The following is a 448456-nucleotide window of genomic DNA, read 5'->3' as shown; positions in this document are numbered from 1 at the left end:
ACCTGGCGCGGCCCGCCGTGGCGCCCGCGCCGCCACAGCTGCACCAGGCTATGGGCCAGGTCTGGCAGGAGTTCTCGGGCCGCACCAAGGCGCGCGCGCTGGTGCTGCGGGGCCTGAGCGCCACGCTGCTGGGCTGGGTGGCGCGTGCGATGGAAGAACACAGCCCGGGCGATGCGGCAGCGCCAGAGTCCAGCCTGGTACAGCGGCTGGAGGCGCTGATCGAGGCGCATTTTCTGGAGCACTGGCAGGTGGCCGACTACGCGCGGGCGCTGGCCGTGTCGCCCACGCACCTGAGCCGCGTGGCGCGGGCTGCCACGGGCGTGTCGGCCCAGCGGCTGATTGAGGCGCGGCTGATGCGCGAGGCGCGGCGCAACCTGGCCTACACCCACCTGGGCGTGGCCACCATTGCCTACGCGCTGGGCTATGCCGACCCGGCGTACTTCACCCGCGCCTTCACGCGCGATGCGGGCCTGTCGCCGCGTGCGTTTCGGGCGCAGGTGGCGGCATCGGCGCCCGCACAGGCGATGTGATGCCGCGTGACAGGCTGCTGACACGCCGCTGTCAGCAGCCCCAGCTCACCATCGGGGCTTCTTACTTTCGTTCTTTCACACACAAGGAGCCCCCATGAAAAACGCCATCGCCTGGTTTGAAATCCCCACCACCCAGCTGGACCGCGCCCAGGCCTTTTACGAGGCCGTGCTGGGCCAGCCCATGCGCCGCGAGAACATGGGCCCGAGCGAAGGCGCTGTGTTTGCCTACGACCCCGAGGCCGATGGCGCGGGCGGCGCGCTGATGATGGGCCCCACGGCGCCCCAGGTGTCGGGCAGCGGCACACTGGTGTACCTGGACGCCTCGCCCTCGCTCGACGCAGCGCTGGAGCGCGCGGTGGCCCAAGGCGGTCGTATAGCGTTGCCGCGCCAGGCACTGCCACCGGGCATGGGCTTCTTTGCGCACATCCATGACCTGGATGGCAACCGTGTCGGGCTGCATGCGCCCGATTGAGACCTGGAACCGATCCCTCTCACCAAAAGGAGCACCCATGGAAGCACAGGAACTGCACCGAGGCCGGCTGATCGACCACCTTCAGCTCGTGGTGCGCGACCTCGCCGCCAGCCGCAGGTTCTACGCGGCCGTGTTCGACGCACTGAACGTGCCCATGGGCGGAACGGCCGAGGACTACTTCTGGGCGGATGAGCTGTTTGTCTCCACCGCCGACAGCGTGGCCGCGCAGGGGCACCTGACAGGCCGGCACCACCTGGCCTTTCAGGCGCAAGACCGGGCGATGGTGGATGCGTTCTACAAGGCGGCCGTGGCCCATGGCGGTACCGACAACGGCGCACCGGGTGAGCGGGCTTACCACCCCGGCTACTACGCGGCGTTTGTGCTGGACCCGGACGGCAACAACATCGAGGCCGTGTTCCATGGCGACGCGCAGCGCAGTGCGGCGTCGGTGAAGATCACGTTCTGAAGTGTGGGTCAGCCCGCCTCCGGCCGGGCCAGTCCACGCAGCGGGATGGGCGTGGAGAACACGATGGACGTGCGCGTTTCGCCATAGCCGTTGATGTCGCCCAAGAAGCGCTCCAGATCGGGCAGGTCGCGCGCCACGACCTGCATCACATACGAGTCGTTGCCGCTGACGTGGTGGCATTCGAGCACCTGGGGCGACTGGCGCAGCTTGTCGATCAGCGCCTTCTTGCCGGGCTGCGGCACGTTGATGCCCACCACGGCGCGTACGCCGTAGCCGACTTTGGTGGGGTCGATGTCGGCATGCACGCCACGCACCACGCCCGCTTCCTGCAAACGCCTCAGGCGCTCCAGCGTGGCGGGCACCGACAGGCCCACGGCCTCGGCCAGTTCCTTGAGCGAGGCGCGGCCATCGGCCTGCAGCGCGCTGATCAGGCGCCAGGCTTTGTCATCGACTTCCATACAAGCCTTTCTCGATGGGCACAGAAAAAACCGAAACCCTATTCTGGATTCGCCGAATTTTCTGCATTCTCCATCGCCAGACGCCGCCCTAGCATCGGTGCATGGACTTCACTTCAATCACCGTGTTTCTGCAAGCCGCCGTCATCGGCGTGCTCATTGCGGCCCCTGTGGGCCCCATTGGCTTGCTGACAATGCAACGCACTCTGGAGCGCGGCCTGGCGGCCGGGCTGGCCACGGGCCTGGGCGCCGCTATGGCCGATGCGGTGTATGGCGCCGTGGGCGCCTTCAGCGTGCGCTGGCTCATCGACGGGCTGACGCAGGCCAGGACGCCGCTGGCGCTGGGCGGTGGCGCACTGCTGCTGGTGCTGGCGTGGCGCACCTGGCACGCGCCAGTGGCCCACAACGCCGCACCAGCACGCGACGCGCGCGGCCTGCTGGGCCTGGCGGCCGGCACGTTTGCGCTGACGCTGGCCAACCCGGCCACCATCGTGTCGTTCATTGCGGTGTTTGGCTCGCTGGGCGGCGGCCGGCCCAGCCTGCCGTCGCCGCTGTGGATGGTGGCAGGTGTGCTGGTGGGCTCTGCCGCCTGGTGGCTGCTGCTGACCAATGCGATTGCCTACCAGCGGCAGCGCTTTACGCCCGCCTGGCGCCTGCGCATCAACCGGGCGTCGGCCCTGCTGCTGGGCGGGTTTGCGCTGTGGCAGTGGGGGCAGCTGGTCTGAGGCGTTGCGCTGCGCACAGGGATGCTGCAAAGGTACTGACACTGCGGTGTCAGCAGCAGGCCCGCACCATCGGTGGCTTCTTTGACCAGGAGCTTTTTCATGACCGACGCCCTGCTGCAACACCCCCTTTGGCCGGATGCCGAGCCTGCGCGCAACGACATACCTGTATCGGCAGCGACCTCTGCAGCCGCCACGCGCCGCAACTGGATCGCCGTGGCCTGCGCCCAGCACGCCCGCCGGGGCTGCGCCACGCCGGGCGCGGGCTACATGCAGGTGTGCCATGGCAAGGTGGCGCCGCTGCAGCGCATACGGCCCGGCGACCGTGTTGCGTACTACGCGCCCACGGTGACCATGGGCGGCAAGGACCGGCTGCAGGCCTTTGTCTCCATCGGCATCGTGTTGCCGGGGTCGCCGTATGCGTTTGATATGGGTGGCGGGTTTGTGCCGTCGCGGCGGGACGTGGCCTATGTGCCTGCACGTGAGGCGGCGATTGCGCCGCTGCTGGACGCGCTGGAGTTTGTGGACGACCGCCAGCGCTGGGGCAGCAAGTTCCGGTTTGGGCTGTTGGCCGTCAGCGACCACGACATGCGCCTGATTGCGCAGGCGATGCAGGCCGAGCTGCAATCACTACATTTTTAATAGCGCCTCAGGCAATGGGCACTAGCGCATCTGGCCCCAAAGGCTTCAAACGGGTCGTGAACAGCACCGTGGCGCCTCTGAACAGCCCGCAGACGGGCGTCAGCACACCGCCATCAGCGAGTCCACCACCCGGCGTTGGGCGGCGGTCAGTGCGGTATAGCCTTCACGCAGCAGTCGCAGCACGATCGCGTGGATTTCAATTTCGCTAGCGGGCATGGTTTTCTCCTTGAACGGCAACAGTGGGCGGCCGCCGCAGGGGCTGGCCGATGACATGGGCGCCAGCCACGACAAAAAGAGGCGGGCGACCGGGCCTGCCCCACCATGGACCAAGCCCCGATGCCACTGTGCCGAGGAGGCGGCGCAGGCGGTGGCGCGATAAACGGGGAAGTTCGCGGGCTTTTTCGCGCGCCGCTCTACAAGCAAAAAGCCTAAGGCGAGGTGGCCCCGGGCACGTAGGCGTCGATGACCGGCGGCTCGCTGTCCCCCGCTGCGGTGCGGGCCAGCTTGAACCAGGTCCAGGTCTCCACATCGGGCGCGTCGTAGCTACCGTAGGACTGCCCGCCCCACGAAAAGTACGAGCCCTTGTTGCCGGTAGTGAGGGTGCGCTTGCCCACAGCCAGGCTGCCGTCTTTGAGCAGCGCCAGCCGGAACCCTTGCAGCTTGCCAGAGGTCCCGGGCTCGTTGCCGGACGGTGCGGTCTGCGGAGCCAGGTCGAGCATGCCGGAGCTGCAGTGGGCCTGTGCGCCGCTGTAGGTGACCAGGCTCCACTGCCGGGTGAGCGAGGTGCGCACGTTGCGCGCGCGGTTGATGGTGCGCGTGCGCAGCGTGGTTTCGCCGCGCTGCTGCTGCACCCAGACCTGCATCTCGGCCGAGCCGGTAAAAAACGGCAGGCTGCCCCGCACACCCGCAGGCTCGACCGGCGGCCAGGCGTACACGCCTTGCAGGGACGGGCAACCGAACCAGCTGCTCTGCACCGGGCCAAACGCCGCAGGCGGCTTGGGCGACCCTTGCACCTCCGGCCCGCAGGCCGTGAGGGCCAGGCAACACAGGGTCAGCGTTGCGGCGCCGCCGATGCGCTGCACGCGCCGTGGTGGGATGCGCAGGGCGCTGTGCAATGGCGAGGGAGCGGCAGGTGTCATGGTGTCTGGGCAGTGGTGCAGCCCGATTGTCGGGCTGAACACGGGGCCTGCGGATGATCCATTTGCTCCACTTTTGATAGCTGCTTGCGCATATTCCACTAGCGCATCAGCACCAAAAGGCTTCAAAACGTGCTGACGCTCCCCAAGGCATGGCCTGGAGGGTCGTCGGAACCGTCTAAGAGCGGCTAACAAAACTCAGCGAAGCGGTTCTGGCTAGGCGCTGTGTCGCAGGCAGTACGAGCAGTACGACAAGACACAGCAACAACGCCAGAGGAGTTTTGTTCGCCGCTCTAAGGATGCGCAGGCCCCGCCCGCACGCGGGCCAGCGCCTCGGGCACATCGCGCCACGCCGGGCGGCCGGGGGCGTAGCGCTGGCGCATGTAGCCCGCCAGCTCGGTGATCTGCGCGTCGCTGAGCGCGTGGCCAAAGCCGGGCATAAAGCCAATGTCCCGCGCGGCAGGCTCGCGGATGCCGTGCACGATGACCTGCAGCAGGTTGTCGGGCCGGTCGCTGTGCAGATTGCTGTTGAGCGCCAGGGGCACGTTCACGCCCAGCAGCTTCGGGCCGTCGCCGTCGTGGTGGCAGGCGGCGCAGGCACCGTCGAACAGGCGCTGGGCCTGGCCGGGCTGCGGCGCGAGTGCTGCGGCCTGGGCCACGGCGGTTTGTGCGCGCTGCTGCGGGTCTGACACAGGCTGGGTGGCTGGTTGGGTAGCCGTGTCCGCAGCGGTGAACGAGGCCAGGTAACTCGCCATGGCGCGGATGTCGTCGTCAGGCAAGTGGGCGAGCTCGCGCACCACGGGCGCCATGGGGCCGGAGGCGCTGCCGTGCTGCGGGCTGTGGCCGTGGCGCAGGTAGCCATACAGCGCATCGGCCGTCCAGGGTACGGGCGCTTTCGATAGACCGGTGAGCGCAGGCGCCTCCCAGCCATCAATCATGGCGCCCGACAGAAACGCAGCGCCACCCAGCTCGGCCCCCAGCGCATTGCGCGGCGTGTGGCAGGCGCCGCAGTGGCCCACGCCCTGCACTAGGTAAGCGCCCCGGTTCCATTCGGGCGGGCGGGTCGGGTCCGGCTTGAACGGCGTGGCGTCGTGGAACAGCGCGTTCCAGCCCGCCATGAGGGGGCGCACGCTGAACGGGAAGGTCAACGCGGTCTTCGGTACCTCGGCCCGCACGGCGGGCTGCACCATCAGGTAGGCGTACAGCGCCGTGAGGTCGTCGTCGCTCATCTTGGCGAACGAGGTGTAGGGGAACGCGGGGTACAGGTGTTTGCCATCGCGCGAGATGCCTTCGCGCATGGCGCGCTGGAAGGCGCTGAAGGACCACTGGCCGATGCCGGTCTCGGCGTCGGGAGTGAGGTTGGTGGTGTAGACCTTGCCAAAGGGCGTTTCCATGGCGCGGCCGCCCGTGTTGGGCGTGCCGCCCGGTGCGGTGTGGCACACCGCGCAGTCGCCCGCAGCGGCCAGCAAGCGGCCACGCTCGATGGTGGCGGCGTTGTAGACCGAGGCACCCGCCGTCTGCACCACGGGCGCGATGGAGGGGCGCCAGCCCAGCAGCGCGGCGCCCATGGCGATGCCACCAGCGGCTAGGGCCAGGGCGCGCGCCCAGGGGCTGCGCTGGGTGGGCCATGTGGCGCTGGCGGGCACGGTGGGTGCGGGCAGCTCCAGCGTGGGCAAAACCTCGGCCTGCTCGGTGGGTGCGGTGCTGCCTGCAGCCGCCTCGCCTGCGCCGCCGGGCAAGGGGCTGAGCCCGGCGCGCACCACCTCGGGCGTGAACGGCGGCGCGCGAAAGCGCACGCCCGTGGCGTCAAAAATCGCGTTGGCAATCGCTGCCGTGCCCGGCACTGACGACGACTCGCCCGAGCCCAGCGGCGCCTCGTCCTGCCGGGGCATGTGCATGACCTCGATGACCGGCACCTCGCGGAAGCTCAGGATGGGGTAGCTGCCCCATTCGCGGTTGTCCACGGCCTGCTTGACGGGCTCGAACGTCACCTGCTCCTTGAGCGCGCGGCTGGTGGTCTGCAGCACGTTGCCGTGTACCTGCTGCTCCACACCGGCGGGGTTCACCATCAGGCCCGCATCGTGCCCCACGACCACGCGGCGCACATGCACCTCGCCGGTCTTCTTGTTGACCTCCACATCGGCCACCCAGGCGGCCCAGGCGGCGCCAAAGCCGGGCCATTTGCTGTGGATGTAGCGGGCATAGGCAAAGCCCTGGCCTTGCACCCAATCCCCATCCAAGGGGCGCTGCTGGGGGCCGGTGCGGCGAATCCAGCCCGCCTTTTCGGCCGTGGCCTGCACCAGCTCGGCGGCGCGCGGGTCGTTCAGCAGCTGCAGGCGAAACTGCACCGGGTCCACACCCGCAGCAGTAGCCAGTTCGTCCACATACGACTCGTGCGCAAACGAGTTGGGCAGGGCCGACACGCCGCGCAGCCACGACGCGCGCACGATGGGCGGCATGTCGTTGACGGCCACGCGCAGGTTGTCGTACTGGTAGGGCGGGCGCGCGGTGCGGTCGCCCATCTCATAGGCCTGGGCCACGGGCTCGATGGTGCGGGTGAGCAGCAGGGCCAGCGTGGGGGCGCCGTTGGAGGGGTAGGACGTTTCAAAGTCGTACGCCGCTACGGAGCCATCGGCCTTGAGCCCGCCGCGCACCTGCATGAGCTGCGCCGTGCCCTTGGGCTCCCACAAATGCTCCTGCTCGCGCGTGAGCTGCACGCGCACCGGCGCACCGACGGCGCGCGAGAGCAGCGCGGCATCGGCCGCCACATCGTCGGCGCCGTTGCGGCCGTAGCAGCCTGCAGCCTCCATGCGGATGAGGTCGATGTCCACATCGGCCAGCCCCATCAGGCGGGCCAGGTCGGCGCGCAGCACATGGGGGTTTTGCGTGCCAGCCCACACCGCCATGCGGGGGCGGCCCGTGCTGTCATCACTGCGCCATTCGGCCACCGCGCACGATGGGCCGATGGATCCATGCATCTGGTAGGGCCACACATAGGTGCGTGGCATGGGCTGGCCGTCGGCAGACAGCGCGGCCAGGGCGCCCTCCACATCGCCCTCGTCCACCAGGCGGCGCTGCGTGGCGGGGTTGGCGCGGATGGCTTGTTCCAGCGCCTCGGCGCTGTCCTGGCGCGGGAAGCCGGGCCAATCCTTCCAGCGCACTTTCAAATCGCGCAGCGCCTGCTCGGCCTGTTCCTCGCGCTCGGCGACGATGCCCACAAAGTCGCGGATCACCACCACGGCGCGGATGCCGGGGATGTGGGCGATGGACTGCTGGTCTACTGATTCAAGCGTGTTGCCGATGAAGTCGCCATGGTCAGCCCCCGCGTACGGCGGGCGCACCACACGGCCGTGCAGCATGCCGGGCACGCGCATGTCGTGCACAAACACCAGCTCGCCGCTGACCTTGGCGGGGATGTCCACACGCGGCACGGACTGGCCGACCACGGTGTAATCGGCGGCGGCCTTGGTGGGCGTGGCGTCCACCAGCTCCAGCGTGGTGTGCGCGCCCGCCAGCAGCGCGCCGTAGGCCACTTGGCGCGACGGGTCTGCAGTGATCTGCACCACCCCGTCGCGCACCTGCAGTGCCTCCACCGGCACGCCCAGCCGCTCTGCGGCCTGGGCCACCAGCCAGTGGCGCGCCTGCGCGGCAGCGGTGCGCAGGGGCTTGGCGTGGATCTGGATGGATGCGCTGGCGATGGTGGCGCCCTGGTTGGGCGCGCGCGTGGTGTCGCCCAGCACCATGTTCACCTGCGCCAGCGGCACGTCCAGTTCTTCGGCCACGATCTGCGCGAGTGCGGTGCGGATGCCAGTGCCCAGGTCCACATGGCCGTTGAGCGCGGTCACGCTGCCGTCGTCCCACACGGCGATCAGTATCTCCACGCCCTCGGCCGGGTTGCCCGCCACCAGCGCGGGCTGGCCCTTGACGGGCGGTGGTGCGGGCGGTGGGTTGCGCACCACCAGCAGCACGCCCCGGGCGGCATGGAAGTCGGCGCGGGTGAGCGGGCTGTGGGCGCGCAGGGATGGAGGCGTGTTCATGCCTGGGCCTCGCGCATCAACTGGGCAGCGCGCAGCACGGCGCGGATGATTTCGACATGCGTGCCGCAGCGGCACAGGTTGCCCGACAGCTCGCGGCGCACAGCGGCTTCATCGGGGTCAGGATTGCGCTCCAGCAAGGCCACGGCCATCATCACCATGCCGCTCAGGCAATAGCCGCACTGCGCGGCCTGTTCATCCACAAAGGCCTGCTGCACCGGGTGAAGTCCTGCGGTGCGGCTGCAGCGCCCGGGCAGCCCTTCCAGCGTGGTCACCTCGCGGCCCGCCACGCCCTGCGCCGGGATCACGCAGGCCCGCGCGGCAATCCCGTCCACCAGCACCGTGCAGGCACCACACTGCCCCAGGCCACAGCCGTATTTGGGGCCGTTGAGCGACATGTCGTTGCGCAGCACGTGCAGCAGCGTGGCGCTGGCCAAGGTGCTCTGCGGCAGGGCAAACGGCTGGCCATTAACGACGACCGGGGAGGGTGAAGCGGGCGCGTGCATGTCTCGGTGGGTTGTTCTCAGTCAGCGTCGCAGCGACCCGCTGCGCGTGTACATCTCCAGGTCCACAAAGTTGGAGCCATTGTGGTTGCCCGGGCCGTACACCAGCGGAAAGTCGCCGATCTTGGTGGTGCCCATGTCTTCCATGGCCTTGATGAAGCCTTCCCGCGTGAGGGCTTTGCCTGCACGCTTGAGGCCTTCCACAAACACGCGCGCGGCGATATAGCCCTCCAGCATGGTGTAGCTGTCGATCTTTTCGCCCGCGTCCGCGCGGTCCTTGCGGTAGTCGGCCACGATGGCCAGGCGGCTGGCCTGCGGCGAGGGCACGATGCTGGCCGTGACCAGCCCTTCGATGCCGCCGTTCAGGCGCTGGGCAGACCCCGGTGCATCGGTGATGCCCACCGAGATGGTGTACAGCGGCGACGCCGCGCCCGCCGCCCGGTAGTCGCGCAGGAACACCTCCACCATCTTGCCCGCCATGATCATCACCACCGCGCCCGGCTGGGCCTTGGTGAGCTGCGCCACCTGGGGCTTGGCGTCGGTGGCGGCGATCTCCATGGGCACGGAATCGACCACCTTGACCTTCAGGCCCTGGGCGATCTGCAGGCAGGTGTCGAGGTTGGATTTGCCGAATGCGCTGTTCTGGTAGATGACGGCGATGTTGTTGATGCCCAGCGTGGCGAGGTGGCCCACGATCTTGCGCAGCTCGGTCTCGTAGCTGGCGCGCACGTGGAACAGGTAGCGGTTGTGGTTGGTGCGAAACGAGGTGGTGCCCACCAGCGGCGCGAACATGGGCACGCCCGCCTTCTCTGCCAGGGGCATGGCGGCGATGAGGTTGCCGGTGGCCACGTAGCCGATCAGGGCGAAGACCTTGTCTTCGTCAATGAGCTTGGCCGTGTTCTCGGCGGTCTTCTTGGGCTCGTACGCGTCATCGTGCGACACCAGCTCCAGCGTGCGCCCCTGCACGCCGCCGGTCTTGTTCACCTTGTCGAACGCCAGCGCAATGCCCGCCTTGTAGTCCACCCCGAAATCCTTGGCCGGACCGGTGAACACGGCCGACTGTCCCACCTTGATGCGGGTGTCCGTCACCCCGGTCTCGGCAGCCGCCGGGCCCGCGGCCCCCAGAGCAGCGGCGGCCAGGGCCGTCAGCACCACACGGCGGTCGATGCTGCCCTCCTCCATCCCACGACATTTCATGAAACGCTCCTTACATCAAAGGCGCAAGTTTCCCTGCAAGCGGAGCGGCTGCGCAACCATTTCTGCGGGGTGTTGTGAATCCGTCAAACCCCGGCGCCGAAGCACCGGGGCGGTGCGCCGTCAGGCGACATCGATGTCGCTGGACTGGATGCGTTTGACGCCCTTGGCCTTCATGTTTTTCCAGGCTGCATCGAGCGATCCGTTGAGGTCGATGGCGCGGGTCGCATCTTCGACCACATAGGTTTCGAAGCCCAGACGTTTGGCGTCGAGCGCCGTCCAGGCCACGCAGAAGTCGGTGGCCAGGCCGGTGACAAACACGGTCTTGATGCCACGCTGCTTGAGGTAACCCGCCAGGCCGGTGGAGGTCTTGCGGTCGGCCTCTTCAAAGGCCGAGTAGCTGTCCACATGCTGGTGAAAGCCCTTGCGCAGGATCACCTGGGCCTTGGGCACCTGGAGGTCTTTGTGCAGGGCGGCATCGTCGGTGCCCTGCACGCAATGGTCGGGCCACAGCACCTGCTGGCCGTAACTCAGCTTGGTGGTTTCAAACGGCTTCTTGCCCGCGTGAGCACTGGCAAAAGAGGCGTGGCCCTGGGTGTGCCAGTCCTGCGTGACCACCACGTTTTCAAACGCTGTGGCAATGCGGTTGATGACGGGCACCACCTCATCCCCCTTGGCCACGGGCAGCGTGCCGCCCGGGACAAAACAGTTCTGCACATCGACCACGATGAGCGCCGCTCGCTCACCGGGTTTGATCTTGCCTGCCGCCCAGCTGGCGGGGAAGCTGGCCCCGGCCACGGTGAGCGCGGCCGATTGAAGAAGAAAGCGACGACGTTGCGCAGTTTGCATGGTGAACACTCCGGTTGGGAACGCACTGACACATCGGCCACGGCCCGGTAGGGCCAAAGCCGGGGAACTTCTTCTTCAGACGCTGAGGTAGGCGCGCCGCACCTCTTCGTTGGCGGCCAGCTCTTCCATGCTGGCCTGGTAGCGGATCTGGCCCTTTTCGAGCACATAGGCGCGGTCGGACACGAGCTCGGCAAAGTGCATGTTCTGCTCGGACAGCAGGATGCTCACGCCCTGCTCCTTCAACTCCAAAATCATGTGCGCCATCTGCTCCACGATGACAGGGGCCACGCCTTCGGAGGGCTCGTCCAGCAGCACCAGGTACGGGTTGCCCATGAGCGTGCGGGCCACCGTGAGCATCTGCTGCTCACCGCCACTCATGCGGCCGCCGGGGCGCTGGGGCATCTCACCCAGGTTGGGGAAGAGCTTGAACAATCGCTCGGGCGTCCACACCGGGGCGGCCGTGCCATCGGGCCAGGTGCGGGCGGGCTGGCGGCCCACTTCCAGGTTCTCCATCACCGTGAGGTCGGTGAACACACGGCGGTCTTCGGGCACAAAGCCCAGGCCCAGGCGCGCGGCGTCGTGCGGGTCGGTTTTGGAGATGTCGCGGCCCATGAACTGGATGCTGCCCTTGCGCTTGGCCAGCATGCCCATCAGCGTCTTGAGCGTGGTGGACTTGCCTGCGCCGTTGCGGCCCATCAGGGCCACGACTTCGCCCCGGCGCACGTCCAGGTCCACGTCGTACAGGATTTGCGCGGCACCGTACCAGGCCTGCAGGCCCTTGGCCTGGAGCAGCAGTTCTTTGGGGTTGTGGGTCGTCATGGTCATGCCGCCTCCGCATGGGCTGCGGCTTTCTTCTCAAACGTCTTGCCGGTGCCGAAGTAGACCTCCTGCACCTTGGGGTGGTCGCGCAGCTCCAGCGGCTTGCCCTCGGCAATCAGCCGCCCGCGCGCCAGCACGATCATGCGGTCGGCATAGGCAAACACCACGTCCATGCTGTGCTCGGTGAACAACACCGCCATATTGCGGTCGATCACCAGCTGCTTGGTCAGCGCCATGAGTTCGTTGCGCTCCTTGGGCGCCATGCCAGCGGTGGGCTCGTCCATGAGCAGGAGCTTGGGCGAGTTGGCCATGGCAATCGCCAGCTCTACGCGCTTCACATCGCCATAGGCCAGCACGCTGCAGGGCCGATCGGCCTGCGACTTCATGCCCACTTGGTCGAGCAACGCCAGAGCTTCTTCGCGTTTGTGGTCGGCAGCCCTGCGCCATAGGGAGAACAGCAGGCCGTCGTTGGAGATCAGTGCCATCTGCACGTTCTCCACCACCGTCAGCGATGCAAAGGTTTCGGCAATCTGAAAGGTGCGGCCCACTCCCATGCGCCATATGTCGCGGGGCTTGCGGCCCACCAGCTCTTGCCCGTTGAGCTGGATTGAGCCTGCATCGGCAGGCAGCTGGCCATTGACCATGTTGAACGTGGTGGACTTGCCCGCGCCGTTGGGGCCAATCAGCGCCAGCAGCTCGCCAGCCGCCAGTTCGAAGTGGATGCCATCCACCGCCTTGACGCCGCCAAACGATTTGCCCAGACCGGTGACTTTGAGGAGGCTCATGCTGCGCCCTCCTTGGTGTTCTTGGCGTCGCGCATGTTGTCAAAGATCTGTTTGATGGTGCCCGCGATGCCCTGCGGAAACAGCAGCACCAGGATGAGGATGATGGCGCCCAGCATGGCGCGCCAGTAGTCGGTGTTGCGCGCCACGGTGTCGTGCAGCCAGGTGAAGGTGACCGCGCCCACCACGGGGCCCGCCAGCGTCTGGATGCCGCCGAGCAGCACCATCACCAGCCCGTCCACCGATTTGCCCACGGCCAGCGACTCCGGCGAAATGCTGCCCTTGGAGAACGCATACAGCGCCCCCGCCAGCCCTGCAGCCGTGCCCGCCACCACAAACGCCGCCCACTGCATGCGCTTGACGTCGATGCCGATGGCGTCGGCCCGCAGCACAGAGTCGCGCCCCGCGCGCAGCGCATAGCCAAACGGAGAGAACAGCACGCGGCGCAGCCACCACACGCCTGCCCCCACCAGTGCCAGCGTGAGCCAGTAATACATGCGCTTGTCTGCCAGCCAGGCCGCAGGCCAGACACCGGTCAGGCCGTTGCTGCCCCCCGTGAAACTGTCCCACTGGTAGGTGATGGCCCAGGTGATCTGGGCGAAGGCCAGCGTGAGCATGGCGAGGTACACACCCGACAGCCGCACTGCGAACCACCCGTAGACAAACGCCCCGGCCGCCGCCACCAGCGGCGCCACCACCAGTGCGATCTCCATCGGTAGCCCGAGCGAGCGCACCAGCAGGGCCGCGCCATAGGCGCCCAGCCCGAAGTAGGCGGCATGGCCGAAGGAGTGCATGCCCGCAGGCCCCATGATGAAGTGAAGGCTGGCCGCAAACAGCGCTGCGATCAGCAGGTCAATCAGCAACACCGTGGTGTACGGCGACTGCGCGGTCAGCAGCGGGGCTGCCGCCAGCAGCAGGCCCAGCACGGCGGCCGCCACCAGGTAGGCCCTGCCAGGCCGACGCAGCGGCTCCTCCTGCATGCCCACGTAGCGGCTGGGCGCCTGCGGCCTGCCGAACAGGCCCCAGGGTCGCCAGACCAGCACCACCGCCATCACCAGAAAATCCACCACCAGGGTCAGCTTGGAAAACGAAACACTCAGGCCAAACACATCGACCACACCCAGCCAGATGCAGATGGCCTTGATCTCGGAGATCAGCAGGGCGGCGGCGTACGCGCCCGGAATGGAGCCCATGCCACCCACCACCACCACCACGAAGGCGGCACCGATGGTGTGCAGGTCCATCTCCAGCGTCGCGGGCTCGCGCGGCAGTTGCAGTGCGCCACCCAGCCCGGCCAGCATCGCGCCCAGCGCAAACACGGCCGTGAACAACCAGGCCTGGTTGACGCCCAGGGCGCTCACCATCTCGCGGTCTTGCGTAGCGGCACGCACCAGCGTGCCAAACCGGGTGCGCGTGAGGAGCAGCCAGACCGCGCCCAGCACCAGCGGACCGACCACGATGAGGAACAGGTCGTAGCTGGGAAACTGCCGCCCGAGCAGGCTCACGGAACCCGAAAGGCCCGGCGCGCGCGGGCCCAGCAGTTCGTCGGGGCCCCAGAGCCACAGCACGGCGTCCTTGATGACCAGTACCAGTGCAAACGTGGCCAGCAGCTGGAACAGCTCGGGCGCCTTGTAGATGCGGCGCAGCAGCACCACCTCGATCAGCGCCCCCAGCACGCCAACGATCAGCGCGGCCAGCGGCAAGGCCACCCAGAAGCCCAGCGCACCGCTCAGGCGCTCGACCAGCGAGTACGCGACGTAGATGCCCACCATGAAGAACGAGCCATGGGCAAAGTTCACGATGCGGGTCACGCCAAAGATCAGCGACAGACCCGCCGCCACGAGGAACAGCGACGACGCGCTCGCCAGCCCGTTGATGAGCTGAACGATGAAACCCGAAAAACTCATGTTCAATAAACCCTGTAGGGCCTGTTCACACTATTTTTGCCAGCGCGAAGGCCATGAAAGAAGCCGGCCGTGCCCCAGCCGCCACCAGCCAGCACCTGCAGAATTGGCCTGTGCCGGACTGCCGGTAGCGTCTGCTGGGACCGAGGCGCAGCAGGCGCCTCAGACTCCTAGGGGAATCAATCAGCGCTTCGTGACTTTTTCACGTCGGCAGCGGACGGCTGGTACTTGGCATCGGCACCATCCAGGTAGACGTAATCCACCATCACGCCCTTGCCGCCTTCGTTCTTGGTGCGACCGACAAATGCGCCCATGGTGGCCTGATGGTCTTCAGGTCGGTAGGTGATCTTGCCGAACGGGGTGTCCACCTGCAGTCCCTTGAAGGCAGCGACCAGCTTGTCGGTGTCGGTGCTCTTGGCTTTGGCAATACCGGCCGCAGCCGACTTGATCATGCTGTAGCCCACCACCGAACCCAGGCGCGGGTAGTCCTTGAACTTGGCCTGGTACGCCTGCTCGAACGCCTTGTGTGCAGGGGTGTTGATGCCGTACCAGGGATAGCCGGTCACCAGCCACCCGTTGGGGGCCTCGTCTTTCAGGGGGTCCAGGTATTCGGGTTCGCCCGTCAGCACGCTGACCACCTCGATGCCCTTGAAGAGGCCGCGCGTGTTGCCTTCGCGCACGAACTTCGACAAGTCTGCGCCAAACAGCACGTTGAAGACGGCGTCGGGCTTGGCATCCGACAGCGCTTGCACCACGCTGCCAGCATCCACCCGGCCCAGCGGCGTGGCTTGTTCAGCCACAAACTCCACGTCGGGCTGGGCGGCCTTGAGCAGTTGCTTGAACGCCGCCACGGCAGACTGCCCGTATTCGTAGTTGGGGTAGACCACGGCCCAGCGCTTTTTCTTCATCTTGGCGGCCTCAGGCACCAGCATGGCGGCCTGCATGTAGGTGCCGGGACGCAGGCGGAAGGTGTACTGGTTGCCACCCTGCCAGGTCATCTTGTCGGTCAGCGGCTCGCCTGCGAGAAAGAAGAACTTCTTCTGCTTGGCAAAGTCGGCCACTGCGAGGCCGGTGTTCGACAGGAAGGTGCCAGCCAGCACATCGACCTTCTCGCGCGACACCAGCTCTTCGGCCACACGAACGGCGTCGCCGGGGTTGGCGTTGTCGTCGCGCGTGATCAGTTCGATCTTCTTGCCATTGACGCCGCCCGCAGCATTGATCTCATCGACCGCCAGCTCCATGCCTTTCTTGTAGGGCTCCAGGAAAGCGGGCTGCGCCTTGTAGCTGTTGACCTCGCCAATCTTGATCACGCCCTGGGCAAAAACAGGGGCCAGGGTAAGGGCCAATGCAGCCGCAGCCGTGGCACGCATGAGGTTTCGTCGCATCGTCATGGGGAGACTCCTGAAGGATGGTTGGAGAGAGATCGAACGGGGGTGAGACAGGACAGGTGTGTGTTGTACGCGCGCCGGGCTCAGCGCAGGCCGTCAACGCCTTTTATTTCAGAGGCCATGAGGCCGCCGACACGTGGCAACGGCCGCCCGCTGTCGGTCACGACAACGGCCACCACGATTTCATTGGCCCGCGGGGCATCGGCTACACGGGCTTCCATGGCGTCGAAATGGCTGCGCACGTACGCCGCATCCTTGTGGCCCAGGGGCACGTCGATGGCCGTGCCGAGGCCGCCCATCTTCTTGCTGGATGGGACCAACGCGGCACCCTTCTCGACAGCCACACGCAGTGGTGCGCCCAGCTTGGGGTGGAGGATGGCGGCGGCGTGCTCCAGCTCGCCCGCCTCGCCCACGATGGCGGCCTTGCCGTAGCTGTGCGCATCGCCCGGGGCAATGCCCAGGGCCTGCACGCAGCGGGCGCCCAGAAGGCCTCCCAGCTCCTCACCGATGGCGATGAGTTCGTCCAGGTTTTCCACATAACGTCCGGCAAAGGGGTTCTCGATCACGGCCATGGCCAGCGCCTTGCGCACCGGAGGCTGAACGTCACGCCCCATTTCCACGCGGACCTCGTCGGTCTGGACGATGATCTTTCGAATCTTGGCTGGCATTTTTTGGCTCCTTGGGATCTTGTCTTGTTCGATGGTGTGCGGGTCGGCGGGCGGCTCAGCGCAGGCCGTTCCACTGGCTGATGTCTGCCGCCTTGAGCCCTCCGACGCGGGCGTGGATGCGCGGGCCCGTGGTCATGGCAAGTATGAACACGATCTCATCAGCGGATGGCGCGCCCGGAACACGCACTTCGATCGCGTCGAAATGGCTGCGTACGTAGCTGGCGTTGATGTGGGTGAGCGGCACATCCAGCGCTGCACCGGGGCCACCCACTTTCTTGGTGGAGGGCACGATGGACAGCGCATTCGCGGGCTGCCCGGTCTTCTCTTCGGCCTGGCCTTTGGCGTAGGCGTTGCGGTCGCCCTTCCAGCCCAGCAGTTCGCGCATGGCGTAGCCGCCGGGCACATGCCACAGCGCGCCGTGTTCCAGCTCACCGGCCGCGCCCACGATGGCGCCTTTGCCATAGGTCTCGATGCGCTCGGCAGGCACCGCCATGGCCTTCAGGAGGCGCTGGGCCATGTCCAGCCCCACGTCCTGCAGCGCGTCCATCATGGGGAGGATGTCGGGCTCGTAACGCCCCGCAAAGGGGTTGGTCAGCACCGCGCCGATGGCACCACGCAGCAGCGGCACGTCGGCCACCGGCCCGAATTCGTGCCGGATTTCCTCAAGATGGGTGAAAACGCGTCGTATCTGGATCATTTTGGAGACCTGTGCATTTCGTTAAGCAAATACTGAACCAACTTCCGATTCCACCGCCGGATCCCGGGGCCATACCGCATCCGCCAGCGCCTGGGGCGCCGAGGTCGCCACGAACTGCCCCTGGCACGCCAGCAGCGCAAACCACAGCAGGCCGCTGGACTGCAATTCTTGCGCTTTTTGCAGCCCCTGGTGCAATGCCCGGGCCACCAGCTCCTTGGGCAAGGCAGGGACATCCACGGTGACAGGAATGGCACCCAGGTCACTGTCGTCCCGCACCTGCCACGCGGGCCTGCGGACAATCCGCGCATCGGCCACATTCACCGCGTTGGCCACGATGGTTGCTGCCGCATCGGCCTGCGCCGCCGTGCGCGCCAGCACCGTCACGCTGTCGGCAATGCCGAGCGACTGGCTGCGCCCGCGCCAGCCACTGGTGGCCACACCGCGCACCGGCATGGCGCTGTCGATGCTGATCTTTCCATTCAGTACCAAGCCGTTGCGCAACTGTGCTGCATTCAGTGCAGCAATGTCAGCGTACACCCCCACCGTGACCGACTGGCCCGGCGCCAGGTGCAGCGCAATGTCGCCCCCGTTGTTGACCCAGGCGCGGTCTATGCCCGGCTGCTCGTAGCAGGCCAGAATCTCCTGCGCCACCGCGCCCGCCACCGCCGCCATCGATGTGATGAAACCTGCGCGATAAGGGCTGCAGGCGGCCCACATGCGGCGCGCCACCACGCCCTGCAAAGCGCAGTGCGCACCCACCGGCGCCCGCAAGCCGGGGAGTTCATTCACCAGCTCCTGCAGTAGGCCTTCAAAACGCTGCCACGCGCGCTCATGCGCCAGGGCCACGGCGTCGCGCGCCCCTTCGGCCTGGAGGATGAGGTCCATCGGCCCATGCTGGAAATGCCAGCGGCCATCGGACAGGAGCTTGCGAGCGGCTTGCATATGCGTTTCAGTACTCGCCGCAGGGCGCACCGCCCGCAGCCGTAAACACCGGCGCGGCCCCCGCCAGAGACGCCGAGCAAGGGCCGCCCCGCAGCGAGGGTGTCGTCCCCCTGGAGGGGGAAGGCGCGAAGCGACTCAGGGGGTGTTTCATATCAGCCCAGCAGAGGTGGGCGACCCAGCGGCCACGGATTGGCGGCGGGCAAGGTCTGCCACACGCGCGCCTGCGGTGCACCATCGCTGTGCCACGCACCGCGCTCCAGCACTTCGCGCAGGCTGCGGATCTGTTCGGTGTGCCCGCCCAGCGCTTCGTAGTCCGCCCGGCGCATGCTGAACTCCATGGGCGCCACGATGGCGGGGGTGGGCACGGTGCCAAAGCTGTTGTCCGGCATGCGCAGCACGTCGGCCATCACGGTGATACCGCCGCCCGGCCATACATAGGCAGGGGCACCGCCACAGGTCACGTTGACCAGCGCGTTTTTGATGGAGCGCGTGAGCAGCACCGGGTTTTCAGTAACCCCTGCGCGCAGGCTGCCGCCGGCTCCGCCAAGGAACAGCACAGACGCCAGCGAAGGCTCGCAGTTTTCGCCGATGCGGTCCACGATGCGGCGCACCTCGGCAGGCATCTCGGCCTCGACCGGATGGAGTTGCTCGTCCAGCACGTACCAGGAGGCATGCTCCCCGGTGGTGGAGGTCATCAACAAGCGCAGCCCCGGCCAGGCCACGGATTCGTCCCAGCCCTCAATGATGGACAGCGGGTCGGCAATGTCGGTGCCGCCCCAGCCGATGCCCGGGTTGGCCACCTGAAAGTAACGACCCGGTGTGGACTTGCGCCCGCGCATCTGAATGCCCGAAGGCTCCATGTCGAGGCAACGGCCCGCCTGGTGCTCGGTGAGCACGCCAGTGATGTGGTCGTCCACCACCACCACCTCGTCTGCATGGCCAAAGAACTGGCGCGCAAAGATGCCAATCGCCGCTGAGCCGCAGCCCACGCGCATGCGCTGCTCGGCCACACCGTTGACGATGGGCGCGCGGCCGGCCTGGATGATGAGCTGCGAGCCACCGTCGATGGTGAACTCCACCGCCTGCTTGTTGCCCAGGGCCTGCATCATCTCGGCGGTGACGCGGCCTTCTTTCTTGGTGCCGCCCGTGAGGTGGTGCACACCACCCAGCGACAGCATCTGCGAGCCGTACTCCGCCGTGGTCACATGGCCCACCACCTCGCCCTTGCAGCGCACGTTGGCCTGTTCGGAGCCGAGGAAGCGGTCGGTATCGATCTTCACCTTGAAGCTGCAGTAGCTGAAGATGCCCTCGGTCACCACGGTGACCATGTCCACGCCGTCGGTTTGGGAGCCCACGATGAAGGGCGCGGGCTTGTAATCCGGGTAGGTGGTGGATGAGCCCACGCCCGTCACGAACACTTCTTCAGACAGCAGCAGGTCGCCGTTCCATGCGGGTTCAGGAGCCACCTCAGTCTCTGCACCTTCTGCAGCCTCAGCGCGGCCCGCAAATGGCACCAGCGTGGCCTCACCCGCTTCCAGCGTCTTGCGCAGCAACACCACCGGGTCCAGCCGCACCAGCACGCCCGCGTGGTTGGCATAACGGTCGCAAGCCCCTGCGCGGCCTTCGGAAATCTGGCACAGCACCGGACACGCATTGCACTCGACCTTGGCAGCGTTCATGCGCTCGTTGCGGGGCCGGGCGCGCTCGAGCACCTGCGGCAGATCCGGCGCATCCATGCCAGGTAGCCCGTCGGTCTTGGTGTGTTCAGTCATCGTGGCGGCCCATTCATTGCATTGTGGCAAGTGCTTGTACGCGCATTGCATTTTGTGTAGCATTCACTTAACTTAAATGTTGTGAACACTACATTCGATGTCAATGTAGCGGAATCGATCAGACTCTGCAATGGTGTTTTTGCGCCCCCAAAAATGGTGCATGAGGAGCCCCAAAATGACGCACGTTGTGACAGACGCCTGCATTCGGTGCAAGTACACCGACTGCGTCGATGTGTGCCCGGTCGATTGCTTCAAGGAGGGCCCCGAATATCTCGTGATCGACCCTGACGAATGCATCGACTGCGCTGTGTGCATTCCGGAGTGCCCGGCCAACACCATCTATGCCGAAGACGACCTGCCCGAAGGCATGGAAATCTTTCTGCAGTTCAACAAAAAGCTGGCGCCCACGCTCCCCACAATCACCAAAAGAAAAGCGGCTTTGCCAGATGCGGAACAATGGAGGGTTGTGAGCCACAAGCTTTCAGGCCTGAACATTGCGCTGTAGAGCGCATGGGGCCCTGCTCTTCAGCCAAATTCCTTATTTGCTTCCAACTTTTCCATCTAACGCACCATGAGCGCCTTTCTTGACGAACGCGTCCTGACGGTCCACCACTGGACGGACCGCCTTTTCTCCTTCACCACCACGCGCGACACCGCGCTGCGCTTCTCCAATGGCCATTTCACGATGATTGGCCTGCGCGGCGAAAACGGCAAACCCCTGCTGCGCGCCTACAGCATCGTGAGCCCCAACTACGAAGAGCACCTGGAGTTCCTCTCCATCAAGGTGCCCGACGGCCCGCTGACCTCGCGCCTGCAGCACATCAAGGTGGGCGACACCATCGTGGTCGGCAAAAAGCCCACGGGCACCCTGCTGATCGACTACCTGCTGCCTGCTAAGCGCCTGTACATGCTCTCCACCGGCACGGGCGTGGCACCGTTCCTGAGCCTGATCCGCGACCCCGAGACGTACGAGAAGTTCGAGGAAGTCATCCTGGTGCACGGCGTGCGCGAGGTGAAGGAGCTGGCTTACCACGACTACATCACCGAGGAGCTGCCGAAGCACGAGTTCCTGGGCGAGATGGTCACCAAGCAGCTTAAGTACTACCCCACCGTGACGCGCGAGGCCTTCAAGCACCAGGGCCGCGTCACCACGATCATCGAGAACGGCCAGCTGGCGCGCGACTTGGGCCTGCCCGCGCTCAACCCCGCCGAAGACCGCGTGATGATCTGCGGCAGCCCCGAGATGCTGCGCGACCTCAAGCACATGATGGAAGAGCGCGGCTTCAATGAAGGCAACACCACGAAGCCTGGCGACTTCGTGATCGAACGCGCGTTCGCAGAGCAGTGATCCCCGGCGGGCTCCACTCCCGGGGCCCGCGCCATCCACCAGGACCCGCCATGTCTGCCACTCCCACCAAGACCCGGACCGCGTCCCCCCGCGCAGCCTCTGCCCGCAAGACGGGCGTGCGCGAGCAGGCCGCACAGACCACGCGCGACAACATCCTGAAGGCGGCGACCAAGGTGTTCGCCCGCTACGGCTACGAAGGCGGCAGCGTGGAGAAGATCTCCAAGGCGGCCAAGTCCTTCGACCGGATGATCTATTACTACTTCGGCAGCAAGGAAGGCCTGTTCATCGAAGTGCTGGAGGAAACCTACCGGCGCATGAACGACGCGGAATCCAAACTGGACCTGGACACCGCCAAGCCGGTGGAGGCGCTGCAGGCGGTGATCCGCTTTGTGGTGGGTTACTACCGCAAGAACCCCGAGTTCATCACGCTGCTCAACACCGAGAACCTGCACAAGGGCAAACACATCTCCAAGTCGATGCGCGCCCGTGAATACTCGTCGCCCGCCATCGAGGTGATCCGCCGCGTACTCGACAGCGGCCAGGCGCAGGGGCTGTTTCGCAAGGACGTGTCGGCGCGCGATGTGTACCTGCTGATCGCCGCCACGGGCTACTTCTACATGTCCAACCGGCACACGCTGTCGGCCTTTCTCGGCGAAGACCTGGAGACGCCCGACGCGCTGGCGCACTGGGAATCGTTTGTCATCGACAGCGTGCTGCGCACCGTGGCACCCGGCCCCAGCCTGCCCAAGGGCAGGGCAGCGGCCTGAATCAACAAGAGATTTTTCCCTGCGGGGTGCCGCGTGGTGCCCCGCCCACCACCCCACGAGGAGAATCCATGGCAGAAGCAGCAGCAGGCGGCAAATCGGGCAAGGTCGTCATCCAGAACATCGGTCTTTTGTTGTCGGGCGACCTGGACCACCCCATCCTCGACGCCGACACCATCGTGGTGAATGACGGCCTCATCGTGGCCGTGGGCCGCTACAAGGACTGCGACACCGACCACGCCAACACCGTGATCGACGCACGCCAGACCTGCGTCGCCCCGGGCCTGATCGACAGCCATGTGCACCCGGTGTTTGGCGACTGGACGCCGCGCCAGAACCAAATCGGCTGGATCGATTCGACCATGAACGGCGGCGTGACCACCATGGTGTCGGCCGGCGAAGTGCACCTGCCCGGCCGCCCCAAGGACATCGTGGGCCTGAAGGCCCTGGCCATCACCGCGCAGCGCTCGTTCGACAACTTCCGCCCCGGTGGCGTGAAGGTGATCGCGGGCGCCCCAGTGATCGAGAAAGGCATGACCGAGCAGGACTTCAAGGACATGGCCGACGCGGGCGTGACGCTGCTGGGCGAAGTGGGCCTGGGTTCCGTCAAGGCGGGCTACGAGGCCCAGCAGATGGTGGCCTGGGCGCGCAAGCACGGCATCCAGAGCACCATCCACACGGGCGGCCCGTCCATCCCGGGCTCGGGCCTGATCGACAAGGATGTGGTGCTGGAGGCCGATGCCGACGTGATCGGCCACATCAACGGCGGCCACACCTCGCTGCCCTGGAAGCATGTGTGCGAGCTGTGCGAGAAGTCGTCCCGCGCCATCGAACTGGTGCACAACGGCAACGAGAAGATTGCCATCCAGGCCGCGCGCGCGGCCATCGAACTCAAGTGCCCACACCGCGTGATCCTTGGCACCGACGGTCCGGCCGGCTCGGGCGTGCAGCCGCTGGGCATGCTGCGCATGATTGCGCTGATATCGAGCTTTGCCGACATCCCCGCCGAGCTGGTGTTCTGCTTTGCCACGGGCAATACGGCGCGCATCCGCAACCTGAACTGCGGCCTGATCGAGGTGGGCCGCGCGGCCGACTTCGTGTTCATGGACCGGGCGCAGCACACCGCCGGCGCCACGCTGCTCGAAAGCGTGCAGCTGGGCGACATCCCGGGCATTGGCATGGTGATGATCGACGGCCTGGTGCGCTGTGGACGCAGCCGCAACACCCCGCCTGCGACCGAGATCCCGGTGGTGCTGTAACTCGCCAACCAGCAACCAACAGCGACAAAAACAAAAGCCCGCATTGGCGGGCTTTTGTTTGGAGGGAAGCGACGGGCTCAGTAGGTGTCCGACACCCGCACCGCACCTGGCTGGGGCTGTGGCTGCGCATAGGGGTCTGCCGCCCGGGCCGAGCCGCCCTGATCCACGCGGAAGCCCTTGCCCTGCAGTACCACGGGCGTGCCCACAGCAGTGGGTTCAGCGCGCTGGAATTGGCGCAGCGAGCCGTCTTCCATGCGCACCACCACCTGGTACACCGTGTGGGTGCGGGTGCGCTCTTCGACCTTGTGGCCCACATAACCACCGCCCACGGCACCTAGCACGGTGGCAGCGGTGCGGCCGCTGCCCTTGCCGATCTGGTTGCCCACCACGGCGCCCAGCACACCGCCGGCCACGGCGCCCACGCCCGTGGCGGGGGCAGCTTGTTGAACGGCCTGCACCGATTCGACACGGCCGCAGCTGCGGCACACAGGGGCTGCCGCACGCACGGGCTGGGCAGCGCCCCCGGGGGCCATGCCACCCGCCATGTCACCGGACCGGCCTGCGCTGCCGCCGGTCTGCGGACGGTAGTTTGCTCCGCTATTCATAGCATTCTGGGCAGGTACAACCGGCGCTTGGGCCCGTTTTTCTTCAATGATCTCGGATTCGGGCGTGCGGGGGGCCGCCGCCAGGGCGGCGGGGGCTGTCGCATCGGCTGCCGAGGGCGTGCGGTTTTGCATCACCAGGGTGGCACCCAAGGCCAGCACGCTCACGCCCAGCGCGCCAATGGCCGCCCACATCCATTTCAGGGCTGGTCCCGCGGGGGCTGCAGCGGGTACGGGCGAGGCAGGAGAAGAAACTGTCAGGTTCATGGTCATGTCCTTGTTCATGTCGGAGAAATCCACAGGGGGCGGCAGGTAGATATGCGCTGCACGCCCGCTACGGAATGGGGCCGTGGTGTTTCAACGGCCTGGATGGTGCAAAGGTACACAGCGGGGGGCGCTGCGGTGTGGCCGGTTTGTAAGCGGCAGTAAGCAGCGGTAAACCACCTTGGCCAGCACTTGCGGCGCCAGGCCCCGCGTATGACCCCTGCCCGCACGGCCCGGCGGCGCAACGGGCACCATCGCAGCGGCCCGAACGATCCGGGCGCCGCGCTGGCCCCCGCTTGTTGTGCGCTGTTGCCAACATTTACAGCTCCTGCACCCGCGCGCGGGCCGCGGCCGTCCACCGGGCCCAGCCCACCGGTCGGCGCGGCCCGGGGTGCAAGGCCTGCTCCAGCGCCTGGGCGCAGCTGGCAGAAAACAGCAGGATGGCCGATGAAAAATAGATCCACATGAGCAGCACCACCAGCGAGCCCGCCGCACCGTAGGCCGACACCACGGCTGCCGTGGACAGGTACCACGCCAGCAGCTGCTTGCCCACCGTGAACAGCGTGGCCCCCACCACGGCGCCCATCACCAGGTAGCGCAGCGACGGCTTGGGGCCCGCGCCGATGCGCATGAGCCCCACAAACAGGGCCACCGCAAACCCGAAGGCAATGGCTTCGTTGACGACCTGCAGCAACGGTGCCAGGGGCGCCAAGGTGGGCAGGTGTGCCACGGTCAGCCGCTCTCCCGCCCAGCCCGCCAACAGGTGGATCAGCGTGGACAGCGCCAGCGACACCATGAGCAAAAAGCCCAGCGCCAGCACATAGGCCAGCCCCCGCAGCCGCAGCGACGCCATGCGCCACCACGCGGCCCGCTGGGGCGGGGTGTAGCCATCCCGGCGCCACAGCCGCTCCAGCGCCGACTGCAGCTCCACAAACACGCCGGTGGCGCCCGAGACCAGCACCACAAACCCGATGACCGATGCCAGTCGCCCCTCGGACGGGGCCTGGGCGCTGGCCATGGCCTGGCGCACCACATCGGCCACCTGCTGACCCATCACCGACTGCACCTGGGCAACCAGGCTGCTCTCCAGGTAGCTGCGGTCCACCCACCAGCCCAGCACGCCCACCAACAGCAGCAGCAGGGGCGCCAGGCTGAGCATGCCGTAGAACGACATGGCCGCGCTCATGCGCAGCCCATCGGCGTCCAGCCACATCTGCGCGGCGCGCCAGAACGGCTGCACCAGGCGCCACAGGGGCTGCAGGGACTGCAGGGGCTGGGCGATGCGGGCAAGCGAAGTCGCCATCAGGGACGGAGGGGGCGCGGTCATCCCCGCGAGCGTAAGGCCTGGCGGCGGCCCCATCCATCCGCCGCAGCCGCGAGGCGGGGTAGGCGCTGTCCCACACGCACCGTGCCGGATGCATCGCACAGAGTTTCAAAGGTGACAGCACCGGTTTTACACGGGGCCGGGGCAGGGCTAGCATGGGGCGCAGTCGGTTGACTCGACCGCCATTGACACAGCGGCCACCGCCGCCCCAGCCGCACCTCCTCACCCCCCTGCGGGCCACAAGCCGTCGGGCCGGTCTTGGCATTCATTCACCTTCACCCCTCTCTGCACGAAAGCGTTTTTTCCATGAGCGTCAAGCAACTCTTCGATCTCACCGGCCAGGTTGCCCTGGTCACCGGCGGCTCGCGCGGCCTGGGCCTGCAGATGGCCGAAGCCCTGGGCGAAATGGGCGCCAAACTCGCCATCACCGCGCGCAAGGCCGATGAGCTGGCCGAGGCCAAAAAGCACCTGGAAGGCATGGGCTACGAGGTGCTGACGGTGGTGAACGACCTGCAAAAGACCGAGGACATCCCCGGCCTGGTGGACCAGGTGGTCGAGCGCTTTGGCACCATCGACATCCTCGTCAACAACGCGGGCGCCACCTGGGGCGCCAAGGCCGAGGACTACCCCGACGCCGCCTGGCACAAGGTGATGGACCTGAACGTGAGCGCGCCGTTCTTCCTTTCGCGCGAAGTGGGCAAGCGCTGCATGATTCCGCGCGGCAAGGGCTCGATCATCGTCACGGCCTCGGTGGCCGCGCTCAAGGGCACGCCCCCGGGCATGAACACCATTGCCTACAACACCTCCAAGGCCGCCGCGCTGCACTTTGCGCGCACGCTGGCGTCCGAATGGGGGCACTACGGCGTTCGCGTCAATGCGATCTGCCCCGGCTTTTTCCCCAGCAAGATGGCCAGCGGCCTCATCGAAAAGCTGGGCCCTGCGATGATCGAGCGCACGCCCCTGCGCCGCATTGGCGGCGAAGAGGACCTCAAGGGCGCGGTGGTGTTCCTGGCGTCCAATGCCTCGCGGCACATCACGGGTGAAAGCATCGTGGTGGACGGTGGTGCCAGTTTGATTTGAGCCCCATGAGGCGCTGCGCGCCTTCCCCCTCCGGGGGACGACGGCCTTTGCTGCGGGGCGGCCCTTGCTGGCCGTCCCTCGCCTGAGTTGCGCCCTGTTTTGCCCGGCCTGTACCCTGCACGAACCAACCCAGAGTTCCGTCACCATGTCCGACCGCCACCTCGCCCATTGGCCACCCGGCCTGTCGCGCCACCTCACGCTGCCGCAGACCCATCTGTTCCACAACGCCGAGGTGTCGGCCGCGCGGTACCCGGACAAGCCCTTTCTGGTGTTCTACGACACGCTGGTGACCTTCCGGCAGTTCCAGCAGCAGGCGGAGCACATTGCGGGCTTCTTGCAGCAGGTGTGTGGCGTGAAGGCGGGCGACCGCGTGCTGCTGTACATGCAGAACAGCCCGCAGTGGATTCTGGCGTTCTACGGCATCCTGCGCGCCAACGCGGTGGTGGTGCCGGTGAACCCCATGAACCTCACCGACGAACTGCGCCACTATGTGCACGACAGCGGCGCGACCGTGGCCTTTGTGCCGCAGGACCTGCATGCACAGGCCCAGCCGCTGGTGGATGTGGCGGGCGAGAAGTCTGGTGAGGGCAAGCTCCAGCACCTCATCGTGGCCGCGTACAGCGACTACCTGCAGGTGCCCACCGACCTGTCCGTGCCCGCTTTCGTGTCGGCACCGCGCCAGGCCATTGATGCCCCGGGCGTCACGCTGTGGAGCGACATGCTCGCGGAGCAGCGCGCCCCCGGCCCCATCACCACCGGGCCGGACGACCTGTGCGTGATGCCCTACACCTCGGGCACCACGGGCCATCCCAAGGGCTGCATGCACACGCACCGCAGTGCGATGAGCACGCTGGTGGGCGGCGTGCAGTGGTTTGCGCGCACGCAGGATTCGACCTACCTCGCGGTGCTGCCGCTGTTCCACGTCACCGGCCTATCGGGCAGCATGAACGGCCCGCTGTTTGTGGGCGCCACCGTGGTCGTGCTGCCGCGCTGGGACCGTGACGCGGCCGCCCAGCTCATCCAGCGCTACCGGGTCACCATCTGGCAGGCCATCTCGACCATGGTGGTGGACTTTCTGGCCAACCCGCGCATTGCCGACTACGACATCAGCAGCATCCAGGCCATACGCGGCGGCGGCGCGGCCATGCCCAAGGCCGTGGCGCAGCAGCTGAAGGACCTGACCGGACTGGACTACGTGGAAGGCTACGGCATGTCTGAAACCATGGCCGCTACCCACATCAACCCGCCGCACCGCCCCAAGCCGCAGTGCCTGGGCATCCCGGTGTTCGACGTGGATGCGCGCGTGGTGGACCCGGCCACGTTCGCCGAACTGCCACCGGGCGAGATTGGCGAGATCGTGGTGCATGGCCCGCAGGTCATGCTGGGCTACTGGAACAACCCGCAGGCCACGGCCGACAGCTTTATCACGCTGGACGGCAAGCGCTTTCTGCGCACGGGCGACCTGGCGCAGGTGGACGAGGACGGTTACTTCTTCATGGTGGACCGGCTCAAGCGCATGATCAATGCGTCGGGCTTCAAGGTCTGGCCCGCCGAGGTCGAGGCCATGATGTACGCCCACCCTGCGATCCAGGAGGTGTGCGTGATCGCCGCGCACGACGATCGCCGGGGCGAGACGGTGAAGGCCCTGGTCGTGCTGCGCGACGCCTTCAAGGGCCAGGTGAGCGAGCAGTCCATCATCGACTGGAGCCACGAACACATGGCCGCCTACAAAAGCCCACGCATCGTGCAGCTGGTGGACAGCCTGCCCAAGTCCGGCACGGGCAAGGTGCAGTGGCGCGAGCTGCAAGAGCAGGAACGCAGCCGCGCGGCCGGTGCAACACCATGAAACCCGTATCAAAGGTCTGCCAGACTTGCTCTGTTTTTGATAGCTACCAGCACAATATGCACTAGCGCTACTGGCCAAAATTACCTCAAACTCCACATCCCACTGCCATGAACCCCTCTGCCCTCGCCCGCCTGCGCTCTGTGCTGCAAACCCATGTGGACCAGGGCCTGCTGCCCGGTGCAGTGGCCCTGGTTCATCACCAGGGCCATACCGTGCTGCACACGGCGGTGGGCCACCAGCGCCCGCCCATCGCCGAGTCGGCGGTGCCCGCGATGGCGCCCGACACGGTGTTCCGCATCTATTCCATGACCAAGCCCATCGCCTCGCTGGTGGCGATGATGCTCATGGAAGAAGGCCGCCTGCTGCTGTCGCACCCCGTGTCGCACTACCTGCCCGCGTTTGCAGGCCAGCGCGTGTACGACGAAGCCACCGGCACCACCGCCCCCGTGCAGCGCGAGGCCACAGTGCACGACCTGCTGCGCCACACCGCCGGCCTGAGCTACGCGTGGGAGGCCGGCACCGTGCCAGACGCCTACCGCGCCGCCCGCGTCGGCTCGCGCCGCCATAGCAATGCGGATCTGGTCGCGGCGCTGGGCCCTTTGCCCCTGGTCCACCAGCCAGGCACCCGCTGGGAATACAGCCGGGCCACCGATGTGCTGGGCGCGGTGCTGGAGGTGATCGAGGGCGAAAGCCTGGGCGCCATCCTGCAACGCCGCGTGTTCGGCCCGCTGGGCATGCACGACACGGGCTTTGCGGTGCCCGCCGCGCAGCAGCACCGCCTGGCCGAAGCCTTTGAGCGCGACCCGCAGACCGGGCTCGGCATGCCCTTGATCGACGTGACCGCACCGCCCATGTTCGAATCGGCCGGTGGCGGGTTGGTGTCTACCGCCAGCGACTACGCGCGCTTTCTGCAGCTCATGCTGGGCAGGGGCACTGCCCCCGGGCAGGACGGCCCCAGCGGCCTTGGCGCCCCCGTGCACCTGCTGGGCCGCGCCACGGTGGACTTCATGACCGCCGACCACCTGGGCAACCTGCCCGTGGCGGGCGACATCCTGCCCACCGGCTATGGCTTTGGGCTGGGCGTGGCCGTGCGCACCGCCACCGGCCAGGCCACGCGCCCTGGATCGGCCGGGCACTACAGCTGGAGCGGCCTGGGCGGCACCTTCTTTTTTGTGGACCCCGCGGAAGACCTGTTCGCCATCCTGCTCACGCAGGCGCCCGGCCAGCTGCGGTATCTGTGCGAGCTGTATCCGGCGCTGGTGTACGCCGCACTGTGATTCGGACACCCCCCTGAGCGGCTTTGCCGCTTCCCCCCGCTCTCGCGCTGCGCGCGGGCAGGGGGACGACGCCCTCGCTGCGGGGCGGCCCTTGCTCGGCGTCTCTGGCGGGGGCAGCGCCAGTTCCAACCGCTGCGCATGGCAACAGAGGCCCCGGCTTACACTCGGCGTCCAGTCACGGCACGCGGCGCAGCGCCACCCGCAGCACGCAAACCCGTCCCCCAGATCTCTTTTTTGAACCTATGCAGATTCGCTGCGCACTGGTCGGCATGCCCGGCTCGGGAAAATCCACCGTTGGCCGGCAACTGGCCCACCGGGCGGGCGTGCCCTTCATCGACCTGGACCACCGGCTGGAACAGACCCTGGGCACCACCATCCGCAGCTTCTTCGAGGCCGAAGGCGAAGCCCGCTTTCGCGACATCGAATCCCAGGTGCTGGCCGACGTGGCCCAGCAGCCCGGCGGCATGGTCCTCTCCACCGGCGGCGGCGCCGTGCTGCGCCCCGAGAACCGCGAGGTGTTGCGCCAGTTCGGCAATGTGCTGTACCTGCGCGCCTCGCCCGAAGAAATCTTCAAGCGCGTCAAACACGACAAGACCCGCCCCCTGCTGCAAGGCGGTAACCCCATGGACAAGCTGCGCGACCTCTACGCCCAGCGCGACCACCTGTACCGCGAAACCGCCCACTACGTGATCGAGACCGGGCGGCCTTCGGTGCACACGCTGGTCAACATGGTGATGATGCAGTTGGAGATGGCGGAGAGTGCGGGTGGAGCGGACCCGGGCTAAGGCGAAAATGCCTTGGTGTAAACCTGATCAAAGGGCTTAGGCGGTTTTGGAATGGGTCAGGCACGGACAACCCACCGCGGCCATGCATCCGCATGCGTCCTGCCTAGCGGAGAAAACGCCCCTTATTGAGCAGCAGGTCGTCTGGCCTCACTCAACAGATATTGCCGCCGATGCTTTTCCCGTCTTTCAGATCAAAGCCGAAATAGCAGCTGTAGTCGGATGGGGAATAGCGAATGCACTGAAGGCGGTCACGGACTCTTGCACGCGTTTTCGGGTCGGACCCACACTCACTCTTCACATCGGGCCCCATGCGGTCAAACAAGTCGCGTGCAGCTCTACCCTGCACATGGAATGACACTTTGGCGTCTTGGGCTGTGGGCGATGCTGGATCGCCCAAACCTCCAGAGTAAATTGCCATTTGCGCATTGACTGGCTTGAATTCAAATGCCCAGTCTGCGGCTATCGCGCCTGCACACATAAGCAACACTCCGATAACAGCAACACCTTTTCTCATTCCCAAGCCTTTACTTGTCTATATAGGAACATGGAGTATTTATCTTGGCCGGTGGCAGCACTTATTAATGAAACGCAACCAGTCGCCTGAAATCAATACCCGAGAACGATCAAATACGCACCTCCACATGCAGATGGTCATCGTGTCCGTTCATATAAGTAGCGTTGGCAATTTTGGGATCATTGAATCCGACCTTTTTTACCATTCCAGTCTGCCAAATTAAATTTACTAACTTTTGCGTCGCGGCTTGGTCGTAGTCTTTGCTAGACCAGCGGACGGGCTGCTTCAGCCCATCCTTGCGAATGGGACGAATATCGACCTCCAGACCGCTTCTGTGGCTAGCATGCGGTGGAAATTTTTTTCCTTCGGCCAAACTGATGTTACCAATGCCGATTTTTCGCTCTTCTGTGATGCTCCAGCCATGCTCAAGTTTGAAAATGAAATTCAGCATTTGCACATGGGCATATTGCCCTCTTCCACCTGAAGGAGTTCCATAGGTGTAATAGCCAGATTCCTCCGGCATTTGGGGCAGCATGAAAAATCCGCGTTTATCCTGAGGTACTGGTGAAGAATCTGTCATTTATACACTCCCTTTTGCGAGCGATTGTATGAATGCGCTCTTTAAATCAGATAGCTGTTTCCAACTCTTACAGCGCACACTATGGGCGCTGTAGGCTGGGACCAACAGGCATGCCTCTTTCGCTTCACGAACAATTCCATCGGACCAAGGTGCGTCTTATGCGGCCCTCGAAGAGCGATGAAGCGGCGCATGCAGCGCCATCAACCCCGCCACCCATTCAATGAACACCCGCACCTTGGCGCTCACATGCCGTTGGGGTGGGTAGGCCACGTACAGCGGCATCGGCTCCAGCGTCCAGTCCTGCAGCAGGGGCACCAGCTCGCCAGCCGCCACGTGGGGGCGGGCCATGTAGTCGGGCAGCCAGAGCACGCCCAGGCCCGCCAGGCCTGCGGCCAGGTAGGCGTTGCCGTCGTCCACGGCGCAGATGTCGTGGCCTTGCGCGTACACATGTTCGGTGCCGCGGCGCATCTCGAAAGGCAGAGGCTGGCCGGTGCGCGCCCACAGAAAACCCACGGTGCGATGGTGAGGTCCTTCCAGCGCCTGCGGGTGCTCGGGCGTGCCCGCGCGCAGCAGGTAGCTGGGGGCGGCATACACGCGCAGTTGCAGGTCGCCCACATGGCGTGCGACGAGCGCCGGGTTGGTGGGGGCGCCGCCGCGCACCACGCAGTCCACGTTGTCGCCCACCATGTCCACGGGGCGGTCGCTCACGCCCATGTGCAGGAGGATGTCGGGGTATTGCGCGTGGAACGCGGGCAGCGCGGGGATGAGGACCAGGCGCGCCAGGGGGCTGGGCACGTCCACCCGCAGGCGGCCCCGGGGCGCGGCGGCGGCGGTGGAAACGCTGGCATCGGCATCGTCCAGGTCGGCCAGCAGGCGCACCACGCGCTCGTAGTAGGCAGCACCATCGGGCGTGACCTGCACGCGCCGGGTGGTGCGGTGCAGGAGCTTCACGCGCAGGCGCGCTTCGAGCTGCTGCACCAGCTGCGTGACGGTGGTGCGGCTCAGGTGCAGGGTGAGGGCAGCCTTGGTGAAGCTGCCGGATTCCACAACGCGGGCAAAGGCCTGCAGGGCGTCAAAACGGTCCATGGCGTACAGGTAGTTGAGACATGCCGAAGAGGCGGCACGCCCGCCATTGTTTGGCTATCAGGAACAGTGGTGCGCAGATTAGCCTGTTTATCGAAACAACGCGCGCTTCTACAGTGCCTTCATCGCAATCATCTGCCCTGCAGAACGAAAGGAATCCCATGCCCCACCGTGATGTTGTCTTCCCCGCAGGCCGCCAGGCGCTGTACGAGCGCAACCGCTATTCGCCCGCCGTGCGCGCCAACGGCTTCTTGTTTGTCTCGGGCCAGGTGGGCAGCCGCGAGGACGGCTCGCCCGAGCCCGACCTGAAAGCCCAGGTGCGCCTGGCGTTCAGCAACCTCCACGCCGTGCTGCACGCTGCAGGCTGCACGTTTGATGACGTGGTGGACGTGACGATGTTTGTGGTCAACCCGGAGGCGAACTTCGAGACCGTCTGGGGCGTCGTGCCCGAGTTCTGGGGCGAGGCGCCCTACCCCACGCTCACCGGCATCGGGGTGACCTGGCTGTACGGGTTCCAGTTCGAGATCAAGGTGATTGCGAAGCTGCCTGGCTATAAGGGCTGATGGGCCGGAACATTTGAATCAAACAGGCTTCCAGCGCTTATCGAAAAAGCGCTGGAAGCTATTCAATTCATAGCATCACAGGTTCGGCGCCAGCAGCCGCTCCAGCACCTTCTCCTCCATGCCCCGGCGCTGGGCCATGTCGTGCAGCTGGTCTTCGCCAATCTTGCCGACGTTGAAGTACACGCTGTCGGGGTGGCCGATGTAGAAGCCGCTCACGCTGGCGGCGGGCATCATGGCCAGGCTTTCGGTGAGCGACATGCCGATCTCGCCAGCCTGCAGCACGCGGAACAGGTCGGTCTTGGCGCTGTGGTCGGGGCAGGCGGGGTAGCCGGGCGCGGGGCGGATGCCCTGGTACTTCTCGGCAATCATGTCGTCGTTACTCAGCGCTTCACCGGCAGCGTAGCCCCACAGGTCGGTGCGCACGCGGTGGTGCAGGGCTTCGGCAAAGGCTTCGGCCAGGCGGTCGGCCAGGCTCTTGAACATGATGGCGGAGTAGTCGTCCAGCGCGTCGATGAAGGCTTTTTCCTTCTTCTCGATGCCCAGGCCCGCCGTCACGGCAAACATGCCGGCGTAGTCGGCAATGCCGCTTTCCTTGGGCGCCACAAAGTCGGCCAGGCAGCGGCTGGGGCGGGTCACGCCGTCGATGGTGTGCTTTTCGGCCTGCTGGCGCAGGCCGTACCAGGTCATGGCCACTTCGGTGCGGGTGTCGTCGGTGTAGAACTCGATGTCGTCATCGTTCACGCTGTTGGCGGGCAGCAGGGCCATCACGCCGCTGGCCGTGAGCCACCGGCCTTCGATGATCTTCTTGAGCATGGCCTGCCCATCGGCAAACACACGCGTGGCTTCCACGCCCACGATCTCGTCGGTGAGGATGGCGGGGTACGGGCCGGCCAGGTCCCAGGTCTGGAAGAACGGGCCCCAGTCGATGTACTTGGCCAGCTCGGCCAGGTCGAAGTTCTTGAACACGCGGCGGCCCAGCGCGCGGGGCACGGCGGGCTGGTAGGCCGACCAGTCGATCGGCGTCTTGTTGGCGCGGATCTTGGCCAAGGGCCACAGGGGAGTGGCCTTTTTGTTGGCGTGCTGGGTGCGCACCTTGTCGTAGTCGGCGTTCAGCTCATCCACGTAGCTCTGCACGCCGTCGCCCAGCAGGCTTTGCGCCACGCTCACGCTGCGGGACGCATCGGGCACGTAGACCACAGGGCCTTCGTAATGCGGGGCAATCTTGACGGCAGTGTGCACGCGGCTGGTGGTGGCGCCACCGATGAGCAGCGGGATCTTCTTGATGCGGAAGTGGTCGTCCTTCTGCATCTCGCCGGCCACGTACTGCATCTCTTCGAGGCTGGGGGTGATGAGGCCCGACAGGCCCACGATGTCGGCCCCCTCGACCTTGGCGCGCGCCAAAATCTCGTGGCAGGGCACCATCACGCCCATGTTCACCACCTCAAAGTTATTGCACTGCAGGACCACGGTGACGATGTTCTTGCCGATATCGTGCACGTCGCCTTTCACGGTGGCGATGATGATCTTGCCCTTGCTGCGCACATCGCGCCCAGCCAGTTCGTCCTGGCGCTTTTCTTCTTCGATGTAGGGGATCAGGTGGGCCACGGCCTGCTTCATCACGCGCGCGCTTTTCACCACCTGGGGCAGGAACATCTTGCCCGCGCCGAACAGATCGCCCACCACGTTCATGCCGTCCATGAGCGGGCCTTCGATCACGTGCAGCGGGCGGCCGCCCTTGGCCAGGATGGCGCGGTAGGCCTCTTCGGTGTCTTCGGTGATGAAGTCGGTGATGCCATGCACCAGCGCGTGCGACAGGCGTTCGCCCACGGTCTTGGGGTGCTCGGGCGTTCCGCGCCATTCGAGCTTCTTGCTCTCGTCCTTGGCGCCGCTCTTGGCGGTTTCGGCGATCTCCACCAGGCGCTCACCCGCGTCGGGGCGGCGGTTGAGCACCACGTCTTCCACACGCTCACGCAGTACGGGCTCCAGATCGTCGTACACGCCCACCATGCCCGCGTTGACGATGCCCATGTCCATGCCCGCCTGGATGGCGTGGTACAGGAACACCGTGTGGATGGCCTCGCGCACCGGGTCGTTGCCGCGGAAGCTGAACGACACGTTGGACACACCACCCGACACCTTGGCCCCCGGCAGGTTCTGCTTGATCCAGCGCACCGCCTCGATGAAGTCGACCGCGTAGTTGTTGTGCTCCTCGATACCGGTGGCCACCGCAAAGATGTTGGGGTCGAAGATGATGTCCTCGGGCGGAAAGCCCACTTCATCGACCAGCACGCGGTAGGCACGTTCGCAGATCTCGATCTTGCGCGCGTAGGTGTCGGCCTGGCCCACTTCGTCAAACGCCATCACCACGGCCGCAGCGCCATAGCGCTTGACCAGCCGCGCCTCGTGCTTGAACTTCTCCACGCCCTCTTTCATGCTGATGGAGTTGACGATGCCCTTGCCCTGGATGCAGCGCAGACCGGCTTCGATCACCTCCCACTTGGAGGAGTCCACCATGATGGGCACGCGCGCGATGTCGGGCTCGGACGCGATGAGCTGCAGAAAGCGCACCATGGCCGCCTTGCTGTCGAGCATGGCCTCGTCCATGTTGATGTCGATGACCTGGGCGCCGTTCTCTACCTGCTGGCGCGCCACGGCCAGGGCCTCTTCGTACTGGCCGTTGAGGATCATGCGCGCAAACGCCTTGGAGCCGGTGACGTTGGTGCGCTCGCCGATGTTGACGAACAGCGTGCCCTCGCCGATGGAGACGGGCTCCAGGCCGGACAGCTTCATGGGGGGCAGGGACGGGGCAGACGCGGACATAGGACTCACCTGTGCAGGGGCAGCAGAAAAACAGGTGAGCGTCGTTGCGGTGGGGCTTGAATAGCTTTTGGGTACCCAAGCCTGACGGCCCCGTCGTGGTGAGAGGCCGCTGCAACGCTCCTTGGGCAGATGCGGATTTTACCGGGTGATACGAGCTGGCGTTCGCCGCATCAACGCACCGGCAGGAATTGCAAAAAGGTACCGCCCACAATGCCCTGCACGTAACTGATGGCAGCGCGGCGGTACTTTTCGGTGGTGAACGCGGCCAGCAGGTCCAGCCGCGCGATGATCTTGCCGAACTCGCGCTCGAAGCTCAGGTTGCGGCGCTGCTGGCCGATCTCGTCGGCCAGCAGCAGGGGCTGGCCCTGGGCGTTGCGGCGCTGCGCCAGCAGCCACACGGCGGTCTCGACGTTGCGCGCGGCGTTGTAGAGGTGCTGGGCATCCACGCCGTCGAGCAAGAAGAACTCGGTCTTGCCGCCGTGGGCCGTGATGACCATGTCGGCCGTGGCGTGGATGAAGGCCGCCACGCGGTCGCCCGCGAACTCGGGCGCCAGGGCAAGCGCCATGGCGGCAATGTCGCGGCGCCCCTGCAGTGGGGCCCAGGGCTGGCGCTGCAGCACGGCGGTGCGCAGCTGCTCCAGCGCCTGCTCGCGGCCGGTGGCGGCGCCCTTGCGCCATTCGGCGGGGTTGCGGCGGTAGAGCTTGTCGGCCAAGCGCAGCAGGCCGTCCAGGTTCTCCTGCATGGCCAGGGTGGCCATGCGGTTGGCATCGGACTGGGCCAGTTCGGCGGCATGGGTGGGTGCACCCTTCACCTCGCCGCGCGGGGTAGGAGCATTGCTGGTACAGCCTGCCAGCACGCAGCAGACCGCCACGCCAGCCCACCGACCCCGCAAACCCCGCAGCAGCAATAAAAACGGCCCTCGCATGGGGCCGATTATGGGTGACGGCTGAGCGCCTATGAGGGCCGCTGCACGGCGGTTGACATTGTTTGAAGAAGCGCGCGCTGGGAGTCTGCGCGGCAGAGGGCATCGAAGCGAAACGTGCGAAAACCGAGGGTCGCGTGGAGCTACCGAGAAGCCCAGGGTGGGCCCCTGGGCGCAGGAGGTAGTGCCGCGCGAGACCGGTTTATCGCGCGTTGCAGCCGATGTCCCCTCTGTCGCGCAGACTCCTAGGCCCCTGTTACGCCGCCGCCATGGCCGACGTGGGCAGGCCGAACAGGTGGTCAAACACCCAGTTGAAGACAAAGGTGTAGCAAAGGAAGAACACGATGAGCCCCAGGTCCATCACGAACGCGTGCCACAGGCTCACGCCAAACCACCAGGCAAACAGCGGCACCAGCGTGAAGACCAGGCCGCCCTCAAACCCGATGGCGTGCGCCACGCGCCGCGCCACACTGCGCCCGCGCACGGGCTGGCGTGCCTCCCAGCGCTCGAACGCCCAGTTGAAGACGATGTTCCAGACGATGGCGATCACCGAGGCTGCCACCGCCACCACGCTCGAATGCCCCGCGCCCTGGCCCGTGAGCAGCGCCAGGCCCACCGTGGCGGCGCCAATGGCGATCAGCTCGTACAGGGTCACGTAGATCACGCGGCGCTTGACGCCTTGCAGTCCAAAAAGAGTGGGGGTCTTGTCCATGGCCAGTACTTTATATTCGCTGCACTGACACATAAAGTCAGCTTATTTCAGTTTTATTGATAGATCAAACCGCCATGGCCTTCAACTCTGACAGCGTGCAGGTGTTTCTGACCGTGCTCGACCACGGCTCGTTCTCGGCCGCCGCGCGGGCCTTGTCGCGTGTGCCGTCGGCCGTGAGCATGACCATTGCGCACCTGGAGGCCGAGTTGGATGTGCAGCTGTTTGACCGCAGCGGACGCGAGCCCCGCCCCACCGCCGCCGCCCGCGCGCTGGAGCCCCAGGCCCGGCTGCTGGCGGGCCAGCTGCAGCAGCTCAACGCCCAGGCGCTGGCGCTCACCCAGGGGCTGGAGGAGCGGCTCACGCTGGCCATTGCACCCGAGCTGCTGGCCTCGCGCTGGACGGAGGCGCTGGCGGCATTGGCGCAAGAACACCCGCTGCTGCAGATCGAGGTGCTGGCCGCGCCGCAGGTGGATGCGCTGGCGCTGCTGCACAGCGGCCGCGCGCAGCTGGCGCTGGTGTTCGAGCGGCCCAGCATCGACGGGCGCGAGGGCTTTCAGGAGGTGGGCACCGAAACCCTGGTGGCGGTGATGGCGCCGCAGCACCCGGTGCTGGTGGCCGCCCGCGCCGCCGCCCAGGCGCGGGGTGCCCCAACGGAGGATGCCATGCTGCGCGAAGAGCACCTGACCACCACGCGCCAGATCGTGGTGGCCAGCCGCGACCTGGCGCAGACCGACCCGCGCTTTGTATTTGCCCGCCACCACTGGCGCACCGACAACCACCTGGCCGCGCTGGGCCTCATCGAAGCCGGGATGGGCTGGGGCTGGCAGCCGCGCGCGCTGGTGCAGTCGCGCATCGAGGCGGGGCGGCTGGTGGAGATGCCGTTCGAGAACCTGAGCAACGGCGCCGCGCTGTGGGTGGACGTGGTGTGGTCCAAGGAGCGGCCGCTGGGTCTGGGCGCTGCGCGGTTTGTGGCGCTGATGCGCGACCAGCGGGCGCTGGAGACCGAGCTGGCGTGATTTACGGCCCTTTTGGGCGGCAGCGCCAGTCGATCATGCCGTAACAGCTACCAAATTCATAGCGTTTCTTTGGACAATGGGTCCGGGGTATTCCCGGCACTCACCGTCCTCGGGCACCCACAGGCGGTGCGCCCACCCGCCGCGCTGCGCCAGGGCGCGCACCTGGGCACGGGTGGTGGGGCAGTGGTCCAGGGCCTCCAGGTGGTTGACGACCACGGCGCCCGTCGTCAGTGCGGCAGCCTGTGCGACCTCGGCGGCGTCCATCAGGATGTCCGCGCCCAGGTCAAACCGGGCGCCACCCGCCGGCAGCACGGCCACACCGGGCTGCAGATGCTGCAGGCAGTCGCGCACCGGGGGCGTCAGCACCGTGTCGCCCGCCAAGTACACGCTGGGCTCGCCCGGCAGCTCCAGCAGGTAGCCGTGGCCGTGCTCCATGAAGCGCGCCACCCAGCCCCGGCCGTGGGTGCAGGCCACGGGCGTGACCTGCCCGCCCAGCGCAAAAGGCTGGCGGCCCTCGCCCGCCAGCGGCAGCACCTGCAGCCCACGCTGCGCCAGGTAGGCGGCGTCGTGCGGCATGCACAGGACGGGAATCTGGCGCTCGCGCAGAAACTGCTTGCCCGCGCGGTCCAGGTGGTCAAAGTGCCCACGCTGGCAATGGGTGATGAGCGCGTGGGTCACGCGCTGCAGCGCCGCGTCGGCCTCGGCGGGCAAGTCCACCAGAGGGTTGCGCTGGCGCCGGGTGCCCAGGTAGCGCAGCGCGGGCAGGCTGCCCCGGGGCGCGAGCATGGGGTCCACCAGCAGGCCGACGGGGCGACCCGCGTGCTGAAACTCGAGCAGAACGGTGGCGTTGCGCAATTGGGTGATGAGCATGGGGTGCTTTCAGTGGGAAGGGGTGTTGCCATTGTTGAAAAGCAGGCCTCCCCCGAAAATGGCGCAGATTGACAATTTCTTGCCTTTTTGTGCCACCCATGGTTTCGCCACCCTCTCCACACCAGCCGCCTTTGCGCGTGGCGCTGCTGCTCTACCCGGGCTGCATGCCCGCCGGCCTGTTTGCGGCGGCGGACATGGCACGCGCCGCCAACCTGCGCGCGCAGGCCAGCGTGATGGACATCTGCTGGACGGGGGTGGACCTGTCGCCCGTGCCCACCTGGCAAGGCCCCGCGCTGGCCCCCACCGTGGCGCTGCAGCATGCCCAGGCCGATGTGGTGCTGGTGCCGGGCCTGTGGCTCTCGTCGCCTGACCAGCTGCAGGGGCCGCTGCAGCAGCTGGCCCCGGTGGTGCAGGCCTTGCGCGCGCTGCCTCGGCGCACCCAGGTGTGGAGCTACTGCGCGGGCGTGGTGCTGGCGGCTGCCAGCGGGCGGCTGCGCGGCCAGGGCGCCACAGCCACCTGGTGGTTGCGTGCGGCGCTGGAGCAGCAGTTTGCGCCGGTGGACTGGCGCTTTGACGAGCCGCTGGTGGCCGGCCCCACTGCCACCACGGCCGCCGGGGCCAACGGCTATCTGCCGCTGATGCTGCACGCGCTGGCCGCGCGCCTGCCGCCCCAGGCATTGACCGACCTGCAGGAGCTGCTGATGCTGCCCCGCCCCCGCACGGCGCACCCCGCATTTGCCGGGCATGACCTGATGACGCTGGCCGACGCCGACCTGCGCCGCGCCATGCTGTGGGTGCAGCGCAGCCCCGCCGCCGATCTGCGACTGCCTGCGCTGGCCCAGGCGCTGGGCCTCTCGCCCCGCACGCTCGCGCGGCGGGTGCAGGCCCACACGGGCCTGACGGCGGCCTTGTGGATGCGCCGCATCAAGCTGCGCCAGGCCAGCGAGGCGCTGTGCGACACCGCGCTGCCGCTCAAGCGCATTGCCGAGGACCTGGGCTTTGCCAGCGAGGCCGGGCTGCACCGCGCGTTCCGCCAGGCCACGGGGCAGACGCCGCTGGCCTACCGCATGGCACATGGCGCGCGCTAAGGGATCCTCTGCACGAATCGAGCGGCAAGTGGGCGCTGCGGATCGGGATGGGCTGCAAGGCGCAAATACTCGCAATAGCCGCAGCTATTGCGAGTATTTGCAACGCCGCAGACCGCCCGAGACCGCAGCTGCACACGGCGCGGTGATTTGTACAGAGGGTCCCTCAACGGCTCCTGCGGCAATTTTCAAGCTCAATCTGCTCCAAGCGCTAGTGAATCATGCGCAATCAGCTATGGGCTTGATAGCATCATGTTTTCGTAGAAGAGGAGACCGCGCCCGCGCTGCTGACGTACGATGGCCCATCGAGGAGCCCGCATGAACCACCCGTTTCACAGCAGCAACAAAGACGTGGCCCAGCGCTGGTCGCAGTGGCAGCCGGACGCGCCGCAGCACGACGACGAGAAGCGGCCCGACGGCCAGCCCGAGCGGCGCAAGGCCGGAAAACACCGCCGCACGGTGGCGCTCAAGGACTTTGATCCGTCGGCCAAGCCGTTTTCGCTGGGCGACAAGCTCAAGGACAAGGCCGCCACCGAGTCGATTGCGCAGGAGCTGGACACGCTACAGAACCTGTTCTATGCCGACAAGCGCTACAAGCTGCTGGTGATCCTGCAGGGCACGGACACGGCTGGCAAGGACGGCACCATCCGGGGCGTGTTTGGCCGCATGAGCGCGCTGGGCGTGCACGCCGTGGGCTGGAGCGCACCCACCGAGGCCGAACGTGCCCACGACTACCTGTGGCGCATCCACCAGAAGGTGCCCGGCGCGGGCGAGATCACGGTGTTCAACCGCAGCCACTACGAGGACGTGCTGGTGCCCGCCGTGAACGGATGGATCACCCCCGAGCAGCACCACCAGCGCTTTGGCCACATCAACGACTTCGAGCGCATGCTCACGCACACCGGCACCATCGTGCTCAAGTTCATGCTGCACATCAGCGCAGACGAGCAGCGCGAACGCCTGCAGGAGCGCCTGGACGACCCGGCCAAGCACTGGAAGTTCTCGATGAGCGACATCGAGGCACGCAAGCAGTGGAGCCAGTACCAGAAGGCCTACGAAATGCTGCTGGCCGCCACGCACACGCCCTGGGCGCCGTGGACCATCGTGCCTGCCAACTCCAAGACCCACCGCAACCTGATGATCGCCACGCTGGTGCGCGAAGTGCTCACCGGCCTGGACCTGCGCTACCCCCCGGGCGACCCGGCGCTGCAGAAGATCCGCATCGAATAGGCCCCGCACCGCTGCGGACACGGCAGCGGGCGGCGCAAAGACAGGCTGCGCATGCCATCACTGGCCCGGCGGGCATTCGGGGATGCGGCCCCAGGCGTCGCCGCAGAAGTTCTGCCGTGTGCGGGTGAGGCAGCTTGCGCGCGACAGCTCGTTGCTCATGGCCGCGCACTGGGCCAGCGCGCCGCGCAAGCGGGCCAGGCTGTCGCCGGGCGACGGCGCGGGCGCTGCGGGCGGCGGCCACGGTGCGTTGTCGGCCGGTGCCACTGCGCGTGGCTTGCCGGTGGCAGGCAGCGATGCCGCATCGGCCACGCGGGGCGCGGTGACAGGCGTGAAAGGCGGCGCAGAGGCCGCAGATGCAGACGACGGTGCAGCAGCGGTACTGTCTGGTGCGGACGCAGCGGCTGCCGGGCGTGCGCGTTCGGATTCAATGATTTCCTCCACCGGCTCGGGGCGGGCAGGTGCAGGCTCCGCAGTGCCCGCAGTGCCGGGCACGGCGGCGGGGGCTGCGACGGCCGGGGCCTGCTGCGGGGGCGGCACGGCATCGGGCCGGCCCAGCAGGTACCAGGCCGCAACGCCCGCCACCACCAGCAGGGCCACTGCGGCGCCTGCGTAGGCCATGGCCGGTCGCTGGCGCGCCGGGCCCGCAGCAGGGTGCTCGTCGTCGTCGAACACAAACTCCATCGGCGCCGGGGCAGCGGGGGTGGCGAGGTTGGCCTCTGCCTCCAGGGGGTGGGCGCACTTCACGCACCAACGCGCCGTAGGGTGGTTGGGCGCCTGGCACTGCGGACAGGCGGTGTGGGTCACGCTCATGGGATTTCCCTCTCTTTTTTCATGGTCCCGGCGGTCCGGTGTGCGTCCGGTGCAGCGCCTGGTTCTGCGCCGGGCTGGCCGAGTCTAGGCGCAACGGGCCGCCCGGCAAGGTCCGGGCCCACGGGCCGCTACCCCACCGGTAGATTGCCGCACTGCAGCATGGAATGGGGTTACACCAAACTATGCATCAAATGCATAACCCACAAACACACCGGCCTTGGACAGTGCCCGGGCCGAGGCATAAGCTTCGCAGTCTGAACTGATCCCACAAGGAAATTCACCATGTCAAACCCCGTCGGCGCCCCCGCCGCACAATCCCACCCCCTGCCCTCGTACCTGCAGGCCGACCACCTCGGCCCCTGGGGCAACTACCTGCAGCAGGTGGACCGCGTCACCCCTTACCTGGGCAGCCTGGCGCGTTGGGTGGAAACGCTCAAGCGTCCCAAGCGCATCCTGATCGTGGACGTGCCGATCGAGCTGGACAACGGCACCATCGCCCACTACGAAGGCTACCGCGTGCAGCACAACCTAAGCCGCGGCCCGGGCAAGGGTGGCGTGCGTTTTCACCAGGACGTGACGCTGTCGGAAGTGATGGCTTTGTCGGCCTGGATGTCGGTGAAGAACGCCGCGGTGAACGTGCCCTACGGCGGTGCCAAGGGTGGTATCCGCGTGGACCCCAAGAAGCTGTCGATGGGTGAGCTGGAGCGCCTGACGCGCCGCTACACCAGCGAAATCGGCCTGCTGATCGGCCCGTCCAAGGACATCCCCGCACCCGACGTGAACACCAACGGCCAGATCATGGCCTGGATGATGGACACCTATTCCATGAACGTGGGCGCCACCGCCACCGGCGTGGTCACCGGCAAGCCCGTGGACCTGGGTGGCTCGCTGGGCCGTGTGGAAGCCACCGGCCGTGGCGTGTTCACCGTGGGCGTGGAAGCCGCCAAGCTGACCGGCCTGGCGCTCGACGGTGCCCGCGTGGCCGTGCAGGGCTTTGGCAATGTAGGCGGCATTGCCGCCAAGCTGTTTGCCGAAGCGGGTGCCAAGGTGGTGGCGGTGCAAGACCACACCGGCACCATCTTCAACAGCAAGGGCGTGGATGTGCCCGCACTGCTGGCGCATGTGAAGACCCGTGGTGGCGTGGGCGGCTTTGCGGGCGCCGATGTGATGAAGGCCGAAGAGTTCTGGGGCGTGGATTGCGAGATCCTGATCCCTGCCGCGCTGGAAGGCCAGATCACCAAGGACAACGCGGGCCAGATCAAGGCCAAGCTCGTGATCGAAGGCGCCAACGGCCCCACGACCACCGAAGCCGACGACATCCTGCACGACAAGGGCGTGCTGGTGCTGCCCGATGTGATCGCCAACGCCGGCGGCGTGACAGTGAGCTACTTTGAGTGGGTGCAGGATTTTTCCAGCTTCTTCTGGAGCGAAGACGAGATCAACGCCCGCCTGGTGCGCATCATGCAAGAGGCCTTTGCGGGTATCTGGCAAGTGGCGCAAGAGCACAAGGTGAGCCTGCGCACCGCCACCTTCATCGTGGCCTGCCAGCGCATCCTGCACGCCCGCGAAATGCGCGGCCTGTATCCATAAGCCCTCGCCCGCCCCACCGGCCCGCCCCTTACCCGGGGCAGGCCGTCACACCACCGCCAGCCGCTGCGATCCAGCCCTGGCGGTTTTTCTTTGCCCAGGCCTTGCGCAGCCACCGTGGCTGTTGCGCCGTGGCGACGCAGCAAGCGCGCACAACGGCCGTTCAAGGCCCCAGAACGACCGCGCAGCCGCCGCAGAAACCAAAAGATACGCACACATACAAATGGTGATCTTTCCCCCGGACCTTGCGTGAAAAACTGCCTGGACTTCGCACTCACGCCGTCTTCGGGAGATTCTGGTGGCCCTTCCATCCCTGCGCAGCCTGCTGGCGCGCTTTCTGCTCAGCCGCCTGCGCACCGCGCGCTCCGTGGCCCGTCTGGCGTACCGCCTGCACCCCCACAAACCCGCGCTCATCGACCGGCGCGGCACCCTCACCTACGGGCAGTTGCAGGATCGCGTGTACCGCCTGCAGGCCTGGATGCAGGCCCAGGGCGTAAAAAAAGGGGACGTGGTCTTTACCTGGCTGCCCGAGACCGGAGAGCAGTACGAAACCCGCCTGGCCACGTTCGAGAACGGCACCATCTTTGCCAGCTTTCACAAGCACCTGCCTGCCGAGGCAGCGCTCACGACCATGGGCCGCGTCAAGCCCACCGTCTTCATCCATGACCCGCTGCTGAGCGCGCCCATCCTGCAGGCCGTGCGCGAGCAGCTGCCCGGCCTGCGCGTGCTGGCGCTGGGGGATGAATACGAGCGCGCCCTGGCGCAGCAGACCCCCTCTGCGGGAACGGCCGACGTGCACGAGGACGATGTGTTCGCGCTGCACATGACCTCAGGCACCACGGGCCTGCCCAAGTCCATTGGCTACAGCAACCGCAAATACCTGGACAGCGTGCGGTTGATCTCGCGCGCCATCGACTTCAAGCCGCCCGCCAACGGACCGGACGTGAACATGCTGGGCCTGCCGCTCACCGGCCCGGGCTCGGGCCTGGTGCTGCCTACGCTGCTGGCGGGTGCGGCGCTGGTGATGCCCGAGGACTTCCGCGCCACCACGCTGGCCGGGCTGATCCAGAAGCACCGCGTGTCGCGCGCTTTCCTGTCGCCCTCGGCCATCATCGACCTGCTGGACGAGCCCACGCTGGGCCAGTACGACCTGTCGTCGCTGACCCATGTGCCCTACGGCTCGGAGATGATGCCCGCGCCCAAGATCGCCGAGGCCATCCGCCGCTTCGGGCCCATCTTCCAGCAGGGCTACGGCTGCCTGGAGGCCCTGCCCCCCATCACCTGGTTGCTGCCCCACGAGCATGTGGACGCGCAAGGCAACCCGCTGGGCAACGACATCCTCTCCACCGTGGGTCGCGTGATGCCGGGCGTGGACGTGGTCATCCGCGACGAGCAGTTTGCGCCGCTGCCGCTGGGCCAGATGGGCCTGATCACCGTGCAGACGCCGGTGCGGTTTGATGGCTACTGGCTGGACCCGGAAAAGACCAGCGAGACCCTGCGCGACGGCTGGGTGGTGATGGGGGACCTGGGCTATTTCGATGCTGCGGGCTATCTGCACGTGCTGGGCCGCAGCGCCGACCGCGTGGTGCGCCACGGCCAGGCACTCAACCCGCGCGAGATCGAGGAAGTGGCGCACTGCCACCCGGCCGTCAAAGAGGCCTGCCTGGTGCAGCACGGCACCGCCGCCGTGCTGGTGGCCAGCCTGCGGCAGAGCTGGCGCAACGACCGGGGCACCCAGGCCCTGGAGCACGACCTGGCGGAGTTCCTGGTGCAACACCTGCCGCCCGAGATGCGGCCCGACGATGTGCGCCTGGTCACCGAAATTCCGCGCAGCTTCCTCAACAAGATGCTGCGGCGCGAGGTGCGCCTGATGCTGGAGGCCATGCCGCCGCGCAACAGCGCGGCGCACACGGCGCGCGCAGAGCCTGTGGCGGGCTCGATGGCGACGGCTGCCCGGGCCGAAGCAATGGCATCCGCGCACCCATGACAGCCCCCATGAACATGCAGCACACCCCACACATCCGGCTGAGCCTGGGCACCAAGCTCGGCTACGCCGTGGGCAACGTCGGCCTGCAGATGCTGATTGCGGCCATGAGCTTCCTGCTCATGATCTTCTACACCGATGTGGCCCTGGTGCCTCCGGCCGTGGCCGGTGCGGCGCTGCTGGTGGGCAAGGTGTGGGACACCATCAACGACCCGCTGTTTGGCTGGCTGACCGACCGCACGCGCTCGCGCCACGGCCGCCACCGCGTGTACCTGATCTACGGCGCCCTGCCCCTGGCGGTGGTGGCTGCCGCCGTGTGGATGGTGCCGCCGGGCCTGAGCCCCTGGGCAGCGTTTGTGTGGATCGCCGTCACCTACACCTTGTTCGACACCGTGATGACGCTGGTGCAGCTGCCCTACCAGGCCATGGCCGCCAACATGACGCAGGACTACGACGAGCGCACCAGCCTCACGGCTTTTGCATCCATGGGTGCCCTGCTGGGGTTTTTTGCGGGCAGCGTGTTCATGCCCCTGCTGGTACGGGCCGCGCCCGATGCACGCACGGGCTACGCACTGGCCGGCGCCTGTTTCGGGCTGGCCGCCGGGGTCGCTGTGGCCGTGGTGGCCTGGCGCGTGCGCGAGCCCGCCACCACCGGCGACTTATCGCCTACGGCCCCAAACCCTCCAGCAGCCACACCCGGCTGGACATCGGTACGCAGCACCCTGCTGGCCACGCTGCGCAACCGCCCGTTTGTGATGCTGGTGAGCGCAGCCGGGCTGGTGCGGCTGGGCCTCACGCTGGTGCAGGCCTCGCTCGCTTATTTCGTCATCTACCAGCTGCAGGGCGACAAGGGCGACCTGCCACGCTTCATGGGCATCCTGCTCGCGGTGGTGGGCGTCTCGCTGTTCGTGTGGAAGCGCGTGGTGGACCGGTGGGAGAAGAACCTGGCCTACATCCTCGGGCTGGTGTTTTGCTGCGCGGGGCTGGTAGCGCTGTACTGGGTGGGCCCAGGCCAGCAGGCCCTGGTGACGGGCATTCTGGTGGTGGTGGGCATTGGCATGGGTGCGCACTGGATCGTGCCGTTTGCCATGGTGCCCGACACCATCGACCACGGTCACATGCAGGCGGGCGAGCGCCAGACCGGCATGTACTACGGCCTGTATGGCCTGGTCGATAAGCTGGCTCGCACCCTGGCCACGGTGCTGGTGGCCGGCATGCTGGAGCTGACCGGTTATGTGCCCAACGTAGCCCAGTCTGCCCAGGCGCTGCAAGGCATCACGGCCATGACGGGCCTGCTGCCAGCGCTGTGCCTGGTGCTGGCCATCCCGCTGCTGATGGCCTACCCCATCACCCGCGCCCGCCATGCAGACCTGGTGCGCAGCGTGGGCGCCGCCGCCCCGGCGGAGACGGCCAGTGCGGCAGCAGTGGCCGCAACCCCTGTACGCCAGAGCGAACACACCACCCGCCCTGCGTGGGAGCCCTCACGCACCCTGCCCGGTGGTGGGCACGACTTCGCACACAGTCGTTAGAGAACATCCGGGAGCGCCCTCAGGCAGACGGCGCTGGCCCGACCGGTTCGGGCGGCAACACGCCGCGCAGCGCCAGACAGAAGGGCTGCGCACACTCTGCGCGCGCTGCATACGGGCAGCCCACGGTCTCGCACAGGCCCGATTCCCCGTTGCGCGCCCGCGCGTCCTCGCGCGGCACCTGGCCGCTGGCCTGCAGCACGGCCATCTGGGTCCAGGGGTCCAGGCGCCCTGTGGCCTGCTGCAGCATGTCGCGGCCATACACGGTGGCGGCCAGTTGCGGTTGCAGGTCCAGCACCAGCAGCGCGCTGGTGCGCGGCGCGGCAGCATCCATGCCCTGCAACACCAAGGCCATGACCCCCGATTGCAACGCCTGGCCGCCGCCCGCAAAAGGCACCTGCAGCGCGCCGCCCGCAGCGGTGGCGCCCGCGCCCAGGCTTGCGCTGACTTGCGCCGCCGCCGCGCCCGCAGCGGCAGGTGACGCCTGGGCCGCCAGCCACGGCACCGGGGCACGCAAGGTGAGCGCCAGCCCGCGCGGCCCCTCGGGGGTCGACACCACGCCCTGGCGCACCAGCCAGGTTTGCAGCGGCGGCTGGTCGGCATCCAGCGCGCCGCTCTCCAGCGCCTGCGCCATGCCAATCGGCCAGGGCTGCGCGGCCACCACGCGTTGCGGCACTCCGGCCTGGGCGGTGACCTGTGCCACCAGGGCACTCACCATCCGCAGCAACGGTGCGCTGAGGCCCGACGCGGGCCAGGCCGTGCCACTTGTGGCGGAGGCAGCGGAGGTTGCCGCATTGGCCTGCGCCGCCATGGTTGCGCCACGCGGCAGCGCCGACGACCCCGGTGGTGCGGCCCGCGCGGCGCCCTCACCCCTTGCGCCCTGCAAGCGGCCATCGACCCCGCCCGCCCGGCGCGGGTCGAAGCCCGCCGCCAACTGTTCGCGCGCCTGGGGCGAGATGCTGGCCTGGTCTGCCGGCGTAGGCAGCGGCCCGCCGGGCGGGCTGGGTGATGTGACCGAGGGCGGCGGCGCGCTGGGGTCTGCCGTGGGCAACGGCGAGGGTGCGGCGGGTACAGCAGGTTTGGGCTTGTCCAGCCCCAGCAACGCCGTCTGCCGCTGCAGCGCCGCCTCGGCCAGGAACTGGGCCACGGGCGGCAGTGCCGTGCGGGACGGATCGATCGGGAGGGTCATGCCGGGTTGCCTGGGGAATGGATGCCCGATTCTGTAGTGATTCGTCCAGCGTGAACAGGCCATGGTGCGGGCAAACCTGTTGCCCGTATCAGCTATCAACTACATAGCAAAAGGTGCAATAAAGTCCGGCGCTACCGGCACTTTTTGTCCACAATCCGGTTCCACCGCCCGCCGCGCTGCCTCTCAGCGCGCAGCCACCTCCCCGCCATGCACCCGCACACCACCGCCCGCCCGCGCCTTGTTGATCGCCACCCCACGCCCCACACCGGGGTTGCGCCCGCACTGCTGATGGCCGTGCTGGGCTTCCTGCTGTTCAGTGGGTGGATGTATGCGCCGCAGTGGGAGCGCGCCTTCCGCTCGGACGGCTCGCCGGTGTCGTGGCTGTCGAGCGCGCTGCTGCTGGCGCTCAGCATCACGGCCCTGCGGATGGTGGGGGACCGCGCCCTGCCCCGGCTGCTGGGTGCCTGGCTGGCGCTTGCGTTTTTTGTGCTGGCGCTGGACGAGCAGTTCATGCTGCACGAGCTGTGGAAGTTCCGCTGCCATGAATGGACGGATGCCTGCCGCTGGGCCCCCGTGCGCGAAGCCCCCATGCTCGCCGTGGCGGTGGTGGGCCTGCTCACCATGGCCTGGCTGCACCGCGCCTTGCTACACACCGGCACCCGCGCCCTGCTGTGGGCGGGCCTGGCTGTGGGCTGGCTGGCGATTGGTGTGGACCAATGGCCCGAAGTGCAAGCGCGCTGGCCCCGCCTGCCCGATCTGCCATCGCTGCTGGCCACGCTGGAAGAAGGGCTGGAAGTGCTGGCCGAGGCGCTGGTGTTGGGGGCGTTGTTGCGTCAGCCGGGGCAGTGATAAGAGGGAGGCGCCGTGCAGATCCGCTGGCAGACGGATGAGAGCCATGCCCGACGTTCAGCAGTACTCAGCTGAACTGCTCATAAAACACATCAATCGGGCTCGTGGCGACCTTGGCCTGGAGCGGAAAAATCTCCCAGGGATTTTCAACGCTCATGTCATCAAGGCGAGCCAACAATTGATCCCGCACAGCCGCTTTCACTTCCTGTCGCCAGTTCAAGACCTGGCCCCAGGTTGAACTCCCATTCAAATGCAATGGAAACCGCACGGCTTGCACTGATGCGCTATAGGCCAGAGGAAAGAGCCGCCTGTAGGCGTGAAGGTTGTAGAGCCACGAAACGCCACGCACTGTTGTAGCCATTGGCGCACTTCGCTGAACATGTGCAAACAAGTCGCGCAGGTCTGACATCCTCGCGCCGACGTTCTCAACGGCCAATGGACTGGACTTGAGTCCACTTGGCGGTAGAAAGTGGATGCGCAAGGTACCGGTGGCATCGGGCGGGTCGTACGAGAAGCAGCCAAACGACCGTTCGAGTTCGGGGTAGGAGTGGGCCCGCTGGTACTCGGCGCACAAGGCGAGGTGGGCAGCATGGTCACTGCCTGTGCTTTGAACTCTGGCCAAGAAGCGATGCCATTGAGTCTCGCCGGCGTTGCCCCAAAGGTTCAGCCTGCGTCGCAGGTTAGTACAACGGTCAATGGCCACGTCAATTGGAACCGCCGCTTTCACCGCATAGTGCGCGGCAAACTTCAATTGAAGAGAAAAATAACATTCAAGCATTGAATTGGACGGTGACACTGGCTCGCCGACTGCTGCTCCCAGCCGAACGTTGTCCAGCAGCCTCCCCTCACGTGCACTCCTGATCCACCCAATACCCCGCCGGAAACCACTGGCCGTTGATATTGAGGTACCAGCGCCATTCAAAGATGGGCTCAAAGCTCATGCCGCCCGGCGAGGGAGTGTCGATGCGCAGAATGTCCGCCACGCCGTCGCGGTCGAGGTCAATCTCGTGCACCATCACGGCGGTGTTTTTGCGCTGGGGCTTGTCGCGGATGGGCGGGTCGGCAGGCTGCATCCAGCTCGTGGCGTAGCGCCGGGTCTTCACCTTCACCGCGTCCGGCGGAAGCTTTGCGGGCAGCACCAGGCGGGTCAGTACCTGGGCACTGTCGGACAGCTTGGCATAGCCGCGCACAGGTTGGGCTTCTTCACCAGGATCCTTGAACCCACGGCCGGGGTAGTGGCCGCCGCAGTAGTGGTCTTCGTTGCTGATGTCCCAATAGCGCTGGCGCAGAGTATGGGCACCCACCAGGCCCTGGTGGGTGATGGCATAGATGGTCAGCGCGGGTGCGAAGGCCTGGTCGGCAGTGCCCACGTCCCAGAAGCCGGTGATGTACTCGATTTCGGGACCACTGTGGCGATTGAACCGCCCCACGGGCACGCCGGTAGGGATGACGCTGATGCGGGTGCCCGCCACGGCGGCCAGGCCGTCGGCATCGGTCTCGTGCAGCAGGGCCACGCTGGTGTGGGACCGAAAGTACGACGGGGCAATCGCTGGCAAGGTCGGCTTGGCGGCCAAAGGGGTCACGGCGGGAATGTGGTCCACGACACGGGTGGCCAGCTTCAGGTCGTCCAGCGGGTTGACGGAGCGACCCCGGTCGATCTCCTGCTCGGGCCGCAGCACCACGCCAGCGCGCATGAGCTTCTTGGCGGCTTCCCACTCAGCTCGGGTGGGGTACTGCACCGGCATTTCATGCGCGTGGCTTTTGGCCAGCGCGGGCAGCTGCAGGGCCAGCGGACGCGGCAGGGCGTTGCCGTATGCGCGCAGGCGATTGGGTGACGGTGCGACCCAGAAGGCGCGGGCGGCGTCCTTGCCTGCCTGGGCCAGGGTGAGGGGCTGATCGGCCAGCAGGTTGCAGGCCACATAGGCTTGCAGGGGCTCAGGCAACGGCGGGCCCAGGCGCGCATCGCCCGTGTAGAGCACGGCGCACCAGCCGTCGCGCTCGGTGATCTGCTGCAGCACGGTGTTGGCGGGCACCTGGGCCACGATGCGCGCCTGCGACTGGGCAGCATCGCGCAGGTTGACCCAGGAGCCCTGCACATAACGCTGCTTGGCTGGCGCCACAGCCGGCGTCTGGGCATTGGCCGGGCCTACGAGAACTGCGCCCAGCAAAGCAGCCATGGTCCAGTGGCGAGGCCGTGTGGCGTGCACCAAGGTCTTCATGCTCCAGCCCCTGCAAAAGAGTTACACCGCCAATGCAGGCTCTGCCGCTGCAGCAGGCGGTTGCGATTCAATCACCCGCGCCAGCAGCGCGCCGCTGTAGCGCGCGGGCATCGGGATCCACACGCGCACCGGGCTGCCCTGGGCGACCTGCACGGGCTGGCCTTCCACATTGCGCATCTCTTGCAGGCGCACGGTGGTGTTGCCGCTGGGGTGCACGACCTCGACCAGGTCGCCCACGGCAAAGTGGTTCTTGGTTTCTACCTGTACCCAATCTCCTGACAGGCCCACATCGGCCTGTCCTTCGGCACCCAGCACCTCGCCCACATACTGGCTGCGCTGCGTGGCCGAGTGGCCGCTGATGTAGTTCTGGTAATCGTTGCTGGGGCGGCGCTCCAGCAGGCCGCCGGTGTAGCCCCGGTTGGACAGGCCTTCGAGCTCAATCAGCAACTCAGGGTTGAAGGGGCGGCCCGCCACGGCGTCGTCGATGGCGCGGCTGTAGACCTGGGCGGTGCGGGCCACGTAGTACAGGCTCTTGGTGCGGCCTTCGATCTTGAGCGAATCGACACCGATCTGCGTGAGGCGCGCCACATGCTCCACCGCGCGCAGGTCCTTGCTGTTCATGATGTAGGTGCCGTGCTCGTCTTCCATGATGGGCATCATCTGCCCAGGGCGGCCGGCTTCTTCGATGAGGTAGACCTTGTCGGCCTTGGGGTGGCGATCGCCGTTGCCGGTGGTCGATGCAAAGGCTTGCTCCGCTTTCTGCTGCGCGGCCTCGAAGTTGAAGTCGCCCTCCATCTTCTGCGCAATGGCTTCGCCCGTGGTGGCGTCGATGTCGGCGTCGTGGGTGGCGTAGTTCCAGCGGCAGGCGTTGGTGCAGGTGCCCTGGTTGGGGTCGCGGTGGTTGAAGTAGCCGCTGAGCAAACACCGGCCCGAGTACGCGATGCACAGCGCGCCGTGCACGAAGACCTCGAGCTCCATGTCGGGGCATTCCTGGCGGATTTTCTCGATCTCGTCGAGGCTCAGTTCGCGCGAGAGGATCACACGTTCCACGCCCATCTTCTGCCAGAACTTCACCGCCGCCCAGTTGGTGGTGTTGGCCTGCACCGAAAGGTGCACCACCTGCTCGGGCCACTTTTCCTTGACCATCATGATCAGGCCCGCGTCGGCCATGATGAGCGCGTCGGGCTTGCAGTCGATCACGGGCTCGATGTCGCGCAGGTAGGTGCGGATCTTGTCGTTGTGCGCAATCAGGTTGCTGGTCACAAAGAACTTCTTGCCGCGTGCGTGCGCCTCGTCAATACCTTGCTTGATCTGCTCCAGGCGGAACTCGTTGTTGCGCGCGCGCAGGCTGTAGCGCGGCTGGCCGGCGTACACCGCGTCGGCACCAAAGTCGTAGGCGGCGCGCATCTTGTCGAGCGAGCCGGCGGGCAGGAGCAGTTCGGGGGCTTTGAGCATGGTCATGGGGTGGCCCAATCTAAAAATCGTCGGGGGTCGGGTTCAGCGGGGCATCAGGGGCAGGCCCGCGAGCATGCCCACGGCCTGCGCAGGCAGTTCTTCCGCATCAAAGGCCTTGTCACCATCGGCGTCGGCCACGCCGTTGGGTACCAACCCCTTGAAGTCGAACTGGCGCGGGTCCATGAAGTGCGAAGGCACCAGGTTGCGCAGTGCCACGGCCATGTTCTCGATGCGGCCGGGGTACAGCTGCTGCCAGTCGCGCAGCATCTGGCCGATCTGCTTGCGCTGCAGGTTTTCCTGGCTGCCGCACAGGGTGCAAGGAATGATGGGAAAGTTGCGGATCTCGGCCCAACGCGTGAGGTCATCCTCGGCGACATAGGCCAGCGGGCGGATGATGAGGTGGTCGCCCCGGTCGCTCTGCACCTTGGGCGGCATGCCCTTGAGCTTGCCGCCGAAGAACATGTTCAGAAAGAAGGTCTGCAGCATGTCGTCGCGGTGGTGGCCGAGCGCTATTTTTGTGCAGCCCAGCTCGTCGGCCACGCGGTACAGGATGCCCCGGCGCAGGCGGCTGCAGAGGCTGCACATGGTCTTGCCTTCGGGGATGTGCTCCTTGACGACGCTGTAGGTGTCCTGCGTTTCGATATGAAAGGGCACGCCCACCTTCGCGAGGTAGTCGGGCAGCACATGGGCCGGAAAGCCGGGCTGCTTCTGGTCGAGGTTGACGGCGATCAGCTCAAATTTGTTGCCGTTGCGCTGCTGCAGCATGCGCAGCACGTCGAGCATGGCGTAGCTGTCTTTCCCGCCGGACACGCACACCATCACCTTGTCGCCGTCTTCGATGAGGCCAAAGTCGCCAATCGACTGGGCCACCTGGCGCACCAGGCGCTTTTCGAGCTTGAGCGCGGCGTGGGCGGCGGCCTTGGCAGCCGCTGCGGCAGCGTCGTCGCCCTCCACAAAGGAAGAGGCGGGCGGGGTGGGGGTATCAAGCATGGAATGGACGGACCAGACGGCGAAACGGGAAGGCGCAATGAAGGGGGGATTGCAAGGTTGCCGCACCCAGCGGCGCCTTGCAATGGGCAGCCGCACTGCGCTGGTACGGCATTCACTACATTTCTTATAGCTGCTTGCGCTTATTGAATAAGCGCTAGAGGCCGATTTGACTCAAATTCAGGCTTCTGCGGGGTAGAACATCTTGCGCGTGGGCACATCGGCCACCGCCTTGGCAATGGCGCCAATATGGTCTGGCGTGGTGCCGCAGCAGCCGCCCAGGATGTTGACCAGCCCCTCGGCCGCAAACTCGTGCACCAGGCGGCTGGTGATCTCGGGCGTTTCGTCAAAGCCGGTGTCGCTCATGGGGTTGGGCAGGCCGGCGTTGGGGTAGCAGCTGATGAAGGTGTCCTCGGCCACGCGGTTCAGCTCCTGGATGTAGGGGCGCATCAGCGTGGCGCCCAGGGCGCAGTTCAGACCAATGGCCAGCGGGCGCGAGTGGCGCACGCTGTGCCAGAAGGCGGTGACGGTCTGGCCCGACAGGATGCGGCCAGAGGCGTCAGTCACGGTGCCGCTGATGATGAGGGGCAGGCGCTCGCCGCTCTTCTCAAAGAACTCGTCAATCGCGAACAGCGCCGCCTTGGCGTTCAGGGTGTCGAAGATGGTCTCGACCAGCAGCACGTCGGCGCCGCCTTCGACCAGCGCCTCGGTCTGCTCGTAGTAGGCAGCGCGCAGGGTTTCAAAGTCGATGTTGCGCGCACCGGGGTCGTTCACGTCGGGGCTGATGCTGGCCGTCTTGGGCGTGGGGCCGAGGGCGCCGGCGACGAAGCGGGGCTTGTCGGGCGTGCTGTACTTGTCGCAAGCGGCGCGCGCCAGCTGGGCCGAGCGCAGGTTCATCTCGCGCGCCAGCGCGGCCATGTGGTAGTCCTCCTGCGCCACAGTGGTTGCGCCGAAGGTGTTGGTCTCGATGAGGTCGGCGCCAGCGGCCAGATACCGCTCGTGGATATCGCGAATCACGTCGGGCCGGGTGATGCTGAGCAGCTCGTTGTTGCCCTTCACGTCGTAGGCAAAGTCCTTGAACCGGTCCCCCGCACCATCTGGCCCGGTATAGCCCTCGCCCCGGTACTGCGCTTCACCCAGCTTGAAGCGCTGGATCATGGTGCCCATGGCGCCGTCGAGGATGACGATGCGTTGGGCGAGGATGTCGGGCAGTTGCGCAGCGCGCGTGTAGTGGAGGGCTTGCATAGGCCCCTATTGTAGAAAGCGTCGGCGACGCTACCAAAGAGCGGGGTTCAACCTGAATTACGTCCTATATGATCCCCCGCGTCGCCGCATTCCGCGCGTCGACAGATCCGCATTTTTAATGAGAGGGAGGCCATCTAATGACATCAAAACGCCCCATTTTTCTTGCACTGCCACTGACCGCATTGGCCTGCATTTTCATGGTCGGTTGTGCGGGACCTGCGCCCAACTACACACCGTCGGTAGACAACGTTGAGCGACTGAAAAAAACCGCATCCTCTGAGATGAAGGTTGGTACGTTTGCCACAAAACCAGGAATGCAAAGCGCGGACGCCATATCCCTAAGAGCCTCTTCCATGGTGTCGCCTGTAGGCAAAAACTATGGCGACTATCTTGCAGCGGCTCTGCGTTCTGAGCTCGAATTGGCGAAGCTACACGCCCCCAATTCCCCTGTCGAAGTGTCAGGGACCCTGCTGCAAAACAACATCAATGCGGGTGGAATCCAGACTAATGATGGGCAGTTGGAAGCGCAATTTGTTGTGAAGAAGGGAGAGGAAGTTCGGTACGACAAGCTCAAGAAGATCACACGACAGTGGGAAGGCGCTTTCGCTGGGGCTGTCGCTATCCCTCAGGCCGCAAACAACTATCCATTGATGGTGCAAGACCTTTTGGGGGCTCTGTTTGCTGATCCAGACTTTATTGCGTCTCTCAAGCAACGATAAGGAAACAGCATGTTCCAGCGCATTATTTTCCTGTCGCTCAGCATAGTATTCGCCCTCATCCTGGGGGGCTGCGCGCATCCCATCTCCATGGCACCCAACTTAGCTACTGTTCAACCTACGGCGGACCAGCCGATGCTGGACAAAAAGGTGGGTTATCACATTTCGGCGGCATCCAAGGCCCTTGAAGTCACTACACCAGGTGGGGGTGGCGACAAGGTGCGTTACTTTCCTTATCGGGATCTGGAGCCTGGCCTGTACAAGGCGATTGGGGTAGTGTTTCGCGATGTTGCCAAAATCAACAATCCAACCGACGCCGCGGAGTTGGATGCCAGTGGCATCCAGCTGCTGATCACACCTGAGATCACCACCAACTCATCGTCGGAAAGCGCGCTGACATGGCCACCAACGTCGTTCACAGTGACGCTGGCCTGCCAAATCAAAGACATGCACGGTAAAACGCTAGATTCGCTGCGGGTGGAAGGACGCGGTCAAGCGGAATTCTCAGAGTTCAAATCTAACTTCTCGTTAGCAGCGGTCAGAGCGAGCGATGACGCATTGGCGAAACTGGTCGTGGCATTGCGCCAATCGAAGGCATTTGCAAAGTAGCCTGAGGTTTTCACCTCGGCCCTATTTGGGTCAAGGTGAAGAACCAAGGACTCACATAGCCGTCTGAGGCGCAGGCGTCGGAATCCAAACATCGTTCTCAAGGTGACGGGCGATGGCAGCGGCGCACAATAGCCTTATCGGCTGTGTTCGCTGCTTACAGAAAAAACAGACAGATCGTCCCTGGCCCTCTATACACGAGCGCTTGCAGCTATCCATTTCAGAGTATCCGCTTGTCCTCTCGCCCGTCTCCCGCGCTGTCCCCTACCCATGCCGTTTTGCAGGACGTTTTTGGCTACGAGCAGTTTCGCGGCCCGCAGCAGGCCATCGTTGAGCATGTGATCGCCGGTGGCGATGCGCTGGTGCTCATGCCTACCGGCGGCGGCAAGAGCCTGTGTTACCAGGTGCCGGCCATCGTGCGCCAGCGGCAGGGGCGCGGGGTGACCATCGTGGTCTCTCCGCTAATCGCGCTGATGCACGACCAGGTGGGGGCACTGCACGAGGCGGGGGTGGATGCGGCCTTTTTGAACTCTACGCTGAGTTTTGACGAGGCGCAGGATGTGGAGTTGCGCCTGCAGACTGGCGACATCACCCTGCTGTACGCCGCGCCCGAGCGGCTGAATACGCCGCGTTTTCTGGGCCTGCTCGATAGCCTGTACGAAGGCGGCCACCTCTCGCTGTTTGCCATTGACGAGGCGCACTGCGTGAGCCAGTGGGGCCACGACTTTCGCCCCGAATACCGCGCGCTCACGGTGCTGCACGAGCGCTATGCGGGCGTGCCACGCATTGCGCTCACGGCCACGGCGGATGCGCTCACCCGGGCGGACATCATCGAGCGCCTGCAGCTCGAAGACGCACGCCTGTTCATCAGCAGCTTTGACCGGCCCAACATCCGCTACACCATCGTCGAGAAGAAGGACGCCACCACTCAGCTGCTGCGCTTCATCGAGCGCGAGCACGCGGGCGAGGCGGGCGTGGTGTATTGCCAGTCGCGCAAGCGCGTGGAGGAGCTGGCTTCCACCCTGAGCGACGCGGGCATCACCGCCCTGCCCTACCACGCGGGGCTGGACACCAAAGTGCGCCAGAAGAACCAGGACCGCTTTCTGCGCGAAGAGGGCATCGTGATGGTGGCCACCATCGCGTTTGGCATGGGCATCGACAAGCCTGACGTGCGTTTTGTGGCCCACGTGGACATGCCCAAGAACATCGAGGGCTACTACCAGGAGACCGGCCGCGCGGGCCGCGACGGCCTGAACGCCGATGCCTGGATGGCCTATGGCCTGAACGACGTGGTCAACCAGCGCCGCATGATCGACGAGAGCCCCGCGGGCGAGGAGTTCAAGCAGGCGCTGCGCGGCAAGCTCGATGCGCTGCTGGCGCTGGCCGAGGCCACCGACTGCCGCCGCGTGCGGCTGCTGGCCTATTTCGGCGAGCAGTCCACGCCCTGCGGTAACTGCGACAACTGCATCAGCCCGCCCGCCGTGTGGGATGCGACCGATGCCGCCCGCAAGCTGCTGTCCACCATCTACCGTGTGAACCAGGCCAGCGGCATCAGTTTTGGCACGGGGCACATCATGGACATCCTGCGCGGCAAGAAGACCGAGAAGGTCGCGCAGTTCGGGCACGAAAAAATCTCCACCTTCGGCATTGGCGCAGACCTGACCGAGCCCCAGCTGCGCGGCGTGCTGCGCCAGCTGATCGCCACGGGCGCGCTGGGCCTGCAGAAGGTGATGCTGGACAGCGGCCACAGCTTTGACACCCTGTGCCTCACCGAGGGCTCGCGCGCCGTGCTCAAGGGCGAGGTGCCGGTGCAGCTGCGCGAATCGGTGTCGTCCGCCCCCGCCAAGCGCACCCGCAAGGGCAGCGCACCGCCAGCCGCTGCCGCCAATCTGGGACCCGACGCACAGGTGCGCTTCATCAACCTCAAGGCCTGGCGCGCCGAAGTGGCACGCGAGCACAACCTGCCCGCGTATGTGATCTTTCACGACGCCACACTGGCTGCGATTGCCGAGCGCAACCCCGCGTCCCTGGACGACCTGCAGGGCATCAGCGGCATGGGGGCGAAGAAGCTGGAGGCGTATGGGGCGGAGGTGTTGAGGGTGGTGGGGAACAACTAACCAGGCCTGGCCCGCAGGCGGTCAAGAAATCGTCATGACGCCTTGCGAACAAATGCGTTACAAACCTGCTGACCCGGGATACATTCAGCCCGGCATTTCATTTCAACAGTCAGTTCATACATTCAAGAGAGGGTATATAGATGTTTTTCAAGAAATTGGTGGCTGCAGCACTGATCTTGGGGGCCAGCTTGGCACATGCGTTTTTGCCCCAGGCAGGGACATGGGTGGTCAGTTCAGAACTAGACGGCATGCCAGGTCGCGGCTTGGCCATTGACGTTCAGAACGAGACTTTCGTGATGCAGATGTTTGCCTACGAAAACACCGGGCATCCCTCTTTCTATTTGGCTGCGGGCACTCTGCTCAACAATCAAATCACAACGCCGCTCAACCGCTACGAAGGTGGCCGCTATTTCGGCAGCGCCGCGCGATCGGGTGTCTCTGCTGGCAGTCCTGGCAATGTCAGCATTCGCTTTACCAGTGGAACCACAGGCTTTGCCACCTTTCCGGGCGAGCCCGAAAAAGCCATCATCCGAGCAAATTTTGCGTACCCTTTTGCTCCATCCAGCTTGATCGGTGTCTGGACGTTCACGTCCATCGGGAGCGAGGGCTTGCAGGCTGATGCCGTGCAGTTGACCACCTCCGTGGGTGCAACCAGTACCGGGAATGGCGTGGTGACCGCCGCCAATGGACTGTTCGGCTGCGAACACCAGATCAGTGGTTCCCTGAACGGCAACGTGCTGTGCGTCAAAATCAATTCGCAAGGCCAACTGCTGCGTGCTTATATTTTTGTCTATAGCGTGAACGAGGGCGAAGGCTATTCGCAGGTTTCAGCAAACAGCACCCAGCAATTGCTATCGATTCGACGGCTGACCAACCCCAAGGGGGTAGGCACCGGCTTGATTTTGAAGGCGGACGAAGCACAGCCCCTGCCGGAAAATTCCGCCCTGCGCGCACAACTGAGCAACATTGCCATCCACGGCTTGCCGTAGTCGGTAGCTCAAACGGTCCGGGGCATGGTCACCATGGGTTGCCATGCCTTGGAATCTGAACCAGTGTGCAGGCGGCATGGCTGCAACACCCAATGCGCCACGCCAGAGTCCGCCAAGAGGTCCGCAAGTATTGCCAGTTCACTGCGTCCAAACAGTCCGGCGTGCCATGTGGTCCGGCATTCGTATTCCACACAACTTTGCAGCACGTGCTGCAGTGACTCCCACGCACGCACGCCGCTGCCAGGCACGCCCGTAATGGCATCGTATCGATGCTTTGGACCTTTAATGTCGAACCCCACCCAATCGAGCAGGGGCAGCAGGGCGGCAAGACGCTCAGGATACATACCACCCGTGTGCAATCCTGTGGCAAAACCCATGGCACGGACCTCCGCCAACGCTGCGGGCAAAGCCGCTTGCAGCGTCGGCTCTCCCCCCGAAAACACCACACCATCCAGCAAGCCCCGGCGGCTCTCCAAAAACGTCCGCACCTGCGCCCACGGCATGGCGGCAGGTGTTGTGGCGTCGAGCAACTCGGGGTTGTGACAATAACCACAACGCCAGGGACAGCCCTGGCAATACACGACTGCTGAGAGACGTCCAGGGAAATCGACGGTGGTAAGTGGCGTGAGCCCTCCCACCCGCAGAGGGGCGGAATCCGCTGTGCGTGCGGGCGACGGCACGCCGATCAATGGGGTCATTGTTTTGTGCCGATGTCTTACAGTCCTGCACCGAGTGCCTGTTCAACGGTCACAGCGGGACTCCGCAAAAAAGCGGCGTTCGTTGTGCTCGCCCTGCTTGCCGACGTTGAAGCTCGCCACCGGACGGTGGTAGCCCATCACGCGGGTCCAGACCTCGCAGGGCTGGCGCTCGGCGTCGGTGAGCTGGATGTCAGCAACGGCGGTGTGTTCGGTGGCGAAAAAGTGGCTCATGGGTGTGTGCTCTTGAAGGTCAATAAATAGGCGTGCCGCAGCGGGTGCTGCGCCGCCGAGGGCAACGGGGCAAAGGTTGAACGGGGTTCAGTCTGCCCCATTGATTCACTATGAAATCAATAGCTGTCTGTGCTTATAAAACCGGCACAAACGGGCTGTTTGACGTCAATGCGCGGCAACCCTGCGTTCAGGCCGCCCGTGCCGCACGCTTGGCGGCCAGGCGTTCTTCATCGCAGCGCGGGCAAAACGGGTGCTCGCCCGCCAGATAGCCATGGCTGGGGCAGATGGAGAACGTCGGCGTGACGGTGATGTAGGGCAGGCGAAACCGTGTGAGCGCGCGCCGCACCAGGTCGCGGCAGGCCGCGCCGCTGGACAAGCGCTCGCCCATGTACAGATGCAGCACGGTGCCGCCGGTGTATTTGGCTTGCAGCGCCTCCTGGCGCATCAGGGCCTCGAACGGGTCGTCCGTGAAGCCCACGGGCAGCTGCGACGAGTTGGTGTAGTACGGCTGCTCGGCCGTGCCCGCCTGCAGGATGCCGGGCCAGCGCTTTTTGTCTTCCTTGGCGAAGCGGTAGGTGGTGCCTTCGGCGGGTGTGGCCTCCAGGTTGTAGAGGTGGCCGGTTTCTTCCTGAAACTGCGTCATGCGCTCGCGCACATGGTCGAGCAGGCGCACCGCGAAGGCGTGGCCCCAGTCGCTGGTGATGTCGTGCTGGTCCGCTGTGAAGTTGCGGATCATCTCGTTGATGCCGTTCACGCCCAGCGTGGAAAAGTGGTTGCGCAAGGTGCCCAGGTAGCGCTTGGTGTAGGGGAACAAGCCCTGGTCCATCAGGCGCTGGATGAGCTTGCGCTTGGTCTCCAGGCTTTCTTTGCCCAGCTCCATCAGGCGGTCGAGCGCGGCGAGCAAGCCCGCTTCATCCCCGGCATGCTGGTAGCCCAGCCGCGCACAGTTGATGGTGACCACACCCAGGCTGCCCGTCTGCTCGGCGCTGCCGAACAAGCCGTTGCCGCGCTTGAGCAATTCACGCAAATCGAGCTGCAGGCGGCAGCACATGGAGCGCACCATGTTGGGCTCCAGCTCGGAGTTGATGAAGTTCTGGAAGTACGGCAGGCCGTACTTGGCCGTCATGTCGAACAGGCGCTGCGCGTTCTCGCTCTCCCACGGGAAGTCCTTGGTGATGTTGTACGTGGGGATGGGGAAGGTGAACACCCGGCCCTTGGCATCGCCCGTGGTCATGACGTCGATGTAGGCGCGATTGATGAGGTCCATCTCGGCCTGTAAGTCGCCATACGCGAAGGGCATCTCCTGGCCCGCGATCACAGGCACCTGCTCGCGCAGGTCTTCGGGGCAGGTCCAGTCAAACGTGAGGTTGGTGAACGGCGTCTGCGTGCCCCAGCGCGAGGGCACGTTGAGGTTGTAGACCAGCTCCTGGATGCACTGGCGTACGGCGGCGTAGTCCATGGCATCGATGCGCACAAACGGCGCCATGTAGGTGTCGAACGACGAGAACGCCTGCGCGCCCGCCCACTCGTTCTGCAGCGTGCCCAGGAAGTTCACGATCTGCCCCACCGCCGAACTCATGTGCTTGGGCGGCCCCGCCTCCACCTTGCCCGGCACGCCGTTCAGCCCCTCGTGCAGCAGCGTGCGCAGCGACCAGCCTGCGCAGTAGCCGCTGAGCATGTCGAGGTCGTGGATGTGGATGTCGCCTTCGCGATGCGCCTCGCCAATCTCCGGCGTGTAGACGTGCGACAGCCAGTAGTTGGCCGTGACCTTGCCCGCCACGTTCAGGATCAACCCGCCCAGCGAGTAGCCCTGGTTGGCGTTGGCATTCACGCGCCAGTCGGCACGCGTGAGGTATTCGTTGATGGAGCTTTCCACATCGACCAGCGTCTGCCTGTCGGCCCGCAGCGTGGCGTGCTGCTCGCGGTAGACGATGTAGGCGCGCGCGGTGGCCAGGTGGTTGGCGGCGATCAGCGTCTGCTCGGCCACGTCCTGGATCTGCTCGACGGTGGGCGCGTCGCCATGGAAGCGGTGGATCAGCACCTTGGTGACCTGCGCGGTGAGCAACGCGGCTTCTTCGGCGCCATATTCACCCGAGGCCTGGCCCGCACTGGCCAGCGCAGCGCGGATGCGTTCGGCATCAAAAGGAGCGCGCTGGCCGCTGCGCAAAACAACATCGCGGGGCAGGGTGACAAGGGTGGGCGCCATGGGTTCGACCAATCTATGGAACGGTTTAAAAACACTACCTATGGTGTCCACGATACCCATCAAACACTATAGGTAGTTTGACCCAACACAATCGAGGCGGTAAGCAGGGGTAAAAAAATGCCGGCACAAAGGCCGGCAAAAGGAAGGTGCCGTCAGGCCCTACCGATGGATGGGGGTGCGTGTGATGGCACGCTGGCGCACCAGGGGTGCGTAAGAAAAGGGTGGGTTGTTTTTCTTGGGGGGTTGTGGGCCATGGGGCCACACCGCTGCGGCCGGGCTGCGCTCTCGTTGGCGCTCAATGGCAGGCGGCGGTTTCTTCCTCCTCGATGCGGGGATAAAAGTCGTGGTCTTCGCGCTGCATGCGCTCGAACACCCGGCGCAGCACCACGTTGGCCTCATTGCGGAAATCCTGCGCATCGCGGCGCACGTTCTCGGCCGTGTTCCAGCGGCGCGCGAAGGCGTCGTAGGCGCTGGCAATCGAGGCCATCTCGCTCTGGTACTGGCGGCCCAGGCGCGCCAGTTCGGGGTTGGCGCCACGCTGCAGTGCGGGATACAGCACCTGGTCTTCCACGGCCAGGTGCAGCTTGATGGTGCCGCTCATGGCCACGATGCCCTGCGCGATGGCGCGGGCATTGCCTTCCACGCCCGCCTGGGCCAGGGCGCGCAAGGTGGCGATGCTGCGCAGGATGTCGGTGTGCTGGTGCTTGAATTTGTCGAGGTTCATGCTCACTCCTTGTGGGATGAATGAAGGACCTGCGCTGCCGCCGAGGGGGGTGGCGCGCGGCGCAGGTCGGTGGCGTATCAGCGGCGGGTCTCCGCGAGGTAGGCGCCAGCGTTGGCAGCAGGGGCCCGCGAGCCAAACACGCCGCTTACTACCTGCCAGGCCATGGCCAGCGCGCCGACAATGAAGACCACGTCGCCGAAGGTGCGCACCCAGCGCAGCGTCTGGATGAAAGGCTGCTGCATGAAGGCCTCACCCCGGGCGTACCACAGGCCTTCGCTCACGCTGGCGTGGAACTGGAACAAGCCGATGGGCAGCAGGCTGGTGGCGATCATCAGCACCAGGCCGGCATTGAGCCACCAGAAGCCCGTCGTCATGAGCCGCTCACTGAACACCAGCTGCGGCCGGATGTAGCGCAGCACCAGCAGCGTGAAGCCCAGCGCCAGGAAGCCATACACCCCGAACAGCGCGGCGTGGGCATGCACCGGCGTGGTGTTCAGGCCCTGCACGTAGTACAGCGAGATGGGCGGGTTGATCATGAAGCCGAAGACACCCGCGCCCAGCATGTTCCAGAAGGCCACGGCCACGAAGCACATCAGCGGCCAGCGCAGGCGGGCCATCCAGGGCGTGCGGTGCTGCAGGCGCCAGTGTTCCCAGGCCTCGTGGCCCAGCACCACCAGGGGCACCACTTCCAGCGCGCTGAACGATGCGCCCACGGCCATCACCGGCGTGGTGGTGCCCGCGAAGTACAGGTGGTGGAAGGTGCCGGGCACGCCGCCCAGCATGAACAGCGAGGCCGAGGCCAGGCTGGCGGCCGTGGCCATGCGTGGCGACACGAGGCCGAGCGTCGAGAAGATGAAGGCCAGCGCCGTGGTGGCGAACACTTCAAAGAAGCCCTCGACCCACAGGTGCACCACCCACCAGCGCCAGTACTCCATCACCGACAGGTGGGTACGCTCGCCGTAGAAGAAGCCCGCGCCGTAGAACAGGCCGATGGCCACCACCGACGCCGTCAGCAGCGCCAGCAGGTTCTTGTCGCCGCCGGGGGTGCGCAGCGCCGGCACGATGCCGCGCAGCATGAGCACCAGCCAGAAGGCGATGCCGGTGAACTTGCCGATCTGCCACAGGCGGCCCAGGTCCACGTATTCATAGCCCTGGTGGCCCAGCCAGAAGTTCCACTCGGGCGGCATGATCTGTGCGATGGCCAGGTAGTTGCCGACGAACGAGCCCACCACCACCACGACCAGCGCCCAGAACAGGATGTCCACACCGAGCTTCTGCCAGGCCGGGTCCTTGCCACCGTTGATGAGCGGCGCGAGGAACAGGCCCGCCGCCAGGAAGCCCGTGGCGATCCAGAACAGCGCGCTCTGGATGTGCCAGGTGCGCACCAGCGAATACGGGAACCACTGTGACACGTTGATGCCGTAGAACTGCTGGCCTTCCACCGTGTAGTGCGCGGTGAAGCCGCCCAGCAGCACCTGGAAGCTGAACAGCGCCGCGATGAGGAACAAATACTTGCCCAGCCCGCGCTGCGACGGCGTGAGCGGCACACGCGAGAGCGGGTCGTGCTGGGGTGGCGTGGGTTCCACCTCGTCGTGCTTGCGCAGGAAGGACCAGCCCCACACGAGGAAGCCCACGCCCGCCATCATCACGACCACGCTCATCACCGACCAGACCATGTTCTCAGCGGTGGGTTGGTTGCCGATCAGCGGCTCGTGGGGCCAGTTGTTGGTGTACGTTGCCGTGGTGCCGGGGCGCTCGGTGGCAGCGGCCCAGGCCGTCCAGAAGAAGAAGCCCATCATCTGCGCGCGCCGCTCGGCGCTGGGCAGGGTGTTCTCCTTCATGGCGAAATGCTCGCGGGTCTTGTGCAGCGCGGGCGCTTCGCTGAAGAGCTGGTCGTAGTACAGCGCGGTCATCGCGATTGCATCGGCCCGCACCGAGGACACCGTGGCCACACCTGTTGCGGGGTGGTAGGTGTTGGTGCGGTACTCGGTCTTCATGCGGTCGCGCAGCACCGCCTGCGCGGCCGTGTCGATGTCCGCAAAAGGCTTGCCGTGGGTGCGCTCGGACGCCACTTCCAGCCAGTTGAGCAGCTCGCGGTGCAGCCAGTCGGCCGTCCAGTCGGGGGCCTGGTAGGCGCCGTGGCCCCAGATGGAACCCAGCTGCATGCCCCCCACCGACTGCCAGGCGGTCTGGCCGTCGAGGATGCTGTCGTGGGTGTAGAGAACTTCGCCTCCGGCGGTGGCGATCTTCGCGGGAATGGGCGGCGCGGTGCGGTAGACCTCGGCGCCGTAATAGCCCAACAGGCTGAAGGTGACGATGAGCACGCCGATCAGCGTGAACCAGAGCTTGCGGTAGTTACCCATGGCGGGCCTCCTGCCTCAACAGAACAACAACGAAGGGGCGGCGCCAGCGTGCGCTGGCGGCATGGGGTCGGGGTCTTGTGGTCATGGCTTTTCGGAACGAGTGAATCGGTGTCACTGCCCACATCGCAAGCGCCGGGCCAGCGCTGCAGGCCTATCAAATCAACCACTTACACCGGTCATGGTTTTTTTGACCCTTCTCAAATGGGGTCTAATTCACCCATTTAAGGTGAATATCACCATGGACCATAGCCCCCTGCTGGCCGACCTGGCCACCGACCTGCCCCAGGCTGTGCGCCTGCAGCGGCTGGTGGACCACCTGCGCACCCGCTTTCACTGCGGCGCCGTGGCCCTGCTGCAGCTGGAAGAAGACCACTTGCGCCCCGTGGCCGTGGAGGGCCTGGTGCGCGAGGCGCTGGGCCGGCGCTTTGTGGTCAGCCAGCACCCCCGGCTCGCGGCCATCCTGGCGCGGCGCGAGGTGACCTGCTTCGACCACGACAGCACCCTGCCCGACCCCTACGACGGCCTGCTCGACACCCTGGTGGGCGAGCCCCTGCCCGTGCACGACTGCATGGGCGTGAGCCTGTGGGTGGACGGCCAGCCCTGGGGCCTGCTGACGCTGGACGCACTGCAGACCGGCACCTTCGGCGACGCCGCGCGCGCCGCGCTGGCCGACTGCAAGGTGCTGGTGGAGGCGGCCGTGCGCATCTCGCGGCTGGAGCGCGAGGTGCAGGCGCTGCGCAGCGCCCCCCACACCCGCAGCGCTGACGACGAGCGCACCACCCGCGCGGGCGATGGCGACATGGAGATCGTCGGCCAGAGCGAGCCCCTGCTGCGCCTGCTGCACGAGCTGGAGGTGGTGGCGGGCTCGGACCTGCCCGTGTTGTTGCTGGGCGAAACTGGTGTGGGCAAGGAGCTGTTCGCGCGCCTGCTGCACCGCCAGTCCACGCGCCGCACCAAGCCCCTGGTGCACGTGAACTGTGCGGCGCTGCCCGAGTCCCTGGCCGAGAGCGAACTCTTTGGCCACGTGCGCGGTGCGTTCTCCGGCGCGGTGGCCGACCGGCCAGGGCGCTTCGAGGCGGCCGAGGGCGGCACGCTGTTCCTTGATGAGGTGGGCGAGTTGCCGCTGGCCGTGCAGGCCAAGCTGCTGCGTACGCTGCAGAACGGCGAGATCCAGCGCCTGGGCGCCGACCGCCCGCGCCGCGTGGACGTGCGCGTGATCGCCGCCACCAACCGCAACCTGCGCGAGCAGGTGCGCGACGGCGCGTTCCGCGCCGACCTGTACCACCGGCTGTCGGTGTACCCCGTGCCCATCCCGCCGCTGCGCGAACGGGGCAACGATGTGCTGCTGCTGGCAGGTCGTTTTCTGGAACTGAACCGCGCGCGCCTGGGCCTGCGCAGCCTGCGGCTGTCGGCCAGCGCGCAGGATGCACTGCGCCGCTACCCCTGGCCGGGCAACATCCGCGAGCTGGAGCATGTGGTCAGCCGCGCGGCGCTCAAGGCCCTGAGCCGGGGCGTTAGCCGCGCCGACATCGTGACGCTGGAGCCCGCGCTGCTCGACCTGGACGCCGACGCGGCCAGCGCGGCCCATGCCCCGCTGAACACCAGCGCCCCCACCCCGGCGGCAGAGCTGCCCGCGACCGCCACCACCCCAAACACCGCCGACAGCCCGCTGCGCGATGCCGTGGATGCCTGCCAACGGCACGCCATCACGCAGGCCCTGGCGCGCCACCAGGGCAACTGGGCCCAGGCCGCGCGTGCGCTGGAGGTGGACGCGAGCAACCTGCACAAACTGGCGCGCAGGCTGGGCCTCAAATAGAGAATCAAAATTGATAGCAAACAGTGCATGAATTTCTAGCGCTTGCGGCACTTTTCATTCAATTTCTTGCCCGGCACCCGCCACAGTGCTCCACCGGCCCGCGTTGCGCCACAATCGGCCCATGCTGACCCTCCAAGACATCCGCGACGCCGCCACCCGCCTGCAAGGCCAGGTGCTGGACACCCCCTGTGTGGAATCCAAGACGCTCTCGCAGATCGTGGGCGCGCAGGTCTTCCTCAAGTTCGAGAACCTGCAGTTCACCGCGTCCTTCAAAGAGCGCGGCGCCTGCAACCGGCTCACGCTGCTGACGGACGAGGAGCGTGCGCGGGGTGTGGTGGCCATGAGCGCCGGCAACCATGCCCAGGGCGTGGCCTATCACGCGCAGCAACTGGGCCTGCGCGCCGTGATCGTGATGCCGCGTTTTACCCCCGGTGTGAAAGTGGAGCGCACGCGCGGTTTTGGCGCCGAGGTGGTGCTGCATGGCGACACCCTGGAAGAGGCACGCGCCCACGCCTACGCGCTGGCCGATGCGCAGGGCTTGACCTTTGTGCACCCGTATGACGATGAAGGCGTGGCCGCCGGCCAGGGCACGCTGGGCCTGGAGATGCTGCAAGCCGTGCCCGAACTGGACACGCTGGTGATTGCCGTGGGCGGCGGCGGGCTGATCTCGGGTGTGGCGACGGCGGCCAAGGCGATCAAGCCCGGCATCGAGGTCATCGGCGTGCAGACCATGCGCTTCCCGGCCATGGTCAACGCGGTCAAGGGCACGCACCACCCGCAGGGCACATCAACCATCGCCGAGGGCATTGCCGTGGGCACGCCGGGCAAGATCACGCAGGAGATCGTCAAGCGCCTGGTGGACGACCTGGTGCTGGTGGACGAGGGCGACATCGAGCAGGCGGTGCTGATGCTGCTGGAGATCGAAAAGACCCTGGTCGAAGGCGCAGGCGCCGCCGGCCTGGCGGCGCTGGTGCGCTACCCCGAACGCTTCCGGGGCAAGCGCGTGGGCCTGGTGCTGTGTGGCGGCAACATCGACCCGCTGCTGCTGGCGGCCATCATCGAGCGCGGCATGGTGCGCTCGGGGCGCCTGGCGCGCATCAAGGTCAGCGCACGCGATGTGCCCGGCGTGCTGGCGCGCATCACCGCCACCGTGGCCGACGCGGGCGCCAATATCGAGGAAGTGCACCACCAGCGCGCCTTCACCATGCTGGCCGCGCAGAACGTGGAGATCGAACTGGTGCTGCAAACCCGGGGCAAGCCCCATGTGGATGAGGTGCTGGGACAGCTCCGCACGGCGGGCATGCAGGCCGACCTGATCTGAGACCACAGGGTTTTGCGCCCCACGCAGGTTCTCGCGGCTAGAATTGCGCAAGTTTTAAGCATCTGGAGCCCACCATGTCTGACCACAACACCTCGCACGCCCCCGCAACACCATCGAACGACCCTGTGGAAAACGTCGTTCACGTGGTCCCCGTGGTGCTGCCGGTGGTGGGCGGCATCATGATGTTCCTGCTGGCGTTCATCGCCGTGATGATGGCCTGACCGCTCCGGCAGGCCTCCACCACAGCCCCGCAGTGCGGGGCTTTTTTTCGTCCAGCCCCACTCCCATCCTCGTTTGACCTGGAGAACCCCCATGAGACCCGGACACGCACTCGTCCTCTTTTCCGGAGGCCAAGACTCCACCACCTGCCTGGCCTGGGCCCTGGAGAACTTTGCCCATGTCGAAACCATCGGCTTTGACTATGGCCAGCGCCACCATATCGAACTGCAGGCGCGGCAGACGGTGCTGTCATCGCTGCGCGCGCAGTTTCCACAGTGGAACGCCCGGCTGGGCGATGACCACATGCTGGACCTGGCGGTCCTGGGCCACATCAGCGACACGGCGCTGACGAGCGACACCGAGATCCAGATGACCGCCGCCGGCCTGCCCAACACTTTTGTGCCCGGGCGCAACCTGCTGTTCTTCCAGCTGGCGGCCGCCGTGGGCTACCGGCGGGGCCTGCACACCCTGGTGGGCGGCATGTGCGAGACCGACTTTTCGGGCTACCCCGACTGCCGTGACGACACGCTCAAGGCGCTGCAGGTCGCGGTGTCGCTGGGCATGGGACAGCGTTTCACCTTCGATACCCCGCTGATGTGGCTGGACAAGGCCGAGACCTGGGAACTGGCCCGGGCCCTCGGTGGGCAGGCACTGGTCGATCTGATCGTGAACGACTCGCACACCTGCTACCACGGCGTGCGCGACACGCTGCATGCGTGGGGCTACGGCTGCGGCACCTGCCCGGCCTGCGCGCTGCGCAAAAGCGGCTATGAGCGCTGGAGCGGTGCCACGACCGCCTAGTCCCAAAGTCCACGAAGATGGGGGCAAGAACCATGCATAAACCTATGTTATTTTTGCATGGTTTTGACCCCTGTCTGACAGACAAACCGGCGGCAGATTCATAAAATTGACATCCCAGCCGACCCGCGGAATCCGTGGAACTAGCCTCCACCCGTGGGGCTGACACACGCTCCCGCCCGCCGACTGAGCACGAAAGCCGTTTTTTCAAAGGCAGCGCTCAGCACCGCAACTGCGCCAGGCCTCGCCGTGACCCGCCCGGTCCGCTTCCTTTGAAAAAACGTTTTTTCAACTTAGGAAGCTCCCCGATGAACGCACCCACGATGCAGGGCCTGAATCTCAACGCCCCCGCTTACGTCAAAAACGCCCGGCTGCTCGCCTGGGTGGCCGACATGGCCGCCCTGTGCAGACCCGACAGCATCTACTGGTGCGATGGCTCCAAGGAAGAGTACGACCGCCTGTGCCAGCAGCTGGTCGATGCCGGCACCTTCAAGAAGCTGAACCCCGCCAAGCGCCCCGGCAGCTTCCTGGCCTGGTCCGATCCATCGGACGTGGCCCGTGTGGAAGACCGCACCTACATTTGCTCGGCCGCCAAAGAAGACGCCGGCCCCACTAACAACTGGATGGCTCCCGCTGAAATGCGCGCCACGCTGCAGCCGCTGTTTGACGGCTGCATGAAGGGCCGCACCATGTACGTGGTGCCGTTCAGCATGGGCCCACTGGGCAGCCACATCGCCCACATCGGCGTGGAGCTGACCGACAGCGCCTACGTGGCCGTGAACCAGCGCTTGATGACCCGCATGGGCAAGGCCGTGTACGACGTGCTGGGTGTGGAAGGCGAGTTCGTGCCTTGCATGCACACCGTGGGCGCGCCCCTGGCCGAAGGCGAGAAGGACACGACCAGCTGGCCTTGCAACCCCAAGGTCAAGTACATCGTGCACTACCCCGAAACACGCGAGATCTGGTCCTACGGCTCGGGCTACGGCGGCAACGCGCTGCTGGGCAAGAAGTGCTTGGCCCTGCGCATCGCATCCACCATGGGCCGCGACCAGGGCTGGCTCGCCGAGCACATGCTTATCTTGGGCGTGACCAACCCCCAAGGCAAGAAGTACCACGTGGCAGCGGCCTTCCCCAGCGCCTGCGGCAAGACCAACTTCTCCATGCTGGTGCCGCCCGAGGCGGGCTTTGCCGGTTGGAAGGTCACCACCATCGGTGATGACATCGCTTGGATCAAGCCCCATGCCGATGGCAAGATGTACGCCATCAACCCCGAGGCTGGCTACTTCGGCGTGGCTCCCGGCACCAACATGCACACCAACCCCAACTGCATGCGCAGCCTGGACAAGGACGTGATCTTCACCAACGTGGCCCTGACGGACGACGGCGACGTCTGGTGGGAAGGCATGGAAAAGGACACGGGCAAGCTGCCCGACCACCTGATCGACTGGCAAGGCAAGGACTGGACGCCCCAGATCGCCAAGGAAACCGGCGCCAAGGCCGCCCATCCCAACTCGCGCTTCACGGTGGCTGCCACCAACAACCCCGCACTGGACGCCCAGTGGGACGACGCCAATGGCGTGGCCATCGATGCCTTCATCTTCGGCGGCCGTCGCTCGACCACGGTGCCGCTGGTGACCGAAGCCCGTAGCTGGACCGAAGGTGTGTACATGGCTGCCACCATGGGCTCCGAGACCACTGCCGCTGCGTTTGGCGCCCAGGGCGTGGTGCGCCGCGACCCGTTCGCCATGCTGCCGTTCTGCGGCTACAACATGAGCGACTACTTCCAGCACTGGCTCAACATGGAAGGCAAGATTGCCGCCACCGGCAAGGCGCTGCCCAAGGTGTTCTGCGTGAACTGGTTCCGCAAGGACGAGGCTGGCAAGTTCGTCTGGCCCGGTTATGGCGACAACATGCGCGTGCTCAAGTGGATGATTGACCGCATCGAAGGCCAGGCCCAAGGCCAGGAAACCATGTTCGGCGTGGCCCCGCAGTACGCAGAGATCAACTGGACGGGCCTGGACTTCAGCGCCCAGAAGTTTGGCGCCGTGACCAGCATCGACAAGGCGGCCTGGGCCGAAGAGTTCAAGCTGCACGATGCGCACTTCGAACAGCTGGCTTACCACCTGCCAAAGGCGCTGCTCGATACCAAGGCGCAACTGCAAAAGCGTTTGGCAGCCTGACTGCTACGACATTGAGTCAAGGAAGCTGACCATTCAAAGCCGTCCCGCTCTTGCGGGGCGGCTTTTTTTTTCGCGTGCGGACACTGCAAGAGCACACTGCACGGGGCGCAACGGGGCATAAAAAAAGCCGTGGCGTCGGCCACGGCTTTGAATCGGAGTCTCTGCGCAGCGTGCGCCGCGCAAATGCTTCAGTAGTACTTGCGGATGCTGTTCACCGTGGGGATGCCCATGGCATGGTTCAGTTCAGCCATGATCCGTGGGTCCTTCAGGGCGACTTGCCAGGTGCGCTGATCTTCAGCAGCGCGGCGGCGGCTTTCAGCCCATGCCAGCGCAGTGCTGCGCAGCGCAACACCGGCGCGGCGGGCGGGGCTGGTCAGGAGCGCCAGGGCCGCAAAGGCCACGAGCCACAGCACCATCCAGGCAGCCAGCAGGTGACCTTCGGTCCAGGTGTCGATGACTTGGTTGGCCACCACCAGCAGCGCGGAGACCACGGCGGCCAACAGCAGGGAGGCTGCGCCACGCGCGCCGTCAAAATGGGCGGCAGCGCTCTTCAGAGCGGCGGCTGCGTTTTCGGCGCGGACAACGCCGGGGTGTTCGGTAGGGTACTCAACGTGTGCAAAGGCGGTCATTTCGGTTTCCCTTTTCTAACGCTTGTGGCGAGATTGCCGGGCGATGGGGTGATATTAGGGTTTACCCTTTGCATGTTCAAGTTTATATTTTGAATCATTGATATTCATATCAGTGATGAATATGCTCTCGGGTGACCATGACTCCCCTGAACTTCCGCTCCCTGGACCTGAACCTGCTGCGCGTCTTTGACGAGGTGATGGCCGAGCGCAGCCTCACCCGGGCTGCGCACAAGCTGTCGATCACCCAGCCGGCCGTCAGCAATGCCATGCGGCGCCTGCGCGATGTGGTGGGCGATGAACTGGTGGTGCGCAGCGGCCAGGGGGTGGAGCCCACGCCACGTGCGCTGGCCCTGTGGCCGCCCGTGCGCGAGGCCCTGGCCCATTTGCAGGAGTCCCTGGCGCCGGGGCACTTTGACCCGGCAACGGCGGAGTCCACCTTTGTGCTGGCCATGGCCGATGCCACGGCGGCGACGCTGGTGCCGGCCCTGGTGGAGATCATCGAACGCGAAGCCCCCGGCATCTCCATCCGCGTGCTGCCACTGACCACGCGCGACCCCCGGCGTCTGCTCGAAGAAGAGGCGGCCGACATGGCTGTGGGTTACTTTCCAGCGGCACTGGCCGACCTCACCGCGCGGGCGCAATCAGGCGGCGTGGTCGCCTTTGAAAGCCGCCGGCTGTACGACGGCGAATACGTGTGCGTGATGCGCCAGGGCCACCCTCTGGCCGACGCGCCCCTGACACTGGACACCTACTGCGCTGCGCGGCACATGCTGGTGAGTTTTTCGGGCCGGCCCTTTGGTTTCATCGACGAAGCCCTGGCGTCGCTGGGCCGCGAGCGCAAGGTGGTGATCACGGTCAACCAATTCTTCACGGCCGGTCGGGTGGTGTCGGGCTCGGACCTGCTGACCGTGCTGCCGCGCCACTTTGTGCCAGTAACCGGCATCGCCGACGCCTTGGTGCAACGGGCTTTGCCGCTGGACGTGCCCGCCGTGCACGTGGATGCCCTGTGGCGCCGGCGCGGCCCGCAGCAGGCTGCGATGACCTGGCTGCTGCAGGCACTTGCACGGTCAGCCCGGCGCACCTTTCCGGAGCAGGGCCTGCACGGCACGCCTTAGACTGCACGGCTGATGAATATCCAGCTTTTGTCCGACCTCCATCTGGAGGCACACCCCCACTTTGTGCCCGAGCCCGCCCCTGGCGCGGATGTGCTGGTGCTGGCGGGGGACGTGGGCTCCTACCAGCAGGGCTCTCAACTGGACGACGACGACTTCGGCCTGGCCCGGTTTTCGCCGTTGTCCCAATATGCAGGCTGGCCGACCCCCGTGCTGTTTGTGCCCGGCAACCATGAGTACGACGCCCAGGACTTCGATGCCGCGCACCTGCGGCTGCGCCGGACCTGCGACCGCCTGGGCATTGCGTGGCTCGAACGTGAAACCCTGGTGCTGCAAGGCGTGCGCTTTGTCGGCACGACGCTCTGGAGCGATTTCGACGCGCTGGCCGACCATGAAGGCACCACCGACCTCACGCGCCGGCTCAAGCTGCGCGACAAGGCTTTTCGCGCGGCCAACTTCTACCTGCGCAAGACCGGTGGCACGCGCCACGCGGAGCCGTTTCTGGCCGAACCCATGCGCGATCAGGCGCTGGTCTGCCAGCAGTGGCTGCGCGATGCGCTGCAGCAGCCATTTGACGGTGCCACCGTGGTTGTCACCCACTTTGCGCCCAGCCTGCGCAGCGCCGACCCCCGCTACGGCCTGGTGCCTGGCACGGCTGGGTTTTGCAACGCGCTGGACGACCTGCTGATGTACACCCCGCTGTGGCTACACGGCCACCTGCATGCGCCCAGCGACTACACCGCCCAGGGCACGCACAGCGATGGCTCCGCCTGGCAGTGCCGGGTGGTGGCCAACCCGCTGGGTTATGCGCGCAAGGGCGAGCAGATAGCGTTTCAGCCGCGCTGCATGGTCACCGTATGATCGGTGCGCGGTTCGTACGAATCCGCCACGCGCCGAACAGAACAACATGACCCAGGTCAAGACAACAGGCACCCGCGCAGAGTAGTCTGCTTCATCCTTTTTCGGAGAACACCATGAACATCCTGCTTGCTGTCGATGGCAGCGCCTACACCAAGAAAATGCTGGCCTACCTGGCCACCCACGAAGAACTGCTGGGCGGCACCCACACCTACACCGTGCTGACGGTGCAGGCCCCGCTGCCTCCCCGTGCACGCGCCGCGCTGGGCAAGGAAGTGGTCGACAACTACCACGCTGAAGAAGCCGAAAAAATCCTCGCCCCGGTGTGCAAGTTCCTGGGCCGCCACGGGGTGGATGCCAAGCGCAGCGTCAAGGTCGGCGCGGTGGGCGAGACCATTGCCAAGGTGGCAGACACCGGCAAGTTCGACCTGCTGGTCATGGGCTCGCACGGCCATGGCGCCATCGCCACGCTGGTGATGGGCTCGGTGACCACCCAGGTGCTGGCACACAGCAAGGTGCCGCTGCTGATCGTTCGCTGAACGCACAGGTCCACAGCGCACAACGGCGCAACGCCCACCCCAAAGCCCTGCCTTGCAGGGCATTTTTTTCATCTCGTTACGACTAAAGGGTTATTGAATAACCAATCAGTTTACTTTCGTACCAAATGGTTATACATTCGCGCCACGCCCATCTTGGCGTGTCATTTCCATCGAAACCGAGAGGAACGACCCATGAAGAAGACCCTGATTGCACTCGCTTTGACCGCTGGCGCCACCTTCAGCGCCATGGCGCAAGACATCGTCGATACCGCCGTGAAGGCGGGCAACTTCAAGACCCTGGTAGCCGCCGTGCAGGCCGCCGGTCTGGTGGACACCCTCAAGGGCCCCGGCCCGTTCACAGTGTTTGCCCCCACCGACGAAGCGTTCGCCAAGATCCCCAAGGCCACGCTGGACGGCCTGCTGGCTGACAAGGCCGCACTGACCAAGGTGCTGACCTACCACGTGGTGCCCGGCAAGGTCATGGCCAAGGATGTGAAGGCGGGCAAGGTCAAGACCGTGCAAGGCCAGGAACTCACCGTCACCACCAACATGGGCGTGATGGTGGACCAGTCCAAGGTCATCGCCGCCGACGTGGCCGCCAGCAACGGCGTGATCCATGCGATCGACACGGTGCTGATGCCCAAGTAAGCCACAGGCACCACTGCTCTTTTCACCCACCATCCATTCACGAGGAGAAGCCGCCATGAACACCGTATTCAATCGCCGCACCGTCCTGATGGCCGCCGCCCTGGGCGCCAGCACCACCCTGTTGCAGGCCTGCGGGGGCAGCGACGACGAACCCCAGCGCAACATCGTCGAACTGGCGCAAAACACTCCCGAGCTGAGCATCCTGGTCGAAGCCGTGGTCGCAGCAGGCCTGGCGCCCACGCTGAGCACAGGCACGCTCACCGTGTTCGCGCCCACCAACGCGGCGTTTGCGGCGTTGCTGACCGAACTGGGCGTGACCAAGGAAGCGCTGCTGGCCAACAAGCCCCTGCTGACCGCCGTGCTGACCTACCACGTGCTGGGCAGCAAGGTGATGCGGGCTGATGTGCCTCTGGGCAAGGCGATCACGCCGGTGTCGGGCGGCTTCTTCAAGATCGAGTCGAACAACGGCCTGAAGATCACCGACGGCCGCAACCGCGTGAGCACCATCACCAGCACCGACATCCAGGCCAGCAACGGCGTGGTGCATCTGGTGGACAAGGTGCTGCTGCCCGCCGACAAGGACATCGTGGCCACGGCCTCGGCCCTGCCGGACTTCAGCATCCTCGTCGAGGCCGTAGTGGCCGCGGGCCTGGTGAGCACACTGCAAGGCGCTGGCCCTTTCACTGTGTTTGCCCCCACCAACGCCGCGTTTGCGGCGCTGCTGACCGAGCTGGGCGTGACCAAGGACGCGTTGCTGGCCAACAAGACCCTGCTGACCCAGGTGCTGACCTACCACGTGGTGCCCGCGCGCGTGCTCAAGGCCGAAGTGCCCGTCAATACCGCCATCACCACCGTGCAGGGCCAGACCTTCACCATCAACGCCAGCTTGGTGATCACCGACCAGAACATGCGCACCAGCAGCATTGTGGCCACCGACGTATTCACCAGCAATGGAGTGATCCACGTGGTGGACAAGGTGATCCTGCCCAAGTGACAGGACTGCAGGTGCTGCCTGGCCCCACCGGCGCAGCACCCACACAGCAAAAAGCCCGGCATGCCGGGCTTTTTTTTGGATGTGGCCTCTGCGGCCGCCCGGCTCAACGCGCCGCCAGGCCGTCAAAACAGGTGCGCACCACCAGGTCCACGATTTCGGCGTCCGAATACTGCCCGCCTTCCTTGAGGAAGCTCACCACCGGGTCACACGCGCGCGCGTACAGGGTGTACAGCACCACCAGCGGCGGCAGCGTGGGGCTGATCACCCCTTGGGCCTGGGCCTGGGTGATCCATTCGCCGATCTGGTCGCTCACGGCCACCAGTCCGTTCAGGTAGTCCTTGTTGGCCATGAGCACCGCACGCAGCGTGGAGTTGCGGCTCGGCAGCAGGGGCATCTCGTTGGTCAGCAGCCGCTCCAGCGACCAGCGCACCAGCGCATGCAGCTTTTCCAGCGGGGGCATGTCGGCCGGCAACCCTGCCAGATAAGCCTGTACGCGCCCCAGGATCTGCACCATGGCGGCGCTGCACAGCTCTTCCTTGCTGCAGAAATGCTTGTACAGGCTGGCCTTGGCGATACCGACGGCGTTGGCCACGTCGTCCATGGTCATGGCGTCGAAGGCTTTTTCGCCCAGCAGGCGGCAGGCGGACTGGAGGATGGCATCCTCGCGGGCCTGATGCATCTGCTCCTTGAAAGAGACTTTGGGTTGCGGCGTTTGCATGGCGTCCATTTTATACATTGCAGTAAAAAAATAAATGACTAAGTTGCAATGCAACTACGTCGTTCACGTTTTTGACAGCACAAACCGTGCCTTGCGCCCCGCATGTGGCGAACAGCAAGGCCGTGTCAGGACACCAGCGCCTGGGCCGCGGCGCCCGTCAGCGCTGCCGACAATGCATCCAGCAGCTCGGACTCCAGGTTCCAGCAATGCCAGTACAGCTGGATCGGCAGCGACCGGCCGGGGGCCAGGTCCACCATGCTGCCGTCGGCCAGCGCCTGCCGCGCCATCAGCTCGGGCATCACCCCCACGGCCCAGCCAGCGGCCACCGCACGCATCTGCGCCTCAGAGCCCGGCACAAACAGGTGGTTGAGCGCCACGCGCTTGAGCCCGAACGCACGGGCCACAAACTCGGCCGCCATGTCGTCCTTGCGGTTGAACGACAGAAACGACACGTCGCGGAAGTTGTGGGGCGTCAGCCCTTGCGGCAGATACTGCTGCGCGTAACTGGCCGACGCCACCGCCACATAGGGCATGGCGCCGAGCGGCACCATCTTGCAACCACGCAGCGCCTGCTTGAGCGTGGTCACACAGCCCAGCACCTGGCCCGAGCGCAGCCATTCCTGCGTGAAATCCTGGTCGTCCACGATGATTTCGAGCGGCAGGCGCTGGCGCACCAGATCGTGCAGCGCACCCATGGCCCAGGTGGCGATGCTGTCGGCGTTGATGGCGATCGAGATGCGCTCGTCTTCGCGCGAGCCCCCCGGCGCGCTGGGCGCCAGCTCCTGCAGGTCGCGCTCCAGGTCGGCGCGCAACAGGCGCATTTGCTTGGTGTGCTTGAGCAGCAGCTGCCCGGCCGACGTGGGCCGCAGCGGGCGGCTGCGCACGATGAGCACCGAGCCCACCTGCGCCTCCAGCGCGCGCAGGCGCTGCGAGACGGCCGACTGCGTGACGTTCAGGCGCTGCGCGGCGCGCTCGAAGCCGCCCTCTTCAACGATGGCGGCAAGACATTCCAGGGCGGCGGGATCGTAGGTGCTCATGGTCTCGGACTCGAACAAAAGAGGGTTGTCTCCGCAGCGCTATTCATTAGGTGCGCTGATGTTTTTGGAGTAAGTTTAATTTTGCTTTTAGTTGAATGCAATGTCGCGCACACTGCGCCCCATCGTGTCCCGCACTGGGGCGTGTGGCACGCAAAGGCTCACAAGGCATTCCGCATATGAAAACCATTGTTCTCGGCGCCGGCATCATCGGCATCAGCACGGCGTGGCACCTGCTGGAACGCGGTCACGAAGTCATCGTGATCGACCGCCAGCCCGATGCAGCACTCGAAACCAGCTTTGCCAATGCAGCACAGATCTCGGTGAGCTACTGCGAGCCCTGGGCCAACCGCGAGGCGCCGCTCAAGGCGCTCAAGTGGATGTTCGACAAGGAAGCGCCGCTGCTGTTTCGCCCGCAGATGGACTGGCAGCAATGGCGCTGGGGCCTGCAGTTCATGGCGCAGTGCAACGACGCGGCGTTCGAGCGCAATGTGCAGCAGATTGTGGCGCTGGGCGCCTACAGCCATGCGGCTCTGAAGGACCTGGTGAAAACCACGGGCATCGAATACAACCGGCTCGAACGCGGCATTGCCCACTTCTACACCGACCAGAAATCCTTCGACGCCGCAGGCCATGCGGTCGAACTGATGCGCAAGCACGGCGTACAGCGCCGCCTGGTGAGCCGCGACGAGCTGCTGCAGATCGAACCGGCCTTCAAGGCCTATGGCGACAAGATCACCGGCGGCACCTACACCAGCACCGACGAGAGCGGCGATGCACGGGTCTTCACCCAAGAACTGGCCCGCCGCTGCGCAGCGCGCGGCGTGCAGTTCCTGTACGGCCACGATGTGCTGCGGCTGAACAAGATTGGTAATGCTATTGATTCAGTAGCAGTCATGCCAAATTCCACTAGCGCAAGCGGCAAAAAAGACTTCATATTGAAGGCGGACGCCATCGTGGTGGCCTGCGGCTCGTACAGCGCACCGTTGCTGCGCAGCGTGGGAGTGGACCTGCCGATCTACCCTGGCAAGGGCTACAGCGCCACGTTCCCGCTGCTCAAGCCCGAGGGCGCGCCCATGGTCTCCACCATCGACGACGGCAAGAAGATCGCCATGAGCCGCCTGGGCAACTACCTGCGCGTGGCGGGCACCATCGAACTCAATGGCTGGGACCTCACCCTCGACAGCTCCCTGGCCCGCGCGCGCTGCCACATGCTCTCGCGCCGCATCGAGGCCATTCTGCCCGGCGTGTGCGACACCCGCACGCCCGAGGAAGGCGGCAACCCGCAGTACTGGACCGGCCTGCGCCCCGCCACGCCCACCAACATCCCGTTCATCGGTCGCACCCGCGTGGGCAAGCTCTGGGTCAACGCGGGCCACGGCACGCTGGGTTGGACGCACGGTGCAGGCTCGGGCAAGGCCCTGGCCGAGCTGATCAGCGGCGAACAGCCTGCGATGAACTTTGGTTTTCTGGGTGCCGAAGCCGTGCGCGCGCCGCGCGCTGTGGTCCCGGCCTGACGTAGCGACTCCTGCAGACACGGGCCGGTGCCGCTACGATGCCGGCCATGTCTGCACCCCATTACCTCTTCCTCACCACCTCCACCCGCGAACCCGGCCACCTCGGCAACACCGAATGGCTGGCGCGGCAGGCCGCAGCGGCCCTGCCTGCGGGCACGGAGCAAACCTGGCACCACCTCGCACGCATGCAGTTGCCGCCCTTTGTGGACCAGCGCCACACCACCGGCACCTACGCACCGCCTGAGGGCGACATGAAAACCCTTCTGGACGCCACGCTGGCCGCCAGCCACATCGTTTGGGTGGCGCCGGTGTACTGGTACAGCATCCCCTCGCCGCTCAAAACCTACCTCGACCACTGGAGCGCCTGGATGCGCGTGCCCGGCCTGGACTTCAAGGACGCCATGGGCCGCAAGACGCTGTCTCTCATCACCACCAGCGGCGACCGCACCAAGGCCCAGCCCATGATCGATTCGGTGGCGCTGTGTGCGCAGTTCCTGTCCATGACCTGGGGCGGCGCCCTGTGGGGCAAGGGCGGCACCCCGGGCGCCGTGCAGGCCGATGCGCAGGCGGTGGAGGCGGCCAGCCGCTTTCTGGTCACACCCGCTGCAGGCTGATCTCAGAGCCTGTGGACGATCTCTCAGGGGATCGTCAACGAGCTCTCAGCGGTCCAGCGAAGCACGCTGGGCCACTATACCCAGCCACTCGTGCAGCGCCAGGCTGCTGTCGGACAGGGCCGATGCGCGGGGCAGCACGCGATAGAGCTTGCGTGACTGCCCCCCTTTGAAGCCCATGGGCGCAGGCAGCACCTGCAGCCCGGCGTGTTCAAAGTCCTTCGCCGCCCGAACCATGTGCCAGCCGTGGGTGACGAGCGCAATGCGCTCGATGCCCGAGGCCTTGAGCAGGACAGCCGATTTTTCGGCGTTGTTGCGGGTGTCGAGGGACTCCACTTCGGTCCAGCGCACGCGGCCCTTGAACTCCCGCTCCACCACATCCTTCATCACCAGGGCCTCGGCCCGTGTGCCGCCCGTCGAGCCCCCCGTGGCCAGTATGGGCAGGCCGGTCTGTTGCTGCAGGTAGGCGGCATAGCGAACCCGCTCGCGTGCGCCCCGGCTGAGCACGTCCACCCCGTATTCGGGCGCCACGGTGTCGGCGCCGCCGCCCAGCACCACGATGGCCTGCACCTTCGCCTCGGGCAACTGGCGCGGCGTGACGGCGGGGTAGCGCTCGAGGCTGCGTACCAGCGCGTCCGACACCGGCGGCCAGGACAACACCAGCACCGACAACAGCGAAAGCACCACCAGCGTGTTGCCAGTGCGACGGTGGTAGCGCGCCAGCCACAGGCCAAACAGCGCCAGCACGATGCTGGACACCGGCGGCAACAGCAGCGCAGACAGAATTTTCTTGAGGGCAAACAACATGGAGAAAGAAGGCAGCGTTCATGCCCGGGCGCGGCGGCCGGGCGAGCCAAGATCAAATGGGTCAGTGCAGCGTGCGCCGGTGGGCCAGAAAATGGAGCAGCGCAGCGTCAAACCCCTCGGGGTCTTCCAGCTGGGGCCAATGCCCCACATGCGGCAGTAGCACCGTCTGCGCATCGGGCAACACCTGGGCCAGCGCCTGGAGGGCTGCGGGGGGAGTGCACCGGTCCTGATCGCCGCCTACCAGCAGCACCGGCATGGCCAGGTGCGCCAGCGCGGCAGCGCCCCGGTCAAACGTGGGCAGGGCCTCCAGGGCGCGGCGGTAAGCGCCCGGGAACACCTGGCCCAGCGCATGGCCCGCCAGCCGCACGCCTTCGGGCAGGGCGCCGGTGCCGATGCACTGCGGCACCAGGGTCTGTGCCAGTTGTTCCATGCTGCCGCCCACATCCAGGGCCTTGAGGGCCTGCTCGCGCGGTGCCACCCAGTCTTGCACGGCCTGGGCATCCAGCGCCGGGCCGCCCGCGCACAGCACCATGCGGCGCACCTTGGACGCATCGCGCACCGCAGCCTCCAGCGCCACCATGGCGCCCATGCCGTGGCCGACCAGCGTGACAGGGCCACAGCGCAGCGCGTCGATCAGCGCCAGACAGCTTTGTGCCAGTGCCTTGAAGGTGTAGGGCTCTACGGGCGCACTGCGGCCATAGCCGGGCATGTCCCAGGCCACAGCCCGGTAGCCAGCGGTGGCCAGGGTCTCCACCTGGGGCGCAAAGGTGAGATGGTCGCCGTCGGCATCGTGCAGCATGAGCACGGTGGGGCCGGAGCCGAGGGTGGTGAAGGTAGGGAGCAGTGCAGCCATGCGGTGAAAAGCAGAAGTAAACCCCGCAACAGCGCAGCGGAGGGTGGCGCCTGATAATAGGTCCTGTTGCTTGCCCCCACGCCGCCACCGCTGGCGCCGCTTTTGTGAACCCATCGCTCCCCCGCCCCGCCCTCGCCCTGCCGCCGAGCTTTTCGACCCGCGAATTCCGCAATGCGCTGGGCATGTTCGCCACGGGTGTGACCATCGTGACCGCCCGCAATGCCGCGGGTGAACTGGTGGGGCTCACGGCCAGCTCGTTCAATTCGGTGTCGCTGGAGCCCCCGCTGGTGCTGTGGAGCCTGTCGCATGGCGCCAGCACCATGCCGGCGTTTGCCAACGGCTCACACTACGCCATCCATGTGCTGGCAGCGGACCAGAAAGACCTGGCCGAACGGTTCGCCACCCGCGGCATCGACCGCTGGGCCGGCCTGGAGCACCGCCCCGGTATCAGCGGCGCGCCGCTGCTGGCCGGTGCCGCCGCCACGTTCGAGTGCTTCAACCGCAGCCAGTACAAGGAGGGTGACCACACCATCTTCGTGGGCGAGGTGGAGCGCTGCGAGCACCGCGAGGGCGCGTCGCCCCTGCTGTACCACGGCGGCAAGTTCTACACCGAGCACCCGCTGTGACGGCGCCCTTCATCGTCGTACGCCACGTGAACGTCGGCTCCGCCCGCCGCCTGAAGGTGGGCGAGCGGTCGGTGCTTACCGCCATCGGCAAAACATCTGTCACCGACCCCGTGTCTGTGGGCCCACTGGGGCTGGCGGGCGACGAGCAGGCCGACCTGAGCGTGCACGGCGGTCTGGCCAAGGCGGTGTATGCCTACCCCGCAGCGCACTATGCGTTCTGGCAGGCCCAGCGCCGCGAGCGGGGCGTGAGCCTGTTCGACGAGGCGCTGCCACCAGGCTTCATGGGCGAGAACCTCACCATTGACGGACCGCTGGAGCATGAGGTGTTTGTGGGCGATGAGTGGCATTTCCCGGACTGCGTGCTGCGAGTGACGGCCCCCCGCGAGCCCTGCTTCAAGTTCAATGCCGTGATGGGTTTTGCCCAGGCCGGCCGCGCCATGGCGGTGGCGGGCTGCTGCGGCTACTACCTGGCGGTGGACCGGCCTGGCACCATCGCCGCCGGGCAGACCGCCACGCTGGTCGCGGGGCAACGCGGGCTGAGCATTGCCCAGGCATTTGCGGGCAAGTTCGCCAAGCACGCACGCTGACCCGGCTGCGGCAGCCTTCGCGCGCCGCACTCCACCCAGGTTATTCCGTGATCACCAGCTGGCGTGCCTGCGCCTGCAACTGTGGGAACACCTTGCCCACCAGCTGCAGCTGCGCCGCCATGAGGCTGTGCGCGCTGGGCGCTGCCGGTACCGTGCCCCACTCGCGCAGTACCTGGGCCACTGCCGGGGCGCTGTGGGATTTGCGCACCCGGCCTGACTGCTGCGCGCGCTCCAGCTCCAGCGCCAGTTGCTGCAGGGACGCCAGCAGGCTTTGCGCCAGTTCGCGCGTGGCCTCGTCCATGGGCTGGGCCGCCGCACCACCGCGCTGGGCACCGAGTGCCGACAGGTAGTTGAGCTGGGTGTGCGACAGGCACAGGAAATGCCCCACCACCTCGGCGTTGCCACGTACATGCAAGGGCTCCTTGAGCATGGCGCTGTACGAGTTGGACAGTGCGGCATCCGCATTGTGGGCATTGCGCCGGGCCAAGCGGTAGGCCAGGTGGTCGCACTTGCCACCCTGGTACTGCGCCAGGATCTCCCGCAGGTACAACGCCTGGGTCTGCAGCACCTGGGCGGCCAGCCGGGGCCAGTGGCGCGACTGCCAGGACGGCAGCACCAGCCACGAGGCGACGGCCGCGATCACGCAGCCGACCACGGTATCGAGCAGGCGCGCGGAGATCACGCCGCTGGCCGCGCCCATCTGGTGAAAGCTGAGCAGCAACAAGGTGGTGACAGCCGCCGTAGCCAGGGTATAGCGGGTGTGCCGCGCCCCAAAAAATACCGCGCCCCCCAGCACCAGCAAGGCGGCCTGCACCAGCTCGCCCGGAAACAGCTGGATCACCGCCCACCCCAGCGCAAGCCCCATGGCAGTGCCCTTGGCGCGCTCCATCAGCCGCGTCTGCGTGGCCGCGTACTGCGGCTGGCTCACGAACACGATGGTCAGCAAGATCCAGTACCCGTGCGGATCGGCCGTGGCCTGCATGAGGGCAAAGCCCACCATGAGGGACAGGCTCAGCCGCAGGCTGTGGCGCAGCCAGGGAGACTGCAGCTGCCAGTGCGAGCGCAGGCGCGCCCAGGCATCGCGCAGGCTGCGGGGCTCGCGGTCAAACAGTGCGTGGTCCACCGCCACTTCGGCGTTGCCAGCTGGCAGCGCCAGCGCACCGGCAAACACCCCGGCCAGTGCGGTCAGGTTGTCGGCCAACGCATGCAGTGACCGCAACGCCCGGGACTGGGCGGGAAGGGACGCGGCACCGGAGGGCTGCGCCTGGGACTGCAGGTGCGCCACGGCGGCCTGCATGTCCTCGATGGCACGGGCCGTCACGCCCCAGTGCTGGGGCACCGACTGCGCCTCGATGGCCACCGACAGCTTGAGCGCCTGTTCGCCCAGCAGCGTGAGCACGCGCTGGCAGCGGTACAGCACGTCGCTGTGAAAGAACGACTGGGCAAGCAGGTCGTAATGCTCGTGGGACGAACTCACGCGCTCGTGCACGTCCTGCGCCGCCAGGTACTGGTGCATGGCCGTTTGCAGCCACAGCGGGGGGGCGCCCGCACCCATGCGGCTGATCAGGCTCTCCTTGGTGGCGTTGAGGGCGTCCACCACGCGGCCGTTGTGCAGTGCCAGCGCCATGCGGCGGCGCTCCAGATCCACATCCCGCACCGGCTCCAGCAACAGCGCCTTCAGGCGCAGGTATTCGCCCAGCATGGCGTAGAGCTTGGCGAGGCGGTAGCGCACCGGTGCACGCGGCAGCACGGCATGCCACAGCACCGACACCACGCCGTACCAGGCCGCACCCGCCAGCATGCGGGGGATGGCGTCACCCGCACCCGCACGGCTGCTGTGGGCGGCCAGCCCCGCATAGATGAACAGGATGAGCGAACCAAAGGCAATGGCGCGGTAGCGCTCGCTCAGCGCCCCCAGCATGGTGATGCCGAAGGCCAGCAGCGCCATCACCCCCATCAGCACCCAGGGCCACGACACCGCCGCCCAGACTGCCCCCGCCATAAGGCCAAAACACGCCAGCGCCAGGCACTGCGCACGCAGGCGCCCGCGCCAGCTGTCGTCGGTTTCGGTGAGCGCGCTGGCGATCACTCCCAGCAGCACCGGCATCAACTCGGCCTGCCAGTCGGCCCACCAGCCATAGGCCAGCACGGCGGCCAAGGCCACCAAGGCACGCGCGCCGCGCGTGACGCCTTCGTGGTTGCGTGCACGCTGCCAGCTGAGTTTCCAGGTTGTGTCCACAGGAGCCTTGTTGCCGAAAAATTAGGGATTACCCTAGTACATCTAGCAATTGTCAGGCCAAATCAGGCCACGCCGGCCCAAAAAGAAACCCTGCCGCGCAGGGTTGCGGGGCAGGGTCTGGGGCGATACCGGGGCACGATGGGAGTGCGTGGCCCGGTGGCATTGGCTGCCTATCGCACGGTATCGGGCAGCTCGATCTTGACTTCCAGCACTTCCAGGTTGTCCTGGCGTTCCAGGTGCACCTTGAGGTCGTCGGGGTTGATCTTGACGTACTTGGAGATCACCGCCACCAGCTCGCGCTGCAGCGCGGGCAGGTAGTCGGGCTCGGACGCATTGCGGCCGTTGCGCTCGTGCGCCAGGATGATCTGCAGCCGCTCCTTGGCAACGCTGGCGGTTTTTTTCTTCTCGCCGAGCAGGAAGGACAGAAAAGAAGCCATGGCTATTTGCTCCCGAACAGGCGTTTGAAGAAGCCGGGCTTTTCGGCGTCAATGAAACGCAGCGGCTTGTCCTGCCCCAGGAAGCGGTCGATCACGTCCTTGTATGCCTCGCTCACATCGCTGCCCTGCGCATGGATGGCGGGCGTGCCTTGGTTGGACGACTGCAACACCACTTCCGACTCGGGAATCACGCCGATCAGCTTGATGCGCAGGATGTCCTGGATGTCTTCCAGGCTCAGCATCTGGCCGTCCTGCACGCGGCTGGGGTTGTAGCGCGTGATGAGCAGGTGTTCCTTGATGGGCTCGCCGCCGTCAATCGCACGCTTGGTCTTGCTGCCCAGCATGCCCAGGATACGGTCGGAGTCGCGCACCGAAGACACTTCGGGGTTCGTCACCAGCAGCGCCTCGTCGGCGAAGTGCATGGCCATCAGGGCGCCGCTTTCGATGCCGGCAGGCGAGTCGCAGACGATGTATTCAAAGTCCATCGCGGCCAGGTCCTTGAGGACCTTCTCGACGCCATCTTGCGTGAGCGCATCCTTGTCGCGTGTCTGGCTGGCGGCCAGCACAAACAGGTTGTCGCACTGCTTGTCCTTGATGAGCGCCTGGTTCAGGTTGGCCTCGCCATGGATGACGTTGATGAGGTCGTACACCACGCGGCGTTCGCAGCCCATGATGAGGTCCAGGTTGCGCAGGCCGACGTCAAAGTCGATCACGGCGGTCTTGTGGCCGCGCAGGGCGAGGCCGGTGGCAAAGCTGGCGCTGGTGGTGGTCTTGCCCACGCCACCTTTGCCGGAGGTCACGACGACGATTTTGGCCATGTGTTGCTGATTCTCTGTGGGGTTGGTACGAATGGGGAATGAAGGGGTCAGGCCAGCGGCTCGATGAGGAGCTTCTCGCCTTCCAGCCGCACCTGGGCCGGCTTGCCGCGCACATCGGCAGGCAGCTCGGTCTCGGTGGTGCGGTAGATGCCTGCAATGGAGACCAGTTGCGGCTCCAGGCAGGTCGAAAAGATGCGGGCTTCAGTGTTGCCCCGCGCACCGGCAATTGCGCGGCCACGCAGCGGGGCATAAACGTGGATGTTGCCGTCTGCAATCACCTCGGCGCCAAAGCTCACCACGGCCATCACCACCAGATCGGCGCCGCGCGCATAGACCTGCTGGCCGGAGCGCAAGGGCTTGTCCACCACCACGGTGCCGGGGCCGGGCATGGGCACTTCGCGTACCACTTCCACCTCAACCTCGCGGATCACTTCACGCACCACCTCCTGCACCGGCGCTGGCGCCTCTGCACGCGCGGGAGGCGCGTCGGGTGCGGCGGCCAGCCCCGCGGCGCGCGCGGCCTCCATCTGGGCAGTGCTGCCGCCGCGCACGGCCACGGGCAGGGTGTTGTGCTGGCGCAGCGCGGCTGCGATGGCAGCAAAGTCGATGGGTGCTTCGGCCTCACGCACGGGCGCCAGGTCGATCAATACGGGGTCGTTGTCAAAAAATCCCGGGGCGTCGGCCACGCGCTCGGCCAGATCGGCTACGAACTGGGCGGCGTCGGTGGTCTTGAGCAACACCGCCACCACTGGCAGCGAGGCGCTCTTGAGGTCAAAGCTGGAGCGGGACTGCGCCGCCGTCGTAAGGGCCATGAGGGGGGATAGGAAAAAGGAGCGCGGTAACCTGTTTCAGAAGGCGCAAAGTGTACCGTGGGCCTGTGTAAGCGTCCGTATGCGCTTTTTCGGCATTCACAGCGGACTGCAAGAAGGCCAGCGGATGCACCCAGGAGACCGGCAGACCCACCGCGCCCTTTGATAATGCGCCGATGCCTTCCACCCGCAAAACACACATCGACGCCCTGGCTATCTCCCTGCTGCTCGCCTGCTGCATGTTCTGGGGCTTCCAGCAGGTGCTGGTCAAGGCCACGGTGGCTGAGGTGGCGCCCGTGTTCCAGGCCTTTGTGCGCTTTGCGCTGGCCACGGTCGCGGTAGCGGGCTGGTGCTTGTGGCGTGGTGTAGGCCTTTCCGGCGCGGGCGAGCCCGCCGGGGCCACGCGTGCCGGACTGCTGGCGGGGGCGTTGTTTGCCGGCGAGTTTGCGTGCATCTACCTGGGGCTGCAGTACACCACCGCCTCGCGGCTCACGGTGTTCTTGTATGCGTCGCCCTTCTGGGTGGCATTGCTGCTGCCGCGTTTCATCCCCGGTGAGCGCCTGCAGGGCTGGCAGTGGCTGGGCCTGGCCGCTGCGTTTGTGGGCGTGGGGCTGGCGCTGGGCGACGGGCTGCTGGGCCATGCCAGCACGGCGCTGCCCAAAGGCTGGCTGGGAGATTTGCTAGGACTGGCCGCAGGCCTGATGTGGGCGCTGACCACGGTGGTCATCCGCACCACGCCGCTGGCGCGGGTGGCGCCTGCCAAGCAGCTTTTCTATCAAGTGGCGGTAAGCACCGCGGTGCTGCCAGTGCTATCGCTGGGCCTGGGCGAGGTCTGGGTCTGGCAGTTCAGCGGCTTTGCCTGGGGTTCGCTGCTGGTGCAGGCGCTGGTGGGGGCGTTTGTGAGCTACCTCGCCTGGATGTGGATGCTGGCGCACTACCCGGCCACCAAGATCTCGGTGTTTGTGTTCCTCACGCCGGTGTTTGCGCTGCTGTTTGGCGCGCTGTGGCTGGGTGAGCCCGTGACGCCCGGGCTGGTGGCGGCACTGGTGCTGGTGGCGGCAGGCATCGTGCTGGTGAACCGGCGGCCTGTGGTCGCGTAGTACCAGTGACAAAAGAGTTTTCATAAAAACACGGCCTAGCGCTTTACTAACAAGCGCTCGATGCTGCTATTTTGATAGCAATTCTTTTGCAGACGTGTGTTGTCAGCCAACCCAACTCAGTGCGTACCGCGTATCCAGCAACACTTGAATGCGCGCACCCAGCGCGCCGCCTTCATCGTCCTCCAGCCGTGTGAACTGCGCGGTCCAGGCCTCAGACTGCGCAAAATTCGGGAACCGGGGTGGTTCGCCCCACAGCCAGTCCGGGTGGGTGGCCCGGGGGCTTCGCCCAAATACATGCAGGTGCATCTTGCGATGCAGTGCGGGCGTTTTGGGCCCCTGGGGATGGGCCAGCAGGTTCAGCGCGTTGTTGCCCGCATCCCAGTAATTGAGGCAGCCACCGGCGAGCTGCGGCAAGGTGTCGAGCATGGCCCGGCCCGTTGCGGCCACCAGGCACGACCAATGCCCCAGCTCCTGGGGCGTCAGTTCGCTGCGGTCCCAGACGGGGCGCGGAGGGTGGACAAGCACGTGCCCGCCATCGGTGCGGTGGTTCATGGGCCGCGCGGGCAGGTCAACGGTGCCACCGGCACAGCGGATCAATGTGGTGTGGATGTTCACGGGGACTTCTCCAAAACGGAAGGTTGTAAAAAAAGGGGCGACGGCCGGTCCGCGCCTCATCCGCCGCCGCGCGGCGCCCAGCAGGCGATGGCCGTGGCCGACAGCAGCAAGGCTGCGACGCCATACACCCAGGCGGACGGCGCAATGGGCAGCAGCACACCCGCCAGCACCGGGCCTGCACCAGCGCCCAGGTCTCGCCACACCGACCGCGTCGCCAGCGCCTGGATGCGCCCCGGTCCCGGTGTGCGGCGCGCGACCAGCGGCGGCAACAGGGGTAGCAGCAGGGCTCGCAAGATCACGATGGCCAGTGCGCTGGTCCACAGCCACCCCAGGCCAAAACCCACCAGGGCCAGCGACGTGAGCACCGCAAAACCCACGAGCAGCACTTCGGCGCCATAGCGCTCGGCCAGGTCGCCACCCACCACACTCAGCGCGATCTCGGCCAGATAGCGGACCGACAGCAGCATCCCCGCCACAACCACCGGATGGCCCGACAGCACATCGCGGCCCAGGTACGACAGGCCGATGATGAACAGGCCGTCCAGCACCAACCCCTCAACGAAGGAAAAGCGGTCCAGGCGACCCGGTAACCTGTCCCAGCGCTTTGGCGGTGGCGGCAGAGTATGCGGCTGGGCGGGCAAATGCCGCGTGGCCAGCAAGGCGCACAACGCGACGGCGGCAAACACCCAGAAGATCGCCCGGGGCTCCCACCAGAGCGCGCAGACACCCCCCGCAGGCAGGGCCAGCATGGGCCCCAGCGCTGCAAAGGCGCGCGACTGCCCGGCGCGTCGCGCTGCGCCCACAGGCTCGGCCGTGGCCAGCGCCTGCGTCGCGAGGTTCAGCGCCGCAAAGGCCAGGCCCCACAGCAGCCGCAGGCCCAACAAGGCGATGAAGCCGCTGAGGGTGGCGTACCCCAGCGCACACGCGGCGGCGGCCAGCACGGCCAGCGAGCAGGTGAGACGCTCGCCATGGCGGGCATAGAACCGCGCCACCGCCCCGTAGCCCGCAATGCGCACGAGGCGGTTTGCGGCCAGAAGAATGCCCGCCTCGAACAGGGTGACGCCAAACGCCGGGGCAAACATCGGCAGCAGCAGGTAGAGCACCGTGTCCCCAGGCAGTGCAAGGCCGAGCGCCAAGGCGGCGCGGCGCGAGTGGTGGTCTGAGGCCAAGGTGTGGTCTGAAGGCTGTGGCATGGCCCGCATGGTGCGCGGCAGTGCCGGGCGCGACAAACGATATTGCTGCGCGCCATGCGTGACAAAATTGCACGCATGCCACCCCGCCTGCCCCCGCTGAACGCCGTTCGCGCCTTTGTAGCGGCGGCGCGCCACCAGAGCTTTACCCACGCCGCGCTGGAGCTGCACGTCACCCACAGCGCCATCAGTCGCCAGATCAAGGCGCTGGAGGCTCACCTGGGCGTGGACCTGTTCGAGCGCAAGACCCGGCAGGTGCTCCTCACCGCGGCGGGCCACCAGTTCCACGCACAGGTCGGGCCTGCGCTCGCGCAGATCGGCGCTGCCGCTCAGTCGCTGCGGGGCGATGCCGGGCTGCGCAGCGTGAAGATCAATGTGCGGCCCAGCTTTGCGGTGCGGTGGCTGATCCCCCGGCTGCCGGGTTTTGTGGCCCAGCATCCGGACATCGAACCCCAGGTCATCACCAGCACGCTGGCGCCAGACCATGCCACCGAGGCCTTCGACCTGGCCCTGCGGCGCGGCCCACGCGGTTGGCCGCCGGGCATGCAGGTGCAGCCGTTTCTGGAGGACGAGGCGCTGGTGGTGGGCGCGCCTGCCCTGTTCGCCCAGCGCCCGGTGGCGCAGCCCGAGGCGCTGTCGGCCCATGTGCTGCTGCTGTCCAAATCGCGCAGCAAGGACTGGGAAAGCTGGAAGAAGCTGGTGAACGCGCCAAGGATCCAGCCCGCCAGCTGCCTGCAGTTTGACCACCTGCACTTTGTGCTGCAGGCCGCCGTGGATGGGCTGGGTTTTGCGGTGGCCCCGGTGTCGTTGATCACCCACGACCTGGCCTCGGGGCGGCTGGTATCGCCGCTGCCCAACTTGCGGCTGCCGCTGACGCGGCACTACCTGGGCATGGCGCCGGACCCGTCACCGGAGACGCTGCGTTTTGTGCAGTGGCTCCAGGACGAGATCAGCGCCTGAGCGGGAGACCGGGCGGGGCGCACAGAGCCCCACGTGCTCGGCTGGCCCGCTTTCTGCACAAATTGGTCGGTAGCGCTAGTGAATCATGTGCCAGTAGCTATATTTTCAATAGCAAAGATCATTCGCCATCGCCCATCCACCGCGCCGTTCCCGACACGCGGATGGAGCTGCCAGCCACCGGCCCGATCTCGGCCCGCAGGCGCGAGCGCATGCCCATGTCTTCGCCCTGCACCACGTCAATGGCACCGCCGTGCGGCCAGCCCAGGTCGCGCAGGTAGCCCGCCAGTGCGGCCGTGGCGGCGCCCGTGGCCGGGTCTTCCAGCACGCCGCCCGAGGCAAAGGCATTGCGGGTGTGCAGCAGGCGGTCCGACTCCACCCACACCAGCACGATGGTGACGAGCCCCGCGTTCACCATCAGCGTGCGGCCCGCGTCCAGCGCGTAGTGCATGGCCGCCAGTGCGGCGCGGCTGCGCAGCGACAGCACCAGGTGGTCCGCACCGCCGTGGATGAGCGCGGGCGGTATGCGCGGGTCCAGATCGGCCGCGCTGAGGCCAAACAGGGCCAGCGCATCGGCCAGCAGCCCAGCAGGCACAGGCCCGCTGCGCGTGGGGGGCGACTGCAGCGCCGCCTGCACCAGATCGCCCGCGCGACGGCCTTCGACCGTGATCTCGGCCTGGCTCAGCGACAGCGCAAACACGCCGTCGCCCTCGCGCTGCGCGAGCGCGGCGCCCAGGGCAATCGTGGCGTGGCCACAAAACGGTACCTCGCTCTCGGGCGAAAAATAGCGCACGCGCCAGCGGCCATCGCCCAGCAGGGCGGCAAAGGCAGTTTCAGAAAAGCCAACCTCGGCAGCAATGCGCTGCATGTCAGCAGGATTGGGGAGCTGTTCACCGATCCACACACCGGCGGGGTTGCCGCCCTGGGTGCCGTCGGAGAACGCAGCGATTTTTTGAAGTGCCATGGGGTTCAACATCCACAAAGAAAGGACGCGCCAGCCAGCGGCTCAGAGCTTCGGAATGCGAATCCGGCTGATCATCAGCGACCCCGACAGCGCAAACAGCAGCACCAGCGGGTGCAGCGTGAAGCCGCCGATCAGCAGCTTGCCGAACCACAGGTTCTCGCGCACTGCCCCCAGCCAGGCGGCCAGGGCCAGCAGGCCCACCAGCACGATGGAGGTGGGGATGGGCGTGCCCTCGAAGTATTTGACCTTGCCGTCGTCGCCCGACAGGGTTTCGGCCGTGACGTTGTAGCGCGCCAGGCGCGACACGCCGCAGGCCACAAAGTAGGCCAGCACGATGCGGTCGTACAGGCCCTGCATGCCGCAGCCATAGGCAATGATGGCCGGGGCCACGCCGAACGAGATCACGTCGGCCAGCGAGTCCAGCTCGCGGCCCATGGCCGAGCTTTTCTGGCGCCAGCGGGCGATGCGGCCGTCCAGCACATCAAAGATCAGCGCGGCCAGCACCAGGGCACATGCAAAGTACACGTGCACCACATTGCTGGTCTCCAGGTACGACATGACCGAGAACAGCGCGCCCACGCCGCAGACCGCATTGCCCAGCGTGAACCAGTCGGCCAGGTGGAACTCACGGATCATCGAAAAACGTTTGGGCGGCTGCGGAGTGTTCATGGAGGGAAGGCGCGCGGCGGCGCGCGCAGTGGCAATCAACAAGGTCCATTATGGGTGTGCCGCACCGCAGGGGATCGTTAACCCTCTCTGACATCTGCGTGACTGCTTTTGCGCCGGCACACAGACAGACTGTGGCCACGCGGCGGGCGCGGCTGGGTAGGACGATGCCGCATCCGCCCTGTGACCGACCCGACCTCCCCCACAAGACCCGAGATAAGACCCGAGACACGCCATGCGCCTCCCTCAGATGCCCCCGCTCCACCTGCCTTTTGCCCCCGGTGCCCCGGTGCGCAGTCTGCAGGATGTGCAGCGGATCGAAGCCCGCCCCCTGGCCGAGGCGCTGCCCGTGCAGAGCACCTACGAAATCTTTGTGAATTCGGCGGCGGCGTTTGGCGACAAGACGGCGCTGACCTTTCTGCCCACGGCCGACCCGGCAGCCGAGCCCATCCGCTGGTCGTACGCCCAGTTGCTCACCGGCATCCACCAGACGGCCAACCTGCTGCACCACCTGGGCGTGGGGCCCGAAGACGCCGTGGCCGTGCTGCTGCCCGGCTGCCTCGAATACCACCTGGCCCTGTGGGGCGGCGAGGCGGCGGGCATCGTGCAGCCGCTCAACCCCATGCTCACCGACGAGAAGATCGCGGCCATGATGACCTTGGCCAGTGCCAAGGTGCTGATTGCCTACGGCGGCGAGGGCGACCTTGGCTACTGGAGCAAGGCCCTGCGCCTGCGCGCCCTGGTGCCCACGCTGACCACGGTGCTGCGCGTGGCACCGCACGATGAGGCGCCGGGAGCAGCGCCCGCCCTGCCCGCTGGCGTGCTGGACCTGGCCGCGCGCCACCAGCACCCTGGCGACCACCTGGTGAGCGGCCGCCGCATCGCATCCAGCGACATTGCCGCGTACTTCCACACCGGCGGCACCACCGGCGCGCCCAAGCTGGCGCGCCACAGCCACGGCGCGCAGGTGTTCACCGCCTGGGGCAGCGTGCAGATGCAGGGCATACGGCCCGAGGACGTGGGCATCAACGGCTACCCGCTGTTCCATGTGGCGGGCGTGCTGCCCGGCTCGCTGGCGGCGCTGTCTGCGGGGGTGGAGACCATCATCCCCACCACCGGCCTGTTCCGCAACCGCGAGGTGATTGCCAACTACTGGCGGCTGGTGGAGCGCTACCGCTGCACCTACCTGTCGGCCGTGCCCACGGTGCTGGCGGCGCTGGCCAATGTGCCGCTGGACGGGGCCGACATTTCCACCCTGCGCTACTGCCGCACCGGCGCGGCCATTCTGGCGCCCGAGCTGGCGGCGCGGTTTGAGCGCCTGTTTAACCTGCACATCCACGAAAGCCTGGGCATGACGGAGATGGCGGGCATCTCCACCATCACGCCCCCCGGCGTGAACGCGCCCGCAGGCTGCGTGGGCTGGCGGCTGCCCTACACCCAGCTGCGTGTGGTGGCGCTGGATGCGCAGGGCAATGCGTCGGACCAGGACCTGCCGCCCGGCCAGCCGGGCATGGTGCTGTTCCAGTCGCCCAACCTGTTCTCGGGCTTTCTGGACGCGGCCGACACCGCCAAGGCCTTCACGCACGACGGCTGGCTGGCCACGGGCGACCTGGGCTTTGTGGACGAGCAGGGCCGCCTGCACCTGAGCGGCCGCTCCAAGGACCTCATCATCCGCAGCGGCCACAACATCGACCCCAAGGTGATCGAAGACGCGCTGGGCGCCCACCCCGCCGTGCAGCTGTGCGCCGCCGTGGGTGCGCCCGATGCCTATGCGGGCGAGCTGCCCGTGGTGTACGCCACGCTGCGGCCCGGCGAGCAGGTGACCGAAGCGGAGTTGATGGCCTTTACCGCCGAGCGCGTGGACGAGGCTGTGGCCCGCCCGCGCTGGGTGCAGGTGATCGAGACCATGCCAGTGACCAATGTGGGCAAGATTTACAAGCCCGATCTGCGCCAGCGCGCCGCCTGCCACACGGTGCAGGCGCTGGTGGATAGCGTGTGCGCAGAAGCCCCAGGCAGCCCCCGCTCCCAGGTACAGCCCGAGGGCGACAACGCCGTGCGCGTGACCGTGGCCCCGGGCCCTGACGCTGACACGCTGCAGGCCCGCCTGCGCGAAGTGCTCGCGCCCCTGCCCCTCACCGTGCGCATCACCACCGCCCCCGCCGCAGGGAGCCCCCAGACCGCATAAGCCCATGGCGTGACAGCCAGGCCCCGGCCCGCCACCATGCATCGCGGAGCCCGCAGAGTGATTTTTATAACCATGACAGGAGACAAACCCATGCCCTTCCACGCCATCACCCGCCGTTCCTGGCTCGGCGCCGCCGCGCTGGCCGCTGCCACCACCTGCACCGGCACTGCCGCCTGGGCGCAGGCTGCCTACCCCAGCAAGCCCATCAAGGTGGTGGTGCCCTTCGCTCCCGGCGGCGCCACCGACGTGCTGGCGCGCGTGCTGGCCGAAAAGATGGCGGTGGGCCTGGGCCAGCCCATGGTCATCGACAACAAGCCCGGCGCAGCCGGCATCATCGGCACCGACGCGGTGGCCAAGGCCGCGCCGGACGGCTACACGCTGCTGCTGGCGCTGAGCAACTCCATGCTCACCAACCAGTTCCTGTACACCAAGCTGCCCTACAGCCCCGAGAAAGACATCGCGCCCATCTACCAGATCGCCATCGCGCCCCTGGTGCTGGTAGCCCACCCCAGCGTGCCGGTGGCCACGGGGCCCGAGCTGCTGAAGTACATCGCCGCCAACAAAGGCAAGGTGGCCTATGGTTCGTACGGCACGGGTGCCTACCCGCACCTGGCCGGCGCGTACATGAGCCAGTCGCAAAACGCCGACATGAGCCACGTGGCCTACCGGGGCGAGGCGCCCATGGTGCAAGACCTGCTGGGCGGGCAGATCCAGATTGCTTTTGCCAGTGCACTGCAGGTGAAGGCGCACATCGACGCCGGCAAGCTCAAGGCGATTGGCGTGAGCGGCGAGCGCCGCATGGGCACGCTGCCCAACGTGCCCACACTGGGCGAGCAGGGTCTTAACGACGAGGCCTACCGCGTGGCGGGCTGGCTGGCGTTTGGCGCCCCCGCAGGCACCCCGCCCGCCATCCTGGAGCGCGTTGCGGCCGAGGTGCGCAAGGCCACCGAGCATCCCGATGTGGCCCAGCGCATCACGGCCATGGGCTTTGACGTGCAAAAGAGCTCACCGGCGTTGTTCACTGCCGCCATGAACAAGGAACGCCCGGTGTGGGAGCGGCTGATCAAGGCATCGGGGGCGAAGCTGGATTGACCCCCTGAGGCGCAGCACGTCTCGGTGCCGCACTCACTCTTGCATCAAAAAAGGCTCTAGTGCTTATTCAATAAGCGTTAGCAGCTATTATTTTTGGAGCACACTCACCCGCTGCGCCGCAAACGCCACGTACCAGTCCAGGCACCCCGGGTTGGCCATCGCGTCCTTGTTGACCACCTTTTCGATGGGCTGGCCCAGCAGCAGTTTCTTGATGGGCAGCTCCTGCTTCTTGCCGCTCAGCGTGCGCGGCACCTCGGCCACGGCGAAGATGTCGTCGGGCACAAAACGCGGGCTCAGCGCCGTGCGCACCGCGCCATTGATGCGCGCGCGCAGGGCATCGTCCAGCGCGTAGCCGGGACGCAGCACCACAAACAGCGGCATGTAGCTCTCGCGGCCCAGGTACTCCAGGTCCACCACCAGGCTGTCGAGCACCTCGGGCAGCGATTCGACCGCGCTGTAGATCTCGCTCGTGCCCATGCGCAGGCCGTGGCGGTTGATGGTGGCATCAGAGCGGCCATAGATCACGCAGCCGCCGTTGGCGCCGATCTTGAGCCAGTCGCCATGGCGCCAGACCGCGCCCATGCTTGCGGGGCCGTCGCCACCGCCGGGCTGGCGGCCGTGGCCTGCGGGGTACATGTCGAAGTAGCTCGACAGGTAGCGGCTGCCGTCCTTGTCGCCCCACAGAAACAAAGGCATCGACGGGATGGGCTGAGCGCAGACCAGCTCGCCCACGGCGTCCTGCACGGGGCGGCCCTCGGCGTCCCAGGACTCCACGGCCGCGCCCAGCATGCGGCATTGCATCTCGCCGGGCACCTGCTGCATCTCGCGGTTGCCGCCGATGAAGGCGCCGCAGAAATCCGTGCCCCCGGAGATGTTGTTCCACCAGATATCGTGCGTGCCGATGGCCTCAAACTGGGCCGTACCCCACTGCTGCACCTCGGGCGACAACGGCGAGCCGGTAGTGCCCAGCGCGCGGACGCGCGTGAGGTCGCCATAGTCGGCCAGCGTGATGCCCGCCTTCATGCAGTTGGCAAAGAACGCCGCGCCCGCTCCGAAGAAGGTCACGCCCGTCTCGGCCGCGAAGCGCCACAGCACGCCCCAGTTGGGGTGGTCCTTGCTGCCGCCCGGGTTGCCGTCGTAGATCACGCAGGTGGTGCCCGACAGCAGGCCGCTGAGCTGCGCGTTCCACATCACCCAGCCGGTGGAGCTGTACCAGTGGTAGCGCTCGCCAAAGCTGTTGGCCTCGTAGCTGCAGCCGATGTCGTTGTGCAGCACCTTGAGCTGCAGCGCCACCAGCACCGTGCCGCCGTGGCCGTGCACGATGGGTTTGGGCAGGCCGGTGGTGCCGCTGGAATAGACGATCCACAGCGGGTGGTCAAACGGCAGCCACATCGGCTCGAAAGCCGCAGTTTCAGCGTCATTTCGGGCGGTAGCGCTAGTCCAGCCTGCCCATCCAGCTATCGAAACAGAAGCATCCAGATTGCCCAGCAGCACCGCGTGCTGCACGCTGGGCAGGGCCTCGCGCAGCTCGGCCAGCACGGGGCGGCGGTCGTGGTCGCGGCCGCCATAGCTCACGCCGTCCACGCCGATGAGCACCTTGGGCTCGATCTGCCGAAAGCGGTCCAGCACCGCATGCGTGCCCATATCGGGCGCGCAGATGCTCCACACACCGCCAATGCTCACTGTGGCCAGAAAGGCGATCATGGCCTCGGGCACATTGGGCAGGTAGGCGGCCACACGGTCGCCGGGCGTCACGCCCTGGGCCTTGAGGTGCAGCGCCAGCGACGCCACCTGGCGGCGCAGTTCGGGCCAGCTCAGTTCGCGATGCTGGCCCTTTTCGTTGCGGCTGATGATGGCGGGCAGGCCCGCCGCGTGGGCGGCATCCACATGCCGCAGCGCCTGGCGTGCGTAGTTGACCTGCGCACCGGGGAACCACAAAGCGCCGGGCATGGTGTTCTTTGCCAGCACGGCCGTGTGGGGCGTGGGCGACTGCAGCTGGAAGTAGTCCCAGATGCTCTGCCAGAAGGCGTCAAGGTCGGTGGTGGACCAGCGCCACAGCGCGTCGTAGCTGTCGAACTGCAGACCGCGCTGGTCGCGCAGCCAGTTCTGGTACAGGCGGATCTGGGGGATGTAAGGCGGGGTTGTGTGTGTTGTCTCCATGGCGACGCAGCGTACCAGCGGCGCCCGGCAGAGGCCAGCCGCACCCGTCGCCCGGTTGACAGCACGGGGGATTGCGCTATTTCGCACAATCGTGCTAAATTGCAGCCATGGACGCCAAGACCCAGAAAGCCGAACTCACCCGCGCCGCCATCGTCGGCGCGGCGCTGGACCTGGCTGCGGCCGAGGGGCTTGAGTCGATCACGCTGCAGGCCGTGGCCGACCGCGTGGGGCTGTCCAAGAGCGGCGTGTTCTCGCGCGCCGGTTCGCGCGAGGCGCTGCAGAAGGCGGTGATTGAAGAGTTTGGCCGCCGCTTTCTGGCCGACGTGTTTGTGCCCGCCATGCAGCAACCCAAGGGCCTGCCGCGTCTGCAGGACATCATGCGCCGCTGGATTGCCCGCACGCGCGACGTGGAGGCCTTCACGGGCTGCATCTACACCGCCGGCGCCTTCGAGCTGGACGACCGCGAGGGCGAGCTGCGCGACCTGCTGCACGCCGAGATCACCCGCTGGCGCGCCGCCCTGCGCCGTACGGTGCTGCAGGCCATCGAGGCCGGGCATCTGGCGGCCGACACCCCGCCCGACCAGCTGGTGGGCGAAATCTATTCCCTGATCATGGGCCTGTTGCACGACGTTCGCTTCCTGCGCGATCCGCAGGCAGTGGCACGCACCGAGGCGTCCTGGGCGCGCCTCGTCAAGAGCTACCTCCCTCTCCCCGCCTGACATCGGGTGGTGCGCGATGGAGGCCTCTTGTTTTTTATTGCCCTAATTTCGCACAACCGTGCGAAGAAAGGAACCACCATGTTGATCATCCTGGGCATTGCCGCCATCGCGGCTGCAGCGCGCGCCATCCGGTCGCTGCGCAGCACCCTCACCAGCCTCCCGCGCAGCAACCGGGACTGGATCTTTTACTGAGCCGCGCCCGCTCCACTCCATCCCCTCCTACCTGGAGCCCCACCATGAACAACTCCCCCTCCACCGCGCTGCAGGCCACGTCCAGCTTCTATGGCGAGCACCCGGGCATGCGGCTGCTGCGTGCAGCGCTGGGCACGGCCGAATGCCTGTGGCCCACCTTGGCCGTGCGCGCGGCCTACCGCCTGTTTGGCACGCCCCTGCCCTTGCGCAAACCCGGCCGCAACGCCGTGCCACCAGGCCACTGGCGCACGGAGCGCCTGGCGTTTGAAGACGCCGAGATCACGCTCTACCTGCCCCAGGCCCAGCCGCACGGCCAGACGGTGCTGCTGCTGCACGGCTGGGGCGGCCATGCGCGCCAGATGCTGCCGCTGGCCGACGCCCTGACCGCGCGCGGCCTGCGCCCGGTGCTGGTGGACCTGCCCGCGCACGGCGGCAGCCGGGGCCGTGTGAGCAACCTGCCGCAGTTCGCCCGCGCCATCGAATACACCACGGCCCGCCTGCACGCGCAGGACTCGGCGCCCCACGCCGTGGTGGCCCATTCCCTGGCGGCCAACGCAGCGGCCCACGCGGCCAGCCGGGGTCTGGCCACCGGGCGCCTGGTGCTGCTGGCGCCGCCCGCCTCGCCGCACGAGTACACGCGCCTGTTCGCACAGGTGTTCGGCCTGTCCGAGCGCACCCGCGCGGCCATGCAGCGGCGCATCGAGGCGCGCGAAGGCATCCTGATGCGCCAGTTCGAGCCCCCGGCCGTGGGCCCGCGCATTGCCCTGCCCACGCTGGTGGTGCACGACCGGGGCGACCGCATCAACCGCTTTGCCGACGGCGAGGCCTACCGCGACCACATCCCCGGCGCCACGCTGCTGGCCACCGAGGGGCTGGGGCACCGCAAGATCCTGCAGCAGGCGGAGGTGTTGCAGGCCGTGGCCGACTTTGTGGCGGCGTAAGCGTCGGCCGGTGGTGGCAGACGGGTCGCGCGACCCGCCGGAATCAGCCGGTGACAGGCAGCCTCTATCATCCGCACTCGACCGCCTTCCTGGAGGCGCCCTGCCGATGAATCGCTGGTGCCCGCACCAGCGGCCCCTGCTGCCTGTTGCTACCTGCCGTGTCTCCCATGTCCACTCTTCTGTCCGCCTGGCCCGCCCTGGTCCTGTTGTTGCCCGCGCTGTGGCTGGTGTCGGCCATCGTGTTCCTGGCCAAGGGCAACCGGCGAGCGTTTGCACAGCTGATGGCCCTGCTGGCCTGTTTTCTGATCGGCGCGCTGCTGATGGAGTTCTTCACCTTCATGGGCGCCCTCATGGCCCGCTCGGGCAGCCAGCACGCCACGCCCACGCTGGGCACCGGCACGCGCCAGTTGCTGGAGACCATTGCCAACCCGCGCTCCATCACCGCACCACCACTGTCGCTGGCGGCTTTTGCGGCGTACAGCATCCCGGCGGGCTACCTGTGGCTGCTGGTCACCTGGGTGCTGCACCTGCGCGGCAAGAAGGCAGGCCCGGCCAAAAAGAAGTCCAGCAGAACCCCGCGCAAGGCAGCTAAAGACTGAGTTTCGATTGTTTTAGCCCGCAGGCGCTAGAACCATATGCCTGAGCAGCTATCAATTGGATAGCGCCACCACGCCATGGCTTGACGCAGGGCAAAGCGCGCCCAGACCCGCCCGCCCACAATGGCGCGCGGCCTCCCCGACCCGGGGCGGGCACCTTGTCACCCTGTATTCATCCCGCCATGACCACCCACCACAGCGACGTGCTTATCGTCGGCGCAGGCCCGGCGGGCCTGTCGCTGGCCATCTCCCTGGCGCAGGCCGGGTTCACCGCCACCGTGGTGGAGCAGCAGGGCGACCGCGCGCTGGCCCAGCCCGCACCTGACGGCCGCGAAATCGCGCTGACCCACCCCAGCCGGACAACGTTGCAGCGGCTGGGCAGCTGGGCGCACCTGGCCGACCACGAGGTGGGCCAGATTGCCGAGGCCCAGGTGCACGACGGCCCGCTGGGCCGCCACAGCGCGCTGCAACTGAACGCGGCCAGTGGCACCCACGGCGATGTGTCAGCTCCCGGCGCCCTGGGCTTCATCGTGCCCAACCACGCGCTGCGGCGCACGGCCCACGCGGTGGCTGCGAGCACCCCGGGCGTGCGCCTGCTCACCGGCACCCAGGTCACCCGCGTGGCCACGCTGCCCGGCCATGCCGAGCTGGACTGCGTGCCCTCCAACACGGCCCCTGGCGACCACGCCACGCTCCAGCGCCTCACCGCCCCGCTGCTGGTGGCCGCCGACAGCCGCTTCTCGGCCACGCGCCGCCAACTGGGCCTTGGCGCAGACATGACCGACTTTGGCCGCACCGTCATCGTCTGCCGCATGCGCCACGCCCTGCCCCACGGCAACGTGGCGCACGAATGTTTTGGCTACGACCGCACACTGGCCGTGCTGCCCCTGCCCGATGACCCACAGACGGGACAAGCGCTGTGCTCGGTGGTGGTCACGGCGGGCGCGGCCGACGCCGCCGCGCTGATGGCCCAAAGCCCCGAGGCTTTTGCCACCCAGGTGCAGGCCCAGTTCAACGACCGGCTGGGACCCATGGCGCTGGTGGGCGAACGCCACGCCTACCCGCTGGTGGCCGTGTATGCCCAGCGCTTTGCGGGCCACCGCTGCGCGCTGCTGGGCGACGCCGCCGTGGGCATGCACCCGGTCACGGCGCATGGCTACAACCTGGGGCTGGCGGGGGTGGAGCGGCTCACGGCCGCGCTGGTCAGCGCCCGCCAGCGCGGGCAGGACATTGGCAGCGCCGACGCACTGGCCCCCTACGCCCAGGGCCACCACCGCCACGCCTGGCCCATCTACCAGGGCACCAACGCCATCGTGCGCCTGTACACCGACGCCCGCCCGGTGCCCCGCCTGCTGCGGCAACTGGTGCTGCAGGGCGCGCGGCGCCTGCCACCGCTGCAGGCGGCCATCGTGGGGCAGCTGACGGGCAAGGCGCCCCAATGGATGCGCGCACTGACGCTCAGGCCGTAGCCAACCTCTGCAACGGGCGCGCCCCACGCCAGCGCCACCGTGGAACTGGCTGTGCCAGGCCACCGGTGGCGTCCCCCTCAGGGGGAAGACGCGAAGCGGCTCAGGGGGGGCCGTCCCTTACCCCCAGCGTGGCCAGACCATACAGCGGCGCACCGAGCCAGGGGCGCCACCACATGTCCATGGCAATACCGGCCCAGCCGTAGCCCTCCGCCACGCTTTGCTCGCGCAGCAGGTGCAGGCGCGGGTGCACGGCCGCCAGCTCTGCCATGCGACCGACCCCCCACCGAAACTCCGCGCCCGTAGGCCCCACGCTGGCGTGGCGGGCCGCGCAACCCACGGCCTGGCGCGTCATCACATCCAGCACCATGCGCGAGCCCGGCGGCGCGTGCTGCGCAAACTCGGCCAGCACGGCGTGCACCTGCGCAGGCGGCAGGTACATCAACACGCCCTCACAAACCAGCAGCACCGGGGGGGCGGTGCGCTGCGCGGGCAGCCCGAGCCGCTGCCACCAGCCGGGTTGCGAGAGGTCCAGATCGGCATGGCGCATGCGCGGGCACTGCGGCGGCAACAGGGGCTTGCGCAGCGCCATCACCGCAGGCAGGTCCGCATCAAGCCACTGGTTGGCCCCCGTGTCCAGCCACTGAAAGTGGTGCGTGAGGCCACACCCCAGGTTGACGCCCAGGGCTTGCGGGTGCTCGGCAAAAAAGGCGCGCCCCGCCTCCTTGATGGCGCGGGTGCGCCACAGCACATGCAGCACCGTGGGCAGGTCGTCCAGGGTGCTGTTCACATCGGCACCCAACTGGGTCAGCAAGGCCTGGGCCACGGCATCGTGACAGTCGAGCCAGGGGAAATAGCGCCCACCGTGGGCACGCGCGGCCAGAGGGATGAGCAAGGTGCTGGGCACGGGGGGCAGCTGTGCGCGCTGCAGCAGGCTGCCGGTGCGGTGGAGCGCACGCGCCGGTGGCGCAGGGCTGCGCGGCGATCGGGCAGGGCGTCTGGTGGGGGACTGCGGCACGGGGCGCTCCTCCAGTGGCTGCGGGCGCCACGGTTGGGTGGGATGCGATGTGGCCCAGGGCAAGGGCCTTAGAGCCTGTTCAACAGGTTCTTGGGCCATTCTGAACGGCCTGCCCCAGTCTGTCGTGAATGACCGCAGCGCGTGCTGCGGTATGTCAATGCACTGGCGGGGCTTGCGGCCAGCGCGACGCTGAATCCCTAGTCCTTCACCAGCGCCCACACCAGCGCCACCCCGGCGGCCAGAAGATCTCCGGTGAACGAGCTGTCATTGGCATCGCTGCTGGCCGTGGTGAACGCGCGCTTCTGGCGCTCGCGCTCGGCCCGGGCGCGGTCGCGCTCCAGGGCCACCAGGGCGTCGCCAATGTCCACGGGCGATGCTGGCGCCACCGGTGCCTTGGCGCTGGCGGCGGCATAACCCTCCATGGCGCGCACCACGGCCTGGGGGTCGATGAGGGAGAACGCGGCGCGGCAATAGGGGCAGGCGTGGTCCTTGCGGATGTCCACGGGCGCGCCGCAGCTGGTGCAGTAGATGGCGCCCACGCGTTGGGCCAGGTCGTCGATCTCGGGGCGCGTCATGTGGCGCACAAAGCCTTTTTCGACCATGAAGGACGAGAAGGTGCTGAAGCGCCCATGCTGTCGCCCGCAGCGGTACACCATGTAGCGGCCGCTGCGCACCACGTCGTAACCCTTGGCCAGGCTGGTGTTGCAGCGCGGGCAGGCCATGCTCTCGGCCAGGGCCTGGTGCTGGTCCACACGGTGCTCGTGCAGCAGCCGAAACAGCTCGACCACGGACTGGGGCGTGAGCTTGAGGTTCTCGTGCCGATCAAACCACAGGCCCTGGCATGCAAAGCAGATGTCCAGCTCCAGCGAATCGCCTAGGTTGCTGGCAAAGCGGTGTGCCTGCATGGGTTGGCGGCACGAGGGGCAAGTGGGTGCAGGAAACATGGCAGTGAGGGTCTGGGCAGCGGTGCGGGGTGCCTCGCGGGGGCGGGGGCATCGTAACCCGCCCGGGATGCTCGTCCCCCACCCTGGCCGCATCCACTAGCATTCGCGCCTCAACCACAAGGAACAACCACATGGGATTCATGAACTGGCGTGTGAAAAGCGCTGATGTGTTGCAACAAGGCGGCGTGATCGCGCCGGACGAGCGGCTGCCCTGGCCGCAGACGGCGGTGATGGGCGTGCAGCACGTGATTGCGATGTTTGGCGCCACGGTGCTGGCGCCCATCCTGATGGGCTTTGACCCGAACGTGGCCATCCTGATGAGCGGCATCGGCACGCTGATCTTCTTCCTCGTCACCGGCGGCAAGGTGCCCAGCTACCTGGGCTCCAGCTTTGCGTTCATTGGCGTGGTGATTGCGGCCACGGGCTATGCGGGCCAAGGGGCCAATGCCAACATCGGCGTAGCGCTGGGCGGCATCATTGCGTGTGGCCTGGTCTACACCCTCATCGGCGTGCTGGTGCAGGCCATCGGCACGGGCTGGATCGAGCGCTTCATGCCGCCCGTGGTCACCGGCTCGGTGGTGGCGGTGATCGGGCTGAACCTCGCGGGCATTCCCATCAAGAACATGGCGGCCAGCAACTTTGACAGCTGGATGCAGGTGGTGACCTTTGTGAGCGTGGGCCTGGTGGCCGTGCTCACGCGCGGCATGGTGCAGCGCCTGTTGATCCTGGTGGGGCTGATCGTGGCCAGCATCATCTATGCGGTACTGTCCAACGGCCTGGGCCTGGGCAAGCCCATGGACCTGACCGCACTGGCCAACGCTGCGTGGTTTGGTTTGCCGAACTTTGCAGCCCCGCAGTTCAGCGGCAATGCCATGTTGCTGATCGCGCCCGTGGCCATCATCCTGGTGGCCGAGAACCTGGGCCATGTGAAGGCCGTGACGGCCATGACCGGCCAGAACCTGGACCGCTACATGGGCCGCGCATTCATCGGCGACGGCATTGCCACCATGGTCAGCGGCAGCGCGGGCGGCACGGGCGTGACCACCTATGCAGAAAACATCGGCGTGATGGCGGCGACCAAGATCTATTCCACCGCTGTGTTCCTGCTGGCGGGTGTGTTTGCGCTGGTGCTGGGCTTTTCCCCCAAGTTCGGCGCGCTGATCCAGACCATTCCGCTGCCGGTGATGGGTGGCGTGTCCATCGTGGTGTTTGGCCTGATCGCGGTGGCCGGCGCCAAGATCTGGGTGGACAACAAGGTGGACTTTTCGCAGAACAAGAACCTCATCGTGGCGGCCATCACCCTCATCCTGGGCACGGGCGACTTCACGCTCAAGTTCGGCCAGTTTGCGCTGGGCGGCATCGGCACCGCCACGTTCGGGGCAATCCTGCTGTACGCGCTGCTCAACCGCAAAGCGGCGTAATCTGTGGATGTGGCCAGGCTGAACCGCATTTGTAAGGGTTAACCCTTAATTTGTAAGGAACGAAGGCTAGCATCCTGGGTTTTGTCCACAGGGCCATCCGCTCACCGGGCGGGTGGCCTTTTTCTTTTTGCGGAGTTTGTTCATGTCCCTGGCCGATCGGGTGCTGTACCCCGACTTTCTCTCCCGCACCATGACCGCCGATGAGGCGGCCGCCCTGATCCCTGCCGGTGCCCATGTGGGCATGAGCGGATTCACCGGCGCGGGCTACCCCAAGGCCGTGCCCGGCGCGCTGGCGCGCCGCATCGAAAGCCTGAACGCGCAGGGCCATGGCTTCAAGATCGGGCTGTGGACGGGCGCCAGCACCGCGCCTGAGCTGGACGGTGCGCTCGCCCAGGTGGACGGCATCGAGATGCGCCTGCCCTACCAGTCCGACCCCACGGTGCGCCGCCAGATCAATGCGGGGCAGATGCAGTATGTGGACATCCACCTGTCGCACGTGGCGCAGTTTGTGTGGTTTGGTTTTCTGGGCAAGCTGGATGTGGCGGTGGTCGAGGTGGCGGGCGTGTTGCCCGACGGGCGACTGATCCCGTCATCCTCGGTAGGCAACAACAAGACCTGGCTGGACCAGGCCGACAAGGTCATCCTGGAAGTGAATGCCTGGCACAACCCGCAGCTGGAGGGCATGCACGACATCTACTACGGCACCGATCGCCCCCCGCACCGCAAGCCCATTCCCATGACACGGCCCGACGAGCGCATTGGCGAGCCCTACCTGCGCTGCGACCCGAACAAGGTGATTGCGGTGGTGATGACCAACCAGCCCGACCGCAACAGCGTGTATGCGGCGCCCGATGACACCTCCAACCGCATCGCGGGCCACATCATCGAGTTCTTGCAGCACGAGGTGAAGAAGGGCCGCCTGCCCAAAGACCTGCTGCCGCTGCAGTCAGGCGTGGGCAACATCGCCAACGCGGTGCTGGCGGGGCTGAACAACGGCCCGTTCGAGAACCTCACGGCCTACACCGAGGTGCTGCAGGACGGCATGCTGGACATGCTGCGCTCAGGCAAGCTGGCCAGCGCCTCGGCCACGGCGCTGTCGCTGAGCCCCGCAGCGATGCAGGACTTCAACGACCGCATCGAGTTCTACAAGCAGCGCATCGTTTTGCGCCCGCAGGAGATCAGCAACCACCCCGAGCTGATCCGCCGCATGGGCCTGATTGCGATGAACGGGATGATCGAGGCCGACATTTACGGCAACGTGAACTCCACGCATGTGATGGGGTCGGCCATCATGAACGGCATCGGCGGCTCGGGTGACTTTGCGCGCAATGCCTACTTGTCGATCTTCATGACGCCCTCGCTGGCCAAGAACGGCAGCATCTCGTGCATCGTTCCCATGGCTTCGCATGTGGACCACACCGAGCACGATGTGCAGATCCTCGTCACCGAGCAAGGCTTGGCCGACCTGCGCGGGCACTCGCCCTCGCAGCGCGCTGAGATCATCATCGACCGCTGCGCACACCCAGACTTCCGCCCCGCCCTGCACGACTATGTGGCCCGCGCCAAACGGGGCGCCGTGGGCCAGCACACGCCGCACCTGCTGAACGAGGCCTTGTCGTGGCACCAGCGGTATGTGGAGACGGGCAGCATGCGCGCGCCAGCGGGCCCGGCGAGCGCGGCATAAGGGCGCAAGGGCCACAAAGGGCAAATTCGGCACAAGGGGACGCGGCGCGCGCCCCAGGCCCTGCCGGAGCCTTTGACAGCCAATTGCCAGCCTGCGCAGATAAAATCAGGGTTAACCCTAGGTCTTTCGACCTCCCCCCTGTCCACCCCCACCAGCCCCCATGCGGGGCTGGTGGCATTTTGTCTGCGATTTTTTTGACCATGCAACGCCGTCAGTTCACCCAATCCCTCGTGGCCGCCAGCACCGGCCTGCTGCTTGCCCCCTCGTCGCGCGCCGTGGGCGTGCAAGACCCCATGGACGCCAAGAGCGTGACCATTGGCTGCTCGCTGGGCACCACTGGTGCATTGGCCAGCCTGGGCAAGGAACTCAAGCAGGGGCTGGACGCAGGTTTTGCCCAGGCCAACACCAAGGGCATCCACGGCCGCGAGATCAAGCTGCTGGCTATAGACGACGGCTATGACGCCGCGCGCTCCGAAGACAACGTGCGCAAGCTGATTGCCGATGCCAACGTGGTGTCGCTGATCTCCTGCATGGGCACGGCCAACAACCAGCGCATCCTGCCGCTGGTGGACGAGGCCCAGATCCCCTACGTGGCCCCCCAGAGCGGCGCCACCTCGCTGCGCAAGGCCGAATACCGCTCGGTGTTCCACGTGCGCGCCAGCTACACCGACGAGGCCCAGCGCCTCACGCAAAAACTGGTGGCCATGGGCATCACCGACCTGGCCATCGTCTACCAGGACACCGCCTTTGGCCGCGAGTTTCTGGCCGACGTGACCAAGGCCATGGCCGCCGCCAAGCAGCCCGCGCCCAAGGCCTTCAAGCTCGACGCCCAAGGCGCCCAGGTGGCTGACGTGGTGGGCAAGGCCGTGGCCGCCAAGCCCAATGCCGTGCTGCTGGGCACGGCGGGCGACATCACCGCCACGCTGGTCAACGAGTTCAAGAAAGTGTCGCCCAGCACGCCACTGGCCGCCACCAGCGTGGCGCTGTCGGGCGACAACCTGCGCCAGCTGGGTGGCAAGGCCTCGGGCATTGCACTGTCCATGGTGCTGCCCGACGCGGCCCGCACCAGCTATGCCGTGGTGCGCGACTACCAGAAGGCCATGCGCGCGCTGGGCTACCAGGAGTTCTCGGCCCGCAGCTTTGAAGGCTATGTGAACGCCCGCGTGCTGGCCGAGGGCCTGGAGCGCGCGGGCCGCGAGCTGACCCGTGCCAAGCTGCGCAATGCGCTGGCTGGCATTCGCAGCAACGACCTGGGCGGCCTGTCCATCGACTACGCCAGTGGCGCGCCGTATGTGGGCTCGCGCTTTCTGGACCTGGGGGTGATGGGCGCCAACGGGAAGTTTGTGGGCTGAGGCCAGGCGCGTGCGGCACAGGGCGTGGCGACGGGCATTGGCACAATCAGCGGCTTGCACTGACTTGGCCCTGCCCGTGACCACCATGCCCATCTGGAAGAAACCTATCGACCTGGCCCTGCTGAAGGCCGCCAACCGCAACACCGCCGTAGAGCACCTGGGCATCGAATTTGTCGAGGTGGGTGACGACTTTCTGCGCGCCCGGGTGCCGGTAGACCACCGCACCATTCAGCCTTTTGGCCTGCTGCACGGCGGCGTCAGCGTGGTGCTGGCCGAGTCCATGGGCTCCACCGGCGCCTACTACGCCCTGCCCGAGGGCTACCGCGCCGTGGGCCTGGACATCAACGCCAACCACCTGCGCTCCGCCACCAGCGGCTGGGTGACCGGCACGGCGAAGCCGGTGCACATCGGCCGTACCACACACGTGTGGCACATCGATCTGCACAATGAAGCGGGTGAGCTGACCTGTGTGTCGCGCCTCACCATGGCGATCCTTGCTCCACGTTAGGGGTCATCCCCCTGAGCGGCTTCGCCGCTTTCCCCTTCTCTCGCATCGCTAGCGCGCTCCGGGAAAGGGGACACCGCCAGCGCGGCGGGGCGGCCCTTGCGCGGCGGTCCTGGTCTGGCAACGCGCCCGTGGCAAAAGCTGGAGGTGTTTTTTGATGAAATCGGCCCCAAGCGCTAGAAGAATATGCGCTGGTAGCTATCTATTTTGTAGCGTTTTGCTGGGCCAGGCGCTCGCTTTTCCAGTACACGTCATCACCGCCATCCATGCGGTTGAGCACGCGGGCGAGCACGAACATCAGGTCGGAGAGGCGGTTGAGGTACTGGCGCGGCGCGTCGTTCAGCGCCTCTTCGTTGCCCAGGGCGACCACGGCGCGTTCGGCGCGGCGGGCCACGGTCCGGCACACGTGGGCCTGTGACGCAGCGCGGGTGCCCGCGGGCAGGATGAACTCCTGCAGGCGCGGCAGCGCGGCGTTGTGGTGGGCCAGGGCTTCGTCCAATGCCAAGACGGCGTCGGCCTTGAGCAGCTCGAAGCCCGGGATCGACAGCTCGCCTCCCAGGTTGAACAACTGGTGCTGCACCTCGACCAGCAAGGTGCGGACTTCATCGGGCAGCGGCTCGCACAGCAACAGGCCGATGTGCGAGTTGAGTTCATCGACATCCCCCATGGCGTGAATGCGCAAGCTGTTCTTGGAGACACGCTGGTTGTTGCCCAGGCCGGTGGTGCCTGCGTCGCCGGTACGGGTTGCGATTTCTGTGAGTCGGTTGCCCATGGGGTGCCTTGATGAGGAAACGGGAGGATGGATGCCAGCTTCTGCGCGGCACAAGCCACCGCAGTGAATCTGCCCCGGATTCTCCGCCACTGCCACGCGGGTGCAAGCGTTTCGCCTCCAATCCCCTACGCACTGCGCCCTGAGCACAGACTGCCCACCACACGCAGCATGCCCGCTACGCGAACCCACGCCCTGTGGCACACAACATGGTGCGCCACAGGGCGACGGCGCAGCGCTATGAAGGCGCTGCGTACGGCGAGATCAATGCGCAGCGGGGGCGCGGTTGAGCTTGTCGATGTCTGCTGTGGATACGCCAGCGTTGGTGGGCTTCATGGTGTCCCATGCATGTGCGTGGTAGGTGTCCCACTCCTGGCGCGACACCATGCCGTCGCCGTTGGTGTCCATCAGGCGCGCATTGACGCGTGCATCGGCCTTGGCTGCGGCCTTGCCGCCTGAAGCGCTGGGGTTGATCTCGGCCACCGGAGCCGCACGTCCGTCGCCAGCTGCGGGGTTGGCAGGCATGGCGCTGCTGTTGGCGCTGCGCGTGTCCACCTTGTTTTGTGCCTTGGACGCCGCCGCACCACCGGATGCAGAAGGGTTCACCTCGGACGGAGGGCGCGCATTGCTGTTGGCGGGGGCCTGGGCCAGCGCAGCGGTGCATGCCAGTGCGGCCAGAGCGGCGAAGACGGTTTGCTTTTGCATGGAGAACTCCTTCGGAAAAACGTGCGATCAAGCGAAATGCTTGGATGCATTGTTTTGCCGCGCCCCGACCCCGCTTGTAGGACGTTCACGGGCTTGCAGGTCAGGCCAAGCGCTTGAGCAGGTGGGGTGTGAATGCGCACCAGGGGACGCTTGCGTCTGGCTACAAACTGTGCGGACATCTACACACAACAGGCGTGCCGCGTTACACCGCGCTGGCAAATGTAGAGTGAGGCAACAGCAGGCAAGAGTGCTGGCGCGGCACGCTTTGCTGCGGTGCAATGCAAGCCTGTTCAACTTCAAAGGAGCCAGGCTCACCATGAAAGCACTGCAACGACGCCACTACTCGTTCGACACACGCAGCGTGATGCTCTTCGCCGCCCTCTCTCTGGGTGGTGTGGGTGCCTTGCAGGCACAGACGTCCTCCTCTTCCTCTCCTCCCCAATTTGGCCCCGCAAGCAAGAGCACCGCACAGTCAGGCTCGCCTTTTTCTGTGGGGCCCAGCAGTGGCGGCGTCTCCACCGCAGCGGCCGCCGCATTTGACAAGGCCGACACCAACAAGGACGGTCAGCTGAGCGCGCAAGAGGCAGCCTCGCTGCCCGCCATCAGCCAACGTTTCAAGGAACTCGATACCGACAGGAACGGATCTCTGTCCCGCGCCGAGTTCGACAAGGGGGTGCAGTCCTGACCCTGCCCACCGGTTAACTGCCCTGAGCCAGAGGCCGGGGTAGGCGCAACTACCAAGCCGCAAAGCCTGCCCGCGCTGGAACTCCAGGGCGTGGGCAGGCCTTTGTGCGTACGAGCAGCGGCGAATGAATTTCAGTCGTGCAACGATGACAAAAACTGCTGCAGCTCAGGCGTCTGCGGACTTCCAAACAGCTGGGCAGGCGTGCCCTGCTCATGCACCCGCCCTTGGTGCATGAAGATCACACGGTCGCTCACCTTGCGGGCGAACGCCATCTCGTGCGTGACCATCATCAGCGTCATGCCTTCTTGCGCCAGCGATTCGACCACGCGCAGCACCTCACCCACCAGTTCAGGGTCCAGCGCCGAGGTGATCTCGTCGCACAGGAGCACCTGCGGCTCCATGGCCAGTGCGCGAGCAATGGCCACGCGCTGTTGCTGCCCGCCCGAGAGCTGGTCGGGCATGGCGTCAAACTTTTCGGCCAACCCCACGCGCGCCAAAAGCTGACGCGCCTGCGCCTCGGCCGCCTTGGCATCGCGCGCCTTCACCAGCGTGGGCGCCAGCATGATGTTGCGGCCCACAGAGAGGTGCGGAAACAGATTGAAGCTCTGGAAGATCATGCCCACCTGCTGGCGCAGCGCGCGCATGGCGGCAGGGCTGTCGTGCAGCAGCTTCTGGCCGTTGACGCTGAGGGCGCCTTCCTGGAACTCCTCCAGCCCATTCACGCAGCGCAGCAACGTGCTCTTGCCCGAGCCACTCTTGCCGATGATGGCGATGACCTCGCCGCGCTGCACTTTCAGGTCGATGCCCTTGAGCACTTCATTGCTGCCATAGGACTTGCGCAGCGCAGTGATGTCCACAATGGGCGGCTCACCCACCACGATGCCGTCGTGCGCAGGGGTGGGTTTGGTTGCGGAGGCTTCAGCGGCGATGGCCATGGAGTTTCCTTTCAAGGGACTGCGCCACCAGGCTCACCGGGAAGCACAAAACAAAATACAGCAGCGCTACGCAGGCGTAGACGAGGAAGGGCTTGTAGGTGGCGTTGGAGATCATGCTGCCCGCCTTGGTCAGCTCCACAAAGCCGATGACCGAAGCCAGCGCCGTGCCCTTGATCACCTGCACCAGAAAGCCCACCGTGGGCGGCACTGCGATGCGCAGCGCCTGCGGCAGCACCACATGGCGCAGCTGTTCGCCGAAGTTGAGCGCCAGGCTCTGCGCCGCCTCCCACTGCCCCTTGGGGATGGAGGCCACACAGCCGCGCCAGATCTCTGTGAGGTAGGCACTGGTGTAGAGCGTGAGCGCCACCGCAGCGGCCGTCCACGGCGAGGTCTTGATACCGAACAGCGCAATGCCGAAGTAGGCCAGGAACAGCTGCATCAGCAGCGGCGTGCCCTGGAACACCTGCACATAAGCGCCCACGGCGCGGTCCACGCCCCGGACCTTGGACAGGCGCAGCACCAGCAGCACCAGGCCTACCAGGCCACCACCGACGAAGGCGATGAGGGACAGGGACACCGTCCAGCGCGCTGCCAGCAGCAGGTTGCGCAGGATGTCCCACAGGGAAAAATCAACCATCTCGATTTACCTCCCCACCAAGAATCGGGCGCCCACCCACATCAGCAGGCGGCGGGTGAGCATGGACAGCACCAGGTACACGGCAGTGGCCAGGATGAAGGCCTCGAAAGCGCGGAAGGTGTTGCTGGAGATGAGGTTGGCGGCGTAGCTCAGCTCGGGCGTGGAGATCTGCCCGCACACGGCCGAGCCCAGCATCACGATGATGATCTGGCTGACCATGGCGGGCCACACCTTTTGCAGCGCGGGCGGCAGCACCACGCGCCGGAAGGTCTGGCCCGGCGTCAGCGCCAGACTGTGCGCGGCTTCGATCTGGCCGCGTGGCGTGGCCTCGGTGCCTGCGCGGATGATCTCGGCGGAATACGCGCCCAGGTTGATCACCATGGCCAGCACCGATGCAAATTCGGGCGAGAGCTTGAGCCCCAGCGCAGGCAGGCCGAAGAACAGGAAGAACAGCTGCACGATGAAAGGCGTGTTGCGCACCAGCTCCACATAGCTGGCCACGGCCCAGCGCAACGCAGTGGGCCGGTGGCCCAGGTTGCGTGCACGCGCCCAGGCGCAGACCGTGCCCAGCAGCAGGCCCAGCACGGTGCCCACGATGGTGAGGGCTATGGTCCAGACCACGCCACGCACCAGCAACGGCCACGACGCGAAGACGGCAGAAAAATCGAGCGCAATCAGCATGCTTGTGCCCTGCGCCGCTTGTCGCGCCGCAGGCCCTTGGGTTTCAGCAATTCATCCTGTGCGCCGCATCACAGGGGCAGGTCACCCGCAGGACGACCCAGCCACTTGTTGGACAGCTTGTCGATGTCGCCCGACTTGCGGGCCTCGGCAATGATTTCGTTCACACGCAGGCGCAGCTTGTCTTCGCCTTTGGCCACGCCGATGAAGTTGGGGCTGTCCTTGAGCAGCAGCTTGTATTCGGTCTGCAGGTTGGGGTTCTTGACCATGATGGTGCCCGCCGTCGATGCACTGGTCGCAATGGCCTGCGTCTGGCCCGACACAAAGGCCGCAATGCTGGCGGCGTGGTCTTCAAAGCGCTTCACGTCCACACCGGGGGGCGCGACCTTGGCCAGCTCCTGGTCTTCCATCGCGCCGCGCGTCACGGCCACGGTCTTGCCCGCCAGGTCGGCAAAGCTCTTGATGTTCAGGCTCTTGCTCGCAAACACGGCCTGGAAGAACGGTGCGTAGGCGGCAGTGAAGTCGATCACCTTCTCGCGCTCGGGGTTCTTGCCCAGCGTGGAGATCACCAGGTCGGCCTTCTGGGTCTGCAGGTACGGGATGCGGTTGGCGCTGGTCACGGGGATGAGTTCGACCTTCACACCCAGCTTGGCGCCGATGTAGTTGGCCATCTCCACGTCCAGGCCCTGGGGCTTGAGGTCGGTGCCCACAAAGCCGTAGGGCGGGTAGTCGGTGGGGATGGCGATCTTGATTTCCTTGGCTTTGAGGATGTTGTCCAGCGCGTTCTGCGCGTGGGCGGCGGGCGCCATCAGCGCTGCTGCAAGGCCGGTGGCGGCGAGCACGCCCAGGGTCAGGCGGCGGGTGGACGAGGTGACGGTGCGGACGGTGGTCATAGCAGGGCTCCTAGGTAGGTGGATGGGTCGGCAGGTGCGTCTGGGTCAGACGCTGGGGAGGGGGAACTCTTGGCGGCGCGGGACTTGCGCGCGCGGGCTGGTGGGGTGGCTGGTGCAGGGCTCTTGCTCACTGGTGCCAGCGCGTCGCGCAGCCCGGCCAGCGGGTCGCTGCTGGCCTGCAGACGCAGGGCCGACTGCACGGTGCCGATGTGCTCGGACATGAGTGCCTCGGCGCCGGCAATGTCGCCCGCCTCCAGCGCCTCGACGATGCGCACATGGTCGGCACAGCTCTGCGCCGCATCGTGCGATGACTGGTAGAGCATGGCGATGAGCGTGGTGCGCGCCGTGAAGTCGCGCAGCGTGTCGGCCAGCAGGCTGTTGCCCAGGCATTCGGCCAGGCACACATGGAAGTCGCCCAGCAAAAAGCTGCGCATGCCCACATCGGTGCCGGCCAGCGCGGCTTTTTCGCGCTGCAGGTGGCTTTTGAGCTGGCGCAGCGCCGCCTTGTCCACCACCTTGAGCTGGTGCAGCAGGCCCAGCTCGATCACGCGGCGCGCCTCGAAGGCCTCGCGCGCTTCGTCCTGCGAAGGCTCGATCACATACCAGCCGCGCCGGGCACTCACGGTGACGATGCCGCGTGTGGCCAGCCGCGTGAGCGCCTCGCGCACGATGGTGCGGCTGCAGTCGAACAGCATGGCCAGCTGCTGCTCGCCGAGGCGCGAGCCGGGCGCGAGCTTTTGCGCCATCACGGCTTCGATGATGCGGTTGCTGATCTCGGTGGCGGTGGTCATTGCCTGCGGTATCGCAGGTTCCGTGCCAACTGGTATACAAGCTCAATGCACCAGCCTGGCGCACGGAGGCTGTGCACCATGGGGCAGTCTGCCCCGCAACGATGCGCGGGGCTGCGCTAACCTGACCCAAGGGGATGCTGGTGCATGGATGTGGTGCAGGCGCTGGCGTTGGCGGGCCACCGGCTGCGCAGGGCACTCAGACGGCCATAGAAGGCGGTCGCCTCACGAAGAGGAAGTACCAAGACCCAAGGACCCAACGAGCGGCTACACCAGCCCGGCCAGGCGCGAGAGCCAGGACAGCACCAACCCGCTGCCCAACACGACAAACACTGCCGGGTGCCACCAGGGCCAGCGCGCCACGCGGCGGCGGCCCTGAGCGCCTTCGACCACCGCCTGGCCCGCCAGCAGCGACAGCCACAGCAGCAACACCAGCGCACCCGGGTTGGCCGCCCAGGCGGCCGCCCAATCGCCCTGGACCAGGGCCGCACACGCGTGCGTGCCGCCGCACAGCGGGCAGGGTATGCCCGTCAGCGCAAGAAACCCGCAACCCAGACCCAGCCCGCCCTGACCCAGCCACCAGGGCGTGGCCGCCATGGCCAGCGGCCAGCCCAGGCCCAACGCCAGCCGCTGCCGCCGATCGCCCCCGCTCAGCGGCTGCCAGGCGGGTGGGCTGCCCACCGGCACCACTGCGGGGCCGGGGTCAGAGGGGAGGAAGGGCCACAGGCTCATCGCCCACCAGCTGCCGTGCCATGTAGTAGGAGCCGATGGTGGACAGCGGCAGCGTCAGCAGCGCACCCACCCAGCACAGCAGGAAACCCAGCGAGCCCACAATGCCCAGCACCAGCGAGCAGAAGAACGCCGAGCCCAGGTTCTTGGTCACGATGGTCCAGGCCTGGCTGAAAGCCGCGACGCCATCGCGCTCGCCGCGCGCTACGAGGAACAGTGCCACCGGGGGCAGCGCCATGACCAGCAAGCCGGGGATGAAACACAGCATGAAGCCCAGCGACACCACCAGCGAACTGATGAGCCCCGCCACAAAGGCGGGCACAAAGTCATCAAAGCCCCGAAAGACGTCGCCGATCTGCACCGCTTCGCCGCGCGTCTCGCGCTCGATCATGCGCATGTAGCCCACCACCATGGGCCCGGCCAGCAGGCCGGCGCTGATGCCGGCGACCACCATCACCAGCAAGGTGCACACCACGTGGGTGAGGACGTTTTTCTTGAAGGTGCCCCAGGCACCCGACAGGCAATCTCCCACACTGGCTGAAGCCATGGCAATCCCTCTCTCTGTAGTTGGTCAGTCGCGCGCAAGCGCTGGCTCAGTGTAGCGAGCCAACGGCCGCTGTGGTACCCCTGACGGGTGAGCCATGAGAGCGGATCGCTACAGCACTCCCTCCCAGAGCGCAAACCGCTCAGGCTGCGGGTGGGGTGCACAAAACAGAGTCTCACCCAAGTGCTGAAACGGCGGCTGTGCACCGGCATACGGCACCCATCCAGGGTTGCCATCCCGCGCAAACGCCACCCAGCGCTGCTGCAGTGCCTCGGCCAGCGCAGCGGGCGGCGTCGGCCCCGTGAGTTCCTGCCCTGTGGGCGTGTGGAGATTGCCGAACACAAACGGCAGCTCCACCCCATGCGCTGCGCCCAAGCGCCCACGCCACTGCGGCGAGGGCCAGGTGAATTCATAACCATGGGCGCTGCGGGCCCAGCGGTGGGCCAGCGCGGCAATGCGCTGCGCGGGCATGCGGTAGTAGTAGTCGGACTGCAGCGCACACAGCCATTCCCCGGGCGTTTGCTGGGCGAGCGGGAGCATGTGGCGCAGGGCCTCGGCGCTACTAGTGCTCAAGCCCACATCTTGCGCAAAGGCATGGACCTGCGCCTCCGTCACCCGGTCGATGGCACCGCCAGGCAAGTGGTACAGGCGCATCTCCTGCGCGTTGCTGCCCACCAGCACCTGCAGGGCCGGCGGCTGGGCCGCCCACTGCTGCGCAAGCGCCTCCAACGGCGGTGCGGTGAGCACCTGGCCATCCACCACGGGCCGCAAGGGAAAGAAGTTGCGTCCGCCCAGCCCGTGCTGTTGCCGCAGGGCGGGCTCGGAGGCCAGCCGGTGCACGGCGTGCAGCACAGCAGCCTGCTGCGCCGCGCCCAGTGCAACCAAGGTGGACTTCACACCCGCCAGCACGGCCACGGCATGGCGCGCCGCAGCGGCCTCCTGCAAGGTCTGGCAGGCGACGCTGGGGCTTTGCAGAATGGCGCGCTGGAACAACCCACGCGAAGCGGGCATGCCCATCAGACAGGCCAAGGCCCCGGCACCGGCCGACTGGCCGAACACCGTGGTGCGCGCTGCATCTCCGCCCCAGGCGTGGATATGGTCGCGCACCCACTGCAGTGCCATCAGCAGGTCCAGCAGGCCGCGATTGGCGGGCGCAGCGTGCTCCTCGCCTTCGAAGTGCAAAAACCCGTCAATGCCCAAACGGTACTGCACCGACACCACCACCACGCCGCGCCGCGCCAGCGCTGCCCCGTCATACAGCGGCTCGCTGGCCGCGCCGCGAAAGAAGCCTCCGCCATGCACCCAGACCATGATGGGCAGGTGGGCTCCTGGCTCGGCGGTTGGCGCCCACACATTGATCGCCAGGCAGTCTTCGCCCCCCAGCATGGGCGCATCGGCACGCGCGCTGCGGGCCAGCTGCGGTGCCATGGGCGCAAACGCGGTGGCATCGCGCACGCCGGACCACGGCGAAACAGGCAACGGCGCCGCAAACCGCAGCGCGCCGCGTGGCGCTTGCGCGTACGGCATGCCACGGAACACACGCACGCCCTCCTCCCACAGGCCGCGCAGTTGCCCACCGTGGGCCAGCGTGACCTGAGGCTCTGCAGTGCCCGCCGTCATTCCGTGGCCAGGCCCAGCTTGTCGATCAGCGGGCGCCACACGGCCGCATCACGCGCCGCCCAGGTGCGCGCATCGGCAGGTGCGGTGGCAGTGAGCGTGACGTTCATGGCTTCAAGGCGAGCCTTGTACTGCGGATCGCCACCCCGACACTTCTCAGTGACCGCATTGAGCCGGTTCAGCAACTCGGGGGGCGTGCCGGCCTTGGCCACCACGGCAATCCACGCGGGCCGCGCCAGGTCGCTGGCAGCGGGCAAGGCTTCGGCGATGGTCGGCACATCGGGCAGCAACGGCGAGCGCTGCGCACCAAACAGCGCCAGCGGCACCAGCTTGCCCGCCTTGACCTGTGCTGCTGCCGTGCCAATCACCAGCGTCATCGCGTGGATCTGCTGGCCCATGAGCGCGGTGAGGCCCGCGCCCTCACCCACAAAAGGCACATGGGTGCCGGGCACACCCAGCTTTTCTATCAACGCCGAGGTCAGCAGGTGCGCTGGGCTGCCCTTGCCCGGCGACCCGAAGTTGACCCCGCCCGGCGTGGACCGCGCCAGCTTTTGCAGATCCGCCAGGCTGGCAATGCCCTGCCCTGCGGGCACGGCCAGCACCAGCGGCGACGTGCCCAGCACGGCCACGCCATCAAAGTCGCGCAGCGGATCGTAGGGCTGCTGCTTGTAGACGTAGGGCGTGATGGTCATCTGCGACATGCCGATGCTCAGCAGGTTATAGCCATCTGCAGGCTGGGCCTTGAGGTAGTTGACGGCCAGGATGCCGTTGGCCCCGGGCTTGTTCTGCACCACGACGGGCTGACCCAGTTCGCGCGCGGCGCAGTCGGCCCACACCCGCGTCATGGCGTCCGAGCCACTGCCGGGCGGCTGCTGGGCGATGAGCTGGATGGGTTTGGCCGGGTAGGCAGCAGGCTGCTGCGCCTGGGCGCCACCGGCCAGGCAGGCGAGTGCGGCGAGCGCGACCATGCTTGGAACGCGCGTAAAAGCTGAGGTCATGGGTGTGTCTCCTGGTAGTGTTTTCTTCGATGGATGTCCGCGATGCGTGGCGTGCAGGCGGGAGATGCCGCACGACAAGCAGGCAGACAAAAGGGGTCAGCGACGGCGTGTGCGTGCCTTGGTGGACACAGCGGCGGCCGTTGATGGCACAGCCGCTTCGCACCGGGTGGCAATCCAGTCGGCCAGGCAAGCCAGCTGTGCCTGCTGGACGGTATCGGGCACGGTGGGCGGTGCAGGCGCAAACAGCTGCAGCAGCCCCAGCCCGCGCAGCGACGACAGCACCAGGCCCAGCAGTCCATCGCGGTCGGGTTCTGCTGCCAGCTCGGGGAAAGCCGTGAAGAAGCCTTCGTGCATGCGCGTCTGCACACTCTGGCGCAGTTCGGCAATGTGGCCCAGCACCTCGGGCTGGTTGCGGCAGCCCAGGTAGATGTTCCAGGCCACGATGAAACGCGGCTGCGCGTAGACCAGGCGCCACACCGCCTGCACAAACTTCGCCGCCCGCTCGCGCGCGGGCAGTGCCGCGCTGGGCCAGAGTTCGCCCGAGCGCACGGTGGACTCGATCAGCTCGCTCAGCACATTCATCATCAGCACCGCCTTCGACTCGAAGTGGTGCTGCACCGCGCCCGAGGTCATGCCCGCCGACTTGGCCAGCTCGTGGATGGACATCTCCTCCAGGCTGCGGTGCTGGATCACGTCGATGGCCGTGGCGATCAGGTGCTGGCGGGTGGCGGCGCTGCGCTCGGCATGGGTGCGGCGCGTCCCGGCCTTGGGGGAAACACGGTGGTTCATGGCACTTTCACAATATACATTTCGAACGTAATGTATTTACACCCCCGCTGACCAGCAAGCCCGTGAATACCCGCATGCCCACCCGGGCCCAAGGTGGATCACCCAGGGACCAGCCACGGGGCCGAACCTAGAATGCTTCTCACTGACCGCACCCACCGGAGACACACACCATGAACGCCCCCACCGCTGCCGCCCACCTGCTGCCCGAAATCCAACTGCGCGACGTTCCGCAAGCCCTCATCGATGCGCTGCAGGCCCGCTTTGGCGCGCAGTGCTCGCTGGCCCAGGCTGTGCGCGAGCAGCATGGGCGCGACGAAGGTTCGCTGCAGGCCCCACCACCCAGCGCCGTGGTGTTTGCCGAAAGCACGCAGGATGTGGCCGACGCGGTCAAGCTGGCCAGCCAGTACGAAGTGCCAGTGATTCCCTACGGCGCAGGCTCTTCGCTCGAAGGCCACCTGCTGGCCGTGCAAGGCGGCATCAGCATCGACGTGAGTCGCATGAACCAGGTGCTCAGCATCAACGCCGAAGACCTCACCGTCACGGTGCAACCCGGCATCACGCGCAAGCAGCTCAACGAAGCGATCAAGGACACCGGCCTTTTCTTCCCCATCGACCCTGGCGCTGATGCCAGCATCGGCGGCATGAGCGCCACGCGCGCCAGCGGCACCAACGCCGTGCGCTACGGCACCATGCGTGAAAACGTGCTGGCGCTGGAGGTGGTGACCGCCAGCGGCGAAGTCATCCACACCGGCACCCGCGCCAAGAAGAGCAGCGCGGGCTACGACCTCACGCGCCTGATGGTGGGCAGCGAAGGCACGCTGGGCATCATGACCGAGATCACCGTGCGCCTGTACCCGCTGCCCGAAGCGGTGAGCGCAGCCATCTGCTCCTTCCCCAGCATCGAAGCGGCCGTGCGCACCACCATCCAGATCATCCAGATCGGCGTGCCGATTGCGCGCGTGGAACTCATCGACCACCACACGGTGCGCATGGTGAACGCACACAGCAAGCTGACCCTGCGCGAGGAACCCATGCTGCTGATGGAGTTCCACGGCTCACCCGCCAGCGTGAAGGAACAGGCCGAGATGGTGCAAGACATTGCCAGCGAATTCGGTGGCCAGGCTTTTGAATGGGCCAGCACGCCCGAAGAGCGCACGCGCCTGTGGACCGCCCGGCACAACGCCTACTTCGCGGCCGTGCAAAGCCGCCCCGGCTGCCGCGCCATCAGCACCGACACCTGCGTGCCCATCAGCCGCCTGGCCGACTGCCTGCTCGAATCGGTGGACGAAGTCGAAGCCAGCGGCATCCCCTACTTCCTCGTCGGCCACGTGGGCGACGGCAACTTCCACTTCGGCTACCTCATCGACCCCAACAGCGCCGAAGAACGCACCAAGGCCGAGGCCATGAACCACACCCTGGTGGCCCGGGCTCTCAGCATGGGCGGCACCTGCACCGGCGAGCATGGCGTGGGCATCCACAAGATGGGTTTTTTGCTGGACGAGACCGGCACGGGCGCGGTGGACATGATGCGCGCCATCAAACGCGCGCTGGACCCGAAGAACATCCTGAACCCCGGCAAAATTTTTGCGATGTGAGGGCATGGCGCTGTCCGCCTGGACAGCGGAGACCCATGGTCGATCGAGCCTCAAAAAGATGGCGGAGGCGCCACCGGGTGCATCTCCGTACCCATCAATGAACAACAAGAGAGGTCAACGTGGGTGCTTGGGGAGCAGGTCTCTTTTCCAACGACACAAGCTGTGATGTTCGCGACGACTATGTCCAGAACCTGACGCACGGACTCTCTGCCGAGGAGGCTTGCCAGAAGATCCTGGCCCGCTACGGCGACCTGCTCGCAAACACGGAAATCGCCTGCCTTGTATACCTCGCCCTGGCCGACACCGCGTGGCGCTATGGGCGACTGGATCAGGCACTGAAAGACAAAGCCCTTTCGCTGCTGCAGTCGGGTGGGGATGTCGATGTGTGGGAGCGGGATGCACCTGACGACGTCGCGTCGCGCCGCAAAACCCTTCAGGCACTGGAGACCCGCCTCCACACGCCCCAACCGCCTGAAAAGCCGATCCAGGTTTCACCACCAAAACCAAAGAAGATCCGGACCACAGCCCCTGTGGGAACGGTTTTCTCCTTGGACCTGCCCCAGGGAGGCTCGGCCCTGCTGGTGCTGGTGGGGTTTGCGGAGCTGGAGAACAGCGTGGACCCCGTCTTTTCGGTCCTCGGCCAGCGCTTTGCCTCGCCATCAGAAATGCCCGCTCAGATCACCGAGAGCGATACAACGCTGGTGCTTTCAAAGACCTCTTATCAGCCCTATCAACACGTCGCCATTCTTCCCAAGGACGAAAGAAAAAACATTCTTTCTGGGCTGGCGCAAACGGGTATCCCGGTGGCTGGCGCCATGCCTTACCAACGCGACAGTACGGTATGGCTGGCTCTGGGACGCATTGCCAAAGAGATCGACTCGCACCTGGATACTTGATCTGCACATCCATAGTCTCTTAGCCCATCAAATAGAGCATCTGGCTCCAGTACGAGCGTGTTCTCTGAGTACGCCATACACCCATGCCAATCGAGTTGAACGCCAACGGCATGCAAGAAGCCATCCCACACCAAGACAACTCCATCTTTGCACTGGGCGCGTGACGATCACAAGGCAACGCACCTACTTTCGGCCTACTGCAACAATTTACGACATGCCGTTTCCAGCATGGTGCGCGAATCCCGCGGCGCCTCTTCTCGGTCGCGCATGCCGTAGTCTCGTACCACCGTCGCCACACGCAAACGGTAGTCATCGAAGATGCTGGCGCGGCCCAGCCGCTGGGTATGGCGGTGGGCGTCCATCTGCCGCCAACGGGTCACGGCCTCCTCGTCGCGCCAAAAGGACAGCGATAGCAAACGGCCTGGCTCAGTCAGGCTCTGAAAGCGCTCAATGGAAATGAAACCATCCACTTGCTCCAGCAGCGGACGCAGCGCTGCAGCCGCTTGAAGGTAAGCGTCCTGCTGGCCGGGCGCTGGTTGAACTTCAAAGATCACGGCCATCATGCAGAACGCTCCTGCGGGTGCGCGGGCAAGCCCAATGTGCCTTCCACCCCCTGAGTGAACGTGCGCTCCTCGCGCAGGATGAAGCGCTTTTCCTGCGCCAGCGCAAAGTTGGCGCGGCCTTCGGGGTCGGCGCGCAGGCGGGCGCGGTAGGCCTCGTAGGCGGCCAGGGAGTCAAAGCCGATCAGGCCCCAGGCCTCGTAGTTGCTGCCTTCATGCGGCAGAAAGTAGCCCAGCAGATGGCCACCGCAGCGTGGAATGATCTGGCCCCAGCGGCGCGCGTATTCGGCAAACGCCTCGCGCTGGAAGGGGTCGATTTCGTAGCGGATAAAGCAGGTGATCATGAATCTATGGAAAGGTTGGTGGACAAGGGCTTCACGATAGGCGGTTGACGGCCCTCGATGGTTCGCCCAAGATCGAACCATGAAAGACGGCCCCCACATCGCGCGCATTGCCGCGCTCATCGGCGACAGCGCACGCGCCGAAGTCCTCACCGCCCTGATGGCAGACCGCGCGCTCACGGCCACCGAGCTGGCCGACATTGCAGGCGTGACCAAGCAGACCATCAGCGCCCACCTCGCCAAGCTGCTGGATTCGGGCCTGATCGCCGTGGAGAGCCAGGGCAGGCACCGCTACTTCCGGCTGGCGGACCGCGATGTGGCGCACTTGCTGGAGTCACTGATGAACGTGGCGTTTCGCGCCGGTGCCGTGCGGCTGCGCGCCAGCCCCCGGGAGCCTGCGCTGCGCCGCGCGCGCATGTGCTACGACCACTTGGCGGGCGAGGTGGGCGTGCAGTTTTATGAAGAACTGGTGCGCCAGGGCATGCTGCAGGCCACACCCCAAGGGGCGGCCATCACACGCGCTGGCGCGCAGTGGTTTGCGCACGTGGGTATCGACACGTCCACGCTGGCGCTGCAGCGGCGCATGGTGTGCCGCCCCTGCCTGGACTGGAGCGAGCGCCGCCACCACCTGGGCGGCGCCCTGGGCGCGGCGCTGCTGCAGCGCCTCTTCGATGGGGGATGGGCCCACCGCGCTCAGGACTCGCGCGTGGTGCACTTCACCCCCAAGGGCGAGCTGGCGCTGCGCCAGTGGCTGTCCACCCATTCGGCCGCCCCGAACCCCAGTGCCGCACAAGGCCCCGCACCATGCTGAATACCCTGCTGCTTTTCATCGCCACGGCCCTCGCTGAAATCGTGGGCTGCTACCTGCCCTGGTTGTGGCTCAAACAAGGCAAGCCCGCGTGGCTCCTGTTGCCTGCGGCCGCGAGCCTGGCGCTGTTCGCATGGCTCTTGACGCTGCACGACACCACAGGCGCAGGCCGCGTGTATGCGGCCTACGGCGGGGTCTACATCGGGGTGGCACTGGTATGGCTGTGGGCGGTGGATGGCATCCGCCCCACGCCTTGGGATGTGGCGGGCGTTCTGGTCGCGCTGGCGGGCATGGCGATCATCATGCTGCAGCCCGAGCACTGAGTGCCGCCCTGAGTCGCCTTCGGCGCCTTCGCCCGTGGGGGGGCCCGGCAAAGCCGGTTCCGCGGGTGCACTGGCATGGGCAGCGCCAGCCTCAAAGACTGTGGCGCCAGAGGGCTCAATTCACCTTGATCAACCGCCAGTCGATGCGGTTGTCCGGCCGCTGCACCAGTTCCACGTTTTTCTTCATGGCCCAGGCCAGCATCTGGTTGTGCAGCGGAATATGGGCCACGGTGTCGTTCTGCAGTTGCAGGCCTTCGGTGAGCAGCCGGTTGCGCACGGGCAGGTCGGTCTCGGTCTTCACGCGGTCCACGATGTAGTCCATGCGCTCGTTGCTGTAGCGGCCCAGGTTGTAGTTGCCATCGCCCCCGGTGGTTTTGGTGCGGGTGAGCGATTGCAGCGTGTACAGCGCATCAAACGTCGGCACGCCCCAGCTCAGCAGCGCGATGCTGGCCTCGTGCCGCTGGGCCATGGGGTAGTAGCTCACGGCGGGCATGGTGCGCAGCTTGGCCTTGATGCCGATGCGCGACCACATGGCGGTGATCGCCTGGCACAGTTGCTCGTCCTGCACGATGGCGTTGTTGCTGCAGGCAAAGTCCACCTCAAAGCCATCGCTGTAGCCAGCTTGCGTCAGCAGCTCTTTGGCGGCATTGGGGTCGTAGGGCAAACGTTTGTCCACCGCATCGGTCCAGCCGTTGACCAGGGGCGACACCATCGCGCCCGTGGGTTTGGACATGCCGCGCATGGTCACGCGCTGCAGTGTTGCGCCGTCGATGGCCTGGTACAGCGCCTTGCGCACACGCAGGTCTTTCAGGGGATTCTTGCCCTTGATGTTGCCGCCTGCCAGTTCGTCGCGGAACTGGTCCATGGCCAGGTACACGGTGCGGTTCTCCACCATCTCCATGACCTTGAGATTGGGGTTGGCCTTGATCCGCGCCAGGTCCTGGATACTGGTGTCACGCACCATGTCCACCTCGCCGGACAGCAACGCGGCTATGCGCGTGGCCTCGGACTTGATGGGCAGGTAGGTGATCTCGGTCACGTTGCCCTCCACCTTGCCTGCGTTCCACCAGCCCGGATTGGCAGCGAACACGATCTTCTGGTCGGGCACCCATTCCTTGAGCACGAACGGGCCGGTGCCCATGGCATTGCGGTGCGAATAGGTCTCGTCCTTGGCCTTGATGTCCTTGGGCTCCACCGCGTTGTTCTTCTCGGCCCAGGCCTTGCTCATCACGCGCAGCTCGGTCAGCTGGTTGAGCAGCACCGGGTTGGGGTTCTTCAGAAAGATGTCGATGGTCTCGCCATCCACCTTGGCAATGCGGTCCATGCCCTGGGTGTAGATGGCGTAGGTGGAGGTCTTGCTCATCGCACGCTGCAGCGAATACACGACGTCGTCCGCCGTCATGGCAGAGCCATCACTGAACTTCACGCCCTGGCGCAGCTTGAAGCGCATCTGCGTGGGGCTGACCTGCTGCCACGACGTGGCCAGCAGCGGCTCCACCCTGAGCGTGCGGCTGTTGAACATGACCAGCGACTCGTACACCGCCGCATGGATGCCGTTGCCCAGCGCGCTGTTCTGCGAATGGATGTCCATGGTCTGGATGTCGCTGGAACCGGACCACTTGAAAGGCTTTGCGCCCGCGATAGCGGGCACCATGCATGCCATCACGGCCGCCAGCGCGGGGGCGGATAGCGGCGAGGAACGATCGAAACGCAGGCGCATACAAATCTCCAATGTGTTGTCAGCACGCAATGTGCAATAGCTCCCCTTTTCTGCGGATATGGAAATCCCTGGGGTTCGGCACCGTGGGCGAGCCGAGGGCCTCGCGGTGCATGCACATGACATGCCACTGCCCGGCGCTGCCTACGGTCCATTACATCTCTTACACCCATGCTTTGGGGTTTCACGGCCAGAATCGCCGGTCCTCCTCTGCTCGACCTCGATCCCACCATGCCAGGGCTCTCCATTCGCACTGTCTTTCGATGGGCCGCCGTCGCGGCCACTGCCCTTGTGCTGGCGGCAATGGCCACGCTGGGCTATCTCTTTGCCGTGGAGGACTACGTGACACGGCCCGGCTCGCCCGTGTACTACCTGGGCATCTCGTCGCTGGTCCGCGATGTGCAGGTGCCCGACGGGGCGCAGGGCCGCGAGTACTTCGGCTCGGTCGGCGATGGGAACAAGCCGGCCCAATCGCAACTGAGCTTCAAGGTGCCGCCTGCAACCGCCGATGCGGTCTGGGACGCAATGACCCGGCAACTGCAAAACCTGGCCCTGCACTCCGTCAGCACCGGCGGCAACGACCCGACAGTGGCCGGCAACAAGCACGCCGTCTCCCCGGGACTGCGGGAGGCGCAATACACCTCTGCCAAGCACGACCTGGTCCTGCTGACCACTTATGAGGACAGCGACGGGGGGACCCCGTTGATCCGCTTCGAAATCACCCACTTCGATTGATTCGACCAAGACGCCGCCCTTCGTGCCGGGCACTTCCTTTCCTCCACTTCCCCGTTGAACATCCATGTCATCTCGCTCGGACATTCCCAATCGCCTGATCTACACGTGCAATTGCGGCTGGATCGATATTGGCCACCTGGTGTCGGTCGAGAAGCCGGCCAACCGCCATGCGAGCGCCGCCTATCTGTGGAAGGACGTCTCGCTGGAGCGCGGCCTGCAGGTCACTGGCAAGCCGGACCACCATCTGGTGATGTACCGCCAGGGGATGCGCAAGTTCGGCCTCTCGCGCGACTTCACGAAGTTCTACTTCATCCGCAAGGGCCTGCCGCTGGCCACCCAGCGCTCGGTGGCGCTGGCGATCTTCAAGGAAGTGTCCCTGGGTTTCGAAGACGTGCAGGCCTCGCTGTCGGCCTTCACGGACAGCGGCTTCAGCGAAGAAGATCTAGTGTCGAACCTGCTCGGCTTCTACGTGGCCGTGCTGGGCAATGTGGACTGGCGCAACCACTGCAAACCGGTGTCGGCAGAAGCCTCGCGGGTTGTCTGGGACACGCTGGGCCCGGTGGGTTCGCGCAAGAACCGCCAGTTCGTCCCCCAGCTGCATGACTGTGAAGAATGCAAAACCAAGCACCACATCACCCGGCCTCAGTTCCCGCCCATTTTTTCATCCATCCGTCCGGCCCAGCAAGGCGCGGACTTCTTCGAAGCAACAGACTCCACGCCAGGCCTGCCTGTGCCCGTGCACATGCTGTCCACATTGTTTGTCTGAAGGGCCCCTGGCGGCCTGCAGCGCCCCGCCTGGTCGCCATTCACTCTGCTTCACAAATGCGGGCGCGCCACCGGCCCAGACAGAATCTCCCGCCTCTACGGCGGTAAGACCGGATAGCGCAAGTTGCTGCGTCTCGTCCCCACCTGCAGCAGGTTGATCACCCCCATTACATCGTCTACCAGCCACACAGCCTTCTCCAGCGCATCAGACTGCGCTTGCGACTGCACGCAGCCCTTGAGCGTCACCAGCCGCCGCTCGCCCAGCACCCACACGCTGGTGTCGTCAAAGCGGCCGTCCTGCTGGATGTAGCGCTGCACGCGCGGGATGATCTCGGCGTCGTACAGGTAGGAGTTGGGCAGGCGACAGCGCCCTACGCGGTGGCAGCTGCCGCCATGTTGGGAGCGCACATGTGCCAGCTCGCGCACCTCGGCCTCGGTGTACAGCGGGCCCTCGGGCACGGGGCACTGGGCGATGGCATGGGTCACCTGAACGAAAGGGTCGTTGAAGGCGTTGGTGCGCGGCGGGCCGTTGGCAGGGGCCTGGGCGGCGACCCCTGCAGCGCACAGGGCCATGGCCGGTCCGCCCAGCAGGGCACAGAGCGACCGATACGACGGATACAAGCGCATGGATGGGTCCCCGGCTGCGGGCCAGCGCCGCAGGCTACGCCATCCTACGGGCGTGGTGTTCTGCAGTAAAGACAGGCGCCGGTACGCAGAACGCGGCGCAGTCCTGCAGACGGCGCAACCCACAACGGGATGATGGAGGGCGCGCTCCGGAAGCCGGACGACCCCGCAGACCAAACGCTTCACTATTGATAGCAAATAAGACATATAACACCGGCGCATGCAGCAGATTGAATGCCCAAAACGCCTGCAACAGCCCGCCGCGCAAACCCGGGCAGCCCCACCGACTTTGCCTTGCCGCCTACGATGCCACACGCATGCTCCGCAATGATTTGATCGTCCACCGCCCCGAAGGCCTGTACTGCCCGCCTGGTGACTTCTACATCGACCCCTGGCGGCCGGTGGAGCGGGCCGTGATCACCCATGCCCATTCAGACCACGCACGCATGGGCTCGGCGCACTACCTGGCGCACCACGACAGCGCGGGCACGCTGCGCAACCGGCTGGGGGCAGACATTGCGCTGCAGACGCTGGCCTACGGCGAGGTCATCAACCACCATGGCGTGCGCGTTTCGCTGCACCCGGCCGGGCACGTGCTGGGGTCGGCCCAGGTGCGCGTCGAACATGGCGGCCAGGTGTGGGTGGCCTCGGGCGACTACAAGCTGGAAGACGATGGCACCTGTCCGCCGTTCGAGCCGGTGCGCTGCCACACCTTCATCACCGAATCCACCTTCGGTCTGCCCATCTACCGCTGGCCGTCGCAGCCCGCGCTGTTCGCCGACATCAATGCCTGGTGGGCTGCCAATGCAGCGGCAGGAAAGGCCAGCGTGCTGTACGCCTACGCCTTCGGCAAGGCGCAGCGGCTGCTGCATGGTGTGGACGCCAGCATCGGGCCCATCGTGGTGCATGGGGCGGTGGAGCCGCTCAACGCCGTGTACCGCGCGGCGGGCGTGGACCTGCCGCCCACGCTGCGCGTGACGGACCCTGGCCTCACCAAGGCCGACCTGAAACGTGCGCTGGTGCTGGCGCCGCCCTCGGCAGCGGGCACACCCTGGCTCAAGCGGTTTGGAGAACACTCCGACGCGTTTGCCAGCGGCTGGATGCTGGTGCGCGGCGCACGCCGACGCCGGGGGGTGGACCGGGGCTTTGTGATGAGCGACCACGCCGACTGGCCCAGCTTGCAAAAAGCCATTGGCGCCACGGGCGCGGAGCGCGTCATCGTGACGCACGGAAGCACGGCCGTGATGGTGCGCTGGCTGTGCGAGCAAGGGCTGGATGCCCAAGTGTTCGCGACCGAATACGGCGCCGATGACAACGAGGACGACGCAGGGGCGGCGCCTGAGGTGCCAGGCAGCGCACCCACACCCGAGGCAGCTGCATGAAGGCCTTTGCCCAGCTGTTCCAGGCGCTCGACGCCACCACAGCGCAGTCGGCCAAACTCGCGGCACTGGTGGCTTACCTGCGCGTGGCACCGCCCGCCGATGCAGCCTGGGCCACGTACTTTCTCGCAGGCGGCAAACCCCGCCAGATGGTGCCCACCAAGCGCCTGAAAGCGCTGGCTCAAGAGGCCGCTGGCCTGCCCGAGTGGCTGTTTGAAGAAAGCTACCAAGCCGTGGGCGACCTGGCCGAAACGTTGGCCCTGCTGCTACCCCCGCCCGCCCAGTCCACCGAACTGACACTGGCCGAATGGATGGCCCAGCTGCTGCCCCTGCGCGCCCTGCCGCCCGATGAGGCCGATACCCGTCTGCGCACGCAATGGGACAGGCTGGCACCTGAGCAGCGCTTTGTGTACTTCAAGCTCATCACCGGCAACTTCCGCGTGGGGGTGTCGCGCCTGCAGGTGACGCAGGCGCTGGCCACGGTGAGCGCGCTGGACCCCAAGCGCATCGCCCACCGGCTGATGGGCTACACACAGATCGGCCGGCAGCCGCAGGCCAGCGACTACCAGGCGCTGATCGCGCCGGTGGACGACGATGCCAGTACGCAGGATGCTGCCGATGCAGGCCAGCCCTACCCGTTCTTCCTGGCCCACCCGTTCAACCAGCCCGTGGCCGACATGCCCGCACTGCTGGGCACGCCAAGCGACTGGCTGGTGGAATGGAAGTGGGACGGCATCCGCGCGCAGATCGTGCGGCGTGCGGGCGCGGTGTGGATCTGGTCGCGCGGCGAGGAGCTGGTGACCGACCGCTTCCCTGAACTGGCCGAGGCTGCGATGGCGCAGATGCCCAATGGCTCGGTGGTCGATGGCGAGATCCTGGTGTGGCTGCCCGATGAGCCCCAGCCCCGCCCCTTTGCCGATCTGCAAAAACGCCTGGGCCGCAAGACGCTGACCCCCAAGCTGCTGCGCGAGCTGCCCGTGGTGCTGGTGGCCTACGACCTGCTCGAACACGCCGGGCAGGACCTGCGCCAAGAGCCGCAGCAGGCCCGCCGCACGCTGCTGGAGGCCACGCTGCAACAGCCTGATGAAACCACCATCGCACCCGCACCGCACCAGGCCCTGCGTCTGAGCGATTTGCTGCATGGCGCCGACTGGCACAACCTGGCACGCCAGCGCGAGGCCGCGCGCAGCATGGGCACCGAGGGTTTCATGCTCAAGCACCGCAGCGCGCAGTACGGTGTGGGCCGCACCAAGGATGTGGGCGTGTGGTGGAAGTGGAAGATCGACCCCATGAGCGTGGATGCGGTGCTCATCTACGCCCAGCGTGGGCATGGCCGCCGCGCAAGCCTCTACACCGACTACACCTTTGCCGTGTGGACCGGACCGCAGGACGACCCGGAGCGGCAGCTGGTGCCTTTTGCCAAGGCCTATTCGGGCTTGACGGATGCCGAGATTGCGCAGGTGGACGCCATCATCCGCAAGACCACGCGCGAGAGCTTCGGGCCCGTGCGCAGCGTGGACGCGACGCTGGTGTTTGAGCTGGGCTTCGAAGGCATTGCGCGCAGCCCGCGCCACAAGAGCGGCATTGCCGTGCGCTTTCCGCGCATGCTGCGCTGGCGGCAAGACAAACCCGTGGCCGAGGCCGATACCTTGCAAACGCTGATGGCATTGCTGCCGGGGCAGGACGCAGCCGCATGAGCACGACACGCCGCCCGCGCAAGCCCCTGCCCCCGGTGGCACCGAGTGCCGCAGCCGCCTGGATGGCGGCGCGCGGGTGGCAGCCCTTCGGCTTCCAGCAAGACGTGTGGCGCGCGATGGGCGAGGGCCGCTCGGGCCTGTTGCACGCCACCACGGGCGCGGGCAAGACCTATGCGGTGTGGCTGGGCGCGCTGCAGCACTTGGCGTGGGCCGATGCTGCACCAGCGCCCGAAGAAGCCCCCAACGCCCGCACCGCCGTGCGCACGCGCCGCGCTGCGGCACCACCCCTCACCGTGCTGTGGATCACGCCCATGCGCGCACTCGCTGCCGATTCGCTGCGCGCCCTGCAGGCACCGCTGCCCGATCTGGCCCCCACCTGGACCAGCGGCCTGCGCACCGGCGACACGGCCAGCGGCGAGCGCGCTGCGCAAGACCGCCGTCTGCCCACGCTGCTGGTGACCACACCCGAAAGCGTGTCGCTGCTGCTGGCCCGCGCCGATGCGCGCGAGCGCTTGGCCAGCGTGCGCCTGGTGGTGGTGGATGAGTGGCACGAGCTGGTGGGCAACAAACGCGGCGTGCAGGTGCAGCTGGCGCTGGCGCGCCTGTCGGGCTGGAACCCGGCGCTGCAGGTGTGGGGCATGTCGGCCACGCTGGGCAACCTGGACGAGGCCCTGCACACCTTGCTGCCGCAGCCCGTGCCCAGCGCGGCGGGTGCGCCACAGCCACCGCCTGCCGTGCTGGTGCAGGGTCGCATCGACAAGCGGCTGGAGGTGCAGGTGATGCTGCCCGCGCGGGCCGACCGCTTTGCCTGGGCGGGCCACATGGGGCTGAGCCTGTTGCCGCAGGTGGTGCAGTCGATCGAAGCGGCAGCGTCCACCTTGGTGTTCAGCAACACCCGTTCTCAGGCGGAGCGCTGGTACCAGGCGCTGCTGGAGGCGCGGCCCGACTGGGCGGGCACCATCGCACTGCACCATGGGTCGCTGGGGCATGAGGTGCGCGACTGGGTGGAGCGAGGCCTGAAGGCCGGGCAGCTCAAGGCCGTGGTGTGCACATCGAGCCTGGACCTGGGCGTTGACTTTTTGCCGGTGGAGCAGGTGCTGCAGATCGGTTCGGCCAAGGGCGTGGCGCGGCTGGTGCAGCGTGCGGGCCGCTCGGGCCATGCGCCGGGGCGCAGCTCCAGCATCACGCTGGTGCCCACGCACAGCCTGGAGCTGGTGGAAGCCGCCGCCGCACGCCACGCGCTGGCTCAGGGCCGCATTGAAGACCGGCAAACGCCGCGTGCGCCGCTCGATGTGCTGGTGCAGCACCTGGTCACCGTGGCGCTGGGCGGCGGCTTTGTGCCCGATGCGCTGCTAGCCGAGGTGCGCCGCGCACCGGCCTACGCTGCATTGGCCGACAACGACTGGCAGTGGGCGCTGCAGTTCGTGCGCCAGGGCGGCGCATCGCTGGCCACCTACCCGGACTTTCACCGCGTGGTGCCCGACGACGAAGGTGTGTGGCGCGTGCCCGATGCGCGCCTGGCGCGCCGCCACCGCAGCAACATCGGCACCATCGTGAGCGATGCCAGCATGCAGGTGCAGTTTGTGAGCGGCGGGCGCCTGGGGTCGGTGGAAGAGAGCTTCATCGCCCGGTTGCGCAAGGGCGATGTGTTCATGTTTGCAGGCCGGCTGCTGGAGCTGGTGCGCACCCAGCAGATGACGGCCTATGTGCGCATCGCCCCCAGGGGCAGCGCTGCGCTACCGCGCTGGAGCGGAGGACGCATGCCGCTGTCGAACACGCTGGCCGATGCGATGCTGGAACAGCTGGCGCAGGCGGAGCGCGGCCAGTTCGCCACGCCCGAGATGCGCTGCGCCCGGCCATTGCTGGAGCTGCAGCAGGCCTGGTCGGCCCTGCCCACCCCGGGCCGCCTGGTGGCCGAAACCCTGCACACGCGCGAGGGCTGGCACCTGTACCTGTACCCGCTGGCGGGGCGCCTGGTGCACCTGGGCCTGGCCGGGCTGCTGGGCTGGCGCGCATCGCAGCAGGTGCCCAACACCTTCTCCATCGCGGTCAACGACTATGGGCTGGAGCTGCTGTCGGCCAAGCCGGTGGACTGGGCCACGCTGCTGCCGCGGCTGATTGGCGAAGGCACACACACCACCATCGGTCGCGGGCTCGAAGACGAAGTGCTGGCCAGCCTGAACGCCACCGAGATGGCGCGCAGGCGCTTTCGCGAGATCGCGCGCATCGCGGGCCTGATCTTTCAGAGCCACCCGGGCGAGCAGCGCAGCAGCCGCCAGCTGCAGGCCTCGTCGTCGCTGTACTACGACGTGTTTGCGCAGTACGACCCCGACAACCTGCTGCTGGCCCAGGCCCGCGCCGAGCTGCTGGCGAACGAGCTGGACATGGAGCGCCTGGCGCACACACTGCGCTGCATGCAGGCGCAGACCCTGTCCATCCACACGCTGGAACGCCCCACCCCGTTTGCCCTGCCGCTGATGGTGGAACGCTTTCGCGAACGCCTGAGCACCGAGACCCTGGCCGACCGTCTGGCGCGCATGGTGCAGGCGCTGGAGCAGGCGGCCGACGCGACCACGGGTAACCACCTGGCGCAGCACGCGGTGCAGTCCACAGATATGGCGTGGGACCTGCCCGATAGCTCCGGCGCCCGCACACAACGCGCGCGCCCTGCAGCGGGCGGGGACACCCCCCGCCGCACCCGCAGACGCCACGGATTCTGAGCACGATGACCACGCTCCCCCTTCACACCGCAGCCCTCGGCACGCCGGCAGTCCCTACGCCCCCCATCGGTGCGCACGCCATCAACCTGCCCTGCGGCACCGCACTGCAACTGCTGCCCCAGCGCGCGCTGTGGTGGCCCGCCGCGCGCATGGTGCTGGTGGCGGATGTGCATTTCGGCAAGGCGGCCACCTTCCGCCGCGCGGGCCAGCCGGTGCCGCATGGCACCACGGCGGACAACCTGGAGCGGCTGGACGCGGTGCTCGCTGCCACCGGCGCCGATCACCTGGTGTTTCTGGGTGACTTCCTGCACGCGCGCAGCGGCGCGGCCGATGCGCTGTGGCAGCAGGTGCTGCCCTGGCGCCAGCGCCATGCCCGTGTGGCGATGACCCTGGTGCGCGGCAACCATGACCTGCATGCGGGCGACCCGCCGGCCGCGCTGGCAATGGCGCTGGTCAATGAGCCCTGGTTGCCTTCGAACGATGCGCCCGTGCTGGCCTGCCACCACCCTCAGGCTGTGGCAGGCCACACGGTGCTCGCAGGTCATCTGCACCCCACGCTGCGGCTGCGCGGCCCGGCGCGCGATGCGCTGCGGGCGCCTTGCTTTGGCTGGGGCGACGGGCAGTTGATCCTGCCCGCCTTCGGGGCTTTCACCGGCACGGCGCCCGACACCCTGCCCGCGCACTGGACGCAGTTTGCCGTCCTGCCTGGCCGCGTGGTGGCGGTTCCCGGGGGGAGTTCATAGGGTCTGCCAGGGGTGGCGCGCGAGCGCCAACGGGGTCAAACTGCAGAAGGCCGCAGGGTGATTACCACCTATTTGGTGAAAAAAAGTGCCCTGGGCTTATGATAATTTTGCATTGTGAGATTCGATTGCAAAAACAGCGGGCTGTGACAGCCCCGAGCAAGGAGAATCAGAGAGCATCCGCGTTTGGCCCCGCTGCGACGCAGCCGGGGGCATCTACCTACTCTGTTTCGTGAGACAAGCCATGACGACCCAGCAACCTTCCATCATTTACACCCTGACCGACGAGGCACCCCGTCTGGCCACGGCTTCCTTCCTGCCCATCATCCGCACGTTTGCGGCGCCGGCAGGCATCAACGTGCTGGAGAGCGACATCTCGGTGGCGGCACGTATCCTGGGTGAGTTCCCCGACTACCTGACCGAAGAACAGCGCGTGCCCAACAACCTGGCCGAGCTGGGCAAGAAGACGCTGCAGCCCGATGCCAACATCATCAAGCTGCCCAACATCTCCGCGTCCGTCGCGCAGCTCAAGGCCGCCATCGCCGAGCTGCAGTCCAAGGGCTACGCGCTGCCTGACTACCCCGACCAGCCCAAGGACGACAAAGAGAAAGAAATCAAGGCCCGCTACAGCAAGTGCACCGGCTCGGCCGTGAACCCTGTGCTGCGCGAAGGCAACTCCGACCGCCGCGCCCCCAAGGCCGTGAAGGAATACGCCCGCAAGAACCCGCACAGCATGGCCGAGTGGAGCCAGGCATCGCGTTCTCACGTGTCGCACATGCACGCTGGCGACTTCTACCACGGCGAAAAGTCCATGACGCTGGACAAGGCGCGTGACGTGAAGATGGAGCTGATCACCAAGAGCGGCAAGGCCATCGTCTTGAAGCCCAAGGTCAGCCTGCTGGACCGCGAAGTGATCGACAGCATGTTCATGAGCAAGAAGGCGCTGCTGGAGTTCTACGAGAAGGAAATCGAAGACGCACGCAAGACCGGCGTGATGTTCTCGCTGCACGTGAAGGCCACGATGATGAAGGTGTCCCACCCCATCGTGTTCGGCCACTGCGTGCGCATCTTCTACAAGGACGCGTTCGCCAAACACGCCAAGACTTTTGAAGAGCTGGGCGTGAACGTGAACAACGGCATGGTGGACCTGTACACCAAGATCGAAACCCTGCCGCAAAGCCAGCGCGACGAGATCAAGCGCGACCTGCACGCTTGCCACGAGCACCGCCCCGAGCTGGCCATGGTCGACTCGGCCAAGGGCATCACCAACTTCCACTCGCCCAACGACATCATCGTGGACGCTTCCATGCCCGCGATGATCCGCAACGGCGGCAAGATGTGGGACGCCAACGGCCGCCTGAAGGACGTGAAGGCCGTGATGCCCGAATCGACCTTCGCCCGCATCTACCAGGAGATCATCAACTTCTGCAAGTGGCACGGCGCGTTCGACCCCCGCACCATGGGCACCGTGCCCAACGTGGGCCTGATGGCCCAGCAGGCCGAGGAATACGGCAGCCACGACAAGACCTTCGAGATCCCTGAAGACGGCGTGGCCAACATCACTGATCTCGCCACCGGCGAAGTGCTGCTGAGCCAGAACGTGGAGCAAGGCGACATCTGGCGCATGTGCCAGGTCAAGGACGCCGCGATCCGCGACTGGGTGAAGCTGGCCGTCAACCGCGCCCGCAACTCCGGCATGCCCGTGGTGTTCTGGCTCGACTCGTACCGTCCGCACGAGGCGCAGCTGATCACCAAGGTCAAGATGTACCTGCACGAGCACAACACCACCGGCCTGGACATCCAGATCATGAGCCAGGTGCGTGCGATGCGCTACACGCTGGAACGCGTGATACGCGGCCTCGATACCATCAGCGCCACCGGCAACATCCTGCGCGATTACCTCACCGACCTGTTCCCCATCATGGAACTGGGCACCTCGGCCAAGATGCTGTCCATCGTGCCGCTGATGGCTGGCGGCGGCATGTACGAAACCGGTGCGGGCGGCTCGGCTCCGAAGCACGTGCAGCAGCTGGTGGAAGAAAACCACCTGCGCTGGGATTCGCTGGGTGAGTTCCTGGCGCTGGCCGTGTCGCTGGAAGACCTGGGCCTCAAGAACAACAACCCCCGCGCCAAGCTGCTGGCCAAGACGCTGGATGCCGCCACGGGCAAGCTGCTGGACAACAACAAGAACCCTTCGCCCAAGACGGGCCAGCTGGACAACCGCGGCAGCCAGTTCTACCTGGCCATGTACTGGGCGCAAGAGCTGGCCACGCAGACCGAGGATGCCGAACTGGCCGCCAAGTTCGCGCCCCTGGCCAAGCAGCTGACCGAGAACGAAAAGAAGATCGTGGAAGAGCTGAACGCCGTGCAGGGCAAGCCCACCGACATCGGTGGCTACTACCTGCCCGACGTGGCCAAGCTGGACGCCGTGATGCGCCCCAGCGAGACGCTGAACAAGGCGCTGGCTTCGGTGGCCTGATCCTTCTCAGCCGCTCCAACGCAAAGGCCCCGCAGTGCGGGGCCTTTTTTATTTCGGGACCTGGGAGTTAGCGCGACCACCGAGGGCCGTGCGCCGCAGTCGATGCTCCGTCTGCCGCGCAGCCCCCAGAGCCACGTTCTCAGGGCCGGTCGCGGTCTGCCACGCGGCTGCTCAAGGGCTTGGGCACATAGGCCGGCACAAAGGCGCAGCCCTTGCCAAAACGCGCCTCGTTGGCCGGGCACTGCTGGGCAATGCCCTCGGGCGTGGGCTTGGCGCCCTCGTCCACCCAGCGCAGCAGCGCGGTCATCAGCGTGGGGTAGGTGGGGTCGCTCAGGTAGCTGTGGGTGTTGTGCTGGGTGAAGGTCTGCACCAGGCGCTCCGCGCTGCCGCCTTGCGCCATGGTGGCCTGAAAGGCCGCGTCCAGTTCGACAAAGGCCGTGGGGTCGTCCACGCCCTTGACGGTGAGCACCGGCACGGGGATGCGGCCGGTCAGGTCCGTGTCCTGCGCAAAGCGGGCCACGGCAGCAGGGTCGGCCCGGTAGCGCAGCACGGCGGCGTTCAGCGCGGCATCGTCGGGCGAGCCCCGGTACAACACGCCCCGGTTGCCAAACGGGCTGGCGCCGCCCGTGCGATGCTGCACCACGTCGCGGAAGTGGAAGGTGGCCCAGTTCATGTGGCCCTGGATGGAGCTGGCCGGGATGCGGATCACGTCCACGATGGTTTGGACCTTGCGCTGCTGCTCGGGCGTGCGCTCGGCCACCGGCTTGTTCAGCGCCAGGCATTCGTTCACGCGCGCGGCCAGGTCCGCCTGCGTCATCGCCGCATCGGCAGGCAGGCCGATGTTCAGCGGGTACTGCGCCTCGGTGGGCCGGGGGTGGTTGTTGCACAGGTACTGGTAGACCACGCGCAGGTCGGTGCGGAAGTCGTACGAGCGGGTGCCGCCCGCCAGCACGCCGCTGGTGAGCAACACGGCGTCATACGGGCGCTTGCCATCGGCCGTGGTCTGGAACATCTCGGCCCCCTTGGCCGCCACGCTGGCGCCCCAGGACTGGCCGTGCAGGATGGTGCGCTGCGGCTGGGCCACATGGCGCACGAAGATCTGGCGCAGCCGCTCGGTGTCCTCGGCGGCGGCACGCACCTCGACGCCGCCCTGGCGGAAGGTGCTGCCCGCCCACGCATACCCCGCGCGAACCATGATGGCCCAGCGCTCCAGGTCTTCCACCGACCGCTCCATCTTCGGCGCGCCCAGGGCCGGGCCGCCGTGGGCGTGCAGCACCAGGTGGCCGTTCCACTGCTGCGGCACCGCCACCAGGTAATACGCACCGGCCGAATCCTTGCCCGACAGGCAGCGGGCGATGGGCGCCAGGTCCTTGGGGCACGGGGTGGCCGTGGGCGCAGCCTCAGCAGCGGCACTCACCGGCGCCGAGGCTGGTGGTTGTACAGGCACCGGCGCGCAGGCCGAAAGCAGGCAGGTTACGCCGGCCAGCGCCAGGGCTGGCAGGGTGCGTGGTGTGACGTAGGGGGTGGGCATGGGTCGGGTCTCCGTTGTCTTTTTTGTCCGCGCCGGGCGCCGTGTCTAAAACTACAAGTTTGATAGCACCTCAGGCATGTTTCACTAGCGCTACGGGCCATTTTTGCCCACATCTGCGTGCCTGGCCCCACACGGCAGCACCCGGGGCACCTTGGCGCCCCGGGACAGGGCCCAGGGTCAGAACTTGCCCATGTAGTCGCGCTTGCCCAGCTCCACGCCGTTGTGGCGTGCGATGGCGTAGGTTGCGTTCACGTGGAAGAAGAACTGGGGCAGGCCGTAGTGCAGCAGGTAGTGTTCGCCCACAAACTGCTTCTCGCGCGGCGTGCCGGGCTGGATGGTGATCTGGCGCGTGGCGGCCTCGGCAAACGCGGCTTGCGGAAGGCTGTCGATGAACGCCAGCACGGTGCTGATGCGCTCGTTCAGGTCGGCAAAACCGGGGCGCTCGGCGTCGGGCAGCGAAGGCACCTCCACACCGGCCAGGCGCGCGGCCACGCCCTTGGCAAAGTCGCAGGCGATCAGCACCTGGCGGGCCATGGGAAACATGTCGGGGAACAAGCGGGCCTGCAGCAATGCGTCCGGCTCGATCTTGCGGGCCGTGGCATGGGCCTCGGTCTTGGCCAGGATGTCCTGGAGCGAGCCCAGCATCTGGCGAAAGACGGGGATGCTAGCGTTGTACATGGGGTTCGTCATGGGCGGTGTCCTGGAAGTGCGTTGAAAACAAAGGGCGCTGTTGCGAACCCTGCCAAACAGGGCCCCGGCGCCACCGACCGCGATTGCAACACAGGCCCGCGCGGCGTGCTGGGCGCCGTACAGAGCCCCCGCCCCGTGGACCCTTCAGGCCGCTGCAGGCACGGGCCGTGCCGCCCGCGCTGCCACGCCCACCCCCACGAGCGCCGCCGACACCACGCTCAGGCCCAGCGTCACGGCCGAGCCGTAGAAGATGCCCGCCGTCATGCCGTGGTCCAGCATGGCGCCAAACACCGGCGCCGCCAGGCAAAAGCCCAGGTCCAGCCCCGAATACACCGTGCCGTACACGCGGCCCGTGGCGCCGGGGGGCGCGGCGCGCTTGATCAGCATGTCGCGCGAGGGGCCGGCCAGGCCTGTGCCCAGCCCTGCCACCGAGGCCACCACCAGCGCTGCCATGCCGGGCAGCAGCCCCGAGGCCACCACCACCAGCAGCGCGGCCGAGCCCAGCAGGCACACGGAGATGATCTTCTCCAGCCGCTGCACACGCCCCACAAGAAAGCCGCCCACCAGCATGCCCGCCGCGCCACACAGCATGTAGCCCGTGACCACCATGGCCGTCACGCTCAACGGAAGGCCATACATGGACTGCAGCGCCGGGCTGGCAAAGCTCTGGATGGCGCTGAGTGCGCAGGTGCTCCAGAAGAAGAACGAGAAACACAGCCACACCGAAGGCAGCCTGAGGAAGGCCATGGGGTGCTCGGGCTTCGCCGCCGCCGCGCCGCCCTTGGCTTGGTGGGCCCAGGCACCCTGGCGGTCGTCAATGGCATCGCGGTTCCACACCATGATGGCCAGCACCGTGAGGGCCAGCAGCGCGCCGCACAGGCAGGCCGTGCGCCACGAGCCCGTGGCTGTGGCAATGCCCGCCATGAACACCGGCGCCGTCGCCCAGCCCAGGTTGCCGCTGATACCGTGCACCGAGAAGCCATGCCCCAGGCGCTGGGGCGACACGCGCTTGTTCAAAATGGTGAAGTCCACCGGGTGGAACGGCGCATTGCCCAGCCCGGCCAAAGCCGCCGCGAGCAGCAGGCCCGTGTAGCCCTGCGCCGTGCCCGCCGCCAGCCCCGCTGCGGCAAAGCTCGACAGCGCAAAAAACATCACCGGCCGCGCGCCTACACGGTCCACCAGGAAACCCGACAGCGCCTGGCCCACGCCCGAGATCACGAAGAACACCGACACCAGCAGGCCCAGCTCGGAATAGCTGAAGCCGAACTCCCCGATCAGCCACGGAAACAGCGGCGGCAGCAGCATGTGAAAGAAGTGCGAGCTGCCGTGGGCCAGACCGATCAGGCCGATGGTGCGGGCGTCCTGCCGCAGGGGGACGGGGTTGGCAGTGGTGGCGGTAGCGGTAGCGCCGGAGGTGGAAGCAGTCATGGGTTGGATCTTAGGCAGCATGCCCTCGGCAGGTTTACGATAGACGGCCAATTTCTATCGCAAACATGCCAAACCCACCCACCAGGTACCCCACCCCTACCGAACCGGTGGTGGAACACCTCGCCGCCGAGGTCGTGCCTCGCGCCCAGGCCGGCAAGCCGCGCGGGATGTCGTACGTGGACTCGCTCACGCCCGAGCTGTTTGTGCCCACCGCCGCCCGCCCGGTGCGCGCCAAGCTGCGCTGGCTGGCCGCCGACACGCAGGTGATGCCCCACAGCCACCCCTGGGCGCAGGTGGCGATCTCCACCACGGGCGTGATCCGGCTCACGGTGAACCACGGCACCTACATCGTGCCGCCCTCGCGCGCGCTGTGGATTCCGCCCGGTGTGGAACATGCCGTGACCATGGTGGAAGACGCCGACCTGCGCACGCTGTATTTTCACCAGCCCCGGGGGCGCTGCGGCCCCGGCGTGCCGCGCGACCAGGAAGACGCATGGCGCCAGTGCCGCGTGCTGGAGGTGTCCGACCTGCTGCGCGCCCTGGTGCGCGAGATGCCCACCACGCCCGACGGCGGCGCCGCGATCAGCCCCGCCGACCTGCGACGCGAGCAGCACCTGAGCGCCCTGGTGCGCGACGAACTGGCCCGTGCCGCCGCCGTGAAGCTGGGCGTGGACCTGCCGCAGGACAAGCGCCTGCGCCACCTGTGCGAGGCCGTGCTGGCCGACCCCACGCGCCACGACACCCTGGCCGACTGGGCGCAGGACACGGGCGCCAGCCCCCGCACCGTGGCACGCCTGTTCCGCTCCGAACTGGGCAGCACCTTCACCCAATGGCGCCAGCAGGTGATCCTGGCCAAGGCCGTGTCGCTGGCCGCCGGCCGCATGCCCATGGGCCAGATCGCCGCCGAGCTGGGCTACAGCGCGAGCGCCTTCAGCGCCATGGTGCGCAAGTCGGTGGGGCAGCCGCCGGGGCGGTTTCTGGGGCAGCAGGACTTCAATGGATCTGCGAGTGGCAGGCCTGTTGCTTAACGAAGCCAGTGACCTGTACGGTCTTGCGGACTACCCCCGTAGGGACAACCAGGCAACGCCTTCGTACCCTACAAGCCCCTCTCAGGCAAGCCGTCAAACGACATCTCCAAAGCGTATCCGCCCTCCCCCTGAGGCACGCTGACGGTACCCATATCCAGCATCTTGAACGGCTGGAAACACCCGCCATCAGGTTGAAAATAGGGTTCCTTTTTCACGCTCCAGTTTTTCACCCACTCACGAGGACCTGGGCCCACCTTCTGACCCACTTCTGCGAGGACAAGAAAATCCTCGCCGTTCCACATTCCGATATTTGCGTTGCGCCCACGCCCCGCGTACCAGCGGCCAACAATCAATGCTTCTTTCGGAATTTGTAGGTGCGTTGTCATTCGATCACTTGTTGCGGTCAACAGATCGGAGCAGCTCAACAAGGTTGCAGCTTGGCAATTTGGGCCAAGAACTGATCTCCAGTGATCCAGTTTTTGGGGTCCTTTTTACCCTTGCCTCCATCTGCCAAGTCGTATTTGAACGTTTTCGCCTCCAACTGCTGAAGCGTCATGGTGGGAAGTACCGTGCGCCAATTCTGCAGACTGACGACCATGGCCGCTCCTTCGCTTCGAGCGCGCTTGAGCAAAGGACTGAATTTGATCAGTTCGCGATAGTTCTTGCCTCCCACAACAAGCTCCTCATTGCGGTTGCGTTTGCTACGCGTAGCTTCATCCAAGGACACCAAGTGTTCGCGCAGAGTCGGCCACTGATCGGCGAATTCATGCTCATCAAGGACTACCGGTAAATTTTCAAACGAGATCCATTCCCACCCTTGATCAGCTGATCGCCAATTTTTGGGCTTACTCAGCTTAGGCGCCAGATAGATCACTCGTGCTCGCTTACAGCTGTCAAGATGCTCTCTCAGTTCAGTCTCGCTTCTGACCTGACATGCCGTCTTCAACAATTCGAGCACAAACCCGTACTTGCCAGGCTCTTGCGAAGCGTCTTTGATAGCGAGTAACTCATCCAACAGAAATGCAGCAGATCCCGTGCTCTCGATCGCTGCCTGCAACTCTTGGTAAATCTGGGCTTGGTCTTCGCTGAAAGTCGTATCCGTGGTTTTCAGCTCCACCATAAGCAATTCGGGTGCATCGAGGTTGAGCATCAGCCAGTCAATGTTGGTGGACTGGTTGTTGCCCTGCTCTGCCAGTCGGCTCTTACGGATTGGAAACTCCGGACTCAGCATCACAAGATCCGCCCCCAGCCGGGCTTTCAAAGCCTTCTCCAGGAAAAAGCCAATGATGGGTCCGATGGAGCGCTCGACCTGCACCTTGGGAATCATGGTGCCTTGCATAAGGTGCTGCATCAGGGCCGCGAAAAACGGAACTTCGCTTGAAGATTCGAAATGCGCAGGGGATTGGGTCAACATGGCTTTTTCTCCTTGGGTACTGCCTGTGGGTTGAGGTATTGAGTAACTTTGCGAAAATTTTTTCCAGATCTCCACCATCGCCAACGTGTCCAGCGCGCAATACGCCAAGAGTTCATCGCGAATCAGCGCCTTGCGCTGTGGTGATGTGGCCGGTGCGATGGCTTCAAGGTACGCAGCCATTGCCATGCCTCCGTCCTGCACACCCGTCAGCGCGTCATATCCCAGGTGGGGCGCTATGGCGGGCAACACTTTCTTGATGCTCCAGCTCCCGTGCTGGCGCGGGTCGTAATACCGAGCCCGTGCAATTGGCAGCAAGTCCACCAACCTGCCGCGAATCGCCTCCAGTTCAGGCGCCAAGGCGGGAAAGCACTGAGCGAGTTCCTTCAGACGGTTCCCTTCAAATCCTGCGTGATAGACGAAAACGGGAAGCGGCAGCGCACAGGCGCGGACCAATTGCGCAGCAAACGCTTCCGATGGCTCGTCGCCGGAGATATCGACAAAGGCCTCATGGCTCAGTTGTCCCTGCGCATCCATCTGGTGCAGGCTGAACTGAAAAGGCAACATCTGGAATGGCCGCGTACCTGCCCACCGGGGCACCCCAAACTGAATGGTTTCGAAATCCAGGAAGTACGCAGGCAAGGGATACGGGAGAAGATCCTGCCTGGCGCCTTCAGCATCAAAGTACGCCCGTCCCGAAACGGTGGCATCCCGCACACGGCGTTGCACAGGGGTGAGCAGCGCTTCGGGTATCTCCCGCATGTCTTGTGCACCGGTTTGACCGAGAAAATCCTTGAGCGCTTTGGACGAAGTGCGCGGCAGCCACGCAACAGGAAACTCCGCCGGGTGCTGATTCTTTTGGCAGTGCTTCTGAAACCCGCATGGGAAAGGGGTTTCGCACTGTGCCCCCATCTGCACATCGGGCGGCACTGCCTGAGCGGCCACTCGTTGCGCACGGCCAATCCACTCCGCGACCTCCATGCTGCGTGCGTAGGCGCCTTCCGTGACATCTTTCTCGATGAGCAAACCCCTGTAGTCGCCACCACCCGGGTAAATCCACGCAGCGTCGATATGTGCAATGCAAACGCTGCGCACCTCAACACCAGCCGCCCGGGCGATGTAGCTTTGAATGGCGGCGTCGTCTTCCTGGTAGGTTTTGACAGCGGTCGACGACTTCACTTCCACCATCTTCCAGGCAGGTGTTGCTCCATCCATGACTGGCAGCATCACATCGGCGAATGCGAGTCCCCCCGCCGCAGACATACCGGCTTCAAACAGCGGCTTGCGCATCAGCAAAAGCTCACGGGTCTGTTCCACCGCAGCAGCCACGCCCGCTGCCTGCAAATTGATCGTCGCGCCGTCACCCGCCGGGTCATAGATTTGCTGCGCCAGGGCCCCTACTGCATGGCCCGTCTGAAAAACAGCTTGCGTAGCGGCTGAGTCTTGCCGCGCCTCGGGTTGGTGGACTTCCAGCCAGAGGCGCTTGGAGCATTGCCTGAAAGCAATCAGCTTGGATTTCGACAGCGCACGCATGGTGTTCTTCGGTTGAAAAGTTGTTGGGCATCACGAGGGACGGCATGCTATCGGCTGAACGCGGCAACAGACCGCTAATCAACGGGGGGCGGTTCCCGCGCGCGTTGCGAACCCGACGCCCATTGCGTCAGCGCTTACTCTAAGCCGTGGACAAGCGCCTGATGCCAGGCCAACGGCTGAACGATGCGCACATGCGGAAGCCAATAGCGCACCACGGGCAATAACTGATTCAGGTGGCTAACGTGAGCCGTGACGAGTAATGACCCATCCGCATCCTGCCTGTGCTGCTGCTCCGGCAGGATGGCGCGTCGCACAAAGAAATGCGCTACCTCGGCATCAACGCGCAGCAGTACCTCCGTGGTGTCAGACGTGAACCACACATCGTCCTTGCGATTGATGTAATCGTGGTGCTGCGGGTCGGGGATGAAATGACGGGCTTCTTCCGGTTGCAGTGAATGAATCAGCGCCACGCTGAAACTCTTGAGCTGCCGCCCTTCCACAGCAGCCAAGTACCACACACCATTGTTGTGAATCAGTCGATAGGGCTGGACGTGACGAGGTTTGGCCTTGTAGGTAAAACGGCATTCGTGCTGCTGATCAATGGCCCTTTGCAACTGGGAAAACTGCGGGCCCTGCCCGTTCAGGTCTTCGCTGGGCATGGGCTGCACCCGCAAAGAATGCCCAGCTGGCGGCGACGTTTCCAGTTGCTCCAGGAGATAGCGCAGGCTGTTGTCCGGGAACAGATGCTCTGTGCCCACCAACCGGGCATAGGTGCTCAGATGGCGCACGGGCATCGTGGCGCGGGCCGCACGGGTCAGTTGCCACCGTCCTTCGGCCGTGCGCTCGGCGATACCGTACAGGCGTTCGCCCAGGTCACGTTCAATGGTTCGCACATTTACCTGAAAATCCCGCGCCAGCCAATGCTTTTCGACAACCTCACCCTGATGCAGCTGCGCCAGGATGTGTGACAAACGTTGCGCCAGCTTTTCTCCTTTGGCATGGGTAGGACGGGCGACGCGGGTGTTCATGCAAAGTGGCGTGTGGGTGGGGTGTGAGGCAATGTAGGCAAAGGCTGCGACAGGTTGTGTCGCTTCACCCTGCGGATCGTCTGCAAGGAAATGAAATTCCCAGCACATTCTGCCGCGCGACGGAGGCGCTGCCGACGCCAAACTAAAGCGCCCGATGTTTCCGCAACAGGGGTCCGGCACCACGCACGAAGCGGATACCATGCACCTGGCATGAAACCCCTGCGCCCCCTCCTTCTGGCCCTGCTGTGCACGGCGCCGCTTCTGGCACACGCCGCGCCGCTGGACGTCACACCCGACACGCTGATGGAACGCGCCAACCTGCTGCGCGACGCCCGTGAGCGCCCTTGGGACCCGAACACGGGGCGGCTGGGAAACTTGCGGCATGTGCACATCATCGCCAACGACTGCACGGTGCGCGTGGTGTCGGGTGCGGAGAACCGGCTGTTCCTCGGGCGGGGGGCAGCGTTCCAGGTGGACGACACCACCTACGGCGCGGACCGCCTGGGCGGCAACCGGCCCAGGCTGTACGACGTGAAGATCAGCGCTGCACAAGGCGCGTCAGCCGTCCCGCGCGTGGGCGCTGACAACGCCTCCGTGTGCTTTACGCTGCAGCTGGCCACCGCCCACGAACTGCTGCTGCGCGGGGACAACCTGAAAATGCTGTTCGACCGGGTGGACCTGCCGGCGTTGCGAATCAGCCTGAACCCCAGCCATGGTGTGAAGCTGTGGTTCCATGGGGTGCGGCTGGGCCTGCTGAGCGTGAGCTCGAACGCATCGGTCGTGGCGGGCGGCACGGGCCAGGTCCAGTGGCTGCAACTGGCCAGCGCGCAAAGCAGCACAGCGCTGCTGTTCCACGACATGGATGCGCGCCACGCGCGCGTGTCAACCACTACCACCCGGGCACGGTTCTCCATTCGCATTGGCGCAGACACAGATGCCGGCTACTACCAGCCGGCAAGCGCGCCGGGCCAGATCGCACTGGAGTACCCGATCTGGATCGATGGCCCCGTCAGCGCGCTGAAAGTGCCTGCGGGCCGCGTGAACCCCATGCCCCTGACCAGCGCCCTGCGCGATGAAACCCGCGCCCTGCAACTGGACGTGATGGGCCCAGCGGGCCCCCGGCCGGCGCTGCCAGCGCCGGACCCTGGCTCTCCACCGCCCCCGGGCGCGCAGGCTGCAAGCGGTGAGCCCGTCTCACCGCGCCAGCGGGTCAGCGATGTGCTGCAACCGCTGCTGCCCAGCGGCGTGACCCTGGGCAAGATCGACCTGTGGAAGGACGGCGCTGCGCTGGAAGGCCGCGCCCCCGATGACGCGACCGTGCGCCAGTGGGTGCAGGCGCTGCAGCGCTCGGGTGAAGTCCGCAACCCGCAGGTGGCCTGGGTCCGCCGCGAGGCCGATCAGGTGGCCTACCGCGTGCTCGTCACCTTTCTGTGCGCGGCGCCGGGGGACCGCAGCGTATGCCTTGCAGCGCCGGGCAGCGCCTACACAGCACAGCAGGTGGAAGACGCACTGCGCCCGGTGCTGGGCAACGACGTGACGCTGACGCGGCTGGCCCTGCATGACGGCAAGCTGGTCGAGCTGGAGGGGCGTGGCAGCGAGGCAGAGGCCCGCGCGGCGCTGGAGCGCGTGCGCCAGCAAGTGCCGTGGCTGGAAGCGTCGAGCTCCGGCATCGGCCAGGGCACGTTCTCTGCCCGGCTGCGCATGGTCTGTGCCGCGCCGCCACGCGCAACCCCCGGCATCTGCGCCGCCCCTGACCAGCGCCGCTGAGCTACGGATTAAAGCTCCAGTGCTCCAATCGCCCCTGAGCGCTAGAACAATATGCCTGAGCAGCTATCAAATAGTGAGCATGCAGATATCCTGATGACTGCAGCGCGCCGCGTCTGCCGCTAAGGTAAGGGCTTGTTCGCCCTACGATGCCGAGCCCCATGACCACTCCACAGCCCCCACGCACCTTCCACAGCTACGAACCCCGCCTGGGCCATGGCCTGCCGCACGACCCGTTCAACGCCATCGTCGGGCCACGCCCCATCGGCTGGATCTCGACCCAGAGCGCCACAGGCGCGACCAACCTGGCGCCCTACAGCTTTTTCAACGCCTTCAACTACGTGCCACCCATCGTGGGATTTGCCAGCATTGGCTACAAGGACACGGTACGCAACGTAGAGGCCACGGGCGAATTCGTGTGGAACCTGGCCACGCGCGACCTGGCCGAAGTGATGAACCAGAGCTGCGCCGCCGTACCGCCCGATGTGAGCGAGTTCGCCCTGACGGGCCTCACCCCCCTGCCCTCCACCCGCGTAAGCCCGCCGCGCGTGGCCGAAAGCCCGGTCACCTTTGAATGCCGCAGCACGCAGATCCTGCAGCTGCACGGCGTGGACGGTGCCCAGGTGGACACCTGGCTGGTGCTGGGCGAAGTGGTGGCCGTGCACATCGATCAGGCGCTGCTGAAGGACGGCGTGTACGACACCGCGAACGCGGGGCACATCCTGCGCGGCGGCGGGCCGGCGGACTATTTCACTGTGGGGCCGGAGCAGCTGTTCAGGATGTATCGGCCGCGCTAGGAACCTGCTGCTCTCGCAGCAGTCGCAGCGGCGCACACAGTCCGGCGGCTGGTTGACGAGCCCATTGTTCGGTCCAGGCCCACACTTGCTGCACGCCGTCCACCCGTGCGGCGGCACGCTGCAGACCGTGGTCAGCACCCTCGATGCGTTGTGCACAGTAGGGCGCGGTGCGCAAGGCCGCCAATTCCGCAAAACGCGTGTAGGCAACGGCGGGCACCAGCGCATCGTCGGCGCCCCACACCTGCAACAGGGGCCAGGGGCCTCGCAGCAGTGGCAAGGTCAACGGCCAGTTCCACAAGTCGCGCCAGTAGCCGAGGCTGCGCCCCTGCACCACCACGGTGTCGGGTGGCGCGCCCGCCACGATCCGCGACAGCGCGGTCCAGTCGGCCTCCGCGCCCAGGCGGTGTGCCTGCAGCGCGCCGGACTCTTGCGGGTCCAGGCCGCTGGCGCCGATGAGCACCAGGCCCGCCAGGTGCGGCACTTCAGCGGCGAGCTCCGGCAACAGCTCTGCCCCCTCCGAGATGCCCACGAGCAGCTGCGGCACCACGGGTTGCCCCTGGCGCAAGGCCGCGTCGGCGCGCAAGGCCACACGCGCGTGTGCAAGCCAGGTGGAATGCCTGTCCCGCCACACAAAAAGGTGCGGGCAATCGGCGGGGGCTGTACGCGCCTGAGGGTCCACCCCAGGCTTGTGCAGCACCAGCACCTGGGCGTGCAGCAGGCCCGCAAAGTAGCGGTCCGCGATCGGCCCCATGCCTGCGCAGCCCGAGCCGGGGACGACGATCACGCGGTAGCGCAGCGGCGCCGCACGTTCCTCGCGCTGCAGGGCCTGGAGCACGGAGTCGCCGACTCCGGGCAGGCTCCGCAGCGCAAACCCTGCGCCCTCCACAGGCGCTGGCTCGTTCGCGCCCAGTGGTGACGCTGATGCAGCATCGGTCGCGCCATTCGCAACCGGGCGCGCAACCACACAACCGCCCAGCACCAAGGCCACAGCGGCGGACGCAAAAAAGGCCAGCACAGAGCTGGCCTTGGGACGCCACACGGCAGCAGCTGGAGCTGTCGCCGGGGAGCGGTGCGTTGTCTGCAATGGCCTACCTCGCACGGTGGGTGGCATGCACGGCGGCTTACTTGAGGATCAGCACCTGCTCAGGCTGCTGCGGTTGCGGCACAGGCATGGGCTGGCCGCCCTGCTGGTACACCACAGGTGGGCGCACGCCGCGCGCCAGGTTGGCATCGGTGTAGCCCAGTTGCACCGCGAGCTGCTGGTACACGTCCTGCGCCAGCGACAGCGAGGTTTCACGCATCACCTTCGCCCGGTTGGGGGGCGCGATGTCGCCACGGATCGACAGGATCTTGGTGTCGTTGCCTTCGCCCTGGGCGGAGAACGCGGCCTTGATCTCGTAGGTCTTGGTGTTGATGAGCGAGAAGTCCGCCAGAAGTTGCAGGCCGTACTGGCGCGTGGCGCTGGTGGTGCCCTGCAGGGGCGAGAGCGCGTCGGTGAACTCGATGCTGGACACCACGCCAAACAGCACGTAGTCGGCGCCGTTGAACTCACCCTTCTTGATGCGGGTGATCACGTCGTTGACCTGGGGCTGCGCCTGGGGCGTGGCCATCTTGCCGCCTTGCACCTGGTTGAGCACCTGCTCGGCCTTGCTGGGCTGGGGCTTGCCTGCGTCAAAGCCCTTGCCCTGCACCAGGCGGAAATACGTGCCCTGCAGGATGGCGCCTTTGATGTCGTTGGTGTAGCCACCCAGCTCGCGCTGTTCGATGTAGCTGTAGCGGCCCGCCACATAGGTGCCGCTGGCCTGCTCGGAGGCCTGCATGGACTGCTGGCCGGAGTACGAGCCCCCGCCGCCGTACATGCCGTGGCTGTGGCTGCCCCCTTGGCTGCCCTGCGCGCTCATCTGGCTGCTGCGCTGGTAGGTGCCGGCCATGAAGTATTCGGACACGCGCTGGGCGTAGGCCAGGTCGGTCACGGCGATCTTGGGCGCGGCGCCGGGCTGCTGCGCCTGGGCGCCGGTGCCCCAGGCCAGCGTGGTGGCCGCGATCACGGCCAGGGCCGTGTGGAGGGTGATTCTGCGTTGCATGGTGTGCTCCTTGGGGCAGATCAGCGCTTGCTGGTCTTTCTGATTTCTTTCTCGTCCTGCCATTCGATCGTGCCTTCCTGCACATCAAACAGCTTCAGCGTGAACTTGTAGTACACGTCCTTGGTCGTGTTGTTCTGCTTGACGATGCTGGTCAGCTCGCCTTCCATGCTGTACTTGGCGGCGGTCATCTGGCCGACCTTGGCGGTGGTGCCCTGCTTGTACAGGCCGCTCTGGTTCTGGCGCTGCAGCTCGTCCACACCGGCCTGCATCTCGTTGATGGAGCGCACAAAGCGCACCTTGCCCGACTTGACCAGCGCGGTCTGGATCGAGTTCATCACGTTGGTGGTGTCGATGTACTCGCTGGTCTTGTTCTTGACGGTGGAAATGGTCACCGTGGGGCGGCCCTGGAAGATGCCGGTTTCGAGCAGGCCGCCAGTCATCTTCTCGGCAATCATCTGCAGGTCGGTGGAGCCGAATTCGTTGGTCACCAGCTCGACGGCCTTAGCATCACCGTAATTGACCTGGCGGTCAAAACGCACGGTGGGCGACGACAGGTTCTGGCAGGCCGACAGGGCCAGGGTGCTGGCCGCAAAGGCCAGGATCAGCGCGCTGCGCTGGATGCGGTTCTTGGTTGTCATGGTTTTACTCCTCACTCAAACAGGGATTGGCGCGGCGCGATCAGCGCGGCTCCACATTCATTTCCAGGCGCAGGTCCACGGCGGCGCTGGTGGGCGCCACGCTCTTGACGGTCTGCTGGCCCAGGCCCAGCACGGTCATCTGCTTCCAGGACTCGCCGTCGCCCACCTGGTTGCCCACGTTGTCCAGCCACTTGAAGCGGTAGAACACGGTGCGGTCGGTGCGGCCCATGTTGGACATGTCGGCCTGCACCACCAGGATGTCGTTCTTGCGCACGATGCGCATCTCGCGCACGGCGATGCTGTTGGCCTCGCCACGCAGAGCCACCTTGGCGGCCACGGCCAGCGGTGTGGCGGGGTCATGCAGCTGGGCGCTGGCGTTGGTGGCCAGGGCGATCAGGCCCGCGCACAGCACGGTGGGGATCGCGGCGGGGACAAAACGGTTTCTCATGCCGAAGGCTCCTTGAATGGGGTCAGAAACAGGGGTCAGTTCTTGGCGGCCGCAGCGGGCTGGGCGGCCGTGGGCTTGACGGTGGACGACGGGACGGTGCGGGCGCGGTTGTTGTTGGTGGTGCGCACCGGAGCGGCGGGCGCCGCAGCAGCGGCTGCAGGGGCCGGCTGGGGTGCCGCCGCCACCGTGGGCAGCTGGCCCAGCATGGCCACGTCGCCGATCAGCACGCTGTTGTCATACATGCGCAGGGGCACCAGGGCGTACTGGCCGTCGATCTTGATCGGCTGGGGCAACTGGCGGCCGTTGATGGAGACGGTGTGTTCGCCAGGGGGCAGGTAGCCACGGGCCACATACACGCGGCCGGGCAGCATGCGCCACATGCGGTCGTCGGCCTGCTCGGTGGCCACCGAGGCTGCGGCGCCAATCAGGCCGCCGATGAGGCCGCCACGCTTTTGCAGTTCGTTCTGCAGCACGCCCTTGGCCACAGCGCGGGTGAAGCCACGCAGCACCATGCCGGGCATCTCGTCCTTGAGCGCACGGCGGGCCATCACGTTCACGTCCACCACTTTTTCGAGCTTGAGGTCGGTGCCGGCGGCCGACACCACCGTCAGGGGCGCGTCCTTGGAGGGCTCGATCACGGGGTACGAAATGCTGGCGGTGACAAGGCCCCGGCCGGTGGGCACGGGGAGGGTGAAGGCCTTGGGCTTGCGTGCAGGCGCGTCACCGGCTTCGACGATAAAGAGCACGTCGGTCATGCGCTGGCGGCGCTTCCAGGTGAAGCCGGTGCGGTTGTCCAGGCCGCGCAGGCCTTCTTCGAGCACGGGGGTGTCGGGCTTGAGCTCGATGGCCTTGCGGTAGCCTGGCGCGGCCAGGCCGGGCTCGTTGAGCATTTCGTAGAGAAAGCCGGCCAGGTAGTGGCTCAGCGCGTTGGAGTAGCCGTTCTTGAGCGCCAGCACCTCGGGGTCGTTGAGCGTCTCGACGGGGTAGCCATTCAGCTCCTTGCCGCCCGAAGATGCCCCTTTGGACTTGGCTTCTTCTTCGGCCGCCAGGGTTTCCTTGGCGCGGAACTCGGCAATGATGGCTTCGCGCTCGTGCGTGCGCTTGATGTCCACACGGGCGTTCTCAAAATCGCCCACGGCCATGCGGTTGAGCGCCAGACGCGTGGTCAGCCACACCTTTTCGTAATCCTGGCCTTCATAGACCTTCAGGCGCTCGCTCACCAGGGCCGCGCCCACGGTGCCCATCAGCTTGGAGGGGTTGGTCTTGGCGGTCTCTTCCCACTCCTTGACGCGGTTGTCGGCCAGCAGGAAGGCGTTCGTGCTGTCGGGGTAGCGGCGGTCCATGCGCAGCAGCTCGCCGCGCTCCATGTTAAAGAGCAGCGCCGTTTTTTCTTCTTCGGTCTTGGCCGTGCTCTCCAGGCTGGCCAGCGCGGCGGGGATGCCGCCACTGCGCCCCGCGGTTTGCATGTCGGTGGCCAGCTTGTCATGGCTCTGCATGGTGGCGCAGCCGGTGAGGGCCGCGCTCAGTGCCAGGGCCCATAGCAGGCGCGGACGGAAACGGGGTGGGTGGGCGGTCATGGATGCTCCTTGCAGATCGGTCGGTTGCTCACCAGAAACACCCCGCGCTTACCACGCGCAGCCGTGCAACAGCCCCGCCAGAGGGAGGGTGCTGTGAATACGGCGTGCGTGGTGGAAGTCCGGTCAAGGCGGGTGCTGGCAGCCCGTGCGCCCCCTCCCGGCGCGGATACGTGCTGTGTGCGGCCCCCTCTGGCTGTGAGTTTCTTGGTTGTTGTGTATGGGGTTGTAGCCAGCCGCGCAATGTAGCAAAAGCTTGTATCTTTTCTGTAACCGTGTGGGGCCCGTGACACAGACGGACACAGGGACCGGCACAGTGGGACCATGGTGTGCATGTCATTCCTCCTGCTGCTGGCGCGGCATGCGGTACAGCCACACCACCCGCCCGCCGGGCGCGCGCAGCTGGGCGCTGGGCAGCCAGCCAGGCACCGCGAACTCCAGGCTCACCAGCCACGCGCCGGTCGCCAGCTCGGCCTGGGCCTTGGCGGCCGCGCGGGCCATGCTCTCGGGCCGCTGGAACAGGTACACCATCTGGTAGGCGCTCCAGTCGGCCTTCCACATGTCGGCACGCTGCACCCGCGCCCAGGGGCAGCGCAGGGCGCACAGCAGGCGCAGCGGCCAGCTCCACTCCAGCCCGTCGAGCTGGGCGGCAGGGTAGGCATGGCGCAAGGCCTTGAGGCCATCGCCCAGGCCACAGCCTGCGTCGAGCACCCGCGCACCCAAAGGCAGCGGCGCCTGCACGGCCAGAGACTGCAGCGCGTGGCGCGGCGTGGGGAACAGGGGCGCATCGCGCCACGCATTGAGCGGGTAGACCAGCAGCAACAGCGACAGCGGCACCAACCACGCCCAGGTGGGCAGGCTGGCCGCCCCGAGCAGCGCCAGCGACAACGGGAACCCGGCGGCAATCAGCCCGCGCCGCCACCAGCTGTCGCCCAGCACACTGGCAGCCGTGCCCAGCAGGCAGGCCACCAGCAAGGCGGCCACCGGTGGAACGGCGCGCTGCAGCGCCACAAAGATCAGCCACGCGCACGCCCACGCCGCCAGTGCGGGCAGGGGCCAGGGCATGCGCAGGGCGAGCATGGTTCTCCGTTCTCAGCGGCCAAAAATGCCGCGCAGCAGATTGACGGGGTTGACCACATTGCCCGAGTCCGTGCCGCCGTCGCCCGCAGGCGGCTGGCCTGCGGGTGCACCGCCCATGCCGCTGGAGTAAGCGCCTGTGCCGCCCGACGGTGCGCCGGGTGCCGCGCCCATGCCACCACGGCGCCCCTGCATCTCTTCACCCAGCATCGCCATGGTGTGCGACTTCACGCGCACGCGCACCGACCATTCAGGCTCCCACGCAGCCTTGGGGTCGGCCGGGCGGGGTGGGTACACGATGTGGCTCTCGCCACCGTAGGCCATCATGCGCAACATGGGCGTGGCATCGCGCCCGCCACCCGCAAAGATGCCCTGCGGGATGGCGCATTGGGTAGTCTCGGGCTGTAGCAGCACGCGCTCCTTGAGCCAGCGGTCGATGGTGGCGGGCGAGAGGTAGTCGAACAGGCCCATGCCGGTGTCCGGCGTCTCGGCGCTGGACCACATGATGAGGTCGTCCCCGCTTTGCGACATGGCGTGCAGGTAGTAGGCGCGCGCATTGCGCACCGGCTGCCAGCTGGTGCCCATGCTGTCCTGCGGCTTGCCGGTGGTGCGCAGGTCGATGGCGGGCATCAGGTCCTGCGCCGCGCCCAGCGTGAACTTCATCGAGGCAGGCACGCCGTCGCCCCGCACCTGGTGCTCGCCCACCACCGAGCTGTCCCGCGACAGGCTGACCTGGTTGCGTTCGTTGGGGTACAGCGCATAGGCCGGGCCCACGCGCGGGCCCCGGTCGGGCACAGCACGGCCTGCAAAGGCCTGGGCGTAGTCGGAGGGCTTGGCACGCGCCAGATCGATGACGCGGGGCTGGCCCGCACGCACCGCGCTACCGCAGCCCCAGTACAGCAGGATGCGGCCCTTGGGCTGCTGTTGCTGGTACTCACGGGGCACTTCGCCCGGCTCGGTCTGGGTGGGCTGGGCGCGCGGGGGGATCAGCGGCAGGGACTCGCCCATGCGCATGCCGGGCGGGATGGACTGGCTGGCTTCTACGCCGGGGCGCAGGCTGTTGTGCAAGGCGATGTCGATGACCCGCGGCGGCATGATGGACATGGCGCGTGCGTTGCCGTATGACATGTTGCTGCCGCTCCCCATGCCCGGCGCTGCGCCGCCGCCCATGCCCCCCATGAGGCCGCCGAGCATGCCGCCGCCACCGGGCAGGCTGTCCATCTCGGGCATGCCGGCCATGGTGCCGGTGGACAGGTCCATCCACAGCTGCACCTTGGGGGCCTTGGTGTTTTGGGCCTGGGCACCCAGGCTGGCAATGCACAGGCCGGCGGCCAGGCAGGCGGGGGTCAGATAGCGCAAAGGGGTTGTCATCGGGTCTGCTCCAGGAGATACGTGGATCACCCGGCAAACCATCGTGGGCCGCAAAGCGGCTTTATCGCCGCCCTGTGAAGAGGCCTTGCGGTCAACCCGGGTGTGTTGAACGCAGCGCAGTGTAGGCCCCGCAAGGACGCATTTTGCCCGTGCAAGTTACTTGTGGAAACCGTTTCTGTGCGCTATTTCACGCCATCTTGCGCGGCGACAACGCCGCGCCCCGGAGCGACGAGCGGGTCAGCCGCGCAGGCGGTCGATCAGCCCGTTGAGCGCCTCCAGCGACCCGAACTGGATCGCCAGCTCGCCCATGTCCTCCACCCGGCCGTTGCGCTTGACGCGTTTTTTCACACGCACCTCGACCTCGGCCATCAGCAGGTCCGACAGCTCTTCTTCCACACGCTTCAAGTCGCGCGACTTTTCCTTCTGGGGCTTTTGTGGCACCAGACTGAACTCGGCGCCGATCTTCTTGACCAGCGCCTCGGCCTCGCGCACCGACAGTTTCTTGGCCGCGATCTGGTTGCCCGCCGTGATCTGTGCGGCGCGGTCCAGCGACAGCAGTGCACGCGCATGGCCCATGTCGATGTCGCCCGCCATCAGCATGGTCTGCACCGGCTCGGCCAGGTTCAACAGGCGCAGCAGGTTGCTGGCCGCGCTGCGCGAGCGGCCCACGGCCTGTGCGGCCAGCTCGTGCGTGAGGCCAAACTCCTTGACCAGGCGCTGCAGGCCCTGGGCTTCTTCCAGGGGGTTGAGGTCTTCGCGCTGGATGTTTTCGATGAGCGCCATGGCGGCGGCCGACTCGTCCGGCACATCGCGCACCAGCACCGGCACCTCGGCCAAGCCTGCCAGGCGCGAGGCCCGAAAGCGCCGCTCGCCCGCAATGATTTCGTACTTGCCCGCGTGCTCCCCGCCCGTGAGGCGCCGCACCAGGATGGGCTGCATGATGCCCTGGGCCTTGATGGACTCGGCCAGCTCGTACAGCGCGCCCTCGTCCATGCGCGTGCGCGGCTGGTACACCCCCGGCACCAGTTCGGACAGCGGCAGGCTGCTGGGCAGACCCGCTTCGGCGGCCTGGGCCTGCTCCACTTTGTCTTCGACCTTGGGGCCCAGCAGGGCTTCCAGGCCTCGGCCGAGGCCCTTGGGTTTTTTGGTGACCATGAAATGCGTCTCGCGAAAGGAAAAAGGAAAGGGGGAAGAATCAGCGGTCGATGATGACCAGCGTGCCGCGGCTGCCGGGCGCCACGGCGTGGGGCACGCCTGCGGGCACGATGAACACCTCGCCCGCGTTCACCTCGGTGACCTGCCCTTGCAGGTCCAGGCGCATGCAGCCGTCCAGCACCAGCAGGGCTTCGTCAAAGTCGTGCGACTCGTCGGGGTAGGCCGCGTCATCCATGCGCAGCACCTTGAGGTTGGCACCCGCAGCGCGGCCCACCACCGTGGAGTTCCAGGCGCGGGGCAGTTGGTCGGCAAGGGCAGACAGGCTGATCTTGGTCATGGGTCGTTGGCCAGGGTTCAAAACGTCACAGTGCGGAGCGGCTCGCCACGCGGCGCCGCTTGCGACTGCGCCACAGGCGCAACCACACACCGAAGGCCACCGCGAGCAGCACGAGGGCCAGCATGAACTGCCCCAGCGCGCCCACCACCACCGCGCTGCTGGGCAGCAGCCAGGCAAGCACCACCTGCAAGGCGTCGCCAAGCCAGTAGAAGTCAGCCGTGACCCGCCGAGGTGGAGAGACAGCGCCGTCCGCCATCACCGGCGGGCGCTTGCGCCAAAAAACCCAGCGGCTCATGCCGGAGTGGCGAGCTGCAGCAGCCAGCCCCGCCCCTCTTCCCAGTCGCCCAGCCCGGATTCGGCATTGATGTGCCCGCGCTCGCCATAGTCCACAAACCGCGCACCCCAGGCCTGCGCCAGCCCCTCGGCACGCTCGAAGCTGCAGTACGGGTCGTTGCGGCTGCCCACCAGCACGGCCGGGAACGGCAGCGGCTGGCGCGCAATGGGCGCCCAGCCGTGGATCTGCGCGGCCAGGTCCGGCCGCTCCACATCGCCCGGCGCCACCAGCAGCGCGCCGCGCACCTTGGCCGCATGGCGGGTGTGTGCCGCCCACCAGGCCGTCAGGATGCAGCCCAGGCTGTGCGCCGCCAATACCACCGGGCCGTCGGCATCGGCCACGGTCTCTTCCAGGCGCGCAGACCAGTCGCCGCGCAGCGGGCGCATCCAGTCGTGCTGCTCCACGCGCTGGTAGCCATGCGCAGCCTCCCAGCGGCTTTGCCAGTGGTCGGGGCCAGAGTTCTGCCAGCCGGGCAGCAGCAGGATGTTGGAGGCTTTCATTACTATCAATTTAATAGCTAGCAGCGCATATCATTCAAGCGCCTGCGGCCATTTTGGCCATGGAGGCTGCGGCTGGGGGCATGGTTTTCACACGCGCAACCATCTCCTCGGCAAACTCCACAAAGGCCTGGCTGCCCTTGGCGGCCGGGTCGAACACCACACCGGGCAGCCCGTAGCTGGGCGCCTCGGCCAGGCGCACGTTGCGCGGGATCACGCTGTTGAACACCTTGTCGCCAAAATGGCCCTTGAGCTGGTCGCTCACCTGCTGCTGCAAGGTGATGCGCGGGTCGAACATCACGCGCAGCAGGCCGATGATCTGCAGGTCGGCATTGAGGTTGGCGTGCACCTGCTTGATGGTGTTGACCAGGTCGGTCAGGCCTTCCAGCGCGAAGTACTCGCACTGCATGGGCACGATCACGCCGTGGGCGCTGCACAGGCCGTTGAGAGTGAGCATCGACAGCGACGGAGGGCAGTCGATCAGCACGAAGTCGTAGTCACCATCGGCCTCCGCCAGCGCGGATTTGAGGCGCTTTTCGCGGTGCTCCAAAGTCACCAGCTCCACCTCGGCCCCGGCCAGTTCGCGGTTGGCGCCCAGCACCCAGTAGCCACACTTGTCCGACAGCACGGCCGCCTCTTTCACCGAGGCGGATTCGAGCAGCACGTCGTAAACCGTGAGGTCGAGGCTGCGCTTGTCCACGCCCGAGCCCATGGTGGCGTTGCCCTGCGGGTCCAGGTCCACCATCAGCACGCGCTGGCCGATCTTGGCCAGGCCAGCGGCAAGGTTGACGGTGGTGGTGGTCTTGCCCACCCCACCCTTTTGATTGGCAACGCAAAAAATCTTGGCCATGTGGGTGCTGCAGTTCGTGTGGTGTTATTTGGAGATGGCCAGCTTGATGCCAAAGCCGATCAGGAAGACGCCCGCGACTTTTTCCAGCGCGCGGCCGATGCGCGGGTTGGCGCGCATGCGCTCGGCCAGGTGATGCGTGAGCAGCACGGCGATCAGGCCATAGAGAAACGTCAGTGCCGCCACCGTGGCCGCCATCACGCCAAAGGTCAGCATGCCCTGGTGCCGGGCCGGGTCGACAAACAGCGGAAAGAACGCCATGTAAAACACGATGGCCTTGGGGTTGAGCAAGGTGATGAGCCCGGCCTGCTTGAAGTAGTGGCGCGGCTCGATGTTCAGGATGGGCTGGGCGCCCGGCTTGGCCGTGACCATCTTGAAGCCCAGCCACGCAAGGTAGGCCGCGCCCAGCCACTGCACGGCGTTGAAAGCCGCCGGGTAGGTGGCCAGCAGCGTGGCCACACCGGCCACCGCAGCCCACATCAACACCTGGTCGCCCGCAATCACGCCCATGGTGGCAGCCATACCGCCGCGAATACCGCCCTTGCTGGTGGAAGTGATGAGCGCCAGATTGCCCGGACCTGGGATGAGCAGAAACAACACAATGGCAGCGACAAAAGCGCCGTAGTCTGCGATGCCGAACATGGTTTCTCCTGGTGCGCGGGGAGGGTGCGGTCAAAAGAGGCACCCGGGTGAGCAGCCGAGTTTACGCGAGCCCCCTGCCCTGGCTGTCGAAAAGTCGGCGCCGCAGCGCCAAGGCCATCAGGCGGGCTTCATCCAGACGATGCAGCGCTCGGCGTCCAGGCCGGGTACCGTGAGCTGTTCCACGTGAAACACCGCCACATCCGCAGGCAGCGCGGCGATTTCGTCCTCGGGGTGTTTGCCCTTCATGGCCAGCCACACCCCGTGGGGCGCGGCCAGTGCGCTGCGCGACCAGGTCACAAAGTCTGGCAACGAGGCAAATGCGCGGCAGCTGATGAGGTCGAACGGCGTGCTCAACGTCTCAACCCGTGCGTGCACGCCATGCAGGTTGCGCAACTTGAGCGCCACCGCCGCCTGCTGGATGAACGCGGCCTTCTTGCCCACGGTGTCTACGCAACTCACATCGACATCCGGGCAGCAGATCGCGAACACCACGCCGGGCAGGCCGCCGCCCGATCCCACATCCAGCAGCTTCACCGCCGCCACCCCGCCCTGCTGCAGGCCTGCCACATGCCTGCGCAGCGGCGCCACGGCGGCCAGGCTGTCCAACAGGTGGTGCGTCATCATCTCCTGCGGGTCGCGCACGGCGGTCAGGTTGTAGACCTTGTTCCACTTCTGCAGCAGCGCCAGGAAGTCCATCAGCAGGGAAACCTGCGCATCGCTCAGGCCCAGCGCCAGGGCATCGGCCCCGGCTTGCAATTGCTGACGCAGGCTGTCATTGTTGCTGTTCACCACCATCGTCATGCCGTCACTTCGCCTTCTGCCTTGGCGGGCGCTGCCGGGGCCACCGCAAACTCCTTGAACCCGCCCTTCTTCAGATGCACCATCAGCAGCGAGATCGACGCGGGCGTGATGCCGGTGATGCGCGAGGCATGGCCCAGGGTCTCGGGCCGGTGGCGGCTGAGCACCTGGCGCGCCTCGATGCTCAGGGCCGTGACCTGCATGTAGTCCAGGTCGGGCGGCAGGCGCAGCTTTTCAAAGTGTGCGGCGCGTTCCACTTCATCCTTCTGGCGGTTGATGTAGCCCGCGTACTTGGCGGCGATCTCCACCTGTTCCACCACCGGCTCGCTCAAGTCGCCCAGAGTTTCACGTGAAACATCGGTGGTTGCGTACTTGCCGCAGTCCATCGACATCAGGTTGGCGTAGCTCACATCGGGGCGGCGCAGCAGCTCGAACAGGTTGTACTCGTGCTCAATACTCTTGCCCAGCACGCGCTCGGATTCGGCGGCAGGCAGGTTGCGCGGGTTCACCCAGGTGGCCTTCAGCCGCTCTGTTTCACGTGAAACTGCATCGCGCTTGCGGCTGAACGCATCCCAGCGTGCATCGTCCACCAGGCCCATCTGGCGCCCCACTTCGGTCAGGCGCATGTCTGCGTTGTCCTCGCGCAGCTGCAGGCGGAACTCGGCCCGGCTGGTGAACATGCGGTAGGGCTCGGTCACGCCCTTGGTGATCAGGTCGTCCACCAGCACGCCCAGGTAGGCCTCGTCGCGGCCAGGCAGCCAAGGCGCGTCGCCCCGGCATTGCAACGCGGCGTTGATACCCGCAAACAGGCCCTGGGCCGCCGCCTCTTCGTAGCCCGTGGTGCCGTTGATCTGCCCGGCAAAGAACAGGCCCTGGATCTGCCGTGTCTCGAAGCTGCTCTTGAGCGAGCGCGGGTCGAAGTAGTCGTACTCGATGGCGTAGCCGGGGCGCAGGATGTGCGCGTTTTCCAGCCCAGGCATGCTGCGCACCAGGTCGTACTGGATGTCGAACGGCAGGCTGGTGCTGATGCCGTTGGGGTAGAACTCGTGTGTGGTCAGGCCCTCGGGCTCCAGGAAGATCTGGTGGCTGTCCTTGTCGGCAAAGCGGTTGATCTTGTCTTCCACACTCGGGCAGTAGCGCGGGCCCACGCCTTCGATCTTGCCGGTGAACATGGGGCTGCGGTCAAAGCCGCTGCGGATGATCTCGTGTGTGCGCTCATTAGTGTGGGTGATCCAGCAGGGCACTTGCTGGGGATGCATCTGCGCGTTGCCCATGAAGCTGAACACAGGCACCGTGCCCTCGTTCACGCCGCCGGGCATGCCGTCGCCGGGCTGCTCGGTGCACTTGCTGAAGTCGATGCTGCGCCCGTCAATGCGCGGCGGCGTCCCCGTCTTCAGGCGCCCTTGGGGCAGCTTCAGCTCCTTGAGGCGCGCCGACAGCGACACGGCGGGAGGGTCCCCCGCCCGGCCCGCGGCGTAGTTATTCAAACCCACATGGATCTTGCCGTCCAGGAAGGTACCCGCCGTCAGCACCACCGTGCGGCTGCGGAAGCGGATGCCCACCTGCGTCACCGCGCCCACCACCCGGTCACCTTCCACCATCAGGTCGTCTACCGCCTGCTGGAACAGCCAGAGGTTGGGCTGGTTCTCCAGCATGCGGCGGATGGCGGCCTTGTACAGAATGCGATCGGCCTGTGCCCGCGTAGCACGCACCGCAGGGCCCTTGCTGCTGTTGAGGATGCGGAACTGGATGCCGCCCTCGTCCGTGGCCAGCGCCATGGCGCCACCCAGCGCGTCCACCTCTTTCACCAAGTGGCCCTTGCCGATGCCCCCAATGCTGGGGTTGCAACTCATCTGCCCCAGGGTCTCAATGTTGTGGGTCAGCAGCAGCGTTTTGCTGCCCATACGGGCAGCGGCCAGCGCGGCCTCGGTGCCTGCATGGCCACCGCCGACAACGATCACATCAAATTCCTGGGGGTACAACATGGGGGTGCTCCGGGGCCCGGAGGGCCCGACATTCAAAACCGCCCGCCCTCCTGCGACGGCCCAACGAGGGCGAGTCGCACTAGGGCGGGATGCATCATTCACCAGCCCATCGGGGCGGCAAGGGTGCAAGGGGAAACCCACGATTTTCCCACCTTTGCATGCTTTTTGTGCAAAGCCCTGGTGACAGCGGTTGCGCCACCCATCCGCAGCGCTACCAGCTCCTGCTGCATTGGGCGGATGTTCCACGTGAAACAAGCGCCCGCCCCCACACGCCGGAGGGCGGCAGCTTGCAGTATTCCTGCCGCGGCTTTGTGCTTCAATGGCCCGCATGACTACCCAACTTCTCATCTTCGCGGGCAGCACCCGCCAGCAATCCTTCAACCGCAAACTGGCCCACGCCACCGCTGCCATCGCGCGCGATGCAGGGGCCAGCGTCACGCTGATGGAGCTGTCGGACTTCAACATCCCGCTGTACAACGCTGACCTCGAAGCGCAGGGCACGCCTGCCGACGTGATCCGGCTCAAGGAAATCCTCTGGCAGCACCCGGCCTGGATCATCTGCTCGCCCGAGTACAACGGCAGCTACACCGCCCTGCTCAAGAACACCATCGACTGGGCCTCCAGCCCCGTCAAGGGCAACCCGGACTGGCAAGACGGCGGCAAGAGTTTTCGCGGCAAGGTCGTGGGCATGCTGAGCGCTTCGCCCGGCGCCCTGGGCGGCCTGCGCTCGCAGAGCCACCTGGCTCCCCTGCTGATCAATGCGGAATGCTGGCTGGCACCCAAGGCGTTTGCCCTGGGCTCGGCAGGCAGCGCGTTTGACGACAGCGGCAACCTCATCCAGCCAGCCCACCGCGACCGCGTGCGTGCCGTGGTGGACCAAGTGCTGTGGGGTGCCAGCCGCCTGCAGCCTGCTGGCGGTCAATAAGGCGGCCCGCCCGTGGACTGCCGCCCCGGTTGCGGCGCCTGCTGCACCGCCCCCTCCATCAGCTCGCCCATCCCCGGCATGCCCCAGGGCAAACCGGCCGGGGTGCGCTGCATTCAGCTGGGGGACGATGCGCGCTGCCGCATCTTTGGCCGACCCGAGCGCCCGGCGGTGTGCGCAGGGCTGATGCCCTCTGCCGAGATGTGCGGCAGCAACCAGGCGCAGGCCCTGCACTACCTGTCGCAGCTGGAATCGCTCACGCAACCGGCCCCGCGCTCATAGCCGGTCTTGCGGGGCCCCGAGAAGCAATGCAGGTGTTTCAAGCCCCAAAGTGACCTCAAGCGCAGTGCCACATGCGCCAGCAGCTATCAAAATAGTAGTTGCAAGCGAGGCTGTCACAAACTGCAGGTATGCGCCGTCTGTGCTTCACTGAAGCACTCCAACGCCGCCATTGCCATGACCACCACCGACCCCTTCACCACCCTGCGCCCTCGCCTCTTTGGCATTGCCTACCGCATGCTGGGCGTGCGGGCCGATGCCGAGGATGTGCTGCAGGATGCCTGGCTGCGCTGGAGCCGCACCGACGCCAGCACCCTGCAGTCGGCCGAGGCCTGGCTGGTGACCATCGTCACGCGGCTGTCCATTGACCGGCTGCGCGCGCTCAAGGCCGAGCGCGAGGCCTATGTGGGCTGGTGGCTGCCCGAGCCGCTGGTGGAGCTGGACGCGCACACGCCCGAGTCGGCCGCCGAGCTGGCGGGCGAGCTGTCGGTGGCCTTTCTGTACGTGCTGGAGCGGCTGGGGCCGGAGGAGCGCGCGGCCTTCTTGCTGCGCCAGGTGTTCGACTACGACTACCCGGAGATCGCCGCCCAGCTGGGCAAGACCGAGGCCAGTTGCCGCCAGATGGTGCACCGCGCCAGCGAGCGTGTGCAGCAGGCGCGCACCCGCTTCGAGGTGCCGCAGGCGGTGCACCACCAGTTGCTGCAACGCTTCATGAAAGCCGCCCAGAGCGGTGACCGCCACGCCATCGAGGCGCTGCTGAGCGAAGACGCCCAGCTCATCGGCGATGGCGGCGGTGTGGTGCCATCGTTCCCCAAGCCGCTGGTGGGGCCGTTTCGCATCACCAACCTGTACTGGGCGCTGTTCCGGCGCCTGGGCGCACAGGTGGTCTACCGCATGGCGCTCATCAATGGCGAGCCGGGCCTGCTGCGCTACGTGGACGGGCGCATCGAGTCGGCCCAGGCGTTTGTGACCGATGGCGAGCGCATCGTGGCCATCTACGCGGTGCGCAACCCGGACAAGCTGGCGGGCATCCCCGCCACGCTGCCGCTGTAAAGACACGGGCACAGCGCTGCTCGCGCGAACCGCTGCGCAGGCGGCCCCGGCAAGCGCGCCTGGGGAGAAAAAACAAACGCCTCCTGTCACAACCCGGCACGGCGCAGCGTCTTGATGGGTATGGAAGACGGCAATGCAGCCACATGGCGACATCGCCACAAGGCCCCGCACCAGCGCCGTCTTTCACCACCGTCATCAACAACCCTTTGCCATCACCCAGGAGATTTCCATGTCGCAACACAGCGCCCGCCTGCCCTACCACCAACTGTCGTCCAAGGCCTTCATGGGCCTGGTCAACGTCTCTGAAACCATCAAGAAAGGCCCGCTGGGCACCCGGCTGGCCGAGCTGGTGTTCCTGCGCGTTTCGCAGATCAACGGCTGCGCCTACTGCATGGACATGCACTGGAGCGCGCTCGTCAAGGACGGCGCCGACCCGCGCCACCTCAACGCCGTGGCCGGCTGGCGGGAGGCGCCGTTCTTCAGCGAACGCGAACGCGCCGCCTTCCGCTGGGCCGAGATCATCACAGCCACGCCCCACAGCGACGCGAGCGATGACGAATACGCCAAGCTGAAGGCCCTGTTCTCCGACGCCGAGATTTCCGACCTGGGCTTTGCCATCGCCGTCATCAACGCCTGGAACCTGCTGAACGCGGGCATGCGCGCCCCGATCCCGCAGGCCGGCTGAGCGCTAGCAGATGAGGGGTACGGGCCGGTGAAGGGGACATCGGCCCGTAGGGCCCGCTGCGGGCGCCGTGCACCAGAAATTCGCGTCCAAATGGCCGATAGCGCTAGTGAGTCATGCCTCTTTTGCTATCAATAATGAAGCAAAAGGCACCCGACACATGGCCGCGGGTGTAGCCTGCCTGACAGACCCGGCCACCGCCCCGCCCTACAGTGGTGTCTTCCCACCCACAACACCGGAGACACCCACCCATGCTCAACATCCCCTCGCTGCAAGGCAGCGTCAGCCCTGAAGAATGGCAGCTGCGCTGCGACCTGGCCGCGTGCTACCGGCTCGTCGCGCTGTACGGCTGGAGCGACCTGGTCTTCACCCACATCAGCGCCAAGCTGCCCGAGTCGGTGTCAGGCCCGGGCGAGCACCATTTCCTCATCAACCCCTATGGCCTCATGTTCGACGAGATCACGGCGTCGAGCCTGATCAAGGTGGACATGCTGTGCAACAAGCTGCACGACTCGCCCTTCCCCGTGAACCCTGCCGGGTTCGTGATCCACAGCGCCGTGCACGAGGCCCGGCCCGAGGCGGGCTGCGTGCTGCACACCCACACGCGCGCCGGCGTGGCCGTCAGCGCGCAAAAGGGCGGCGTGCTGCCCATCAGCCAGCAAAGCACGTTTGTGCTGGGCTCGCTGGCGTACCACGAGTACGAAGGCGTGGCCTTCCGCGACGAAGAAAAGCCGCGCCTGCAGGCCGACCTGGGCGAAGCCAACTTCCTCATGCTGCGCAACCACGGGCTGCTGACGGTGGGCAAGACCATTGCCGACGCCTTCCTGTCCATGTACACCTTCGAGAACACCTGCCGCATCCAGATCGACGCGCAGGCCGGGGGCGAACTGACGCAGGTGAACCCGCAGATCGTGACCGGCGTGGCCCAGGCCATGCGCGTGCAGACCGGCGGCCTGGGCGGCGCCTTTGCCTGGCCCGCGCTGCTGCGCAAGGTGCAGCGCGACCTGCCTGGATACGACAGCTGACGAGACCCGTCCCCGCTGCACCACGCGGCGGGCGCCGGGGTTGCGCCCCGGCGCCTGCAAGAATCCGGCGCAGCGCATAGGATCGGCGGTTTCCGACCGTTTTCAAGGACCGATCCATGAAGCTCTACTACTCCCCCGGCGCCTGCTCCCTGTCCCCCCACATCGCCCTGCAAGAGGCCGGCCTGGCCTACACCCCCGTGCTGGCCAGCACCAAGAGCCACAAGCTGCAGGACGGCACCGACTACTACACCATCAATGCGCTGGGCTACGTGCCCGTGCTGGAGCTGGACAACGGCGAGCGCCTGCGCGAAGGCCCGGCCATCGTGCAATACATTGCCGACCAAGTGCCCGACAAGCAGCTCGCCCCCGCCAACGGCACCCTGGCGCGCTACCGCCTGCAAGAGTGGCTGACCTTCATCGGCACCGAGCTGCACAAGGGCTTCAGCCCCCTGTTCAACCCCGCCACCCCCGAGGAATACAAGCCCATGGTGCGCGAGCGCCTGCTGCAACGCCTGCAGTGGGTGGATGGCCAGCTCGCCGGCAAGCAGTACCTGATGGGCGATCAGTTCACCGTGGCCGACGGCTACCTGTTCACCGTGACCAACTGGACCCAGCCCACCAAGCTCGACATCTCCGGCCTGGCCAACCTGGCGGCCTACCGTGAACGCGTGGGTGCCCGCCCCGCAGTGCAGGCGGCCATGAAGGCCGAAGGCCTGCTGAAATAGGGACACTCCCCTGAGGCGCTGCGGGGCGGCCCTTGCTCGGCGTTCCTGGCCTAGGCCCCGCCAGTATCGATTGGGAGCACGTAGCTCGACGCGCGGCCAAAACCCCTGTGTGCTACAGCGGCTTCTGCCGCCACGCCACCAGCGCCCCCACCCACAACGCGCAGGCCGAGAACACCAGCCCGCGCGCCAGGCCTCCAGGCCCGTCGGCGATCCAGCCCACCACCGTGGGCCCCACGATCTGCCCGGCCGCAAACACGATGGTGAACGCGCTGATGCCGCTGGCCCACAGCGCCTGCGGCAGGTTGTGCCGCACCAGCGCCGTGGTCGATGCCACCACCGACAAAAACACCCCGCCAAACAGCAGCCCCGAGGCCAACACCACCGGCCACGCGCCCGTGATGGCGGGCAGGATGGTGGCCACGCCCAGCAGCGCATTCAGGCGCGCCAGGGCCTCTCCGCCCCGGCTGCGATCCAGCAGCCCGGCCCAGATGCGCGACGACAGCACTACGGCCAGCCCCAGCAAGGCGTAGAACAGCGTCACCTCGCCCGCACCCCGGCCCTGCTCGCGCAGCAGCGCCACCACAAAGGTCATGTAGCCGATATAGCCCACGCCAAACAGGCCGTAACCCAGCAGCGCAGGGGCCAGGGCCCGCCAGCGCACGCGGTCGGGCACTGCAGCCTCCGGTGGGGTCCCGGACGCGGCGGCCACGGGTGCAGCCAGCCCGTTCAACACCCGCGCCGGCCACAGCAATGCCACCGTGGCCGCCACACAGGCCAGCGCCAAAGCCCACCAGGCCCAGGTCCAACTGTGCGGTGCTGGGGCCGCTGCGAGCACCGCAGGCACCAACAGCGCCGACAGGCTGATGCCCCAGCCCGTGCCGCCGTAGTACAGGCCCAGCAGCAAGCCACTGCGCCCCGGCACCTGCGCACCCAGCCGCGCCGCGAGCAAGCCCCCGGCAATGAACACCAGCGCACTGGCCCCACCAGCCAGCAGGCGCTGCGCCAACAAGGGCGTTGCCTGCGTAAAAAACCCGCTCAGGCCCATGAACACCGTGGCCATCACCGCGCCCACCAGCAGCACTGCCCCAGGGGCTGCGCGCCGCAACAGCCAGGGTGTGGCCAGAGCGCCCAGCAGATAGCCCAGCGCGTTCGCCGTGTTCATGCCCCCGGCCAGCGTGTACGACCAGCCCAGGTCTTCGCGCATGGGCGGCAGCAACAGGGCATAGGCAAACCGCGTGATGCCCAGCGAGATGGCGGCGCCCATCGACAAGGCCACGGCGAGCCACAGGCTGCGCAACGGGGAGACAGGGAACGGTGCGGGGGGCGATAGCAAGGGCATGGCCTTTCATTCTCATGCAACGGCCACGATGCTGCGGACGTGACGGGCTTGAGCGACTCGGCTAACACAAAACCGGAGCCCTTGTTGACGCGAGTGTGCTGCACGTTTTGCGCTGCAGCATTAAGCTGCAGGCCTGCTTTTTTGGCACATCGCCTTTCTCCAGGACTTCTCACCATGACCTCTTTGTTTGAACCCACCCGCGCGGGCGACCTCCAGCTGGCCAACCGCATCGCCATGGCGCCGCTCACGCGCAACCGCTCGCCCGAGGCCATCCCCACCGACCTGGTCGCCACCTACTACGCGCAGCGCGCCAGTGCCGGTCTCATCATTTCCGAGGCCACAGCCATCAGCCCGCAAGCCCAGGGCTATGCCGATGTGCCCGGCCTGTACGGCACCGAGCAGCTGGACGGCTGGAAGAAGGTCACCCGCGCCGTGCACGATGCCGGCGGCAAGATCGTGGTGCAGCTGTGGCATGTGGGCCGTGTCTCGCACACCGACTTGCAACCCGGCAACGCCGCTCCCGTCGCACCCTCGGCCGTGCAGGCCAACACCAAGACCGTGCTCATCAAAGACGGCGTGCCCACCTTCACACCCACCTCGATGCCCCGCGCACTCGATGCCGAAGAGATCCCCGGCATCGTGCAGGACTACCGCCACGCCGCGCGCAACGCCATTGCGTCGGGCTTTGACGGTGTGGAAATCCACGCAGCCAACGGCTACCTGATCGACCAGTTCCTCAAGACCGGTGCCAACCAGCGCACCGACGACTACGGCGGCAGCATCGCCAACCGCGCGCGCCTGCTGCTGGAAGTGACCCGCGCCATCGTCGAGGAAATCGGCGGCGGCCGCACCGGCATCCGCCTGTCGCCCGTCACCCCAGCCAACGACATCGTGGACGCCGATCCGCAGCCACTGTTCGACCATGTGGTGCGCCAGCTGGCGCCCCTGGGCCTTGCCTACATCCACGTGATCGAAGGCGCCACCGGTGGCCCGCGCGAAGTGGAAGGCCGCCCGTTTGACTACGCCGCCCTCAAGGCCGCCTACCGCGCAGCGGGTGGCAAGGGCGCATGGATGGTCAACAACGCCTACACGCGCGAACTGGCCGATGCCGCCCTGGCCAACGGTGCCGACATCGTGGCCTTTGGACGCCCCTTCATCGCCAACCCCGACCTGGTGGCGCGCCTGAAAGCCAACGCCCCGCTCAACGAGGTGAACCGCGCCACGCTGTACGGCGGCGGGGCCGAGGGGTACACGGACTACCCGGCGCTCAGCGCCTGAGTCCGCACCGCGCCGGAACGGCCCCATGGGGCCGCACCGGTTGCAGCTGCCGCTGCGCGAGCCAGCAGTCGCCTGCCGCAGTCAGCACCAAGCGGCGCAGTCGCTCAGGAGGGTGAGCCGAGCCCGATCGGACTGGGCGCCCGCATGACGATGCGGGTGAAGAGCCGGTCATAGGCCGCGTCGCGCGGCTTGCCCGGGGCCAGCGGGTTGGTGTTGCTGGCAAAGGCCGCGTCGATGGCAGTCCAATCGCCCGGCTGCAGGGTCTCCTGGGCGGCGGGCAGCACCACGGTTTCTTCCAGGCGCATGTGCTCCAGGTAAAAGCGGATGTAGCGCTCCAGTGCCAGCGCAAACGCCTCGCGGCGCGCATCGCCCATCAGCTCCCAGCCCAGCAGCAGGTGCTGCAGTTCGCGCACGGCGGCCTCGCCGCCCTCATGGTCACGCTCCAGCTGGGCGATGGCCTCGGCCGCCTGGGGCGAGCGCTCGGCCACCCTGGGGAACAGCCACTGCGACTCCTTGGGGTGGTGCTGGCGCTCGGGAAACTCGTCGATGTAGAACAGCATCGCCCGCATCACGTCAAAGAACGCGGCGGGCTCGTCGCCCGGGCCCTGGTCCAGCATCAGGCGCAGCGAGTGCAGCACCGCCGCGAGCGACGCATGCTCTTCGCGAATGGTTCGCAGACTGATCGACGGCATGGCGCACTCCCCAGGTTCAACAAGGCCCCAAGGGTGCCACGCGCGCACGGGTGCGCCCATGACGCAGGTCAATAAACCGCCGGGCAGCTCTGCCCACAAAAAAGCCCCGCAGACCAGGCCTGCGGGGCTCATCGGAAGAAAAGGCCTGGTGTGGTCAGTGCGTCAGGCGCGCCTGCGCGGCGCCTGTTGCCAGCGCCTGGGTTTGCGGCCCTGCATACGGTGCGGCCACGGCACCGCCGTGGCCGTAGCCGGCGGCCGATTCGGCCAGGCGGAACTGCTGCACCACGTGCGACAGGCGCGCGGCCTGCTCGCGCAGCGACTCGGCGGCTGCGGCGGACTCTTCCACCAGCGCCGCGTTCTGCTGCGTCATGCGGTCGATCTCGCCCACGGAGCTGTTCACCTGGCCGATGCCGGCCGATTGCTCGGACGCTGCGGCCGTGATCTCGCCAATGATGTCGCCCACGCGCTGCACGCTGCTCACGATGTCCTTCATGGCCGTGCCCGCTTCTTCCACGTGGCGCACGCCGCCATCCACGGCCGTCACGCTGCTCTGGATCAGGCCCTTGATGTCGCTGGCCGCCGCCGCACTGCGCTGCGCCAGGCTGCGCACCTCGCTGGCCACCACCGCAAAGCCCCGGCCCTGCTCGCCTGCGCGGGCCGCTTCCACGGCCGCGTTCAGCGCCAGGATATTGGTCTGGAAGGCAATGGAGTCGATCAGGCCGATGATGTCGCCGATCTTGCGGCTCGATGTCGAGATCTCGTGCATGCTGGCCACGGCCTGCTGCACCACGCCACCACCCTGTGTCGCCATCTGCGAGGCCGACGCGGCCAGCTGGTTCGCCATCTGCGACGACGACGCCGTCTGCTGCACCGTGGACGTGAGCTGCGACAGCGAGGACACGGCCTCCTGCGCGTTGCTGGCCGTCTGCTCGGTGCGCTGCGACAGGTCCTGGTTGCCCGTGGCGATCTCCTGGCTGGCCGTGGCGATGTTGCCGCTGGCATCGCGCACCTGCGCCACCAGCGCACTCAGGCCCTGCTGCATGTCGCGCAGCGCGCGCTGCAAATCGGCCACTTCGTCCTTGCCCTCGGCAGCAATGTGCTGCGACAGGTCGCCGCCCGCAATCGCCTGGGCCATCTTGCGTGCGTCTTCCAGCGGCTTGCAAATGGAGTTCATGTTCATGAGCGTGGTGGGCACCACCACCACGACGGTGATCAGCACCGCCAGTACAAATAGCCACTTGGTCTGGTTGGACACTTCGCTTTGCTGCGCCACGGACTTGGCCACCTCGGCGCGCAGCACCGAGTCCAGCTCGGCCATCAGCTTGTCGGCCTCGGCAAACTCCGCCACGGCCTTGCCGCTCATGCGGTTGGCAATGGTGGCGGTGTCATAGCCACCCGCCTCCAGCTGGCGCGCCACGTGCGCGAACAGCTCGCGGTAGCTGTCCAGGCGCTTGACGATGTTGCGCACCACCGGGTTGTCAGAGTCCTCCTCGCCTTCCAGGAACTTGTTGGCAATCTTCTTGGCCTTGTCCTGGCTCTCCACCCACTTGGCGTACGCGGCCTTCACGGCTTCGGGCTTCTCGTAGCCAATAATCATGTCCTTCTCGAACTGGCGGATGGCACCCATTTCGCCCCGCAGCTCGGCCATGTAGCCCACGTTGGCGAACGAGTGGTCCATGAAGTCCTGGCTCATGTTGTGGATGCGGAACATGCCCAGCATGCCCGCGCCTCCCAGCAACCCCAGCAGGCCCAGCACCACGCCAATGGCACCCAACATGCGCAAACGTATGGTGAACTGCCGCATGAGCGAGAAGAGATTCATGATCTGTCGTCCTTGATATAGCTATGCCAATGCGGTGACCGCACCTCCCCCGAGGCCACGGATTCGCAACAAATCGTTGCAGTTTGCCAGACATCGATGACCGTGCTGTACGTATTTATCACATGCGCCACCGCTTGAGTAGAAGGGCATTCGCCATCACGCTGACCGAGCTGAGCGCCATGGCCGCGCCCGCCACCACCGGGTTCAGGTAACCCAGCGCCGCCAGCGGAATGCCCGCCACGTTGTATGCAAACGCCCAAAACAGGTTCTGGCGGATCTTCATCACCGTGCGGTGCGAAATATCCAGCGCCGCCGCCACCAGCATCGGGTCGCCGCGCATCAGCGTGATGCCCGCTGCGTGTATGGCCACATCAGTCCCGTTGCCCATGGCCATGCCCACATCGGCCGCCGCCAGCGCGGGGGCATCGTTAACGCCGTCGCCCACCATCGCCACAATATGGCCCCCACGCTCCGCCGCTGCGCTGGGTCGCTGCCCCCCGAGGGGGCTTTCGCGCCTTGGGGCGGCCCGGCGGCGCTCATGGTGCTTGCCATCGCTGCCCTGTTGCAGCGCCGCCACCTTGGCGGCCTTGTCGCCCGGCAGCACCTCGGCCATCACCTCGCCCGCGGCCGGGTCCAGCCCCAGGCGCCGGGCCATGGCCTCGGCCGCGCCCCGGTTGTCGCCCGACACCATCACGGTGCGAATGCCGCGCGCCTTGAGCGCCGCCAGCGCCTCGCGCGCGCCCGGCTTGGGTTCGTCGCCAAAGGCCATCACCGCGCGCAATGCCAACCCTTCTGTGACCCGCTGGGCCACGGCGGACACCGTGGCGCCTTCGCGTTGCAACGCCTCCGCGCGGTCTGACAACGGGCCCAGTGCCACCCCCAGCTCCTGCATCCAGCGCAGGCTGCCCACCAGGTAGCTCTGGCCGTCCACCTCGCCCTCGGTGCCGCGCCCGGGCACAGCGCGCACGTCCTGCGCGGTGGCCACGCTGATCTGCCGCTCGCCCGCAGCCGCCACCACGGCACGCGCCAGCGGGTGTTCGCTGCCGCTTTGCACCGCAGCCACCGCCGCCATCACGGCCGCATCGTCGAAGCCTGGCACCACCTCAAACGCTGTCAGCCGGGGCTGGCCCACGGTCAGCGTGCCGGTCTTGTCAAAGGCCACCGTGTCCACCTTGTGCGCCAGCTCCAGCGCCTGCACGTCCTTGATCAGGATGCCGTGTTTAGCCGCCACGCCCGTGCCCGCCATGATGGCCGCGGGCGTGGCCAGCCCGAGCGCACAGGGGCAGGCAATCACCATCACGGCCACGGCGTGGATCAGCGCCGCCTCCAGCCCCGCGCCCATGGCCAGCCAGCCCGCCAGGGTCACCAGCGCCACCACCAGCACCACCGGCACAAAAATGGCCGACACCTGGTCCACCAGCCGCTGGATGGGCGCCTTGGCGGCCTGCGCGTCTTCCACCAGCCGGATGATCTGGGCCAGCACCGTCTCGGCACCCACGGCCGTCACCGCCATCACGATGCGGCCATCGCCGTTGATCGAGCCGCCCGTCAGCGCCGCGCCCACGTCGCGCGCCACCGGCAGGGGCTCGCCGGTCAGCATCGATTCATCCACCTGCGTGTGGCCCTCGTGCACCGTGCCATCGACGGGGATGCGCTCGCCAGGCCGCACCACCAATTGATCGCCCACCAGCACCTCAGACACCGGCACATCCACCTCGCCCTGCTTGGTGAGCAAATGAACCACATCCGGCCGCAGCGCATGCAGCGCGCGGATGGCGGCCGTGGTCTGGCGCTTGGCGCGCGCCTCCAGCCACTTGCCCAGCAGCACCAGCGTGACCACCACGGCCGAGGCCTCGAAGTACAGATGCGGCACATGCCCCGGGTGGTCTGAGGGCGCCGTGAGCCACAGCCACATCGACAAGCCCCAGCCCGCACTGGTGCCCAGCGCCACCAGCAAGTCCATGTTGCCACTCAGCGCCTTGGCCGCATGCCAGCCCGCCTTGTAAAACCGCGCCCCCAGGATGAACTGCACCGGCGTGGCCAGCACAAACTGCACCCAGGCGGGCAGCATCCAGCGCTGGCCGAACAGGTCACCGATCATGGGCAGCACCAGCGGCGCCGACAGCAGCAGGCCAATACCCACGGGTAAAAAGCCGGCCCAGGGCGACAAGTCCTCCGGAGCATCCTCCTGCCCCGCCGCACGCGGCTCGTAGCCCGCATTGCGCACCGCGCGGCGCAGGACCGCCTCCATGGCCGCGGCGTCAGCGCCTACCTGCGTGACAAAGGCAATGCGCGCAGACTCGGTCGCCAGATTGACCGAGGCCTCCTGCACGCCCGGCACCTTGCGCAGCGCGCGCTCCACACGGCCCACGCAGCTTGCGCAGGTCATGCCAGAAATGCCCAGGTCCAGCGAGTGCACAGACCCGGGCGCGGTGTTGAGGGGGGTGGTGATGGTGTTCATGGCCGGGATGCTGATCCTTGACGTGATGGCAAGGTCAAGCATTGATATTGATCAACCCTCACATCATGAGTGTCTTGAGCGATGTTTGACTCTGCCACGATGTCAAGCTTCAACATTCGCTTCGGTCGCATCCACGGCCACATTTCCAAACCCAACAAGGACACACCATGGCAACCAACACCACCACCTTCCAAGTACAGGGCATGACCTGCGGCCACTGCGAACGCGCCGTCACCCAGGCCGTGCAGCAGATAGATCCCAACGCCCAGGTGCGCATCGACCGCGCCAGCGGCAAGGTGGACGTGGACAGCACCGCCCCCCGCGAGGCCCTGGCCGCCGCCATTGCCGAAGAAGGCTACACCGTCGCGGCCTGAGCGCCGCGCCACCATGCACCCAGCGAGGGCCACACCATGACCACGCCCCACTCCCCCCATGCCTCGCATGTAACGCCAACCGCGCGCGCCAAGGCCGCTGCACCCCGCGCCACCACCTGGCCCGTGCCCATCGGCGTCGCTGCCAAGCGCGCAGGCATCTCGGCGCGCATGGTGCGGCACTACGAATCGCTGGGCCTCATCAACGGCGTGGCGCGCACCGACAGCGGCTACCGCCAGTACACCGAGGCCGACGTGCACGCCCTGCACTTCATCCGCCGCAGCCGCGACCTCGGCTTTTCGATGGAAGAAATCGCCGAACTGCTGGGCCTGTGGCACGACCGCGGCCGCGCCAGCAGCCAGGTCAAACGCATCGCGCAGCAGCATATTGACGACCTGAGCGAACGCATCGCCCAGATGCAGGCCATGCAGCGCAGCCTGCAAACGCTGGTGTCCTGCTGCCAAGGCAACGACCGGCCGGACTGCCCCATCCTGGACGACCTGGCAGCGGGGCAGACAGAACAACACGCCCCCCGGGCATCGCGCAAAACGCTACCAAATCAATAGCTGCTTGCGCATGTTCCACTAGCGCTTGGAGCGGTTTTTCTTTGAAATCTGTGTGGGCAGGCCCGTCAGGCACCCCCCAAACGCGCTGGAGCCTTGACCTTGCCAACTGCCGTTTTGCGGCGGGGTGCGGACGCTGGCGCGGCACCCGTGTCCGCGGCTGAAACCGGGGCCTGCGCAGGCCGCCGCAGCACCCCATCACACAGCGTCGCAATGCACTGCTGCGCCACCTGCTCGGGCGTGTATTCGCCATCGGGCTGGTACCAGCGGCCGATCCAGCTCAGGGCGCCAGCAATCACAAAGGCTGTCATCTTCGGGTCGCAGGGCTGCAGCGATCCTTCGGCCACGCCCTCGGCCACCAGGCGGCGAAATTCCTGGTCGATGGCGGACTTGAGGCGGCGCAGCTCCTTGCGGCTTTCGGGGGGCAGCTGCTCGTCGCCCACGCGGATCAGGCACATGCCGAAGTCCATGGTGACGATGCGCGCGTACACCTGCATGCAGGTCATGAGCTGGTCAATGGCCTTGCCGCCCGCTGCACGCGAGGCATCAATCCCCTCCAGCATCATCGTGAGGCCCTTGCTCACGCACTGCAGCAGGATCTCGTCCTTGTTCTTCACGTAGTAGTACAGCGTGGGCTTGGTCACGTTCAGGCGCGCGGCGATGTCGTCGAGCGAGGTGGCGTGAAAGCCGCGCTCGTTGAACAACTGGGCCGCCGCCTGCAGCACGGCATTGCGCTTGGCCTCGCGCTGGCGCTCGCGGTGCGACACCGGGGGCCAGGGAGACGCCGCAGCGGTCGGGGCTGGCGCAGGGGCGGGTGGGGCCGAGTCAACCTTCGCGGTTTTTTTGACCGGCTTGGCCAGCTTGACCTGTTTGGCAGCGGGTGCAGAAGACGGCGCTGCGGCGATGGGGGTGGCGCTGCGGCGGCGGGTTGCCACTTTGGCGTGGGGCATGGATGGCAGTTCCTCGGGAAAGTACGGATGCTGATGAGGGTCGCGGCTTCCAGAATCTACTTGCGAGTAAACAGTTTACGCACAAGTAGGAAATTTGCGCTGGGTTCCATCGAAATTTCTGTCAAAAGCTGCAGTCAACCCGTATTAGAAAGCCAATGGAGACAACCCCTTCCGGCCCCGCTGCTGCCACGCCCCTGCTGCAGGTGCAGGGCGTTACCTTGGCGTTCGGTGGCGTGAAGGCGCTGACCGGCGTAGGCTTTGACGTGCAGCCCGGCTCCATCACCGCCGTCATTGGCCCCAACGGTGCGGGCAAGACCTCGCTGTTCAACACCATCTCGGGCTTTTATCGGCCCAGCCAGGGCTCCATCCGCTTTCAGGGGCAAGACATCACCCGCGTGCCCGCACCGCAGCGCGCCAAGCTGGGCCTGGGCCGCAGCTTTCAAAACATCGCGCTGTTTCGCGGCATGACAGTGCTCGACAACATCAAGCTCGGCCGCCACGCGCACCTCAAGACCAATGTGCTTGATGCATTGCTGTACTTCGGCCGCGCGCGCCGCGAAGAGGCCGAACTGCGCCGCGACATCGAGGAACGCATCATCGACTTTCTCGAAATCGACCACATCCGCCACGCACCCGTCTCGGCCCTGCCCTACGGCCTGCAAAAGCGCGTGGAGATGGCCCGGGCCCTCGCCATGCAGCCGCAGATCCTGATGCTGGACGAGCCCGTGGCCGGCATGAACCGCGAAGAGACCGAAGACATGGCGCGCTTCATCCTCGATGTGCGCGAAGAATGGGGCGTGACAGTACTCATGGTCGAGCACGACATGGGCATGGTGATGGACCTGTCGGACCACGTGGTGGTGCTCAATTTCGGCCAGGTCATTGCCCAGGGCACACCCGCCGCCGTGCAGGCCAACCCCGAGGTCATCCGCGCCTACCTGGGCGCGGGCGATGTGGGCGACCTGCGCGCCAAGCTGCAGGGGGTGAGCACCGCATGACTGGCAACTTCGACTGGGCCTACCTGTTTGAGATCAGCCTCACCGGCATCGCCGGTGGCGGGCTGTATGCGCTGGCGGCGCTGGCCTTTGTGATGGTCTACAAGGCCACCCGCGTGGTCAACATCGCCATTGGCGAGCTGCTGATGGTGGGCGCCTACCTGTTCTTCACCTTCGCATCGATGTTTGCGCTGCCGCTGTGGCTGGCCATCCCCGCCGCCGTGCTGGGCACGGGCCTGCTGGGCGCGGTGATCGAGCGCACCATGATCCGCCCGCTGCTGGGCGAGCCGCCGATCTCCGTGTTCATGGTCACCGTGGGCTTGGCCTCGGTGCTGGTGGGCCTGGTGGAGATGATCTGGACGGCCGACCAGCGCCGCCTGCCCGACTTCATGCCCACGCAGCCCATCATGGTGGGTGACGCGTTCCTCGCGCCCAAGGTGTTCTGGGGTGCAGTGATTGCCGTCGTTTTCATCGCAGCAGTGCTGGTGGTGTTCCGCTTCTGGCGCGGTGGCGTGGCCCTGCGTGCCACGGCCAGCGACCAGGCCGCCGCGTATTCGGTGGGCATCAACGTGCCGCGTGTGTTCTCGCTGGCCTGGGTGGCCTCGGCCATGCTGGCGGCCATCTCCGGGATCATCGTCGGCTCGATTGGCGGCATCTCGTCCAGCATGGGCGTGTTCGGGCTGTCGGTGCTGGTGGTCGTCATCGTGGGCGGGCTCGACAGCGTGCTGGGCGCGCTCGTCGGCGGCATTCTCATCGGCCTGATCGAGGCGCTGGCCGGGGCCTACCTGGGCGGCGAATACAAGCTGCTGGCCACCTTCATCGTGCTGGTCGCGGTGCTGCTGGTGCGGCCGTACGGCCTGTTCGGCACCCACGAAATCGAGAGACTCTAAGGCCGGACCCATGCGCATCGGAACCCTCAAGGAAACCTACATCGCCGACGCGGCGCTGTTCGACTCGCGCACGCAAAAGGTGTGGCTGGCCGTGGGCGCTGCGCTGCTGGTGCTGTTCCCCTTCATGGCCAGCGACTACTGGCTGTACCTGGCCTGCCTGGTCAGCATCAATGTGGCCAGCGCCACGGGGCTCAACATCCTCACGGGCTACACGGGTCTCGTCAGCCTGGGGCAGGCGGCCTTCATGGGCCTGGGGGCCTACACCGTGGCCGTGCTGGAAACCAAGGTGGGCACGCCCTTTGTGCTCAACCTGCTGGCCGGTGGCTTCGTGGCCATGCTGGGCGGCATCGTGGTGGGCATCCCCTCGCTGCGCGTGAAGGGGCTGTACCTGGCGATTGCCACCATTGCCGCATCGTTCATCGCGCACTTCATCTTTGCCAACTGGAAGTTCACTGGCGGCACCGGTGGCCTGAGCGTGCCGCCCGCCAAGCTGTTCGGCATGGCACTCGATACATCGTTCCGCCTTTATTGGCTCATCGTGCCGGTCACCCTCCTCATGCTGCTGGGCGCGGCCAACCTGTTTCGCACGCGCGTGGGCCGTGCGTTCATCGCGATTCGCGACCGCGACATCTCGGCCGAGGTGCTGGGCATACCGCTGCTGCGCTACAAGCTGCTGTCGTTTGGGCTGTCGTCGTTCTATGCGGGGGTAGCGGGCGGGCTGTGGGCGTACTTCTTTCGCGTGGTCACGCCCGAGAGCTTTCCGCTGCTCATGTCCATCTTTTTCCTCGCGGCCATCATCGTCGGCGGCATGGGCTCCATCCTGGGCGGCATCCTGGGCGCAGTGTTCATGACCATGGTGCCCGAGCTGCTCAAGCTCGTGGTGGACCTGATGCCCGGCGGCAGCGAACTCACCGTGTTCCTCTCGCCGGTGCGCACGGTCATCTTTGGCCTGCTCATCATCGGTTTTCTCGTCTTCGAGCCCCATGGCCTGGCCGAAGTGTGGCGGCGCGTCCGTCGTTTCTTCCATCTCTGGCCTTTCCGAAACTGAGAGCCTATTGGTAGCCATTTCATGGGGTACGCATGACAACACACAGTCACGATCTAGGCGTCCGTCGCAGCGCATGCTGGCGGCCTGGGCAAGGCGGGGAACGACGAGCGTGGCTGTGTGCTGTCATGCCCGAAGGGTTGCCCCGCAGAGGTAGCGTCTGCAGCGTTGCCCATCCTCGCTGCACATCAGTGCAGCTTGCGGTGGGCGCCTTGCATCCACTGCCTCTGCGGGGCAACGTACCCCATGAAATGGCTATCAATAGGCTCTAACCCACAGGAGACAACCATGGACACACCACGCACTTCCTTCCAGCGCCGCCAACTCTTGCTCGGGGCCGCTGGCGCCGCAGCGCTCACCAGCCCGCTGTCGGTGCTGGCCCAAGGCGCTGAAGAGATCGTGATCGGCGGCTCCATCCCGCTCACCGGCGTGTTCGCGTTTGCGGGCGTGGGCATCAACGCGGGCATGGGCGACTACGTGAAGATGCTCAACGACGCGGGCGGCATCAAGGGCCGCAAGGTCAAGTACGTGCCCGAGGACACGGGCTACAAGGTCGATGTGTCGGTGGCTGCGTTCAAGAAGATCACCAGCCAGAACAAGGTCAACCTCTACTACGGCGACTCCACGGGCTTCTCCAAAACCATCAACCCCGAGCTGGACCGCAACGGCAACATCCTGATGGCCGGCGCGTCGTTTGCCACCGAACTCAACGACCCCAAGAAGTACCCCCACCAGTTCCTCGTGGGCCCCGACTACACCGAGATGTTCGGCATCCTGCTCAAGCACATCGCCAAGGAAAAGCCCGGTGCCAAGGTGGCCTTCGTGTACTCCGATTCGGAATTCGGCCGCGACCCCATCGAGTCCAGCGAAGCCATGGCCAAGCAGCTGGGCCTGTCGGTGCCCATCAAGATCATGACGCCCGCCGGCAGCGTGGATGTGTCCACCGAGGTCATCAAGCTGCGCCGCGCGGCGCCCGACTACACCATCTTCCACGGCTACATCCTCGCGCCCATCCCTGAGTTCATCACCCAGGGCAAGCAGCAGGGCATGACCAGCAAGTGGATGGGCACCTTCTGGACCATGGACAGCTCCACCGTCATGAAGATGGGCGAAGCCGCCGACGGCTTCATGGGTGTGATGCCGTATCGCTATTACTACGACACCGAGAAAGCGCCCATGCTGGAGAAGATCCGCGCGCTGCGGCCCGAGTACCAGAGCACGGCCTACATCCAGGGCTTCCTGGCCGCGATGCTGTTCACCGAGGCAGCCAAGCGCACGCTGGACGCTGGCAAGCCCCTTACCGGCCCCAACCTGAAGGCCGCACTCAATTCCATCAAGGACTTCGACACGGGCGGGCTGATCGGCGTGCCGATCACCATCAGCGGCAACTCCATCCCCGTGGGACGCGTGTACCGCGCCGACATGAAGGCGCAAAAAATGGTGGCCGCATCTGACTGGATCAAGCTCTGACCTCGCCTTTGCCATGACCCAGCCAACCCCGGCCAACGTCCTCGAAGTCAACAACATCGAGGTCATCTACAACAAGGTGGTGCAGGCCCTGCGCGGCCTGTCGCTGGCCGTGCCGCGGGGGCAGATCGTGGCGCTGCTGGGCAGCAACGGGGCAGGCAAGAGCACCACGCTCAAAGCCATCTCGGGCCTGCTGGCGCTGGAAGATGGCGTGGTCGAAAGCGGCAGCATCCACTTCAACGGCCAGCCAACGGCCGCCGTGGCCCCGCAGCAGCTGGTGCGCAACGGCCTGAGCCATGTGATGGAAGGCCGCCGCGTGTTTGAAGACCTTACGGTCGAAGAGAACCTGGTGGCGGCGACCTATGCGCTCACAGGGCGCAAGGATGCGACGCCGGATTTCGACCTGGTCTACAGCTACTTCCCGCGCCTGCACGAGCGGCGCAAGGGCCTGGCCGGGTACCTTTCGGGTGGCGAGCAGCAGATGCTGGCCATTGGCCGCGCGCTGATTGCGCAGCCCCAGCTCATCCTGCTCGACGAGCCCTCGCTGGGCCTTTCTCCGAAGCTGGTGGAAGACATCTTCACCATCATTGCGCGCATCAACGCCGAACGGGGCACCAGCATGCTGCTGGTGGAGCAGAACGCCACCGTGGCCCTAGCCGTGGCGCACCGGGGCTACATCATGGAGAACGGCAAGATCGTGATCGACGGCACGGCCGAGCGCCTGGCCAATGACCCGGACGTGCGCGAGTTCTACCTGGGCATGGGCGGTGGCGGCGAGGCGAAAAGCTTCAAGGACATCAAGCACTACAAGCGTCGCAAACGCTGGCTGTCATGAGCACACTCCCCGACCTCACCCTGCCCCAGATGCTGCGCGAGCGCGCACGCACCGACGCGCAGCGCATTGCCATCCGGCAAAAGGACTTCGGTATCTGGAAGCCCTTCACCTGGGCGCAGTACCACCAGCGCGCCAGCCACTTCGGCCTGGGGCTGCGCGCACTGGGCCTGCCTGCGGGCGGGCATGTGGGCGTGATCTCCGAGAACCGCATCGAATGGGTGCTGGCCCAGATGGGCGCGGGCCTGATGGGCGCCGTGACGGTCGGCGTGTACCCCACCAGCCCCACCAACGAGGTGGCCTATGTGGTGGGCCATGCCGACATCGAGATCATGGTCTGCGAAGACCAGGAGCAGACCGACAAGCTGCTGGCCGCGCTGCCCGAGTTGCCGCGCCTGAAAAAGATCGTGGTCATGGAGACCAAGGGCCTGCGCAGCTTTGCGCCCGAGGTGCGGCAGTTCATCACCACGTTTGACGAAGTGGAGCAGCTGGGCGCGGCGTCGGGCCACCAGGCCATCATCGACGATGCCCTGGCACGCCAGCGGCTGGATGACGTGGGCCTGATGATCTACACCTCGGGCTCCACCGGCAAGCCCAAGGGCGCGATGATTTCGTACCGCAACATACGGGGCGTGGTGCCTGGCATCGTGGACCGGCTGGAGCTGTCGCGCGAGACCACCCACCTGTCGTACCTGCCGCTGTGCCATGTGGCCGAGCAGATGCTGACCAGCTTTGTGCCCGTGTACATCGGCTCGCAGGTGAACTTTGGCGAATCCATCCGCACCGTGCAGGAAGACCTGCGCGAAGTCGCGCCCACCATGTTCCTGGGCGTGCCGCGCATCTGGGAAAAGCTGCACGCCGCCATCCACATCAAGCTGCAAGAAACCGGTGGCCTGCGCCGCGCGCTGTTCCACAAGGCCTACAACGCCTGCAGGCCCCTGGCCGAAAAGCCGCGCAGCGCCTGGAACGCTGCCGACAAGCTCACCTTTGCCGCGAGCTACTGGCTGGTGTTCCGTGCGCTGCAGAACTTCATTGGCCTGCGCAATGCCCATGTGGCACTCACCGGCGCGGCGCCGATTCCGCCCGACGTGGTGCGCTTTTTCCGCGTGCTGGGCGTGCCGCTCATCGAGGTGTATGGCCTGACCGAATCGACTGGCATGGTCACGGGCCACCGGTTTGACCACGTGGTGGTGGGCACCGTGGGCGTGCCCACACTGGGCGTGGAGCACCGCATTGCCGACAACGGTGAGCTGCAACTCAAAGGCGACATGGTGTTTGCGGGCTACTACAAGAACCCCGAAGCCACGGCCAGCAGCATCGTGGACGGCTGGTTGCACACGGGCGACGTGGTGCGCGAAGAGCAAGGCCAGATCAAGATCGTGGACCGCCTCAAGGACATCATGATCACGGCCGGCGGCAAAAACCTCACGCCGTCCGAAATCGAGAACACCATGAAGGGCAGCCCCTTCATCAAGGAATGCATCATCGTAGCCGAGGCGCGCAAGTTTGTCGGCGCGCTGGTGATGATCGACTACGAGACCGTGGGCAAGTGGGCCGAGGCGCGGCGCATTCCGTTCACGCACTTTCGCTCGCTGGTGGAGCACCCCGAGGTGCGTGGCCTCATTGACGCCGAAATCAACCAGGGCAACCAGCGCCTCGCGCAGGTCTCGCAGATTCGCAAGTTCCACCTGCTGACCAAGGAGCTGGACCACGACGACGGCGAGGTGACCGCGACGATGAAGGTGCGCCGCGCAAGCATCTACAAAACCTATGCGGCCGAGATCGAGGCGCTGTACCAATAGCCCAGGGCTTGCGCATTGGGACCCACTTACTATCAAAACAGGAGCTGATAGCGCAATATCCCCTAGCGCTTGAAGCGGATTGGACATGAAAAATACAGCCCCAGACCCTGCAGCATCCTCCAATGCACCGTCCGCGCCCGCCCCACAGCCGCCCCTGCTGCTGGAGCGCCACGGCGCCGTCGCCACGCTGCGCTTCAACCGGCCCGAGGCACTCAACGCCATCGACGTGCCCATGGCCAATGCCTTCCTCGCCGCCGTGCAGGCCATCGCTGCCGACCCCGGTGTGCGGGCCGTGGTGCTGCGTGGCAATGGCCGGGGCTTCATGGCCGGGGGCGACCTGGCCACGCTGCGCGCCGACCCGGTGCAGGGCGCCATCGACATCCTCACGCCGCTCAATGCCGCCCTTCAGTTGCTGGGACAGATGAACGCGCCGGTCATCGCGCAGGTGCACGGCGCCGCCGCCGGTGCGGGCTTGAGCCTGGTGCTGATGGCCGACTACGTGATCGCTGCCGAAGGCACACGCTTCAACCTGGCCTACATCAACCTGGGCACCAGCTGCGACGTCGGTGCCTCGTGGGCGCTGCCGCGCACCGTGGGCGTGCGCCAGGCGCTGGAGATCGCGCTGCTGGGCGAGGCCTTCACCGCGGACGATGCGCTGCGCCTGGGCCTCGTCAACCGCGTGGTACCCGGCGCCGAGCTGGACAGCGTCACCGCCGCCCTGGCCCAGCGCCTGGCCAACGGCCCCACGCTGGCCTACGGCGCCATGAAGCGCCTGATGCGCGCGTCGATGGACCGCACGCTGCCCGAGCAACTGGCCGCTGAAAAAGACGCCTTTGTGCACTGCGCGGGCACCGAAGACTTCCGCGCGGGGGTGGAGGCGTTTCACCAGCGCCAGAGCCCGCAGTTTGTGGGGCGGTAACGCAAGCGCAACTGCATCGCCGGCAGCCTCTTTCTTGTCTTCAAGCAGAGCCCTTACACTCCCGCCAAAACGGAGGGAGAGAGGGTATGAAGCCATCACGCCAACAAGGCAAGCTGCTGTTCAAAATCGCGGGCGTTCTCGCCGGGGTCGTGTTCGTTGCTTTTGGAATGCAGGAGCGGTCCGAGCTTTCCAGAACGCTCAAGCTCGGCAAACACGCCATGGTCGAGCCCATCACGCAGTACACGGAGTTCAAGAAAAGCGGTTCTTCCACCTACACCGCCGAGTTCCACTACAAGACCGACAGCGGCCAGCAGATGGTGGTGAAGCACAGTTTCCCGGAAGAGATCCTGACCGAATTCAAGGCCCATCGCCCGGTCGAAATCGCCTACATGCCCAACGACCCCAGCACGTTTGTGTTTGTGAAGCAGCAGTCTTCATGGACGCTGGTGGCGGTGGGCTGCGCATTGATGCTGGCCGCGCTGCTGCTGGCCTGATCGACGGTCCAACCTTCTGCACCGTACGCTCCTTGTGCCAGGGGCGGGGCTGGGGGAATGCCCCGGCACACAGCATTGGACTGAATCGCGGAACAGTGAGTTGAGCTGCCAGCCATTGATGGCGAACCCATCGGCCCTTAGAGTGAGGCCATGGCGACGACAACCTACACGGCTCCACGCACTCTCTTGCCCCTGTGGTGCAACATCGGCCGGATACCCCCGCAATAAAGCCATGATCACCGTCCGCCCCTCCTCCGAACGGGGCCGGTCCTCCACCGGCTGGCTGCACAGCGCCCACAGCTTTTCGTTTGGCGACTACTTCGACCTGCGCCACCAGGGCCATGGCAACCTGCTGGTGCTCAACGATGACACAGTGGCGCCCGGCAAAGGCTTTGGCACGCATGGGCACCGCGACATGGAGATCGTGAGCTACGTACTCGACGGCGCCCTGGCCCACCAGGACAACCTGCACGAACGCACCGGCCAACAACCTGGCGGCTCAGCGGCCTCGGGGGCGCCAGGGGCTGATTCGGCGGAGGCTCCCACCGGCATCCTGCACCCGGGCGACGTACAGCGCATGAGCGCCGGCTGGGGCGTGCGCCACAGCGAGTTCAATGCGCTGCCCGACCAGCCCACCCATTTCCTGCAGATCTGGATCAAGCCCCTGTTCACCGGCATCCGCCCCAGCTACGCACAAAAACACTTCCCGTCCGCAGACCGCCGGGGCCGCCTGGTGCGCATTGCCTCGCGCCGGGGAGAGGACGGCTCGGTGACCATGAACGCCGACGCCTCCATCTGGGCAGGCTTGCTGGATGGCAGCGAAACCGCCACCCAAGTGCTGAACCCCGAACGCCTGGCCTACGTGCACGTGGCGCGAGGGGCGGTGCAGGTCAACGGCATCGCGCTGTCTGGTGGCGATGGCGCCTTGCTGGACAGCGAAAACACGCTGACCCTGCACGACGGCCACCACGCCGAGGTGCTGGTGTTTGACCTGGCGCGGCGTTGAAACGCGTCACCCCAGCGCTTGGAACTGGCCCCATGACCCCCGACAAAGCCTTCCTTCACCTGCCTGAGCTGCAAGGCCGGCTGACCCCCGCCCATGCCTCGGGCCTGCGCCTCACCGACGAGGTGCTGGCCGAGTGGGACGCCCAGGCGCGCTGCCAGGGCCTGCCCGCCCACTGGCGCCTGCCAGATATCGAGGTTGAGCAATCCCGCCGCGAGGTGCTTTCCACGATCACCGCCGAGCAGCAGGATCTGTGGGTGTTTGCCTATGGCTCGCTGATGTGGAACCCAGGCTTTCACTTTGGCGAAGTGCGCCGCGCCTGCCTGCCCGGCTTTGCACGCCGCTTTGCCCTGAGCACCACCATCGGCCGGGGCACCCCCGATTGCCCGGGCCTGGTGCTAACCTTGCAGCGCACGGGCGACGAAGACCCACAGGGCTGCGAAGGCCTGGCATTCCGCATCCCGGCGCCGCTGGTGGAGGACGAGTCCCGCCTGCTGTGGCGGCGCGAGATGATCACCGGCGCCTACTGCCCGCAACTGCTGCCCCTGCCAACGCCCCAGGGCGAGGTGCAGGCGCTGGTGCTGGTCGCCAACACGGCCCATACCCATTACCGGGCCAATCTGTCGCTGCAGGCCACGGCCGCGACGATTGCCACCGCCTGCGGGCGCATCGGCAGCAACCGGGACTATCTGGAGCAACTGGTGCAGCAGTGCGAGGTGCTGGGCATTGAAGACGCCTATGTGCGCGAGCTGGCAGCGTTGGTGGATGCCGCCTGCGGCCACAGCCGCTGAAGCCACAATGGCCCGGCGGGCCACGATGTCAGAACGGCGCCGATTCCGGGTCGGTATCGACGGGCACTTCGCGGGGACCGGTCACCACGCCACCCCCAGCCACTTTGCGCGCCGGGGCAGAGGGTGCTGGTGCAGCCATTGGTGGCCGTGATGCCGCTGGAGCGGTTTCCGCCCGGTCGCTGGCCACTGCCTGCGCCGCACTCGCCACCCCACTCTCTGACTCCCCTCCCAGCGCCTCGATCAGGTCCGGAATCAGCTTGACCAGCTCGCCCGTGGCAATCGCCACGTCAGTGTCAAAGCCGCCATCGTCTGCCTTGGTGCCTTCAAACACCGTGTCCAGAAACGACACTTTCTTGATCTGCAGGCCTTCGGTGAGCATGAAGCTCACGCGATCGTCCCAGGTGAGGGCGAGCTTGGTCGGCAGCTTGCCGGCGTCGATGTGGGCCTGCACCTCCTCGATGTCCAGTGGGTGGCGGGCGTAGCGCACCACGGCTTTTTCCTCGTTGGCGCTTTTGAGTTCGCACTCGCGGTCCACAGTGAAGCCCACGGGTGGCTCCTGCTCCTTGAGCCAGTGGGCCATGGCGGCCTGGGGGCTGGTCTGGGTGTCGAGCAGCGACACCGACAGGCCGGGCAGCGATTCGACCAGCAAGGTCACCACTTCATCAGCACGGCCTTGGGCTGACGTGTCCAGCACCAGCAGGCGCGAGGCCGTGTCGATCCAGATCCACATCGAGCCCTGCTTGGTGAAGGCCATGGGCAGCAGGTCCAGCTTGGCCTCGTCTTTCAGTTCCTTGCTTTCCTTCTTGCCGGGCTTGCGGCCGGTTTCCTTTTCGATGCGTTCGGCCTTTTCCTTGACCTTGCGCGCCAGCACGCTGCCGGGCAACACCTTGGTCTCGACCATGAAACGCAGGATCCACTGCCCGCCCACCGATTCGACCAAGGGGCCATGTAGTTCACCCCGGGGGGGCACCCAGCCCAGCGACTTCTCTTGCGTGGCGCCACATTCCTGGAACGGGGCCTTGGCCAGGGCATCCTCTACTTGCGTCAGCTCGACCTGCCATTGCGGAGCAATGCGGTACACGATCATGTTCTTGAACACGGAAAACCTTTGGTTGGGGTCGCTGCGGACAACGACACGGACACGGAACCCGCCATTGTCGGCGGTCGCCACCCAGGCGCCGGGCCGCTGGGGCACAGGCAGCCCTTGAGGGACTAAAAACGCTACACAATCAATAGCAAGCAAGGCACATATCACTAGCGCATCGTCGACTATTTGCTCAAAATTATCTCGGAGGCCACTTTGCAAGCGTTCGCTGCAACTTTACACAGCCTCACCCAACGCGCACGGTGGCGATACGTGGGCGGCAGACACTGGACTCCAATCGCTGAAACGGTCGTTGCAGCGAGCTCACCACCGCGAAAGGACTTCCACCATGGCATCCCGTTTCTCCCACCCCATCTCTCACCGCATTGCCGCCACCGCCCTGCTCGCCGCCATGGCGTTGCCTGTGCTGGCCCAGCAGCCCCCAGCTGCGCCTGCGGCATCCCCCACAGCCCCTGCCAAGGCCGCCGAGGGCCGCCATGAACGCCACCATGGCGACATGGCCCAGCGCCATGCCAAGCGGCTGGCAGACCTCAAGGCCCAGCTCAAGCTGACACCTGCCCAGGAATCCGCCTGGACCACCTTCACCACCGCCATGCAACCCGGCGAACGCCCCGCCCGCCTGGACCGCCAGGACATGGACAAGCTGACCACGCCGGAACGCATCGACCGCATGCGGGCCCTGCGCGCTCAGCACGCTGCCGAAGCCGACCGCCGTGGCGAGGCCACCAAGGCCTTCTATGCCACGCTGACGCCCGAGCAGCAAAAGACCTTTGACGCCCAGGCCCACCGGGGCCACCCCATGGGTGGCATGCGGGGTGGCGAGGGCCGCCACGGGCACGGCGACCACCACGGCGGCATGCGCGGAGGCGAAGGCCGTCCGGCCCCCGCTCCGGCCAAATAAGGCCCCCGGCCAGGCGGACAGGCGCTAAGGCGTGCACCCGCCAACCCGGCGTTCTTCACAGAACGCCGGGTTTTTTGTTGTGGCGGCCAGCCCATGGGGAGCAGCGAACGGCAGCATGCGACGCAGCTGTGGATAACTCTGGGCACAGTTCTGGCACAACCGGGCAGTTATCCACACAAAAATCCGCCACCCGAAAGTTGTTGTCGGTGAGCCCCGCACTTTGTGCAAGCCGCCCCACACACTTTGCAGCGACGCAAGTACGCGCCAGCATTGAAGAAAAGACGCTTGTCCACACAAACAGGCGTTCTCTACTACTACTGCTATTTATATATAAAGCTATTAAAGAATAACCAGAACCCCAACTCCGGGGTACCCATCACACGCCTGCGACGTGCGGTTCTGCTTGTGGGGCCTGTCTGCACGGACATCACCACCAGGCCGTGGTGGCGACCGCTCAGCCTGCCCTGCGGATCACTCAGGTTCTCTTGGGCACCCACAGGCAGTCGGTAACCGCACGAAACGGCTTTGCGGCCTGGTAAGAGGGATGTGCTGCGCCAAGGCCCTGTGCGCCGCATCGACCATCGTCTGGGCAGGTTCTGACCGCCTCGCTGGCGTGCCCCAAGCCCCTGCAGTAGCGGAAGCGGAGCGTCACATCTTCCTTGGCGCTATCAATTAGAGAGCAATCAAGGCATACGGCCGTGGCCCTACGGGTCGTTTTGATTGAAATTCTTGCTGCCCACGCGCCCGGTGCGTAAAACTGGGGATAGTTTTGGCACAACCGGGGGCTTATCCACAGAAAAGTGCGATGCGCCGCTTTTGTCCCCGCTCGGGCGACAACGGGAGCAGGGCTGGGTGCACAGGGTTGGCAGCGGGCTAAATGCTTGCCAGCGCTGGCAAAAATGCAGTTGTCCACACGCCAGGCCGCCCTCTACTACTACGACTATGTATTTATAAAAGACATAAGAAGAAGACAGAGAACAACTGGGGCGATGCAAACGGCAGGGGTGGACGAAAGCAGCACCCACATGTCAGGCGTACCCGGGCTGCCCAGGACGGAAGATGGGATCTGGAGACGCCCAGAAGGCCGTAGAGGGCCTTGGGCGCAAAAGCAGGCCCAGGGGGGCCGAAACAGACCCACCGGCCGCTCACGGGCCTCCTGAGGCCCTCAGAAGGGAGTTAGGGTGGGATGGGACTAAGGGGTGGACAAGCGCCGGGAACACCTGGCGGGCGCCGCTTATGCCTGCGAGGTGCGCAGGAAGCTGTCCAGAACGTCCACCGACAGCGCCTTGCTGAACAGGTAGCCCTGGTAGAGCTGGCAACCTGCGCGGGCCAGCAGAGCGCATTGCTCGGGGGTCTCCACGCCTTCGGCGATCACTTCCAGCCCCAGGCTGCGCGACAGGCCGATGATGGTGTCCACGATCGCAGCGTCGTTGGGGTCGGTCAGCAGGTCACGCACAAAACTCTGGTCGATCTTGAGCTGGTCGAGTGGCATGCGCTTCAAGTAGCTCAGGCTGGAGTAGCCCGTGCCAAAGTCGTCCAGCGAGAAGCCCACCCCGTACGACCGCAGCGCGGTCATGGTGGCGATGGTGGTCTCCATGTCTTCCACCAGCAGGCTTTCGGTCAGCTCCAGCTTGAGCTGGGCCGAGGGCGCGCCGGTGATGGCGAGCACGCGGGCCACGTCGTCCACAAAACTGGCATGGCGGAACTGGCGCGAACTCACGTTGACGGCCATGGTCAGGTGCGACAGGGCCGGGTCGCTCTGCCAGCTGGCCAGCAGCTTGCACGCGGTGTGTAACACCCAGCGGCCCAGCGGCAGGATGAGGCCCGTCTCTTCAGCGAGCGGGATGAACTGCGCGGGCGACACCATGCCGCGCCGCGGGTGGGCCCAGCGCACCAGCGCCTCCACCCCCACACAGCGGCCCGACTGGTGGATTTGCGGCTGGAAGTGCAGCAGGAACTCTTCCTGCATCAGCGCCGAGCGCAGGTCGGTTTCCAGCCCCGCGCGCGCCGTGACCACAGCCTGCATGTCGGGGTCAAAAAAGCGCAAGGTGTTGCGGCCGGCCGTCTTGGCCTGGTACATGGCCAGGTCGGCCTGTTTGAGCAGCTCGCCCACTGTGGTGTGCTCGCCGGTGAACGGTGCAATGCCGATGCTCGGCGTGCTGCGGTACTGGTAGCCCTGCAGCGCATAGGGCACGGCCAGCATGGCCAGGATCTTTTCACCCACGCCCCGGGCGTGCAGCGCGAGCTCGTGCGGCTTGGGGCTGAGTTCTTCCAGCATGACCACAAACTCGTCACCCCCCAGCCGGGCCACCGTGTCCACGCTGCGCACGCAGGTGTTCAGGCGCTGCGCCACCTGTTGCAGCAGCAGGTCGCCCTGGTCGTGGCCCAGGGTGTCGTTCAGGGTCTTGAAGTTGTCGAGGTCGATGAACAGCAGCGCCCCGCCCTGCTGGCGCCGCTGCGCGGTGGCCAGGGCCTGGTGCATGCGGTCCATGAGCAGCATGCGGTTGGGCAGGCCGGTGAGCGCATCGTAGAACGCCAGGCGCTGGATCTCGCGCTCGCTGGCCTTGCGCTGGCGGATATCGGTGTTGATGGCCAGGATGGACTGTGGCTGGCCGTCGTCGCCACGCACCAGCGTCCAGCGGCCTTCCACCTCGATGGTGCTGCCATCGCGGTGGCGCTGTACGATCTCGCCGGTCCACTCGCCCTGCTCCAGCACCGTCTGCGTGGCGTGCCGGAAGTGCGTGGGGTCTTCGTAGAGCAGCGTCTCGATGGACTGCCCCAGCGCCTGCAGCTGCGACCAGCCGTACAGACGCTCTGCGCTCTTGTTCCAGAAGATGATGCGGTGGTCCAGGTCCCGCACCAGGATGGCGTCCTGGGCCTTGTCCAGCAGCGAGGCCTGGTGGCGGATGCGGATATCGGCCAGCTGCCGCTCGATCTCGGCCGACGCCCGCGAGGCAAAGATCTGCAGCGTGGAGGTGATGAAGTCCGTGTCGGCAATCGCGTGGCGGAACAGCACAAAGACGATGCCCACCACCTCGCCGTCGGCATTGCACAGCTGCTGGCCCACATAGGCCTGGGCACCCACCGCGCGCAGCACGGGGGCTTCGGGGTACAGCTGCTGCACCTTGTCGGTCACCACATGGGTACGCTGCGACATCAGCAACAGGCTGGGCGTGCCGGTCAGGCTGTATTCGTCGTTGGGCAGCATCTGGCCGTCGAGCACGGCGGCCAGCGTGACCACCCGGGGCGCCTGGTCTTGCGAATGCGGCAGCAGCCGCACCACGCAGCCGCCCTGGGCATCCAGCGCATCGGCCATGTTGCGCACCAACTGCACAAAAAATTCGGTGCCGGTGCTGGCCGACACGGCCGCCGCCACCTTGAGCACCGAAGCCTGCAGCCGCTGCTGCGCCTTGTGCGCGCGCAGGCTGGTGATGCCGATGGCCAGGTCGTTGGACAGCTCCTGCAGCAGTGCAGCTTCTTCGGGGCTGATCTGCAACACGTCGGGTGCGTACAGGTACAACAGGCCAAAACTGCGGTCCTGTGCGTGGTCGCGCGCATGCTCGCGCAACGGTAGGCAGATCACCCCGTGAAAGCCATGCTCCAGCATGCGCTCGGTCCAGTCGGCAAAGTCGCCTTCGGTGCGGATGTCCTGCACGATCACCGGCTGGCCGGTGCGCACCGCAATGCCCGCCGGGCCCCGGCCATAGGGGTCGTCGGCCGACCAGCTCAGTTGCAGGTTTTCCAGATAGTTCTGGTTGTAGCCCGCATGGGCCACAGGGCGGATGGATTTGCGCTCGTCGTCCAGCGCAAACCCCACCCAGCCCATGCGGTAGCCACCGATGTCCACCGCAATCTGGCAGATGGCCTGCAGCAGTGCGGCCTCGGACGTGGCGCGCACCAGGGTTTCGTTGCATGCGCTCAGCAGGCGCTGGGCACGGCCCATGCGCGCCAGCTCGCGCTCGGTGCGCAGGCGTTCGGTCACGTCGGTGGCCAGCACCTGGCGGGCTGGGCGCCCGTTGAAGCTGATGCTGCCCGCCGTGATCTCCACATCCATGAAGCTGCCGTCTTTCTTGATGTGGCGGCTGATGACCGGCGCGTTGCGCTGCTCCATCGGAACGGCGCGGATGTTGGCCTCGACGTTGGGGCGCCGGTCGGCGGGCCACAGGTCCAGCATCGACATGGTCAGCAGCTCGGACTCGGTGTAGCCATAGTGGCGTTCCATCGACCGGTTCACCGCCTGCAGCTGCAGGGTTTCGCGGTCGTACACCCACATGGGGTGCGGGTGCTCGTCAAACAGCATGCGGTATTGCTGCTCGGACGCATGCAGCTGCCCCGCCACATGCCGCAACTGCACCATGGCACCCAGCGACTCGGTCAGTATCTCCAGGTGCGCCACATCGCGGCGCGAAAATGCATTGACCTTGTCCGACGTGACCTTGAGCGACCCGACGATGGCGTCGCCACTGCGCAGCGGAACCGCCATGACCGACCGCACGCCGTGGCGGTGGGGCATCGACGCCATGTCCCAGCCCTCGGCCTCGGTGTCGTTGCACACCACGGTCTGGCCCTTGCTGAGCGCAGGCCAGAGCAAGCTCTGGTCCACTGGCAGCAGGTTGCCCACCGGGCGCACGTGGTCACCGGCCGAGGCTTGCGCCACCAGCTGGCGGCCTTGCAGCAGCTCCACCATGGCGCCGCGCGCTTCGGTCTGGCGCAGTACGGTGCTGGCCACCAGCTGCAGCACCTCGGGCAGCGGCATGTCCAGCGACGAAATGCGCTGCTGCACCTGCAGCAGCTCGGCATGGTTCTGTGCGTCGCGCTGGGCGTCCAGGTCGGCCAGCTTTTGCGTGCTGATGTCGGTCATGCCGCCCACCATGCGCACGGCCTTACCCTGCAGGTCGCGGATCAGGAAGCCCCGGTCCAGCACCCAGGCATAGCTGCCATCCTGGCGGCGAAAGCGGTACTCATCCGACCAGTGGTTGGCCGTGCCGTCGATGGCGGCATGGATACCTTCAAGCACTTCTTCGCTGTCATCGGGGTGCAGCCGCAAGGTCCACGAGGTGCTGTCCGGCGGCAACTGGTCGAGCGGCACGCCGAACAGGGTCTGCATGCCCTCGTTCCACCACATGGCATCGGTGTGCAGGTTCCAGTCCCACACCGCGTCGGCCGTGGCGCGTGAGACTAGGTGAAAGCGCTCTTCGCTTTCACGGCGGGCCTGCCGGGCCTGGTGCTGGGCCGAGATGTCCTGAAACGCCCCCTGAACCCGCATGATTTGGCCGTCAGCGTCGCGCACCGCCTGCCCGGTGGTGCGCACCCAGAAATGCCGCCCTGCCGGTGTGACGAGTTCGGCTTCCAGGTCAAACGGTGTGCCGTGGCGGATACAGCTCTCAAACGCTGCCTGCATGGCCTGCCGGTGCGGGGGCAGGTACAGCTCCATGATCTGTTCCACCGAGCCCACACGCCCCGCAATGCCGAAGGCGGCGGCGATCTCCTGCGACCAGTTCAGCCGCAGGCTGGGCAGCTCCACGATCCAGCCGCCAATGCGGGCCATCTGCCCGGCCACGCGCAGGGTCTCGCTCTGGGCCAGCAGTTCGGCATGCATCTTGTCGCGCTGCTGCACCAGGTCGGCCAGCACCTGCTTTTGGCGGCGCAGCTCCAGCTGCACCATGGCCTGCTCGGCCAGTATGCGCAGGCCCTCCAGCTGCTCGGCCTCGATGTGCCGGGGGATGGAGTCCAGCACCGCCAGCGTGCCCAGCGCCTGCCCCTCGGGGGTGACCAGCGGCACGCAGGCGTAAAAGCGCACATGGGGGTCCTGCGTGACCAGCGGGTTGTGGGCAAAAACCGGGTGCTTGTGGGTGTCGTTGACCACCATGGGCTCGCGGCTGCCGCTCAGTGCATGCGCGCAGAACGCAATCGCGCGCTCGGTCTCCTTGAACGGTATACCCACTGCGGCCTTGAACCACTGCCGGTCGCTGTCCACGAAGTTGACCACCGCCATGGGGCACTGGCATACACGCGCAGCCAGCGTGGTCAGCTGGTCAAAGCTGTCTTCCGTCGGGGTGTCGAGGATCGCGTAAGACTGCAGTGCCTGGAGCCGGGCGGCTTCTGCGGTGGCTTGCGCTGGTGGCATGGTCAGTCCACCGTGGCACCGCTGCGCACGCACCCATCCAGCCTGGTCAGTGCGACCAGGCCATCAGGAGTGGGGCGGAGCAACTTCGGCAAGGCAATCAGGCAATAGGTGGGTGCGTGCAATGCTGCCGCAACGCGCGCATGGGACCACAGCGCCACAGGCACTGTGGCAAAGAGTGTGAATGCTACACCGCACAGTCCTCGCTGGCGACGTGCGCCCATGGGGGTTTGTCCCAAAAAACACAGTGTTTTGACCTCGGGCAGTCACCCAGGCAACCTTCGCGCAGCACGAGGCTTGCTAACGTGGCCCCATGCAGATTTCCGAACTCGCGCAACAGGCCTCGGTGTCCGTCCACGCGCTGCGCCACTACGAGCGGCTGGGGCTCATCCACCCCGATCGCCGGGTTAACGGCTACCGCGACTATCCGGCCCGCATGCGGCGCGAGGTGGTGTTTATCGCCATGTCCCGCCAGCTGGGCTTCAGCCTGCCGCAGATTGCCCTTCGCCTGGATGAATACCGCGCCGGCACCCTCGGCATTGACGACATGGTGCAGGCCTTGCAGGCGCGTGTGGACGCGATCGACCAGCAGATCGCTGCGCTGCAGTCCCAAAAATCCACCGTGCAGGCGCACCAGGCCTGGTTGCGTGGCCAGTTGCTCAAGAAGCAGCGATCAAAAACCCCGGGTCGGCAAACACCCTCGGGCGCAGCCACTGCATCTACCAAGCCCTGGCCGCGTGTGCGTGCCCCGTCGGCCCGCAAACCCTAGACCCCTCGCAGCACCCAAACACCCCATCCCCTGGAGACCCCCACCATGACAGCCCCACTCACACCTGTGCCCCGCGATGCTTTGTCCAGCACACCCCGCAGCGCCATGGAAACCCTGCAGGCCGTGGTGCTGGCCATGCCGATGGCCCGCACGCTGGGGCTGCGCTTTGTCCATGCCGAGCCCGGCCGGGTGGAGGTGGAGATACCGGTGAGCGAGGCTTTCAGCTTTCGCCCCGGCCAGTTGCAGGCCACGGCCGTGTTTGCGGTGGCCGACTTTGCGGCGGTGGCGGCAGCAGGCAGCGTGTTGCCACCCGGCTGGACCAATGCCACGGTGGACACCACCTTGAAAATTGTGGCCCCTGCCCAGGGCGAGTGCCTGCGGGCGCGAGGCCGCGTGGTGGATGCGGGGCGCCTGCTCACCGTCTGTGCCGCCGACGTGTGGGCAGTGGATGCCGCCGGGCAGGAGCGGCTGTGCGCTACGCTGCTGGCCACGGCGCGCAACATCGACCTGGGGGCCACGAGGCCGCCCCAGGGCTGATAGCGCAGCCTGACGCCAGGCGTGCCAGCCGAGTACAAGCTGCGTCGGATGCGTCAGGCCTTCTGGCGCCGCGCCCGCACTGCTGCTGCCAGTCCTTCAAGGACCGGCACGGTTTGCGCCATGCTGATGCAGGCATCCGTCACCGACACGCCATGCGCCAGCGGCTGGCCGGGCACGATGTCCTGGCGGCCTTCCTGCAGGTGGCTCTCGATCATCAGGCCGGTGATGCGTGCGTCGCCTGCGGCAATCTGCTGCGCCACTTCTGCCGCCACCGTGATCTGGCGCTGGTGCTGCTTGCTGCTGTTGGCGTGGCTCACGTCAATCATCACCTGCTCGCGCAGGCCGGCGGCCTTGAGCACGGCGCAGGTCGCATCCACATCGGCGGCGCTGTAGTTGGGCTGCTTGCCGCCGCGCAGGATCACGTGGCAGTCCTGGTTGCCGCGCGTTTCAAAGATCGCGGCCTGGCCCATCTTGGTCATGCCCATGAAGGCGTGCGCGGCGCTGGCCGCCAGGATGGCGTCGCTCGCCACCTTCACGCCACCATCGGTGCCGTTCTTGAAACCCACGGGGCACGACAGGCCGCTGGCCAGCTGCCGGTGACTCTGGCTCTCGGTCGTGCGCGCGCCAATCGCGCCCCAGCTCACCAGGTCACTGATGAACTGCGGCGAGAGCAGGTCCAGGAACTCGGTGCCCACGGGCAGGCCCAGTGCCAGCACGTCCAGCAGCAGCTGGCGGGCCAGCTCCAGCCCCTCGTTGATGGCAAAGCTGCCGTCCAGATGCGGATCGTTGATGTAGCCCTTCCAGCCCACAGTGGTGCGCGGCTTTTCAAAGTACACCCGCATCACGATGAGCAGGTCGTCCTGCAGTGCATCGGCCTGTGCTTTCAGCTGGCGCGCATAGTCCATGGCCTGGCCATGGTCGTGGATAGAGCAAGGCCCTACCACCACGATCAGCCGGTCGTCCTGCCCATGCAGGATGCGCGAAATGGCAGCGCGGCTGGATTCGACCAGGGTCAGCGCCGCATCGGGCGTGGGCAGCCATTCCTGCAGCAGCGCCGGTGTGATCAGTGGGCGCACGGCCTTGATGCGCGTGTCATCAATGCGGGTGGTGTCGTGGGTGGAGATGGGGGTGGCGGAGCGGTGTGCGTGGGTCATGGTGGCCCCGATTGTCGCGGAGCCCGATCACAGGCCGAATCGAGGCACGTTGCTAGTTACCGGCGCGGCCCCCGCGCGAGACGCAGAGCAAGGGCCGCCCCGCAGCGAGTGCGTCGTCCCCTTGGGGGAAGGCGCGCAGCGCCTCAGGGGGAGCCTCTACGGCCTGCGGAACGCCGCATTCTGCCGCGCCCAGTGGCGCGACTGCAGGTGGTCCAGCCGCACCGTGCCGCCGGTGGACGGCGCATGCACGAACCGCCCTTCGCCCACATAGATGCCCGCGTGGCTGGGCTGGCGGCCTGTGCCAAACACCACCAGGTCGCCGGCGCGCAGCTCGCTGCCGTCGATGGGATAGCCCCAGGTGTTGAGCTGGGCCACCGTGCGCGGCGGTGGTGTACCCACCTGGTTGCGGTACACATAGCCGATCAGGCCGCTGCAATCAAAGCCCGAGTCCGGGGTGTTGCCGCCGTAGCGATACGGCGTGCCCACCAGGCCCAGCGCGTGGATAGCAATGTCGTGTGCCTGCTCCGGCGTGAGCGGCGGCGCCGTGCGTGTGGCAGCCTGCGGTGGCGACGAGGGGGACGGAGGCCGCGATGTACTGCAACCGGCCAGCACCAGCAGGGCGGCGGTGCAGGCGGCAAGGCTCAGGCTGTGAAAGGCGCGCATGGGCCCGAGGTTACTGGACTTGCACGGCTCCCTGCACTTTACCCAGGCTTCCCAAGGTCTTTGCGCGCCAAGCCTTGCGCAGGCCGCTGGCAGTGCCTGAGAAAACCCCCTGTCGATCCCCGTCAGAACGGGGTATTCCCTGCGGCCTGTTTGTACGCCATGCTGGATGCATCGCTGGCGCGCCGCATCGGAATGAATGCAACCCCGTGGGTCTCCACCCTGGGACCCGTTGCCAAAAACCCCATGCGCTCATAGAAGCCCCGGGCATGGGGTGTCGCGTTGACTGTGATGCCCGGTGCAGGGCCGGCAGCGATATGGGACAGGGCGTGTTGCCACAGTTGCTGCCCGTAGCCAAGTCCCTGGAAAGCCTCGGCCACAAACAGATGGAACAGGTGGCTGTCCTCCCGCACCACCACGACGCCCGCCAAGGTGTTGTTGCGTGTCCACCCCACCCAGGTCTTGAACGATGGACTCTGCAGCCGTAGCGCCACCGCCTCGGGCTGCAGGGTCTGTAAAAACGCCTCCGCACCACGCCCGTCTTTGTCCAGCGTGAAGAAGTGCGCCACCGACAACGCAAGCGCGCTGATGGCGGGCGCATCCCGGGTCGATGCGGTAAGAATTTCCATGCGGGTTTCGGTCACTCGGCCAGGGAAGTTGCTTCCGGATGCAACGCAGGCCGCCGCGCCATCAACCGGTTGGCCACGCTCACAATCGCTTGCACCGAGGCAGTCACGATGTTGTGGCTGGCGCCTGCCCCAAAGGTGGAACCTGCCACGCCGTCCATGGCTGCTTCCACAATGGCCATCGCCTGCGCGTTGGCGCCCGTGCCGGTGGCGCGTTCCTCGTAGTGGTCCACCCGCAGTGGCAGACCGAGCGCGTCCACCGTAGCTGCAATCGGCCCGTTGCCCTGGCCGCGCAGGGTCTGGCGCGTGCCGTCGATGGTCACGTCCAGCTCGATGCCCTGGCCGTCTTCATCGATGCGGTGGCTGTGGCAGGTGATGGCGGCTTGTACTGTGGCGTGTACGGGTGCCTGCAGGTAAGTGGCCTGGAACAGGCTCCACAACGCGTCGCCCGTCATCTCGCTTTCGCTCGCGTCCGTCTGGCGCTGCACCACGGCGCTGAACTCCACCTGCATGCGGCGCGGCATCACCACGCCATGTTCACGTTCGAGCAAGAACGCGATGCCGCCCTTGCCCGACTGGCTGTTCACCCGGATCACGCTGTCATACGTGCGGCCGAGGTCGGCCGGGTCGATGGGCAGGTAGGGCACTTCCCACAAGGCGTTCGGGTCTTGCGCAGCAAAGCCCTTCTTGATCGCATCCTGGTGCGAGCCCGAGAACGCGGTGAACACCAGGTCGCCCGCATACGGGTGGCGTGGATGCACGGGCAGCGAGGTGCATTCTTCGGCAATGCGCGCGACCGAGGTGATGTCCGAGAAGTCAAGGTTCGGGTGCACGCCCTGCGTGTACATGTTGAGCGCCAAGGTCACGATGTCCACGTTGCCGCAGCGCTCACCGTTGCCAAAGAGGCAGCCTTCCACACGGTCGGCACCGGCCATCATGGCCAACTCGGCCGCCGCCACGCCTGTGCCCCGGTCGTTGTGCGGGTGCACCGACAACACGATGTGCTCGCGTGGCGACAGGTGGCGATCCATCCACTCGATCTGGTCGGCAAACACGTTGGGCGTGGCGTTTTCCACCGTGGTGGGCAGGTTGATGATGATGGGGCGGCCAGGGCCCGCATTCCATGCGGCAACCGCCGTCTGGCAGGCCTTGAGGGATACGCTGAGTTCGGTGGCGCTGAAGGTCTCGGGCGAGTACTGCAGGGTCCACTGCGTTTCGGGCTGGGCGTCGGTGAGCTGCTTGAGGTAGCCCACATGGTGCGCGATGAGCTGCATCACCTGCGTCACGTTCATGCCAAACACGATGCGGCGCCACGCGGGCGCGGTGGCGTTGTACAAGTGGACGATGGCGCGGGGTGCGCCTTTCACGGCCTCCACGGTGCGTGCGATCAGGTCCTCGCGCGACTGGGTCATCACCATGATGGTCACGTCGTCGGGGATGAGGTTTTCGTCGATGAGGCGGCGCACAAAGTCGAAATCGATTTGCGACGCGGCGGGAAAGCCGACTTCGATCTCCTTGAAGCCGATACGCACCAGCTCGTGAAAGAGCTTCATCTTGCGCTCGCCGTTCATGGGCTCGAACAAGGCCTGGTTGCCATCGCGCAGGTCGGTGGAGAGCCACACGGGCGCCTGGGTGATGCTGCGGTTGGGCCATTGGCGGTCGGCGAGCGCAATGGGGGCGATGGGTTGGTATTTGGTGGCGGGCTTGGCAATCATGAGGGGCTCCACGAACGGTGTGTGCGGTGTGCCAATCAGGCACGGTGCACGGGTCAATCGGAATCGAAAGAAATCAAAACGAATGACATCCCCTGCAGCCCTTTGCGTGTGCAAAGGCTGGTTCGCGGGCCGGGGTCAGGGGGAAATCAGGTGTTGCGCAAAACGGCAACGGTGGCGAACGCAGGCAGACCCCGGCCAGGCACTAGGCCTAGCGATAGGGTGGATAGGAGCATGCTGCGTTGCATAGGGGACCAAAGATAGCACAGCGATGCTGCGGTGCGCAACCATTTGCATGAAATCTGCCTATGGCGCTGGTTGTATATGCCTAATTAGCTATCAAATATGTAGCAAATGAGGCTGGTAGCATGACGCCCTTGAATGCCCCCAGCTCTGCCACTGCCCATGGCGGCTGGCACGATTGGCCCCGATTCAGGAGATCCCATGCCTTACCTGTTGCTCATCATGGAACCCCACGGCCAGCGCGCCGAGCGGGGCCTGGCCGATGGCCAGGAGGCCTATGCCCGCATGCAGCGCTTTGGTGCGGGTCTGCAGGCCCGGGGCCTGTTGCGCGCCAGCGAGTCGCTGGCCTCGACCGAGCAGGCGGTGCGGCTGCAGGTGCGCGAAGGGCAGACCCGCCTGACCGATGGGCCGTTTGCCGAGACCAAGGAAATGGTGGGCGGCTTCTTTCTGATCGACTGCGCCACGCGCGACGAGGCCGTTGCCATTGCCCGCGGATGCCCGGCCGCCGAGTGGGCCACCGTGGAGGTGCGCGAACTGGCGCCCTGCTACCACGGCGCGGTGGATTGAATCAAGCCAAAGCGCCTGCCTGCAGCGCCAGAAACTGCGGCGCAGGCATGGGGCGTGCAAACACATAGCCCTGCAGCACATCGCAGCCTTGCCGCACCAGGTAGTCGGCCTGCTCCTGGGTTTCCACGCCCTCGGCGGTCACCTGCAGCCCCAGGCCGTGCGCCAGCGCCACAATGGCGGTGACGATGGCACGGCTGTGCTCCTGCCCCGGCAGGTCTTTGACAAAGCTGCGGTCGATCTTCAGGCGCCGCATGGGCAACTGGCGCAGATATGCCAGTGACGAGTAGCCGGTGCCAAAGTCATCGATGGCCAGGTGAATGCCCAGCTGGCTCAACCGGTGCAGCGTGTGGGCGCCGGCCTCCATGTTTTCCATCAGCACGGTTTCGGTCAGCTCGATTTCCAGCAGGTGCGCGGGCAGGCCCTCTTCGCGCAGGATGTCCATCACGCGTTCCAGAAACTGTGGGTCACCCAGCTGCCGCGCCGAGATGTTCACGGCCACGCGCAGGGGCGGGCCCCCTTTCCACTGTGCGGCGTCGCGGCAGGCGGTACGCATCACCCAGTAGCCCAGCGGGGCAATGAGTCCGCAGTCCTCGGCCACCGACACGGCTTCGAGCGGCGACACGGAACCCAGCTCCGCATGCGTCCAACGCAGCAAGGCCTCGGCGCCGACCAGGGCCCGGTCGCTGGCGGCAAACAGGGGCTGGTAGTGCAGCGCCAAACCGGTGCCCTGCTCCAGCTCGGCACGCAGCGCCTGTTCAATGGCCTGGCGCCGCACCACGGCCAGGTTCATCGACGCATCAAACCGCACGCAGCGGTTCTTGCCCATCTCCTTGGCGCGGTACATGGCGGTGTCGGCGTTGCTCACCAGCGCGTCCATGTCCATCGCATCGTCGGGAAACGTGGCAATGCCTGCGCTGCAGGTCACGTTGACCTGCTGGCCGACCTCGGTGTAAGCGGCCTGGAAGACGCTGACGATGCGCTGGGAGTATTTCTCCAGCGCCGCGTCATCCATGTCCAGCCGCAGGATCAACGCAAACTCGTCGCCCCCCAGGCGCGAGATGGTGTCGGTGCTGCGCACCACAGATTGCAGGCGCCGAGCCACCTGGCGCAACAGGCCGTCCCCCGCCGCATGGCCGAAGGTGTCGTTGAGTGTCTTGAAGTTGTCCAGGTCGATGTACACCAGTGCCACCCGGTAGCCCGCACCGCGTGCGCCCTGCAGCTCGGCGGCCAGCCGCTCGTTGAACGCGTGCCGGTTGCCCGTGCCGGTGACGGCGTCGGTGTGGGCCAGCGCGTGCAAGCGGTTCTCGGCCTCGCGCACAGCAGCGCGGCTGCGCAGCACCATGGCGGTGGCCATGGCCATCACGCAAATGGCGATCAACAAGGCGGTGCCAAACCGGATGCCCAGCCGCATGTATACCGCCGCCATCGACTTGCGGATGTACAGCGTGCCCCAGGTGGTGCCAGACGCCTCGACGGGCCGGGCGATCTCCAGCATGCGCCAGCCTGCGCGCTCTGCGGCGCCGTCCAGTCCCGTCGCACGCAGCGTGGTGGGAAAGTCCGGGTCGCGGTCGCGCGCGTAATGCGCGAACAGCACGCCATCCTTGTCGTACACCGTGGCGCTGATCACCATGGACGACGACCGCAGCGCGCCCAGCATTTCGTTGGCGGTGCTGGTGTCGCGGAACACCACGGCCGCCGAGATGTTGTCGGCCACGATGGCAGCTTCCACCCGGCTGTCTTGCAGCATGGACGCGCGGGTGCTCCAGTAGTCCACGCCGGTGAGCGCCAGCACCACGGTCAGTAGCGCCATGCCTGCGGCCAGGATGCCGGTGACCACCAGGCGCGATGACAGCAGGCCATGTGTCGCCGGGCTTGCGGGCGCTGCGGTGCCGGCTTCAGAGGGGTGTGTTTTCACCGGCCTCCCCTGGCCAGCCGCAGCAACCGTGAGCTGATGACGAGGCCGGCCTTGTTGGCGGCGTCGGGGCTGATGCCGAACACCACACGTCCTTCCTGCTGGGCCAGGGCGATGACGATTTCAGGATTCACAAAGGTGATTTCGTCCGACACGGTGAGGATGCCGTGGGATGGAGGCAGGGTACGAAGCAGCCGCAGAACAGGTTCCACTTCCGCGTTGTGGACGATGAGCACGCGGCAGCCACGAATCGCCGGCAGATCCAGCAACCGCACGCGCACGGTGCGGCCCTTGGTGGCCGGTTTGCCATCGAGCGCAGTCAGGGCGCGCTTGAGCGGGCTGAAGGCAGACACGCACACCGTGACGTCATTGCCGGGCGCGCCATCGCTGTCGGGCCAGTCGATGAACTGGATGAAGTTGAAGATGTAGGCGGCCTTGAGGTCCAGGTCAGCCACGGGCTCGTTGGCACGGGCTGCACTGGTGCCCACGCCACACACCGTCCACAGGCAGATCGCCAGCAGCGTGCGCAATCGCAGGGAATAGGCCATGGCTCAGAACGCGTACGTCAGCTTGATGCGGTAGGTACGCCCGTCCTGCCGGAGCGCATCTTCCCGCACCTCGAACGAAGCGGGGTCGGCGTAGCGGCGGTTGAACAGGTTGTACACCCCCAGCGATACATCCACATCCGCGATGCGCGTGGAATAGGTCAGATGGGTCAGCACATGCCCGGGCAGGCGGGCGTTGAGCACGGTGTTGCGCGGGCCGATGCCGATGGCCTCGATGGCGTAGCGGCCCGGGTTCCAGCCCCAGTTCGCGGGCGTGTGCAATACGTCGGACCACTGGAGCTTGAGCAGGTGCCGGGGCGAGTTGGTCAGCGCTCCATCCGTTGACGGGTCCCGCGCCTTTTGCCACCCGTAGGCCACGCGCAGGCGCCGCCCGCCCGCCCAGCGTTGTTCGGCCTCGGCCTCCAGGCCATGCACCTTGACGGTGCGGGTGTTGTTGAAGGTGAGCCGGTCCGAGTGGCCCAGGCTGTCCAGCGAGATCAGGTCGCTCACCCCCGACCGGAACGCCGTCAGCAGCAGGCGCGTGGCCCCGGTCGGGGCATGCTCCACGGCCAGTTCGGTGGTGCGCACACGCTCGGACCGGATGCTGGTGGTGTCCACCACGCCGCCGGGCAGGTTCACTCGGTAGTCGCGTTCATAGGCATTGGCCGGACGGTAGGCCGTGCCGTGCAGCAGCTTGACAGCGGTGGCCGCGTCCCACCAGTACACCAGCCCCAGGCGGGGGTGCAAGGCGCCCGCGCTGCCCGATTGCTGCCCCCACCGCAAGCCGGTGTGCAGCGTGAGGTCGGGGCGCAGTGCAAACTCATCCTGCACATAGACGCCCAGCACATTGCCGTTGCGGCGTGTGTCAAGGTACTGCGCGGGCGGGTCCAGGTCGTCATTGCGCTGCGCGATGCGGGTGTCGCGCCGGTAGTCCAGCCCCCACGACAGCTTGTGCCGCGCCAAGGCGGTGCTCACCCATTGCCATTCGGTGCCCCACCACTGGCCGGTGCCGACGTCTCGGTTCACCGTCACGGGCGGGTAGTCGTACACGTAGTCGCCCACGTACTGGTAGCGCCCTGCGTGCAGGCGTGCAGTGAAGGCCAGCGTGGGCTGCCACTGCGCGGTGTATTCGGCGGCCACGCGCGTGCTGGTGTCGATGTACCGCGAGCGCGGGTCGTTGAAAACCTGCGAGAACGCTGCCGTCGGGATGCCCTTGCTGCGCTCGCCATGGGCCAGGGTCAGCGTCAGTCCATCGCGTCGCATGCGGGCGAACAGCTGGGTGCTGCGGTCATAGTCCAGGCCGTGCGCCACGCCCTGGTGGCTGGCGGGCGCATCGAACGCGGGGTAGTACTGGTCGGCCCCGCGTGCGGTGGAGCGCGTGGCCGCGATCAGCCAGTCGCCTCCCTGCGCATCGACGGCGCCTACCGAAAACCGCAGCTTGGCGTAGCCATGGCTGCCGGCCTCGGTGCTCACCTGGGGCCCGCCCAGCTGGCGACCGTCGCGGGTGATGACATTGACCACGCCAAAAAACGCATTGGCCCCATACACCGCCGACCCGGGGCCAGGCACAAATTCCACCCGTTCCACCAGGTCCAGGTCGATGGGAAAGTCCGTGCCGATGCTCGCCTGGTCGTAGAGGTTGTCGTTGAAGCGTACGCCGTTGACCAGCAGCAGCACCCGCGTGTTGTAGTCGCCCGGCGTGGCAAAACCCCGTGTGCCCAGATAGTGGTAGCTGCGGTCGTAGGACACGTACAGCCCGCGCATGCTGGCCAGCACATCGGCCAGCGTGCGGTAGCCAAACAGCTGGATGTCATCGGCGGTCACCACGCTCACGGCCGCCGGGGCCTCCAGGGCCGTCTGTGCATACCGGCTGGCCGTGGTGACCTGCATCTGCATGAGCTGCTCCAGCGGCAGGTCGGCCATGGCGGCGATGTCGGACTGCGCGTGGGCTGCCGCCATGCCAGCGCACAGCCCCAATACCACCCATGGGCGGTGTGGCCGCTGTCGATAGGTCGATCCTCGTTTCATGGCAAAGGCACTGCGTGTGGCTGGCGGTTGTCCCCCCGTGGGGACTTCGCTGGCGGGCGGGCGGGAGGATGCGGGGCGAAGTCTCAGGATCGATGAATCAGTCTTTACAAATTGTATCGACCAGGGGTTGCAAAACCCAGTGCGGGCGCTCAGTAGTCTCCCTATGGCGGCCCCTCGCCCGCCCCGCGCGCCAACCGCCCAGGATAGGTGTTAACCCTCGTTTCACCCGGGCTTGCACATCCGGATGTCGATTTCGGGCGCTCCCATTCGTCGTCACTGTGAAGCACCTGGCATGGACCGTCGGCGCTTCCGCATTTTTTACTACCCTGAGGAGAACCCCATGCGCTTCATGATCATCATCCAGGCCACCGCCGAATCCGAACAGGGCTGCCAGCCGACCGCAGCCCTGATGACTGCGATGGCCCGCTACCACGAAGAACTCGCGCGGGCCGGCGTGCTGCTGGACGCCAGTGGCCTGCAGCCCTCCGCCAAGGGCTGGCGCGTGGGCTACGGCGCCAGTGGCACCCGCACCGTCACCGACGGCCCGTTCACCGAGACCAAGGAGCTGATCGCGGGCTACACACTCATCCAGGTGCGCAGCCGCGACGAGGCGCTGGAATGGACCCGCCGCTTTCCCAATCCACGCGGCGAGGGCCTGGATGCCGAGATCGAAGTGCGCCAGCTATATGAGATGGAGGACTTTGCCGGGGTGGATGGCGTCGAGCAGTTCCGCGACCTCGAAGCCCTGCGCGGCTGATGCCCAGCGTGAAGGACAACATCCCCATGATCAAGACCATCGCCCTCGTGCTGCTGGCGGCCCTGGCGCTGCTGCTGGCGTTTGCCGCCACCCGCCCCGACACCTTCCGCGTGGAGCGCAGCCGCGTGATTGCGGCACCGCCCGAGCGGGTGTACGGGCTCATCCACGACCTGCGTTAGGGCCTGTTCACCTTATTTTTGCCAGATGCGTTGCGATGCCCAAGGGCCAGGCGCAAGGCGCCAAACGAAGCTGGGGTGCGGCCCCAGCGAGGCTTGGCAACGCCGCGGATGGCCCTTGGGCATCGCAACCCGGAGGGAAGGCCTCCCCCGCCACACCACTCGTCGTTGCGGTCCTAGCCAAGGCCCCGGCCTTGGCGTCGTCGCGCGCCTAGATTGGCATGGCGGGGGAGGCCTTCGCACTGGCAAAAATAAGGTGAACAGGCCCTGGTTCAACACCTGGAACCCGTATGAACGCAAGGACCCGGCCATCCAGGGCCAGTACAGCGCCGCCACCAGCGGCCCCGGCGCTCGCTACGCCTGGCAGAGCGACAAGGTGGGCGTGGGCAGCATGGAGATCGTCGAGGCCACTGCGCCACGCCGCGTGGGCATGAAGCTCGACTTTGTGAAGCCCTTCGAAGCCCACAACCAGGTGGAATTCACCCTGCAGCCCGAAGGCGCAGGGGCCACGCGCGTGACCTGGGCCATGCAGGGCCCCGTGCCCTACCTGGCCAAGATCGCCCACCTGGTGTTCAACATGGACCGCATGGTGGGGCAGGACTTCGAGGAGGGCCTGGCAAACCTGCAGGCTGTGGCGCAGAAGACCGCCCCATGATTGCGCGCCACCGCCCCTTCACCTTTGCCAAACCCATCGTTTCCCTTTACCGTCATCACCCTTCTGGAGAGTCGTCATGCATGCACAGATTTTCGTGAACCTGCCCATCGACAACATGGCCCGCTCGCAGGCGTTTTTCCGCGCCCTGGGCTACGAGTTCAACCCCCAGTTCACCAACGACCAGGGCGCCTGCCTGGTGGTGGGCGAGAGCCTCTTCGTGATGCTGCTGGTCAAGAGCTTTTATCAAACCTTCACCGACAAAACGATTGCCGACGCACGCACCACGTCGGAGGTGCTGGTGTGCTTCTCGTGCAGCAGTCGCGAAGAGGTCGATGCGCTGGTGGACAAGGCCGTGGCTGCAGGCGGCACCACACCGCGCCCGGCGCAAGACCTGGGTTTCATGTACTCGCGCAGCTTTGACGACCTCGATGGTCACACCTGGGAGTTTGTGCATATGGTGGATGCCAGCAAGGCGCTGGGCTGAGAAGGTGTGAATGAATGCGCCGGATTCATTCACACCTCTTGATCGCGTGAACCCCTCTGCCCTGCCCGACCGCGATGCCCTGCACCGCAGCATCGACTCGGTGTGGCGCATCGAGGCTGCGCGCATCATTGCCAGCGTGGCGCGCATGACGCGCGACGTGGGCCGGGCCGAGGAACTGGCGCAAGACGCCCTGGTGGCCGCGCTGGAGCACTGGCCCAAAGACGGCCTGCCCGCCAACCCGGCCGCGTGGCTCATGACGACCGCCAAGCGCCGCGCCATCGACCACCTGCGCCAGCAGGCGCTGCACCAGCGCGAGCACGAGGCCCTGGGCCATGACCTCGAAGCGCTCGAGGCGCAGTACGCGCCCGATGTGGTGGACACCCTGATGCACGCCGAGCAGGACGACATTGGCGACGACCTGCTGCGCCTGATCTTCACCGCCTGCCACCCCGTGCTGCCCACCGAGGCGCGGGTGGCGCTCACGCTGCGGCTGCTGGGCGGCCTCACCACGGCCGAGATCGCGCGCGCCTTCCTGGTGCCCGAGCCCACCGTGGCCCAGCGCATCGTGCGTGCCAAGCGCAGCCTCACGGCCGCCCGTGTGCCGTTTGAAGTGCCCGGGGCGGCCGAGCGCGCGCCGCGCCTGGCCTCGGTGCTGGAGGTGATCTACCTCATCTTCAACGAAGGCTATGCCGCCACCGCGGGCGACGATTGGATGCGCCCCGCGCTGTGTGGCGAAGCCCAGCGCCTGGTGCGGGTGCTGGCCAGCCTGGCGCCCGACGAGCCCGAGGTGCAAGGCCTGGTGGCGCTACTCGAAATCCAGGCCTCACGCCTGCCCGCACGCACCGATGCACAAGGCCAGCCCGTGCTGCTCATGGACCAGGACCGCGCGCGCTGGGACCACCTCCTGGTGCGCCGGGGCCTGGCCGCCCTGGACAAGGCCGAGCAACTCGCGCACGCCGGCAAGCCCTGGGGGCCGTACGCATTGCAGGGCGCCATCGCGGCCTGCCACGCACGCGCCCGGCAGGCGCAAGACACCGACTGGCCCCACATCGTGGCGCTGTACGACGCACTGCTGCAGGTGGCGCCCTCGCCCGTGGTGGCACTGAACCGCGCCGTGGCCGTGGGCATGGCCGAGGGGCCGGAGGCCGCGCTGGCGCTGGTCGATGCCCTGGCCAGCGACCCCCTGCTGCGCCACTACCACTGGCTGCCCAGCGTGCGCGGCGACCTGTTGGCCAAGCTGGGCCGGGGAGATGAAGCGCGTGCCGAGTTCGAGCGCGCGGCCAGCCTCACCCGCAACGCGCAGGAAAAGGCGCTGCTGCTGGCCCGCGCCTGCGGCTGAAGGCCGGTGTTGTGCTCACCCTCACCCCGCTGCAAGGACGCCCCCCTCATGCCCCACCCTGCCCCTGAATACCCACTGGAAGGCGGCTGCACCTGCCGCCATGTGCGCTACCGCCTGTTGGCGCCCCCACTGTTTGTGCACTGCTGCCACTGCCGCTGGTGCCAGCGCGAAAGCGGCGCTGCCTTTGCGCTGAACGCGATGATCGAGGCCGACCGCGTGGAGCTGCTCGCGGGCACCCCGGCGATGGTGCACACCCCGTCAGAAAGTGGCCTGGGCCAGCAGATCGTGCGTTGCCCCCGCTGCCAGGTGGCGGTCTGGAGCCACTACGCAGGCGCGGGGCCCGTGATGGCGTTTGTGCGCGTGGGCACGCTGGATGCGCCCGACCACCTGCCGCCCGACATCCATATCTTCACGGCCTCCAAACAGCCCTGGGTGGTGTTGCCGCCGGGGATACCCGCCGTGGCGGAATATTACGAACGCGAGGGGTTGTGGCCTGTGCAAAGCATCGCCCGTCGCCAGGCGGTGCTGCCGCGCATCCAGGCCTACCGTGCGGCTGCGGGGCTCGACCCGGCCTGACGGCGTGTGCCGGGAGGGGGGCTCAGCGCCGGCGGCGCTTTTTGATGGTCTGGCCTTGCGGCGTGGCGGCCTTGGGTGCCAGCCCCAGGGCGGCGCGGGCCAGCGTATCGGCCGCGCCATTGCGGTGGCGGGGAATCCACTGGACCTGGGCTTGTGGGAACTGCCGCAGTGCCTGGCGTGCTTCGCCAAACAGCGTCGCCAGCCGCGCGATCGGTGCCGTGGGATGGCCGCCCAGCTGCTCCACCAGCACGCTGTTGTCGCTGAACACGTGCACTTGGGTTGATGTGGCAATGCCCTGCTGCGCGAGCCACTGCAGCGCCAACATCAGCGCGCGCAACTCGGCCTCGTTGTTGCAGCCGGTGAAGGTGGTGGCTTCGCAGATCTGGTGCCGCACGGTCCCGTCGGGGCCGGTCAGCACGGCCCCCAGGCCCATGCGCCCCGGGTTGGGCCAGGCACTGCCGTCGCAGTGGATCACCCAGGCACCCGGGGCGAGCGGCGCGGCCGCCCGTGCAGCGGTCACTTGTAAAAAGCTTCGACCGTGCCCTTGATCTTGATGAGCAGCGGCTGGCCCTTGCGGTCCACCGTCTTGCCGGCGGGCACCTTCACCCAGCCTTCGCTGATGCAGTATTCCTCCACATCAAAACGCTCCTTGCCGTTCAGGCGGATGCCGATGTCGTGCTCGAACACGGCGGCCACATGGTGCGGGCTGCGGGGGTTGACCGACAGGTGGTCGGGCAGGGGCGGCAGGGCGGGGGTGTTGGGGGTGGTGGCTTCGGTCATAGAGGTCTCAGCGAGAAAGGAGAAAACGCAAAGCGCGGATTCTCCGGCATTTGGGGTGCCGGCCTTCCCAGCGTTCGATCATCGCCCCAGCGGCGCCACCCCGATCAGCCACGCATGGCCCCAGAACGCAAAGCCCGCCCAGGCCACTGCACCCACCACCACAGCCGCCGCCGTGCCTGCAGCGCTGCCTGCCGCGTACACGGTGCCCTGCGCCCGGTCGCGCTGGCGCGCGGCGCGAAAGCTCAGCACCGCCCACAGCAAGAAGCTGCCAAACAGCAGCACGTCGGCCAGGTTGCCGTTGGACAGCAAATGCGCCAGCGCCCACACCTTCACGCCCAGCACCATGGGGTGGTGCAGCCGGGCCTTGAGGGCGTTGCGCGGCACATAGGTGGCGGCCAGCAGCACAAAGGCGATCAGCGTCAGCAGCGCTGCGGCGTGCCGCATGCCGATGGGCGGCACCCACAGCACCACCGGCTGCTGCCGCGCCAGGCCGTAGCCCCAGACGATGAACGCCAGGCCCACGGCCGACACCAGCGAATACAGCCCTTTCCACGGCATCTCGCCCAGGCGCGCCCGCGTCTGCGTGCGCCAGCCATCGGCCACGATGCGCACCGAGTGCACGCCCAGAAACAACACCAGTCCCAGTACCAGATACCCCATGGCCAAGCCTTTCTTGTCGTCGTGAATCAACAGGGGCTGGCGCGCCGACATCTGGCGGCGTGGCCCCTCGGTCTTGCTTGGGCGGATTATCGGCAGTGCGTGCCTTTGCCCTCGTCGTGTGGGGGCTTGCCGTGCTGGCTCCGCGCCGCCATCATGCCGCCCATGTCTGTCCGCCCGTTGCCCGACGCCTCTGAGCTACGCGCCCTGCCCAACCTGGGCCCGGCGTCCGAACGCATGCTGCACGCGGCGGGTATCCACACCCCCGCAGCGTTGCGTGCACTGGGCTCCGTGCCCGCTTTTGTGGCTGTGCGCCAGGCGGGGCAGCAACCCAGCCTCAACCTGCTGTGGGCGCTGGAGGGCGCGCTGAGCGGCCGGGACTGGAAAAGTGTGGCCCAGCAGGAGCGCACCGCGCTGCTGATGCAGCTGGACGATCTGGAGAGCGGTCGCCAGCCCTGATTTCGAGCGAAAACTGCCCCGAGCGATAGTGAATCAAGCGCTGATAGCTATCAATTTGGTAGTCGTTTTGCTGCTGCATTGCCTGCACGCAGGTCGTGTCAGATCCCCGCATGCTGCGCCAGCAGCGCCCCCACCTTGGGCTTGGCGCAGCGCTGCAGCGTTTGCAGCAAGGCGTAGCTGGGCTCGGCCACCCGCCAGCGGGTGCGCAGGTCGTGCTGCATGCGTGCCAGCAGCGCAGCGGCCATCTCGGCATCGGCCAGCGCCCGGTGGGCCTGGCCTGTGCGCGGCAGGCCGTGGTAGTCCACCAGCGTGCCCAGCTTGTGGCTGGGCGCCTGCGGGTACAGGCGCCGCGACAGCAGCACCGTGCATGCAAACGGCTGCGGCGCGGGCAGTCCGGCCAGGGCCAGTTCGGCCTGCCAGAACTTGCTATCGAACGATGCGTTGTGCGCCACCATGGGCGCATCGCCCACAAAACGCGCGGCATCCTGCATCACCTGCGCCGCGTCGGGCGCGGCGTTCACCATCGCGTTGGTGATGCCGGTGAGCTGGGTGATGAAGGACGGAATCCACACCCCGGTTTTCATCAGGCTCTGGAACCGGTCCACCACCTGGCCGCCTTCCAGCAGCACGATGGCCACCTCGGTCGCGCGCGCGCCCTGGCCGGGCGAGACGCCGGTGGTTTCAAAGTCGATGACGGCGATTAATCTCGAACCGCACGATAGTGGCTGCATGGGGGTTTGTATTGCAATAAATGCATTCAGGATATTTGAGCGTTATTGTTGGGTGGCTTTTAGAAAGAAGACAGTCTTTTCTTTTCTTTCTGATCTTCGTGAAGTTTTTCCATTTCTTTGTATTTTTTTAAATCAGCTAGTGCTGCTTCGAACCCAGGAGGGTAGTAGTAATTTAGGGTGTATATCGGCTTGTTATCCGTGGCTTTTGCGCAATCCCATCTGAGCGATGCTGCACCGGAAATTCCTCTAAATGAATCGGCTAACGTGTTACATAGTTGTGGATTCTTTACTATTTTCCTGCGAGTGACAATTTCAACAATAAAACCATTATCGTACTCCGCCCAGGTTTCTTTGATGTATGTTCGATTGGCTATCTTGTCATTTTGAATATCGGTTTTCTGAGCGTTTTTATTATATTTTTTGTTAAAGTTTTTGCGGAGTTCGTTTACTAGGGATTCGTCAATTTCATCAATTAAGGAATTCTTGTATACGCGCAATGCAACTAGCACGTCGTGATAGAACGTGCCTTGCAAATATTGATCGTCAATGCTGAATTCGGCGAATTTTATATTTGGTTTGTTTGAGGTCTGAACGTTGTTCGATAGAAATTCACCTCCTATAGATCCGTGATCTTTTAGGTTGATTTTGGCTTTTGATATGTTGGATATATCTTGTGTTGTACTTTTTCCCAATATTAGTCCGCCAAATATCTCTGCTTTACTATTCGATAAATTGAAAGCTATTTCACCTCCGGGCGGCAGTTTTTGTAGCTCTTGCATTTCAAGTGAGCTACTATCTGTTGCATGTATAGTTAATGATGTAGCGCTGATGATGGTCGCGAGAATGGCAGATTTTAGGGTTGAAGGCATTTGTTTAAAAATATAGGTTGGTGATGTAAATTGGTGTGCGATATGGAGGTATTAAATTGAAATATTAATGAATATCGCATGTAGAATTATCTAGACACTGCTTTGGGATATATTAAAACCAAGTTCTACACCCGCAGAGTGATTTCATCGCAGTTGTGGCTACTTGGGGCTGGTGCGCAGGTAGTGCGATCCTTTCGGCACCACGTCGCGTTTGCGTCCGAGGGCATTGCTGCACCCCGGTTCATCCCCGCGTGGACTATTCAGACCACGCGGCCCACCTCGACGCAGGCTACCCCACTTTGACGGTGACCGATATTGCCCGTTACCGCTATCCGCATAACCACACCCGCCGGCACACACCGGACAAGGCGGATCACGACCGGCTGACCCGCGTGGTTCAAGGGCTTGAAGGTGTGGTGCGGGACCTCGCGCATTGACTCCTGCGTGCCTAGACAGAGCGAAGCGCGGGGGCGCACATCAATCCCTCGCAGCGCGCGGATGCTCCAGAAAAAACCGCAGTATCTCCTGCGTGGCGTCCACGCCGCGCGGGTCGGTGTGGCTGCCGCCCGCATGCCCACCGGCCCACGCGTGCCCTGCGCCGTGCAGCACCCAGTGTTCTGCCACCACCGTGCCAGTCAGTGCGCTGGCCGACGGGGCGCCACCCGCCACGGTGTACACCTTGCGGGTGTAGCTCTGGCCACCACGGGACTGGCCCTGGTGCACGGTCTCCACCGTCGTCTGGCCGTAATCTGGGGCCGTGGCCAGTGTTGACAGCGTTGCCTCGATGAGCTGTTCACCGTTGTGTGCATGTACGGTGGTGTCGGCGTCGCCGTGGAACACGATCACCGGTGGGGGTGGCAGGGCTGGGGCGTCAGCGGCATGGTGGGTCGCCGCACCGGGTTTGGCCCCGTTCTTCATCGCCGACAGTGCGCCCATCACGTTGTGCGCGGCACCCGCCTGCAGGCCGGAGTGCACGCCCACGGCCGCAAACAGGTCGGGGTATTCGCGGCCCAGCAGTGCGGCCATGGCGCCGCCGGCGGACAGGCCCGCCACGTAGACGCGTTGCGCATCCACCGGGTGGCGCGCCATCACATCCCGCAGCATGGCCACGATCAGCGCGGGCTCGCCGCTGCCCCGATGCTGGTCGCCGGGGCGAAACCAGTTCCAGCAGCCGTTGGGGTTGGCGCTGTGGGGTTGCTCGGGGTACAGCACCAGGGCGTTGGCGGGCGCTGCTGCGTCGTTCATGCCCGTGCCAGTCGCAAAGTCCACCGGGTTCTGCGTGCAGCCGTGCAGCATCAGCACCAGGGGCATGGGGGTGCCTGCCGTGGCGCCCGGGGGCACGTACAGGTGGTAGTGGTGCGGGTTGTGCCGAGCGCCCGGGTGGGTGAAGGCCACGCGGGTGAAGCCCCCAGCGGGCTCCGCCAGCGGGTGGTGGCTGGCGGCGGGGCGTGGTGTGGTCGTGGGCTGTGCCTCTGCGGGCGGAGCGTGGGTGCTGCGGTCGATGACCACGGCGTCTTCCACCTCTTGCGCGGTGTGGGCACTGCGCCAGCGGGGGGCGTTCCCTGCCGTGGGTTCGGGCTCGGGTGCGTGCAGCGGGGGCGCGCTCGTGCTGGCGGGTGCGGGAGGGGGGCCATGGCGCGCCACGGCCTCGCCCAGGGTTTGCTGGATGGCCCGCGTGGCGTCGGCCAGTTGGCCGCTGCGCACCAGCTGGGTGGCTTCGCCCATCAGGCGCTTGAGGTTCAGGTTCCAGTCCATGGGGACTCCTTGGTGGTGGGTGCGGGCACGGGCGACGCGCTGCGGTCTCTGTACGGATTCAATGCATGCGCCCGGCCAGCGCGGCCTTGACGGCCGTACTGGCGTGGAACGCGCCCAAGACCGTCACCGAGGCGATCGTGGCCTGCGCCAGTGCGGGCGGCACGTCGTCGTCGATGCTGGCCAGGCCCAGCACACGGATCTCCAGCGCCTGGCCTGCCGCCAACACGGCCTCCAGCTCGGCCCGGCCAAAACGCTGCAGTCCCAGCACAAGCATCTTGCGGGCCACCACCTGGCGCACCGCGTCGTTCTGGGCGGTCAGCTGGTTGCGGATGGCGGTGCGGATGAAGTCGGTGCGGTTGGCGTAAAAGCCTTCGGACACCAGCAGGTCAATGTGGCCCAGGTCCACAAAACCGAGGTTGATGGTGACCTTCTCGGACTCGGGCACCTTGCTGCGTGCGGGGGCGGTGGGAACCAGGTTGCTCATCAAGCGCACTCCAAAAAACATCCAGACAGATGGTGCATGGATGGAATATGGATGGTAGTTGGCTGCTTTGCAAGACCTGCCCAAAAAGAATGGGGCCTGCGGGCCCCAGGAGGTACTGCATGCGTTTACTACCAAAATAGTAGCAAACAAGCCATGTTTCCGTAGCGCTAGCGCCCGGTTTTGCCTGAAATTTGCCCCCGGGGACCTGCAGGATGGCGGTGCAAATGCTGCACCGCCCTGGGGAAAGGCACTCAACTCACACCCTGCAGGCCGATCCCGAGGGATCGTCCACAGGCGCTCAGAACAGCGTGAGTTCCTTGTGTTCGCCCAGGCTGCGCGGCGGCTCGCCAGTGAAGGCTGCCTTGGCCATCTGGAACAGTTGCACCATCTTGCTCTCGTCCACGTTCCAGTATTCGGCGTGGCGAACGCGCACTACCAGCAGCGCCAGGTCCGGGTCGGTCGCTCCGCCGGGGAACCACGCCTTGGCCAGGGGCGACCACAGGGCTTCCTTGAGCGCGCGGTCGTCCACAAAACGCGCCTGGCCTGACACGGACACATAGCGGTCCTCGCCCGGGTCGGCGTACGACACATTCACCTCCCCATCGGTCAAAAGGCGTTCGTACAGCTCGCCCGACTGGGAGATGAAGAAGTACAGCTCGGCCTGTTCATCGAGCTGCCGGTTTTGTGTGGTGAGCGGGTGCGCGTGCAGCATGCCTGTGGACGTGCGGTGCGTGAGCATGCCAAAACGGATGTCCTTGATGAGCTTCCACAAGGTGTCGTGGGCGGGGGAATTGGGGTGCATGGGGCCTCCAGCAGGTGGTAGGGAATCAATCGAAGAGTGCGGGCACTGCAATCGATTGACTCTAGGCACCATGGGGCGGCCAGGGCGTCGGCGGGGAACGCCGATGCCTGTGGGCGGTTGTCTGACACAGGGGCGCCGCCCTCCTCCATCAGGCCTTCTTCAAGAACTCCGACTTCAGCAGCATGCTGCCCAGGTCCGTCTTGCAGTCCACGTTGTGGCCATCGGCACCATCCACCAGGCGGATGCTCTTGATCTTGGTGCCCTTCTTGAGCGTGGACGACGAACCCTTGACCTTGAGGTCTTTCACCAGGATCACCGCGTCGCCGTCTGCGAGTGGATTGCCGTTGGCATCGCGCACCACGCCGTCGCCTGCTTCTGCGGCATCGGACTCGGCAGCATCGGCCACTTGCGGCCATTCAAAAGCGCAGTCGGGGCACACATAGTTGCTGCCATCGGGGTAAGTGTTCTCCAGGCCGCATTGGGGGCAGGCAGGGGTGGTGTGGGGCATGGTGGGGTCCTCTCTGTCGTTGTTGTAGTGGTTGTGAAATCGGTGCGCAAAGTGTCGCCGCTTCACAGCGGCGCGCGTTGCTCCAGCGCAAACGGCGGCAGCCCTTTGAGCAGCCGCTGGCCGTAGCTCGTGCGCGTCAGGCGCTTGTCGTAGCAGTACACATGCGCCATGTCTTCTTCGGTGCGGATCGCGCGGCCCACCCATTGCGCCAGGCGGATGGCGGTGGCGGGCACCACCAGTTCGCTGAACGGGTCGCGCCCCACGGCGCGCAGCCACTCGGCGCGGGCCTCGCCCACTGGGTCGTCGGGCGGGGCAAAGGGCAGCTTGGTAATGAACACCGACTCGCACAGCCGCCCGGGCAGGTCCAGCCCCTCGCCAAACGACTGCATGCCAAAGATGACCGAGGGCTCGCCGTTCTCCACGCGCTCGCGGTGGCGCTTGAGCAGCTGCGTGCGCGGCAGCGCGTTCTGCACCAGCACCACGCTGCGCATGGCGGTGGGCAGCGCGTCCACGGCCTGTCGCATCTGTTCGCGCGAGGTGAAGAGCACCAGCGCGCCGTATTCCACCCGGGCAATGTCGTGCAGCAGCGCATCGACCATCTCGGTGGTGAACTGCGCGGCGTTCTTGGGGTCGGCGCGGGTTTCGGCGGCAATCAGCGTGCCCTGCGCGGCGTAGTTGAAGGGGCTGGGCACTTCGAGCGTGGTGGTGGCTTCATCGCCATGCAGGCCCGCCTCGCGCAAGAAGAAGTCGAAGTGCCCGCAGCTGGTGAGCGTGGCCGAGGTCAGCACCGCACCGCGCACGGCGCTCCACAGGTGGTTGCGCAGCGTGGTGCCGGGCAGGATGGGGCTGGCGTGCGCCTTGACCACAATGAAGTCGCCGTCCACCTCCAGCGTGAACCACTTGGCCGCCGGTACCGCGCCTTCGGGCGCATCCTGCAGCAGCAACTGGGCCGTGGCGTGCAGCGCTTCCAGGCGCGGGGCCAGCATGCCAATTTGTGCATACAGCGTGGACAGGCGCTTGGCCTCGTCGGGCTTGTCGCGCATCTCGGCGCGCAGGGCTTTGCTGATGGCGCGCAGGGCATCGAGGAAGCCTTCGGCACTGGCGGCCAGCAGGCCCAGCGGGGCAATGAGCTGTTCGGGCAATTCGCCGCGTGGCACGCGCACGCGCGCCGGGCCCCAGGCGCCGGGCTGGCTCTTGAGCTGGGCGCCGTACACATCCATCACGATGCGCGCCAGGTCCTGCAGCGTCTGCCGCAGCTGGGCCGAGTGCTTGGGAATGTCGGCAATCTCTTCAACCTCCAGCAGCGCGCCAATGCGCAGGCCCCGGCTGGCAAGCCGCTCGATCCAGGTGATGCGCGACAGGTCCATGCTGCACGCAAACTGGTCGAGCGCTGTGGCGGGCAGGTGGTGGGCTTCGTCCAGCACCAGGAGGCAGTTGCCGAGCTCAGGCAACACGCGCGCGCCCAGCGATGACAGCAGCAAATCGTGGTTGGCCACGATCACCTGCGCACCCACCAGCTCCTTGCGCTTGTCGTAGTAGGTGCACTGGCTGAAAGCCGGGCAGTGTTTGCCGGTGCACGATGCGCCCTCGGCTGCCACGGGGCTCCACACCTCGGGCTCGGGCGGTGTGTCCAGGCTGTCGCGGTCACCATCCCAGGCGCCTTTCGACAAGGTTTGCGCCATCGTCGAATAGAACTGGATGCGCGCCTCGGTTTCGTGCCGGGGGCGCTTGGCGCGGGCGGCCGCTTCCTCCTCGGCAAACAGGTCGTCTTCGCCCTCTTCCTCCGCCTCGCCCGTGCCCGCCAGGCGGTCGAGCTTGAGCTTGCACACATAGCGCCCGCGCCCCTTGGCCAGCGCAAACTTGAAGGGCTGGGGCAGCAGTGCGGCCAGCGCGGGCAGGTCCTTGTTGACCAGCTGCTCTTGCAACGCCACCGTGGCGGTAGAGATCAACACCCGCGTGCCGCGCGACAGCGCCAGCGCAATGGCGGGTGCGCAGTACGCCAGCGACTTGCCCACGCCCGTACCCGCCTGGATGACGGCAATGGAGCGCGTGGGCGCGGCCTCGCCACTTTCTTCATCCACCTTGCCCAGCGTGGCGCTGCTGAACGTGCGCGCCACCTGCTGCGCCATCAGCCGCTGGCCAGCGCGGCTGCGAAAACCCTCGGTGGCCGACACCACCGCATCGAAAGATTCAAGGGCCTGTGCGGCCCACACCTGTTGAGACATACAGTAGTGTCGCATGCTCCAGACGGCGTGGCCGCCGACCGTGCGGTGGGCCCGAATTCTGGCCTTGTAGCAACCCCTTGGCCGCACAATCCGCGAACAATGACACTAAAAAAGGGGTATGCGATGCGAGGGAGAACAGCGCAGGCTGCAGGCCTTGGCCTGCACGGGGCCTTTGCGTGGCACCAAGCCTTGACGCAATGGCTGGGCTGGGCGGTACTGGTGATCTGCCTGGTGGCCGGCGGGGGCGCCAGGGCGCAAACCAGAACGTCGCCAGCGGGGGCGCAGGCAGACAAAACCCAGGAGCGCCAGCGCTTGCTCGCGCAGCAAGTGCTGCCCACCGACCCGGGGCGGTTTGCCTGGGGGCGCGCGGCCGAGGCCGTAGGCCAGGAGGCGGATGCGATTTATCTGCGGCTGGCCCTGGCGGACGATTGGTTGCGGGCGCTGGAAGGTGCGCCGGCGCCCGCTGCGAGCAGCATCGAAGCCGCCATCGCCCATGGCCGGGAGCTGGACCCCTATTTTCTGGAGCGCCGCGCCCAGGCCATGTGGACCACCCTACTGAAGGCGCAGCAGTTGCGGGCTGAGTGGGATCGTGATGGCCCCGAGGTGCCCCGCCCGCCCGAGTTGGACGCGCTGGGGGCCGAGCTGGTGCGGGAGGGGCCGGGCCTGTGGGTGCGGCGGGCGCAGGACGGTGGGCTTCGGGGGCTGTACCTGTGGGTGGGCGTGCGCAACATGCTGGCTGAGCCCCTGCCCCTGCCGGAGTTCGCGCTGCAGCTGGGCCGCCCTGGCATGCAGCCAGCGGCGCCGCGGATGCAATGCGCGCTGCCCCGCTACACCACGCGGCAGCTGGTGCCGCCGCAAACCACCCAGCAGTACCTGTGCAGTGCGGTCGAGGGCGGCTACGGGCTGCCACCCGCTGGCGTCAGCTGGCTGGCGCAGATGGGGCACTGGTTCAGCCAGGGTGCGGCGCTGCAGACCGTTATTCCCCAGCACGACCAAGCCCTGTCGCGCACCGCCCGCATCCTTGTGCAGGTGGACAACCCGGCGGTGGACAATTTCCTGCGCGGCGCCCGTGAATCCTCCGAGAAGCGTGAACAGCTGCAAAAAGAACGGGCCCAGGCGGAGGCTGCAGCGGCCAAGAAGGCCCGTGAAGCCAAGCCAGCGCGCCGCTCTGGCGAGTCGCTGCCGCTCTGGCTCAAGCGCCTGGCCTTTTTGGGTGGCGTGGCGGGTGCATTGGTTCTTTATGGTCTGCTCGCGCACCACTTCAGCGTGGCGGTGGCGTCCGGGGTGCTGTGGTTGGGCCTGGCCATTCCGAGCGCGATGTTCTTGCGGTCGATCTGGGCCATGGGCGGGACGGATGGCTGGGGCAAGCTCGCAGCGATCATCATGTCCGGGGCCGCCATCGTGGCGCCTTTTGTTGGCACGCTCGCTGCGTACACGGTCTACAAGCTGGTGGTGAGCGAGCGGGCGCGCCGCAAGGCGATCCTTTTCTTGCTCGGCGTGGTCGTATTCCTCCTGCTCCATGCGCTGGAGCGTTGGCTGTTCTGGTGACAGCAGGCTCTGCGCGCCCGCAGATGCGCAGGGCCTGGGCCTACAACGCGGGGCGGCCAGCGGCGCTAGGGTGAAGGGACTCCACGTCGCATACCAAGGCCCCACATGAAAACGACCCCCACAGCCCCCCGCAAGGAAGAGGAGATCATCCCCTCCGCTCCTGTGCCCGCCCGCACCGAGCGGCGCGTGAACACCACCCAGCCCCAGCCGCACCCCGGCAGCGGACCCCAAGACCTGAGCGGGCCCGAACCCCTCCTGCCGCACGAGCGCGACGAGGCGGTCAACATGACCGACGGCGAACCCGACGCCAAGATGGAGCAGGCCTACCGTGATGTGAAACGTGGACTGCAGGACACCGACCGGGGGCCACCGGCCGACAAGGCGTACCAAAAGCAGAAACGGTAATGCTGCAAATTTGATAGTTATTTCCGCCGATGGATAAGCGCTAGAGGCCAATTTTCATCAGTTTTACGGCACCCGCGCCGCCCTGAACCAGCGCGGCAGGTGGTCATGGGCATGCACCAGCGATCCGAGCACGCCGTGGCTGCGCTCAACCACCTCGATGCCCGGCACTCTGAGGTCCGGCACGATCACTACCGCGACCCCTGCGGCTTGCGCCGCGCGTGCGCCGTTCTCGCTGTCTTCAAACGCCAGGCACTTTGCGAGGTCCACGCCCAGGCGCACAGCTGCCAGCTGGTACAGGGCGGGGTCGGGTTTGCCGCGCGGTACCTCGTTGCCGCCAGCCCAGGCGTGAAAGTGCTGCAGCACGCCCACCCTGCCCAGGCGGTGCTCAATCTCGTCGCGCCGCGACGATGAGGCCACCGCGCAGGGCACGCCTGCTTGCCCCAAGGCGTGCAGCAGCGAGGCGGCGCCGGGTTTGAGGGGAAACAGGGGCTCTGGCCCCGCGTCCCACAGGCGCGCAGCCACATCGGATTGCACCTGTTCGAACATCTGCGGACCACCCAGCAAAGCCGTGAGCATGGTGTCGGAGTCGGTGGACGCGCGCCCCACCACCTGCAGGTAGTCGGCCTCTGCCAGTGCAATGCCCCGCGCCCGTGCGGCGTCCAGCCAGGCGCGCAGGGTCACGCGCTCGGAGTCGACCAGCAGTCCGTCCATGTCGAAGATGGCGGCGGTGAAGGGCGGGCGAGGTGTCTGCATCGAAATATGATGCCTGCAAAAACCAATGCTTCAGTCCATCCGAGGGAACATGGAAACCACGACGCGATTCACGCTGGTCTGCAAGAACGATACCGATGCCGATGCACTGCATGCGGTTTTCAGCACTCCCGGTGGTGCCGGGCTTGCAGCGGCGGTCAGGGCCTTCTTCGCGGCCCGCAAGCTCACCATCCACCCCACGGACCACCTGGGCTTTGACAGCTACGAGCGTTCGGGCCTGGTGATCGACGCGGCATTCACCTCGGGCTCTGCCGATGTTGGTGATTTCATCAAGCCCTTGTCCAAGGTCTGCCATGCGCTGCATGCCGAACTGGTCGATGATGAGGTCGCCCGAAAGCTTGAATACGGCTTCATCGACGGCAAGAAAAAGCCGCCCGTAGATGTCGTGGCCTTGATGAAGACCCTGGCCCCGACCGCCCAGCTCGGCCGTGTGGGAAAGAGCATCGAGGCTGCCGAGCGCGAGCAGAACGACCCGACCTATGCCTTCATCCGCGCCATCGGGTTCTCCAAGAACCAGGCCACCGTGCAGGCCTTGCTGGAGAAGGGGGCCGACCCCAACAGCACATTCTCTTCCGGCTACTCCTGCCTGAACAAGGCCATCACCGACAAGCGCGTGAAGGTCGTGCAGCTCATGCTGGAGCATGGCGCTGACCCCAACCTGCCGCACAAGGGCTATCCCAACCTGTACGAGGCCTGTCGGTTCTCTGCACCCAAGATCGTGGACCTGCTGCTGCAGCACGGTGCCGACCCCGATGGGCGCGCTCAGGGCGCATCGGAAACGAGCTACCCCATCGAGATCGCCATCTACTACCACCAAGCCAAGATCGTGCAGTCGCTGCTGGACAAGGGCGCCACAACCCGCGGCCTGCCCAAGCTGGCCAATTTGCTGGAGCTCACGGCCCGCTCGTTCGACGCCATGTGTGGGAACCTGGACGGCAAGCTCGCTATCCTGAAACTGCTGGTGCGCGACCCGGCGTGGAAGGCCGAGCTCGTGCAACGCCGTGACCGGCTGACCGAAATGCTCCAGCAGTCGTTCGCTGCCTACAAGTATCAGACGCCCAAGGACCGCAAGGACTTCGACGACATCCTGGCTTTCATGGCGGCTGCTTGAAGAAATACTGCTGGCTCAGCCGCGCTGCTGCAGCGCCCGCTCGATCCGGTCGCGCCGCACCGTCGTCTTGGGCACCTTGAACGGGAACCACGTGCGCACGTCTTCTTCCAGACCGATGCCGTGCATGTAGTTGTAGATGGCCTTCTTGAGCGCGCCACCCAGCGCGTCGTGGTCAACGCCCGTGGGGTCGATGAAGGCCACGTCGTTCTTGGCGAAGTCGCCGGGCGGCAGGGGCGCTAGCGTGACGCCGTATTCCTCGGGGTTTTTGCCGACGGGCGAGTGCACGGTGCAGGCAAAGCGGTGGAAGAACCCGCTCTGGATGCAGCCGTTGGCGAACAGCTGGCGCACGTATTCGAGCGCGTCCACCGTATCCTGCACGGTCTGGGTCGGAAAGCCGTACATCAGGTAAGCATGCACCAGGATGCCCGCGTCGGTGAAGGCCCGGGTCACGCGCGCCACCTGGTCCACCGACACGCCTTTTTTCATCAGCTGCAGCAGCCTGTCCGATGCAACCTCCAGCCCGCCCGAGATCGCAATGCAGCCGCTGTCGGCCAGCAGCTCGGCCAGGTCGGGGGTGAAGGTTTTTTCAAACCGCACATTGCCCCACCAGCTGATGCCTGCGTTGCGCGCGATCAGTTCGGTAGCCAGCGCCTTGAGTGCCTTGGGCGGTGCGGCCTCGTCCACAAAGTGAAAGCCGGTCTGCCCCGTCTCGTGCACGATCTGCTCGATGCGGTCGGCCAGCACGGCGGCGCTGGCGCCTTCGTAGCGGCTGATGTAGTCCAGGCTCACGTCGCAGAAGCTGCACTTTTTCCAGTAGCAGCCATGCGCCACGGTGAGCTTGTTCCAGCGCCCGTCGCTCCACAGACGGTGCATGGGGTTGAGCATGTCCAGGAGCGACAGATACCGGTCCAGCGGCAGGCCGTCCCAGGTGGGTGTGCCCACCTCGGCAAAGGCGATGTCGGCTTCCATCATGTTGATGTACTGCACCGCGCCATCCTCACCGCGCACGAAGGTGCGCACCAAGCGCTGGCGGCCGCGCTCGCCGCGCAGGTGTTCCAGCAGCGCCAGCAATGGGCGTTCACCCGCGTCCAGCGTTACGTAGTCAAAAAAGTCGAACACGCGCGGGTCGGCCAGCTCGCGCAGTTCGGTGTTCACAAAGCCGCCGCCCAGCACGGTGGCGATGTGCGGGTGGCGTGCCTTGATGGTCTGGGCAATGCGAAAGGCTGCATACACCGAGCCGGGGAACGGCACCGACAGCAGAACCACGCTGGGCTGGTGCTTGGCAATCGCCTCGTGCGTGAGCTGCTCCAGCAGCGCGTCCACCAGCGTGGGTGTTGCCGCCAGCGCGTTGGCCAGTGGGTCAAATGTGGGCTGGCTGCCCGCCAGCGATTCGGCATAGCGCACAAACTCAAAGCGCTCGTCCACCGCGTCGCGCAGCACATCGGCCAGGTCGTTCAGGTACAGCGTGGCCAGGTGCTTGGCCTTGTCCGTCAGGCCGAGCGCGCCAAAGGCCCAGCCCAGCGGGTCGCCGCCTTCGTCGTCCACATAGACGTCGAGCGTGGCAAAACGCGGGCCCTCGGGCAGGTAGTTGCGGCCCACGATGCGGTGGGCCAGCGTGCTGTCGCGGCCTTGCAAGAAGGCAATGGCCGGGCCGATGGTGGCGAGGTAGCGGTCCTTTTGCGCCGCAAAACTTTGCACGGCGGGGCTCTGCTTTTTGGCGGGCAGCGCATCCACCTGGGCGGCCACCGCGCGCAGCCCTTCGGGCGAGAGCAGGCGCAGCACCAGCGCCAATGCCAGGTCTTCCTGTAACGCCGTCACCCCCCGCGAACGCAGAAAGCCCGTGAGGTAGGCGGTGGAGGGGTATGGCGTGTTCAGCTGCGTCATCGGGGGGATGACGGAGAGGACGCGCTGGGCGGGTGAGGCGGGGGCGACGGCAGACATGGTGGAAACAGGCAATGGGGCGATGCGGTGCCGCCGCAGGGGTCGTGGAACCCTCGATTATCCCGGCCCGGCTTTATCCCTGGTGGGCGGGGGGCGCCGGGGGCACCGCAGCCGCGTGGGGTGTGCCGCTAGGGATTTCCTGCATCACCCTCGCGAGTCGGTGGTAGTGCGGATCAGGACAGGCCGCAAGGCGTCTTTTTGCAGCCAATAGCGGGCTATTGGCAAGAAAAGCAATGCAGCGGACTGCCTGAGACCGCGCTATCACAGACCGCAGGGAGTGATGCAGGTCATCCCTGGTAGTTGTTCTTCACCCGCACATAGTGCTCGGCCGAATACTTGAGGTACGCAATCTCTGCATCCGTGAGCGCGCGCTGGCGCACCGCAGGGCGGCCGATGTAGAGGTACCCGCTCTCCAGCACCTTGCCGGGCGAGACCAGGCTGCCTGCGCCCAGCATCACGCGGTCTTCGATGATGGCGTCATCCATCACGATGGAGCCCATGCCGATGAGGCATTCGTTGCCGATGCGGCAGCCGTGCAGGATCACCGAGTGGCCCACCGTGACGTAGTCGCCGATGACCAGCGGCGAGCCTTCGGGCTTGCTGGCGTTGCGGTGCGACACATGGCTCATGGTCAGGTCCTGCACGTTGCTGCACACGCCCACGGTGATGCGGTTCACATCGCCGCGCAGCACGGCGTTGCACCACACCGAGCTGTCGCGGCCCAGCGTGACGTCGCCGATGACCTGGGCAGAGTCGTGGATGAAAACGCCGGTGTCCAGGACCGGGGCGGTGTCGAGGTAGGGAGCGAGGGGCATCTTGGTGTCAGGCTGCGTGGAAAGAACGGGCGAGCGTAGTGCAAATCGCACCTCATGCCGGTTTGCTGGCCAGGGGGGTGGCGTGGGTCAGCGCGCTGGGGCGCGGCGAGGGGCAGGTTTCGCAGAGGTTGCAACAGGGGCTGCCGCTGCCTTGCCCGTGCTTCCAGCCGGGGCCTTTTTTACGGGGGCCTTGGCCTTCTGGGTGGGCGCGGCGTAGAACCCCAGAAACATGTCCACCGCATCCCCTACCACTTGCGCTTGCTGTGCGGCGCTCAAGGGCGGCTGGCCCATGGCCAGCTGGGGCCAGAACGCAAATGCCTTGACCATGCCCTGCAGTTGCTGCGCGGCGTAGGGCACATCCATGGTGGGGCGCAGGCGGCCATCCTGCTGGGCCGCGCGCAGCCAGCGCGGCAGGCCCTCTTCCTTGGCCGAGAGCTTGGCGGTGATGCCGCGCGCGCGCTCGGGGGTGTGCATCATGTCGGCCATGGCCACGCGGCTCAGGTCGATGAAGCTCGCGTCGTTGAGCAGGCGCATCTTTTGTGCCAGCAGCTCCAGCAGCTGGTCGCGCAGCGGGCGCGTGGGGGTGTAGGCCAGTTCGTCGGGTGACTGGCTGCGCTCCCACATCAGCAGCAGGATGGCCTCGAACAGCTCTTCCTTGCTGGGGAAGTGGTTGTAGACCGTGCGCTTGGACACATCCGCCGCTGCCGCCACGCGGTCCATGCTGGTGCCGTTGAAGCCGTGTTCGCGGAACTCGCCGATGGCGGCCTGCACGATGGCATCGCGCTTGCGGTCGGTCAGGCGAGGGGTGGGCTGGGGGGCGGTCATGCGCAAATTTTACACCGGGTAGTTTACTTTTATAAAAAGTGAACTACACTGTGCAGTGTAATTTCTATGTCGCAGATCCGGTGTCCTTCCCTTTCGCCCATCGCCGCCGTCTGCTCCCGGCATTTTGTGTCGCCCTCGTTGTACTGATCGCCATGGCCTACAGCCTCTTTTCCCGCGCCGCCCAGCCGGCGGCCGCTTATGAACAGTCGCCGCAGTTCGCGGGTGGCAAGTTTCGCAACGCGGCGCCGCGCCATGCGCTGGGCGCCCTCAAGACGCTGCAGGTGATGTGGCGCTTTGCCACCGGCAAGCCCGACGACTCGGTGCCGCGAGAGCCCGTGCCGGTGTATGCCGTGATGCGGTCGGATTTGCTGGCCGCGCCCGACCTGAGCCTGTGGCGCCTGGGGCACTCCACCCTGCTCTTCAAGATCAACAGCCAGTTCTGGCTGACCGACCCGGTGTTTTCCGAGCGCGCCTCGCCGTTCCAGTTCCTGGGCCCCAAGCGCTTTCACGCGCCGCCCATCACGATTGACGAGCTGCCGCCCATCACCTGCGTGATCCTGTCGCACGACCACTACGACCACCTGGACTACGCAGCCATCCAGAAGCTTGCGCCCAAGGTGGAGCACTTCGTCACACCGCTGGGCGTGGGCGACCGGCTCATCGCCTGGGGCGTGCCGGCGGCCAAGGTGCAGCAGTTTGACTGGTGGCAGGGCACCACCATCGGCGGGCTGCAGCTGGTGGCCACGCCTGCGCAGCATTTCTCGGGCCGGGGCCTGTCGGACGGCAACAGCACGCTGTGGGCCTCGTGGGTGCTGATCGCGGGTCAAGGCGCTGACCAAGTCCGCGTCTTCTTCAGTGGCGACACGGGCTACTTCGACGGCTTCAAGGCCATTGGCGAGCGGTTCGGCCCGTTCGATCTGACCCTGATCGAAACGGGCGCCTACAACGCCGACTGGCCCGACATCCACATGCACCCCGAGGAGAGCCTGCAGGCCCATCTGGACGTGAAGGGGCGCCATCTGTTCCCCATCCATAACGGCACGTTTGACCTGTCGTTGCACCCGTGGGTGGAGCCGTTCGAGCGCATCACCGCGCTCGCAGCGGCAGCGCAGGTGCCGCTGGTGGCGCCCATCATGGGCGAGCGGCTGGACATCCGCGCGCCCGCACTGTCCACGCACTGGTGGCGCAAGGTGGAGCCGCAAGCTGTGGTTCAGACGGAGGGCCTTGGCACGGCCCTGGCCCCTCAGCCCGGCGCGTGGTGAAGCGCCAGCGCCCGCATCACCGCTGACGCACGAGGCCGCCCACCACGCGGGCCGCCGCGCGGATCTCTGCATCATCAAACCCCGCATAGCCCAGCAGCCAGCCCCGGCGCTCCGACTGCATCGCATAGCGCGACAGCGGCGCCAGCATCACGCCCGCCGCCAGCGCCTGGCGGCTCAGGGTTTCGTCGTCGGTGCCGGGTGCCACCTCGTGCAGCAGGTGCATGCCGCGATCGCTGGCGGCCAGTTGCCAGGCGCCGTTGCGGGCCTCGGCCAGTGCGGCGCGCAGCGTGTGCTGCCGCTGCAGGTACAGCTCGCGCATCTGCCGCAGGTGGCGCAGCAGGTGGCCTTCGGCAATGAAGCGTGCCAGCACGGCCTGGGTGTCGCCCGGTGCATGCCGGTCGGTGATGGCGCGGGCCATGGCAAAGGCCTCCACCAGCGCGGGCGGCACCACCACAAAGCCCAGGCGCAGGCCGGGGTGCAGCGTCTTGCTGAAGGTGCCCACGTACAGCACGCGCTCCGAGCCCGGCAGGCTGCACAGCGCGGGCACGCGCTGGGCCTTGCCATCGTTCTTGCCGTACTGGAACTCGCCGTCGTAGTCGTCCTCGACCACCCAGGCGTCGTGCGTGCGCGCCCACTGCAGCAGCGCCTGCCGCCGCGCCAGGCCCATGCACACGCCGGTGGGGAACTGGTGCGTGGGTGTGACGACGGCCATGCGCGCGTTCGGCCATTGCGCCGCAGCGGTGTCGATGCGCAGGCCGTCTCCATCCATGTCCACCGGCCGCGCCAGCGCGCCGTGGCCCAGCAGGCTGGCGCGGATGCCGGGGTAGCCGGGGTCTTCCACCAGCACCTCGTCGCCCACGTCCAGCAGCAGCCGCGCAATCAGGTCAATGCCCTGCTGAGACCCCGAGCACACCACCACCTGCGCCGCATCGCAGCGGATGCCGCGCGAAGCCCATAGCCATTGCGCCACGGCCTGGCGCAGGTCGGGGTCGCCAGCCGGGTCCAGGTATTGCGCGCGGTTACTGCGCTGGCCTGAACTGGCCTGGCGTGTCAGGCGGTCCCACAGCGCAAACGGAAAGGTGGCGACCTCGGGCGCGCCAATGCGAAACGCCTTGGCCGCCGCCAGGGGCGGGCGCCAGCGCGCCGCCGTGTCGGCTATCAGCTGCCCCCGGCGCGACAGGCCCCGGGGCGGCGCCACCAGGCCTTGCGGGGCAGGCAATGTGGCGGACACGGCCTGCGACACATAGGTGCCGTCGCCCACGCGGGCTTCCACATAACCCTCGGCCTGCAGGCGCTGCACGGCCCACAGCACGGTGTTGCGCGACACGCCCAGGCTGGCCGCATGCTCGCGCGAGGGTGGCAGGCGGGTGCCTGCGCGCAGGCTGCCCTGCTCGATGGCGCGGCGCAGTTGCGCATACACCTGCTGGCGCAGGGTGGCTGTGGTTCGATTGGTTCCGGGGCTGGGCACAAATTGGCCCTTTCAATGGGGTGACGCACTCATAAACTGAAGAACCATTGTAGAAACCCGGGCCCCCTAACGGGTCCGATCCTCTTGAAAGCACCCCATGGCCGAGCACACCGCCACCATCACCTGGTCCCGTGGCACCGACGACTTTCTGGACAAGCGCTACCACCGTGCCCACACCTGGCAGTTTGACGGCGGCGCCACCGTGGCCGCGTCGTCGTCGCCCCATGTGGTGCCGCTGCCGTACTCCGACGCGGCCGCGGTGGACCCGGAAGAAGCCTATGTCGCCGCGCTGTCGAGCTGCCACATGCTGTGGTTCATGGACTTCGCCAGTCGTGCGGGCTATCGGCTCAACCACTATGCCGACGCGGCCGTGGGCACCATGGCCAAGAACGCCGAGGGCCAGCTGGTGGTCACCCATGTGCAGCTGAGGCCCGTCACGCGCTTTGACGCGGCGCACGCGCCCAGCGCTGCCCAGCTGGAAGACCTGCACCACCGCGCCCACACATCGTGTTTTCTGGCCAACTCGGTCAAGACGCAGATCGACTGCGCCCCGGTGCTTGAAGTGGAAGGGGGCTGACATGGCCAACCCCAACCGGCAGTTTCAGGTGGCCGATGCCGCTGCACAGCAAGCCCTGGTACGTGCCCAGCCTTTGGCCACGCTGGTCATTGCGCACGAAGCCGCGTTGCACGTCAATCACATCCCGCTGTACCTGGACCCAGCGCGCGGCCCGCAGGGCACGCTCATCGGCCATGTGGCGCGCGCCAATGCGCTGTGGCCGCTGTTGCCCCAGCAGGCGGTTGCGGTGTTCCACGGCCCGCAGGCCTATGTGTCGCCCTCGTGGTATCCGTCGAAGGCCCTGGACGGCAAGCAGGTGCCCACCTGGAACTACGCCACCGTGCACGCCCACGGCGCACTGAGCGCGTTTGACGACCCCGCGCGTCTGCGCGGCATCCTGCACACCCTGAGCGAGCAGCACGAGGCCCACCGCGCCGACCCCTGGCGCATCGACGACGCGCCGCCCGACTACATCGACAAGCTGCTGCGCGCCATCGTGGGCATCGAGCTGGCGGTGGAGCGCTGGGAGGGCATCTGGAAGGTGAGCCAGAACCGCACCGACACCGATCGCGCCGGTGTGGTGCAGGGCCTGATGGCGGAGGGCACCAGCGCGGCCGAGGACATGGCGGCGCTGGTGCTGGGCCGGTTGATGGCGTGATGGCTGCGACCGGAAGGGGCTATCAAAATTGATAGCATCTAAGGCATGATGCACTAGCGCTACCGCCAGTTTTGGCGCCAAAAACTCGTGCTAAAGCGTTTTCAGGCGCCCTTCACCCTTCCAGCGTCTCCACCCGCAGCGTGACCACCGGCCCCGCCACTGCAGGGTGCGCCGCCAGTGCAAACACGGCCAGGTCCACGGTGGACTGCGCCACGGCGTCGGTCAGCACCAGCACCTGGGGGCCGCTGCCGGGGGGCAAGGCCTTGTCATGCGCCAGTGCCACCTGCAGCACCGGCACGTGCTGCGCAGCCAGCCAGGCGCCCACGGCCTCGATCTGCTGGGCGCTGTGCACCGGCACGCGCAGATAGTGGCGGGTGTGGACGGCCGCGCGGGGCAGTACCGCCAGTTGCTCGTCCACGGCCTGGGGGTGGAAGCCCAGGTGTGGCACGCGCTGCGCCGCGTGGGTGCCATCGAGCCGCGCCACATCCACCAGGTCGGCAATCACGGCCGATGCGGTCTGCTCCGACCCCGCGCCCGCGCCGTAGTACATCGTCACGCCCGACGCATCGCCCTTGACCATCACGGCGTTCATCGACCCGTTCACATGCGCCAGCAAATGGGTGGCGGGCACCAGCGCGGGCTGCACGCGCAACTCCACCCCCTCCACATTGCCTTCCGAGTCACCCTCCTTGCGCCGCTTGGCCACGCCCAGCAGCTTGATGCGAAAGCCCAGTTGCTCGGCACAGGCCACGTCCAGGCCCTGCAACGCGGTGATGCCTTCCACCTGCGCATCGGCAAACCGCACCGGCATGCCAAACGCATTGGCCGCCAGCAGCGAGATCTTGTGCGCCGCGTCCAGGCCCTCGATGTCAAACGTCGGATCGGCTTCGGCGTAGCCCAGCGCCTGGGCCTGCGCCAGCGCTTCGGCAAAGCCCACACCCTCGTCGCGCATCTTGCTCAGGATGAAGTTGGTGGTGCCGTTGATGATGCCCGCCACCCACTCGATGCGATTGGCCGTGAGGCCCTCGCGCAGCGCCTTCACGATGGGGATGCTCACCGCCACCGCGCCTTCGTAGGCCACGGCCACGCCGTGCTGGCGCGCGGCGGCAAAGATCTCGTTGCCATGCTCGGCCAGCAGCGCCTTGTTGGCCGTGACCACATGTTTGCCCGCACGGATGGCGGCCAGCACCCAGTCGCGTGCGGGGCCGGTGCCGCCAGCGGCCTCCACCAGCACATCCACGTCGGGGTGGGTGGCGACCTGCATGGGGTCGTTGGTCAGCGCCACGTCCTTGCCCACCACGCTCATGGCGCGGGCCAGGCTGCGGGCGCAGACCACCACCAGCTTGATGCCGCGGCCCGCACGGCCCGCAATCAGCGCCTGGTTGCGCGCCAGCACGCGGAAGGTGCCTGCGCCCACAGTGCCAATGCCAATCATGCCCACGCGCAGGGGGCGCATGGCCGTGGCGGACGACGGCAACAACGGGGCTTCGAGGGACTGGACGGGATCGCGGTACATGGACTTCTCCGGCTAACGAACAAACAAAAAAACCCAGCTGCCAGAGCTGGGTTTCGTGCATTCGTCTTGGGGGAGAAGAGAGCGATCACCAGGTGGCTGCCGAAACGGCCACCTGCGCGTGCTCAGGTGGCCGCGGTGGTAATGGTGGTAATCATTCGTGCACCCAGTGCCCGCTGTTCACCATTGGCCCGCGTGAGTGCGGGCGGCATCATGCCCATGCCTTGGAAGGCAGCGGCGCGTGCGGTGGTGATGGGGAGAGAGGTGAACGACATGAAGGGCGCAGTGTACCGGATGCAGGCCGGGGCCTGTCAACCCGCCTGTACGCGCCTATGCGCACCTGTGTGCGCCTGTGTGCGCCTGTGTGCGCCTGTGTGCGCCTGTGGCGCAACGGCCTCACCGGGCCTGGGTGGCCGCCACCCGCACCATGCGGATCGCATCGAATGGGCAGCGCACCGCACACAGCGCGCACCCGGTGCAGCCGGGCGCATCGTGCAGGGTGGAGCACTTGGGGCCCCAGGGCCCCGTACCCAACACCTGCAGCGACAGCACATGCGGCGGGCACACCGCAATGCACCAGCCGCAGCCGGTGCAGCGCTGGGGGTCGATGGTGGGCAGGGCCTTGGGGGTGGTGGTGGTCATGGGGTGCGGTGGTGCTGGCAGTGTGCCCCTGGAGCGGGCTCCCCACAAGGAGCGCGCTACAGTGCCCCCATGAACGCAGAACCCCACGCCACCATCACCCGCCATCTGTTGATCACCGGCCAGGTGCAGGGCGTGGGCTACCGTTGGTCCATGGCGCAGGCCGCCAATCGACTGGGCGTGACGGGCTGGGTGCGCAACCGCCAGGATGGCCGCGTGGAGGCCTGCGCCTGGGGCCCGGAACCCGCCGTGCTGGCGCTCATCGACTGGGCACACCAGGGGCCGGCACATGCGCGGGTGGACCGCGTGGTGGTAGGCAATGTGCCCGATGGCGGCGAGGCCCCGCAGGGCTTCACGCAGCGCGAGACGGTGTAGCGCCCAGCTGCCTGAGCAACTCCATCGCCCCCGCAGGCGCCCGCTCCTTGGCGCCGTTGATGAAGTACACGAACACATCGCGCGGCCGCTCGCCGCCGGTCCAGGTGCGAACGCCCTGTGCCCACTGCGCAATCGCATCGGCGGTGTAGCCCGTGGGCACATCGGCCTGGCTGCGCATCAGCCGCAGGTAGGCAAAGTCGGCCTCTGCATCCGCGATGGCCGGAAATTGGTCTGAGTCGGTGTACACAGGCACGCTGCCATACCGGCGCGCCAGCGCCACAAACGCTGGCGTCGCGAAACTCGGGTGGCGCACATCCAGCGCGTGGTGCAGCTGCAGGCCATCCACCTTCTGCGGCAGCAGGGCCAGAAAGGCCTCGAAGTCGCCCGGCTCAAACGCCTTGGTCGGCATGAACTGCCACACGATGGGCCCGAGCTTGTCCTTCAGTTCCGAGATGCCACTGTCGACAAACCGCGCGATCGAATCGCCCGCGTCCGCCAGCACGCGCCGGTGCGTGGCAAAGCGGTTGGCCTTGAGTGAGAACACAAAGCCTTCGGGCGTTTCATCGCGCCATTTGGCAAAGGTGGGTGGTTTGAAGGTGCTGTAGTAGGTGCCGTTGACCTCGATCGCCGTGAGCTGTCGGCTGGCGTATTGCAGCTCCCTGCTGTGCGCAAGCCCTGCGGGGTAAAAGTTGCCGCGCCAGGGCTCGAAGGTCCAGCCGCCGATGCCGACGCGGATGCGTGGGTTGCTGGCGCTGATCTCGCTCTGCGGGGTGCTGACAGGTGTGTCCACGGCGTTGCCCTTTTGAGAGTCCACGGAGCGGCCACTGTAGCAGCGGCGCTGGTGCGCATGCCTATGCCGGGAGCGCTTCTGGCAGCTCCACCCGCGCCTCCAGTCCCTGGGCGCCATCTGCACGCGGCCCCAGCACCAGCCGCCCGCCCAGGGCCTTGGCCAGCTCGCTGGCAATGGCCAGGCCCAGACCGGTGCCACCGGTGCCCCGGTTGCGCGAATCTTCCAGCCGCACATAGGGCTGCAGCACGGCGGCCAGGTCCGCCGGAGGGATGCCAGGCCCATGATCGATGACGCGCACCAGGCACTGGCCTGGCCTTTCTGCCTCCAGCGTCAGCTCGGCGGCGCCTGCAAACTTGAGCGCGTTGTCCACCAGATTGCACAGCAGGCGGCGCAGGGCCTGGGGGCGGGTGTCGCAGGTCACATCCACTGCCTGCAGCACTTGTACCGGCAGGCCGGCATCGGCGTAGTCGCGCGCAATGCTCTCCACCAGCGCGCGCAGGTCCACGCGCTGCGGGGGCTCGCGCACGGCCTGCGATGAGCGCGCGTAGGCAATGCCCTCTTCCACCAGAGACTGCATTTCGGCCAGGTCGGCGTGCAGCTTGTCGCGCAGCGTGGTGTCGTCCAGCAGATCCGCGCGCAGGCGCAGCCGGGTGATGGGTGTTTGCAGGTCGTGCGAGACGGCGGCCAGGATCTGCATGCGTTCCTGAAGATGCGCCTGGATGCGCTGCTGCATATGGTTGAAGGCAACGGCGGCGCGCACCACTTCGCGCGGGCCGTCTTCAGCCAGCGGCACGGTGGGGCGGTCGGCGCCCAGCGCATCGGCCGCATCGGCCGCATCGGCCAGCGTGCTCAGGGGCCGCGTGGCTGCACGCACGGCCCACGCGCACAGGCCCACCAGCAGCGCCAGCTGCAGTGCCAGCGCGCCCAGCACCCAGGGCGATATCTGCAGCCGGGGCTCGTCCATGTCCACGGCCAGGGGCGTACCGTCGGCCAGGCGCAGTTGCAGCCGCAGCTCGATGCCCGGCACATGGGGGTCGATCACCTGCACCGGGCGGTCAGCGGGCAGCGTAGACGCCACAGCGCTGCCAACGAGGCGGGCCAGCTGGGACGGGTCGGCAGGTGCGTCCAGGGGTTCGGCCAGTGCAAAGCGGTAGTTGCGGCGCGCCAGCCGGTCCACCCACTGTGCGCGCTCGGTGGCAGGCAGGCGTTCCAGCATGGCGACCGAGCTGGCCACGTCGCTGGCGAAATACGACACCATGGCCCGCCGCATGGTCATGCTGCGCTCGGTGAACGCCAGCACAAACGTCAGCGCATGCGCCAACGCCAGGCCCAGTGCCATCACCAGCAGAATGCGCCCGAACAAAGAGCGCGGCCACCAGCGCGACGTCATGGCGCAGCTCCTGCGACTGCTGCCGCAGTTTGCACATCGGCGCAGAACACATAGCCCTCGTTGCGCACGGTCTTGATGTAGCGCGAGCCCCGCGCGCCATCGCCCAGCCGCTGGCGCACACGGCTCACCAGCAGGTCGATGGAGCGGTCGAACACGTCGGCATCGCGCCCCTGTGTGAGCTGCAGCAGCTGGTCGCGTGTGAGGATGCGCTGCGGGTGGTCCAGCAGCACACGCAGCAGGCGGTATTCGGCGCCCGACAGCGCCACCACTGCGCCCGTGGCATCGAGCAGGTGGCGTGCGGTGGTGTCCAGCCGCCAGTCCCCAAACGTGAGGTGGCGCGCGGGCTCGGCCTTGGCCAGGTTGGGCGGCAGCATGCGCGTGCGCCGCAGCACCGCGTGGATGCGTGCCAGCAGCTCGCGCGCGGCGAAGGGTTTGGTCAGGTAGTCGTCCGCACCCAGCTCCAGGCCCAGGATGCGGTCCGCTTCGTCGCTGCGTGCGGTGAGCATGATGATGGGCAGCGGTGGGGCGCCCGGGCTGCGCAGCTCGCGGCACAGCGCGATGCCGTCGGTGCCTGGCAGCATCAGGTCCAGCACCAGCAGGTCTATGCGCTGCGTGGCCAGCACCTCGCGCATTTGCCGCCCGTCGGCGGCCACGCTCACCTGCAGGCCCTGGCGCTGCAGGTACTCGGCAGCCAGTTCGCGGATGCCGGCGTCGTCATCGACGATCAGGATGTGGTCGGGAGCGGGCGTCGTCATGGCGGCCATTGTCCGGGCTTTGATGGTGCAGCGGTATGGGCTGGGTGGGCAGATATGTATCTCAACTTGTCTGCCCGATGCATCGACAAGCGCGCATACCAAAAGCCCCTGGCCAGACAAATCGCCGATACCTGCGCTGGCTTCAATGAGGTCTTCCTGAACTTCACGAGGACCTTGCCATGAAACCATCCATCGCCGTGACCGCCCTGCTGACCCTGGGCCTGGCGCAGGCAGTCAGCGCCCAAGAGGCTGCGGCAGCGCCGCCAGCCGCTGTGGCACCAGCGCCGGGCACCGCTCACCCCAAAGCCCCCCTGGGTCGCTGGATCACCGAGAGCGGCAATCTGGAAGTGAACATCGCTCCTTGCAATCCCGCTGGCGGCAACGCCCTGTGTGGCAAGGTGGTGCGCGTGCTGGCCAACCGCTCCATGAGCGCGCCGGGCGCCGACATGGCGGCGGCCGACGCGCGGCCTGCGCTGGGTATGACCCTGCTGTCGGGCCTGCGCCCGGCGGAGGGCAGCAGCAGCGAGTACCAGGGCGAAATCTACAACCGCGAGAACGCCAAGACGTACCGCGTCAATCTGACGCCGGCCGAGCAGGAACAACTGCTGGTGCACGCGTACGTGGGCATTCCGCTGTTCGGCAAAACCCAGGTGTGGCGCCGTCCGGCGGCCGAGCAGGGGAGCGGGCAATGACCATGGCCACCACCTCGCCCTGGCTGGCCGTGGCCGCCGGCATGCTCACAGTGGGGGCGCCCTGCGTGTTGCCCATGCTGCCCGTGGTGCTGGGGGCCTCGGTGAGCGGCGCCGACTCAGCGCGGCGCACACGCCCCCTGTTCATTGCCCTGGGCTTTGCGCTGTCGTTCGCGGCCGTGGCACTGCTGTTCAGCAGCTTCACGCAGGTGCTGGGTGTGTCTCAGGAAGGCCTGCGCCGGTTTGCCGCCGTGATGCTGCTGGTGTTTGGCGTGCTCACGGTGTGGCCCCGGCCGTTCCAGTGGCTCAGCCAACATGCAGGCGGCGTGCTCAACCGCATGGCCAGCCTGGGGATGGGCAGCGGGGGTGGCAACTGGGGCGGACTGCTGCTGGGTCTGAGCCTGGGCGCGGTCTGGACACCCTGCGCCGGGCCGGTGCTCGCCTCCATCCTCACCCTCATCGCTACCGAGCCACCGGGGGTGGGCACCGCCGTACTGCTGCTGGCGTATTCCACCGGCGCAGCGCTGCCCATGCTGGTCATTGCCTATGGCGGCCAGGCCGCGGCCACCCATGTGCGCCGCATTGCACGCCACGCACACCGCGTGCAGCAGGTGTTTGGCGTGGTGGTCATTGCCATCGCGCTGGCCATGCTGTGGGAGGTGGATGGGCAGATCACCGTCTGGCTTACGCAGTTTTATCCCTCGGGCTGGGGCGGCCTGTAAGGGGCGACACCCCACCGATTGCAAGGAGCTTTCACCATGACATTGCACCCCTCTTCCCCGCGCTTTTCCGAGCGCCGCGCTTTCCTGGCGTCGATGGCCGCTGCACTGGCGGCCCCTGGCTTGGCGTATGCAGCGGGCCCCGCCAGCCCCGCCGCAGCGTTGCCCGACTTGGGCGCTGCGCCCGAGTTCACCGGCATCGAGCGCTGGCTCAACTCCGAACCGCTGAGCCTGGCGCAGTTGCGTGGCCGCGTGGTGCTTGTGGACTTCTGGACGTACGCCTGCATCAACTGCATCCGCACCCTGCCCCATGTGAACCGCTGGGCCGAGCAATACACGCCCCAGGGGCTCACCGTGGTGGGCGTGCATACGCCAGAGTTTCCGTTCGAGCGCCCGACCGCCAATGTGGAAGCTGCCATGCGCCGCCACGGCGTCAAGCACCCCGTGGCACAGGACAACCGCTACGGCACCTGGAAGGCCTACGGCAACCAGTACTGGCCCGCCACCTACCTCATCGATGCGCAAGGCCGCATTCGCTACAAGCACTTTGGCGAAGGCGAATACGAGCGCACCGAAGGCGTGATTCGCACGCTGCTGGCCGCGCGGGGCTGATCGGCCCGACCGATTCCGTGTCCTTTTTTGTTCTTCCCCATCCCACGTTTCTTGACCGAGGCCTTCTCACCATGCGCTCTTTTCATCGCCACCTCACCCCTTCCTTCACCGCCGTCGCCTTGGCTTGCGCCCTGCTGGGGATTGCGCCTGCCAGCCAGGCCCAGGCTCCGCAGCTGCCACCGCCGGACGCCACCAACCCTGTGACCCTGCAGTTGATGCAGGGCTTCCCCCCGGCGCCCGACAAGGTCGTGCGCCTGGCCAACATCCTCAAGTACCCCAACGTGCGCTGGGCCGCGCAGCACCTGCGCGAACTGGGGCCCACGGCCACCATCTGGCGCGGTGCAGCAGCGCCCAGCGCACTGCCCGCCGCGCCGCGTGCCTTGCCCGACACGCTGGCGTTTGCCGACGACAAGGGCGCGCCCACCACGCTGGCCGACTGGCAGAAAGCCACCTACACCGACGCCCTGCTGGTGCTGCACCGGGGCCGTGTGGTGTATGAGCGTTATCACATCGGCATGCAGCCGCAGCAGCCACATGTGCTGTGGTCCATGAGCAAATCGCTGGTGGGGCTGCTGGTGACCGAACTCATCCAGGAAGGCGCCATCGACCCCAGTGCGCGCATCGTGCGTTACCTGCCCGAGCTGGCCAACAGCGCCTGGGCCGATGCCACCGTGCAGCAGACCCTGGACATGACCACCGGCGTCAAATACGCCGAAGACTTTGCGGACCCCACCTCCGGTGTCTTTCAGTATCTGTCCGCTGCGGGCCTGCAGCCTGCGCGCCCCGGCAGCAACGGGGCCAAGAGCATGGCCGAGCACCTGCCCACCGTGCAGAAGGACGGTGAGCACGGCACCGCGTTTGCCTACAAGTCGGTGGACACGGAAGTGCTGGGCTGGCTGCTGCAGCGCGTGACTGGCAAGAGCTACGCCACGCTGCTGTCCGAGCGCATCTGGTCCAAGCTGGGAACGCAGGAGGACGCGTATGTGTTTGCCGACGCCAACGGCGGCCAGGCCACCAGCGTGGGCGTGAACGCCACCTTGCGTGACCTGGGCCGTCTGGGCGAGATGCTGCGATCCAACGGCCGCTTCAACGGCCAGCAGATCGTCTCGCCCGCCACTATTGCCGAGCTGCGCAAAGGGGCCGACCCCGCCCAGTTCAGCAAGGCCCCGGGCACGGCCATGCGCGCGGGCTACTCGTACCACAACCAGTGGTGGATACCCCACGATGCCGATGGCACCTTTGAAGCCAAGGGACTGATGGGCCAGCACATCCACATCAACCCGGCGGCCGAGCTGGTGGTGGTGAAGTTCTCCACGCACCCCGTGCCCAACACCGCCTTCACCCACGCGCTGGACCGGCAAGCCTTTGCCGCATTGGCCAAGGCCGTGCGCTGAGCCTGCCCGCACGTTGCTGCTTCACCCCCCCACGAGGACCGATTCACCATGTCCCCCCAACCCTGGCTGGCCAGCTATGGCGCCATCCCTGCCCACATCGATCCTGACAGCCATCCCAGCATCGTGCACCTGCTGTGTGCCGCCATGCAGCGGTATGCGCACCGGCCCGCATTCACCTGCCTGGGCCAGACGCTGACCTATGCACATGTGGACCAGCAATCCCGCGCGTTTGCGGCCTACCTGCAGAACGTGCTGCGCGTGCGCAAGGGCGATCGCATCGCCGTGATGTGCCCGAACCTGATGGCGTTTCCCATCGCCATGCTCGGCATTGCGCGCGCGGGCTGTGTGCAGGTGAACGTCAACCCGCTCTACACCCCGCGGGAGCTGGAGCACCAGCTACAGGACGCAGGAGCGAGGGTGATGGTGATCTATGCAGGGTCTACCGCCACCCTGGCCGCCATCCAGGATCGTGTGGAACTGCACAGCATCATCACCGTGGCGCCTGGCGACGGCACCGCAGCCGACCTGCCTGGGCCGCCGGTGGATGCCCACCTGCACACCACCACCTCGTTTGCGCGCGCCCTGGCAGAGGGCGCCACCCTGCCTTTTGCGCCACCTGTGCTGGAGGGGGGCGACCTGCTGTTCCTGCAATACACCGGGGGCACCACGGGCCTGTCCAAGGGCGCCATGCTCACGCACCGCAACCTGGTGGCCAACGTGGAGCAGTTCAAGGCCTTCGTGCCCGATGCCCTGCGCCCCGCACAGGAGGTCGTTGTCACGGCCATTCCGCTGTATCACATCTTCGCGCTCATGGTGAACCTGATCAGCTACTTTGCGGTGGGTGCGCGCAACTGGCTGGTGCCCAACCCGCGCGACCTGGACGGGTTGATCGACGTGTTGAATGCCGCGCGCCCCAGCGTGTTCATGGGGGTCAACACGCTGTACGCCGGGCTGGCGGCGCACCCCGGTACGCAAGGCGTGGATTTCTCCAACCTGCGGCTGGCGGGCGGCGGCGGCGCTGCCATCCTGCCCTCGGTCTCTGCCCGCTGGCAGGCCATCACCGGCCAGTTCATCCGCGAAGGCTACGGCCTGAGCGAGACCAGCCCTGTGGTGGCCTTCAACCCCGCATCGGTCACGGCTTTCAGCGGCAGCACCGGCCTGCCCCTGCCTTCCACCGACGTGCTGCTGCTGGACGACCAAGGCCACCCCGCGCCCCTGGGCCAGCCCGGCGAGGTCTGCGTGAAAGGCCCCCAGGTCATGGGCGGCTACTGGCAGCAGCCCGAGGCCAACGCTGCCGCCTTCACCCCCGACGGCTACTTCCGCACCGGCGACATCGGCCAGCTGGACGAGCGTGGTTTTCTCAAGATCGTGGACCGCAAGAAGGACATGGTCATCGTCTCAGGCTTCAACGTCTTTCCCAACGAAGTCGAAGCCGTGGCCACCGCCTGCCCCGGCGTGCTGGAGTGCGCCTGCATCGGCGTGCCGGACGAGAAGACGGGCGAGGCGCTGCGGCTGTATGTGGTGCGCGCGGCGGGCACTGCGCCGCAGGTGGATGCAGACCACATCGCCGCCCATTGCCGCGCAGCGCTCACTGCCTACAAGGTGCCCCGGCAGATCGTGTTTGTGGAGGCCCTGCCCAAGTCCAGCGTTGGCAAGATCCTGCGCCGCGAGCTGCGCGACATGGCGTGAGTGTGCGGGGTGGCGGTTTCAGAAGACGGCGGGCTTGCGCAGACATGGCGCGCAGACGCCTCTGCGCTTTTCAGCCCCGTCGCTGCAGATCCCGCGCCCCGTAAGCGCAGTAGCCCGGCTTGGGGCTCTTCTTCTGCGGGTGCAGGCGGCAGGTCTCGGGCCGCTTGTCATACACCGTGCACAGCCGCGTCTTGGGGTCAAGAAAATTGCAGTCCCCACTGGCCCGCCGCGCCATCGTGAAGACCGCGTTCTTGTGGTTGAAGTGGTCGATCAGCCGCGCCTTTTGCAGCCGCTTAGCAATGTGGCGGATTTCCTCATGCTCGGCCTCGAACGGGTCCACCAGTTCAAGCCGCACCAGGTCCGACAGCTGCACCTCCAGCGGCATGGTGCAGCAGTTGGCCGCGCAGGTGTCGCACAGGCCAGCGCGGTAGCGGGACCAGGTGTCGAGGCGGTCTACGTCAACGATGGCGATGGGGGATCTCATGGCGCAGTGTTGGACGGCTGCAGGAGCGGCTGCGACTGCGCCGCCAGCGCGTGCAACTCGTCTCCTGTGAGTCGGTAACGGATCCACTCGCTCTGCGGGCGGGCACCCAGGCTGTCATACAGCGCGATGGAAGGTGTATTCCAGTCCAGCACACTCCACTCGAAGCGCCCGCAGTCGTGGTCCACGGCGATGCGTGCGAGTTGCCTCAGCAGCGCCATGCCCGCGCCCTTGCCGCGGTGCTCTGGCGACACGTACAGGTCTTCCAGATACAGACCGTGGCGGCCCTGCCAGGTCGAAAAGTTAAAGAAGTACACCGCGAAGCCCACGGGGGTATCGCCGTCCTGGCAGATCAGGCCATGCACCTTGGGATTGGTGCAGAACAGCGTGCGGTGCACATGTGCGGGTGTGGCCAGCGCCTCCTGCTCAGCCTTCTCATAGATCGCCAGTTCCCGCACGAAGTGCAGGATCAGGTCGGTGTCATCGATGGTTGCGGGACGGATGGCAAGATGGGTCATGCGAAGAAGGTCGGGCAAAGGGCACAAAGGCCACCCGAGGGTGGCCTTCCTGAATGCGCGAGCGGCGGCAGGGCGCGGTGGCGACGATCAAGCGATCGATCAGACGTCAATATTCCCCGCCCGCAGCGCATTGGTTTCAATGAAATCCCGGCGCGGCTCGACCTCATCGCCCATCAGCATCGTGAACACGCGGTCCGCCTCAATCGCGTCGTCGATCTGCACGCGCAGCAGGCGGCGCACGTTCGGGTCCATCGTCGTTTCCCAAAGCTGCTCTGGGTTCATTTCGCCCAGGCCCTTGTAGCGCTGGCGGCTGGTGGTGCGTTCGGCTTCGGCAATCAGCCACTTCATGGCCTGGCGGAAGTCGCCGACCTTTTCTTCCTTCTGCTTGTCGCCTTCGCCACGCATCGCTTTGGCGCCTTCGGCCAGCAGGCCGCGGAAGGTTTCGGCGGCTTCGGCCAGGGCGGCGTAGTCGGCGCCGTGCACAAAGTCTTGCGTGATGACGCTGCTCTTGATGTTGCCGTGGTGGCGGCGGCTGATGCGCAGCAGGGGCTTGTCGGTGCGGGCATCGAATTCGCCGGCCACTTCGGCGGGGGCGCCGGTGGTGTTCAGCTCGCGCAATTTGGCTTGCAGGGCCACGGCGCTGGCTTCGGCATCGGCCACGGAGTCGAGCTTGAGGCTCACGCCATCGGCAATGGCGCGCAGGGCTTCGGCGTCCATGAAGTTGCCCAGGCGGGCGATGACGCTTTCAGCGATCTGGTGCTTGCGCGCCAGTTCGGCCAGGGTCTCGCCCGTCAGGGTTTGCGGGTTGGCGCCGCCGGTGGTCACGCTGGCGTGGTTCAGCGCAATGCGCAGCAGGAAGCCGTCGAGCGCGGGGGCATCCTTCAGGTACAGCTCTTCCTTGCCAGCCTTGACCTTGTACAGCGGTGGCTGCGCGATGTAGATGTGGCCGCGCTCGACCAGTTCGGGCATCTGACGGTAGAAGAAGGTGAGCAGCAGGGTGCGGATGTGGGCGCCGTCCACGTCGGCGTCGGTCATGATGATGATGCGGTGGTAGCGCAGCTTGGCCACGTCAAAGTCGTCGCCACCCGTGGTGCCGCCGGCCTTGCCGATGCCGGTGCCCAGGGCCGTGATCAGCGTCAGGATTTCGTTGCTGGTCAGCAGCTTTTCGTAGCGGGCTTTTTCCACGTTCAGGATCTTGCCGCGCAGGGGCAGGATGGCCTGGAACTTGCGGTCGCGGCCCTGCTTGGCAGAGCCGCCGGCGGAGTCACCCTCCACGATGTAGATCTCGCACAGGGCAGGGTCTTTTTCCTGGCAGTCGGCCAGCTTGCCGGGCAGGCCCATGCCGTCCAGCACGCCCTTGCGGCGGGTCATTTCGCGGGCCTTGCGGGCGGCTTCGCGGGCACGGGCGGCCTCCACGATCTTGCCGCAGATGATCTTGGCGTCGTTGGGCTTTTCTTGCAGGTAGTCGGTGAGCAGCTTGCCCACGATGTCTTCCACCGGCGCGCGCACTTCGCTCGACACCAGCTTGTCCTTGGTCTGGCTGCTGAACTTGGGCTCGGGCACCTTCACGCTGAGCACGCAGCACAGGCCTTCGCGCATGTCGTCGCCGGTGACTTCGACCTTGGCCTTCTTGGCCAGCTCGTTTTCTTCGATGTACTTGTTGATGACGCGGGTCATCGCGGCGCGCAGGCCGGTCAGGTGGGTGCCGCCGTCACGCTGGGGGATGTTGTTGGTGAAGCACAGCACTTGCTCGGTGTACGCGCTGTTCCACTGCATGGCCACTTCCACGCCAATGTGCGTGCCGGGGATGCCACCATACGTTTCTGCCGGGCGCTCGCCTGCGGCGTAGAAAGACGTGGGGTGCAACACCGTCTTGCCCTTGTTGATGAACTCGACAAAGCCGCGCACGCCACCGGCGCCCGAGAAGTCGTCTTCCTTGCCGCTGCGTTCGTCCTTGAGGCGAATGCGCACGCCATTGTTCAAAAACGAGAGTTCGCGCAGGCGCTTGGCCAGGATCTCGTAGTGAAAGTCGTTGTTCTCTTTGAAGATCTCGGTGTCGGGCAAGAAGTGCACTTCGGTGCCGCGCTTTTCGGTCTCGCCGGTCACCTTCATGGGGCTGACTTCAAAGCCGTCCACGGTGGACAGCAGGCGGTCTTGCACAAAGCCGCGTGCAAATTCGATCTGGTGCACCTTGCCTTCGCGCCGAACGGTCAGGCGCAGCCATTTGCTCAATGCGTTCACGCAGCTCACGCCCACGCCGTGCAGGCCGCCCGAGACCTTGTAGCTGTTCTGGTTGAACTTGCCGCCTGCGTGCAGTTCGGTCAGGGCGATTTCTGCGGCACTGCGCTTGGGCTCGTGCTTGTCGTCCATCTTCACGCCGGTGGGAATGCCACGGCCGTTGTCGGTCACGCTGATGGAGTTGTCGGTGTGGATGGTGACGACGATGTCGTCGCAGTGCCCGGCCAGGGCCTCGTCGATGGAGTTGTCGACCACTTCGAACACCAAGTGGTGCAGGCCGGTGCCGTCACTGGTGTCGCCGATGTACATGCCGGGGCGCTTGCGCACGGCTTCCAGGCCTTCGAGGATGGTGATGGCGCCTTCGCCATAGCTTTCGCTGGCGCCGGCCTGGTTGGTGTCGATCTTGTTGACGGTGGGCTCCACATGGCCGGAGACGCCGGAGGATTCGGGCTCGGAGGGAATGTTGTTGTCAACGGTCATGGTGGGCCTTGGGATCCGTGGAAACCGGGGTTTCCAATATGTTCAATGGTCTAATTGGGCGCAAGCGCATATTGAATATGCGCTTGCAGCTATCAATAAAGTAGCGTTCGCGGTGTGGCGCTGCGACTGTGGTGCACGGCGGGTGTCACGCAGCCTCAGATGCGCATGGGCATCACGACGTACTTGAAGCTGTCGTTGTCGGGGATGGTCAGCAGCGCAGAGCTGTTGCCATCCGAAAGCTCCACCTTCACCATGTCCTGGCCCATGTTGGCCAGGGCGTCGATGAGGTAGGTCACGTTGAAGCCGATCTCGATGGTGTCGCCACCGTAGTCGATGTCGAGCTCGTCCACGGCCTCTTCCTGCTCGGCGTTGTTGGACGCCACGCGCAGGGTGCCGGGCTCCAGGTTCAGGCGCACGCCCTTGAACTTGTCGCTGGTCATGATGGCCGTGCGCTGCAGGCTGGCCAGCAGCGGGGCGCGACCCAGGGTGATGCTGTTCTTGTGGTTCTTGGGGATCACGCGGTTGTAGTCGGGGAACTTGCCCTCGACCAGCTTGGTCACGAACTCCATGCCGCCAAAGGTGAACTTGGCTTGGTTGTTGGCGAACTGCATCTCGATGTGGGGCTGGTTCTCGCCACCCGCATCAGACAACAGGCGCTGCAGCTCGATCACGGTCTTGCGCGGCAGGATGACTTCCTGCTTGGGCACTTCAACGTCCAGCGTGGCGCTGGCAAAGGCCAGGCGGTGGCCGTCGGTGGCGACCAGGCTCAGGGTCTTGCCCTCGGCCACGAACAGGATGCCGTTGAGGTAGTAGCGGATGTCCTGCACCGCCATTGCGAACGACACCTGGCCGAGCAGGTCCTTCAGCGTCTTTTGGGGCACGGCGAACACGGGGCCAAAGGCGGCGGATTCCTGCACCAGCGGGAAGTCTTCGGCCGGCAGGCTTTGCAGCGTGAAGCGGCTCTTGCCGCCCTTGAGGATGAGCTTGGACTGGGCCGATTCGAGGCTGACCGTCTGATCACCGGGCATGGTGCGCAGGATGTCGATGAGCTTGCGCGCCCCCACGGTGGTGGTGAAGTCGCCGGTGTCGCCACCCAGTTCGGCTGTGGTGCGGATCTGGATTTCGAGGTCGCTGGTCGTCAGCTGCAGGGCATTGCCCGTCTTGCGGATCAGCACATTGGCCAGGATGGGCAGCGTGTGGCGGCGCTCCACGATGCCAGCCACGGACTGCAGAACCGCGAGAACCTTGTCTTGTGTTGCCTTCAGGACGATCATGTCATCAACCTCTTGTGGTTTTGGGACGGTGCGTGGACAGCGGCACAGGTCATGCCTCCCCCTGCTATCTATAACCCGCCATTTTGCCCCTTAACGGGGTCGCTTCTTCGTGGGGCTGCCCGACGGGCGTTTCCCGCTGGTTATCTACCCTTGGCGCTACCCTTTGAGCGTCTGCTCCAGCACGTGCAGCTGCTGGTTCAACTCGGTCAGCTGCTGGCGTTCGCCCGCAATCTTGCGCACAGCATGCAAAACCGTGGTGTGGTCGCGCCCGCCAAACAATTCTCCGATCTCGGGAAGGCTCTTTTGCGTCAGCTCCTTGGCCAGGTACATCGCAATCTGGCGCGGGCGGGCAATGCTGGCCGGGCGCTTCTTGCTGTACATGTCGGCGACCTTGATCTTGTAGTAGTCGGCCACCGTCTTCTGGATGTTTTCCACAGAAATCTGCCGGTTCTGGATGGACAGCAGATCACGCAGCGCCTCGCGGGCGAGCTGGATCGAAATCTCTTTCTGGTTGAAACGCGAGTACGCCAGGATCTTGCGCAGCGCGCCTTCGAGCTCGCGCACGTTGGAGCGCACGTTTTTGGCCACGAAAAAGGCGACTTCCTCGGGCATCTCAGTGCCTTCGACGCGCGCCTTGTTGATCAGAATGGCCACGCGCATTTCCAGCTCGGGCGGCTCGATGGCCACCGTCAGGCCCGAGTCGAAGCGCGACACCAGCCGCTCGTGGATGTTGGCCAGACCCTTCGGATACGTGTCCGACGTCATCACGATGTGCGACTTCTTGGCCAGCAGGGCCTCGAACGCGTTGAAGAATTCTTCCTGCGTGCGGTCCTTGTTGGCGAAGAACTGCACATCGTCGATGAGCAGCAGGTCGAGCGAGTGGTAGCGCTCCTTGAACTCGTCGAAGGTGCGGCGCTGGTAGGCCTTAACCACATCCGACACAAACTGCTCGGCGTGGATGTAGAGAACTTTGGCGTCGGGCTTGTCCTGCAGCAGGCGGTTACCCACAGCGTGCACCAGGTGGGTCTTGCCCAGGCCCACGCCGCCGTAGATGAACAGCGGGTTGTACAGGTGGCCGGGCATGCCCGCCACGTGCATGGCCGCCGAGCGTGCCATGCGGTTGGCCGTGCCTTCCACCAGCGTCTCGAACGTGAGGGCGGCGTTCAGCCGATTGCGGAACGCGCCCGCCGTGGCGTCGTCACTGCTGCTGGACGGGGCTTCGGCCGGTGCTGCGGGGCTGGCGGGTTCTTGCGCAGTGGGCCGCACATAAGTACGGGCAACGGATTCGCGCTGAGCGAGCGCTAACTCCAGCGTGACCGGCTGGCCGTACAGGCCTTCGAGCAGCGCGGCAATGCGGCCTGCGTATTGGGCACGGATCCAGTCGAGCTTGAAGCGGTTGCCCACGAGCAGCGTGACTTTGGAGAAGTCTTCAGCCACTTGGGCCACCAGGGGCTTGATCCAGGTGTTGAATTGTTGTTCTGGCAGGTCTTGTGCCAGTTGCTCAACGCAGGCTTGCCACAGGCCCTGACCGGCATCTGAGCCGGGCGAATTGATAGGGCTGCGGGTGGGTTCCTCGGTCATTTCTGGGGAATTCTTATTGTGGATAGGAGGAACGGGGTAAGGCGGTGGATTGTAGCTTGTCAAGGAGTTATCCACAATTTGAAGGCGGCTGTCATCCGGGGGAATCCGGGGTTGCCATGCGGGGAAGAAGTGGCCTGAAAGGGTCGGGCGCTGCAGCCTCTGCGACGCGCTGGTAAAGGCCTGTCCATCGAAAGGCATTGCCAGTCGGCCACAAGCCTGCGATAATTTTGGGTTTCCCTGAATGTGTTCAGGGTGATTTGACCCGGCGCGCCGTTATTTCTGCCCCGTGGGTCTGCCTCCAGGCGATGTTTCATACATTGTGTGGGTGTGCAGATTGCAGGGGGTTCAAGAGCAGCAGTCCGGAACTGAACCTCAAGGAATAGCACCATGAAACGTACTTACCAGCCCTCCAAGACGCGCCGCGCGCGCACCCACGGTTTCCTCGTCCGCATGAAGACCCGCGGCGGCCGTGCCGTTATCAACGCACGCCGCGCCAAGGGCCGCAAGCGCCTGGCCGTCTAAGGCCGATACGGTCTACGGCCTGCTCCCCGCCTGTTCCCGGTTTGTACCGCCAGGTTCCAAACGGGGCGCTTGCATGCACAGGCTAAAAACCCGGCCGCAGTTCCAGGCTGCAATGGCGGGGGGCACTGTCTCCCGCACGGCGCATTTTGCGTTGCACCGTTTGGCACTGGATGCCAACAGCACCGCAGTTGCCAGCCAAGCCGCCACTGTTGCACCTACAGGGCCCGGCTCCTTGCCGCACACGCAAGGGCCGCAGGCCCTGTTTGTCGTTCAGGGCGTCTGGATGGGTGCCATGGTGCCCAAGCGCTGGGCGCGCCGCGCCGTGACGCGCAACACCATCAAGCGGCAGATCTACACCGTGGGCGCCACGTTTGAGGCGCGTTTGCCGCAGGCCGCCCATGTGGTGCGCCTGCGCTCGGCGTTTGATCGCAAGCAGTTCGTGAGCGCCACGTCCGACCAGCTCAAACAGGCGGTACGCGCGGAGCTGCTGCAGCTGTTCGGATATGCCACCCGGCATTCGGGCGCAGCGGTTGCTGCGCCTGTGCCGCCGGTGGCAGAGCCGGTGACTGCCCCATGATGCAGCGCCTACTGATCGGCGTGGTCAAAGGCTATCGGCTGTTTCTCAGCCCATGGCTGGGTTCGGCCTGCCGCTTTGAGCCGACCTGCTCGGTCTATTCGCTGCAGGCGCTGGAGCAGCACGGCGCTGCAGCAGGCAGTTATCTGACGGTGCGCAGGCTGGTACGCTGCCACCCCTGGTGTGACGGGGGCCATGATCCGGTTCCGCAAGATCTGCCGCGCAGCCTGCGGCTTTTCTCCAGGCTCACCCCTTCCACCACTCCCCCATCCTCACCAAAGAAGTCTTCATGAACGACATTCGCCGCACCATCCTGTGGGTGATTTTTGGCTTTTCCATGGTTCTGCTGTGGGACAAGTGGCAGCTGCACAACGGTAACAAGGCCACCTTTTTCCCGACCACGCCCGCTGTGACAGCGCCTGCTGCTGCCGCAGGCGCGGCCTCCGGTGCGACCGGGGCCGCCAGCGTGCCAGCCACCAGCGTGCCCGCTGCTACTGCGGCCGCGCAGGGCGCAGCAGCGGTGCCCGGTCAGCCCGCAGCAGCGGCTGCGCCTGCCAAACGCGAACGCATTGAGGTCAAGACCGACCTGTATCGCCTGGTGTTCGACAGCGAAGGCGGCTCGCTCACGCAGGCCGAGCTGCTCAAACACGCCGACATGACCGACAAGGCCCGCAACTTCCTGTTGCTGGATGAAAGCGCGCAGCGCGTCTACGTGGCGCAGACCGGCCTGGTGGGCGGCACTTTCCCCACGCACAAGACGGTGATGACGGCCGTTCCCGGCCCGCGCGAACTCAAGGACGGTGAAGACTCCATGAGCATCCGCTTCGAGTCGCCCGACCAGGGCGGCGTGAAGCTGGTCAAGACCTGGACCATCAAACGCGGCGCTTACGACATCGCCGTCAAGCACGACATCGTCAACACCGGCAGCGCCGCTGTATCGCCCCAGCTGTATCTGCAACTGGTGCGCGACGGCAACAAGCCGCCAGGCGAGTCGTCGTTCTACTCCACCTTCACCGGCCCAGCGGTTTACACCGAAGCTAAGAAGTACCAGAAGATCGAGTTCAAGGACATCGAAAGCGGCAAAGTCGACATTCCCAAGGACTCGGCCAATGGCTATGTCGCCATGGTGCAGCACTATTTCGCCACCGCATGGCTGCTGGCCGACGGCGTGCAGCGCGAGCCCTTCACCCGCAAGGTGGACACCAACCTGTACTCCGTGGGCATGCTGACCTCCCTCGGCACCATCGAGCCGGGCGCCACCAAGACCATCGACGCGCGCCTGTTCGCCGGCCCGCAGGTCGAGACCATGATGGAAAAGCTGTACCCCGGCCTGGAACTGGTCAAGGACTACGGCTGGCTCACCATCCTGTCCAAGCCGCTGTACTGGCTGCTCGACAACCTGCACAAGCTCCTGAACAACTGGGGCTGGTCCATCGTTGCGCTGGTGCTGCTGCTCAAGATCGCGTTCTACTGGCTCAATGCCAAGGCCTACGCCAGCATGGCCAAGATGAAGGCCATCAACCCCAAGATCATGGAGATGCGCGAACGCCTGAAGGACAAGCCGCAGCAGATGCAGCAGGAGATGATGCGCATCTACCGCGAGGAAAAGGTCAACCCGATGGGCGGCTGCTTCCCTATCATGATCCAGATCCCGGTGTTCATTGCGCTGTACTGGGTGCTGCTGTCCAGCGTCGAGATGCGCAATGCGCCCTGGATCGGCTGGATCCACGACCTCTCCGCGCCTGACCCATTCTTCATCCTGCCCTTGCTGATGACGGCCAGCTCGCTGCTGCAGACCGCCCTGAACCCCGCGCCACCAGACCCGATGCAGGCCAAGATGATGTGGTTCATGCCGCTGATCTTCAGCGTGATGTTCTTCTTCTTCCCAGCCGGCCTGGTGCTGTACTGGCTGACGAACAACATCCTGTCGATTGCGCAGCAGTGGATCATCAACACCCGCATGGGCGTGCCACCGCAGTTCAATCTGCCCAAGTTCAAGTGATGCGGCAGCGGCAACGCTGACATCCACGAACTGACCCCTCAAAGGCCGCGCAAGCGGCCTTTTTTCTGTCCACCTTGTAAAGTCCCTGCCCATGCTCGCCCGCCACCACGACCCCATCGTTGCCATCGCCACTGCCCCCGGGCGCGGGGCCGTCGGTATCGTGCGGGTGTCGGGCAAAGGGCTGGAGGCCCTGGTGCAGGCGCTGTGCGGCCGCACCCTCAAGCCGCGCGAGGCGACGTACTTGCCCTTTCGGGATGCACAGGGCCAGGCCATCGACCAGGGGCTGGCGCTGTACTTCCCCGGACCGCACAGCTACACCGGCGAGGACGTGCTGGAGCTGCAGGCGCATGGGGGCCCGGTGGTGCTGCAGCTGCTGCTGGCGCGCTGTCTGGAGGCGGGGGCTGCCACCCAACCGGCGACCGGCCAGCCCTGCCTGCCGGGCCTGCGCGTGGCCCAACCCGGGGAGTTCACCGAACGGGCTTTCCTGAACGACAAGGTCGACCTGGCCCAGGCCGAGGCGATTGCCGACCTGATCGACGCCAGCACGGAAGCCGCAGCCCGCAGCGCCAGCCGCTCGCTGACCGGCGCGTTTTCTGCAGAAATCCACAGCCTGCGCGACGCGCTTATCCATCTGCGCATGCTGGTGGAGGCCACGCTCGATTTTCCTGAAGAAGAAATCGACTTCTTGCGCAAGGCCGATGCGCATGGACAGCTATCAAATTTGCAGCAAACCCTGGCCTCGGTGATGCAGCGCGCGCGCCAGGGCGCCCTGCTGCGCGAGGGCATCAAAGTGGTGATTGCTGGGCAGCCGAATGCAGGCAAAAGCTCGCTGCTCAATGCGCTGGCGGGGGCCGAGCTCGCCATCGTCACGCCCATCGCGGGCACCACGCGCGACAAGGTGCAGCAGACCATCCAGATCGAGGGGGTGCCCCTGCACATCATCGACACCGCCGGCCTGCGCGACAGCAGCGACGAGGTCGAGCGCATCGGCATCGCCCGCGCCTGGGACGAGATTGCCGGGGCAGACGCCGTGCTGTTCCTGCACGACCTGTCGCGGCAAAGCGCTCCTGAATATGTAGCTGCCGACGCAGATATCGAAAGCGCCTTGGGGCAAAAATTGCCAAAAAACATCCCCGTGATCGATGTCTGGAACAAGCTGGACTGCGCGGCCGGTGTTGCCCCAACAGCCAACCCCGGGCGCCCTGCGGTGCATCTGTCGGCCCGCACCGGTCAGGGGCTGGACGGCTTGCGACGGCTGCTGTTGGACGTGGCGGGCTGGCAGTCGGCACCTGAGGGCATCTACATTGCCCGGGCGCGGCATGTGCAGGCGCTGCAGGCCGTGTCGTTGCACCTGCAGGAAGCTGCCGACCAACTGCAGGCCCAGGGCCCGGCGCTGGACCTGCTGGCCGAGGAGCTGCGGCTGGCGCAGAACGCCCTGAGCGCCATCACCGGCGAGTTCACCTCCGACGACCTGCTCGGCGTGATCTTCTCCAGCTTCTGCATCGGTAAATAGCGACCGTTGGTCGCCCTATCTTGTAAACGGACGTAAACAGCGCTTGTGTCCGATCTGTAACAGGGTTACTTTCGGCGGACCATGAATGTTCCCATGCCCGTTGCCTCCAAGGTGGACCTCAAAGGTCTGATCGACGCCATCGCCCAGACCACGGCGGAGGACAGCATGACCAACCCGCTGACGGCCGCCCAGTGGGAGGTGCTGTCGTCCTATCTGCTGCCGGTGGTGCTGCCCGCCGGCCAGGTGCTATTCAGCCAAGGCGCCACGGACCGCACCCTCTATCTCGTCGAAAGCGGCAGCCTGAGCGTGCACTACCAGGACGAAAAAGAACGCCTGCGCCTGGCGATTGTGGGCGCTGGCTCGGTGGTCGGCGAAGGCGCTTTCTTCTCACACCGCGCACGCAGCGCCACCGTGCAGGCCAGCGCACCCTGCAAGCTGTGGAGCCTCACGGCCATCCGCTTCACCGAGCTGACCAACCGCCAGCCTGCCATTGCCCTGGGTCTGGCCATGGCTGCAGGGGCTGTGCTGGCCAAGCGCCTGGGCAACCGCCGCCGCCGCGTTGCGGCCACCTGACAGGCAGGCCCTGTCGGGGGGGACCTCGGGCTTCTCTCGCCTTCTGCGGGGGGATGGCGCGTTACACTCGATTTGGATTTTGTCCAGGCACCATCCGAAGAAAGCAAGCCATGTCCCTGTTCAGTTGGTTCAGCCGCAAACCCGCTCCCGCCAAGCCCCGCGCAGCGGCCGAGCCCTCCGGCCTGTTCAACGCCGACGCCACCGTGCCCCTTCAACCGGGGCGCCAGGGCAAGCCACTCGTGGAGCCCCAGCCGCCCGAGCACGCCGCCAACCGCAAGAACGAGCGCATGGAGCGCCGCGAGCTGCTCTACACGGTGGTGCGCGATGCCATGGTGCGCGCGGGCGTGCTGTCGGCCAGCTACAAGTTCAAGGTACTGTCGCTCGACCAGCGCGGCCGCCAGTTCCTGGTGATGATGGACCTGGCCCGCGAATACGGCGGCGAGACGGTGCGCCTGAGCGAGATCGAGGCGCTCATCGCCCAGACCGCCAAAACCCGTTACGACATCCTGGTGACGGCCGTGTACTGGCGCATCAACGACCATGTGGCGGTGGGTATTCCACAAAAGGGCGTGGCGCCCCAGGGCGCTGCGCTGCCGTTGCAGGCGGCTTCTACGGCAGTGCGCCGTCCGCCAGCAGCAGCGGCCACTGCCCCGGTACCCCTGGCCCCGTCGCCTGCACCGCTGGCGGGCGCACGCCCCGCCGCAGCTGTTGCGGCACCTGTTTCCCCTGCTCCCTTGGCGCCCGCTGCGGCCCCGCTGGCTGCGCGCCGCCCGCTCGGTGCGGTGTCGGCCCCCGCGCCCCTCGTGTCTGCACCCGCACCGCTGGCTGCCGCGCGGCCTGCCTCTTCTGCCCGCTTCGAACCCATCGAGGCCGACGAGGTGGCCGCGTTCAAGCGCGCGCTGGCCAATGCGGCAGGGTCATCGGCGGCCACGGCTGCGGCCGCCAAGCCAGGCGTGCCGGTACGCTCCGGTCCGCTGCTGCCACCGTCCCAGCCCACTGGGTTTGAGGACACCGAAATGCCCGGTGCCGACGGTCCCGCTCCCGACCTCAGCAGCACGCAGTACGGCGAACTCAACTGATCCAGGGGTCATGTGGTGCACGCCCACAGGGGGCTGTGCACCCAGGCCACGGCCCTCGGGTCAGTGCCCTGCAAAGTCCACCAGGGTGTACAGCGGCAGGCCCGCATCGCGCAGGCGCTGCGATCCGCCCAGCTCGGGCAAATCGACAATGGCGGCGCCTTCGGTGACGGTGGCCCCCAGTTTTTCCAACAGCTTCTTGCCGGCCATCATGGTGCCGCCGGTGGCGATCAGGTCGTCGATCAGCAGCACGCGGTCGCCGGCCTTCACGGCGTCGGTGTGCAGCTCCACGGTGGCGCTGCCGTATTCGAGTTCGTAGGTTTCCTCCACCGTGGTGAAGGGCAACTTGCCTTTCTTGCGGATGGGCACGAAGCCCATGTTCAGCTCGTAGGCCACCACGGCGCCCAGGATGAAGCCCCGCGCATCCAGGCCCGCCACCACGTCGGGGCGCAGCGCCTTGTCCATGTAGCGGTGCACAAACGCATCGATCAGCACACGGAACACTTTCGGGTCCTGCAGCAGCGGCGTGATGTCGCGGAACTGCACGCCGGGCGCGGGCCAGTCGGGGACGGTGCGGATGTGCTGGCGAAGGTACTGGTTGACGCTGAGGGGCTGCATGGGCGGGTGGGGAGTAATGACGCGGGGGAGGCCCGGGCAGGGCCAATGCCTGGGTGTGCGCCAGGTGCTGGCCGGTGGCGCGGGGCTCGGAAAGTGCGAGAGTGTAAACAGCCCGGCCGTCCCCGCGCGCGCCTGCACCAGACGCCATAATGTGTTTCACTGGCGTTACAAACTGCGCGCCGCCTGTGGCGGGCGGTGCCCCAACCCCCACGACGCTCGGCCCATGCCCATCTCCGTCCTGCTGATCGAGAGTGATCACCCCCACGCACAGGCCGTGGCGGGGGCGCTGGCCGACCCCTGGTCGGGCTGGCGCGTGGACGTGGTGGAGTCCATCACCGAGGCGCGCGAATATCTGCTTCGCCACCGGCCCGACATCGTGCTGGCGGCCCAGCGCACCATGGACGGCTCGGCCTTTGACCTGCTGCAGCTGCTCGACGGCGTTCCGGCCATCATCATCGTGCGCATGGGGGCGGAGACCCACGCGGCGCAGGCCATGCGCCACGGGTTTGACGATTTCACCGTGCAGGACCCGGCGCTGGACTACCTGCTCACCCTGCCCGCGCAGATCGAAGCCGTGCTGGAGCGCACCTCCAGCGCCCGTGCCCGCCGCGCGGCCGAGGCCATGCTGGCGCGCCAGCACCGGCTGCTGCAGGCCATCTCGCGGGCCCAGGGCATGTTCATTGCCAGCTCGGGCCCCCGGGCGGCGTTCGAGGCGCTGCTGGGCGAGTTGATGACGCTGACCCAGAGCGCGTTCGGCCTCGTGGGCCAGGTGCAGCTGGCCGATGACGGGCACCCTTACCTGCGCGTGCACGCGATGACCGACATCAGCTGGGACGAGGCCTCGCGCCAGCGCTATGCCCAGCATGCCGAGGATGGCATGGTGTTCGACAATCTGTACTCGCTGGTGGGCGCTGCGCTGGTGACGGGCGAGCCGGTCCTCAGCAACGATGCCAACCACGATGCCCGCAGCGCGGGCACGCCGTCCGGCCACCCCACGCTGCGCACCTACCTGGGCCTGCCCATCCATGCGGCGGGAGAGCTGGTGGCCATGGTGGGGCTGGCCAACCGCAGCGGCGGTTACACCAACGCCGATGTGCAGTTTCTGCAGCCCTTGCTGAACACCATTGGCCAACTGGAGACCGCCCGCCGCGCCGAGCTGGCCCGCAGCCATGTGGAGGCCGAACTGGCCCGCACCAGCGCCCTGCTGGCCGAGAAGACCCGGGCCCTCGAAGGCACCCTGGACAACATCTCGCAGGGCATCACCAACGTCGACGCCGAGGGCCGCATCCGCGTCTACAACCAGCGCTACCTGGAGCTGCTGGACCTGCCCGAGTCCCTGCTGGCCACGCAGCCGCTGGTGGAAGAGGTGGTGCGTTTTCAGACCGAGCGGGGCGACTTCGGGCCCGAGTTCCAGCTCATCGAGCCCATGGCCCGCAACTACGTGGCGTCGGAATACGCGGCGCATGGCGGCCGCATGAACATGCCGCAGAGCTACGTGCGGCGCACCCGGCAGGGCCGCTACATCGAGGTGCGCACCCGTGCCCTGGAGCCCGGCGGGCGCGTGCGCACGTTCACCGATGTCACCGACTACCTGAGCACGCTGGAGGCCCTGCGCCAGAGCGAGGCGCGCTGGCGCAGCCTGACGGACCTGTCGTCCGATTGGTACTGGGAGCAGGACGACCAGTTTCGTTTTGTGCGGCTGGACGGCAACCCGTACCACACGGAGGGCGTGCCCGATGAGATGCACTACGGCCTGACCCGCTGGGAGTTGCCCGACACCTTCGTCAACGAAGGGCAATGGCGCGAGCACCGCGAGCAGCTGGAGGCGCACCAGGTCTTTCACGACTTTGAGATGCAGCGCCTGTCCCAGGACGGCAAGCCCGTGTGGGTGTCGATCAGTGGCGAGCCCATCTTTGACGAAGAGGGCCGCTTTACCGGCTACCGGGGCGTGGCGCGCGACATCACCGAGCGCAAACTGGCCGAGGCCGAGATCCAGCGCCTGGCGTTCTACGACGAACTCACCGGCCTGCCCAACCGCCGGCTGCTGATGGACCGGCTGGAGCGCGCGGTGGCCACCACCCAGCGCGACGGCCGCCATGGCGCCCTGCTGTTCCTCGACCTGGACAACTTCAAGGGCATCAACGACACCATGGGCCATGAGTGGGGCGACCGGCTGCTGGTGCAGGTGGCCGCGCGCATCGGGGCCAGCGTGCGGGCCACCGACACCGTGGCGCGGCTGGGTGGCGATGAGTTTGTGGTCGTGGTGCAGGGCCTGCACGGCCATGAGGTCGAAGCCGCGGCCGAGGCCGAGGCCGTGGCCCAGAAGGTGTTGCTGGCGCTGAACCAGCCCTATGTCGTGGATGGCTGCGACATGCACAGCACCCCCAGCATCGGCATTGCGCTGTTCCAGGACGCGCAGCAGCCCGTGCAAGAGCTGCTCAAGCGCGCCGACCTGGCCATGTACCAGGCCAAGGCGCAGGGGCGCAACACCCTGTGCTTTTTCGACCCCGCCATGCAGGCTGCCGCGTCGGCGCGTTCGGCGCTGGAGGGCGACATCCGCCAGGGCCTGGCGCGCAACGAGTTCCTGCTGCACTACCAGCCGGTGGTGGACGCCAGCGGCCACCTGCTGGGGGCCGAGGCGCTGGTGCGCTGGCAACACCCGCAGCGCGGCATGGTCTCGCCCGCCGATTTCATCCCGCTGGCCGAGCAGACGGGGCTCATCCTGCCCCTGGGGCGCCAGGTGCTGGCCCTGGCCTGCCGCCAGCTGGCCCTGTGGGCCACCGCCCCGGCGAAAGCCGCGTGGACGCTGGCCGTGAACGTGAGTGCCCAGGAGTTCCGCCAGCCCGATTTTGTGGAGCAGGTGCTGGCAGCGCTGCGCGATGCGGCCGCCAACCCGCGCCTGCTCAAGCTCGAACTCACCGAAAGCCTGCTGCTGCACGATGTGGAGGACAGCATCCTCAAGATGCAGGCGCTGCGCACGCTGGGGGTGGGCTTTTCGCTCGACGACTTTGGCACCGGGTACTCATCGCTCAGCTACCTCAAACGCCTGCCGCTGGACCAGCTCAAGATCGACCAGAGCTTTGTGCGCGACGTGCTCACCGACCCCAACGACGCCACCATCGCCTGCACCATCATCACGCTGGCCCGCAGCCTGGGCCTGGACGTGGTGGCTGAGGGAGTGGAGACCGAAGGGCAGCGCGCATTCTTGCTGCGCAACGGCTGCCGCCAGTTCCAGGGCTACCTGTTCGGGCGGCCTGGGCCTGCGGAGTTGTTGTAGATTGCTATCAAATATGTAGCTGTTGGCGCATATTGCACTAGCGCTACAGGCCGATTTCATTCAAATGGGGTGTCCAGCCACCCGCTGAGTTGCCAGCGGCGTGTCCCAGGCTGGTCAGCCGGTCAGCCTTTCAGCAGCTTGTCTTCCGCCAGCGCCAGCGCGGCCGGATGGCCCGACAGCACCAGCGTGTCGCCTTCGGCCAGCAGGGCCTCGTCCACTGCCGCGCTCACATGGCCATTGCCGCGCCGCAGGTTGACCACGCGCACACCCATGGCGGGCAGGGCCAGCTGGCCCAGGCTGCGGCCCAGGGCGGTGGAGCCCGGGGGCAGGTTGATGGTGGACAGGCGCTCCTGGTCGCGTTCGTTCACCGTGTCGTCGTCCGCGCCATGGAAGTAGCCGCGCAGCAGGTTGTAGCGCGCATCGCGCTGGTCCTGCACCAGCCGCAGCACGCGGCGCATGGGCACGCCCACCAGGGCCAGGGCGTGGCTGGCGAGCATGAGCGAGCCTTCGATGGCCTCGGGCACCACCTCGGTCGCACCGGCCTCCTGCAGCTTGTCCAGGTACAGGTCGTCCTGCGTGCGCACCACCACCGGCACCTGCGGCGCGTGCGACCGGGCATTGGCCAGCACCTTCAGCGCGGCGGGCACGTCGATGTAGGTCACGGCCACGGCGCTGGCGCGCACCAGGCCCGCCGCCATCAGCGCCTGCAGACGGGTGGCGTCGCCATACACCACCGAGTCGCCGGCCGCAGCGGCCTGGCGCACGCGGTCCGGGTCCAGGTCCAGCGCCATGTAGGGGATGCCCTCGTGCTCCAGCATGCGCGCCAGGTTCTGTCCGCAGCGGCCGTAGCCGCAGATGATCACGTGCCTGCTGGTGTTGATGGACTTGCGCGCAATCGATGTCATCTGCAGCGACTGCTGCAGCCAGTCGCTGGCCACCAGCTTCATCACGATGCGGTTGCTGTACATGATGAGGAACGGCGTGGCCAGCATCGACAGCACCATGGCCGCGAGGATGGGGTTCATCAGCGCTGGCTGCACCAGCCCGTTGTTCTGCGTGAGCGACAGCAGCACAAAGCCGAACTCGCCGGCCTGCGCCAGGTACAGCCCGGTGCGCAGCGCCACACCGGTGGTCGCGCCCATGCCCCGCGCCAGCACCAGGATGATCCCCAGCTTGAGCACCAGGGGCACCGTGAGCAGCATCAACACCAGCGCCCAGCGGTCCACCAGGATGTGCCAATCCAGCATCATGCCGATGGTGATGAAGAACAGGCCCAGCAGCACATCGTGAAAGGGCCGGATGTCCGTGCCCACCTGGTGGCGATACTCGGTCTCGGACACCAGCACGCCCGCAATGAAGGCGCCCAGAGCCAGGCTCAGGCCCGCCAGCTCGGTCAGCCAGGCCAAGCCCAGCGTGATCAGCAGCAGGTTCAGCATGAAAAGCTCGTCGCTCTTGCGCCGCGCGACCAGCGTGAGCCACCAGCGCATCAGCCGCTGGCCGCCCGTGAGCAGCAGGCCCACCAACACCGTGGCCTTGATCAGCGCCCAGCCCAGCGAGGTCAGCAGCTGGTCGGGCGACGACCCCAGCGCCGGGATCAGCACCAGCAGCGGCACCACCGCCAGGTCCTGGAACAGCAAGATGCCCATCACCCGCCGGCCATGTTCACTCTCCAGCTCGGCCCGCTCGGCCATCAGCTTGACCACAATCGCCGTGCTGCTCATGGCCATCACGCCTGACAGCGCCAGCGCCGTCTGCCAGCCCATGTCCCACACCCCACCCGCCCAGCGCGACAGCGCCAGTGCCATGCCGGACACGACCGCCATCGTCAGCACCACCTGCATCAGCCCCAGGCCAAACACCTGCTTGCGCATGGCACGCAGCTTGGGCAGGCTGAACTCCAGCCCGATGGCAAACATTAGGAACACCACGCCAAACTCGCCCAGGTGGCGCACGCCTTCGGAGTTTTGCGCCAGTGCCAGCGCGTGCGGGCCAATGAGCACCCCAGCGGCCAGGTAGCCCAGCATGGGCGGCAGCTTGAGGCTGCGGCAGGTCACCACGCCCAGCACCGCGGCCAGCAGATAAAGCAGTGTGAGGGCGAGTGAAGACATGGGTTCGATGCTATCCGAGGCTTGCGTTGTGTAACACAGGATTCAAGCAAGCCATTGGCCGGGGCTGCAGGCCGCTGCTGCCTCCCTGTTTGTGCGAGTCTGGCAAGCCTTGTGGGCTGGGCAAGGGCTTTTCTACCCGGATGCACGGACCGTGCCAGTGGACTTGGCCCATGCGACGGCCCGGCAGGCATGCCCGGTCGATAGAATCCTTGCATGACTCCCGCCCCCGCCGCGCTGCCCCCTTTTGATGCCGACCAGGCCCTGCGCCTGGCCCGCGAGACCTTCCACATCGAGGTGGAGGCCCTGAATGGCCTGGCGGCCCGCGTGGATGGTGTGTTTGCCCAGGCGGTGTTGCTGGTGCTGCAGGCCCGGGGCCGCGTGGTGGTGATGGGCATGGGCAAAAGTGGCCACGTGGGGCGCAAGATCGCCGCCACACTGGCCTCCACCGGCACCCCCGCTTTTTTTGTGCACCCTGCCGAGGCCAGCCACGGCGACCTGGGCATGGTCACCGGCGACGATCTGGTGCTGGCCATCTCCAACAGCGGCGAAAGTGGCGAACTCACGGCCATCCTGCCCGTGCTGCGGCGCCTGGGCGCGCCCATGATCGCCATGACGGGCGGCCTGCAGTCCACCCTGGCGCGTTATGCCGACCTGGTGCTCGACTGCAGCGTGGCGCGCGAAGCCTGCCCGCTGAACCTGGCCCCCACCGCCAGCACCACGGCCCAGCTGGCCATGGGCGATGCGCTGGCTGTGGCCCTGCTGGACGCCCGGGGCTTCCGCCCCGAAGACTTTGCCCGCTCCCACCCCGGCGGCGCGCTGGGTCGCAAGCTGCTCACCCATGTGAGCGACGTCATGCGCTCGGGCACCGAGGTGCCGCGCGTGGCCCCCGATGCCTCGTTCAGCGACCTCATGCGCGAGATGAGCGCCAAGGGTCTGGGCGCCTCGGCCATCGTCGATGCCGACGGGCAGCTGTTGGGCATCTTCACCGACGGCGACCTGCGCCGCCGCATCGAGGCCGGGGCCGACCTGCGGTCCACCACCGCAGCCCAGGTCATGCACGCCAACCCGCGCCGCATTGCCCCCGACGCCCTGGCCGTGGACGCCGCCGAAATGATGGAAGCCCACGCCATCACCAGCGTGCTGGTGGTGGACGCAGCGGGCGCCCTGGTGGGCGTGGTGCACATCGGCGATCTGATGCGGGCGAAGGTGATCTGACGATGGCGCTGGTTCCTCAGACCTCTCCCTCTCCTGCCCTGCAGATTGACCCTGAGCTGCTGCTGCGCGCCCAGGGCGTGCGCGTGGCCTTTTTCGACGTGGACGGTGTGCTCACCGACGGCGGCCTTTACTTCAGCGAAACGGGCGAGACCATCAAACGGTTCAACACCCTGGACGGCCACGGCCTCAAGCTGCTGCAAAAGGCAGGCATCACCCCCGCTGTCATCACCGGTCGCGACTCTGCCCCATTGCGCGTGCGCCTCAAGGCCTTGGGCGTGGAGCACGCCGTGTTCGGCACCGAAGACAAGCGCCCCGCCGCCGAGCAGATGCTGGCCACCCTGGGCCTGACCTGGGCGCAGGCCGCAGCCATGGGCGACGACTGGCCCGACCTGCCTGTGATGCGCCGCAGCGCCTTCGCGTGTGCGCCTGCCAACGCCCAGACCGAGGTGCGCCACGCGGCCCACTTCGTCACCCAGGCGCGCGGGGGCGAGGGTGCAGCGCGCGAGCTGTGCGACCTGCTGCTCGTGGCCACGGGCCGCTACGCGGCGCTGCTGGCGGACTACACCGCATGATCCGCGTGATCCGCCAGGGCTGGGACCAGCTCTCGATCTACCTGCCCGTGGTGCTGATGGGCCTGCTGGCCCTGGGCACCTGGTGGCTGGTGCGCAACGCGCCCATGCCCCAGTTGCCTGCGATTGACCGGCCCGTGCAGCACCAGCCGGACTATTTCATGAGGTCCTTTTCGGTGAAGACATTCGATGCCACGGGCCGCCTGCAGAGCGAGGTGCAGGGTGACGAGGCGCGCCATTACCCCGACACCGACACGCTGGAGATCGATCAGGTCCGCATGCGTTCGGTCAGCCTCGATGGCCGGGTCACCGTGGCCACGGCCAACCGGGCCCTGAGCAACGCCGATGGCTCCGAAGTGCAGTTGTTCGGCAACGCCATCGTCAAGCGTGAACCGTTGCCCGCCAAGCCCGGGGCGGCAGCGCAGCCCCCCATGGAGTTCCGTGGTGAGTTTCTGCATGCCTTCACCAACACCGAGCGGGTGCGTTCTGATCAGCCGGTCACGCTCACCCGTGGCAACGACCGCTTCACCGCCGACAGCATGGATTACGACAACCTCGACCAGGTGCTGCAACTGCGCGGGCGCGTGCGCGGCATGATCCTGCCGGGCACCACGCGGTAGCCTCCACCTATCCTGCCTAGCCGCCCACTGTCGGAATGCACATGACCACTCCCCTTGTCTTCATCACCGGCGCATCCAGTGGCATCGGCCAAGCGCTGGCCCAGCGCTACCACCAAGCGGGGTTTCGCCTGGCTCTGGTGGCGCGGCGCACTTCCGAAGTCAAAACATGGGCAAGTGCTCAAGGAATAAGCCCTGAAAGCTATGAAATTTATAGTGCTGATGTGTCGGTGACTGACAGCATCGTGGCTGCAGGGCGCGATTGCATTGCACGCCAGGGTGTGCCGGATGTGGTGATCGCCAATGCCGGCATCAGCGTGGGCATGGACACAGCGGTGCGGGACGATATCGACGTCATGGCCCGCACCTTTGCCACCAACAACATCGGCATGGCGGCCACCTTCCAGCCGTTTGTAGACGCCATGGTGCAGCGCGGCAGCGGCACCCTGGTGGGCATCGGCAGCGTGGCCGGCATCCGGGGGCTGCCCGGCCATGGCGCCTACTGCGCCAGCAAGGCGGCTGTCATCAGCTACTGCGAAAGCCTGCGGGGTGAATTGCGCCCCCACGGCGTGCGCGTGGTGACGGTGTCGCCGGGCTACATCGATACCCCCCTCACGCAACAGAACCGCTACAGCATGCCGTTTTTGATGCAGCCCGCCGATTTTGCCGACCAGGCGTTTCGTACCATTCAGGCGGGCGTGAGCTACCGGGTCATCCCCTGGCAAATGGGCGTGGTCGCCAAGCTGCTGCGCATGCTGCCGAACCCACTGTTTGACAAGGTGCTGGCGGGCCGCCCGCGCAAGCGCCGCCAGAGCGAAATGCAGTAGGGGCGGGATTGCACAAGGCGCCCCAAGGCGCCGGGGGCGATGGAGATTGCTATCTCGACGTGCAGCTGCCATGAAAAAGGGCCCTGAAGGGCCCTTGTGACACAAAAACGGGTGTGGTTCAGTAGCCGCCGTTGCCGCCGCCACCGTAGCCACCACCGCCGCCATTGCGGCCGCCGCCACCACCGTTGCGCGAACCCGAGCCGTACGGGCTGCGGAAGCCGCCTTCGCTGCGGCCACCGCCGCCATAGCCCCCGCCACCACCTTCGCGGCCGCCGCCGTATCCACCGCCGCCGCCCTCGCGGCCACCACCATAGCCACCGCCGCCTTCACGGCCGCCGCCATATCCGCCACCACCGCTGCGGCCGCCGCCGTAGCCGCCGCCACCACCACCACCACCGCCGAAACCACCACTGCGGGGTGGGCGTGGTTCCATGGGGCGGGCTTCGTTCACCACAATGCTGCGGCCGCCGAGGGGTTGGCCGTTCATGCCGTTGATGGCGGCCTGGGCTTCTGCGTCGCTGCCCATCTCCACAAAGCCGAAGCCTTTGGAGCGACCCGTGTCGCGCTCCATCATGACCTTGGCGCTGGTCACGGCACCGAACTGGCCAAAGGCCTGTTCCAGATCACCGTCGCGCACCGAGTAAGGCAGGTTGCCGACGTACAGTTTGTTGCCCATCGAGGGACTCCTCAAAAACACATGGATAAAGCGATGGAGTCCCCAAAACGCAGCCAGCTAATCTCAATGACGCTCTCAGCGCGAAACTGACGGATCACCGCAAACTTGAAATGCGGGCCAAACCCGCCAGACCATTATGCGCCACACTTTTGGGGAAAAAGCAAGGGGCTTTGCGCGCTGTGGTGTCCGTGCCGCGCCAGAACGCAAAAAGGAGCCCGAAGGCTCCTTTTTTTGCCGTCGGCAGACCCTGAGGACTGCCGATAAGGACTTTTTAGTAGCTGCTACGGCCACCGCCGTAACCACCACCGCCGCCACCGCCGTAGCCGCCGCCACCGCTACGGCCACCGCCGTAACCGCCGCCGCCATTGCCGCCACCGAAGCCACCGCTACGGGGAGCGCGGGGCTCCATAGGACGGGCTTCGTTGACCACGAGGTCACGGCCACCGAAGTTTTGACCATGCACGCCTTGGATGGCGGCTTGGGCTTCAGCATCGCTGCCCATTTCGACAAAGCCGAAACCCTTGGAGCGGCCGGTGTCACGTTCCATCATGACCTTGGCGCTGCCAACCGAGCCGTACTGGCTGAAGGTCTGCTGCAGATCTTCGTCGCGGAAAGAGTAGGGCAGGTTGCCCACGTAAAGTTTGTTGCCCATGAAGGACTCCTGAAAAAACACAAAAACGCGATGGAGCCCGACGCAATCAACAAACCTGTGACGACTTCAAAGACGCGAAACTGACCATTCACCGCTAAGCTAACTGCCCTTCTGCAAGCAGAAAAGCGAATCCATTATTAATCACTTTATGGGGCCCGTGGGGTTTTATTTCTGGGCAGATGGGCTCAAAACCCCGGGGCAGCGTGGTTTTTCGGGGAATTTCAGGGCAAACCATAGGGTAAAATCCGTGGGTCTTTGGGGAGTAGCCCGCCCGGCCGCGCAATGCGCCGGGGGCATGCGTCAACACACTTGGGTTCTTTGAGACCTATGGCGTATGCGGCTTTTGAGCTGGGCGAGACCATTGACTGCAAACCGATCCACATGGCCGGAGTCGGGGTGCAGTCAATGCGTTTTCCACCCATCCGGCCGGATAGGACCCCCTCCCCCATGGAAGCCTTCTTTATTTCCACCGCCATCGTCGCGCTCGCCGAGATGGGCGACAAGACGCAGCTGCTCGCTCTGGTGCTGGCAGCACGCTTTCGCAAACCCTGGCCCATCGTGCTGGGTATCCTGGTGGCCACGCTGGTCAACCACGGCCTGGCCGGCGCTGTCGGTGCTTGGGTGACCACCTTCCTGGGCCCCCAGGTGCTGCGCTGGATTTTGGGCGCCTCGTTCATCGCCATGGCGGTCTGGATGCTGATCCCCGACAAGCTGGACGAAGGCGAAGCCGACGGATCGCCACGCTGGGGGGTGTTTGGCACCACCGTGGTCGCATTCTTCCTGGCTGAGATGGGCGACAAGACCCAGATTGCCACTGTCATGCTGGCTGCCAAATACAACGCTTACCTCTGGGTGGTGGCGGGCACCACGTTGGGCATGATGCTGGCCAATGCGCCCGTGGTCTGGCTGGGCGAGCGCATCACGCGCAAGGTGCCCATCCGCGCGGTGCATCTGGTGTCTGCTGCCATCTTTCTGGTGTTGGGGCTGCTGGCGATTTTTTCGTCCGCAGGCTGACCTGATCGGTGCGACGGGCTGGGCGACGCGGCGCTGCTTTGGTATATTTGCCAGACGCGCCGATTTGCCACAGCTTGCGGGCGCTTTATAAATTCTGCTAAAGACCCGTCCGACACACCTGCCCGGCCTCGTTTTTAGCGACGCCGGGTATTTTTTTGCCGAGGTTTTGCCCTCGGTGACAGCGGCTCCTCAAGGGGCTTGCGGCGTGTGCAAGCGGTGGAACGTGAGGGCTTACCAGTTCCAACTATGTCGTTCATCGCCACACCCCAGTCCATGCATTTCCCGGATGCGCTGCCGCTGCAAAGCGGCGCGTCCATCCGCGACTACCACCTGGCCTTTGAGACCTACGGCACGCTCAATGCCGACTGCTCGAACGCCGTGCTCGTGTGCCACGCCCTCAACGCCTCGCACCATGTGGCGGGCGTGTACGCCGGGCAGGACAAGAGCGAAGGCTGGTGGGACAACATGATCGGCCCCGGCAAGCCCGTGGACACCGACCGCTTCTTCGTCATCGGCGTGAACAACCTGGGCTCGTGTTTTGGCTCCACCGGGCCCATGCACCACCACCCGGACACCGGCGAGGTTTATGGCGCGGACTTCCCCGTGGTCACGGTGGAAGACTGGGTCAACGCCCAGGCCCGCCTGCTCGACCGCCTGGGCATCACGCAACTGGCGGCCGTGCTGGGCGGCAGCCTGGGCGGCATGCAGGCGCTCAGCTGGACGCTGCAGTACCCCGAGCGCATGCGCCACGCGGTGGTCGTGGCCAGTGCGCCCAACCTCACGGCCGAGAACATCGCCTTCAACGAAGTCGCCCGCCGCGCCATCGTGACCGACCCGGACTTCCACGGCGGCCATTTCTATCGCCATGGTGCGATCCCCAAGCGTGGCCTGCGCATCGCCCGCATGATCGGCCACATCACGTACCTCAGCGACGATGTGATGAACGAGAAGTTCGGCCGTCAACTGCGGGAGGGCCTGGAGCTCAAATACAGCACCCAGGACATCGAGTTCCAGATCGAGAGCTACCTGCGCTACCAGGGCGACAAGTTCAGCGACTACTTCGACGCCAACACCTACTTGCTCATCACCCGCGCGCTCGACTACTTCGACCCCGCGCGCACCCATGCCGGCAACCTCACGCGGGCCCTGGCCCGGGCGCAGGCCAGGTTCCTGCTGGTGAGTTTCACCACCGACTGGCGCTTTTCGCCCAAGCGCAGCCGCGAGATCGTCAAGGCCCTGCTCGACAACCGCCGCAGCGTGAGCTACGCCGAGATCGATGCGCCCCACGGGCACGATGCCTTTTTGCTCGATGACGCCCGGTACATGGGCGTCATGCGCTCTTATTTCGATAGCATTGCCAAGGAGTTGCAACCATGACCGAAAAAGCGGCGATGCAAGCCCTGGCGCGCCTGGTGCCCCCCGGCTCGCGCGTGCTCGACCTCGGTTGCGGCAACGGCGCCATGCTCGACTACCTGCAGCGCGAGCGCGGCTGCAGTGGCTATGGCGTGGAGATCGACGACGCCAACGTGCTGGCCTGCGTGCAGCGCGGGGTGGATGTGATCCAGCTCAACCTCGACGAGGGGCTGGCCATGTTCGACGACAACAGCTTTGACGTGGTGCTGCAGATCGACACGCTGCAGCACCTGCGCAATGCCGAGACCATGCTGCGCGAGACGGCGCGCGTAGGCCGCACGGGTGTGGTGGCGTTTCCCAACTTTGCGCACTGGCCCAACCGCCTGTCCATCCTGCGCGGGCGCATGCCCGTGACGCGGCGCCTGCCCTACCAGTGGTACGACACGCCCAACATCCGCGTGGGCACCTACAAGGACTTCGAAGTGCTGGCCACCAAGAACAGCTTGCGCATCCTCGACTCCTTTGGGCTGCAGGATGGGCAAGAGGTGCGCTGGCTCCCCAACGCACGCGCGGGCACGGCCGTCTTCCACTTCGAACACGCGTAGCGCTTACCGGGGTGTACGCCCCGGCGACACGCCGCTGTCAACCGCATCGGCTAAGGTGCGGGCTCCGTTTGTAGGAGACCCGCATGAAACGCATTGCACTGCGCGCCGTGACCGCCGCCGCGCTGTTGACCACCTGGGCGCTGGGCGCCGTCGCCCAGGCCTGGCCGCCCACCCCCACCGTCATTGCCCACCGGGGCGCATCGGCCCTGCGGCCGGAGCACACGCTCGCCGCGTACCAGAAGGCCATTGACGACGGCGCCGACATCATCGAGCCCGACCTGGTCATCACCAAGGACGGCGTGCTGGTGGCGCGGCACGAGAACGCCATCGCCATCCTGGGCGCCGATGGCTCTGTGAAGGAAGCCACCACCGACGTGGTGGACCGCCCCGAGTTCGCGGGCCGTAAAACCACCAAGACCATCGACGGCCAGGCCATCACCGGCTGGTTCACCGAAGACTTCACGCTGGCCGAGCTCAAAACCCTGCGCGCCCGCGAACGCATCCCTGCACAGCGCCCGGCCAACGTGGCCTATAACGGCCAGTTCGAGGTGCCCACCTTGCAGGAGGTGATCGACCTGGCCAAGGCGGCCACGGCCAAGACCGGTCGCACCATCGGCATCTACCCCGAGACCAAACACCCCACCTACTTCCAGTCCATCGGCCTGCCGCTGGAGGCGCCGCTGCTGGCCGTGCTGGAGAAGAACGGCTGGAACCACAAGGACGCGCCCGTGTTCGTGCAGTCGTTCGAGGTCAGCAACCTGCAGGCGATCCGCAAGCTCAGCAGCGTGCGCCTGGTGCAGCTGGTCGCCCCTTCGGGCCGGCCGTATGACTTTGTGGCGCAGGGCGCGGCGAACACGCGCGCTTATGCCGACCTGATCACGCCCGAGGGCCTGCAGCAGGTAGCCACCTACGCCAACGCCATCGGCCCGTTCAAGACCCTGGTGGTGCCGGTGAAGGACGGTGTGCCCGGCGAGCCCACGCCGCTGGTCGCGCAGGCCCATGCCGCCGGGCTGGCAGTGCATATCTGGACGCTGCGGCCCGAAAACGCTTTCCTGCCCGCCGGTCTGAAGAAGGCTCCGATCACTGATGGCATCATGCGCGGCGACAGCGTGGCCGAGATCACGGCCTACCTGCGCGCAGGCATCGACGGCTTCTTCACCGACGACTCGGCGGTGGGCCGTGCTGCAGTGCAGGCCTTCACGGCGAAGGCGACGAAGTAACAGGTGCCGGGCGCGGCTTGCCTGGTGCGGAACGCGCCCCCCGGCGCAACCCCAGTTGCCGCGCCTTCTCCACCCACAGTGCCAGCCGGTCGGCGCTGGCGCTGCGCACCGGGCCAAAGCTGTGCACCTGCACGGGCCGGATGCCGCAGAACTCCAGGATGGCCTTCTTCATCTGGTGGTGCCCCGGCATGCGCGTGACCCAGCGGAAGTACCAGGGCGGCGAGTCCATGGTCACCAGCAGCTCGGCCGATCGGCCGGTCAGCAGCTTGTCCCACAGCGATGAGCCTTTGCGGTACTTGAAGGCATAGCCGGGCAGCAGCACGCGGTCGATAAAACCCTTGAGCAGCGCGGGCATGGCGCCCCACCAGATGGGGTACACCCACACCAGGTGGTGCGCCCAGCTGATGTCGGCCTGTGCGGCCAGCAGGTCGGGTTCCAGCGGCTGGGCAGCGCCATAGCCCTGGAACAGGGGGTTGAAGGCCAGCTGACCCACGTCCAGAAAGCGCACCTGCGCCCCGGCGTGCCGGGCGCCCTCGGCATAGGCACGTGCCATGCCCGCGCACAGGCTCCCGGCGGCGGGATGGCCCAGGATGACCAGAATGTTGTGTTGCTCTGCCACAGACGCTCCATCTCGGTGTTGTTGATGGCGCCATGGTCACCTTGCCCCACGGGGCAGAGTCAAGCGGTCAGGTCAAGTCGCGGTGGATCTCGCAGCGCCCGCTGTGGTCGCTGCACCAAATTGCGCGGGGTTGTGCGCTGGAGGTGCCACCGCCAGTGTGGAGAGTGCAGCGCAGGCTTCGGGTGCCACGGGCACGGCCAGCGTGTCGCAGGTGTGCAGCTCGGCTTCCAGTGCGGCCAGTTGTGCGTCCAGCGCGGCCAGGCGCGCCAGCTCTTGCGCCACGGCGGCCCGCCGCCCGGCCACCAGTTGGGCCATGCGGTCCCAGCCAGCAGCGGTGTCGATGTGGGGCAGTCCGTCCAGCTCTGACAGCCGAAAGCCCAGCGCCTGGGCCCTGCGAATCAGCAACACGCGCGCCACATCGGCCTCGCCATAGTGGCGGTAGCTGCCCGCGCGCGCCACCGTGCCCAGCAGGCCCCGTGACTCATACAGCCGGATGGCCTTGGGCGTGGTGCCGGTGCGTTGGGCGAGTTCTCCGATGCGCATGGGTGATCCTGAGATTGCTATAAAATGTATAGCTGTAAAGGCATATGAAACTGGCGCTAGAGGCGAATTTGGCACAAATTCAGGCTCCACGGCGCTCTGGGCGGGCAATGGGCTCGTTGGCTACACGATAAGCTGCGGCGCTTTGAAGTTGCCTCTTCGCACTGCCCCCATGCCCCAGTTTGCCGCCCACCTGAGCCTGATGTACCCCGAGCTGCCCTTGCTCGATCGTTTTGCGGCTGCGGCGCACGACGGCTTTCGGGCGGTGGAACTGCACTTCCCCTACGCTTTCGACCCCCGTGAGATCGCTGCCCGGCTGCAGGACAACGGCCTGCAGCTGGTGCTGTTCAACGCCCCGGCGGGCGGGTTCGCGCCCACCGACATGGCCCACGCCTGGGACCAGGGCGCACGGGGCCTTGCCGCGCAGCCCGGGCGGGAGGCGGAGTTTCGCGCCGGGGTGCTGGAGGCCCTGCGGTATGCCGAGCAACTGCGCTGCCCGTTCATCAACCTGCTGTGCGGCACCGTGCCGCCGGGGGTGGAGCGCGAGTCGCTCAAGGCCCTGTGCGTGGGCAACCTGCGCTGGGCGGCAGAGCAGGCCGCGCGTGTGGGGTGTGACATCCTCATCGAGCCCACCAACCTGCGCGACGTGCCGCGTTATTTTCTGAACCGGCAGGACCATGCGCACGAGCTGCTCGACGCGGCCCAGGTGCCCCACCTGAAGGTGCTGATGGACCTGTACCACTGCCAGCTGGTGGAGGGGGACCTGCACGGCAAGCTGCAGCGCTACCTGCCCACGGGCCGCGTGGCCCACATCCAGGTGGCGGGCGTGCCCACACGCAATGAGCCCGACCGGGGCGAGCTGCACTACCCGTTCCTGCTCGACACCATCGACGCCCTGGGCTACGCGGGCTGGGTGGGGTGCGAATACACCCCGGCGGCAGGCACGTCACAGGGGCTCGGCTGGCGGGACTGGGCCCTGCGCAGCCGCGCCCCGCACCCCGCATAGATCGTTTCGGCGGTCGGCACCAATACGCGCGAATGCGTAAGGGAATGCGTGAATAAATGTAACAAGGTGCTGCGCTTAGAGTGAATGCAGACCGGCCCAGCCGGCTTTTCGCATTCCATTCCAGGAGACACCCCGCATGCCCGCATCCCTTGCCAACAACCGATCCGTCGCGCGCCAGGTCACGTTGACCGCCATTGCGCTGGTGGCCTTGGTGCTGGTGCTGGTGGGGCTGGCGATTGCCGTGCTGACCGAGCGCAGCACCCGCGCGCAGGTGGTGGCCAGCGTGGGCGACACGGCACAGAGCGTGGCGCAGTCGCTGGACGCGGCCGACAACACCAACCGCGAGCTGGTGCAGCTGACCATGAAGGGCTTTCAGCGCTACTTCGAGGCCGCCATGCAGCTCGACGAAGCCTCGGGCGAGCTGCGCAGCTACGGCGCGCTGGTCAACGAGGACTATGGCTCGGTCGACAAATTCGCCAGCGAGACGGGCGGCATTGCCACCGTGTTCGCCAAGAAGGGCGACGATTTCATCCGCATCACCACCTCGGTCAAGAACGACAAGGGCGAGCGCCAGATGGGCACGCCGCTTGGCCGCACCGACCCGGCCTACGCCACGGTGTCCAAGGGCGAGCCCTTTACTGGCGTCACGTTGGTGAACGGCAAGCCCTTCATGGGCCACTACCTGCCCGCCAAGGACGCCTCGGGCAAGGTCATTGCGCTGCTGTTCATCGGCAACGACATCAGCGTGTTCCACGCCATGCTGCAAAAACAGGTGGCGCAGACGAAGTTCTTCGAACACGGCGGCACCTATGTGATCAACCCTGGCACCTCGCTGGACCAGGCCGTGTTTGTGTACCACCCCACAGCGCGCGGCAAGCGCGTGCTGGAGGCCTATCCGCAGGCACGCCCGTTTTTTGAAGCGCTGGCCGCATCGCAGGACGGCTTTGTGCGCGAGGCCGCAGACGTGCTGGGTACCGGCGCCGAAAACCCCTGGGCGCTGGTGCGCAAGACCGGTGGCGGCTGGTGGGTGGTGGCCGAGGTGGCCGATGGCGAGGCCATGGCCAGCCAGCGGCGCGTCACGCTGGCAGTCTGGGGCCTGATGGCCGTGGCCGTGGTGCTGCTGGCCATCGGCCTGTTTGTCATGCTGCGCCGGGGCGTGAGCCGCCCGCTGCAGGACCTGACCCAGGCCATCACGCTGGTCGCGCAGGGCGACCTGACCGAGGCCTTTCACACCACGCGGCGCGACGAGATCGGCGCGCTGGTGCAGGAGGTGGAGGGCATGCGCCAGCGCTATACGCAAATGCTGCAGCAGGTGCGCAATGCCGTGGACAGCATCACCACCGCCAGCGCCGAGATTGCCAGCGGCAACCAGGACCTGTCGGCCCGCACCGAGGCCACGGCCAGCAGCCTGGCGCAGACCGCACAAAGCATGGAGCACCTGACCTCCACCGTGCGCCAGTCGGCCGACGCCGCGCGCCAGGCCAACCAGCTGGCCAGCACCGCCGCCGAAGTGGCTGCGCGCGGCGGCCAGGTGGTGGGCGAGGTTGTCACCACCATGGGCGACATCAACCAGAGCTCGCGCAAGATCGCCGACATCATCGGCGTGATCGATTCGATCGCGTTCCAGACCAACATCCTCGCGCTCAACGCTGCGGTGGAAGCCGCCCGTGCGGGTGAGCAGGGCCGGGGTTTTGCCGTGGTGGCCAGCGAGGTGCGCAACCTCGCCGGGCGCAGCGCCGAGGCGGCGCGCGAGATCAAGGCGCTGATTGGTGCGTCGGTGGAGCGGGTGGAGTCGGGCGCGCGCCTGGTGCAGAACGCGGGCAGCACCATGGACGAGATCGTGGGCTCGGTCAAACGGGTGGGCGACATCATTGGCGAGATCACGGCCGCATCGACCGAACAGTCCGACGGCATCGGCCAGGTCAACACCGCCGTCAACCAGCTCGACCAGATGACGCAGCAGAACGCCGCGCTGGTGGAGCAGTCGGCCGCCGCTGCGCAAAGCCTGCGCGAGCAGGCCACGCGGCTGGCCGGGGCGGTACAGGTGTTCAAACTCTCGCGCGGCGACGGCATGGCGACCCACGGTGGCCTGGGTTACCCGGCGCGCGCGGCCCTGGCTGCGCCCATGGCGCAGACCGGCGACGGAGAGGGACAGCACGCGCCCGGCAGCGGCGCCCGGGCGCCCGCCCAGCTGCAATAGGGCCTGACAACGGGCCGGGCGGTCATCTGGCGGTTTGCGGTCTGCAAAGCTTGGTTTATGCTGGCTTGATTCCCCCACCCATCTCCCTGTCCACCCGCATCCATGGCTGCCCACGTCCCCACCATGCTGGCAATGATCATTGCCAGTTCCCTCATGATGGCGGCCTCCATGGCCGTGGTGGGCTGGGGGCGGCGGCGCGATGGCCTGGGTCGCTGGGCGGCGGCCCTGCTGGTCAACGCCATCGGGCACCTGCTGATCATGCTGCGCGGCCTGATCCCCGATGTGTTGTCCATCGTGGTCGGCAACCTGATGCTGTCCAGCGTGTTCGTGGGCCTGATTGCGGCGGTCTACCAGTTCCAGGGGCGGCCGGTGCGCTGGCCGCTGCTGCTGGCCCCACCGGCGCTGGTGCTAGTTTTTGTCTCGGTGTTCATCGACAACTTTCCGGCGCGGGTGAGCTTTGTGGGCCTGGCCATCGGGCTGCAGGCGGTGTGGGCGCTGTTGGAGGCGTTGTCGCAGCGGAACGTGACCGTAGGACGCGGGCAATGGCTGCTGGTGGCAGGACTGGCGCTGGAGGCCCTGGTGCTGGGCGGGCGCGCTGTTGTGGCCCTGAGTACGCACTCCGATGCCACCAACATCCTGCAAAGCAGCGCGCTGCAAACGCTGACCTTTCTGGCCACGTTCTCGGTGGTGCTCGTCAGCTCGGTGGGTTTTGTGTTCATGTCGCGCGACCGGGCCGACGAAAACAACCGCGTGCTGGCCGCGCTGGACCCGCTCACCGGCGTGGCCAACCGCCGCTCGCTGATCGCCGCGCTGGACCGCGACGTGGCCCGTGCCCAGCGCATGCGCGAGCCCATGGCGCTGATGATGGTGGACATCGACCACTTCAAGGATGTGAACGACCAGTACGGCCATCCGGCGGGTGACCGCGTGCTGTGCAGCGTGGTCAACGTCCTGCGCCAGCGCGTGCGTGCGCAGGACCTGGTGGGCCGCTACGGGGGCGAGGAGTTCATGGTGCTGCTGCCCGACACCGGCCTCACTGGGGCCGAGCAACTGGCGCGCGAGCTGTGCAAGGCGGTTGAGGAGTCCCGCTGCCCCGCCGATGGCGTGCCCGGCCCCGGCATTGCGGTCACGGTGAGCATTGGCGTGTTTGGCGGGCGGCTGGAGTCGGGTGACAGCTGGGACATGCTGATTGCTGCCGCCGACCGCGCGCTGTACCAGGCCAAGAACAACGGCCGCAACCGCGTCGAGGTGGCCACGGGCCTGCGCCGCCCCAGCGCCCAGCTGGCGGCCCAGGCCAATCCCGAGACCCTGCCCGAGTCTCTGTATTGATCGATGGCGCCCGGCGGGGGGTTGTGTTGGAATGGCGGATTGATCACCTTCTGCCTTCAGGAGCCCCACCATGAACGCCCGCGTGCCCTCCCAAGTCCTTCAGCCTGAGCTTGCCCTGCAGCGTGTCAGCCAGGCCTGGGACAGTGACATTGTTCGCCAGCTCACCGACTACATCGCCATCCCCGCCAAGTCCCCCACGTTCGCTGCTGACTGGGCCGAGTTGGGCTTGCTCGACACCGTGGTGCGCAACGCCGCCGCCTGGGTGGAGTCGCAAAAGGTCGAGGGCCTGACGCTCGAAATCGTGCGCCTGGAAGGCCGCACCCCGGTGCTGTTCTTCGAGATCGCCGCCACCCAGCCCGGCGCCACCGACACCGTGCTCATGTACGGCCACCTGGACAAGCAACCCGAGTTCTCCGGCTGGCGCAGCGACTTGGGCCCCTGGACGCCCAAGTACGAAGACGGCAAGCTCTACGGCCGGGGCGGCGCCGACGACGGCTATGCGGTGTACGCCAGCATCGCTGCGGTGCAGGAACTCAAGCGCCAGAACGTGCCGCACCCGCGCATCGTGGGCCTCATAGAAACCTGCGAAGAAAGCGGCTCGCGCGACCTGCTGCCCTACATCGATGCACTGAAGCACCGCATGGGCAACGTGGCGCTGGTCGTGTGCCTGGACTCGGGCGCCGGCAACTACGACCAGCTGTGGCTCACCACCAGCCTGCGCGGCATGGCCAGCGGCACGCTCAAGGTCGAGATCCTGACCGAGGGCATCCACTCGGGCGACGCCTCGGGCCTGGTGCCCTCGTCGTTCCGCATCATGCGGCAGGTGCTCGACCGGCTCGAAGACAGCGCCACCGGCCGCCTGCTGCCCCAGAGCTTCCATTGCGAAGTGCCCGCCGACCGGCTGGCCCAGGCCCGCGCCACGGCGGCCATCCTGGGCGAAGAGGTGTACCGCCGCTTCCCCTGGGCGCACTACGACTGCGGCGGCTCCACCGTGTTTGCCCTGCCCACCACCACCGACCCGGTGCAGGCATTGCTCAAGCGCACCTGGGAGCCCACGCTCAGCGTCACCGGTGCCGAGGGCTTCCCGGCGCTGCAGGACGCCGGCAACGTGCTGCGCCCTTACACCGCCTTCAAGCTGAGCCTGCGCCTGCCCCCGCTGGTGGACGCCGCGCAAGCCGTGCAGGACCTGAAGGCGCTGCTGGAAGACAACGCGCCCTACCAGGCCAAGGTCACCTTCCAGAGCGGCGGCGGTGCCACGGGCTGGAATGCCCCGGCCACCACACCCTGGTTCGAGCAGGCGCTCAACGAGGCCTCACAGGCGCACTTTGGCGCACCCTGCGGCTACATCGGCCAGGGCGGCACCATCCCGCTCATGAACATGCTCAGCGAAGGCTTTCCCACCGCACAGATGATGGTGTGCGGCGTGCTGGGCCCCAAGAGCAACGCGCACGGCCCCAACGAGTTTTTGCACGTGCCCTATGCCAAGCGCCTCACCGCCTCCGTGGCACACGTGATGGCGGCCATGGCCCAGCAGGCAGCCGCTGCGGCCACGGCCCCCTGACACCAGAGGGCGCCACACCGGGCGCCCTGGGTGCTCTTCCTCACGCCTTCCATCACCGGGTCACACCATGGAAAAACGCGCCTTTCTCCACGCCTGCTCTGCAGCTGCCCTTGCCACTCTCGCGCCGGCGTCCGGTACGGCCCAGACCCCGGCTGGCAGCAGCACACCGGGCCCGCTTCACACGCTGACCGGCACCAACAGCGAAGGCAAACCGGTCATGCTGACGGACTATGCGGGCAAGGTGTGTCTGGTGAGCTTTTTCACCGCTGGCTGCGCTCTGTGCACCAACGAGTTGCGCCTCATGCGCGAGTTTTACACCGCCAATCGCCAGCGCGACTTTGTGCTGCTGGGCGTGAACATGGATGAGAAGGCGGCTGACTTCATGCAGTACATCGAGCTGCTCAAGGTATCAGTGCCCGCCGAGCAGCGTTTTCCCATTGCCTGGCGCAATGCTCCGGGGCACAAGGACAGTTTTGGCGCCATTTCGCGACGTCCCACGCACTTCGTGCTCAACCGCAAGCACCAGCAAGTGCTGCGGCGCGAGGGCAATTTCCTGCCCACCGACTGGGATGACCTCTGGGTATCTCTGGCTTGAAAACCCCGGAGCAGCTTCGCCCGATCAGGGGTCACGCTCTCTGGGTCTTGGCGGCAGTACAAGCCTGACCATTTAGTGCATCGGGTATTTGGGTGCGCCGGGTATGCTGTCCCATCGCGTCTCGAATGCCCTGCTTTCCATGACTTCTGACGAACTGCTTCCTTCGACCCTGACCACCTTCACCGCGAGCGATGGCGAGAACCTGGCTGTGCAGGACTGGCCCCTGCCGCAGGGCGAGCCCTGCCGGGGGACGGTGCTGCTGGTGCACGGCCTGGGCGAGCATGTGGGCCGCTATGACGCGCTGGCCCGCCGCCTCAACGACTGGGGGTTTGCGGTGCGGGGCTATGACCAATACGGCCATGGCGAATCGGCCGGGCCGCGCGGCGGGCTCACGTCGGACATGCGCCTGCTGGACGATCTGGCGGACCTGGTGGACGCCACCCGCGCCCGCATGCCTGCGGGCCAGCCCCTGGTGCTACTGGGTCACAGCATGGGCGGCTTGGTGGCCTCGCGGTTTGTGTCCCTGCACCTGCGGCCGGTGGATGCGCTGGTGCTGTCCTCCCCCGCACTCGATGCCGGCCTGGGCGCCGTGCAAAAGCTGCTGCTGGCCACGCTGCCGCGCATCGCGCCCAACCTGCGCGTGGGCAATGGGCTGGACGCGCAGTACCTTTCGCATGACAGCGCCGTGGTGGCGGCCTACCTGGCCGATCCGCTGTGCCACGACCGCATCAGCGCGCGCCTGGCCCGCTTCATTGCCGAGGGTGGCCCCGCCACCGTCGCCCGCGCTGCGCACTGGAGCGTGCCCACGCTGTTGATGTGGGCGGGCAGCGACAAGCTGGTCAACCCGGCGGGCAGCCGTGCCTTTGCGGCCGCTGCAGCCAAGGCTGTGGTGCAGTCCCACTGCTTTGAGCCCTTGTTCCATGAGCTCTTCAACGAAAGCCCGGAACTGGCGGAGCCGGTGTTCGACCTGCTGAGGGAATGGCTGGTGCGGCGCTGCGCGGTGCCTGCAAGGCCGTAGGCAGGCGCCGGGTGGCCTGATTTCAGAGAAAACGGCTGGTTGCGCTAGTGCAATATGACCCGGTTGCTATTATTTTTGAAGTAGGCCGCCGAGCATCCCCAGCAGATCGTTGGCATTGCCAAACCCGCCATGGGGCGCCTGTCCCTGGGGGCTCAGGTGGTCGACCAGGCCCGGCAACACCTGGGCCAGCTGCCCGGCGGCTGCACCGGGGGCCACACCCAGTTGCGCGGCCATCTGCGACAGGGGGCCACTGCCCAACACCTGCGACAGCTGCTCGCCCGAGATCGCCTGGTTGGGCCCGGCGCTCAGCCACGACGCAATCACGTTGCCCAGCCCGGCTTGCTGGAACTTGGCCATCAAACCCGGCAGGCCGCCCACCGGGCCATCGTTGCTGATCAGGGACATCACGGCCTGCACCAGCTGCGGGTTTTGTGCGGCCAGGCTGATCAGCCCTCCCAGGCCACCACCGGCCCCACCCGCCGCAGCGGCGCCACTGCCACCTTGCGACGCGTTGTTGATGACGGCACCCAGAACGGAATCGAGCAAACCCATGGTGTTCTCCTGTAGAGGAATGAAGGGCGGCAGTGCACCAGCCCGGACGGAGCCACCCATGGTACGCGCCTTGGCGGCGCCTTCGTGTCAACAATCGTGAACGGGGTGACGCCGCTGGGGTGCCGCGCCACTACTTGGTGCGGGGTGGGCGCTTGTCGAGCAGCGGCGCACTCACACCTTGTACCCCCACCAGCCCCAGCACCGTGACCAGCGAGGTCTGGGCGCCCTTCCAGGCATCCGTCAGGTCGATCCATTCGGACAGCGCGTGGAACCCGCCCGTCTTGCCGCCGCCCCCGATCACGATGGCGGGGATGCCCAGCGCCATGGGCACGTTGGCATCGGTGCTGGCACCGGCCAGCACCGTCCTGCGGCCAAAGGCGGTGTTGGCGCGCACGGCGGCCTCCACGATCAACGCGTCGGCGGCGGTGCGGCCACCGGGCCGGTCGCCGATGAGCTTGGTCGACGCGCTCAGGGTGTTTACGCCCCAGCGTGCGTTCTCTTCGGTCACGGCGCTGTCCACGGCGGCCAACACCTGCTTTTCGGTGGCCAGCAGCGGGGCCATTTCGTCGGAGCGGATGTCCACCGCCATGCGCGCATCGGGCGCGATGGTGTTGACGGACGTGCCGCCGCCCACCGTGCCCACGGTGAAGGTGGTCTTGGGGCTCTTGGGCGTGCGGATCTCGGCGATCTTGGCAATGGCGCGGCCCATGCCGTGGATGGCGCTGGGCACCTCGCCGAACGCGGCGAAGCTGTGGCCGCCCGGGCCTTTGAAGGTCACCTCGTGGCGGTGGCTGCCCGTGCCCAGCACCAGCACCGTGCCGTCGGGCGCGGGCTCCAGCGCCACCATGCCGTCGATGTCCAGGTGCTCCTTGAACAAATGCTTCATGCCGCGCAGGTTGCCCAGCTCTTCCTCGCCCACATTGCCCACAAACACCAGGTCGCCCACGGTGGCGATCTTCTGGTCGTTCAGCACCTTGAGCCACGACAACAGCACGGCCAGGCCGCGCGTGTTGTCGGAGATGCCGGGCGCATACAGCTTGCCGTCGCGCTCCTTCACCTTCACGTCGGTGCCGGAGGGGAACACGGTGTCCAGGTGGGCCGAGATGACCAGCTTGGGCCCGTTGCCCGTGCCCTTGCGCACCCCCACCACATTGCCTTCGGCATCGATGGCGGCATTGGTCAGGCCCAGGGCCTGGAGCCGGGCCAGGAAGGCTTCGGCACGCTTTTGTTCCTTGAACGGCGGCGCCTCGATCTCGGTGAGCATGCGCAGGTCTTCGGTGGCGCGGTCGTGGTCGGCCTTCACGGCGTCGAGCAGCTGCAGGATCTGGGGCGCGGCCATGAGCTGGCCGTAGGCCTTGTCCACGGCGGGACGCAGCGTGGTGGGCGTGGGCGCCACGGCGCCGAACTGCGCATGGGCGGCACCGGGCAGCAAGCCGGCGCAGGCGAGGGCCATGGCACCCGCAAGGGCTGTGGCACGGAAGGTATGGAGAGGGAGAGTCATGGTGATCCAGCGAAACACGAACACAAACGGAAGGAGTGACCGGCCTGTCCAGCCATCGTGGATGGAGCCGCGGTCCGGCATGCAGTGCCATGCAATTGTTGGACCGAACTCGGCCCCCGGGCTCTGCTTTAATCTGCCCAGCCGACAGTTTTTCTTACATGCGCAAACACATCCCCAGCACCCGTGCCCTGCTTGTTTTTGATGCTGTGGCGCGCCACCACGGCGTGAGCAAGGCCGCCGAAGAACTCTGCCTCACCCACAGCGCCGTGAGCCAGCAGCTGCGTCTGCTGGAGGGCCAGCTGGGCCTGCAGCTGGTGCAGCGTGGCGCGCGCGGCTCCACCCTCACCGACGTGGGCCGCCGCTACCACGCGCAGATCGTGGGCGACCTGCTGCGGCTGCAGAACCACACGCTCGAAGCCATGGCCCAGCGGCCCGATGGCGCGCGTCTGCTGGTGGGTTGCGTGCCGGTGTTTGCCGAGCGCTGGCTGCTGCCCCGTCTGCCGGCCTTCCTTGCACAGCACAAAGGCTGCAGCCTGCACCTGCAGGTGTACCCCACGCAGATCTACATGGCGGAGATACCGTTCGACGTGGCCGTGCAGTACGACGACGCGGCCTGGCCCGGCGTGGTCCCCGCGCCCCTGATGCCCGAGGTTTGCGTGGCCGTGTGTGCACCGCAGTCGCGCCACCGGCGTGCGACAGAGCGCGGCGACTTCCGGGCCGTGCCGCTGTTGCAGCTCAGCTCCCGCCTAGGGGCGTGGGACGACTGGCTGGCCCATGCGGGCATCACGCGCATCCCCGGCCACACGTTGGGAGGCCACCGCTTTGATCTGTTTTCGATGCTGGTGGAGGCGGTGCGCGCCGATCTGGGTATTGGCCTGGTGCCCCGGTATTTTGTGGAGCGCGAACTGCAATCGGGCGAGTTGGTGCTGGCCCACCCGCACCACGACAGCGGTGCGCGGGGCTACAGCCTCTTTGTGGCGCCGGGGCGCCTGGAATACCCTGCGGTGGCGGCCTTTGCACAGTGGCTGCGCACCACGGCGCGGGCAGAAGGCGCTGCGGTAGGCCGGTCTTCAGGCGCCGCTTGAAACACGCTGGCGCTGCAGACCCAGCCAGGCCAGCGCCAGCCCCGTCACCACAATGGGCACCAGCGAACCGGCGTTCAGCAGCGTCCAGCCCTGTGTGGTGACCAGCACGCCCGACGAGAACGCGCTCAGCGCCAGCGTGGCGTACACACAGAAGTTGATGGCCGCCTGTGCGCGGTCCTTCTCCTCCGGTCGGTAGGCCGTCATGGCCAGCGTGGTGGAGCCGGTGAACAGGAAGTTCCAGCCCACGCCCAGGAAGAACAGCGCAATGCCAAAGTGGTGCAGCTCCACGCCCATCAGCGCCACCGCCACACACGCTAGGTTGAGCAACACCCCCGTGCCCATGATGGGCAACACACCAAACCGCTTGATCAGGTGGCCGGTGACAAAGCCGGGCGCGAACATGCCGATCACATGCCATTCCAGCACCAGTGCCGAGGCATCAAAGTCAAAGCCACACACCTGCATGGCCAGCGGCGTGGCCGCCATCAGCAGGTTCATCACCCCATAGCCCAACGCGGCACCCACAATGGCCACGATGAAGGCAGGCTGGCGCATCAGTACAGAAAGGGGGCGCCCTGGCTCGCGTTGGCCCGCAGCGTTGAGCACCACGGGTTGCATTTCGAACCGGATGGCTGTCATGCACAGCATGGACAACAGTGCCACGCCGATGAGCGCGATATAGGCGCCCGCAAACGGCACCGGGAACAGCGTGCGCGTGGCGCTGGCCAGGTTGGGACCTGCCACGGCGCCCAGCAGGCCACCGGCCAGCACCAGCGACACGGCCTTTTCGCGGTAGTCCGGCTTGGCCAGTTCGGCGGCCGCAAAACGGTACAGGCCACCGTTGGCGCTGTAGTAGCCCGCCACCACCGTGGCCGTGCACAGCAGCCAGAAGCTGGCGCTGAACGCGGCCCAGGCACACAGCGCGGCCGACACGACGGCCACGGCCAGCCCGATCTGGAACGACACCTTGCGGCCCCAGCGCATTTGCGTCCTGGCCACCAGGGGCGTGGACAGCGCACCGCCCACCACATAGCCCATCACCGGCAGCGTGGCCATCCAGCCAAAGGGCGCGAGCTGCAGCCCCACCAGCCCGTTGATGGCGATGAAGACGACGTTGTTGGTCAGGAAAAGGCCTTGGCACAGGGCCAGCAACCACAGGTTCTTGTTCACGGCAGAGGGCGCCTTTTGGCGTCTTTATGAAATGGATGTCCCACGCAGGGCACTGGATGCAAGTCAAGGCCGGTGGGCGGTGTGGAACGCCGGGAAGGCTGGAGCACATCAAAACCCGACTGCTTTGCTCCGGCATTGTGCACTGCCGTTGATGAAGATCAGCGGATGCGCCGAGAGCCCCCCGTATGGTGGCGCCCAGTGCTGTGGCTCCCCACCGGGGCCAGCGTTTGAATGTTTGTGATGGATCCCTTGAAATCGACGGCCGCCGCCTTGCCCGGGGCGGCTGGCCCTGCCATGGAACTGGTTTGCCCCGCGGGCAGCCTGCCCGCCCTGAAGGCCGCTGTGGACCACGGCGCCAACTGTGTCTACCTGGGCTTGCGCGACGCCACCAACGCGCGCAACTTTGCGGGCCTCAACTTCGACGAGGCGGCCATTGCCCAGGGCATTGGCCATGCGCATGCGCGCGGCTGCAAGGTCTTCATGGCACTCAACACCTACCCGCAGGCCGCCAACCCGGGGCCCTGGCGCAGCGCCCTGGACAAGGCGGTGGACCTGGGCGTGGACGCCGTCATCCTGGCCGACCCCGGCCTCATGCAATACGCGGTGCAGCACCACCCCCGGCTGCGGTTGCACCTGTCGGTGCAGGGCTCGGCCACCAACTACGAGGCCATCAACTTCTACCGCGAGCAGTTCGGCATCGTGCGCGCCGTGCTCCCGCGTGTGCTGTCGATGGAGCAGGTGCGCCAGGTCATCGACCGCACGCCGGTCGAGATCGAAGTCTTCGGTTTTGGCAGCCTGTGCGTGATGGTCGAGGGGCGCTGTGCGCTGTCGTCGTACGCGACGGGCGAATCGCCCAACACGCACGGCGTGTGTTCGCCCCCGAAGGCCGTGCGCTGGGTGGAGACCCCGCAGGGCCGCGAGTCGCGCCTGAACGGCGTGCTCATCGACCGCTACGCGCCCGGCGAGAACGCGGGCTACCCCACGCTGTGCAAAGGCCGCTTCGACGTGGGGGATGACGAGAACTACTACGCCATCGAAGAGCCCACCAGCCTCAACACGCTGGAGTTGCTGCCCCAGCTGCTCAAGATGGGTGTGCGCGCGATCAAGATCGAAGGCCGGCAGCGCAGCCCCGCCTATGTGGCGCAGGTCACCCAGGTCTGGCGCGAGGCCATGGACCAGTGCCTGGCCTACCCGCACCGCTATGCGCCCAAGACGCGCTGGATGGCCAGCCTGGACCAGGTGGCAGAAGGCCAGCAGCACACGCTAGGCGCCTACCACCGCCCCTGGAAATGATGAGCGACTCACAAACCTCTTCTGGCGTCGTTGCCGCGTCTTGTCGTACTGGCCGTACTGCCTGCGACGCAGCGCCTAGCCAGAACCGCTTCGCTGAGGTTTGTGAGCCGCTACTAGCGTCTGGATCCCACGATCAAACCCCCGGAGACCGCCCCATGAAACTCTCTCTCGGCCCGCTGCTGTACTACTGGCCCCGCGACACCGTGTTCGCGTTCTACGAGGCCATGGCCGCCACGCCCGTGGATGTGGTGTACCTGGGAGAGACGGTGTGCTCGCGCCGCCATGAGCTGCGCCTGGCCGATTGGCTGGCGCTGGCGCGCATGCTGCGGGACGCGGGCAAGGAGGCGGTCTTGTCCAGCCAGGTGCTCATCGAGTCCAGCGCCGACGTGGGCGTGATGCACAAGATCACGGGCAATGGCGAGTTTCTGGTCGAGGCCAATGACATGGGGGCCGTGAGCTGCCTTGCGCGTGCACCCGCCGGGCCGCAGGCCTTTGTGGCCGGACCGCACCTGAACCTGTACAACGCGCCCTCGTTGCAATGGATGGCGCAACGGGGCGCCACGCGCTGGGTGATGCCGCTGGAGATGTCGCAGGACGCGCTCGCTGCTGTGCTGGCGCAGCGGCCCGCAGGCATCGAGACCGAGGTGTTTGCCTACGGCCGCATGCCCCTGGCCTATTCGGCGCGCTGCTTCACCGCCCGCCACCGCAACCTGCCCAAGGACGACTGCCAGTTCAGCTGCCTGCAACACGCCGACGGCCTGCCGCTGCGCACGCGCGAGGGCGAGGGCTTTCTGGTGCTCAACGGCACACAAACGCAATCGGCGCGCGTCTACAACCTGGCCAACGAGCTGGCGGCGATGCAGGCCCAGGGCGTGGACGTGGTGCGGCTGAGCCCGCAGGCGCAGCACATGGCGCAGGTGATCGCCGCGTTTGACGAAGCCCGCCGCGCAGTGCTTGCGCAAGAGACTGCTGAAAAGACCCCCGACTTTGTGGAGCGCATGCAGCCCTTCATGCCCGATCTGCCCTGCAATGGCTACTGGTTCGGGCGCCCGGGGCTGGAGCAGGGGATGCACGGCGCGGCGGGCGGTGCAGCCGCTCAGCCCTCCATGCACCCGTAACCACAAGGCAGATCACCATGTACCCCGGAGAACGTTTCAACAGCATCAGCCACCTGGTGGGTGCCCTGCTCGCCACGGCAGGCACGGCCGTGCTCATCACCCTCGCGGCACGCCTGGGCGACCCGTGGAAGGTGGTGGCGTTCAGCATCTACGGCGCCATGCTGGTGGCGCTGTACGCGGCCTCCACCGCGTACCACAGCGTGCGCCGGCGCACCATCAAGGCCGTGCTTCAAAAGCTGGACCACTGCAGCATCTATCTGCTGATTGCGGGCAGCTACACGCCGTTTGCGCTGGTGTCGCTGCGCGGCGCCTGGGGTTGGTCGCTGCTGGGCGTGGTGTGGGGGCTGGCCCTGCTGGGCATTGCGCAAGAGATCTGGTGGGCACGGGGTGCACGCGTGCTGTCGCTGGTCATCTATGTGCTCATGGGCTGGCTGGCGCTGGTGGCCGTGGTGCCGCTGTGGCAGGCGCTCACGCCAGCCGGGTTTGCCTGGCTGCTGGCGGGCGGTGCCTGCTACACGCTGGGCATCGTCTTTTATGCGCTGGACCACCGCGTGCGCCACGGCCACGGGCTGTGGCACCTGTTTGTGCTGGGCGGCAGCGTCTGCCACTTTTTCACCGTGTTTTTCTACGTGGCCTGAGGGCCCTTCTGTCTCATGGCGGCTTCTCCCCTTCCTTTCCCCCTGGTCGTTCCTGCGCCCGTGGGCGCTGTGCTGGCGCGCCTGCCCGCCTACCCTGGCTCGCAGCTGCTGGTAACCGCGCTCAACCTGGCGCTGGCGCGGCACCTGCCTGCGGACGTGGGCCAGGTGCTGCTGCACAAGAAGATGCGGGTGCAGGTGCGCGATGCGCGCGTGGCGTTCGACTTTGCCTGGACAGGCCAGCGCTTCGCCCCCCATGCACCGCTGGTGCCGCCGCAGGTGGCCGATGTCACGCTGAGCGCTACGGCCCATGATTTTTTGCTGCTGGCCCAGCGCCAGCAAGACCCCGACACGCTGTTCTTCAGCCGCCGTCTGTCGATGGAGGGCGACACCGAGCTGGGCCTGGTGGTGAAGAACGCGCTCGATGCGATCGAGCTGCCCGTGCTGGACCCGCGCCAGTGGGTCCACAAGCTGGCGCCGCGCCAGGTGCTGGGCCACCTGCGCCGCCGCCTGGACCCGACACCACGCAACGGAGGGTGAGCATGACCACCGACACCCATCCCCAGAACCACCCCTTGGTCTATTCCTGCTCCGGCTGCTCCAGCGCCGCGCAGCTGGCCAACCACGTGGCGCTGCAGCTCGACCGGCGCGGCGTGGCCGAGATGTCGTGCATCGCGGGGGTGGGCGGCGACGTGCCGCACCTGATGAAGACCGTGCGCTCGGGCCGGCCCATCATCGCGCTCGACGGCTGCCCGCTGGTCTGCGTCAAAAGCACGCTCGCGCGCCACGGCATCGCAGCCGACCGGCATTACCAGCTGCAGCAATACGGCGTGAAAAAACGCGCGCACGAAGACTTTGACCCCGTGCAGGCCACGCTGGTGTTGGAGCAGGTGGAGGCCGACCAGCGGGCCCAGCCCCTGCGGCGCCCTTCTGTGGTGGAGCCCTCGCATGGCTGATGCTGCCCACACCCGCCGCATCATCGTCGCGATCTCGGGCGCCAGCGGCGCCGTGTACGGCGCGCGCCTGCTGCAGGTGCTGCAAGGCCAAAGCGGCATCGAGACCCACCTGGTCGTCTCCGACGCCGGCTGGCGCAACCTGCAGCACGAGCTGGACATGGACCGCCCTGCCGTCGAGGCCCTGGCCCACCGCGTGCACGACGTGGCCAACGTGGGCGCGGCCATCGCCAGCGGCTCGTTCCAGTGCCATGCCATGGTGGTCGCGCCCTGCTCCATGCGCACGCTGGCTGCCATAGCGCATGGGCTGGCTGACAACCTGCTCACGCGCGCGGCCGACGTGGCCCTCAAGGAGCGCCGCCGACTGGTGCTGATGGTGCGCGAGTCGCCCCTGCACCTCACGCACCTGCGCAACATGGTGTCCGTGACCGAGATGGGCGGCATCATCTGTCCGCCGCTGCCCGCCTTCTACCTGCGCCCGCAGACCGTGGGCGAGGTGGTGGACTACAGCGTGGCGCGCGTGCTCGACCTCATGGATGTGCCGCACGCCCTGGCGCCCCGGTGGCAGGGTCTGGAGCTGAATGCTCCTTAATTTATAGCTGCTAGGGCAATCAATACCTGCGCTACCAGCCGATTTCATTCAAATCCTGAACCTGACATGGCCTACAGCGACCTGCGCGACTTCATGGCCCAGCTCGAAGCGACGGGCGACCTGCGCCGTGTGGCGGAGCCCGTCTCGCCCCACCTGGAGATGACTGCGCTCAGCGACCGCGTGCTGCGCGCAGGCGGCCCGGCGCTGCTGTTCACCCAGCCCACGGGGCACCGCATGCCGGTGCTGACCAACCTGTTCGGCACACCCGAGCGCGTGACCCGCGCCATGGGCGTGCCCGACCTGCACGGCGTGCGCGCCCTGGGCGAACTGCTGGCCACCCTCAAGGAGCCCGAGGCGCCCAAGGGCTTCAAGGACATGCTGGGCATGGGCCAGCTGCTCAAGACCCTGTGGAACATGGCGCCGCACACCGTGGCGCGCGGCGCACCCAGCCAGCAGGAGGTGTGGGAAGGGCCCGATGTCGACCTGGCCCGCCTGCCCGTGCAGCACTGCTGGCCCGGCGACGTGGCCCCGCTCATCACCTGGGGTCTGACCATCACGCGCGGCCCGCGCAAGGCCCGGCAGAACCTGGGCATCTACCGCCAGCAGGTGCTCTCGCGCAACCAGGTCATCGTGCGCTGGCTGGCCCACCGGGGCGGCGCGCTCGACTTTGCCGACCACTGCGCCCAGCACCCCGGCCAGCCCTACCCCGTGGCCGTGGCGCTGGGGGCTGACCCGGCCACGCTGCTGGGCGCCGTCACGCCCGTGCCCGACAGCTTGAGCGAGTACCAGTTTGCGGGCCTGCTGCGCGGTGCGCGCACCGAGGTCACGCCCGCGCTGGGCGTGCCGTTGCAAGTGCCCGCCACCGCCGAGATCGTGCTCGAAGGCCACATCCAGCCCGATGCCAACCACGCGAGCGGCTGGCAGCACGCGCTGGAGGGTCCGTATGGCGACCACACCGGCTACTACAACGAATGCGCCGAGTTCCCCGTGCTCACCGTGGACCGCATCACGCTGCGCAAGGACGCGATCTACCACAGCACCTACACCGGCAAGCCGCCCGACGAACCCGCCGTGCTGGGCCTGGCGATGAACGAGCTGTTCATCCCGCTGTTGCAAAAGCAGTTCCCCGAGATCGTGGACTTCTACCTGCCGCCCGAGGGGTGTAGCTACCGCATGGCCGTGGTCAGCATCCGCAAGGCCTACGCGGGCCACGCGCGGCGCGTGATGATGGGCGTGTGGAGCCACCTGCGCCAGTTCATGTACACCAAGTTCATCGTGGTGGTGGATGCGGATGTGGACGTGCGCGATTGGAAGGAAGTGATCTGGGCCATCACCACCCGCATGGACCCAGCGCGCGACACGCTGCTGGTGGAGCACACCCCCATTGACTACCTGGACTTTGCCTCACCTGTCAGCGGCCTGGGCAGCAAGATGGGGATGGATGCCACGAACAAGTGGCCGGGGGAGACCCAGCGCGAATGGGGCCGCCCCATGGCCATGGACGCCGCCGTGCAGGCGCGCGTGGACGGGCTTTTCACAGCGCTGGGCCTGTGACCCGTCCGTGCACCACGGCGGTGCTGTGCGCTCCAGTCACGTAGAAGACAAGCACGCCCCGCGTTGTTTGCGACGATGCGCCAGCCCCGGCAAAGAGGGCTCTGCACCGGCATCCCACGGATGCCGCGATGCAGCACCGCGCACACCTCAAGGAGACGACAGCAATGCAGCAGCCCGGCAGCATGATGGATCGGCCGTTACTGGTCTCGGCCATCCTCGAGCACGGTGAGAACCAGTACGGCGACCAGCAGATCGTCTCGCGCGACACCAATGGCAGCCTGCACCGCTACCGCTTTGCCGACATGGCCCGGCGCGCCCGGCAGCTGGCCAACGCTCTGCAGGCGCTGGGCCTGCGCCCTGGCAGCGTGGTGGGGTCGCTGGCCTGGAACAACCACCGCCACCTGGAGGCGTACTACGCCGTGTCCGGCAGCGGCATGGTCATACACACCTGCAACCCGCGCCTGCACCCCGAGCAGCTGGCCTACATCGTCAACCACGCCGACGACGAGGTGGTGCTGTTTGACACTACCTTCGCACCGCTGGTGCGCGCCATTGCGGCGTCGTGCCCCCGCGTACGGCACTGGGTGGCGCTGTGTGATGCGGACACGCTGGGCACCATCGACCTGCAAGGGGTGCCCGGGGTCGAGGCCTACGAGACACTGGTGGCCGGCCAGCATGACCGCTTTGAGTGGCCCGAATGTGATGAAAAGACCGGCGCAGCGCTGTGCTACACCTCGGGCACCACCGGCAACCCCAAGGGCGTGCTGTATTCGCACCGGGCGCTGGCGCTCAGTGCCCTGTCGGCCTGCATGCCGGGCGTGCTGAGCATCAGCGCGCGGGAGACCATCCTGCCCGTGGTGCCCATGTTCCACATCAACGCCTGGTGCCTGCCCTATGCGGCCCTGATTGGCGGGGCCAAGCTGGTGCTGCCCGGCCCGCGCCTGGACGCCGCCAGCCTGTACGAGCTGATGGAGACCGAGCGCGTCACCGTCAGCGCGGGTGTTCCCACCATCTGGATGGGCCTGATCCAGCATGTGGAGCAGCACCAGCTGCGGTTCACCACCATGCGCCGCACGGGCGTGGGCGGATCGGCCATGCCCAAGGCGCTGATCGCCAAGTTCAACGACCTGTACGACGTGGAGGTGCGCCACGGCTGGGGCATGACCGAGACCACGGCGATTGCCACCATGAGCGTGCTGGGCGCGGCCGATGCCGAACTGCCGCCCGAGGAGCGCCACGCGCTGGTCGCCAAGCAGGGCAAGTCGGTGTTCGGCATCGAGCTCAAGCTGGTGGACGAAAACGGCGCCAGCCTGCCGCGCGACGGCGTGGCGCAGGGCGAGCTGATGGTGCGCGGCCAGTGGATCGTGGACCGGTACCACAAGGCCGAGCGTTCGGCGCTGGCCGATGGCTGGTTCCCCACCGGCGACATCGCCACCATCAGCCCCCAGGGCGTGGTGCAGATTCGCGACCGCACCAAGGACGTGATCAAGTCGGGCGGCGAGTGGATCAGCTCCATCGATCTGGAGAACGCCGCCGTGGCCCACCCGGCGGTGGCCATGGCCGCTGTCATCGGCGTCAAGCACCCCAAGTGGGACGAACGCCCGCTGCTCTTCATCGTGCGCAAGCCCGGCCAGTCGCTCGACAAGGCGCAGATCCTGGACTTCCTCGCAGAGCGTGTTGCCAAGTGGTGGCTGCCCGACGAAGTGCTGTTTGTCGAAAGCCTGCCGCTGGGCGGCACCGGCAAGGTCCAGAAAAACGAGCTGCGGCAACGCCATGGCTCGGTGTTCGGCGGCGATTGACATCGCCCCGCATTGACGCAGTTCCTACCCACCCACCCCACGGAGACACACATGAACATGGTTCCCAGGAAATGGCCTCATCAATGGCTCAAGGCCGGCGCATGCGCCGCAGCGCTGGTGATGGCTGCGCACGCCGGGGCGGCCGAGACGGTGAAGATCGGCTTCATCGACCTGCTGTCCGGCCCGTTCGCGCTCACCGGCCAAAGCTCGCTCAACCAGCTGCGCGAGGTGGTGGCGCAGGTCAACGCCAAGGCCGGGCCCAACGAGCCCAAGTTCGAGGTGATGGACTTTGACAACAAGGGCACGCCGCAGGAGAGCCTGAACGCGCTCAAGGCTGCCACTGACCGGGGCGTGCGCTACATCACCCAGGGTGGTGGCTCGGGCGTGGCGCTGGCGCTGGTGGATGCGCTCAACAAGCTCGCCGAGCGCGACCCCGAGCGCGCGACCGTGTACCTCAACTACGCCGCCATGGACCCGCAGCTTACCAACGAGCGCTGCAGCTTCTGGCACTTTCGCTTCTATCCGTCGAGCGAGATGAAGATGGAAGCGCTGACCACCTACCTGCAAGGCCGCAAGGACGTGAAGCGCGTGTACCTGCTCAACCAGGACTACACCCACGGCCGCCAGGTCTCCAAGGCTGCCAAGGAATACCTGGCGCGCAAGCGGCCTGACATCGAGGTTGTGGGCGATGACTTCATCCCCATCGCCCAGACGCGCGACTTCGCCTCGTACGTGGCCAAGATTGCCGCCACCAAGGCCGACACTGTCATCACCTCCAACTGGGGCAGCGACCTCACACTGCTGTTCAAGTCCTCGCGCGACTATGGCCTGAACATCAACTACTTCACGCTCAATGCCAACAACCCCGGCACGCCCGCGCAGATCGGGCCCTGGGGCGAAGGCAAGGTCGGGGTGATCTGGAACTGGGTGCACAACGCCCCCACCCCCGAGCTCGAAAAGATCTACGTGGACTACAAGAAGAAGACCGGTGAAGACTTTGTGTTTGCCGCCCACTGGAACAGCGTGCACATGCTGCGCGAAGCCATGCGCAAGGCCCAGTCCACCGACGCCAAGAAGGTGGCCCTGGCCCTGGAAGGCATGACCTACAAGAGCCCCATGGGCGAGGTACGCATGCGCAAGACCGACCACCAGCTTGAAGCCCCGCTGTACCTGGGCATCTGGGCCAAGCAGGGCAGCAAGGGCGTGAAGTACGACGCGGAGAAAACCGGCTACGGCTTCCGCTCCGAAGTGGCCTGGGACAACTACATCAGCGCCCAGCCGACGTCCTGCCAGATGAAGCGGCCGTCCTGAGCGCCCTGCCATCTCTGCGCCTGCACGCCACGCACTGTGCGTGGCTGCTGCAGGCGCAAACGCTTTCCTCAAGGGCACGCTCGTTGCGGAGCCTTGCCATCGGCGCGGCATCGGTCCGCAGCGCAAACGGCCGTGCATCTGGATAAGCCACCTTTAACTGCTGGCGCAAGCCGGTGATTCTTTGACTGGCGTGGCCGGCATCGGCCCCGCTCTTTCTCGCTTGTGAGCGGGGCGTGCGCACGACCCACGCTCGCGGGTTCTGTGCGTGATCGCATCCACGCGCCAGCCCAGGCCCCCAGTCCGCAGCTCTCATTGACGGGCACCCCACACCTCCAACACCCCTTGCCCTGCACGCCCTGGTGGGGCGTGCGCCGCCTCGGCGCGTTGGCTCCCCTGGCTCCGTGCGGGAGGCGCAAGCCCCATGCAGGCGAGCCCTTGCTCCGCAGGGCGCGCGGCACGCCTGGTCTCCTTCTTTTGGTCTTTGCATCTCCCGTCAGATGATTTGGTTGTAAAGAAAACGATTTTTATTCGTTTGGTTTTGGCTGACCACGGCATAGATTGGTGGCTATCCCCATCCAAAACCGCTTTACCCGCACGTTCCAGGAGACCCTGTCCATGTCCGCCGATGCCCTTGAGATCACCTTGCCCGAAGCCCTGGAGGCTGCCCGCGCAGATGCCGCTGCCCAGGGGCTGAACTACGCCGGTGGCGTGCGCCCGCCCGTAGCGTGGGCGCTGGTGCAATCGGGCCAGGCCGTGCTGGTGGACGTGCGTTCGGCCGAAGAGCGCAAGTTTGTGGGCCATGTGCCCGGCAGCCAGCATGTGGCCTGGGCGACGGGCACGGCGCTCACGCGCAACCCGCGTTTTGTGCGCGAGCTGGAGGCCCGGCTGGCCAAGGACGGTGGCAAAGACGCCGTGGCGCTGCTGCTGTGCCGCAGCGGCAAGCGTTCGGTGCTGGCGGCCGAGGCAGCCGCAGCAGCGGGGTTCCGCCATGTGTTCAACGTGCTCGAAGGCTTCGAAGGCGAGCTCGATGCCCAACAGCACCGCGGCGGTGGCGATGGATGGCGCTTTCACAACCTGCCATGGGTGCAGGACTGAAGAGCGGCGCGCGGACCTCCCGAACTTTGCAGACTGGATGAACCGGTTCGACCGGTGTGAAACCCATGGCCCTTTTTGACATTGAACAGATCGCGCAGTCGTTGAGCGCGGCCCGGCGCGAGTGGCGCGATGCGCACAACCGCTTGCAGGATGCAGGCGAGCGCGAGTTTCCCTCACGCGACGCGCTGGCCCAGGTGGTGCACCAGCTCAAGGGCGCGCTTTTTCCCATGCGGCTGGGCCCTTACGACCTGCGCCAGGAGAGCGAAGACTTCTACGTCGCCCACACGCTGGACAGCGCCTTGCATGCACTGCATGTACAGATCGGTCTGGAGCTGCGCTACAGCGCCCGCCGCCAGGCGCTGGACGGATCGGATGCGGAAGCCCAGGCACGCCAGTCGGCCCAGGCGTTTGCGCAGTCGCTGCCCGCCATCCGCCGCCTGCTCGACAGCGATGTGCTGGCGGCCTACCAGGGCGACCCGGCGGCCCGCAGTGTGGACGAAGTGCTGCTGTGCTACCCCGGCATCCTGGCCATGATCCACCACCGCCTGGCACATCGGCTGTACCAGCTGGGCTTGCCTCTGCTGGCGCGCATCGTGGCCGAGCTGGCGCACAGCGAAACCGGCATTGACATCCACCCCGGCGCGCAGATTGGAGCGGGATTTTTCATCGACCACGGCACGGGTGTGGTGATTGGCGAGACCGCCGTCATCGGCCAGCGCGTGCGGGTCTACCAGGCGGTCACGCTGGGCGCCAAGCGTTTTCCCACCGATGCCGAAGGCCACCTGCAAAAGGGCTTGCCGCGCCACCCGGTGGTGGAAGACGACGTGGTGATCTATGCAGGGGCCACCATCCTGGGCCGCGTCACGCTGGGCCGGGGCGCCGTCATCGGCGGCAACGTCTGGCTCACGCACGACGTGCCGGCCGGCGGCAATGTCACCCAGGCCAGCTCACTGGAGTCGGGCCGTTTTGCCTCCGTGCTGGCGGGGGCTGCGCTATGAGCACGCTGGTCCAGGGTTTTGGGATCGCAGTGCGCCAGTCGCGCGAGGCCCGGGGCTGGTCGCAGGAGCGCCTGGCCGAACACTCCGACCTCAACCGCTCCTATGTGGGCGAGATCGAGCGGGGCAGCGTGATTGCCTCGCTGGCCACCGTCGAGAAGCTGGCCGGTGCGCTGGGCGTGGCGGCTTCGGGCCTGGTGGTGCGGGGCGAGGCTGTTCAGCGTGCCCAGCTGGTGCGTGGCATCGAGTTGGCGGCTATAGCCTGTTGAGGCGGCCCACCCTGCCACGGGACACTGCGCCCATTCCATTTTCCATCACTGATTTTTACCCCAGGGAGTTTCACTATGTCGGCAACAGTGGGCGGCACGACCGCACTCGGCGATAGCGCCGCACGGCAACTAGCCAATGCAACCAAGACCGTTCCTCAGCTGGAGACCATCAGTCCCCGCTGGCTGACCCACCTGCTGCAGTGGGTGCCGGTGGAGGCGGGCATCTACCGCCTCAACAAGGTCAAGAACCCTGAAGCCATCAAGGTGGCGTGCACCGCCAAGGAGTCGGAGAACCAGCTCCCACGCACCTTTGTGGACTATGAAGAAAACCCCCGCGAGTACCACCTGAATGCCGTGAGCACCGTGCTTGACGTGCACACCCGCGTGTCGGACCTGTACAGCAGCCCGCACGACCAGATCAAGGAACAGCTGCGCCTGACGATCGAGACGATCAAGGAAAACCAGGAAAGCGAACTCATCAACCACCCCGACTACGGCCTGCTGGCGCAGGTGACGGAAGAGCAGCGCATCTTCCCGCTTACCGGTGCCCCCACGCCGGACGACCTGGACGAGCTGCTGACCAAGGTCTGGAAAGAGCCCGCGTTTTTCCTGGCGCACCCGCTGGCCATTGCCGCTTTCGGGCGCGAAGCCACCCGCCGTGGCACACCACCACCCACAGTGAGCCTGTTCGGCTCGCAGTTCATCACCTGGCGCGGCATTCCGCTGATCCCTTCGGACAAGGTGCCCGTGGCCGATGGCAAGAGCAAGATCCTGCTGCTGCGCGTGGGCGACAAGCGCCAGGGTGTGGTGGGCCTGTTTCAGCCGGGCCTGCCGGGCGAGCAGGGCCCCGGCCTGTCGGTGCGTTTCATGGGCATCAACAACCACGCGATCGCGTCTTACCTGATCTCGCTGTACTGCTCGCTGGCGGTGCTGACCAGCGACGCGCTGGCGGTGCTGGATGACGTCGAGGTCAACAAGTACCACGACTACCCCGACACCTACAAGTAATCTGCGGTGAGCAACATCCCTTCCACCTCAGCGGGCGTGCCCGACGCACCCGAGGCGCCGATCAGCCCGGCGCTGCTGGCACAGATGGCCACGGCGTTTTTCTCGGCCCGGCCGGGCGAGACGCCGCAGCTGCCCTCCAGCACCCCCTCCACATCACCGGCCACAGTCCCGAGCTTTGCCCAGGCATCGCCCGGCCCGGCCGGTGTGCAGGCGCCGGTCAATATCGCGCCTGCGGGCTCGCCGCTGGCCAGCCCGGCGGGCTTTGGGCCCAGCGTGCCGGGCACACCGTTCCCGCAAGGGCAGGTGCCGGGCGCCAACGTGGTGCCGGGCTCGCCCACGCCCGTGTTGTCGCTGGCGAACCGCGCACCCGCCCTGCTGCCCCACGCCACCGCCGCCAACGGCGTGCCCGACACCGTGGTCACTGCCGTGCCGGGCTATGAGCCCCGCTTTGGCAGTGGCTTGCTGGGTGTGCCCGAGGCGGCGGGTGCCAGCGGTGCATCTGCTGGCAACCACCCTGCAGCGGGTGTATCGCCGTTCTACTTCCTGTCACCGCAGCACGGGCAGCCATCGCCGGGTGGCCACAGCGGCACGCCAGGCAATGCGCTGGGCCCCACGCGTGTCAACGACGAGCTGGCCCGCCAGCCGTTTGCCAACCTGCAAGGGGTGGACCTGCGCGGCACACCAGCGCCCTCGTCCGCATCTTTGGCGCAGGCGTCTCCTGGCACTGCCCCGCAGTTCTACTTTGCCGATGCGGTGGTGTTGCCCAGCGGCTATGTCACCCCGGCCAAGCCCGCGCCGCACGCCACGGTGCCGCTGGCGGGGCAGGGGCAGCATCCGCCGTTCGACGTGCATGCCATCCGCCGCGACTTTCCCGTCCTCTCCGAGCGCGTGAATGGCCGGCAGCTGGTGTGGTTCGACAACGCGGCCACCACGCACAAGCCCCGGGCGGTCATCGACCGCATCAGCTACTTTTACGAGCACGAAAACTCGAACATCCACCGCGCCGCCCATGAGCTGGCTGCACGTGCCACGGACGCCTACGAAGGCGCCCGCCAGCGCGTGAAGAACTTCATCAACGCGCCCGATGTGAACGAGGTGATTTTTGTGCGTGGCACCACCGAGGCCATCAACCTCGTGGCCAAGAGCTGGGGCGCGCAACACATTGGCGAGGGCGACGAGATCATCGTCAGCCACCTGGAGCACCACGCCAACATCGTGCCCTGGCAGCAGCTTGCGGCGGCCAAGGGCGCCACGCTGCGCGTGATCCCGGTGGACGACTCGGGCCAGGTGCTGCTGGATGAATACCAGAAGCTCCTGAACGACCGCACCAAGATCGTGTCCGTCACGCAGGTGTCGAACGCGCTCGGCACAGTGGTGCCCGTGAAAGAGATCGTGGCCCTGGCGCACCGCGCAGGGGCCAAGGCGCTGGTCGATGGCGCGCAGTCCATCTCGCACATGCGGGTGGACGTGCAGGACATCGGTGCCGACTTCTTCGTGTTCTCGGGCCACAAGGTGTTCGGGCCCACCGGCATTGGCGTGGTCTGGGGCAAGCGCGAGGTGCTGGAAGACATGCCACCCTGGCAGGGCGGCGGCAACATGATTGCCGACGTGACCTTCGAGAAGACGGTGTTCCAGCCCATCCCCAACAAGTTCGAGGCCGGCACCGGCAACATCGCCGACGCCGTGGGCCTGGGGGCCGCCATCGACTACGTGAACCGCGTGGGCATCGAGAACATTGCGCAGTACGAGCATGATCTGCTGGTGTATGGCATGCAGCAGCTGGGCGCCATTCCAGGTGTCCGCCTGATCGGCACGGCGGCGCACAAGGCCAGCGTGATGTCCTTCGTTCTCGCGGGCTACACCACGGAAGAGGTCGGCAAGGCGCTCAACCAGGAGGGCATTGCGGTGCGCACGGGCCACCACTGCGCGCAGCCCATCCTGCGCCGCTTTGGCGTGGAGACCACGGTGCGGCCGTCGCTGGCGTTCTACAACACGTTTGACGAAATCGACTGCCTCACGACCGTGGTACGCAGGCTGGCGGCGCAACGGCGATAGCCAGCGCACACCGGCTGCACTGTCAGCCGGGTGGCGATCAAAAAAGGGGAAGTGGGTGTTGTGCCCACTTCCCCTTTTTTATGTCGTGGCAGTGCGTGGATCAGCCGCTATCAGGCCACCGCCAACTCAATGGCTGCTCCGTGGGTCTGGTCCAGTCCCCATGCCGGGGCAGTCTGTGCTGCAGGCGAGCTGGTGCCCAGTACCACGGAAAACGGCCCGGGGCCACGCGTGGCAAGCTGCTGCGCTCCGGCTGCGTGCGGCGCAGCACTTTGGGTTGGCTGCGTCAGTACCAGCGTGGTGGTGCCCAGGGCTATGGTGGCTACCCGCGCGCCGGCGCCAGGCAGCACCAACGGCGTGCCAATGTGTGCCGCCTGTGTCTCGCCCAGCAAGGCGCGGTAGCGGGCCAGGCTGGCATCGAGGTCTTCCACCGCAATCGACAGGCTGAGCACGCCGCGTACGCCGTTGGGGTGCACGCGGGCGTCGCCCTCGGGCACACGCAGCGCGCGAGGCGTGAGGTCTCCGCACAGAAACGGCAGATCGGCCGACGGCGGGCGGGCTGTTTGCCATTGCAGGCGCTCGCCATCGGGTCGCAGGCGGCCTCCGTCGTGCGGGCCGCTGTAGGCCAGGCCCCGGGCCTGTGCGTTGCTCACGGTGGCCGCAGTCCCAGGCGGCAGCAGCGCAAAGTCCACGATGCCGTCCCCAAGCTGGTTCAGCAGTTCCCACCAGCGGTCGCCGGGCGAAGGGGAACGCCAGGCGATGAGTTCAAAGTACGCGCCATCGGCCAACACGACCAGCGCGTTGTAGGTGGGCCGGCCCGGGTGCTCGCCACCCTGCAGCACGTTAAAGCCAAGGGCGCGGTAGTCGGTGATGGTCTGCTCCAGATCCTTCACCGCGATCACGATGTGGTCGAGTGTCAATGCCATGGGGTTTCTTGTTGCTTTCGTCGAGTTCAGGCCGCCACGGCCTCTGTGCTGGCGCGTAGGGGTGCGGAGGCAACGGAGTTCACCAGCTTCACTTCGGCGCGAATGTTCTGCGGGTTGCGCAGCAGGTTGAGGATGGGGCAGGTCTGCTCGACCGCCAGAAACAGCGCGTCGATGTCGGCCCGGCTGGCGGGCGATTCGATATGCACCGTGTAGGCAATGTGGTGCGGCCAGATGGGCGTGGCCTCGTGCCCAGGCTTGCCGCCGCGCGGGTCGATCACACCGCTGACCTCCACCTCCAGGCTCGTCAAAGGCACCTGGCGCAAGGCCGCCTGGATCAGGAAGATGTGTGTCACGCAGCTGCCCAGCACGCCCAGTTGCAACTCGGGCGAGCTGGGTCCCAGGTTGTAGCCCGCGAAGTCGGGCGGGCTGTCGCTGATGACCTGGTGGTCGCGGATGCGGATGCGGCGCACGCCGCTGCGGCCCTCGGCGCTCACGCGCGCCTGCAGGGCGGCCGGTTGTGCAGTGCCTGCGTCGATGGCGGCATTGCGCGCGAGCACGGCGGCACGCTTTTCAGCCAGGTAGTCGTTGAGGTGGCTATTCGAATGGGGCATGGATGTTCTTTCCAACGCCTTCCGCGCCCGGACATCGGGCGTGAGTAAAGCGGCGTCGCACATGCATTGTTCGGGGCCACACCCGCGCTGGAAACAAACAAAACTGCGCTCGCATATGCGGGTTTCAGATATGCCTGGCGGGGCTGCGTTCTGCGGCCTGCTTCGTCGTTTTCCGAATATGCATGCTACGTAATAGGTGCACGTTTGGATGGTGCGTCGATAGCATGCATACACATGAATCGGTCCACTTTGGGGCTGGTGTTTCATGGTCTGTCAATGCCGGTCCGGCGACGAGGTACGAACGTGTTTTCTCTGAAGAAATCAATGGGATGGAGGGTGTGGGGTGCGTCTGCGCTGGCGCTGGGCGTGCTGGTGGCGGGCTGCTCCAAGCAGGCCAGCGAGCCAGCCGCTTCCACCGGTGCCGCCACCGACCAACCCGTGCAGGGCGGCACGCTGGTGTACCTGGAGCAGCAGGCGCACACCAACCTTTACCCACCGGCGGGTGGCTTCTATCCGAACGGCGGCATCCTCAACCAGATCACCGACAAGCTCACCTACCAGGACCCCAAGACGCTGGAGATCCAGCCCTGGATCGCCGAGTCGTGGGAGGTCAACCCTACCGCCACCGAGTACACCTTCAAGCTGAAGAAAGGCGTGACCTTCTCGGACGGCACCCCGCTGGATGCCGTCGCCGTGGCCAGGAACTACGACACCTACGGTCTGGGCAACAAGGAGCTCAAGCTGCCCGTGTCCGAAGTCATCAACAACTACGAGCGCAGTGAGGTGGTGGACCCGCTCACCGTCAAGTTCTACTTCAAGAAGCCATCGCCCGGCTTCCTGCAGGGCACGTCCGTCATCGGCTCGGGCCTGGTGTCGCTGGCCACGCTGGCACGGCCGTTTGAAGAGCTGGGCGATGCGACCAAGATCATCGGCTCCGGCCCCTTTGTAGTGACGGCCGAGACGCTGGGCAAGGAGCTCACGCTCACCGCCCGCAAGGACTACGCATGGGGCCCCGCCAAGCACGCCCACCAGGGCCGTGCGCGCCTCGACGAGATCAAGCTCATCGTCACGCCCGAGGACAGCGTGCGCATCGGTGCGCTGCTGTCGGGCCAGGCGGGCTTCATCCGCCAGGTGCAGGCCTATGACGAAAAGCGCGTGCTCGACCAGAAGTTCGCCATCTACGCGCCCTCCACGCGCGGCGTGAACAACAGCGTGGTCTTTCGCCCGGACAACGCGCTGGTGGCTGATGTGAAGGTGCGCCAGGCGCTGCTGCATGCCACCAACACGAAGGAGATCGTGCACACCCTGTTCTCGGCCAACTACCCGCAGGCCACATCGGTCATCGCGTCCACGGCCCTGGGCTATGTGAACCTGTCGGCCAAGCTGGGTTACGACGAGGCCAAGGCCAAACAATTGCTGGATGACGCCGGCTGGAAACTCAATGCCAACGGCCTGCGCGAGAAGGACGGCAAGGAGCTGGTGCTGGCCGCGTACGAGTCGCTGCCGCAGCCACAGAACAAAGAAACCCTGCAGCTCGTGGCCCAGCAGTGGGCCAAGGTGGGCGTCAAGCTCAACGTGCTGGCGGGCGACTCTGGCAGCCGCACCGTGGACAGCCTCGATCCTGAAAAGACCCCTGTCGCCCCCGGCATGGTGGGCCGCGCCGACCCCGACGTGATCAAGAGCAACTACTACCCCACCAACCGCAACGTGCTGCTGCAAAAGGGTGGGGTGAGCAGCAAGGTCAAGTCGTTCGAAGACACGAAGCTCAACGGCTTGCTCGAAGCCATTGCTGCCGAGACCGATCCGGCCAAGCGGCTCGCGTTCACGGCCGACGTGCAGAACTACCTGATCGACCAGGCCTATGTGATCCCGGTGTTCGAAGAGCCGCAGGCCTTTGCGGGTGCGCCTTCGGTGAAGGGTGTGGAGTTTGAGGCAGTGGGCCGCCCCAGCTTCTACGGCACTTGGGTCGCTGCAAAACACTGACCTTTTGACGGCGCCAGTTTCGCAGGCCCAGCGCCCTTTGCAGCACAAGGAATGATCGATATGTTCATCAAGTACCTCGCCAACCGCACCGGGCAGGCCCTGCTGGTGCTGTGGGCCGCCTTCACGGCGTCGTTCGTGCTGCTCCAGCTGTTGCCGGGTGATGCGATCTTGATCAAGTTCCTGAACCCCGAGCTGGGCCTGGGCCCGCAGGAGATCGCCGACATCCGCGCGGCCTATGGGGCCGACACGTCGGTGTGGCAGCAGTACCAACACACGCTGCTGGGCTTCCTCAGTGGCAACTTCGGTTACTCGGTACAGGCGGGCGTGCCGGTGAGCCAGGGGCTGGCCACCAACCTGCCGCCCACGCTGCGCCTGGCGGGGCTGGGTTCTGCGGCGGCGTTGTTGCTGGCGGTGTTGCTGGCCTTTGCCTCGCAGCTCACGCGCTGGGGCTGGCTGCGCTCGGCGCTGCAGTCGCTGCCTTCGCTGTTCATCTCGGTGCCGGTGTTCTGGCTGGGGATCATGCTGATCCAAGTGGTGTCGTTCCGCCTGGGTTGGATTCCGGTGATTAACCCCGGCAAGTGGCAGGGCCTGGTGCTGCCCACCCTCACGCTGGCCATCCCCATCGCCGCGCCGCTGGCGCAGATATTGATCCGCAACATCGACGAGGTACTCACCCAGCCTTTCGTGGCCGTGGCGCGCGCCAAGGGCGCCACACGCCAGTGGGTGTTGTGGAAACACGTGGCGCGCAACGCGGTGCTGCCCACGCTGACGATTGCGGGCGTGCTGTTTGGCGAGCTGCTGGCTGGGGCCGTGGTGACCGAGGCAGTGTTCGGCCTCAACGGCCTGGGCAGTCTCACGCAGCAGGCCGTGGGCAACCAGGACACCGCTGTGCTGCAGGCGGTGGTGGTGGTCTCGGCCACGGCCTTCGTGTTCATCAACCTGGTGGTGGACCTGCTCTACCCCGTGTTCGACCCCCGCCTGCGTTCGCGCCTGGGCACCTGAGGAGATCCCGCATGACCACCACGTCTTCGACCGCCAGCCTGGGCGCTTTCACGGGTACCGCACAGCCGACCCCACACCGCTTTGAACGTGCCGTGGCGGCGCCTGCTGCTGTCGTGGTGCCCACGGTGCCTATCCCTGCCGCCCCGCCGCCGCGCGCGCACAGTGGCACATGGGGCCGCCGCCTGGTGCAGCGCGCGCGCAGGGCACCCATCAGCCTGTGGCTGGCCTGGGGCGTTCTTGCGCTGGTGGCGCTGTGGGCCGTCGCGCCCGGTGCCTTCACCAGCTACAGCGCCACGGTGGGCGTGGCCGGCCAGCAACTGCAGGCGCCGTCGGCTGCGCACTGGCTGGGCACGGATGCGCTGGGGCGCGACGGCTATGCGCGGCTGGTGTTCGGTGCGGTGCATTCGCTGTCAGGCGCATTCCTGGCGGTGGCAGTGGGGCTGGTGCTGGGCACGCTGCTGGGCGTGCTGGCCGGGTCCATCGGCGGCTGGGTGGAGGACGTGATCATGCGCACCGTCGATGTGCTGCTGTCGGTGCCGTCGCTGCTGCTGTCGCTCTCCATCATCATCATCCTGGGCTTCGGCACGCTGAATGCCGCGGTGGCGGTGGGCGTGGCGTCGGTGGCCAGCTTTGCGCGGCTTACACGGTCCGAGGTGGTGCGCGTGCGCCGTTCCGACTATGTGGAGGCGGCCTTTGGCAGCGGCGGGCGCTTTGGTGCCGTGCTGTGGCGCCACGTGCTGCCCAACTCGCTGACCTCGGTGATCGCCATGGCGGCGCTGCAGTTCGGCTCGGCCATCCTGTCGATCTCGACGCTGGGGTTTTTGGGCTACGGCGCGCCGCCGCCCACCCCCGAATGGGGCCTGCTCATCGCCGAAGGGCGCAACTACATCTCGACGGCCTGGTGGCTCACCACCGTGCCCGGGCTGGTGGTGGTGGCCGTGGTGCTGGCGGCCAACCGCATCAGCGCAGCGTTGACGAAGGGGCGCGCATGACCACCATCGCCCAGGCCGTGGCGCCGCCGCCGGTGCTGGAGGTGGAGAACCTCTCCATCACCTACCGCGACAAGGACCACGAGCAGCGCGTCGTGCACGGTGTGTCGTTCGCCATTGCCCCCGGCGAGGTCGTGGCGCTGGTGGGCGAGTCTGGCTCGGGCAAGACCACCACCGCGCAAGCCCTCATCGGGCTGCTGGCCGACAACGGCCGGGTGGAGCATGGCGCGATTCGCCTGAACGGTACGGACGTCGCTGGCTGGTCGCCCGACCGCTTCGACAGCGTGCGCGGCCGCGTGGTGAGCCTCATTCCGCAGGATCCGACCAGCTCGCTCAACCCCGTGCGCACGGTGGGCGAGCAGGTGGGCGAGATTTTGAAGATCCACCGCTACGGCGATCGCCAGGCCATCGCGCGGCGCGTGGTTGACCTGCTGGCCAAGGTGGGCCTGTCGCAGCCCGAGCTGCGTGCGCGGCAGTACCCGCACGAGCTGTCGGGCGGCATGAAGCAGCGCGTGCTGATCGCCATTGCCATTGCGCTGCAGCCCGCGCTCATCATTGCCGACGAGCCCACCAGCGCGCTCGACGTGACGGTACAGCGGCGCATCCTTGACCTCATCGACGAACTGCGCAGCGAGTTCGGCACCGCCGTGCTGCTGGTCACGCACGACCTGGGCGTGGCGGCCGACCGGGCCAACCGGCTGGTGGTGCTGCAGGGCGGGCGCATCCAGGAGCAGGGCGACACCGCCAGCGTGCTGCGCAACCCGCACAGCGCCTACACGCGCAAGCTGCTGGCCGATGCGCCTTCGCGTTCGCAGGGGGCGTTTCGCCCGGCCCGTGCCGCCGCCGCCAACGACACGCCTGAGCGCCCCGAGGACTTCGCCATCGTGGTGGACGGCCTGGTACACGACTTCGACGTAGCCGGCCGCAAAGAGCCTTTCCGCGCGGTGGACGGCGTGTCCTTCCGCGTGCGGCGCGGCACCACGCATGCCATCGTGGGCGAGTCCGGTTCGGGCAAGACCACCACCATCCGCGACGTGGTGGGCTTTCGCCAGCCCACGGCGGGCCGCATCGTCATCGAGGGCACGGACCTCACCACCCTGCGCGGCGAGGCCCTGCGGCAGTTTCGCCGCACGGTACAGCTGGTCTACCAGAACCCGTTCAGCTCGCTGGACCCGCGCCAGACCATCTTCCAGATCATCGAAGAGCCGCTGCTCAACTTCGAGCCGCTGCCCGCCGCCGAGCGCGCGCGCCGCGTGCACGACATCCTGGCCCGCGTCGGCCTGCCGCCCGCCGTGCTGGAGCGCCGCCCGCGCGCCCTGTCCGGCGGCCAGCGCCAGCGCGTGGCCATTGCGCGCGCCCTGGTGCTGCAGCCCCGCGTGCTGGTGCTCGACGAGGCGGTGTCGGCCCTGGACGTGACGGTGCAGGCGCAGATCCTGGCGCTGCTGGAGACGCTGCAGCGCGACCTGGGCCTGACCTACCTCTTTATCTCGCACGACCTCGCCGTGGTGCGCCAGATCGCAGACACCGTCTCGGTACTGCAGGCCGGCCGCCAGGTGGACGCGGGCCGCGTGGAAGACGTGTTCCTGCGACCCGGCAGCGACTACACGCGTGAACTCATTGCAGCCATCCCCGGAAAGAAGAACCATCACCATGACCCTATCGACACCCACACCACTCACCTCCGCCAAGCGCCTGGGGTTTTTCAGCAGGCTGCTTGACGACGTGCCAGCCGGTGAACGCTACCGGCTGGTGACCGAGCAGATCGCCCACGCCGAGGCCTTTGGCTTCGACTCCGCCTGGGTGGCCCAACACCACTTCCACGAACACGAGGGCGGCCTGCCCTCACCGTTTGTCTTTCTGGCCCATGTGGCGGCGCGCACGCGGCGCATCCGCCTGGGCACTGGCATCGTGACCCTGCCCATGGAGAACGCCGTGCGTGTCGCCGAGGACGCGATCGTGCTGGACCTGCTCTCGGGTGGGCGGCTGGAGGTGGGCGTGGGCACGGGCGGCACGCCCGAGTCGTTCGCCGCCTTTGGCATCACCAGCGACGACCGCGCCAGCGTCTATGCCAGGCACCTCGCGCTGGTGCGTGAAGCCTGGGCCGGGCGGCCCTTGGCGGGCGGTGACCGGCTGTACCCTGCCGCCGAACATTTGCTGGCACGCATCTGGCAGGCCACGTTTTCGGTGTTGGGTGGTGTGCGTGCGGGGCAGGCGGGCGACGGGCTGATGCTGTCGCGCACCCAGCCGCGCTCGGTAGAGGCGCCCGCGGCCTCGCTGTCAGACCTGCAGCACCCGATCATTGATGCGTACCTGGCTGCGCTGCCGCCCGGCATCACCCCACGCATCGTGGGCTCGCGCAGCCTGTTCGTTGCCGATGATCGCGAGGAGGCATTGCACCTAGCCGATGTGGGCCTGCGCCGCGCCGCCGCCCGCTTTGCCGCCGCTGTGTTGCCAGGACAAGCGCCGCGCCCTGGGCCACAAGCCCCACTGGCCGAGCTGATTGCCGCCTACGACGTGCACGTGGGCACACCGGATGATGTGATCGCCTCGCTGCAGGCCGACACAGCACTGGCGCGCACCACTGACATCGTGTTCCAGGTGCATTCGGTGGACCCGCCGCACGAGCACATCCTGCGTTCCATCGAATTGACTGCGACCCAGGTGGCTCCGGCATTGGGCTGGGTGCGCAAGCCTGTATCTGTGCCCTCCACCCTGGCCCCATCGCCTGCTGAACGTACTCCGGAACCCGCATGACAAACACCCTTGCTCTCCAAGGCACAGTCCCTGACGTGATCGACCTGCTGGTCGGCATCCGGCCGGGCGATGCCCTCGACACCGTGCGCCGCCATCGCTTGCAGGCGCGCACCCATGCCCACACAAGCTACCTGGCGCTGTTTGCGCCCACAGCGCCGGTGCCCGGCAGCGTGACGCTGGCAGAGCGGCATGCGGTGGCCGCGTTTGTGGCGGGCCTGCACCAGCAGCCCGAGGCTGCGGGCTTTTATGCCGCCGCCTTGGTGGCCCACGATGCACCGCCCGGGCTGACCCCGGCCATTGCGGCAGAGATCGCGCATGGCGCGGCGCGTGGCCCGTATGGCCGCTATCCCGCAGGGCCGTTGAGTGCAGAAGATGCCGAGGGGCCGGTGTACCGCGTGGCGCCCACCGCGCGTGCGGTGCTGGGCGCCCGGCTGTCTGCCGCGCTGGAGCACGCGAACCTGCTGGTGTTTCGCCCGCGCGATGCCAGCCCACAAGCGCTGCAAGAGCTGCTGAACGCGGGCTGGTCGGCCACCGACATCGTGATCCTGTCGCAGCTGGTGGCGTTCTTGTCGTTCCAGATCCGTGTGGTGGTCGGCCTGCGGGCACTGGCGGCACACCCTGCGTTGCCCCAAACCACCGAGGTCCAGCCATGAGCGACACCCCACTGACACACCCCGACAACCAGGAGCCGACCGCTTTCACGCAGGCCCAGCTTGAATGGCTGCCCTGGCTGGCGCCGCTGCCCGAGGACGAACTGACCGATCGCCACTATGCAGGCCTGGTGGACGCCGCGCGCGCCAAGTCGCCCTACTTTCGCCTGTTGGCGCGCGACCCGGACACCCTGGGCGCCCGCACGCGCACCGACAAGGACATCTTCTACAACCCCGATGCAGGCCTGCCGCGCGCAGAGCGCGAGCTGTCGGCCACGGCCACGTCGCGTTTCAATGGCTGCATCTATTGCGCGTCGGTGCACGCCCGGTTTGCGTCACATTTTTCGCACCGCGAGGGCGATGTGCAGCGCTTGCTCGATGAAGGGGTGTCTGCCGACCTGGGCCCCCGCTGGAACGCCATCGTGGCCGCATCCGCAGCACTGTCGGCCACACCGTCGGACTTTGGCCCGGAGCATATCGACGGCTTGCGTGCCGTGGGGCTGGATGACTACGCCATTGCCGACGCGCTGCAAGGCGCCGCCTTCTTCAACTGGGCCAACCGGTTGATGCTGTCGCTGGGGGAGCCGCAGCTGCAGGTCGGTGGGTAGGTGGAGAGGCCATCGCACGGCGCGGGTGCGCTACAGGGGCCTGGTTCAGTCCAGAAATCCCTTGGGCACATTGTCCGCCTTTTTTTCCACCGGGTTGGCCGTGAGCCACTGCGCCGCGTACTGGCGCATGAACTCCTTGGCCTTTTCCGGCCGGGCCGTGAGCCACGCGTCGTACGCGCCTTCGTTCAGGATGGCGGGCATGCTTTTTTCGCTGCCGGGCTGGCCGTAGCGGTGCAGCAGCGCGTGGTTGTTGGCGTTCACCGTGAGCAGGCAGTAGCTGATGATCACCTCGCCGTCAGCGCCCTGCCAGCGCGCCCACAGGCCTGCCACGCCCATGGGTTTGCCGTCCACGCGCGCCACGCGGGTGGGCACGGCCTTGCCGCTGCGCAGGTCGTCTTCATAAAACGCAGCCATGGGCACGATGCAGCGCTGGCCGTTCAGCCATGCGTCGCGAAACGCCGTGCCGGTGGAGGCGGTGTCGGACTTGGCGTTGACCAGCTTGGGTGCGCGCAGTTTCGCGTCGGACGCCGACTTGACCCAGTGCGGCACCAGGCCCCATTGCGCAGGCACCAGTACCCGGTGGGGGGCGGCGTTGCTGGGGGGGTCTGATGCAGTTGTTGGTGGAGCGGTCTCCTCGGCCGGGCTGGTGGGCCCTTGTGCCAGGGCGGCGGCCGTCGCGGCATGCACGATAAACAAACCTGGCTTGCGGGGCCACAGGTGGCGTTCACCCAGCGCCGCAGGGGGCTCGACCGCAAACGCCTCGCGGTAGGTGTCGGCGTGTTGCAGGGTTTCGTAGTGGGTACTCATGGGGCCATGGTACCCGTGTGCAGGGGGGCGCTCAGCGAAATTTCAAGCAAAAGAGGCTGGTAGCGCTAGTGCAATATGCCTTGATAGCTATCAATAGAATAGCGCTGTGTTTGCCTCCCTGAGGGCGCTCCGGGCAGGCCGTGATGTGCGTCAAGCCCGTTGTCGCTTGCGTTGTGACGTGTGCTGGCGCTGTTTTCACAATGTCCGCATGGACTTCGCACCTTCCCCCCTGGCTCTGCAACTGCGTGATCGCCTGCTGGCGTTCATCGACCGTTATCTGCTGCCCTACAACGCCGCCTGGCATGCGGCCGTGGCCGCGCGCGACTACCCGCCGCCGTTCCTGGAAGACCTCAAGGCCCTGGCCCGTGAAGAAGGGCTGTGGAACCTTTTCTTGCCCACGCTGCGCGAGGACGAGCCGGGCACCCGCCTGTCCAACCTCGACTACGCACCACTGGCCGAGGCCATGGGCCGCCTGCCCTGGGCGGCCGAGGTGTTCAACTGCCAGGCGCCGGACACCGGCAACATCGAGCTGCTGCACCGCTTTGCCACACCCGCGCAGCGCGCCCGCTGGCTGGTACCGTTGCTGGACGGCCAGATGCGTTCGGCCTTTGCGATGAGCGAGCCCGATGTGGCCTCTTCCGACCCCACGAACCTGCAGACCACGGTGCGACGCGAGGGGGATGGCCTGGTGCTCAGCGGCCGCAAGTGGTTCATCACCGGCGCGGCGCATCCGCACTGCCAACTGCTCATCGTGCTGTGCCGCAATGCGGATGCCGATGGTGCAGACAGCCACCGCCGCCACAGCATGGTGCTGGTGCCCGTGGACACGCCGGGTGTGCAGATCGTGCGCAACATCCCCGTGCTGCACCACCATGCGCCCGAGGGGCATTGCGAGATTCTGCTGCAGGGCGTGCGTGTGCCTGCGGACCACCTGCTGGGCGACTGGGGGGCGGGGTTTGCGATGGCGCAGGCGCGCCTGGGCCCGGGCCGTGTGCACCACTGCATGCGCACCATCGGCCAGTGCGAGCTGGCGCTGCGCCTGGCCACCGAGCGCGCGCTGGAGCGCACGGCGTTTGGCAAGCCGCTGGCCGATCAGGCCAACGTGCAGGAGTGGCTGGCCGAGTCGCGCATCGAGATCGACCAAGCGCGCCTGCTGGTGCTGCACGCTGCGTGGCTGCTGGACCAGGGCGAATCAGCCGATGCGGCGGACCCGCGCGCCGTGCGTGCGCAGGTCGCTGCCATCAAGGTGGTGGCTGCGCGCCTGCAGCAGCGCGTGGTGGACCGCGCCATGCAGATCTTTGGCGCCATGGGCCTGTCGCCCGACACGCCGCTGGCCGCCTTCTGGACCTGGGGCCGCGCGCTGCGGCTGATGGATGGGCCCGACGAGGTGCACCTGCGCACCGTGGCGCGCCACGAGCTGGCGCAGGCGCGTGCGGCCCTGGGGGCGTCGGCGGCCTACTTCACCACCCCCGAGCAGCTGCGCGCGCCGCCGCACCTGAGTGCTTGAGCGGTCCGGCGTCTTTCGGAGAGAGCGTGCCGTCGATCGTGGCCCCTGAAGTGCTCCGTCTCCACTTGGCAGCCGGGGCGTGCTTGCCGATACTGTGGTCCCAGCCGCTGGCACTGAGGCCCCCACACCATGCACACCACCATCCCCCGCGCTTTCGTGTTTGCCGTTTCCTTCGCTGTGCTCTGCACTGCCCACGCCCAGCCCCAGAAGCTGCGGCCCGGCCTGTGGGAGAACAGCGTGACCATGAGAAGCCAGAGCGGCCAGCTGGAGGCTGCAATGGCGCAGATGCAGAAGTCCATGGCCAGCCTGACGCCCGCGCAGCGCAAGCAGATGGAGCAAGCCATGGCCCAGCAGGGCGTGAGCATGGGCCCCAGCGGTAACACCGTGAAGGTCTGCATCAGCCCCGAGCAGGCCGACCTGGACCGCATTCCGGCGCAGGAGGGCTGCACACAGAACGTGCAACGCACGGGCCCCAACGCGGTGGCGATGACGTTCAGCTGCAAGGGCACCCAAGGCCAGCCGCCCACCACGGGCGAGGGCACGATGACCTTCCAGGGGCCCACGGCCTACACGGGCAATTTCAAGGTCAAGACCACGTCCAACGGCAAGCCCGAGCAGATCGACATGGTGCAAAACGGCAAGTGGCTCGCCGCTGACTGCGGCACGATCAAGCCCGTGCGTTAGACCCTGCCGCCACGGTACGGTGGGCGGCAGGCGCCACCACCACGCGGTTGCGGCCCAGGGCCTTGGCGCGGTAAAGCGCCTGGTCGGCGCGTTCCAGCGTGTGCTCCACGGTGTCTCCGGGCAGGTGCTGCGCCAGGCCGATGGACACCGTGAGGTGCAGTGAGCCTGCGCTGTGGGCAATCTCCAGCGCCTGCACGGCCTGGCGGATGCGTTCGAGCAACTCGCGCGCGTGGTCTGCCGAGGTGTCGGTGAGCATCAGCACAAACTCCTCGCCACCCCAGCGGGCCAGCACATCGGTGTCGCGCACGCTGGCGCGCACGGTGCCCGCAAACGCCTGCAGCGCGCGGTCGCCGGTGGCGTGGCCGTGCTGGTCGTTGATGGGTTTGAAGTGGTCGATGTCCAGCTGCGCCAGCAGCAGCGGGCGGCCGCTGCGCAGGCTGCGGCGGTGCTCCAGCGCCATCAGGTCGAGCATGGCGCGGCGGTTGATGAGGCCTGTCAGCTCGTCGCGGGTGGCCAGTTCGCGGTTGACTTCGAGCGCCTGGGCCAGTGCCTCGCGCTGCTGCTGCAGCTTGGCGCGGATGCGCTGGATGCGCAGGTTCAGCGCAATGCAGCCGCTGAGCACGATGAGCACCATCAGCGCGTAGGCGGTGTCGAGGTAGCCCGAGGCGTTGGCGTTGAAGCGCGAACTGACGCCGATGGCGCTGGCAAAGGCCAGCAGCGCATACACGCCAATGCCGATCACCTCGGCCACCGTGAGGCCGAAGGTGCCAAAGAACAGGATCATTGCCAGCACGCTGGGCACCAGCCCGCGCGCATCGCCTGCCAGCACATAGGCCACGGCGCCGCTGGTGATGGTCCAGACCATTTGCGGGATGGTGAGCGAGGGGTCGCGCAGGCGGGCGGTTTCGCCGGAGCGGATGAAGGCCGTCATGACCACCAGGCCGCCCACCGACAGGGCGGCCCACCATTGCACGGCAGTCTGGTCCACGGAGGTGCTGGAATGTGCCACCAGCAGCATCACGCCGGCGCTGCCTGCCATCAGCGTGAGCGCCAGCAAGGCCATGCCCACCAGCGTGCGCCGCCGGGGGTCGGTGGAGAGGATCACATCCTTGAGGCGCTGCCAGCGGGCGGGTGGGCGCAAGGTGGGGGGTTCCGGCCAGGAGAGAGGGCCGCGCGGCGCGCGGGCGGGGTGGCCCGAAACCCGTGTGATCCTGGGTTACCGGCTGGTCGGAGATTTTACGGTGAGGTAGTGCCGTGCGTATAGCCCCCCCAGGGCTTGTCCGGGCCTTGACCGGGCCTGGGGCCCGCGTGGCGAGCCCGACCTGCGCGCGGGGTGTCGCGCTACAGCGTGAGCGCGGCCAAGGCGGCCAGCGGGGCCGTCTCGGCACGCAGCACACGCGGACCCAGCGTGACGGGGGCGAAGCCGTGTTGCAGCGCCAGCTCCTCTTCCGCAGCGCTCAGGCCGCCCTCTGGGCCCGAGAGGAACAGCACGGGGCGCTGGCCATCCGCGCTGCCCCTGGCCTCGCGCAGCGGCACGGTACCGGCCCGCAGCGACAGCAGCAGGCGCTGGGGGGTGTCCCGTGTCTCGGGAGATGTCAGGCCCTGCCCTGGTGAACGCAGCCAGCCAGCCAGGTCGATGGCGGCGTGCACCACCGGCACGCGGTTGCGGCCGCACTGCTCGCAGGCGGCCACGGCCACGGCCTGCCAGTGGCCGATCTTCTTGTCGGCGCGCTCGCCCTTGAGCTTGAGCACGCTGCGCTCGGCCACCAGTGGGGTGATGCTGGCCACGCCCAGTTCGGTGGCTTTCTCGACCAGCCAGTCCATGCGCTCGTTGGCGGTGATACCCGCCAGCAGGTGCACGGCGCGGGGCGCCTCGCGCTCGATGGCGTGGTGCGCCCCCACCAGCACGCGCACATCGCTGCGGCCCATCTTGACCACGGTGGCATCGAACTCGCCGCCCGGGTCGGCCGCGCTCTGGCCGCCGTGGAACAGCGTGATGCCGTCACCAGGTTGCAGGCGCAGCACCTGCACATGGCGTGCAGCGCCCGGGGGCAGGTCCAGCTCGGCGCCGGTGGCCAGGGGGGCTGGGCAATGGAAACGGGGCATTTGCTATCTTTGTAATAGCTGCTAGCGCATGATTTGTGTGCGCTTGAGCCGGTTTTTGCTTGATTTATGGGGGTGTGCCGTGCGTGCAGGCGGCCAGGGCTACATCCGGCCGTACGCAAAGCCCACCACGGGCTCGGTGCCTTCGATCTGGTCCAGCATCTTGAGCAGCGGGCCCAGCTGGCGGTAGCGGTTGGCGGTGGCGCGGATGTAGGCGATGAAGCGGGGCGCATCGGTCAGGTACTTGGGCTTGCCGTCGCGCAAGGTCAGGCGCGCAAAAATGCCCGCGACCTTGAGGTGCCGCTGCAGGCCCATCCACTCCACCGCGCGGTAGAACTCGCCAAAGTCATCGCCCCAGCCGCTGGCGCTGGTGGCGCCCAGCAGTCCGGCCTTGCGCGCCTTTTCCCAGTAACGCACGGTAATGTCGATGACGAATTCTTCTTCCCAGCTGATGAACGCATCGCGCAGCAGGCTGGCAATGTCGTAGGTGATGGGGCCGTAGACCGCGTCCTGGAAGTCCAGCACGCCCAAGGGGGCGCCCTGTGCGGCAGGTGCCATCAGGTTGCGGGTCATGAAGTCGCGGTGCACATACACCTGCGGGGCGGCCAGGTTGTGCGCCACGATGGCGTCAAAGGCGCTGCTCAAGGTGGCCTGTTGCTTGTCATCCAGCGTGACGCTGCGGTGCTGGGCGAGGTACCAGTCGGGGAACAGCGCCAGCTCGCGGCGCAGCAACGCCTCGTCGTAGGCGGGCAGCACACCGGGGGTGGACGCCTTTTGCCACTGCAGCAGCACATCGGTGGCCTGCTGGTACCAGGCGTAGGCGTCCCGGGGATTTTCGGGGTTCAGCCGCTCGATCACCGTCTGGTGGCCCAGGTCGGACAGCAGCATGAAGCCTGTGGGCGCATCAAACGCCAGGATCTGCGGCACATTCAGCCCCGCGGCGGCCATCAGGCCCTGCACCTGCACAAACGGCTGGCAGTTTTCCTTGTCGGGCGGTGCGTCCATGACGATGCGGCTGGCGCCCGTGGCTGTGTCGATGCGCAGGTAGCGGCGGAAGCTGGCATCGGCCGAGGCGGGGCGCAGCGTGGCAGGCAGCAGCTGGTGGGGGCCCACGAGAGGCGCCAACCAGGCTTCGAAGGCCGCGCGGCGGGCTGCATCAGGCCAGCTGACAGGGGTGGAGGCGGCGGGCGCAGCAGGTGCGGCCACGGTGGCGCCCAGGGGCTGGCCGGCGGGCGATGGGGGGATGGGGTGGCTCATGGATAATCCGATTTTACAAACCGGTCGTGGCTGGCGCCGTGCGCGCTGGCCACGACCGGTCCCTTTGTCCGCTACCGCCCCTCAACACCCCACGTGCCACGCTGCCAGCCCCTCACCGTGCAGAACCTCACCTCCCTTCGCGCCCGGCCCGCCATGGCGAAGTCTGCGCGGCTGCGGCCCCCCGTGCCCCGCGTGCTGGCCCTGGGCGTTGCGCTGGCCTGGTGTGGCCTGCCGCTGGCGGCTCTGGCCCAGGACGGAGCCGCGCCCAGCGCCTGGGATGCGCCGCCGGTGCTGCGCACGTCACCCCTGCTGCAGGAAAAGATTCCCGACGCCGTGCGCTCGCAATTGCCCGTCTTTGTGAAGGGCGACCACATCAGCGGCCAGACCGACCTGAACGCACTGATTGAAGGCAACGCCGAGCTGCGCCGCGGCGACACGGTCATCCGCGCCGACCGGCTCGACTACAACGTGCCCGAGGACCTGGCCAAGGCCAACGGCAAGGTGCGCATCAACCGCGCAGGCAACGTCTACGAAGGCACGGCGCTGGAGCTGCGGGTGGAGGCCTTCGAGGGCTTTTTCAGCGACGCGCGCTACCGCTTCCTGGCCACGCAGGCGCATGGAGATGCGACGCGGGTGGACTTTGTGGACCGCTACCGCGCCGTGGTGCACAACGGCACCTACACCACCTGCGAGCGTGGCAACGAGGAAAGCTGGCAGCCCGACTGGGTGCTGCGCGCCGCCACCATCCGCATTGACAACGAGGAAGAGGTGGGCACCGCCGAAGATGCGGTGCTGGAGTTCAAGGGCATCTCGGTGCTGCCCATTCCGTACATCAGCTTCCCGCTGTCGGAAAAGCGCAAGTCAGGCCTGCTGCCGCCCACCGTCGGGCTCGACAGTCGGGATGGCGTGACCTACATGCAGCCGTACTACTGGAACATCGCGCCCAACCGGGATGCCACCTTGCGCGCCGCGCTAATGACCAAACGAGGCGCCAACGTGGGCGGCGAGTTCCGCTACCTGGAGCCAACCTACAAAGGCCAGATCAGTGCCGACGTGATGCCCACCGACCGTCTGCGCGACCGTGTGCGCTGGAGCTTTAGCGGCAAACACGAAGGCGCGTTCGACACCGGCATCGGCGGGCTGGGGCTGAACCTCAACCTCAACCGCGTGAGTGATGACAACTACTGGCGCGACTTCAGCCGTGCTACGGATCAACTGCGCCAGCGCCTGCTGCCCAACGATGCGATCCTGTCCTGGGGCCGCAACGACATGTCGGCCACGGTGCGCACGCTCAAGTGGCAGACGCTGCAAGACGTGAGCTCGCCCATCGTGCCCCCGTATGACCGCATGCCGCAGGTGCAATGGCGCTACAACCCCTCGCAGCTGGGCGGTGGATTCGATGCCAGCGTGGAGCTGGACACCACGCGCTTTGAAGCGGCCCGAGCGCTCACGGGCCAGCCCAATGCCGATCGCAGCTACGCCATGGCGCAGATCAGCCGCCCCTTCCTGTCGCCGGGCGGCTTCATCACCCCGCGCCTGCAGCTGCACGCCACGCAGTACCAGTTTGACTCGGCTCTGTCCAACGGCCAGCGCTCGGCCAGCCGCACGCTGCCTACCTTCAGCCTGGACAGCGGCCTGGTGTTTGAGCGCGACACCGCCTACTTTGGTCGCGCCTTCCTGCAGACACTGGAGCCCCGGGCGTTCTACACCTACACGCCCTACCGCGACCAGAGCATGCTGCCGGTGTATGACACAGCGGCCAATGACTTCAACTTCGCCACCATCTACACAGAGAACGCGTTTGGCGGCAACGACCGGCTGGCCGACAACAACCTGCTGACCCTGGGCGTGACCACACGCCTGCTGGACCCCGACACTGGTGCCCAGGCAGCGCGCTTCGGCATTGCCCAGCGGGTGCGTTTTTCGGACCAGAAGGTCACCCTGCCAGGGGGCACGCCGGTCAGCGAGCGCCTGTCGGACCTGCTGCTGGGCGCGGGCATCTACTGGACACCGCAGTGGGGCTTTGACTCCACCGTGCAGTACAACCCCAAGACCGGGCAGTCCATCCGTTCGACCATCGGTGCGCGCTATAGCCCCAGCAACTACCGCACGGTGAGCGCGGCCTACCGCCTGCAACGTGGCACCAGCGAGCAGATCGACATCGGCTGGCAGTGGCCGCTGAACGACCTGTGGGGCGACAAGGGCAAAGACCTGGGCCCCGGTCGCGGCCAGGGCGGCGGGCGCTGGTACAGCGTGGGCCGCCTGAACTACAGCATGAAGGACCGCAAACTCGTGGACACCGTGGTGGGCTTCGAGTACGACAGCTGCTGCTGGATTGGCCGCGTGGTGCTGGAGCGCCTGCAAAGCAGCGTGACCAGCTCCAACACGCGGCTGCTGTTCCAGATCGAATTCGTGGGCTTCTCCCGCCTGAGCCTGGGCTCCAGCCCGCTCGACTCTTTCAAGCAAAATGTGCCGCGTTACCAGAACCTGCGCGAGCAGGTCTCCACGCCCAGCCGCTTCAGCAACTACGACTAGACCATGAACCACCGTGTATTCGCACTGGCCTTGACGGCCGCGTTGGCATCCCTCGTGGCGCAAGGCGCTGCGGCCCAGGGCCTGCGCCCCTCGGGGACCTCGTCCTCGGGCAAGACAGGGTTGTCTTCCTCGCCGTCTTCGCTGAATGCGCGCCCTGCTGCCGTGCCCTCCATCACGCTGCCCGCGCCCTCCACCAGCACGGCCCCGCGCTCGGCCGATTTCATCGTGGCGGTGGTCAACTCCGAGCCCGTGACCAACTACGAGGTGCGCTCGCGCCTGGCACGTGCCGAGGCGCAGATCGCCAAGCAGGGCGGTGCCATGCCACCGCGCGATGCGCTGGCGCGCGAAGTCCTCGAACGCATCATCCTGGAGAAGGTGCAGCTGCAGCAGGCCCGCGAATCGGGCATCAAGGTCGATGACTACGCCGTGTCGCAGGCCGAGCAGGGCGTGGCCCGCCAGAACGACATGACAGTGGACGAGCTGTATGCGCGCCTGGCCCGCGATGGAATGAGCAAGGACCGTTTTCGCGAAGAGCTGCGCAACCAGTTGCTGCAGCAGCGCCTGCGCGAGCGCGAAGTCGAAGCGCGGGTGAAGGTGAGCGATCTGGACGTGGACCAGTTCCTGCGTGAAGAGCAAAAGGGCACGGATGTCGCCGCCATGGAGATCAACCTGGGCCATGTGCTGGTGCTGGTGCCTGAAAACGCCACCCCCACGCAGGTGGCCGAGCGGCAGGCACGCGCACAGCGAGCGGCCGACAAGGTGCGTGCGGGCGAAGACTTTGCAGCGGTGGCCCGCGAGTTCTCCGATGCGCCTGAAGGCCAGCGGGCTGGCGGGTTGCTGGGCCTGCGGCCTGCAGACCGTTATCCGGAACTGTTTGTGAACTCCACCCTCGGCCTGCCGGTGGGCTCCATCGTGGGCCCGGTGCGCTCGCCAGCGGGCTTTCACGTGCTCAAGGTGGTGGAACGTGTGACGGCGGGTATGCCGACCACGGTAGTGCAAAACCATGCGCGCCACATTTTGCTGCGCACGGGCCCCCAGTTGTCCGAAGCCGCCGCCGCCGCGCGCCTGGCCGACTACCGCCGCCGCGTGCTGGCGGGGCAGGCCGACTTTGCAGCCCTGGCGCGCGAGCATTCAAAGGACGGCAGTTCCAAGGAGGGCGGCGACCTCGGCTGGGCCAACCCAGGCCGGTATGTCCCCGAGTTCGAGCAAGCGCTGGACGCCCTCAAGCCCGGTGACATCAGCGAACCCCTGGTTTCGCGTTTTGGCGTGCACCTGATCCAGCTGCTCGAACGCCGCGAGGCCAAGCTCACCCAGCGCGAGCAGCGCGACATGGCACGCAACGTGGTGCGCGAGAAGAAGCTCGACGAGGCCTATGCCACCTGGGCGCAGGAGTTGCGCGGGCGCGCGTATGTCGAGTACCGCGAGCCACCCCAGTGATGAATAAGTGCATCCCCCTGAGGCGCTGCGCGCCTTCCCCCTTCTCTCAAATCGCTGCGCGATTCGGGAAGGGGGACGCCGCCAGCGCGGCGGGGCGGCCCTTGCGCGGCTGCTGCTGGTCTGGATCGCGCCCCTTGCATAGCTCGCATGCCGTGGCTCGGCATATCGAAGACATCAGCGAGCCAATGGCATGAAACACATTCCCCGCAAGCGCTTCGGACAGCATTTCCTGTCCGACCAGGGCATCATCGACGGCATCGTGCAAGCCATTGCGCCGCTGCCCGGCCAACCCATGGTCGAGATCGGGCCCGGTCTGGCCGCGCTGACGCAGCCCTTGGTGGAACGCCTGGGGCGCCTCACGGTCATCGAACTGGACCGCGACCTGGCGCTGCGCCTGCGCCTGCATGGCCAGCTCGACGTGATTGAGTCGGACGTGCTCAAAGTGGACTTCACCGCATTGGCGCAGACCCTGCGTGACAAGGCAGGACAGCCCGGTTTGCGGTTGCGCGTGGTGGGCAACCTGCCCTACAACATCTCCACACCCATCCTGTTCCATCTGCTGGGCCATGTGCAGGTCATCGAAGACCAGCATTTCATGCTGCAAAAGGAAGTGATCGACCGCATGGTGGCCAGCCCCGCCACGGGCGATTACGGACGCCTGTCGGTGATGCTGCAATGGCGCTACGCCATGGAAAACGTGCTGTTCGTGCCGCCCGAGAGCTTTGACCCGCCGCCCCGCGTGGACAGCGCCGTGGTGCGCATGGTGCCGCATGCAGAGCCTGCGGCCTTGTCTGTGCCGCTGCTGGAAGAGCTGGTGCAGGTCGCCTTCAGCCAGCGCCGCAAGCTGCTGCGCCACACGCTGGGCCGCTGGCTCGAAGCCCGCCAGTTTGCTGGTGAATTCGACACCCAGCGCCGCGCCGAGGAAGTGCCCGTGGCCGAATACGTGGCCCTGGCGCAGAATTGCTCTTGAATTGATAGCTGACAGCGCTTGTTCGATGGGCGCTAGGCAGCTTTTTCTATCCAGTAAGGTGCGTTGGGTTGCACTGAGCTAGCCGGCGCACTGCAATCAATGCCGTTCCTGCAGCTACAACGCTGGACCTCGTAACAGCCATGGCAACTGTCGCTGCCCAGACCAGAGACACCGCGCAAGGGCCGCCCCGCCGCGCTGGTGTCGTCCCCCTTCCCGGCGAAGCCGAGAGAAGGGGGAAGCGGCATAAGCCGCTCAGGGGGATGTACCGAATTCAGGCGGCGCTGAGCCAATACCCGGCATTGAAAGGGCTGCTCATGCGCAGCGCCATGGGCGACACGTCCACAAGCTTGTCGGTGGGCATCTTTTCAGCGGGTTCGCCGTTGATCTCGATGCCTTCCACGGCCTGGGTGTCGCTAGCCTCGTTCGCCCGTTCTGCTTGGCTGGTGGATGCAGAACGGGCTACAGAAAAGAATAGAAACACCGGAAGGGGATCTTGCGATCACCCCAGTAGTCGGCCGCGTCACGGAAGATGTCGAGCAGCTGCTCGCGCGCTTCCTTGTCGAACTTGCCCGTGGCAGGAATCTGCTCAAGCACCACGATGAAACCAGGCTGCGGGCCTGATTTGTGCAAGGGGTCTGTCATGCAGTCGTACAACGCATCGAAGTTCTTGCCGAAGTGCGACGGGAACGTGAATTGGGCGGCAATCAGGTCCAGCACATCCTGCTTGGACTGCGCGTGGGCCAGATTGGCGTACAAGAAATGGTGACCCATGGAGGTGGCTGCATCCTGCAGGTCCTGCACGCGGAAGGCGCGAATGGACTGCACGATGTTGGTGCGCACGCCACGCAGTGGCGTTTCCAGGTCTTTACGAAGTGGCGTCTGCATCTCCGCTACTCTTTCTTTATAAAGTCCACAAACTTCTGGCATCTCACAGGCTGCAGGATGCGGCCTGTGAATGGGGAATTCAATGGGGCGCGGCGTACGCTTTCAGGGATGGGCTGGCGTACGACGCATTGGGGTTACTCGACGATCTCGCGAAAACTGGCGTAGTGGTCGCTGGTGTAGTAGCAGGCATCCGGCATCCGGGGCTTGCCGCCACACACGATGCGCCGGGCTCCCCGGTCGCGCGATCCTGGTGTTCTGACGGTGTATTCACGGTAGTAGCCCCGCTTTTGGGCGGGCAACAGCCGCTCGCGATTGCCAAAAACCGATCCGTCCTTGTCGTACGGAAAGGGCCCGCCCTCACGGATCAGCGCATACGTTGTCCGCCCTTGGGGCGGCAACTCGGCCAGTGCGATGGGGGTGATGGACCCGTCGGTGGACGGGGATTTCCGGGCATGTCCCGCGACCGGAGACAGCACGAAAGCAACACCCAAAACACACAATAACCCTGCCTTGCGCGCCCGGGTGGCTACAGCCTTCAGCATCAACGAACCTTTCAGAAACTACGGGTTAACCCGAAATTTCGACCCGCTAGTGTCGCTCAACGGTCCCCAAAAAGCAAGCGTCTGCACAAAGATTGGGCAGACGCTGAAGGGCTTTGCAGGGGTTTTAAGTTAGCGCTTGCTATTCTTTTAGGGCTTACCGCAGGGCGTTGGCATCGGCCACGGTGAGGGCTGTCATGTTCACGATACGACGCACGGTGGCACTGGGTGTCAGGATATGAACCGGCTTGGCCGCCCCCAGCAGCACGGGGCCGATGGCAATGCCGCCACCCGCCGCGGTCTTGAGCAGGTTGTAGGCAATGTTGGCGGCGTCGATGTTGGGGAACACCAGCAGGTTGGCGTCGCCAGTCAGCTCGCTGCTGGGCATGAGTGCCGAACGGGCCTTGCCGTCCAGCGCCACGTCGCCATGCATTTCACCGTCCACTTCCAGCCAGGGCGCCTGCTGGCGCAGCAGCTCCAGGGTCTGGCGCATCTTTACCGCGCTGGGGCTGTTGCTGGTGCCGAAGTTGGAGTGCGACAGCAGCGCGGCCTTGGGCTTGATGCCAAAGCGCATCATTTCTTCGGCGGCCAGGGCGGTGATCTCAGCGAGCTCCTGCGGCGTCGGGTCGTAGTTGACGTGCGTGTCCACCAGGAACACCTGGCGGCCGGGCAGCATCAGGCCGTTCATGCAGGCGTACACCGGAACGTCCTGGGCCGTGCTGTCGGCCCCGCCCGCGTGCTTGCCGATGACCTGGTCGATGTACATCAGGTGGTTGGCGGTGGTGCCCCAAGTACCGCAGATCAGGCCGTCCACTTCGCCCTTGTGCAGCATCATCGAACCGATGAGCGTGAGGCGGCGGCGCATCTCGATCTTGGCAACCTGCTGGGTGATGCCTTTGCGCTCGGTCATGCGGTGGTAGGTCTGCCAGAAGTCGCGGTAGCGGTGGTCGAAGTCGGTGTTGACCACGTCGTAGTCCACGCCTTCCTTCAGGCGCAGGCCAAACTTTTCGATGCGCTGGGCGATGATGGCGGGGCGGCCGATCAGCGTGGGGCGCGCCACCTTTTCGTCCACCACGATCTGCGCAGCACGCAGCACGCGTTCTTCTTCGCCCTCGGCATAGGCCACCCGCTTCTTGGCGGCATTGCGGGCCGCGTCGAAGATGGGCTTCATCGTCGTGCCCGAGGCATACACAAAGGTCTGCAGCCGGTCGCGGTACGCGTCCATGTCGGCGATGGGGCGCTGTGCCACGCCGCTGTCCATGGCGGCCTGGGCCACGGCGGGCGCGATCTTCATCATCAGGCGCGGGTCGAACGGCTTGGGAATCAGGTACTCGGGCCCGAAGGTCAGCTTCTCGCCCACGTAGGCGGCGGCCACCACCTCGCTTTGTTCGGCCTGTGCCAGCTCGGCAATCGCGTGCACCGCGGCAATCTCCATCTCATCGGTGATGGTGGTGGCACCGCAGTCCAGTGCCCCACGGAAGATGTACGGGAAGCACAGGACGTTGTTCACCTGGTTCGGATAGTCCGAGCGGCCCGTGGCCATGATGATGTCGTTGCGCACACTGTGCGCCAGCTCGGGCGTGATCTCGGGGTTGGGGTTGGCCAGCGCGAAGATCACCGGGCGTTCGGCCATGGTGGCCACCATCTCGGGCTTGAGCACGTTGCCGGCCGACAGGCCCAGGAACACGTCCGCCCCCACCATCACCTCGGCCAGCTTGCGCGCGTCGGTCTTCTGCATGAACTGGCGCTTGTCGTCGTCCATCAGCTCTTCGCGGCCTTCATACACCACACCAGCCAGGTCGGTGACAAACACGTTCTTGCGCTGCACGCCCACCTTGAGCAGCAGGTTCAGGCAGGCCAGGGCCGCAGCACCCGCGCCGCTGGTGACCAGCTTCACGTCTTCGATCTTCTTGTTGGCGACCTTGAGAGCATTCACGACGGCAGCCGCCACCGTGATCGCCGTGCCGTGCTGGTCGTCGTGGAAGACCGGGATCTTCATGCGCTTGCGCAGCTCGCGCTCCACATAGAAGCAGTCGGGGGCCTTGATGTCTTCGAGGTTCACGGCGCCAAAGGTCGGCTCCAGTGCAGCAATCACCTCCACCAGCTTGGCGGGGTCCTTCTCGTCGATCTCGATGTCGAACACGTCCACGCCCGCGAACTTCTTGAACAGGACGGCCTTGCCTTCCATCACCGGCTTGGAGGCCAGCGCACCAATGTCGCCCAGGCCCAGAACGGCCGTGCCGTTGCTGATCACGGCGACCAAGTTGCCGCGAGAGGTGTAGCGGAAGGCGTTGGCCGGGTCCTTGACGATCTCTTCGCAGGGCGCGGCCACGCCGGGCGAGTACGCCAGCGCGAGATCGTGCTGGTTGATCATCTGCTTGGTCGCGGCAATCGCCAGCTTGCCGGGCTTGGGAAACTCGTGGTACTCGAGAGCGGCACGGCGCAACTGGGCACGCTTGTCGGAATCGTTGTTGTTCTGGGCCGTGGTGTTCTCGGGCATTCAGTGTCTCCAACTCAGGGGTGAGGGGCCAAAACCGTACTCCAGCGGGTCTGCAGCAGGCTGTCAGCTTTGTAAGGGTCTGCGATTGTAGGGGGATGTGCGTAAAAACCCTAGTAAGCGAATCTGCTTACAGAGGGGCTGTTTGCCCATTGATTGTGTCGTGCGGGCAGGGTTTTGAGACCTCCGTATCCATGCACAAAAGCTATGAAGTGTTTTGCTTTTTGAGGGGTAAGACCTCGGCATCCGAAAACGGGTCGCTTCATGGGCTCTTCTTGCGCCAAAAGACGGCATGCCACGCCAGCCATGCGCATTTGCATGGCTCGCCTTCAAACCCCCTGGCACGGCACGGAACGAAAAAAGGCCCCACGTGGGGCCTTTTCGTCGAAAAGTGGACGCTAGTGCTTCAGCGGCTGCTCGGGAAGCTGAACACCGCCCCCTCACGCACGCCCGCCGAGGGCCAGCGCTGCGTGATGGTCTTGCGCTTGGTGTAGAAGCGCACGGCGTCGGGACCGTAGGCGTGCAGGTCGCCGAACAGGCTGCGCTTCCAGCCGCCGAACGAGTGGTAGGCAACCGGCACGGGCAGGGGCACGTTCACGCCCACCATGCCGACCTGGATGTGGTCGGTGAAGTAGCGGGCGGCCTCGCCGTCGCGGGTGAAGATGCAGGTGCCGTTGCCATATTCATGGTCGTTGATGAGCTGCATGGCTTCCTGCAGCGTCTTCACGCGTACCACGCCCAGCACGGGGCCGAAGATTTCTTCCTGGTAGATCTTCATGCCGGGCTTGACGTTGTCAAACAGACAGGCGCCCAGGAAATAGCCGTTCTCGTGGCCTGCCGCCACCTTCACGCCACGGCCATCCACCACCAGCGTGGCGCCTTCTGCCACGCCGCTGTCCACATAGGCCTTCACCTTCTCGAAGTGGGGCTTGGTGACCAGCGGGCCCATGTCGTTGCTGTTGTCGGTGCCGGGGCCGACCTTCATCTTGGCGATCTCGGTCTTGAGGCCTGCGATCACGGCGTCACCCACTTCGTCGCCCACGGCGACCAGCAGAGGGATGGCCATGCAGCGCTCGCCACACGAGCCGTAGGCCGCGCCCATCAGCGCGCTCACGGCGTTGCCTACGTCGGCGTCGGGCATCAGCACGGCGTGGTTCTTGGCACCGCCCAGGGCCTGCACGCGCTTGCCGTGTTTGCAGCCTTCGGCGTAGATGTATTCGGCAATGGGGGTGGAGCCCACAAAGCTCACGGCCTTGACGCGGGGGTCGCGCAGCAGCGTGTCCACGGCCAGCTTGTCGCCGTTGACCACGTTGAGCACGCCGGGCGGCAGGCCCGCTTCCAACGCGAGCTGGGCGATGAACAGCGTGGAGGAGGGATCGCGCTCCGAAGGCTTGAGCACAAAGGTGTTGCCGCAGGCCACGGCCATGGGCCACATCCACAGCGGCACCATGGCCGGGAAGTTGAAGGGCGTGATGCCTGCAGTGACGCCCAGCGCCTGGAACTCACTCCATGAGTCGATGTTGGGGCCCACGTTGCGGCTGTGCTCGCCCTTGAGCAGTTCGGGCGCGTAGCTCGCGTATTCCACGTTCTCAATGCCGCGCTGCAGCTCGCCGTGCGCGTCGGCCAGCACCTTGCCGTGTTCGGCGGTGATCAGGGCGGCGATCTTGTCGGCGTTTTCTTCCAGCAGCACTTTGAGCTTGCTCATCACGCGCGCACGCTTGAGCGGCGGCGTGTTGCGCCAGGCCGGAAACGCGGCCTCGGCCGAGGCAATGGCCGCCTCGACCGTGGCCTGGCTTGCCAGGGCCACGCTGGTGGTGGACAGGCCGGTGGCGGGGTCAAACACGGGCTGCGTACGGGCGGTGTCAGCGACGATCTGGCCGTCAATCAGGTGGCCGATGGTGGTGGTGACGTTTTTGTCGTGGTTCATGGTGATTTCAAGTAAAAAGTGCCACAAGCGCTAGTGAAACATGCGCTGATAGCTATCAAATTTATAGTATTCAAGCCGCAGCAGCCTGGGGCTCCAGCGCGGGCAGCACATGCCCCAAGGCGCGGTCGATGAACTCCTGCTTCTCGCCCACCGGGGCAAAGTAGTGCAGCACTTCGCGCGCGGCGTCCAGCCCCTTGAGACGGGCGATCAGCCACGCCACCAGGTACTGCGAGGCCAGGCACCCGCCCGCCGTGGCCACGTTGCCGTGGGCCGCAAACGCGCGCGGCACCACGTCCACGCCCGACTCAACCACCCACGGCTTGCTGGTCAGGTCCGTACAGGCGGGCGTGCCGCTCAGCAGGCCCAAGCGGCTGAGCAGGAAGGTGCCAGAGCACTGCGCCGCCAGCAACTGGCGGGCGGGGTTCAGCACCCTTAGCTGTTCCATCAGCGCGGGGGTGTTGGCCACCTCACGCGTCTTCATGCCGCTGCCCACCAGCACCGCGTCGGCCTCAGCCAACTGGCTCAGGTCTTCGTGCGCGTCGATGGTCAGCCCGTTCATGGACGTGATGCGGGGCGTGGGGCTCGCAATGCGCACCTGCCAGTCCTTGTCGCCCAGCAGCGCGATGCGATTGAGCATGCCAAATGCCACCAGCGAATCCAGGTCGTTGAAGGCATCGAAGGTGAGGATGGAAATGCGCATGGAGGGGCAGGCTGGCTGGCGAAGGAAGCTCAGGCGGTTTCTTGCAGGGCGTCGCCCAGGGCGCTGATCAGGCGGTCGATTTCGGCCTGGGTGCTGATGAAGGGCGGTGCCAGCTGGATGGTGTCGCCACCGTAGCGCACGTAAAAGCCCTTCTTCCAGCAGTTCATGGCGATCTCATAGGGGCGCTTGGCAGGCTCGCCGGGCAGCGCCGCAATGGTGAAGCCGGCCGCCAGGCCAAAGTTGCGGATGTCGGCCACATGCTTGGCGCCCTTGAGGCTGTGCACAGCCTGCTCGAAGTACGGGGCCAGCGCCTTCACGCGGCCGATCATGTCTTCCTTTTGCAGGATGTCGAGTGCCGCAATGCCCGCTGCGCAGGCCACGGGGTGGGCCGAGTAGGTGTAGCCGTGCGGGAATTCGAGCATGTACTCCGGCCCGCCTGCGGCCATGAAGGTGTCGTAGATTTCCTTGGTGGCCACCACGCCGCCCAGCGGCTGCGCACCGTTGGTGACTTGCTTGGCAAAGTTCAGGATGTCGGGCGTCACGCCAAAGGCTTCGGCCCCCGTCCAGGCACCGCTGCGGCCAAAACCGCTGATCACCTCGTCAAAAATCAGCAAGATGTTGTTTTGTGTGCAGATCTCGCGCAGGCGCTGCAGGTAGCCCACGGGCGGGATCACCACACCGGCGGAGCCCGAGAAGGGCTCGACGATGACTGCCGCGATGTTCGATGCATCGTGCAGCGCAATCACTTCCAGCAGGCGGTCGGCCAGCTCCTTGCCCGTGGGCGGCATGCCCTTGTGGAACGAGCCTGCAGGGGGCTGGGTGTGGGGCAGGTGGTCGGCCTCCACGCCCTGGCCAAACAGCTTGCGGTTGGCCACGATGCCGCCCACCGAAATGCCGCCAAAGTTCACGCCGTGGTAGCCCTTTTCGCGGCCGATCAGGCGCGTCTTGGTGCCCTGGCCCTTGGCACGCCAGTAAGCGCGGGCCATCTTCAGAGACGTATCGGCCGACTCGGAGCCCGAGCCGGTGAAGAACACATAGTCCAGCCCTGCGGGTGTCAGCTCTTTGACGCGGTTGGCCAGCTCGAACGACAGCGGGTGGCCAAACTGGAAGGCGGGCGCGTAATCGAGCTTCATCGCCTGCTTGCCGATGGCTTCGGCGATCTCGCGGCGGCCATGGCCCAGGCCCGCGCACCAGAGGCCCGAGAGGCCGTCAAAAATTTTGCGGCCTTCGGAGTCGGTGTAGTAGGCACCGCTGCCCTCCACGATCATGCGCGGGTTGGCCTTGAACTGGCGGTTGGCCGTATAGGGCATCCAGTGCGCGTCCAGCCACTCGGCGTCCATGCGGGGGCCTTCGGCGCCAGCGGCGGGTTTTTCGATGTTGACGAAGCTCATGGGGTTCTCCAGTGCAAAGGCGGCGACAAAAAGCGGACAGCCCCAGCGGCCTGGGGCTTGACGTAGGGCATTGTTGCGCCGCCTGTTAATCTCTCAAATAATCCAATATCAATGTTTACTTGACGATTTATGCAAGTAAAAGACCCGGTTCCATCCCCCCAAGCTACAGTGCCCGCAGTACCGGGCAAACACCGCGCTGTGCTGGGCCAGCTCAGCGACATGGACCTGCGCCTGCTGCAGGTGTTCAAGAGCGTGGTGGAGTGCGGCGGCATGTCGGCCGCCGAGCTGGAGCTGAACATCGGCACCAGCACCGTCAGCCGCCACATCAAGGACCTGGAAGCCCGCCTGGGCCTCACGCTGTGCCGCCGGGGGCGGGCGGGGTTTGCGCTGACGGCCGAGGGGCAGCGGGTGTATGACGAAACCCTGCGTTTGCTGGCCTCGGTGCGCAGCTTTCGCGATAGCGTGGACGACATCCACTCGCGCATGGGCGGGCAGCTGGCCGTGGCGGTGTTCGACAAAACCGCCAGCAACCCGGCCGCCCGCATTGGCGAGGCGATTGCCGCCTTCACCGCCCAGGCCCCCGATGTGCAACTGCAACTGCATGTGGGCTCCATCAACGCCATCGAGCGCGGTGTGATCGACGGCAGCTACCAGGTGGGCATTATCCCCGCGCACCGCAGCTCGCAAAGCCTGGCCTACGCCGACCTGTTTGGCGAGACCATGCTGCTGTACTGCGGTGCGGGCCACCCGCTGTTTGGGGCGTCATCGCCTCCGGCCGACTGGCATGCTGTGCGCGGCTACCAGTTTGCGGGGCTGGGCTACCACTCGCCCAATATGGAGTTGAGCCACCAGGCCCGGCTGCAGCGTGCGGCCACGGGGTTTGACCAGGAGTCCATCGCCACGCTGATCCTGTCGGGCCGCTTTCTCGGGTTTTTGCCCGACCACTACGCCGAGGCGTTCGAGCGCCAGGGCCGCATGCAGGCGGTGAACCCGGCGCTGTTCCACTACCACTGTCAGTTCGTGAGCCTCATGCGCCGCTCGCCCGCGCCCTCCCGGGCGGCCCAAGCGTTTGCGCAGTGCCTGGAGGATGCGCACCGGCCCGCTCGCTGACAGGGGTATTGCGGGGCTGCGGCTTGCCAGCGGCCGTGGCGCGGCGGACAATTCGCCTTCTTTGCAACATTGTGTGACATCGGGAGCAACGCCCATGGCCAGCATTTCCTCCATCGGCAGTTCAGGCCTCCAGGCCGCCCAGTTGCGGCTGGACGCGTCGGCCAACAACGTGGCCAACATGAACACCCCCGGCTACCGCCGCGAGGTGGTTGCACAAGAAGAAGTGGCCGAAAGCGCCGGCGTGCGAGCCACCGTGCAGCGCGAACAGGACGCCAAGGGCGTGGCGCTGGAGCAAGAGGCGGTGGAGCAGATGTCGGCCACCTACGCGTTCAAGGCCAATCTGCAGACCATCAAGACGCAGGACGAAATGATGGGCTCCTTGCTGGATGTGAAAGCCTGAGCGCTGCCCGTTCAGCGCCTGTTTGTGTTCCCACACCCATGCCCCGCTGGTCGGGGCATGTTCGTTTCTGGCGCAGATTGAGAGGACTGCCCGTTATCAGTTGGTATCGGCCAGCCCCGCCAGGCGCTGGACCAGCCAGCGTTGAAAGGCCAAGCCCGTGGCGGTGCGGCTGCGCAGTGGAATGGCGTACATGGTGGTGCTCCTTGTCGTGAGTTTGTTCAGGCGCCCTGGATGGCTGGACCGCTGCTGGGTGATGCCGTAGCGTTTTGGCGTACAGCGCGCCGGCCCGCCCGGTCCCACGCCTTTTCATGGAAGAAGAAGGCCACCGCCTGCACGGTGGGCTCCAGCAGGCTCAGGGTGAGCGAGGCCCACAGGTTGCCGGTGACGGCATAGGCCACCAGGGCGGCCACGCAGATGTGGATGAGGTAGTAGCTGCCCGTCTTCATCAGCATGGTTTGGTTCTGGCGGGCAACGCGGCGGATGAGGGACATGGCGGACTCCTTGGTTCAACAGAGCCTGCAGCGGTGCAGCAGGGATGGTTGAATGGTAGTGATTCGCAATAGCGAAAGCCAATTGATCATCGCTAAGGCGCAGATAGCCGCTATCCAATGACGCCTTGAGAAGCGCCACAGCGCCTATCCCAAACAGACTGGTTCTGCGCGTGAACTAGTTCACGTTCCGCCACTGAAAAAAGCCGCTGCCACCAAAGCCCCCGTTGCTATGATGGCCGCTCTTTTCAACCCCCTCTTTTGCTTTGGGAGCACACATGGCCCTCATGGACTTCATCAAGAAACAGTTCATTGACATCATTCAGTGGACCGAAGAGGGGGACGGCACGCTGGCCTGGCGCTTCCCCATGCGCGACATGGAAATCCAGAACGGCGGCACGCTGGTGGTGCGCGAGTCGCAGATGGCCATCTTCGTGAACGAAGGCCAGGTGGCCGACGTGTTCGGCCCCGGCACCTACAAGCTCACCACGCAGACGCTGCCGGTCCTCACATACCTCAAGAACTGGGACAAGCTCTTCGAGTCCCCCTTCAAGAGCGACGTCTACTTCTTCAGCACGCGCCAGCAGATCGACCAGAAGTGGGGCACGCCCCAGCCCATCACGATCCGCGACAAGGACTTTGGCGCCGTGCGCCTGCGCGCGTTCGGCAACTATGCGTTCCGCATCGCCGACCCCAAGCTGTTCCACACCGAAATCTCGGGCACGCGCGAGTCGTACCCCGTGGCCGACCTCGAAGGCCAGCTGCGTGGCCTGGTGCTGCAGAACATCAGCAACGCCATTGCGGGCAGCGGCCTGCCCTTCCTGGACCTGGCGGCCAACCAGGTCATGTTTGCCGATGCGCTGACCAAGGAGCTGGCGCCCATCTTCGCCAAGCTGGGCATCCTGATCGAGTCCCTCACGGTGCAGAACGTCTCGCTGCCCGAAGAGCTGCAGAAGATCCTCGACCAGAAGATCGGCATGGGCATGGTTGGCAACGACATGGCCAAATTCATGCAGTACCAGACGGCGCAGGCCATCCCCAAATTTGCCGAGGGCGCGGGCAACGGTGGCGGAGTGGCGGGGGACGCCATGAGTCTGGGTGCGGGTGTGGCGCTGGGCCAGGTGCTGGCGCAGAACCTGCAGCAGGGCCTGCAAGGCGGCGGCGCAGCAGCCCAGGCAGCGCCCGCAGCGGCGGCCGCTGCAGTGGGCGTCAAGCCCGAAGACGTGATGGCCACGCTGGAGAAGCTGGGCGAGCTCAAGTCCAAGGGCATCCTCACGCAGGAAGAGTTCGACGCCAAGAAGGCCGAACTGCTCAAGAAGCTCGTCTGATCGATCGGATCGATTGCTATCATAAAAATAGCTGCTTGCGCTGGAGGGATAGGCGCTAGAGGCCAATAGGGCTTCAAAGCCGTTTAGCGCGGCGCGGGCAGAACACTCCACACGATGGCCACCGACCCCACCCAGCGCTATTACCGCGCGCCCTGCCCCGGCTGTGGCGCGCCGGTGGAGTTCAAGAGCGCGCAGTCCACCCATGCCGTCTGCGGCTACTGCCAGAGCACCGTCGTGCGCAGTGGCGATGTGCTCACGCGCCTGGGCAAGATGGCCGAGCTGTTCGACGACCACAGCCCGCTGCAGCTCATGGCCAGCGGGCGCATCCAGCTCGACGGCAAGGACGTTCCTTTCACCCTCATCGGCCGCCTGCAATACAAGGGCGACGCGGGCGTGTGGACCGAATGGGCGGCCTTCCTGAATGACGGCACGCTGGCCACGCTGGGCGAAGACAACGGTGCCTATGTCTTCACCCGGCCCATCGACCCCGGCCGCGAGATGCCTGCGCCCGAGCGCTTTCGCATCGGCACCACCACGGCCATCAACGGCAAGCCCTACAGCGTGGCCTACACCGGCCAGGCGCAGCTGATCTCGGCCCAGGGCGAGCTGCCCAAGCTGCCGCCGCTGGGCCAGCCCTTTGGCATGGTCGAGTTGCGCAGCGCCGACGGCGAAGTGGTCAGCATCGACTACGGCCACACCCCGCCCAATGTAGAGCGCGGCAAGGCCGTGCTGCTCGAAGACCTGCAGTTGCAAGGTCTCAAAGACGAATCCGCCAAGGACGAAAAAGGCCGCCAGTTCAACTGCCCGCACTGCGGTGCACCGGTGCAGGTACAGCTGTCCACCTCCAAAAGCATCACCTGCGGGTCGTGCGCCAGCATCATCAGCCTGGACAGTGGCGTGGGCGGAGAGTTGCGCTCGGCGGAGCAGGACGAACCCGTGCAGCCCCTGATCCCGCTGGGCAGCAAGGGGCAGCTGCAGGGCGTGCACTGGCAGGTGGTGGGCTTTCAGCACCGCATGGGCGTGGAGCCCGGCGATGACGAGCACTTTGGCTGGAGCGAATACCTGCTCTACAACCAGAAGCGCGGTTTTGCGTTCCTGGTCGATTCCGAAGACGGCTGGAGCATGGTGCGCCCCACCACCGGCGCGCCGCAGATGGCGGCCACGGGCCGCTCCGCCACGTACATGGGCACCAAGTACGACCTCAAGTACACCTACGAGGCCGAGACCACCTATGTGCTGGGCGAGTTCTACTGGCAGGTCACGCGCGGCCAGAAGACCACCAACCGTGACTTTGCAAGCGCCAAGGGCCTGCTGTCGATGGAGCAGAGCCCGAACGAGATCACCTGGTCTGCGGGCGACAAGCTGTCCAGCGACACGGTGGCCAAGGCGTTCAAGCTGGACGACAAGAAAGATGTGCTCCAGCGCGACGACCCTGGCCCGTTCGTGGCCAAATCCGGCCTGGGCTGCGGCACCATCATCATCATCGCCGTGGTGATCCTGATCCTGCTCATCTTGCTGAGCCGTTGCTCCAGCTGCGATCCCCGGGTCGAAAACTGTTCCTCGTCCTCCAGCTACCGAAGCTCGGGGGGCTCGTACGGCGGATATTCGTCGGGCGGCAGCCACAAGTAACCTCGCAACAACCCGAATTTCACCGGAGAACAGCATGACCAAATTCGAATGGCTTCACCCCCTGTCCATCGGCGGCACGCTGCTGTATGCCCTGATGGGCATCATCATCTTCTGGGCGGCCTTCATCATCATCGACAAGATCACGCCCTACGACCTGTGGCGCGAAATTGTGGAAAAGCAAAACAAGGCCCTCGGCATGGTGGTGGCGGCGATGTGCCTGGGCATCAGCATCATCGTGGCGGCCGCCATTCATTGACGCGCCTGTTTGCCTCCATTGCCTGAATGAACGTAGCAGCGCACCCCGCAGGGTGCGCTGACAGCCGCCTTGTCGCCTCCCACCTTGTCCCCTACCGAGCCAGCGCCCGCGGCGCTGCCCCGATCCCCCGGCCCACGCCCCATCGACATCGCGCTGCTCATCAGCGTGTTCGTCGTGGCTGCCTGCGGCCTTTTGTACGAGCTGGCGGCGGGGGCGCTGGCGTCCTATGTCCTGGGCGACTCGGTGCTGCAGTTCAGCACCATCATCGGCACCTACCTGTTTGCCATGGGCCTGGGCTCGTGGCTGTCGCGCTACTTCGAGCGGCAGCTGCCCGCGCACTTCCTGCGCATCGAGCTGCTGGTGGCGCTGATCGGCGGCGCGCTGCCCGCCACGCTGTTCCTCGCCAATGCGTATGCACCGGGCGCGTTCCGGTTCCTGCTGTATGGCATGGTGCTGATGGTGGGCACGCTGGTGGGGTTGGAGATTCCGCTGGTCATGCGCATCCTCAAACGCAACGTGGTGCTCAAGGATCTGGTCTCGCAGGTGCTCACGTTCGACTACCTGGGCGCGCTGGCGGTGTCGCTGGCGTTTCCGCTGCTGCTGGTGCCGCACCTGGGGCTCATCCGCACCGGGCTGCTGTTCGGGCTGATGAATGCCGCCGTGGCGCTGTGGGCGGTGTGGCTGTTCCGGCATGAGCTGCGGCGCCTCCAAGCCCATTTGTTCGCCTGCCTGATGGTGGTGGGCCTGTTGCTGGCGGGACTGGCGGGGTCTGAGCAGATCACGAGCTTTGCCGAAGACAAGTTCTACCAGGACCGCATCATCTTCACCACGGCCACGCCCTACCAGCGCATTGTGGTCACGCAGGGCCGCTATGGCCACCGGCTGTACCTCAACGGCAACCTGCAGTTCTCCGAGTCCGACGAATACCGCTACCACGAGGCCCTGGTGCACCCCGCCATGGCCGCGCATGGGGCGCCCAAGCGGGTGGCGGTGCTGGGCGGCGGCGACGGCATGGCGGTGCGCGAGATCCTCAAGTACCCCTCGGTCGAGTCCGTCACCCTGGTCGAGCTGGACCCGGCCATGACGCGCATCTTCAGCGAGAACCCCACGCTGGCAAAGCTCAACGGCCACGCGCTGCAAAACCCCAAGGTGACCATCGTCAACACCGATGCCTTTGGGTGGCTGCAGCAGGGGACGGACCTTTTTGACGTGATCGTGGTGGACTTCCCCGATCCCACCAACTTCTCCATCGGCAAGCTTTACACCAACAGCTTTTATGCGTTGCTGGACAAGCGGCTGGCGGCCAGTGGCTACGCCGTGGTGCAGACCACCTCGCCGCTGGTGGCGCGCCAGAGCTTCTGGACGGTGGTGCAGACCATCGAATCCGTGGGCCTCTCGACAGCGCCGTACCACGCCCATGTGCCCAGCTTTGGGGAATGGGGCTACGTCATCGCCAGCCGCAGGCCGTGGCGCCTGCCCGACGCCCTGCCACCCGGGCTCCGGTTCCTGAGCGCCCCGTCGCTGCCCCTGCTGTTCGACTTTCCGCTCGACATGGCGCGGGTGCCGGCCGACGTGAACCGCCTGTCCAACCAGGCGCTGGTGCACAGCTACGAGCGCGAATGGGGCAAGGTGGTGGCGCATTGAGCCGCCGTTGGACTGGGCTCCAACAGCCATTCGCCGAGCAATTTGCAGGGGTTCTGCCCGCTGGCATGGGCAGCACAATCGGCTACAAAGCAGCCAAGACCTGATCGCCGTGGGCGCCCCCGATGCTGGACCTTTTTTTTCTTTCTGACGCACAGCCCTATCCGCTGCTGTGGGCGCAGCACGATCCCTGGCTGGTGACGCTGTCGGTGGGCATGGCGGTGCTGGCCTCCGTGCTGGCGCTGCAGATGGCGGGTCTGGCCCGCCGCGCCGACACCCGGTTCATGCGCCAGATGGCGCGGGGGTCCGGGGCGATGGCGCTGGGCGGGGGCATCTGGTCCATGCACTTCATCGGCATGCTGGCCTTTACGGTGTGCGCGCGGGGCCAGTTTGATGCGTGGACCACCGTGCTGTCCCTGCTGCCCAGCGTGGGCGCGTCGTGGGTGGCGCTGGGCTTGCTGATGCGCCGCGAGATCAGCCGCTCCGCCCTGGTGGTGGGTGGGGTGCTGGTGGGCGCTGGCATTGGCGCCATGCACTACATCGGCATGGCAGCGTCGCAGTGGGCGCCGGTCATGCGGTACGACCCCTGGGGGTTTGCCGCCTCGGTGCTGGTGGCCGTGTTGCTGGCCATCGTGGCCCTGTGGGTGCGGTTTGGGCTGGAGCGCGTGGTGCGTTGGCGCGCCCGGTGGCTCAATGCGGTGGCCGGTGTGGTCATGGGGCTGGCGATTGCGGGCATGCACTACACCGGCATGGCGGCCTTGCGTTTCATTGACGCCCCCAACGAGCTGGAACTGCTGACTGCGGCCGATGGCGCGCCCCTGGCACTGGCCGTCGCTGCAGTGGCGTCGGGTATCGGACTGCTGGTGATCGCCATCAACGCTGGCTTGCGTTACCGGCAGATGTTCCTGCAGATGCGCCAGAGCGAGTCCCGCTTGCGCGCCATTGCCGACACGGCCGTGGACGGCATGGTGATGATCGATGCGCAGGGCCGTGTGCAGTCCTTCAATGCAGCGGCCGAGCGCATCCTGGGCTGGCGTCCCGACGAAGTGGTGGGCCAGAACGTGTCCATGCTCATACCCGAGCCCGACCGCTCGCGCCACGACACCTACCTGCAGCGCTACCTGCAAGGCCAGGGCGGTGGCGTGGTCGGCGCCAACAGCCGCGAGGTGCTGGCCCTGCGGCCCGACGGCAGTACCGTGCCCATTCGCATTTCCATAGGCCGCGTGCCGCTGGATGGCGCGCCGGTGTTCGTAGGCTTCATCAGCGACCTGACACAGCGCCGCGCCATGGAGCAGGAGCTGCAGGCCAGCGAACAGCGCCTGCGCTCGCTCATGGCCAACATTCCGGGCGTCACTTTCCGATGCCGCCACGATGCCGAATGGACCATGCTGTTCATCAGCGATGCGGTGACCGCACTCACGGGCTGGTTGCCGCAGGATTTTCTGGAAGGCCGTATCAACTTCACCCAGCTCACGCTGCCCGAAGAGGTGGACCGCCTGTGGGCGGAAGTCTCCATGGCCATCCAGGAGCACCGGCCCTACCATGTGGAGTTTGGCCTGCGGGACCGTGACGGGCGCCTGCGCTGGGTGTCGGAAAGCGGCCGCCCCGTGGTCGGCGATGATGGCCAGGTGTTGTGGATCGACGGCGTCATCATGGACATGACCGTCTTTCGCGAGCGCAACGCCGAGTTCGAGAGCACGGTGCATGCCATCAACCGCGCACTGGCGGTGGTGGAGTTCGACATGCAGGGCCGTGTGCTCAATGCCAACGCCAACTTCCGCGAGCTCATGGGCTACCGGCTCGAAGAGATCGTGGGCCAGCACCACCGCATGTTCTGCGAGCCCGCCTACGCGCAGACCGAGGCGTACGCGCAGTTCTGGGAGCAACTGCGAGCTGGCCAGCTCGATGGCGGTGAATACCTGCGACTGGGCAAGGACGGGCGGCGCATCTGGATCCAGGCCACCTACAACCCCATCTTCGACGCGCAAGGCCAGCCGTTCAAGGTCGTCAAGTTTGCGACCGACCTCACCCAGCGCCGTGCCATGGAGCAAGAGCTGCGCGCCGCCAAGGAGCGTGCCGAGCAGGCCGCAGCCGCGCGCAGCACCTTCCTGGCCAACATGAGCCACGAGATCCGCACGCCCATGAACGCCATCATCGGCTTCACCGAGGCACTGCTCGACACCCCCATGGACGCGCAGCAGCGCCGCCACCTGGGCACGGTGCAGCATGCGGCGCGGTCCATGCTGAGGCTGCTCAATGACATCCTGGACACCGCCAAACTGGAAAAAGGCGCGGTCGAGCTGGAGATTGCGGACTTCTCGCTGCAAGAGGTGTGCGACCAGATCCTCGCCTCGCTGCGCATCCATGCGGGCAAGAAGGGGCTGGCGTTGCAATGCGTGACGGACGACCGGGTGCCGCCCTATCTGCGGGGCGATGCACTGCGCCTGCAGCAGGTGCTGCTCAACCTGCTGGGCAACGCGCTCAAGTTCACCGAGCGCGGCCATGTGCTGCTGCGGCTGGACTACCACGACGGCACGCTGGTGATGGAGGTGGAGGACACGGGCATCGGCATCGCGGCGCAGCACCTGGAGCGCATCTTCGACCCCTTTGCGCAGGCCGACGCATCCACCACCCGGCAGTTCGGTGGCACCGGCCTGGGCACCACCATCTCGCGCCAGCTGGTGGAGCTGATGGGCGGCAGCATCAGCGTGCGCAGCACCCTGGGCGTGGGCACCACGTTCACCGTGTGCGTACCTTTGCCGGTGGGCCAGGCGACGGCGGCAGTGGCCACCGTGAGCCATGCGGTCCAGCTGCCTCCGCTGCGCATGCTGGTGGTGGACGATGTGCCGGCCAACATCGAGCTGCTGCAGATCCACCTGGACCGGGGGCGCCACCAGGTGACCGTGGCGCGGGATGGCGAAAGCGCTGTCGCCGCCTACGAGGCCGGGCGCTTCGATGTGGTGCTGATGGACTTGCAGATGCCCGGCATGGACGGCCTGGAGGCCACGCGCCGCATCCGCGCGTTCGAGCAGGCGCAACGGCGCAAGCCGGTGCCGGTGATCGCCCTGTCGGCCAGCGTGCTGGAGCAGGACCGGCGCAACGCACGCGCTGCGGGCATGGACGGTTTTGCAAGCAAGCCGCTGGAGCCCGCCCGCCTGTTCCGCGAGATCGCCCGCGTGCTGCACCTGCAGCCCGACACCTCCACATCGGGGTGGAGCAGTCTGCAGACCTTGACGCGCGCCACCGACTTGCCACCGGTCCCCCACGCCACCATCGCCGCGGTGGACTGGGAGCGTGGCACCCGCCTCTGGGGCCAGCGTGCGCTGCTGCGCGATGCCGTGGCGCGCCTGCTGACCGACCATGCCGCCACCCCCGCCACCTTGCAGGCCCTGGTGGCGCAGCCCGACATGGACGCTGCCCGTGCGCTGGCCCACCGCCTGCGTGGTGCGGCAGGCAACCTGGCGCTGGGCCCGCTGCAAACGCTGGCGCAGCGCATCGAGGAAGCCGCCCACAGCCTGGACCGCACGGCTTTGCAGCCGCTGGTGGCCGCCCTGCCCGCTGCGTTGCAGGCCGTGGATCAGGCCCTGGCCCACGAGGCCGAGGCCGCCGCAGCGTCCGCCCCCGGCGTGGGACAGCATGCACCGCTGACCGCAGACCAACGCCAGCAGGCCCGGGACGCCGCGCAGGCGCTGCAGCAGGCCCTGGCACAGTCCGAGTTGGCCCAGCCGCCGTTGGATCTGCTGGTGCAGCTGCTGCCTGCAGATGCCACCGAGCGCCTGCAAGAGGCCATCGACCGCTTTGACTTTGACCAGGCCGGGGTGCAGTTGCAGCAGCTGCGCACGCACTGGCTGGACGAACCCCTGGAGAACCCCGCATGACACCGGCCCCTGACCAGCGGCCCCGCCTGTTGCTGGTGGACGATGAGCCCACCAACCTGCAGGTGCTGCGCCACATCCTGCAGTCCGACTACCGCCTGCTGTTTGCCACCGACGGTGAACGTGCGCTGCAGGTGGCGCGCGAGCAGCGGCCCGACCTGGTGCTGCTCGACATCATGATGCCGAACCTGGACGGCTATGCCGTGTGCCGCGCGCTCAAGGCCGATGCCGCCACCGCCTCCATCCCGGTGATCTTCATCACCGCCCTGACCGACAGCCAGGACGAAACTGCCGGGTTTGACGCGGGTGCGGTGGACTACATCACCAAGCCCGTCAGCCCGCCCGTGGTGCGCGCGCGGGTGCGCACCCACCTGTCGCTGGTGCGCATGGACGAGCTGCGCGAAACCCGCCTGCAGATCGTGCAGCGCCTGGGCCGCGCGGCCGAGTACAAGGACAACGAAACCGGCATGCATGTGATCCGCATGAGCCACTTTGCCCAGCTGCTGGCCCTGGCTGCCGGCCACAGCCCGGCCTGGGCTGAAGACCTGCTCAACGCCGCGCCCATGCACGACGTGGGCAAGATCGGCATCCCCGACGCCGTGCTGCGCAAGCCGGGCCCGCTGGACGCCGCTGAGTGGGACACCATGCGCCGCCACCCAGAGATTGGCGCCGAGATCATTGGCGAGCACCCGTCCGGCGTGCTGCAGCTGGCCCGCGAGATTGCGCTGGCCCACCACGAAAAGTGGGACGGCAGCGGCTACCCGCGCGGCCTGGCGGGCGAGGCCATTCCGGTGTCGGCGCGCATCGTGGCCGTGGCCGATGTGTTCGATGCGCTCACCACCCGCCGCCCCTACAAGGAACCCTGGCCCGTGCAGGATGCGCTGGACCACATTGCAGCGCAGGCCGGCAAACACTTCGACCCCGCCCTGGTGGCGCTGTTTGCCCCGCTGGTGCCGCAGCTGCTCGAGATCCGCGCCCGCTGGGCCGATTGAGGCGTGACCGCATGACCCCCTGGACCCTGCAGCGCCGCCAGTTCGTGGCGGGCGCCGCCGCCCTGGCCACGGCTGCGCTGGGCGGGTGCGACCACGCCGTGCCGCCGCTGGAAGGCTGCTTCACCGGCATCGACATGGCGCGCGGCCACCAGCTGCGTGAGTGGCTGGCGCGCGGCACCTGGCCCGAGCCCGCCGTGGTGCGCCGCGCGCAGGTCATCATTGCCGGTGGTGGCGTGGCGGGGCTGGCCGCAGCGCGTGCGCTGCGCCTGGCAGGCGTGCAGGACTTTGCGCTGCTGGAGCTGGAAGACACCGCAGGCGGCAACAGCCGGGGCACCGCCGTCAACGGCATCACCTGCCCGCAGGGCGCGCACTACCTGCCCGTGCCCGGCGACGACGCGCACGAGGTGCAGGACCTGCTGGAGGAGCTGGGCCTGCGCCAGCGCGTGGCCGGGCGCTGGCAGTACGACGAACGCCACCTGTGCCACAGCCCGCAGGAGCGCCTGTACTTCGATGGCGAGTGGCAGGACGGCCTGCTGCCCGTGCAGGGCGTGGGCGAGGCCACGCTGGCGCAGTACCGCCGCTTTGCCCAGGCCGTGGACGCGCAAGCCCGCGCCGCCCGGTTTGCCATGCCCGCACTCAAGCTGTGGACCGCCAAGCGCCCACTGGCGCCCAGCCACCAGGCGCTGGACGCGATGACGTTTGCCGCCTGGCTGGCGCAGGAAGGGTTGGACGATGCCCACCTGCGCTGGTACCTGGACTACTGCTGCCGCGACGACTACGGCGCCGGGGCCGACCGCGTCTCGGCCTGGGCGGGCATCCACTACTTTGCCAGCCGCCATGGCTTTCATGCGCCCGGCGAGGCCGTGGACGAAGCCCGCGAAAGCGTGCTCACCTGGCCCGAGGGCAATGGCTGGATCACCCGGCGTCTGGCCGAGCCGCTGGCCAACACGTCCCACGGCGGCGGCCAGCTGCGCACCGGCACCAGCGTGCTGCGCATTACCGAAGGCCGCCACGGCGTGGAGGTGGATGCGTTCAATCACGCCACCGACAGCGTGGAGCGCTGGCAGGCGCCACGCTGCATCGTGGCGCTGCCCGTCTTCGTGGCGGCGCGCGTGGTGCAGAACCCGCCCGCCTTCCTCACCGGGGCGGCCCAGCGTCTGTCGTGGGCGCCCTGGCTGGTGGCCAACATCCACATCCAAAGTCCGCTCACCGACCGCCCCGGCGCCGCGCCGGCCTGGGACAACGTCCTGTATGCCGACCCCACGGCGGGGGGCCTGGGCTATGTGAACGCCGGCCACCAGCGCCTGGACACCCGTGCGACGCTGGCCGGCCCCACCGTGCTCACCTACTACCAGGCGCTGGGCGACCGGGCGGACGGCCGCCAGCAGCTGGCCACCCAGCCCTGGCAGCACTGGGCCGACGCCGCCCTGGCCGCCCTGGCGGTGCCGCATCCTGACCTGCGCCAGCGCGCCACGCGCGTGGACATCACCCGCTACGGGCACGCCATGTCCATCCCCACACCGGGTTTGCAGCAGTTTTTGAGTCAAATCGGCCTGGGGCGCAGGTCTTTCATGCCCAAGGTGCTATCAAATGGTGAGCGTGCCGCCTGGCTGCCCACGCCCACCACCGCACGGCTGGCGTTTGCGCATGCCGACTGGTCGGGGTATTCGGTGTTTGAAGAAGCCTTCACGCGCGGGCACGGCGCGGGGCTGGTGGCCGCCGCCAGTTGATTCCTTAGTGCAGAGGATCCCTAGCCGCGCTGCCCGTCCCACCACAGCCCCAGGCACAGCGCGACGCCCACGGCGTACAGCAGCCAGGTGGCCGAGACCACGTAGGGATAGAACATCAACGCCACGCCCCACCAGCGGGTGCGCGGCTGCTGCGCACGCTTGCCGTGCCAGTACGCCGCCATGCCGATCAGACCAAACAGGATGGCGCCCACGATGTAGGCCGGGCTGGGCAGCTCCAGGCCGAGGGATTGCAGTGCAGAGAGGGTTTCCATGGCGGGTGCGCAGGCCGTGCGGGTGGGGTGAGGCGGGTGTGACTCATGCCAGCGGCAAAAGGTCCGTGGCAAGGTCCCTGGTGTGTGCCCGATTCGGCGTTGCCTGGTGGGGGGCGTCGGAGAACCGCTTTTCATGGCGGTGTCACAGGGCGGCGGCATCGTTCACGGTTTTGGCTCTCTTCCCCTTGACCACCATGTCCCGACTGTCCCAAATTGCCGCCTGCGCAGCGCTGCTGTGCGCTGCCGCCACCCCCGCCATCGCCCAGCAGGCCTACCCCGCCACGCTGGCCGGCCACGCCGTGCTGCCCGCCCTCACGGTGATTGCCGCGCCCAAGGACGCGCCGCAAGACCTGCAGGTGGCCGGCAAGTTCACCACCCCCCGCCGTGTGGACGCCGTGGGCAGCGTGATGGGCCAGTCGGGCGGCCGCGACACGGGTGTGTCGTTGCCGTTCCAGGGCCAGCCCCTCCAGGGCCACTCGGGCATCAAGCGCATGGCCGACGGCTCGTTCTGGATCCTGACCGACAACGGCGCCGGCTCCAAGGCCAACTCGCCCGACTTCATGCTGCACCTGAGCCACTACACCGTGGACTTCAAGTCGGGCCAGTTCAACCGCCTCAAGACCATCTTCCTGCACGACCCCGACAAGAAGATCCCCTTCCGCATCACCCATGAAGGCACTGACAAGCGCTACCTGACCGGCGCCGACTTCGACCCCGAGAGCTTCCAGTTCGCCGGTGGCGCGCTGTGGATCGGCGAAGAGTTTGGCCCCTTCCTCATCAAGGCCGACCTGAACGGCAAGGTGCTGGCCGTGTTCGAGACGCAGGTGGACGGCAAGGTCGTGCGCTCGCCCGATGCGCCCGGCGTGCTCATGCCCGGCGCACCCGACGCCAAGCCCACGCCGTTTGAAGTCAAGCGCTCCAAGGGCTATGAAGGCATGGCCTCCAGCAAGGACGGCAGCAAGCTCTATGCACTGCTCGAAGGCGCGCTGTGGAACGACAGCGCCAAGGCGTACGAAAACGTGGGCGGCAAGCAGCACCTGCGCGTGCTCGAATTTGATGTGAAGACCGAGCAATGGACCGGCCGCCACTGGAAGTACGTGCTGGAAGCCAACCACCACGCCATTGGCGACTTCAACATGATCGATGCCACCACGGGCCTCATCATCGAGCGCGACAATGGCGAAGGCACGGCCGACAAGGCCTGCCCTGAAGGCCAGAAGCGCACGGACTGCTTCCACGACCTCGCCAAGTTCAAGCGCGTCTACAAGGTCGAGCTGAGCGACGCCAACGTGGGCGGCGAGATCCGCAAGGTAGGCTACATCGACCTCATGAACATCCAGGACCCGCAGCGCCTGGCCAAGAAGCCGCTGAACAACGGCGTGCTCACCTTCCCGTTCTTCACCATCGAAAACGTGGACATCGTGGACAGCACACACATCGTGGTGGGCAATGACAACAACCTGCCCTTCAGCAGCAGCCGCGACCCGAACAAGGCGGATGACAACGAGCTGGTGCTGCTGGAAGTGGGCGAGTTGCTCCGGGCCAAGTAACCCGGCACCAGCGCGCGGTGGGGGCCGGGTGGCAAAATTCCCGGTTCCCGTTCCAACGTACCCACAAGCCGCGCCACCATGTTCACAGGCATCGTCCAAGCCACGGCAGGCATTGCCGCCATTCACGACCGCGCAGGGCTGCGCACGTTCACACTCGATTTCCCCGAGGGCTTCTGCCAGGACCTTGCCATTGGCGCCAGCGTGGCCACCGACGGCGTGTGCCTCACGGTCACCGAGATCCTGTCGCCCACGCAGGCCAACTTCGACGTGATGCTGCAGAGCCTGAACATCACCACGCTGGGCAGCTACGCGCAGGGCGACCGTGTGAACGTGGAGCGCGCGGCCAAGGACGGCGCCGAGATCGGCGGCCACCCGCTGTCGGGCCATGTGGACTTCACCGGCACGCTCATCGAGCGCCGCGAGTTCGACAACAACCTGGTGTGGCGCGTGGCCGTGCCCGAGGCGTTTCGCCGCTACATCTTTGCCAAGGGCTACATCGCCATCCACGGCGCCAGCCTCACGGTGGCCGAGGTGAACCGGCAAGAGGGCTGGTTCGAGATCTGGATGATCCCCGAGACCCGCCGTGCCACCGTGTTTGAGCACAAGAAGGTGGGCGACCGCCTGAACATCGAGATCGAGCGCAGCACCCAGGTGGTGGTGGACACCGTGCGCGAGGCGGTGCAGGAGAGCCTGGGCCGCCTGCAGCCCGTGCTGGAGGCGCTGCTGAAAGAAAAGGGCCTGTCGCTGGACGACTTTGTGCAGGCGCCCGTGCTGCCACACTGACCCAGCGAAGCTCTCCCATGTCCGTGGTGGCGCGCCCGCTGGCGCTGAGCGATCTGGCCGACCTGCTGGCCGTACAACTGGCCTGTTATGGCGAGGGGTTTGTGGAGAGCGGCGAGGTGTTTGCCCGCCGTCTCGCCAGCCCCGCCAATTGCTCGCTGGTGCTGGAGCATGGCGGTACGGTGTGCGCCTACCTGGCGGCCTACCGCAGCGTGCGCGGCAAGGTCACACCGCTGCACGGCGACTTTGAAGCCGCCGCTGAGCCCGACACGCTGTACCTGCACGACATGGCCGTGCTGCCCGCCCATGCAGGGCAAGGCCTGGCCCACGCATTGCTGCAGCCCCTGTGGGCGCAGGCCCGCGCAGAAGGGCTGCGGCACAGCGCGCTGGTCTCGGTGCAGGGCTCGCAGGCCTACTGGCAGCGGCAGGGCTATGCACTGCACCCCTTGCAGGACGCCGCCCAGCAGGCCCGCCTGGCCAGCTACGGCGACGGCGCCGTGTACATGGCGCGAGCGCTGTAGACCTTGTAGGCGCGCTGTCACCGGCCCTCGTCATAATGCCCGCCATGCCCCACCGCTGGAAACCCAACGTCACCGTGGCCGCCCTCATCGAGCGCGATGGCCGCTTTCTGCTGGTCGAGGAAGAAACCACCGACGGCCTCAAGCTCAACAACCCTGCCGGCCACCTGGACCCGGGCGAGTCGCCCATCCAGGCCTGCGCGCGCGAGGTGCTGGAAGAAACCGCCCACGACTTCGAGCCCACGGCGCTGATCGGCGTGTACCTCAACCGCTTCACCAAGACGCGCACGGGCGACGACACCACCTATCTGCGTTTTGCATTTGCAGGCACGCTGGGCACACACCACGACTGGCGCACGCTCGACACCGGCATCGTGCGCACGCTGTGGCTCACGCCCGACGAGATCCGCGCCTGCCCCGAGCGCCACCGCAGCCCGCTGCTGCTGCGCTGCCTGGAGGACTACCTGGCGGGCCAGCGTTTTCCGCTGACGCTGGTGCACACCGACATTTCGGTCACCGAGCCCGCTGCGCAATAGCTCTGCGCGGGCTGGGCGACGCGAGATCTTGTGGCCTCAGTCCGCCGTCAGCTTGCGTTCCTTGATGATGGTGGCCCACTGGGTCGATTCCTTCTTCATGAAGGCCGTCAGCTCGGCGCGTGTGGTGGGCTGCGGCGTGAGGCCGTGCTTGTTCAGTGCCTCCTTCACGCTTGGGTCGTTCAGCACCTTCACGATCTCCTGGTTCCAGCGGTCCAGCAGCGGCGCAGGCGTCTTGCCGGGGGCCACAAAAGCGTACCAGTTGAGCGCTTCAAACCCCGGGTAGCCCGCCTCGGCCACGGTGGGGATGTTGGGCATGTAGGACGGCCGCGTGAGCCCGGTGGTGGCCAGGGGGATGAGCTTGCCGGCCTCGATGTGCGGCAGCGCGGTGGGCGGTGCGGCGAAGTACGATGTCACGCGCTCGCCCAGCAGGTCCTGCAGCGCGGGAGCGCCGCCTTTATAGGGCACGTGGGTCATGTCGATGCCCGCGCGCTGGTTGAACAGTTCACCCGCCAGGTGCGATGCCGAGCCCGCGCCGGTGGAGGCAAAGTCCACGCTGCCGGGCTTCTTTTTGGACAGCTGCACAAACTCGGCCAGCGTCTTCACGCCCGCGCCTTTGTGCACCACCAGCACGTTCGGAAAGTTCACGCCGCCCGACACGGCGGCGAGATCCTTGAAGGGGTCGTAGTTCACCTTCATCAGGTGCGGCGCAATGGTCAGCGGCCCCACCGATCCGAGCAGCAGCACCGAGCCATCGGCGGGCGCATTGGCCACAAACTGGTGCGCGATGTTGCCGCCCGCGCCGCCCTTGTTGTCCACCACCACCGACTGGCCGATGTTCTCGCCCAGCTTCTTGGCGATGAGCCGCGCCGCCGCATCGGCCGCGCCGCCTGCGGCAAAGCCCACGACGAGCGTGACGGGCTTCTTGGGCGGGAAATCCTGCGCATGGGCTGCGCCAGACAGTGTCGCGGCAGCGGTGGCGAGCGCCAGCGCGCTCATCAAGAGGGTGCGTTTTTTCATGGAGGTCTCCTTCATCGTGGATGGTGGGTGCGGGGATCAGTCGGCGCCGAGGCCGATGGGGTTGGGCTGGCGCTTCTCCACCGCATGGCGCAGCAGCGAGGCGGTGCGGAAGATGCCGTGCGCAAACTTGCCGTAGGGCATGGTGGCAAACAGTGCCATCACGGCGCCCAGGTGCAGGCACAGCAGCAGCGGCAGAGCGGCCGTGCCGCGCGCGGCCCAGAGCAGCAGGCCGCTGGTGGCGGTGAGGAACAGCAGGGCGATGAAGGCGCGGTCCATGGGCTTTTGCGCGGCATCGCCGTGTTGCGGGTGGCGGCGCAGGTTCAGCCGCCACAGGCCTGCGGTGCCCAGCGCCAGGCTGACGCCGCCCACACCGCCCAGCAGTTTGGGCAGGCTGGGCAGGTCGTACGGTGCGGGTGCGCCCAGCAGGTAGTGGTACAGCGTCGCCACGCTGGTGGCGGCAAAACACAGCATGAAGCCGTAGAACGTGAGGTGGTGAAACCGCCTGCGCGACAGGGTGTAGGCATCGTCCTCGTTGTGGCAGCCGTCGCCATGACCGCCGTCCAGGTACTTGAGGCGCAGCACGGCATCGGTGGCTTCGGCCGTGGCGGGGGCGCTCAGCGGCGCGCCGCTGGTGGCGGGCGTCACGTCGCGCCAGAAGCGGCGCACGCCCAGGCCCAGCGCCAGCACGGCAAACACGAACACGGGGGCAAACAAGCCCACCAGCAGGTTGTGCGGGAAGATGCCGTAGAAGCCGCCCACCGGGGCCTGCCACAGCGCCGCCAGCCCTTGCCCGTGCAGCACCACGGCCAGCAGCAGGAACAGCGTGAGCCCTGCCACCAGCGCCAGCGCCAGGGTCAGGCCATTGCGCTGGTAGAGCTGGCCCAGCGCGGGTGGCCAGGCATAGTCGGCATAGGTCTGGCCGCGCACCTGGGCCATGGCCTGGGGAATGTTCACCGCAAACTCGTGCGGCGGCGCGTACTGGCAGGCGTGCAGGCAGGCGCCGCAGTTGTGGCACAGGTTGGCGATGAAATGGATGTCGGCCTTGCCAAACTCCAGCCGCCGCGTCATGGCCGGGAACACGGCGCAAAAGCCCTCGCAGTAGCGGCAGGCGTTGCAGATCTGGAGCTGGCGGGCCACTTCGGCCTCGGGGGCAGAGAGCACGATCTCGCCATTGGCCAGAGCCTTGGCGTCGCGCGTCAGGGCTTCAAGCGCTTGCATGGTTTACTCCTGTTTTTGTAGCTGCTTGCGCTTGTTGGGTGTGCGCTGGAGCCTGTTTTTGCTTCAAAGCCGCTTGCGCCGCCTGTGTACCGGCAATGCGCCCAAACGCGGTGCCAATGCTCATGCCCACCCCGGCGGTGTAGCCCTTGCCCAGCACGTTGCCCGCCATCATTTCGCCCGCCACAAACAGGTTGGGGCTGGGCTGGTTGTTGAAGCGCACGGCGGCGGTGTCGTCGGTGTGCAGGCCCAGGTAGGTGAAGGTCACTCCGGGCTTGAGCGCGTACCCATAGAACGGGCCGGTGTCGATGGGCCGGGCCCAGTGCGTCTTGGCGGGTGCCACACCTTCGGTATGGCAGTCGTCCAGCGTGGTGTGGTCAAACTGGCCCACGCGGCAGGCGGCGTTGTAGGCATCGAGCGTGCGGGTGAAGGTGTCCACGGGCAGGCCCAGCTTTTGCGCCAGCTCGGGCAGCGTGTCGGCCTTGACGCCGGGGAACACGGGCGGCATGAAGCGGCCAATGGCCTTGCTGTCGATGATCGAATAGCCAATCTGCCCCGGCTGCTGCGCCACCAGGCGGCCCCAGATGGCATAGCGCTTGGGCCAGAAGTCCTCGCCCTCGTCGTAAAAACGCTCGCCGTTGCGGTTGACCACCACGCCCAGCGACACGCAGTCGATGCGCGTGCAGATGCCGCCGTCGTACAGCGGCGCGCGCGCGTCGATGGCCACCATGTGTGCCTGCGTGGGATCGCCGATGCGGTCGGCGCCGTGGTCATCCAGCAGGTGCTTTAGCAGCACGCCCTTGTTGTAGGCCGTGCCGCGGATCAGGAAGTTGTCGGCCGGCCACTCGCCGCGCTCGTTCTGGCCCCAGGCCTCGCGCAGCCATTCGCGGTTCGATTCAAAGCCGCCAGCGGCCAGCACGCAGGCCTTGGCGGCAATGCGCTCGCCGTTGGCCAGGTGGGCAGCGATGAAGCGGCGGCCGTCCATCTCGATGCGGTCCACGGGCGCCTCGTAGCGGATCTGCACGCCCAGCTGCTCCGCGCTGCGGTAGTAGGCATTGACCAGCGCCTTGCCGCCACCCATGAAGAACGCGTTGGTGCGTGCCACATGCAGCGTGCCCGCCAGCGCGGGCTGAAAGTGCACGCCGTGGCGGCGCATCCAGGGCCGGCAGGTGCTCGACTCGCGGATCACCAGGCGCGCCAGGTGTTCGTTGGTCAGGCCGCCTGTCACCTTGAGCAGGTCCTGCCAGAACTCTTCCTCGGGGTAGGCATCGACCAGCACGTCCTGCGGCGCATCGTGCATGCAGCGCAGGTTGCGCGTATGGGCCGAATTGCCGCCGCGCCAGGCGCGCGGGGCGGATTCGAGCAACAGCACGCTGGCGCCCGCCTCGCGCGCCATCAGTGCGGCGCACAGGGCGGCATTGCCGCCGCCGATCACCAGCACATCGACCACAGCATCGCCGCTCATGGCTGGTGGCTCCCGGCGGTGCGCCGCGCGCGGGGGAATGAAGAAGGGGGTGTGGGGCCCATGGGGTGTCTCCTGGCGCGGTCGCCGTGTCGTTCATCGGGGTGATGGCGACTGTAGGGAGACGCAGGCCCGCTGTGCAGCGGGTTCAGGTCATGGGGGTATCACGGATCGTGATGGCTGCGGGGTGGCCGCTCAGGCGCTGGTGTCTTGTCCGCCGATCCATGTCGTGCCAAACCACTGGCCGGTCGTCACCAATTCGCGTACGCAATCCGTCAGCACCACGCGTGCTGCCAACGCGGCGGGCGAGAGTTCTTCGTCGGGCAGGCTGCACAGCAGGTTGACGCGGCGCGCGGGCGCGTCGGTGAGGCGCGCGCACTGAAAACGCTCGGCCGCATCCGGGTAGCGGCCCATGGCGGCCCAGGGCTGCACGGTGGAGCCCAGGCCCGCATCGACGGCGGCCATCACCATGGCGAGCGAGTCCACCTCCAGCACCACGTGCGGTGCCACGCGGTCGCGGGCAAAGGCCGTGTCCAGCGTGCTGCGCAGGCCGTGTGGGCCGGTGGGCAGGATCAGCGGCTCTTGCACCAGCTCGGCGACGGTGATGGTTTCCGGCAGCTGCCGGCCACGGGGGTTGCCAGGGCCCTCCCCTCGGTCACGGGCGCAGATGAGGAACAGGTCCTCCTCCAGCAGCGGCGCCATGTCCCAGCGGCGCGCGCCGGTGGCCTGCTGCGCCTGGTGCAGGCGGGTGTCGAACAGCACGGCCAGGTCCAGCTCGCGCGCATGCAGCATGGCTGTGAGGTGGCCCGACATGCTCTCCACCATGTGCAGCCGCACGTCCGGGTAGCGTGTGCGCATGGCCTGCATCAGCGGCAGGCCCAGCACGCCCGAGGTGGTGGGCGCCAGCCCCACGGTGACGGTGCCCGACAGCCGCGCCTGCTGGGCCGCGCGCACGGCCTGGTCGGCATGGCGCAGGGTGAGCTGCGCCTCGCGAAAGAACGCCAGCCCCGCCTCGGTGGGCGTGACGCCGCGCGGCGTGCGCTGCAGCAGGCGTGTGGCCAGCTCGCTCTCCAGCCGGGTGATCTGCTGGCTGAGCGCGGACTGCACCACGTCCAGGTCCAGCGCAGCGCGGCTCATGGAGCCTTGCTCCACCACGCGCACGAAATAGCGCAGTTGTCTCAGTTCCATAGCGCCCTTTTTGCCATGCGGAACTGTACCCCGGAGCGTCCGTTGCCCTTCCCGGGGGCGCGAATACACCGGTGCTGCCGCGCCGCCTTGACTCGTTGGCGACTGCGTGCGGAGCGCGCAACGCGCCACTTGCAACAGGCTGACGCCGTTGCTCCGGGTAAACGCGCAGTCCGAGCCCCGGTGACCCGTCAATTCCCTATGGAGGCTGGGGACTTGAAATTAATTACACCGCCAGTGGACCGCATTTCAAGAGAGACACCGGCGCTTTCCCGAAGAATCCGCTGGCGAACCTGGCACCGGCGACTGCTGCGCCAGCATTTTTTCACTTCAACCCTTTCCGAACGGAGACAGGCCATGATCTGGCAACAAATCTACAACCCGGCGGGCAATATGGTTGCGTCCACCGCGCTGGCCGCGATCCCGGTGATCATCATGCTGGCCGCCCTGGGGTTCTTTCACATCAAGGCCCACATCGCTGCCGGCATGGGGCTCATCGCAGCGCTGGTGGTGGCCATATTCGCTTATGGCATGCCCGCCGAGATGGCGGGTCGCGCTGCCTTGTATGGCGGTTTTGTGGGGCTGCTGCCAATTGGCTGGATCGTGCTGAACATCATTTTTCTGCACCAGCTGACCGAGCAGAACGGTAGCTTCAAGGTGCTGCAGGACTCGCTGTCCAACATCACGGAAGACCGCCGCATCCAGCTGCTGCTGATCGCATTTTGCTTTGGCGCATTCTTTGAAGGGGCCGCCGGTTTTGGCACGCCCGTGGCAGTCACTGCCGCGATCCTGATCGGGCTGGGCTTCTCGCCACTCGCTGCCTCGGGGCTGTCGTTGATCGCCAATACCGCCCCCGTGGCGTTTGGTGCACTGGGCACGCCAGTGATCACGCTGGCCAAGGTGCACGGCTACGACCTGATGGAGGTGACGGCCATGATCGGCCGCCAGCTGCCCTTCTTCTCGGTGCTGGTGCCGTTCTGGCTGATCTGGGCGTTTGCCGGGCGCAAGGCGATGTGGGAAATCTGGCCCGCCATTCTGGTCGCCGGTGTGTCGTTTGCCATTCCGCAGTTCCTGGTCTCCAACTACATCGGCCCTGAGCTGGTGGACATCATTGCGGCCATCGTCTCCATGGCGAGCCTGATCGCGTTCCTGCGCGTGTGGCAGCCCAAGAAGATCTGGACCTCGCCCTCGATGCGCGGCCACGACCCCAGTGCCGGCGAAACCAAGCCCGCCCAGGCCCCGGTGCGCTATTCACGCGCCCAGCTGATCAATGCCTGGATGCCCTGGGTGATCCTGTCGGTGTGTGTGTTTGTCTGGGGGCTGCCATCGGTCAAGGCATGGCTCAATGGCATTTTCTCGCCAGCCTTCCCGATGGACGGGCTGCACAACCTCATCGAGAAGATGCCGCCTGTGGTGCCCAAGCCCACCAAGGAAGGCGCGGTCTACACGCTGAACCTGCTGTCGGCCACTGGCACGGGCATCTTGCTGTCTGCGCTGGTCAGCGCCCTGCTCATGCGCTACAGCCCCGTGGCCATCGTCGGTACGTTCTTCCGCACCATCTGGCTCGTGCGCTATTCGCTGCTGACCATCGTGCTCATGCTGGCGCTGGGCACGCTCACCCGCTACTCGGGCACGGACACCACCCTGGGTCTGGCGTTCGCGAACACCGGCGTGTTGTATCCCTTCTTTGGCACCCTCATGGGCTGGCTGGGGGTGGCGCTGACGGGGTCGGACACGGCCTCCAACGTGCTGTTCGGTGGCATGCAAAAGGTGGCGGCCGAGCAGCTGGGCCTTTCGCCCAATCTCATGGGCGCCGCCAACAGCTCGGGCGGCGTGATGGGCAAGATGATCGATGCGCAGTCGATCGTCGTGGCCTCCACCGCCACCCGCTGGTTCAACCATGAAGGGGACATCCTGCGCTTCGTCTTCTTCCACTCGATTGCGCTGGCCTGTCTGGTGGGGCTGCTGGTAAGCCTGCAGGCCTACGTGTGGCCCTTCACCTCGATGGTGGTGCGGTAGCGGGTAGGTTGCCCCACCCGCCACCCTTCGGCGGGTGTTCTTCGTGCCGCAGGCTGGCTTTGGGGGCCAAGCCTCTGCCAACCCTGTGCCCAGCACCCGCTGCGTTGTGGTGCCGCACTCAGAACGTATGCACCACACCGGCGGAGATGCCGGTGGCCGTGGCCTTGTTGGCCGTGCCCTGGAAGCCGTTGCGCCAGCGGGTGTTGTCCAGCTCGGCATACACCTTGGTGCGGCGCGAGAGCTTGTATTCGGCAAACGCCACCAGGCGGCCGTAGCCGTCGTCGGCGGCGCCGGTGCGCGAGCGGTCCACCTTGTAGTAGGCCGCTGTGAGGTCCACCCACGGGGTGGCCGCCCAGGTGCCGCCGGCGGACAACACGCGCTGCACAGTGAAGCGGCCTGCCGCCGTTTCGGCCTTGTTGCGGCCGGCATTGGCGGCCAAGCGCACGTTGCCCCACTGGTACGCGGCGCCCAGCGTGGTGGCGTCCAGTGCGCGTTTGTTGGTGTCGTTGAAGCTCTGGTAGGCGCCGGATACCACGAAGCCATCCGCAGCCCAGGCCAGGCCCACGCCGCGTGACGACAAGGCCGAGGCCTGCGATGCGACCTCGCCAACGCCCCACATGGCACGCGCCGTGAAGCCGCCGAAGCGGCCCGTGTACTTCAGTGAATTGTCCAGCCGGTACGAGCCCGAGTTGGCGCCTGCGCTGCCGTACTCGATGCCCAGGCCATGCTGGCTCAGTGCCGTCACGCCGATGTTGGGGTTGAAGCTGGCAAAGCGCATGGCCAGCGGGTCCACGGGCGAGATGGCGTCGGCCAGCGTCGTGGTCTGGCGGCCCAGGGCCAGCGTGCCCCAGCCGCCCTGCAGGCCCACCCAGGATGCGCGGTCGAAGTATTTGGTGGCGTTGGCCGGGGCACCCGTGTCGGCGTTGAGGCCGCTCTCCAGGTTGAACAGCGCCTTGGCGCCGCCGCCCAGGTCTTCACTGCCCCGCAGGCCCCAGCGGCTGGTGGTGTGGATGCCGCTGCCCAGGCTGCGGCTGGAGCCGGCCGTGGGCGCGTTGGATGCGGTGAGACCGCTGCCGTTGCGCAGGCCCAGGTCCACCACGCCGTACAGCGTCACGTCGGTGCCTTGTGCCATCGCGCAGTGGCCGACCAATGCAGCGCAGGCCGCTGCCATCCTTGTTTTCATGGGTGTCTCCTCTTGTTGAAATGCGGGCATGTGTGCCGCTGAGGGGCGGTGGCGCCCCTCTCCCTCTATTTCCCAGAGCCTTCTTCGCAGGGGCTCAATCGGGTGTGAGCTGGGCCTTGACCACCACACCCTTCCACTTGGCGAGTTCCTGCTTCACCGTCAGGGCCAGTTGCTCGGGCGTGCTGGTGTCCACCACCGCGCCTTGTTCCTCGATGCGGCGCACCACGTCCTTGTCGGCCAGTGCGGTGTTCAAGGTCTTGTTGAGCAGGTCGATCACCGGGCGGGGCGTCTTGCCGGGTGCGAACAAGGCGTACCACTGGGTGATCTCCACACCCTTGATGCCTGCCTCCTCCAGCGTGGGCACATCGGGCAGCAGGGATGAGCGCTTGGGCCCGGCCAGCGCCAGGGCGCGCAGCTTGCCGCCCTTCACGTGCGGGTAGGCCGAGAACAGGCTGGGAAACATCACCTGCGTCTGCCCGGCCATGGTGTCGTTCATCGCGGGCGCCGCGCCCCGGTAGGGCACATGGGCCATCTGGGCGCCGCTTTCCAGCTTGAAGATCTCGGCCGAAAAGTGGGGGGCCGTGCCGTTGCCGGCCGATGCGTAGTTGAAGTCGTGGGGCTTGGCCTTGCTCAGCGCCACCAGCTCGCTCACCGTCTTGACGGGCACCTTGGGGTTCACCACCATCAGCGTGGGCGAGTAGCTCACCATGCCGATGGGCTCGAACTGCGTGATGGGGTCGTAGCGCAGCTTCTGCAGCGCGGGACTCATGCCGTGAGTGCCGATGTAGCCGAACAAGATGGTGTGCCCGTCGGGTGCCGCACGGGCCACGTATTCGGCCGCAATGGCGCCGTTGGCCCCGGCCTTGTTCTCCACGATGACCTGCTGGCCCAGCAGGGTGGAGAGCTTGATGGCCACCACGCGTGCCATGCCGTCGTTGCCGCCTCCTGCGGCGGTGGGCACGACGAGCGTGATGGGCTTGTCGGGGTAGGCCGCATGGGCGGCACCGGCGGCCCAGAAGGCGCTGGACGCGAGCGCCAGCGCCGCCGTGGCCAGTGCCGTGCGGCGCGTGGTGGAGTGAATGGAACGGGTCATGGTTTGTCTCCTGTCGTAATGGTTGGAATCGTTGAAGTAGTGAGAAGGGCGCAGCGCAAGCGGTGCCCTGAAGAGCGCTCAGTGCGCGGGGGCGCTTTCGGGCACGAACAGCGTGCCTTCCAGAATCTTTCGGGCGGTGCGCACCAGCGCGGCCTGCACCAGCTTGAACTGGCCGTCCATCTCGCTGAGCTCCACCTCCACCTGGATGCGGCCTGCCGGGTGCTGCACTTCCACGCGGCGCAGCCCGGCGGCGGGTGCATGCCGTTCGTCGGTGGCCACGGTGCCCGGCAGTACCGAGGCCGCCGCCACGCCAATCGCGCCCGTCACCGCATGCGAGCGGTGGCACTGGTGGGGGGTGAAGTAGCGCGACACCACGCTGCCCGGCGATGTGCCCGGCGACACGATCACCGGCTTGGGCAGCACGCTGTGGGTCACATCGCCCATGCCCATGCGCTGGCCTGCGTCGAGGCGCAGGGCCTCCAGGCGGGCGAGCAAGGCGGTGCTGGCGTCCAGCTCGGCGGGTGTCTCGTCGCCGCGCAGGCCCAGGTCGGCGGCGCGCACCAGCACCATCACCTGCGCGGCGTCGATGCAGGTGACCTGCAGGCCCTGGATGCTGTCGATGCGCTGGCCGGTGGGAAAGATCTGCCCGGTGACGGCGCCCCAGGCGTCCAGGAAATTCATCAGCACCGGGGCGGCCGTGCCCTGCACGCCGTCGATGCGCACATCACCGTCGTAGTGCACCTGGCCGCCCGCTGTGCACACCTGCACATCGATGCGGGAGCGGGTGTTCACGTTGTAGACCCGCACCGTGGTGGTCTGGCCTTCGCGGTCTGCGGGGACCAGCCCCTGCTCGATGGCGAAGGGCCCCACACCGGCCAGCATGTTGCCGCAGTTGGGGCGGGTGTCCACGCGGGCCTCCTGCACGCTGACCTGGGCAAACAGGTAGTCCACATCGCAGTCGGGCTGCGTGGAGCGCGAGACGATGGCGACCTTGCTGGTCAGCGAGTTGCCCCCGCCCAGGCCGTCGATCTGCAGCTCGTGCGGCGATCCCAGGGCCGCAATCAGCGTGCGGTCGCGGGCTTCGGGGTCGCGCGGCAGCCAGTCGGCCAGGAAGAACGGCCCCCGGGAAGTGCCGCCACGCATCAGAACGCAAGGAATGTTGGTGCTCATGGGTCGGCATGGTGCGACGCCTTCGCTGATCTGTGAATTGCATTGTTGGCAACGATTGATGCATGCTGTGCAATAGGCTGTAGTGGCTTGTACATGCTCCAATCACGGCCGTGAATTGCAATGTTCTGATCGTTTGATGCACGGCTTGCAACGCTGAAAACACCCCGAAGCGCACTGGAGGGACGCCGCGATGAACAACAAATTCGACCTTGCCGACATCCAGGCCTTTGCGGCGGTGGCCGAGCTGCAGAGCTTTCGTGCGGCGGCCGAGGCCATCCACCTGTCGCAGCCCGCGTTCAGCCGCCGCATCGACAAGCTCGAAGAAGCCCTGGGTGTGCGCCTGCTTGACCGCACCACGCGACGCGTCACGCTCACGGCTGTGGGCCGCGACTTTGCGCGCAAGACCCGCGTGTGGCTGGACGATCTGGACGGCATGCTCATGGGCCTGGGCGATGTGGCCGCGCGGCGCATGGGCGAGGTCACGATTGCCTGCGTGCCGTCGGCCGTGTATTACTTCCTGCCGCAGGTGGTCAAGCGCTACCACGAGCGGTTTCCGAAAATCCGCGTCAAGGTGCACGACGCCAGCGCCAACGAGGTGCTGGTGGCCGTGGCGCAGGGCGATGCGGACTTTGGCCTGAACTTCATCGGCAGCCAGGAGGCCGAGATCGAGTTCAAGCCCGTGCTGGCCGAGCGATTTGTGGCTGCCTGCCGGCGCGACCATGTGCTGGCGCGCCGCAAGAAGGTGAGCTGGGCCGAGCTGGGCCAGCACGACTTCATGTCGGTGGGCAAGACGTCAGGCAACCGCCTGCTGATGGACCTGGCACTGGCCAATGTGCCCGACCGGCCCCAGTGCCTGTACGAGGCCAAGCACGTGACCACGCTGCTCGGTCTGGTGGAGGCGGGCCTGGGCGTGGCGGCCGTGCCCAGCCTGGCCATGCCGGGCAAGGACCACCCCACGCTGGTCAGCATCCCGCTCGTGGAGCCCATCGTCACGCGGCAGATGGGGCTGATCAAGCGCCGGGGCAAAACCCTTTCGCCCGCCGCGCAGCAGCTGTATGACCTGCTGGTGGCTACGCGTTCTGCGCGCCCGCGCAGTGCCCCGTCGGCATCAAAAATACAATCGGGGCAATGACTTCCCCTACCAAACAGCGCGTTGTCGTCGGCCTTTCCGGCGGCGTGGACTCGGCCGTGACCGCCTACCTGCTCAAAAAGCAGGGCCATGAGGTGGTCGGCATCTTCATGAAAAACTGGGAAGACGATGACGACAGCGAGTACTGCTCGTCCAACATCGACTTTGTGGACGCAGCCGCTGTGGCCGATGTCATCGGCATCGAGATTGAGCACGTCAACTTCGCGGCCGACTACAAGGACCGCGTGTTCGCCGAGTTCCTGCGCGAGTACCAGGCCGGCCGCACGCCCAACCCCGACGTGCTGTGCAATGCCGAGATCAAGTTCAAGGCCTTCCTGGACCACGCCATGCGCCTGGGGGCCGAGAAGATCGCCACGGGCCACTATGCGCGCGTGCGCCACAACCCGGCCACGGGCCTGCACGAGCTGCTCAAGGGGCTGGACCCGAGCAAGGACCAGAGCTACTTTCTGCACCGCCTGAACCAGGCGCAGCTGTCCAAGACGCTATTTCCTGTGGGCGAGCTGCACAAGACCGAGGTGCGCCGCATCGCCGAGGAAATCGGCTTGCCCAATGCCAAGAAGAAGGACTCCACGGGCATCTGCTTCATTGGTGAGCGGCCGTTCCGCGAGTTTTTGAACCGCTACATCAGCCACGCGCCCGGCCCCATCCTGGACGACCGGGGACGCAAGCTGGGCCAGCATGTGGGCCTGAGTTTCTACACCCTGGGCCAACGCCAGGGCCTGGGCATTGGCGGCGTGAAGGAAAAAGGCGCCCAGCGCGGTGGCGGCGCGCATGAGCCCTGGTTCGTGGCCCGCAAGGACCTGGAGAAGAACACGCTGCGTGTGGTGCAGGGGCATGACCACCCCTGGCTGCTATCGCACCGCCTGATGGCGCAGGACGTGAGTTGGTGCGCCGGCCAGGCCCCGGCGCCCGGCGCCTATGCCGCCAAGACGCGCTACCGCCAGCAGGACGCCGGGTGCGTGCTGGAAGCTGTGCCCGACGGCTTTGCGCTGCAGTTCCCGGACGCCCAGTGGGCCGTGACGCCCGGGCAGAGCGCGGTGCTGTACGACGGTGATGTCTGCCTGGGCGGTGGCGTGATTGCTGCCGTGGAAGGGCTGCCGCAGCCCACCGGCAATGCGCCTGCTGTGCAGCCGGCCATGGCCCGTTGATACTTCAAAATTGATAGCTGTCAGGGCAATGGAATCTAGCGCTTGCGCCTGATTTTTCTTGAAACGCATCTTTCCAGATGCAAAAAAGCCGGGGCGGTGATCGCTCCGGCTTTTTTGTGGGGCTGTGCCCTGGTGTGTCAGTCGTCGTTCGTGGCCAGGCTGATCAGGATGCGCAGCACGTACCAGAGCATGAGCGCAATCGATGCGAACAGGTGCAGCGCTGCGCCGGCGGGGCGGTCTGCAGGGTAGTCGTGGATGATGCGCGAGGTGTCGTACAGCACGCAGGCGCCCGCAAACAGCACCATGAGCCCTGAGAACCAGATGCCCAGCTTGAAGCCGAAGATGGCGCCCGCGATGATGGTGCCCAGTGCCACCAGGCCCGCCACCTTCATGATGCCGCCCAGGAACGAAAAATCGGTCTTGCTGCTGAACGCCGTCCAGGTGAGCGCCGCCACCAGCAGCAGCGTGATGAAGGCGGCAGCGCCGATGGCGCCGGGCACCAAAAGCTGGGCAATGCCGAACATCGGGGCAAAGATGAGCCCTTCCGCCAGCACGTAGAGGCCCAGGCCCATCAGCTGTGTCTGAGGGTTGTCCGAGTTGTCGGCCAGGTGCGATGCCAGCCAGCCCACGAGCATGAAAGCGCCCATGACCCCCAGCCACAGGAATTTGCTACCGCTGGCCATGAGCATCTTGGCCGCGGCGGTGGAAAGTCCGCTCACCATCAGCACCGCCGACAGCACGACAAAGGCCAGAATGGCCACGCCCAGGTGCTTGTAGGTGGAGACGATGAAATCGCGCCGCTCCATCGGAGCGCCTGCTGGGGTTTGTGGTGACAGTGCGTTGGGGTTCATGGTGTGTGGTCCTCCGTAGTGAGCGCAGGTCTGCGCAAACAATGGGAGGAGCGCGCCCCGGGCGCTGCCCCTCCCTCCCTCTCTCTTTTTTATGGGGTATGGCCGTCAGGCTGCGGCCAGCTGCTGTGCGTTATCGGCGGCGCGCAGCTTGCGGTTGGACCACACGCCGGCAGCCCCTACCAGGGTCAGCAGGATGGCGAAGATCCAGGTGCCTGCGCCGCTGAAGGATTGCGCGGAGGAGGCGGCTTCGGCCTGCAGACGCTGCTTGGTGGTGTCGTAGCTGATGACGGTCGCACCGCCGGCCGAGACTTCATAGACCAGGTCGCTGTCGCTGCCGTCGACCAAGGCGGTGACTTTTTCATCGATCAGGTTGCCCACCAGCTGCTGCGGCGTGCTGTGGTCGATGCGCAGCTTGCGTGCCTCGGCGCCTGCGGTGTCGGGCTGGACCGTGATTTCGTAGTATTTCTTGGTCGCGCGGCGCTTGCGCTTGACGGTGACTTCAGAGGCCTGCGTCACCGTGCCGGACACGGTTTGCAGGCTTTCGCGTGCCACATAGGCGTGGCCGTCTTCCGCCTTCCAGCCACTGTACACCGACAGTGCGATCAGCCCGGGGCCAGCCAGTAGCAGCAGCCACGCATAGCCAGTGACAAATATCAAAATCTTGCGCACGAACCCAGGCATCACGACCCTCTCTCTCTTTGGAATATTGGTTTTTGGTAATTGCTGGCCGCCGGGCTTTGCACCTCTTTGGCGCGCCAGGCAGCGATGATCTTTGATATTTCCGTATCGGATGTAAGGAATTGTTGGTGTGTGGCGCCTGCACCGAACTGGACAAAACGGAGAAGCGGCGCGCACCAGCGCCGTTGTAAAAGTCATCACCTCCAGGCGCTGGTTAGCCTTGGTAAGTTGGGTTGACTCCAGCACCTCTTGTTGCGAGTTGCTACGTTTTGACGCCCACAGGCGACGGTTTCTAGGGGATTGCCGGTGCGTGGCGCACAGGAAAAAAAAAGCCCGCACCTTGCGGATGCGGGCTTTGGATTGAATCCGGTGCCGGAGGCTGTCAGAACGGGATGTCGTCATCCATGTCGTCGAAGCCGGAGGCCGCGCGCGGTGCCTGTGCCACAGGGGCGGGTGCTGGGCGCTGTGCGGGGGCGGCCATGGGGCGCGGCGCTGGCGCGGCACGGCGCGGGGCCTGGTCGTAGCCACCCTGGTCGCCACCGTAACCGTCGTCGTATCCACCGCCTTGCTGTCCGCCGCCCTGTCCGCCACCGCCCATGCCCTGGCGGCTGCCCAGCATCTGCATCTGGTCGGCGCGGATTTCGGTGCTGTACTTTTCAACGCCGCTCTGGTCGGTCCACTTGCGGGTGCGCAGGCTGCCTTCTACATACACCTGCGAGCCTTTGCGCAGGTACTGGCCGGCGATTTCGGCGAGGCGGCCGTTGAAGACCACGCGGTGCCACTCGGTGGCTTCCTTCATTTCGCCAGACTGCTTGTCTTTCCACTTGTCGGTGGTGGCAATCGTCACGTTGGCCACCTGATCGCCACTGGGGAAGGTGCGCATTTCAGGATCGCGGCCCAGGTTGCCGACGATGATGACTTTGTTTACGGATGCCATGGTGCTGTCTTTGCCTTTAAGGGATAAAAGCGCCGGATTTGGAGAGAGATTCCAGGCGCCAAACGCTCCATTGTGCCGCAACCGGGGGGCAATGGAAGCCCTGACGGCGTGGCACGGCTTGGCGGTTCAGTGCCCGCCACGCCCCACGGGCCGCAGCGGCCAGGTCAGCACCAGCCACAGAGCCGTGAGCGCCGTGGTCACGGCAAACAGACCTGGAGCCCCAGCCCATTTCACCAGCGCGCCACCCATCGCACCGCCCGCAAACAGGCCCAGAGACTGCAGGGTGTTGTAGCTGCCCAGCGCGGCGCCGCGCAGCTGGGCTGGCGCCATGCGCGACACCAGGCTGGGCTGGCTGGCCTCCAGCGCATTGAATCCGCAGAAAAAGACGAACAGCAAAGGCCCCAGCACCCACAGCGTGGCAGGCACACCGCTGGCCGCCAGCAGGCCCAGCCCCGCCTGCACCACCAGTACCAGGGCAATGGCTCCGAGCAGGGCTGCGCGCAGTCGGCCCGCACGCTCCAGCGCAAACAGCCCGCCCATGGCGGCAAACGACAGCACCACGGCGGGCAGGTACACCTGCCAGTGGTGGTCTTTGGTGAGTCCTGCCTGTACCAGCATCGCGGGCACGGCCACCCACATGGACAGCTGCACGGTGTGCAGCACAAACACGCCGAGGTTCAGGCGCAGCAGGTCAGGGTGTCCCCACACATCGGCCAGGCGGCCCCGGGGGGCGTTCCGATGCAGCGCAGGCTCGGGCGGCACCCACCACACCACCACGGCCACACCGGCCAGAGCCAGCGCACAGGTCAGGCCAAACAGCCCCGCCAGGCCGATATGGGCAGCCAACATCGGTGCCGCCACCAGCGCCACGGCAAACATCAGCCCGATGCTGCCGCCCACGAGCGCCATCGCCTTGGTGCGCACACTGTCGCGTGTCTGGTCGGCCAGCAGCGCGGTCACGGCTGCAGATACGGCTCCCGCGCCCTGCAGCGCCCGGCCCAGCAGCAGTCCGGTCAGAGAATCCGCCAGCGCAGCCATCAGACTGCCGCCTGCGAAGACGAGCAGGCCGAGCACGATCACCCGCTTGCGCCCGAAGCGGTCGGAAGCGATGCCCAGCGGCAGCTGCAGGACTGCCTGCGTCAGGCCATAGATGCCCATGGCCAGACCTACCAGGGCAGGATCGTCGCCACCGGGGTACTTGCGTGCCTCCAGGGCAAACACGGGCAGCACCAGGAACAGGCCCAGCATGCGCAGCGCAAAGATCAGCGCCAGGCTGATGCTGGAGCGGCGCTCCAGCGGGGTCATCTGGGTACTGGGGGTGGGTTGCCGGGAGGCGGCGGTGGCTGACAGGGAAGGAGAATCCGGCACGGTGGTGCGCTAAGGCCCGAAGAAGCAAAACCGGGATTTTCGCCGATTGGCTGGGTGGCTGCTCGAAGGCCTCCAAAGCGTGGTGCGCAGGGACGCGGTGCAGGCCTGGCGGGTAATGCTGGAGTGCTACGCCAGAAAGCGTGGGTGACCTATCATGGTGGGTTTTCCTGCACCGAGCCCGCCCGTGACCCCTCCCCCTGTTGCCGATGACCGATCCGCCGATGGTGTCTACCTCGCCCGCGCCCTCCGCGAGCAGCGCATCAGCATCCGGGGGGCGCGCACGCACAACCTCAAGAACATCGACTTGGACATTCCGCGCAACCAGCTGGTGGTCATCACGGGGCTGTCGGGCTCGGGCAAATCCAGCCTGGCGTTCGACACGCTGTATGCCGAGGGCCAGCGGCGCTATGTGGAGAGCCTGTCGGCCTATGCACGGCAGTTCCTGGGGCGGCTGGACAAGCCGGATGTGGACCTGATCGAGGGCCTGTCGCCCGCCATCAGCATCGAGCAGAAGGCGACCAGCCACAACCCGCGCTCCACCGTGGGCACGGTGACCGAGATCCACGACTACCTGCGTCTGCTCTACGCCCGCGCGGGCACGCCGTTCTGCCCCGACCACGGCCTGCCGCTGGCGGCGCAGACGGTGAGCCAGATGGTGGACGCCGTGCTGGCCTTGCCAGAGGACACCAAACTCATGGTGATGGCCCCCGTGGCACGCGAGAAAAAGGGCGAGTTCACCGAGCTGTTTGCGCAGATGCAGGCGCTGGGCTACATCCGCTTTCGGGTCGATGGGCAGATCTACGAGCACGAGAACCTGCCGCCGCTCAAGAAGACCGAGAAGCACGACATTGACGTGGTGATCGACCGGGTGAAGGTGCGCGCTGACCTGCAGCAGCGCCTGGCCGAGAGCATTGAGGCGGCCCTGCGCGTGGGCGGCAACGAGGGCAATGGCCGCGTGCTGGCGCTGGAGATGGACACGGGCCAGGAGCACCTGTTCAGCAGCAAGTTTGCGTGCCCGGTGTGCAGCTACTCGTTGGCCGAGCTGGAGCCGCGCCTGTTCTCGTTCAACTCGCCGATGGGCGCCTGCCCGGCGTGCGACGGCATTGGCCAGCGCGAGGTGTTCGACCCGGCGCGTGTGGTGGCCTTCCCGTCCCTCAGCCTGGCCAGCGGGGCCATCAAGGGCTGGGACCGGCGCAATGGCTACTACTTTGCGATGCTGGAGAGCCTGGCGCGGCACTACACCTTCGATATCGAGGCGCCGTTTGAGTCACTTCCCGCGCCGGTGCAGCACGCCATCCTGCACGGCTCTGGTGATGAAGAAATCGCCTTCAGCTACATCATGGACAGCGGGGCCTCCAAGGGCAAGGTGCACACCAAGAAGCACCCCTTCGAAGGCATCATCCCCAACATGGCGCGCCGTTACCGCGAGACGGATTCGGTGGTGGTGCGCGAAGACCTGGCACGCTTTCGCAGCACCCAGCCCTGCCCCGAATGCCACGGCGTGCGCCTGCGCCGCGAGGCCCGCCATGTGAAGGTGGGCGAAGGCACGCAGGCCCGTGCCATCTACGAAGTGAGCCACGCCACGCTGAGCGACGCGCACGCATGGTTCCACTCTTTGCAGCTCACTGGCGCCAAGGCCGAGATTGCCGACAAGGTGGTGCGCGAGATCGCCACGCGCCTGCAGTTTTTGAACGACGTGGGCCTGAGCTACCTGAGCCTGGACCGCAGCGCTGAAACGCTCAGCGGTGGAGAGGCGCAGCGCATTCGCCTGGCCTCCCAAATTGGATCGGGCCTGACGGGCGTGATGTACGTGCTCGACGAGCCCAGCATTGGCCTGCACCAGCGCGACAACGACCGGCTGATCGCCACGCTGCAGCACCTGCGCGACATCGGCAACAGCGTGATCGTGGTCGAGCACGACGAGGACATGATGCGCGCCGCCGACCATGTGATCGACATGGGCCCCGGTGCGGGCGTGCATGGCGGGCGGGTGATGGCGCAGGGCACGTACGACGAAGTGCGCGCCAATGCGCAGTCGCTCACGGGCCAGTACCTTTCAGGTGCACGCACCATCGCCGTGCCAAAGCGCCGCACGCCGTGGCTGCCGGTGCTGGACCAGCCTGCACCCGTGGTGGAGGCCAAGCCCAAGTCGCGCTTTCCGCAAACCGAAGCCAGCAAGCGCCGCGCCGAACGCATGGCCGAACACCACGCGCGCCAGGGCGCCGTGCAGGCGCTGCGGGTGGTGGGTGCCACGGGCAACAACCTCAAGGGGGTGACGGTGGACTTCCCGGTGGGGCTGCTCACCTGCGTGACGGGCGTGTCGGGCTCCGGCAAGAGCACGCTGGTGAATGACACGCTCTATGCCGCCGTGGCGCGGCAGGTGCACCGTGCGCATGAAGAACCGGCCGAGCACGAAGAGATCGTAGGCATCGAGTATTTCGACAAGGTCATCAATGTGGACCAAAGCCCCATTGGCCGCACGCCGCGCAGCAACCCCGCCACCTACACCGGCCTGTTCACCCCCATCCGCGAGTTGATGGCCGAGACCAACACTGCCAAGGAACGTGGCTACGGCCCGGGGCGCTTCAGCTTCAACGTGTCGCAGTCTTCGGGCGGTGGCCGTTGCGAGGCCTGCCAGGGCGACGGCGTGGTGAAGGTGGAGATGCACTTCTTGCCCGACGTGTACGTGCCCTGCGACATCTGCCACGGCCAGCGCTACAACCGTGAGACGCTGGAAGTGCTGTGGAAGGGCAAGAACATTGCGCAGATTCTGGAGCTGACGGTGGAGGACGCTGCGGCCTTCTTTAAGGACGTGCCGACCATCGCCCGCAAGCTGCAGACGCTGCTGGATGTGGGCTTGAGCTATATCCGCCTGGGCCAGGCGGCCACAACCCTGTCGGGCGGCGAGGCGCAGCGTGTGAAGCTGGCGCAGGAGCTGAGCAAGCGCGACACCGGCCGCACGCTCTACATCCTGGACGAGCCCACCACCGGCCTGCACTTTGCCGACATCGACCTGCTGCTCAAGGTACTGCACCAGCTGCGCGATGCGGGCAACACCATCGTGATCATCGAGCACAACCTCGATGTGATCAAAACCGCCGACTGGCTCATCGACATGGGCCCCGAGGGCGGCGCGGGTGGTGGCACCGTGGTGGGTGTGGGTACCCCAGAAGAGCTGGCTGCCAACCCTGCCAGCCATACAGGACGTTATCTGGCTCCGTATCTGAACAAATTCAAATCGCCCGCCTGAGCGCGCGGGCTGACAGGGCAGGTTCTCAGGGTGCCTTGCTCACAAACGCCACGGTCAGCCCTTTGGCCGTCACAGTGATTGGCCCTGGCTGCAGGCCCAGACCGTCGAACACCGCCGTGTCTTGCGGGCGCAGCTGGTGCAGCGTGACCTCGCGCAGCGACTGCTCGGCCAGCTGCGGGCCGTAGGCGTTGAGCAGCTCGGTCACCGCCGGGCGCAGGCTGGGAAACTCCATGCGCCCCAGCTGGATCTGGTGGGCGCGCAGCGTGCGGTCGCTGGCCTCGTAGCGCAGCGCAAACTCCACCTCCAGGCTGCCCTGGTGGCTGCGCCGCAGCGCCGGGCCGGCCACATCCAGCGCCATGACTGCGCCCAGCCGGTTCACTTCGGGCAGCAGGCGCAGGTGGGGCGCCTGCACGCTCAGGTTGAACAGGCCTTGTACCGGCACGTTGCGCGGAAACTTGGGGTCCACCATGGCCTGCAGTTGGGCCAGGGGCACGGTGTAGCTGGGCTGCGCCAGCGCGCCCCGCGCCACCAGCAGCACCGCGCCGCCCAGGGCGATGCCCCGGGTGGCGTGGGTCAGGAATCGTCGGCGATGCAGCATGGGTGCTTTCCGTCAAAACCGTTGTGACACCGCGGTAGCAAAAAGGTGCCCAAGGCTTGCTGCAGGCGTTGTTACCAGAAGTTTGTGGATTTTGTGGCGATAGCGCCAGTGCTATATGCCTTGGGTGCTATCAAAATAGTTGCATTTACACGCGGGATGCGGGATGGCGGTGGCGGGGCTCGCCCGCCACCGGTGCGACCAGCGCCGCGCTCAGCGCCCCACGACCGACCAGCCCGCCCGCTGGTTGTTCTTGTCGTTCTCGTACTCCCACGCGGTGCCGCAGCGGTCGCACACATAGCGGGTGATGGTGACGGTGCCGTCCTCACGGTCTTCCTTGCGGTTGCCGCGCTGCACCAGCTCGGCATGGCCCGGCGCCTTGCGCCAGTTGCGCTGGATGCCCTGGCAGGGCTCGCACAGGGCCATGGGTTTGAGTTCGTTCTGTCGGGCCAGGTCTTTGGTCATGGGGTGGCAGCCGTCGTGGCTGGTATGTGGGTGGGTTTGTGTGTGCGGGGCGGCTACTGTAAGGCACCTGCAGGTGCAGGGGCACAGCGCTGTGGTTTCATTTCAAGCCAAATTGGCCTCTGGCGCTTGATTGATAAGCGCAAGCAGCTATCAAATCAGGACTGATCCCTCAGGCGGGCCGCCAAGGCCTTGGCCATGCGCGCGTTGTGCAGCACCACGCCCGCACGCTCCACCTGCTGGCGCGCTTCCACTACGAAGCCCTGGGCTGCAAAAAAAGGCTCGGCGGTCAGGCTGACATGCGCGTACAACTGCGTGATGGCGCGCTGCGCCGCTTGCGCGTGAATGTGCGCCATCAGCGCCCGGGCCACGCCCTGTCGTGCGAACGCCGGGGCCACGAAGAACATGTCGATATAGCCGTTGGCCTGCAGGTCGGCAAACCCGGCGATGGCGCCCCTGCTCTGCGCTTGCGCGATGAAGGGCTGGTTGGCACGCATGCGCTCTGCCCACTGTGGGGCGTCATGGTGCAGTGGAGCCCAGGCGGCGAGTTGTTCGGCGGTGTAGTTCTTGCAAGCCAAGCCATGCACCGAGGCATGGAAAACTGCGCGCAATGCAGGTTCGTCGCCGGGGCAGAAGTTGCGGATGGGGATGGATGGCATGGCGGGCAAGCGGCACAGAAAAAAGGCCGCGATGGTGCCACAGCCCTGCGCGGATGGGGAAGACGTCAGCCCGCCGCCATGCGCAGCCTGCGCGCTGCATCTTCGTCGCGCGCGTCGTCAATCTCGCGCAGCACGGCCTGCATGTCCACATCGGCATGCGTGGGCGCATAGATGCCGGTGAGCGGCGTCTCGTTGCTCAGCAGCCCGCTCTGGTACAGGCTCCAGATTTCGGGGCCGTATTGGGTGGTGCGCAGCTCGGGGGCAAACTGGCCGAAGAAGTCGCGCAGGTTGGCCACGTCGCGCAGCAGCATGCGCTGGGCGTGGTTGTTGCCCGCAGCGTCCACGGCCTGGGGCAGGTCGATGATGACGGGGCCGTCGTGGCCCGCCTCTTCACCTTCTGTGCCAGGCAGGTGGGCCAGCAGGATGTTGAACTCCGACAAGTCCCCATGCACCACCCCCGCACACAGCATGCGCACCACCTCGGCCACCAGCGTGGCGTGGTGGGTGCGCGCGTCTTCGGGCGTGAAGCTCACATCGTTCAGGCGCGGGGCGGCATCGCCGTGGGCATCGGTCACCAGCTCCATCAGCAACACGCCGTCATGAAAGTTGTAGGGCTGCGGCACGCGCACGCCGGCGGCGGCCAGGCGGTAGAGCGCATCGACCTCGGCGCTTTGCCAGGCGGCCTCTTGCTCTTGCCGGCCAAACTTGCTGCCCTTGGCCATGGCACGGGCCGAGCGCGAGTTCTTGACCTTGCGGTTCTCGGTGTAATCCACGGCTTGGCGAAAGCTGCGGTTGTTCGCTTCTTTGTAGATCTTGGCGCAGCGCGTTTCGTCACCGCAGCGCACCACGTAGACCATGGCCTCCTTGCCGCTCATGAGCTGCCGGACCACGGTGTCGATCAGGCCTTCCTCGATGAGGGACTGCAGGCGGGGGGGAGCTTTCATCGGTGCATTTTGCCCGTGTCGCGCAATCCCCCGGCGGACCGTGTGCCAAAGTGCGTTTTGCTCAGCCCGTGCTGCACACCGCGCGCAGCCGCAGGTGCGTGGCATCGTCCGCAGCCACCGGCAACTGGTGCTTGGCCTGCAGGTAGTGGTGGGTGAACACGTCCAGGTATGCCTCCAGCGCCTGTGCGGCCTGCAGCTCGCCCGCCAGCTCCAGGCACAGCGCGCCGACCTCGGACGTACAGAAGTGGTCCATGCGTGTGGATCGGCGCAGGTGGTAGCGCGAGAGCTGCTCGGGCTGCAGGCTCAGCACGGGCAGGTGGTTGAGGTAGGGGCTCTTGCGGAACATCTTGCGCGCCTCGGGCCAGGTGGCGTCGAGCAGCACGAACAGCGGGCGTTTGCCCTCGGCCTGGGCCACCTGCGTGACCACGCGCTCGGGCGCCACGAACTCGCCGGGGAACACCACATACGGCTGCCACTGCGGGTCGGCCAGCAGCGTCAGCAGGTCGGGGTGCACTTCGGTGCGCGCCCAGCCAAACGCATAGGTGTCGGCCACCACGTCGGCGATCAGCCAGCCGGTGTTGCTGGGCTTGAGGGGCTCGATGTCCGCCATCAGCAGGCACATGCCCGCGCGCGTGGGCCGCACGGGCCGCAGCGCGCAGATGCAGTGGCTGGGCACCAGGCGGCAGCCCGCACAGCGTTCGCCCTTGGGGCCGCCCCGGGCCAGAAAGGGCTTGGCACTGCGGGCCAGCCGCTCGGCGCGCAGGCGTGCCACCGCATGCGGTGGGACAGGTGGTGTGACGGATGGTGTGTCGGTGGTGGCCACGTCAGTCGCCAAGGGGGCTGCGGGCTGTGTCACCGGCCGCCCGCACGTTCCAGCGCAAACAGCGGCAGCTCTGCCAGCGGGCTCAGCCACACGCCACCACCCAGCTCGGTAAAGCCCTCGCCCAGCGTGCGGCGGTACAGCTGTGCGGGGTGGCGGAACATGCGCGGGTCGGTCACCTGCTCGTCCACCACATCCTGCTCCCAGTCCTCGCGCGCGACGGCCTCCACATACAGGGCGCCCCGGCTCAGGCGCGCCAGGTTGCGCATGGCCTTTTGCACGTCCGCCTCGCTCAGGTAGGGCAGCACGCCCTGGCAGATGACCAGGTCGTACGGCGTGCGGGCCTTGTAGTCCACCACCGAGCCGCGCTCCCACCCAAACCGCTGGCACAGGTATTCGCTGAACTCCACGCCGTGGAACTGCGCCTGCGGAAAATGCCGTGCGATCACATCGCGCCACAGGCCAATGCCGCAGCCCACATCCAGCACCCGCCGCACGGGCACGCGCAGGTACTGCAGGTAGCTGCACACGAACGCGCCCAGGCGCTCGGTGTGCGCCGGGTCCACCACGCTGGTCTTCTTGTCGAAGTAAAAGCGCTGGTAGTACGCCTCGTCAAAAATGGCCGCGTCTGCGCTGCCGGTCACTGGTTTCACTGCTGCTTCCTTTTGCCCCGAACCGCCTGCGGGGCAGCCGCACGATGGCGATTCGAGGTGGCTGTTCGAGGCGGCGAGTATCGCCCACGGGAGTGTGGGCCTCTGGCGGTGTAGTCTGCGGCCATGGATTCGCTGATCTCCGCATCCGCCCGCGCACTGGCCGCCGGGGACCCGCTGGGCGCCCTCAAGCGCGTGGCCCTGCGCGACGACCCACCCGCCCTGGCCTTGCGCGGCATTGCCATGGCGCAGCTGGGCGAACACCCCCGTGCGCGCGACCTGCTGCGGCAGGCTGCGCGTGCCTTTGGCGCCCACGAAGCCCAGGCGCGCGCCCGTTGTGTGGTGGCCGAGGCCGAGGTGGCGCTGGCCATGCGCGACCTGGGCGGGTTACCCCGCCCGCTGCTGGAGGCGGCCGACACGCTGCAAGCCCACGGCGACACCGCCAACGCCACACAGGCGCGGCTGATTGCGGCGCGGCGGCTGCTGCGCATCGGCCGCCTGGACGAAGCCGCAGCGGCCATGGACGCCATGGCGACCGCCCCCACAGCGGGCGACCTGCCCCCCGCCCTGCGGGCCATGGCCGACCTGACCCTGGCCGAGCTGGCGCTGCGCTCGCTGCACATCGCCTCCGCCAGCGCGGCGCTGGACCGTGCGCAGGAGGCCGCCGAGCAAGCCCATGTACCCGCCCTGCTGGCTGAGGTGGCCCAGGCGCGCGCCCTGCTGGACCAGCCCGCAGCGCGGCGCGTGGGGGCGGGGGTGGACCAGCCGCTGCGCCTTTCCGATGTGGCAGACCTGCTGGCATCGGGCGCGCTGGTGGTGGATGCATGTCGGCGCTGCGTGGGGGTGGGCGGTGGCCCCTCCTCCACAGACGCCGCCGTGTGGCAACCGCTGGCACGCCGGCCCATCCTGTTCACGCTGGTGTGTGCGCTGGCGCAAGCCTGGCCCGGCGATGCAGGGCGCGAGGCGCTGATTGCGCAGGCCTTTCGCACCCGCCACCCCGACGACACCCACCGTGCGCGGCTGCGGGTGGAGGTGGGGCGCCTGCGCGCGCTCCTGCGGCCGCTGGCGCGTATCGAGGCCACAGCGCGCGGCTTTGCGCTGCAGCCCTTGGACGCACGGCCGGTGGTGGTGCTGGCGCCGCCCATTGATGGCGAGCAGGCGGCGCTGCTGGCTCTGCTGTCGGACGGTGCGGCCTGGTCCACCTCGGCGCTCGCGTTGGCCACGGATGCCAGCCAGCGCACCGTGCAGCGCGCGTTGGCCGAGCTGGAAGCACAAGGCCGTGTGCGCTCCATCGGCCGCGCGCGTGCGCAGCGCTGGCTGGCGCCGCCGCTGTCCGGATTCACGACGATCTTGTTACTCCCTGCTGCGCTGCCGATTGCATAAAGTGGACGCCAAGCCCCCACCGGGCCACCCCACAGGAGCCAACCATGACCGCATGCACCCACAGCGACCCGACACCCGCCACCCTCCGCCGCCACCCTTCACAACCCGCCGAGATCGTGCGCGAATACGGCCCCTTTGCGGGCGCGGACAGCGTGCACGGCGTGACCCACGACGGCCAGCATGTCTGGGCGGCCACGGGGGCGCACCTGGTGGCCTTCGATGCCGCCACGGGCGATACCCGGCGCACGCTGGCGGTGGCCAGCGATGCCGGCACTGCGTTTGACGGCAGGCACCTGTACCAGATCACCGAGGCGCGCATCGACAAGATCGACCCCGCCACCGGCCAGGTGGTGGCCTCCATTCCTGCACCCGGCAACGGCAACGACTCGGGCCTCACCTGGGCCGAAGGCAGCCTGTGGGTGGGCCAGTACCGCGACCGCAAGATCCACCAGATCGACCCCGCCACCGGCGCCATCCGGCGCACCATCGAGTCCGACCGCTTTGTGACCGGCGTGACCTGGGTGGACGGCGAAATGTGGCACGGCACCTGGGAGGGTGACGAGAGCACGCTGCGCCACATCGACCCTGCCACCGGCGCCGTGCTGCAGCAGCTCGACATGCCTCAAGGCGTGGGCGTGAGCGGCCTCGAATCGGACGGTGCCGACCTCTTCTACTGCGGGGGCGGCGGCAGCGGCAAGGTCCGCGCTGTGCGCCGGCCCAAGGCGGCCCGCCCCTGAGCCCCTGACACCTTCAGCCCTTGAGCGACGCGGCGCCCCGCCGCACCCACCACCCCTTGCCACCACAGGCCCTGCGCGCATCACGCGATGTCGCAGGCCGGGGACAGGTGCGCCTGCCAGCGCCTCCCTCCCCACGCAATTCTCCGTCCCGCAACGTCATCCACCATCCACCAGGAGCACCCCCATGAACGCACCCACCCCCCACCCCGTGGTTTCTACCGACGAATGGCTGGCCCAGTGCCACGCGCTGCTGGCCCGCGAAAAGGCCCTGACCCGCCTGCATGACGAGGTCGCCGCGCAGCGCCGCGCGCTGCCCTGGACCCGCGTGGACAAGCGCTACACGCTGGACACCCTGCAGGGCCCGCGCGCCTTGGCCGACCTGTTCGATGGCCGCAGCCAGCTGCTCGTGCAGCACTTCATGTTTGGCCCCGGGTGGGAGCAGGGCTGCCCCAGCTGCTCCTTCATGGCCGACCACATGGGCGGCATGGAGCTGCACCTGCAGCACCGGGACGTGTCGGTGCTCGCCGTCTCGCGCGCGTCGCTGGCCGAGATCGAGCGCTTTCGCCAGCGCATGGGCTGGCAGTTTCGCTGGGCGTCGTCGCACGGCAGCGACTTCAACCACGACTTTGCCGTGAGCTTCACGCCCGAACAGCGCGCACGCGGCCACGGCGAGGTGTTCTACAACTACGGCATGCAGCCGTTCCCCGCCGATGAGGCGCCGGGCATCAGCGTGTTTGTGCGCAGCGATGCGGGCGAGGTGTTCCACGCCTACTCCACCTTCGGGCGCGGCGTGGAGGCCATGATGGGCACCTACCAGCTGCTGGACCTCACGCCCCGAGGCCGCCACGAGACCAACCCCGCCTACCCCATGGACTGGGTGCGCCACCACGACCGGTATGCACCTTCCCAGCCAGCGGCTGGGTCTGCGGTTGGGCCAGCTGCACAGGCGCCACAGCCTTCACCGGCCCACACGGCGCCGGGCGGGTGCTGCTCCACACGGGGCTGAACCACACACGGTTGAGACCGCGACCATGGACGCCACCCTCTGGCCCTGGCTGGCCGCTGCGGCCATGGGGGCACTGCACGGGCTCAACCCCCTCACGGGCTGGGGGCTGGCCACCACCTGGAGCCTCTGTGCGCGTGACCACAGCATGCCGCTGCGCGCACTGCTGCCCATGGCCGTTGGGCACCTGGCCGCCGTGGCACTGACGGCGGCCAGGTGGTGTGGGGGCTGTCGTTGTCGCCACCTGCCCTGCTGGCGGTGGCGGGCGGCCTGGGCGGGGTGGTGATAGTCGCTCGCGTGCGTCTGACGGGGGCGGCGTGGCATCGCCAGCGCAAGCCCGCCCGGCCTGTGGGCATGGCGCTCTGGTCCTTTGGGGTGGCCACGGTGCACGGTGCCGGGCTGGCGCTGGTGCCTGCACTGGCGCCGCTGTGCGGGGGCGGTGGCGCTGCAGGTGGAGTGGCCTCTGGGGGCGACCGGCTCTCCACCCCCTTGCTGTTCGCGCTGGCCGCGCTGGGGGTTCACACCCTGGCCATGCTGGCCGTCACCGGGGCCATGGCCGCTGCGGCCTGCCACAGTGTGCAGGGCGTCCAGCGCTGGCTGCAACGCTACCGGGGTTGCAGCGGGGGGCCTGCCCGTTGATCAGGCCTTGGCCGGGCGGTGCAGGGCGCAGATCTTGTTGCCGTCCGGGTCGCGCAGGTACGCCAGGTACAGCTTGCCGCCGGGGCCTTCGCGCCAGCCGGGGGGGTCTTCGCAGGTGATGCCACCGTTCGCTACACCGGCGGCGTGGAAGGCATCGGCCTGCTCGGGCGACTGCATGGCAAAACCGATGGTGCCGCCATTGGCAAAGGTGGCGGGCTCGCCGTTGATGGGGGTGGTGATGCCAAAGGTACCGGTGGGGCCGCGATAGAAGTAGCGGTTCTTGTTGGCCACCCCGGGCGGTACGCCCAGCGCCCCCAGCAGCGCGTCATAAAACTTCTTGGACCGCTCCAGATCGTTCACACCGACCATCACATGACTGAACATTCATCGTCTCCTGTAGGCCCCTCAGGGGGCGGGTTGTGGCCAACGGTTGGCGTTGGCATGTTAGCGGGTGGCTATCGCCATCGCCGGCGCGGGCCACAAGCCCCTGTGCGGCACTCAGAGGCAGGGGCATTGGGCGGGCCGTGCCGCTGGCCCCAGAGCGCCCCCACAGGCTTCATGGAGGCCGTTTTGAGGCAAAAATGCGCCATGGCGCTAGTGCAATATGCCTGAATAGCTATCTAATTAATAGCAAATGTCGGCAGCGCCCACAGGCTCCACGCACTGCCCCATCCCCTGGTATTGCCCTTTGAACACACCCTCACCCCCCATGCTGCCCACTGCCTCCCACCCCCACTTCACCCCGGTGCCCCTCGGCAAGGCCTACCGCCTGCTCAACCACGGCCCCGTCGTGCTGGTGTCGGCCGCCCACGCGGGCCAGCACAACGTCATGGCGGCATCGTGGGCCTGCGCACTGGACTTTGCGCCGCCCAAGGTCACGGTGGTGCTCGACAAGGCCACCCGCACGCGCGAGCTGGTGGAGGCCAGTGGCTTCTTTGCCCTGCAACTGCCCACCGTGCCCCTGGCCGCGCTGACTGTGGCGCTGGGTACCGACAGCGCCAAGACCACGCCCGACAAGCTGCAGCGCCATGGCGTGCCGTTGTTTGAAGCGCCCGGCCACCCGCCGCAGGCCACGCCCCCGCTGGTGCAAGGCTGCGCCGCCTGGCTGCTGTGCCGCGTGATCCCCGAGCCGCACAACCAGCAGGCCTATGACCTGTTCATCGGCGAAGTGGTGGCCGCCTGGGCTGACGACCGTGTGTTCCGCAACGGGCACTGGGAGTTCGACACCGCGCCGGATGACCTGCGCACGCTGCACTATGTGGCGGGCGGGCAGTTTTATGCGACGGGGGCTTCCATCAGGGTGTGAGCCCGGGTGCAGGGGGCGCGTCGCCGCTGTGGCAGGCAGTGCGGGCTCCTGATCACCGCCTGCAGCGATGGGGGCGCAACGCTCGGCCGCGCAACGTCCGCCGCGCCGCCCTGTCTCACTCCCCGTCCAACATCCCCACCTGCTTCAGCTCTGCAAACTTGGCCGCCATCGTCGGGTTGCCGCGGGTCAGCTTCTTGATCGTGAGGTCTTCGGCCTTGTCATTGGCCAGGCGCAGGTTGTTGGCCGACTTGTGCAGCGCTTCCTTGGTCTTCTCCAGGTCCTTGATGGCCTCGTCAATGCGCTTGACGGCCTCTTCAAACCCGTCCGACGCCAGCCGCCAGTTGCGCCCAAACGCGCCCTTGAACTCCTCCAGCTGCGATTCAAACTTGGTGATGTCCAGGTTCTGCGCCTTCACCAGCGCCAGCTCTGATTTGTATTGCAGCGACTTCATTGCAGCGTTGCGCAGCAGCGTGATGATGGGGATGAAGAACTGTGGCCGCACCACGTACATCTTGGGGTAGCGGTAGAACATGTCCACGATGCCGGTGTTGTACAGCTCGCTCTCGGGCTCCAGCAGCGACACCAGCACCGCGTACTCGCAACCCTTTTCATTCCGGTCCTTGTCCAGCTCTTTCAGGAAGTCTTCGTTGCGCTTCTTGGTGGCCGTCTCGTCGCTCTCGTTCTTCATCTCGAACATGATCGAGACAATCTCGTTGCCCGCCTCGTCCACATCGCGAAAGATGTAGTCGCCCTTGCTGCCGCTGCGCGCGTCGTTATCCTTCTCAAAGTACGCACGCGGAAACGCCGTGGCGCGGATGCGGTTGAACTCTGTCTCGCAGTGCTGCTCCAGCGTCTCGCCCACCATCTTGGTCGACAGCCGCGCCTTCATGTCCCGCAGCCGCGCAATCTCGCCATCGCGGTCACGCAGCTGCAAGGCGTACTGCTCCTTGATGGCGGTCTCTTCGAGCTGCTTTTTCACCACCACCAGGTTCAGGTTGTTCTGGAGTTCATCACGCTCGCGGGCCACCACCGTCACTGCCTCGGTCACCGCCAGCCTGCGCGCCACCTCGGCCGCCTCCAGTTGCGATTTGAGCTGCTGGATCTCCGCATCTTTCTTGGCGGCCACGCCCTGCAGCTCCTGCGCAAGCCGCGCTTGTGCCAACTGGTCCGCGGCCTGCTGCGCCAGCCGCGCACGCTCCAGCTCATTCGCCAGGGCATCGCGCTGTTTTTCCACCGCGTTCAGCGCCTGCGCCACGGCCAGGTCACGCTCCACCGCGCCTGCATCCAGTTGCGCCTTCAGGGCCTGAATCTCGGCATCTTTGGCCGCAGCCGCCTTCTGCAACTCATTGGCTACCTGGGCCTGCGCCAGCGCCACCGCATTGCGCTTGTCCTGCTCCGCAAGCTCCAGCCGCTCATGCAACTGCGCATGGAAGTCCGCATCTCGCACCTGCTTGAGGATGTCGGCGTAGCCGGATTCGTCCACCTTGAAGGCTTTGTGGCAGTGGGGGCAGATGATCTCGTGCATGGGGGATGGGACTCTTCGTGTTGGTTGGACTGGTTTTGGGCCAGCTTGCTGCAGCCGATGCAGGAAGTGGAATGCAGCTATTTTCTAATTAAATAGGGCTGTAGCTATTGTGCAATGTGCGCAATCAGCTATAAAAACCGTAGCAAATGCAGCGCCAGTTCAGCCCATTGGCGTGCACAACTCTTCAAAAAAAACCGTCGATGCCAGCCACAAAGGCAATCGTCTACCCCCAGGGCATCACCTTCAAAGCCCGCATGGGCTTAGCCCCAGCAGCCACGGCGAAGTCCACTGCGTTCTCAAAGCAAAGCGCCATGCTGCTGCTTGAGATTAATAGGATCACCTACCTTTGCTTTCTATTTGAAGAAAGAGAGTGTTTAGCTTCATCAGGCCTATGACATTTCAAACCAATGTGTACAAATTGATGATTGCCAGAAGGAGAAAAAAGAGAGCGATCAAGGTTATATATGTATCTGGAATGTGTTTCGCAATCAAGAGACTCGCTGTCGAAACGAAGCTCACGCCAACCGAATAAGCAGTTGCGTAAAGATAGGTGTTAAATGCGTTTTTCTCATCTAGCCAGCGGTAGAACGGTGTGTCGGCTTTAGAAAAAAAGGTCCAAAAGTAAGCTAGCGCGGCAGCAAGCATCACTGCACCAAAAAGCGTCGCAATATCCAGAGCTGCATTCTTAAAAAAGTCCTCAATTCCAGCCATGGGGCACAACAGACATATCAAGAGGAGAGTGCTCCCTGCAGCAATGATTTCGACTACATATGCCCACCAAACAAGCTTTCTATTCATCTTGCGCATAGACCGGATGTAGCCTGTCTATCTCTGCGGTAATTGCTATCAATGCCCTTTGAGCTTCTTTTGTCTTGGCGTTCGCATGTAAGCCTCTTACGAAATCTCTAAGGCCACGAACATTTCCCCTGGCTGCTGCAGAGCCGGAACTCGCTCTTTCCAGCGCGCCGTTTCTCAGACCCTCAAACTGTACTTCTCCTTTCTTGTATCCCTGCTCAGCCAGCACCGCGGAAGCAAATGGACGAGTGTCCTCGTCTTTTGCCAATCCACTTGGATTTTTCATGTCTTGGGTAATTTCGCGGATTCCACTCCGAGAGAGGTCTTCATATAAGAGCTTCGTGTATCTATTCAATTCAGGGTTGGGAATCCGCAACGTCACACGCATTCTGGTCAAGCGATCGAAAGAGCGAAAGAGACCAATGATTCCATTCTTCTCAGGTACTGGTTCCAGTGCAATCGAGGACCAATACTCATGACTACTGGCAGAACTTGAAAGGATACGCTGGAAGAATTCCAACCATGCTGTTTGGGACAGCTCTGCTGTGTGCTCGATTGCAACCAAATGCCGCGAAAGATCAAAAATGCAAACAGCAGTACTTGCAAGCGGTGGATTTAGGGAAGACGTCCCTGTAGCCATACCCTCATCTGTCACGATTGAACCGTCTCGTTCAATAACACTGCGAGCAAGAATTAAATGGATTAAGTTCCGATTGGGTGAGACAGTGCTTAAGTCTTGGTACTCCCTAACGCTCCACTTGAAGATAGCAGTTCTAGTTCTCTGAATTTGATCGTGCATTGGATCCGTCGCATGTTCCAACACAGATGCGATGGGGCCATCCCCTCGAAGTCTTTTTGGCAACACATCGATAAAGAGATCACTTGCATCCTCTATGTTCAATCTAAAGAGCTCAAACTGAAACTGTCTTGCCAATTTTTCTTCCCCTTATTGCTGATGAAAAATTCGATTGTTGATGCCAGTAGGTTACGGGTTTGCCCTGAAAAGCCGGCTATTGAAACCACGCATATAAAGACTTTCCGAATTGGCTGTGGTCATTGGCTCCGATGAGTAAGCGCTGAGTAGCCCGCGTCGCCGCCACATACAACACCCGCGCCGCCTCCCTGCGCGCCTGCGCCTCGGCCTCCGACTGCGCCGATGCGCCCTCTCCAGGCTCGGTAGCCTCAGCCCCCATGTGCTCCAGCCGCTCCACCCCCGGTATTGCCACCACGGGGAATTCCAGCCCCTTGCTGACCTTCATGGTCATCACCTTCACGCTGTTGGCCAGCGGGTCATAGTCGCCTGGGCCCCGGCGGTTTTGCACGGGTATGCCGCGCTTGTAGAGGGTGCTGGCGCACAGGTCGCGGATTTTTTCGGTGCGGCACAGCACGGCCATGTCGCCCCAGGCAAAGCCATCGGCATGTGCGCCTTGCAGCAGTTCGGCGATCCTGGCGGCTTGTTCGGGCAGGGTGGGCAAGTTAATGACGATGGGCTCTGGGCCGTCGCGGCCGCAGCTCACGGGTTTGACGAGGGGGATGCCGTCGTCGTCGCGGTCTTCGGCGGTGAGCAGGTCGCCCGCGATGGCGTTGGCGGTTTGCAAAATTTGCCGCGTGTTGCGGTAGTTGATCTTGAGGATGGTGGTGCGGCCCTGCGCCTGGATGCCCACGCTTTTGAAGCTGAAGTTCTTTTTGCGGCCGCGCTCGTAGATGCTTTGCGCGTCGTCGTACAGCACCAGCAGGCTGTTGGTTGTGGGGTCCACCATTTGGGTGACGAGCTTGAGCCATTCGGGCGCAAAGTCGTGGCCTTCGTCGATGAGCACGGCCAGGTATTGGCCGGTGGGGATGTGGCCCCGGTCTACGCCGTTGATGACGCGCTGGACCATGTCGGCAAAGAAGGCATCTTGCGACTGGTTGTTGGCCGGTAAGGTCTGCCCGTAGGCTACCAGTTGGGCGCGGGCCCATTTGTGGAAGTGGACGCAGTGCACGCGTTCGCTCAGGCCCTTGGCGGCCATGGTGGCGGCGAGCTTTACGGCTAGCGGCTCGTTGTAGCAAAGCACCAGCACAGGCTTGCCTGCGGCATGGGCGCGGGCCAGGTATTCGGCGCGGTAGCCCAGGATCATGGTTTTGCCAGAGCCCGCCACGCCGTGGATGACGCGGTGGCCGTCGCCCAGGCTGCGGGCCAGTTGCTCTTGCTGCAGGTCCATCACCCGCAGCATGTCGGGCACCTCGGCCTGCATGTCGGCCTCGTCGAACAGGCTGGCCTGCTCGGGGATGCGCACCTGCGGGAAGAGGATCCAGCGCACGCGGTCGATCTGCGGCAGGGTAAGCGTGTGGTAGCGCTCGTAGGGGAACATCTCCCACAGGCGACTCTGAAAAGTCTCGGGCTCCACGCTGTCGGTCATCTCGTCACTGCAGATGACACGGTGGGGCGCAATGGCCTGGCCTAGCTGCGCTTCGGTGAACTGTTTGCGCGTGATGTTGGGCAGCACCACGCCGTAGCTCCAGGCAAACACTACTTCGCCCTGGCGGCGGCCTTCGGGGTGCACAAGGCGCTTGTCGGCGCGCAGTGCATCCAGCACGGCATGGGCGTAGTGGCGAGCCTGGGCGAAGGGGGCTTTGATGGCTTTGGGCTCGCCGCTGGCGGCGTCCAGAATCGTCCAGTCTTCCTTGTCGGCCTGCACGATGGTGCCCAGGCGAAAGTCTTTCACTTCCAGAATCAACAAACCCCGACTGGGGTGCAGCACGATGAAGTCGGGGTGCAGTTGCTGCGGGCCTACGGGTACGTCGTACCAAAGCAGGTAGTCGTCGTCGAGTTTGTCTTCCAGCCTCTCGGCCAAGCGCTTTTCTCCAGAGGTCATGCGCCGCAAGCACGCACCCAGTGCCGGTATCAATGTCGCCATGCCGCCAGTTGCCTCCCTATGTTGTGCACTGCATATCTTTGTATGCAGTTGTTAAGGCACTTTAGGTGGTGTGGGGCAGTGGGGCGCAACTTTTCGATGCCAAGCGTGTTGGCGGGCGCTGGTTGAGTGGGCCGCTGCAGAAGGACTTAGGTAGCCAAGACCATTCAAACCATATTGGCCTGTAGCGCTTATCCAATAAGCGCTGGCAGCTATCAATTCCATATCAATCAACTAACGCCCCTCCGGCACAGGGCGTGCACTGGCGCCGCCCTGCAAGTCCCTGCAGTGCCGTCAGGTAAATTGCCCCGCATGCCGAACACCTCTTCGCCCCCCTCTGCCGCCGCCCCCGCATCCCTCATCGACTCCCGCCAGGCCGCGTGGCGCCTGCTGACCACGCTGGGCCTCGTCGTGCTGGGCAACAGCAGCATGTATGTCGTGTCGGTGGTGCTGCCCGCCGTGCAGGCCGAGTTTGGCGTGGGCCGTGCGGATGCGTCGCTGCCTTACACGCTGATGATGGTGTGCCTGGGGCTGGGCGGCATCTGGACCGGGCGCATGGCCGACCGGCATGGGCTGATGCCGGTGCTGTGCGTGGGCGCGGTGGCCGTGTGTGGCGGGTTTGTGTGGGCTGGGCTGTCGGGCAGCATCTGGGGGTTTGGGCTGGCGCACGGACTGATGGGGCTGATTGGCAGCTCGGCCACATTTGCGCCGCTGATGGCCGACACCGCGCTGTGGTGGAACAAGCGGCGCGGCATTGCGGTGGCGATCTGCGCCAGCGGCAACTACATTGCGGGCGCGCTGTGGCCGCCCATCGTGCAGCACGGCATTGAGCTGATCGGCTGGCGCCACACCTATGTGCTGCTGGGCATTGTGTGTGGGGTGGGCATGCTGCTGCTGGCACTGCGCATGCGCCAGCGCGCGCCGGTGGCGCAGATGGATGCAGCACCAGCAGCGGTGGCACCGGCCGCGTCGGGTGCAGCGCCCTCGCCGTTGCCGCTCGACCGCAGCCGCCCGTTCGGTCTGCGCCCGCTGCATGCACAGCTATTGCTGTGTGTGGCGGGCGTTGCGTGCTGCGTGGCCATGGCGATGCCGCAGGTGCACATCGTGGCCTATTGCACCGACCTGGGTTTTGGCGCGGCGCGCGGGGCCGAGATGCTGTCGCTGATGCTGGCCTGCGGCATCGTCAGCCGCCTGGTGTCGGGCGTGATCTGCGACCGCATTGGCGGCGTGCGCACGCTGCTGCTGGGGTCGGCTTTGCAGGGGGTGGGGCTGGCGCTGTTTTTGCCGTTTGACGGGCTGGTGCCGCTGTATGTCATCTCGGCGATGTTCGGGCTGTTCCAGGGCGGCATCGTGCCCGCCTACGCCATCATCATCCGCGAGTATTTCGCCCCACAGGAGGCCGGTGCGCGGGTGGGTGCGGTGATCATGGCCACGCTGATCGGCATGGCGCTGGGGGGCTGGATGTCGGGCTGGATTTTTGACCTGACGGGCAGCTACCGCGCGGCGTTTTTGAACGGCATGGGGTGGAATCTGCTGAATCTGTCGATCGTGGGCTGGCTGTTCTGGCGCGTGCGCCAACAGCGCGCTGTGACAGCGCGGCCGCAGCACAGCCCGGGGTAAGCCGGGCAGGCGCCGCCAGCCGGCACCATCAGCGATTTAGGCCGTCTGCAGGTAGCGCCCTGCCAATTCTTTCTGCGCGGCGGCGTCCACGTCCAGCACGTCCACCAGATAGGGCTGCAGACCGCCATAGTCGTTGTCCACCATGTGCAGAGCGGCATCCAGAAACTCCTCTTGCACGCGCCAGAGCACGCGCAGCACTTCTTCCGGCGCGTGGCTGCCCATGCCCGGTGGGGGCTGGTAGAGCGTGTTGGTGAGCAGGTAGTCGTGCATGACCACATCGCGCGGCACGCCCAGGGTCAGCAGGATGAGGGCGGCGGCAAAGCCGGTGCGGTCTTTGCCTGCGGTGCAGTGGAACACGGTGGGCGCGTCGCTGGCCAGCAGCAGGCGGAACAGCTCGGCAAAACGTGGGGCGTTGTCGTGCACAAAACCCCGGTAGGTGTCCTGCATCAGGCCCACGGCGTCTTGCGCCGTGAGCTGGCGGCCGGTGCGTTGCAGCTCCAGCGCGCGCTGCACCACGGTGGGTTCGATGTGCAGTGGGTGGTAGGCCACGCCGGGCAGTGCGTAGGCATACGCGGCGCTTTCGGCCTGGCCGCGAAAGTCCACCGCGCGGGCCACGCCCAGGTCTGCCAGCAGGGCCTGGTCCTCGGGCGTCAGGCCCGCCGCCAGGTGGTCAGAGCGGAAGATGCGGCGCCATTTCACCGGGCGGCCATCATGGCCGGTGTAGCCGCCGAGGTCGCGGAAGTTGGTGGCGCCTGCGAGGGGGACGGACCGGGTGGGGGATTGCTCTTGCTGCATGGTGCTTGGCACGGTTGAGTGGTGGGTGGTGAGTGGGATACGAAAGCAACAAGGATAGTCGGGCACTGCGGCAGCTGCATGTCGCACGGGTGGCTGGAGGAAGTCGAGTACGACGGCTGACTGGCTGACCACCCACCCCGAAAGCCGCCGCCTGCGCCACGTCGATATGCAGAATGCGGGTATGCAGCGCTTGGTGCCCGTCCCCTCCGATTTGCAGCCCTGGCTGATGGCCGCCGTGGTGGTGGACGCCCCGGCGGCGCTGGCGCAATCGCATTTCCCGGCCATGGTGGCGAGCATGCTGGTGGTGCGGCTGGCCGGGCAGGTGGTGTGCCGGGGCGCGCCCGTGCCGCCATCGGCCTGGATGAGCGCCAGCACCACGGCCACGGTGTACGAACACAGCGGGCCGGTGCGGGCCGTGGGACTGGTACTGCAGCCTGAGGCCGCAGCGGCGCTGTTTGCCACCGCGCGCGGGCTGGTGAACACACTGCGGCCGCTGGCAGACCTGGTGGGCCCTGGGTGGGCGGAGGTGGAACACGCGTTGCGGGCAGCCGCGGACGATGGTGCGCGGCTGCAGGTGCTGTGCGACTTCATCCGCCAGTGGGTTGCGCCGCCATCGCCCTGCGAGGCGCGGCGGCAACAGGCGCTGGCTTTGCTACACGCGGCCAACGACGATGCAACAGACGCGGGCCAGCGTCTGGGCCTGAGCCAGCGGCAGTTTGAACGCCGCTTTGTGGCGCACTGGGGCATGGCGCCCAAGCAGTTTCAGGTCATTGCACGGCTGAACAGCACGCTGGGCAACGCCCTGGCCGCGCCCGACAACCCGCTGGTGGAACTGGCGGTGGACCAGGGCTACTACGACCAGTCGCACATGGCGCGTGATGTGCGCAGGCTGGCGGGCCAGCCGCTACAGGCCCTGGTGCAGGGCAGCCGCAGCGCGGTCAGCGAACACTGGCCCCTGCAAGTGGGCGCGCAGGCGCAGCTGGGTCAGCCGCCGGAGGGATCCGCGTCCCTGCGCAGGCGTTGAGCCAGGTACAGCGGCATCACAAACGCGAGCCCGATACCAAAGCAGGCCGCGATGCAGGTCCAGCGCCACGCGCCCAGGCGGCGGTCGGCCGCCACCCAGGCTGAGAACGCCACGGCGGCCAGGTACACATCGCAGGTGATGCCGGTGGTGAGCGCGTTGGCAAAGGCATCGCGCCAGAAAACATCGGGCATCACGCTGCCGCCGCCCAGAAAGTACAGGGTGTTGAAGTACCAGGGGATGGCCAGACCGAGGGCGGCCAGCAGAACAAGAAAAACGCGCAGGGGTTGGTGGTGGTGCATCGGTGCATGCGGCCCCCAAAGAAAGAGAGAGGCCTGGGGTAGTGAATCAATGCACCGATTGAATCCGCGCGGCCCCCTCGCGGGCTAGGAAAAAAACGACATGCCCACCACAGGCCTGCACGCCAACCACAGCTGGCCGCCAGCCGCTTACTGCGCAGGCGGTAGCGACGTGACTGCGCCATCCACCGGCAGCTCCTGGCTGCCCTGGGGGCAGGGCCGGTCGGTGTAGGTGGTGCGGCCGTCCCGCACGCATTTGCGCGGCTGCGGCGCCACGGGCTGGGATGCGCCCGCCTGCGCGGGGCGGACCTGCGCAGCAGCGGGGCGCTTGTCGGGCGGCAGGGACTCGGGCCCGGGGCGGGTGATCTTTTTCCAGGCCTGTTCGGTCCAGGGTCCGGCCTGGGGCAGCCACTGGTCGGCGGTCCACCACGCCGCTGCTGCGGCGGCCAGCAGCAGTGCGGCCAGAAGGGACCAGAAGGCTCGTTCGCGGGGGCTGCGCATGGGGTGGGCCTGTGATGGGGTGGGTGACTGCCGAGCTTAAAACATCACAGTGCCCCACCCCACACGGTCACTGCTGCTTGCCTTGGGCCGCAGGGCGCCCGTAGCGCGCGGTGAGTGTGGCCTTGCCCAGGCTGTTGGCGTTGATCACGTAGCCCGCCAGCGCAGCGGTGGCGTCGGCAGGCAGGTCCAGGCGTGGCACCTTGAGTGCATGCACGGTGAAGATGTAGCGGTGCGGCGCTTCCCCCTCGGGCGGGCACGCCCCGCCCCAGGCGGCGGCGCCGTAGTCGATGCGCACATGGCTGGCGCCTGCGGGCAGCTTGGCGCCGCCAGCAGCACCGGCGTCGGGCTGCAGCTCGGTGACGCTGGCGGGGATGTTCACCACCGACCAGTGCCACCAGCCCGAGCCTGTGGGGGCGTCAGGGTCATACGCGGTGACGGCAAAGCTCTGCGTGCCTGCAGGCACACCGTTCCAGCGCAGCGCGGGCGACTGGTTCTCACCTGCGCAGCCGAATCCCTTGAACTCGAAACGCTGGGGCAAGGTGCCGTCCGCCGCAAAGTCGGGGCTGCTGAGCGTGAACGCCTGGGCATGGGCAGCCAATGCCAGGCCGATGGTGGCAAGCGCCGCGATGGAGGTAAAAGCGCGACGGGGGCGTGAAAGTGGGTGGCTCATCCAAAAAGCTCCTTGCAGTAGCGGTGTGAAACAAGGACTTGATGGTGCGGTGTGCCACGCCTTCGCACTGGCCCTGCGGCATCAAAGGCTGTGCGCTGTGCGTCAGCCGCAGTAATCAGGGCCTCAGTTGCGAGGGCGGAAAACCAAAACGCTCGCGGAACGCGGCGCTGAAGCGGCTGTGCGACTCGTAGCCGCAGCGTGCGGCGATTTCGGACACTTGTAGCGTGGAGCTTTGCAGCAGAACCAGCCCCGTCTCCAGCCGCACATCGCGCAGGCACTGGCTCACGGTTTCGCCCTCTTGTGCCAGGCGGCGCTGCAGGGTGCTGGCGCTGGTGGCAAAGGCAGCGGCGATACGCTCCACCGTCCAGTCAGCCTGCGGGCTGGGGCCCACCAGACGGCGCACCCGGTCGGCCCAGCCCAGCTCGCCGGGCGGGGCGAAGACGATGCCTGCCTCGGCCAGCATCAGCAGCACCTCGAGCGCGCGGTGTTCGCGCAGCGCCTGCGAGCTGGCATCGCTCTCCAGCGCGGCCAGGGCACGCCGGTAACTGTCTTCAAATGCCGCATCGGCCGCCAGGCCCGCACAGCCCTGCACCGCAGGCACGGCCGCAAACTGGCCGAACTGGCGGTGAAACTGCTCCACCAGTTCGGGTGCAAAACACAGCAGTCGCGCCACATAGCGGCCTTGCGGGGCGGGGTCGTTGACCACCTCCCACTGCGCGCCACGCGGCAGCACAAACACCCGCCCGCTGGGATAGCGGTGCGCCCCGCCCGGTGTGACCAGGTGCTTGGTGCCAGAGACCACCCAGCCCACCGAATCCATGCGCACCGTCACAGTGTGGATGCGGTGGTGCACCGTGGTGGCAATCTGCAACGACAGTGCGGGTTCGACCATCCATTTCTCCCTTGCGGCTCACGTTCCATCATCCGTCCGGCCCCGTGCTGGTTGAAGACGGGCTGCGCGCGGTGGCAGCTTGCAGTCAGCGGGTGCGCTCCCGCGTCACGTTCACGTCGATATCGCCAAACACGGTCACGCCGCTCGCGCCCTGGGGCTGCTGCTGGCTGGCCGGGTCGCTGGAGCGCGCGGAGCCTGTGGTGGTGCAACCCCCCAGCGCAGCGGCAACCGCGAGTGCCACCAGCGCGGTGCGGCAGACGCTGCCCGCCATCGACGCGATAGGCACCACGTTCAGCGGCTTCATCATTCGCCGCCCAGGTGGTTGCCCAGAATGCCCGCCAGCTCAAACATGCCCGCGCTGTCCTTGCCGAACACGGCGCGCAGCTTGTCATCGGCCACGATGGTGCGCTTGTCCTTGGGGTCTTGCAGGTTGTGGGCCTTGATGTATTCCCACATCTTCTTCACGGCCTCGGGGCGCGCCACCGGCTCGTTGCCAATCACGGCGGCCAGGGCTGCGCTGGGGGCCTTGCCCGCGGCGGCCTTGCGCGGGGCTTTGACAGCCGTCGTTTTGGCTGCGGCCTTCTTTGCAGGAGCTTTTTTGGCGGCAGCGCTAGTGGCTTTTGCCTTGGTTGCTATTGTTTTTGAAGCGGCGCCCGGACGGGGTGGGAACTTGCTGGGCGCGAATTCAAAGTTGACTTTGCCCGCCTCCTTGTCCCACGCCAGGTGGGCCTTGAAGTTGCGGCGCGTGCGCATGCTCACGAACTTGTCGAGCAGGTCGGTCTTGCCGGTCTCCAGCAGTTTGTGCATCTGCTCGCGCTCCACGGGCTGCTGCAGGATGATCTTGCCGCTCTTGAAGGTGCAGCTGGGCGTGGGCTGCGCCGCGGTGGGCACGGCCTTGCTGCACACATAGTTGCTGCCGTGTTCGTGCACTTCCGATCCGCAGATGGGGCAAGGGCCGAGCGCGGCGTCTTCAAACTCCACGATCTCGCCAGACTCTTCGCCCTTCTTGTCGTCGCCAAAGTCGAATTCGAGCTTGTAGTTGTGCGCCTCGTCGTCGTACTTGATGACGATCTCGGACGTGAAGGGCCAGCCCGCCTTGGAGCGGAAGCCCTCCAGCGGCCCGATCTTCTTGTCCCGCAGCAGGGCATTGGCCTCTGCCGTCTCGAACGTGCGGCCTGCGGGTGATTTGCCGAAGCTGAATCCACAAGGCTCCGCGCCCGCCTTGCCCACGCAAGCAAAGCGGCGGTAGTTTTCCTTCACCACACCGCCGCAGTTGGGGCAGGGCGATTCAAGCGTGGCGTAGTCGCCGGGGATGGTGTCGCGGTCGTATTCCTTGGCCTTCTTGACCATGCGCTCGGTCATGGCGGCGATCTCGGCCATGAAGGCTTCGCGGCTCAGTTGGCCCTTTTCCATTTGCGAGAGCTTGTACTCCCACTCGCCGGTCAGGTCGGCACGGCAGAGTTCTTCCACTTCCAGACCGCGCAGCAGCGTCATGAGCTGGAAGGCCTTGGCCGTGGGGATGATTTCGCGGCCTTCGCGCAGCATGTACTTTTCGGTCAGCAGGCCTTCGATGATGGCCGCGCGCGTGGCAGGCGTGCCGAGGCCTTTTTCCTGCATGGCTTCGCGCAGTTCGTCGTCGTCGATCTGCTTGCCCGCGCTTTCCATGGCGCCCAGCAGCGTGGCTTCGGAGTAGCGGGCGGGGGGCTTGGTCTTGAGGCCCTTGGGGTCGGCGGCCAGGGTGTTGACGCTCTCGCCGGGCTTCACCGGCACCAGGTTCTGGCCTTTGTCGCCGTCCTTGCCGCCTTCGACTTCGTCAGCCGCTTCCTTGCCATAGATGGCCAGCCAGCCCGGCTTGACCAGCACCTTGCCTTCGGTCTTGAAGCTGTGCGGGGCCACGGTGCTGATGCGCGTAGTGACGGTGTATTCGGCACTCGGGAAGAACACGGCCATGAAGCGGCGCACGACCAGGTCGTACAGCTTTTGCTCGGCCTCGCTCAGGCCCGACGGGGCTTGCGTGGTGGGGATGATGGCAAAGTGATCGCTGACCTTGCTGTTGTCGAAGATGCGTTTGGACGGGCGGATGTAGTTGTTGTTCAGCGCGGTGAGCGCGTGGGGCGCCAGGTGGCGCATGCCGCTGTCGGCCAGCATCTCAAACGTTTGCTTGGCCACGGGCAAATAGTCTTCGGGCAGCGCGCGCGAGTCGGTACGGGGGTAGGTCAGGGCTTTGTGGCGTTCGTACAGGCTTTGCGCCAGGGCCAGCGTGGTCTTGGCCGAGAAGCCGAACTTGCCGTTGGCCTCGCGCTGCAGGCTGGTCAGGTCGAACAGCAGGGGCGACGCCTGGGTGGTGGGCTTGCTCTCTTCGGTGACCGTGGCCTGCTTGCCGCGCACAGCGTTGGCTATTGACTGTGCCTCGGCGGCGGACCACACGCGGTCCGCGCGCATTTCCACATCCTCGCCCTTCTTCCACTTGGGGTCGAACCACTTGGCGGGGTACTCGCCGGCTTCCGCGCCAAAGGTGGCGTGGATTTCCCAATAGTCGCGGCTGATGAACTTGCGGATCTTCTCCTCGCGCTCCACCACCAGCGACAGCGTGGGCGTCTGCACCCGGCCCACGGTGGTCAGGAAGAACCCACCATCGCGCGAGTTGAACGCCGTCATGGCGCGGGTGCCGTTGATGCCCACCAGCCAGTCGGCCTCGGACCGGCTGCGTGCAGCACTGGCCAGGCCCGCCATCTGCTGCTCGGTGCGCAGCGCATCAAAGCCGTCACGGATGGCCTGGGGCGTCATGGACTGCAGCCACAGGCGCTTGACGGGCTTGCCCAGCGGCTTGGCGCCACCGGCGTACTGCTCGATCAGGCGGAAGATCAGCTCCCCCTCGCGGCCCGCGTCGCAGGCGTTGATGAGCTGTGTCACGTCCTTGCGCTTGGCCTGCTTGACCACCGCGTTCAGGCGGCTCTTGGTCTTGTCCACGGGCTTCAGGTCAAAGTACGGCGGGATCACAGGCAGGTGCGCAAAGCTCCACTTGCCGCGCTTCACGTCAAACTGCTCGGGGGCCTGGATCTCCACCAGGTGGCCCACGGCGCTGGTGACTACATAGCGGTCGTTCTCGAAGTGGTCTTCGTGCTTCTCGAACTTGCCCGCCACGGGGGTCAGCGCGCGCACGATGTCTTGCGCCACCGAGGGTTTCTCTGCAATTACCAGGGTCTTGGTCATTTTTTGGTTTCTCGCCAGTCTGGCTGTCCGGCATCCGGCCGGTCGCTTCTACAATTCGTTGCCTCACGCGTACACGCGCACGCGCATGTGTGCATATTCAAGTTAACAGAGTTTTTGCCATGCCCCGCACCGCACCGCCTGCAACCCCGACCCCCGCGCAGGGCCGTCGCATCCAGACCCGGCGTTCGGGCGTGCACGGCAAGGGCGTTTTTGCCGTGCAGGATATTGCAGAGGGCGAAGTCCTTGTCGAATACACGGGTGAAGTGATCGGCTGGCAGGAGGCGCAGGACCGGCACCCGCACGACCCCTTGCAGCCCAACCACACGTTCTACTTCCATGTGGATGAAGACCACGTGATCGATGCAAAGTTCGGTGGCAATTCGTCGCGCTGGATCAACCACAGCTGCAACCCCAACTGTTATGCCGACGAGCGGGACGGCCGCATTTTCATCACCGCGCTGCGCAACATCAAGGCGGGCGAAGAGCTGAACTACGACTACGGCCTGATCATTGAAGAGCGCTACACCCCGAAGCTCAAGGCCGAATACCCCTGCTGGTGTGGCAGCCCCAACTGCCGGGGCACGCTGCTGGCGCCCAAGCGCGGCTGGGCACCTCCCGTGCCGCTGCCGCCGTCCAAACCGTCCGCCAAGGCCGCCAAAAAGGCCCGGCGATGAATGCCCCCATCCGCTGGCCTGCCGAGGCCGTCTGGGAAGCGGTGTCACCGCTGTTACCGGGCTTTACCGTCGAGGTGCTGCCCACCATCGACTCCACCAACACCGAATTGATGCGCCGTGCGCGCAACGGCCAGTGCGAGCCCACCCTGCTGGTGGCCGAGCAGCAGACCGCCGGGCGCGGGCGGCTGGGGCGGGTATGGCAAAGCGATGTGGGGGCTTCTCTCATGATGTCCTTGGGCTTGCCGCTGGCACCCAAGGATTGGTCGGGCCTGTCGCTCGCCGTGGGGGTGAGCGTGGCCGAGAGCCTGCAGCCCGTGCTGCCGCCGCTGGGTGCGAACCAGCCCGCTCGCGTGGGACTCAAGTGGCCCAACGACCTCTGGCTGGGCGGTGCGGCGGGCGACCGCAAGCTGGGCGGCATTCTGGTGGAGACCGCGAGTTTTGTGGCGCCCCAGACTGTGGCTTCGCAGGCCAGCACCAGCACCGCGCGCTATGTGGTGGTGGGCATTGGCATCAACGTGCTGCCGCGCAGCCCCGAGGGCATGAGCATGCCCCCCGGCAGCCTGCAGGAGGTGGAGCCGGGCCTGGACGCACCTACCGCCCTGCTGCGCATCGTGCCGCCGCTGGTGGCCATGCTGCAGTCGTTTGCGGGCTATGGCTTTGCGCCCATGCAGCCCCGCTTTGCGGCACGTGATGTGCTGCAGGGCCGCGCGGTGACGCTGAGCGACGGCCACACCGGCACCGCGCATGGCGTGGGCGATGATGGCGCGCTGCTGGTGCACACGGCCGGTGGCATGCAGGCCATCACCAGTTCTGAAATCAGCGTCCGGCCGGCGGCGGTGCCACCGGTGTGAGCCCGCTTTTCCTTCCGATGCGAGTGTTCTTGAAAGGCCGCGCCCCATGCTCCGTCTTGCCGTGATCGTGCTGCTGCTGGCCAACGCGGGCTACTACGCGTGGTCGCAGGGGCTGCTGCGCCAGTTTGGCTATGCGCCGCAAGAGCAGTCCGAGCCCCAGCGCATGAACCAGCAGATCCGGCCCGAGACGCTGCAGATCCTGAAGGTCAACCCCAGCAAGACCTCCTCCGCTGCGCCCCCCACCCCCACTTCCCCCTCCCAGGCCACCGCCGCCAACGACTCCCCCACTCCCGCCTCCACACCGGCTGCCCCGGCCCCCGCAGACTCTGCCGAGTGCCTGCAGGCCGGCGTCTTCGACGAGCGCCAGGCCGAAGTGCTGCGCACGGCGGCTGCCGGGTTGCCCGCCGGTAGCTGGACGCTGGAGCCCACGCCCGTGCCGGGCCGCTGGATGGTCTACATGGGGCGCTTTGACGACGTGGAAACACTGGACCGCAAACGCGCCGAGCTGCGCGCCCGCAAGGTGGACCACGACCGCGCCGGGGGCACGCTCGAACTGGGCTTGTCGCTGGGCCGCTTCGCATCGAAAGAGGCGGCCGAGCGCGAGCTGGCCAACCTTGGCAACAAAGGCGTGCGCACGGCGCGCGTGATCCAGGAGCGCGCCGAATCCCCCGGCTTCACGCTGCGCCTGTCCTCTGTGAACGACGCGCTGCGGGCACAGCTGGATGTGCTGCGCACGGCCATGGCGGGCAAGACGCTGCGCACCTGCGGCTGAGCACCTTCACCATGAACGAAGAGCCGACATCCATCCAGTGCGGCGAGCACGGAGAGGCCGCACCCACCTACGTGTGTGGTCATCTGTGCCGCCACCCGGTGCAGCGCTGGTTTTGCGATGCGCCGTCGCCAGACACCCCTTACCCGGACGCCTGGTGTGCGAGCTGCCATACCGAGCTGCTCAAGACAGGCGGCGAGTGGAACGAACACAACGCGGACTGCCTGGACCTCCAGATCCTGTGCCACCACTGCTACCAGGACGCCATGGCACGCAGCGTGGGGGCCCTGGACGGTGATGCCGAAGCCGCCTGGATCGATGCGGTGACACAGGGGCACCATGCGCTGCGGGACAAGCAGCGCGCACTGGAGCAGGACCACGGCATCTCGCACTTTGAACGCTGGGACTACGACCAGGCGGCAGGCACCTTGACCTTTTCAGACGGCGGTGTGCCCCGTCTGGTGGCCGACATCGAGTTCATCGGCTCCGTGTCGGAGGCCAGCGGCACCTGGCTGTGGGCCTGGGCCAATTTCCACAACGAGGCCCCGGTGGTGTCGCGCATCGCTGCGGTGCGGGAGTGGGGCGAAACCCAAGGCTTCCTGCACCTCACGGTGCCGCTGTGGAAGGGCGATGCTACCGATGGCTGGGAGCTGTCGGGCGTGGCCGCGCAGGTGCTGGGCGCCCAGGGCGTGTACCGCGTGCCCACGGGCCGGGGCTTTTTGTACATGGCCCTGATGTCGGTGCAGCGCGTGGCGTGAGCACGGTTGCTGCGCCAACCCCGGTGCAGCGCTATGGCAGCGGTATGGCGCGCGTCTCGCCCTGCCGCAGGAGCCAGACGCGGTCCAGCGGCAGGCCACGCTGCGCGAGCGCGGCGGCCAGGTCGCGCGGCGGGTGGTCGAAGGCCTCCTGCGTCAGCATGAACGTGCCCCAGTGCACACCCATGGCTTGCTTTGCCTCTACATCCAGCATGAGCTGCACGGCGTCTTCCGGGTTCACGTGCATGGGCTTCATGAAGTCGCGGGGCAGGTAGGCGCCGATGGGCAGGGCCAGAAAGTCCACCGGCCCCAGGCGTTGGCGGATGGCCTTGAAGTCTTCGCTGTAGCCCGTGTCGCCCGGGAACAGAAAGCGCCAGGGCGCCGCCGCCTGCGGGCGCGCCCATTCCAGCAGGTACCCGCCCCACAGCGAGGCATTGGTATCCCACGGGGTGCGGCGGCTCCAGTGCTGCGACGGTGTGAACACCACGCGCACGCCGGGGGCGATGTCGGTGTGCTCCCACCAGTTCAGCGCGGTGACCGGGCCCATGCCCCGCTGGGTGAACCAGTCGGCCAGCCCCAGCGGCACCACAAAGCGGGGTGACTGGCCCGCGTCGCGCAGCCGGCGCAAGGTGCCGTAGCACAAGTGGTCGTAGTGGTTGTGCGAGATCAGCACCACATCGATGGGCGGCAGGTCCTCGGGCGCCAGGGGCGCGGGCACACGGCGCGGGGCGCCGAAGCGGCCCAGGGGACCCGCAAAATCGCACAGCGTGGGTTCGATCAGCACGTTGAGGCCCGCCACCTGCAGCAGCATGGAGACATGGCCCAGCCAGGTGATCACGGGGGCCTGCTGGCGCTGCGCCAGGCAGGCAGGGTCCACGGGCTGCGTCCATTGCCGGGCAAAGGCCTCGTAGCCACCCGCCGGTTCGCTGCGCGGCTTGAAATCGCCGCGCAGCGAGCGCCAGACCATTTCGTACCAGGGGAAGTTGCCGATCACCACGTCAGGGTGCGTATTGGCAAAGCGGCGGGGTGGTGAGGTCATGGGGGGCTGCGTCCGTGCAAAAAAGATCGGGCCAAGCGACGAGGCCGCATGATGCCGGATGCCCGGCGCTGTGGCGGGTTGCCGGCGCATCAACCCTGCGGCGTGGTGGCCTTGTTCTCTGCCACGCCAGCGGCAGGGCCCGCCACAGGGTCAGCTGCCCGCCACCACGTCCCGCGCCGCAAACCGCACGCTGAAGCGCGCGCCGGGCGGGGTCTGGCCAGGCCGTGCGTCTTCAAGGGTGACCTCGGCATCGTGCTTGCTGGCAATCTCGAGCACGATGGGCAGGCCCAGGCCGGAGCCGTCGGCCTCGCTGCCCAGGGCGCGGTAGAACGGCTGGAACACCAACTCGCGCTCGGCCTCGGGCACGCCGGGGCCGGAGTCCTCGACCTGCAGCAGCAGCACATGGCCGAAGGTGTCGGCCAGAACGCGGGCGGTGACCACGCCGGGCTTGTCGGGCGTGGAGGGGGTGTAGTTGATGGCGTTGTCTACCAGGTTGCGCACCAGCTCCTTGAGCAGCGTGGGGTTGCCGTCGATCAGCACGCCCGGCGATCCAGGCTCGGCGCCGTCGTAGCCCAGGTCGATGTGCTTGTCGAGCGCACGGGGCACCGAGTCGCGCACCACCTCGATCACCAGGCGCGCCAGGTCGCAGGGCTGGCGGGCAATGCCCACGCCGCTGCCCTCGGCCCGCGCCAGCGCCAGCAGCTGGTTGACGGTGTGTGTGGCGCGGATGCTGGAGCGCCCGATCTGCTGCAGCGAGCGCTTGAGCTCTTCGGTGCTGGTGCCTTCGCGCTGGGCCAGGTCGGCTTGCATGCGCAGGCCCGCCAGCGGGGTCTTGAGCTGGTGGGCTGCATCGGCCAGAAAGCGCTTTTGCGTGGCCAGCGAATCGTTCAGCCGCGTGAGCAGGTCGTTGACGGACGACACCAGTGGCGCCACTTCGAGCGGCACGGTGCGATCGTCCAGCGGAGAGAGGTCGTCAGGGTTGCGCGCGCGGATGCGCTGCTCCAGCTGGTTGAGCGGCTGGATGCCCCGTGCCAGCGCCAGCCACACCAGCAGCACCGCCAGCGGCAGGATGACGAACTGCGGCAGCATCACGCCCTTGATGATTTCGGTGGCCAGCACGCTGCGTTTTTCACGCGTCTCGGCCACCTGGACCAGCGCCACCGGCGTGTCTTTCAGCGGCAGGCGCACCCAGATGTAGGCCACGCGGATGTCGATGCCGCGCATCTCGGCATCGCGCAGCCGCACCTCGCCCGACAGGGGCACCTCGTCGCTTGGGGGCTCGGGCAGTTCGCGCTCGCCCGAAAGGAACTCGCCGCCCGGGCCGATGACCTGGTAGTACACGATGTCGGAGTCGTCAGCCCGCAGGATCTCGCTGGCGGGCTGGGGCAGGTTGAACTGGGCCTTGTCGCCCACCACGCTCACGAGCTGGGCGAGGGCGTGGGCGTTGTACTCCAGCGCGCGGTCAAACGGTTTGTTGGCCAGGCCCTGCGCGACCAGCCAGGTCAGCGCGAGGCTCACGGGCCACAGCAGCAGCAGCGGCGTGAGCATCCAATCGAGGATTTCGCCGAACAGGGAGCGCTGCTCGCGCTGGAAGATCTTCACAGCGCCCGCCGTGGCAGTTTAGAAGCCAAAACACCCGATAGCGCTGGATTCATATGCACGAGCAGCTATCGTTTTGATAGTTAACTGGGGATCTTCTCAAGGCAGTAGCCCAGGCCGCGCACGGTGGCGATGCGGATGGGCCCGCCCTCGATCTTCTTGCGCAGGCGGTGGATGTAGACCTCGATGGCGTTGTTGCTCACCTCTTCGCCCCACTCGCACAGGCGCTCCACCAGCTGCTCCTTGCTCACCAGGCGGCCGGCGCGTTGCAGCAGCACCTCCAGCAGGCCCAGCTCGCGGGCCGACAGCTCGATCATCTTGCCGTCAATGGTGGCCACGCGGCCGGCCTGGTCGTACACCAGCGGGCCGTGTTTGATGGCGCTGCTGGTGCCGCCCATGCCCCGGCGCGTGAGGGCACGCACGCGGGCTTCCAGCTCTTGCAGGCTGAAGGGCTTGGCCATGTAGTCGTCGGCGCCAAAGTCCAGGCCCTTCACGCGCTCTTCCACGCTGTCGGCAGCGGTGAGGATGAGCACCGGCAGGGCGGAGCCCCGGCCGCGCAGCTTTTTGAGCACCTCCAGCCCATGCATCTTGGGCAGGCCCAGGTCCAGGATGAGCAGGTCGAACTCGTTGTTGGTCATGAGCGCCGCGTCGGCCTCGCTGCCGCTGGCGACATGGTCCACCACGGCGCCCGAGGCACGCAGCGTGCGCAGCAGGCCATCGGCCAGCACCTGGTCGTCTTCGGCAATGAGGATACGCATGCGGACTGTCTCCTTGGGTGGTGCGGCCCGTGGGCGGGCCTGTGTCGTCATTGTCTGCCTGTGCGAGGATTTTAGGGTGCCCAAAGACGCCAGCTCCCGGTCCGGCGCCTTTGGCTGGCTGCAAGCTGGGGGCACGGAAAATGGCGGCCATGCACATCCTGCTCATCGAAGACGACCTGGACCTGGGCCAGGCCCTGCTGCAAGCCCTGCAGCAGGGCGGCTTCACGGTGCAATGGCTGCGCAGCGTGGCCGCCACGCCGCCCCTGCCCGACGCCAACGAGGTCGCCGCCGTGCTGCTGGACCTGACCCTGCCCGACGGCCAGGGCATGGCGTTGCTGCGTCGCTGGCGCCGCGCGGGCCTCAGCCTGCCGGTGATCGTGATCACGGCCCGCACCGCCTTGCAGGACCGGCTTGACGGCCTGGACGGCGGTGCCGACGACTACGTGCTCAAGCCCTTCGATGTGCCCGAGCTGCTGTCGCGCTTGCACACCGTGCTGCGGCGCAGTGCCCGCCAGGCCAGCGAGGAGTGGACGCTGGGCGCGCTGCGCGTGGCGCCCCGGCGGCACGAGGCCTGGGTGGGCGACGAGCCCCTGGCGCTGTCACCGCGCGAGTTCCGGCTGCTGGTGGAGCTGGCGCGCGAACCCGGCAAGGTGGTGGCCAAGAACGTGCTTGCCCAGCGGCTCGAACCCCTGGGCGACGCGCTGGACGCCGCCACACTGGAGGTGCATATCTCCAACCTGCGCAAGAAGATCGGCGCAGAGCGCGTGGTCACGGTGCGTGGCGTGGGCTACCGGCTGCAGCCATGACACCACCTACCGAAACCCCCGCGCCCCCACGCGGCTGGTGGGGCCCGAGCCTCATGCGCCGCACCCTGCTGGCGCTGCTCGCGGCCATGGCGTTGGTGTGGCTGGTGCTGCTGGGCCAGGCGGCCATCACCCACTACCGCGCCATGGACACCAACCCCGGCGTGCGCCAGCTCGCGCAGGGGCTGGCAGGGGCGCTGGCCACGCTGGAGCAACCCGCCGAGGCCCGCGCGCTGGTGCACGGCATGGCCCACACCCTCAACGCCATGCGCGCCGATGTGGACCTGCTGCAGGGCACCTCGGTGCTGCTGCAGCTGCAGGACCGCACAGGCCAGCTTCTGCATAGCAGCACGGCCGGTGTGCGCGCGGTGGTGCTGGCAGGCGACGCGGGCCATGCCGCGATGGACGTGGCCGGCACAACCCATTGGGTGGCCTGGGAAAGCACGGGCCCCTGGCGCGTGGTGGTGGCCGAGCCCCGCCTGGCCGATGCGCGGCTGCTGGGCTTCATGGGCGAAGACCTGGCGGCCTCGGTGCTGCTGGCGCTGCCGCTGGTGGGCCTGCCGCTGTGGCTGGCCGTGCGCACCGGGCTGCGCCCGCTGGCGCGGCTGGATGCCCAGATCGCCGCGCGCTCGGCCAACGACCTGCGGCCGCTGCAGCACCTTCCGCCCCAGCGCGAGCTGCACGGCCTGGCCCAGTCGTTCGACCAGTTGCTGGCCCGCCTGCGGGCCCACCTGGCGCGCGAAAAGGCCCTGGTGCACGACGCGGCCCACGAACTGCGCACGCCCATGGCCGTCATCGCCACCCAGGCCCATGTGCTGGCGCAAGCCCCCGAAGGCCCCGCACGCGCGCAAGCCAGCGAGGCGCTGACGCGCGCCGTGCAGCGCGCCGCGCACCTGAGCGAACAGCTGCTCACGCTGGCGGCACTGGAGGAGGCCCCCGCGCAGCACCCCACCGCGCCCCAGGACCTGATGGCGCTGCTGCAGGACTGCCTGGCCGAGCGCGCGGGCTGGGCTGAGGGCCTGGGCGTGGAGCTGTCGCTCGACGGGCCGGACACCCTGAAGCTGCCGTTGGACCGCCAGCTGCTCTGGTCCGCCCTGGGCAATGTGCTGGACAACGCGCTCAAGCACGGCTGCGGCCCCGGTGCGGGGCGCGAGGTGCAGTTGCGGGTGCGGCAGGAGGGCGGCGACGTGGTGGTGTGGATTGCCGACGACGGTCCGGGCATAGCGGCCGGCGAGCAAGACCGGGTGTTCGAGCGCTTCTGGCGCTCGCCACGCGCGCGCAGCAGCGGATCGGGCCTGGGGCTCACCATTGCACAGCAGGCCATCGGCCACCTGGGCGGGCAGGTCCGCCTGGGGCCGGGGCTTCACGGGCGGGGCGTGGGCTTCACGCTGCGCTGGCCGGTGGCGGGCTGACAATCCGCACCCGGCAGCTCCACGCCCAGCGCAGATCTTTGGGTTCGCCCAAGGTTGGCGTTTCAACAATCCCGGCATCTTCTTCACTTCACGAGATGCCATGAACCGTACCCGCCCTGTTACCCCGTCCACGGTGCGCAGCGCCCTCCTCCTCTCGCGCCGCCACTGGCTGGCCGCTGCAGGCCTGTCCACGCTGGGCGGCGTGCTCACCGCCTGCGGCGGTGGCGACGACGACGGCCCCCGGGAAGCCCACAAGCGGGTGCAGACTCTGGCCCAAGGGCTGGTGAAGCAGGGCGTGGTGGGCGCAGCAGCCGGGTGGGCGGACCTGCGCCAGATCCGCACAGCCGTCGCGGGGCTGCGCCGCCTGGGGGGCAATACGCCCCTGGCCACGGGCGACCTGATGGCCATCGGCTCCAACACCAAGGCCATGACGGCCTGCGCGGCCGCGAGTGTGGTGGACCAGGGCCTGCTGCGCTGGGACAGCACGCTGGCCCAGACCTTGCCCGAGCTGGCACGGAGCGCCCTGCTCGCCTACCAGCAGATCACGCTGCGCGACCTGCTGGACCACCGCGCCGGGGTGATGGGTTTTTCAGCCATCGAAGACGTGGACCTGTTCGTGAATGCAGTGGGCCCCGAGGTGCTGGCGCGCTGGCAGCAACCTGCGGAGGCGGAGGCGTTCTTCCTGCAGTGGCTGCTGCGCCAGCCGCCCGTTCGCGGCACGGGCGCAGACCCGGGCTTTGCCTACTCCAATGCAGGCTATGCGCTGGCGGCCCGCATGCTGCGCGCGGCCACGGGCCTGGGGTGGGCGGATCTGCTGCGCCAGCGCGTGGCCCAGCCCCTGGGTCTTTCGCTCTTTGTGGGAGAGCCGATGCGTGCGGGCAGCCAGCAGCCCGCCGGGCATGAAATCCTGGACGGGCGGCTGCAGCCCCTGCCGCTGGCCGAGGCGCCGGAACGTGTGTGGCTGGAGGTCCTGGACCCGGCAGGCGCCGTGAGCCTGACGGTGGAGGAGGACGCACGGTGGCTGCAGTGGCATCTGCGGGCATTGCGCGGCGAAGCCACCCCCTTGCCCCGCAGCTATGTGAAGGGCCTGCAGGACCTGGGGCACGCCTCCGCAGGCCGCTATGGCCTGGGTTGGCTGGTGCATGCGGCGCACGGCACGGGCTGGCTGCTGCACAACGGCCAGGATGCGGGCTTTCAGGCGCTGTCGGTGGTCGCACTCGATGGTTCGCGCGCGGGCCTGGCCCACAGCAACATCGCCACGGCAGAGAGCATGGGCCTGCTCTACGAAGGGGTCTCCACGCTGGTGGCCTGAATCTGCCGGGCCTGCGCCGGGTGTTCAGCGCGGATCGTGTGCCAGCAGCCTTTGCACCAGGGCTTTCAGGTCGGCCTGCAGCCGCGCCATGCCCTCGGGCATCTGCGCGAGCGTCTGCTCGTCCATGTAGAGCTTGCGGTTGATCTCGACCTGGATGCTGTGGCGGCGCTGCGCGGGGTTGCCGTAGCGGCGCACCAGCTCCACGCCCTTGTAGGGGTGGTTGTATTCGACGCTGTAGCCGCACGCGCGCAGGTGCTCGCAGATCAGTGCCGACAGCGCAGGGCTGGCGGTGGTGCCATCGCGGTCGCCCACCACAAAGTCGGCATGCTCCAGCCCCGGAAACTCGGTGGCAAAGCGCCCGGCCACGGCGGGCATGGAGTGGCAGTTGAGGTGGATGCTGTAGCCGTGGCGCGCATGGGCAGCATCGATGGCCTGGGCCACGGCGGCGTGGTACGGGCGCCAGCAGCGGTCGATGCGCGCACGCACCTCGGCCACAGTGAGCTGGCGCTGGTAGATGGGTTCGCCCTGGTCGGTGAACTTCCAGATCAGTCCCTTGCCCAGGCGCACCTTGCTGAGCACCTTGGGGTCGGTGGAGATGGGGTCGGGCCAGTCGCCATCGAGCAGGCTGGTGTCCAGCTCGGTCGTATCGCGGTTGGCGTCCAGGTAGATGCGAGGGAAGTGGGCCTCGACCCAGGCCACGCCGAGCGCGGGGGCAAAGGCGTAGATCTTTTCGACGTGGGTGTCTTCGGCCCGGCGTAGCGTGGCCAGGTCGAGTGCGGAACCAAAGTCGTCGGGGTACCGGGTGCCGCTGTGGGGGGAGTCGAGGACCAGCGGTGTGCTGCCGGGCACCACAGTGACGGTGGCGGTCCTGGAGGGTTGTGTGGCAAGCCCCGGCGAGCCGGTGACGCCGGGCTGGGCTTGCTGGAAGCGGTGGTGGATCAGTTTCAAGGCTGCATGCATAGGCAGAGTGTGCGCAAAGGAGGGCGGCTGGCCTAGCCGCCCAGACCGGGATGTGACTATGGTTATCCCTGAGACCTTGAGCAGGCCCGGGAAGCAGGCTTGCCTGCGTTGTCTCACCATCCCAGCTGTGGCCGTCCCCGGGCCCAGGGCCCGGGGAAATCAGGTCAGTCGAGCACCACCTTGGCGTAGGCCGCCACGCGCTTCATCTTGTCGATCTCGCTGGCGATCTGGGCCGTGAATTCCTTGGGTGTGGTGCCCGAGGGGTAGAGGCCCTGGCCTGCCAGGCGCTCGCGCACGGCGGGCTCCTTCAGGGCCTGGGCGACGGCTTGCTGGATGCGCTCTGCCGCCGCTGGGGGCGTGCCCGCAGGGGCCACCAGACCAAACCATGAAGGCTCGTTGGCCTGCTTGTAGCCCAGTTCGGCGTAGGTGGGCACATCGGGCAACACATCCAGCCGCTCGGGCCACGACACCGCCAGCGCCTTGAGCTTGCCCGATTTGACGTGCGGGAGCGACGAAGCCACCTGGTCAAAGTACACCGCCACCTGGCCCGCCAGCACGTCGTTGATGGCCGGGCCTGCACCACGGTAGGGGATGTGCACCATGGAGGTGCCGGTGCTGCTCTTGAACAGCTCGCCCCACATGTGGCCGATGGTGCCGTTGCCGGGGGTGGCGTAAGACACCTTGCCGGGGTTGGCCTTGAGGTACTTCACCAGCTCCGCAAAGTCCTTGACAGGCACCACGGCCGGGTTGATCACGATGACGCCCGGGGCCTTGACGATCTCGGTCACGCCGATGAAGTCCTTGGTCGGGTGGTAGGGCAGCTTGGTGTACACGGCGGGGTTCACGCCATGGGTGGACAGCGTGGCCACGCCCAGGGTGAGGCCGTCTGCGGGCGCGCGGGCGACTTCGGCCATGCCGATGGAGCCGCCTGCGCCGCCCCGGTTTTCCAGCACCACGGGCTGCTTGAGGATGCGCGCCAGCGACTCTTGCAGGCTGCGGGCCGTGATGTCCGTGGCGCCCCCGGGCGGGAACGGAACGATGATGCGCAGGGGCTTGCCCTCTTGCGCCAAAGACATTCCGGGAGCGAAAGATACGGCGGCCAGTGCTGAGAGCAAGTGACGGCGTTGCATGGGCATTTCTCCTGTGAGTTGCATTGAGGTTAAAGGATTCAATGCGCTCTACCAAGCAATGGATATGCCTGATAACATTCCTGTTTGGAATGATTTGATTACTTACTATGTCATCTCTTCGCCGCCTCTCGCCACCCGTTCACCTGCTGCGGGCTTTTTCCACGGTGACGCGGTTCGGCGGGGTGTCCCGCGCGGCCGAGGCCCTGCACCTCACCCAAAGTGCGGTCAGCAAACAGGTCAAGGAACTGGAGACCTGGGTGGGCGTGCCGCTGTTCGAGCGCAGCCGCAAGCGCCTGGCGCTCACCCCCGCCGGCGAGCGCTACGAAAAGGCGGTGCGTGGCGTGCTGGCGCAGCTGGAGGCCGCCACGCTGGAGCTGATCACCAGCGATGACGGTGGGGGGGCGCTGCACCTGTCCAGCCTGCCCACGTTTGCGGCCAAATGGCTCATCCCACGCCTGCCGCAGTTCCAGCAGCAGCACCCGCAAATCACGCTGCACTTTGTGCCCTATGTGCACAGCTACGACTTCACCCGCCCCGAGCTGGACTGCGCCATCCTGTTCGGCGACGGCCACTGGCCCGGCGCGCACGCCCACCACATCACGGGCAACGAGGTGGCGCTGATCGCCCCCCGCACCAAGGTGGCCGACTGGGCCATCCACACACCGCGCGATGTGGCCCGCTACACGCTGCTGCGCCACGTGACCGTGCCCGAGGCGTGGTTGCGCTGGAGCGGGACGCACGGGGTGGAGGGCCTCATCGATCCGCTGGCCGGGCCACAGTTCGACCAGTTCCAGACCATGATCCGTGCCGTGATGGCGGGCATGGGCCTGGCGCTGGTGCCGCGCTGCCTGGTGCAGGATGAAATCACGGCAGGCCTGGTGCGCGAGCCCCTGCCCGACGCCGACCTGCGCGGCGGTTACCGGAGTGATGTGGGCTACTGGTTCTGCTACCCCGAGGGCCGCACGCAGCTGCACGCGCTGCAGTGCTTCAAGGAATGGTTGCTGGCGTGCGCCGAGCCGGTGGGGGCTTAGAACCAGTTCTTAGACGCCCGTTTCGCCGCCCGCATAGGCCTCCAGCCCGATTGCCACCACGGTGGCCACGTCATGGCCCACCTCGGCGCGGAACTCCGCCTCGGCCTGCGCCACGGCGTCCCGGAACGCTTGCAGCCACGCCAGGCCGGTGGGCGTGAAGCACACGCGGCGCGCCCGCGCATCCAGCGGGTCGGCCTCGCGCGTGACCAGCCCCCAAGCCTCGCACTGGTCCACCAGGTTGGCCATGGCCTGCTTGGTCATGCCCGCGCGCTGGGCCAGGTCGGTCAGCCGGTCGCCCTGCAAGGCCAGGTGTCGGGTGATGTGCACGTGTGCAGCCGTCACCTGGTCGCGTGCCGCCAGGTTGGACAGCGCCAGCGGCACCTCCACATTGCGCGCCATGAGCTGTAGCACCCGCGCGTCGAAGCGGCGCAGGGCGCTGCCCATCAGGCGGCCCAGGTGGGTCTGGCGCCAGCGGTCATCAGGCCCCGGGGCGGGCGTGGCAAGGGGGGCGGCTGGAGAAAAATCGGCCATGCGATATTGTCAGGCAAACTGACTAAAAATCGCTTTATCTGGATTTCATTGCTCGCATAAACTACTGTTCAAGCATCCAGCCTGTGATTAACCGCAGAGCGGTGCAAGCATCCAACCTGTTGTTTTTCAAGGAGTTTCTCATGGACGTCGCAGTCAAAGGCACCAACCCCGCATTGCCCGTGAACACGGAAAAGGCCAAGGCCCTGGCCGCCGCGCTCGCCCAGATCGAGAAGCAATTCGGCAAGGGCACGATCATGCGCCTGGGTGAAGGCGAGGTGATCGAGGACATCCAGGTCGTCTCCACCGGCTCGCTGGGCCTGGACATTGCGCTGGGCGTGGGTGGCCTGCCCCGTGGCCGTGTGGTCGAAATCTATGGCCCGGAATCGTCGGGCAAGACCACGCTCACGCTGCAGGTGATTGCCGAGATGCAAAAACAGGGCGGCACCTGCGCGTTTGTCGACGCAGAGCACGCTCTGGATGTGCAGTACGCCCAGAAGCTGGGTGTGCAGCTGTCCGACCTGCTGATCAGCCAGCCTGACACCGGCGAGCAGGCGCTGGAAATCGTGGACAGCCTGGTGCGCTCCGGCGCCGTGGACCTGATCGTGGTGGACTCGGTGGCTGCGCTCACGCCCAAGGCCGAAATCGAAGGCGAGATGGGCGACGCCCTGCCCGGCCTGCAAGCCCGCCTGATGAGCCAGGCGCTGCGCAAGCTCACCGCCACGATCAAGAAGACCAACTGCATGGTCATCTTCATCAACCAGATCCGCATGAAGATCGGCGTGATGTTCGGCTCGCCCGAAACGACGACCGGCGGCAATGCGCTCAAGTTCTATGCCTCGGTGCGCCTCGACATCCGCCGCACCGGCACGATCAAGAAGGGCGACGAAGCCATCGGCAACGAGACCAAGGTCAAGGTGGTCAAGAACAAGGTGAGCCCGCCCTTCAAGACGGCCGAGTTCGACATCCTGTTCGGTGAAGGCATCAGCCGCGAGGGCGAGATCATCGACATGGGCGTGACGGCCAAGATCGTGGAAAAGAGCGGTGCCTGGTACGCCTACAACGGCGAAAAAATCGGCCAGGGCCGTGACAACGCGCGTGAGTTTTTGCGCGAAAACCCCGACCTGGCCCGCGAGATCGAGAACAAGGTGCGCGAAGGCCTGGGCATTGCGCTGCTGCCTGGCGCACTGCAGGCCCCAGCAGCGGCTGCAGACGAGTGATTTCCGGTTTTTGAAGCTAAATAGCCTGCAGGCGCTCATATCATATGCGTCTGTAGCTATTGAAAATATAGCATTTGGTCAATCATGGGATTCACTGCGCTCTCGCTCAAAGGCCGTGCACTGCGGCTACTGAGCCAGCGGGAGCATTCGCGCGCCGAGCTGCAGCGCAAGCTCGCGCCCCATGTGCAGGAGGGCGAAGACCTGGAGGCTGTGCTGGACGACCTGCAGGCCAAGGACTTCATCAGCGAGGCCAGGGTGGTGGAGTCGGTGTTGCACCGGCGCGCAGGGCGTCTGGGTGCATCGCGCATCCGGCAGGAGCTGCAATCCAAGGGGCTGGGCGCAGAGGCCGTGCAGCAGGCGGTGGCCCAGCTGCAGGGCAGCGAACTGGAGCGTGCCCGCGAGGTGTGGCGCCGCAAGTTTGGCGAACCCGCCGCAGATCCGCAAACCCGCGCCAAGCAGATGCGGTTTTTGCTGGTGCGGGGGTTCTCGGGCGATGTGGCGCGGCGCGCGGTGCTGGGTGCCGATGCGTCTGACGAGGGCTGACCGCCACGCCAACAAGCGGGGCATCGGTCCCGCTTCCTGATGCGCTCTGAGGTGTTTACACGCCCAGCATCAATTGCAGGTTCTGCACTGCAGCGCCACTGGCGCCCTTGCCCAGGTTGTCCAGGCGCGCGATGACCACGGCCTGCCGGTACTGCTCGTTGGCAAACACGCGCAGCTCCAGCTTGTTGGTGTCGGTCAGCGTGTCGGCGGCCAGCTTCAAATCGTCGGTGGGGGGCAGCACGCTGACCCATTGTTCCGGCGTGTTGGTGCGGCTGTAGTGGCTGGCCAGCACGTCGTGCAGATCGCTGGCCTTGGGGGCTCCGGGCAGCAGGTCCAGGTGCAGCGGCAACTGCACCAGCATGCCCTGGCGGAAGTTGCCCACCGCAGGGATGAACACCGGGCGGCGTGTGAGCCCGGTGTAGCGCAAGATTTCGGGGATGTGCTTGTGCGACAGGCCCAGCGCATAGGCCTCATACGGCGCTGCGGTGCCCGCCTCGTAGGCTTCGATCATGGTGCGGCCGCCGCCGGAGTAGCCCGAGACCGAGGGCAGGCTCAAAGGGTAGTCCGCCGGGATCAGGCCCGCATCGACCAGCGGGCGCAGCATGGCAATCGCGCCCGTGGCGTAGCAGCCGGGGTTGGAGACGCGGGCGGCGTCGCGCACCGCTTGTGTCTGTGCTGCCGCGAGTTCCGGAAACCCGTACACCCAACCATCGGCCGTGCGGTGCGCCGTGCTGGCATCGATCACCTTGACCTTGCGGCCCGAGCTGCGCTCGATCTCGTCCACCATCGCCACCGTGTCGCGCGCAGCGTCGTCGTGCAGGCACAGCACCACCAGATCCACCCCCGCGATCAGGTCGCGCTTGGCGGCCGGGTCCTTGCGCAGCTCGGGCGCGATGCTGACCAGTTCGATCTGCGGCATGGCCTGCAGGCGCTCGCGGATCTGCAGGCCCGTGGTGCCGGCTTCGCCATCAATAAAGACTTTGGACATAGGGTGCTCCTGCAAAAAGATGGCAGCGTCTGCCGGATAGAAGTGGGGGCGGGAAGGCCGCCAGGCCCACCCAGGGTGTAAGTCAGGCACAAGGATGGTGCGTTGCAGCATGATACAGTCGCGGGTTGCCATGTCCCAAGCCCGCGGCCAGACATCTGTTCATGGTAAACGGGTAACTACCACCCTTCCCTGAGAGAGACCTCATGAAGATTCACGAATACCAAGGCAAGGAAATCTTGCGCAATTTTGGTGTGCCCGTTCCGCGTGGCATTCCCGCATTCACGGTGCAAGAAGCCGTGGAAGCAGCCCAGAAGCTCGGCGGCCCCGTGTGGGTTGTCAAGGCCCAGATCCACGCCGGTGGCCGTGGCAAGGGCGGCGGCGTGAAGGTTGCCAAGACCATCGACGACGTGAAAGCACGCGCCAGCGACATCCTGGGCATGCAGCTGGTCACCCACCAGACCGGTGCTGAGGGCCAGAAGGTCCGCCGCCTGTACATCGAAGACGGCGCCGACATCAAGAACGAACTGTACGTCTCGCTGGTCACCGACCGCGCCACGCAGAAGGTCGCCCTGATCGCTTCGAGCGAAGGCGGCATGGACATCGAGGAAGTGGCCCACTCCACACCCGAGAAGATCGTCACCGAGATGATCGACCCGTTGACCGGCATCACTGAGGCGCAGAGCCGCAAGGTGGCAGCTGCCATCGGCCTGACCGGCGCTTCCATCGACCAAGCCGTAGACATCTTCGCCAAGATCTACAAGTGCTACATGGAAACCGACGCGTCGCTGGTGGAAATCAACCCCCTGAACTGCGACTCCAAGGGCAACCTGATGGCCCTGGACGCAAAGTTCAACTTTGACGCCAACGCCCTGTTCCGTCACCCAGAAATCGTGGCCTTCCGCGATCTGGACGAAGAAGATCCGGCCGAAGTGGAAGCCTCCAAATTCGACCTGGCCTACATCAGCCTCGATGGCAACATCGGCTGCCTGGTGAACGGCGCCGGCCTGGCCATGGCCACCATGGACACCATCAAGCTGTTCGGCGGCGAGCCAGCCAACTTCTTGGACGTGGGCGGCGGTGCCACCCCCGAGAAGGTGACTGAAGCCTTCAAGATCATGCTGAAGAACCCCAAGGTCGAAGGCATTCTGGTCAACATCTTCGGCGGCATCATGAAGTGCGACACCATCGCCACCGGCGTGATCACCGCTTGCAAGGCCGTGAACCTGAACGTGCCGCTGGTCGTGCGCATGAAGGGCACGAACGAAGAGCTGGGCAAGAAGATGCTGGCCGAGTCTGGCCTGCCCATCATTGCCGCAGACACCATGGCCGAAGCTGCGACCAAGATCGTTGCTGCCGTCAAGTAAGCCCGGAGAACACACATGTCGATCTACATCAACAAAGACACCAAGGTCATCACCCAGGGCATCACGGGCAAGACTGGCCAGTTCCACACCGAAAAGTGCCAGGAATACGCGAACGGCAAGAACTGCTTCGTGGCGGGCGTGAACCCCAAGAAGGCGGGCGAGTCGATCTTCAATATCCCGATCTACGCCTCCGTCAAGGAAGCCGCCCAGCAGACCGGTGCCACCGTGTCGGTGATCTATGTGCCGCCCGCAGGCGCCGCTGACGCGATCTGGGAAGCTGTCGAAGCCGATCTGGACATGGCCATCTGCATCACCGAAGGCATTCCGGTCAAGGACATGCTGATGGTGCGCAACAAGATGAAGGCCAAGGAAGCCGCTGGTGGCAAGAAGACGCTGCTGCTGGGCCCCAACTGCCCTGGCCTGATCACGCCTGACGAAATCAAGATCGGCATCATGCCCGGTCACATCCACCGCAAGGGCCGTATCGGTGTGGTGTCCCGCTCGGGCACGCTGACGTACGAAGCCGTGGCCATGTTGACCGAAGTCGGTCTGGGTCAATCGAGCGCCGTGGGTATTGGTGGCGACCCCATCAACGGCCTCAAGCACATCGACGTGATGAAGGCTTTCAACGACGATCCAGACACCGATGCCGTGATCATGATCGGCGAAATCGGCGGTCCTGACGAAGCCGAAGCCGCCCAGTGGTGCAAGGCCAACATGAAGAAGCCTATCGTCGGTTTCATCGCTGGCGTGACCGCCCCTCCCGGCAAGCGCATGGGCCACGCTGGCGCGCTGATCTCCGGCGGCGCCGACACGGCCGATGCCAAGCTCGCCATCATGGAAGAGTCGGGCTTCATCATCACCCGCAACCCTTCGGAACTGGGCAAGCTGCTCAAGGCCCAGCTGAAGTAAGCGGGCTGTTGCCGTCCCGTCCGTAAGCACAATTACGGACGCGGGGCGCGGCACAGACCGCTAGACTAGTGGCTCCTACAAAAAGAGAAGCGCTCGGAACCCCGGTTCCGGGCGCTTCTTGCATTCATAACAGTGGAGTCAGTCATGGAGTTTCTGCAAAGCGCCGATTTTTGGATCGGCCTGGTGAAGATCGTCTGGATCAACATCATCTTGTCGGGTGACAACGCGGTGGTCATTGCGCTGGCAGCCCGGTCCCTTCCCCCACATCAGCAAAAGAAAGCCGTGTTCTGGGGCTCTGGCGCTGCCGTGGTCTTGCGGATTTTGCTGACCGTTGTGGCTGCCAAGCTGCTAGAGCTGTCGTTCTTGCAGATCGTGGGCGGTTGTCTGCTGCTGTGGATCGGCTTTCAGCTGCTCAGCGACGACGAGGAGGACGAGGGCGAGTCCAAAACCTATGGCAGCCTGATGGCCGCCGTCCGCACCATCCTCATTGCCGACCTGGTGATGAGCCTGGACAACGTGATCGCTGTGGCGGCTGCGGCCCAGGGCAACGTGGTGCTGCTGGTGTTGGGCTTGGCCATCAGTATCCCGCTGGTGATTTTCGGCAGCACCCTCATGATCAAGCTCATGGAGCGTTTCCCTGTCATCGTGGTGCTCGGCGCCGCGCTGATCGGCTGGGTGGGTGGAGAAACCATCGCCAGCGATGCCATCTTGCATGACTACGCAGTGGCGCACCCAGCGTTGCACTATGTAGCGGCCGCACTGGGCGCCGCGCTGGTGGTGGGCGTGGGCAAGTTCTGGCGCAAGGGATCCAACAGCGCATCCGCAACCTGAGGGTTGCAGCCCAAGGGGCTCGCACGAAGGTGCAACCCCTCTTTGAGGCCAGCGAGTGACAAAAATGGCATCGCGCTGGCGTCCCGTCTTGGGGTTGCGTGACAAGAACGACACGCAACGCCACCCCTGCTGCCCATTCGCTCCAAATCTCCTCTTTTCAACGGTCCGGAGGCCCTTGGATTGCATGGGCGCAGTTATTGCTTCAAACCCACCCAATACAGAGTGGAATAACAGCAAGTGGGACGAAAAACCTCGGCGCGGCGGATGGATGGATGGCGTACCGATGGCTTTTGGGGTGGATTGGTGGCACTGGCCGTAGCGGGCCTGTGCGCGGTCACGGGCGCATCGTTGTCGCTCGAACACAAGCTCTACGACGCAGCCATCCGCACCTCGTCCCCCGCCCCGCTGGCCGACGTGGTGATTGTGGGCATCGACGATGCCAGCTTGGCCGCTCTGGGGCCGTGGCCCTGGTCGCGTGACATCCATGCGCGCTTGGTTGACCGCCTGTCAGCGGCTGGCGCACAAACCGTTGTTTACACCCCCCCACTCACGCAGCCCCAAAACGACAGGGGCTTGGGCTACCTGAGAAAAATCCGCGAAACCCTTGCCGCTGCGCCTGAGGGAACCGCACTGACGGCCGAGCTCGGCCGTGTGGTGGGTGAGGCCGAAGCTGTACTCGACGGCGATGCGCTTCTGGCAGCCTCCATACAGCGGGCGGGCAACGTGCTCCTGGCTTCGTATTATGAAAGTGGCGGGGCTGCTGCGCCCCTGCCATCGTACGTGCGTCGCAGCACGCTACCCGACCCAGGTGCTGCTGTAACGCCGATGCAGTCGGCGCAGCACCCCATCCCGTCGTTGGGCGCGGTGGCGGCTGGGGTGGGGCACTTGTATGCAGAGGCTGACCTGGATGGGCGTGTACGCCAGGTTCCACTGCTTCTTCGCTACGACAGCGTGGGGGTGCCGTCTCTGGCGTTGCTGGCGGCGCAACACAGCCTGCATCTGGGATTGGGTGATATCCGCGTGGTGGATGCGCCTGCGGGGCTGCGGCTAGGAGGGTTGAACATTGCCACCAATGCAGTCGCCGTGCTGCGTCCCCGCTGGCAGGTGGCTGGCGATGGAGCGGGTACCTTCCCTATCCTGTCGGCTGCCAGCGTGCTCGATGGAACCGCCGCCGGTAGCCTGCAGGGCAAGACCGTGTTGGTGGGCGAAATGACGGAGAAGCTGGGCGCCCCAGCGGCGCAGCTGGGGGGGCGTGCTGTCTATCCGGTGGAGGTTGTGGCGCAAACCTTGTCATCCATTCGCCTCGGGCTGGGCGTGATAGAGCCAGGCTGGGCTACTCCGGTCGCTTGGCTGGTGTTGGCGCTGGGGGCGGTGTATCTGGTGCTGTTGGCGCCGCGTTTGGCGCGCCCCGTCGGGATGGGGGTCGGTACGGCGCTCGTGCTCACCGTTGTCATCGCCGAATGGACCCTTCTGCGCTATGGGGGGTTGTGGGTTCCGTTGTTGCTGCCAGTGCTGGCTGTGTTGGCGGGTACTGCCGTGGTGGTGCTTTTGCACCGTGGTCGACTGAGTGACGCCTCTGGACGTTCCGCAGAAGCCGCCGAGACGGACCGCATGATGGGCTTGGCCCTGCAGGGCCAGGGACAACTGGATATGGCCTTTGAGCGCCTGCGCAAGGTACCTGCCAGCGACGCGCTTCTGGACAATCTCTACCATCTGGCGGAGGATTTCGAGCGCAAGCGCCACTTCGGCAAGGCGCAGACGGTCTACGAACATATCCTGCGCCATGACCGGCACTACAAGGACGCCCGCAGCCGCTACAAGCGTGCCAAGGCTCAGGCACAAGGTGGCGCGCAAGCTCCGCAGGGCGCCACAGACTCTTTGCCGGGTGCCGGCGCTGCAGCGCCCCGCCTGCCAGGCGATGCGAGTGTCGGCGTGCCCATGTTGGGGCGCTACCAGATTGATCGCGAAATTGGCAAAGGCGCCATGGGAGTGGTGTATCTGGGGCGCGATCCGAAGATCGGCCGCGTCGTAGCCATCAAGACACTGGCCTTGGGGCAGGAGTTCGAAGGTGACGCCCTGATCGATGCGCGCGCACGGTTTTTCCGCGAGGCCGAAACTGCTGGCCGATTACAGCATCCGAACATCGTCACCATTTTTGATGCCGGTGAGGAGCATGACTTGGCCTATATCGCCATGGAGTTCCTCAAGGGTCAGGACCTGACCCATGTCTGTGGCCAGGACCGGCTGCTGCCGGTCCCCTCCGTGCTCTCCATTGCAGCCAGGGTGGCCGATGCGCTGGACTATGCCCATGCCCACAATGTGGTGCACCGCGATATCAAGCCCGCCAACATCATGTTTGACAGCGGTACCGACGCGGTGAAGGTGACGGACTTCGGTATTGCCCGCATCACGGATTCGAGCAAGACCCGTACGGGGCTGGTTCTGGGAACACCCAGCTTCATGTCTCCGGAGCAACTGGCGGGAAAGAAAGTCGATGGGCGCTCCGACCTTTATTCGCTGGGCATCACCCTCTTCCAGTTGTTGACGGGCACGCTGCCGCTGCGGGGCGCGTCCATGACCGAGCTGATGCACAAGATCGCGAGCGTGGAGGCGCCCGATGTGCGCCAACTGCGCCCCGAACTCTCAGCCGCGGTGGCCAGGGTGGTGGCGCTGTCGTTGCAAAAGCGGCCAGAGGCGCGTTATCAGACCGGGCGGCAGTTCGCGGCGGATCTGCGGCAGGCCATGGCCGGCGATGCTCGATTCAGCCCTGAACCAGTCGTCTATGATGCGGACCGCGATGCAACAGGGCAAGAAATGGCGGATTTTCAGGAAACCGTGATGGAGCCCCCCGCTGTGCGGGGTGCGGCAGCCCCGCCGATTTCGGGCGCCCCATGACGCACGCCTCCACATCCATGACCTACGAATTCACTGCGCGGACCGACAAGGGCCGCGTGCGTTCCAACAACGAAGACGCGGTAGCCGTTGACCGCGATGCGCAGGTCGCGATATTGGCCGATGGCATGGGCGGCTACAACGCGGGCGAAGTGGCCAGTGGCATGGCCACCACCTTTATCCGTACCGAAATGGCCCGCTGGTTGGCCCAAGCCGGCGCGAGTCCTCAGTCCACGGACGTGCGCCGGGCGCTGGAAATCTGCGTGGAAAACGCCAATCACGCCATTCTGGGGGCATCTCTCTCCAATCCGCAGTACGCGGGCATGGGTACGACGCTGGTGGTTGCCGTGTTCCACGGCAGCCGCCTGATCCTGGGGCATATTGGCGATTCGCGCTGTTACCGTCTGCGTGATGGTGCTTTGCAGCAAATCACGCGCGACCATTCCTGGTTGCAGGAACAGGTCGATGCGGGGCTGCTGACGGCGCAGCAGGCGGCCATGTCTTCCAATCGCAATCTGGTGACTCGGGCCTTGGGTGTGGAGCCCAATGTGCTGATGGAAGTCAACGAGTTTCAGGTGGCGCCGAATGATCTGTTTCTACTCTGTTCCGATGGGCTCACCGACATGGTGTCCGATTCGGATCTGGCGGAGCTCGTGCGGGCGCCCATGCCTTTGGAGGAAAAAGCGACACTGCTCATTGACACCGCCAACGCCAACGGCGGTCGTGATAACGTGAGCGTGCTGCTGGTGCAGGCTGCCGCTGGGGGCAAGAAGCGTGGCCTCATGTCCCGATTGCTAGGGGCCTCTTGAACGGCCCGAACTACAACAATTCATCACATCAGGAGTGGATCATGCCGAGAATGATCGTTTCAATCGACGGCGTTGTCATCAAGGAAGTGCAGCTGACCAAGGAGCGGACCACGCTGGGCCGGCGCCCCTACAACGACATCGTGATCGACAACCTTGCGGTGAGCGGTGAGCATGCCGTGCTCCACATGGTGGGACAGGATGTGGAGATTGAAGACCTGGGCAGCACCAACGGCACTTATGTGAACGCCAAGGCCGTCAAGCGCCAGGAGTTGCGCAATGGCGATACGGTGGAGGTGGGCAAGTACAAGATTCGGTTCCTCCAGGACGCCGAAGGGCAGAACTTTGAGAAGACCATGATCTTCAAGCCCGGAATGGTGCCGCCTGCGGTCGCCGCTGCCAGGCCCGCTCCGGCCGCGCCCGCGCCAGCCCCGATTTCGGCCGTGATTCGGGTCATGTCCGGTGCCGCTGCGGGGCGTGAAGTGTCGCTGCAAAAGGTGGTCACCACGATTGGCAAGCCGGGTGTGGCTGTGGCTTCCATCACCAAGCGGCACCAGGGTTTTGTCTTGGCCCATGTCGAAGGACCGGACATGCCGCTGCTCAACGGCGCTGCCATTGGTGCATCGCCGGTTCCTCTGAAGCACGGGGATCGCCTGGAGCTGGCGGGCACCGAGATGCAGTTCGAGCAAAGCTGATACTCTGCAAAAGGCTCGCATCTTCGCTGCGGGTCCTTGCTGACTGGACACTCCCATTCCTGCGCGTGGACCTATGTTGCAGTCCTTGTCGCAGCTGTTCCTCCGACGTTGGCAACGCATCGCAGTCACGCTGATACCGCTGGTTTTTGCGTTGCTGCACGTGGCCGATGTGCTCCACCTGCAGGTGTTGGAGCGACTGGATAACATCATCTACGACACCCGCTTGCGGGTGACCATGCCACGAACGCTGGACGAACGGATCGTCATCGTCGATATCGACGAGAAGAGCCTGGGGCGCGTGGGGCAATGGCCCTGGCGCAGGGACAAGATGGCTGCACTGGTGCATGAGCTGTTTGAGCGCCAGCAAGTGGCCGTGGTGGGGTTTGACGTTCTGTTTGCCGAGTCCGATGAAAGTTCGGGCCTCTCTACGCTGCAACAACTGGCGCAGGGCCCTTTACGCAGTCAGTCGGCATTCAAAGAGCAACTGGAACGTCTGGCGCCCTCGCTGGACCATGACGCTCTTTTTGCGCAGTCTCTGCACGGGCAGCCAGTGGTGCTGGGTTACTACCTTTCGGGCGAAGACCGCGACGGCATCACGAAAGGCATGTTGCCAGAACCCGCCCTGCCCGTGGAGCGCTTGCGGGGCTTGCCTCTGGGGGCGACTACGTGGCGTGGGTACAGCAGCAACATTGAGTCCCTGACCCAGGCGGCACCTGCTGCAGGCTTCTTCAACTCGATCACGGACGAGGACGGAGTTGTTCGTTCCCTTCCCCTGTTGGCAGAGTACCAGGGGCAGTATTACGAATCGCTGGCATTGGCCATGTTCCGCACCGCCATCGGTCTGCCAGAGATTCACCCGGGCTTTGTGAATTCCAAGCCGTCCGGGACGCATGATGTGCTCCAAAGCATCGTGCTGCGCCAAGATGGTCGCACGCTGGCGCTCCCCGTGGACCAGCAGTTGGCCACGCTCATCCCCTACCGTGGGCCGGGCGATGCCAAGGGTGGTTCCTTTCGGTACATCTCGGCGTCGGACGTTCTGGATGGCTTGCTGCCGGCTGGTCAACTCAAGGATCAATTGGTGCTGGTAGGTTCGACAGCACCTGGCTTGCTGGATTTGCGTGTGACGCCGGTGGGCAGGACGTACCCAGGCGTGGAGACCCATGCCAACGTGTTGTCGGCATTCCTGGATGGCAAGAGCATCGTTCGGCCTGACTATGCCGCTGGGTTTGATGTGCTGCAGCTGCTGTGCGCGGGTTTGCTATTGGCAGTTGCCTTGCCGCTCTTGTCAGCATCGTCTGCGGTCTTGCTCAGTGGTGGTGTGCTTTGTGCGCTGGTAGGACTCAATCTGTGGATGTACATCGCGCAGGGGCTGGCGTTGCCGCTCGCCACTGCGGTGGTGATGGCTATGCTGGCCTTTGCCCTCAACATGGCGTATGGCTACTTTGTGGAGAGCCGGTCCAAGCGCGAGCTCGCAGCGCTGTTTAGCGCCTATGTGCCGCCAGAGCTGGTGGCCGAGATGGTCAAGCAGCCTGAGCACTACAGCATGCAGGCCACCAACCGGGAGCTGACGGTGATGTTCTGCGACATGCGCGGCTTCACCGCAATGTCTGAACGGATGGAACCGCTGCAATTGCAAGGCTTGTTGAATGAGGTGTTCAGCAAGCTCACCCACATCATCCGCAGCCACCGGGGAACGATTGACAAATACATGGGCGACTGCGTTATGGCTTTTTGGGGGGCTCCGGTGGCCACGCCTGATCATGCGAAACTGGCAGTGACTGCGGCCCTGGAAATGTCGCAGGCCATTGGGCAAATCAACGCCAATCATCGCCAGCGCGGTTTGCCCGAGATCGGGGTGGGCATTGGGCTCAACACCGGGGTCATGTGCGTGGGTGACATGGGCTCGGACATCCGGCGCAGCTATACGGTCATCGGCGATGCGGTCAACCTTGGCTCCCGCCTGGAGGGGCTGTCCAAGCACTACGGTACTTCGATCGTGGTGAGCGAATCTGCCATGCAGCTCGCCCCTCAGTTTGTATGGCAGGCCATGGACCGCGTACGTGTCAAAGGCAAGGCCCAGGCCGTGCCGATTTACCAGCCCCTCGCACCCCGGGGGCAGCTACCCACCGATCTCGCTGAAGAACTGGCTTTGTGGGAGGGTTTTCTGCGTGCCTACGCTGCACAAGATTGGGCACAATGCGACAAACTGATGGGGCAGTTGCGAGGTCTTAGACCCCACAGCATCCTGTACGAGTTGTACGCGGCACGGGTCGAAGGCCTGCGTAATTTGCCTTTCAACCCAGATTGGGATAGCGCCACCAATTTCGACACCAAGTAGAAGGCTCGACATGAAGGTTCGCGTGCTGGGGTGTTCCGGCGCTATCGCCAAGGACTGTCGCACGACATCGTTCTTGATTGGTGACAGCATCTTGCTCGATGCGGGAACTGGTGTGGGCGACCTCACGCTGGAAGAGATGGCCAAGATTGACCATGTGCTGCTGACCCATTCCCACCTGGATCACATCGCCGCACTGCCCCTGATGCTCGACGCCGTGTCATCGCTGCGCAGTCGCCCGGTGCAGGTGCACGCCTTGGCTGCCACTATCGCTGCGCTACAGACGCATGTGTTCAACAACGTTATCTGGCCAGATTTCAGCGCGATACCTTCTGCTGCGTCCCCATTTCTGCGGTATAGAGCTTTTGGGTCTGGTGATTTACTGAGTATCGCAGGGGTTCAGATAGAAGTGCTACCAGCCAACCATACCGTCCCGGCCGTGGGGTTTGCGGTGCAAGGTGATACCGGCTGGTGGGTTTTCAGTGGTGATACCGAGCGCAATCTGCCATTCTGGAATCGCATCAATGCATTGAAGGTGATTTGTTTAGTGATCGAAACAGCCTTCAGCAATCGTGAACGTGATCTGGCCCGTCGCAGCCTACACCTCTCGCCCGAGGCCCTGGCGCAGGAACTGGCTCACATCCCGGCAGGCGACCGTTACCCCATCTACATAACGCACACCAAGCCGTCGGAGACCTCACTCATCATGGATGAGATAGAACGGCTTGACCACACCGCAAGCGCCTTTCACAGCCCGCACGACATTCGTTGGTTGAGTGCGGGACATACGATACAGGTGTGAGCGGCATGCGCACGGTTGTGACAATACTGAGAGACAAAAATGTAAGGTTGAGAGAATGGCAATCGTTTGTTGGCAAGCAACTTGGCCGTGGGCTTACCTTTGTTTGAGCTTCGCCAGCGTTCTGAACACACTAGATGTATCTGAGGAAGACCGAAGAGATGCCCCACGTCTATGGTGCCTTTGATTCGCGGGGATTGCTTGCTGAGTCTATGTCGTTTCGCTCCACGGCCCCGTCCTTGCGGGTATTTCTAAGCAGGCACGGCGATTGCATAGAAGTTATGCATTTGCAACTTTTCCTAGGAGTTTTTCATGAAGCGCTCTATTCAAAAGGGTTTTACCTTGATCGAACTGATGATCGTAGTTGCGATCATCGGTATCTTGGCTGCCGTGGCGTTGCCCGCTTACCAAGACTACACCGTACGCGCCCGCGTCTCGGAAGTGATCCTGGCTGCATCGGCATGCCGTACGTCGGTGACTGAATCGCTGCAAAGCGCGCCGAATCAAGACGCACAATCGGCTATCTCCGGCTGTTCCATCTCCAACACCAAGATGGTCCAGTCTGGTTCGTCTGACGTTAACGGCGTGATCACCGTGATCGGCAGCAACGGCGCCCTGAAGGGGGACACCACTACTACGGCAAACTCCATTATGCTGGTTCCGTATATCAATAATCTGGCTGTGAATGGCTCCACAGATGGCGGCAAGACCATCCAAGAATGGCGTTGCGGTCCTGCCACGAACAACCCCATGCCTGCCAAGTACCTGCCTGGTTCTTGCAAGAACGCTGGCTGATCCGATAGATCAGACTTAGGCCCGTTTTATAGCCAAAAGAGGCCGCTCCGCGGCCTCTTTTTTGTTTCAAATCCCGTACTTGGTTATGAATACGCGCTTTGCTATCCGCCAGATTCCCCTGTTTGCATGGTTGCTTACTATTGGTCTTGCGGCAGGATGGCTGTTACCCAACCATTACCCACCATGGCTGGCATTCCATGTGAACGCTTGGGTCGCTCTCGCGCTCATGCTGATTGTCTTACGTGGTCTCTATATTTCTAAGGAATCCATTCGGTTGGATTCTGGCGGCTGGGTTTTGCTCATCCTTGCATTGATTCCTTTGGCTCAGTATTCAATCGGACTGCTGCCCCTGCTTAGTGACGTTGTTTTGCGCTCGCTGTATTTGTTTGGAGCCGCAGCTGCCTACATTCTTGCCCGCCATTGGAATAGGCATGAGTATCTTGGTGCTGCCAACCACGTTTTTTCGGCGATGGCTATTGCTGCTGCACTGTCGGTGGGGTTGGCGACCTATCAATGGCTGGGATTTGCCAAAGATATGGGACTGATGGACATTTGGGTGCTGCCTTTTGCCGAAGGTACGCGACCTTATGCAAACATGGGACAGCCAAATCAACTCGCGTCCCTTTTCCTGTGTGGATTGCTTGGTGTGGCGTGGGCATGGAACAAGCGCCAGCTGAGTGGGGCTATGGCAGTTTGCTTGGCGGCATGGATCCTGTGGGGCGTAGCTCTAACTGAGTCCCGCACGGCCATGTTGACTCTGGCATTGGGGATGATTACTCTCTTTCTCTTCGGAAAGAGATATTTGCGGAAATCTGAAATAACAACCCTTACGCTCCTATTCTGCTTTTATATTTTTTGTTTGTTCGGGAAATCCTATTTGGCCAAATTGGTTGGCCTGGACCTACCCCTTTCAATTGTTGAGCGGTCTGCTGGAGAGCTGCGCATATCTCTCTGGAAGATGTCGCTGGACGCGAGTCTTCAGAGTCCTTGGGGTGGTTTTGGGTGGGGGCGATCTAATGCCGGATATTTTTTGGTTTACGAAAAATACCGCACTACATTCGGTGGAACATATTTTGAACAAAGTCACAATTTGATATTGGATCTTGCCCTGTGGGTAGGCTGGCCTTTCGCTATATTTTTTGTTGGTTTGGGGTGTTTGTGGATTTTTCGTCGTGTACGAGGAGCCAAAACTATTGAGGCGGCTATTTTATTAATGGCGATAGCTGTTTTGATTATTCATGCAATGCTTGAGTTTCCGCTGCATTATGGTTATTTTCTGTGGCCCTTTTTTGTGCTTGCAGGATCGGTTTCGGTTGTTGGGGATAAAGATGCAAGCACCGGAATGGAAATTCCGAGAGGCGCCGCCGCTCTTTTTATCATGGGTTTGCTAATTGCTTTGATTATTATCGTTATCGATTACTTAAAAGTGGAGGAATCGTTTAGCGAGTTACGCTTTCAGATAGCAAGAATTGGTAGAGATCACAACGAGGCTTTGCCAGAAACCATGATCTTGAGGGATTGGCCTGAAGCGATCGCGCTTGCGCGCAAAACTCCCCGCCCCGGTATGTCAGAGGAGGAGATACGCCACTGGGAAGCTTTATTGATGTACAACACGTCACCTCTTGCCTTGCGCAAGGTGATAGGCGCAAATCGCCTTAACGGCAAAGAAGCTCAAGCCCAGGCGTGGGCTAACCGCGCCTGCTGGCTGCTACCTCAAGCAGTTTGCATGGGACTGATTGACGAGTGGGCTAGTCCTGCCGAGTCGGCTTCGTCTGTCAAGCAGCCAGTACCCTGAGGCTTTTTGATTGTCGATCAACGACCGAAAAAACTCCCCGACTTGCCCCCATGCTTCTCCAGAAGGCGTACGTCGTGGATCGACATCCCGCGGTCTACGGCTTTGCACATATCGTAGATCGTCAGCAAGGCTATTTGCACGGCCGTGAGCGCCTCCATCTCGACACCTGTGGGGCCGACGCTTTCCACAGTTGCAGTGCACAAAATACAGCCACCGACCGCCTGATGGGCGCTATTTGCTTTAAATTCCATAGCAACACGAGTCAAGGCCAGCGGATGGCATAGAGGAATCAGGTCGCTGGTTTTTTTTGCGGCCTGAATACCCGCAATGCGAGCAATGCCTAGAACGTCGCCTTTTTTTGCGGTCCCAGTTTCGATCAAGGCAAGAGTCTCTGGCTGCATCGTAATACGTCCACAGGCTATGGCAATACGGTGAGTGGCGGGCTTGGCCGCTACATCGACCATGTGGGCTTGGCCTTGGGAATCAAAGTGTGTGAAAGCGGGCATGCGGTAAAAATAAGATGGTGCGACGCACCAATCGTGAAACTTGACCAACAAAAGGCATCATACGGCCATGCAGAACTTAAGAGAACGCCTTCGCGCCTGTGGCATTCATTTGGGAGCCAGTTTGTGTGTCGCGCTGCTGGCGGCTATGCTGGTGTTTGGGCTGTGGTATCCGTTCCCTTACAGAGAGGTCTCTGGTGGCCGCACTCTATTTCTGCTGGTGGTCTGTATTGACGTGATCATTGGGCCAATGATCACGCTCGTTATTTTTAACAAAACCAAGCGTCAGAAAGAGTTGGTGATGGACCTGGCGGTGGTTGGCGCACTGCAGCTGGCCGCCTTAATTTATGGCCTTTGGACAGTGTTTGTGGCGCGGCCTGTGCATTTGGTATTTGAGTACACGCGGATGAGCGTTGTCCATGCGATTGATATCGAGCCAGACCAATTGGCCAAAGCACCGACTGCCTTACAAGTGCTGCCGGTGAGGGGGCCGACGCTGATTGCATTGCGCCCCTTCAGAGATGCCACCGAGCAGTTTGACGCCACGATGGCCGCGGTGGGGGGAGTTCCCCTAGCGGCACGCGGTGACCTTTGGCAACCTTACAGCGAAAGTCGGGCGAAGGTCCTAGAAGCGTCGAAACCTGCAGCCGACTTGCGTTTGCGATTTGCTGATCAATCTGCTTTGATCGATGCCGCTGTTCACAAAGCAGGTAGACCCTTGAGTCAGTTGCGCTCCTTGCCGATGGTGGGGCGAGATAATGCATGGACCGTGTTATTAGATTCAGCGACGGCGGAGCCGGTAGGCTTTTTACCCTTGGACTCCTTCTGAGAGCGGGCAGCAATGCACTACAAGTGCTGTGAAATTACGTTCAAAGTATTGTCGGCACTCTTGTTGGGAGTAGGGTTGCTTGCAAACCCTGCAGCGCTCACTGCTCAGCCTGCGCTCCCTACCCTCGGCGATACCAGCGACCTTACTACCAGCGCCGAGCGCCGTCTCGGTGATCGCATCATTCGTGAGCTGTACCGTGACCCGGACTACGTCGATGACCCAGTGGTGGCCGACTATGTGCAAGGCATATGGCACCCTCTCCTGGCAGCAGCCAAGGCTCGGGGAGAACTCAGTGCCGAGCTGGACGAACGCTTTGCCTGGGAGATCCTGCTGGGACGCGATCGCACGGTGAATGCCTTCGCTTTGCCCGGTGGGTACCTGGGGGTGCATCTGGGGTTGATCGGTGTGGTGGCCACGCGCGATGAACTGGCCTCGGTACTGGCGCACGAGCTGAGCCATGTGACCCAGCGTCACATCTCGCGACTGATCACGCAGCAGAGCAAGCAGACGCCCTTGCTGCTGGGGGCCATGGTGCTGGGTGCACTTGCCGCCAGCAAGAACCCAGGCGCCACGCAGGCCCTGGTCGTGGGAGGCCAAGCCTTGGCCATTCAGAATCAGCTCAATTTCTCGCGGGACATGGAGCGTGAGGCGGACCGCATTGGCTACGGGCTGATGGCCCCCGCAGGTTTTGCGCCCCAAGGGTTTGTGAGCATGTTTGAAAAGCTGCAGCAAGCCAATCGACTCAATGACAATGGGTCCTGGCCTTATTTGCGCAGCCACCCGCTGACCACGGAGCGTATGGCAGACATGCAGTCGCGCATCCCTCCGAGTGCAGCATCTGCGCCGGGCGCCGCAATGCAGGTTTCCAGCGAACACGCCATGGTGGCTGCGCGGGCGCGTGTGCTGTCTAACCCCGGAGTGGATACGTTGCGCCAGTGGATCGCGGAGCCCAAGGGCTCGGGGTTTCAGTCGCAGCCGCTGCCGCGACGGGCCGGCGCGCTGTATGCGGCGGCGTTGGCAAGCAGCCAGTTGCGTGATGCGGCAAATGCGCGTCTGATCGCGCGCCAACTGGACGACTTGGTGCGGCAGGACGCCGCTGCGCATCGCCTCGCACGCCTGTTGGTGGCAGAGACCGAATTGGCAGCTGGCGATGCATCTGCGGCCCTGCCGTCCATTCCAGATGGCAACAACGCGCGCAGGCCAGAACTTGTGCTGCGTACCCAAGCCCTGTTGCGCGCCAACCGACCCGCGGACGCCACGCAAGCTTTGCAAACCTGGTTGGCAACCCACCCCAAGGATGCGACTGTGTGGCAACTACTGGCGTCCACCTGGCAAGCACAAGGCCAGGCGCTCAGGGCGATTCGTGCGGAGGCAGAAGCGCAGGCTGCGCGCTATGACTATGCCGCCGCTGTAGACCGGTTCAAGGCCGGCCAGGATATGGCTCGCCGAGGCGGTGCGGCAGTGGACCATATCGAGGCCTCCATCATCGACACACGTCTGCGCTCGATGGAGTCACTTCTTCGCGAACAGGCCGCCGAGCGCTGATTCGATGACCAGGCCCAGCACCGAGTAGATCAGCGAGCCCAGCAGCGCAGCCCCAAAACCGGCGACGTGGAAGCCGTCCAAAACGCTGGCCGCTGCCCAGAACATGAGTGCGTTGATGACGAAGAGAAACAGCCCAACCGTAACGATGGTGACGGGTAACGTGAGTACGACCAGCACCGGTCGCAACACCACATTGAACAGGCTGATCACGAAGGCCGCGATCAGCGCCGAGGTGAAGCTTTTCACCTCCACACCGCTGTAGATGTAAGCCACAAACAGCAGCGATGCAGCGCTGAGCAGCCATTTCAGAAGAAGTCGCATGGCCGGAGAATAGCACTGGCCTGCTGTACTGCAATCGCTGGATGTGGCTTGCCTGGCCACACACACCTACCGGCCTATTCGAGCGCCAGCACCCACAACACACCAAAGCCGGTGAGCACGCTGCCTAGCGTGCCCGACAGTGACGACCAGCGCCCGTCCACGCGGCCAGCGGGCTGCACAGGCTCGGACTTGGGCCGGCGTGCGTCCACCACGGGTGCTTTCGCCATGCCGCCGGCATCTGCCTGAAGTTGCGCTGTGAGCTCGGCCAACGGGCCCTTGGCCACCACGGTGGTTACAGCTCCCGAGGGGGTATGCAGTGTCGGAACAATTTGTGCGAACAGCTTATCCGCCCACTTGGTACGCCAGTTCTCGCGGGTGCTGTGGCTCACCCATTTGCTGACACGGTGGGTCATGCGTGGCGCACACGCCACCAGCACCCAATGGGTATGTGCGCTGGCTGGGCGCCCACACAGGGGTGCCAGCACTTGCTGTGCGTACGCTGCGTCGTCCACATACACGATGACTCTGTCCATACCCACCTCCAGGTGTGAGGCTGGCCACAGGGGAGCGGTATGGCCCCCTGCGCCGCCTCAGATGCAATGCAATTCGCGTGAAGCGGTCAGTGCCCGGCCGGTGCCGAGCCGGCACTGGCACGGCGAGCCATGATGATCTTGCCAGCCAGCAAAACCAGCAGCGCACCGGCCACACTGGCCCCGTACTTCACGACATCGGTGACTTCGCCGCTCACGCTATCGACGGGCATCTTGAGCATCCACTGCCACTTGTCAGGGTTGGCGAGGGCTGGGTCTGTGACGAGCATGCCGCCGGCAATCCAGCCCAGCAGCATGCCGCCCAGCGTGATGATGAGGGGAAACCGCTCCATGAGCTTGATGACCAGCTGACTCCCCCAGACGATGATCGGGATAGAGATCAGCAGACCCAGCACCACCAGCAGGAACGAATGGTCGCCCGCATTCTGGGCCGCACCGGCAATAGCGATCACGTTGTCCACGCTCATGACCAGGTCGGCCACGATGATGGTCTTGATGGCAGCCAGCAGCTTGTCGCTGCCTTGCACGTCGCCATGGCCCTCTTCATCGGGAGCCAGCAGCTTCACACCGATCCACACCAGAAGCAGCGCGCCCACGAACTTGAGGAAGGGCAGCGCCAGCAAGGTCATCGCAAAGGCGATCAGGATCACGCGCAGCACGATGGCGCCCGCAGTGCCCCAGATGATGCCCTTGGTGCGCTGTGCAGGGGGCAGTTTGCGGCAGGCCAGGGCAATGACCACGGCGTTGTCACCACCCAGCAGGATGTCGATGATGATGATCTGGCCGAGTGCGAGCCAGAATTCGGGCGAAGCCAAAAAGTCCATAAATTCCTCAATGTCAGTGGCGCGAAACGAGGATCCTGGCGCCACTGTAGCGCCGAGTCCCCCGCAGGGATAGGGGGCTTACGGTGACCTGGTCAAGGAAGGCTTGCCCCAGACAGGGGAGACATGGCAAGCGAAGGGACGGCCTTGATCAGCCCACGGTGGGCCCATCAAAGGTCTTGCTCAGTTCTACACAAGCTGGTTGCGCGTGAACCCGGATTGCCGGAAGCAAAGCTTCGTATTGACGACAAATCCGATGCCTTGTGCCGCTCAAGCCCGGATGGCGGTGGGCTGGCTGGCAAGGCGGGAGCTACTCCCCTTCGAGACCGCGATTGGAACATTACCGGCGAGGCAGCGCAAGGGCCGGGGTGTTGTGGTTACTGCGTACACGCTGGGGCTGGGCGTGCTGCCTCGCCCGGGGAAATACGACGGATACCACCACTGCCAGCATCCCTTGTGGTGGGCCGCTATCATCCAGCCCCTCTTGTGCCCCTGCGCTTGCGCGTCCCTTGTCCCCCCTTTCATGGCTGCCATCCACATCACCGACATCGAAGCTGCCATCAATCACTGGCGGCACCGTGCGCCCGCATCACCCGATGGGTTGGGTCTGGCGCCTGAGGTCCAGGCCCTGGGGGAGGTCTATGCGCTGATGGTCTACGGGCACACCACAGAGATCGACGAGGACAGCCTGCCTTCTGCAGCCATGGCCGCATGGCAGGCCTGGTACGACACGACGCCCGACACACCTTGCATCGCGATTTGCTCCACCAGCCAAGGCGACGACCTGTGCAAGGGCTGCGGGCGCACCTTCGACGAGGTGCAATTCTGGCCCTCGTTCACTCCGGCGGAAAAGCGGGGGGTGTGGCGCCGTATCACGCTGGAGCACTCGGCCTGGCGTTTCAACCGATATGCCGAGCGCGCTGCAGAGGGCGTGACCGCGCCAGGGGCGCCAACGGCGGGGTAGGTTGATGGGCGATGGGCTGTACGCTCGCCCGGCAAACCGCTAAGGTGGCGCCATGCTGCGCCTGACCCAAGCTCCGAACATCGCCATCGCCACCCTGTGGGCGGATCTGCTGTGCGAAGCGGGCATGACGGCCTCAGTGCAGCGCCAGTACCTGGGCGCTGCCGCCGGACACCTGCCACCCGATCAGTGCCTGCCCGAGATCTGGCTGGACCACGAAGAGCACGCTGCGCGTGCACAAGCCTTGCTGCAAGAGTTACACAACCTGCCGCAGCGCCACTGGGCCTGTCTCTGTGGCGAGTTGGTGGAAGGCGGTTTTGAGCAGTGCTGGAATTGCGGAGCGTTCATGCCGCGCGACTGACGGCATTGGGTGGTTTGCTATATATTTAATAGCTATTGCGGCATATTCCTCTAGCGCTACCAGGGATTTTGCCCAAAAACGTCCTCACTTCCAGCGTACAGGCTCCACATGCACGCTGCCTTGTGTGCTGCTGAGGGTGATGGATCCTTCCTGCACTGTGGCCTGCAGCTGCATGCTGCGCTCGGCCAGCTGTGCCAGCGCTTGCGACGCCTCGGTCGGAATGCGCCAGACCTGCAGCTTGTCCAGTCGCGAAAGCTTGGTTTCAATGCCCTTCCACCAGGTCTCGGCCGCGTGGTTGAAGCAATACACGATCACCGAGTCAGCCTTGCTGCAGGCTTTGGTCAGGGGCTTGTCTTCCGGCTGCCCTACTTCGATCCACACGCGTTTGCGGCCGGTAAAGTCCGTCAGCGATGCATCTGGGTCATCCGGGTCCGACAGCCCTGCGCCGAACGCGAGTGTGGCGTCGCCATTGCACAGGTCATTGAGCTGGTGCGCCTGAACGGCCAGGGCCGCCAGCCGCACCATCATGCGCTCGTCGGTTTCGCTGGGGTGGCGTGCCAGGGTGAGCGCATGGTCGGCGTAGTAGCCGTGGTCGATGTCGGCGATCGCAAGGTTCGCTTTGAAGATGGTGGATTTGATTGCCATGTAAGCTGTAGAGGGGATAGGTAGTGTATGGAGACTAAGGCGATGAATCGCGTCGCTGGTTTCCGTGCGTAGTCGCTCCGCCAAGTGGCTAGGGTGCAGTAGGCTTACGTGGCTTCCACCGGAGAGCAGGTTTTTCTACCCAATGCCAAGACATAACTGCAAGGCTGAGCGCCCCTAGCACGCTCAGCGTGAAAGCGTTAGAAAAACTGAGCTGATTAGCAAAGCTCCAGATAACTAACTGCTGTACAGGGAAACCATAAATGTAGAGCCCGTATGAGAAATCGCCAAAGCGCCCCGCACTCGCGAACCCTGGTGTACTGCAACTGCCCCAGATGACAGCGAGTGCCCCCAACGCCCACAAAGGCGCCTGCCCGCCAAGAATCGGTGTGCCCCACTGCAGCAATACGCCGCAAGCTACGAGGAAAATTAATGCGGAGGTCCACGGACGAGGTCGCCAAAAGTGTTCCCCCTGCGCGAGGGCCGCACCTAGGGAAAAAACAATCGCATATTGCAGTGCGAATGACCACTGGGGAAACGTAGGTCCACGATAACGCCACTGTAGCCAGGCGGTAAGTAACAAGAAAACTCCCAACGGTGCCCAGCGCCAGCGCATTACTCCCATTGCTCCTAGAACGGCTAGCCCCGCATAGCAGCCCACCTCCAGGGGAATTGTCCACAGAGGCCCATTGACCGAGCCCGGATGAGGATTGCTAACAAAAACGCCTGGCAGGCTGGTGTGGGTGCTGAGAATTAGGTTACCCAGGTGCTGGCGCGTCTCGTGATGGTCCAAATACGCAGCGAACGGTAGCTCGGTGAGCAATGGACCTAGCACGAGCACGGCGAGCAGTACAACCACCGTCAGGCCCGGCCAGATTCGCAGGGCACGGCGCATCGCAAAGCGCCGTACATTGGGATCAGCGACCCAGGACTTGCTGACTAGGTATCCGCTGATCGCGAAGAACATCACCACCCCAGCCGCGCCTGGCTCGTTGCCGAAAAATAGTGGGGTTGATTGCCCCATTAGCGCAAACTGGTGGCTCCAAATTACCAGCAGCGCTGCCATCATTCGCAGAGCGTCAAAGTTGTTGGTGCGATGGTGCGCTCTTTGGGGCAGCGGGAGCTCCGGGAGATGCGAGGATCTCGGGCCTGGTGAATGCACAACGAAGTTAAACCCGGCGCGCCAGCTCGGCCGCCTTGCCCACATAGCTGCCGGGCGTCATCGCCAGCAGTCGGTCCTTTTCGGTCTGAGGAATCTCCAGCGACTGGATCAATCCGTGCAGCGCTTCGGCTGTCACGGTCTTGCCCCGGGTCACTTCCTTGAGCTTTTCGTAGGCGCCTTGCACACCAAAGCGGCGCATCACCGTCTGGATGGGTTCAGCCAGCACTTCCCAGGACGCGTTCAGGTCTTCGGCCAGGGCTTCTTCGTTGATTTCGAGCTTGTTCAGGCCCGTGAGCAACGAGGCATAGGCCAGCGTGGCGTAGCCCAGGGCCACGCCCATGTTGCGCAGCACGGTGCTGTCGGTCAGGTCACGCTGCCAGCGGCTGATGGGCAGCTTTTCGGACAGGTGCTTGAGCAGCGCGTTGGCCAGGCCCAGATTGCCTTCGGCGTTCTCGAAGTCGATGGGGTTGACTTTGTGCGGCATGGTGGACGAGCCGATTTCGCCCGCCTTGAGGCGCTGCTTGAAGTAGCCCAGGCTCACGTAACCCCAGATGTCGCGCGAGAGGTCGATCAGGATAGTGTTGGCACGGGCGACGGCATCAAACAGTTCGGCCATGTAGTCATGGGGCTCGATCTGGATGCTGTACGGCTGGAAAGTCAGGCCCAGGCCCAGAGGCTCGGGTGTCTCGATGACCTTCTTGCTGAAGGCTTCCCAGTCAAAGTCGGGCCAGGCGGACAGGTGGGCGTTGTAGTTGCCCACGGCACCGTTCATCTTGCCCATGATCTTGACGCTGGCGATGCGGTCGCAGGCGGTTTGCAGGCGCATCACCACATTGGCCATTTCCTTGCCCACGGTGGTGGGGCTGGCCGTCTGGCCGTGGGTGCGGCTGAGCATGGGCACGTCGGCAAAGGCGTGGGCCATTTCGCGCAGCTTGAGCACGATGCGGTCCAGCCCTGGCAGCACCACCTGGTCGCGACCCGAGCGCAGCTGCAGTGCGTGGCTGGTGTTGTTGATATCTTCGCTGGTGCAGGCAAAGTGCACGAATTCGGAGGCCTTTTCCAGCTCGGGGCGTGCCTCGAACTTGCTCTTGATCCAGTATTCGACCGCCTTCACGTCGTGGTTGGTGGTCTTCTCGATCTCCTTGATGGCTGCAGCATCGGCCTCAGAGAAGTTCTTGACCAGGCCCAGCAAGTAAGCGCGCGCTCCGGTGGTGAGGGGCTTGAATTCTGCAAACCCTGCATCCGACAAGGCAATGAACCACGCCACTTCCACTTGCACGCGGCGGTGCATGTAGCCGTGCTCGCTCATGATCGGGCGAAGGGCTGCAAGTTTGGGGGCGTAACGGCCGTCAAGCGGCGACAGGGCGGTGATGGTGGACAGGCTCATGGCGCACGATTGTAGGCGGGGCGGGTCGGCGGGGTTTGTGGGGGCGGCGCATCAGTCAGCCTCATGCCGGGTCGCTGTCGATAGAATCAAACCCGAATTGTTCAGCATTCCCCGCGCACTGGAAGACACACCATGAAATTGATCGGAGCCACCGCCAGCCCCTACGTGCGCAAGGTACGTATCGTGATGGCTGAGAAAAAGCTCGACTACCAGTTCGTGCAAGAAAACGTCTGGGCAGACGACACCCATATCTCCGCATCCAACCCCCTGGGCAAGGTGCCCTGTCTGGTGATGGAAGGCGGCGAGGCTGTGTTTGATTCGCGCGTCATCGTCGAATACCTCGACACCTTGTCGCCCGTGGGCAAGCTCATCCCTTCCCAGGGCCGCGAGCGCGCTGAAGTCAAAACCTGGGAGGCCTTGGCCGACGGCGTGATGGATGCCGGCATCCTGGCCCGCCTGGAAGCCACCTGGGTTCACCGCAAGGACAGCGAACGCAGCCAGGCCTGGATCGACCGCCAACTGCTCAAGGTGAACGATGGCCTCAAGTCCATGAGCCAGGGGCTGGGCGACAAGCCCTATTGCAGTGGCATCCACCTGAGCCTGTCGGACATCGCCGTGGGTTGCGCTCTGGGTTGGCTGGAGTTCCGCTTTCCCGAGATCGCCTGGCGCAGCGAGTACCCCAACCTGGGCAAGCTGCTCGACAAGCTGATGCAGCGCCCGAGTTTCGCGGACACCAAGCCCGCCTGACCCCGTCGCTCGGCTGCTGAAAGGCTCCGGCAAGCCCGTCCTCCCGCGGAGTGCCGCGGGTCTTTGTGCAGTCCGGTCCCCTGCTTGCCGTATGCTCCCGGGCGTATGAACGAAATGGTTCAAAACCCACCCCCCACCGCTGGTACCAGGGCAACCCGCCAGCGCGCCGCGCGCGAGGCCGCTGCCACGCCGGGCGCCGACCGGGTGCGCGTGAACGACCCAGACCGCACCATGGCCAACATCCTGCAGGTGGCCACGGCAGAGTTTGCCGACAAGGGCCTGGCTGGGGCCCGCATCGACGAGATCGCGGCACTGACCAGCACCAGCAAGCGCATGATCTACTACTACTTTGGTAGCAAGGAAGGTCTGTATGTGGCGGTGCTGGAAGACGCCTACCGCCGCATCCGGCGCATTGAGTCAGAGCTGCACCTCGAAGACCTGGCGCCCGAGCAGGCACTGCGCACGCTGGTCGGTTTCACGGTGGACTACCAGCTTGCCAATCCCGACTTCATCCGCCTGGTCATGAACGAGAACATGCACCGGGGCGAGTACATCACCCAATCCGCCACGATCCAGGAACTGAATATCCCGGTCATCCATGCCGTGCGCGACGTGTACCAGCGTGGCGTGGCGGCGGGGGTTTTTCGTCCGGATGTGGACCCTGTCGATCTGCACATGTCGATTTCGGCGCTGTGCTTTTTCAACGTGGCCAACCGCCACACCTTTGGCGCGATCTTCAAGCGCTCGCTGGATACGCCTGCCGCCACGGCGCAACGCCGTGAATCGATCATTGAAATGATCGTGCGCTTTCTGCGGCCCTGAATCGAATCCCGCCGGCGCGCTGCGCGCCTGGCACCCTGCTGTTCTTTAGGGCCATGAGCCGGAGGACGCTCTTCGCCGGGCGTGGTTGACCCATCCATCGCGGCCCCACCCCGCGCCACTCGGTGCTGCCCTATCGCTGTTCGCGAGCAGGGTTTGCACCTAGATCAAATACTAACCAGTTCGTACAAAATTAAATCCACTATCTGATAACGACTGGAGACACCATGCTTGCACTGGCCGACCGCTGGCTCGGACGATACACCCGCGCACTCGACATGCTTTCCGGCCTGTGTCTGGCCATCATGGTGGTGCTGGTGTTCGGCAACGTGGTGCTGCGCTACACGGTGAACTCGGGCATCACGGTGTCCGAAGAGCTGTCGCGATGGCTGTTTGTGTGGCTGACCTTCATGGGGGCCGTGGTGGCTTTGCGAGAGCATGGGCACCTGGGCACCGATGTCTTGGTGTCCCGCCTGCCCGCTGCGGGCAAGAAGGTCTGCCTGGTTCTCGCACAGATCTCGATGCTGTATGTCTCCTGGCTCCTGCTCAAAGGCAGCTGGGCCCAGATGCTGATCAATGCCGACACCGAGGCGCCGGTGACCGGGGCGTCCGTGGGCATCTTCTACGCCAGCGGTGTGCTCATGGGCGCATCAGCCATTGCCATTCTGGTGCGCGATCTGCTGCGCACGCTCTTTGTGCCACTGGGCGAGCATGAGCTGGTCATGGTGCAGGAAAGCGAAGAACTCGCGGCACTGCAACACCGCACGGAAGACGCCAGTGCCAGCACTCCCCCTGCAGGCCCCCGTCGCTGACCCCCCATTTGCACTGGAACGCGCACCATGACCGTCACCATCTTCCTCGGTTCCCTGCTGCTCGCCATGGCGATCGGCGTCCCCATCGCTTTCGCTCTGCTCCTCTGCGGTGTGGCGCTGATGTGGCATCTCGACCTGTTCGATGCGCAAATCCTCGCGCAGAACGTGATCAATGGCGCGGACAGCTTCCCGCTGCTGGCCGTGCCCTTCTTCATGTTGGCGGGCGAGATCATGAATGTGGGGGGGTTGTCCAAGCGCATCGTGAAGCTGGCGCTTACCGTGGTGGGCCATGTCCCCGGCGGGCTGGGCTACGTGGCCATCATGGCGGCCGTGATCCTGGCGGCCGTGTCGGGCTCGGCCGTGGCGGATGCGGCGGCACTCGCGTCGCTGCTTCTGCCCATGATGGTGGCTGCGGGGCACAACAAGGAGCGTTCGGCGGGCTTGATTGCCTCCGCCGGGATCATCGCGCCAGTGATACCGCCCTCGATCGGCTTTGTGATCTTTGGCGTGGCCGCCAACGTGTCCATCAGCAAGCTGTTCCTGGCGGGCATTGTTCCTGGCGTGCTGCTGGGGCTCTCGCTGGCTGTGACGTGGTGGTGGCTGGTGCGGCGCGAGAACGTGGCGCCGCCGAAGCGCGCAACGCGCGCCGAGCTGCTGCTGGCGTTGCGTGAAGCCGTGTGGGCCCTGGGCCTGCCCATCATCATCCTGGTGGGTCTGCGCATGGGGGTGTTCACACCCACCGAGGCTGCTGTGGTGGCCGCCGTGTACTCGTTGTTTGTCGCGATGGTCGTGTACCGCGAGCTGACCTTGCGCCAGCTGGTGGATATCTTCCAGACCTCCGCACGCACCAGTGCCGTGGTCATGTTCCTGGTCGCAGCTGCCATGGTGTCGGCCTGGCTCATCACCGTGGCCGATCTTCCGTCCGCTGTCATCGGCATGCTGGAGCCTTTCATGGGCAACCAGACGCTGCTGCTGATCGCCATCATGGTGCTGGTGATGGTGGTGGGTACAGCGATGGACATGACACCCACCATCCTCATCCTCACTCCCGTGTTGATGCCGGTGGTGAAGGCTGCGGGCATCGACCCGGTCTACTTTGGCGTGCTGTTCATCATCAACAACGCCATTGGCCTCATCACACCACCGGTGGGCACCGTGCTCAATGTGGTGGCCGGGGTGGGGCGCATTTCCATGTCGCAGGTCACCCGGGGCGTCATGCCGTTCATGGTGGCGCAGTTCATCGTCATGTTCCTACTGGTGCTCTTCCCGTCCATCGTCACCGTGCCCCTGCGCCTGTTGGGTGGCTGACCAGCCCTCCAGCACGTACCGTTTCTGCCTGCCCAAAACCCAAGGAGACCATCCCATGAAGCTGCTCAAAACCCTGCTCGCCACGGCCCTCGTCGCTGCATCGCTGCTGCCTGCCGCGCAGGCGCAGGAACGCACCATCAAGTTCGCCTTCCAAAACCAGAAGGACCATCCGCAAGCCCAGGGCGCGCAAAAGTTTGCCGAGCTGGTGAGCACCAAGACCAAGGGGCGCATTGCCGTCAAGCTCTTCCCGGGCGGAACGCTGGGCGGTGACCTGCAGACCGTGTCGGCGCTGCAGGGTGGCACCGTGGAGATGACCGTGCTCAACGCAGGCATCCTGTCGGCACAGGCCAAGGAATTCGGCATCTACGACTTCCCGTTCCTGTTCGCGTCGCCACAAGAGGCCGATGCCGTGACCGATGGTCCCTTCGGCAAGAAGCTGCTCGACAAGCTGCAGGCCAAGAACCTTGTGGGCCTGGGCTACTGGGAACTGGGCTTTCGCAACCTCACCAACAGCAAGCGCCCCATCACGAAGGCCGAGGACATTGCGGGCCTGAAGATCCGCGTGATCCAGTCGCCGATCTACATCGACATGTTCAACGCGCTGGGCGCCAACGCCGTGCCGATGCCGTTCCCCGAGCTGTACACCGCCATGGAGCAGAACGCCGTGGACGGCCAAGAGAACCCCGTCTCTACCATCCTGTCGTCCAAGTTCGCCGAGGTGCAGAAGTACCTGACCCTGACGCGTCACATGTACAACCCCCAGGCAGTCATCGTGAGCAAGAAGTTCTGGGATAGCCTGAGCCCCGCCGACCAAAAGGCCCTGACCGACGCCATGGCCGAGGCCACCACGTTCCAGCGCGGCATCTCGCGTGTACAGGCCAATGTGGCGCTCGAAGACCTCAAGAAGGCCGGCATGCAGGTGACCGAGTTCCCCCCAGCCGAACTCGACAAGCTGCGCGCCAAAGTCAAGCCCGTGGTTGAAAAGCACAGCGAAAAGGTGGGCGCCGAGACGGTGAAAGAGGTCTACGCCACGCTGGCCAAGCTGCGCGGCGGCAAATAACCACAACGCTGCCAACCCCGCACGGCCGCCAGTGGCCTCGCCAAGTCCGGCCGTGCATTCACCCCGTATCCCGCCTGCCCATGAGCACCCAGCTGCTTGATCCCCTGGTCACCACATCCACGCCCACCATGTATTCCACAAGCCCCCGCAAGGTGCTGATCGGGCTGATCGGTGCCGGTATTCAGAAATCGCTGTCGCCCGCGCTGCACGAAGAAGAAGCGCGCCACCACGGCATGCGCCTGCACTACCAGCTCATCGACCTGGACCGCTCTGCTTCCTCGGCGGAGCATCTGCCCACGCTGTTGTCGGCGGCGCGCATCATGGGCTACGCGGGCTGCAACGTGACCTACCCCTGCAAGCAGGCGGTGATTCCGCACCTCGACAGCCTGTCCGAAGAAGCGCGCGCCATGGGCGCCGTGAACACCGTGGTCATCCAGGGCGGAAAACTCGTGGGCCACAACACCGACGGATCGGGCTGGGCTTGGGGCTTTACCCGCGCACTGCCTGGCGCTGATCTGCGCCGTGTGGTGCTGCTCGGCGCGGGCGGTGCAGGCGCTGCGATTGCACACGCCGTGCTGCGGCTGGGCGCCGAGCACCTGAGCATCGTCGATGCGCAACCCGAGCGTGCGGCGCAGTTGGCGGCCGATGTGAATGCGCTGTACGGCGCCCGGGCCGAAGCCTCCGACATCCAATCGGCCATGGCGCAGGCCACAGGCCTGATCCACGCCACGCCCACGGGCATGGACAAACTGCCCGGCCTGCCACTCGATGTGGCGCTGCTGCGGCCCCCGATGTGGGTGTCCGAGGTGGTGTATTTCCCGCTCGACACCGCCCTGGTGCAGGCCGCACGCGCGCTGGGCTGCCGGGTATCCGACGGCGGCGGAATGGCTGTGGGCCAGGCTGTAGGCGCTTTCGAGCTGTTCACCGGCGAGGCGCCCGACGCGGCGCGCATGGATGCGCATTTCCGCTGCCTGGTCAGCACGCGCTGATGCCACTGCCCGCCGCAACCCCCAAGGAGCCGACACCATGAGCACCCCGATGATGGCCGCCCGCGAAACGCTGGGCGAACTGCCCAACCCCCTGGGTCTGCAGGGCGTGGAGTTCATCGAATACGCCACCAGCCGTCCGCAGGCCCTGGGCCAGGCGCTGGAGCGCATGGGCTTTCGGCCCGTGGCGCGCCACCGCTCGCGCGAGGTGCTGCTGTACCGCCAGGGCGACATGAACATCATTGTCAACGCCCACCAGGACAACGAGCTCACCGGCGTGCACGCCCCGCCCGCGCTCACCGAAGCGCCGGTACTCGCCGCCATTGCTTTTCGCGTGGGCAATGCGGCCGCGGCCTACCGCCGGGTGCTGGAACTGGGCGCCTGGGCCGTGCACACCGAGGTCGAGGTGATGGAGCTGAACATCCCCGCCATCCACGGGGTGGGTGCCAGCCGCATCTACTTTGTCGACCGCTGGAAGGAGTTCTCCATCTACGACGTGGACTTTGTGCCCATCCCCACCGTCAACCAGCGCCCGCCTGCGCTGCAGGGCCTGCACCTGTTTGGCGTGGTGCAGTACATCGGCCTGGGCCGTGCGGAGGACTGGATCCACTTCTACAGGGAACTGTTTGGCTTCGCCGAGCTGGCACCGGACCAGTCGTTTGGCGTGCTCACCCACGGCCGCATCCTGGCCAGTCCCTGTGGCACGCTGCACTGGCAGCTCATCGAACCGCTGGTCGATGCGCTGGAAGCCGACCCCGAAGAGTTGCTGCAACGCGTGGCCTTTGGCGCCCCCGACGTGCTGGCCACGGTGCAAGCGCTGCGCGAGCGCGGCGTGGACTTCGTCGAGTCCCCCACCGGCGTGCACACGGGCACGCGCGGCGCCCTCACCCGCGCAGATGCCGGAGCTCCCAGCTTCGAACTGGTGCTGGACGCACGCTGAGCCTGGAGACTGCCCCATGCGCACATCCACCATGCAACGTAACGTCGCCGACTTTGGCATGGACACCATCAGCCTGGCCGGCCCGCTGGAGGCCAAGCTCGCCGCCGTCAAGGCCGCCGGATTTGGCCAGATCATGCTGGCCGCACGCGACATCGTGGGCCACCCCGAAGGCATCGAGGCCGCCGTGCATGCCGTGCGCAGCAGCGGCCTGCGGGTGACGGGCTTCCAGGTGCTGCGCGACTTCGAGGGTCTGTCCGGCCACCTGCACAGCTACAAGGTGGACATCGCCAAGCAGATGATCCTGATGGCGCGCGACCTGGGCGCGCCCGTGCTGCTGGCCTGTAGCTCCACGTCTTCGCACGCCACGTCTGACGCCGATACCATTGCGCGCGACCTGCGCAAGCTGGCCCTGCTGGCGCTGCCCCATGGCATCCGCGTGGCGTTTGAGGGCCTCTCCTGGGGCCGCCACATCAACGAGGTGCACCAGGCTTGGGCCGCCGTGGAGCAGGCCGATTGCCCCAACCTCGGGCTGGCCATTGATTCGTACCACCAGTTCGCCACCAGCACGCCGCTCGCGGCGCTGGAGGACGTGGACCCCGCCAAGATCTACCTCGTGCAGCTGTCCGACTTCATGTGGCAGGAAACGCGCACAGTGCAAGAGCGCATCGAGACCGCACGGCACTTTCGCGTGTTCCCTGGCGAAGGCGTGCACAGCAAGGCGCTGGCCGAACTGGTACGCACGCTGGACGGCATGGGCTACCAGGGCGATTACAGCTTCGAGGTCTTCAACGACGACTACCAGCAGCTGCCTCTGCCCTATGTGGCGCAACGGGCGTGGAACAGTGCGCTGTGGCTGGCCGAAGGCGTGTTGCAGCGTGCCGTGCCGCTGCCGGGGCACCCACGCATCCGTGCTGCCGTATGAAGGCCTGCGCTGTTAGCTATTGGCGCGTTTCTTGAGCCAGCGCATCAGTGCGCCCACCACGGGCAGCTTTTCGTACAGCTCTTCGGCCGCATCCCAGTAGTCGCGGTGCAGCGTCACCAGACCCTGTTCGTCCAGCACCAGGTGCGAGGCACCACGCACGGTCTGCGTCACGCCCTTGTGAAAGTCCTTGAACGCGAACAGGAAGTCCCAGGTCAAGAAGCACTGCGTGCCCTGCACCACCCGGCCGGTGACCACAAAACGCGGCTGCTCCAGCGCCTCAAACATGTGGGCAAAAATGGCCTGGATGGCAGGCACGCCCTGCACCTCGTTGAAGGGGTCCTTGAAGCGCGCCTGTGGTGCGTAGAAATGGCCAATGGCCGCTATGTCGGCAGGCGAGAGGTTTTCAAAGAATGCGACAACGCGCGTGACGGCTTCTTCGGTGGATGGGGATGTGTTCGGGGGCTGCATCGCAAAAGTCAAAGGCCTGTGAAGCGGCGAACGGCGGGGAAGTACCAACGGTACGGCAACAGCCGCAGCAGCTTCATCACGCGTGTGAAACGCTTGGGGAAGTGGATGTCGAAATGCCCCCGCTCCCAGCCCTGCACGATGGCCGCCGCCGCTGCCTCGGGTGAGATGAGGGCCGGCATGGTGAAGTCGTTGCCCGCCGTGAGTGGCGTGGCCACAAAACCAGGGTTGATCACGCTCACGCCCATGCCCAGGTCGTGCAGGTCCAGGTACAGCGCCTCGGCCAGGTTGATGAGGGCCGCCTTGGTGGGCCCATAGGCCAGGCTCTTGGGCAGGCCGCGAAAGCCTGCCACGCTGCTGATCAGGCTCACGTGGCCTGGGCGCCCGGCCTCCGCTGCGGCCAGCATGGCGGGCAACACGGCGGCCAGCACGTGCAGCACGCCGTTGTAGTTGATCTGCTCGTGGCGCAGCATCACGGCCAGATCGAAGTCGGTGGCGCGCATGTCGCGGTAGTAGCCCGCGCAGTAGCACACCAGGTCGGGCGTCCCTCCCGCGAGCACCTGCGCTGCGGCGGCCTGCACCTGTGCCGGTTCGGCGGTGTCAAAAACCAGCGCCATGCTGCCGGGGTGCTGCACGACAAAGGCGTTCAGTGCATCACCGCTGCGCGCCGACACGATGACCTGCGCACCGCGCGCATGCAGCGCGGCTGCGGTGGCCCGGCCAATGCCACTGCTGGCCCCGATGAGCCAGGCCCGGCGGCCCTGCCAGTCGCGCAAGGGAGGGTTGAGGCTCATGGTGCGCGTTTGGTGAAGGACAGCGTGATCTCGCCCAGGCGCACGCCGAACTTGGTCATGGTGGCGCGGTTGAGCATCACCCGGTCGTCGATGAGGTACATCCAGTCGTCCAGGTCCACGTTGTAGACCTTGCCATCCACCGGCAGGGCCAGCGTGTAGTTCCAGCGGAAGGCGTTGCCGCGCGTCTGGCCGTTGGCCGTGCCCACCACATCGTCGGCGGTGCCGGCGTAACGGCCGTCCGCGTGCTTCGTCAGCCGCCAGATGCGGCGCTGCGTGGTGCCGTCGGAGTAGGTGAAGGCTTCGTCGAGCACGCCCTCGTTGTCTTTCCAGCTGCAGTCCATCACCACGGTGAAGCGTTTGACGATCTGGCCGCTGCGGTCCTGGAAGATGCCGTAGGCGTCGATCTTGCCGTTGAAATACTGGGCCAGGTCCAGCACCGGTTTCTCGGTGGCGTAGCTATCCAGGTTCTGGCTGGCGCAGCCGGACAGCACCACGGGCGCAGCCACAGCGGCGGAAATGAGGAGGCGTCTTTGCATCATGGGTTGTGCCTTGGGGGTATGGGTGTCAGGTTCCAGCCATCGCCGCACCGCGTGGGTGCCGCAGAAAAAGGACGTACAGCGCTGCCGCTGCCGCCAGCTTGAGCGCGCAGGGCAGCACGGCGTAGGCCAGGCCCAGTGTCTGCAAGCCGTCTTCGCTGCGCGTGCCCGGCGTGTAGCCCAGCCAGCCCAGCAGGGGCAGCGCCAGGCCTGCGGCCAGGGCCAGGTTGAGCTTGGTGGCAAAGTTCCACCAGCCGAAGTACGCGCCCTCGTGCCGGCCGCTGTCGCCCTCGGCCGCGATCACGCCCGCCAGCAGGGCGCTGGGCAGGGCCAGGTCTGTGCCCAGGGCCACACCCGACAGCGCGCAGACCACCATGAACGGCAACACATCACCCGCGCCCAGAAACGCCGTCCACACGAACACGGCAATCGCCAGCAGCATGCCCGCCAGCCAGGTGCGCGCCAGGCCCCAGCGCGCCACGGCACGCAGCCACAGCGGAATGGACAGCGCCGCACAGACAAAATAGGCCGCGAGGAACATGGGCTCCTGCGCCGGCGGGGCCTGCAGACGGTCCTGGATGAAGAACAGCACCAGCGTGGCCGGGATGGCACTGGCGATGCCGTTGAGCATGAACACGGCCAGCAGGCGGCGAAAGGCAGCCCGTCCCCAGGGCCGCCACAGGCTGGCGCGCTGTGCCGGGCGGTACACGCCTGCCACGGCCTCAGCATGGTCTGCGGGGCGTGGGGCTCTGGTCCACGCCCACCAGCCCAGCAGCAGGGTGAGGGCAAACACACTGAGCATCACCGGCAGGCCCAGCAGCGCGGGCAGCACCGAAGCCAGCACCACGCCCACCAGCGCGGCGCCCTCACGCCAGGCCACGATGCGGCCGCGCTGCAACTCGTCGCCGCCCAGCCGTGCGCCCCAGGACTGGTGCGCAATGCCCAGCTGGCTATAGGCCGTGTAGGTGATAAGCAGTGCCACCAGCGCCCAGGCAATCAGTGCATCCGCCCCACGCACCCATGGAAAGAACAGGCTGCTCAGCCCCAGTGCCAGCACCACGGCCGACACCGCGCCCACCGCCAGCACGGCGCGCACCGAGCGGCCGAACAAGTAGTCGGACAGACGCCCCAGCAGCGGGTCGGACACCGCGTCAAACAGCCGCGCCGCCAGCAGCACCGAGCCCAGCGTGGCCAGTGGCATGCCGAACTCGCGGGCGTAGTGGTTGGGCAACAGCACATACAGCGGCAGCGCCACAAAAGCCAGCGGCAGGCCCAGCAGCCCATAGGCCAGGCCTTGGCCGGCGCGCATGGGCGTGGTGGAGGTCATTGCTGCCCTTGTCCCGCAGTGCGGGTGGCCGCGATCAGCTCTTGCCGCAGTCCGGGTTCGGAGGTCTGCGGCGACAGCCAGATGCCGAAGAACAGGCGCGAGAACTCGGCGTCAGGCACTTCGCCCACCACACGCCCGCCCATCTTGAACACGGCGCCCGTGCCAGGCTGGTACAGGCCCAGCAGCCGGTCGCCGGCCTTCACATCCGGCAGCGCGGCGGTCAGTGCCTGCTGCCAGCGCGCGGCCTGCTGCGGCGTGAAGCTGCCCACGCGGCGCATCTCTTCGATGGAGCGCTTGGCAATGGCCTCGGCCGAAAAATCGCGGTGGTAGGTCAGCTCCAGCGCCAGGGGGTGGGCGGCGTAGTTGTCGGCATCAAAACCGGGCTGCACCCACAGCCGCGCACGGTAGATCTCAAACCCCAGAAACCGCAGCACGCCCTGGCCGACCAGGCGGGCCCCCGACAGCGGGGCTGCGGCGGCTGCGCTGGCCTCTGCAACCTGCGCCAGCGCGGTTTGAGGGCCAAAAGCCATCAATGCGCTAGTGAATATTGCGGTAGCAGCTATATTTTTCATAGCAATCATCAGTCCTTGGCCAGGGTGTACTGCACCAGGTCGATGTTGCTCATCGCAAACGCCGCCTCGCAATACGCCAGGTAGAACTCCCAGATGTGCATGAAGCGCTCGTCAAACCCCAGCTGCAGGATCTGCGTGCGCTGCGCGAGGAAGCGCTCGCGCCACCGCTTGAGGGTTTCGGCGTAGTCCTGGCCAAACGCAAACTCGTCGACCACGCGCAGGCCTGCCGCCTCGGCTTCGCGGCGGAACTCGCGCGGACACGGCAGGCAGCCACCCGGGAAGATGTACTGCTGGATGAAATCCGTGGAGCTGATGTAGCGCTCGAACAGGCTGTCGTCGATGACGATGCTCTGGATGCAGGCCCGGCCGCCGGGCTTGAGCAAGCGGTTCACCGACTGGAAGTAGGTGGGCCAGTATTCGCGGCCCACGGCCTCGACCATCTCGATGGAGCAGATGGCGTCGTACGGGCCGTCCTGGATGTCGCGGTAGTCCTGCAGGCGCAGGTCGGCGTGCTCGGCCACCCCCTGCTGCGCCATGCGCTTTTGCGCGAAGGCGAGCTGCTCGGTGGAGAGCGTCACGCCCGTCAGGTGGGCGCCGAATTCGACGGTCGCCATCTCGGCCAGCGCGCCCCAGCCACAGCCGATCTCCAGCACCCGGGAATTTGGCTGCACACCGGCCATGCGCAACGCGCGCCGCACCTTGGCGTGCTGGGCCACGCGCATGTCGCCGCCTGCATCGCCTTCGAACCAGGCGGACGAGTAGTTCATCGTGTCGTCCAGCCAGAGTTCGTAGAACGCGTTGCCCAGGTCGTAGTGGGCGTGGATGTTCTTCTGGCTGTTGGCGCGGGTGTTGCGGTTGAGCAGGTGCTTGATGCGGTACAGCAGGCGGCCGGCCCAGGTGCCGTAGATCACGCCTTCCACCTGCTGGCGGTTGGCGATGAAGAGCTTGAGCAGATCGGTCAGGTGCGGGGTGGTCCAGTCGCCCGCGATGTAGCTCTCGGCAAAGCCGATGTCGCCCGACTTGAGCGCTGCGCTGCAGACATTCCAGTTCTTGAGCGTGATCGCCGCCGAGGGGCCATCGCCGTGCCCGAAGTGCTGCAGGGTGCCGTCAGGCAACTGCACCGTGAGGTGGCCGTGCTGCAGGCGCTGCAGCAGCCTGAGCGCGGTGCGGGCGGCTGCCGGAGTGCCTGCGGGCAGGGCCTGCGCGTTGCGGTCGGAGCGGGTGGCGGTGGTGGAGTTCATGGCGGCGGTCTCGCGGGGCTGGAACGACATGGAGATCAACGGGTCACGATGGAGGCAGGCGCCTCGGGCTTGCGATGGAAACGCACGCGCTTGAGCCACAGCTGCAGCGCGTGCCAGTGGATGCGGGCAATGATGGCCAGCGTCATGGCGGGGTAGCCCCAGAGCGCCTGGCGCAGGGTCTGTGCGGTGATGGCCTGCAGGGTGCCGCTCACGCTGGTCTGGATGAGCGGGCCGGTGTCGTCGTCGTGGTCGATGCGCACCACGGTCCGGCCTGCGTCCTGTGCACCGGCTTCGGTGCGCATGAAACGAAAGCGGTAACTGCCGCTCACCTCGCAGAACGGCGACACGTGGAACACCTTGCGCGCCTGCTGTTCCACGCCGTACTGCGGCGCATCCAGCAGGTAGCAGTGGCGCTCGCCAAAGGTGTTGTTCACTTCCACCACGATGGTGCGCAGGCGGCCATCGGCACGGTGGCAGTACCAGAAGCTCACGGGTTTGAAGGTGTAGCCCAGCACACGGGGGTAGCAGTGCAGCCACACCTCACCCGTGGCGTCGGTGATGCCTTCGGTGCGCAGCAACTCGTCCAGCCAGGCCAGTGCCCCGCCCTGCGCGGCGCTGCGGCCGTCGCCGTGGTCCACGTCATGGAAGCTGATGGCGCCACGCCGGTTCACAGCCAGCTCTCCACGCATGCCGGGCAGGCCGCGCATCGGCAGCATCAGGAAAAACGTGGGGTAGGCGAACGCATGCCGCCGGGGCCGCAGCCGCGTGTGGCGCACCTGGCCGAAGCCGATCAGGGGCGCTGCGGTGGGGGCCGGCGCGTGGCTCACGCAGCCTCCGCCAGTGGGGCTGGCAGGGCTGCCAGCAATTGCTCGGCCACGGCCAGGCCCGATTTGAGGCCGTCTTCGTGGAAGCCGTAGCCCGTCCAGGCGCCGCAGAACCAGGTGTGCTGCTGCCCTTGCAGCTTGCCCACCTGCTGCTGCGCGCGGATGGCGGCCATGTCAAACACGGGGTGGGCGTAGTCGTAGCTGCCGATCACGTGTTCGGGCGCTATGTCGCGCACCGGGTTCAGTGACACCACCACGGGCTGCGCAAAGGGCACGGGCTGCAGCTGGTTGATGAGGTAGTGCAGGCACACGCGGGCCGACTCGCGGCTGCGTTGCGGCGCACGTTCGTAGTTCCACGCGGCCCAGGCGGCGCGGCGTTCGGGCAGCACGGACGTATCGGTGTGCAACACGGCGCGGTTGGCCTGGTAGCGGATGGCGCCGAGCACGGCGCGCTCCTGCGTCGTGGGCTGGGCCAACAGCGCGAGGGACTGGTCGGAGTGCGTGGCCAGCACCACCTTGTCGAAGTGTTCGGCGCGGTCTGCAGTCACCACGCGCACACCGGCGGCGTCGCGCTCAATGCGGCGCACGGGGGTGTTCAGGCGCTTGTCGGCAATGCCCGCCACGATCTTGTCCACATAGTGGCGCGCACCGCCAGACACCGTCCACCACTGGGGGCGGTTGCTCACCTGGATCAGGCCATGGTTGTGGCAGAACCGGATCATGGTGGCCACGGGGAACTTCAGCATCTGGTCGGTGGGGCAGCTCCAGATGCAGCCCAGCATGGGCAGGAAGTACCAGTCGCGGAAGGCGTCGCCAAAGCGGTGCTCGCGCAAGAAGTCGCCCAGGGGCTGCATCAGCGCTGCCTCGGCCTGCTTGTCGGCAATGCGCGTGCACAGTTGGTTGAAGCGCAGCAGGTCGCGCAGCATGCCCAGAAAGCGCGGGTTGACCAGGTTGGAACGCTGGGCAAACACGGTGCTGAGGTTGGTGCCGCTCCATTCCAGCGCGCGGCCGCCGCCCAGTGCTGCGGGCACCTGCACTGAGAACGACATGTCCGACTTGGCGGTCTCCACGCCCAGCTTGGCCAGCAGGCGGATCAGGTGGGGGTAGGTGCGCTCGTTGAACACCAGAAAGCCGGTGTCCACGCCGTGGGTGACCGGGGTGCCTGACGCATCGGGCAGAGTGACATCGACGGTGTGGGTGTGACCGCCGAAGTAGTCGCCCGCCTCAAACAGCGTGATGTCCGCCTGGCCGCGCAGCTGGTGCGCGACGGAAAGCCCGGAGATGCCGGAGCCGATGATGGCGATTTTCATGACCGGCTCCCTCTGGCCGGCGCCTGGAATAAAAAGGTTGCGAAGCGTCCCGAAACGAATAAGAGAGGGAGGGAGGAGAAGCGCTCCAGGAGGTCAGTCGGAACCCAGGGGCCCGAAAGGCTTCGCAACGTTAAAACTGTACGCCGCGCAATCGTCTTGCGCAATGGATAGAGTGGGGCCGCTGCGGCGAAGTTCCAGAGGGCGCCTGTATTTTTTTTCAAGAAATGTAAAGAAGTCATGGCGCTCACCGGGGAGTAGGCAGGGCGAGCTGCTGTTCGATGGCACGCACAAGGCCCTTGTTGTCCGGCCCGGTCAGGCTGGAGTAGTTGTCCACCAGCTTGCCGTCGCGGCCCAGCAGATACTTGTGGAAGTTCCAGCGGGGCGCCGTGCCCGACAGCTGGGCCAGCTGCTGGTACAGCGGCGAGGCCTCCGGTCCTTTCACGCTGCTCTTGGCAAACATCGGAAATTTCACGCCGAAAGTGTTTTCGCAGAAGTCGGCGATTTCCTTGTTGCTGCCTTTTTCTTGGGCAAAGTCGTTGGACGGGAAGCCCAGCACCACCAGCCCCTTGTCCTTGTAGCGGGCATACAGCTCTTCCAGCCCCTTGTACTGGCCGGTAAAGCCACAGAAGCTGGCCGTGTTGACCACCAGAACCACTTTTCCGCTGTACTGGCACAGCGACTGGGGCTTTTCGTCCTGCAGGCGCGGGAAGGTGTGCTGCAGCGTGGCCGGGCACGCTGCAGGCGCATCGGCCGCTTGGGCGGCGGGCGCCAGCAGCAGCCAGGCCGCCAGCGCGGTGGCTGTCGAGAGGAGTCTTGTCAGGCGGTTCATAGGACTTTGGGCAGTGAGTGCAGCCAATTTAACCATTTCATCATTTTTTGTCCACATGAGTTTTTATTTGTACTGAATGGTTTACGTGGCGCGCACGCGTTTGGATTCAGATTTCGGAAGGAAGCGGGACGCGGGGGCCAAAAAGCGGCCGCGCAGTACCACCGGCGCTGGCCCATGGCGCGGTAGGGAAAGGAGTGGATACAGCTTCAGCCCCAGTGACGGGCGGCAGGAGCCACGCATGGGCAACGGCTCATGCAGGTATGAGGGGGAGCTGTGGCCCGCCGCAGACAGCGGCGGCACGCAGAACCGGGGGGGCTCGCAGCGCCCTCCCAGGCGTCAGACCATCTGCAGCAGGCGGTCCAGCGACAGGTTGACCCGCACGTCCTTGAAAGCCACCACCCCGGTGACCTTCCAGGGCGGCATGCCCGTATCGCGGGGAATGGGCTCGCCCGTGGCCATGCCGTCGCGGTTGGTCACCACGGCCACGCGGGGGGTGGTGGCGGTGGTGCCCCGGCGGATGACCACGCCCACTTCACGGCTGGCCAGGCGCACAAAGGCACCGGGGGGGTAAACGCCCAGGGTCTTGACGAGGGCGGCGCCGGCCTCGTCCACCTGGTGCTCTTCGTCGTAGTAGCTGGCCTGCATGGCGGCAGTGACAGGCATGGGCAGCCGCGCGGCGCGGGGGGCCAGGCGGGCACCAAAAATGTCGGCGCGCTGCAGTAGGCGGGCCATTTGTTGGGCTTCGGTCTTTTTGGCCAGGGGCCCGGGCGTGCGGTGGTGGTGGCAGCGCACGGCCTCCAGCCACACCGGGTCGGCCACACCCAGGTGGCGCAGCAGCGCCTCGGACCGCGCCGCGTGGTCTTCCACGGCGGCAATCTGGGTCGCGGTGAGGGGCTGGGTCTGCAGCACCAACTGGTCCTGCAGCTCGGTCATGGCGATGTTCATGCTCAGCGCTGCGTGGCCCAATTGCTGCACCCGGCCGCTGGGCCAGCGCAGCATCTCGCGGGCCACCACCATGCACACGCAGCTGACCAGCATGGAATGCGTGGCGCTGTACATGCGCGTTTCCTGGGCCGAGAGATAGATCAGTGCCAGCAGCGTGGCGTCGGGCGTCTGTTCGCAATGGCGCACCAGCTCGTCGTGCAGCGCCTGAAACCGCCCGCCAAAGTCGCTGGGCGACGGGGCGCGCAGCAGCTGCGTGGCGCGCAACTGCAGCTCGGGCCAGTCGGGCAGGGTTTTGCCCGCACGCGCAGCGGCCGCTGCGGCGGCCTGCTCGCCGGCCGTCATCTTCATGGCGGCGATCTCGCCCAGGTTGGTGTCGGCGATCAGCATGCGCTGCAGCTGCGCCAGGTAGGCGCGGTGGCTGCCGCCGGATTCGTCGGTGTCCACACACAGCTCGCGCCCGCGTTCGACCAGCTTGGCCAGTTCGTCGCGGGTGCGGATTACATAGCCCTTTTGCGCCAGCAACACGCCGTCGGCCCCCCGCAGCACAAAAGGCAGGGGATGGCCCAGCTGGATGGATTCGATGTTGAGGCTGACGAGGTTCATGGTGCGCGTTGCATTATCCGACGGCTACCTCCCGCCAAAGCCCGCGCGACCCCCGTGATTGCCCTGCTTTTTGGGCTCACGCCGGGGGGGGCGCCAAGACTTGGCGTCAGGGGGCGGAAGGAGGTGCTGGTTGCGCCGTGGCGGCGGCTGTGGCTGTGGGGGCCGCCGGTGCGCCCGGCGCATGGCGCCCCCCGCGCAGGCGGCGGGCCAGCCGGCCGAACCCTTGGCCCAGGTCGTCCACCCCAGTAAACACCGCCGGAATCACCAGGAGGCTCAGCAGCGTGGAGGTGATGAGTCCACCAATCACCGCCACCGCCATGGGCGAGCGAAAGCTCGCGTCCGCAGCACCCAGGCCGATGGCGATGGGCAGCATGCCCGCACCCATGGCCAGCGTGGTCATGATGATGGGGCGGGCGCGCTTGTGGCAGGCGTCGATCAGCGCCTCAAAGCGCGTCATGCCATGCTCGCGCCGCGCCAGAATCGCGTATTCCACCAGCAGGATGGAGTTCTTGGTGGCAATGCCCATGAGCATGATCAGCCCGATGAGCGAGGGCATCGAGAAGCTCTTCTGCGCAATCAGTAGCCCCACAAACGCGCCACCCAGCGACAGCGGCAGCGCCGCCAGGATGGTCACCGGGTGCAGGAAGTCCTTGAACAGCAGCACCAGCACGATGTAGATGCACAGCACGCCGGTGAGCATGGCCAGGCCAAAGCTGGCAAACAGCTCGCCCATCATCTCGGCATCGCCAATGGTGATCTGGCGCACACCGGCTGGCAGGTTCTGGATGGAGGGCAGCGCCTCCACCGCCTTGGTCACGTCGCCCAGCGGCTGGCCCGACAGCTCGATCTCGAAGTTCACGTTGCGCGCGCGGTCGTAGCGGTCCACCACGGCCGGGCCGCCGCTGAACTCCAGCGTGGCCACCTGGCCCAGCATCACCGGGCCTTTGGCGCCGGGCACCGGCAGGCGTTCCAGCAGCGACAGGTCCTTGCGCGCATCGTCCTGCAGCTTGACGACGATGGGCACCTGGCGCGCGGCCAGGTTGAGCTTGGGCAGCGATACGTCGTAGTCACCCACCGTGGCAATGCGCAGCGTTTCGGCAATCGCGCTGCTGGTCACGCCCAGGTCGGCGGCGCGGGCAAAGTCGGGGCGCACGGCAATTTCGGAGCGCACGAGGCTGGCGGTGGACGAGATGCTGCCCAGGCCGGGGATGGTGCGCAGGTCTTTCTCGACCGCCAATGCGGCCGTGGTCAGCGCCTGCGGGTCGTCGCCCGTGAGCACCAGCACGTACTTCTCGCCCGAGCCGCCCAGGCCCACCTTGCTGCGCACGCCAGGCAGCGTCTCCAGCGCGGCGCGGATCTGGTTCTCGATGCCCTGCTTGCGCGGACGGTCGCCGCGCTCGGACAGCAAGATGGTCAGCGTGGCTTTGCGCGTTTCGGTGCTGGCGCCGCCCATGAAGGGGTCAGTGCCGGCCGAGCCGCCGCCGATGGTGGTGTACACACTTTGCACATGCTCCACCTTGGCGATGCGCTGCCGCGCGTCTTCGGCCACGGCACGCGTCTGCGCCAGCGTGGCGCCGGGCGGCAGCTCCAGGTACACCTGGGTCTGCGAGTTGTCGTCCGGCGGGATGAAGCCGGTGGGCAGCAGCGGGATCAGCGCCAGCGAGCCGATGAAAAAGGCCGCCGTGGCAATGAAGGTCATCCACCGGTGCTTGATGCACCACGCGGCCCAGCGCAGGTACACCGTCATCCAGCGCGGGTCCTTGTGGTCGCCCACGATGGGCTTGAGGATGTAGGCCGCCATCATGGGCGTGAGCAGGCGTGCCACCACCAGGCTGGCAAACACCGCGAGCGACGCCGTCCAGCCAAACTGCTTGAAGAACTTGCCCGCAATGCCGCTCATGAACGCCGTGGGCAGAAACACCGCGATCAGCGTGAAAGTGGTGGCGATCACGGCCAGGCCGATCTCGTCGGCCGCCTCCATGGCCGCCTGGTAGGGCGTCTTGCCCATGCGCAGGTGGCGCACGATGTTCTCGACTTCCACGATGGCGTCGTCCACCAGGATGCCCACCACCAGCGACAGCGCCAGCAGCGTGATCACGTTGATCGAGAAGCCCAGCCAGTACATGCCGATGAACGCCGGGATCACCGACAGCGGCAGCGCCACGGCCGACACGAAGGTGGCGCGCCAGTCGCGCAGGAAGAGCCACACCACCAGCACGGCCAGCAGCGCGCCTTCGTACAGCAGGTGCATGGAGCCGTCGTATTCCTCCTGCACGGGCTGCACGAAGTTGAAGGCCTCGGTGATTTCCAGGTCCGGGTGCTGCGCGCGCATCTCTTGCAGGGCCGCCTGCACGGCAGCGCCCACTTCCACTTCGCTCGCGCCCTTGCTGCGTGCGACCTCGAAGCCCACCACCGGCTTGCCGTTGAGCAGGGCCAGCGCGCGGGGCTCGGCGATGGTGTCTGTCACCGTGGCCACCTGGTCCAGCCGCACGTGGCGGCCGTCCGACAGTGCGAGCGTGAGGCCCGCCAGCTCCTGCGCCGACTGCACGGTGGCCAGCGTGCGCACCGGCTGCTCGCTGCCGCCCAGATCGGTGCGGCCGCCGGCACTCTCCGTCTGCACCAGCCGCAGCTGGCGTGACACATCGGCCGCCGTGGCGCCCAGGGACTGCAGCTTGACCGGGTCGAGTGCCACATGCACCTCGCGCTGCACACCGCCCACGCGGTTGACGGCGCCCACGCCGCGCACGGTGAGCAGCTTCTTGGCCACGGCGTCGTCCACAAACCAGGACAGCGCCTCGTCGTCCATGCGGGCCGACGCGATGGTGAAGGCCAGCACGGGCTGCGCGGCCAGGTCCATCTTGGTGACGATGGGGTCGCGCACGTCACCCGGCAGGTCGCCGCGCACACGGGCCACGGCGGAGCGCACGTCGTCCAGCGCCTCTTGCGTGGGCTTCTCCAGCCGGAACTCGGCGGTGATGGTGGCGCCGCCGTCCTGCACCTTGGTGTAGATGTGCTTGAGGCCCTGCAGCGTGGCGATGCTGTTCTCGATCTTGCGCGCCACGTCGTTCTCCAGCTGCGCGGGCGAGGCGCCCGGCAGCGCCACGGTCACGGAGATCGTGGGCAGGTCGATGTCGGGAAAGTTCTGCACCTTCATGGCGTTGAAGGACAGCAGGCCGCCGAAGGTCAGCAGCACAAACAGCATCAGTGCCGGTATGGGGTTCTTGATGGACCAGGTGGACACATTCATGTGGAATGCTCCTTAATTAATAGCTGCTTGCGCATGATTCACTAGCGCTACAGGCACTTTTTGCATGAAATGCTGGCTGGAGGACTGCTTGCCAGCCGCTGGCGCCGCCGCAGGGGCCGCCACGCGCACCAGGTCGCCATCGTTCAAAAAGCCCGCACCGCGCACGGCAACGGAGGCTCCAGCATCCAGGCCCGACAGCACCTCGACTCGGTCGGCCACGCGGCGGCCGGTCTGGACCTTGCGCATCTGCACGCGCTGGTCGCCGCCCACCACAAACACGTACGAGAACCCGTCGCGCACCACCAGCGCCTCTTGTGGCACGGTGAGTGCGTCGCTGCTGCCCAGTGCGAACTCGCCCCGCGCAAACATCCCGGCACGGAAGTCGGTGTTGGCGGGCAGGTCCACATAGACCAGCGCATTGCGCGTTTGCGGGTCCACCGTGGGTGCGACCATGCGCACGGTGCCCTCGGCCGCTGCGCCGCTGGCAGCGGTGACGCTGACCTTGGCCCCGGGCTGGATGCGCCGCAGCTCGGTGGACGTGACCTCGGCGCGCCACTCCAGGCGGCCCTTGCGCACCATGCGGAACAGCTCCGTGCCGGCACCCACCACCGCGCCCACGGTGGCCGTGCGGGCCGAGATCACGCCGCTGTCAGGCGCCACCACCTGCGTGTATTTGAGGCGCAGCTGCTGCGCGTTCAGCGCGGCCTTGGCCGCTTCCACGCGGGCCTTGGCGGTTTGCTCAGCCGTGGTGAACTGCTGGATCTGCTGCTGGCTGAGTGCGCCCGTGGCTTGCAACGAGCGGGCGCGGTCGGCATTGGCGGCGGCCTCGGCCGCATTGGCCTGGGCTTCGAGCAGGCTGGCGCGGCTCTGGGCCACATCGGCCAGCACCGTGTCGGCCGAGAAGGTGGCCAGCACCTGCCCTGCCTTGACCACATCGCCCACGTTCACACGCACGTCAGTCAGGCGCAGGCCGTTGCTCTCGGCCCCAATGCTCGCCTCTTGCCAGGCGGCGATGTTGCCGTTGGCCGCCAGGCGTAGCGGCACTGGCATGCGCTGTGGCTGCGCCGTGCTGACTGTGAGCGCAGGCCGGGGCTGGCCCGCCTTGGGTTCATCGGCGGCACGCGATGCGCCCGAGAAAACCAGCGCACCGCCCGTGGCCAGCACGCAGGCGGCGATCACGGCGAAGGCGGAGGGGGAAAACTTGAAGGAGAAAGAGGAGTGTTGCATGTGCATCTGTCCTGGGGAGTTCATATCAGCTGTGCATGGTGTTGGGCGTGGCCCACTGCGCTCGAAACTGGCGATGCGCAGACGAGGGCAACCCAGCAAGGGCCGCCCCGCAGCGAGGGCTGCGTCCCCCTGCCCGGATTGCGCAGCAATGCGAGAGCGGGGGCTGAGCGCCGCGGCTCCGAGCCTGCCTGCGCAGGCTTGGACGGCGGTGAAGAGCGGCCGCCTCCGGCGGACGCACCGAGGCGCAAAGTGCCTCAGGGGGGTGTCTCATAGCTTCCATCCACCACCGGCGGCGCGGTACAGCGCAATCCAGGCGGTCTGGCGTTCGTGCTGCAGCGCGACCAGCGCGTTCTCGGCGGCCAGTGCTGTGCGCCGGGCATCTTCCAGCTCCACCAGACTGGCCAGGCCACCACGCCAGCGCGCCTCGGTCGCGTCGAACGATGCGCGGTAGCCCTCGGTGGCAGTGCGCGCGCTGGCGCTGCGCTCGGCCGTGCTTTGCAGGCGCACCAGGGCTTGCTCAACCTCGCTCACGGCCTGGCGCACCTTGGCGCGGTACTGCGACGCGGCCTCATCGTAGCGGGCCTGCGCCGCATCGGTCTGCGCGGCGCGGCGGCCCCCATCAAAGATCGGCACGCTGAGCGCCAGCGGGCCGATGGTCCAGGTGTTCAGGTCGGTGGTCACGCCCCCCGTGCGCACCTGGGCCGCACCCACACTGCCGCTGAGGGTCAGACGTGGGTAGCGCTGGGCCTGGGCGCTGGCGACGTCCGCACTGGCGGCAGCCACTTCGCGCTCGGCGTTGTACACGTCGGGGCGCTGGGTCAGCACCTGGGCGGGCAGTGCGTCAATGGTGAACAAAGCGTCCGGGGCCGCAGCCACCGGCTGGGCCAGCCGGGTGCGCAGCGTGGGTTCTTCCCAGCCGGTGAGCGCCACCAGGGCCTTGACCTCCACATCGCATTGCATGCGTTGCTGCGAGGCACGGGCCTGGGCCTCGGCGGCGCTGGCGCGTGCCAGTGCGGCCGTGGCGGGCGCAGTAAAGCCCGCACGTTCGCTGAGCTGGGACAGGCGGGACGTTTCGCTACGGGACTGCGCGTCGCGCTCGGCCACCTGTTGTTGGGCCAGGCAGGTGCGGATGCTGCTGGTCTGCTGCGCCACCTCGGCTGCCACGCTCACGCGCGCCTCGTGCCACAGGGCCTGCGCGCCGGCCAGCCGCTCATCGGCAGCGGTTTTGGCGGCGCGGTTGGCGCCAAACAGGTCGAGCTCCCAGCTTGCCTGCAGCCCCGCCTGCGAGGTGGTCGCCACACGCGCCAGCTGGTCATTGAAGCCCCGGCTGGCGCTGGCCTGTGCGTCGAGTGAAGGCAGCAACGTCGCCCGGCTGCCCACCTGCGTGGTGCGGGCCTGCGCAATGCGCGACTGGGCCTGCGCGATGCCCGGGCTCACGGCCTGGGCGGCGTCGATTAGCTCGACCAGCAGCGGGTCTTGCAGCTGGGTCCACCAGCGGGCCATGCCCGTGAGGGAGCCCTGGTGCGGCAGGGGTGCGTTCCAGGCCGCAGGTGCGGGTGCCGATACCTGCGCAGGTGGTGCGGTGGTGGAGCAGGCCACCAGTGGCAGGACCAGCGCCAGCCACAAGGGTTTGTGTGAGATCAGTCGCATGTGCAAGTCACTCTGGGGTACGGGGAGAGGAGGTTTTTTTGGCGGGGGCGGCCGCGCGGGCCATAGCGCGGCGCTGGCGTTCCCCGTCCACCATGAACTGGGCAAAGTCCACCAGCCGGGATGTGGTGGCGGCCAGCCCCCGCGGCGTGGCGGTGAGGCCGGGGCGCACCGCCTGCACCACGTCGCGGCCCACGTAG

General features: G+C 66.2%; 422 protein-coding genes, 2 pseudogenes and 2 riboswitches (2 of these 426 running past the window's edge). Of the genes and pseudogenes, 215 read left to right on the top strand and 209 right to left on the bottom strand.

Translation table 11 applies throughout. The annotated features are described in order from the left end of the window. The 3 genes from C8C95_RS10735 to C8C95_RS10725 all read left to right on the top strand — a co-directional run. On the top strand, window positions 1–530 hold the 3' portion of the coding sequence (locus tag C8C95_RS10735; protein ID WP_116748583.1) for a helix-turn-helix domain-containing protein. Its footprint begins 352 nt before the window's first position; 530 of the gene's 882 nt are visible here — the last part of the coding sequence; the start codon falls outside the window, past its left edge; it ends in the stop codon at window positions 528–530. 94 nt (window positions 531–624) lie between these two features. Continuing rightward, window positions 625–1002 (top strand): VOC family protein, encoded by a 378-nt coding sequence (locus C8C95_RS10730; RefSeq protein WP_116748582.1) that lies wholly within the window; start codon window positions 625–627, stop codon window positions 1000–1002. A 37-nt stretch (window positions 1003–1039) separates the two neighbouring features. Then, complete coding sequence (locus C8C95_RS10725; protein ID WP_116748581.1) at window positions 1040–1468, top strand: VOC family protein; 429 nt, start codon at window positions 1040–1042, stop codon at window positions 1466–1468. An 8-nt stretch (window positions 1469–1476) separates the two neighbouring features. Here the strand turns inward: C8C95_RS10725 and C8C95_RS10720 are convergent, their stop codons facing one another. After that, window positions 1477–1926, bottom strand: coding sequence for an Lrp/AsnC family transcriptional regulator (locus C8C95_RS10720; protein WP_060987274.1), 450 nt, complete (start codon window positions 1924–1926; stop codon window positions 1477–1479). Window positions 1927–2027: 101 nt separating this feature from the next. Here C8C95_RS10720 and C8C95_RS10715 point away from each other — a divergent pair, with 101 nt between their 5' ends. After that, complete coding sequence (locus tag C8C95_RS10715; RefSeq protein ID WP_116748580.1) at window positions 2028–2648, top strand: LysE family transporter; 621 nt, start codon at window positions 2028–2030, stop codon at window positions 2646–2648. A 99-nt stretch (window positions 2649–2747) separates the two neighbouring features. Continuing rightward, complete coding sequence (locus tag C8C95_RS10710) at window positions 2748–3287, top strand: EVE domain-containing protein (RefSeq protein WP_203422262.1); 540 nt, start codon at window positions 2748–2750, stop codon at window positions 3285–3287. Between the two features lie 428 nt (window positions 3288–3715). Here C8C95_RS10710 and C8C95_RS10700 read toward each other — a convergent pair whose 3' ends face one another. From C8C95_RS10700 to C8C95_RS10640, 13 genes are all read right to left on the bottom strand, one after another. Continuing rightward, complete coding sequence (locus tag C8C95_RS10700; protein WP_243415677.1) at window positions 3716–4426, bottom strand: hypothetical protein; 711 nt, start codon at window positions 4424–4426, stop codon at window positions 3716–3718. A 290-nt stretch (window positions 4427–4716) separates the two neighbouring features. Continuing rightward, window positions 4717–8460 carry a molybdopterin cofactor-binding domain-containing protein gene (locus tag C8C95_RS10695; RefSeq protein WP_116748577.1) on the bottom strand — a complete coding sequence of 1248 codons (3744 nt, stop codon included), beginning with the start codon at window positions 8458–8460 and terminating at the stop codon, window positions 4717–4719. Next, the gene (locus tag C8C95_RS10690) at window positions 8457–8963 is read right to left on the bottom strand and encodes a (2Fe-2S)-binding protein (RefSeq protein WP_116748576.1); all 507 of its coding nucleotides are present in this window, start codon (window positions 8961–8963) and stop codon (window positions 8457–8459) included. Before C8C95_RS10690 ends, C8C95_RS10695 begins: the two co-directional genes overlap by 4 nt. A 21-nt stretch (window positions 8964–8984) precedes the next feature. Next, window positions 8985–10157, bottom strand: coding sequence for an ABC transporter substrate-binding protein (locus C8C95_RS10685; protein WP_207780597.1), 1173 nt, complete (start codon window positions 10155–10157; stop codon window positions 8985–8987). A 120-nt stretch (window positions 10158–10277) separates the two neighbouring features. Continuing rightward, a complete protein-coding gene (gene pncA / locus C8C95_RS10680; protein WP_056057733.1) occupies window positions 10278–11003 on the bottom strand; it encodes a bifunctional nicotinamidase/pyrazinamidase in 726 nt (241 codons plus the stop codon). Between the two features lie 75 nt (window positions 11004–11078). Then, entirely contained in the window at window positions 11079–11822 is a 744-nt protein-coding gene (locus C8C95_RS10675; RefSeq protein WP_116750242.1) for an ABC transporter ATP-binding protein, read from the bottom strand. Between the two features lie 2 nt (window positions 11823–11824). After that, window positions 11825–12607, bottom strand: a complete 783-nt coding sequence (locus C8C95_RS10670; RefSeq protein ID WP_116748575.1) for an ABC transporter ATP-binding protein — start codon at window positions 12605–12607, stop codon at window positions 11825–11827. Further along, the gene (locus C8C95_RS10665) at window positions 12604–14511 is read right to left on the bottom strand and encodes an ABC transporter permease (protein ID WP_056057173.1); all 1908 of its coding nucleotides are present in this window, start codon (window positions 14509–14511) and stop codon (window positions 12604–12606) included. Before C8C95_RS10665 ends, C8C95_RS10670 begins: the two co-directional genes overlap by 4 nt. A 176-nt stretch (window positions 14512–14687) precedes the next feature. After that, window positions 14688–15899, bottom strand: coding sequence for an ABC transporter substrate-binding protein (locus tag C8C95_RS10660; RefSeq protein WP_063461057.1), 1212 nt, complete (start codon window positions 15897–15899; stop codon window positions 14688–14690). Window positions 15900–15979: 80 nt separating this feature from the next. Next, the gene (locus C8C95_RS10655) at window positions 15980–16564 is read right to left on the bottom strand and encodes an amino acid synthesis family protein (RefSeq protein ID WP_116748574.1); all 585 of its coding nucleotides are present in this window, start codon (window positions 16562–16564) and stop codon (window positions 15980–15982) included. Window positions 16565–16619: 55 nt separating this feature from the next. Continuing rightward, the gene (locus C8C95_RS10650; protein WP_099731557.1) at window positions 16620–17261 is read right to left on the bottom strand and encodes an amino acid synthesis family protein; all 642 of its coding nucleotides are present in this window, start codon (window positions 17259–17261) and stop codon (window positions 16620–16622) included. Between the two features lie 21 nt (window positions 17262–17282). Beyond that, window positions 17283–18203 (bottom strand): UPF0280 family protein, encoded by a 921-nt coding sequence (locus tag C8C95_RS10645; protein ID WP_116748573.1) that lies wholly within the window; start codon window positions 18201–18203, stop codon window positions 17283–17285. Between the two features lie 152 nt (window positions 18204–18355). After that, window positions 18356–19975: a 6-hydroxynicotinate reductase gene (locus C8C95_RS10640; protein ID WP_116748572.1), complete on the bottom strand. Its 1620-nt coding sequence runs from the start codon at window positions 19973–19975 to the stop codon at window positions 18356–18358. A gap of 175 nt (window positions 19976–20150) precedes the next feature. On the opposite strand from C8C95_RS10640, the gene fdxA reads away from it, so the two are divergent. The 4 genes from fdxA (at window position 20151) to C8C95_RS10620 (ending at window position 23346) form a co-directional block, all read left to right on the top strand. Beyond that, complete coding sequence (gene fdxA / locus C8C95_RS10635; RefSeq protein ID WP_116748571.1) at window positions 20151–20480, top strand: ferredoxin FdxA; 330 nt, start codon at window positions 20151–20153, stop codon at window positions 20478–20480. Window positions 20481–20546: 66 nt separating this feature from the next. Then, window positions 20547–21323, top strand: a complete 777-nt coding sequence (locus C8C95_RS10630; protein ID WP_116748570.1) for a ferredoxin--NADP reductase — start codon at window positions 20547–20549, stop codon at window positions 21321–21323. Window positions 21324–21373: 50 nt separating this feature from the next. Continuing rightward, window positions 21374–22090: a TetR/AcrR family transcriptional regulator gene (locus tag C8C95_RS10625; RefSeq protein ID WP_116748569.1), complete on the top strand. Its 717-nt coding sequence runs from the start codon at window positions 21374–21376 to the stop codon at window positions 22088–22090. Window positions 22091–22158: 68 nt separating this feature from the next. Further along, window positions 22159–23346 (top strand): amidohydrolase family protein, encoded by a 1188-nt coding sequence (locus C8C95_RS10620; protein ID WP_116748568.1) that lies wholly within the window; start codon window positions 22159–22161, stop codon window positions 23344–23346. 77 nt (window positions 23347–23423) lie between these two features. Here C8C95_RS10620 and C8C95_RS10615 read toward each other — a convergent pair whose 3' ends face one another. Both C8C95_RS10615 and C8C95_RS10610 read right to left on the bottom strand, forming a co-directional pair. Next, a complete protein-coding gene (locus C8C95_RS10615; RefSeq protein WP_116750241.1) occupies window positions 23424–24215 on the bottom strand; it encodes a glycine zipper 2TM domain-containing protein in 792 nt (263 codons plus the stop codon). Window positions 24216–24531: 316 nt separating this feature from the next. Beyond that, entirely contained in the window at window positions 24532–25515 is a 984-nt protein-coding gene (locus C8C95_RS10610) for a YihY/virulence factor BrkB family protein (protein WP_243415676.1), read from the bottom strand. A 327-nt stretch (window positions 25516–25842) separates the two neighbouring features. Between C8C95_RS10610 and C8C95_RS10605 the strand changes: the two genes are divergently transcribed. The 4 genes from C8C95_RS10605 (at window position 25843) to C8C95_RS10585 (ending at window position 30524) form a co-directional block, all read left to right on the top strand. Then, entirely contained in the window at window positions 25843–26616 is a 774-nt protein-coding gene (locus tag C8C95_RS10605; protein WP_056057149.1) for an SDR family oxidoreductase, read from the top strand. A gap of 145 nt (window positions 26617–26761) precedes the next feature. Further along, window positions 26762–28462 (top strand): long-chain fatty acid--CoA ligase, encoded by a 1701-nt coding sequence (locus tag C8C95_RS10600; RefSeq protein ID WP_116748566.1) that lies wholly within the window; start codon window positions 26762–26764, stop codon window positions 28460–28462. A gap of 107 nt (window positions 28463–28569) precedes the next feature. Further along, window positions 28570–29739, top strand: a complete 1170-nt coding sequence (locus tag C8C95_RS10595; RefSeq protein WP_116748565.1) for a serine hydrolase domain-containing protein — start codon at window positions 28570–28572, stop codon at window positions 29737–29739. 242 nt (window positions 29740–29981) lie between these two features. Beyond that, window positions 29982–30524: a shikimate kinase gene (locus C8C95_RS10585; protein ID WP_056057143.1), complete on the top strand. Its 543-nt coding sequence runs from the start codon at window positions 29982–29984 to the stop codon at window positions 30522–30524. 151 nt (window positions 30525–30675) lie between these two features. Here the strand turns inward: C8C95_RS10585 and C8C95_RS23515 are convergent, their stop codons facing one another. From C8C95_RS23515 to C8C95_RS10575, 3 genes are all read right to left on the bottom strand, one after another. Next, on the bottom strand, window positions 30676–31038 hold the full coding sequence (locus C8C95_RS23515) for a hypothetical protein (RefSeq protein ID WP_133246223.1): 363 nt from the start codon (window positions 31036–31038) through the stop codon (window positions 30676–30678). 109 nt (window positions 31039–31147) lie between these two features. Further along, entirely contained in the window at window positions 31148–31618 is a 471-nt protein-coding gene (locus C8C95_RS10580) for a penicillin-insensitive murein endopeptidase (RefSeq protein WP_116748563.1), read from the bottom strand. Between the two features lie 156 nt (window positions 31619–31774). Further along, window positions 31775–32704, bottom strand: coding sequence for a LysR family transcriptional regulator (locus tag C8C95_RS10575; protein WP_116748562.1), 930 nt, complete (start codon window positions 32702–32704; stop codon window positions 31775–31777). Window positions 32705–32862: 158 nt separating this feature from the next. Here C8C95_RS10575 and C8C95_RS10570 point away from each other — a divergent pair, with 158 nt between their 5' ends. Beyond that, entirely contained in the window at window positions 32863–33264 is a 402-nt protein-coding gene (locus C8C95_RS10570) for a RidA family protein (protein WP_116748561.1), read from the top strand. Between the two features lie 75 nt (window positions 33265–33339). Here the strand turns inward: C8C95_RS10570 and metH are convergent, their stop codons facing one another. The 3 genes from metH to C8C95_RS10555 all read right to left on the bottom strand — a co-directional run bounded on the left by metH (window position 33340) and on the right by C8C95_RS10555 (window position 37719). Then, window positions 33340–36093, bottom strand: coding sequence for a methionine synthase (gene metH / locus C8C95_RS10565; RefSeq protein ID WP_279323217.1), 2754 nt, complete (start codon window positions 36091–36093; stop codon window positions 33340–33342). Between the two features lie 20 nt (window positions 36094–36113). Beyond that, window positions 36114–36213, bottom strand: a riboswitch (S-adenosyl-L-homocysteine riboswitch). A 41-nt stretch (window positions 36214–36254) separates the two neighbouring features. Beyond that, window positions 36255–37010: a hypothetical protein gene (locus tag C8C95_RS10560; RefSeq protein WP_116748559.1), complete on the bottom strand. Its 756-nt coding sequence runs from the start codon at window positions 37008–37010 to the stop codon at window positions 36255–36257. A 253-nt stretch (window positions 37011–37263) separates the two neighbouring features. Beyond that, complete coding sequence (locus tag C8C95_RS10555) at window positions 37264–37719, bottom strand: PACE efflux transporter (RefSeq protein ID WP_207780596.1); 456 nt, start codon at window positions 37717–37719, stop codon at window positions 37264–37266. A gap of 74 nt (window positions 37720–37793) precedes the next feature. On the opposite strand from C8C95_RS10555, the gene C8C95_RS10550 reads away from it, so the two are divergent. After that, on the top strand, window positions 37794–38735 hold the full coding sequence (locus tag C8C95_RS10550) for a LysR family transcriptional regulator (protein WP_116748558.1): 942 nt from the start codon (window positions 37794–37796) through the stop codon (window positions 38733–38735). 33 nt (window positions 38736–38768) lie between these two features. On the opposite strand, the gene C8C95_RS10545 is transcribed toward C8C95_RS10550, so the two are convergent. After that, window positions 38769–39605: an MBL fold metallo-hydrolase gene (locus C8C95_RS10545; protein ID WP_116748557.1), complete on the bottom strand. Its 837-nt coding sequence runs from the start codon at window positions 39603–39605 to the stop codon at window positions 38769–38771. A gap of 98 nt (window positions 39606–39703) precedes the next feature. Between C8C95_RS10545 and C8C95_RS10540 the strand changes: the two genes are divergently transcribed. Next, the gene (locus C8C95_RS10540) at window positions 39704–40693 is read left to right on the top strand and encodes a helix-turn-helix domain-containing protein (protein WP_165836533.1); all 990 of its coding nucleotides are present in this window, start codon (window positions 39704–39706) and stop codon (window positions 40691–40693) included. A gap of 315 nt (window positions 40694–41008) precedes the next feature. After that, window positions 41009–41920, top strand: coding sequence for a PPK2 family polyphosphate kinase (locus C8C95_RS10535; protein ID WP_099731571.1), 912 nt, complete (start codon window positions 41009–41011; stop codon window positions 41918–41920). 57 nt (window positions 41921–41977) lie between these two features. Here the strand turns inward: C8C95_RS10535 and C8C95_RS10530 are convergent, their stop codons facing one another. Next, window positions 41978–42730: a zinc ribbon domain-containing protein gene (locus C8C95_RS10530; RefSeq protein WP_116748556.1), complete on the bottom strand. Its 753-nt coding sequence runs from the start codon at window positions 42728–42730 to the stop codon at window positions 41978–41980. Between the two features lie 282 nt (window positions 42731–43012). On the opposite strand from C8C95_RS10530, the gene C8C95_RS10525 reads away from it, so the two are divergent. The 3 genes from C8C95_RS10525 to C8C95_RS10515 all read left to right on the top strand — a co-directional run bounded on the left by C8C95_RS10525 (window position 43013) and on the right by C8C95_RS10515 (window position 47830). After that, the gene (locus C8C95_RS10525) at window positions 43013–44320 is read left to right on the top strand and encodes a Glu/Leu/Phe/Val dehydrogenase (protein WP_056057120.1); all 1308 of its coding nucleotides are present in this window, start codon (window positions 43013–43015) and stop codon (window positions 44318–44320) included. Between the two features lie 295 nt (window positions 44321–44615). Beyond that, complete coding sequence (locus tag C8C95_RS10520) at window positions 44616–46304, top strand: AMP-binding protein (protein WP_116748555.1); 1689 nt, start codon at window positions 44616–44618, stop codon at window positions 46302–46304. Between the two features lie 8 nt (window positions 46305–46312). Continuing rightward, window positions 46313–47830 carry a glycoside-pentoside-hexuronide (GPH):cation symporter gene (locus C8C95_RS10515; RefSeq protein WP_116748554.1) on the top strand — a complete coding sequence of 506 codons (1518 nt, stop codon included), beginning with the start codon at window positions 46313–46315 and terminating at the stop codon, window positions 47828–47830. 19 nt (window positions 47831–47849) lie between these two features. Here C8C95_RS10515 and C8C95_RS10510 read toward each other — a convergent pair whose 3' ends face one another. Then, entirely contained in the window at window positions 47850–49016 is a 1167-nt protein-coding gene (locus C8C95_RS10510; protein WP_116748553.1) for a hypothetical protein, read from the bottom strand. A gap of 207 nt (window positions 49017–49223) precedes the next feature. On the opposite strand from C8C95_RS10510, the gene C8C95_RS10505 reads away from it, so the two are divergent. Further along, the gene (locus C8C95_RS10505; RefSeq protein ID WP_116748552.1) at window positions 49224–49865 is read left to right on the top strand and encodes a hypothetical protein; all 642 of its coding nucleotides are present in this window, start codon (window positions 49224–49226) and stop codon (window positions 49863–49865) included. 67 nt (window positions 49866–49932) lie between these two features. Here the strand turns inward: C8C95_RS10505 and C8C95_RS10500 are convergent, their stop codons facing one another. The 5 genes from C8C95_RS10500 to C8C95_RS10480 all read right to left on the bottom strand — a co-directional run bounded on the left by C8C95_RS10500 (window position 49933) and on the right by C8C95_RS10480 (window position 55771). Then, the gene (locus C8C95_RS10500) at window positions 49933–50643 is read right to left on the bottom strand and encodes a hypothetical protein (RefSeq protein WP_116748551.1); all 711 of its coding nucleotides are present in this window, start codon (window positions 50641–50643) and stop codon (window positions 49933–49935) included. Window positions 50644–50710: 67 nt separating this feature from the next. Then, complete coding sequence (locus tag C8C95_RS10495; protein ID WP_243415675.1) at window positions 50711–52084, bottom strand: SH3 domain-containing protein; 1374 nt, start codon at window positions 52082–52084, stop codon at window positions 50711–50713. 21 nt (window positions 52085–52105) lie between these two features. Beyond that, window positions 52106–53545 carry a tRNA 5-hydroxyuridine modification protein YegQ gene (gene yegQ / locus C8C95_RS10490; RefSeq protein ID WP_116748550.1) on the bottom strand — a complete coding sequence of 480 codons (1440 nt, stop codon included), beginning with the start codon at window positions 53543–53545 and terminating at the stop codon, window positions 52106–52108. 36 nt (window positions 53546–53581) lie between these two features. Next, complete coding sequence (ttcA, locus tag C8C95_RS10485) at window positions 53582–54529, bottom strand: tRNA 2-thiocytidine(32) synthetase TtcA (RefSeq protein WP_116748549.1); 948 nt, start codon at window positions 54527–54529, stop codon at window positions 53582–53584. Window positions 54530–54706: 177 nt separating this feature from the next. After that, a complete protein-coding gene (locus tag C8C95_RS10480; RefSeq protein ID WP_116748548.1) occupies window positions 54707–55771 on the bottom strand; it encodes a homocysteine S-methyltransferase family protein in 1065 nt (354 codons plus the stop codon). Between the two features lie 137 nt (window positions 55772–55908). Between C8C95_RS10480 and C8C95_RS10475 the strand changes: the two genes are divergently transcribed. From C8C95_RS10475 to C8C95_RS10460, 4 genes are all read left to right on the top strand, one after another. Beyond that, window positions 55909–56490 carry a hypothetical protein gene (locus tag C8C95_RS10475; protein ID WP_243415674.1) on the top strand — a complete coding sequence of 194 codons (582 nt, stop codon included), beginning with the start codon at window positions 55909–55911 and terminating at the stop codon, window positions 56488–56490. A 9-nt stretch (window positions 56491–56499) separates the two neighbouring features. Next, window positions 56500–57096 (top strand): hypothetical protein, encoded by a 597-nt coding sequence (locus C8C95_RS10470; protein ID WP_116748547.1) that lies wholly within the window; start codon window positions 56500–56502, stop codon window positions 57094–57096. A gap of 254 nt (window positions 57097–57350) precedes the next feature. Then, window positions 57351–59210 (top strand): DNA helicase RecQ, encoded by a 1860-nt coding sequence (gene recQ / locus C8C95_RS10465; RefSeq protein WP_116750236.1) that lies wholly within the window; start codon window positions 57351–57353, stop codon window positions 59208–59210. Between the two features lie 140 nt (window positions 59211–59350). After that, window positions 59351–60199 carry a hypothetical protein gene (locus C8C95_RS10460; protein ID WP_116748546.1) on the top strand — a complete coding sequence of 283 codons (849 nt, stop codon included), beginning with the start codon at window positions 59351–59353 and terminating at the stop codon, window positions 60197–60199. Between the two features lie 8 nt (window positions 60200–60207). Here the strand turns inward: C8C95_RS10460 and C8C95_RS10455 are convergent, their stop codons facing one another. The 5 genes from C8C95_RS10455 to C8C95_RS10435 form a co-directional block, all read right to left on the bottom strand. Then, on the bottom strand, window positions 60208–60897 hold the full coding sequence (locus C8C95_RS10455) for an anaerobic ribonucleoside-triphosphate reductase activating protein (RefSeq protein ID WP_116748545.1): 690 nt from the start codon (window positions 60895–60897) through the stop codon (window positions 60208–60210). Between the two features lie 42 nt (window positions 60898–60939). Next, complete coding sequence (gene nrdD, locus C8C95_RS10450; RefSeq protein WP_116748544.1) at window positions 60940–61128, bottom strand: anaerobic ribonucleoside-triphosphate reductase; 189 nt, start codon at window positions 61126–61128, stop codon at window positions 60940–60942. Window positions 61129–61315: 187 nt separating this feature from the next. Beyond that, on the bottom strand, window positions 61316–63334 hold the full coding sequence (locus C8C95_RS10445; protein ID WP_207780595.1) for a ribonucleoside triphosphate reductase: 2019 nt from the start codon (window positions 63332–63334) through the stop codon (window positions 61316–61318). Between the two features lie 295 nt (window positions 63335–63629). Further along, on the bottom strand, window positions 63630–64058 hold the full coding sequence (locus tag C8C95_RS10440; RefSeq protein WP_116748542.1) for a hemerythrin domain-containing protein: 429 nt from the start codon (window positions 64056–64058) through the stop codon (window positions 63630–63632). 77 nt (window positions 64059–64135) lie between these two features. Then, window positions 64136–66421 (bottom strand): nitric-oxide reductase large subunit, encoded by a 2286-nt coding sequence (locus C8C95_RS10435; protein WP_116748541.1) that lies wholly within the window; start codon window positions 66419–66421, stop codon window positions 64136–64138. Between the two features lie 238 nt (window positions 66422–66659). On the opposite strand from C8C95_RS10435, the gene norR reads away from it, so the two are divergent. The 5 genes from norR to C8C95_RS10415 all read left to right on the top strand — a co-directional run bounded on the left by norR (window position 66660) and on the right by C8C95_RS10415 (window position 72755). Continuing rightward, a complete protein-coding gene (gene norR, locus C8C95_RS10430; RefSeq protein ID WP_116750235.1) occupies window positions 66660–68237 on the top strand; it encodes a nitric oxide reductase transcriptional regulator NorR in 1578 nt (525 codons plus the stop codon). 121 nt (window positions 68238–68358) lie between these two features. Then, the gene (locus C8C95_RS10425; protein ID WP_116748540.1) at window positions 68359–69558 is read left to right on the top strand and encodes a threonine ammonia-lyase; all 1200 of its coding nucleotides are present in this window, start codon (window positions 68359–68361) and stop codon (window positions 69556–69558) included. Window positions 69559–69632: 74 nt separating this feature from the next. Then, window positions 69633–69779 carry a hypothetical protein gene (locus C8C95_RS23685; protein WP_165836532.1) on the top strand — a complete coding sequence of 49 codons (147 nt, stop codon included), beginning with the start codon at window positions 69633–69635 and terminating at the stop codon, window positions 69777–69779. A 91-nt stretch (window positions 69780–69870) separates the two neighbouring features. Next, entirely contained in the window at window positions 69871–70578 is a 708-nt protein-coding gene (queC, locus tag C8C95_RS10420) for a 7-cyano-7-deazaguanine synthase QueC (protein WP_116748539.1), read from the top strand. Between the two features lie 305 nt (window positions 70579–70883). Then, on the top strand, window positions 70884–72755 hold the full coding sequence (locus tag C8C95_RS10415) for a phosphoenolpyruvate carboxykinase (GTP) (protein WP_116748538.1): 1872 nt from the start codon (window positions 70884–70886) through the stop codon (window positions 72753–72755). Window positions 72756–72943: 188 nt separating this feature from the next. Here C8C95_RS10415 and C8C95_RS10410 read toward each other — a convergent pair whose 3' ends face one another. Beyond that, window positions 72944–73384, bottom strand: a complete 441-nt coding sequence (locus tag C8C95_RS10410) for a hypothetical protein (RefSeq protein WP_116748537.1) — start codon at window positions 73382–73384, stop codon at window positions 72944–72946. Between the two features lie 137 nt (window positions 73385–73521). Between C8C95_RS10410 and C8C95_RS10405 the strand changes: the two genes are divergently transcribed. From C8C95_RS10405 to C8C95_RS10385, 5 genes are all read left to right on the top strand, one after another. After that, on the top strand, window positions 73522–74499 hold the full coding sequence (locus C8C95_RS10405) for a LysR family transcriptional regulator (RefSeq protein WP_116748536.1): 978 nt from the start codon (window positions 73522–73524) through the stop codon (window positions 74497–74499). A gap of 12 nt (window positions 74500–74511) precedes the next feature. Next, on the top strand, window positions 74512–75357 hold the full coding sequence (locus tag C8C95_RS10400) for a metallophosphoesterase (protein WP_116748535.1): 846 nt from the start codon (window positions 74512–74514) through the stop codon (window positions 75355–75357). 113 nt (window positions 75358–75470) lie between these two features. Beyond that, window positions 75471–75893, top strand: a complete 423-nt coding sequence (locus tag C8C95_RS10395; protein ID WP_015011999.1) for a universal stress protein — start codon at window positions 75471–75473, stop codon at window positions 75891–75893. Window positions 75894–76085: 192 nt separating this feature from the next. After that, complete coding sequence (locus C8C95_RS10390; protein ID WP_056057084.1) at window positions 76086–76541, top strand: fasciclin domain-containing protein; 456 nt, start codon at window positions 76086–76088, stop codon at window positions 76539–76541. Between the two features lie 55 nt (window positions 76542–76596). After that, window positions 76597–77535 (top strand): fasciclin domain-containing protein, encoded by a 939-nt coding sequence (locus C8C95_RS10385; protein ID WP_099731587.1) that lies wholly within the window; start codon window positions 76597–76599, stop codon window positions 77533–77535. A gap of 103 nt (window positions 77536–77638) precedes the next feature. On the opposite strand, the gene C8C95_RS10380 is transcribed toward C8C95_RS10385, so the two are convergent. Further along, window positions 77639–78262 (bottom strand): TetR/AcrR family transcriptional regulator, encoded by a 624-nt coding sequence (locus C8C95_RS10380; protein WP_082522288.1) that lies wholly within the window; start codon window positions 78260–78262, stop codon window positions 77639–77641. A 116-nt stretch (window positions 78263–78378) separates the two neighbouring features. Further along, window positions 78379–79290, bottom strand: a complete 912-nt coding sequence (locus C8C95_RS10375) for a LysR family transcriptional regulator ArgP (protein WP_056057711.1) — start codon at window positions 79288–79290, stop codon at window positions 78379–78381. A 176-nt stretch (window positions 79291–79466) separates the two neighbouring features. Between C8C95_RS10375 and C8C95_RS10370 the strand changes: the two genes are divergently transcribed. Next, window positions 79467–80804 carry a D-amino acid dehydrogenase gene (locus C8C95_RS10370; RefSeq protein WP_116748534.1) on the top strand — a complete coding sequence of 446 codons (1338 nt, stop codon included), beginning with the start codon at window positions 79467–79469 and terminating at the stop codon, window positions 80802–80804. Window positions 80805–80842: 38 nt separating this feature from the next. Continuing rightward, complete coding sequence (locus C8C95_RS10365; protein ID WP_116748533.1) at window positions 80843–81418, top strand: NAD(P)H-dependent oxidoreductase; 576 nt, start codon at window positions 80843–80845, stop codon at window positions 81416–81418. Between the two features lie 45 nt (window positions 81419–81463). Here C8C95_RS10365 and C8C95_RS10360 read toward each other — a convergent pair whose 3' ends face one another. Next, window positions 81464–82222 carry a YdcF family protein gene (locus C8C95_RS10360; RefSeq protein WP_056057075.1) on the bottom strand — a complete coding sequence of 253 codons (759 nt, stop codon included), beginning with the start codon at window positions 82220–82222 and terminating at the stop codon, window positions 81464–81466. A 61-nt stretch (window positions 82223–82283) separates the two neighbouring features. Then, window positions 82284–83075, bottom strand: coding sequence for an alpha/beta hydrolase (locus tag C8C95_RS10355; protein ID WP_116748532.1), 792 nt, complete (start codon window positions 83073–83075; stop codon window positions 82284–82286). A gap of 104 nt (window positions 83076–83179) precedes the next feature. Here C8C95_RS10355 and C8C95_RS10350 point away from each other — a divergent pair, with 104 nt between their 5' ends. Then, complete coding sequence (locus C8C95_RS10350) at window positions 83180–83701, top strand: flavin reductase family protein (protein WP_015011990.1); 522 nt, start codon at window positions 83180–83182, stop codon at window positions 83699–83701. After that, the gene (locus tag C8C95_RS10345; protein ID WP_116748531.1) at window positions 83698–84288 is read left to right on the top strand and encodes an MOSC domain-containing protein; all 591 of its coding nucleotides are present in this window, start codon (window positions 83698–83700) and stop codon (window positions 84286–84288) included. The genes C8C95_RS10350 and C8C95_RS10345 overlap by 4 nt, the downstream gene beginning before the upstream one ends. A gap of 40 nt (window positions 84289–84328) precedes the next feature. On the opposite strand, the gene yccS is transcribed toward C8C95_RS10345, so the two are convergent. The 4 genes from yccS to minC all read right to left on the bottom strand — a co-directional run bounded on the left by yccS (window position 84329) and on the right by minC (window position 88594). Next, a complete protein-coding gene (gene yccS, locus C8C95_RS10340; RefSeq protein WP_116748530.1) occupies window positions 84329–86527 on the bottom strand; it encodes a YccS family putative transporter in 2199 nt (732 codons plus the stop codon). Window positions 86528–86697: 170 nt separating this feature from the next. After that, window positions 86698–86964, bottom strand: a complete 267-nt coding sequence (gene minE / locus C8C95_RS10335; RefSeq protein ID WP_015011987.1) for a cell division topological specificity factor MinE — start codon at window positions 86962–86964, stop codon at window positions 86698–86700. Window positions 86965–86966: 2 nt separating this feature from the next. After that, window positions 86967–87782 carry a septum site-determining protein MinD gene (minD, locus tag C8C95_RS10330; RefSeq protein WP_056057067.1) on the bottom strand — a complete coding sequence of 272 codons (816 nt, stop codon included), beginning with the start codon at window positions 87780–87782 and terminating at the stop codon, window positions 86967–86969. 47 nt (window positions 87783–87829) lie between these two features. After that, window positions 87830–88594 (bottom strand): septum site-determining protein MinC, encoded by a 765-nt coding sequence (gene minC, locus C8C95_RS10325; protein ID WP_056057065.1) that lies wholly within the window; start codon window positions 88592–88594, stop codon window positions 87830–87832. A gap of 173 nt (window positions 88595–88767) precedes the next feature. Here minC and C8C95_RS10320 point away from each other — a divergent pair, with 173 nt between their 5' ends. Beyond that, window positions 88768–89691, top strand: a complete 924-nt coding sequence (locus C8C95_RS10320; RefSeq protein ID WP_116748529.1) for a DMT family transporter — start codon at window positions 88768–88770, stop codon at window positions 89689–89691. A 102-nt stretch (window positions 89692–89793) separates the two neighbouring features. Here C8C95_RS10320 and C8C95_RS10315 read toward each other — a convergent pair whose 3' ends face one another. Together C8C95_RS10315 and C8C95_RS10310 are read right to left on the bottom strand one after the other, a co-directional pair. Then, on the bottom strand, window positions 89794–90306 hold the full coding sequence (locus tag C8C95_RS10315; protein WP_116748528.1) for a hypothetical protein: 513 nt from the start codon (window positions 90304–90306) through the stop codon (window positions 89794–89796). 56 nt (window positions 90307–90362) lie between these two features. Further along, window positions 90363–91508 (bottom strand): MFS transporter, encoded by a 1146-nt coding sequence (locus tag C8C95_RS10310; RefSeq protein ID WP_116750234.1) that lies wholly within the window; start codon window positions 91506–91508, stop codon window positions 90363–90365. A 66-nt stretch (window positions 91509–91574) separates the two neighbouring features. On the opposite strand from C8C95_RS10310, the gene C8C95_RS10305 reads away from it, so the two are divergent. Then, entirely contained in the window at window positions 91575–92456 is an 882-nt protein-coding gene (locus C8C95_RS10305; protein WP_116750233.1) for a LysR substrate-binding domain-containing protein, read from the top strand. 118 nt (window positions 92457–92574) lie between these two features. Here C8C95_RS10305 and C8C95_RS10300 read toward each other — a convergent pair whose 3' ends face one another. Both C8C95_RS10300 and pssA read right to left on the bottom strand, forming a co-directional pair. After that, the gene (locus C8C95_RS10300; RefSeq protein WP_116748527.1) at window positions 92575–93417 is read right to left on the bottom strand and encodes a PhzF family phenazine biosynthesis protein; all 843 of its coding nucleotides are present in this window, start codon (window positions 93415–93417) and stop codon (window positions 92575–92577) included. A 42-nt stretch (window positions 93418–93459) separates the two neighbouring features. Continuing rightward, the gene (pssA, locus tag C8C95_RS10295) at window positions 93460–94086 is read right to left on the bottom strand and encodes a CDP-diacylglycerol--serine O-phosphatidyltransferase (protein ID WP_043565028.1); all 627 of its coding nucleotides are present in this window, start codon (window positions 94084–94086) and stop codon (window positions 93460–93462) included. Between the two features lie 232 nt (window positions 94087–94318). Between pssA and C8C95_RS10290 the strand changes: the two genes are divergently transcribed. Next, entirely contained in the window at window positions 94319–96268 is a 1950-nt protein-coding gene (locus C8C95_RS10290) for an acyl-CoA synthetase (protein WP_116748526.1), read from the top strand. Between the two features lie 90 nt (window positions 96269–96358). Next, entirely contained in the window at window positions 96359–97360 is a 1002-nt protein-coding gene (locus C8C95_RS10285) for a tripartite tricarboxylate transporter substrate binding protein (RefSeq protein WP_116748525.1), read from the top strand. A gap of 87 nt (window positions 97361–97447) precedes the next feature. Here the strand turns inward: C8C95_RS10285 and C8C95_RS10280 are convergent, their stop codons facing one another. Next, window positions 97448–99520 (bottom strand): acetoacetate--CoA ligase, encoded by a 2073-nt coding sequence (locus tag C8C95_RS10280; RefSeq protein ID WP_116748524.1) that lies wholly within the window; start codon window positions 99518–99520, stop codon window positions 97448–97450. A 107-nt stretch (window positions 99521–99627) separates the two neighbouring features. Here C8C95_RS10280 and C8C95_RS10275 point away from each other — a divergent pair, with 107 nt between their 5' ends. The 4 genes from C8C95_RS10275 (at window position 99628) to ubiM (ending at window position 103437) form a co-directional block, all read left to right on the top strand. Next, window positions 99628–100239, top strand: coding sequence for a TetR family transcriptional regulator (locus C8C95_RS10275; RefSeq protein WP_108626226.1), 612 nt, complete (start codon window positions 99628–99630; stop codon window positions 100237–100239). A 236-nt stretch (window positions 100240–100475) separates the two neighbouring features. Beyond that, entirely contained in the window at window positions 100476–101372 is an 897-nt protein-coding gene (locus C8C95_RS10270; protein ID WP_116748523.1) for an alpha/beta hydrolase, read from the top strand. 167 nt (window positions 101373–101539) lie between these two features. Continuing rightward, a complete protein-coding gene (locus C8C95_RS10265; RefSeq protein WP_116748522.1) occupies window positions 101540–101971 on the top strand; it encodes a hypothetical protein in 432 nt (143 codons plus the stop codon). A 179-nt stretch (window positions 101972–102150) separates the two neighbouring features. Further along, window positions 102151–103437 (top strand): 5-demethoxyubiquinol-8 5-hydroxylase UbiM, encoded by a 1287-nt coding sequence (ubiM, locus tag C8C95_RS10260; protein ID WP_116748521.1) that lies wholly within the window; start codon window positions 102151–102153, stop codon window positions 103435–103437. A 100-nt stretch (window positions 103438–103537) separates the two neighbouring features. Here the strand turns inward: ubiM and C8C95_RS10255 are convergent, their stop codons facing one another. Both C8C95_RS10255 and C8C95_RS10250 read right to left on the bottom strand, forming a co-directional pair. After that, a complete protein-coding gene (locus C8C95_RS10255; RefSeq protein ID WP_243415673.1) occupies window positions 103538–104452 on the bottom strand; it encodes a class I SAM-dependent methyltransferase in 915 nt (304 codons plus the stop codon). 197 nt (window positions 104453–104649) lie between these two features. Further along, a complete protein-coding gene (locus C8C95_RS10250; protein WP_116748520.1) occupies window positions 104650–105396 on the bottom strand; it encodes a zf-TFIIB domain-containing protein in 747 nt (248 codons plus the stop codon). Window positions 105397–105527: 131 nt separating this feature from the next. On the opposite strand from C8C95_RS10250, the gene C8C95_RS10245 reads away from it, so the two are divergent. The 4 genes from C8C95_RS10245 to C8C95_RS10230 all read left to right on the top strand — a co-directional run bounded on the left by C8C95_RS10245 (window position 105528) and on the right by C8C95_RS10230 (window position 110361). After that, the gene (locus tag C8C95_RS10245) at window positions 105528–106817 is read left to right on the top strand and encodes a solute carrier family 23 protein (protein WP_116748519.1); all 1290 of its coding nucleotides are present in this window, start codon (window positions 105528–105530) and stop codon (window positions 106815–106817) included. Window positions 106818–106959: 142 nt separating this feature from the next. Then, complete coding sequence (locus C8C95_RS10240; protein ID WP_116748518.1) at window positions 106960–108501, top strand: acetyl-CoA hydrolase/transferase family protein; 1542 nt, start codon at window positions 106960–106962, stop codon at window positions 108499–108501. 200 nt (window positions 108502–108701) lie between these two features. Then, entirely contained in the window at window positions 108702–109853 is a 1152-nt protein-coding gene (locus C8C95_RS10235; RefSeq protein ID WP_116750231.1) for an ABC transporter substrate-binding protein, read from the top strand. Between the two features lie 85 nt (window positions 109854–109938). Further along, the gene (locus C8C95_RS10230) at window positions 109939–110361 is read left to right on the top strand and encodes a hotdog fold thioesterase (RefSeq protein WP_015011965.1); all 423 of its coding nucleotides are present in this window, start codon (window positions 109939–109941) and stop codon (window positions 110359–110361) included. Window positions 110362–110560: 199 nt separating this feature from the next. On the opposite strand, the gene C8C95_RS10225 is transcribed toward C8C95_RS10230, so the two are convergent. Together C8C95_RS10225 and C8C95_RS10220 are read right to left on the bottom strand one after the other, a co-directional pair. Then, on the bottom strand, window positions 110561–111130 hold the full coding sequence (locus C8C95_RS10225) for a cob(I)yrinic acid a,c-diamide adenosyltransferase (RefSeq protein ID WP_056057043.1): 570 nt from the start codon (window positions 111128–111130) through the stop codon (window positions 110561–110563). A 261-nt stretch (window positions 111131–111391) separates the two neighbouring features. Further along, the gene (locus tag C8C95_RS10220; RefSeq protein ID WP_056057040.1) at window positions 111392–111832 is read right to left on the bottom strand and encodes a hypothetical protein; all 441 of its coding nucleotides are present in this window, start codon (window positions 111830–111832) and stop codon (window positions 111392–111394) included. A 316-nt stretch (window positions 111833–112148) separates the two neighbouring features. Between C8C95_RS10220 and C8C95_RS10215 the strand changes: the two genes are divergently transcribed. Then, complete coding sequence (locus tag C8C95_RS10215) at window positions 112149–112517, top strand: EF-hand domain-containing protein (protein ID WP_116750230.1); 369 nt, start codon at window positions 112149–112151, stop codon at window positions 112515–112517. Window positions 112518–112648: 131 nt separating this feature from the next. Here C8C95_RS10215 and C8C95_RS10210 read toward each other — a convergent pair whose 3' ends face one another. From C8C95_RS10210 to C8C95_RS10165, 10 genes are all read right to left on the bottom strand, one after another. Beyond that, window positions 112649–113452: an amino acid ABC transporter ATP-binding protein gene (locus C8C95_RS10210; RefSeq protein ID WP_056057037.1), complete on the bottom strand. Its 804-nt coding sequence runs from the start codon at window positions 113450–113452 to the stop codon at window positions 112649–112651. Beyond that, entirely contained in the window at window positions 113436–114089 is a 654-nt protein-coding gene (locus C8C95_RS10205; RefSeq protein ID WP_116748517.1) for an amino acid ABC transporter permease, read from the bottom strand. Before C8C95_RS10205 ends, C8C95_RS10210 begins: the two co-directional genes overlap by 17 nt. A gap of 6 nt (window positions 114090–114095) precedes the next feature. Next, window positions 114096–114770: an amino acid ABC transporter permease gene (locus C8C95_RS10200; RefSeq protein WP_116748516.1), complete on the bottom strand. Its 675-nt coding sequence runs from the start codon at window positions 114768–114770 to the stop codon at window positions 114096–114098. A gap of 68 nt (window positions 114771–114838) precedes the next feature. Continuing rightward, window positions 114839–115660, bottom strand: a complete 822-nt coding sequence (locus tag C8C95_RS10195; RefSeq protein WP_116748515.1) for a transporter substrate-binding domain-containing protein — start codon at window positions 115658–115660, stop codon at window positions 114839–114841. Next, window positions 115657–116451 (bottom strand): GntR family transcriptional regulator, encoded by a 795-nt coding sequence (locus tag C8C95_RS10190; protein WP_116748514.1) that lies wholly within the window; start codon window positions 116449–116451, stop codon window positions 115657–115659. Before C8C95_RS10190 ends, C8C95_RS10195 begins: the two co-directional genes overlap by 4 nt. Window positions 116452–116715: 264 nt before the next feature. Next, window positions 116716–117180 (bottom strand): DUF2752 domain-containing protein, encoded by a 465-nt coding sequence (locus C8C95_RS10185; protein ID WP_116748513.1) that lies wholly within the window; start codon window positions 117178–117180, stop codon window positions 116716–116718. Then, window positions 117152–117724: a hypothetical protein gene (locus C8C95_RS10180; RefSeq protein WP_116748512.1), complete on the bottom strand. Its 573-nt coding sequence runs from the start codon at window positions 117722–117724 to the stop codon at window positions 117152–117154. Before C8C95_RS10180 ends, C8C95_RS10185 begins: the two co-directional genes overlap by 29 nt. A 108-nt stretch (window positions 117725–117832) precedes the next feature. Next, window positions 117833–119341: a carboxylesterase family protein gene (locus C8C95_RS10175; RefSeq protein WP_116748511.1), complete on the bottom strand. Its 1509-nt coding sequence runs from the start codon at window positions 119339–119341 to the stop codon at window positions 117833–117835. After that, a complete protein-coding gene (locus C8C95_RS10170; RefSeq protein WP_116748510.1) occupies window positions 119338–120336 on the bottom strand; it encodes a tripartite tricarboxylate transporter substrate binding protein in 999 nt (332 codons plus the stop codon). The genes C8C95_RS10175 and C8C95_RS10170 overlap by 4 nt, the downstream gene beginning before the upstream one ends. A 96-nt stretch (window positions 120337–120432) precedes the next feature. After that, on the bottom strand, window positions 120433–121125 hold the full coding sequence (locus tag C8C95_RS10165) for a TetR family transcriptional regulator (RefSeq protein WP_116748509.1): 693 nt from the start codon (window positions 121123–121125) through the stop codon (window positions 120433–120435). Between the two features lie 170 nt (window positions 121126–121295). Here C8C95_RS10165 and C8C95_RS10160 point away from each other — a divergent pair, with 170 nt between their 5' ends. Beyond that, on the top strand, window positions 121296–122720 hold the full coding sequence (locus tag C8C95_RS10160) for an FAD-linked oxidase C-terminal domain-containing protein (protein ID WP_116748508.1): 1425 nt from the start codon (window positions 121296–121298) through the stop codon (window positions 122718–122720). A gap of 119 nt (window positions 122721–122839) precedes the next feature. Continuing rightward, entirely contained in the window at window positions 122840–123616 is a 777-nt protein-coding gene (locus C8C95_RS10155) for a hypothetical protein (protein WP_116748507.1), read from the top strand. 194 nt (window positions 123617–123810) lie between these two features. Here the strand turns inward: C8C95_RS10155 and C8C95_RS10150 are convergent, their stop codons facing one another. Together C8C95_RS10150 and C8C95_RS10145 are read right to left on the bottom strand one after the other, a co-directional pair. After that, a complete protein-coding gene (locus C8C95_RS10150; protein WP_116748506.1) occupies window positions 123811–124179 on the bottom strand; it encodes an antibiotic biosynthesis monooxygenase in 369 nt (122 codons plus the stop codon). Continuing rightward, window positions 124176–124520 (bottom strand): NIPSNAP family protein, encoded by a 345-nt coding sequence (locus tag C8C95_RS10145; RefSeq protein WP_116748505.1) that lies wholly within the window; start codon window positions 124518–124520, stop codon window positions 124176–124178. The genes C8C95_RS10150 and C8C95_RS10145 overlap by 4 nt, the downstream gene beginning before the upstream one ends. 79 nt (window positions 124521–124599) lie before the next feature. On the opposite strand from C8C95_RS10145, the gene C8C95_RS10140 reads away from it, so the two are divergent. Both C8C95_RS10140 and C8C95_RS10135 read left to right on the top strand, forming a co-directional pair. Next, the gene (locus C8C95_RS10140; RefSeq protein ID WP_116748504.1) at window positions 124600–125328 is read left to right on the top strand and encodes a winged helix-turn-helix domain-containing protein; all 729 of its coding nucleotides are present in this window, start codon (window positions 124600–124602) and stop codon (window positions 125326–125328) included. Then, window positions 125322–125648 carry a YnfA family protein gene (locus tag C8C95_RS10135; protein ID WP_207780593.1) on the top strand — a complete coding sequence of 109 codons (327 nt, stop codon included), beginning with the start codon at window positions 125322–125324 and terminating at the stop codon, window positions 125646–125648. The genes C8C95_RS10140 and C8C95_RS10135 overlap by 7 nt, the downstream gene beginning before the upstream one ends. Window positions 125649–125763: 115 nt before the next feature. Here C8C95_RS10135 and C8C95_RS10130 read toward each other — a convergent pair whose 3' ends face one another. Beyond that, a complete protein-coding gene (locus C8C95_RS10130) occupies window positions 125764–127311 on the bottom strand; it encodes an ABC transporter substrate-binding protein (protein ID WP_116750228.1) in 1548 nt (515 codons plus the stop codon). A 225-nt stretch (window positions 127312–127536) separates the two neighbouring features. On the opposite strand from C8C95_RS10130, the gene C8C95_RS10125 reads away from it, so the two are divergent. Together C8C95_RS10125 and C8C95_RS10120 are read left to right on the top strand one after the other, a co-directional pair. Beyond that, window positions 127537–128100 carry a hypothetical protein gene (locus C8C95_RS10125; RefSeq protein ID WP_133246222.1) on the top strand — a complete coding sequence of 188 codons (564 nt, stop codon included), beginning with the start codon at window positions 127537–127539 and terminating at the stop codon, window positions 128098–128100. A gap of 64 nt (window positions 128101–128164) precedes the next feature. After that, complete coding sequence (locus C8C95_RS10120) at window positions 128165–128866, top strand: hypothetical protein (RefSeq protein WP_116748502.1); 702 nt, start codon at window positions 128165–128167, stop codon at window positions 128864–128866. Between the two features lie 95 nt (window positions 128867–128961). Here C8C95_RS10120 and C8C95_RS10115 read toward each other — a convergent pair whose 3' ends face one another. Continuing rightward, a complete protein-coding gene (locus tag C8C95_RS10115; protein WP_243415771.1) occupies window positions 128962–129438 on the bottom strand; it encodes a BON domain-containing protein in 477 nt (158 codons plus the stop codon). A 368-nt stretch (window positions 129439–129806) separates the two neighbouring features. Here C8C95_RS10115 and C8C95_RS10110 point away from each other — a divergent pair, with 368 nt between their 5' ends. The 5 genes from C8C95_RS10110 (at window position 129807) to C8C95_RS10090 (ending at window position 138504) form a co-directional block, all read left to right on the top strand. Next, complete coding sequence (locus C8C95_RS10110) at window positions 129807–130871, top strand: ligase-associated DNA damage response exonuclease (RefSeq protein ID WP_116748500.1); 1065 nt, start codon at window positions 129807–129809, stop codon at window positions 130869–130871. Beyond that, window positions 130868–132565: an ATP-dependent DNA ligase gene (locus C8C95_RS10105; protein ID WP_116748499.1), complete on the top strand. Its 1698-nt coding sequence runs from the start codon at window positions 130868–130870 to the stop codon at window positions 132563–132565. The genes C8C95_RS10110 and C8C95_RS10105 overlap by 4 nt, the downstream gene beginning before the upstream one ends. Beyond that, window positions 132562–135285 carry a ligase-associated DNA damage response DEXH box helicase gene (locus tag C8C95_RS10100; protein WP_116748498.1) on the top strand — a complete coding sequence of 908 codons (2724 nt, stop codon included), beginning with the start codon at window positions 132562–132564 and terminating at the stop codon, window positions 135283–135285. Before C8C95_RS10105 ends, C8C95_RS10100 begins: the two co-directional genes overlap by 4 nt. A gap of 5 nt (window positions 135286–135290) precedes the next feature. Further along, complete coding sequence (pdeM, locus tag C8C95_RS10095) at window positions 135291–136028, top strand: ligase-associated DNA damage response endonuclease PdeM (protein WP_116748497.1); 738 nt, start codon at window positions 135291–135293, stop codon at window positions 136026–136028. Window positions 136029–136269: 241 nt separating this feature from the next. Next, window positions 136270–138504, top strand: a complete 2235-nt coding sequence (locus C8C95_RS10090) for an NADP-dependent isocitrate dehydrogenase (RefSeq protein ID WP_116748496.1) — start codon at window positions 136270–136272, stop codon at window positions 138502–138504. Between the two features lie 139 nt (window positions 138505–138643). Here C8C95_RS10090 and C8C95_RS10085 read toward each other — a convergent pair whose 3' ends face one another. The 3 genes from C8C95_RS10085 to C8C95_RS10075 form a co-directional block, all read right to left on the bottom strand. Beyond that, complete coding sequence (locus C8C95_RS10085) at window positions 138644–140035, bottom strand: hypothetical protein (protein ID WP_116748495.1); 1392 nt, start codon at window positions 140033–140035, stop codon at window positions 138644–138646. 177 nt (window positions 140036–140212) lie between these two features. Then, window positions 140213–140725 carry a DUF1993 domain-containing protein gene (locus C8C95_RS10080; RefSeq protein ID WP_116748494.1) on the bottom strand — a complete coding sequence of 171 codons (513 nt, stop codon included), beginning with the start codon at window positions 140723–140725 and terminating at the stop codon, window positions 140213–140215. A gap of 144 nt (window positions 140726–140869) precedes the next feature. Beyond that, window positions 140870–142153, bottom strand: a complete 1284-nt coding sequence (locus tag C8C95_RS10075) for an MFS transporter (RefSeq protein ID WP_116750227.1) — start codon at window positions 142151–142153, stop codon at window positions 140870–140872. A gap of 65 nt (window positions 142154–142218) precedes the next feature. Here C8C95_RS10075 and C8C95_RS10070 point away from each other — a divergent pair, with 65 nt between their 5' ends. Beyond that, the gene (locus C8C95_RS10070) at window positions 142219–143181 is read left to right on the top strand and encodes a helix-turn-helix transcriptional regulator (RefSeq protein ID WP_116748493.1); all 963 of its coding nucleotides are present in this window, start codon (window positions 142219–142221) and stop codon (window positions 143179–143181) included. A 68-nt stretch (window positions 143182–143249) separates the two neighbouring features. Here C8C95_RS10070 and C8C95_RS10065 read toward each other — a convergent pair whose 3' ends face one another. From C8C95_RS10065 to C8C95_RS10055, 3 genes are all read right to left on the bottom strand, one after another. Beyond that, entirely contained in the window at window positions 143250–143567 is a 318-nt protein-coding gene (locus C8C95_RS10065) for a hypothetical protein (RefSeq protein WP_133246221.1), read from the bottom strand. A gap of 35 nt (window positions 143568–143602) precedes the next feature. Next, a complete protein-coding gene (locus C8C95_RS10060; RefSeq protein ID WP_116748491.1) occupies window positions 143603–146125 on the bottom strand; it encodes a DUF2779 domain-containing protein in 2523 nt (840 codons plus the stop codon). 134 nt (window positions 146126–146259) lie between these two features. Next, window positions 146260–147153: a WYL domain-containing protein gene (locus tag C8C95_RS10055; RefSeq protein ID WP_165836531.1), complete on the bottom strand. Its 894-nt coding sequence runs from the start codon at window positions 147151–147153 to the stop codon at window positions 146260–146262. 210 nt (window positions 147154–147363) lie between these two features. Here C8C95_RS10055 and C8C95_RS10050 point away from each other — a divergent pair, with 210 nt between their 5' ends. After that, window positions 147364–148920 (top strand): PilN domain-containing protein, encoded by a 1557-nt coding sequence (locus C8C95_RS10050; RefSeq protein WP_165836530.1) that lies wholly within the window; start codon window positions 147364–147366, stop codon window positions 148918–148920. A 158-nt stretch (window positions 148921–149078) separates the two neighbouring features. After that, complete coding sequence (locus tag C8C95_RS10045) at window positions 149079–149714, top strand: flavin reductase family protein (RefSeq protein ID WP_116748488.1); 636 nt, start codon at window positions 149079–149081, stop codon at window positions 149712–149714. Here C8C95_RS10045 and C8C95_RS10040 read toward each other — a convergent pair. The 15 genes from C8C95_RS10040 to mnmG form a co-directional block, all read right to left on the bottom strand. Beyond that, window positions 149692–150753, bottom strand: a complete 1062-nt coding sequence (locus tag C8C95_RS10040) for an alpha/beta hydrolase (protein ID WP_165836529.1) — start codon at window positions 150751–150753, stop codon at window positions 149692–149694. The two genes, C8C95_RS10045 and C8C95_RS10040, sit on opposite strands and share 23 nt — an antisense overlap. A gap of 82 nt (window positions 150754–150835) precedes the next feature. Further along, window positions 150836–151798 carry a hypothetical protein gene (locus C8C95_RS10035; RefSeq protein ID WP_056056992.1) on the bottom strand — a complete coding sequence of 321 codons (963 nt, stop codon included), beginning with the start codon at window positions 151796–151798 and terminating at the stop codon, window positions 150836–150838. 20 nt (window positions 151799–151818) lie between these two features. Further along, window positions 151819–152436 (bottom strand): penicillin-binding protein activator LpoB, encoded by a 618-nt coding sequence (lpoB, locus tag C8C95_RS10030; protein ID WP_110960591.1) that lies wholly within the window; start codon window positions 152434–152436, stop codon window positions 151819–151821. A 40-nt stretch (window positions 152437–152476) separates the two neighbouring features. Further along, entirely contained in the window at window positions 152477–152884 is a 408-nt protein-coding gene (locus tag C8C95_RS10025) for a YcfL family protein (protein WP_116748486.1), read from the bottom strand. 35 nt (window positions 152885–152919) lie between these two features. Next, complete coding sequence (locus C8C95_RS10020; protein ID WP_116748485.1) at window positions 152920–154461, bottom strand: hypothetical protein; 1542 nt, start codon at window positions 154459–154461, stop codon at window positions 152920–152922. Window positions 154462–154794: 333 nt separating this feature from the next. Next, the gene (locus C8C95_RS10015) at window positions 154795–155538 is read right to left on the bottom strand and encodes a class I SAM-dependent methyltransferase (protein ID WP_116748484.1); all 744 of its coding nucleotides are present in this window, start codon (window positions 155536–155538) and stop codon (window positions 154795–154797) included. Window positions 155539–155550: 12 nt separating this feature from the next. Continuing rightward, on the bottom strand, window positions 155551–156906 hold the full coding sequence (locus C8C95_RS10010; RefSeq protein ID WP_116748483.1) for a hypothetical protein: 1356 nt from the start codon (window positions 156904–156906) through the stop codon (window positions 155551–155553). 237 nt (window positions 156907–157143) lie between these two features. Then, a complete protein-coding gene (locus C8C95_RS10005; protein ID WP_110960593.1) occupies window positions 157144–158061 on the bottom strand; it encodes a ParB/RepB/Spo0J family partition protein in 918 nt (305 codons plus the stop codon). 40 nt (window positions 158062–158101) lie between these two features. Next, window positions 158102–158398 carry a cupin domain-containing protein gene (locus C8C95_RS10000; RefSeq protein ID WP_116748482.1) on the bottom strand — a complete coding sequence of 99 codons (297 nt, stop codon included), beginning with the start codon at window positions 158396–158398 and terminating at the stop codon, window positions 158102–158104. Between the two features lie 25 nt (window positions 158399–158423). Further along, window positions 158424–158693, bottom strand: a complete 270-nt coding sequence (locus tag C8C95_RS09995) for a hypothetical protein (RefSeq protein ID WP_116748481.1) — start codon at window positions 158691–158693, stop codon at window positions 158424–158426. Then, entirely contained in the window at window positions 158690–159232 is a 543-nt protein-coding gene (locus tag C8C95_RS09990; protein ID WP_116748480.1) for an alpha/beta fold hydrolase, read from the bottom strand. Before C8C95_RS09990 ends, C8C95_RS09995 begins: the two co-directional genes overlap by 4 nt. 34 nt (window positions 159233–159266) lie before the next feature. Continuing rightward, window positions 159267–160079, bottom strand: a complete 813-nt coding sequence (locus C8C95_RS09985; protein WP_116748479.1) for an AAA family ATPase — start codon at window positions 160077–160079, stop codon at window positions 159267–159269. A 24-nt stretch (window positions 160080–160103) separates the two neighbouring features. Continuing rightward, complete coding sequence (locus C8C95_RS09980) at window positions 160104–160718, bottom strand: LysE family transporter (RefSeq protein ID WP_116748478.1); 615 nt, start codon at window positions 160716–160718, stop codon at window positions 160104–160106. Window positions 160719–160835: 117 nt separating this feature from the next. Then, entirely contained in the window at window positions 160836–161519 is a 684-nt protein-coding gene (gene rsmG, locus C8C95_RS09975; protein WP_165836528.1) for a 16S rRNA (guanine(527)-N(7))-methyltransferase RsmG, read from the bottom strand. Next, window positions 161516–163501, bottom strand: coding sequence for a tRNA uridine-5-carboxymethylaminomethyl(34) synthesis enzyme MnmG (gene mnmG, locus C8C95_RS09970; protein WP_116748476.1), 1986 nt, complete (start codon window positions 163499–163501; stop codon window positions 161516–161518). The genes rsmG and mnmG overlap by 4 nt, the downstream gene beginning before the upstream one ends. A gap of 328 nt (window positions 163502–163829) precedes the next feature. Between mnmG and C8C95_RS09965 the strand changes: the two genes are divergently transcribed. The 6 genes from C8C95_RS09965 to gstA all read left to right on the top strand — a co-directional run bounded on the left by C8C95_RS09965 (window position 163830) and on the right by gstA (window position 168187). Then, complete coding sequence (locus C8C95_RS09965; protein ID WP_015011916.1) at window positions 163830–164426, top strand: NAD(P)H-dependent oxidoreductase; 597 nt, start codon at window positions 163830–163832, stop codon at window positions 164424–164426. Window positions 164427–164438: 12 nt separating this feature from the next. Continuing rightward, the gene (locus tag C8C95_RS09960) at window positions 164439–164705 is read left to right on the top strand and encodes a YkgJ family cysteine cluster protein (protein WP_116748475.1); all 267 of its coding nucleotides are present in this window, start codon (window positions 164439–164441) and stop codon (window positions 164703–164705) included. A 174-nt stretch (window positions 164706–164879) separates the two neighbouring features. Beyond that, window positions 164880–165755, top strand: a complete 876-nt coding sequence (locus C8C95_RS09955) for an RNA polymerase sigma-70 factor (RefSeq protein ID WP_116748474.1) — start codon at window positions 164880–164882, stop codon at window positions 165753–165755. Window positions 165756–165984: 229 nt separating this feature from the next. Beyond that, window positions 165985–166440 (top strand): carboxymuconolactone decarboxylase family protein, encoded by a 456-nt coding sequence (locus C8C95_RS09950; RefSeq protein WP_015011913.1) that lies wholly within the window; start codon window positions 165985–165987, stop codon window positions 166438–166440. Window positions 166441–166688: 248 nt separating this feature from the next. Continuing rightward, window positions 166689–167462: a class II aldolase/adducin family protein gene (locus tag C8C95_RS09945; RefSeq protein ID WP_056056952.1), complete on the top strand. Its 774-nt coding sequence runs from the start codon at window positions 166689–166691 to the stop codon at window positions 167460–167462. 116 nt (window positions 167463–167578) lie between these two features. Then, a complete protein-coding gene (gstA, locus tag C8C95_RS09940) occupies window positions 167579–168187 on the top strand; it encodes a glutathione transferase GstA (RefSeq protein WP_056056950.1) in 609 nt (202 codons plus the stop codon). Between the two features lie 112 nt (window positions 168188–168299). Here gstA and C8C95_RS09935 read toward each other — a convergent pair whose 3' ends face one another. Next, on the bottom strand, window positions 168300–169526 hold the full coding sequence (locus C8C95_RS09935; RefSeq protein ID WP_116748473.1) for a YbfB/YjiJ family MFS transporter: 1227 nt from the start codon (window positions 169524–169526) through the stop codon (window positions 168300–168302). Between the two features lie 174 nt (window positions 169527–169700). Here C8C95_RS09935 and C8C95_RS09930 point away from each other — a divergent pair, with 174 nt between their 5' ends. Continuing rightward, on the top strand, window positions 169701–170804 hold the full coding sequence (locus C8C95_RS09930; RefSeq protein ID WP_110960607.1) for an alkene reductase: 1104 nt from the start codon (window positions 169701–169703) through the stop codon (window positions 170802–170804). 104 nt (window positions 170805–170908) lie between these two features. Here C8C95_RS09930 and C8C95_RS09925 read toward each other — a convergent pair whose 3' ends face one another. The 3 genes from C8C95_RS09925 to C8C95_RS09915 form a co-directional block, all read right to left on the bottom strand. Then, window positions 170909–171496, bottom strand: a complete 588-nt coding sequence (locus tag C8C95_RS09925) for a hemerythrin domain-containing protein (protein WP_056056944.1) — start codon at window positions 171494–171496, stop codon at window positions 170909–170911. A 154-nt stretch (window positions 171497–171650) separates the two neighbouring features. Further along, window positions 171651–173318, bottom strand: coding sequence for a methyl-accepting chemotaxis protein (locus C8C95_RS09920; protein ID WP_116748472.1), 1668 nt, complete (start codon window positions 173316–173318; stop codon window positions 171651–171653). A 118-nt stretch (window positions 173319–173436) separates the two neighbouring features. Then, entirely contained in the window at window positions 173437–175779 is a 2343-nt protein-coding gene (locus C8C95_RS09915) for a heavy metal translocating P-type ATPase (protein ID WP_116748471.1), read from the bottom strand. Window positions 175780–175946: 167 nt separating this feature from the next. On the opposite strand from C8C95_RS09915, the gene C8C95_RS09910 reads away from it, so the two are divergent. Together C8C95_RS09910 and cueR are read left to right on the top strand one after the other, a co-directional pair. Then, window positions 175947–176153, top strand: a complete 207-nt coding sequence (locus tag C8C95_RS09910; RefSeq protein WP_116748470.1) for a cation transporter — start codon at window positions 175947–175949, stop codon at window positions 176151–176153. Between the two features lie 36 nt (window positions 176154–176189). Then, window positions 176190–176717, top strand: coding sequence for a Cu(I)-responsive transcriptional regulator (gene cueR / locus C8C95_RS09905; protein ID WP_243415671.1), 528 nt, complete (start codon window positions 176190–176192; stop codon window positions 176715–176717). Window positions 176718–176782: 65 nt separating this feature from the next. On the opposite strand, the gene C8C95_RS09900 is transcribed toward cueR, so the two are convergent. Continuing rightward, complete coding sequence (locus C8C95_RS09900) at window positions 176783–177664, bottom strand: TetR/AcrR family transcriptional regulator (RefSeq protein ID WP_243415670.1); 882 nt, start codon at window positions 177662–177664, stop codon at window positions 176783–176785. A gap of 155 nt (window positions 177665–177819) precedes the next feature. On the opposite strand from C8C95_RS09900, the gene C8C95_RS09895 reads away from it, so the two are divergent. The 10 genes from C8C95_RS09895 (at window position 177820) to C8C95_RS09850 (ending at window position 187902) form a co-directional block, all read left to right on the top strand. Beyond that, window positions 177820–178662, top strand: a complete 843-nt coding sequence (locus tag C8C95_RS09895) for an ABC transporter ATP-binding protein (protein ID WP_116748469.1) — start codon at window positions 177820–177822, stop codon at window positions 178660–178662. Beyond that, window positions 178659–179549 carry a branched-chain amino acid ABC transporter permease gene (locus C8C95_RS09890; protein ID WP_116748468.1) on the top strand — a complete coding sequence of 297 codons (891 nt, stop codon included), beginning with the start codon at window positions 178659–178661 and terminating at the stop codon, window positions 179547–179549. Before C8C95_RS09895 ends, C8C95_RS09890 begins: the two co-directional genes overlap by 4 nt. Before the next feature lie 10 nt (window positions 179550–179559). Then, complete coding sequence (locus C8C95_RS09885; protein ID WP_015011893.1) at window positions 179560–180597, top strand: branched-chain amino acid ABC transporter permease; 1038 nt, start codon at window positions 179560–179562, stop codon at window positions 180595–180597. A 285-nt stretch (window positions 180598–180882) separates the two neighbouring features. Further along, window positions 180883–182064, top strand: coding sequence for an ABC transporter substrate-binding protein (locus C8C95_RS09880; RefSeq protein WP_116748467.1), 1182 nt, complete (start codon window positions 180883–180885; stop codon window positions 182062–182064). 13 nt (window positions 182065–182077) lie between these two features. Continuing rightward, a complete protein-coding gene (locus tag C8C95_RS09875; RefSeq protein ID WP_055398825.1) occupies window positions 182078–182896 on the top strand; it encodes an ABC transporter ATP-binding protein in 819 nt (272 codons plus the stop codon). Beyond that, window positions 182893–184695, top strand: a complete 1803-nt coding sequence (locus C8C95_RS09870) for a long-chain fatty acid--CoA ligase (RefSeq protein WP_116748466.1) — start codon at window positions 182893–182895, stop codon at window positions 184693–184695. Before C8C95_RS09875 ends, C8C95_RS09870 begins: the two co-directional genes overlap by 4 nt. Before the next feature lie 85 nt (window positions 184696–184780). Then, a complete protein-coding gene (locus tag C8C95_RS09865) occupies window positions 184781–185614 on the top strand; it encodes an enoyl-CoA hydratase-related protein (RefSeq protein WP_243415669.1) in 834 nt (277 codons plus the stop codon). Window positions 185615–185700: 86 nt separating this feature from the next. Next, entirely contained in the window at window positions 185701–186108 is a 408-nt protein-coding gene (locus tag C8C95_RS09860; protein ID WP_116748465.1) for a hypothetical protein, read from the top strand. 232 nt (window positions 186109–186340) lie between these two features. Beyond that, window positions 186341–187114: a pirin family protein gene (locus tag C8C95_RS09855; RefSeq protein ID WP_116748464.1), complete on the top strand. Its 774-nt coding sequence runs from the start codon at window positions 186341–186343 to the stop codon at window positions 187112–187114. A gap of 32 nt (window positions 187115–187146) precedes the next feature. Beyond that, a complete protein-coding gene (locus C8C95_RS09850; protein ID WP_116748463.1) occupies window positions 187147–187902 on the top strand; it encodes a gamma-glutamylcyclotransferase in 756 nt (251 codons plus the stop codon). Between the two features lie 28 nt (window positions 187903–187930). On the opposite strand, the gene C8C95_RS09845 is transcribed toward C8C95_RS09850, so the two are convergent. After that, window positions 187931–189001, bottom strand: coding sequence for a recombination-associated protein RdgC (locus tag C8C95_RS09845; protein ID WP_116750223.1), 1071 nt, complete (start codon window positions 188999–189001; stop codon window positions 187931–187933). 334 nt (window positions 189002–189335) lie between these two features. Here C8C95_RS09845 and C8C95_RS09840 point away from each other — a divergent pair, with 334 nt between their 5' ends. After that, window positions 189336–189908, top strand: coding sequence for a Spy/CpxP family protein refolding chaperone (locus C8C95_RS09840; protein ID WP_060987148.1), 573 nt, complete (start codon window positions 189336–189338; stop codon window positions 189906–189908). A 1234-nt stretch (window positions 189909–191142) separates the two neighbouring features. Here C8C95_RS09840 and C8C95_RS09835 read toward each other — a convergent pair. Continuing rightward, the gene (locus tag C8C95_RS09835; protein ID WP_116748462.1) at window positions 191143–196035 is read right to left on the bottom strand and encodes an EAL domain-containing protein; all 4893 of its coding nucleotides are present in this window, start codon (window positions 196033–196035) and stop codon (window positions 191143–191145) included. Window positions 196036–196345: 310 nt separating this feature from the next. Here C8C95_RS09835 and C8C95_RS09830 point away from each other — a divergent pair, with 310 nt between their 5' ends. Continuing rightward, window positions 196346–196801, top strand: a complete 456-nt coding sequence (locus C8C95_RS09830) for a MerR family DNA-binding transcriptional regulator (protein ID WP_116748461.1) — start codon at window positions 196346–196348, stop codon at window positions 196799–196801. A gap of 105 nt (window positions 196802–196906) precedes the next feature. After that, window positions 196907–197338, top strand: a complete 432-nt coding sequence (locus tag C8C95_RS09825; RefSeq protein ID WP_116750222.1) for a PaaI family thioesterase — start codon at window positions 196907–196909, stop codon at window positions 197336–197338. 53 nt (window positions 197339–197391) lie between these two features. Here the strand turns inward: C8C95_RS09825 and C8C95_RS09820 are convergent, their stop codons facing one another. The 4 genes from C8C95_RS09820 to leuA all read right to left on the bottom strand — a co-directional run bounded on the left by C8C95_RS09820 (window position 197392) and on the right by leuA (window position 201493). Continuing rightward, entirely contained in the window at window positions 197392–198492 is a 1101-nt protein-coding gene (locus tag C8C95_RS09820) for a 3-deoxy-7-phosphoheptulonate synthase (protein ID WP_116748460.1), read from the bottom strand. 156 nt (window positions 198493–198648) lie between these two features. After that, complete coding sequence (locus tag C8C95_RS09815) at window positions 198649–199155, bottom strand: C40 family peptidase (RefSeq protein ID WP_116748459.1); 507 nt, start codon at window positions 199153–199155, stop codon at window positions 198649–198651. A gap of 122 nt (window positions 199156–199277) precedes the next feature. Then, complete coding sequence (locus C8C95_RS09810; protein WP_116748458.1) at window positions 199278–199781, bottom strand: GNAT family N-acetyltransferase; 504 nt, start codon at window positions 199779–199781, stop codon at window positions 199278–199280. 11 nt (window positions 199782–199792) lie between these two features. After that, window positions 199793–201493, bottom strand: a complete 1701-nt coding sequence (gene leuA / locus C8C95_RS09805; protein WP_116748457.1) for a 2-isopropylmalate synthase — start codon at window positions 201491–201493, stop codon at window positions 199793–199795. 441 nt (window positions 201494–201934) lie between these two features. On the opposite strand from leuA, the gene C8C95_RS09800 reads away from it, so the two are divergent. Beyond that, window positions 201935–202300, top strand: a complete 366-nt coding sequence (locus tag C8C95_RS09800; protein WP_116748456.1) for a YciI family protein — start codon at window positions 201935–201937, stop codon at window positions 202298–202300. A gap of 1 nt (window position 202301) precedes the next feature. Here the strand turns inward: C8C95_RS09800 and C8C95_RS09795 are convergent, their stop codons facing one another. From C8C95_RS09795 to C8C95_RS09785, 3 genes are read right to left on the bottom strand one after another with little or no spacing between them, the layout of a single operon-like run. Further along, window positions 202302–204215: an EAL domain-containing protein gene (locus C8C95_RS09795; RefSeq protein ID WP_243415668.1), complete on the bottom strand. Its 1914-nt coding sequence runs from the start codon at window positions 204213–204215 to the stop codon at window positions 202302–202304. Beyond that, a complete protein-coding gene (locus C8C95_RS09790; RefSeq protein ID WP_116748455.1) occupies window positions 204212–204760 on the bottom strand; it encodes a YfiR family protein in 549 nt (182 codons plus the stop codon). Before C8C95_RS09790 ends, C8C95_RS09795 begins: the two co-directional genes overlap by 4 nt. Before the next feature lie 3 nt (window positions 204761–204763). Beyond that, window positions 204764–206716 carry a TonB-dependent receptor gene (locus tag C8C95_RS09785; RefSeq protein ID WP_243415667.1) on the bottom strand — a complete coding sequence of 651 codons (1953 nt, stop codon included), beginning with the start codon at window positions 206714–206716 and terminating at the stop codon, window positions 204764–204766. A gap of 409 nt (window positions 206717–207125) precedes the next feature. Between C8C95_RS09785 and C8C95_RS09780 the strand changes: the two genes are divergently transcribed. The 6 genes and pseudogenes from C8C95_RS09780 (at window position 207126) to C8C95_RS09755 (ending at window position 210772) form a co-directional block, all read left to right on the top strand. After that, the gene (locus C8C95_RS09780) at window positions 207126–207542 is read left to right on the top strand and encodes a YciI family protein (protein ID WP_116750219.1); all 417 of its coding nucleotides are present in this window, start codon (window positions 207126–207128) and stop codon (window positions 207540–207542) included. Between the two features lie 26 nt (window positions 207543–207568). Continuing rightward, a pseudogene (locus tag C8C95_RS09775) lies at window positions 207569–207718 on the top strand (polyketide cyclase); the annotation flags it as partial. Between the two features lie 271 nt (window positions 207719–207989). Continuing rightward, window positions 207990–208373 (top strand): annotated as a pseudogene (locus C8C95_RS09770) (SRPBCC family protein); the annotation flags it as partial. Between the two features lie 76 nt (window positions 208374–208449). Next, window positions 208450–208857, top strand: coding sequence for a VOC family protein (locus tag C8C95_RS09765; protein WP_116748454.1), 408 nt, complete (start codon window positions 208450–208452; stop codon window positions 208855–208857). A 46-nt stretch (window positions 208858–208903) separates the two neighbouring features. Further along, the gene (locus C8C95_RS09760; RefSeq protein WP_165836527.1) at window positions 208904–210196 is read left to right on the top strand and encodes an RNA polymerase sigma factor; all 1293 of its coding nucleotides are present in this window, start codon (window positions 208904–208906) and stop codon (window positions 210194–210196) included. A gap of 48 nt (window positions 210197–210244) precedes the next feature. Next, window positions 210245–210772, top strand: coding sequence for a GFA family protein (locus C8C95_RS09755; protein ID WP_116748453.1), 528 nt, complete (start codon window positions 210245–210247; stop codon window positions 210770–210772). Between the two features lie 22 nt (window positions 210773–210794). Here the strand turns inward: C8C95_RS09755 and C8C95_RS09750 are convergent, their stop codons facing one another. From C8C95_RS09750 to C8C95_RS09740, 3 genes are all read right to left on the bottom strand, one after another. Continuing rightward, complete coding sequence (locus C8C95_RS09750) at window positions 210795–211292, bottom strand: ribonuclease HI family protein (protein WP_116748452.1); 498 nt, start codon at window positions 211290–211292, stop codon at window positions 210795–210797. Beyond that, on the bottom strand, window positions 211289–211552 hold the full coding sequence (locus tag C8C95_RS09745) for a DUF3297 family protein (RefSeq protein ID WP_015011863.1): 264 nt from the start codon (window positions 211550–211552) through the stop codon (window positions 211289–211291). Before C8C95_RS09745 ends, C8C95_RS09750 begins: the two co-directional genes overlap by 4 nt. A gap of 78 nt (window positions 211553–211630) precedes the next feature. After that, window positions 211631–212212: an NnrU family protein gene (locus tag C8C95_RS09740; RefSeq protein WP_056742546.1), complete on the bottom strand. Its 582-nt coding sequence runs from the start codon at window positions 212210–212212 to the stop codon at window positions 211631–211633. 162 nt (window positions 212213–212374) lie between these two features. On the opposite strand from C8C95_RS09740, the gene C8C95_RS09735 reads away from it, so the two are divergent. After that, window positions 212375–212668 (top strand): TfoX/Sxy family protein, encoded by a 294-nt coding sequence (locus C8C95_RS09735; RefSeq protein ID WP_116750217.1) that lies wholly within the window; start codon window positions 212375–212377, stop codon window positions 212666–212668. 98 nt (window positions 212669–212766) lie between these two features. Here C8C95_RS09735 and C8C95_RS09730 read toward each other — a convergent pair whose 3' ends face one another. Next, a complete protein-coding gene (locus C8C95_RS09730) occupies window positions 212767–213399 on the bottom strand; it encodes a 3'-5' exonuclease (protein ID WP_116748451.1) in 633 nt (210 codons plus the stop codon). Window positions 213400–213458: 59 nt separating this feature from the next. Beyond that, window positions 213459–214268 (bottom strand): hypothetical protein, encoded by an 810-nt coding sequence (locus C8C95_RS23510; RefSeq protein WP_133246220.1) that lies wholly within the window; start codon window positions 214266–214268, stop codon window positions 213459–213461. A gap of 251 nt (window positions 214269–214519) precedes the next feature. Here C8C95_RS23510 and C8C95_RS23505 point away from each other — a divergent pair, with 251 nt between their 5' ends. After that, window positions 214520–214705: a hypothetical protein gene (locus C8C95_RS23505; RefSeq protein ID WP_133246219.1), complete on the top strand. Its 186-nt coding sequence runs from the start codon at window positions 214520–214522 to the stop codon at window positions 214703–214705. Between the two features lie 40 nt (window positions 214706–214745). Here C8C95_RS23505 and C8C95_RS09725 read toward each other — a convergent pair whose 3' ends face one another. From C8C95_RS09725 to dinG, 5 genes are all read right to left on the bottom strand, one after another. Beyond that, window positions 214746–216023, bottom strand: coding sequence for a PHB depolymerase family esterase (locus C8C95_RS09725; protein WP_116748450.1), 1278 nt, complete (start codon window positions 216021–216023; stop codon window positions 214746–214748). A gap of 58 nt (window positions 216024–216081) precedes the next feature. Then, on the bottom strand, window positions 216082–216507 hold the full coding sequence (locus C8C95_RS09720) for a CopG family transcriptional regulator (RefSeq protein WP_108500045.1): 426 nt from the start codon (window positions 216505–216507) through the stop codon (window positions 216082–216084). Window positions 216508–216805: 298 nt separating this feature from the next. Then, entirely contained in the window at window positions 216806–217309 is a 504-nt protein-coding gene (locus C8C95_RS09715; protein ID WP_056742558.1) for a pyridoxamine 5'-phosphate oxidase family protein, read from the bottom strand. Window positions 217310–217457: 148 nt separating this feature from the next. After that, window positions 217458–217817: a zinc ribbon domain-containing protein YjdM gene (locus C8C95_RS09710; RefSeq protein WP_116750216.1), complete on the bottom strand. Its 360-nt coding sequence runs from the start codon at window positions 217815–217817 to the stop codon at window positions 217458–217460. A gap of 62 nt (window positions 217818–217879) precedes the next feature. After that, complete coding sequence (gene dinG, locus C8C95_RS09705; RefSeq protein WP_116748449.1) at window positions 217880–220042, bottom strand: ATP-dependent DNA helicase DinG; 2163 nt, start codon at window positions 220040–220042, stop codon at window positions 217880–217882. 312 nt (window positions 220043–220354) lie between these two features. Here dinG and C8C95_RS09700 point away from each other — a divergent pair, with 312 nt between their 5' ends. Then, on the top strand, window positions 220355–221590 hold the full coding sequence (locus C8C95_RS09700; RefSeq protein WP_243415666.1) for a hypothetical protein: 1236 nt from the start codon (window positions 220355–220357) through the stop codon (window positions 221588–221590). Between the two features lie 105 nt (window positions 221591–221695). Further along, window positions 221696–221995, top strand: a complete 300-nt coding sequence (locus tag C8C95_RS09695) for a hypothetical protein (RefSeq protein WP_116748447.1) — start codon at window positions 221696–221698, stop codon at window positions 221993–221995. A 63-nt stretch (window positions 221996–222058) separates the two neighbouring features. Here the strand turns inward: C8C95_RS09695 and C8C95_RS09690 are convergent, their stop codons facing one another. Continuing rightward, window positions 222059–222748 (bottom strand): HAD family phosphatase, encoded by a 690-nt coding sequence (locus tag C8C95_RS09690; RefSeq protein WP_116748446.1) that lies wholly within the window; start codon window positions 222746–222748, stop codon window positions 222059–222061. Between the two features lie 49 nt (window positions 222749–222797). Here C8C95_RS09690 and C8C95_RS09685 point away from each other — a divergent pair, with 49 nt between their 5' ends. Continuing rightward, window positions 222798–223877 (top strand): ankyrin repeat domain-containing protein, encoded by a 1080-nt coding sequence (locus tag C8C95_RS09685; RefSeq protein WP_165836526.1) that lies wholly within the window; start codon window positions 222798–222800, stop codon window positions 223875–223877. Window positions 223878–223892: 15 nt separating this feature from the next. Here the strand turns inward: C8C95_RS09685 and C8C95_RS09680 are convergent, their stop codons facing one another. The 3 genes from C8C95_RS09680 to C8C95_RS09670 form a co-directional block, all read right to left on the bottom strand. Further along, window positions 223893–225761, bottom strand: a complete 1869-nt coding sequence (locus C8C95_RS09680; protein ID WP_116748444.1) for a B12-binding domain-containing radical SAM protein — start codon at window positions 225759–225761, stop codon at window positions 223893–223895. Between the two features lie 344 nt (window positions 225762–226105). Beyond that, on the bottom strand, window positions 226106–226633 hold the full coding sequence (locus tag C8C95_RS09675; RefSeq protein WP_116748443.1) for a gamma carbonic anhydrase family protein: 528 nt from the start codon (window positions 226631–226633) through the stop codon (window positions 226106–226108). Window positions 226634–226720: 87 nt separating this feature from the next. Beyond that, the gene (locus tag C8C95_RS09670; protein WP_116748442.1) at window positions 226721–227458 is read right to left on the bottom strand and encodes a TetR/AcrR family transcriptional regulator; all 738 of its coding nucleotides are present in this window, start codon (window positions 227456–227458) and stop codon (window positions 226721–226723) included. Between the two features lie 152 nt (window positions 227459–227610). Here C8C95_RS09670 and C8C95_RS09665 point away from each other — a divergent pair, with 152 nt between their 5' ends. After that, a complete protein-coding gene (locus tag C8C95_RS09665; RefSeq protein WP_116748441.1) occupies window positions 227611–228720 on the top strand; it encodes an MBL fold metallo-hydrolase in 1110 nt (369 codons plus the stop codon). Between the two features lie 16 nt (window positions 228721–228736). On the opposite strand, the gene C8C95_RS09660 is transcribed toward C8C95_RS09665, so the two are convergent. Next, a complete protein-coding gene (locus tag C8C95_RS09660) occupies window positions 228737–230188 on the bottom strand; it encodes a PLP-dependent aminotransferase family protein (protein ID WP_116748440.1) in 1452 nt (483 codons plus the stop codon). 97 nt (window positions 230189–230285) lie between these two features. Between C8C95_RS09660 and C8C95_RS09655 the strand changes: the two genes are divergently transcribed. Continuing rightward, a complete protein-coding gene (locus C8C95_RS09655; RefSeq protein ID WP_116748439.1) occupies window positions 230286–230765 on the top strand; it encodes an OsmC family protein in 480 nt (159 codons plus the stop codon). A gap of 1 nt (window position 230766) precedes the next feature. Continuing rightward, entirely contained in the window at window positions 230767–231402 is a 636-nt protein-coding gene (locus tag C8C95_RS09650; RefSeq protein WP_116748438.1) for an FMN-binding negative transcriptional regulator, read from the top strand. A gap of 112 nt (window positions 231403–231514) precedes the next feature. Here C8C95_RS09650 and C8C95_RS09645 read toward each other — a convergent pair whose 3' ends face one another. From C8C95_RS09645 to C8C95_RS09640, 3 genes are all read right to left on the bottom strand, one after another. Next, entirely contained in the window at window positions 231515–232918 is a 1404-nt protein-coding gene (locus C8C95_RS09645) for a homoserine dehydrogenase (protein ID WP_108498468.1), read from the bottom strand. A 122-nt stretch (window positions 232919–233040) separates the two neighbouring features. After that, window positions 233041–233190: a hypothetical protein gene (locus tag C8C95_RS23680; RefSeq protein ID WP_156358827.1), complete on the bottom strand. Its 150-nt coding sequence runs from the start codon at window positions 233188–233190 to the stop codon at window positions 233041–233043. Window positions 233191–233311: 121 nt separating this feature from the next. Then, window positions 233312–233557: a 4Fe-4S binding protein gene (locus C8C95_RS09640; protein WP_116748437.1), complete on the bottom strand. Its 246-nt coding sequence runs from the start codon at window positions 233555–233557 to the stop codon at window positions 233312–233314. 69 nt (window positions 233558–233626) lie between these two features. On the opposite strand from C8C95_RS09640, the gene C8C95_RS09635 reads away from it, so the two are divergent. Further along, entirely contained in the window at window positions 233627–233929 is a 303-nt protein-coding gene (locus C8C95_RS09635; RefSeq protein ID WP_116748436.1) for an acylphosphatase, read from the top strand. Here the strand turns inward: C8C95_RS09635 and C8C95_RS09630 are convergent. The 3 genes from C8C95_RS09630 to C8C95_RS09620 form a co-directional block, all read right to left on the bottom strand. Continuing rightward, window positions 233907–234719, bottom strand: a complete 813-nt coding sequence (locus C8C95_RS09630; RefSeq protein WP_243415665.1) for a DUF72 domain-containing protein — start codon at window positions 234717–234719, stop codon at window positions 233907–233909. The two genes, C8C95_RS09635 and C8C95_RS09630, sit on opposite strands and share 23 nt — an antisense overlap. A 61-nt stretch (window positions 234720–234780) precedes the next feature. Then, a complete protein-coding gene (locus C8C95_RS09625) occupies window positions 234781–236109 on the bottom strand; it encodes a HAMP domain-containing sensor histidine kinase (protein ID WP_116748434.1) in 1329 nt (442 codons plus the stop codon). Further along, entirely contained in the window at window positions 236106–236864 is a 759-nt protein-coding gene (locus tag C8C95_RS09620) for a response regulator (RefSeq protein ID WP_116750215.1), read from the bottom strand. The genes C8C95_RS09625 and C8C95_RS09620 overlap by 4 nt, the downstream gene beginning before the upstream one ends. 179 nt (window positions 236865–237043) lie before the next feature. Between C8C95_RS09620 and C8C95_RS09615 the strand changes: the two genes are divergently transcribed. The 5 genes from C8C95_RS09615 (at window position 237044) to C8C95_RS09595 (ending at window position 241967) form a co-directional block, all read left to right on the top strand. Further along, the gene (locus C8C95_RS09615) at window positions 237044–237556 is read left to right on the top strand and encodes a DUF2147 domain-containing protein (RefSeq protein WP_116748433.1); all 513 of its coding nucleotides are present in this window, start codon (window positions 237044–237046) and stop codon (window positions 237554–237556) included. After that, window positions 237553–238275, top strand: coding sequence for a cytochrome c biogenesis CcdA family protein (locus C8C95_RS09610; RefSeq protein ID WP_116748432.1), 723 nt, complete (start codon window positions 237553–237555; stop codon window positions 238273–238275). Before C8C95_RS09615 ends, C8C95_RS09610 begins: the two co-directional genes overlap by 4 nt. 36 nt (window positions 238276–238311) lie before the next feature. After that, entirely contained in the window at window positions 238312–238884 is a 573-nt protein-coding gene (locus C8C95_RS09605) for a thioredoxin family protein (RefSeq protein WP_056642070.1), read from the top strand. A 71-nt stretch (window positions 238885–238955) separates the two neighbouring features. Next, the gene (locus C8C95_RS09600; RefSeq protein WP_116748431.1) at window positions 238956–240278 is read left to right on the top strand and encodes a serine hydrolase; all 1323 of its coding nucleotides are present in this window, start codon (window positions 238956–238958) and stop codon (window positions 240276–240278) included. 48 nt (window positions 240279–240326) lie between these two features. Then, window positions 240327–241967: an AMP-binding protein gene (locus C8C95_RS09595; protein ID WP_116748430.1), complete on the top strand. Its 1641-nt coding sequence runs from the start codon at window positions 240327–240329 to the stop codon at window positions 241965–241967. Between the two features lie 70 nt (window positions 241968–242037). Here the strand turns inward: C8C95_RS09595 and C8C95_RS09590 are convergent, their stop codons facing one another. The 5 genes from C8C95_RS09590 to dnaA form a co-directional block, all read right to left on the bottom strand. After that, window positions 242038–242451: a YkgJ family cysteine cluster protein gene (locus C8C95_RS09590; protein ID WP_116748429.1), complete on the bottom strand. Its 414-nt coding sequence runs from the start codon at window positions 242449–242451 to the stop codon at window positions 242038–242040. Further along, window positions 242448–242966: a GNAT family N-acetyltransferase gene (locus tag C8C95_RS09585; protein ID WP_116748428.1), complete on the bottom strand. Its 519-nt coding sequence runs from the start codon at window positions 242964–242966 to the stop codon at window positions 242448–242450. Before C8C95_RS09585 ends, C8C95_RS09590 begins: the two co-directional genes overlap by 4 nt. Before the next feature lie 99 nt (window positions 242967–243065). Beyond that, window positions 243066–245684: a DNA topoisomerase (ATP-hydrolyzing) subunit B gene (gyrB, locus tag C8C95_RS09580; protein ID WP_116748427.1), complete on the bottom strand. Its 2619-nt coding sequence runs from the start codon at window positions 245682–245684 to the stop codon at window positions 243066–243068. A gap of 155 nt (window positions 245685–245839) precedes the next feature. After that, window positions 245840–246958: a DNA polymerase III subunit beta gene (gene dnaN, locus C8C95_RS09575; protein WP_056056813.1), complete on the bottom strand. Its 1119-nt coding sequence runs from the start codon at window positions 246956–246958 to the stop codon at window positions 245840–245842. A 156-nt stretch (window positions 246959–247114) separates the two neighbouring features. After that, entirely contained in the window at window positions 247115–248539 is a 1425-nt protein-coding gene (gene dnaA, locus C8C95_RS09570; RefSeq protein WP_116748426.1) for a chromosomal replication initiator protein DnaA, read from the bottom strand. A 387-nt stretch (window positions 248540–248926) separates the two neighbouring features. On the opposite strand from dnaA, the gene rpmH reads away from it, so the two are divergent. The 7 genes from rpmH (at window position 248927) to C8C95_RS09535 (ending at window position 254802) form a co-directional block, all read left to right on the top strand. Continuing rightward, window positions 248927–249061, top strand: coding sequence for a 50S ribosomal protein L34 (gene rpmH / locus C8C95_RS09565; RefSeq protein WP_005798102.1), 135 nt, complete (start codon window positions 248927–248929; stop codon window positions 249059–249061). Between the two features lie 73 nt (window positions 249062–249134). After that, entirely contained in the window at window positions 249135–249638 is a 504-nt protein-coding gene (locus tag C8C95_RS09560; protein WP_056742603.1) for a ribonuclease P protein component, read from the top strand. Next, a complete protein-coding gene (gene yidD, locus C8C95_RS09555) occupies window positions 249635–249928 on the top strand; it encodes a membrane protein insertion efficiency factor YidD (RefSeq protein ID WP_082522278.1) in 294 nt (97 codons plus the stop codon). Before C8C95_RS09560 ends, yidD begins: the two co-directional genes overlap by 4 nt. Beyond that, on the top strand, window positions 249925–251637 hold the full coding sequence (gene yidC / locus C8C95_RS09550) for a membrane protein insertase YidC (RefSeq protein ID WP_116748425.1): 1713 nt from the start codon (window positions 249925–249927) through the stop codon (window positions 251635–251637). Before yidD ends, yidC begins: the two co-directional genes overlap by 4 nt. A gap of 91 nt (window positions 251638–251728) precedes the next feature. Further along, window positions 251729–253150 (top strand): tRNA uridine-5-carboxymethylaminomethyl(34) synthesis GTPase MnmE, encoded by a 1422-nt coding sequence (gene mnmE / locus C8C95_RS09545; RefSeq protein ID WP_116748424.1) that lies wholly within the window; start codon window positions 251729–251731, stop codon window positions 253148–253150. 81 nt (window positions 253151–253231) lie between these two features. After that, window positions 253232–253723 (top strand): cyclic nucleotide-binding domain-containing protein, encoded by a 492-nt coding sequence (locus C8C95_RS09540; protein WP_043565827.1) that lies wholly within the window; start codon window positions 253232–253234, stop codon window positions 253721–253723. Between the two features lie 110 nt (window positions 253724–253833). Continuing rightward, entirely contained in the window at window positions 253834–254802 is a 969-nt protein-coding gene (locus C8C95_RS09535) for a hypothetical protein (protein ID WP_116748423.1), read from the top strand. 60 nt (window positions 254803–254862) lie between these two features. On the opposite strand, the gene C8C95_RS09530 is transcribed toward C8C95_RS09535, so the two are convergent. Further along, the gene (locus tag C8C95_RS09530) at window positions 254863–255417 is read right to left on the bottom strand and encodes an adenine phosphoribosyltransferase (protein WP_116748422.1); all 555 of its coding nucleotides are present in this window, start codon (window positions 255415–255417) and stop codon (window positions 254863–254865) included. 223 nt (window positions 255418–255640) lie between these two features. On the opposite strand from C8C95_RS09530, the gene C8C95_RS09525 reads away from it, so the two are divergent. Then, window positions 255641–258694, top strand: a complete 3054-nt coding sequence (locus tag C8C95_RS09525; RefSeq protein WP_116748421.1) for an EAL domain-containing protein — start codon at window positions 255641–255643, stop codon at window positions 258692–258694. Window positions 258695–258816: 122 nt separating this feature from the next. Here the strand turns inward: C8C95_RS09525 and C8C95_RS09520 are convergent, their stop codons facing one another. Then, the gene (locus tag C8C95_RS09520) at window positions 258817–260802 is read right to left on the bottom strand and encodes a monovalent cation:proton antiporter family protein (protein ID WP_116748420.1); all 1986 of its coding nucleotides are present in this window, start codon (window positions 260800–260802) and stop codon (window positions 258817–258819) included. A gap of 213 nt (window positions 260803–261015) precedes the next feature. On the opposite strand from C8C95_RS09520, the gene C8C95_RS09515 reads away from it, so the two are divergent. From C8C95_RS09515 to C8C95_RS09500, 4 genes are read left to right on the top strand one after another with little or no spacing between them, the layout of a single operon-like run. After that, window positions 261016–262017, top strand: a complete 1002-nt coding sequence (locus C8C95_RS09515; protein WP_116748419.1) for a KpsF/GutQ family sugar-phosphate isomerase — start codon at window positions 261016–261018, stop codon at window positions 262015–262017. Between the two features lie 2 nt (window positions 262018–262019). Next, window positions 262020–262589 (top strand): HAD hydrolase family protein, encoded by a 570-nt coding sequence (locus C8C95_RS09510; RefSeq protein WP_116748418.1) that lies wholly within the window; start codon window positions 262020–262022, stop codon window positions 262587–262589. Further along, window positions 262586–263206: an LPS export ABC transporter periplasmic protein LptC gene (gene lptC, locus C8C95_RS09505; RefSeq protein WP_116748417.1), complete on the top strand. Its 621-nt coding sequence runs from the start codon at window positions 262586–262588 to the stop codon at window positions 263204–263206. Before C8C95_RS09510 ends, lptC begins: the two co-directional genes overlap by 4 nt. Before the next feature lie 41 nt (window positions 263207–263247). After that, entirely contained in the window at window positions 263248–264030 is a 783-nt protein-coding gene (locus tag C8C95_RS09500) for an SDR family oxidoreductase (RefSeq protein WP_199170858.1), read from the top strand. Window positions 264031–264148: 118 nt separating this feature from the next. Here C8C95_RS09500 and C8C95_RS09495 read toward each other — a convergent pair whose 3' ends face one another. Together C8C95_RS09495 and C8C95_RS09490 are read right to left on the bottom strand one after the other, a co-directional pair. After that, the gene (locus C8C95_RS09495; RefSeq protein ID WP_116748416.1) at window positions 264149–264706 is read right to left on the bottom strand and encodes an RNA-binding protein; all 558 of its coding nucleotides are present in this window, start codon (window positions 264704–264706) and stop codon (window positions 264149–264151) included. 271 nt (window positions 264707–264977) lie between these two features. Next, entirely contained in the window at window positions 264978–265358 is a 381-nt protein-coding gene (locus C8C95_RS09490; protein ID WP_108498594.1) for an RNA-binding protein, read from the bottom strand. 245 nt (window positions 265359–265603) lie between these two features. Continuing rightward, a riboswitch (yybP-ykoY riboswitch) is annotated at window positions 265604–265789 on the top strand. 16 nt (window positions 265790–265805) lie between these two features. Between C8C95_RS09490 and C8C95_RS09485 the strand changes: the two genes are divergently transcribed. From C8C95_RS09485 to C8C95_RS09470, 4 genes are all read left to right on the top strand, one after another. Beyond that, window positions 265806–266372 (top strand): TMEM165/GDT1 family protein, encoded by a 567-nt coding sequence (locus tag C8C95_RS09485; RefSeq protein ID WP_056056786.1) that lies wholly within the window; start codon window positions 265806–265808, stop codon window positions 266370–266372. Window positions 266373–266618: 246 nt separating this feature from the next. Continuing rightward, window positions 266619–267749 (top strand): homoserine O-acetyltransferase, encoded by a 1131-nt coding sequence (locus C8C95_RS09480; RefSeq protein WP_116748415.1) that lies wholly within the window; start codon window positions 266619–266621, stop codon window positions 267747–267749. Next, on the top strand, window positions 267746–268330 hold the full coding sequence (gene metW, locus C8C95_RS09475; RefSeq protein WP_108498592.1) for a methionine biosynthesis protein MetW: 585 nt from the start codon (window positions 267746–267748) through the stop codon (window positions 268328–268330). The genes C8C95_RS09480 and metW overlap by 4 nt, the downstream gene beginning before the upstream one ends. Before the next feature lie 83 nt (window positions 268331–268413). After that, complete coding sequence (locus tag C8C95_RS09470) at window positions 268414–269550, top strand: glycerophosphodiester phosphodiesterase (RefSeq protein WP_116748414.1); 1137 nt, start codon at window positions 268414–268416, stop codon at window positions 269548–269550. On the opposite strand, the gene C8C95_RS09465 is transcribed toward C8C95_RS09470, so the two are convergent. Next, window positions 269528–270169 (bottom strand): NAD(P)H-dependent oxidoreductase, encoded by a 642-nt coding sequence (locus tag C8C95_RS09465; protein ID WP_116748413.1) that lies wholly within the window; start codon window positions 270167–270169, stop codon window positions 269528–269530. The two genes, C8C95_RS09470 and C8C95_RS09465, sit on opposite strands and share 23 nt — an antisense overlap. A 72-nt stretch (window positions 270170–270241) precedes the next feature. Next, window positions 270242–270712 carry a MerR family transcriptional regulator gene (locus C8C95_RS09460; RefSeq protein WP_116748412.1) on the bottom strand — a complete coding sequence of 157 codons (471 nt, stop codon included), beginning with the start codon at window positions 270710–270712 and terminating at the stop codon, window positions 270242–270244. Between the two features lie 169 nt (window positions 270713–270881). Here C8C95_RS09460 and C8C95_RS09455 point away from each other — a divergent pair, with 169 nt between their 5' ends. From C8C95_RS09455 to C8C95_RS09430, 6 genes are all read left to right on the top strand, one after another. Then, window positions 270882–271715, top strand: coding sequence for a TIM barrel protein (locus C8C95_RS09455; protein ID WP_116748411.1), 834 nt, complete (start codon window positions 270882–270884; stop codon window positions 271713–271715). Between the two features lie 136 nt (window positions 271716–271851). Then, window positions 271852–273915, top strand: coding sequence for a methyl-accepting chemotaxis protein (locus C8C95_RS09450; protein ID WP_116748410.1), 2064 nt, complete (start codon window positions 271852–271854; stop codon window positions 273913–273915). A 102-nt stretch (window positions 273916–274017) separates the two neighbouring features. Next, on the top strand, window positions 274018–275244 hold the full coding sequence (locus C8C95_RS09445; RefSeq protein ID WP_116748409.1) for a GGDEF domain-containing protein: 1227 nt from the start codon (window positions 274018–274020) through the stop codon (window positions 275242–275244). A gap of 70 nt (window positions 275245–275314) precedes the next feature. Next, window positions 275315–276805 carry a M20 family metallopeptidase gene (locus C8C95_RS09440; protein ID WP_116748408.1) on the top strand — a complete coding sequence of 497 codons (1491 nt, stop codon included), beginning with the start codon at window positions 275315–275317 and terminating at the stop codon, window positions 276803–276805. 67 nt (window positions 276806–276872) lie between these two features. Continuing rightward, complete coding sequence (locus C8C95_RS09435; RefSeq protein ID WP_116748407.1) at window positions 276873–277400, top strand: TlpA disulfide reductase family protein; 528 nt, start codon at window positions 276873–276875, stop codon at window positions 277398–277400. Between the two features lie 139 nt (window positions 277401–277539). After that, complete coding sequence (locus tag C8C95_RS09430) at window positions 277540–278418, top strand: alpha/beta hydrolase (protein WP_116748406.1); 879 nt, start codon at window positions 277540–277542, stop codon at window positions 278416–278418. A 69-nt stretch (window positions 278419–278487) separates the two neighbouring features. Here the strand turns inward: C8C95_RS09430 and C8C95_RS09425 are convergent, their stop codons facing one another. Beyond that, window positions 278488–278970, bottom strand: coding sequence for a YidB family protein (locus tag C8C95_RS09425; RefSeq protein ID WP_116748405.1), 483 nt, complete (start codon window positions 278968–278970; stop codon window positions 278488–278490). 130 nt (window positions 278971–279100) lie between these two features. Beyond that, window positions 279101–280471: a M20/M25/M40 family metallo-hydrolase gene (locus C8C95_RS09420; RefSeq protein WP_116750214.1), complete on the bottom strand. Its 1371-nt coding sequence runs from the start codon at window positions 280469–280471 to the stop codon at window positions 279101–279103. Between the two features lie 158 nt (window positions 280472–280629). Here C8C95_RS09420 and C8C95_RS09415 point away from each other — a divergent pair, with 158 nt between their 5' ends. Then, the gene (locus C8C95_RS09415; protein WP_116748404.1) at window positions 280630–281556 is read left to right on the top strand and encodes a LysR family transcriptional regulator; all 927 of its coding nucleotides are present in this window, start codon (window positions 280630–280632) and stop codon (window positions 281554–281556) included. Here the strand turns inward: C8C95_RS09415 and C8C95_RS09410 are convergent. Next, the gene (locus C8C95_RS09410; protein WP_116748403.1) at window positions 281542–282726 is read right to left on the bottom strand and encodes an MFS transporter; all 1185 of its coding nucleotides are present in this window, start codon (window positions 282724–282726) and stop codon (window positions 281542–281544) included. The genes C8C95_RS09415 and C8C95_RS09410 overlap by 15 nt on opposite strands. Before the next feature lie 240 nt (window positions 282727–282966). Here C8C95_RS09410 and C8C95_RS09405 point away from each other — a divergent pair, with 240 nt between their 5' ends. The 14 genes from C8C95_RS09405 to C8C95_RS09340 all read left to right on the top strand — a co-directional run bounded on the left by C8C95_RS09405 (window position 282967) and on the right by C8C95_RS09340 (window position 297403). Beyond that, complete coding sequence (locus C8C95_RS09405) at window positions 282967–284019, top strand: peptidase U32 family protein (protein WP_207780592.1); 1053 nt, start codon at window positions 282967–282969, stop codon at window positions 284017–284019. Between the two features lie 155 nt (window positions 284020–284174). Continuing rightward, window positions 284175–285137 (top strand): U32 family peptidase, encoded by a 963-nt coding sequence (locus C8C95_RS09400; protein WP_116748402.1) that lies wholly within the window; start codon window positions 284175–284177, stop codon window positions 285135–285137. Window positions 285138–285154: 17 nt separating this feature from the next. Further along, window positions 285155–285775: a hemolysin III family protein gene (locus tag C8C95_RS09395; RefSeq protein WP_056056758.1), complete on the top strand. Its 621-nt coding sequence runs from the start codon at window positions 285155–285157 to the stop codon at window positions 285773–285775. 15 nt (window positions 285776–285790) lie between these two features. Then, on the top strand, window positions 285791–286312 hold the full coding sequence (locus tag C8C95_RS09390) for an SCP2 sterol-binding domain-containing protein (RefSeq protein WP_099731704.1): 522 nt from the start codon (window positions 285791–285793) through the stop codon (window positions 286310–286312). 2 nt (window positions 286313–286314) lie between these two features. After that, a complete protein-coding gene (locus C8C95_RS09385; protein ID WP_110960691.1) occupies window positions 286315–286728 on the top strand; it encodes a putative zinc-binding protein in 414 nt (137 codons plus the stop codon). Then, window positions 286721–287317: a UbiX family flavin prenyltransferase gene (locus C8C95_RS09380; protein WP_116748401.1), complete on the top strand. Its 597-nt coding sequence runs from the start codon at window positions 286721–286723 to the stop codon at window positions 287315–287317. The genes C8C95_RS09385 and C8C95_RS09380 overlap by 8 nt, the downstream gene beginning before the upstream one ends. Before the next feature lie 66 nt (window positions 287318–287383). Further along, complete coding sequence (gene ubiD, locus C8C95_RS09375; RefSeq protein WP_116748400.1) at window positions 287384–288871, top strand: 4-hydroxy-3-polyprenylbenzoate decarboxylase; 1488 nt, start codon at window positions 287384–287386, stop codon at window positions 288869–288871. A 164-nt stretch (window positions 288872–289035) separates the two neighbouring features. After that, window positions 289036–290670 (top strand): long-chain-fatty-acid--CoA ligase, encoded by a 1635-nt coding sequence (locus C8C95_RS09370; RefSeq protein WP_116748399.1) that lies wholly within the window; start codon window positions 289036–289038, stop codon window positions 290668–290670. A gap of 51 nt (window positions 290671–290721) precedes the next feature. Then, window positions 290722–291981 carry a branched-chain amino acid ABC transporter substrate-binding protein gene (locus C8C95_RS09365; protein WP_082564848.1) on the top strand — a complete coding sequence of 420 codons (1260 nt, stop codon included), beginning with the start codon at window positions 290722–290724 and terminating at the stop codon, window positions 291979–291981. Window positions 291982–292596: 615 nt separating this feature from the next. Continuing rightward, window positions 292597–293076, top strand: coding sequence for a rhodanese-like domain-containing protein (locus C8C95_RS09360; RefSeq protein ID WP_116750212.1), 480 nt, complete (start codon window positions 292597–292599; stop codon window positions 293074–293076). Window positions 293077–293141: 65 nt separating this feature from the next. Beyond that, on the top strand, window positions 293142–294074 hold the full coding sequence (gene epsC / locus C8C95_RS09355; protein WP_116748398.1) for a serine O-acetyltransferase EpsC: 933 nt from the start codon (window positions 293142–293144) through the stop codon (window positions 294072–294074). After that, entirely contained in the window at window positions 294071–294340 is a 270-nt protein-coding gene (locus C8C95_RS09350) for a helix-turn-helix transcriptional regulator (RefSeq protein WP_056742656.1), read from the top strand. Before epsC ends, C8C95_RS09350 begins: the two co-directional genes overlap by 4 nt. A 75-nt stretch (window positions 294341–294415) precedes the next feature. Further along, entirely contained in the window at window positions 294416–295348 is a 933-nt protein-coding gene (locus C8C95_RS09345) for a family 2A encapsulin nanocompartment shell protein (protein ID WP_056742658.1), read from the top strand. 6 nt (window positions 295349–295354) lie between these two features. After that, on the top strand, window positions 295355–297403 hold the full coding sequence (locus C8C95_RS09340; RefSeq protein ID WP_116748397.1) for a family 2A encapsulin nanocompartment cargo protein cysteine desulfurase: 2049 nt from the start codon (window positions 295355–295357) through the stop codon (window positions 297401–297403). 110 nt (window positions 297404–297513) lie between these two features. Here the strand turns inward: C8C95_RS09340 and C8C95_RS09335 are convergent, their stop codons facing one another. Both C8C95_RS09335 and C8C95_RS09330 read right to left on the bottom strand, forming a co-directional pair. Then, window positions 297514–298326, bottom strand: a complete 813-nt coding sequence (locus C8C95_RS09335) for a VOC family protein (RefSeq protein ID WP_116748396.1) — start codon at window positions 298324–298326, stop codon at window positions 297514–297516. 26 nt (window positions 298327–298352) lie between these two features. Next, the gene (locus C8C95_RS09330) at window positions 298353–298937 is read right to left on the bottom strand and encodes an OsmC family protein (RefSeq protein WP_116748395.1); all 585 of its coding nucleotides are present in this window, start codon (window positions 298935–298937) and stop codon (window positions 298353–298355) included. Between the two features lie 324 nt (window positions 298938–299261). Between C8C95_RS09330 and C8C95_RS09325 the strand changes: the two genes are divergently transcribed. The 7 genes from C8C95_RS09325 to C8C95_RS09295 are packed head-to-tail and all read left to right on the top strand — an operon-like array spanning window position 299262 to window position 306923. Continuing rightward, a complete protein-coding gene (locus tag C8C95_RS09325; RefSeq protein ID WP_243415664.1) occupies window positions 299262–300920 on the top strand; it encodes a TIGR04028 family ABC transporter substrate-binding protein in 1659 nt (552 codons plus the stop codon). Window positions 300921–300980: 60 nt separating this feature from the next. Then, a complete protein-coding gene (locus C8C95_RS09320) occupies window positions 300981–301922 on the top strand; it encodes an ABC transporter permease (protein ID WP_116750210.1) in 942 nt (313 codons plus the stop codon). A gap of 11 nt (window positions 301923–301933) precedes the next feature. Next, on the top strand, window positions 301934–302914 hold the full coding sequence (locus tag C8C95_RS09315; protein ID WP_116748394.1) for an ABC transporter permease: 981 nt from the start codon (window positions 301934–301936) through the stop codon (window positions 302912–302914). After that, window positions 302911–304629, top strand: a complete 1719-nt coding sequence (locus C8C95_RS09310; RefSeq protein WP_116748393.1) for an ABC transporter ATP-binding protein — start codon at window positions 302911–302913, stop codon at window positions 304627–304629. The genes C8C95_RS09315 and C8C95_RS09310 overlap by 4 nt, the downstream gene beginning before the upstream one ends. Then, complete coding sequence (locus C8C95_RS09305) at window positions 304562–305665, top strand: putative FMN-dependent luciferase-like monooxygenase (protein ID WP_116748392.1); 1104 nt, start codon at window positions 304562–304564, stop codon at window positions 305663–305665. Before C8C95_RS09310 ends, C8C95_RS09305 begins: the two co-directional genes overlap by 68 nt. Further along, complete coding sequence (locus C8C95_RS09300; protein WP_116748391.1) at window positions 305662–306318, top strand: CMD domain protein; 657 nt, start codon at window positions 305662–305664, stop codon at window positions 306316–306318. The genes C8C95_RS09305 and C8C95_RS09300 overlap by 4 nt, the downstream gene beginning before the upstream one ends. Further along, window positions 306315–306923, top strand: coding sequence for an alkylhydroperoxidase domain protein (locus tag C8C95_RS09295; protein WP_116748390.1), 609 nt, complete (start codon window positions 306315–306317; stop codon window positions 306921–306923). The genes C8C95_RS09300 and C8C95_RS09295 overlap by 4 nt, the downstream gene beginning before the upstream one ends. Before the next feature lie 45 nt (window positions 306924–306968). Here the strand turns inward: C8C95_RS09295 and C8C95_RS09290 are convergent, their stop codons facing one another. After that, complete coding sequence (locus C8C95_RS09290; protein WP_116748389.1) at window positions 306969–307730, bottom strand: SOS response-associated peptidase family protein; 762 nt, start codon at window positions 307728–307730, stop codon at window positions 306969–306971. A gap of 208 nt (window positions 307731–307938) precedes the next feature. Between C8C95_RS09290 and C8C95_RS09285 the strand changes: the two genes are divergently transcribed. Further along, complete coding sequence (locus tag C8C95_RS09285; RefSeq protein ID WP_116748388.1) at window positions 307939–309237, top strand: acyl-CoA dehydrogenase family protein; 1299 nt, start codon at window positions 307939–307941, stop codon at window positions 309235–309237. A 129-nt stretch (window positions 309238–309366) separates the two neighbouring features. Further along, a complete protein-coding gene (locus C8C95_RS09280; RefSeq protein WP_116748387.1) occupies window positions 309367–309921 on the top strand; it encodes a DUF3617 domain-containing protein in 555 nt (184 codons plus the stop codon). On the opposite strand, the gene C8C95_RS09275 is transcribed toward C8C95_RS09280, so the two are convergent. From C8C95_RS09275 to C8C95_RS09265, 3 genes are all read right to left on the bottom strand, one after another. Next, the gene (locus C8C95_RS09275; protein WP_116748386.1) at window positions 309905–311062 is read right to left on the bottom strand and encodes a diguanylate cyclase; all 1158 of its coding nucleotides are present in this window, start codon (window positions 311060–311062) and stop codon (window positions 309905–309907) included. The genes C8C95_RS09280 and C8C95_RS09275 overlap by 17 nt on opposite strands. Window positions 311063–311262: 200 nt before the next feature. Then, on the bottom strand, window positions 311263–312027 hold the full coding sequence (locus C8C95_RS09270) for a 16S rRNA (uracil(1498)-N(3))-methyltransferase (protein WP_116748385.1): 765 nt from the start codon (window positions 312025–312027) through the stop codon (window positions 311263–311265). Window positions 312028–312126: 99 nt separating this feature from the next. Then, entirely contained in the window at window positions 312127–313281 is a 1155-nt protein-coding gene (locus C8C95_RS09265) for a phosphotransferase (RefSeq protein WP_243415663.1), read from the bottom strand. 153 nt (window positions 313282–313434) lie between these two features. On the opposite strand from C8C95_RS09265, the gene C8C95_RS09260 reads away from it, so the two are divergent. The 3 genes from C8C95_RS09260 (at window position 313435) to rsmA (ending at window position 318223) form a co-directional block, all read left to right on the top strand. Continuing rightward, window positions 313435–315816, top strand: a complete 2382-nt coding sequence (locus C8C95_RS09260) for an LPS-assembly protein LptD (RefSeq protein WP_116748384.1) — start codon at window positions 313435–313437, stop codon at window positions 315814–315816. A gap of 3 nt (window positions 315817–315819) precedes the next feature. Continuing rightward, the gene (locus tag C8C95_RS09255) at window positions 315820–317253 is read left to right on the top strand and encodes a peptidylprolyl isomerase (RefSeq protein ID WP_116748383.1); all 1434 of its coding nucleotides are present in this window, start codon (window positions 315820–315822) and stop codon (window positions 317251–317253) included. Window positions 317254–317443: 190 nt separating this feature from the next. Continuing rightward, on the top strand, window positions 317444–318223 hold the full coding sequence (gene rsmA, locus C8C95_RS09245) for a 16S rRNA (adenine(1518)-N(6)/adenine(1519)-N(6))-dimethyltransferase RsmA (RefSeq protein ID WP_116748382.1): 780 nt from the start codon (window positions 317444–317446) through the stop codon (window positions 318221–318223). Window positions 318224–318494: 271 nt separating this feature from the next. On the opposite strand, the gene C8C95_RS23500 is transcribed toward rsmA, so the two are convergent. The 7 genes from C8C95_RS23500 to C8C95_RS09210 all read right to left on the bottom strand — a co-directional run bounded on the left by C8C95_RS23500 (window position 318495) and on the right by C8C95_RS09210 (window position 326162). Next, the gene (locus C8C95_RS23500) at window positions 318495–318704 is read right to left on the bottom strand and encodes a hypothetical protein (protein ID WP_015016367.1); all 210 of its coding nucleotides are present in this window, start codon (window positions 318702–318704) and stop codon (window positions 318495–318497) included. Then, window positions 318683–319108: a barstar family protein gene (locus tag C8C95_RS09235; protein ID WP_015016366.1), complete on the bottom strand. Its 426-nt coding sequence runs from the start codon at window positions 319106–319108 to the stop codon at window positions 318683–318685. The genes C8C95_RS23500 and C8C95_RS09235 overlap by 22 nt, the downstream gene beginning before the upstream one ends. A 134-nt stretch (window positions 319109–319242) precedes the next feature. Then, entirely contained in the window at window positions 319243–319650 is a 408-nt protein-coding gene (locus C8C95_RS09230) for a ribonuclease (protein WP_056056729.1), read from the bottom strand. A 154-nt stretch (window positions 319651–319804) separates the two neighbouring features. After that, window positions 319805–322147, bottom strand: a complete 2343-nt coding sequence (locus C8C95_RS09225; protein WP_116748380.1) for an NADP-dependent malic enzyme — start codon at window positions 322145–322147, stop codon at window positions 319805–319807. A 403-nt stretch (window positions 322148–322550) separates the two neighbouring features. Then, on the bottom strand, window positions 322551–324071 hold the full coding sequence (locus C8C95_RS09220; protein WP_056742690.1) for a CoA-acylating methylmalonate-semialdehyde dehydrogenase: 1521 nt from the start codon (window positions 324069–324071) through the stop codon (window positions 322551–322553). Between the two features lie 70 nt (window positions 324072–324141). After that, the gene (locus tag C8C95_RS09215) at window positions 324142–324771 is read right to left on the bottom strand and encodes a DJ-1/PfpI family protein (RefSeq protein ID WP_116748379.1); all 630 of its coding nucleotides are present in this window, start codon (window positions 324769–324771) and stop codon (window positions 324142–324144) included. A gap of 29 nt (window positions 324772–324800) precedes the next feature. Then, window positions 324801–326162 (bottom strand): aspartate aminotransferase family protein, encoded by a 1362-nt coding sequence (locus C8C95_RS09210; RefSeq protein ID WP_116748378.1) that lies wholly within the window; start codon window positions 326160–326162, stop codon window positions 324801–324803. 129 nt (window positions 326163–326291) lie between these two features. Between C8C95_RS09210 and C8C95_RS09205 the strand changes: the two genes are divergently transcribed. Both C8C95_RS09205 and C8C95_RS09200 read left to right on the top strand, forming a co-directional pair. Further along, the gene (locus C8C95_RS09205; protein WP_207780591.1) at window positions 326292–327272 is read left to right on the top strand and encodes a LysR family transcriptional regulator; all 981 of its coding nucleotides are present in this window, start codon (window positions 326292–326294) and stop codon (window positions 327270–327272) included. Between the two features lie 94 nt (window positions 327273–327366). Next, window positions 327367–327672 carry a flagellar basal body protein gene (locus C8C95_RS09200; RefSeq protein WP_015016359.1) on the top strand — a complete coding sequence of 102 codons (306 nt, stop codon included), beginning with the start codon at window positions 327367–327369 and terminating at the stop codon, window positions 327670–327672. 218 nt (window positions 327673–327890) lie between these two features. Here the strand turns inward: C8C95_RS09200 and C8C95_RS09195 are convergent, their stop codons facing one another. Beyond that, window positions 327891–328163, bottom strand: coding sequence for a DUF2061 domain-containing protein (locus C8C95_RS09195; RefSeq protein ID WP_116748377.1), 273 nt, complete (start codon window positions 328161–328163; stop codon window positions 327891–327893). A gap of 275 nt (window positions 328164–328438) precedes the next feature. On the opposite strand from C8C95_RS09195, the gene C8C95_RS09190 reads away from it, so the two are divergent. From C8C95_RS09190 to C8C95_RS09160, 7 genes are all read left to right on the top strand, one after another. Beyond that, a complete protein-coding gene (locus C8C95_RS09190) occupies window positions 328439–329488 on the top strand; it encodes an SPFH domain-containing protein (RefSeq protein ID WP_116748376.1) in 1050 nt (349 codons plus the stop codon). Between the two features lie 114 nt (window positions 329489–329602). Continuing rightward, entirely contained in the window at window positions 329603–331117 is a 1515-nt protein-coding gene (locus C8C95_RS09185; protein WP_116748375.1) for a DUF4178 domain-containing protein, read from the top strand. 34 nt (window positions 331118–331151) lie between these two features. After that, window positions 331152–331373 carry a DUF350 domain-containing protein gene (locus tag C8C95_RS09180; protein ID WP_044396181.1) on the top strand — a complete coding sequence of 74 codons (222 nt, stop codon included), beginning with the start codon at window positions 331152–331154 and terminating at the stop codon, window positions 331371–331373. Window positions 331374–331457: 84 nt separating this feature from the next. Next, window positions 331458–333017, top strand: coding sequence for a polyamine aminopropyltransferase (locus C8C95_RS09175; protein ID WP_056057622.1), 1560 nt, complete (start codon window positions 331458–331460; stop codon window positions 333015–333017). A gap of 122 nt (window positions 333018–333139) precedes the next feature. After that, complete coding sequence (locus tag C8C95_RS09170) at window positions 333140–336892, top strand: PAS domain S-box protein (RefSeq protein ID WP_116748374.1); 3753 nt, start codon at window positions 333140–333142, stop codon at window positions 336890–336892. After that, window positions 336889–337881 (top strand): two-component system response regulator, encoded by a 993-nt coding sequence (locus C8C95_RS09165; protein WP_116748373.1) that lies wholly within the window; start codon window positions 336889–336891, stop codon window positions 337879–337881. Before C8C95_RS09170 ends, C8C95_RS09165 begins: the two co-directional genes overlap by 4 nt. A gap of 11 nt (window positions 337882–337892) precedes the next feature. Next, on the top strand, window positions 337893–339611 hold the full coding sequence (locus C8C95_RS09160) for an NAD(P)-binding protein (RefSeq protein ID WP_207780590.1): 1719 nt from the start codon (window positions 337893–337895) through the stop codon (window positions 339609–339611). 20 nt (window positions 339612–339631) lie between these two features. Here the strand turns inward: C8C95_RS09160 and C8C95_RS09155 are convergent, their stop codons facing one another. Next, entirely contained in the window at window positions 339632–339883 is a 252-nt protein-coding gene (locus C8C95_RS09155) for a hypothetical protein (RefSeq protein ID WP_056742705.1), read from the bottom strand. Window positions 339884–340077: 194 nt separating this feature from the next. Here C8C95_RS09155 and C8C95_RS09150 point away from each other — a divergent pair, with 194 nt between their 5' ends. From C8C95_RS09150 to C8C95_RS09135, 4 genes are all read left to right on the top strand, one after another. Next, entirely contained in the window at window positions 340078–341433 is a 1356-nt protein-coding gene (locus C8C95_RS09150; RefSeq protein WP_207780589.1) for an esterase-like activity of phytase family protein, read from the top strand. 78 nt (window positions 341434–341511) lie between these two features. Further along, window positions 341512–342216, top strand: a complete 705-nt coding sequence (locus C8C95_RS09145; RefSeq protein WP_116748371.1) for a riboflavin synthase subunit alpha — start codon at window positions 341512–341514, stop codon at window positions 342214–342216. 17 nt (window positions 342217–342233) lie between these two features. Next, on the top strand, window positions 342234–342734 hold the full coding sequence (locus C8C95_RS09140; protein WP_116748370.1) for a GNAT family N-acetyltransferase: 501 nt from the start codon (window positions 342234–342236) through the stop codon (window positions 342732–342734). 44 nt (window positions 342735–342778) lie between these two features. Continuing rightward, on the top strand, window positions 342779–343267 hold the full coding sequence (locus C8C95_RS09135) for an NUDIX hydrolase (RefSeq protein ID WP_116750205.1): 489 nt from the start codon (window positions 342779–342781) through the stop codon (window positions 343265–343267). A 36-nt stretch (window positions 343268–343303) separates the two neighbouring features. Here the strand turns inward: C8C95_RS09135 and C8C95_RS09130 are convergent, their stop codons facing one another. From C8C95_RS09130 to C8C95_RS09115, 4 genes are all read right to left on the bottom strand, one after another. Continuing rightward, window positions 343304–344284: a tripartite tricarboxylate transporter substrate binding protein gene (locus C8C95_RS09130; protein ID WP_108626112.1), complete on the bottom strand. Its 981-nt coding sequence runs from the start codon at window positions 344282–344284 to the stop codon at window positions 343304–343306. Between the two features lie 36 nt (window positions 344285–344320). After that, a complete protein-coding gene (gene tcuB, locus C8C95_RS09125; RefSeq protein ID WP_116748369.1) occupies window positions 344321–345502 on the bottom strand; it encodes a tricarballylate utilization 4Fe-4S protein TcuB in 1182 nt (393 codons plus the stop codon). Continuing rightward, window positions 345489–346964 (bottom strand): FAD-dependent tricarballylate dehydrogenase TcuA, encoded by a 1476-nt coding sequence (gene tcuA, locus C8C95_RS09120; RefSeq protein WP_116748368.1) that lies wholly within the window; start codon window positions 346962–346964, stop codon window positions 345489–345491. The genes tcuB and tcuA overlap by 14 nt, the downstream gene beginning before the upstream one ends. A 192-nt stretch (window positions 346965–347156) precedes the next feature. After that, entirely contained in the window at window positions 347157–348149 is a 993-nt protein-coding gene (locus C8C95_RS09115) for a LysR substrate-binding domain-containing protein (RefSeq protein ID WP_116748367.1), read from the bottom strand. A 354-nt stretch (window positions 348150–348503) separates the two neighbouring features. Here C8C95_RS09115 and C8C95_RS09110 point away from each other — a divergent pair, with 354 nt between their 5' ends. Continuing rightward, window positions 348504–350165, top strand: a complete 1662-nt coding sequence (locus C8C95_RS09110; RefSeq protein WP_116748366.1) for an L-lactate permease — start codon at window positions 348504–348506, stop codon at window positions 350163–350165. Between the two features lie 118 nt (window positions 350166–350283). On the opposite strand, the gene C8C95_RS09105 is transcribed toward C8C95_RS09110, so the two are convergent. The 3 genes from C8C95_RS09105 to C8C95_RS09095 form a co-directional block, all read right to left on the bottom strand. Continuing rightward, window positions 350284–351348 carry a porin gene (locus tag C8C95_RS09105; protein ID WP_243415662.1) on the bottom strand — a complete coding sequence of 355 codons (1065 nt, stop codon included), beginning with the start codon at window positions 351346–351348 and terminating at the stop codon, window positions 350284–350286. Window positions 351349–351442: 94 nt separating this feature from the next. Beyond that, window positions 351443–352441 carry a tripartite tricarboxylate transporter substrate binding protein gene (locus C8C95_RS09100; RefSeq protein WP_116748364.1) on the bottom strand — a complete coding sequence of 333 codons (999 nt, stop codon included), beginning with the start codon at window positions 352439–352441 and terminating at the stop codon, window positions 351443–351445. Window positions 352442–352519: 78 nt separating this feature from the next. Next, a complete protein-coding gene (locus tag C8C95_RS09095; RefSeq protein WP_116748363.1) occupies window positions 352520–353611 on the bottom strand; it encodes a 4-oxalomesaconate tautomerase in 1092 nt (363 codons plus the stop codon). 190 nt (window positions 353612–353801) lie between these two features. Between C8C95_RS09095 and C8C95_RS09090 the strand changes: the two genes are divergently transcribed. Both C8C95_RS09090 and mnmA read left to right on the top strand, forming a co-directional pair. Further along, window positions 353802–354743 (top strand): LysR family transcriptional regulator, encoded by a 942-nt coding sequence (locus C8C95_RS09090; RefSeq protein ID WP_116748362.1) that lies wholly within the window; start codon window positions 353802–353804, stop codon window positions 354741–354743. Further along, a complete protein-coding gene (mnmA, locus tag C8C95_RS09085) occupies window positions 354740–355909 on the top strand; it encodes a tRNA 2-thiouridine(34) synthase MnmA (RefSeq protein WP_116748361.1) in 1170 nt (389 codons plus the stop codon). The genes C8C95_RS09090 and mnmA overlap by 4 nt, the downstream gene beginning before the upstream one ends. Window positions 355910–356046: 137 nt before the next feature. Here the strand turns inward: mnmA and C8C95_RS09080 are convergent, their stop codons facing one another. The 4 genes from C8C95_RS09080 to C8C95_RS09065 all read right to left on the bottom strand — a co-directional run bounded on the left by C8C95_RS09080 (window position 356047) and on the right by C8C95_RS09065 (window position 359680). Further along, entirely contained in the window at window positions 356047–356760 is a 714-nt protein-coding gene (locus C8C95_RS09080) for a Bax inhibitor-1 family protein (RefSeq protein ID WP_116748360.1), read from the bottom strand. A gap of 105 nt (window positions 356761–356865) precedes the next feature. After that, window positions 356866–357840 carry a hypothetical protein gene (locus C8C95_RS23835; RefSeq protein ID WP_243415661.1) on the bottom strand — a complete coding sequence of 325 codons (975 nt, stop codon included), beginning with the start codon at window positions 357838–357840 and terminating at the stop codon, window positions 356866–356868. Next, window positions 357821–358375 carry a single-stranded DNA-binding protein gene (gene ssb / locus C8C95_RS09070; RefSeq protein WP_056056677.1) on the bottom strand — a complete coding sequence of 185 codons (555 nt, stop codon included), beginning with the start codon at window positions 358373–358375 and terminating at the stop codon, window positions 357821–357823. The genes C8C95_RS23835 and ssb overlap by 20 nt, the downstream gene beginning before the upstream one ends. A gap of 126 nt (window positions 358376–358501) precedes the next feature. Then, window positions 358502–359680, bottom strand: a complete 1179-nt coding sequence (locus C8C95_RS09065) for an MFS transporter (RefSeq protein ID WP_099731735.1) — start codon at window positions 359678–359680, stop codon at window positions 358502–358504. Window positions 359681–359897: 217 nt separating this feature from the next. Here C8C95_RS09065 and uvrA point away from each other — a divergent pair, with 217 nt between their 5' ends. After that, complete coding sequence (gene uvrA, locus C8C95_RS09060; protein ID WP_243415660.1) at window positions 359898–362993, top strand: excinuclease ABC subunit UvrA; 3096 nt, start codon at window positions 359898–359900, stop codon at window positions 362991–362993. A 25-nt stretch (window positions 362994–363018) separates the two neighbouring features. On the opposite strand, the gene C8C95_RS09055 is transcribed toward uvrA, so the two are convergent. From C8C95_RS09055 to C8C95_RS09030, 6 genes are all read right to left on the bottom strand, one after another. Next, window positions 363019–363591: a DUF1439 domain-containing protein gene (locus C8C95_RS09055; protein ID WP_116748358.1), complete on the bottom strand. Its 573-nt coding sequence runs from the start codon at window positions 363589–363591 to the stop codon at window positions 363019–363021. A 210-nt stretch (window positions 363592–363801) separates the two neighbouring features. After that, window positions 363802–364053 carry a hypothetical protein gene (locus C8C95_RS09050; RefSeq protein ID WP_056056666.1) on the bottom strand — a complete coding sequence of 84 codons (252 nt, stop codon included), beginning with the start codon at window positions 364051–364053 and terminating at the stop codon, window positions 363802–363804. A gap of 155 nt (window positions 364054–364208) precedes the next feature. Next, window positions 364209–364709, bottom strand: coding sequence for a GNAT family N-acetyltransferase (locus tag C8C95_RS09045; protein ID WP_116748357.1), 501 nt, complete (start codon window positions 364707–364709; stop codon window positions 364209–364211). A gap of 65 nt (window positions 364710–364774) precedes the next feature. Further along, window positions 364775–365653: a PA4780 family RIO1-like protein kinase gene (locus C8C95_RS09040; RefSeq protein WP_056742748.1), complete on the bottom strand. Its 879-nt coding sequence runs from the start codon at window positions 365651–365653 to the stop codon at window positions 364775–364777. 61 nt (window positions 365654–365714) lie between these two features. Continuing rightward, a complete protein-coding gene (locus C8C95_RS09035) occupies window positions 365715–366476 on the bottom strand; it encodes a tRNA-uridine aminocarboxypropyltransferase (RefSeq protein WP_116750203.1) in 762 nt (253 codons plus the stop codon). Window positions 366477–366505: 29 nt separating this feature from the next. Further along, window positions 366506–367126 (bottom strand): class I SAM-dependent methyltransferase, encoded by a 621-nt coding sequence (locus C8C95_RS09030; protein ID WP_192419261.1) that lies wholly within the window; start codon window positions 367124–367126, stop codon window positions 366506–366508. Window positions 367127–367249: 123 nt separating this feature from the next. Here C8C95_RS09030 and C8C95_RS09025 point away from each other — a divergent pair, with 123 nt between their 5' ends. From C8C95_RS09025 to C8C95_RS09005, 5 genes are all read left to right on the top strand, one after another. Next, window positions 367250–368506, top strand: a complete 1257-nt coding sequence (locus C8C95_RS09025) for a helix-turn-helix domain-containing protein (RefSeq protein WP_116748356.1) — start codon at window positions 367250–367252, stop codon at window positions 368504–368506. A 44-nt stretch (window positions 368507–368550) separates the two neighbouring features. Further along, window positions 368551–369243, top strand: a complete 693-nt coding sequence (locus C8C95_RS09020) for a PQQ-binding-like beta-propeller repeat protein (RefSeq protein ID WP_116748355.1) — start codon at window positions 368551–368553, stop codon at window positions 369241–369243. A 184-nt stretch (window positions 369244–369427) separates the two neighbouring features. Beyond that, window positions 369428–370249 carry a DUF899 domain-containing protein gene (locus C8C95_RS09015; protein ID WP_116748354.1) on the top strand — a complete coding sequence of 274 codons (822 nt, stop codon included), beginning with the start codon at window positions 369428–369430 and terminating at the stop codon, window positions 370247–370249. A 25-nt stretch (window positions 370250–370274) separates the two neighbouring features. Then, complete coding sequence (locus tag C8C95_RS09010) at window positions 370275–370532, top strand: hypothetical protein (RefSeq protein ID WP_116748353.1); 258 nt, start codon at window positions 370275–370277, stop codon at window positions 370530–370532. Next, complete coding sequence (locus C8C95_RS09005; RefSeq protein ID WP_116748352.1) at window positions 370481–370885, top strand: hypothetical protein; 405 nt, start codon at window positions 370481–370483, stop codon at window positions 370883–370885. Before C8C95_RS09010 ends, C8C95_RS09005 begins: the two co-directional genes overlap by 52 nt. Here C8C95_RS09005 and C8C95_RS09000 read toward each other — a convergent pair whose 3' ends face one another. Then, window positions 370886–371269 carry a VOC family protein gene (locus tag C8C95_RS09000; RefSeq protein WP_056056657.1) on the bottom strand — a complete coding sequence of 128 codons (384 nt, stop codon included), beginning with the start codon at window positions 371267–371269 and terminating at the stop codon, window positions 370886–370888. It abuts the gene before it with no gap. A gap of 325 nt (window positions 371270–371594) precedes the next feature. Between C8C95_RS09000 and C8C95_RS08995 the strand changes: the two genes are divergently transcribed. Further along, complete coding sequence (locus C8C95_RS08995) at window positions 371595–372191, top strand: flavin reductase family protein (protein ID WP_116748351.1); 597 nt, start codon at window positions 371595–371597, stop codon at window positions 372189–372191. 115 nt (window positions 372192–372306) lie between these two features. Here C8C95_RS08995 and C8C95_RS08990 read toward each other — a convergent pair whose 3' ends face one another. From C8C95_RS08990 to C8C95_RS08980, 4 genes are all read right to left on the bottom strand, one after another. Beyond that, the gene (locus C8C95_RS08990) at window positions 372307–373716 is read right to left on the bottom strand and encodes a DUF2130 domain-containing protein (RefSeq protein ID WP_116748350.1); all 1410 of its coding nucleotides are present in this window, start codon (window positions 373714–373716) and stop codon (window positions 372307–372309) included. A 399-nt stretch (window positions 373717–374115) separates the two neighbouring features. Beyond that, entirely contained in the window at window positions 374116–374523 is a 408-nt protein-coding gene (locus tag C8C95_RS08985) for a hypothetical protein (RefSeq protein WP_116748349.1), read from the bottom strand. Continuing rightward, a complete protein-coding gene (locus C8C95_RS23495; protein ID WP_133246217.1) occupies window positions 374507–375445 on the bottom strand; it encodes a hypothetical protein in 939 nt (312 codons plus the stop codon). The genes C8C95_RS08985 and C8C95_RS23495 overlap by 17 nt, the downstream gene beginning before the upstream one ends. 76 nt (window positions 375446–375521) lie before the next feature. Continuing rightward, window positions 375522–377408 (bottom strand): 3'-5' exonuclease, encoded by a 1887-nt coding sequence (locus C8C95_RS08980; RefSeq protein ID WP_207780588.1) that lies wholly within the window; start codon window positions 377406–377408, stop codon window positions 375522–375524. A gap of 309 nt (window positions 377409–377717) precedes the next feature. On the opposite strand from C8C95_RS08980, the gene C8C95_RS08975 reads away from it, so the two are divergent. Then, window positions 377718–379025 (top strand): MFS transporter, encoded by a 1308-nt coding sequence (locus C8C95_RS08975; RefSeq protein ID WP_116748347.1) that lies wholly within the window; start codon window positions 377718–377720, stop codon window positions 379023–379025. Between the two features lie 36 nt (window positions 379026–379061). Here the strand turns inward: C8C95_RS08975 and C8C95_RS08970 are convergent, their stop codons facing one another. Further along, the gene (locus tag C8C95_RS08970) at window positions 379062–379820 is read right to left on the bottom strand and encodes a tyrosine-protein phosphatase (RefSeq protein ID WP_116748346.1); all 759 of its coding nucleotides are present in this window, start codon (window positions 379818–379820) and stop codon (window positions 379062–379064) included. Window positions 379821–380013: 193 nt separating this feature from the next. Here C8C95_RS08970 and C8C95_RS08965 point away from each other — a divergent pair, with 193 nt between their 5' ends. Next, window positions 380014–380844: a helix-turn-helix domain-containing protein gene (locus C8C95_RS08965; protein WP_243415659.1), complete on the top strand. Its 831-nt coding sequence runs from the start codon at window positions 380014–380016 to the stop codon at window positions 380842–380844. Here C8C95_RS08965 and C8C95_RS08960 read toward each other — a convergent pair. The 6 genes from C8C95_RS08960 to C8C95_RS08935 all read right to left on the bottom strand — a co-directional run bounded on the left by C8C95_RS08960 (window position 380805) and on the right by C8C95_RS08935 (window position 386416). Then, the gene (locus tag C8C95_RS08960) at window positions 380805–381143 is read right to left on the bottom strand and encodes a DUF2834 domain-containing protein (RefSeq protein WP_116748344.1); all 339 of its coding nucleotides are present in this window, start codon (window positions 381141–381143) and stop codon (window positions 380805–380807) included. The two genes, C8C95_RS08965 and C8C95_RS08960, sit on opposite strands and share 40 nt — an antisense overlap. Window positions 381144–381290: 147 nt before the next feature. Beyond that, window positions 381291–381641: a DUF4124 domain-containing protein gene (locus C8C95_RS08955; protein WP_116748343.1), complete on the bottom strand. Its 351-nt coding sequence runs from the start codon at window positions 381639–381641 to the stop codon at window positions 381291–381293. Window positions 381642–381708: 67 nt separating this feature from the next. Continuing rightward, window positions 381709–382311: a YbhB/YbcL family Raf kinase inhibitor-like protein gene (locus C8C95_RS08950; protein WP_116748342.1), complete on the bottom strand. Its 603-nt coding sequence runs from the start codon at window positions 382309–382311 to the stop codon at window positions 381709–381711. Window positions 382312–382426: 115 nt separating this feature from the next. Further along, the gene (locus C8C95_RS08945) at window positions 382427–383203 is read right to left on the bottom strand and encodes a helix-turn-helix transcriptional regulator (protein WP_116748341.1); all 777 of its coding nucleotides are present in this window, start codon (window positions 383201–383203) and stop codon (window positions 382427–382429) included. 85 nt (window positions 383204–383288) lie between these two features. Next, entirely contained in the window at window positions 383289–383510 is a 222-nt protein-coding gene (locus C8C95_RS08940; RefSeq protein ID WP_243415658.1) for a hypothetical protein, read from the bottom strand. Next, window positions 383507–386416, bottom strand: a complete 2910-nt coding sequence (locus C8C95_RS08935; RefSeq protein ID WP_116748340.1) for a DNA topoisomerase III — start codon at window positions 386414–386416, stop codon at window positions 383507–383509. The genes C8C95_RS08940 and C8C95_RS08935 overlap by 4 nt, the downstream gene beginning before the upstream one ends. Before the next feature lie 119 nt (window positions 386417–386535). Between C8C95_RS08935 and C8C95_RS08930 the strand changes: the two genes are divergently transcribed. The 4 genes from C8C95_RS08930 to C8C95_RS08915 are packed head-to-tail and all read left to right on the top strand — an operon-like array spanning window position 386536 to window position 389468. Then, entirely contained in the window at window positions 386536–387090 is a 555-nt protein-coding gene (locus C8C95_RS08930; RefSeq protein WP_056056636.1) for an SET domain-containing protein-lysine N-methyltransferase, read from the top strand. Continuing rightward, complete coding sequence (locus tag C8C95_RS08925) at window positions 387087–387941, top strand: biotin--[acetyl-CoA-carboxylase] ligase (RefSeq protein WP_116748339.1); 855 nt, start codon at window positions 387087–387089, stop codon at window positions 387939–387941. The genes C8C95_RS08930 and C8C95_RS08925 overlap by 4 nt, the downstream gene beginning before the upstream one ends. 46 nt (window positions 387942–387987) lie before the next feature. Further along, window positions 387988–388713, top strand: coding sequence for an SPOR domain-containing protein (locus C8C95_RS23770; RefSeq protein ID WP_116748338.1), 726 nt, complete (start codon window positions 387988–387990; stop codon window positions 388711–388713). 11 nt (window positions 388714–388724) lie between these two features. Further along, complete coding sequence (locus C8C95_RS08915; RefSeq protein ID WP_116748337.1) at window positions 388725–389468, top strand: DUF6882 domain-containing protein; 744 nt, start codon at window positions 388725–388727, stop codon at window positions 389466–389468. Between the two features lie 31 nt (window positions 389469–389499). On the opposite strand, the gene C8C95_RS08910 is transcribed toward C8C95_RS08915, so the two are convergent. The 3 genes from C8C95_RS08910 to C8C95_RS08900 all read right to left on the bottom strand — a co-directional run bounded on the left by C8C95_RS08910 (window position 389500) and on the right by C8C95_RS08900 (window position 392861). Next, complete coding sequence (locus C8C95_RS08910) at window positions 389500–390504, bottom strand: MBL fold metallo-hydrolase (RefSeq protein ID WP_116748336.1); 1005 nt, start codon at window positions 390502–390504, stop codon at window positions 389500–389502. A gap of 150 nt (window positions 390505–390654) precedes the next feature. After that, window positions 390655–392106, bottom strand: a complete 1452-nt coding sequence (locus tag C8C95_RS08905) for a sensor histidine kinase (protein ID WP_015016304.1) — start codon at window positions 392104–392106, stop codon at window positions 390655–390657. 80 nt (window positions 392107–392186) lie between these two features. Beyond that, window positions 392187–392861 carry a response regulator transcription factor gene (locus tag C8C95_RS08900; RefSeq protein WP_015016303.1) on the bottom strand — a complete coding sequence of 225 codons (675 nt, stop codon included), beginning with the start codon at window positions 392859–392861 and terminating at the stop codon, window positions 392187–392189. A gap of 149 nt (window positions 392862–393010) precedes the next feature. Here C8C95_RS08900 and C8C95_RS08895 point away from each other — a divergent pair, with 149 nt between their 5' ends. The 3 genes from C8C95_RS08895 (at window position 393011) to C8C95_RS08885 (ending at window position 396388) form a co-directional block, all read left to right on the top strand. Next, window positions 393011–393667 (top strand): response regulator, encoded by a 657-nt coding sequence (locus C8C95_RS08895; RefSeq protein WP_116750201.1) that lies wholly within the window; start codon window positions 393011–393013, stop codon window positions 393665–393667. Continuing rightward, window positions 393664–395076, top strand: coding sequence for a HAMP domain-containing sensor histidine kinase (locus C8C95_RS08890; RefSeq protein ID WP_243415657.1), 1413 nt, complete (start codon window positions 393664–393666; stop codon window positions 395074–395076). Before C8C95_RS08895 ends, C8C95_RS08890 begins: the two co-directional genes overlap by 4 nt. Window positions 395077–395176: 100 nt before the next feature. After that, on the top strand, window positions 395177–396388 hold the full coding sequence (locus C8C95_RS08885) for a serine hydrolase domain-containing protein (RefSeq protein WP_116748334.1): 1212 nt from the start codon (window positions 395177–395179) through the stop codon (window positions 396386–396388). 24 nt (window positions 396389–396412) lie between these two features. On the opposite strand, the gene C8C95_RS08880 is transcribed toward C8C95_RS08885, so the two are convergent. Both C8C95_RS08880 and C8C95_RS08875 read right to left on the bottom strand, forming a co-directional pair. Next, window positions 396413–397348 (bottom strand): N-formylglutamate amidohydrolase, encoded by a 936-nt coding sequence (locus C8C95_RS08880; RefSeq protein WP_116748333.1) that lies wholly within the window; start codon window positions 397346–397348, stop codon window positions 396413–396415. A 164-nt stretch (window positions 397349–397512) separates the two neighbouring features. Further along, on the bottom strand, window positions 397513–398478 hold the full coding sequence (locus tag C8C95_RS08875; RefSeq protein ID WP_056057580.1) for a tripartite tricarboxylate transporter substrate binding protein BugE: 966 nt from the start codon (window positions 398476–398478) through the stop codon (window positions 397513–397515). Window positions 398479–398585: 107 nt separating this feature from the next. On the opposite strand from C8C95_RS08875, the gene C8C95_RS08870 reads away from it, so the two are divergent. Further along, window positions 398586–399509 (top strand): LysR substrate-binding domain-containing protein, encoded by a 924-nt coding sequence (locus C8C95_RS08870; RefSeq protein ID WP_116748332.1) that lies wholly within the window; start codon window positions 398586–398588, stop codon window positions 399507–399509. Window positions 399510–399518: 9 nt separating this feature from the next. Here the strand turns inward: C8C95_RS08870 and C8C95_RS08865 are convergent, their stop codons facing one another. Beyond that, window positions 399519–400040, bottom strand: a complete 522-nt coding sequence (locus tag C8C95_RS08865) for a MarR family winged helix-turn-helix transcriptional regulator (protein WP_116748331.1) — start codon at window positions 400038–400040, stop codon at window positions 399519–399521. Between the two features lie 140 nt (window positions 400041–400180). Between C8C95_RS08865 and recA the strand changes: the two genes are divergently transcribed. Together recA and recX are read left to right on the top strand one after the other, a co-directional pair. Continuing rightward, window positions 400181–401257, top strand: coding sequence for a recombinase RecA (gene recA / locus C8C95_RS08860; RefSeq protein WP_056057577.1), 1077 nt, complete (start codon window positions 400181–400183; stop codon window positions 401255–401257). 84 nt (window positions 401258–401341) lie between these two features. Next, on the top strand, window positions 401342–401800 hold the full coding sequence (recX, locus tag C8C95_RS08855; RefSeq protein ID WP_116748330.1) for a recombination regulator RecX: 459 nt from the start codon (window positions 401342–401344) through the stop codon (window positions 401798–401800). A 55-nt stretch (window positions 401801–401855) separates the two neighbouring features. Here the strand turns inward: recX and argC are convergent, their stop codons facing one another. Beyond that, a complete protein-coding gene (gene argC / locus C8C95_RS08850; protein ID WP_116748329.1) occupies window positions 401856–402788 on the bottom strand; it encodes an N-acetyl-gamma-glutamyl-phosphate reductase in 933 nt (310 codons plus the stop codon). Window positions 402789–402991: 203 nt separating this feature from the next. Between argC and sucC the strand changes: the two genes are divergently transcribed. The 10 genes from sucC to C8C95_RS08800 all read left to right on the top strand — a co-directional run bounded on the left by sucC (window position 402992) and on the right by C8C95_RS08800 (window position 416012). Beyond that, a complete protein-coding gene (sucC, locus tag C8C95_RS08845; protein ID WP_116748328.1) occupies window positions 402992–404152 on the top strand; it encodes an ADP-forming succinate--CoA ligase subunit beta in 1161 nt (386 codons plus the stop codon). Window positions 404153–404167: 15 nt separating this feature from the next. Continuing rightward, window positions 404168–405064, top strand: a complete 897-nt coding sequence (gene sucD / locus C8C95_RS08840; RefSeq protein ID WP_056056609.1) for a succinate--CoA ligase subunit alpha — start codon at window positions 404168–404170, stop codon at window positions 405062–405064. A gap of 144 nt (window positions 405065–405208) precedes the next feature. After that, window positions 405209–405895 (top strand): TerC family protein, encoded by a 687-nt coding sequence (locus C8C95_RS08835; RefSeq protein ID WP_056056608.1) that lies wholly within the window; start codon window positions 405209–405211, stop codon window positions 405893–405895. A gap of 264 nt (window positions 405896–406159) precedes the next feature. Further along, entirely contained in the window at window positions 406160–408790 is a 2631-nt protein-coding gene (locus C8C95_RS08830; protein WP_243415656.1) for a serine/threonine-protein kinase, read from the top strand. A 17-nt stretch (window positions 408791–408807) separates the two neighbouring features. Further along, entirely contained in the window at window positions 408808–409596 is a 789-nt protein-coding gene (locus tag C8C95_RS08825) for a Stp1/IreP family PP2C-type Ser/Thr phosphatase (protein ID WP_116748326.1), read from the top strand. Window positions 409597–409637: 41 nt separating this feature from the next. After that, window positions 409638–410288, top strand: a complete 651-nt coding sequence (locus C8C95_RS08820) for an FHA domain-containing protein (protein WP_056056604.1) — start codon at window positions 409638–409640, stop codon at window positions 410286–410288. A gap of 73 nt (window positions 410289–410361) precedes the next feature. After that, complete coding sequence (locus C8C95_RS08815) at window positions 410362–412626, top strand: adenylate/guanylate cyclase domain-containing protein (protein ID WP_116748325.1); 2265 nt, start codon at window positions 410362–410364, stop codon at window positions 412624–412626. A gap of 10 nt (window positions 412627–412636) precedes the next feature. Further along, window positions 412637–413425 carry a 3',5'-cyclic-nucleotide phosphodiesterase gene (locus tag C8C95_RS08810; RefSeq protein ID WP_116748324.1) on the top strand — a complete coding sequence of 263 codons (789 nt, stop codon included), beginning with the start codon at window positions 412637–412639 and terminating at the stop codon, window positions 413423–413425. 309 nt (window positions 413426–413734) lie between these two features. Next, the gene (locus tag C8C95_RS08805; RefSeq protein WP_116748323.1) at window positions 413735–414217 is read left to right on the top strand and encodes a pilin; all 483 of its coding nucleotides are present in this window, start codon (window positions 413735–413737) and stop codon (window positions 414215–414217) included. 85 nt (window positions 414218–414302) lie between these two features. Next, window positions 414303–416012 carry an O-antigen ligase family protein gene (locus C8C95_RS08800; protein ID WP_116748322.1) on the top strand — a complete coding sequence of 570 codons (1710 nt, stop codon included), beginning with the start codon at window positions 414303–414305 and terminating at the stop codon, window positions 416010–416012. Between the two features lie 17 nt (window positions 416013–416029). On the opposite strand, the gene moaC is transcribed toward C8C95_RS08800, so the two are convergent. Beyond that, window positions 416030–416518 (bottom strand): cyclic pyranopterin monophosphate synthase MoaC, encoded by a 489-nt coding sequence (gene moaC / locus C8C95_RS08795; protein WP_116748321.1) that lies wholly within the window; start codon window positions 416516–416518, stop codon window positions 416030–416032. Window positions 416519–416585: 67 nt separating this feature from the next. Here moaC and tfpZ point away from each other — a divergent pair, with 67 nt between their 5' ends. Next, the gene (tfpZ, locus tag C8C95_RS08790) at window positions 416586–417344 is read left to right on the top strand and encodes a TfpX/TfpZ family type IV pilin accessory protein (protein ID WP_116748320.1); all 759 of its coding nucleotides are present in this window, start codon (window positions 416586–416588) and stop codon (window positions 417342–417344) included. A gap of 12 nt (window positions 417345–417356) precedes the next feature. Then, window positions 417357–418889, top strand: coding sequence for a M48 family metalloprotease (locus tag C8C95_RS08785; protein ID WP_116748319.1), 1533 nt, complete (start codon window positions 417357–417359; stop codon window positions 418887–418889). On the opposite strand, the gene C8C95_RS08780 is transcribed toward C8C95_RS08785, so the two are convergent. The 3 genes from C8C95_RS08780 to C8C95_RS08770 form a co-directional block, all read right to left on the bottom strand. Further along, on the bottom strand, window positions 418857–419210 hold the full coding sequence (locus C8C95_RS08780; protein ID WP_116748318.1) for a phage holin family protein: 354 nt from the start codon (window positions 419208–419210) through the stop codon (window positions 418857–418859). The genes C8C95_RS08785 and C8C95_RS08780 overlap by 33 nt on opposite strands. Window positions 419211–419284: 74 nt before the next feature. Further along, window positions 419285–419743, bottom strand: a complete 459-nt coding sequence (locus C8C95_RS08775) for a hypothetical protein (protein ID WP_116748317.1) — start codon at window positions 419741–419743, stop codon at window positions 419285–419287. Window positions 419744–419829: 86 nt separating this feature from the next. After that, window positions 419830–420585, bottom strand: coding sequence for a TerC family protein (locus tag C8C95_RS08770; protein WP_116748316.1), 756 nt, complete (start codon window positions 420583–420585; stop codon window positions 419830–419832). Window positions 420586–421105: 520 nt separating this feature from the next. On the opposite strand from C8C95_RS08770, the gene C8C95_RS08765 reads away from it, so the two are divergent. After that, the gene (locus C8C95_RS08765) at window positions 421106–421546 is read left to right on the top strand and encodes a DUF3717 domain-containing protein (RefSeq protein ID WP_056056587.1); all 441 of its coding nucleotides are present in this window, start codon (window positions 421106–421108) and stop codon (window positions 421544–421546) included. Between the two features lie 52 nt (window positions 421547–421598). Continuing rightward, window positions 421599–421904 carry a hypothetical protein gene (locus C8C95_RS08760; RefSeq protein ID WP_056056585.1) on the top strand — a complete coding sequence of 102 codons (306 nt, stop codon included), beginning with the start codon at window positions 421599–421601 and terminating at the stop codon, window positions 421902–421904. A gap of 84 nt (window positions 421905–421988) precedes the next feature. Here C8C95_RS08760 and C8C95_RS08755 read toward each other — a convergent pair whose 3' ends face one another. The 3 genes from C8C95_RS08755 to purB form a co-directional block, all read right to left on the bottom strand. Next, window positions 421989–422549, bottom strand: a complete 561-nt coding sequence (locus C8C95_RS08755) for a YaeQ family protein (RefSeq protein ID WP_116748315.1) — start codon at window positions 422547–422549, stop codon at window positions 421989–421991. 88 nt (window positions 422550–422637) lie between these two features. After that, complete coding sequence (locus tag C8C95_RS08750) at window positions 422638–423663, bottom strand: acyltransferase (protein WP_279323251.1); 1026 nt, start codon at window positions 423661–423663, stop codon at window positions 422638–422640. Between the two features lie 52 nt (window positions 423664–423715). After that, a complete protein-coding gene (gene purB, locus C8C95_RS08745) occupies window positions 423716–425095 on the bottom strand; it encodes an adenylosuccinate lyase (protein ID WP_116748313.1) in 1380 nt (459 codons plus the stop codon). A 132-nt stretch (window positions 425096–425227) separates the two neighbouring features. On the opposite strand from purB, the gene C8C95_RS08740 reads away from it, so the two are divergent. The 8 genes from C8C95_RS08740 (at window position 425228) to C8C95_RS08705 (ending at window position 432689) form a co-directional block, all read left to right on the top strand. Further along, a complete protein-coding gene (locus C8C95_RS08740) occupies window positions 425228–425842 on the top strand; it encodes a glutathione S-transferase N-terminal domain-containing protein (protein ID WP_056742845.1) in 615 nt (204 codons plus the stop codon). 105 nt (window positions 425843–425947) lie between these two features. Then, the gene (locus C8C95_RS08735) at window positions 425948–426664 is read left to right on the top strand and encodes a TetR/AcrR family transcriptional regulator (RefSeq protein WP_116748312.1); all 717 of its coding nucleotides are present in this window, start codon (window positions 425948–425950) and stop codon (window positions 426662–426664) included. Window positions 426665–426888: 224 nt separating this feature from the next. Then, on the top strand, window positions 426889–427473 hold the full coding sequence (locus C8C95_RS08730; RefSeq protein WP_056056577.1) for a TRAP transporter small permease: 585 nt from the start codon (window positions 426889–426891) through the stop codon (window positions 427471–427473). A gap of 27 nt (window positions 427474–427500) precedes the next feature. Continuing rightward, window positions 427501–428781 carry a TRAP transporter large permease subunit gene (locus tag C8C95_RS08725; protein WP_116748311.1) on the top strand — a complete coding sequence of 427 codons (1281 nt, stop codon included), beginning with the start codon at window positions 427501–427503 and terminating at the stop codon, window positions 428779–428781. Window positions 428782–428836: 55 nt separating this feature from the next. Beyond that, window positions 428837–429841: a TRAP transporter substrate-binding protein gene (locus C8C95_RS08720; RefSeq protein WP_116748310.1), complete on the top strand. Its 1005-nt coding sequence runs from the start codon at window positions 428837–428839 to the stop codon at window positions 429839–429841. A gap of 80 nt (window positions 429842–429921) precedes the next feature. Continuing rightward, on the top strand, window positions 429922–430830 hold the full coding sequence (locus C8C95_RS08715) for a shikimate dehydrogenase (RefSeq protein WP_116748309.1): 909 nt from the start codon (window positions 429922–429924) through the stop codon (window positions 430828–430830). 37 nt (window positions 430831–430867) lie between these two features. Further along, window positions 430868–431767, top strand: a complete 900-nt coding sequence (locus C8C95_RS08710; RefSeq protein ID WP_116750200.1) for a VOC family protein — start codon at window positions 430868–430870, stop codon at window positions 431765–431767. A 16-nt stretch (window positions 431768–431783) separates the two neighbouring features. Continuing rightward, on the top strand, window positions 431784–432689 hold the full coding sequence (locus tag C8C95_RS08705) for a sugar phosphate isomerase/epimerase family protein (RefSeq protein WP_116748308.1): 906 nt from the start codon (window positions 431784–431786) through the stop codon (window positions 432687–432689). Window positions 432690–432701: 12 nt separating this feature from the next. On the opposite strand, the gene C8C95_RS08700 is transcribed toward C8C95_RS08705, so the two are convergent. The 14 genes from C8C95_RS08700 to C8C95_RS08630 all read right to left on the bottom strand — a co-directional run. Then, window positions 432702–433157 carry a nuclear transport factor 2 family protein gene (locus C8C95_RS08700; RefSeq protein ID WP_116748307.1) on the bottom strand — a complete coding sequence of 152 codons (456 nt, stop codon included), beginning with the start codon at window positions 433155–433157 and terminating at the stop codon, window positions 432702–432704. Between the two features lie 8 nt (window positions 433158–433165). Further along, on the bottom strand, window positions 433166–433948 hold the full coding sequence (locus C8C95_RS08695; RefSeq protein WP_116748306.1) for an SDR family NAD(P)-dependent oxidoreductase: 783 nt from the start codon (window positions 433946–433948) through the stop codon (window positions 433166–433168). Beyond that, window positions 433945–434487: a DUF3833 domain-containing protein gene (locus C8C95_RS08690; RefSeq protein WP_116748305.1), complete on the bottom strand. Its 543-nt coding sequence runs from the start codon at window positions 434485–434487 to the stop codon at window positions 433945–433947. Before C8C95_RS08690 ends, C8C95_RS08695 begins: the two co-directional genes overlap by 4 nt. A 25-nt stretch (window positions 434488–434512) precedes the next feature. Continuing rightward, window positions 434513–435811 (bottom strand): MFS transporter, encoded by a 1299-nt coding sequence (locus C8C95_RS08685; RefSeq protein WP_116748304.1) that lies wholly within the window; start codon window positions 435809–435811, stop codon window positions 434513–434515. Then, the gene (locus C8C95_RS08680; RefSeq protein ID WP_056057555.1) at window positions 435808–436341 is read right to left on the bottom strand and encodes a chalcone isomerase family protein; all 534 of its coding nucleotides are present in this window, start codon (window positions 436339–436341) and stop codon (window positions 435808–435810) included. The genes C8C95_RS08685 and C8C95_RS08680 overlap by 4 nt, the downstream gene beginning before the upstream one ends. Before the next feature lie 50 nt (window positions 436342–436391). Next, window positions 436392–437624 carry a cyclopropane-fatty-acyl-phospholipid synthase family protein gene (locus tag C8C95_RS08675; protein ID WP_116750199.1) on the bottom strand — a complete coding sequence of 411 codons (1233 nt, stop codon included), beginning with the start codon at window positions 437622–437624 and terminating at the stop codon, window positions 436392–436394. Window positions 437625–437659: 35 nt separating this feature from the next. Beyond that, window positions 437660–438451 carry a DUF1365 domain-containing protein gene (locus C8C95_RS08670; RefSeq protein WP_116748303.1) on the bottom strand — a complete coding sequence of 264 codons (792 nt, stop codon included), beginning with the start codon at window positions 438449–438451 and terminating at the stop codon, window positions 437660–437662. Continuing rightward, on the bottom strand, window positions 438448–439758 hold the full coding sequence (locus tag C8C95_RS08665) for an FAD-dependent oxidoreductase (protein WP_116748302.1): 1311 nt from the start codon (window positions 439756–439758) through the stop codon (window positions 438448–438450). The genes C8C95_RS08670 and C8C95_RS08665 overlap by 4 nt, the downstream gene beginning before the upstream one ends. A gap of 244 nt (window positions 439759–440002) precedes the next feature. Continuing rightward, window positions 440003–440587 carry a glutathione peroxidase gene (locus C8C95_RS08660; RefSeq protein WP_056742863.1) on the bottom strand — a complete coding sequence of 195 codons (585 nt, stop codon included), beginning with the start codon at window positions 440585–440587 and terminating at the stop codon, window positions 440003–440005. A gap of 336 nt (window positions 440588–440923) precedes the next feature. Continuing rightward, entirely contained in the window at window positions 440924–442135 is a 1212-nt protein-coding gene (locus C8C95_RS08655; protein WP_056067843.1) for a hypothetical protein, read from the bottom strand. A gap of 106 nt (window positions 442136–442241) precedes the next feature. Continuing rightward, window positions 442242–445382 (bottom strand): efflux RND transporter permease subunit, encoded by a 3141-nt coding sequence (locus C8C95_RS08650; protein WP_056742866.1) that lies wholly within the window; start codon window positions 445380–445382, stop codon window positions 442242–442244. Window positions 445383–445394: 12 nt separating this feature from the next. Continuing rightward, complete coding sequence (locus C8C95_RS08645) at window positions 445395–446609, bottom strand: efflux RND transporter periplasmic adaptor subunit (RefSeq protein WP_116750198.1); 1215 nt, start codon at window positions 446607–446609, stop codon at window positions 445395–445397. Window positions 446610–446876: 267 nt separating this feature from the next. Next, window positions 446877–448259, bottom strand: coding sequence for an efflux transporter outer membrane subunit (locus C8C95_RS08635; protein ID WP_116748300.1), 1383 nt, complete (start codon window positions 448257–448259; stop codon window positions 446877–446879). A 7-nt stretch (window positions 448260–448266) separates the two neighbouring features. Then, window positions 448267–448456, bottom strand: the final stretch of a protein-coding gene (locus tag C8C95_RS08630; RefSeq protein WP_116748299.1) for a CerR family C-terminal domain-containing protein. Its footprint extends 494 nt past the window's final position; the window shows 190 of its 684 coding nt (coding positions 495–684); its start codon lies beyond the right edge, outside the window — the gene reads right to left on this strand; it ends in the stop codon at window positions 448267–448269.

Origin of the sequence: Acidovorax sp. 99 (assembly GCF_003096455.1) — a bacterium.
Lineage (GTDB): Bacteria > Pseudomonadota > Gammaproteobacteria > Burkholderiales > Burkholderiaceae_C > Acidovorax > Acidovorax delafieldii.
Note: the sequence above shows the minus strand (reverse complement) of the source record. Positions and strands in the feature narration are given on the sequence as shown.

Coding starts and splice junctions, on each gene's coding strand:
- C8C95_RS08650 (WP_056742866.1), bottom strand. CDS start 445,382: ATGAATGTGTCCACCTGGTCCATCAAGAACCCCATACCGGCACTGATG.
- C8C95_RS09855 (WP_116748464.1), top strand. CDS start 186,341: ATGATCACCGTCCGCCCCTCCTCCGAACGGGGCCGGTCCTCCACCGGC.
- uvrA (WP_243415660.1), top strand. CDS start 359,898: ATGGTGGGTTTTCCTGCACCGAGCCCGCCCGTGACCCCTCCCCCTGTT.
- C8C95_RS10545 (WP_116748557.1), bottom strand. CDS start 39,605: ATGCTCATCACCCAATTGCGCAACGCCACCGTTCTGCTCGAGTTTCAG.
- C8C95_RS09260 (WP_116748384.1), top strand. CDS start 313,435: ATGGCGAAGTCTGCGCGGCTGCGGCCCCCCGTGCCCCGCGTGCTGGCC.
- C8C95_RS09610 (WP_116748432.1), top strand. CDS start 237,553: ATGACCATGGCCACCACCTCGCCCTGGCTGGCCGTGGCCGCCGGCATG.
- C8C95_RS08785 (WP_116748319.1), top strand. CDS start 417,357: ATGCACTACAAGTGCTGTGAAATTACGTTCAAAGTATTGTCGGCACTC.
- C8C95_RS09415 (WP_116748404.1), top strand. CDS start 280,630: ATGCGCAAACACATCCCCAGCACCCGTGCCCTGCTTGTTTTTGATGCT.
- C8C95_RS09330 (WP_116748395.1), bottom strand. CDS start 298,937: ATGCCCCATTCGAATAGCCACCTCAACGACTACCTGGCTGAAAAGCGT.
- C8C95_RS10605 (WP_056057149.1), top strand. CDS start 25,843: ATGAGCGTCAAGCAACTCTTCGATCTCACCGGCCAGGTTGCCCTGGTC.
- dnaA (WP_116748426.1), bottom strand. CDS start 248,539: ATGACCGAGGAACCCACCCGCAGCCCTATCAATTCGCCCGGCTCAGAT.
- C8C95_RS08940 (WP_243415658.1), bottom strand. CDS start 383,510: ATGATGAAGCCGCTGAACGTGGTGCCTATCGCGTCGATGGCGGGCAGC.
- C8C95_RS10550 (WP_116748558.1), top strand. CDS start 37,794: ATGGCCTTCAACTCTGACAGCGTGCAGGTGTTTCTGACCGTGCTCGAC.
- C8C95_RS09425 (WP_116748405.1), bottom strand. CDS start 278,970: ATGGGTTTGCTCGATTCCGTTCTGGGTGCCGTCATCAACAACGCGTCG.
- C8C95_RS09710 (WP_116750216.1), bottom strand. CDS start 217,817: ATGCCCCACACCACCCCTGCCTGCCCCCAATGCGGCCTGGAGAACACT.
- metW (WP_108498592.1), top strand. CDS start 267,746: ATGACCGAAAAAGCGGCGATGCAAGCCCTGGCGCGCCTGGTGCCCCCC.
- C8C95_RS09345 (WP_056742658.1), top strand. CDS start 294,416: ATGTCGGCAACAGTGGGCGGCACGACCGCACTCGGCGATAGCGCCGCA.
- C8C95_RS09820 (WP_116748460.1), bottom strand. CDS start 198,492: ATGACCCACGCACACCGCTCCGCCACCCCCATCTCCACCCACGACACC.
- C8C95_RS09165 (WP_116748373.1), top strand. CDS start 336,889: ATGACACCGGCCCCTGACCAGCGGCCCCGCCTGTTGCTGGTGGACGAT.
- C8C95_RS10660 (WP_063461057.1), bottom strand. CDS start 15,899: ATGACGATGCGACGAAACCTCATGCGTGCCACGGCTGCGGCTGCATTG.
- C8C95_RS10305 (WP_116750233.1), top strand. CDS start 91,575: ATGCCACCCCGCCTGCCCCCGCTGAACGCCGTTCGCGCCTTTGTAGCG.
- C8C95_RS23515 (WP_133246223.1), bottom strand. CDS start 31,038: ATGAGAAAAGGTGTTGCTGTTATCGGAGTGTTGCTTATGTGTGCAGGC.
- C8C95_RS08720 (WP_116748310.1), top strand. CDS start 428,837: ATGAAGCTGCTCAAAACCCTGCTCGCCACGGCCCTCGTCGCTGCATCG.
- C8C95_RS09370 (WP_116748399.1), top strand. CDS start 289,036: ATGCAGCAGCCCGGCAGCATGATGGATCGGCCGTTACTGGTCTCGGCC.
- C8C95_RS09650 (WP_116748438.1), top strand. CDS start 230,767: ATGGCCAACCCCAACCGGCAGTTTCAGGTGGCCGATGCCGCTGCACAG.
- C8C95_RS10700 (WP_243415677.1), bottom strand. CDS start 4,426: ATGACACCTGCCGCTCCCTCGCCATTGCACAGCGCCCTGCGCATCCCA.
- C8C95_RS08805 (WP_116748323.1), top strand. CDS start 413,735: ATGAAGCGCTCTATTCAAAAGGGTTTTACCTTGATCGAACTGATGATC.
- C8C95_RS10035 (WP_056056992.1), bottom strand. CDS start 151,798: ATGCAACGCAGAATCACCCTCCACACGGCCCTGGCCGTGATCGCGGCC.
- C8C95_RS10425 (WP_116748540.1), top strand. CDS start 68,359: ATGCTGACCCTCCAAGACATCCGCGACGCCGCCACCCGCCTGCAAGGC.
- C8C95_RS10455 (WP_116748545.1), bottom strand. CDS start 60,897: ATGACCCCATTGATCGGCGTGCCGTCGCCCGCACGCACAGCGGATTCC.
- tcuB (WP_116748369.1), bottom strand. CDS start 345,502: ATGCAAGCGCTTGAAGCCCTGACGCGCGACGCCAAGGCTCTGGCCAAT.
- C8C95_RS09895 (WP_116748469.1), top strand. CDS start 177,820: ATGGAGACAACCCCTTCCGGCCCCGCTGCTGCCACGCCCCTGCTGCAG.
- C8C95_RS09875 (WP_055398825.1), top strand. CDS start 182,078: ATGACCCAGCCAACCCCGGCCAACGTCCTCGAAGTCAACAACATCGAG.
- C8C95_RS09920 (WP_116748472.1), bottom strand. CDS start 173,318: ATGAATCTCTTCTCGCTCATGCGGCAGTTCACCATACGTTTGCGCATG.
- C8C95_RS10075 (WP_116750227.1), bottom strand. CDS start 142,153: ATGACTGCTTCCACCTCCGGCGCTACCGCTACCGCCACCACTGCCAAC.
- C8C95_RS09730 (WP_116748451.1), bottom strand. CDS start 213,399: ATGCAGCCACTATCGTGCGGTTCGAGATTAATCGCCGTCATCGACTTT.
- minC (WP_056057065.1), bottom strand. CDS start 88,594: ATGGCCCTTACGACGGCGGCGCAGTCCCGCTCCAGCTTTGACCTCAAG.
- C8C95_RS09915 (WP_116748471.1), bottom strand. CDS start 175,779: ATGAACACCATCACCACCCCCCTCAACACCGCGCCCGGGTCTGTGCAC.
- C8C95_RS09405 (WP_207780592.1), top strand. CDS start 282,967: ATGGATCCCTTGAAATCGACGGCCGCCGCCTTGCCCGGGGCGGCTGGC.
- C8C95_RS10210 (WP_056057037.1), bottom strand. CDS start 113,452: ATGGCCATCGCCGCTGAAGCCTCCGCAACCAAACCCACCCCTGCGCAC.
- C8C95_RS10160 (WP_116748508.1), top strand. CDS start 121,296: ATGAACGCCCCCACCGCTGCCGCCCACCTGCTGCCCGAAATCCAACTG.
- C8C95_RS10475 (WP_243415674.1), top strand. CDS start 55,909: ATGACATCAAAACGCCCCATTTTTCTTGCACTGCCACTGACCGCATTG.
- C8C95_RS09725 (WP_116748450.1), bottom strand. CDS start 216,023: ATGGACTGGAACCTGAACCTCAAGCGCCTGATGGGCGAAGCCACCCAG.
- C8C95_RS08740 (WP_056742845.1), top strand. CDS start 425,228: ATGAAATTGATCGGAGCCACCGCCAGCCCCTACGTGCGCAAGGTACGT.
- C8C95_RS09490 (WP_108498594.1), bottom strand. CDS start 265,358: ATGGGCAACAAACTTTACGTGGGCAACCTGCCCTACTCTTTCCGCGAC.
- C8C95_RS10135 (WP_207780593.1), top strand. CDS start 125,322: ATGCTGAATACCCTGCTGCTTTTCATCGCCACGGCCCTCGCTGAAATC.
- C8C95_RS10725 (WP_116748581.1), top strand. CDS start 1,040: ATGGAAGCACAGGAACTGCACCGAGGCCGGCTGATCGACCACCTTCAG.
- C8C95_RS10005 (WP_110960593.1), bottom strand. CDS start 158,061: ATGGTCACCAAAAAACCCAAGGGCCTCGGCCGAGGCCTGGAAGCCCTG.
- C8C95_RS09270 (WP_116748385.1), bottom strand. CDS start 312,027: ATGCCCCGTTTCCATTGCCCAGCCCCCCTGGCCACCGGCGCCGAGCTG.
- C8C95_RS10715 (WP_116748580.1), top strand. CDS start 2,028: ATGGACTTCACTTCAATCACCGTGTTTCTGCAAGCCGCCGTCATCGGC.
- C8C95_RS09535 (WP_116748423.1), top strand. CDS start 253,834: ATGTCCCTGTTCAGTTGGTTCAGCCGCAAACCCGCTCCCGCCAAGCCC.
- C8C95_RS09215 (WP_116748379.1), bottom strand. CDS start 324,771: ATGCGCATTTCCATCCTCACCTTCGATGCCTTCAACGACCTGGATTCG.
- leuA (WP_116748457.1), bottom strand. CDS start 201,493: ATGATTGCCAAGCCCGCCACCAAATACCAACCCATCGCCCCCATTGCG.
- C8C95_RS09095 (WP_116748363.1), bottom strand. CDS start 353,611: ATGAGCACCAACATTCCTTGCGTTCTGATGCGTGGCGGCACTTCCCGG.
- C8C95_RS09835 (WP_116748462.1), bottom strand. CDS start 196,035: ATGCCACCAGCGCAAGCCACCGCAGAAGCCGCCCGGCTCCAGGCACTG.
- C8C95_RS10575 (WP_116748562.1), bottom strand. CDS start 32,704: ATGGACCGTTTTGACGCCCTGCAGGCCTTTGCCCGCGTTGTGGAATCC.
- C8C95_RS10090 (WP_116748496.1), top strand. CDS start 136,270: ATGACGACCCAGCAACCTTCCATCATTTACACCCTGACCGACGAGGCA.
- C8C95_RS10400 (WP_116748535.1), top strand. CDS start 74,512: ATGAATATCCAGCTTTTGTCCGACCTCCATCTGGAGGCACACCCCCAC.
- C8C95_RS10500 (WP_116748551.1), bottom strand. CDS start 50,643: ATGCTTGAATGTTATTTTTCTCTTCAATTGAAGTTTGCCGCGCACTAT.
- recX (WP_116748330.1), top strand. CDS start 401,342: ATGGGATTCACTGCGCTCTCGCTCAAAGGCCGTGCACTGCGGCTACTG.
- dinG (WP_116748449.1), bottom strand. CDS start 220,042: ATGTCTCAACAGGTGTGGGCCGCACAGGCCCTTGAATCTTTCGATGCG.
- C8C95_RS08925 (WP_116748339.1), top strand. CDS start 387,087: ATGAATGCCCCCATCCGCTGGCCTGCCGAGGCCGTCTGGGAAGCGGTG.
- C8C95_RS09460 (WP_116748412.1), bottom strand. CDS start 270,712: ATGCGCATCGGAGAACTCGCCCAACGCACCGGCACCACGCCCAAGGCC.
- C8C95_RS09190 (WP_116748376.1), top strand. CDS start 328,439: ATGGCCCTCATGGACTTCATCAAGAAACAGTTCATTGACATCATTCAG.
- C8C95_RS10060 (WP_116748491.1), bottom strand. CDS start 146,125: ATGCGTGCGCTGTCGAAATCCAAGCTGATTGCTTTCAGGCAATGCTCC.
- C8C95_RS09595 (WP_116748430.1), top strand. CDS start 240,327: ATGTCCCCCCAACCCTGGCTGGCCAGCTATGGCGCCATCCCTGCCCAC.
- rpmH (WP_005798102.1), top strand. CDS start 248,927: ATGAAACGTACTTACCAGCCCTCCAAGACGCGCCGCGCGCGCACCCAC.
- C8C95_RS10615 (WP_116750241.1), bottom strand. CDS start 24,215: ATGAACCTGACAGTTTCTTCTCCTGCCTCGCCCGTACCCGCTGCAGCC.
- C8C95_RS10445 (WP_207780595.1), bottom strand. CDS start 63,334: ATGGCGCCCACCCTTGTCACCCTGCCCCGCGATGTTGTTTTGCGCAGC.
- sucD (WP_056056609.1), top strand. CDS start 404,168: ATGTCGATCTACATCAACAAAGACACCAAGGTCATCACCCAGGGCATC.
- C8C95_RS10320 (WP_116748529.1), top strand. CDS start 88,768: ATGCCTTCCACCCGCAAAACACACATCGACGCCCTGGCTATCTCCCTG.
- C8C95_RS09395 (WP_056056758.1), top strand. CDS start 285,155: ATGTACCCCGGAGAACGTTTCAACAGCATCAGCCACCTGGTGGGTGCC.
- C8C95_RS10540 (WP_165836533.1), top strand. CDS start 39,704: ATGGTTTCGCCACCCTCTCCACACCAGCCGCCTTTGCGCGTGGCGCTG.
- C8C95_RS09620 (WP_116750215.1), bottom strand. CDS start 236,864: ATGACGACGCCCGCTCCCGACCACATCCTGATCGTCGATGACGACGCC.
- C8C95_RS09400 (WP_116748402.1), top strand. CDS start 284,175: ATGAAACTCTCTCTCGGCCCGCTGCTGTACTACTGGCCCCGCGACACC.
- C8C95_RS09130 (WP_108626112.1), bottom strand. CDS start 344,284: ATGAAAAAACGCACCCTCTTGATGAGCGCGCTGGCGCTCGCCACCGCT.
- C8C95_RS08820 (WP_056056604.1), top strand. CDS start 409,638: ATGCCGAGAATGATCGTTTCAATCGACGGCGTTGTCATCAAGGAAGTG.
- sucC (WP_116748328.1), top strand. CDS start 402,992: ATGAAGATTCACGAATACCAAGGCAAGGAAATCTTGCGCAATTTTGGT.
- C8C95_RS09810 (WP_116748458.1), bottom strand. CDS start 199,781: ATGGAAATTCTTACCGCATCGACCCGGGATGCGCCCGCCATCAGCGCG.
- C8C95_RS09185 (WP_116748375.1), top strand. CDS start 329,603: ATGGCCACCGACCCCACCCAGCGCTATTACCGCGCGCCCTGCCCCGGC.
- C8C95_RS09930 (WP_110960607.1), top strand. CDS start 169,701: ATGACCTCTTTGTTTGAACCCACCCGCGCGGGCGACCTCCAGCTGGCC.
- C8C95_RS08655 (WP_056067843.1), bottom strand. CDS start 442,135: ATGAACCTCGTCAGCCTCAACATCGAATCCATCCAGCTGGGCCATCCC.
- C8C95_RS09150 (WP_207780589.1), top strand. CDS start 340,078: ATGTCCCGACTGTCCCAAATTGCCGCCTGCGCAGCGCTGCTGTGCGCT.
- C8C95_RS10185 (WP_116748513.1), bottom strand. CDS start 117,180: ATGAGCCTGTGGCCCTTCCTCCCCTCTGACCCCGGCCCCGCAGTGGTG.
- rsmA (WP_116748382.1), top strand. CDS start 317,444: ATGAAACACATTCCCCGCAAGCGCTTCGGACAGCATTTCCTGTCCGAC.
- pdeM (WP_116748497.1), top strand. CDS start 135,291: ATGACCACGCTCCCCCTTCACACCGCAGCCCTCGGCACGCCGGCAGTC.
- C8C95_RS08675 (WP_116750199.1), bottom strand. CDS start 437,624: ATGAACTCCACCACCGCCACCCGCTCCGACCGCAACGCGCAGGCCCTG.
- C8C95_RS09080 (WP_116748360.1), bottom strand. CDS start 356,760: ATGAACCCCAACGCACTGTCACCACAAACCCCAGCAGGCGCTCCGATG.
- C8C95_RS10010 (WP_116748483.1), bottom strand. CDS start 156,906: ATGACAACCCCTTTGCGCTATCTGACCCCCGCCTGCCTGGCCGCCGGC.
- C8C95_RS10580 (WP_116748563.1), bottom strand. CDS start 31,618: ATGACAGATTCTTCACCAGTACCTCAGGATAAACGCGGATTTTTCATG.
- C8C95_RS10495 (WP_243415675.1), bottom strand. CDS start 52,084: ATGAAGACCTTGGTGCACGCCACACGGCCTCGCCACTGGACCATGGCT.
- C8C95_RS09390 (WP_099731704.1), top strand. CDS start 285,791: ATGGCGGCTTCTCCCCTTCCTTTCCCCCTGGTCGTTCCTGCGCCCGTG.
- C8C95_RS10240 (WP_116748518.1), top strand. CDS start 106,960: ATGTCCCTGGCCGATCGGGTGCTGTACCCCGACTTTCTCTCCCGCACC.
- rsmG (WP_165836528.1), bottom strand. CDS start 161,519: ATGACGATGGTGGTGAACAGCAACAATGACAGCCTGCGTCAGCAATTG.
- C8C95_RS10720 (WP_060987274.1), bottom strand. CDS start 1,926: ATGGAAGTCGATGACAAAGCCTGGCGCCTGATCAGCGCGCTGCAGGCC.
- C8C95_RS09420 (WP_116750214.1), bottom strand. CDS start 280,471: ATGACTCTCCCTCTCCATACCTTCCGTGCCACAGCCCTTGCGGGTGCC.
- C8C95_RS10675 (WP_116750242.1), bottom strand. CDS start 11,822: ATGACGACCCACAACCCCAAAGAACTGCTGCTCCAGGCCAAGGGCCTG.
- C8C95_RS08970 (WP_116748346.1), bottom strand. CDS start 379,820: ATGCAGCAAGAGCAATCCCCCACCCGGTCCGTCCCCCTCGCAGGCGCC.
- C8C95_RS08685 (WP_116748304.1), bottom strand. CDS start 435,811: ATGACCTCCACCACGCCCATGCGCGCCGGCCAAGGCCTGGCCTATGGG.
- C8C95_RS10285 (WP_116748525.1), top strand. CDS start 96,359: ATGCCCTTCCACGCCATCACCCGCCGTTCCTGGCTCGGCGCCGCCGCG.
- C8C95_RS09180 (WP_044396181.1), top strand. CDS start 331,152: ATGACCAAATTCGAATGGCTTCACCCCCTGTCCATCGGCGGCACGCTG.
- C8C95_RS08995 (WP_116748351.1), top strand. CDS start 371,595: ATGCTGCCCACTGCCTCCCACCCCCACTTCACCCCGGTGCCCCTCGGC.
- argC (WP_116748329.1), bottom strand. CDS start 402,788: ATGTCCAAAGTCTTTATTGATGGCGAAGCCGGCACCACGGGCCTGCAG.
- C8C95_RS09235 (WP_015016366.1), bottom strand. CDS start 319,108: ATGCAGACGCCACTTCGTAAAGACCTGGAAACGCCACTGCGTGGCGTG.
- C8C95_RS09675 (WP_116748443.1), bottom strand. CDS start 226,633: ATGCCCCTCGCTCCCTACCTCGACACCGCCCCGGTCCTGGACACCGGC.
- tcuA (WP_116748368.1), bottom strand. CDS start 346,964: ATGAGCGGCGATGCTGTGGTCGATGTGCTGGTGATCGGCGGCGGCAAT.
- C8C95_RS10270 (WP_116748523.1), top strand. CDS start 100,476: ATGAACAACTCCCCCTCCACCGCGCTGCAGGCCACGTCCAGCTTCTAT.
- C8C95_RS09695 (WP_116748447.1), top strand. CDS start 221,696: ATGAAAACGACCCCCACAGCCCCCCGCAAGGAAGAGGAGATCATCCCC.
- C8C95_RS10365 (WP_116748533.1), top strand. CDS start 80,843: ATGCCGGCCATGTCTGCACCCCATTACCTCTTCCTCACCACCTCCACC.
- C8C95_RS10170 (WP_116748510.1), bottom strand. CDS start 120,336: ATGACCTCAGCTTTTACGCGCGTTCCAAGCATGGTCGCGCTCGCCGCA.
- C8C95_RS09350 (WP_056742656.1), top strand. CDS start 294,071: ATGAGCACGCTGGTCCAGGGTTTTGGGATCGCAGTGCGCCAGTCGCGC.
- C8C95_RS09540 (WP_043565827.1), top strand. CDS start 253,232: ATGAATGTTCCCATGCCCGTTGCCTCCAAGGTGGACCTCAAAGGTCTG.
- C8C95_RS09640 (WP_116748437.1), bottom strand. CDS start 233,557: ATGACCACCACCACCCCCAAGGCCCTGCCCACCATCGACCCCCAGCGC.
- C8C95_RS09815 (WP_116748459.1), bottom strand. CDS start 199,155: ATGCGCGCCTTTCACAGCCTGAGCCTTGCCGCCTGCACCGCCGCCCTG.
- C8C95_RS09360 (WP_116750212.1), top strand. CDS start 292,597: ATGTCCGCCGATGCCCTTGAGATCACCTTGCCCGAAGCCCTGGAGGCT.
- C8C95_RS08815 (WP_116748325.1), top strand. CDS start 410,362: ATGTTGCAGTCCTTGTCGCAGCTGTTCCTCCGACGTTGGCAACGCATC.
- C8C95_RS09825 (WP_116750222.1), top strand. CDS start 196,907: ATGGAAACCCTGCAGGCCGTGGTGCTGGCCATGCCGATGGCCCGCACG.
- C8C95_RS09445 (WP_116748409.1), top strand. CDS start 274,018: ATGGCTGCCCACGTCCCCACCATGCTGGCAATGATCATTGCCAGTTCC.
- C8C95_RS23685 (WP_165836532.1), top strand. CDS start 69,633: ATGTCTGACCACAACACCTCGCACGCCCCCGCAACACCATCGAACGAC.
- C8C95_RS08825 (WP_116748326.1), top strand. CDS start 408,808: ATGACCTACGAATTCACTGCGCGGACCGACAAGGGCCGCGTGCGTTCC.
- C8C95_RS10245 (WP_116748519.1), top strand. CDS start 105,528: ATGGGATTCATGAACTGGCGTGTGAAAAGCGCTGATGTGTTGCAACAA.
- nrdD (WP_116748544.1), bottom strand. CDS start 61,128: ATGAGCCACTTTTTCGCCACCGAACACACCGCCGTTGCTGACATCCAG.
- C8C95_RS10665 (WP_056057173.1), bottom strand. CDS start 14,511: ATGAGTTTTTCGGGTTTCATCGTTCAGCTCATCAACGGGCTGGCGAGC.
- C8C95_RS10560 (WP_116748559.1), bottom strand. CDS start 37,010: ATGCGAGGGCCGTTTTTATTGCTGCTGCGGGGTTTGCGGGGTCGGTGG.
- C8C95_RS10510 (WP_116748553.1), bottom strand. CDS start 49,016: ATGACCCTCCCGATCGATCCGTCCCGCACGGCACTGCCGCCCGTGGCC.
- C8C95_RS08770 (WP_116748316.1), bottom strand. CDS start 420,585: ATGGACTTTTTGGCTTCGCCCGAATTCTGGCTCGCACTCGGCCAGATC.
- C8C95_RS09115 (WP_116748367.1), bottom strand. CDS start 348,149: ATGGAACTGAGACAACTGCGCTATTTCGTGCGCGTGGTGGAGCAAGGC.
- C8C95_RS10355 (WP_116748532.1), bottom strand. CDS start 83,075: ATGGCTGCACTGCTCCCTACCTTCACCACCCTCGGCTCCGGCCCCACC.
- C8C95_RS10375 (WP_056057711.1), bottom strand. CDS start 79,290: ATGAGCACCTACGATCCCGCCGCCCTGGAATGTCTTGCCGCCATCGTT.
- C8C95_RS08780 (WP_116748318.1), bottom strand. CDS start 419,210: ATGCGACTTCTTCTGAAATGGCTGCTCAGCGCTGCATCGCTGCTGTTT.
- C8C95_RS10570 (WP_116748561.1), top strand. CDS start 32,863: ATGCCCCACCGTGATGTTGTCTTCCCCGCAGGCCGCCAGGCGCTGTAC.
- C8C95_RS10125 (WP_133246222.1), top strand. CDS start 127,537: ATGCTTTGGGGTTTCACGGCCAGAATCGCCGGTCCTCCTCTGCTCGAC.
- C8C95_RS08910 (WP_116748336.1), bottom strand. CDS start 390,504: ATGACCTCACCACCCCGCCGCTTTGCCAATACGCACCCTGACGTGGTG.
- C8C95_RS10070 (WP_116748493.1), top strand. CDS start 142,219: ATGCCAAACCCACCCACCAGGTACCCCACCCCTACCGAACCGGTGGTG.
- C8C95_RS10555 (WP_207780596.1), bottom strand. CDS start 37,719: ATGGACAAGACCCCCACTCTTTTTGGACTGCAAGGCGTCAAGCGCCGC.
- C8C95_RS10290 (WP_116748526.1), top strand. CDS start 94,319: ATGCGCCTCCCTCAGATGCCCCCGCTCCACCTGCCTTTTGCCCCCGGT.
- C8C95_RS09655 (WP_116748439.1), top strand. CDS start 230,286: ATGGCCGAGCACACCGCCACCATCACCTGGTCCCGTGGCACCGACGAC.
- C8C95_RS09295 (WP_116748390.1), top strand. CDS start 306,315: ATGAGCGACACCCCACTGACACACCCCGACAACCAGGAGCCGACCGCT.
- C8C95_RS09530 (WP_116748422.1), bottom strand. CDS start 255,417: ATGCAGCCCCTCAGCGTCAACCAGTACCTTCGCCAGCACATCCGCACC.
- C8C95_RS09210 (WP_116748378.1), bottom strand. CDS start 326,162: ATGAGCTTCGTCAACATCGAAAAACCCGCCGCTGGCGCCGAAGGCCCC.
- pncA (WP_056057733.1), bottom strand. CDS start 11,003: ATGCAAACTGCGCAACGTCGTCGCTTTCTTCTTCAATCGGCCGCGCTC.
- C8C95_RS09755 (WP_116748453.1), top strand. CDS start 210,245: ATGCCCCACCCTGCCCCTGAATACCCACTGGAAGGCGGCTGCACCTGC.
- C8C95_RS09255 (WP_116748383.1), top strand. CDS start 315,820: ATGAACCACCGTGTATTCGCACTGGCCTTGACGGCCGCGTTGGCATCC.
- C8C95_RS08930 (WP_056056636.1), top strand. CDS start 386,536: ATGCCCCGCACCGCACCGCCTGCAACCCCGACCCCCGCGCAGGGCCGT.
- C8C95_RS09010 (WP_116748353.1), top strand. CDS start 370,275: ATGGACGCCACCCTCTGGCCCTGGCTGGCCGCTGCGGCCATGGGGGCA.
- C8C95_RS10015 (WP_116748484.1), bottom strand. CDS start 155,538: ATGCTCGCCCTGCGCATGCCCTGGCCCCTGCCCGCACTGGCGGCGTGG.
- yidC (WP_116748425.1), top strand. CDS start 249,925: ATGAACGACATTCGCCGCACCATCCTGTGGGTGATTTTTGGCTTTTCC.
- C8C95_RS09300 (WP_116748391.1), top strand. CDS start 305,662: ATGACAAACACCCTTGCTCTCCAAGGCACAGTCCCTGACGTGATCGAC.
- C8C95_RS08735 (WP_116748312.1), top strand. CDS start 425,948: ATGAACGAAATGGTTCAAAACCCACCCCCCACCGCTGGTACCAGGGCA.
- C8C95_RS09335 (WP_116748396.1), bottom strand. CDS start 298,326: ATGGCATTGACACTCGACCACATCGTGATCGCGGTGAAGGATCTGGAG.
- C8C95_RS08710 (WP_116750200.1), top strand. CDS start 430,868: ATGAGCACCCCGATGATGGCCGCCCGCGAAACGCTGGGCGAACTGCCC.
- C8C95_RS10280 (WP_116748524.1), bottom strand. CDS start 99,520: ATGGAGACAACACACACAACCCCGCCTTACATCCCCCAGATCCGCCTG.
- C8C95_RS09205 (WP_207780591.1), top strand. CDS start 326,292: ATGCAAGTAAAAGACCCGGTTCCATCCCCCCAAGCTACAGTGCCCGCA.
- C8C95_RS10435 (WP_116748541.1), bottom strand. CDS start 66,421: ATGGGTAACTACCGCAAGCTCTGGTTCACGCTGATCGGCGTGCTCATC.
- C8C95_RS09605 (WP_056642070.1), top strand. CDS start 238,312: ATGACATTGCACCCCTCTTCCCCGCGCTTTTCCGAGCGCCGCGCTTTC.
- C8C95_RS09100 (WP_116748364.1), bottom strand. CDS start 352,441: ATGACCCGTTCCATTCACTCCACCACGCGCCGCACGGCACTGGCCACG.
- C8C95_RS09885 (WP_015011893.1), top strand. CDS start 179,560: ATGCGCATCGGAACCCTCAAGGAAACCTACATCGCCGACGCGGCGCTG.
- C8C95_RS08885 (WP_116748334.1), top strand. CDS start 395,177: ATGAACCGTACCCGCCCTGTTACCCCGTCCACGGTGCGCAGCGCCCTC.
- C8C95_RS08760 (WP_056056585.1), top strand. CDS start 421,599: ATGCTGCGCCTGACCCAAGCTCCGAACATCGCCATCGCCACCCTGTGG.
- C8C95_RS10380 (WP_082522288.1), bottom strand. CDS start 78,262: ATGGACGCCATGCAAACGCCGCAACCCAAAGTCTCTTTCAAGGAGCAG.
- C8C95_RS10670 (WP_116748575.1), bottom strand. CDS start 12,607: ATGAGCCTCCTCAAAGTCACCGGTCTGGGCAAATCGTTTGGCGGCGTC.
- C8C95_RS09625 (WP_116748434.1), bottom strand. CDS start 236,109: ATGACGTCGCGCTGGTGGCCGCGCTCTTTGTTCGGGCGCATTCTGCTG.
- C8C95_RS10625 (WP_116748569.1), top strand. CDS start 21,374: ATGTCTGCCACTCCCACCAAGACCCGGACCGCGTCCCCCCGCGCAGCC.
- C8C95_RS09285 (WP_116748388.1), top strand. CDS start 307,939: ATGGACTTCGCACCTTCCCCCCTGGCTCTGCAACTGCGTGATCGCCTG.
- C8C95_RS08680 (WP_056057555.1), bottom strand. CDS start 436,341: ATGGCTTTTGGCCCTCAAACCGCGCTGGCGCAGGTTGCAGAGGCCAGC.
- C8C95_RS10025 (WP_116748486.1), bottom strand. CDS start 152,884: ATGAGAAACCGTTTTGTCCCCGCCGCGATCCCCACCGTGCTGTGCGCG.
- purB (WP_116748313.1), bottom strand. CDS start 425,095: ATGAGCCTGTCCACCATCACCGCCCTGTCGCCGCTTGACGGCCGTTAC.
- C8C95_RS08645 (WP_116750198.1), bottom strand. CDS start 446,609: ATGCAACACTCCTCTTTCTCCTTCAAGTTTTCCCCCTCCGCCTTCGCC.
- C8C95_RS10360 (WP_056057075.1), bottom strand. CDS start 82,222: ATGTTGTTTGCCCTCAAGAAAATTCTGTCTGCGCTGCTGTTGCCGCCG.
- C8C95_RS09280 (WP_116748387.1), top strand. CDS start 309,367: ATGCACACCACCATCCCCCGCGCTTTCGTGTTTGCCGTTTCCTTCGCT.
- C8C95_RS10195 (WP_116748515.1), bottom strand. CDS start 115,660: ATGACCACCGTCCGCACCGTCACCTCGTCCACCCGCCGCCTGACCCTG.
- gyrB (WP_116748427.1), bottom strand. CDS start 245,684: ATGACCGTTGACAACAACATTCCCTCCGAGCCCGAATCCTCCGGCGTC.
- minE (WP_015011987.1), bottom strand. CDS start 86,964: ATGGCTTCTTTTCTGTCCTTCCTGCTCGGCGAGAAGAAAAAAACCGCC.
- C8C95_RS10105 (WP_116748499.1), top strand. CDS start 130,868: ATGAAGGCCTTTGCCCAGCTGTTCCAGGCGCTCGACGCCACCACAGCG.
- C8C95_RS09090 (WP_116748362.1), top strand. CDS start 353,802: ATGAACAACAAATTCGACCTTGCCGACATCCAGGCCTTTGCGGCGGTG.
- C8C95_RS10205 (WP_116748517.1), bottom strand. CDS start 114,089: ATGGTTGATTTTTCCCTGTGGGACATCCTGCGCAACCTGCTGCTGGCA.
- C8C95_RS09780 (WP_116750219.1), top strand. CDS start 207,126: ATGCGCTTCATGATCATCATCCAGGCCACCGCCGAATCCGAACAGGGC.
- C8C95_RS23835 (WP_243415661.1), bottom strand. CDS start 357,840: ATGACGACATCCCGTTCTGACAGCCTCCGGCACCGGATTCAATCCAAA.
- C8C95_RS09065 (WP_099731735.1), bottom strand. CDS start 359,680: ATGACCCCGCTGGAGCGCCGCTCCAGCATCAGCCTGGCGCTGATCTTT.
- C8C95_RS10460 (WP_116748546.1), top strand. CDS start 59,351: ATGTTTTTCAAGAAATTGGTGGCTGCAGCACTGATCTTGGGGGCCAGC.
- C8C95_RS09980 (WP_116748478.1), bottom strand. CDS start 160,718: ATGTTCGGCATCGCAGACTACGGCGCTTTTGTCGCTGCCATTGTGTTG.
- recA (WP_056057577.1), top strand. CDS start 400,181: ATGGACGTCGCAGTCAAAGGCACCAACCCCGCATTGCCCGTGAACACG.
- yegQ (WP_116748550.1), bottom strand. CDS start 53,545: ATGACCATGCTCAAAGCCCCCGAACTGCTCCTGCCCGCCGGCTCGCTC.
- C8C95_RS09315 (WP_116748394.1), top strand. CDS start 301,934: ATGACCACCACGTCTTCGACCGCCAGCCTGGGCGCTTTCACGGGTACC.
- C8C95_RS10620 (WP_116748568.1), top strand. CDS start 22,159: ATGGCAGAAGCAGCAGCAGGCGGCAAATCGGGCAAGGTCGTCATCCAG.
- C8C95_RS10085 (WP_116748495.1), bottom strand. CDS start 140,035: ATGCCCACCCCCTACGTCACACCACGCACCCTGCCAGCCCTGGCGCTG.
- C8C95_RS10050 (WP_165836530.1), top strand. CDS start 147,364: ATGAAACCCCTGCGCCCCCTCCTTCTGGCCCTGCTGTGCACGGCGCCG.
- C8C95_RS09455 (WP_116748411.1), top strand. CDS start 270,882: ATGCCCCAGTTTGCCGCCCACCTGAGCCTGATGTACCCCGAGCTGCCC.
- C8C95_RS09910 (WP_116748470.1), top strand. CDS start 175,947: ATGGCAACCAACACCACCACCTTCCAAGTACAGGGCATGACCTGCGGC.
- C8C95_RS23680 (WP_156358827.1), bottom strand. CDS start 233,190: ATGTCGTTCACCTCTCTCCCCATCACCACCGCACGCGCCGCTGCCTTC.
- C8C95_RS10165 (WP_116748509.1), bottom strand. CDS start 121,125: ATGAACCACCGTGTTTCCCCCAAGGCCGGGACGCGCCGCACCCATGCC.
- C8C95_RS10235 (WP_116750231.1), top strand. CDS start 108,702: ATGCAACGCCGTCAGTTCACCCAATCCCTCGTGGCCGCCAGCACCGGC.
- C8C95_RS09585 (WP_116748428.1), bottom strand. CDS start 242,966: ATGACCCATCTTGCCATCCGTCCCGCAACCATCGATGACACCGACCTG.
- C8C95_RS08730 (WP_056056577.1), top strand. CDS start 426,889: ATGCTTGCACTGGCCGACCGCTGGCTCGGACGATACACCCGCGCACTC.
- lptC (WP_116748417.1), top strand. CDS start 262,586: ATGATCCGCGTGATCCGCCAGGGCTGGGACCAGCTCTCGATCTACCTG.
- C8C95_RS09135 (WP_116750205.1), top strand. CDS start 342,779: ATGCCCCACCGCTGGAAACCCAACGTCACCGTGGCCGCCCTCATCGAG.
- ttcA (WP_116748549.1), bottom strand. CDS start 54,529: ATGCTTGATACCCCCACCCCGCCCGCCTCTTCCTTTGTGGAGGGCGAC.
- C8C95_RS09305 (WP_116748392.1), top strand. CDS start 304,562: ATGACCCTATCGACACCCACACCACTCACCTCCGCCAAGCGCCTGGGG.
- C8C95_RS10220 (WP_056057040.1), bottom strand. CDS start 111,832: ATGCAAAAGCAAACCGTCTTCGCCGCTCTGGCCGCACTGGCATGCACC.
- C8C95_RS09945 (WP_056056952.1), top strand. CDS start 166,689: ATGCTCAACATCCCCTCGCTGCAAGGCAGCGTCAGCCCTGAAGAATGG.
- C8C95_RS09365 (WP_082564848.1), top strand. CDS start 290,722: ATGAACATGGTTCCCAGGAAATGGCCTCATCAATGGCTCAAGGCCGGC.
- C8C95_RS09785 (WP_243415667.1), bottom strand. CDS start 206,716: ATGGCGGCAGCCCACGCGCAGTCCGACATCGCCGCCATGGCCGACCTG.
- C8C95_RS09380 (WP_116748401.1), top strand. CDS start 286,721: ATGGCTGATGCTGCCCACACCCGCCGCATCATCGTCGCGATCTCGGGC.
- C8C95_RS09870 (WP_116748466.1), top strand. CDS start 182,893: ATGAGCACACTCCCCGACCTCACCCTGCCCCAGATGCTGCGCGAGCGC.
- C8C95_RS09765 (WP_116748454.1), top strand. CDS start 208,450: ATGCATGCACAGATTTTCGTGAACCTGCCCATCGACAACATGGCCCGC.
- C8C95_RS10710 (WP_203422262.1), top strand. CDS start 2,748: ATGACCGACGCCCTGCTGCAACACCCCCTTTGGCCGGATGCCGAGCCT.
- C8C95_RS09800 (WP_116748456.1), top strand. CDS start 201,935: ATGCCTTACCTGTTGCTCATCATGGAACCCCACGGCCAGCGCGCCGAG.
- C8C95_RS10655 (WP_116748574.1), bottom strand. CDS start 16,564: ATGCCAGCCAAGATTCGAAAGATCATCGTCCAGACCGACGAGGTCCGC.
- C8C95_RS09690 (WP_116748446.1), bottom strand. CDS start 222,748: ATGCAGACACCTCGCCCGCCCTTCACCGCCGCCATCTTCGACATGGAC.
- C8C95_RS09045 (WP_116748357.1), bottom strand. CDS start 364,709: ATGCCATCCATCCCCATCCGCAACTTCTGCCCCGGCGACGAACCTGCA.
- C8C95_RS08715 (WP_116748309.1), top strand. CDS start 429,922: ATGAGCACCCAGCTGCTTGATCCCCTGGTCACCACATCCACGCCCACC.
- C8C95_RS10470 (WP_116748547.1), top strand. CDS start 56,500: ATGTTCCAGCGCATTATTTTCCTGTCGCTCAGCATAGTATTCGCCCTC.
- C8C95_RS10390 (WP_056057084.1), top strand. CDS start 76,086: ATGAAGAAGACCCTGATTGCACTCGCTTTGACCGCTGGCGCCACCTTC.
- C8C95_RS09485 (WP_056056786.1), top strand. CDS start 265,806: ATGGAAGCCTTCTTTATTTCCACCGCCATCGTCGCGCTCGCCGAGATG.
- C8C95_RS10230 (WP_015011965.1), top strand. CDS start 109,939: ATGCCCATCTGGAAGAAACCTATCGACCTGGCCCTGCTGAAGGCCGCC.
- C8C95_RS10440 (WP_116748542.1), bottom strand. CDS start 64,058: ATGAACCTCGACAAATTCAAGCACCAGCACACCGACATCCTGCGCAGC.
- moaC (WP_116748321.1), bottom strand. CDS start 416,518: ATGCCCGCTTTCACACACTTTGATTCCCAAGGCCAAGCCCACATGGTC.
- C8C95_RS09230 (WP_056056729.1), bottom strand. CDS start 319,650: ATGCTGAAGGCTGTAGCCACCCGGGCGCGCAAGGCAGGGTTATTGTGT.
- C8C95_RS09865 (WP_243415669.1), top strand. CDS start 184,781: ATGAAAAATACAGCCCCAGACCCTGCAGCATCCTCCAATGCACCGTCC.
- C8C95_RS09600 (WP_116748431.1), top strand. CDS start 238,956: ATGCGCTCTTTTCATCGCCACCTCACCCCTTCCTTCACCGCCGTCGCC.
- C8C95_RS09050 (WP_056056666.1), bottom strand. CDS start 364,053: ATGACCAAAGACCTGGCCCGACAGAACGAACTCAAACCCATGGCCCTG.
- C8C95_RS09890 (WP_116748468.1), top strand. CDS start 178,659: ATGACTGGCAACTTCGACTGGGCCTACCTGTTTGAGATCAGCCTCACC.
- C8C95_RS09925 (WP_056056944.1), bottom strand. CDS start 171,496: ATGCCGTCGATCAGTCTGCGAACCATTCGCGAAGAGCATGCGTCGCTC.
- C8C95_RS09155 (WP_056742705.1), bottom strand. CDS start 339,883: ATGGAAACCCTCTCTGCACTGCAATCCCTCGGCCTGGAGCTGCCCAGC.
- C8C95_RS08865 (WP_116748331.1), bottom strand. CDS start 400,040: ATGGCCGATTTTTCTCCAGCCGCCCCCCTTGCCACGCCCGCCCCGGGG.
- C8C95_RS08880 (WP_116748333.1), bottom strand. CDS start 397,348: ATGCATGCAGCCTTGAAACTGATCCACCACCGCTTCCAGCAAGCCCAG.
- C8C95_RS10055 (WP_165836531.1), bottom strand. CDS start 147,153: ATGAACACCCGCGTCGCCCGTCCTACCCATGCCAAAGGAGAAAAGCTG.
- minD (WP_056057067.1), bottom strand. CDS start 87,782: ATGGCCAAAATCGTCGTCGTGACCTCCGGCAAAGGTGGCGTGGGCAAG.
- C8C95_RS10145 (WP_116748505.1), bottom strand. CDS start 124,520: ATGATCACCTGCTTTATCCGCTACGAAATCGACCCCTTCCAGCGCGAG.
- C8C95_RS09685 (WP_165836526.1), top strand. CDS start 222,798: ATGGAAACCACGACGCGATTCACGCTGGTCTGCAAGAACGATACCGAT.
- C8C95_RS10265 (WP_116748522.1), top strand. CDS start 101,540: ATGTCCACTCTTCTGTCCGCCTGGCCCGCCCTGGTCCTGTTGTTGCCC.
- C8C95_RS10215 (WP_116750230.1), top strand. CDS start 112,149: ATGAAAGCACTGCAACGACGCCACTACTCGTTCGACACACGCAGCGTG.
- C8C95_RS10120 (WP_116748502.1), top strand. CDS start 128,165: ATGTCATCTCGCTCGGACATTCCCAATCGCCTGATCTACACGTGCAAT.
- lpoB (WP_110960591.1), bottom strand. CDS start 152,436: ATGACAACCAAGAACCGCATCCAGCGCAGCGCGCTGATCCTGGCCTTT.
- C8C95_RS08660 (WP_056742863.1), bottom strand. CDS start 440,587: ATGAACCGCCTGACAAGACTCCTCTCGACAGCCACCGCGCTGGCGGCC.
- ubiM (WP_116748521.1), top strand. CDS start 102,151: ATGACCACCCACCACAGCGACGTGCTTATCGTCGGCGCAGGCCCGGCG.
- C8C95_RS10480 (WP_116748548.1), bottom strand. CDS start 55,771: ATGCAAGCCCTCCACTACACGCGCGCTGCGCAACTGCCCGACATCCTC.
- C8C95_RS09020 (WP_116748355.1), top strand. CDS start 368,551: ATGACCGCATGCACCCACAGCGACCCGACACCCGCCACCCTCCGCCGC.
- C8C95_RS09900 (WP_243415670.1), bottom strand. CDS start 177,664: ATGCCCCACGCCAAAGTGGCAACCCGCCGCCGCAGCGCCACCCCCATC.
- C8C95_RS10405 (WP_116748536.1), top strand. CDS start 73,522: ATGACTCCCCTGAACTTCCGCTCCCTGGACCTGAACCTGCTGCGCGTC.
- C8C95_RS08835 (WP_056056608.1), top strand. CDS start 405,209: ATGGAGTTTCTGCAAAGCGCCGATTTTTGGATCGGCCTGGTGAAGATC.
- C8C95_RS09200 (WP_015016359.1), top strand. CDS start 327,367: ATGGCCAGCATTTCCTCCATCGGCAGTTCAGGCCTCCAGGCCGCCCAG.
- C8C95_RS09385 (WP_110960691.1), top strand. CDS start 286,315: ATGACCACCGACACCCATCCCCAGAACCACCCCTTGGTCTATTCCTGC.
- C8C95_RS10080 (WP_116748494.1), bottom strand. CDS start 140,725: ATGACGAACCCCATGTACAACGCTAGCATCCCCGTCTTTCGCCAGATG.
- yidD (WP_082522278.1), top strand. CDS start 249,635: ATGATGCAGCGCCTACTGATCGGCGTGGTCAAAGGCTATCGGCTGTTT.
- C8C95_RS10100 (WP_116748498.1), top strand. CDS start 132,562: ATGAGCACGACACGCCGCCCGCGCAAGCCCCTGCCCCCGGTGGCACCG.
- C8C95_RS09645 (WP_108498468.1), bottom strand. CDS start 232,918: ATGTACCGCGATCCCGTCCAGTCCCTCGAAGCCCCGTTGTTGCCGTCG.
- cueR (WP_243415671.1), top strand. CDS start 176,190: ATGACCACGCCCCACTCCCCCCATGCCTCGCATGTAACGCCAACCGCG.
- C8C95_RS10610 (WP_243415676.1), bottom strand. CDS start 25,515: ATGGCGACTTCGCTTGCCCGCATCGCCCAGCCCCTGCAGTCCCTGCAG.
- C8C95_RS09265 (WP_243415663.1), bottom strand. CDS start 313,281: ATGAGCCACCCCATCCCCCCATCGCCCGCCGGCCAGCCCCTGGGCGCC.
- C8C95_RS10200 (WP_116748516.1), bottom strand. CDS start 114,770: ATGCTGATTGCGCTCGATTTTTCTGCCGTCTTCGCGTCGTGGCCGTTG.
- tfpZ (WP_116748320.1), top strand. CDS start 416,586: ATGCAGAACTTAAGAGAACGCCTTCGCGCCTGTGGCATTCATTTGGGA.
- ssb (WP_056056677.1), bottom strand. CDS start 358,375: ATGGCATCCGTAAACAAAGTCATCATCGTCGGCAACCTGGGCCGCGAT.
- C8C95_RS08725 (WP_116748311.1), top strand. CDS start 427,501: ATGACCGTCACCATCTTCCTCGGTTCCCTGCTGCTCGCCATGGCGATC.
- C8C95_RS09025 (WP_116748356.1), top strand. CDS start 367,250: ATGGATTCGCTGATCTCCGCATCCGCCCGCGCACTGGCCGCCGGGGAC.
- pssA (WP_043565028.1), bottom strand. CDS start 94,086: ATGAACACTCCGCAGCCGCCCAAACGTTTTTCGATGATCCGTGAGTTC.
- C8C95_RS10645 (WP_116748573.1), bottom strand. CDS start 18,203: ATGCAAGCCGCTCGCAAGCTCCTGTCCGATGGCCGCTGGCATTTCCAG.
- C8C95_RS10695 (WP_116748577.1), bottom strand. CDS start 8,460: ATGAACACGCCTCCATCCCTGCGCGCCCACAGCCCGCTCACCCGCGCC.
- C8C95_RS10175 (WP_116748511.1), bottom strand. CDS start 119,341: ATGACGGCGGGCACTGCAGAGCCTCAGGTCACGCTGGCCCACGGTGGG.
- C8C95_RS09880 (WP_116748467.1), top strand. CDS start 180,883: ATGGACACACCACGCACTTCCTTCCAGCGCCGCCAACTCTTGCTCGGG.
- C8C95_RS10150 (WP_116748506.1), bottom strand. CDS start 124,179: ATGATGGCCGTGATCTTTGAAGTTCAACCAGCGCCCGGCCAGCAGGAC.
- C8C95_RS09500 (WP_199170858.1), top strand. CDS start 263,248: ATGACCACTCCCCTTGTCTTCATCACCGGCGCATCCAGTGGCATCGGC.
- C8C95_RS10020 (WP_116748485.1), bottom strand. CDS start 154,461: ATGACCGCCCACCCACCCCGTTTCCGTCCGCGCCTGCTATGGGCCCTG.
- C8C95_RS09105 (WP_243415662.1), bottom strand. CDS start 351,348: ATGAAAACAAGGATGGCAGCGGCCTGCGCTGCATTGGTCGGCCACTGC.
- mnmE (WP_116748424.1), top strand. CDS start 251,729: ATGCTCGCCCGCCACCACGACCCCATCGTTGCCATCGCCACTGCCCCC.
- C8C95_RS09220 (WP_056742690.1), bottom strand. CDS start 324,071: ATGAACCACGACAAAAACGTCACCACCACCATCGGCCACCTGATTGAC.
- C8C95_RS10140 (WP_116748504.1), top strand. CDS start 124,600: ATGAAAGACGGCCCCCACATCGCGCGCATTGCCGCGCTCATCGGCGAC.
- C8C95_RS10000 (WP_116748482.1), bottom strand. CDS start 158,398: ATGACCAAGATCAGCCTGTCTGCCCTTGCCGACCAACTGCCCCGCGCC.
- mnmG (WP_116748476.1), bottom strand. CDS start 163,501: ATGTTGTACCCCCAGGAATTTGATGTGATCGTTGTCGGCGGTGGCCAT.
- dnaN (WP_056056813.1), bottom strand. CDS start 246,958: ATGATCGTCCTGAAGGCAACACAAGACAAGGTTCTCGCGGTTCTGCAG.
- C8C95_RS10415 (WP_116748538.1), top strand. CDS start 70,884: ATGAACGCACCCACGATGCAGGGCCTGAATCTCAACGCCCCCGCTTAC.
- C8C95_RS08765 (WP_056056587.1), top strand. CDS start 421,106: ATGGCTGCCATCCACATCACCGACATCGAAGCTGCCATCAATCACTGG.
- C8C95_RS09985 (WP_116748479.1), bottom strand. CDS start 160,079: ATGGCCAAGATTTTTTGCGTTGCCAATCAAAAGGGTGGGGTGGGCAAG.
- C8C95_RS09830 (WP_116748461.1), top strand. CDS start 196,346: ATGCAGATTTCCGAACTCGCGCAACAGGCCTCGGTGTCCGTCCACGCG.
- C8C95_RS10525 (WP_056057120.1), top strand. CDS start 43,013: ATGTCAAACCCCGTCGGCGCCCCCGCCGCACAATCCCACCCCCTGCCC.
- C8C95_RS09995 (WP_116748481.1), bottom strand. CDS start 158,693: ATGAGCCGCTGGGTTTTTTGGCGCAAGCGCCCGCCGGTGATGGCGGAC.
- C8C95_RS09225 (WP_116748380.1), bottom strand. CDS start 322,147: ATGCCCGAGAACACCACGGCCCAGAACAACAACGATTCCGACAAGCGT.
- C8C95_RS08800 (WP_116748322.1), top strand. CDS start 414,303: ATGAATACGCGCTTTGCTATCCGCCAGATTCCCCTGTTTGCATGGTTG.
- C8C95_RS10310 (WP_116750234.1), bottom strand. CDS start 91,508: ATGCGGGCCATGCCACAGCCTTCAGACCACACCTTGGCCTCAGACCAC.
- C8C95_RS08985 (WP_116748349.1), bottom strand. CDS start 374,523: ATGCGCAAGATGAATAGAAAGCTTGTTTGGTGGGCATATGTAGTCGAA.
- C8C95_RS08955 (WP_116748343.1), bottom strand. CDS start 381,641: ATGCGCAGCCCCCGCGAACGAGCCTTCTGGTCCCTTCTGGCCGCACTG.
- C8C95_RS09680 (WP_116748444.1), bottom strand. CDS start 225,761: ATGACGCAGCTGAACACGCCATACCCCTCCACCGCCTACCTCACGGGC.
- queC (WP_116748539.1), top strand. CDS start 69,871: ATGAGACCCGGACACGCACTCGTCCTCTTTTCCGGAGGCCAAGACTCC.
- epsC (WP_116748398.1), top strand. CDS start 293,142: ATGGCCCTTTTTGACATTGAACAGATCGCGCAGTCGTTGAGCGCGGCC.
- C8C95_RS09450 (WP_116748410.1), top strand. CDS start 271,852: ATGCCCGCATCCCTTGCCAACAACCGATCCGTCGCGCGCCAGGTCACG.
- fdxA (WP_116748571.1), top strand. CDS start 20,151: ATGACGCACGTTGTGACAGACGCCTGCATTCGGTGCAAGTACACCGAC.
- C8C95_RS10650 (WP_099731557.1), bottom strand. CDS start 17,261: ATGATCCAGATACGACGCGTTTTCACCCATCTTGAGGAAATCCGGCAC.
- C8C95_RS09140 (WP_116748370.1), top strand. CDS start 342,234: ATGTCCGTGGTGGCGCGCCCGCTGGCGCTGAGCGATCTGGCCGACCTG.
- C8C95_RS09440 (WP_116748408.1), top strand. CDS start 275,315: ATGAACGCCCGCGTGCCCTCCCAAGTCCTTCAGCCTGAGCTTGCCCTG.
- C8C95_RS08870 (WP_116748332.1), top strand. CDS start 398,586: ATGTCATCTCTTCGCCGCCTCTCGCCACCCGTTCACCTGCTGCGGGCT.
- C8C95_RS10190 (WP_116748514.1), bottom strand. CDS start 116,451: ATGACCACCGCCACCGAGATCAGCAACCGCATCATCGAAGCCGTGATG.
- C8C95_RS08935 (WP_116748340.1), bottom strand. CDS start 386,416: ATGACCAAGACCCTGGTAATTGCAGAGAAACCCTCGGTGGCGCAAGAC.
- C8C95_RS09525 (WP_116748421.1), top strand. CDS start 255,641: ATGCCCATCTCCGTCCTGCTGATCGAGAGTGATCACCCCCACGCACAG.
- C8C95_RS09990 (WP_116748480.1), bottom strand. CDS start 159,232: ATGAAAGCCTCCAACATCCTGCTGCTGCCCGGCTGGCAGAACTCTGGC.
- C8C95_RS10730 (WP_116748582.1), top strand. CDS start 625: ATGAAAAACGCCATCGCCTGGTTTGAAATCCCCACCACCCAGCTGGAC.
- C8C95_RS08875 (WP_056057580.1), bottom strand. CDS start 398,478: ATGCAACGCCGTCACTTGCTCTCAGCACTGGCCGCCGTATCTTTCGCT.
- C8C95_RS09160 (WP_207780590.1), top strand. CDS start 337,893: ATGACCCCCTGGACCCTGCAGCGCCGCCAGTTCGTGGCGGGCGCCGCC.
- C8C95_RS09480 (WP_116748415.1), top strand. CDS start 266,619: ATGTCGTTCATCGCCACACCCCAGTCCATGCATTTCCCGGATGCGCTG.
- C8C95_RS08900 (WP_015016303.1), bottom strand. CDS start 392,861: ATGCGTATCCTCATTGCCGAAGACGACCAGGTGCTGGCCGATGGCCTG.
- C8C95_RS09670 (WP_116748442.1), bottom strand. CDS start 227,458: ATGACCGCCCCCCAGCCCACCCCTCGCCTGACCGACCGCAAGCGCGAT.
- C8C95_RS09040 (WP_056742748.1), bottom strand. CDS start 365,653: ATGAAAGCTCCCCCCCGCCTGCAGTCCCTCATCGAGGAAGGCCTGATC.
- C8C95_RS09325 (WP_243415664.1), top strand. CDS start 299,262: ATGGGATGGAGGGTGTGGGGTGCGTCTGCGCTGGCGCTGGGCGTGCTG.
- C8C95_RS10180 (WP_116748512.1), bottom strand. CDS start 117,724: ATGGCTTCAGCCAGTGTGGGAGATTGCCTGTCGGGTGCCTGGGGCACC.
- C8C95_RS08755 (WP_116748315.1), bottom strand. CDS start 422,549: ATGGCAATCAAATCCACCATCTTCAAAGCGAACCTTGCGATCGCCGAC.
- C8C95_RS09635 (WP_116748436.1), top strand. CDS start 233,627: ATGAACGCAGAACCCCACGCCACCATCACCCGCCATCTGTTGATCACC.
- C8C95_RS09320 (WP_116750210.1), top strand. CDS start 300,981: ATGTTCATCAAGTACCTCGCCAACCGCACCGGGCAGGCCCTGCTGGTG.
- C8C95_RS09470 (WP_116748414.1), top strand. CDS start 268,414: ATGAAACGCATTGCACTGCGCGCCGTGACCGCCGCCGCGCTGTTGACC.
- C8C95_RS09740 (WP_056742546.1), bottom strand. CDS start 212,212: ATGGGGTATCTGGTACTGGGACTGGTGTTGTTTCTGGGCGTGCACTCG.
- C8C95_RS09110 (WP_116748366.1), top strand. CDS start 348,504: ATGATCTGGCAACAAATCTACAACCCGGCGGGCAATATGGTTGCGTCC.
- C8C95_RS10585 (WP_056057143.1), top strand. CDS start 29,982: ATGCAGATTCGCTGCGCACTGGTCGGCATGCCCGGCTCGGGAAAATCC.
- C8C95_RS08635 (WP_116748300.1), bottom strand. CDS start 448,259: ATGCGACTGATCTCACACAAACCCTTGTGGCTGGCGCTGGTCCTGCCA.
- C8C95_RS10640 (WP_116748572.1), bottom strand. CDS start 19,975: ATGACTGAACACACCAAGACCGACGGGCTACCTGGCATGGATGCGCCG.
- C8C95_RS09860 (WP_116748465.1), top strand. CDS start 185,701: ATGAAGCCATCACGCCAACAAGGCAAGCTGCTGTTCAAAATCGCGGGC.
- C8C95_RS10535 (WP_099731571.1), top strand. CDS start 41,009: ATGAACCACCCGTTTCACAGCAGCAACAAAGACGTGGCCCAGCGCTGG.
- ubiD (WP_116748400.1), top strand. CDS start 287,384: ATGGCCTACAGCGACCTGCGCGACTTCATGGCCCAGCTCGAAGCGACG.
- C8C95_RS08895 (WP_116750201.1), top strand. CDS start 393,011: ATGCACATCCTGCTCATCGAAGACGACCTGGACCTGGGCCAGGCCCTG.
- C8C95_RS10600 (WP_116748566.1), top strand. CDS start 26,762: ATGTCCGACCGCCACCTCGCCCATTGGCCACCCGGCCTGTCGCGCCAC.
- C8C95_RS08915 (WP_116748337.1), top strand. CDS start 388,725: ATGAACGAAGAGCCGACATCCATCCAGTGCGGCGAGCACGGAGAGGCC.
- C8C95_RS10530 (WP_116748556.1), bottom strand. CDS start 42,730: ATGAGCGTGACCCACACCGCCTGTCCGCAGTGCCAGGCGCCCAACCAC.
- C8C95_RS10225 (WP_056057043.1), bottom strand. CDS start 111,130: ATGGGCAACCGACTCACAGAAATCGCAACCCGTACCGGCGACGCAGGC.
- C8C95_RS08975 (WP_116748347.1), top strand. CDS start 377,718: ATGCCGAACACCTCTTCGCCCCCCTCTGCCGCCGCCCCCGCATCCCTC.
- C8C95_RS09950 (WP_015011913.1), top strand. CDS start 165,985: ATGTCGCAACACAGCGCCCGCCTGCCCTACCACCAACTGTCGTCCAAG.
- C8C95_RS09515 (WP_116748419.1), top strand. CDS start 261,016: ATGACTCCCGCCCCCGCCGCGCTGCCCCCTTTTGATGCCGACCAGGCC.
- C8C95_RS09145 (WP_116748371.1), top strand. CDS start 341,512: ATGTTCACAGGCATCGTCCAAGCCACGGCAGGCATTGCCGCCATTCAC.
- C8C95_RS23510 (WP_133246220.1), bottom strand. CDS start 214,268: ATGCCTTCAACCCTAAAATCTGCCATTCTCGCGACCATCATCAGCGCT.
- C8C95_RS08665 (WP_116748302.1), bottom strand. CDS start 439,758: ATGAAAATCGCCATCATCGGCTCCGGCATCTCCGGGCTTTCCGTCGCG.
- C8C95_RS10505 (WP_116748552.1), top strand. CDS start 49,224: ATGCACCCGCACACCACCGCCCGCCCGCGCCTTGTTGATCGCCACCCC.
- C8C95_RS09520 (WP_116748420.1), bottom strand. CDS start 260,802: ATGTCTTCACTCGCCCTCACACTGCTTTATCTGCTGGCCGCGGTGCTG.
- C8C95_RS23770 (WP_116748338.1), top strand. CDS start 387,988: ATGCTCCGTCTTGCCGTGATCGTGCTGCTGCTGGCCAACGCGGGCTAC.
- C8C95_RS08830 (WP_243415656.1), top strand. CDS start 406,160: ATGGATGGATGGCGTACCGATGGCTTTTGGGGTGGATTGGTGGCACTG.
- C8C95_RS10685 (WP_207780597.1), bottom strand. CDS start 10,157: ATGAAATGTCGTGGGATGGAGGAGGGCAGCATCGACCGCCGTGTGGTG.
- C8C95_RS09430 (WP_116748406.1), top strand. CDS start 277,540: ATGACTTCTGACGAACTGCTTCCTTCGACCCTGACCACCTTCACCGCG.
- norR (WP_116750235.1), top strand. CDS start 66,660: ATGGACCATAGCCCCCTGCTGGCCGACCTGGCCACCGACCTGCCCCAG.
- C8C95_RS08945 (WP_116748341.1), bottom strand. CDS start 383,203: ATGGTCGAACCCGCACTGTCGTTGCAGATTGCCACCACGGTGCACCAC.
- C8C95_RS09790 (WP_116748455.1), bottom strand. CDS start 204,760: ATGGCCTATTCCCTGCGATTGCGCACGCTGCTGGCGATCTGCCTGTGG.
- C8C95_RS10275 (WP_108626226.1), top strand. CDS start 99,628: ATGGACGCCAAGACCCAGAAAGCCGAACTCACCCGCGCCGCCATCGTC.
- C8C95_RS08890 (WP_243415657.1), top strand. CDS start 393,664: ATGACACCACCTACCGAAACCCCCGCGCCCCCACGCGGCTGGTGGGGC.
- C8C95_RS10690 (WP_116748576.1), bottom strand. CDS start 8,963: ATGCACGCGCCCGCTTCACCCTCCCCGGTCGTCGTTAATGGCCAGCCG.
- C8C95_RS10300 (WP_116748527.1), bottom strand. CDS start 93,417: ATGGCACTTCAAAAAATCGCTGCGTTCTCCGACGGCACCCAGGGCGGC.
- C8C95_RS09000 (WP_056056657.1), bottom strand. CDS start 371,269: ATGTTCAGTCATGTGATGGTCGGTGTGAACGATCTGGAGCGGTCCAAG.
- C8C95_RS08775 (WP_116748317.1), bottom strand. CDS start 419,743: ATGGACAGAGTCATCGTGTATGTGGACGACGCAGCGTACGCACAGCAA.
- C8C95_RS10370 (WP_116748534.1), top strand. CDS start 79,467: ATGAAAACCATTGTTCTCGGCGCCGGCATCATCGGCATCAGCACGGCG.
- C8C95_RS10130 (WP_116750228.1), bottom strand. CDS start 127,311: ATGGCATGCATGGTGCCCGCTATCGCGGGCGCAAAGCCTTTCAAGTGG.
- C8C95_RS08810 (WP_116748324.1), top strand. CDS start 412,637: ATGAAGGTTCGCGTGCTGGGGTGTTCCGGCGCTATCGCCAAGGACTGT.
- C8C95_RS10515 (WP_116748554.1), top strand. CDS start 46,313: ATGAACATGCAGCACACCCCACACATCCGGCTGAGCCTGGGCACCAAG.
- C8C95_RS08690 (WP_116748305.1), bottom strand. CDS start 434,487: ATGATGCAAAGACGCCTCCTCATTTCCGCCGCTGTGGCTGCGCCCGTG.
- C8C95_RS09935 (WP_116748473.1), bottom strand. CDS start 169,526: ATGCCCTTGCTATCGCCCCCCGCACCGTTCCCTGTCTCCCCGTTGCGC.
- C8C95_RS08705 (WP_116748308.1), top strand. CDS start 431,784: ATGCGCACATCCACCATGCAACGTAACGTCGCCGACTTTGGCATGGAC.
- C8C95_RS10595 (WP_116748565.1), top strand. CDS start 28,570: ATGAACCCCTCTGCCCTCGCCCGCCTGCGCTCTGTGCTGCAAACCCAT.
- C8C95_RS09745 (WP_015011863.1), bottom strand. CDS start 211,552: ATGACCGAAGCCACCACCCCCAACACCCCCGCCCTGCCGCCCCTGCCC.
- C8C95_RS10630 (WP_116748570.1), top strand. CDS start 20,547: ATGAGCGCCTTTCTTGACGAACGCGTCCTGACGGTCCACCACTGGACG.
- C8C95_RS09735 (WP_116750217.1), top strand. CDS start 212,375: ATGTCTGTCCGCCCGTTGCCCGACGCCTCTGAGCTACGCGCCCTGCCC.
- C8C95_RS09840 (WP_060987148.1), top strand. CDS start 189,336: ATGGCATCCCGTTTCTCCCACCCCATCTCTCACCGCATTGCCGCCACC.
- C8C95_RS09715 (WP_056742558.1), bottom strand. CDS start 217,309: ATGCACCCCAATTCCCCCGCCCACGACACCTTGTGGAAGCTCATCAAG.
- C8C95_RS08960 (WP_116748344.1), bottom strand. CDS start 381,143: ATGCACCACCACCAACCCCTGCGCGTTTTTCTTGTTCTGCTGGCCGCC.
- C8C95_RS08700 (WP_116748307.1), bottom strand. CDS start 433,157: ATGCAGCCCCCGAACACATCCCCATCCACCGAAGAAGCCGTCACGCGC.
- C8C95_RS10395 (WP_015011999.1), top strand. CDS start 75,471: ATGAACATCCTGCTTGCTGTCGATGGCAGCGCCTACACCAAGAAAATG.
- C8C95_RS09560 (WP_056742603.1), top strand. CDS start 249,135: ATGCACAGGCTAAAAACCCGGCCGCAGTTCCAGGCTGCAATGGCGGGG.
- C8C95_RS10065 (WP_133246221.1), bottom strand. CDS start 143,567: ATGACAACGCACCTACAAATTCCGAAAGAAGCATTGATTGTTGGCCGC.
- C8C95_RS09195 (WP_116748377.1), bottom strand. CDS start 328,163: ATGTCCCTCATCCGCCGCGTTGCCCGCCAGAACCAAACCATGCTGATG.
- C8C95_RS09055 (WP_116748358.1), bottom strand. CDS start 363,591: ATGCTGCATCGCCGACGATTCCTGACCCACGCCACCCGGGGCATCGCC.
- C8C95_RS08950 (WP_116748342.1), bottom strand. CDS start 382,311: ATGAGCCACCCACTTTCACGCCCCCGTCGCGCTTTTACCTCCATCGCG.
- C8C95_RS09850 (WP_116748463.1), top strand. CDS start 187,147: ATGACCCCCGACAAAGCCTTCCTTCACCTGCCTGAGCTGCAAGGCCGG.
- C8C95_RS10115 (WP_243415771.1), bottom strand. CDS start 129,438: ATGGCCCTGTGCGCTGCAGGGGTCGCCGCCCAGGCCCCTGCCAACGGC.
- C8C95_RS10410 (WP_116748537.1), bottom strand. CDS start 73,384: ATGACCGCCTTTGCACACGTTGAGTACCCTACCGAACACCCCGGCGTT.
- C8C95_RS10250 (WP_116748520.1), bottom strand. CDS start 105,396: ATGTTTCCTGCACCCACTTGCCCCTCGTGCCGCCAACCCATGCAGGCA.
- C8C95_RS10110 (WP_116748500.1), top strand. CDS start 129,807: ATGCTCCGCAATGATTTGATCGTCCACCGCCCCGAAGGCCTGTACTGC.
- C8C95_RS09495 (WP_116748416.1), bottom strand. CDS start 264,706: ATGGGCAACAAACTGTACGTCGGCAACCTGCCTTACTCGGTGCGCGAC.
- C8C95_RS09615 (WP_116748433.1), top strand. CDS start 237,044: ATGAAACCATCCATCGCCGTGACCGCCCTGCTGACCCTGGGCCTGGCG.
- C8C95_RS09965 (WP_015011916.1), top strand. CDS start 163,830: ATGACTACCCAACTTCTCATCTTCGCGGGCAGCACCCGCCAGCAATCC.
- C8C95_RS09510 (WP_116748418.1), top strand. CDS start 262,020: ATGGCGCTGGTTCCTCAGACCTCTCCCTCTCCTGCCCTGCAGATTGAC.
- C8C95_RS09015 (WP_116748354.1), top strand. CDS start 369,428: ATGAACGCACCCACCCCCCACCCCGTGGTTTCTACCGACGAATGGCTG.
- C8C95_RS10385 (WP_099731587.1), top strand. CDS start 76,597: ATGAACACCGTATTCAATCGCCGCACCGTCCTGATGGCCGCCGCCCTG.
- C8C95_RS10045 (WP_116748488.1), top strand. CDS start 149,079: ATGACCACTCCACAGCCCCCACGCACCTTCCACAGCTACGAACCCCGC.
- C8C95_RS08980 (WP_207780588.1), bottom strand. CDS start 377,408: ATGGCGACATTGATACCGGCACTGGGTGCGTGCTTGCGGCGCATGACC.
- C8C95_RS08990 (WP_116748350.1), bottom strand. CDS start 373,716: ATGCACGAGATCATCTGCCCCCACTGCCACAAAGCCTTCAAGGTGGAC.
- gstA (WP_056056950.1), top strand. CDS start 167,579: ATGAAGCTCTACTACTCCCCCGGCGCCTGCTCCCTGTCCCCCCACATC.
- C8C95_RS08695 (WP_116748306.1), bottom strand. CDS start 433,948: ATGAGCCTCAACCCTCCCTTGCGCGACTGGCAGGGCCGCCGGGCCTGG.
- C8C95_RS09290 (WP_116748389.1), bottom strand. CDS start 307,730: ATGAGTACCCACTACGAAACCCTGCAACACGCCGACACCTACCGCGAG.
- C8C95_RS09590 (WP_116748429.1), bottom strand. CDS start 242,451: ATGAGATCCCCCATCGCCATCGTTGACGTAGACCGCCTCGACACCTGG.
- C8C95_RS09170 (WP_116748374.1), top strand. CDS start 333,140: ATGCTGGACCTTTTTTTTCTTTCTGACGCACAGCCCTATCCGCTGCTG.
- mnmA (WP_116748361.1), top strand. CDS start 354,740: ATGACTTCCCCTACCAAACAGCGCGTTGTCGTCGGCCTTTCCGGCGGC.
- C8C95_RS09665 (WP_116748441.1), top strand. CDS start 227,611: ATGGCCTACAGCCTCTTTTCCCGCGCCGCCCAGCCGGCGGCCGCTTAT.
- C8C95_RS09955 (WP_116748474.1), top strand. CDS start 164,880: ATGACCACCACCGACCCCTTCACCACCCTGCGCCCTCGCCTCTTTGGC.
- C8C95_RS09720 (WP_108500045.1), bottom strand. CDS start 216,507: ATGAGCAACCTGGTTCCCACCGCCCCCGCACGCAGCAAGGTGCCCGAG.
- C8C95_RS09310 (WP_116748393.1), top strand. CDS start 302,911: ATGACCACCATCGCCCAGGCCGTGGCGCCGCCGCCGGTGCTGGAGGTG.
- C8C95_RS09435 (WP_116748407.1), top strand. CDS start 276,873: ATGGAAAAACGCGCCTTTCTCCACGCCTGCTCTGCAGCTGCCCTTGCC.